The sequence below is a fragment of the Streptomyces vilmorinianum genome (assembly GCF_005517195.1).
In the GTDB taxonomy this organism is placed as follows: Bacteria; Actinomycetota; Actinomycetes; order Streptomycetales; family Streptomycetaceae; genus Streptomyces; species Streptomyces vilmorinianum.
In genome coordinates this window covers 1918540-2371246 of record NZ_CP040244.1, presented here as the reverse complement: position 1 = coordinate 2371246, position 452707 = coordinate 1918540, and the positions used below count along the sequence as shown (strand labels likewise).

At 71.7% G+C, this 452707-nt stretch carries 408 protein-coding genes, 1 tRNA gene, 3 rRNA genes, 9 pseudogenes and 3 riboswitches (2 of these 424 running past the window's edge); of the genes and pseudogenes, 168 read left to right on the top strand and 253 right to left on the bottom strand.

From position 1 onward, the window contains the following. From FDM97_RS11060 to FDM97_RS11050, 3 genes are all read right to left on the bottom strand, one after another. Positions 1-213, bottom strand: partial view of a tetratricopeptide repeat protein gene (locus FDM97_RS11060; protein WP_254705561.1) — the start only. It extends 1773 nt beyond the left edge of the window; only the first 213 of its 1986 coding nucleotides appear in the window; the start codon lies at positions 211-213; its stop codon lies beyond the left edge, outside the window. Between the two features lie 179 nt (positions 214-392). After that, entirely contained in the window at positions 393-1019 is a 627-nt protein-coding gene (locus FDM97_RS11055; protein ID WP_137990229.1) for an NUDIX domain-containing protein, read from the bottom strand. A gap of 74 nt (positions 1020-1093) precedes the next feature. After that, a complete protein-coding gene (locus FDM97_RS11050; RefSeq protein ID WP_137990228.1) occupies positions 1094-2743 on the bottom strand; it encodes a CTP synthase in 1650 nt (549 codons plus the stop codon). A 406-nt stretch (positions 2744-3149) separates the two neighbouring features. Here FDM97_RS11050 and FDM97_RS11045 point away from each other — a divergent pair, with 406 nt between their 5' ends. Both FDM97_RS11045 and FDM97_RS11040 read left to right on the top strand, forming a co-directional pair. Beyond that, entirely contained in the window at positions 3150-4952 is a 1803-nt protein-coding gene (locus tag FDM97_RS11045) for a glycoside hydrolase family 15 protein (protein WP_175439088.1), read from the top strand. Between the two features lie 87 nt (positions 4953-5039). Beyond that, the gene (locus FDM97_RS11040; RefSeq protein ID WP_137990226.1) at positions 5040-6425 is read left to right on the top strand and encodes an FAD-binding oxidoreductase; all 1386 of its coding nucleotides are present in this window, start codon (positions 5040-5042) and stop codon (positions 6423-6425) included. A gap of 1 nt (position 6426) precedes the next feature. On the opposite strand, the gene FDM97_RS11035 is transcribed toward FDM97_RS11040, so the two are convergent. Both FDM97_RS11035 and FDM97_RS11030 read right to left on the bottom strand, forming a co-directional pair. After that, on the bottom strand, positions 6427-8052 hold the full coding sequence (locus FDM97_RS11035; protein WP_137990225.1) for a flavin monoamine oxidase family protein: 1626 nt from the start codon (positions 8050-8052) through the stop codon (positions 6427-6429). Between the two features lie 25 nt (positions 8053-8077). Continuing rightward, positions 8078-9598 (bottom strand): APC family permease, encoded by a 1521-nt coding sequence (locus FDM97_RS11030; RefSeq protein ID WP_137990224.1) that lies wholly within the window; start codon positions 9596-9598, stop codon positions 8078-8080. 151 nt (positions 9599-9749) lie between these two features. Between FDM97_RS11030 and FDM97_RS11025 the strand changes: the two genes are divergently transcribed. After that, positions 9750-11411, top strand: coding sequence for a PucR family transcriptional regulator (locus FDM97_RS11025; protein WP_137990223.1), 1662 nt, complete (start codon positions 9750-9752; stop codon positions 11409-11411). Between the two features lie 247 nt (positions 11412-11658). Here the strand turns inward: FDM97_RS11025 and FDM97_RS11020 are convergent, their stop codons facing one another. The 6 genes from FDM97_RS11020 to FDM97_RS10995 form a co-directional block, all read right to left on the bottom strand. Next, entirely contained in the window at positions 11659-12750 is a 1092-nt protein-coding gene (locus FDM97_RS11020) for a glycosyltransferase family 4 protein (RefSeq protein ID WP_137990222.1), read from the bottom strand. Positions 12751-12840: 90 nt separating this feature from the next. After that, a complete protein-coding gene (locus tag FDM97_RS11015; RefSeq protein WP_137990221.1) occupies positions 12841-13575 on the bottom strand; it encodes a hypothetical protein in 735 nt (244 codons plus the stop codon). Positions 13576-13616: 41 nt separating this feature from the next. Further along, a complete protein-coding gene (gene recN / locus FDM97_RS11010) occupies positions 13617-15335 on the bottom strand; it encodes a DNA repair protein RecN (RefSeq protein WP_175439386.1) in 1719 nt (572 codons plus the stop codon). A 253-nt stretch (positions 15336-15588) separates the two neighbouring features. Next, positions 15589-16500, bottom strand: coding sequence for an NAD kinase (locus FDM97_RS11005; RefSeq protein ID WP_137990220.1), 912 nt, complete (start codon positions 16498-16500; stop codon positions 15589-15591). Beyond that, entirely contained in the window at positions 16497-17312 is an 816-nt protein-coding gene (locus tag FDM97_RS11000) for a TlyA family RNA methyltransferase (RefSeq protein ID WP_137990219.1), read from the bottom strand. The genes FDM97_RS11005 and FDM97_RS11000 overlap by 4 nt, the downstream gene beginning before the upstream one ends. Before the next feature lie 6 nt (positions 17313-17318). Next, complete coding sequence (locus FDM97_RS10995) at positions 17319-17621, bottom strand: hypothetical protein (RefSeq protein WP_137990218.1); 303 nt, start codon at positions 17619-17621, stop codon at positions 17319-17321. A gap of 42 nt (positions 17622-17663) precedes the next feature. Here FDM97_RS10995 and FDM97_RS10990 point away from each other — a divergent pair, with 42 nt between their 5' ends. Continuing rightward, positions 17664-18011 (top strand): SCP2 sterol-binding domain-containing protein, encoded by a 348-nt coding sequence (locus FDM97_RS10990; RefSeq protein ID WP_137990217.1) that lies wholly within the window; start codon positions 17664-17666, stop codon positions 18009-18011. Between the two features lie 48 nt (positions 18012-18059). Here FDM97_RS10990 and FDM97_RS10985 read toward each other — a convergent pair whose 3' ends face one another. From FDM97_RS10985 to FDM97_RS10970, 4 genes are all read right to left on the bottom strand, one after another. Next, the gene (locus FDM97_RS10985) at positions 18060-18977 is read right to left on the bottom strand and encodes an ABC transporter ATP-binding protein (RefSeq protein ID WP_137994769.1); all 918 of its coding nucleotides are present in this window, start codon (positions 18975-18977) and stop codon (positions 18060-18062) included. 26 nt (positions 18978-19003) lie between these two features. Beyond that, entirely contained in the window at positions 19004-20038 is a 1035-nt protein-coding gene (locus FDM97_RS10980; RefSeq protein ID WP_137990216.1) for a FecCD family ABC transporter permease, read from the bottom strand. After that, positions 20035-21090 (bottom strand): FecCD family ABC transporter permease, encoded by a 1056-nt coding sequence (locus FDM97_RS10975; protein ID WP_432816207.1) that lies wholly within the window; start codon positions 21088-21090, stop codon positions 20035-20037. The genes FDM97_RS10980 and FDM97_RS10975 overlap by 4 nt, the downstream gene beginning before the upstream one ends. Positions 21091-21398: 308 nt before the next feature. Then, complete coding sequence (locus FDM97_RS10970) at positions 21399-22460, bottom strand: HAD hydrolase-like protein (protein ID WP_137994768.1); 1062 nt, start codon at positions 22458-22460, stop codon at positions 21399-21401. Between the two features lie 110 nt (positions 22461-22570). Here FDM97_RS10970 and FDM97_RS10965 point away from each other — a divergent pair, with 110 nt between their 5' ends. Next, entirely contained in the window at positions 22571-23845 is a 1275-nt protein-coding gene (locus FDM97_RS10965; RefSeq protein ID WP_137990215.1) for a DUF1015 domain-containing protein, read from the top strand. 55 nt (positions 23846-23900) lie between these two features. Here the strand turns inward: FDM97_RS10965 and FDM97_RS36160 are convergent, their stop codons facing one another. The 6 genes from FDM97_RS36160 to FDM97_RS10935 form a co-directional block, all read right to left on the bottom strand. Further along, the gene (locus FDM97_RS36160; RefSeq protein ID WP_254705560.1) at positions 23901-24623 is read right to left on the bottom strand and encodes a tetratricopeptide repeat protein; all 723 of its coding nucleotides are present in this window, start codon (positions 24621-24623) and stop codon (positions 23901-23903) included. Beyond that, on the bottom strand, positions 24605-25951 hold the full coding sequence (locus tag FDM97_RS36155; protein WP_217510302.1) for a hypothetical protein: 1347 nt from the start codon (positions 25949-25951) through the stop codon (positions 24605-24607). The genes FDM97_RS36160 and FDM97_RS36155 overlap by 19 nt, the downstream gene beginning before the upstream one ends. A 15-nt stretch (positions 25952-25966) precedes the next feature. Beyond that, positions 25967-26083 (bottom strand): 5S ribosomal RNA (gene rrf / locus FDM97_RS10955). Between the two features lie 110 nt (positions 26084-26193). Next, positions 26194-29315, bottom strand: a 23S ribosomal RNA gene (locus FDM97_RS10950). 286 nt (positions 29316-29601) lie between these two features. Further along, positions 29602-31127: ribosomal RNA gene (locus FDM97_RS10945) — 16S ribosomal RNA — on the bottom strand. Together the 16S, 23S and 5S rRNA genes form the textbook arrangement of a ribosomal RNA operon. Positions 31128-31677: 550 nt before the next feature. Then, entirely contained in the window at positions 31678-32319 is a 642-nt protein-coding gene (locus tag FDM97_RS10935; protein WP_137990212.1) for a DNA-3-methyladenine glycosylase, read from the bottom strand. 85 nt (positions 32320-32404) lie between these two features. Here FDM97_RS10935 and FDM97_RS10930 point away from each other — a divergent pair, with 85 nt between their 5' ends. From FDM97_RS10930 to FDM97_RS10920, 3 genes are all read left to right on the top strand, one after another. Beyond that, positions 32405-33187: a sporulation protein gene (locus FDM97_RS10930; protein WP_137990211.1), complete on the top strand. Its 783-nt coding sequence runs from the start codon at positions 32405-32407 to the stop codon at positions 33185-33187. Between the two features lie 43 nt (positions 33188-33230). Then, positions 33231-33770 (top strand): YbhB/YbcL family Raf kinase inhibitor-like protein, encoded by a 540-nt coding sequence (locus FDM97_RS10925; RefSeq protein ID WP_137990210.1) that lies wholly within the window; start codon positions 33231-33233, stop codon positions 33768-33770. Positions 33771-33934: 164 nt separating this feature from the next. Next, entirely contained in the window at positions 33935-34441 is a 507-nt protein-coding gene (locus FDM97_RS10920) for an HNH endonuclease (protein WP_137990209.1), read from the top strand. A 65-nt stretch (positions 34442-34506) separates the two neighbouring features. On the opposite strand, the gene FDM97_RS10915 is transcribed toward FDM97_RS10920, so the two are convergent. The 4 genes from FDM97_RS10915 to FDM97_RS10900 all read right to left on the bottom strand — a co-directional run bounded on the left by FDM97_RS10915 (position 34507) and on the right by FDM97_RS10900 (position 37721). After that, positions 34507-35280, bottom strand: a complete 774-nt coding sequence (locus FDM97_RS10915) for a sulfite exporter TauE/SafE family protein (RefSeq protein ID WP_175439087.1) — start codon at positions 35278-35280, stop codon at positions 34507-34509. A 109-nt stretch (positions 35281-35389) separates the two neighbouring features. Then, a complete protein-coding gene (locus FDM97_RS10910) occupies positions 35390-36319 on the bottom strand; it encodes an SPFH domain-containing protein (protein WP_137990207.1) in 930 nt (309 codons plus the stop codon). Positions 36320-36422: 103 nt separating this feature from the next. After that, a complete protein-coding gene (locus FDM97_RS10905) occupies positions 36423-36851 on the bottom strand; it encodes an NfeD family protein (RefSeq protein WP_137990206.1) in 429 nt (142 codons plus the stop codon). Between the two features lie 78 nt (positions 36852-36929). Then, on the bottom strand, positions 36930-37721 hold the full coding sequence (locus FDM97_RS10900) for an ABC transporter ATP-binding protein (RefSeq protein ID WP_137990205.1): 792 nt from the start codon (positions 37719-37721) through the stop codon (positions 36930-36932). A gap of 164 nt (positions 37722-37885) precedes the next feature. Between FDM97_RS10900 and FDM97_RS10895 the strand changes: the two genes are divergently transcribed. After that, positions 37886-38671, top strand: coding sequence for a hypothetical protein (locus tag FDM97_RS10895; protein ID WP_137990204.1), 786 nt, complete (start codon positions 37886-37888; stop codon positions 38669-38671). Between the two features lie 185 nt (positions 38672-38856). Here the strand turns inward: FDM97_RS10895 and FDM97_RS10890 are convergent, their stop codons facing one another. The 3 genes from FDM97_RS10890 to FDM97_RS10880 form a co-directional block, all read right to left on the bottom strand. Further along, positions 38857-39102, bottom strand: coding sequence for a chaplin (locus FDM97_RS10890; protein WP_137990203.1), 246 nt, complete (start codon positions 39100-39102; stop codon positions 38857-38859). A gap of 148 nt (positions 39103-39250) precedes the next feature. Beyond that, positions 39251-39895, bottom strand: a complete 645-nt coding sequence (locus tag FDM97_RS10885) for a response regulator (protein WP_137990202.1) — start codon at positions 39893-39895, stop codon at positions 39251-39253. Further along, a complete protein-coding gene (locus FDM97_RS10880) occupies positions 39888-41033 on the bottom strand; it encodes a GAF domain-containing sensor histidine kinase (protein ID WP_137990201.1) in 1146 nt (381 codons plus the stop codon). The genes FDM97_RS10885 and FDM97_RS10880 overlap by 8 nt, the downstream gene beginning before the upstream one ends. A gap of 174 nt (positions 41034-41207) precedes the next feature. On the opposite strand from FDM97_RS10880, the gene FDM97_RS10875 reads away from it, so the two are divergent. The 3 genes from FDM97_RS10875 (at position 41208) to FDM97_RS10865 (ending at position 44076) form a co-directional block, all read left to right on the top strand. Further along, positions 41208-41906, top strand: a complete 699-nt coding sequence (locus tag FDM97_RS10875) for an SDR family NAD(P)-dependent oxidoreductase (RefSeq protein WP_137994767.1) — start codon at positions 41208-41210, stop codon at positions 41904-41906. After that, a complete protein-coding gene (locus FDM97_RS10870; RefSeq protein WP_137990200.1) occupies positions 41903-43054 on the top strand; it encodes an S-adenosylmethionine:tRNA ribosyltransferase-isomerase in 1152 nt (383 codons plus the stop codon). Before FDM97_RS10875 ends, FDM97_RS10870 begins: the two co-directional genes overlap by 4 nt. A 290-nt stretch (positions 43055-43344) precedes the next feature. Continuing rightward, positions 43345-44076, top strand: a complete 732-nt coding sequence (locus tag FDM97_RS10865) for a transglycosylase SLT domain-containing protein (RefSeq protein ID WP_137990199.1) — start codon at positions 43345-43347, stop codon at positions 44074-44076. A 71-nt stretch (positions 44077-44147) separates the two neighbouring features. On the opposite strand, the gene FDM97_RS10860 is transcribed toward FDM97_RS10865, so the two are convergent. Then, positions 44148-46730 (bottom strand): ABC transporter ATP-binding protein/permease, encoded by a 2583-nt coding sequence (locus FDM97_RS10860; RefSeq protein WP_137990198.1) that lies wholly within the window; start codon positions 46728-46730, stop codon positions 44148-44150. A 441-nt stretch (positions 46731-47171) separates the two neighbouring features. On the opposite strand from FDM97_RS10860, the gene serB reads away from it, so the two are divergent. Continuing rightward, complete coding sequence (gene serB / locus FDM97_RS10855; RefSeq protein WP_137990197.1) at positions 47172-48386, top strand: phosphoserine phosphatase SerB; 1215 nt, start codon at positions 47172-47174, stop codon at positions 48384-48386. Positions 48387-48479: 93 nt separating this feature from the next. Here the strand turns inward: serB and FDM97_RS10850 are convergent, their stop codons facing one another. From FDM97_RS10850 to FDM97_RS10840, 4 genes are all read right to left on the bottom strand, one after another. Then, a complete protein-coding gene (locus tag FDM97_RS10850; protein ID WP_137990196.1) occupies positions 48480-48998 on the bottom strand; it encodes a SixA phosphatase family protein in 519 nt (172 codons plus the stop codon). 47 nt (positions 48999-49045) lie between these two features. Next, complete coding sequence (locus FDM97_RS10845; RefSeq protein ID WP_137990195.1) at positions 49046-49252, bottom strand: hypothetical protein; 207 nt, start codon at positions 49250-49252, stop codon at positions 49046-49048. Positions 49253-49407: 155 nt separating this feature from the next. After that, the gene (locus FDM97_RS36360; RefSeq protein ID WP_254705559.1) at positions 49408-49524 is read right to left on the bottom strand and encodes an SGM_5486 family transporter-associated protein; all 117 of its coding nucleotides are present in this window, start codon (positions 49522-49524) and stop codon (positions 49408-49410) included. A 17-nt stretch (positions 49525-49541) separates the two neighbouring features. Further along, positions 49542-50843, bottom strand: a complete 1302-nt coding sequence (locus tag FDM97_RS10840) for a CynX/NimT family MFS transporter (RefSeq protein WP_137990194.1) — start codon at positions 50841-50843, stop codon at positions 49542-49544. A 63-nt stretch (positions 50844-50906) separates the two neighbouring features. Between FDM97_RS10840 and FDM97_RS10835 the strand changes: the two genes are divergently transcribed. Further along, positions 50907-51629 (top strand): FadR/GntR family transcriptional regulator, encoded by a 723-nt coding sequence (locus FDM97_RS10835; protein WP_137990193.1) that lies wholly within the window; start codon positions 50907-50909, stop codon positions 51627-51629. On the opposite strand, the gene FDM97_RS10830 is transcribed toward FDM97_RS10835, so the two are convergent. The 3 genes from FDM97_RS10830 to fabG all read right to left on the bottom strand — a co-directional run bounded on the left by FDM97_RS10830 (position 51565) and on the right by fabG (position 53715). After that, entirely contained in the window at positions 51565-52005 is a 441-nt protein-coding gene (locus FDM97_RS10830) for a hypothetical protein (protein WP_137990192.1), read from the bottom strand. The two genes, FDM97_RS10835 and FDM97_RS10830, sit on opposite strands and share 65 nt — an antisense overlap. Before the next feature lie 208 nt (positions 52006-52213). Continuing rightward, on the bottom strand, positions 52214-52990 hold the full coding sequence (fabI, locus tag FDM97_RS10825) for an enoyl-ACP reductase FabI (protein WP_137990191.1): 777 nt from the start codon (positions 52988-52990) through the stop codon (positions 52214-52216). A gap of 5 nt (positions 52991-52995) precedes the next feature. Continuing rightward, on the bottom strand, positions 52996-53715 hold the full coding sequence (gene fabG, locus FDM97_RS10820) for a 3-oxoacyl-[acyl-carrier-protein] reductase (RefSeq protein ID WP_137990190.1): 720 nt from the start codon (positions 53713-53715) through the stop codon (positions 52996-52998). 197 nt (positions 53716-53912) lie between these two features. Here fabG and FDM97_RS10815 point away from each other — a divergent pair, with 197 nt between their 5' ends. The 3 genes from FDM97_RS10815 to tyrS are packed head-to-tail and all read left to right on the top strand — an operon-like array spanning position 53913 to position 58151. Further along, on the top strand, positions 53913-55433 hold the full coding sequence (locus tag FDM97_RS10815) for a TldD/PmbA family protein (protein ID WP_137994766.1): 1521 nt from the start codon (positions 53913-53915) through the stop codon (positions 55431-55433). Continuing rightward, positions 55430-56821: a metallopeptidase TldD-related protein gene (locus tag FDM97_RS10810; RefSeq protein ID WP_137990189.1), complete on the top strand. Its 1392-nt coding sequence runs from the start codon at positions 55430-55432 to the stop codon at positions 56819-56821. The genes FDM97_RS10815 and FDM97_RS10810 overlap by 4 nt, the downstream gene beginning before the upstream one ends. Positions 56822-56879: 58 nt before the next feature. Beyond that, on the top strand, positions 56880-58151 hold the full coding sequence (gene tyrS / locus FDM97_RS10805; RefSeq protein ID WP_137990188.1) for a tyrosine--tRNA ligase: 1272 nt from the start codon (positions 56880-56882) through the stop codon (positions 58149-58151). 111 nt (positions 58152-58262) lie between these two features. Here tyrS and FDM97_RS10800 read toward each other — a convergent pair whose 3' ends face one another. After that, the gene (locus FDM97_RS10800) at positions 58263-58538 is read right to left on the bottom strand and encodes a GlsB/YeaQ/YmgE family stress response membrane protein (protein WP_137990187.1); all 276 of its coding nucleotides are present in this window, start codon (positions 58536-58538) and stop codon (positions 58263-58265) included. Between the two features lie 180 nt (positions 58539-58718). Here FDM97_RS10800 and FDM97_RS10795 point away from each other — a divergent pair, with 180 nt between their 5' ends. Then, on the top strand, positions 58719-59063 hold the full coding sequence (locus FDM97_RS10795) for a DUF3099 domain-containing protein (RefSeq protein WP_137990186.1): 345 nt from the start codon (positions 58719-58721) through the stop codon (positions 59061-59063). 181 nt (positions 59064-59244) lie between these two features. Next, positions 59245-59475 carry a hypothetical protein gene (locus FDM97_RS10790; protein ID WP_137990185.1) on the top strand — a complete coding sequence of 77 codons (231 nt, stop codon included), beginning with the start codon at positions 59245-59247 and terminating at the stop codon, positions 59473-59475. Here FDM97_RS10790 and moaA read toward each other — a convergent pair. The 3 genes from moaA to FDM97_RS10775 form a co-directional block, all read right to left on the bottom strand. Further along, positions 59458-60459, bottom strand: coding sequence for a GTP 3',8-cyclase MoaA (gene moaA / locus FDM97_RS10785; RefSeq protein ID WP_137990184.1), 1002 nt, complete (start codon positions 60457-60459; stop codon positions 59458-59460). The genes FDM97_RS10790 and moaA overlap by 18 nt on opposite strands. A 152-nt stretch (positions 60460-60611) precedes the next feature. After that, entirely contained in the window at positions 60612-62237 is a 1626-nt protein-coding gene (locus FDM97_RS10780) for a solute symporter family protein (protein WP_137990183.1), read from the bottom strand. Then, positions 62234-62644: a DUF485 domain-containing protein gene (locus FDM97_RS10775; protein ID WP_137990182.1), complete on the bottom strand. Its 411-nt coding sequence runs from the start codon at positions 62642-62644 to the stop codon at positions 62234-62236. Before FDM97_RS10775 ends, FDM97_RS10780 begins: the two co-directional genes overlap by 4 nt. Positions 62645-62917: 273 nt before the next feature. On the opposite strand from FDM97_RS10775, the gene FDM97_RS10770 reads away from it, so the two are divergent. Together FDM97_RS10770 and FDM97_RS10765 are read left to right on the top strand one after the other, a co-directional pair. Further along, positions 62918-64456, top strand: a complete 1539-nt coding sequence (locus tag FDM97_RS10770; protein ID WP_137990181.1) for a S8 family peptidase — start codon at positions 62918-62920, stop codon at positions 64454-64456. Positions 64457-64562: 106 nt separating this feature from the next. Then, entirely contained in the window at positions 64563-65864 is a 1302-nt protein-coding gene (locus FDM97_RS10765) for a CoA transferase (protein WP_137990180.1), read from the top strand. Here FDM97_RS10765 and FDM97_RS10760 read toward each other — a convergent pair. Further along, positions 65854-66561 carry a lysoplasmalogenase gene (locus tag FDM97_RS10760; protein WP_137990179.1) on the bottom strand — a complete coding sequence of 236 codons (708 nt, stop codon included), beginning with the start codon at positions 66559-66561 and terminating at the stop codon, positions 65854-65856. The two genes, FDM97_RS10765 and FDM97_RS10760, sit on opposite strands and share 11 nt — an antisense overlap. Beyond that, positions 66558-67472, bottom strand: coding sequence for a sterol desaturase family protein (locus tag FDM97_RS10755; RefSeq protein WP_137990178.1), 915 nt, complete (start codon positions 67470-67472; stop codon positions 66558-66560). The genes FDM97_RS10760 and FDM97_RS10755 overlap by 4 nt, the downstream gene beginning before the upstream one ends. Before the next feature lie 150 nt (positions 67473-67622). Between FDM97_RS10755 and FDM97_RS10750 the strand changes: the two genes are divergently transcribed. Beyond that, a complete protein-coding gene (locus FDM97_RS10750) occupies positions 67623-70712 on the top strand; it encodes an NACHT domain-containing protein (protein WP_254705558.1) in 3090 nt (1029 codons plus the stop codon). A gap of 16 nt (positions 70713-70728) precedes the next feature. On the opposite strand, the gene FDM97_RS10745 is transcribed toward FDM97_RS10750, so the two are convergent. Genes FDM97_RS10745 through FDM97_RS10725 form a run of 5 tightly spaced genes read right to left on the bottom strand, consistent with a single transcriptional unit; the run spans position 70729 to position 75718 of the window. Next, complete coding sequence (locus FDM97_RS10745) at positions 70729-71442, bottom strand: VIT1/CCC1 transporter family protein (protein ID WP_137990177.1); 714 nt, start codon at positions 71440-71442, stop codon at positions 70729-70731. Positions 71443-71467: 25 nt separating this feature from the next. Continuing rightward, the gene (locus FDM97_RS10740; protein WP_137990176.1) at positions 71468-72724 is read right to left on the bottom strand and encodes an amidohydrolase family protein; all 1257 of its coding nucleotides are present in this window, start codon (positions 72722-72724) and stop codon (positions 71468-71470) included. After that, entirely contained in the window at positions 72721-74013 is a 1293-nt protein-coding gene (locus FDM97_RS10735) for an amidohydrolase family protein (protein WP_137990175.1), read from the bottom strand. The genes FDM97_RS10740 and FDM97_RS10735 overlap by 4 nt, the downstream gene beginning before the upstream one ends. Before the next feature lie 11 nt (positions 74014-74024). Further along, positions 74025-74909, bottom strand: coding sequence for an SDR family NAD(P)-dependent oxidoreductase (locus FDM97_RS10730; RefSeq protein WP_137990174.1), 885 nt, complete (start codon positions 74907-74909; stop codon positions 74025-74027). Further along, entirely contained in the window at positions 74909-75718 is an 810-nt protein-coding gene (locus FDM97_RS10725; protein ID WP_137990173.1) for an acetoacetate decarboxylase family protein, read from the bottom strand. Before FDM97_RS10725 ends, FDM97_RS10730 begins: the two co-directional genes overlap by 1 nt. Positions 75719-75815: 97 nt before the next feature. Here FDM97_RS10725 and FDM97_RS10720 point away from each other — a divergent pair, with 97 nt between their 5' ends. The 7 genes from FDM97_RS10720 (at position 75816) to FDM97_RS10690 (ending at position 81634) form a co-directional block, all read left to right on the top strand. Continuing rightward, the gene (locus FDM97_RS10720; protein WP_137990172.1) at positions 75816-76460 is read left to right on the top strand and encodes a TetR/AcrR family transcriptional regulator; all 645 of its coding nucleotides are present in this window, start codon (positions 75816-75818) and stop codon (positions 76458-76460) included. Between the two features lie 4 nt (positions 76461-76464). Continuing rightward, positions 76465-76782, top strand: a complete 318-nt coding sequence (locus FDM97_RS10715; protein ID WP_137990171.1) for a hypothetical protein — start codon at positions 76465-76467, stop codon at positions 76780-76782. A 122-nt stretch (positions 76783-76904) separates the two neighbouring features. After that, positions 76905-77879 (top strand): DEDDh family exonuclease, encoded by a 975-nt coding sequence (locus tag FDM97_RS10710; RefSeq protein WP_137990170.1) that lies wholly within the window; start codon positions 76905-76907, stop codon positions 77877-77879. Positions 77880-77933: 54 nt separating this feature from the next. Next, positions 77934-78167, top strand: a complete 234-nt coding sequence (locus FDM97_RS10705; RefSeq protein WP_137990169.1) for a hypothetical protein — start codon at positions 77934-77936, stop codon at positions 78165-78167. 69 nt (positions 78168-78236) lie between these two features. Then, positions 78237-79037: an SURF1 family cytochrome oxidase biogenesis protein gene (locus tag FDM97_RS10700; protein ID WP_137990168.1), complete on the top strand. Its 801-nt coding sequence runs from the start codon at positions 78237-78239 to the stop codon at positions 79035-79037. A gap of 52 nt (positions 79038-79089) precedes the next feature. Next, the gene (locus FDM97_RS10695) at positions 79090-80874 is read left to right on the top strand and encodes a glycoside hydrolase family 15 protein (protein WP_137990167.1); all 1785 of its coding nucleotides are present in this window, start codon (positions 79090-79092) and stop codon (positions 80872-80874) included. A gap of 4 nt (positions 80875-80878) precedes the next feature. Further along, positions 80879-81634, top strand: coding sequence for an SDR family oxidoreductase (locus FDM97_RS10690; RefSeq protein WP_137990166.1), 756 nt, complete (start codon positions 80879-80881; stop codon positions 81632-81634). 87 nt (positions 81635-81721) lie between these two features. Here the strand turns inward: FDM97_RS10690 and amaP are convergent, their stop codons facing one another. From amaP to FDM97_RS10665, 5 genes are read right to left on the bottom strand one after another with little or no spacing between them, the layout of a single operon-like run. Next, positions 81722-82309: an alkaline shock response membrane anchor protein AmaP gene (amaP, locus tag FDM97_RS10685; protein ID WP_137990165.1), complete on the bottom strand. Its 588-nt coding sequence runs from the start codon at positions 82307-82309 to the stop codon at positions 81722-81724. Beyond that, positions 82306-82929, bottom strand: coding sequence for a DUF6286 domain-containing protein (locus FDM97_RS10680; protein ID WP_137990164.1), 624 nt, complete (start codon positions 82927-82929; stop codon positions 82306-82308). Before FDM97_RS10680 ends, amaP begins: the two co-directional genes overlap by 4 nt. Further along, complete coding sequence (locus FDM97_RS10675) at positions 82926-83276, bottom strand: Asp23/Gls24 family envelope stress response protein (RefSeq protein WP_137990163.1); 351 nt, start codon at positions 83274-83276, stop codon at positions 82926-82928. Before FDM97_RS10675 ends, FDM97_RS10680 begins: the two co-directional genes overlap by 4 nt. 6 nt (positions 83277-83282) lie before the next feature. After that, positions 83283-83474, bottom strand: coding sequence for a hypothetical protein (locus tag FDM97_RS10670; RefSeq protein ID WP_137990162.1), 192 nt, complete (start codon positions 83472-83474; stop codon positions 83283-83285). 30 nt (positions 83475-83504) lie between these two features. After that, a complete protein-coding gene (locus FDM97_RS10665) occupies positions 83505-83957 on the bottom strand; it encodes an Asp23/Gls24 family envelope stress response protein (RefSeq protein WP_137990161.1) in 453 nt (150 codons plus the stop codon). Positions 83958-84050: 93 nt separating this feature from the next. Between FDM97_RS10665 and FDM97_RS10660 the strand changes: the two genes are divergently transcribed. Beyond that, entirely contained in the window at positions 84051-84764 is a 714-nt protein-coding gene (locus FDM97_RS10660; protein WP_137990160.1) for a hypothetical protein, read from the top strand. 106 nt (positions 84765-84870) lie between these two features. Here FDM97_RS10660 and FDM97_RS10650 read toward each other — a convergent pair whose 3' ends face one another. From FDM97_RS10650 to FDM97_RS10640, 3 genes are all read right to left on the bottom strand, one after another. Further along, positions 84871-85668, bottom strand: a complete 798-nt coding sequence (locus tag FDM97_RS10650; protein ID WP_137990159.1) for an enoyl-CoA hydratase/isomerase family protein — start codon at positions 85666-85668, stop codon at positions 84871-84873. 123 nt (positions 85669-85791) lie between these two features. Next, positions 85792-86013, bottom strand: a complete 222-nt coding sequence (locus FDM97_RS10645; protein ID WP_006123601.1) for a helix-turn-helix domain-containing protein — start codon at positions 86011-86013, stop codon at positions 85792-85794. 352 nt (positions 86014-86365) lie between these two features. After that, positions 86366-87964, bottom strand: a complete 1599-nt coding sequence (locus tag FDM97_RS10640; RefSeq protein WP_137990158.1) for an ABC-F family ATP-binding cassette domain-containing protein — start codon at positions 87962-87964, stop codon at positions 86366-86368. A gap of 281 nt (positions 87965-88245) precedes the next feature. On the opposite strand from FDM97_RS10640, the gene ypfJ reads away from it, so the two are divergent. Both ypfJ and FDM97_RS10630 read left to right on the top strand, forming a co-directional pair. Then, positions 88246-89136 (top strand): KPN_02809 family neutral zinc metallopeptidase, encoded by an 891-nt coding sequence (gene ypfJ, locus FDM97_RS10635; RefSeq protein ID WP_137990157.1) that lies wholly within the window; start codon positions 88246-88248, stop codon positions 89134-89136. 80 nt (positions 89137-89216) lie between these two features. Continuing rightward, on the top strand, positions 89217-89618 hold the full coding sequence (locus FDM97_RS10630; RefSeq protein ID WP_137990156.1) for a VOC family protein: 402 nt from the start codon (positions 89217-89219) through the stop codon (positions 89616-89618). A gap of 39 nt (positions 89619-89657) precedes the next feature. On the opposite strand, the gene FDM97_RS10625 is transcribed toward FDM97_RS10630, so the two are convergent. Together FDM97_RS10625 and FDM97_RS10620 are read right to left on the bottom strand one after the other, a co-directional pair. Further along, complete coding sequence (locus FDM97_RS10625) at positions 89658-91118, bottom strand: hypothetical protein (RefSeq protein WP_432816206.1); 1461 nt, start codon at positions 91116-91118, stop codon at positions 89658-89660. A gap of 65 nt (positions 91119-91183) precedes the next feature. Continuing rightward, positions 91184-92311 (bottom strand): alpha/beta hydrolase, encoded by a 1128-nt coding sequence (locus FDM97_RS10620; protein WP_137990155.1) that lies wholly within the window; start codon positions 92309-92311, stop codon positions 91184-91186. A gap of 417 nt (positions 92312-92728) precedes the next feature. On the opposite strand from FDM97_RS10620, the gene FDM97_RS10615 reads away from it, so the two are divergent. The 7 genes from FDM97_RS10615 to FDM97_RS10585 all read left to right on the top strand — a co-directional run bounded on the left by FDM97_RS10615 (position 92729) and on the right by FDM97_RS10585 (position 101288). Then, on the top strand, positions 92729-93985 hold the full coding sequence (locus FDM97_RS10615; protein ID WP_137990154.1) for an inorganic phosphate transporter: 1257 nt from the start codon (positions 92729-92731) through the stop codon (positions 93983-93985). A 12-nt stretch (positions 93986-93997) separates the two neighbouring features. Further along, positions 93998-94219 (top strand): hypothetical protein, encoded by a 222-nt coding sequence (locus FDM97_RS10610; RefSeq protein ID WP_137990153.1) that lies wholly within the window; start codon positions 93998-94000, stop codon positions 94217-94219. A gap of 133 nt (positions 94220-94352) precedes the next feature. After that, positions 94353-94493, top strand: a riboswitch (cobalamin riboswitch). Positions 94494-94528: 35 nt separating this feature from the next. Beyond that, positions 94529-95491, top strand: coding sequence for a cobalamin biosynthesis protein (locus FDM97_RS10605; protein WP_137990152.1), 963 nt, complete (start codon positions 94529-94531; stop codon positions 95489-95491). Further along, a complete protein-coding gene (locus FDM97_RS10600) occupies positions 95488-97035 on the top strand; it encodes a cobyric acid synthase (protein ID WP_137990151.1) in 1548 nt (515 codons plus the stop codon). The genes FDM97_RS10605 and FDM97_RS10600 overlap by 4 nt, the downstream gene beginning before the upstream one ends. Positions 97036-97225: 190 nt before the next feature. Then, positions 97226-99244: a putative cobaltochelatase gene (locus FDM97_RS10595; protein WP_137990150.1), complete on the top strand. Its 2019-nt coding sequence runs from the start codon at positions 97226-97228 to the stop codon at positions 99242-99244. Then, positions 99244-99852, top strand: coding sequence for a cob(I)yrinic acid a,c-diamide adenosyltransferase (gene cobO, locus FDM97_RS10590; RefSeq protein ID WP_137990149.1), 609 nt, complete (start codon positions 99244-99246; stop codon positions 99850-99852). The genes FDM97_RS10595 and cobO overlap by 1 nt, the downstream gene beginning before the upstream one ends. Further along, positions 99846-101288 (top strand): cobyrinate a,c-diamide synthase, encoded by a 1443-nt coding sequence (locus FDM97_RS10585; RefSeq protein WP_137990148.1) that lies wholly within the window; start codon positions 99846-99848, stop codon positions 101286-101288. The genes cobO and FDM97_RS10585 overlap by 7 nt, the downstream gene beginning before the upstream one ends. Positions 101289-101290: 2 nt before the next feature. Here the strand turns inward: FDM97_RS10585 and FDM97_RS10580 are convergent, their stop codons facing one another. Next, complete coding sequence (locus FDM97_RS10580; protein ID WP_137990147.1) at positions 101291-102070, bottom strand: ZIP family metal transporter; 780 nt, start codon at positions 102068-102070, stop codon at positions 101291-101293. A 68-nt stretch (positions 102071-102138) separates the two neighbouring features. On the opposite strand from FDM97_RS10580, the gene FDM97_RS10575 reads away from it, so the two are divergent. Together FDM97_RS10575 and cobC are read left to right on the top strand one after the other, a co-directional pair. After that, positions 102139-103296, top strand: coding sequence for a bifunctional cobalt-precorrin-7 (C(5))-methyltransferase/cobalt-precorrin-6B (C(15))-methyltransferase (locus FDM97_RS10575; RefSeq protein WP_137990146.1), 1158 nt, complete (start codon positions 102139-102141; stop codon positions 103294-103296). Then, positions 103293-104873 carry an Rv2231c family pyridoxal phosphate-dependent protein CobC gene (gene cobC / locus FDM97_RS10570; RefSeq protein ID WP_175439085.1) on the top strand — a complete coding sequence of 527 codons (1581 nt, stop codon included), beginning with the start codon at positions 103293-103295 and terminating at the stop codon, positions 104871-104873. The genes FDM97_RS10575 and cobC overlap by 4 nt, the downstream gene beginning before the upstream one ends. A gap of 114 nt (positions 104874-104987) precedes the next feature. Here cobC and FDM97_RS10565 read toward each other — a convergent pair whose 3' ends face one another. After that, positions 104988-105959 carry an SCO1860 family LAETG-anchored protein gene (locus FDM97_RS10565; RefSeq protein WP_137990145.1) on the bottom strand — a complete coding sequence of 324 codons (972 nt, stop codon included), beginning with the start codon at positions 105957-105959 and terminating at the stop codon, positions 104988-104990. Between the two features lie 428 nt (positions 105960-106387). On the opposite strand from FDM97_RS10565, the gene FDM97_RS10560 reads away from it, so the two are divergent. Together FDM97_RS10560 and FDM97_RS10555 are read left to right on the top strand one after the other, a co-directional pair. After that, positions 106388-108544, top strand: a complete 2157-nt coding sequence (locus FDM97_RS10560; RefSeq protein WP_137990144.1) for a penicillin acylase family protein — start codon at positions 106388-106390, stop codon at positions 108542-108544. Beyond that, positions 108531-109097 (top strand): GNAT family N-acetyltransferase, encoded by a 567-nt coding sequence (locus tag FDM97_RS10555; RefSeq protein ID WP_137990143.1) that lies wholly within the window; start codon positions 108531-108533, stop codon positions 109095-109097. Before FDM97_RS10560 ends, FDM97_RS10555 begins: the two co-directional genes overlap by 14 nt. A 486-nt stretch (positions 109098-109583) precedes the next feature. Here FDM97_RS10555 and FDM97_RS10550 read toward each other — a convergent pair whose 3' ends face one another. After that, positions 109584-110669, bottom strand: a complete 1086-nt coding sequence (locus FDM97_RS10550; RefSeq protein ID WP_137990142.1) for an amidohydrolase family protein — start codon at positions 110667-110669, stop codon at positions 109584-109586. A 63-nt stretch (positions 110670-110732) separates the two neighbouring features. After that, positions 110733-112253, bottom strand: a complete 1521-nt coding sequence (locus FDM97_RS10545; RefSeq protein ID WP_137990141.1) for an FG-GAP-like repeat-containing protein — start codon at positions 112251-112253, stop codon at positions 110733-110735. A 236-nt stretch (positions 112254-112489) separates the two neighbouring features. On the opposite strand from FDM97_RS10545, the gene FDM97_RS10540 reads away from it, so the two are divergent. The 5 genes from FDM97_RS10540 to thpD all read left to right on the top strand — a co-directional run bounded on the left by FDM97_RS10540 (position 112490) and on the right by thpD (position 117033). Continuing rightward, a complete protein-coding gene (locus FDM97_RS10540) occupies positions 112490-113590 on the top strand; it encodes a pyridoxal-phosphate-dependent aminotransferase family protein (protein ID WP_137994762.1) in 1101 nt (366 codons plus the stop codon). Between the two features lie 356 nt (positions 113591-113946). Continuing rightward, complete coding sequence (gene ectA / locus FDM97_RS10535) at positions 113947-114468, top strand: diaminobutyrate acetyltransferase (RefSeq protein ID WP_254705556.1); 522 nt, start codon at positions 113947-113949, stop codon at positions 114466-114468. Next, complete coding sequence (gene ectB / locus FDM97_RS10530) at positions 114465-115733, top strand: diaminobutyrate--2-oxoglutarate transaminase (RefSeq protein WP_137990140.1); 1269 nt, start codon at positions 114465-114467, stop codon at positions 115731-115733. Before ectA ends, ectB begins: the two co-directional genes overlap by 4 nt. Positions 115734-115765: 32 nt before the next feature. Beyond that, the gene (locus FDM97_RS10525) at positions 115766-116164 is read left to right on the top strand and encodes an ectoine synthase (RefSeq protein ID WP_137990139.1); all 399 of its coding nucleotides are present in this window, start codon (positions 115766-115768) and stop codon (positions 116162-116164) included. 2 nt (positions 116165-116166) lie between these two features. Further along, the gene (thpD, locus tag FDM97_RS10520) at positions 116167-117033 is read left to right on the top strand and encodes an ectoine hydroxylase (protein WP_137990138.1); all 867 of its coding nucleotides are present in this window, start codon (positions 116167-116169) and stop codon (positions 117031-117033) included. Between the two features lie 108 nt (positions 117034-117141). On the opposite strand, the gene FDM97_RS10515 is transcribed toward thpD, so the two are convergent. Beyond that, a complete protein-coding gene (locus tag FDM97_RS10515) occupies positions 117142-118209 on the bottom strand; it encodes an alkene reductase (protein ID WP_137990137.1) in 1068 nt (355 codons plus the stop codon). A 114-nt stretch (positions 118210-118323) separates the two neighbouring features. Between FDM97_RS10515 and FDM97_RS10510 the strand changes: the two genes are divergently transcribed. Then, positions 118324-118911, top strand: coding sequence for a MarR family winged helix-turn-helix transcriptional regulator (locus FDM97_RS10510; RefSeq protein WP_137990136.1), 588 nt, complete (start codon positions 118324-118326; stop codon positions 118909-118911). Here the strand turns inward: FDM97_RS10510 and FDM97_RS10505 are convergent. The 4 genes from FDM97_RS10505 to FDM97_RS10490 form a co-directional block, all read right to left on the bottom strand. After that, positions 118860-119906, bottom strand: coding sequence for an aminotransferase class V-fold PLP-dependent enzyme (locus tag FDM97_RS10505; RefSeq protein WP_175439385.1), 1047 nt, complete (start codon positions 119904-119906; stop codon positions 118860-118862). The genes FDM97_RS10510 and FDM97_RS10505 overlap by 52 nt on opposite strands. 78 nt (positions 119907-119984) lie before the next feature. Then, positions 119985-120683, bottom strand: a complete 699-nt coding sequence (locus FDM97_RS10500) for a DsbA family oxidoreductase (RefSeq protein WP_137990134.1) — start codon at positions 120681-120683, stop codon at positions 119985-119987. A gap of 63 nt (positions 120684-120746) precedes the next feature. Continuing rightward, a complete protein-coding gene (locus FDM97_RS10495) occupies positions 120747-121232 on the bottom strand; it encodes a GNAT family N-acetyltransferase (RefSeq protein ID WP_137990133.1) in 486 nt (161 codons plus the stop codon). Positions 121233-121278: 46 nt separating this feature from the next. Then, positions 121279-122238, bottom strand: coding sequence for an AraC family transcriptional regulator (locus FDM97_RS10490; RefSeq protein WP_137990132.1), 960 nt, complete (start codon positions 122236-122238; stop codon positions 121279-121281). A gap of 87 nt (positions 122239-122325) precedes the next feature. Here FDM97_RS10490 and FDM97_RS10485 point away from each other — a divergent pair, with 87 nt between their 5' ends. Beyond that, on the top strand, positions 122326-123324 hold the full coding sequence (locus FDM97_RS10485; protein ID WP_137990131.1) for a zinc-dependent alcohol dehydrogenase family protein: 999 nt from the start codon (positions 122326-122328) through the stop codon (positions 123322-123324). 30 nt (positions 123325-123354) lie between these two features. Here the strand turns inward: FDM97_RS10485 and FDM97_RS10480 are convergent, their stop codons facing one another. After that, positions 123355-124848, bottom strand: coding sequence for an aldehyde dehydrogenase (NADP(+)) (locus tag FDM97_RS10480; protein ID WP_137990130.1), 1494 nt, complete (start codon positions 124846-124848; stop codon positions 123355-123357). 118 nt (positions 124849-124966) lie between these two features. Here FDM97_RS10480 and FDM97_RS10475 point away from each other — a divergent pair, with 118 nt between their 5' ends. Beyond that, positions 124967-125737 carry an IclR family transcriptional regulator gene (locus FDM97_RS10475; protein WP_137990129.1) on the top strand — a complete coding sequence of 257 codons (771 nt, stop codon included), beginning with the start codon at positions 124967-124969 and terminating at the stop codon, positions 125735-125737. 37 nt (positions 125738-125774) lie between these two features. On the opposite strand, the gene FDM97_RS10470 is transcribed toward FDM97_RS10475, so the two are convergent. Then, positions 125775-126272 (bottom strand): cupin domain-containing protein, encoded by a 498-nt coding sequence (locus FDM97_RS10470; protein WP_175439084.1) that lies wholly within the window; start codon positions 126270-126272, stop codon positions 125775-125777. Positions 126273-126434: 162 nt separating this feature from the next. Here FDM97_RS10470 and FDM97_RS10465 point away from each other — a divergent pair, with 162 nt between their 5' ends. The 4 genes from FDM97_RS10465 (at position 126435) to FDM97_RS10450 (ending at position 130901) form a co-directional block, all read left to right on the top strand. Continuing rightward, positions 126435-127421: a hypothetical protein gene (locus tag FDM97_RS10465; protein WP_137990128.1), complete on the top strand. Its 987-nt coding sequence runs from the start codon at positions 126435-126437 to the stop codon at positions 127419-127421. Then, a complete protein-coding gene (locus FDM97_RS10460; protein ID WP_254705555.1) occupies positions 127418-128659 on the top strand; it encodes a sensor histidine kinase in 1242 nt (413 codons plus the stop codon). The genes FDM97_RS10465 and FDM97_RS10460 overlap by 4 nt, the downstream gene beginning before the upstream one ends. Further along, entirely contained in the window at positions 128659-129315 is a 657-nt protein-coding gene (locus FDM97_RS10455; protein WP_137994758.1) for a response regulator transcription factor, read from the top strand. The genes FDM97_RS10460 and FDM97_RS10455 overlap by 1 nt, the downstream gene beginning before the upstream one ends. A gap of 137 nt (positions 129316-129452) precedes the next feature. Continuing rightward, on the top strand, positions 129453-130901 hold the full coding sequence (locus tag FDM97_RS10450) for a peptidoglycan D,D-transpeptidase FtsI family protein (protein ID WP_137990127.1): 1449 nt from the start codon (positions 129453-129455) through the stop codon (positions 130899-130901). On the opposite strand, the gene FDM97_RS10445 is transcribed toward FDM97_RS10450, so the two are convergent. Then, on the bottom strand, positions 130840-131451 hold the full coding sequence (locus tag FDM97_RS10445) for a GNAT family N-acetyltransferase (RefSeq protein ID WP_137990126.1): 612 nt from the start codon (positions 131449-131451) through the stop codon (positions 130840-130842). The two genes, FDM97_RS10450 and FDM97_RS10445, sit on opposite strands and share 62 nt — an antisense overlap. Positions 131452-131520: 69 nt before the next feature. Here FDM97_RS10445 and FDM97_RS10440 point away from each other — a divergent pair, with 69 nt between their 5' ends. Continuing rightward, positions 131521-131910: a hypothetical protein gene (locus FDM97_RS10440; protein WP_137994757.1), complete on the top strand. Its 390-nt coding sequence runs from the start codon at positions 131521-131523 to the stop codon at positions 131908-131910. A gap of 91 nt (positions 131911-132001) precedes the next feature. Here the strand turns inward: FDM97_RS10440 and FDM97_RS10435 are convergent, their stop codons facing one another. Next, on the bottom strand, positions 132002-133420 hold the full coding sequence (locus tag FDM97_RS10435) for an NCS2 family permease (protein ID WP_137990125.1): 1419 nt from the start codon (positions 133418-133420) through the stop codon (positions 132002-132004). A 146-nt stretch (positions 133421-133566) separates the two neighbouring features. On the opposite strand from FDM97_RS10435, the gene FDM97_RS10430 reads away from it, so the two are divergent. Next, positions 133567-134751, top strand: coding sequence for an MFS transporter (locus FDM97_RS10430; RefSeq protein WP_137990124.1), 1185 nt, complete (start codon positions 133567-133569; stop codon positions 134749-134751). 182 nt (positions 134752-134933) lie between these two features. On the opposite strand, the gene FDM97_RS10425 is transcribed toward FDM97_RS10430, so the two are convergent. Together FDM97_RS10425 and FDM97_RS10420 are read right to left on the bottom strand one after the other, a co-directional pair. After that, positions 134934-136073, bottom strand: coding sequence for a hypothetical protein (locus tag FDM97_RS10425; RefSeq protein ID WP_137990123.1), 1140 nt, complete (start codon positions 136071-136073; stop codon positions 134934-134936). Then, the gene (locus tag FDM97_RS10420; RefSeq protein ID WP_137990122.1) at positions 136070-136999 is read right to left on the bottom strand and encodes a 5-dehydro-4-deoxyglucarate dehydratase; all 930 of its coding nucleotides are present in this window, start codon (positions 136997-136999) and stop codon (positions 136070-136072) included. The genes FDM97_RS10425 and FDM97_RS10420 overlap by 4 nt, the downstream gene beginning before the upstream one ends. Positions 137000-137201: 202 nt before the next feature. Between FDM97_RS10420 and FDM97_RS10415 the strand changes: the two genes are divergently transcribed. Further along, a complete protein-coding gene (locus tag FDM97_RS10415; protein WP_137990121.1) occupies positions 137202-138011 on the top strand; it encodes an NAD-dependent epimerase/dehydratase family protein in 810 nt (269 codons plus the stop codon). A 184-nt stretch (positions 138012-138195) separates the two neighbouring features. On the opposite strand, the gene FDM97_RS10410 is transcribed toward FDM97_RS10415, so the two are convergent. Continuing rightward, on the bottom strand, positions 138196-139134 hold the full coding sequence (locus FDM97_RS10410; RefSeq protein ID WP_137990120.1) for an AraC family transcriptional regulator: 939 nt from the start codon (positions 139132-139134) through the stop codon (positions 138196-138198). Positions 139135-139234: 100 nt separating this feature from the next. Between FDM97_RS10410 and FDM97_RS10405 the strand changes: the two genes are divergently transcribed. Continuing rightward, entirely contained in the window at positions 139235-139474 is a 240-nt protein-coding gene (locus FDM97_RS10405) for a hypothetical protein (RefSeq protein ID WP_175439083.1), read from the top strand. Between the two features lie 36 nt (positions 139475-139510). Beyond that, positions 139511-140734, top strand: coding sequence for a TerD family protein (locus FDM97_RS10400; protein WP_175439082.1), 1224 nt, complete (start codon positions 139511-139513; stop codon positions 140732-140734). A 45-nt stretch (positions 140735-140779) separates the two neighbouring features. Here the strand turns inward: FDM97_RS10400 and FDM97_RS10395 are convergent, their stop codons facing one another. Beyond that, a complete protein-coding gene (locus FDM97_RS10395) occupies positions 140780-142357 on the bottom strand; it encodes a TROVE domain-containing protein (RefSeq protein WP_137990119.1) in 1578 nt (525 codons plus the stop codon). A 445-nt stretch (positions 142358-142802) separates the two neighbouring features. Beyond that, a complete protein-coding gene (locus FDM97_RS10390) occupies positions 142803-144197 on the bottom strand; it encodes an alkaline phosphatase PhoX (RefSeq protein ID WP_137990118.1) in 1395 nt (464 codons plus the stop codon). An 89-nt stretch (positions 144198-144286) separates the two neighbouring features. Between FDM97_RS10390 and FDM97_RS10385 the strand changes: the two are divergent. Then, positions 144287-144526: pseudogene (locus FDM97_RS10385) on the top strand (SDR family NAD(P)-dependent oxidoreductase); the annotation flags it as partial. 172 nt (positions 144527-144698) lie between these two features. Here the strand turns inward: FDM97_RS10385 and FDM97_RS10380 are convergent. Beyond that, positions 144699-146153 (bottom strand): hypothetical protein, encoded by a 1455-nt coding sequence (locus FDM97_RS10380; RefSeq protein ID WP_137990117.1) that lies wholly within the window; start codon positions 146151-146153, stop codon positions 144699-144701. 229 nt (positions 146154-146382) lie between these two features. On the opposite strand from FDM97_RS10380, the gene FDM97_RS10375 reads away from it, so the two are divergent. Continuing rightward, positions 146383-148218 (top strand): endonuclease/exonuclease/phosphatase family protein, encoded by a 1836-nt coding sequence (locus tag FDM97_RS10375; protein WP_137990116.1) that lies wholly within the window; start codon positions 146383-146385, stop codon positions 148216-148218. A gap of 16 nt (positions 148219-148234) precedes the next feature. Here the strand turns inward: FDM97_RS10375 and FDM97_RS10370 are convergent, their stop codons facing one another. Then, positions 148235-148963 (bottom strand): antibiotic biosynthesis monooxygenase, encoded by a 729-nt coding sequence (locus FDM97_RS10370; protein WP_137990115.1) that lies wholly within the window; start codon positions 148961-148963, stop codon positions 148235-148237. Positions 148964-149047: 84 nt separating this feature from the next. On the opposite strand from FDM97_RS10370, the gene FDM97_RS10365 reads away from it, so the two are divergent. Both FDM97_RS10365 and dapA read left to right on the top strand, forming a co-directional pair. Next, positions 149048-149503: a GNAT family N-acetyltransferase gene (locus FDM97_RS10365; protein ID WP_137990114.1), complete on the top strand. Its 456-nt coding sequence runs from the start codon at positions 149048-149050 to the stop codon at positions 149501-149503. A gap of 83 nt (positions 149504-149586) precedes the next feature. Continuing rightward, positions 149587-150480 carry a 4-hydroxy-tetrahydrodipicolinate synthase gene (dapA, locus tag FDM97_RS10360; RefSeq protein WP_137990113.1) on the top strand — a complete coding sequence of 298 codons (894 nt, stop codon included), beginning with the start codon at positions 149587-149589 and terminating at the stop codon, positions 150478-150480. On the opposite strand, the gene FDM97_RS10355 is transcribed toward dapA, so the two are convergent. The 4 genes and pseudogenes from FDM97_RS10355 to FDM97_RS10340 all read right to left on the bottom strand — a co-directional run bounded on the left by FDM97_RS10355 (position 150465) and on the right by FDM97_RS10340 (position 152815). Next, complete coding sequence (locus FDM97_RS10355; RefSeq protein WP_137990112.1) at positions 150465-150683, bottom strand: hypothetical protein; 219 nt, start codon at positions 150681-150683, stop codon at positions 150465-150467. The genes dapA and FDM97_RS10355 overlap by 16 nt on opposite strands. 74 nt (positions 150684-150757) lie before the next feature. Continuing rightward, the gene (dapD, locus tag FDM97_RS10350; RefSeq protein WP_137990111.1) at positions 150758-151741 is read right to left on the bottom strand and encodes a 2,3,4,5-tetrahydropyridine-2,6-dicarboxylate N-succinyltransferase; all 984 of its coding nucleotides are present in this window, start codon (positions 151739-151741) and stop codon (positions 150758-150760) included. A gap of 184 nt (positions 151742-151925) precedes the next feature. After that, positions 151926-152495 (bottom strand): annotated as a pseudogene (locus tag FDM97_RS10345) (TetR/AcrR family transcriptional regulator); the annotation flags it as partial. After that, positions 152495-152815 carry a DMT family transporter gene (locus FDM97_RS10340; protein ID WP_137990109.1) on the bottom strand — a complete coding sequence of 107 codons (321 nt, stop codon included), beginning with the start codon at positions 152813-152815 and terminating at the stop codon, positions 152495-152497. The pseudogene FDM97_RS10345 and the gene FDM97_RS10340, both read right to left, overlap by 1 nt. Positions 152816-152855: 40 nt before the next feature. On the opposite strand from FDM97_RS10340, the gene FDM97_RS10335 reads away from it, so the two are divergent. Further along, positions 152856-153917 carry an oxidoreductase gene (locus FDM97_RS10335; protein ID WP_137990108.1) on the top strand — a complete coding sequence of 354 codons (1062 nt, stop codon included), beginning with the start codon at positions 152856-152858 and terminating at the stop codon, positions 153915-153917. On the opposite strand, the gene FDM97_RS10330 is transcribed toward FDM97_RS10335, so the two are convergent. The 9 genes from FDM97_RS10330 to FDM97_RS10290 all read right to left on the bottom strand — a co-directional run bounded on the left by FDM97_RS10330 (position 153907) and on the right by FDM97_RS10290 (position 160924). Then, the gene (locus FDM97_RS10330) at positions 153907-154272 is read right to left on the bottom strand and encodes a VOC family protein (RefSeq protein WP_137990107.1); all 366 of its coding nucleotides are present in this window, start codon (positions 154270-154272) and stop codon (positions 153907-153909) included. The two genes, FDM97_RS10335 and FDM97_RS10330, sit on opposite strands and share 11 nt — an antisense overlap. A 66-nt stretch (positions 154273-154338) precedes the next feature. After that, the gene (locus FDM97_RS10325) at positions 154339-154677 is read right to left on the bottom strand and encodes a metal-sulfur cluster assembly factor (protein ID WP_046907888.1); all 339 of its coding nucleotides are present in this window, start codon (positions 154675-154677) and stop codon (positions 154339-154341) included. Continuing rightward, positions 154674-155138, bottom strand: coding sequence for a Fe-S cluster assembly sulfur transfer protein SufU (gene sufU, locus FDM97_RS10320; RefSeq protein WP_137990106.1), 465 nt, complete (start codon positions 155136-155138; stop codon positions 154674-154676). The genes FDM97_RS10325 and sufU overlap by 4 nt, the downstream gene beginning before the upstream one ends. Before the next feature lie 8 nt (positions 155139-155146). Further along, positions 155147-156415 carry a cysteine desulfurase gene (locus tag FDM97_RS10315; protein WP_137990105.1) on the bottom strand — a complete coding sequence of 423 codons (1269 nt, stop codon included), beginning with the start codon at positions 156413-156415 and terminating at the stop codon, positions 155147-155149. Beyond that, positions 156412-157179 carry a Fe-S cluster assembly ATPase SufC gene (gene sufC / locus FDM97_RS10310; protein ID WP_137990104.1) on the bottom strand — a complete coding sequence of 256 codons (768 nt, stop codon included), beginning with the start codon at positions 157177-157179 and terminating at the stop codon, positions 156412-156414. Before sufC ends, FDM97_RS10315 begins: the two co-directional genes overlap by 4 nt. Before the next feature lie 7 nt (positions 157180-157186). Then, positions 157187-157504: a bifunctional 3-phenylpropionate/cinnamic acid dioxygenase ferredoxin subunit gene (locus FDM97_RS10305; protein ID WP_137990103.1), complete on the bottom strand. Its 318-nt coding sequence runs from the start codon at positions 157502-157504 to the stop codon at positions 157187-157189. Beyond that, entirely contained in the window at positions 157504-158685 is a 1182-nt protein-coding gene (gene sufD / locus FDM97_RS10300; RefSeq protein WP_137990102.1) for a Fe-S cluster assembly protein SufD, read from the bottom strand. The genes FDM97_RS10305 and sufD overlap by 1 nt, the downstream gene beginning before the upstream one ends. Positions 158686-158771: 86 nt before the next feature. Further along, on the bottom strand, positions 158772-160187 hold the full coding sequence (gene sufB / locus FDM97_RS10295; RefSeq protein ID WP_137990101.1) for a Fe-S cluster assembly protein SufB: 1416 nt from the start codon (positions 160185-160187) through the stop codon (positions 158772-158774). Further along, complete coding sequence (locus FDM97_RS10290; RefSeq protein WP_137990100.1) at positions 160184-160924, bottom strand: helix-turn-helix transcriptional regulator; 741 nt, start codon at positions 160922-160924, stop codon at positions 160184-160186. Before FDM97_RS10290 ends, sufB begins: the two co-directional genes overlap by 4 nt. A gap of 169 nt (positions 160925-161093) precedes the next feature. Between FDM97_RS10290 and FDM97_RS10285 the strand changes: the two genes are divergently transcribed. The 3 genes from FDM97_RS10285 (at position 161094) to FDM97_RS10275 (ending at position 164027) form a co-directional block, all read left to right on the top strand. Then, entirely contained in the window at positions 161094-162020 is a 927-nt protein-coding gene (locus tag FDM97_RS10285) for an ABC transporter ATP-binding protein (RefSeq protein ID WP_137990099.1), read from the top strand. A 180-nt stretch (positions 162021-162200) separates the two neighbouring features. Continuing rightward, positions 162201-162983 (top strand): ABC transporter permease, encoded by a 783-nt coding sequence (locus FDM97_RS10280; RefSeq protein ID WP_137990098.1) that lies wholly within the window; start codon positions 162201-162203, stop codon positions 162981-162983. Between the two features lie 75 nt (positions 162984-163058). Continuing rightward, positions 163059-164027, top strand: coding sequence for a COX15/CtaA family protein (locus tag FDM97_RS10275; protein ID WP_137994754.1), 969 nt, complete (start codon positions 163059-163061; stop codon positions 164025-164027). A 115-nt stretch (positions 164028-164142) separates the two neighbouring features. Here FDM97_RS10275 and FDM97_RS10270 read toward each other — a convergent pair whose 3' ends face one another. From FDM97_RS10270 to FDM97_RS10260, 3 genes are all read right to left on the bottom strand, one after another. Beyond that, positions 164143-165234, bottom strand: coding sequence for an amidohydrolase family protein (locus FDM97_RS10270; protein WP_137990097.1), 1092 nt, complete (start codon positions 165232-165234; stop codon positions 164143-164145). A 77-nt stretch (positions 165235-165311) separates the two neighbouring features. Then, entirely contained in the window at positions 165312-165647 is a 336-nt protein-coding gene (locus FDM97_RS10265; protein ID WP_137990096.1) for a hypothetical protein, read from the bottom strand. A gap of 103 nt (positions 165648-165750) precedes the next feature. Beyond that, positions 165751-166698 carry a heme o synthase gene (locus FDM97_RS10260; protein WP_137990095.1) on the bottom strand — a complete coding sequence of 316 codons (948 nt, stop codon included), beginning with the start codon at positions 166696-166698 and terminating at the stop codon, positions 165751-165753. Between the two features lie 326 nt (positions 166699-167024). Between FDM97_RS10260 and tkt the strand changes: the two genes are divergently transcribed. From tkt to pgl, 5 genes are read left to right on the top strand one after another with little or no spacing between them, the layout of a single operon-like run. Beyond that, positions 167025-169112, top strand: coding sequence for a transketolase (gene tkt / locus FDM97_RS10255; RefSeq protein ID WP_137990094.1), 2088 nt, complete (start codon positions 167025-167027; stop codon positions 169110-169112). A gap of 32 nt (positions 169113-169144) precedes the next feature. Further along, complete coding sequence (gene tal, locus FDM97_RS10250) at positions 169145-170263, top strand: transaldolase (protein ID WP_137990093.1); 1119 nt, start codon at positions 169145-169147, stop codon at positions 170261-170263. A gap of 5 nt (positions 170264-170268) precedes the next feature. After that, positions 170269-171801, top strand: coding sequence for a glucose-6-phosphate dehydrogenase (zwf, locus tag FDM97_RS10245; protein WP_137990092.1), 1533 nt, complete (start codon positions 170269-170271; stop codon positions 171799-171801). Next, positions 171798-172883 carry a glucose-6-phosphate dehydrogenase assembly protein OpcA gene (gene opcA, locus FDM97_RS10240; protein ID WP_137990091.1) on the top strand — a complete coding sequence of 362 codons (1086 nt, stop codon included), beginning with the start codon at positions 171798-171800 and terminating at the stop codon, positions 172881-172883. Before zwf ends, opcA begins: the two co-directional genes overlap by 4 nt. After that, complete coding sequence (pgl, locus tag FDM97_RS10235; RefSeq protein ID WP_137990090.1) at positions 172880-173662, top strand: 6-phosphogluconolactonase; 783 nt, start codon at positions 172880-172882, stop codon at positions 173660-173662. Before opcA ends, pgl begins: the two co-directional genes overlap by 4 nt. A 22-nt stretch (positions 173663-173684) precedes the next feature. On the opposite strand, the gene FDM97_RS10230 is transcribed toward pgl, so the two are convergent. The 16 genes from FDM97_RS10230 to FDM97_RS10155 form a co-directional block, all read right to left on the bottom strand. Next, positions 173685-175220: a PH domain-containing protein gene (locus FDM97_RS10230; RefSeq protein WP_137990089.1), complete on the bottom strand. Its 1536-nt coding sequence runs from the start codon at positions 175218-175220 to the stop codon at positions 173685-173687. Then, positions 175217-175765 (bottom strand): PH domain-containing protein, encoded by a 549-nt coding sequence (locus FDM97_RS10225; protein ID WP_137990088.1) that lies wholly within the window; start codon positions 175763-175765, stop codon positions 175217-175219. The genes FDM97_RS10230 and FDM97_RS10225 overlap by 4 nt, the downstream gene beginning before the upstream one ends. Before the next feature lie 5 nt (positions 175766-175770). Beyond that, positions 175771-177423 carry a glucose-6-phosphate isomerase gene (pgi, locus tag FDM97_RS10220; protein WP_137994753.1) on the bottom strand — a complete coding sequence of 551 codons (1653 nt, stop codon included), beginning with the start codon at positions 177421-177423 and terminating at the stop codon, positions 175771-175773. Between the two features lie 56 nt (positions 177424-177479). Then, a complete protein-coding gene (locus FDM97_RS10215; RefSeq protein ID WP_137990087.1) occupies positions 177480-178697 on the bottom strand; it encodes an MFS transporter in 1218 nt (405 codons plus the stop codon). Between the two features lie 166 nt (positions 178698-178863). Beyond that, positions 178864-179199, bottom strand: coding sequence for an RNA polymerase-binding protein RbpA (locus FDM97_RS10210; protein WP_003976875.1), 336 nt, complete (start codon positions 179197-179199; stop codon positions 178864-178866). A gap of 77 nt (positions 179200-179276) precedes the next feature. Beyond that, the gene (gene secG, locus FDM97_RS10205) at positions 179277-179507 is read right to left on the bottom strand and encodes a preprotein translocase subunit SecG (protein WP_137990086.1); all 231 of its coding nucleotides are present in this window, start codon (positions 179505-179507) and stop codon (positions 179277-179279) included. A 100-nt stretch (positions 179508-179607) separates the two neighbouring features. Further along, positions 179608-180384, bottom strand: coding sequence for a triose-phosphate isomerase (tpiA, locus tag FDM97_RS10200; protein ID WP_137990085.1), 777 nt, complete (start codon positions 180382-180384; stop codon positions 179608-179610). Between the two features lie 7 nt (positions 180385-180391). Continuing rightward, positions 180392-181603 (bottom strand): phosphoglycerate kinase, encoded by a 1212-nt coding sequence (locus tag FDM97_RS10195; protein ID WP_137990084.1) that lies wholly within the window; start codon positions 181601-181603, stop codon positions 180392-180394. A 111-nt stretch (positions 181604-181714) separates the two neighbouring features. Beyond that, positions 181715-182725, bottom strand: coding sequence for a type I glyceraldehyde-3-phosphate dehydrogenase (gene gap, locus FDM97_RS10190; RefSeq protein ID WP_137990083.1), 1011 nt, complete (start codon positions 182723-182725; stop codon positions 181715-181717). Positions 182726-182949: 224 nt separating this feature from the next. After that, positions 182950-185904, bottom strand: coding sequence for a M14 family metallopeptidase (locus tag FDM97_RS10185; RefSeq protein WP_137990082.1), 2955 nt, complete (start codon positions 185902-185904; stop codon positions 182950-182952). Between the two features lie 169 nt (positions 185905-186073). Beyond that, positions 186074-187063 carry a DNA-binding protein WhiA gene (gene whiA, locus FDM97_RS10180; RefSeq protein WP_137990081.1) on the bottom strand — a complete coding sequence of 330 codons (990 nt, stop codon included), beginning with the start codon at positions 187061-187063 and terminating at the stop codon, positions 186074-186076. Beyond that, positions 187054-188094 carry a gluconeogenesis factor YvcK family protein gene (locus FDM97_RS10175; RefSeq protein ID WP_137990080.1) on the bottom strand — a complete coding sequence of 347 codons (1041 nt, stop codon included), beginning with the start codon at positions 188092-188094 and terminating at the stop codon, positions 187054-187056. The genes whiA and FDM97_RS10175 overlap by 10 nt, the downstream gene beginning before the upstream one ends. Then, positions 188091-189077 (bottom strand): RNase adapter RapZ, encoded by a 987-nt coding sequence (rapZ, locus tag FDM97_RS10170; RefSeq protein ID WP_137990079.1) that lies wholly within the window; start codon positions 189075-189077, stop codon positions 188091-188093. The genes FDM97_RS10175 and rapZ overlap by 4 nt, the downstream gene beginning before the upstream one ends. Beyond that, on the bottom strand, positions 189074-191119 hold the full coding sequence (gene uvrC / locus FDM97_RS10165) for an excinuclease ABC subunit UvrC (RefSeq protein ID WP_137990078.1): 2046 nt from the start codon (positions 191117-191119) through the stop codon (positions 189074-189076). The genes rapZ and uvrC overlap by 4 nt, the downstream gene beginning before the upstream one ends. A gap of 142 nt (positions 191120-191261) precedes the next feature. Next, positions 191262-192041: a hypothetical protein gene (locus FDM97_RS10160; protein ID WP_137990077.1), complete on the bottom strand. Its 780-nt coding sequence runs from the start codon at positions 192039-192041 to the stop codon at positions 191262-191264. Between the two features lie 5 nt (positions 192042-192046). Next, the gene (locus FDM97_RS10155; protein ID WP_137990076.1) at positions 192047-192646 is read right to left on the bottom strand and encodes a papain-like cysteine protease family protein; all 600 of its coding nucleotides are present in this window, start codon (positions 192644-192646) and stop codon (positions 192047-192049) included. Between the two features lie 238 nt (positions 192647-192884). On the opposite strand from FDM97_RS10155, the gene FDM97_RS10150 reads away from it, so the two are divergent. Beyond that, entirely contained in the window at positions 192885-193814 is a 930-nt protein-coding gene (locus FDM97_RS10150; RefSeq protein ID WP_137990075.1) for a hypothetical protein, read from the top strand. Between the two features lie 79 nt (positions 193815-193893). Here FDM97_RS10150 and FDM97_RS10145 read toward each other — a convergent pair whose 3' ends face one another. After that, on the bottom strand, positions 193894-194319 hold the full coding sequence (locus tag FDM97_RS10145; protein WP_137990074.1) for a Rieske (2Fe-2S) protein: 426 nt from the start codon (positions 194317-194319) through the stop codon (positions 193894-193896). A 117-nt stretch (positions 194320-194436) separates the two neighbouring features. Here FDM97_RS10145 and FDM97_RS10140 point away from each other — a divergent pair, with 117 nt between their 5' ends. After that, positions 194437-195339, top strand: coding sequence for a carbohydrate kinase family protein (locus tag FDM97_RS10140; protein ID WP_137990073.1), 903 nt, complete (start codon positions 194437-194439; stop codon positions 195337-195339). A 91-nt stretch (positions 195340-195430) separates the two neighbouring features. On the opposite strand, the gene uvrA is transcribed toward FDM97_RS10140, so the two are convergent. Further along, positions 195431-198451 (bottom strand): excinuclease ABC subunit UvrA, encoded by a 3021-nt coding sequence (gene uvrA / locus FDM97_RS10135; RefSeq protein ID WP_137990072.1) that lies wholly within the window; start codon positions 198449-198451, stop codon positions 195431-195433. Between the two features lie 188 nt (positions 198452-198639). Between uvrA and FDM97_RS10130 the strand changes: the two genes are divergently transcribed. The 3 genes from FDM97_RS10130 (at position 198640) to FDM97_RS10120 (ending at position 201394) form a co-directional block, all read left to right on the top strand. Next, the gene (locus FDM97_RS10130; protein ID WP_137990071.1) at positions 198640-199341 is read left to right on the top strand and encodes a maleylpyruvate isomerase family mycothiol-dependent enzyme; all 702 of its coding nucleotides are present in this window, start codon (positions 198640-198642) and stop codon (positions 199339-199341) included. A gap of 9 nt (positions 199342-199350) precedes the next feature. Continuing rightward, complete coding sequence (locus FDM97_RS10125) at positions 199351-200007, top strand: MBL fold metallo-hydrolase (protein WP_137990070.1); 657 nt, start codon at positions 199351-199353, stop codon at positions 200005-200007. A gap of 109 nt (positions 200008-200116) precedes the next feature. Next, positions 200117-201394 (top strand): MFS transporter, encoded by a 1278-nt coding sequence (locus FDM97_RS10120; RefSeq protein WP_137994752.1) that lies wholly within the window; start codon positions 200117-200119, stop codon positions 201392-201394. 94 nt (positions 201395-201488) lie between these two features. Here FDM97_RS10120 and FDM97_RS10115 read toward each other — a convergent pair whose 3' ends face one another. The 5 genes from FDM97_RS10115 to FDM97_RS10095 all read right to left on the bottom strand — a co-directional run bounded on the left by FDM97_RS10115 (position 201489) and on the right by FDM97_RS10095 (position 208556). After that, positions 201489-202523 (bottom strand): TerC/Alx family metal homeostasis membrane protein, encoded by a 1035-nt coding sequence (locus FDM97_RS10115; protein WP_254705553.1) that lies wholly within the window; start codon positions 202521-202523, stop codon positions 201489-201491. Between the two features lie 231 nt (positions 202524-202754). Continuing rightward, positions 202755-204626 carry a TerD family protein gene (locus tag FDM97_RS10110; RefSeq protein WP_137990069.1) on the bottom strand — a complete coding sequence of 624 codons (1872 nt, stop codon included), beginning with the start codon at positions 204624-204626 and terminating at the stop codon, positions 202755-202757. 101 nt (positions 204627-204727) lie between these two features. Continuing rightward, on the bottom strand, positions 204728-205306 hold the full coding sequence (locus tag FDM97_RS10105) for a TerD family protein (RefSeq protein ID WP_137990068.1): 579 nt from the start codon (positions 205304-205306) through the stop codon (positions 204728-204730). A 152-nt stretch (positions 205307-205458) separates the two neighbouring features. Then, positions 205459-207606: an excinuclease ABC subunit UvrB gene (gene uvrB, locus FDM97_RS10100; protein WP_137990067.1), complete on the bottom strand. Its 2148-nt coding sequence runs from the start codon at positions 207604-207606 to the stop codon at positions 205459-205461. A gap of 71 nt (positions 207607-207677) precedes the next feature. Then, positions 207678-208556 carry an MHYT domain-containing protein gene (locus FDM97_RS10095; protein ID WP_137990066.1) on the bottom strand — a complete coding sequence of 293 codons (879 nt, stop codon included), beginning with the start codon at positions 208554-208556 and terminating at the stop codon, positions 207678-207680. Between the two features lie 204 nt (positions 208557-208760). On the opposite strand from FDM97_RS10095, the gene FDM97_RS10090 reads away from it, so the two are divergent. Together FDM97_RS10090 and FDM97_RS10085 are read left to right on the top strand one after the other, a co-directional pair. After that, entirely contained in the window at positions 208761-209303 is a 543-nt protein-coding gene (locus tag FDM97_RS10090; protein ID WP_137990065.1) for a methylated-DNA--[protein]-cysteine S-methyltransferase, read from the top strand. A gap of 120 nt (positions 209304-209423) precedes the next feature. Continuing rightward, positions 209424-210689, top strand: a complete 1266-nt coding sequence (locus FDM97_RS10085; RefSeq protein ID WP_137994750.1) for an MFS transporter — start codon at positions 209424-209426, stop codon at positions 210687-210689. 42 nt (positions 210690-210731) lie between these two features. On the opposite strand, the gene FDM97_RS10080 is transcribed toward FDM97_RS10085, so the two are convergent. The 5 genes and pseudogenes from FDM97_RS10080 to FDM97_RS10060 all read right to left on the bottom strand — a co-directional run bounded on the left by FDM97_RS10080 (position 210732) and on the right by FDM97_RS10060 (position 215725). Continuing rightward, positions 210732-211712: a TolB family protein gene (locus tag FDM97_RS10080; protein WP_137990064.1), complete on the bottom strand. Its 981-nt coding sequence runs from the start codon at positions 211710-211712 to the stop codon at positions 210732-210734. Further along, complete coding sequence (locus tag FDM97_RS10075; RefSeq protein WP_137990063.1) at positions 211709-212965, bottom strand: MFS transporter; 1257 nt, start codon at positions 212963-212965, stop codon at positions 211709-211711. Before FDM97_RS10075 ends, FDM97_RS10080 begins: the two co-directional genes overlap by 4 nt. Further along, positions 212965-214296, bottom strand: coding sequence for a discoidin domain-containing protein (locus FDM97_RS10070; protein ID WP_137990062.1), 1332 nt, complete (start codon positions 214294-214296; stop codon positions 212965-212967). Before FDM97_RS10070 ends, FDM97_RS10075 begins: the two co-directional genes overlap by 1 nt. Positions 214297-214537: 241 nt before the next feature. Further along, complete coding sequence (locus FDM97_RS10065; RefSeq protein WP_137990061.1) at positions 214538-214894, bottom strand: cupin domain-containing protein; 357 nt, start codon at positions 214892-214894, stop codon at positions 214538-214540. A gap of 22 nt (positions 214895-214916) precedes the next feature. Next, positions 214917-215725, bottom strand: a pseudogene (locus tag FDM97_RS10060) (class I SAM-dependent methyltransferase). Between the two features lie 214 nt (positions 215726-215939). Between FDM97_RS10060 and FDM97_RS10050 the strand changes: the two are divergent. The 4 genes from FDM97_RS10050 to FDM97_RS10035 are packed head-to-tail and all read left to right on the top strand — an operon-like array spanning position 215940 to position 219798. Next, a complete protein-coding gene (locus FDM97_RS10050) occupies positions 215940-216836 on the top strand; it encodes a cysteine peptidase family C39 domain-containing protein (RefSeq protein ID WP_254705552.1) in 897 nt (298 codons plus the stop codon). Further along, positions 216820-217953 carry a hypothetical protein gene (locus FDM97_RS10045; RefSeq protein ID WP_254705551.1) on the top strand — a complete coding sequence of 378 codons (1134 nt, stop codon included), beginning with the start codon at positions 216820-216822 and terminating at the stop codon, positions 217951-217953. The genes FDM97_RS10050 and FDM97_RS10045 overlap by 17 nt, the downstream gene beginning before the upstream one ends. Before the next feature lie 49 nt (positions 217954-218002). Continuing rightward, complete coding sequence (locus FDM97_RS10040) at positions 218003-218914, top strand: pseudouridine-5'-phosphate glycosidase (RefSeq protein WP_137990060.1); 912 nt, start codon at positions 218003-218005, stop codon at positions 218912-218914. Then, complete coding sequence (locus tag FDM97_RS10035; RefSeq protein WP_137990059.1) at positions 218911-219798, top strand: carbohydrate kinase family protein; 888 nt, start codon at positions 218911-218913, stop codon at positions 219796-219798. Before FDM97_RS10040 ends, FDM97_RS10035 begins: the two co-directional genes overlap by 4 nt. On the opposite strand, the gene FDM97_RS10030 is transcribed toward FDM97_RS10035, so the two are convergent. The 3 genes from FDM97_RS10030 to FDM97_RS10020 form a co-directional block, all read right to left on the bottom strand. After that, positions 219795-220460 carry a nucleoside/nucleotide kinase family protein gene (locus FDM97_RS10030; RefSeq protein WP_137990058.1) on the bottom strand — a complete coding sequence of 222 codons (666 nt, stop codon included), beginning with the start codon at positions 220458-220460 and terminating at the stop codon, positions 219795-219797. The genes FDM97_RS10035 and FDM97_RS10030 overlap by 4 nt on opposite strands. 97 nt (positions 220461-220557) lie before the next feature. Beyond that, positions 220558-221004, bottom strand: coding sequence for a cupin domain-containing protein (locus tag FDM97_RS10025; RefSeq protein WP_254705550.1), 447 nt, complete (start codon positions 221002-221004; stop codon positions 220558-220560). A 99-nt stretch (positions 221005-221103) separates the two neighbouring features. Beyond that, positions 221104-221763, bottom strand: coding sequence for a winged helix-turn-helix transcriptional regulator (locus FDM97_RS10020; RefSeq protein WP_137990056.1), 660 nt, complete (start codon positions 221761-221763; stop codon positions 221104-221106). A gap of 84 nt (positions 221764-221847) precedes the next feature. Here FDM97_RS10020 and FDM97_RS10015 point away from each other — a divergent pair, with 84 nt between their 5' ends. Further along, on the top strand, positions 221848-223059 hold the full coding sequence (locus tag FDM97_RS10015) for a pyridoxal phosphate-dependent aminotransferase (protein ID WP_137990055.1): 1212 nt from the start codon (positions 221848-221850) through the stop codon (positions 223057-223059). 311 nt (positions 223060-223370) lie between these two features. Here the strand turns inward: FDM97_RS10015 and FDM97_RS35745 are convergent. Continuing rightward, positions 223371-223457 (bottom strand): annotated as a pseudogene (locus FDM97_RS35745). A gap of 37 nt (positions 223458-223494) precedes the next feature. Then, the gene (locus FDM97_RS10010) at positions 223495-224229 is read right to left on the bottom strand and encodes a DUF7873 family protein (RefSeq protein ID WP_137990054.1); all 735 of its coding nucleotides are present in this window, start codon (positions 224227-224229) and stop codon (positions 223495-223497) included. Positions 224230-224309: 80 nt separating this feature from the next. On the opposite strand from FDM97_RS10010, the gene FDM97_RS10005 reads away from it, so the two are divergent. Both FDM97_RS10005 and FDM97_RS10000 read left to right on the top strand, forming a co-directional pair. Continuing rightward, positions 224310-224768, top strand: a complete 459-nt coding sequence (locus FDM97_RS10005) for a hypothetical protein (protein WP_137990053.1) — start codon at positions 224310-224312, stop codon at positions 224766-224768. Between the two features lie 23 nt (positions 224769-224791). After that, positions 224792-225451 carry a DUF2293 domain-containing protein gene (locus FDM97_RS10000; protein WP_137990052.1) on the top strand — a complete coding sequence of 220 codons (660 nt, stop codon included), beginning with the start codon at positions 224792-224794 and terminating at the stop codon, positions 225449-225451. A 15-nt stretch (positions 225452-225466) separates the two neighbouring features. Here the strand turns inward: FDM97_RS10000 and FDM97_RS09995 are convergent, their stop codons facing one another. After that, on the bottom strand, positions 225467-226228 hold the full coding sequence (locus FDM97_RS09995; RefSeq protein WP_137990051.1) for a chaplin: 762 nt from the start codon (positions 226226-226228) through the stop codon (positions 225467-225469). 402 nt (positions 226229-226630) lie between these two features. Between FDM97_RS09995 and FDM97_RS09990 the strand changes: the two genes are divergently transcribed. Continuing rightward, complete coding sequence (locus FDM97_RS09990) at positions 226631-228262, top strand: glycosyltransferase family protein (protein WP_137990050.1); 1632 nt, start codon at positions 226631-226633, stop codon at positions 228260-228262. Here FDM97_RS09990 and FDM97_RS09985 read toward each other — a convergent pair. The 4 genes from FDM97_RS09985 to FDM97_RS09970 are packed head-to-tail and all read right to left on the bottom strand — an operon-like array spanning position 228228 to position 235022. Beyond that, positions 228228-230321, bottom strand: a complete 2094-nt coding sequence (locus tag FDM97_RS09985; protein WP_137990049.1) for an NB-ARC domain-containing protein — start codon at positions 230319-230321, stop codon at positions 228228-228230. The genes FDM97_RS09990 and FDM97_RS09985 overlap by 35 nt on opposite strands. A 9-nt stretch (positions 230322-230330) precedes the next feature. Continuing rightward, positions 230331-230801 carry a hypothetical protein gene (locus tag FDM97_RS09980; protein WP_137990048.1) on the bottom strand — a complete coding sequence of 157 codons (471 nt, stop codon included), beginning with the start codon at positions 230799-230801 and terminating at the stop codon, positions 230331-230333. 43 nt (positions 230802-230844) lie between these two features. Beyond that, a complete protein-coding gene (locus FDM97_RS09975) occupies positions 230845-232125 on the bottom strand; it encodes an SWIM zinc finger family protein (RefSeq protein WP_137990047.1) in 1281 nt (426 codons plus the stop codon). Then, positions 232122-235022, bottom strand: coding sequence for a DEAD/DEAH box helicase (locus tag FDM97_RS09970; protein ID WP_137990046.1), 2901 nt, complete (start codon positions 235020-235022; stop codon positions 232122-232124). Before FDM97_RS09970 ends, FDM97_RS09975 begins: the two co-directional genes overlap by 4 nt. A gap of 190 nt (positions 235023-235212) precedes the next feature. Between FDM97_RS09970 and FDM97_RS09965 the strand changes: the two genes are divergently transcribed. Further along, on the top strand, positions 235213-235548 hold the full coding sequence (locus FDM97_RS09965) for a hypothetical protein (protein WP_137990045.1): 336 nt from the start codon (positions 235213-235215) through the stop codon (positions 235546-235548). Between the two features lie 84 nt (positions 235549-235632). Here FDM97_RS09965 and FDM97_RS09960 read toward each other — a convergent pair whose 3' ends face one another. Both FDM97_RS09960 and FDM97_RS09955 read right to left on the bottom strand, forming a co-directional pair. Then, on the bottom strand, positions 235633-236337 hold the full coding sequence (locus FDM97_RS09960; protein WP_137990044.1) for an alpha/beta hydrolase: 705 nt from the start codon (positions 236335-236337) through the stop codon (positions 235633-235635). A 158-nt stretch (positions 236338-236495) separates the two neighbouring features. Next, positions 236496-237191: a class I SAM-dependent methyltransferase gene (locus FDM97_RS09955; RefSeq protein ID WP_254705549.1), complete on the bottom strand. Its 696-nt coding sequence runs from the start codon at positions 237189-237191 to the stop codon at positions 236496-236498. Positions 237192-237350: 159 nt separating this feature from the next. On the opposite strand from FDM97_RS09955, the gene FDM97_RS09950 reads away from it, so the two are divergent. Next, positions 237351-237650, top strand: coding sequence for a DUF6343 family protein (locus FDM97_RS09950; protein ID WP_137990042.1), 300 nt, complete (start codon positions 237351-237353; stop codon positions 237648-237650). Between the two features lie 9 nt (positions 237651-237659). Here the strand turns inward: FDM97_RS09950 and FDM97_RS09945 are convergent, their stop codons facing one another. From FDM97_RS09945 to rpsA, 4 genes are all read right to left on the bottom strand, one after another. Further along, complete coding sequence (locus FDM97_RS09945; RefSeq protein ID WP_137990041.1) at positions 237660-238034, bottom strand: tetratricopeptide repeat protein; 375 nt, start codon at positions 238032-238034, stop codon at positions 237660-237662. 155 nt (positions 238035-238189) lie between these two features. Next, positions 238190-238798 (bottom strand): dephospho-CoA kinase, encoded by a 609-nt coding sequence (gene coaE / locus FDM97_RS09940; RefSeq protein ID WP_137990040.1) that lies wholly within the window; start codon positions 238796-238798, stop codon positions 238190-238192. Positions 238799-238856: 58 nt separating this feature from the next. After that, positions 238857-239795, bottom strand: a complete 939-nt coding sequence (locus tag FDM97_RS09935) for a PAC2 family protein (RefSeq protein ID WP_137990039.1) — start codon at positions 239793-239795, stop codon at positions 238857-238859. A gap of 176 nt (positions 239796-239971) precedes the next feature. After that, complete coding sequence (rpsA, locus tag FDM97_RS09930) at positions 239972-241474, bottom strand: 30S ribosomal protein S1 (protein ID WP_019885395.1); 1503 nt, start codon at positions 241472-241474, stop codon at positions 239972-239974. Positions 241475-241819: 345 nt separating this feature from the next. On the opposite strand from rpsA, the gene FDM97_RS09925 reads away from it, so the two are divergent. Together FDM97_RS09925 and hrpB are read left to right on the top strand one after the other, a co-directional pair. Then, positions 241820-242647, top strand: coding sequence for a class I SAM-dependent methyltransferase (locus FDM97_RS09925; RefSeq protein WP_137990038.1), 828 nt, complete (start codon positions 241820-241822; stop codon positions 242645-242647). A 99-nt stretch (positions 242648-242746) separates the two neighbouring features. After that, a complete protein-coding gene (gene hrpB / locus FDM97_RS09920) occupies positions 242747-245302 on the top strand; it encodes an ATP-dependent helicase HrpB (protein WP_137990037.1) in 2556 nt (851 codons plus the stop codon). Here the strand turns inward: hrpB and FDM97_RS09915 are convergent. The 3 genes from FDM97_RS09915 to FDM97_RS09905 all read right to left on the bottom strand — a co-directional run bounded on the left by FDM97_RS09915 (position 245286) and on the right by FDM97_RS09905 (position 248334). Further along, a complete protein-coding gene (locus tag FDM97_RS09915) occupies positions 245286-246248 on the bottom strand; it encodes a cell envelope lipid trafficking protein PgfA (protein WP_137990036.1) in 963 nt (320 codons plus the stop codon). The two genes, hrpB and FDM97_RS09915, sit on opposite strands and share 17 nt — an antisense overlap. Before the next feature lie 13 nt (positions 246249-246261). Then, entirely contained in the window at positions 246262-246402 is a 141-nt protein-coding gene (locus tag FDM97_RS09910; protein ID WP_137990035.1) for an SPW_0924 family protein, read from the bottom strand. A 192-nt stretch (positions 246403-246594) separates the two neighbouring features. After that, entirely contained in the window at positions 246595-248334 is a 1740-nt protein-coding gene (locus FDM97_RS09905; RefSeq protein ID WP_137990034.1) for a lytic transglycosylase domain-containing protein, read from the bottom strand. Positions 248335-248569: 235 nt separating this feature from the next. Between FDM97_RS09905 and FDM97_RS09900 the strand changes: the two genes are divergently transcribed. Then, the gene (locus tag FDM97_RS09900) at positions 248570-249436 is read left to right on the top strand and encodes a DUF4184 family protein (protein WP_137990033.1); all 867 of its coding nucleotides are present in this window, start codon (positions 248570-248572) and stop codon (positions 249434-249436) included. Positions 249437-249491: 55 nt separating this feature from the next. On the opposite strand, the gene polA is transcribed toward FDM97_RS09900, so the two are convergent. Beyond that, positions 249492-252203: a DNA polymerase I gene (gene polA, locus FDM97_RS09895; RefSeq protein WP_137990032.1), complete on the bottom strand. Its 2712-nt coding sequence runs from the start codon at positions 252201-252203 to the stop codon at positions 249492-249494. A gap of 123 nt (positions 252204-252326) precedes the next feature. Here polA and FDM97_RS09890 point away from each other — a divergent pair, with 123 nt between their 5' ends. From FDM97_RS09890 to FDM97_RS09850, 9 genes are all read left to right on the top strand, one after another. Continuing rightward, complete coding sequence (locus FDM97_RS09890) at positions 252327-254609, top strand: FdhF/YdeP family oxidoreductase (protein ID WP_137990031.1); 2283 nt, start codon at positions 252327-252329, stop codon at positions 254607-254609. A gap of 76 nt (positions 254610-254685) precedes the next feature. Beyond that, the gene (locus FDM97_RS09885) at positions 254686-255192 is read left to right on the top strand and encodes a PaaI family thioesterase (protein WP_175439383.1); all 507 of its coding nucleotides are present in this window, start codon (positions 254686-254688) and stop codon (positions 255190-255192) included. Between the two features lie 261 nt (positions 255193-255453). Next, a complete protein-coding gene (locus tag FDM97_RS09880) occupies positions 255454-256338 on the top strand; it encodes a trypsin-like serine protease (RefSeq protein ID WP_137990029.1) in 885 nt (294 codons plus the stop codon). Between the two features lie 47 nt (positions 256339-256385). After that, on the top strand, positions 256386-256805 hold the full coding sequence (locus FDM97_RS09875) for a hypothetical protein (protein WP_137990028.1): 420 nt from the start codon (positions 256386-256388) through the stop codon (positions 256803-256805). Positions 256806-257250: 445 nt separating this feature from the next. Then, positions 257251-258486, top strand: a complete 1236-nt coding sequence (locus FDM97_RS09870) for a branched-chain amino acid ABC transporter substrate-binding protein (protein ID WP_137990027.1) — start codon at positions 257251-257253, stop codon at positions 258484-258486. 113 nt (positions 258487-258599) lie between these two features. Continuing rightward, positions 258600-259532, top strand: a complete 933-nt coding sequence (locus FDM97_RS09865; RefSeq protein WP_137990026.1) for a branched-chain amino acid ABC transporter permease — start codon at positions 258600-258602, stop codon at positions 259530-259532. Positions 259533-259537: 5 nt separating this feature from the next. Beyond that, positions 259538-261301 carry a branched-chain amino acid ABC transporter permease gene (locus tag FDM97_RS09860; RefSeq protein ID WP_137990025.1) on the top strand — a complete coding sequence of 588 codons (1764 nt, stop codon included), beginning with the start codon at positions 259538-259540 and terminating at the stop codon, positions 261299-261301. 5 nt (positions 261302-261306) lie between these two features. Further along, entirely contained in the window at positions 261307-262362 is a 1056-nt protein-coding gene (locus FDM97_RS09855) for an ABC transporter ATP-binding protein (protein WP_137990024.1), read from the top strand. After that, complete coding sequence (locus tag FDM97_RS09850) at positions 262359-263075, top strand: ABC transporter ATP-binding protein (RefSeq protein ID WP_137990023.1); 717 nt, start codon at positions 262359-262361, stop codon at positions 263073-263075. The genes FDM97_RS09855 and FDM97_RS09850 overlap by 4 nt, the downstream gene beginning before the upstream one ends. A gap of 67 nt (positions 263076-263142) precedes the next feature. On the opposite strand, the gene FDM97_RS09845 is transcribed toward FDM97_RS09850, so the two are convergent. Next, entirely contained in the window at positions 263143-263799 is a 657-nt protein-coding gene (locus FDM97_RS09845) for an ANTAR domain-containing response regulator (RefSeq protein ID WP_137990022.1), read from the bottom strand. 99 nt (positions 263800-263898) lie between these two features. Between FDM97_RS09845 and FDM97_RS09840 the strand changes: the two genes are divergently transcribed. Further along, positions 263899-263971: transfer RNA gene (locus FDM97_RS09840), tRNA-Leu, on the top strand. Positions 263972-264299: 328 nt separating this feature from the next. Beyond that, positions 264300-264698, top strand: coding sequence for a hypothetical protein (locus FDM97_RS37000; protein ID WP_349775381.1), 399 nt, complete (start codon positions 264300-264302; stop codon positions 264696-264698). On the opposite strand, the gene FDM97_RS09830 is transcribed toward FDM97_RS37000, so the two are convergent. Continuing rightward, complete coding sequence (locus tag FDM97_RS09830) at positions 264680-265537, bottom strand: MmyB family transcriptional regulator (RefSeq protein ID WP_175439078.1); 858 nt, start codon at positions 265535-265537, stop codon at positions 264680-264682. The two genes, FDM97_RS37000 and FDM97_RS09830, sit on opposite strands and share 19 nt — an antisense overlap. A gap of 173 nt (positions 265538-265710) precedes the next feature. On the opposite strand from FDM97_RS09830, the gene FDM97_RS09825 reads away from it, so the two are divergent. From FDM97_RS09825 to FDM97_RS09805, 4 genes and pseudogenes are all read left to right on the top strand, one after another. Further along, a complete protein-coding gene (locus FDM97_RS09825) occupies positions 265711-266121 on the top strand; it encodes a peptidase inhibitor (protein WP_137990020.1) in 411 nt (136 codons plus the stop codon). Positions 266122-266263: 142 nt separating this feature from the next. Then, positions 266264-266647, top strand: coding sequence for a peptidase inhibitor family I36 protein (locus tag FDM97_RS37080; RefSeq protein WP_432816205.1), 384 nt, complete (start codon positions 266264-266266; stop codon positions 266645-266647). Positions 266648-266650: 3 nt separating this feature from the next. After that, a pseudogene (locus tag FDM97_RS09815) lies at positions 266651-267475 on the top strand (IS5 family transposase); the annotation flags it as partial. 271 nt (positions 267476-267746) lie between these two features. After that, positions 267747-268340: a hypothetical protein gene (locus FDM97_RS09805; protein WP_137990017.1), complete on the top strand. Its 594-nt coding sequence runs from the start codon at positions 267747-267749 to the stop codon at positions 268338-268340. 20 nt (positions 268341-268360) lie between these two features. Here FDM97_RS09805 and FDM97_RS09800 read toward each other — a convergent pair. The 3 genes and pseudogenes from FDM97_RS09800 to FDM97_RS09790 all read right to left on the bottom strand — a co-directional run bounded on the left by FDM97_RS09800 (position 268361) and on the right by FDM97_RS09790 (position 271216). Then, positions 268361-268913, bottom strand: a pseudogene (locus tag FDM97_RS09800) (transposase). A gap of 53 nt (positions 268914-268966) precedes the next feature. Continuing rightward, positions 268967-270397, bottom strand: coding sequence for a pyruvate kinase (gene pyk / locus FDM97_RS09795; RefSeq protein WP_137990016.1), 1431 nt, complete (start codon positions 270395-270397; stop codon positions 268967-268969). Between the two features lie 147 nt (positions 270398-270544). Then, a complete protein-coding gene (locus tag FDM97_RS09790) occupies positions 270545-271216 on the bottom strand; it encodes an SIMPL domain-containing protein (RefSeq protein WP_137990015.1) in 672 nt (223 codons plus the stop codon). A gap of 145 nt (positions 271217-271361) precedes the next feature. Here FDM97_RS09790 and FDM97_RS09785 point away from each other — a divergent pair, with 145 nt between their 5' ends. Next, entirely contained in the window at positions 271362-273161 is a 1800-nt protein-coding gene (locus FDM97_RS09785) for a bifunctional metallophosphatase/5'-nucleotidase (protein WP_137990014.1), read from the top strand. A 4-nt stretch (positions 273162-273165) separates the two neighbouring features. Here the strand turns inward: FDM97_RS09785 and FDM97_RS09780 are convergent, their stop codons facing one another. The 6 genes from FDM97_RS09780 to FDM97_RS09755 form a co-directional block, all read right to left on the bottom strand. Next, entirely contained in the window at positions 273166-274587 is a 1422-nt protein-coding gene (locus FDM97_RS09780) for a lysine N(6)-hydroxylase/L-ornithine N(5)-oxygenase family protein (protein ID WP_137990013.1), read from the bottom strand. Next, the gene (locus tag FDM97_RS09775; RefSeq protein ID WP_137990012.1) at positions 274584-275969 is read right to left on the bottom strand and encodes a pyridoxal phosphate-dependent decarboxylase family protein; all 1386 of its coding nucleotides are present in this window, start codon (positions 275967-275969) and stop codon (positions 274584-274586) included. The genes FDM97_RS09780 and FDM97_RS09775 overlap by 4 nt, the downstream gene beginning before the upstream one ends. A gap of 127 nt (positions 275970-276096) precedes the next feature. After that, complete coding sequence (gene pepN, locus FDM97_RS09770; protein WP_137990011.1) at positions 276097-278577, bottom strand: aminopeptidase N; 2481 nt, start codon at positions 278575-278577, stop codon at positions 276097-276099. Between the two features lie 95 nt (positions 278578-278672). Beyond that, the gene (locus tag FDM97_RS09765) at positions 278673-279662 is read right to left on the bottom strand and encodes an asparaginase (protein ID WP_137990010.1); all 990 of its coding nucleotides are present in this window, start codon (positions 279660-279662) and stop codon (positions 278673-278675) included. Continuing rightward, positions 279662-279967: a chorismate mutase gene (locus FDM97_RS09760; RefSeq protein ID WP_137990009.1), complete on the bottom strand. Its 306-nt coding sequence runs from the start codon at positions 279965-279967 to the stop codon at positions 279662-279664. Before FDM97_RS09760 ends, FDM97_RS09765 begins: the two co-directional genes overlap by 1 nt. Before the next feature lie 11 nt (positions 279968-279978). Next, positions 279979-280866, bottom strand: a complete 888-nt coding sequence (locus tag FDM97_RS09755; RefSeq protein ID WP_137990008.1) for a helix-turn-helix transcriptional regulator — start codon at positions 280864-280866, stop codon at positions 279979-279981. Positions 280867-280950: 84 nt separating this feature from the next. Here FDM97_RS09755 and FDM97_RS09750 point away from each other — a divergent pair, with 84 nt between their 5' ends. Beyond that, positions 280951-282735 carry a glycoside hydrolase family 35 protein gene (locus FDM97_RS09750; protein WP_137990007.1) on the top strand — a complete coding sequence of 595 codons (1785 nt, stop codon included), beginning with the start codon at positions 280951-280953 and terminating at the stop codon, positions 282733-282735. 119 nt (positions 282736-282854) lie between these two features. Here FDM97_RS09750 and FDM97_RS09745 read toward each other — a convergent pair whose 3' ends face one another. Continuing rightward, positions 282855-283652, bottom strand: coding sequence for a S1 family peptidase (locus FDM97_RS09745; protein WP_137990006.1), 798 nt, complete (start codon positions 283650-283652; stop codon positions 282855-282857). A 157-nt stretch (positions 283653-283809) separates the two neighbouring features. Here FDM97_RS09745 and FDM97_RS09740 point away from each other — a divergent pair, with 157 nt between their 5' ends. Beyond that, the gene (locus FDM97_RS09740) at positions 283810-284685 is read left to right on the top strand and encodes a hypothetical protein (protein WP_137990005.1); all 876 of its coding nucleotides are present in this window, start codon (positions 283810-283812) and stop codon (positions 284683-284685) included. Positions 284686-285208: 523 nt separating this feature from the next. Beyond that, positions 285209-286819, top strand: coding sequence for an ankyrin repeat domain-containing protein (locus FDM97_RS09735; RefSeq protein WP_137990004.1), 1611 nt, complete (start codon positions 285209-285211; stop codon positions 286817-286819). A 157-nt stretch (positions 286820-286976) separates the two neighbouring features. On the opposite strand, the gene FDM97_RS09730 is transcribed toward FDM97_RS09735, so the two are convergent. Together FDM97_RS09730 and FDM97_RS09725 are read right to left on the bottom strand one after the other, a co-directional pair. Then, the gene (locus tag FDM97_RS09730) at positions 286977-287396 is read right to left on the bottom strand and encodes a guanyl-specific ribonuclease (RefSeq protein WP_137990003.1); all 420 of its coding nucleotides are present in this window, start codon (positions 287394-287396) and stop codon (positions 286977-286979) included. Between the two features lie 210 nt (positions 287397-287606). Then, the gene (locus FDM97_RS09725; RefSeq protein ID WP_137990002.1) at positions 287607-288998 is read right to left on the bottom strand and encodes an MFS transporter; all 1392 of its coding nucleotides are present in this window, start codon (positions 288996-288998) and stop codon (positions 287607-287609) included. Positions 288999-289114: 116 nt separating this feature from the next. Between FDM97_RS09725 and FDM97_RS09720 the strand changes: the two genes are divergently transcribed. Then, a complete protein-coding gene (locus tag FDM97_RS09720; protein WP_137990001.1) occupies positions 289115-289654 on the top strand; it encodes a MarR family winged helix-turn-helix transcriptional regulator in 540 nt (179 codons plus the stop codon). Here FDM97_RS09720 and FDM97_RS09715 read toward each other — a convergent pair. Beyond that, complete coding sequence (locus FDM97_RS09715) at positions 289644-290525, bottom strand: SDR family oxidoreductase (RefSeq protein WP_137990000.1); 882 nt, start codon at positions 290523-290525, stop codon at positions 289644-289646. The genes FDM97_RS09720 and FDM97_RS09715 overlap by 11 nt on opposite strands. Before the next feature lies 1 nt (position 290526). After that, entirely contained in the window at positions 290527-291291 is a 765-nt protein-coding gene (locus FDM97_RS09710; RefSeq protein WP_137989999.1) for an SDR family oxidoreductase, read from the bottom strand. Between the two features lie 68 nt (positions 291292-291359). On the opposite strand from FDM97_RS09710, the gene FDM97_RS09705 reads away from it, so the two are divergent. Genes FDM97_RS09705 through FDM97_RS09685 form a run of 5 tightly spaced genes read left to right on the top strand, consistent with a single transcriptional unit; the run spans position 291360 to position 295695 of the window. Then, positions 291360-292118 carry an enoyl-CoA hydratase family protein gene (locus FDM97_RS09705; RefSeq protein ID WP_137989998.1) on the top strand — a complete coding sequence of 253 codons (759 nt, stop codon included), beginning with the start codon at positions 291360-291362 and terminating at the stop codon, positions 292116-292118. Beyond that, positions 292115-292957, top strand: coding sequence for a CoA transferase subunit A (locus tag FDM97_RS09700; protein ID WP_137989997.1), 843 nt, complete (start codon positions 292115-292117; stop codon positions 292955-292957). The genes FDM97_RS09705 and FDM97_RS09700 overlap by 4 nt, the downstream gene beginning before the upstream one ends. Then, entirely contained in the window at positions 292954-293703 is a 750-nt protein-coding gene (locus FDM97_RS09695; protein WP_137989996.1) for a CoA-transferase subunit beta, read from the top strand. Before FDM97_RS09700 ends, FDM97_RS09695 begins: the two co-directional genes overlap by 4 nt. Then, the gene (locus tag FDM97_RS09690; RefSeq protein ID WP_137989995.1) at positions 293700-294761 is read left to right on the top strand and encodes an NAD(P)H-dependent flavin oxidoreductase; all 1062 of its coding nucleotides are present in this window, start codon (positions 293700-293702) and stop codon (positions 294759-294761) included. The genes FDM97_RS09695 and FDM97_RS09690 overlap by 4 nt, the downstream gene beginning before the upstream one ends. 43 nt (positions 294762-294804) lie before the next feature. After that, positions 294805-295695 carry a tyrosine-protein phosphatase gene (locus tag FDM97_RS09685; RefSeq protein WP_137989994.1) on the top strand — a complete coding sequence of 297 codons (891 nt, stop codon included), beginning with the start codon at positions 294805-294807 and terminating at the stop codon, positions 295693-295695. Here FDM97_RS09685 and FDM97_RS09680 read toward each other — a convergent pair. From FDM97_RS09680 to FDM97_RS09655, 6 genes are all read right to left on the bottom strand, one after another. Then, on the bottom strand, positions 295692-297350 hold the full coding sequence (locus tag FDM97_RS09680) for a DEAD/DEAH box helicase (RefSeq protein WP_137989993.1): 1659 nt from the start codon (positions 297348-297350) through the stop codon (positions 295692-295694). The genes FDM97_RS09685 and FDM97_RS09680 overlap by 4 nt on opposite strands. A 91-nt stretch (positions 297351-297441) precedes the next feature. Further along, a complete protein-coding gene (locus tag FDM97_RS09675) occupies positions 297442-297645 on the bottom strand; it encodes a cold-shock protein (RefSeq protein ID WP_137989992.1) in 204 nt (67 codons plus the stop codon). A gap of 247 nt (positions 297646-297892) precedes the next feature. Beyond that, positions 297893-299050: an acetyl-CoA C-acetyltransferase gene (locus tag FDM97_RS09670; protein ID WP_137989991.1), complete on the bottom strand. Its 1158-nt coding sequence runs from the start codon at positions 299048-299050 to the stop codon at positions 297893-297895. A gap of 18 nt (positions 299051-299068) precedes the next feature. After that, on the bottom strand, positions 299069-299689 hold the full coding sequence (locus FDM97_RS09665) for a TetR/AcrR family transcriptional regulator (RefSeq protein ID WP_137989990.1): 621 nt from the start codon (positions 299687-299689) through the stop codon (positions 299069-299071). A gap of 15 nt (positions 299690-299704) precedes the next feature. Then, positions 299705-300490, bottom strand: a complete 786-nt coding sequence (locus FDM97_RS09660) for an SDR family oxidoreductase (RefSeq protein WP_137989989.1) — start codon at positions 300488-300490, stop codon at positions 299705-299707. Next, positions 300487-301635 carry an acyl-CoA dehydrogenase family protein gene (locus FDM97_RS09655; protein WP_137989988.1) on the bottom strand — a complete coding sequence of 383 codons (1149 nt, stop codon included), beginning with the start codon at positions 301633-301635 and terminating at the stop codon, positions 300487-300489. Before FDM97_RS09655 ends, FDM97_RS09660 begins: the two co-directional genes overlap by 4 nt. Positions 301636-301680: 45 nt before the next feature. Here FDM97_RS09655 and FDM97_RS09650 point away from each other — a divergent pair, with 45 nt between their 5' ends. The 3 genes and pseudogenes from FDM97_RS09650 to FDM97_RS35735 form a co-directional block, all read left to right on the top strand. Further along, positions 301681-302823, top strand: coding sequence for an acyl-CoA dehydrogenase family protein (locus tag FDM97_RS09650; protein ID WP_137989987.1), 1143 nt, complete (start codon positions 301681-301683; stop codon positions 302821-302823). After that, positions 302823-303122 (top strand): annotated as a pseudogene (locus FDM97_RS09645) (acyl-CoA dehydrogenase family protein); the annotation flags it as partial. The gene FDM97_RS09650 and the pseudogene FDM97_RS09645, both read left to right, overlap by 1 nt. A 495-nt stretch (positions 303123-303617) precedes the next feature. Further along, positions 303618-304214, top strand: a pseudogene (locus FDM97_RS35735) (acyl-CoA dehydrogenase family protein); the annotation flags it as partial. Here FDM97_RS35735 and FDM97_RS09635 read toward each other — a convergent pair. From FDM97_RS09635 to FDM97_RS09625, 3 genes and pseudogenes are all read right to left on the bottom strand, one after another. Continuing rightward, positions 304209-304724, bottom strand: a complete 516-nt coding sequence (locus tag FDM97_RS09635; protein WP_254705548.1) for a pyridoxamine 5'-phosphate oxidase family protein — start codon at positions 304722-304724, stop codon at positions 304209-304211. The pseudogene FDM97_RS35735 and the gene FDM97_RS09635 overlap by 6 nt on opposite strands. Positions 304725-304768: 44 nt before the next feature. Continuing rightward, positions 304769-305140 (bottom strand): annotated as a pseudogene (locus FDM97_RS09630) (VOC family protein); the annotation flags it as partial. A 44-nt stretch (positions 305141-305184) separates the two neighbouring features. After that, entirely contained in the window at positions 305185-305904 is a 720-nt protein-coding gene (locus tag FDM97_RS09625) for a vWA domain-containing protein (RefSeq protein ID WP_254705546.1), read from the bottom strand. Between the two features lie 82 nt (positions 305905-305986). On the opposite strand from FDM97_RS09625, the gene FDM97_RS09620 reads away from it, so the two are divergent. Then, the gene (locus FDM97_RS09620) at positions 305987-306889 is read left to right on the top strand and encodes a YwqG family protein (RefSeq protein WP_137989984.1); all 903 of its coding nucleotides are present in this window, start codon (positions 305987-305989) and stop codon (positions 306887-306889) included. 2 nt (positions 306890-306891) lie between these two features. Here the strand turns inward: FDM97_RS09620 and FDM97_RS09615 are convergent, their stop codons facing one another. The 5 genes from FDM97_RS09615 to FDM97_RS09595 all read right to left on the bottom strand — a co-directional run bounded on the left by FDM97_RS09615 (position 306892) and on the right by FDM97_RS09595 (position 315608). Continuing rightward, positions 306892-307995 carry a hypothetical protein gene (locus tag FDM97_RS09615; RefSeq protein WP_137989983.1) on the bottom strand — a complete coding sequence of 368 codons (1104 nt, stop codon included), beginning with the start codon at positions 307993-307995 and terminating at the stop codon, positions 306892-306894. 10 nt (positions 307996-308005) lie between these two features. After that, positions 308006-308224: a hypothetical protein gene (locus FDM97_RS09610; RefSeq protein WP_137989982.1), complete on the bottom strand. Its 219-nt coding sequence runs from the start codon at positions 308222-308224 to the stop codon at positions 308006-308008. A gap of 226 nt (positions 308225-308450) precedes the next feature. Beyond that, on the bottom strand, positions 308451-309911 hold the full coding sequence (locus FDM97_RS09605) for a glutamate synthase subunit beta (RefSeq protein WP_137989981.1): 1461 nt from the start codon (positions 309909-309911) through the stop codon (positions 308451-308453). Beyond that, positions 309904-314463, bottom strand: coding sequence for a glutamate synthase large subunit (gene gltB, locus FDM97_RS09600; protein WP_137989980.1), 4560 nt, complete (start codon positions 314461-314463; stop codon positions 309904-309906). The genes FDM97_RS09605 and gltB overlap by 8 nt, the downstream gene beginning before the upstream one ends. A 416-nt stretch (positions 314464-314879) precedes the next feature. Beyond that, complete coding sequence (locus FDM97_RS09595) at positions 314880-315608, bottom strand: VIT1/CCC1 transporter family protein (RefSeq protein ID WP_137989979.1); 729 nt, start codon at positions 315606-315608, stop codon at positions 314880-314882. A 219-nt stretch (positions 315609-315827) separates the two neighbouring features. On the opposite strand from FDM97_RS09595, the gene FDM97_RS09590 reads away from it, so the two are divergent. From FDM97_RS09590 to FDM97_RS09560, 7 genes are read left to right on the top strand one after another with little or no spacing between them, the layout of a single operon-like run. After that, positions 315828-316838 (top strand): ADP-ribosylglycohydrolase family protein, encoded by a 1011-nt coding sequence (locus tag FDM97_RS09590; RefSeq protein WP_137989978.1) that lies wholly within the window; start codon positions 315828-315830, stop codon positions 316836-316838. Further along, entirely contained in the window at positions 316835-318235 is a 1401-nt protein-coding gene (locus tag FDM97_RS09585) for an ADP-ribosylglycohydrolase family protein (protein ID WP_254705545.1), read from the top strand. Before FDM97_RS09590 ends, FDM97_RS09585 begins: the two co-directional genes overlap by 4 nt. After that, positions 318210-319367, top strand: a complete 1158-nt coding sequence (locus FDM97_RS09580; protein WP_137989977.1) for an ADP-ribosylglycohydrolase family protein — start codon at positions 318210-318212, stop codon at positions 319365-319367. The genes FDM97_RS09585 and FDM97_RS09580 overlap by 26 nt, the downstream gene beginning before the upstream one ends. Further along, positions 319364-320950 (top strand): ADP-ribosylglycohydrolase family protein, encoded by a 1587-nt coding sequence (locus FDM97_RS09575; RefSeq protein WP_137989976.1) that lies wholly within the window; start codon positions 319364-319366, stop codon positions 320948-320950. Before FDM97_RS09580 ends, FDM97_RS09575 begins: the two co-directional genes overlap by 4 nt. Further along, complete coding sequence (rbsK, locus tag FDM97_RS09570) at positions 320947-321867, top strand: ribokinase (RefSeq protein WP_137989975.1); 921 nt, start codon at positions 320947-320949, stop codon at positions 321865-321867. Before FDM97_RS09575 ends, rbsK begins: the two co-directional genes overlap by 4 nt. Then, positions 321864-323069 (top strand): CaiB/BaiF CoA transferase family protein, encoded by a 1206-nt coding sequence (locus tag FDM97_RS09565; protein ID WP_137989974.1) that lies wholly within the window; start codon positions 321864-321866, stop codon positions 323067-323069. The genes rbsK and FDM97_RS09565 overlap by 4 nt, the downstream gene beginning before the upstream one ends. Beyond that, positions 323066-323860 (top strand): HpcH/HpaI aldolase/citrate lyase family protein, encoded by a 795-nt coding sequence (locus FDM97_RS09560; protein ID WP_137989973.1) that lies wholly within the window; start codon positions 323066-323068, stop codon positions 323858-323860. Before FDM97_RS09565 ends, FDM97_RS09560 begins: the two co-directional genes overlap by 4 nt. Before the next feature lie 57 nt (positions 323861-323917). On the opposite strand, the gene lgt is transcribed toward FDM97_RS09560, so the two are convergent. The 11 genes from lgt to hisI all read right to left on the bottom strand — a co-directional run bounded on the left by lgt (position 323918) and on the right by hisI (position 333223). Then, a complete protein-coding gene (gene lgt / locus FDM97_RS09555; protein ID WP_137989972.1) occupies positions 323918-324907 on the bottom strand; it encodes a prolipoprotein diacylglyceryl transferase in 990 nt (329 codons plus the stop codon). A gap of 73 nt (positions 324908-324980) precedes the next feature. Beyond that, positions 324981-325814 (bottom strand): DsbA family protein, encoded by an 834-nt coding sequence (locus FDM97_RS09550; RefSeq protein ID WP_137989971.1) that lies wholly within the window; start codon positions 325812-325814, stop codon positions 324981-324983. 64 nt (positions 325815-325878) lie between these two features. After that, entirely contained in the window at positions 325879-326694 is an 816-nt protein-coding gene (trpA, locus tag FDM97_RS09545; protein ID WP_137989970.1) for a tryptophan synthase subunit alpha, read from the bottom strand. Further along, positions 326691-327935, bottom strand: coding sequence for a tryptophan synthase subunit beta (gene trpB / locus FDM97_RS09540; protein ID WP_137989969.1), 1245 nt, complete (start codon positions 327933-327935; stop codon positions 326691-326693). The genes trpA and trpB overlap by 4 nt, the downstream gene beginning before the upstream one ends. A 302-nt stretch (positions 327936-328237) precedes the next feature. Further along, positions 328238-328462, bottom strand: coding sequence for a tryptophan biosynthesis modulator TrpM (gene trpM / locus FDM97_RS09535; RefSeq protein WP_137994746.1), 225 nt, complete (start codon positions 328460-328462; stop codon positions 328238-328240). Positions 328463-328548: 86 nt separating this feature from the next. Beyond that, a complete protein-coding gene (gene trpC, locus FDM97_RS09530; RefSeq protein WP_137989968.1) occupies positions 328549-329358 on the bottom strand; it encodes an indole-3-glycerol phosphate synthase TrpC in 810 nt (269 codons plus the stop codon). A 142-nt stretch (positions 329359-329500) separates the two neighbouring features. Further along, on the bottom strand, positions 329501-330169 hold the full coding sequence (locus tag FDM97_RS09525; protein ID WP_432816204.1) for a DUF2752 domain-containing protein: 669 nt from the start codon (positions 330167-330169) through the stop codon (positions 329501-329503). An 83-nt stretch (positions 330170-330252) separates the two neighbouring features. Further along, positions 330253-330501: an HGxxPAAW family protein gene (locus FDM97_RS09520; RefSeq protein WP_137989967.1), complete on the bottom strand. Its 249-nt coding sequence runs from the start codon at positions 330499-330501 to the stop codon at positions 330253-330255. A 135-nt stretch (positions 330502-330636) separates the two neighbouring features. Beyond that, entirely contained in the window at positions 330637-331293 is a 657-nt protein-coding gene (locus tag FDM97_RS09515) for a TIGR02234 family membrane protein (RefSeq protein ID WP_137989966.1), read from the bottom strand. A gap of 14 nt (positions 331294-331307) precedes the next feature. Next, the gene (locus tag FDM97_RS09510; RefSeq protein WP_137989965.1) at positions 331308-332849 is read right to left on the bottom strand and encodes an anthranilate synthase component I; all 1542 of its coding nucleotides are present in this window, start codon (positions 332847-332849) and stop codon (positions 331308-331310) included. Positions 332850-332860: 11 nt separating this feature from the next. Then, on the bottom strand, positions 332861-333223 hold the full coding sequence (hisI, locus tag FDM97_RS09505) for a phosphoribosyl-AMP cyclohydrolase (RefSeq protein WP_137989964.1): 363 nt from the start codon (positions 333221-333223) through the stop codon (positions 332861-332863). Between the two features lie 84 nt (positions 333224-333307). Between hisI and FDM97_RS09500 the strand changes: the two genes are divergently transcribed. Beyond that, positions 333308-333943, top strand: a complete 636-nt coding sequence (locus FDM97_RS09500) for a TIGR03085 family metal-binding protein (protein ID WP_137989963.1) — start codon at positions 333308-333310, stop codon at positions 333941-333943. Here FDM97_RS09500 and FDM97_RS09495 read toward each other — a convergent pair. The 10 genes from FDM97_RS09495 to hisD all read right to left on the bottom strand — a co-directional run bounded on the left by FDM97_RS09495 (position 333940) and on the right by hisD (position 341826). Further along, positions 333940-335289, bottom strand: coding sequence for an MFS transporter (locus FDM97_RS09495; RefSeq protein ID WP_137989962.1), 1350 nt, complete (start codon positions 335287-335289; stop codon positions 333940-333942). The two genes, FDM97_RS09500 and FDM97_RS09495, sit on opposite strands and share 4 nt — an antisense overlap. A gap of 62 nt (positions 335290-335351) precedes the next feature. Next, a complete protein-coding gene (locus FDM97_RS09490) occupies positions 335352-335939 on the bottom strand; it encodes an ArsR/SmtB family transcription factor (protein ID WP_137989961.1) in 588 nt (195 codons plus the stop codon). Between the two features lie 110 nt (positions 335940-336049). Beyond that, positions 336050-336814, bottom strand: coding sequence for an imidazole glycerol phosphate synthase subunit HisF (gene hisF, locus FDM97_RS09485; protein WP_137989960.1), 765 nt, complete (start codon positions 336812-336814; stop codon positions 336050-336052). Next, positions 336811-337209, bottom strand: a complete 399-nt coding sequence (locus FDM97_RS09480) for a RidA family protein (RefSeq protein WP_137989959.1) — start codon at positions 337207-337209, stop codon at positions 336811-336813. Before FDM97_RS09480 ends, hisF begins: the two co-directional genes overlap by 4 nt. Then, positions 337206-337937, bottom strand: coding sequence for a bifunctional 1-(5-phosphoribosyl)-5-((5-phosphoribosylamino)methylideneamino)imidazole-4-carboxamide isomerase/phosphoribosylanthranilate isomerase PriA (gene priA / locus FDM97_RS09475; RefSeq protein ID WP_137989958.1), 732 nt, complete (start codon positions 337935-337937; stop codon positions 337206-337208). Before priA ends, FDM97_RS09480 begins: the two co-directional genes overlap by 4 nt. A gap of 2 nt (positions 337938-337939) precedes the next feature. Next, positions 337940-338608, bottom strand: a complete 669-nt coding sequence (hisH, locus tag FDM97_RS09470; protein WP_137989957.1) for an imidazole glycerol phosphate synthase subunit HisH — start codon at positions 338606-338608, stop codon at positions 337940-337942. Then, complete coding sequence (locus tag FDM97_RS35730; RefSeq protein ID WP_175439076.1) at positions 338605-338772, bottom strand: hypothetical protein; 168 nt, start codon at positions 338770-338772, stop codon at positions 338605-338607. Before FDM97_RS35730 ends, hisH begins: the two co-directional genes overlap by 4 nt. Further along, the gene (gene hisB / locus FDM97_RS09465) at positions 338769-339362 is read right to left on the bottom strand and encodes an imidazoleglycerol-phosphate dehydratase HisB (RefSeq protein ID WP_030492957.1); all 594 of its coding nucleotides are present in this window, start codon (positions 339360-339362) and stop codon (positions 338769-338771) included. Before hisB ends, FDM97_RS35730 begins: the two co-directional genes overlap by 4 nt. Beyond that, on the bottom strand, positions 339359-340480 hold the full coding sequence (locus FDM97_RS09460) for a histidinol-phosphate transaminase (protein ID WP_137989956.1): 1122 nt from the start codon (positions 340478-340480) through the stop codon (positions 339359-339361). Before FDM97_RS09460 ends, hisB begins: the two co-directional genes overlap by 4 nt. Next, a complete protein-coding gene (hisD, locus tag FDM97_RS09455; protein ID WP_137989955.1) occupies positions 340477-341826 on the bottom strand; it encodes a histidinol dehydrogenase in 1350 nt (449 codons plus the stop codon). Before hisD ends, FDM97_RS09460 begins: the two co-directional genes overlap by 4 nt. Positions 341827-342000: 174 nt before the next feature. Between hisD and FDM97_RS09450 the strand changes: the two genes are divergently transcribed. The 4 genes from FDM97_RS09450 to ybaK all read left to right on the top strand — a co-directional run bounded on the left by FDM97_RS09450 (position 342001) and on the right by ybaK (position 346116). Continuing rightward, positions 342001-343602, top strand: a complete 1602-nt coding sequence (locus FDM97_RS09450; protein WP_137989954.1) for an oxidoreductase — start codon at positions 342001-342003, stop codon at positions 343600-343602. A 165-nt stretch (positions 343603-343767) separates the two neighbouring features. Further along, positions 343768-344862, top strand: a complete 1095-nt coding sequence (locus tag FDM97_RS09445) for a hypothetical protein (protein WP_137989953.1) — start codon at positions 343768-343770, stop codon at positions 344860-344862. Positions 344863-344867: 5 nt separating this feature from the next. Beyond that, positions 344868-345605, top strand: a complete 738-nt coding sequence (locus FDM97_RS09440) for an LON peptidase substrate-binding domain-containing protein (protein WP_137989952.1) — start codon at positions 344868-344870, stop codon at positions 345603-345605. Positions 345606-345618: 13 nt separating this feature from the next. Beyond that, a complete protein-coding gene (ybaK, locus tag FDM97_RS09435; RefSeq protein WP_137989951.1) occupies positions 345619-346116 on the top strand; it encodes a Cys-tRNA(Pro) deacylase in 498 nt (165 codons plus the stop codon). 96 nt (positions 346117-346212) lie between these two features. Here ybaK and FDM97_RS09430 read toward each other — a convergent pair whose 3' ends face one another. The 4 genes from FDM97_RS09430 to FDM97_RS09415 are packed head-to-tail and all read right to left on the bottom strand — an operon-like array spanning position 346213 to position 350018. Beyond that, entirely contained in the window at positions 346213-346839 is a 627-nt protein-coding gene (locus FDM97_RS09430; protein WP_137989950.1) for a DUF2567 domain-containing protein, read from the bottom strand. 45 nt (positions 346840-346884) lie between these two features. Further along, positions 346885-347703: an ABC transporter permease gene (locus FDM97_RS09425; protein WP_175439075.1), complete on the bottom strand. Its 819-nt coding sequence runs from the start codon at positions 347701-347703 to the stop codon at positions 346885-346887. 13 nt (positions 347704-347716) lie between these two features. After that, the gene (locus FDM97_RS09420) at positions 347717-348688 is read right to left on the bottom strand and encodes an ABC transporter ATP-binding protein (RefSeq protein ID WP_175439382.1); all 972 of its coding nucleotides are present in this window, start codon (positions 348686-348688) and stop codon (positions 347717-347719) included. 37 nt (positions 348689-348725) lie between these two features. Continuing rightward, positions 348726-350018 carry an NYN domain-containing protein gene (locus FDM97_RS09415; protein ID WP_137989949.1) on the bottom strand — a complete coding sequence of 431 codons (1293 nt, stop codon included), beginning with the start codon at positions 350016-350018 and terminating at the stop codon, positions 348726-348728. Positions 350019-350233: 215 nt separating this feature from the next. Here FDM97_RS09415 and FDM97_RS35725 point away from each other — a divergent pair, with 215 nt between their 5' ends. After that, the gene (locus FDM97_RS35725) at positions 350234-350407 is read left to right on the top strand and encodes a hypothetical protein (RefSeq protein ID WP_175439074.1); all 174 of its coding nucleotides are present in this window, start codon (positions 350234-350236) and stop codon (positions 350405-350407) included. Positions 350408-350482: 75 nt separating this feature from the next. On the opposite strand, the gene dnaE is transcribed toward FDM97_RS35725, so the two are convergent. Further along, entirely contained in the window at positions 350483-354022 is a 3540-nt protein-coding gene (gene dnaE / locus FDM97_RS09410) for a DNA polymerase III subunit alpha (RefSeq protein WP_137989948.1), read from the bottom strand. A gap of 224 nt (positions 354023-354246) precedes the next feature. Here dnaE and FDM97_RS09405 point away from each other — a divergent pair, with 224 nt between their 5' ends. The 5 genes from FDM97_RS09405 to FDM97_RS09385 all read left to right on the top strand — a co-directional run bounded on the left by FDM97_RS09405 (position 354247) and on the right by FDM97_RS09385 (position 360322). Then, positions 354247-355572: a DUF2252 domain-containing protein gene (locus FDM97_RS09405; protein WP_137989947.1), complete on the top strand. Its 1326-nt coding sequence runs from the start codon at positions 354247-354249 to the stop codon at positions 355570-355572. Positions 355573-355633: 61 nt separating this feature from the next. Then, a complete protein-coding gene (locus FDM97_RS09400) occupies positions 355634-356323 on the top strand; it encodes a hypothetical protein (RefSeq protein WP_137989946.1) in 690 nt (229 codons plus the stop codon). A gap of 48 nt (positions 356324-356371) precedes the next feature. After that, a complete protein-coding gene (locus FDM97_RS09395; RefSeq protein ID WP_137989945.1) occupies positions 356372-357187 on the top strand; it encodes a DsbA family protein in 816 nt (271 codons plus the stop codon). Between the two features lie 184 nt (positions 357188-357371). Further along, positions 357372-359021 carry an alkaline phosphatase D family protein gene (locus FDM97_RS09390; protein ID WP_137989944.1) on the top strand — a complete coding sequence of 550 codons (1650 nt, stop codon included), beginning with the start codon at positions 357372-357374 and terminating at the stop codon, positions 359019-359021. Positions 359022-359347: 326 nt separating this feature from the next. Beyond that, positions 359348-360322 (top strand): zinc metalloprotease, encoded by a 975-nt coding sequence (locus tag FDM97_RS09385; protein WP_254705543.1) that lies wholly within the window; start codon positions 359348-359350, stop codon positions 360320-360322. Between the two features lie 68 nt (positions 360323-360390). Here FDM97_RS09385 and FDM97_RS09380 read toward each other — a convergent pair whose 3' ends face one another. Beyond that, positions 360391-360978, bottom strand: a complete 588-nt coding sequence (locus tag FDM97_RS09380; RefSeq protein ID WP_137989943.1) for a dienelactone hydrolase family protein — start codon at positions 360976-360978, stop codon at positions 360391-360393. Between the two features lie 47 nt (positions 360979-361025). Between FDM97_RS09380 and FDM97_RS09375 the strand changes: the two genes are divergently transcribed. After that, positions 361026-362135, top strand: coding sequence for a mechanosensitive ion channel family protein (locus FDM97_RS09375; RefSeq protein ID WP_137989942.1), 1110 nt, complete (start codon positions 361026-361028; stop codon positions 362133-362135). 143 nt (positions 362136-362278) lie between these two features. On the opposite strand, the gene FDM97_RS09370 is transcribed toward FDM97_RS09375, so the two are convergent. The 4 genes from FDM97_RS09370 to FDM97_RS09355 all read right to left on the bottom strand — a co-directional run bounded on the left by FDM97_RS09370 (position 362279) and on the right by FDM97_RS09355 (position 365339). After that, positions 362279-362746 (bottom strand): GNAT family N-acetyltransferase, encoded by a 468-nt coding sequence (locus tag FDM97_RS09370; protein WP_137989941.1) that lies wholly within the window; start codon positions 362744-362746, stop codon positions 362279-362281. Further along, positions 362743-363684 (bottom strand): RluA family pseudouridine synthase, encoded by a 942-nt coding sequence (locus FDM97_RS09365; protein ID WP_137989940.1) that lies wholly within the window; start codon positions 363682-363684, stop codon positions 362743-362745. Before FDM97_RS09365 ends, FDM97_RS09370 begins: the two co-directional genes overlap by 4 nt. A 17-nt stretch (positions 363685-363701) precedes the next feature. After that, positions 363702-364280, bottom strand: coding sequence for a signal peptidase II (gene lspA / locus FDM97_RS09360; RefSeq protein ID WP_137989939.1), 579 nt, complete (start codon positions 364278-364280; stop codon positions 363702-363704). Positions 364281-364379: 99 nt separating this feature from the next. Further along, positions 364380-365339 (bottom strand): TraR/DksA family transcriptional regulator, encoded by a 960-nt coding sequence (locus FDM97_RS09355; protein WP_137989938.1) that lies wholly within the window; start codon positions 365337-365339, stop codon positions 364380-364382. Between the two features lie 553 nt (positions 365340-365892). On the opposite strand from FDM97_RS09355, the gene ileS reads away from it, so the two are divergent. Beyond that, entirely contained in the window at positions 365893-369024 is a 3132-nt protein-coding gene (gene ileS, locus FDM97_RS09350) for an isoleucine--tRNA ligase (RefSeq protein WP_137989937.1), read from the top strand. A 962-nt stretch (positions 369025-369986) separates the two neighbouring features. On the opposite strand, the gene FDM97_RS09345 is transcribed toward ileS, so the two are convergent. The 16 genes from FDM97_RS09345 to rsmH form a co-directional block, all read right to left on the bottom strand. Continuing rightward, complete coding sequence (locus tag FDM97_RS09345) at positions 369987-371078, bottom strand: DivIVA domain-containing protein (protein ID WP_137989936.1); 1092 nt, start codon at positions 371076-371078, stop codon at positions 369987-369989. A 55-nt stretch (positions 371079-371133) separates the two neighbouring features. Beyond that, positions 371134-371424, bottom strand: a complete 291-nt coding sequence (locus FDM97_RS09340) for a YggT family protein (protein WP_137989935.1) — start codon at positions 371422-371424, stop codon at positions 371134-371136. Positions 371425-371501: 77 nt separating this feature from the next. Next, positions 371502-372125: a cell division protein SepF gene (locus FDM97_RS09335; protein ID WP_137989934.1), complete on the bottom strand. Its 624-nt coding sequence runs from the start codon at positions 372123-372125 to the stop codon at positions 371502-371504. Positions 372126-372247: 122 nt separating this feature from the next. After that, positions 372248-372967 (bottom strand): YggS family pyridoxal phosphate-dependent enzyme, encoded by a 720-nt coding sequence (locus FDM97_RS09330; protein WP_137989933.1) that lies wholly within the window; start codon positions 372965-372967, stop codon positions 372248-372250. A gap of 1 nt (position 372968) precedes the next feature. Continuing rightward, positions 372969-373700 (bottom strand): peptidoglycan editing factor PgeF, encoded by a 732-nt coding sequence (gene pgeF, locus FDM97_RS09325; protein ID WP_137989932.1) that lies wholly within the window; start codon positions 373698-373700, stop codon positions 372969-372971. Then, positions 373697-374908, bottom strand: coding sequence for a cell division protein FtsZ (gene ftsZ, locus FDM97_RS09320; protein ID WP_137989931.1), 1212 nt, complete (start codon positions 374906-374908; stop codon positions 373697-373699). Before ftsZ ends, pgeF begins: the two co-directional genes overlap by 4 nt. 279 nt (positions 374909-375187) lie before the next feature. Next, entirely contained in the window at positions 375188-376000 is an 813-nt protein-coding gene (locus FDM97_RS09315; protein ID WP_137989930.1) for a cell division protein FtsQ/DivIB, read from the bottom strand. 32 nt (positions 376001-376032) lie between these two features. Continuing rightward, a complete protein-coding gene (gene murG, locus FDM97_RS09310; RefSeq protein WP_137989929.1) occupies positions 376033-377127 on the bottom strand; it encodes an undecaprenyldiphospho-muramoylpentapeptide beta-N-acetylglucosaminyltransferase in 1095 nt (364 codons plus the stop codon). Between the two features lie 6 nt (positions 377128-377133). Continuing rightward, a complete protein-coding gene (gene ftsW / locus FDM97_RS09305) occupies positions 377134-378474 on the bottom strand; it encodes a putative lipid II flippase FtsW (RefSeq protein WP_137989928.1) in 1341 nt (446 codons plus the stop codon). 55 nt (positions 378475-378529) lie between these two features. Beyond that, positions 378530-379957, bottom strand: coding sequence for a UDP-N-acetylmuramoyl-L-alanine--D-glutamate ligase (gene murD / locus FDM97_RS09300; protein WP_137989927.1), 1428 nt, complete (start codon positions 379955-379957; stop codon positions 378530-378532). After that, a complete protein-coding gene (gene mraY / locus FDM97_RS09295) occupies positions 379939-381009 on the bottom strand; it encodes a phospho-N-acetylmuramoyl-pentapeptide-transferase (protein WP_137989926.1) in 1071 nt (356 codons plus the stop codon). The genes murD and mraY overlap by 19 nt, the downstream gene beginning before the upstream one ends. After that, on the bottom strand, positions 381006-382430 hold the full coding sequence (locus tag FDM97_RS09290; RefSeq protein WP_137989925.1) for a UDP-N-acetylmuramoyl-tripeptide--D-alanyl-D-alanine ligase: 1425 nt from the start codon (positions 382428-382430) through the stop codon (positions 381006-381008). The genes mraY and FDM97_RS09290 overlap by 4 nt, the downstream gene beginning before the upstream one ends. Before the next feature lie 3 nt (positions 382431-382433). Then, positions 382434-384083 carry a UDP-N-acetylmuramoyl-L-alanyl-D-glutamate--2,6-diaminopimelate ligase gene (locus FDM97_RS09285; protein ID WP_137989924.1) on the bottom strand — a complete coding sequence of 550 codons (1650 nt, stop codon included), beginning with the start codon at positions 384081-384083 and terminating at the stop codon, positions 382434-382436. Positions 384084-384099: 16 nt separating this feature from the next. Beyond that, complete coding sequence (locus tag FDM97_RS09280) at positions 384100-386085, bottom strand: peptidoglycan D,D-transpeptidase FtsI family protein (RefSeq protein ID WP_137994740.1); 1986 nt, start codon at positions 386083-386085, stop codon at positions 384100-384102. Positions 386086-386090: 5 nt separating this feature from the next. Continuing rightward, positions 386091-386618 (bottom strand): cell division protein FtsL, encoded by a 528-nt coding sequence (ftsL, locus tag FDM97_RS09275; protein ID WP_137994741.1) that lies wholly within the window; start codon positions 386616-386618, stop codon positions 386091-386093. A 169-nt stretch (positions 386619-386787) separates the two neighbouring features. Continuing rightward, the gene (gene rsmH / locus FDM97_RS09270; protein ID WP_137989923.1) at positions 386788-387747 is read right to left on the bottom strand and encodes a 16S rRNA (cytosine(1402)-N(4))-methyltransferase RsmH; all 960 of its coding nucleotides are present in this window, start codon (positions 387745-387747) and stop codon (positions 386788-386790) included. 310 nt (positions 387748-388057) lie between these two features. Here rsmH and FDM97_RS09265 point away from each other — a divergent pair, with 310 nt between their 5' ends. From FDM97_RS09265 to FDM97_RS09250, 4 genes are all read left to right on the top strand, one after another. Further along, a complete protein-coding gene (locus tag FDM97_RS09265; protein WP_175439072.1) occupies positions 388058-388606 on the top strand; it encodes a beta-class carbonic anhydrase in 549 nt (182 codons plus the stop codon). A 168-nt stretch (positions 388607-388774) separates the two neighbouring features. Beyond that, a complete protein-coding gene (locus tag FDM97_RS09260; RefSeq protein WP_137989921.1) occupies positions 388775-389791 on the top strand; it encodes an AAA family ATPase in 1017 nt (338 codons plus the stop codon). After that, positions 389791-391164 carry a DUF58 domain-containing protein gene (locus FDM97_RS09255; RefSeq protein WP_137989920.1) on the top strand — a complete coding sequence of 458 codons (1374 nt, stop codon included), beginning with the start codon at positions 389791-389793 and terminating at the stop codon, positions 391162-391164. The genes FDM97_RS09260 and FDM97_RS09255 overlap by 1 nt, the downstream gene beginning before the upstream one ends. Beyond that, positions 391161-393566 (top strand): transglutaminase TgpA family protein, encoded by a 2406-nt coding sequence (locus FDM97_RS09250; RefSeq protein WP_137989919.1) that lies wholly within the window; start codon positions 391161-391163, stop codon positions 393564-393566. The genes FDM97_RS09255 and FDM97_RS09250 overlap by 4 nt, the downstream gene beginning before the upstream one ends. Before the next feature lie 456 nt (positions 393567-394022). On the opposite strand, the gene FDM97_RS09245 is transcribed toward FDM97_RS09250, so the two are convergent. From FDM97_RS09245 to FDM97_RS09235, 3 genes are all read right to left on the bottom strand, one after another. Next, on the bottom strand, positions 394023-394427 hold the full coding sequence (locus FDM97_RS09245) for a DUF3040 domain-containing protein (RefSeq protein ID WP_137989918.1): 405 nt from the start codon (positions 394425-394427) through the stop codon (positions 394023-394025). 304 nt (positions 394428-394731) lie between these two features. Further along, positions 394732-395520 carry a methyltransferase gene (locus FDM97_RS09240; RefSeq protein WP_137989917.1) on the bottom strand — a complete coding sequence of 263 codons (789 nt, stop codon included), beginning with the start codon at positions 395518-395520 and terminating at the stop codon, positions 394732-394734. A 77-nt stretch (positions 395521-395597) separates the two neighbouring features. Continuing rightward, positions 395598-396128 (bottom strand): SAV_6107 family HEPN domain-containing protein, encoded by a 531-nt coding sequence (locus tag FDM97_RS09235; RefSeq protein WP_137989916.1) that lies wholly within the window; start codon positions 396126-396128, stop codon positions 395598-395600. A 166-nt stretch (positions 396129-396294) separates the two neighbouring features. Here FDM97_RS09235 and FDM97_RS09230 point away from each other — a divergent pair, with 166 nt between their 5' ends. From FDM97_RS09230 to FDM97_RS09210, 5 genes are all read left to right on the top strand, one after another. Beyond that, complete coding sequence (locus FDM97_RS09230; RefSeq protein ID WP_137989915.1) at positions 396295-397158, top strand: ATP-binding cassette domain-containing protein; 864 nt, start codon at positions 396295-396297, stop codon at positions 397156-397158. Further along, positions 397130-399217: a YhgE/Pip family protein gene (locus FDM97_RS09225; RefSeq protein WP_137989914.1), complete on the top strand. Its 2088-nt coding sequence runs from the start codon at positions 397130-397132 to the stop codon at positions 399215-399217. The genes FDM97_RS09230 and FDM97_RS09225 overlap by 29 nt, the downstream gene beginning before the upstream one ends. A gap of 62 nt (positions 399218-399279) precedes the next feature. Further along, positions 399280-399888 (top strand): TetR/AcrR family transcriptional regulator, encoded by a 609-nt coding sequence (locus FDM97_RS09220; protein ID WP_137989913.1) that lies wholly within the window; start codon positions 399280-399282, stop codon positions 399886-399888. A 302-nt stretch (positions 399889-400190) separates the two neighbouring features. Then, a complete protein-coding gene (locus tag FDM97_RS09215; RefSeq protein WP_137989912.1) occupies positions 400191-400814 on the top strand; it encodes a DUF4126 domain-containing protein in 624 nt (207 codons plus the stop codon). A gap of 35 nt (positions 400815-400849) precedes the next feature. Further along, positions 400850-402262, top strand: coding sequence for a phytoene desaturase family protein (locus tag FDM97_RS09210; protein WP_175439071.1), 1413 nt, complete (start codon positions 400850-400852; stop codon positions 402260-402262). Between the two features lie 15 nt (positions 402263-402277). Here the strand turns inward: FDM97_RS09210 and FDM97_RS09205 are convergent, their stop codons facing one another. From FDM97_RS09205 to FDM97_RS09185, 5 genes are all read right to left on the bottom strand, one after another. Next, the gene (locus FDM97_RS09205; RefSeq protein WP_137989911.1) at positions 402278-403096 is read right to left on the bottom strand and encodes a hypothetical protein; all 819 of its coding nucleotides are present in this window, start codon (positions 403094-403096) and stop codon (positions 402278-402280) included. Between the two features lie 51 nt (positions 403097-403147). Next, the gene (gene metF / locus FDM97_RS09200) at positions 403148-404065 is read right to left on the bottom strand and encodes a methylenetetrahydrofolate reductase [NAD(P)H] (protein ID WP_137989910.1); all 918 of its coding nucleotides are present in this window, start codon (positions 404063-404065) and stop codon (positions 403148-403150) included. 100 nt (positions 404066-404165) lie between these two features. Further along, positions 404166-404816 carry a thiamine phosphate synthase gene (gene thiE, locus FDM97_RS09195; RefSeq protein ID WP_137989909.1) on the bottom strand — a complete coding sequence of 217 codons (651 nt, stop codon included), beginning with the start codon at positions 404814-404816 and terminating at the stop codon, positions 404166-404168. An 86-nt stretch (positions 404817-404902) separates the two neighbouring features. Continuing rightward, positions 404903-405268 (bottom strand): Rv2175c family DNA-binding protein, encoded by a 366-nt coding sequence (locus tag FDM97_RS09190; RefSeq protein WP_137989908.1) that lies wholly within the window; start codon positions 405266-405268, stop codon positions 404903-404905. A gap of 44 nt (positions 405269-405312) precedes the next feature. After that, positions 405313-406545, bottom strand: a complete 1233-nt coding sequence (locus FDM97_RS09185) for an NAD(P)/FAD-dependent oxidoreductase (protein ID WP_137989907.1) — start codon at positions 406543-406545, stop codon at positions 405313-405315. A 116-nt stretch (positions 406546-406661) separates the two neighbouring features. Next, positions 406662-406774: riboswitch (TPP riboswitch) on the top strand. Here FDM97_RS09185 and thiO point away from each other — a divergent pair. The 6 genes from thiO (at position 406772) to FDM97_RS09155 (ending at position 412525) form a co-directional block, all read left to right on the top strand. Then, the gene (thiO, locus tag FDM97_RS09180; RefSeq protein ID WP_137989906.1) at positions 406772-407944 is read left to right on the top strand and encodes a glycine oxidase ThiO; all 1173 of its coding nucleotides are present in this window, start codon (positions 406772-406774) and stop codon (positions 407942-407944) included. Its footprint overlaps the riboswitch before it by 3 nt. Next, positions 407941-408141, top strand: a complete 201-nt coding sequence (thiS, locus tag FDM97_RS09175; RefSeq protein WP_137989905.1) for a sulfur carrier protein ThiS — start codon at positions 407941-407943, stop codon at positions 408139-408141. Before thiO ends, thiS begins: the two co-directional genes overlap by 4 nt. A 5-nt stretch (positions 408142-408146) precedes the next feature. Further along, positions 408147-408941 carry a thiazole synthase gene (locus tag FDM97_RS09170; RefSeq protein WP_137989904.1) on the top strand — a complete coding sequence of 265 codons (795 nt, stop codon included), beginning with the start codon at positions 408147-408149 and terminating at the stop codon, positions 408939-408941. 91 nt (positions 408942-409032) lie between these two features. Further along, a complete protein-coding gene (gene pknB, locus FDM97_RS09165; protein ID WP_175439070.1) occupies positions 409033-410964 on the top strand; it encodes a Stk1 family PASTA domain-containing Ser/Thr kinase in 1932 nt (643 codons plus the stop codon). Positions 410965-410970: 6 nt separating this feature from the next. Then, positions 410971-411822: a deoxyribonuclease IV gene (locus FDM97_RS09160; protein ID WP_137989903.1), complete on the top strand. Its 852-nt coding sequence runs from the start codon at positions 410971-410973 to the stop codon at positions 411820-411822. An 85-nt stretch (positions 411823-411907) separates the two neighbouring features. Further along, a complete protein-coding gene (locus FDM97_RS09155) occupies positions 411908-412525 on the top strand; it encodes a DUF4396 domain-containing protein (protein WP_137989902.1) in 618 nt (205 codons plus the stop codon). A gap of 14 nt (positions 412526-412539) precedes the next feature. Here FDM97_RS09155 and FDM97_RS09150 read toward each other — a convergent pair whose 3' ends face one another. After that, entirely contained in the window at positions 412540-413172 is a 633-nt protein-coding gene (locus tag FDM97_RS09150) for a sulfite oxidase-like oxidoreductase (protein ID WP_137989901.1), read from the bottom strand. 175 nt (positions 413173-413347) lie between these two features. Between FDM97_RS09150 and bfr the strand changes: the two genes are divergently transcribed. Beyond that, complete coding sequence (gene bfr, locus FDM97_RS09145; protein WP_137989900.1) at positions 413348-413824, top strand: bacterioferritin; 477 nt, start codon at positions 413348-413350, stop codon at positions 413822-413824. Here the strand turns inward: bfr and FDM97_RS09140 are convergent. Beyond that, positions 413821-414066: a (2Fe-2S)-binding protein gene (locus FDM97_RS09140; RefSeq protein ID WP_137989899.1), complete on the bottom strand. Its 246-nt coding sequence runs from the start codon at positions 414064-414066 to the stop codon at positions 413821-413823. The genes bfr and FDM97_RS09140 overlap by 4 nt on opposite strands. Positions 414067-414187: 121 nt before the next feature. Beyond that, positions 414188-415540 (bottom strand): class II 3-deoxy-7-phosphoheptulonate synthase, encoded by a 1353-nt coding sequence (locus tag FDM97_RS09135; protein ID WP_137989898.1) that lies wholly within the window; start codon positions 415538-415540, stop codon positions 414188-414190. A gap of 155 nt (positions 415541-415695) precedes the next feature. On the opposite strand from FDM97_RS09135, the gene FDM97_RS09130 reads away from it, so the two are divergent. From FDM97_RS09130 to FDM97_RS09120, 3 genes are all read left to right on the top strand, one after another. Further along, positions 415696-418485, top strand: coding sequence for an N-acetylmuramoyl-L-alanine amidase (locus FDM97_RS09130; RefSeq protein ID WP_137989897.1), 2790 nt, complete (start codon positions 415696-415698; stop codon positions 418483-418485). Positions 418486-418579: 94 nt separating this feature from the next. Next, positions 418580-418636 (top strand): trp operon leader peptide, encoded by a 57-nt coding sequence (locus FDM97_RS37075; RefSeq protein ID WP_071892416.1) that lies wholly within the window; start codon positions 418580-418582, stop codon positions 418634-418636. A 98-nt stretch (positions 418637-418734) separates the two neighbouring features. Then, positions 418735-420660, top strand: a complete 1926-nt coding sequence (locus FDM97_RS09120; RefSeq protein WP_137989895.1) for an anthranilate synthase family protein — start codon at positions 418735-418737, stop codon at positions 420658-420660. On the opposite strand, the gene FDM97_RS09115 is transcribed toward FDM97_RS09120, so the two are convergent. The 5 genes from FDM97_RS09115 to FDM97_RS09095 all read right to left on the bottom strand — a co-directional run bounded on the left by FDM97_RS09115 (position 420657) and on the right by FDM97_RS09095 (position 425521). Continuing rightward, complete coding sequence (locus FDM97_RS09115) at positions 420657-421667, bottom strand: 2-hydroxyacid dehydrogenase (protein WP_137989894.1); 1011 nt, start codon at positions 421665-421667, stop codon at positions 420657-420659. The two genes, FDM97_RS09120 and FDM97_RS09115, sit on opposite strands and share 4 nt — an antisense overlap. A gap of 90 nt (positions 421668-421757) precedes the next feature. Next, on the bottom strand, positions 421758-422750 hold the full coding sequence (locus tag FDM97_RS09110; RefSeq protein WP_137989893.1) for a 6-phosphofructokinase: 993 nt from the start codon (positions 422748-422750) through the stop codon (positions 421758-421760). Between the two features lie 99 nt (positions 422751-422849). Continuing rightward, positions 422850-423527 carry a response regulator gene (locus FDM97_RS09105; protein WP_137989892.1) on the bottom strand — a complete coding sequence of 226 codons (678 nt, stop codon included), beginning with the start codon at positions 423525-423527 and terminating at the stop codon, positions 422850-422852. Then, positions 423524-424756, bottom strand: coding sequence for a MacS family sensor histidine kinase (gene macS / locus FDM97_RS09100; RefSeq protein ID WP_137989891.1), 1233 nt, complete (start codon positions 424754-424756; stop codon positions 423524-423526). Before macS ends, FDM97_RS09105 begins: the two co-directional genes overlap by 4 nt. Positions 424757-424789: 33 nt before the next feature. Continuing rightward, on the bottom strand, positions 424790-425521 hold the full coding sequence (locus tag FDM97_RS09095) for a lysophospholipid acyltransferase family protein (protein WP_137994737.1): 732 nt from the start codon (positions 425519-425521) through the stop codon (positions 424790-424792). Between the two features lie 199 nt (positions 425522-425720). On the opposite strand from FDM97_RS09095, the gene FDM97_RS09090 reads away from it, so the two are divergent. Beyond that, the gene (locus tag FDM97_RS09090) at positions 425721-426503 is read left to right on the top strand and encodes an alpha/beta hydrolase (protein ID WP_137989889.1); all 783 of its coding nucleotides are present in this window, start codon (positions 425721-425723) and stop codon (positions 426501-426503) included. Beyond that, positions 426496-427155 (top strand): hypothetical protein, encoded by a 660-nt coding sequence (locus FDM97_RS09085; protein ID WP_137989887.1) that lies wholly within the window; start codon positions 426496-426498, stop codon positions 427153-427155. The genes FDM97_RS09090 and FDM97_RS09085 overlap by 8 nt, the downstream gene beginning before the upstream one ends. Before the next feature lie 140 nt (positions 427156-427295). On the opposite strand, the gene FDM97_RS09080 is transcribed toward FDM97_RS09085, so the two are convergent. The 6 genes from FDM97_RS09080 to FDM97_RS09055 all read right to left on the bottom strand — a co-directional run bounded on the left by FDM97_RS09080 (position 427296) and on the right by FDM97_RS09055 (position 432124). Beyond that, positions 427296-428039: an endonuclease/exonuclease/phosphatase family protein gene (locus tag FDM97_RS09080; protein ID WP_137989885.1), complete on the bottom strand. Its 744-nt coding sequence runs from the start codon at positions 428037-428039 to the stop codon at positions 427296-427298. A gap of 89 nt (positions 428040-428128) precedes the next feature. Next, entirely contained in the window at positions 428129-429070 is a 942-nt protein-coding gene (locus FDM97_RS09075; RefSeq protein WP_137989883.1) for an ROK family glucokinase, read from the bottom strand. A gap of 66 nt (positions 429071-429136) precedes the next feature. Continuing rightward, entirely contained in the window at positions 429137-429604 is a 468-nt protein-coding gene (locus FDM97_RS09070) for a DUF5304 domain-containing protein (protein WP_137989881.1), read from the bottom strand. 41 nt (positions 429605-429645) lie between these two features. Beyond that, on the bottom strand, positions 429646-430767 hold the full coding sequence (locus FDM97_RS09065) for an ArsA family ATPase (RefSeq protein ID WP_137989879.1): 1122 nt from the start codon (positions 430765-430767) through the stop codon (positions 429646-429648). A 45-nt stretch (positions 430768-430812) separates the two neighbouring features. Further along, positions 430813-431256, bottom strand: coding sequence for an SRPBCC family protein (locus tag FDM97_RS09060; protein WP_137989877.1), 444 nt, complete (start codon positions 431254-431256; stop codon positions 430813-430815). A gap of 100 nt (positions 431257-431356) precedes the next feature. Continuing rightward, positions 431357-432124 carry a metallophosphoesterase family protein gene (locus FDM97_RS09055; RefSeq protein ID WP_137989875.1) on the bottom strand — a complete coding sequence of 256 codons (768 nt, stop codon included), beginning with the start codon at positions 432122-432124 and terminating at the stop codon, positions 431357-431359. 256 nt (positions 432125-432380) lie between these two features. Here FDM97_RS09055 and FDM97_RS09050 point away from each other — a divergent pair, with 256 nt between their 5' ends. Continuing rightward, positions 432381-434177 (top strand): AMP-dependent synthetase/ligase, encoded by a 1797-nt coding sequence (locus FDM97_RS09050; RefSeq protein WP_137989873.1) that lies wholly within the window; start codon positions 432381-432383, stop codon positions 434175-434177. Between the two features lie 279 nt (positions 434178-434456). Here FDM97_RS09050 and FDM97_RS09045 read toward each other — a convergent pair whose 3' ends face one another. Beyond that, positions 434457-434723, bottom strand: a complete 267-nt coding sequence (locus FDM97_RS09045) for a DMT family transporter (RefSeq protein ID WP_137989871.1) — start codon at positions 434721-434723, stop codon at positions 434457-434459. A 115-nt stretch (positions 434724-434838) separates the two neighbouring features. Further along, positions 434839-435981, bottom strand: coding sequence for a glycosyltransferase family 4 protein (locus FDM97_RS09040; RefSeq protein WP_137989869.1), 1143 nt, complete (start codon positions 435979-435981; stop codon positions 434839-434841). Between the two features lie 97 nt (positions 435982-436078). On the opposite strand from FDM97_RS09040, the gene FDM97_RS09035 reads away from it, so the two are divergent. Next, a complete protein-coding gene (locus FDM97_RS09035) occupies positions 436079-437338 on the top strand; it encodes a glycosyltransferase 87 family protein (RefSeq protein ID WP_137989867.1) in 1260 nt (419 codons plus the stop codon). Here FDM97_RS09035 and FDM97_RS09030 read toward each other — a convergent pair. Beyond that, positions 437302-438621 carry an MATE family efflux transporter gene (locus FDM97_RS09030; protein ID WP_137989866.1) on the bottom strand — a complete coding sequence of 440 codons (1320 nt, stop codon included), beginning with the start codon at positions 438619-438621 and terminating at the stop codon, positions 437302-437304. The genes FDM97_RS09035 and FDM97_RS09030 overlap by 37 nt on opposite strands. Before the next feature lie 94 nt (positions 438622-438715). Here FDM97_RS09030 and FDM97_RS09025 point away from each other — a divergent pair, with 94 nt between their 5' ends. Further along, positions 438716-439270 carry a PadR family transcriptional regulator gene (locus tag FDM97_RS09025; RefSeq protein ID WP_137989864.1) on the top strand — a complete coding sequence of 185 codons (555 nt, stop codon included), beginning with the start codon at positions 438716-438718 and terminating at the stop codon, positions 439268-439270. Positions 439271-439594: 324 nt separating this feature from the next. On the opposite strand, the gene FDM97_RS09020 is transcribed toward FDM97_RS09025, so the two are convergent. From FDM97_RS09020 to FDM97_RS09000, 5 genes are all read right to left on the bottom strand, one after another. Then, positions 439595-440824: a hypothetical protein gene (locus tag FDM97_RS09020; protein WP_137989862.1), complete on the bottom strand. Its 1230-nt coding sequence runs from the start codon at positions 440822-440824 to the stop codon at positions 439595-439597. A gap of 23 nt (positions 440825-440847) precedes the next feature. Next, a complete protein-coding gene (locus FDM97_RS09015) occupies positions 440848-441864 on the bottom strand; it encodes a C40 family peptidase (protein WP_137989860.1) in 1017 nt (338 codons plus the stop codon). 185 nt (positions 441865-442049) lie between these two features. After that, on the bottom strand, positions 442050-443078 hold the full coding sequence (locus FDM97_RS09010) for a C40 family peptidase (RefSeq protein WP_137989858.1): 1029 nt from the start codon (positions 443076-443078) through the stop codon (positions 442050-442052). Between the two features lie 256 nt (positions 443079-443334). Further along, entirely contained in the window at positions 443335-444696 is a 1362-nt protein-coding gene (locus tag FDM97_RS09005) for an NYN domain-containing protein (protein ID WP_137989855.1), read from the bottom strand. A gap of 34 nt (positions 444697-444730) precedes the next feature. Beyond that, a complete protein-coding gene (locus FDM97_RS09000) occupies positions 444731-444973 on the bottom strand; it encodes a hypothetical protein (protein WP_137989853.1) in 243 nt (80 codons plus the stop codon). Positions 444974-445129: 156 nt separating this feature from the next. Here FDM97_RS09000 and FDM97_RS08995 point away from each other — a divergent pair, with 156 nt between their 5' ends. Next, positions 445130-445864 (top strand): rhomboid family intramembrane serine protease, encoded by a 735-nt coding sequence (locus FDM97_RS08995; protein WP_137989851.1) that lies wholly within the window; start codon positions 445130-445132, stop codon positions 445862-445864. After that, complete coding sequence (locus FDM97_RS08990) at positions 445861-446142, top strand: Lrp/AsnC family transcriptional regulator (protein WP_017238849.1); 282 nt, start codon at positions 445861-445863, stop codon at positions 446140-446142. Before FDM97_RS08995 ends, FDM97_RS08990 begins: the two co-directional genes overlap by 4 nt. 70 nt (positions 446143-446212) lie before the next feature. Here FDM97_RS08990 and FDM97_RS08985 read toward each other — a convergent pair whose 3' ends face one another. From FDM97_RS08985 to qcrC, 5 genes are all read right to left on the bottom strand, one after another. Next, a complete protein-coding gene (locus FDM97_RS08985; RefSeq protein WP_137989849.1) occupies positions 446213-447643 on the bottom strand; it encodes an aminotransferase class V-fold PLP-dependent enzyme in 1431 nt (476 codons plus the stop codon). A gap of 209 nt (positions 447644-447852) precedes the next feature. After that, a riboswitch (SAM riboswitch) is annotated at positions 447853-447969 on the bottom strand. A 122-nt stretch (positions 447970-448091) separates the two neighbouring features. Next, positions 448092-449156, bottom strand: a complete 1065-nt coding sequence (trpD, locus tag FDM97_RS08980) for an anthranilate phosphoribosyltransferase (protein WP_137989847.1) — start codon at positions 449154-449156, stop codon at positions 448092-448094. Between the two features lie 149 nt (positions 449157-449305). Then, positions 449306-450931: a cytochrome bc1 complex cytochrome b subunit gene (qcrB, locus tag FDM97_RS08975; RefSeq protein WP_137989844.1), complete on the bottom strand. Its 1626-nt coding sequence runs from the start codon at positions 450929-450931 to the stop codon at positions 449306-449308. Continuing rightward, entirely contained in the window at positions 450928-451980 is a 1053-nt protein-coding gene (gene qcrA, locus FDM97_RS08970) for a cytochrome bc1 complex Rieske iron-sulfur subunit (protein WP_137989843.1), read from the bottom strand. Before qcrA ends, qcrB begins: the two co-directional genes overlap by 4 nt. Beyond that, positions 451977-452707, bottom strand: the 3' portion of a protein-coding gene (gene qcrC, locus FDM97_RS08965) for a cytochrome bc1 complex diheme cytochrome c subunit (RefSeq protein ID WP_137989841.1). The gene runs 79 nt beyond the window's last position; only the last 731 of its 810 coding nucleotides appear in the window; its start codon lies beyond the right edge, outside the window — the gene reads right to left on this strand; the stop codon is at positions 451977-451979. The genes qcrA and qcrC overlap by 4 nt, the downstream gene beginning before the upstream one ends.

Here is a 452707-nt window from a genome sequence, read left to right as displayed (position 1 = left end):
GGCCGCGCCGAGTCCGGCGACGAGTTCCCCGGCGAGGGCGGTCCGGCCGGAGCCGGGCCGCCCGGCGATCAGCAGGACGCGGGCGCGGGGGGCCTTGCGGCCGGTGAGGGTGTCGAGTCCGGTCCGTTCGATGTCGGCGCGCAGGGCCTTCAACTCCCGTTGCCGGCCGAAGAAGTTCCGTACCCCGCCCGCTGCCACCGCCTGATCCCTCACGGGCCACGCTCCCGTCCACCTGCGCACGAGCCGATCCCGCGGGGGGCTCCGCACGGGCGATCCCGAGCGTAGTTCAGGGCATGCGCCGGACCCGGCGGAGCAGGGCGGACAGATCCCCCGATCGGATCAGCAGATCGTCAGACCGGTGGGTGCGTACGGCGCCGTACGAGTACGGCGTCCTACGACTCGAACGGGCGCGCCGGCCACGGCGCGTCCGCCGGGCGCAGCGCCTCGAGGCCTTCGCCCGCGCGGGCCGCCGCCAGCGAGAGAACGCCCACCACCAGGCAGCTGTTGTGCAGCTCCCCCGCCAGCACGCCGCGCACCAGGTCCGCCAGCGGGACGCGGGCCACCTCCATGTCGGCCTCCTCGTCGGCGACCTCGAAGCGCTCGCCCTCCGCCTCGGACAGGTCCCGCGCGAGGAAGATCCGTACCGCCTCGTCGGAGCCGCCGGGCGTCGTGTACAGGTCGGTCAGGACCCGCCAGTCCGCGGCCTTGACGTGCGCCTCCTCGTACAGCTCGCGCTGCGCGGCGACCAGCGGGTTCTCGCCCGGCACGTCGAGGAGACCCGCCGGGATCTCCCACAGCTTCTGGCGCACGGGGTGCCGGTACTGCTTGATCAGCAGCACGCGGTCCTGGTCGTCGACGGCGAGGACCGCGACCGAGCCGGGGTGGACCTGGTAGTCGCGGCGCGCGACCGTGCCGTCGGGCATGGCCACGTCGTCCGTGCGGACACTCGTCTTCTTTCCCTGGAACGGGGTCGTCGTCGCGACGACCTGCCACTCCTGCGGGGTGTCCTGCAACTCCATCTGCGTCCTCCCACACACGAAACCGGGGTACGTGTCCATAAGGACCCGTACCCCGGCAACGTTAACGCCTTGTCCTACTGACCCGTCTTGCGCTCGACGGCCGCCTTGACCAGGCCGGCGAAGAGCGGGTGCGGACGCGTCGGACGCGAACGCAGCTCCGGGTGGGCCTGGGTCGCGACCAGGTAGGGGTGCGTCTCGCGCGGGTACTCGACGTACTCGACGAGCTTGTTGTCCGGGGAGGTGCCGGAGAAGACCAGACCGGCCTTCTTCTCCAGCTCCGCGCGGTAGGCGTTGTTCACCTCGTAGCGGTGGCGGTGGCGCTCCTCCACGTACGGCTGGTCGTCGTAGACCTCGCGGACGATCGAGCCATCGGCGAGCTTCGCCGGGTACAGGCCCAGGCGCATCGTTCCGCCCAGGTCGCCGGCGCCCTCGACGTACGCGAGCTGCTCCTCCATCGTCGAGACGACGGGGTGGGCGGTGGCGGGGTCGAACTCGGTGGAGTTCGCCTCCGGGATGTCGGCCAGGTTCCGGGCGGCCTCGATCACGATGCACTGCAGGCCCAGGCAGATGCCGAGCAGCGGCACCTTGTTCTCACGGGCGTACTGGATGGCGCCGACCTTGCCGCTCACGCCGCGGTCGCCGAAGCCGCCGGGGATCAGGATCCCGTCGACGTCGCCGAGCTGCTTCTTCGCGCCGGCCGGGGTCTTGCAGTCGTCGGAGGTGACCCACTTGACCTTGACCCGCGCCTTGTTGGCGAAGCCGCCGGCACGCATGGCCTCGGTGACCGAGAGGTACGCGTCGGGCAGGTCGATGTACTTGCCGACGAGCGCGATCGTGACCTCGTGCTCCGGGTTGTGGACGCGGTCGAGCAGGTCGTCCCAGGTGGACCAGTCCACGTCGCGGAACGGCAGGTCGAGCTTGCGCACGACGTAGGCGTCCAGGCCCTCGGTGTGCAGCACCTTCGGGATGTCGTAGATCGACTTGGCGTCGATGGCGGCGACGACGGCGGCCTCGTCCACGTCGCACATCAGCGAGATCTTGCGCTTGATGGCGGTGGGGACGTCACGGTCGGCGCGCAGCACGATGGCGTCGGGCTGGATACCGATGTTGCGCAGGGCGGCGACCGAGTGCTGGGTCGGCTTGGTCTTCAGCTCGCCGGAGGGGCCGATGTAGGGCAGCAGCGAGATGTGCACGACGAAGACGTTGTCGCGGCCGACCTCGTGGCGGACCTGGCGGACGGTCTCCAGGAACGGCAGCGACTCGATGTCGCCGACCGTGCCGCCGACCTCGGTGATGACGACGTCGACGTCGTCGGTCGCCATACGGCGGATCCGGGACTTGATCTCGTTGGTGATGTGCGGGATGACCTGGACGGTGTCGCCGAGGTACTCGCCGCGCCGCTCCTTGGCGATGACCTGCGAGTAGACCTGGCCGGTGGTGACGTTGGCCGAGCCGTCGAGGTCGACGTCGAGGAAGCGCTCGTAGTGGCCGATGTCCAGGTCGGTCTCGGCGCCGTCGTTGGTGACGAACACCTCGCCGTGCTGGAAGGGGTTCATCGTGCCGGGGTCGACGTTGAGGTACGGGTCGAGCTTCTGCATCGTGACCCGCAGGCCCCGCGCCTTGAGGAGCGCACCCAGGCTGGAGGCGGTCAGGCCCTTGCCGAGGGAGGAGGCGACACCCCCGGTGACGAAGATGTGCTTGGTCGTCGTGGTTTTGGGCGGCATCGCCAAGAGGGGGCTCCCGTGGTCGCGTTCTGGAGGTGCGTTCCGGCGTACCCTCCGGAAGAATCGGGGGGTGCCGTCGCTGCGGTTGCGGGGTCCTCGGCTGTCGCCGTTTCCCACCGGTCCACGGGATACCAGGGTATCAGCGACATCGGGAGACCGCTTCCGGCCACACGGGGCAGTCGAGTGCATACGGACGGCGACGCGCCCTCCGCGCGCACAGGCCTCGACCGGGGTCGGCACGGAGTCAAGCCCTACTCACCCGATTGGAGCAACGGCGTTACGAGAGTGCAAGGAAAGGCGTCGTATCCTGCTCGGACACTCGCCGCCGACCGTCAACATCAGTTGACCGCAGACCTGGAGCGAGCGCCCTGCGGGGCGGACGTGGCCGTTCGACTGGAGAGAGCACGTGGCCGGGCGCATCGAGGATTACGCACTCATCGGAGACATGCAGACCGCCGCACTGGTCTGCCGGGACGGCAGCGTCGACTGGCTCTGCCTCCCCCGCTTCGATTCGCACGCCGTCTTCGCGGGTCTCCTCGGCACGGAGGAGCACGGATTCTGGCGGGTCGGTCCCGCCGTGGCCGAGGGCTCCACGCCGCCGGCCGCCGACCGGCGCCGCTACCGCGGCGACTCGCTCATCCTGGAGTCCGAGTGGGACACCCAGCGCGGCACGGTCCGGGTGACCGACTTCATGCCGCCGCGTGACGGCGCGCCGCAGCTGATCCGGATCGTGGAGGGCGTCACCGGCCGGGTGCGGATGCGTTCGTCGCTGCGGATGCGGTTCAGCTACGGCCGGGTGGTGCCGTGGGTGCACAAGGTCGGGGACCGTACGGTCGCCGTCGCCGGACCCGACTCGGTGTGGCTGGACACGGACGTCGAGACGCACGGCCACGACCTCACGACGTACTCCGAGTTCGTCGTCACGCCCGGCGACCGGATCACTTTCACGATCAGCTGGCAGCCCTCGCACAAGGAACCGCCCGCGCTGCCGGATCCGGAAGGGGCCCTGGACGCGACCGTCGACTTCTGGCGCGACTGGGTGGAGCACTGCACGTACCACGGCCCGTACAAGGAGGCCGTCGTCCGCTCGCTGATCACGCTGAAGGCGCTGACGTACGCCCCCACGGGCGGCATCGTCGCCGCGCCGACCACCTCCCTGCCGGAGGAGATCGGCGGCGTACGGAACTGGGACTACCGCTACACCTGGCTGCGCGACGCGGCGATCACCCTGTCGTCGATGCTGCGCACCGGCTACCGCGAGGAGGCCCGCGCCTGGCGGGACTGGCTGCTGCGGGCGGTCGCGGGCGACCCGGAGAACCTGCAGATCATGTACGGGATCGCCGGTGAGCGGGAGCTCGGCGAGGCCGAGCTCGACTGGCTGCCCGGGTACGAGAACTCGGGCCCGGTCCGGGTGGGCAACGGGGCGGCCAACCAGCTCCAGCTCGATGTGTACGGCGAGGTCACCGAGGCCCTGCACCTGGCGCACATGACGGGTCTGTCCCGCAACGACTACGCCTCGCTGCTGCAGCTCAAGCTGATCCGGTACCTGGAGATGCACTGGGACCAGCCCGACGAGGGCATCTGGGAGGTGCGCGGCCCGCGCCGGCACTTCGTGCACTCCAAGGTGATGGCCTGGGTGGCCGTCGACCGCACGATCAAGCTCATCGAGTCCGGGGACGCCGACGGCCCGCTGGAGCGCTGGCGCGAGCTGCGCGACGACATCCACCGCGATGTCTGCGAGAAGGGCTACGACAAGGACCGGAACACGTTCACGCAGTCGTACGGCTCCAAGGAGCTGGACGCCTCGCTGCTGCTGATTCCGCAGATGGGTTTCCTGCCGCCGGACGACAAGCGGGTCATCGGCACGATCGAGGCGATCCAGCGGGAGCTGTCCACGGAGGACGGCTTCGTGCTGCGCTACCCGACCGCGGGCGAGGAGGCCGGCGTGGACGGCCTGGAGGGCGACGAGGGCGCGTTCCTCGCGTGCTCGTTCTGGCTCGCCGACGACCTGGCGATGATCGGACGGGTGGACGAGGCCCGCAAGCTCTTCGAGAAGCTGCTCTCGCTCCGCAACGACCTGGGCCTCCTCGCGGAGGAGTGGGACCCGCGGCTGCAGCGCCAGGTGGGCAACTTCCCGCAGGCGTTCAGCCATGTCCCGCTGATCGACACGGCGCTGCGGCTGACCGCGAGCGGGGCGTACGGCGGCTGACGCGTCCACGGCTGCCGAGGCGCGCGCCACCGCCTCCCGGAATACGCTGAAAGGGTCCTGTCCCCCTCCCGGAAAGGGGGGCGTGCCATGGCTCCCCGCAGTGTGCCGCCCAGCGCCCTGACCGGGCTTCGTGAGGATCTGGCCGGCGAGGTGTACGTGTCCGGCGATCCCGGCTACGACGAGGCCCGGACGATCCACAACGGCATGATCGACCGGCGTCCCGCGGTCATCGCTCAGTGCGAGACCCAGGAGGACGTCTCCAACGCGGTCCTCTTCGGCCGGGAGACCGAGCTGCCGATCGCGGTGCGCGGCGGCGGCCACAGCGTCGCCGGGACCTCGGTCGTCGACGACGGTCTCGTCATCGACCTGCGCCGGATGCACAAGGTCGTCGTCGACCCCGAGGACATGACGGTACGGGTCGAGGGCGGCGCCACCATGAGCCATCTGGACCACGCCTGCCAGCCGTTCCATGTGGCGACGACGGGCGGGCGGGTGTCCACCACGGGCGTCGGCGGCTTCACGCTGGGTGGCGGGTCGGGCTGGCTGGAGCGCAAGTTCGGGCTCGCCAGCGACAACCTCCTCGCGGCGGAGCTGATCACCTCCGAGGGCAAGCACGTGCACACGGACGCGGATCAGAACCCCGAGCTGTTCTGGGCGCTGCACGGCGGCGGCGGGAACTTCGGGGTGGCGACCTCACTCACCCTGCGCCTGCACGAGCTGCCGGCGATGAGCATCGCGATGCTGTTCTTCCTGCCCGAGAAGGCCCCCGAGGTGGTGCGCGCCTTCCGTGATCTGGGCGAGTCCGCCCCGGACGAGGTGGGCGGCGGCGTCGTCTACTTCCCCGCGCCGCCCGAGCCGTTCGTTCCCGAGCATCTCGTCGGCAAGCTGGTCTGCGCAACGCTCCTCACCTGCGCCGGGCCGGTCGCCGAGGTCCGTGAGCTGGCGGCGCCGCTGTTCGCGCTGGGGCCCGTGATCGAGATCGTCACGGACATCGCGTACACGGATCTCCAGTGCATGATCGACGACCCGCCCGGGCTGCGGAACTACTGGTCGGCGGAGTATCTGAGCGGCTTCCCGGACGAGGCTGTGGACGTCTTCTGCTCCCGCGCCGAGGCGATCCCGATGCCCACCGCCACCCAGCAGGTGCTGTTCCTGATGGGCGGCGCGGTGGCGGCCGGGCCGGCCGAGCATCCGATCCCGTGGCGCTCCGCGCCCTGGGCCGTCCACCCCTTCGCCACCTGGGAGGACCCGGCCGACGACGAGCGGACGGTCCAGTGGGTGCGGGACGTGCGGGCCGATGTGAGGCCGTGGTCCACCGGAGCCGTGTACCTCAACTTCATCGGCTCGGAGGGCGAGGAGCGGGTGGTGGCCGGCTTCGGCGCCGAGAACTACCGCCGGCTCGCCGCCGTCAAGGCCGCGTACGACCCCGACAACGTCTTCCGCTTCAACCACAACATCACACCGGCCCGCTGACTCACCTCAGGGCCGCGATCACCTCCCGCGCGGCCCGCTCGCCCTCGGTGGCGCCGCCTTCCATGAAGCCCTGGAAGTCGTAGCTGCAGTGCTCGCCGCCGATGTGGACATTGCCCTGGGCGGTGCCCTCGTACCCCGCGTACCGGTGCAGATAGCCGACCGGCCAGCAGGAGTACGCGCCGAGCGTGTACGGGTCGCGGTGCCAGGCGGAGAGCTGGGCACGGCCGGTGTACGCCTTCGAGGTGCCGGGGAAGAAGGCGTCGATGCCGCCGAGGTAGCGGGTGACCAGGGCCCGTACGTACGGGTCGGACTCGGTGGAGAACGGCCCTGCCGGGGTCAGGGACTTGGCGAGGGTGCCGCCTCCGTACTGGATGAGGATGCCTCCCGTGCCGCCCTGGATCTTGGTGGTGTCCCAGGTCTGCTGGACCTCGGTGTCGGTGAAGCAGTCACCGGCCGAGACACCGGGCCAGGCGCCGGTGCCGCGCCACGGGCGGGTGCCGAACTGCATGTTGAGCTTGGTGCAGTAGCCCATCCGCGCGTCCCGCAGCAGGTTGGTCATCAGCGGGTCGAACCCGGCCCGGGTGAGGTCGAGTTGCTTCAGGATCGGCAGCGGGACGCACAGGATCGTGTGGTCGGCGGTGACGGTCCGGGTGGCGCCGGCCTCGGTGAAGGTCAGGGTCTGGGTGCCGTCGGCGTTGGCGCGTACGGCGGTGAGCGACCAGCCCTGGCGCAGGGTGCCGGGGGCGAGGGCGCCCGCGATGGCGTTCGGGAGCCGGTCGTTGCCGCCGGTGATGTGGTAACGCTCGTTGGACAGGCCCCAGATGTTGAAGTGCCCCGGATTGGTCTGGTAGCCCATGAGCAGGACGAGGGCGAGCGAGGACTGTTCGGTGGTGTCGGCGCCGTACTCGACGTTGTAGGCGACGTCGATGAAGCGGCCGAGCGGCGAGGAGTGGCCGCCGGGGACCCTCGACTCGATCCATTCGTGGATCGACATGTTGTCGAGTGCGGTGCCGGTGGGCGTGGTCTGGTTCCAGAACACCTCGCCCGCCTCGGACAGATCGCGGCGCAGCGCCTGGTAGACCGCCTTGAAGTCCTCGTCGGCCTGGTGGCGTGGGTAGTACGTGCCGTTGAACCAGAGGACACCTTCGGCGCCGTTGGGCCCGCCTCCGAGGAAGTCCTCCACCGGGAGATCGAAGCGGCGGCAGAGCTGCAGGATCTTCTTGTGGCTGGTGTCGATCAGCTCGCCGCCGATCTCGGAGGTCTGTCCGTACGCCCAGTGGTCGCGCTGGGTCCACATGCGGCCGCCGACGCGGGAGGGGTTGGCCTCGTAGAGGGTCGGGGACACGCCCGCGTCCTGGAGGGTGAGGGCGGCGGTGAGGCCGGAGATGCCGGCGCCGACGACCGCGACGCGGGCCGGCGTCACCGCGCGCGCCACGGCGGGCCGGGAGGCGACCGTGCCCGCGGAGACGGCGATCCCCGCCGCGGCGGCGTACTTGAGGAGGGAACGGCGCCCGACCGCGTCGGACCTCATCGCTCGCAACTCATCGACGGGAAGGTTCAGCCGTCGGGCGTCGGCGTGCTCGGCGGCGAGTCGGTTCAGGAGGTGCATCGGGTTGGTGCGTGCCATGGGGCGCTCCTGGAAGGGTGAGGGTTCAGCTCTGCGGTACGGCGGTGGGGACGGGGGCGGCCTGCTCGTCGTCGTCGCGCTCGATCGCGTCCTCCAGGACGATCCGGCCGATGATCTCGTACCGCTCGGGCCGCCGGACCTTGAGGTGGAAGCCGAGTCCGAGGCCGCCGAAGAAGACCACTCCGACGATCCAGGGGATCGCCTTGAAGAGGAGCGAGTCGGCGGCGAGTCCCGCCGCGGTCTCCATGTTCATGATCAGCAGCACGACCACGGCGGTCATCCCGATGCCGCCGAGCAGCGGCGCGGTGAGGGTCTTGAACCAGTGCCGGTCCTCGGGGTGGTTCTTGCGGAAGTAGCCGATGACGGCGAAGGAGCAGAGCGTCTGGACGATCAGGATCGACATCGTGCCGAGGATGGCGAGCAGGGTGTAGAGGTGGCTGTACGGGTCCTGGCCGGTGAGCCAGAAGGCACCGACGAGAACGACGGCGATCGTGCTCTGGACGAAGGAGGCGATGTACGGGGAGCCGTGCTTGGCGTGCGTGCGGCCGAGCGCCGGGTGGAGGAAGCCCTCGCGGCCGATCGCGTACAGATAGCGGGAGGCGCACTGGTGGAAGGCCATCCCGCAGGCGAAGGAGCCGGTGAGCAGCAGCCACTGGAAGGCGTCGACTGCCCAGGCGCCGATGAAGGACCGGGTGGGCGCGAAGAACAGGTCGAGGGGGTTGGCGGAGGACGACAGCTCGACCGACCCCGCGAGCCCGTTGCCGGCGATCGTCATCCAGGAGACGTAGATGTAGAAGAGGCCGACGCCGATGACGGAGATCAGCGTGGCGCGGGGGATGACGCGCTTGGGGTCCCGGGACTCCTCGCCGTACATCGCGGTCGACTCGAAGCCGACCCAGGACCAGAAGGCGAAGAAGAGGCCGAGGCCGGCGGAGGCGCCGGTGAAGGCGTTCTTGGGGTTGAGGGGCTCGACCGGGATCCCTTCGGGGCCGCCGCCGGCGATCAGTACGGCGGTGGCGACGGCGAAGAGGACCGCGATCTCGGCGACGAGCATCACGCCGAGCGCCTTGGCGGTGAGGTTGATGTCGAAGTACGCGAGGACGGCGGTCACGGCGAGCATCGCCGCCGCGTACACGATCCACGGCAGGTCCACACCGAGCTGGTCGGCGACCGTCGTCTTGGTGAAGTACGCGAAGACGCCGACGATCGAGGCCTCGAAGACGATGTAGGCGAGGACGGCGAGCATGCCGGAGGCCATGCCGGCGATCCGGCCCAGGCCGTGCGAGATGTAGCCGTAGAAGGCGCCGGCGGCGGTGATCCGCTTGGCCATGGCGACATAGCCGACCGAGAAGACGGTCAGGACGACCGTCGCGAAGAGATAGCCGGCGGGCGCGCCGGTGCCGTTTCCGAAGCCGACCGCGATGGGGAGGTTGCCGGTCATCGCCGTGATGGGGGCGGCGGTCGCGACGGCCATGAAGACGACGCCGACGAGACCGACCGAGTTCGCTTTGAGGCGGTGCACCTCAGGGGTGGAGTTCTCTGCCATGCCGGGAGAGCATCCTCTGGGGTGATGTACGCCACAATCGACAGGCGGTCGCACAATTGGCCTATTGGGGCGACGAGTTGTCGGGCAGAGCGACCACTTGTAACGGTCGGGTGATGTCGCCGGAACATGGACGCGGGTAGCGTCCGGGCCCATGGACAGTCAGGGCGGGATCACCGTGCAGCGGGCGCTGGAGCTGCCCGGACTCCGCAGCGGGCTCCCCGAGGTCGTCGCCGGGGCGGAGCGGCTGAACCGCACCGTGCGATGGGTGCACGCGGGCGAGGTCCCGAACATCGCGTCCCTGCTCAAGGGCGGCGAGCTGCTGCTCACGACGGGGCTGGGTCTGGGTACGCGCCCGGCGGAGCAGCGCGCGTTCGTACGGCGGCTCGCGGACCGGGGCATCGCGGCGCTGGTGGTGGAGCTGGGCCCGCGTTTCTCGCGGCTGCCGGCGACGATCGTGGACACGGCGCGGGCCGCGGGCCTGCCGCTGGTGCAGCTGCATCGCGAGGTCCCCTTCGTCGCCGTGACGGAGGAGATCCACACCGAGATCGTCAACGGCCACTACGCGCTTCTCCGGCAGGCGGAGGAGGTGCACCGCAGGTGCACGGAGGCGCTGCTCGGCGGGGGCGGGGTGCCGCAGGTGCTGCGGATCCTGGCCGACTTCACCGCGAACCCGGTCTTCCTGGAGACGGCGGACGGCCAGCTGCTGTACGCGGCGGGTACGGAGTCGGCTCCGGCGGACCCGCTGCAGGTGTGGGACGGGCTACGGGGACAGCGGGCGGCACGGGAGTCGGGGCCGCCGACGGGGTCGGTGCTGGTGGACGTGCCGGGCGGTGGTCCGGGTACGGGGAAGGGGGCGGCCTCGGTCCGCGCCCGCCTGGTGCTGCTGTCCGTCTCGGCCCCTCTCTCCCTGGTGCACCGGATGGCGGCGGAGCGGGCGGCGGGGATCCTGGCGGTCGTCCTGATGCAGGCGCGCCAGGAGGAGGAGCTGGCGGCGCGCGGCAGGGGCGACTTCCTGACGGACCTGGCGGAGGGCCGGATCACGGCGGAGGACGCTCCGGCGCAGGCGCGGGTGCTCGGCTTCAAGCCGGGCGACGGCCCGCTGCTGCCGGTCGTCATGCGACTGGCCTCGGAACTGGCCCCCTCGGGCAACTGGGCGCTGCTCGCCCGGGCGGTCCTGGAGGAACTCTCCTCCGTGGGAGTCCCGGTGCTGCTGGGCGTCCGCCCGGTGGAGGGGCGGGTGCCGCTGCTGCTCGGCCTGCGGTCGGAGTCGGAGCGTACGGCGGTGGCGGACCGGGTCGCGGCGGCGCTGCGCGCGGGCGTGGAGCGGGCGGGCCTCATGGGGGCACCCCCGGGCGGAGCCCGGGGGAGCGCGGGCGCGCACCCGCCGGTGGTCGTGGTGGGCGTCGCGGGCGGCTGGGCGGCGGCGTCGGCGTCCCTGCGCCATGCGGGGGAGACGGCGACGGCGGCCCAGGGCCTCTCGGACCGCCCCTGGTACGACGCCCGGCGCCTGGACATCGACCTGCTGCTGTGGCGCCTACGGGAACACCCGGACCTGGCGGCCTTCGTGGACCGCGCGATCGGCCCCCTCCGCGACCACGACCAGACCTCGCGCCCACCACTGCTCCCGACGCTGGAGACGTACCTGGCGCACGCGGGCCGCAAGGCGGAGACGGCGAGGGAACTCCACCTGAACCGCCAGACGCTCTACAACCGCCTGGCCCGCATCTCCGAACTCCTCGGCACGGACCTGGACGACCCACAGACGGTCCTGGCCCTGTCCCTGGCCCTACGGGCCCGAAGGCACACGACGTAACCCCTCACGGCGACCGGCCCCCAGGATTCGGCGCCCACGCCGGGCCACGCCCGCGTGGTCACCGGGCCCCCGTGATTGGACGCGCCCGCCAGGGCGCCGTCCGTTGCGCCCACAACGGGAGTCGCCATGCCCTCCCCGACGGCGCGAAGCCGCCGCAGGGCGGGGCTTCGGGGCGAAAGCCCCCGGTCCCGTCAGGGTTTCGGGGAGGGGCGGGGTGGGGGAATTCCCGCCCCACCCCACCCACGCGTCACCGGCGGCCCGAGAGCTCGTCGTACACGCTCAGCACGTGCGCGATCGTCTCGTCCTCCGTCGGCCACGTGCCCGCCTGGACGCGGCCCGCCGCCGCCAGGTCCATGCGGCGGTCCGTGTCCGACAGGAGGCCCGCCACCGCGCCCGCCAGCGCCTCCGCGTCGCCCCACGGCACCAACTCCGCCGCGTCACCGACCAGTTCCGGCACCCCGCCCACCGCCGTCGCCACCAGCGGCACGCCGAGTCGCAGGGCCTCCTGCGCCAGCAGGGAGCGGGCCTCCCAGCGCGACGGGAGGACCGCCACGTCCGCCGCCGCCAGCAGCTCCGCCACGTCGTCACGGCGGCCGATCAGCCGGACCGCCAGCCCCTCCGCCTCGATCCGCCGCTGCAGCGCCGCCCGTTCGCGCCCCTCCCCCGCGATCACCAGCAGCGGCTGCGGGTCGAGGTCCCGCCACAGCCGCGCCGCGTCCAGCAGCATCCCGTACCCGCGCTCCGGCACCAGCGCGCCGACCGCCATCAGCAACGGCCGGTCCACCGCCCCCAGTTCCGCCCGCGCCTTCCCGTCGTGCAGACAGACCGGCGCCCGTGACGCGGGCACCGTCACCGGCGCGAGCCGCGCGTCCCGCGCCCCCCGCCGCCGCGCCCGGTCGACGAGCTCCGAGGACGTGCCGAGGACGACGGTCGCCGCCCGCACCGTCCTGCGCTCGAGAAGCCGCAGCAGCCCGCCCCGCGCCCCGTCCACATGGTTCCGGGTGTGCCACGTCGTCACCAGCGAAGGCACCGGCGCCCGTACCCCGCCCGACAGCGCGAGCGTCGCCCGCACCGAGGCGTGCAGGCCGTGCGCGTGCACGACGTCCGCGCCGATGCAGGCGTTGCGCAGCGCCGCGACCGTCGCGGGGTCGTTGCGGCGCGGGACGGGCACGAAGCGCGCGCCGGCGCCGATGAAGTCGTAGGCGCGGTCGAGTTCGGGAGGGGCGCACACGGTCACCCGCACGCCCCTCGCCACCAGCCCCGAGGCAAGTGATCTGACGTGAGCGCTGCTGCCCGCGCTGCCGCCGCCCAGCACTTGGACCGTACGGAGCTGTGTCACGCGCCCAAGGATGCCAGCCCGTACGCACGTTCCGGCACCGAAGCCGCGTCGTTCCCTTGTCCGAAGCCTCAACCCGCCGGTCGGTATCACTCACATGGGTGAGCGCGCGAGGGTGCTGACATGGTCTCCGTACGCCGCCGCGGCGACGAGCCCGGCCGCGTGGACGGCGAGTCCGACCCGCCCGTTCCCGGCGGCGATCGCGCTCCCGACGGCCGCGCCGAGCGCGTGCGCGCCCGTGTCTCCGAGCATCGTGCGCTCACCGAGGTCCTCGGCGAGGACGGCGGCCGCGGCGCCCATCGGCGCGGCGGCGAGCGTCCCGCGCAGCAGTCCCGGCGCACCGAGCCCGAGCACGGTCAGCACGGCCCGCCCGGGGGCCACATCCACGAGGTTGACGAGGTGCGCGGTCCCCGCGATCACCACGCCCGCCAGGACCTTGTCGACGGGCCGCTCCTTGAGCAGCGCCCCGGCCACGAGCCCGGCCGCGCCGATCCCCAGGAGCTTCACGGCCCCGCTGGTGACCTCGCCGTGCCGCAGGGCCCCGAGGTGCGCCCGGAAGCCCCTGCGGTCGTCGCCCTTCACGTCGTCGTACGCCCCGCAGGCACCGGCGGCGAGGACGGCGAAGGCCGCCGGTCCGTTCCCGACGGCCCCCAGGGCCGCGCCCGCTCCGAGGGCGGTCGCGGGACCGGCGTACAGATCGACGCTCCGCCCGGCACGGTTCTCGCGCCGCCACCGTTCGTCGTCCCGTCGCCGCAGCCCGGCGTACACGGCCCGGCTCACGCCCGCGGCCACGACGAACGCCCCCACCCTGCCCGGTTTCCCGATCATGCGCCCAGCCTAGGCCAGGGGGCCGGCCGCCGGCCGGCCGCTCAGCCGTCCGCCCGCGCCGTCGCCAGCAGTTCCTCCGCGTGCGCGCGCGCCGTCTCCGAGTCCTCCTGGCCGGCCAGCATCCGCGACAGCTCGCGGACCCGGTCCTCACCCTCCAGAACGATGACGCCCGAGCGGGTCACGGACCCGTCGTTGGTCTTCTCCACCAGCAACTGCCGGTCGGCGAAGGCCGCGACCTGCGGCAGGTGGGTGACCACGACGACCTGGGCCGACTTGGCGAGCTTGGCGAGCCGGCGGCCGATCTCCACCGCCGCCTTGCCGCCGACGCCCGCGTCGACCTCGTCGAAGAGATACGTCGGCACCGGATCCGTACCGGCGAAGACGACCTCGACCGCGAGCATCACCCGCGACAGCTCACCACCGGACGCGCCCTTCGCGATCGGTCGCGGCGGGGCGCCCGGGTGCGGGGCGAGGAGCAGCTCGACCTCGTCGGCGCCGGACGGCGAGTAGGCGACCCGGCGGCCGCCTACCTCGACGCCCTCGGGGTCCTCGGTCTGCCGGATGTCGAAGCACACGCGCGCGTGGGGCATGGCGAGCGAGGCCAGTTCGGCGGTGACGGCGTCGGCGAACCGGGCCGCGGCCTCCGTACGGGCGTCGGTGAGCGCCTGCGCGAGCACCGACAGTTCGGCCCGCAGCGCGTCCCGCTCGGCCGTCAGCGCGCCGATGCGGTCGTCGTCGCCCTCCAGCTCGGTGAGACGGGCCGCGCTCTCCTGCGCCCACGCGAGGACGGCGGAGACGTCCTCGCCGTACTTCCGGGTGAGCTGGGTCAGCGCCGCACGCCGCTCCTCGACGGCCGCGAGCCGCCGCGGATCGGCGTCCAGGTTGTCGGCGTATCCGGCGAGCTCCCCGGCCACATCGGCGAGCAGGATGGAGATCTCCCCCATCCGGTCCGCGAGCGCGGCGAGCGCCGGATCGTGGAGGCGTACGGCTTCCAGGGCGCGCCCCGCACCCGCGACCAGGGTCGTCGCGTCGACGGCCTCCGGGTCCTCGGGCTGACCGGCGAGCGCGCCGTGCGCCAGGGCGGCGGCGGAGGCGAGGGCCTCGGCATGCCCGAGCCGCTCCGCCTCCGCGGCCAGCTCGACGTCTTCTCCGGCCCGCGGCTCGACGGCCTCGATCTCACCGAGCCCGAAGCGCAGCAGATCGGCCTCCTGGGCCCGTTCACGCGCGCGTGTGGTGATCTCTTCCAGCTCGGCGACGACGGCCCGCAGCCGGCGGTACGCCTCCCCGTACGCGGCCAGCGGTACGGCGACGGCCTCGCCCGCGTACCGGTCCAGGGCCCCGCGCTGCCGGGCCGGCTTGAGCAGGCCCTGCTGGTCGGTCTGGCCGTGCACGGCGACGAGTTCGTCGGCGAGCTCGGAGAGCAGGCCGACGGGCACGGAACGCCCGCCGAGATGGGCGCGCGAGCGCCCCTCGGCCGAGATGGTCCGGCTGACGAGCAGCACACCGTCGTCGAGCTCGGCGCCCGCCTCCTCGGCCCGTGCGGCGACGTTCCCGCCCTCGGGCAGGGTGATCCGCCCCTCGACGACGGCCGAGCCCGCGCCGATCCGCACCAGGGCAGGGTCGGCGCGCCCGCCGAGCAGCAGCCCCAGGCTGGTCACGACCATGGTCTTGCCCGCACCGGTCTCGCCCGTCACCGCGGTGAAACCGGGCGACAGCTCGACAACAGCGTCGTCGATGACCCCGAGCGACCGTATCCGCATCTCCTCCAACACGGGGAAGACCTTACGAGGTCGAGGCCCGGCTGTGCGACGGCCCCTGCCGGAACGGGACGAACTCGCAGGTCGGGAACGCGGCTGTCACCCGTGGGGGTGGGCACCCCTGAGCCGCCCCGGGCTCCCCGGGCAGCGGGCCCGGGCAGCGGGCCCGGGCCAGTGGAAACGGCCGAACCCCAGGCCCGCGGGGAACGGCCACCCCGGCCCGTGCGAACAACCACCGCGGCCCCGCCCGTACCGACTAGTGCGGCGCGCCCCGCCAGCCCGACACCGGCAGCGCGAACTTCGCCACCAGCCGGTCCGTGAACGAGGCGTGGTGCAGGCGGGCCAGCCGTACCGGCACCTCACCGCGCCGGACCTCGACCCGTGCGCCCGCGGGGAGTTCCACCGTGCGCCGCCCGTCGCACCACAGCACCCCGTTCGGCGTGTGCGGCTCCACCTCCACCGCGAGCACCGACTCCGGCGTGGTCACCAGCGGCTTGGCGAACAGCGCGTGCGCCCCGATCGGAACCATGAGGAGCGCCTCGACCTCGGGCCAGATCACCGGCCCGCCGGCGGAGAAGGCGTACGCCGTCGAGCCCGTCGGGGTCGCGCAGATCACCCCGTCGCAACCGAACCCGGTGACCGGCCGGCCGTCGATCGCGAGCACGACCTCCAGCATCCGCTCCGGGGAGACCTTCTGCACGGCCGCCTCGTTGAGCGCCCAGTCCCGGTGCAGCACGTCACCGTTCTCGTACACGACGACGTCGAGGGTCATCCGCTCCTCGACCTCGTACGCGCGCGTGACCACCCGGTCGACGACCTTGTCGAGGTCGTCCCGCTCGGCCTCCGCGAGGAAGCCGACCCGGCCCAGGTTGACGCCGAGCATCGGCACGCCCGACGCCCGCGAGAACTCCGAGCCGCGCAGCAGCGTCCCGTCGCCGCCGAGGACGACCAGCAGCTCACAGCCCTCGAGCGCGTCGGAGCAGGCCTCCGGCACGGTCTCCACGGACGGCGGCAGCGGCAGGTCGGCCGCCTCCGCCTCCAGGACTCGCACCCCGATCCCGCTCCGCAACAGCCCCAGGACGACGAGTTCGGCGCTGCGCACCGCGGCCGGCCGGCCGGTGTGCGCGAGCAGGAAAACAGTGCGCGGTGCTGCTGTCGTTGAGCTCAACGAGGTCCCTCCGCCACGGCGCGGTCGACATCCGCCGGATCCAGCGCGGGCGCCCCTGCCCGCAGCCACAGAAAGTACTCGACGTTGCCGGAGGGTCCGGGCAGCGGGCTCGCGGTCACGCCCAGGACCCCGAGCCCGAGCTCGCCGGCCTGCCGCGCCACGTTCTTCACCGCGTCGGCCCGCAGCTCCGTGCTGCGCACCACACCCCCCGTACCGAGCCGCTCCTTGCCCACCTCGAACTGCGGCTTGACCATCAGCACCAGATCCGCGTCGGGGGCGGTGCAGCGCACCAGGGCGGGCAGCACGAGGCCGAGCGGGATGAAGGAGAGGTCGCCGACGACGAGGTCGACGGGCGTGCCGTCGATCGCGTCGAGCGTCAACTCGCGTACGTTCGTCCGGTCCTTCACGGTGACGCGGTCGTCGCTCTGCAGGGACCAGGCGAGCTGTCCGTAACCGACGTCGACGGCGACGACGTGCGCGGCGCCCGCGCGCAGCAGGACGTCCGTGAAGCCGCCGGTCGACGCGCCCGCGTCGAGGGCGCGCCGGCCTTCGACCTTCAGCCCCTGCGGTACGAAGGCGGCGAAGGCACCGGCGAGCTTGTGGCCGCCGCGGGAGACGTAGTCCGGGTCGGCGTCGTCCTGGGCGACGACGATGGCCGCGGCGGTCTCGACCTGGGTGGCGGGCTTGGTCGCGACCGTCTTGCCGACGGTCACCCGCCCGGCGGCGATCAGCTGGCTGGCGTGCTCGCGCGAGCGGGCGAGCTTGCGGCGTACCAGCTCGGCGTCCAGACGGCGGCGTGCCACTCCTGCCACGTTGGGTCAGCTCCTGGGGTTGTACGGGTTGTCTGCGGGGGTCGGTCCGGGGCATACAGCGTCGAGCGAGGTCAGCTCGTCGCGCAGCCCACGGTGTACATCCTCGTACACCTCAAGGTGTCCGTCCGCCGGGAGGTGGTCGGCGTCGCCGAGACGCTCCAGGAGGGCGTCCACCGCGGGACGCCCGGTGGGGGTGCGCTCGACACCGAGGGCCGCGGGGGCGACGGGCTCGTACGCGGTGCTCTCGGCGGCGCCCGGTTCTTCCCCGGGCCCCGGGTCCGGCGTGTGATCCGTTGCGTCGTCGCTCATGCCCTGACGCTACCGCGAAGCCCTGGGGTACGGTCGACGGCGATGGCGACGATCACGGAGTGCCGCGGCGCACTCGAGAGACTTTCGGACAACCTGCTGCGTGCGGACGGTGAGGTGCGCGACGCGGTCGCGCTCGACCGCACCCTGAGCTGCCACATCACGGACCTCGACGTCACGTTCATGGGCCGTCTCGCGGACGGCCGGATCGAGCTCCATGACACGGTCCCGGGCCGGCCGGGCACCAAGGCCCAGATCCGGCTGTCGATGGCCGGTGACGACCTGGTGGCCATGGTCGAAGGGCAGCTGAACTTCGCCCGCGCCTGGGCGGCGGGCCGGGTCCGGCTGGAGGCCGGCATCCGCGACCTGATGCGCCTGCGGAAGCTGCTGTAGGTCGGGTCGCTAGCGCGGCTCGGCCCGCGGGCCCGGCGCGTCTCGGTCTCACTTCCGCAGCGCGGGCTCCTGCGAGGACTCCTGCTCCTGCGCCTTCCGGTTCTGCTCCTGCGTCGCGGACCTGCGGGTCGCACGGGCCTGACGCCCCGCCGGGACGACCAGCGGCGTCCCCGTCTGCGGGTCGTCGATGACCTGGCAGCGCAGCCCGAAGACCCGCTCGACCAGCTCGGCCGTCACGACCTCGGCCGGCGGACCCTCCGCGACGACCTCGCCGCCGCGGACGGCGATGAGGTGGGTGGCGTACCGGGCGGCGTGGTTGAGGTCGTGCAGGACGGCGACCAGGGTGCGGCCCTGGGTCTCGTGCAGCTCCGCGCACAGGTCGAGGACGTCGATCTGGTGCTGGATGTCGAGGAAGGTCGTCGGCTCGTCGAGCAGGAGCAGCGGCGTCTGCTGGGCGAGTGCCATGGCGATCCACACGCGCTGGCGCTGGCCGCCGGAGAGCTCGTCGACGTACCGCTCACCCAGCTCGGCGACACCGGTCGCCGCCATCGACTCCTGGACGATCCGCTCGTCCTCCGGGGACCACTGGCGCAGCAGCCCCTGGTGCGGATAGCGGCCGCGGGCCACCAGGTCGGCGACCGTGATGCCGTCGGGGGCGATGGAGGACTGGGGCAGCAGGCCGAGGGTCTTGGCGACCTTCTTGGCGGGCATGGTGTGGATGGTCTGCCCGTCGAGGAGCACGCGCCCCTGGGAGGGCTTGAGCATCCGGGACAGGGCGCGCAGGAGCGTCGACTTGCCGCAGGCGTTGGGGCCGACGATGACCGTGAAGGAGTTGTCGGGGATCGCGACGGACAGATCGCGGGCGATGATCCGCTGGTCGTAGGCGAGGGTGACCGACTCCGCGCTGAGCCGCTGTGGCTGGGTCTGGGGCTGAGTCCGGGTCTGGGTCTGGGTCTGACCGTCCATGGAGGTGCTCCTGAGGTTCTTCTCGTTCATATCCGTCCCGCCTTGCGCTCGGTGACGAGCAGCCACAGCAGATAGCAGCCGCCGAGCACACCGGTGATGACGCCGACGGGCAGCTGCCGGTCGCCGAAGGCGTTGGTCGCGGTCCAGTCGGCGACCAGCAGCAGCGCGGAGCCCATGAGGGCGGAGGCGGCGAGGTTCGGCCCGGGCGAGCGGGTCAGCCGGCGGGCCAGCTGGGGCGCGCTGAGCGAGACGAAGACGATGGGTCCCGCGGCGGCGGTCGCGACGGCGACGAGGAGCACGGCGGAGCCCATCAGCACGATGCGGGTCCGCTCGACCTTCACGCCGAGGGCGTACGCGGCGTCGTCGCCCATCTCCAGCATCCGCAGCGCCCGTCCGTGCCCCAGGACCAGCGGTACGAGCACACAGCTGACGGCGAACAGGGGCCAGAACTGGGCCCAGTCGCGCCCGTCCAGCGAACCGGTCATCCAGACCGTGGCGCGGGTGGCGTCGACCAGGTTGGCCTTGGTGATGAGGTAGTGGATGACGGCGGTGAGCATGGCGGCCGCGCCGATGCCGACGAGGACGAGGCGGTAGCCGTGGACGCCGCGCTTCCAGGCGAGCAGATAGATCGTGACGCCGGTGACCAGGGCGCCGATGACGGCTCCGGCGGCGGTGGCGCCCGCGCTGCCCTGGAAGAGCACGATGACGAGCAGCGCGCCGACGGAGGCGCCCTGGCCGAAGCCGATGACGTCGGGGCTGCCGAGCGGGTTGCGGGAGATGGACTGGAAGACGGCGCCGCCGATGCCGAGCGCGGCGCCGACGAACACGGCGACGAGCACGCGCGGCAGCCGCAGGTCCTGGACGACGAACTCCTGGACGGTGGTGCCGTCGCCGAGGAGGGTGGCGACGACGTCGCCGGGGGCGATGGGGAAGTCTCCGCTGCCGATGAGGACGACGCCGCCGGCGAGGGTGAGGACGAGCAGCGCGAGCACGGAGAGCGCGGCGCGCGGCTCGTACCGTACGGAGAGCCCGCCACCGGTCCGTATCGACTTGGTGGTCACAGCTGGGCCATCCTCTTGCGGCGTACGAGGTGGATGAAGACGGGTCCGCCGACGAGCGCGGTGACGATGCCGACCTGGAGCTCGGAGGGCCGGGCGACGAGCCGCCCGATCACGTCGGAGCCGAGGAGCAGGGCGGGCGAGAGGACGGCGGCGTACGGGAGGATCCACCGCATGTCGGGCCCGGTGATGGCGCGTACGAGGTACGGGACCATCAGCCCGAGGAACACGATGGGCCCGCAGGCGGCGGTCGCGGCGCCGCACATCAGGGTGACCGCCACCATCGCGAGGACGCGGGTGCGGTTGAGGTCGGCACCGAGGGCGCGGGCGGTGTCGTCGCCCATCTCCATGGCGTTGAGGGGCCGGGAGATGAGCAGGGCGAGGACCACACCGACGAGGATGAACGGGGCGACGCGGCGCACCGTCTCCATGTCGGCGGAGGCGAGCGAGCCGACGGTCCAGAAGCGGAGCCGGTCCAGGGCGGCGGAGTTCAGCAGCTGTACGGCGTTGACGTAGCCGTACAGCGCGGCGGTGGCGGCGGTTCCGGCGAGCGCGAGGCGCACGGGGGTGGAGCTGCGGCTGCCGCCGAGGACGTACACGACTACGGAGACGACGGCGGCGCCGAGGAACGCGAACCAGACGTAGTCGCTGACGTCGGTGACCCCGAGGAACGCGATCGCGGAGACGACGGCCGCGGCGGCACCGGCGTTGACACCGAGCAGCCCGGGCTCGGCGAGCGGGTTGCGGGTGAGGCCCTGCATGACGGCGCCGGAGAGGCCGAGCGCGACGCCGACGAGCAGTCCGAGGAGGGTGCGCGGGACGCGTACGTCATGGATGATGACGTCGTTTCCGACACCGCTGTTCTGGAACAGCCCGTGCCACACATCGCCGAGCGGCATCGGTTTGGCGCCGATCATGATGCTCAGGACACAGACCAGCAGCAGGACTCCGACGGCCACGACCAACCCGACGGCGCGCACGGAGTGCCGGCGCGTCGGCGTCTGGACAGGGCCGGTCGACTCCGCGCTCGCTCGGGAGGGACTCTCGACCAACACGGAGTTAGGTTAGCCTACCCTCCCCACCCCTCCGACCTGCGGGCCTCGTCTCCCTGCGCATCATCCGCCCCAAGGCCCCCGCCGGCCCGCGAACAGACCGTCGCGCCTCCGGGCCGACGGGGCGTCCCCGCCCTCGGCACGAGCTGCGGACCCGAACCCGCCCGGCGCGAAGCTGCCGGGCCGAACGGCCCCGAGGCCGCCCGACGCCCCACCCGCGGCGCGAAGCTGCCGCCCCGGGGGCGCGGGTGCGGAGCCCCGGCTCTCGTCAGAGTTTCGGGAAGGGGCGGGGTGGGGGAATCACCCCACCGTCACCACCCCAACCGCTCCAACGCCTTCCCCGCGTCCAGCCCGCACGCCCCAGCCCCCGCATCCGACCACGCCGCCCCGCACAACGCCCGCACCCCGTCCATCACGTCCAGCCCGTCCCGCTCCGCCTCCAGCACCAGCGCTCCCCCGCTCACCGACGCCGTCCATCCCCCACACACGAAGTCCCCGCCGGCCTCCACCACTTCCGGCTGCCCCACCAGCAACCCGCGCAGATCCGCGTCCACATACGTCGGCCGGTGCTCCGGCACCGCCGTGAGCAGCTGCGCCACATTCGTCACCCCGGTCAACACGAGCAGCGAGTCCACGCCCCCGTTGAACGCGCCTTCGATGTCCGTGTCCAGCCGATCCCCGACCACCAGCGGCCGCTGCGCCCCGGTCCGCAGCACCGTCTCCCGGTGCATCGGAGGCAACGGCTTCCCCGCCACCTTCGGCTCCGCGACGCCGCCCGTGGCGATCCGTACGACCTCCACCGCCGCCCCGTTCCCCGGCCCGATCCCCCGCGCCCCCGGAATCGTCAGGTCCGTGTTCGACGCGTACCACGGCACCCCACGCGCCACGGCGTAGCTCGCCTCCGCGAGCCGCCCCCACGGCAGCTCCGGCCCACCGTTCCCCTGGACCACCGCCGCCAGGCCGTCCACGTCCGCCGACTCCACCGGCTCCAGGCCACGCTCCCGCAGCGCCACCCGAAGCCCCTCCCCGCCGATCACCAACACCGGTGATCCGGCCGGTACTTCGTCGGCGATCAGCCGCGCCACCGCCTGCGCCGACGTGATGACGTCGCCCGCCTCCGCCGGGACACCCAGCTCGGTCAGATGCGCGGCCACCGCGTCCGGGGTGCGCAGCGCGTTGTTGGTGACGTAGGCGAGATGCATCCCGCCGGCCCGCGCCGTACCCAGCGCCTCGACCGCGTGCGCAATCGCCTCGCCCCCCGCGTACACCACCCCGTCCAGGTCGAGCAGCGCCGTGTCGTACGCCTCGCTCAGCGCCCGCGCGCTGCCGCCCGGCCGATTCCTGCCCTGTCGACCCTGGCCGCCGTCACCCATGACCTCGTCCTCCCTCACGTCACGGCGAACACCACCGCGAACATCACCGCGCGAGACTCCCCCGCTCCCCCGATCATCGCTCATTGCCACCACCCACTTACGATGACGCAATGAACACCAGAGGTCCTGCGGCCAACGACGGTCTGCACCTGGTCCCGTTCCGGGGACTCCGCTACGTTCCCGAACGGGTCGGCAGCCTGGCCGCCGTGACCTCACCGCCGTACGACGTCGTCGTACGCCCCGACGGACTGCACCACCTCGAGTCCGCCGACCCCCACAACATCGTCCGGCTGATCCTGCCGCAGGCCATCACCGCCGGCACCCGCCACCGCAAGGCCGCCGTCACGCTCGACCGCTGGCTCGCCGACGGCGTCCTCGCCCCGGACCCCGAGCCCGCCCTGTACGTCTACGAACAGAGCGGTGACGGCATCCTCCAGCGCGGCATCATCGGCGCGCTGGAACTCTCCACCCCGGCCGAGGGCATCGTGCTCCCCCACGAGGACGTGATGCCGCACGTCGTCGAGGACCGCGCCGCGCTGATGCGGACCACCGCCGCCAACCTCGAGCCGCTCCTCCTCACCTACCGGGGCAACGGCAACGGGGCCGCGGACGTCATCGAGCGCACCGTCCAGCGCGAGCCCCTGCTCTCCACGACCACGGAGGACGGCTTCAGCCACCGCCTCTGGTCGGTCACGGACCCCGCCGAACTGGCGGAGGTCTCCGCCGGCCTCGCCGAGCACCAGGCGCTGATCGCCGACGGCCACCACCGCTGGGCGACCTACCTCCGGCTCCGCGAGGAACACGCCCAGCCCAGCCCGTGGAACTACGGCCTGGTGCTCCTCATCGACACGGCCCGCTACCCCCTCCGGGTCCGCGCCATCCACCGCCTCCTCAACCGCCTCCCGGTCGCGGACGCGCTCGCGGCGCTCGGTGACGGCTTCCGCGTCCGCCGGCTCGAGGGCGCGCTGCCGACGGCCCTGGAGTCCCTGGAGTCCGCCGCGGCCGAGGGCAACGCCTTCCTCCTGGCCGGTGGCGGCGCCTTCCACCTCGTCGACCGGCCCGCCCCTGAGCTCCTCGCCCGCACGATCCGCACCGACCGCCCCGAGGCGTGGCGCACCCTGGACGCCACGGTCCTGCACTCCACGCTCCTCGACCACGTCTGGCACATCCCGGACGCCCCCGAGGACATCAGCTACATCCACGACACCGAGGCGGCCGTCGCCCAGGCCGAACGCCGTGGCGGTACGGCGGTGCTCATGCATCCCGTACGGGAGGAAGTCGTACGGGACCTGGCCCGGCAAGGCGTCACCATGCCCCGCAAGTCGACGTCCTTCGGGCCGAAGCCGGCGACGGGCCTGGTGCTCAGAAGCCTGGCGCTGGACTGAGGAAACGACAAAGGGCGGCACCCCGGGAAGGGGTGCCGCCCTTTGTCACACGACGTCAGTCCTTGTCGTCGAACTCGTCGTCCTCGTCGACGTCGTCCGCCTGGGCCACGGCGTCGGTCTCGTCGATCTCCTCGGACTCCAGCTCGTCGATGGCGTCCACGAACTCGACGCCGTCCAGCTCGGCGAGCCGGTCGGACGCGTCCGTGGCCCCGTCCTTGTCCGACTCGAGGGCCTTGGCGAACCACTCACGTGCCTCGGGCTCACGCCCGGCCGCGAGCAGCGCGTCGGCGTAGGCGTACCGCAGGCGCGCGGTCCACGGGTGGACGGCGGTGGACGCGAGCTCGGGGCTCTGCAGGGTCACGATGGCCGCGTCGAGCTGCCCCATGTCCCGGCGGGCGCCGGCGGCGACGAGCCGCATCTCGACCTGCCCGGCCTTGTCCAGCTTCTGCACCTCGGGCTCACCGGCCATGGCGAGCGCCCGCTCGGGCCGGCCCATGCCGCGCTCGCAGTCGGCCATCACGGGCCACAGCTCGACACCACCGGTCATCCGCCGCGCGGCCCGGAACTCGGCCAGCGCCTCGGAGTACTTCTGCGTCGCGTACGCGGCGAAACCGGCCGCCTCGCGGACCGCGGCGACACGGGACGCGAGACGCAGGGCGATACGGGAGTACGCGTACGCCTTCTCCGGGTCCTCGTCGATCAGGTTGGCGACCATGACGAGGTTGCGGGCGACGTCCTCGGCCAGGCCCTTGGGCAGGCTCATGAGCTCCTGGCGCACGTCCTGGTCGATCTCGTCACCGGTGACGTCGTCCGGGATCGGCAGCCGCTTGATCGGCGCCCGGTCCGGCCGGTCACGGTCACGGTCGTCCCGACGCCCGTAGCCACCCCGGTCGTCCCGACCGCGGTACCCACCCCGGCTGTCGTCACGCCGATCGTCCCGGCCCCGGTAGCCGCCGCCACCGCGGCTGTCGTCACGACGGGGCCCACGGGGACGGTCGTCCCGGCGGTCGTCGCGCCGGTCGTCACGGGGACGGTCGTCGCGGCGGAAGCCGCCACCACGGTTGTCATCGCGCCGGTCATCGCGCCGGTCGTCACGACGGAAGGCCGGCCGCTCATCACGCCGGTCGTCGCGGCGGAAGCCGCCGCCACGGTTGTCGTCACGACGGTCGTCACGACGGAACGGGGGACGGTCATCACGCCGGTCGTCGCGGCGGAAGCCGCCACCACGGTTGTCATCGCGCCGGTCATCACGACGGAAGCCGCCGCCACGGTTGTCGTCACGACGGTCGTCACGACGGAACGACGGACGGTCATCACGCCGGTCGTCACGCGGACGGTCGTCGCGACGGAAACCGCCACCACGGTTGTCATCGCGGCGGAAGCCACCGCCGCTGCCGCCACCACGGTTGTCATCGCGGCGGAAGCCACCGCCGCTGCCGCCACCACGGTTGTCGTCACGACGGTCGTCACGACGGAACGGGGGACGGTCATCACGCCGGTCGTCACGGGGACGGTCGTCCCGGCGGAAGCCGCCACCACGGTTGTCATCGCGCCGGTCATCACGACGGAAGGCCGGCCGCTCGTCACGACGCTCATCACGACGGAACGACGGACGGTCATCACGGCGGTCGTCACGCCGGTCGTCTCGCGGACGGTCGTCGCGACGGAAACCGCCACCACGGTTGTCATCGCGGCGGAAGCCACCGCCGCTGCCGCCACCACGGTTGTCGTCACGACGGTCATCGCGACGGAACGGGGGACGGTCATCACGGCGGTCGCCACGGGGACGATCGTCACGCCGGTCGTCGCGGGGACGATCGTCGCGGCGGAAGCCGCCACCACGGTTGTCATCGCGGCGGTCGTCACGACGGAAGCCGCCACCACGGTTGTCGTCACGACGCGGCCCACGGAAGCCGCCCCGCTCGCCACCGTCCCTACGACGCGGCTCGCGCTCCGGACGATCGCCGGGAGAGTTGGTGGACATCGACGTGACTCCTGTCTTCGGGTACTGCAGTCATTCTCGCGCAGTCGGCACCCCGACGCGCTTCGAAAAGTTCTAAGGAAAAACAAAAGGACCCTTGGTCCCAGCGTGAACGCTGGGACCAAGGGTCCTGAAAGATTGTTCGGCGGCGTCCTACTCTCCCACAGGGTCCCCCCTGCAGTACCATCGGCGCTGAAAGGCTTAGCTTCCGGGTTCGGAATGTAACCGGGCGTTTCCCTAACGCTATGACCACCGAAACCCTATCGGGTTCTAGCGAACAAGCACACTTTTCAATTAAGTAAGTGAAACTGGTTCAACCGGTGCGACTGTTCGCAACCCGGGAACCACACAGTGGACGCGAGCAACTGAGGACAAGCCCTCGGCCTATTAGTACCGGTCAGCTCCACCCATTACTGGGCTTCCACATCCGGCCTATCAACCCAGTCGTCTACTGGGAGCCTTACCCTCTCAAGGAGGTGGGAATACTCATCTCGAAGCAGGCTTCCCGCTTAGATGCTTTCAGCGGTTATCCCTCCCGAACGTAGCCAACCAGCCATGCCCTTGGCAGGACAACTGGCACACCAGAGGTTCGTCCGTCCCGGTCCTCTCGTACTAGGGACAGCCCTTCTCAATATTCCTACGCGCACAGCGGATAGGGACCGAACTGTCTCACGACGTTCTAAACCCAGCTCGCGTACCGCTTTAATGGGCGAACAGCCCAACCCTTGGGACCGACTCCAGCCCCAGGATGCGACGAGCCGACATCGAGGTGCCAAACCATCCCGTCGATATGGACTCTTGGGGAAGATCAGCCTGTTATCCCCGGGGTACCTTTTATCCGTTGAGCGACGGCGCTTCCACAAGCCACCGCCGGATCACTAGTCCCGACTTTCGTCCCTGCTCGACCCGTCGGTCTCACAGTCAAGCTCCCTTGTGCACTTACACTCAACACCTGATTGCCAACCAGGCTGAGGGAACCTTTGGGCGCCTCCGTTACCCTTTGGGAGGCAACCGCCCCAGTTAAACTACCCATCAGACACTGTCCCTGATCCGGATCACGGACCGAGGTTAGACATCCAGCACGACCAGAGTGGTATTTCAACGGCGACTCCACCATGACTGGCGTCACGGCTTCAAAGTCTCCCACCTATCCTACACAAGCCGAACCGAACACCAATATCAAACTGTAGTAAAGGTCCCGGGGTCTTTCCGTCCTGCTGCGCGAAACGAGCATCTTTACTCGTAGTGCAATTTCACCGGGCCTATGGTTGAGACAGTCGAGAAGTCGTTACGCCATTCGTGCAGGTCGGAACTTACCCGACAAGGAATTTCGCTACCTTAGGATGGTTATAGTTACCACCGCCGTTTACTGGCGCTTAAGTTCTCAGCTTCGCCCTGTCGAAACAGAGCTAACCGGTCCCCTTAACGTTCCAGCACCGGGCAGGCGTCAGTCCGTATACATCGCCTTACGGCTTCGCACGGACCTGTGTTTTTAGTAAACAGTCGCTTCTCGCTGGTCTCTGCGGCCACCCCCAGCTCACGGAGTAAATCCGATCACCAGTGATGGCCCCCCTTCTCCCGAAGTTACGGGGGCATTTTGCCGAGTTCCTTAACCATAGTTCACCCGAACGCCTCGGTATTCTCTACCTGACCACCTGAGTCGGTTTAGGGTACGGGCCGCCATGAAACTCGCTAGAGGCTTTTCTCGACAGCATAGGATCATCCACTTCACCACAATCGGCTCGGCATCAGGTCTCAGGCTATGTGCTGTCCGGATTTGCCTAGACAGCGCCCTACACCCTTACCCCGGGACAACCACCGCCCGGGCTGGACTACCTTCCTGCGTCACCCCATCGCTTACCTACTACCACCTTGGGTCAGCGGCTCCACCACTCCCCTTTGCCCGAAGGCTCCGGGGCGGCTTCACGGCCTTAGCATTAATGGGCTCGATATTGGGCGTTTCAAAGCGGGTACCGGAATATCAACCGGTTGTCCATCGACTACGCCTGTCGGCCTCGCCTTAGGTCCCGACTTACCCTGGGCAGATCAGCTTGACCCAGGAACCCTTAGTCAATCGGCGCACACGTTTCTCACGTGTGTATCGCTACTCATGCCTGCATTCTCACTCGTGAACCGTCCACAACTCGCTTCCGCGGCTGCTTCACCCGGCACACGACGCTCCCCTACCCATCACAGTCCCCGTTGGGGGTATGTACTGCAATGACACGACTTCGGCGGTACGCTTGAGCCCCGCTACATTGTCGGCGCGGAATCACTTGACCAGTGAGCTATTACGCACTCTTTCAAGGGTGGCTGCTTCTAAGCCAACCTCCTGGTTGTCTCTGCGACTCCACATCCTTTCCCACTTAGCGTACGCTTAGGGGCCTTAGTCGATGCTCTGGGCTGTTTCCCTCTCGACCATGGAGCTTATCCCCCACAGTCTCACTGCCGCGCTCTCACTTACCGGCATTCGGAGTTTGGCTAAGGTCAGTAACCCGGTAGGGCCCATCGCCTATCCAGTGCTCTACCTCCGGCAAGAAACACACGACGCTGCACCTAAATGCATTTCGGGGAGAACCAGCTATCACGGAGTTTGATTGGCCTTTCACCCCTAACCACAGGTCATCCCCCAGGTTTTCAACCCTGGTGGGTTCGGTCCTCCACGAAGTCTTACCTCCGCTTCAACCTGCCCATGGCTAGATCACTCCGCTTCGGGTCTTGAGCGTGCTACTGAATCGCCCTATTCGGACTCGCTTTCGCTACGGCTTCCCCACACGGGTTAACCTCGCAACACACCGCAAACTCGCAGGCTCATTCTTCAAAAGGCACGCAGTCACGAGATGGAAGCAAGCTCCCATCCGACGCTCCCACGGCTTGTAGGCACACGGTTTCAGGTACTATTTCACTCCGCTCCCGCGGTACTTTTCACCATTCCCTCACGGTACTATCCGCTATCGGTCACCAGGGAATATTTAGGCTTAGCGGGTGGTCCCGCCAGATTCACACGGGATTTCTCGGGCCCCGTGCTACTTGGGTGTCTCTCAAACGAGCCGTATGAATTTCAGCTACGGGGGTCTTACCCTCTACGCCGGACCTTTCGCATGTCCTTCGCCTATCCATACGGTTTCTGACTCGTCTCACAGCCGGCAGACTGTGAAAGAGAGATCCCACAACCCCGTATGCGCAACCCCTGCCGGGTATCACACGCATACGGTTTGGCCTCATCCGGTTTCGCTCGCCACTACTCCCGGAATCACGGTTGTTTTCTCTTCCTGAGGGTACTGAGATGTTTCACTTCCCCTCGTTCCCTCCACATGCCCTATGTGTTCAGGCATGGGTGACAGCCCATGACGACTGCCGGGTTTCCCCATTCGGAAACCCCCGGATCAAAGCCTGGTTGACGGCTCCCCGGGGACTATCGTGGCCTCCCACGTCCTTCATCGGTTCCTGGTGCCAAGGCATCCACCGTGCGCCCTTAAAAACTTGGCCACAGATGCTCGCGTCCACTGTGTAGTTCTCAAGCAACGACCAGCCACCCATCACCCCACCACGACGTGGCGAGTTCACTGGGGCCGGCATCGCGAAGATACAAACCTTACGGCCGTACCCTCAGATACCCAACAACGTGCCAAGCGCGAGCCACCCTCCGTGTTCTCCGTTCCACGCCGAAGCAGTACTGGAAGAACCATCAGGTCACTCACGCCAACTAATCAACGTTCCACCCATGAGCTGACCGTGCGAGACGTTTGCTCGCAATCGGTACTGTGCTCCTTAGAAAGGAGGTGATCCAGCCGCACCTTCCGGTACGGCTACCTTGTTACGACTTCGTCCCAATCGCCAGTCCCACCTTCGACAGCTCCCTCCCACAAGGGGTTGGGCCACCGGCTTCGGGTGTTACCGACTTTCGTGACGTGACGGGCGGTGTGTACAAGGCCCGGGAACGTATTCACCGCAGCAATGCTGATCTGCGATTACTAGCAACTCCGACTTCATGGGGTCGAGTTGCAGACCCCAATCCGAACTGAGACCGGCTTTTTGAGATTCGCTCCGCCTCGCGGCATCGCAGCTCTTTGTACCGGCCATTGTAGCACGTGTGCAGCCCAAGACATAAGGGGCATGATGACTTGACGTCGTCCCCACCTTCCTCCGAGTTGACCCCGGCGGTCTCCTGTGAGTCCCCATCACCCCGAAGGGCATGCTGGCAACACAGGACAAGGGTTGCGCTCGTTGCGGGACTTAACCCAACATCTCACGACACGAGCTGACGACAGCCATGCACCACCTGTATACCGACCACAAGGGGGGCACTATCTCTAATGCTTTCCGGTATATGTCAAGCCTTGGTAAGGTTCTTCGCGTTGCGTCGAATTAAGCCACATGCTCCGCTGCTTGTGCGGGCCCCCGTCAATTCCTTTGAGTTTTAGCCTTGCGGCCGTACTCCCCAGGCGGGGAACTTAATGCGTTAGCTGCGGCACCGACGACGTGGAATGTCGCCAACACCTAGTTCCCAACGTTTACGGCGTGGACTACCAGGGTATCTAATCCTGTTCGCTCCCCACGCTTTCGCTCCTCAGCGTCAGTAATGGCCCAGAGATCCGCCTTCGCCACCGGTGTTCCTCCTGATATCTGCGCATTTCACCGCTACACCAGGAATTCCGATCTCCCCTACCACACTCTAGCCTGCCCGTATCGGATGCAGACCCGGGGTTAAGCCCCGGGCTTTCACACCCGACGTGACAAGCCGCCTACGAGCTCTTTACGCCCAATAATTCCGGACAACGCTTGCGCCCTACGTATTACCGCGGCTGCTGGCACGTAGTTAGCCGGCGCTTCTTCTGCAGGTACCGTCACTTTCGCTTCTTCCCTGCTGAAAGAGGTTTACAACCCGAAGGCCGTCATCCCTCACGCGGCGTCGCTGCATCAGGCTTTCGCCCATTGTGCAATATTCCCCACTGCTGCCTCCCGTAGGAGTCTGGGCCGTGTCTCAGTCCCAGTGTGGCCGGTCGCCCTCTCAGGCCGGCTACCCGTCGTCGCCTTGGTGGGCCATTACCCCACCAACAAGCTGATAGGCCGCGGGCTCATCCTTCACCGCCGGAGCTTTCAACCAGCTTCCATGCGGAAGCCGGTGTTATCCGGTATTAGACCCCGTTTCCAGGGCTTGTCCCAGAGTGAAGGGCAGATTGCCCACGTGTTACTCACCCGTTCGCCACTAATCCACCCCGAAGGGCTTCATCGTTCGACTTGCATGTGTTAAGCACGCCGCCAGCGTTCGTCCTGAGCCAGGATCAAACTCTCCGTGAATGTTTACCGGTTATCCGGTGCACACCACGAGAGCGGAACGACCGGTCGGAATAGGACCAGTCGTTCACAGCGTCCTCGCTGTGTTGTTGCCTACCCGCCGCATGGGCCGGTAGGACTTTCAAAGGAACCTCGCCATCCGAAGATGGACGGGGTATCAACTAATCTGGCGTTGATTTTTGGCACGCTGTTGAGTTCTCAAGGAACGGACGCTTCCTTCGTACTCACCCTCTCGGGCTTTCCTCCGGGCTTTTCCCTTCGGTCTTTCGTGTTTCCAACCTTACCAGATCCTTTTCCGTTCCGTTTCCGGTTCGGATTTCGTTTCCGGTGGCCTGTTGGCGGCCTTTGCCTTTCGGCGTGGTCACTACTTTAGCCGAATTCCCCGGCGACTCATAATCGAGCCATTCGGACCAGATTTCGGCATGCCGAAAACCGCACCCGTTGGGGTTCGTCGTAGGTAGTGGATGGCCGCTCCGAGGTGCTTGAACAAGCACTGCCCGTTTCAAGCGGCTCGGGCTACGTTAGGCGTCCCAAGCACCCGAGTCAAGTTGGGTCAAGAGGTCCTCTTGCGTGGCGCATGGGCCCGGTACGGGCTCACCGTCGGGTCGTCGTCGATCCAGAAGCGCCAGGGGTGCGGGGCGCCCTCGCCGCCCACTCCCGTGCGCGGTCCGTTGCGGACCTGGTCAGCCGGGGGTGGGGTGCCGGTGAGGAGGGACAGAGGGGAGTCCGGGCCGGCGCAGGTGTCGGTGCCGTTCAGGGAGAGGGCCACGTCGAGGGCGCTCGCCAGGCGGGCCGGGCCTTTGGCCAGTTCTGTGTCGTATCGGGCCGAGAGTCGACGTTTGCGGGCCTCTTCCGCGCCGACCAGGATCTCGCCCGCGCGCAGCAGGACTCCGCTCGCGTGGCCCTCGGGGCCGCACACCAGGTTGAGGCAGTGCCACATGCCGTAGGTGAAGTAGACGTACGCGTGTCCGGGCGGGCCGAACATGACCGCGTTGCGGGCGGTGCGGCCGCGGAAGGCGTGGGAGCCGGGGTCGATCGCACCGGCGTACGCCTCCACCTCCGTGAGGCGGAGTTCGATGCGGCCTTCCTTCGATGTCCGTACGAGGGTGCGGCCCAGCAGATCGGGCGCGACCTCGAGGACGGGGCGATCGAAGAAGGCCCGCGTGAGCGGCGTACGGTCGGGGCTCTCGCTCATGGCGCACGAGCGTACTGGGGAACCGGCTACGGTCGTCGCGCGTATGTAGGCGTATGTAGGGGTCAGGACCTAGAAGGAGTGGACCATGGGGTTCAAGAAGCTGCTCGCGAGCCTGGGTGCCGGTGGGGCGTCCGTGGAGACCGTGCTCACCGAGGAGAACGTCGTTCCGGGCGGGGTCGTCCAGGGTGAGGTGCGGATCCAGGGCGGCTCGGTCGACCAGCAGATCGAGGGGCTGTCCGTGGGTCTCCAGGCCCGGGTCGAGGTCGAGGGTGGCGACCAGGAGTTCAAGCAGGACATCGAGTTCGTCAAGGTCCGGCTGGGCGGTGCCTTCGTGGTGCAGGCGGGCGCGGTGCACGTGGTGCCGTTCGGCTTCGAGATTCCGTGGGAGACGCCGGTCACCGCCATCGCGGGGCAGCAGCTGCGCGGGATGAACATCGGTGTGACCACCGAGCTGGAGATCGCGCGTGCGGTCGACTCGGGCGACCTGGACCCGATCAACGTCCACCCGCTGCCGGCACAGCAGGCGATCCTGGACGCCTTCATCCAGCTGGGCTTCCGCTTCAAGAACGCGGACATGGAGCGCGGGCACATCCGTGGGACCCGGCAGAAGCTGCCGTTCTACCAGGAGATCGAGTTCTTCCCGCCGCAGCAGTACCGGGGGCTGAACCAGGTCGAGGTCAGCTTCGTCGCGGACGACCGTGAGATGGACGTCGTCCTGGAGATGGACAAGAAGCCGGGGCTGTTCAGTGAGAGCAGCGACTCCTTCCGTGCCTTCAAGGTGGGGCTGCACGACTTCCACACGACCGATTGGGCCGCTTACCTCAACCAGTGGCTCGCCGACGTCGGTGGCAAGCGCAACTGGCTCTAGGCTCGGCCCCGTACGGCAGGTCAGGCGATACGGAGGTACAGACGTGGCCGAGGGGAAGAGGGCGCCGCTCCCTCACGACTTCCATCCGCAGGTTCCGGCGTTCACCGTGGTGAGCGACGACATCGTGCCGGGCGGTGTGCTGAAGGACGCGCAGGTGTACGCGGCGGGGAACACCTCGCCCCAGCTGAGCTGGGAGGGCTTCCCTACGGGGACGAAGAGCTTCGCCGTCACCTGCTTCGACCCGGACGCGCCGACGGGCAGCGGGTTCTGGCACTGGGTGCTTTTCGACATCCCGGCGTCGGTGACCGAGCTGCCGGCGGGCGCGGGCACGGGGTCGTTCGAGGGACTGCCGGCCGGTGCCGTGCATGCCCGTAACGACTACGGGTCGAAGGACTTCGGTGGTGCCGCTCCCCCGGCCGGCGACGGGCCGCACCGGTATGTGTTCACGGTGTACGCCGTGGACCAGGAGAGGCTGGGGCCGGACGCGGACGCCTCGCCCGCGGCCGTCGGCTTCAATCTGCGCTTCCACACGCTGGGGCGTGCCCAGCTGATCGGCGAGTACGAGAATCCCGCGGACAGCTGAGCGTTCGTCTGTTGTTTGCCCGCTTCTGGTCTTGGAGAGATCAGAAGCGGGCATCTTTCGTTGCGCACGATATTGCGTTGTCCAACCCGGCGCGCCCGGCCAGAGTTGATCCAAGCCCGGAAGCCCTACGACGGGGCTGGGCCGGCACACGGGAGGTGGGCACAATGCGGGACACGCTGGTACTGAACGCGAGCTTCGAGCCGCTTTCGACGGTCACACTCAACCGTGCGGTGGTGCTTGTCCTGCAGGACAAGGCCGTCGTGGAGCAGGAACATCCCGATCTCCGTATGCGTGCCGCCGCCGTCGACATCCCGGTTCCCCGGGTGATCAGGCTCTGCCGTTACGTACGGGTGCCGTTCCGAAGACAGGCTCCGTGGTCGAGGCGGGGTGTGCTGGTCCGGGACCAGCACCGGTGCGCGTACTGCGGGAGGCGCGCGACGACCGTGGACCATGTGGTGCCGCGGGCGCAGGGTGGTGGGGACAGCTGGCTGAACACGGTGGCGTCCTGCGCGGAGGACAATCACCGCAAAGCGGACCGGACTCCGGAGCAGGCGGGGATGCCGCTGCTGCACGAGCCGTTCGTGCCGACGCCGGCGGACGCGATGCTGCTGGCGATGCGGGCCGGTGAGCGGTCCGAGCTGCCGGAGTGGCTGGCCAACTCGGCGGCGTGATCCGCGATGTGTGGACGTGTACGTGTACGGGCCCGCTCCCTCCCCGGGGGCGGGCCCGTTGCCGTTCAGCGGAGCAGGAGCTGCACGATGGCGACGGTGCCGACGGCGACGATGACGCCGCGCAGGACCGGGGGCGGGAGGCGGCGGCCTACCTTGGCGCCGATCTGGCCGCCGATGGCCGAGCCGACGGCGATGAGCAGGACGGCGGTCCAGTCGAAGTCGGCGACGAAGAGGAAGAAGAGCGCGGCGATGCTGTTGACGATCGCGGCGAGGACGTTCTTGACGGCGTTGAGGCGCTGGAGGGTGTCCGCGAGGAGCATGCCCATGAGGGAGAGGTAGATGATCCCCTGGGCGGCGGTGAAGTAGCCGCCGTACAGGCTGGCGAGGAACAGTCCGGTCAGCAGGAGCGGGCCGCCGTCGGGATCTCCGTGGGTGCCGTTGCGTTCGCGGCGGGCCTGGACGGCCTTGGAGAGGCGCGGCTGGAGGACGACCAGGATCAGCGCGAGGGCGACCAGGACGGGGACGATGGTCTCGAACGCCCGGGCGGGGAGCATCAGCAGGAGGACGGCTCCGCCGAGTCCGCCGGTCGCGGCGACGGTCCCGAGGCGCAGGACGCGGCGGCGCTGGCCCTTGAGTTCCTCGCGGTAGCCGATGGCTCCGCTGATGGAGCCGGGGATGAGGCCGAGGGCGTTGGAGACGGTGGCCGTGACCGGAGGCAGTCCGGTGAGGAGGAGGACCGGGAACGTGATCAGCGTTCCCGATCCGACGATGGTGTTGATGGTGCCGGCTCCCACGCCGGCGGCGAAGACTGCCAGGACTTCCCAGATGGACAACGCCATCTCCTTACAAGATCGGTGGCTCTGCCTCCCCGCCCTGACGTCCGTCGGGGTCGAGGGGCTCGCACCGATCATGCACGATTACGTGTACGTGTCAGTCAACCGGTCCCGGTCACTCGACCGGGGGTTCCTCGCGGCGCTCCTTACCGGTGTTGAAGCCGGGGGTTCCGCCGCCGAGGTTGCCGAAGGCGCCGGAGAGGCCCTTGAGGGCGTCGCCGATCTCGCTGGGCACGATCCAGAGCTTGTTGGCGTCGCCCTCGGCGATCTTCGGGAGCATCTGGAGGTACTGGTACGAGAGGAGCTTCTGGTCCGGGTCTCCGGCGTGGATGGCCTCGAAGACCGTGCGTACGGCCTGGGCCTCGCCCTCGGCGCGCAGGGCGGCGGCCTTGGCCTCACCCTCGGCGCGGAGGATCGCGGACTGCTTCTCGCCCTCGGCGGTCAGGATCTGCGATTGCCGGATGCCCTCGGCGGTGAGGATCGCGGCGCGCTTGTCACGGTCGGCGCGCATCTGCTTCTCCATCGAGTCCTGGATGGAGGTCGGCGGCTCGATGGCCTTGAGCTCGACGCGGTTGACGCGGATGCCCCACTTGCCGGTGGCCTCGTCGAGGACGCCGCGCAGGGCCGCGTTGATCTCCTCGCGGGAGGTGAGGGTCCGCTCCAGGTCCATGCCGCCGATGATGTTGCGCAGGGTGGTGACGGTGAGCTGCTCGATCGCCTGGATGTAGCTGGCGACCTCGTAGGTCGCGGCCCGGGCGTCGGTCACCTGGTAGTAGATGACGGTGTCGATGTTGACGACCAGGTTGTCCTGGGTGATCACCGGCTGGGGCGGGAACGGGACGACCTGCTCGCGGAGGTCGATCCTGTTGCGGATCGAGTCTATGAACGGGACGACGATGTTCAGGCCGGCGTTGAGCGTGCGGGTGTAGCGGCCGAACCGTTCGACGATCGCGGCGCTTGCCTGCGGGATGACCTGGATCGTCTTGATCAGGGCGATGAAGACAAGCACCACCAGAATGATCAGGACGATGATGACTGCTGACATCGTGTTTCCCCGTGCCCTTCGCTACCGGTTGACTGCCGGGTTGATTTCGATGATCGATTTTCCCAGACGGCGCGCCGTCGTGTGGGGGGTTCGGGGCGTTCGGTCACATGACCACGGCGGTCGCCCCGTCGATCTCGACCACGTCGACGTGGGCGCCGGCTTCGAAGCTCTGCTCGGGGTCGTAGGTGCGGGCCGACCAGACCTCACCGGCGAGCTTGATGCGGCCGCCGTTGCCGTCCACCCGTTCCAGGACGACGGCTTGACGGCCTTTCAGCGCGTCGATGCCGCTGGCGTGTTCGGGCGGTCCGTTGCGTTGCCGGGCCGCGATCGGGCGGACCACCGCGAGCAGCGCCACCGAGACGATGACGAAGACGACCACCTGCGCGACGATGCCGAAGCCGAGACCGGCGGTCACGGCTCCGGCGATCGCGCCGACGGAGAACATGCCGAATTCAGGCATTGCGGTCAGGACGAGCGGAATGCCCAGTCCCACCGCGCCGATCAGCCACCAGACCCACGCGTCGATGTCCACATGGTCATGGTAGGGCGGTGGGAACTCCGGGGACAGGGCGCGGCTCTGTGCGGAGTCGCAACGCCCGGCGACCGGAGGTTACTTGAGCGGGAGGCCCTGGGCGGTGTAGCGGTCGCCGACGTGCTCGACGACGAGCGGGAGGCCGAAGCAGAGCGACAGGTTGCGGGAGGTCAGCTCGGTCTCCATCGGGCCGGCGGCGAGCACCTTGCCCTGGCGGATCATCAGGACGTGGGTGAAGCCCGGGGCGATCTCCTCGACATGGTGGGTGACCATGATCATGGAGGGGGCGTACGGGTCACGGGCGAGGCGGCCCAGGCGGCGGACGAGGTCCTCGCGGCCGCCGAGGTCGAGTCCGGCGGCGGGCTCGTCGAGGAGGAGGAGCTCGGGGTCGGTCATCATCGCGCGGGCGATGAGGGTGCGCTTGCGCTCGCCCTCGGAGAGGGTGCCGAACTTGCGGTCCAGGTACTCGGTCATGCCGAGCCGGTCGAGGAAGGCGCGGGCGCGCTCCTCGTCGACGGCGTCGTAGTCCTCGTGCCAGGTGGCGGTCATGCCGTACGCGGCGGTGAGGACGGTCTGCAGGACGGTCTGGCGCTTGGGGAGCTTCTCGGCCATGGCGATGCCGGCCACGCCGATGCGGGGGCGGAGGTCGAAGACGTCGACCTTGCCGAGCGTCTCGTCGAGGATCTTGGCCGTGCCCGTGGTGGGGAAGAGGTAGCTGGAGGCGATGTTGAGGAGGGTGGTCTTGCCGGCGCCGTTGGGGCCGAGAATGACCCAGCGCTCGCCCTCCTTGACCGACCAGGAGACATCGTCCACCAGAGCCCGTCCGTCGCGGACCACGGATACGTCCACCAGCTCCAGTACATCGCTCATGAGCGCGTTGTCTCCCCTTGCGGTCGAGTCGGGTCGTCGCCTTGCGCCTGTGGGCGCGGCGTCCAGGGAAAACCTACGCCACCGGTCGAGCGGGCCGGTCCTTAGGTGGGTCCTAACGACTGGTAGGTCCCTGTTCCGGTGCCGGGAGTCCCTAGGCTGGGTGCATGCTTTCGGAACCACGCTCAGGACGCCTGGCCGCTTGGGGCAATGCCCTGTTGGCCGGATCGGTATCGCCGGACGACGCGGTGCTGGCCATTGTCGGGGAGGACGCGGTGCACCGCGTCGAGGGGCTGCCGGGCGAGGCGGGTCAGGTCGGCCTGACGCTGGCGCTGGGGCGGCTGCGGCGGCTCGGGGTGACCGGGTGGCGGGTGGCGCTGCCGGCGCCGGGGCATCCGCTGGGGCTGAGCGGGCCGCCCGACTTCAACGCGCGGGCGCTGGAGGCGGAGGAGGCGGTGGTGGGTTTCGGCGCTCCGTACGGTCTTGTGCCGCAGATCACGGAGGCGGGGCCCGCGGGGGACGTGCATGTGGAGGTGGTCTGGCAGTGCCTGACCGTCCGGGAGGCGCCGCCCGCGGATGTGCCGTCGCTCGGTGAGGCGGAGCGGGAGCTGGCGGAGGCGCTGCGTGAGGCGACCGCGGTGCTGACCCAGCTGGACGTGGCGGCCTCGGGCCCGGTGGCGGACGCGGCCCGCGAGGCGTACCGGGCGCGCGCGGAGGCGGGCCGTGAGGTGCTGGCCCCGGGGTATCCGGCGCGTGCGGTCCGGGTCCTCGAGCTGGCCCAGCGGGTGGGCCTGCTGATCGACCTGGCGTACGACCACGGCCACGGCGGCGCGGTGAGCGCCTCGGAAATGGCGGCGCGGGGGGCGGCGCTGCGGCCGGTGGAGCGGGTGGCCAGGCGGGCGCAGGTGGCGGCGTACAACGCGTACGTGGAGGAGAAGGAACGCGAGCGCTGACGCCGCTGCCGCCGGGCGGAGTGCGGCGCAACGGAAGGAAGCCCGCGAGGCGCCCCGGCGCCGAGCGGTGCGAGCGACGCGTCGAGAAGGAGGGGCCGGGGGCGCGGGGGCGGCGCTGCGGCGGGCAAGGGGAGAGCCCGGCCCCCGGGGGATCGTCCGGGGGCCGGGCTCGTCGCGGGGGCGCGTCAGTGGTTGACGGCGCCGTTTCCGAAGGCCGGGTTGAGCAGGCCGATCACGTTGACCGTGTTGCCGGAGACGTTCACCGGGACGTGGACCGGGGCCTGCACCAGGTTGCCGGACGCGACGCCCGGCGAGTTGAGGGCCTTGCCGTGCGCGTCCGCGCCGCCGTGGGCGGAGGCGACACCCGCACCCGCGGCGACGATGCCACCGGCGACCATGGTGAGGGCAGCGGCCTTCTTGAGGTTCTTCACTTTCAGGTTCCTCCTGGTATTCGCCGCGGCCGGCCGCCGCAGCACGCCCTGAAGAACGCCCCCGCCCCCGGCGGGTTGCGCCAAACGGGGGACATACACCCGACGGTATGAAAAGGGGAACGGAAGTGCCTCTTCCGCCTCAGGCGTTTCACGAGGTCAGGCCGTGCCTCACCGCCCAGAGCGCCGCCTGCGTCCGGTCCGCCAGGTCGAGCTTCATCAGGATGTTCGAGACATGCGTCTTGACCGTCTTCTCCGACAGGACGAGCGCCCGCGCGATCTCCCGGTTGGACCGCCCGTCCGCGATCAGCCCGAGCACCTCCCGCTCCCGCTCCGTGAGCGTCGTCCCGCGCCCCGTGCCGCTGTGCGCCTCCTCCTGGGAGAGCAGCGCCCCCGCCACCTCGGGCTGGAGCAGCACATGCCCGGCGTGTACGGAGCGGATGGCACCGGCCAGGGCGTCCGGGTCCACGTCCTTGTAGACGTACCCGGACGCGCCCGCCCGCAGCGCGGGGACGACCGTGCGCTGCTCGGTGAAGCTGGTGACGATCAGGACCTTCGCCGGGTTGGCCAGCTCGCGCAGCCTCCGCAGCGCCTCGATGCCGTCCGTGCCGGGCATCTTGACGTCCATCAGCACGACGTCGGGCCGCAGCTCCTCGGCCCGGGCGACCCCCTCGTCGCCGTCGGACGCCTCTCCCACGACCTCTATGTCGTCCTGGACCTCCAGGAACGTGCGCAGGCCGCGCCGGACCACCTGGTGGTCGTCGACCAGCAGCACGCGAATGATCCGGTCAGCCACCGGGGACCTCCATCTCGATCGTGGTGCCTCGGCCCGGTGCCGATGTCACGGTGAGTATGCCGCCGACGCCGCCGGCCCGGTCCCGCATGGAGACGAGGCCGAGGTGCCGGCCGGCCCTGCGGACCGTACGGGGGTCGAAGCCCTTGCCGTCGTCGGTGACGGTGAGCAGCGCGCCCTGGCCGTGGCGGACCAGGGAGACGGCGACCAGCTCCGGCTCGGCATGCCGCAGCGCGTTGTGCAGGGCCTCCTGGGCGACGCGGAGCATGGCCTCCTCCTGGGCCGCGGGCAGCGCGCGCACCCCGGAGCTGTCGAAGGTGACCCGGGCGCTGTGGGCCCGGTCGAGGACCTGGATCTGCGTGCGCAGGGTATGGACGAGTCCGTCCTCGTCGAGGGCGGCGGGGCGCAGCTCGACGACGGCGGCGCGCAGCTCGTCCACGGCCTCGGCGGCGAGCGCGGCGACCTGCTGGAGCTCGCCCTTCGCGCGGGCCGGGTCGCGGTCGACGAGGGCGGCCGCGGCCTGGGCGGTGAGCCGGAGCGAGAAGAGCTTCTGGCTGACGGCGTCGTGCAGCTCGTGGGCGAGGCGCGAGCGCTCCTCGGCGATGGTGAGCTCGCGGCTGCGCTCGTAGAGCCGGGCGTTGGTCAGGGCGATGGCGGCGTGCTGGGCGAGGATCCCGAGCAGTTCCTCGTCCTCGGCGGTGAAGCCGCAGCCGCCGTCCTCCCTGGGGCAGCGCTTGTTGGCGAGGAAGAGCGCCCCGATGGTCTCCTCGCCGTCCAGGATGGGCAGGCCGAGGAAGTCGGACATCTCCGGGTGGGCCGCGGGCCAGCCCTCGAAGCGGGGGTCCTTGCGCACGTCGGCGAGGCGCTCGGGCTCGGCCTTGTGGAGCATGGCCGCGAGGATGCCGTGCTGGCGGGGCAGCGGTCCGATGGCCCGCCACTGCTCCTCGCTGACGCCGTCGACGACGAACTGGGCGAAGCCGCCGTGGTCGTCCGGGACACCGAGCGCCGCGTACTCGGCGTCGAGCAGCTCACGGGCGGAGGCCACGATCGTCTTGAGGACGTCGCGCACCTCCAGGTGGCGGCTCATGGCCAGCAGCGCGGTGCTCACGGCGGCGAGGCCGGAGCCGGGTCGGTGACTCATGGATTCACCGTACCGGTGGGTTGTGACGGTGCGTATCCGCCTGGGGACGGCCGTCGCCTAGGACCGGGGGACTAGGTCGAAGTGCCTTGTGCGGTCGGGGCCCGCGGACGAGGCGGTGGGCGGGGCGGCGGCCGGAGGCTGGATCCATCCGTGGAAGAAGAGGGGATGGATGTCATGCCTGTCGCGATCATCACAGGGGCGTCGAAGGGGCTGGGGCGGGCTCTGGCCGGCGCGCTGGCCGAGCGGGGCTGGGATCTGGTGCTCGACGCCCGGACGGCGAAGGTGCTCGAGGAGAGTGCGGAGGCGGCACGCGCGCGTGGGGTGCGGGTGGTGGCGCGGGCGGGGGACGTGACGGACACGGCGCACCGGCGTGAGCTGGTGGCGGCGGCGCGGGAGCTCGGCGGGCTGGATCTGCTGGTGAACAACGCGGGGATCCTGGGCGCCGAGCCGCTGCCACGGCTCGACAGCCACTCTCTGGACGGTTTCCGGGCCGCCCTGGAGGTGAACGTGGTGGCTCCGCTGGGGCTGCTGCAGGAGGCGCTGCCGCTGCTGCGCACGGCACCGGCCGGAGCCGTGATCAACCTGAGTTCGGACGCGGCCGTGGAGGCGTACCGGACCTGGGGCGCGTACGGGGCGACGAAGGCGGCGCTGGACCAGCTGTCGGCGGTCCTGGCGGTGGAGGAGCCGGGGCTGCGCGTCTGGTGGGTGGACCCGGGCGGGATGCGGACGGACATGCTGGCCGCCGCGGAGCCCGACGAGGACCTGTCGGGGACTCCTGCTCCGGCCGAGGTCGCCCCTGTCTTCCTCCGGCTTCTCGACGAGCGCCCGGCGAGCGGCAGGTATACGGCACCGGCCCTCCTGGAGGAGCGATGACGTGGGCGGTGCACGTACCCGAGGGGTTGTCGGCGCGGCTGCCGGCGGAGCAGCGCGGGCCGGGCCGGGGGCGTGACGACGTGCGGCTGATGGTGTCGCGCGGGACGGAGGTGTCGCATCACGTCTTCCGGGAGCTGCCGGGGCAGCTGCGGGCCGGGGACGTGCTCGTCGTCAATACAAGTGCGACGCTCGCCGCCGCCGTGACCGGGCGGCTGGGCGGGGAAGAGGAAGGGGCTCGCGTAGCGATTCCTTGCAAGGGCGGTGGCGGGCGACGGGCGGGCTGGGAGCCGGTCGTCGTGCACTTCTCGACGCGTGGGGACGACGGCCGGTGGGCGGTGGAGCTGCGGGAGCCGGACGGCCGGGGAAGTACGGGGCCGCGGCCGGGCGGACCGGTGGGGGCCGTGGTGCGGCTGCCCGGGGGTCCCCCCAGCAGGGGCGTAGAGGCTCGGCTCGTCCTGACGGAGCCGCTGGTTCCGGGGGCGTCGCGGCTCTGGTGGGCCCGGGTGGACACGCCCGTACCGGCGCTGCTCGCGCGGTACGGGCGGCCGATCCGCTACGGGTACACGGAGCGGGACCAGCCGCTGTCCGCGTATCAGACGGTCTTCGCGCTCCCCTCCCCCGACGGCGCGGGTTCGGCGGAGATGCCGAGCGCGGGCCGGCCGTTCACGGCCGCCCTGGTGGCGGAGCTGGTGAGCCGGGGGGTGCAGTTCGCTCCGCTCACCCTGCATACGGGGGTGGCGTCGGCGGAGGTCCATGAGCCGCCGTACCCGGAGCGCTTCGAGGTCCCGGCGACGACGGCGTGGCTGGTGAACGCGGCGAAGGCGGGCGGGGGCCGGGTCGTGGCGGTGGGGACGACGGCGGTGCGCGCGCTCGAGTCCGCGGCCGATGAGGCCGGGCGGGTGCGGGCGGCTTCGGGGTGGACGGATCTGGTGGTGACCCCGGGGCGCGGGGTGCGGGTGGTGGACGGGCTGCTCACGGGGCTCCACGAGCCCGAGTCCTCGCATCTGCTGATGCTGGAGGCGGTCGCCGGGCGGCGTGCTGTGCACCGTGCCTGTACGGAGGCGCTGCGGGAGCGGTACCTCTGGCACGAGTTCGGCGACGTCCATCTCGTCCTCCCGGAGAAGGCCCCTCACTGTGCGCATTGCTGAAGCAACGCGTGGTGAGGTTGTTACGCGCCCGATGTGAGCCCGCGCATAGGACGCACGTCACTTACGAAGCACCCTAGTGGAACCATAAAGGTCAGATGGGACCGGAGTGAGCGGGTCCCGGGCGGGTTTCCGTGCGCCGTGCACGGGCCCCTGATCCACTACCCGGGATCGTACGTCACACCTTTGCCACAGGATTTTGCTGCCGCTAAGAATTGCAGCCGTCGCCGCCGAGAGGGCGCAGCGCCGCCCCGGCCTGAGCGACCCCCTGCTATTCGAAGAGGTAGTCCTGCATGTCCGCGAACACTCCTGGCCACTATCGGCTGAAGAAGACGCACAAGGCTTCCCTTGCCGGTGTCGCCGCCCTTGGTGCCGTCGCCCTGGGCTTCTCCCTCATCCCGAGCAACGCCGCCGCCGAGACCGAGCCGCAGGCGCTGAGCAACACCCAGCAGGTCGCGTGGGCCTACGACGCCGCCAGCCCGCAGGCCAAGGCGCTGCACGCGAGCCTCACGGAGCAGCAGAACGCGATCGACCTGAAGGCCAAGGCCGAGGCCGCCGCCAAGGCGCAGGCCGAGGCCAAGGCCAAGGCGGACGCCAAGGCCAAGGCGAAGGCCGCGGCTGAGGCCAAGGCCAAGGCCGAGGCGAAGAAGCGCGCCGAGGCGAAGGCGGCCGCGAGCCGTGCCGCCGCCCGCAAGCCGGTGTACGCGAACAACCTCGACGGCTGGATCCGCGAGGCGCTCGACATCATGAAGAAGCACAACATCCCGGGCACCTACGAGGGCATCCACCGCAACATCATGCGGGAGTCCAGCGGTAACCCGCGGGCCATCAACAACTGGGACATCAACGCCATCAACGGCGTCCCCTCGAAGGGCCTGCTCCAGGTCATCTACCCGACCTTCAAGGCCTACCACGTGCCGGGCACCAAGTTCGACCAGTACGACCCGGTCGCCAACATCGTCGCCGCCTGCAACTACGCGGCCGACCGCTACGGCTCCATGGACAACGTCAACAGCGCGTACTGAGCCACGCCTGTCCGCGCCGAAGGGCGGCACCCCGTGCAGGGGTGCCGCCCTTCGGCGTCGTACGGACGTGCTTACTTGCGCATGACCTCGGGCTCGTGGCGGCGCAGCAGACGCGCCACCGCGAAGCCGCAGGCGATGCCGATGAGCAGCAGGATCGTGAGGTTGAAGCCCCACTGGCCGACGGTGTGGTCCCACAGCGGGTCCAGGTTCGTCGGGTTCTTGTGGTCCCACGGCGGCATCAGGTGCGCGAGGTCGAGGGTCGAGCCCGCGGCGGCGATGGCCCAGCGCGAGGGCATCAGCCAGGCGAACTGCTCCAGGCCGGGCGAGCCGTACACCTGGAAGAGGATGCCGGTGAACACGACCTGGACGATCGCGAACATGACGAGCAGCGGCATCGTCTTCTCGGCGGTCTTCACCAGCGAGGAGATGACCAGGCCGAACATCATCGAGGTGAAGCCGAGCGCGATGATCGTGACGCACAGCTCGACGGCCGGCGGCATGACCAGGCCCTCTTCCGGCAGCTCACGGGTGGCGAAGCCGATCCCGCAGATGATCACGCCCTGGATGGCGGTGATCACGCCGAGGACGATGACCTTGGACATCAGGTACGCCGAGCGGGACAGGCCGGTGGCCCGCTCCCGTTCGTAGATGACCCGCTCCTTGATCAGCTCTCGTACGGAGTTCGCGGCGCCCGAGAAACACATGCCGACCGCGAGGATCAGCATGATCGTGCCGGCGTCGCCGTTGAAGCGGGACGGCGGCGTGGGCTTGCCGAGGCCGAAGTCGGCCGGGATGACGACCGAGACCAGGCCGAGGACGGCCGGCAGGATCACCATCAGGCCCATGAAGCCCTTGTCCGAGGCGATCACGGAGGAGTAGCGGCGGATCAGGGTCCACAGCTGGGAGCCCCAGCCCTGCGGCTTCGGCGGGCGGGCCATCGCCTGCTGCGGCATCTGCACGGGCTGCGCGGCGACGGCGTCGATGTCCGCGGCGTACATCTGGTAGTGCTGCGAGCCCTTCCAGCGGCCCGCCCAGTCGTAGTCGCGGTAGTTCTCGAAGGCGGAGAAGACGTCGGCCCAGGTGCTGTAGCCGAAGAAGTTCAGCGCCTCCTCCGGCGGACCGAAGTACGCCACCGAGCCACCGGGCGCCATGACGAGGAGCTTGTCGCACAGGCCGAGCTCCGCCACCGAGTGGGTGACGACGAGGACCGTGCGGCCGTCGTCGGCGAGGCCGCGCAGCAGCTGCATGACGTCGCGGTCCATGCCCGGGTCGAGGCCCGAGGTCGGCTCGTCCAGGAAGATCAGCGACGGCTTGGTGAGGAGCTCCAGGGCCACCGAGACGCGCTTGCGCTGGCCACCGGAGAGGGAGGTGACCTTCTTCTCCTTGTGGATGTCGAGCTTGAGCTCGCGCAGCACCTCGTCGATACGGGCCTCGCGCTCGGCCTCGGCGGTGTCGCCGGGGAAGCGGAGCTTGGCCGCGTAGCGCAGCGCCTTTTGGACGGTCAGCTCCTTGTGCAGGATGTCGTCCTGCGGGACCAGACCGATGCGCTGGCGCAGCTCGGCGAACTGCTTGTAGAGGCTTCGGTTGTCGTAGAGGACATCGCCCTCGTTGGCCGGGCGGTAGCCGGTGAGCGCCTTGAGCAGGGTCGACTTGCCGGAGCCGGAGGGGCCGATGACGCCGATCAGCGACTTCTCGGGGACGCCGAAGGAGACGTCCTTCAGGATCTGCTTGCCGCCGTCGACCGTGACGGTGAGGTGGCGGGCCGAGAAGGAGACCTCGCCGGTGTCGACGAACTCCTCGAGCTGGCCGCCGACCATCCGGAAGGTCGAGTGACCGACACCCACGATGTCGTTGGGGCCGATGAGGACGGAGCCGCCCTTGGCGATCGGCTGACCGTTGACGTACGTGCCGTTGTGGGAGCCGAGGTCGCGGATCTCGAAGCGGCCGTCGGGCGTGGCGTGGAACTCGGCGTGGTGGCGCGAGACCTGGAGGTCGGAGACGACCAACTCGTTCTCGAGCGCGCGACCGATGCGCATGACGTGGCCGAGGGCCAGCTGGTGGAACGTGGTGGGGCTGCGGTCGCCGTAGACCGGCGGCGCCCCCGCGGCGCCGCCACCCTGGCCGGGCACCTTCTGGGCCAACTGCTCGGCGGGGCCGCCCTGCTGGTGCGGGAACTGCGGCTGCTGAGGCTGGTGGGGCTGGTGGGGCTGCTGCTGCGGCTGGCCCTGCGGGGCCTGCTGCTGCCAGTTCTGCTGAGGCGGCGGGGCCTGGTGGGTGGCCCAGTCGGCCTGTGCCGCACCCTGGTGGGCGGGGGCCTGGTGGGCCTGCGCCGCCTGCTGTTGGGCCGCGGCGCCGGCGGCGAGATTCAGCCGCGGGCCGTCGGTCGCGTTGCCGAGGTGCACCGCGGAGCCGGGGCCGATCTCCATCTGGTGGATCCGCTGCCCCTGCACGAAGGTGCCGTTGGTCGAGCCGTGGTCCTCGATGACCCAACTCCGGCCGCCCCAGCTGATGGTGGCGTGCCGCCACGAGACCCTGGCGTCGTCGATCACCAGGTCGCCCTGCGGATCACGTCCGAGGGTGTACGACCTGGACGGATCGAGAGTCCAGGTCCTTCCGTTCAATTCCAGTACGAGTTCTGGCACTCCATGCCCCACTACTTGTCCCCCGATGTACCCCCGTCGCTGGGAGTCTAGGGATGGCGAACATCGGGGGGAACTATTTCAGGCCGGGCCCGTACTCCGAAAGTCGGGCGGTGTGAAGACCCCGCACAGGCATGCTTTTGCGGATCAGGTGGAAATGGGGCAACTCGCTGCGAACCGGTGGGTACTGACGGGTGCGGGCGGCATCGGTGGGTGGCCGACTCCGGCCGATGTGATTCTGGCCTCGATCATGGCGGGGACGGCGGTCGGGGGCGGCGGGCGAGGGCGGAGGCGGGGGCGGGACCGCGCGGCCTCCACAGGTGTCCTGCACAGGCGTCCTCCGGGCGCGCTTCCCCACCTGGGAGGGCTACCGTGGCAAGGGAGCGACCAGTCGGGTGTCCGGTACGCGGGACGGGGGGACTGGTGGCACCCAGTGCCCGATACGGTGGAAGCACCATGAGCGCATCGCAGACCTCAGACGTTCCCACCCTTCTCGTCAAGATCTTCGGGAAGGACCGTCCCGGGATCACCGCCGGGCTCTTCGACACCCTCGCCGCCTACTCCGTCGACGTCGTGGACATCGAGCAGGTCGTGTCCCGCGGCCGCCTCGTCCTGTGCGCGCTCGTCACCGAGCCGACCGTCGCCTCCGCGGGCGAGCTGCGGGCGACCGTCCACAGCTGGGCCGAGTCGCTGAAACTCCAGGCCGAGATCATCTCCGGCACCGGTGACAACCGTCCGCGCGGCAGTGGACGCTCGCACGTCACCGTGCTCGGGCACCCGCTGACCGCCGAGCAGACCGCCGCCATAACGGCGAGGATCGCCGAGAACGGCGGCAACATCGACCGTATCTTCCGCCTCGCGAAGTACCCGGTGACCGCGGTCGAGTTCGCCGTCTCGGGCTGCGAGACCGAGCCACTGCGGACCGCGCTGGCCACGGAGGCGCACGACATCGGTGTGGACGTGGCCGTGGTCTCCGCCGGGCTGCACCGCCGCGCCCAGCGACTGGTCGTCATGGACGTCGACTCGACGCTGATCCAGGACGAGGTGATCGAGCTCTTCGCGGCGCACGCGGGCTGCGAGGACAAGGTCGCCGAGGTCACGGCGGCCGCGATGCGCGGCGAGCTGGACTTCGAGCAGTCGCTGCACGCCCGGGTGGCGCTGCTGGCCGGGCTCGACGCCTCGGTGGTGGACAAGGTCCGTGCCGAGGTACGGCTCACCCCCGGCGCCCGCACCCTGATCCGTACGCTGAAGCGGCTGGGGTTCCAGGTCGGTGTGGTCTCGGGTGGATTCACCCAGGTCACGGACGACCTCAAGGAGCGGCTCGGGCTCGACTTCGCCTCGGCCAACACCCTGGAGATCGTCGACGGGAAGCTGACCGGCCGGGTCACCGGTGAGATCGTGGACCGGGCGGGCAAGGCGCGGCTGCTGCGCCGGTTCGCCTCGGAGGCGGGGGTGCCGCTGTCCCAGACCGTGGCGATCGGCGACGGCGCCAACGATCTGGACATGCTGAACGCGGCCGGACTCGGTGTGGCGTTCAACGCCAAGCCGGTGGTACGCCAGGCAGCCCACACGGCCGTGAACGTCCCCTTCCTCGACACCGTCCTCTATCTGCTGGGGATCACCCGCGAGGAGGTCGAGGCGGCGGACGGCGACGAGGAGCTGCTGCACTGATCTCACCCGCGCCACCGCCGCGGAAAGGCCCGGTCCCACTCGGCGACCGGGCCTTGTGCCGTATGGGGGCCGTACGGTCCCGCACGCGGTGGATCAGCTGTGCGGAGCCCAGTAGTCGACCAGCGTGCCCACGCCGTGCTCCACGGACTTCCAGGAGCCGTTGAAGGTGAGCACCGAGAAGGCGGCCGTCGGGAAGCCGCCCCGGTTCATCCGGGCCAGCGCGTCACCCTCGGCCTTGCCCGCGAGGGCGTCGGAGAGCGCGTGCATGCCGGGGTTGTGCCCGATGACGAGGAGGTCGCTCACCTCGTCGGAGACCTCGTTGAGCAGGGCGATCAGTTCGCCGAGCGAGGCCTCGTACAGCCGCTCCTCGTACACGGTCCTGGGGCGGTGCGGCAGCTCGTGCACGGCCAGCTTCCAGGTCTCGCGGGTCCTGGCGGCGGTCGAGCAGAGGGCCAGATCGAAGGTGATCCCGGTGTCGGCGAGCTTGCGGCCCGCTACGGGGGCGTCCGTGCGGCCGCGCTCGGCGAGCGGTCGCTCGTGGTCGGACACCTGAGGCCAGTCGGCCTTGGCATGCCGGAGCAGCACAATCCTGCGGGGTGTATCGACGCTCATGGGCTCCAGCTTCGCATGAAACGGGCCGCCGGGCGCAGGGTGTTGAGTCAGCGGGGCAGCGTCTGCTGGATCTGCTCCAGGAGATGCCCGACCGATGCCTCACCGCCGGCCGCGTGGGCCCCGCCCGGTCCCGTTATCAGCAGGAAGAGGGCGACGAACGCGGCGACCGGGAGAGCGAGCGCCCACCAGGGCAGCCGGGTGTCGACGCCGCCGACGGACGGTGACGGGGTCCGGGTGTGCGTACGGGCCGACATGGCCGCCTCCGTGGGTCGGGGGGACGTCCGCAGCGGTGACTGCCGCGGTGTCTCCACGCTACGGAGCGCGGTCCGCCGAGCCCATCAGGTGATCCACCCACTTCACCCTGACACTCACCCCCTAGGGGACGTCGGGTTGACCCCACCGGGTGGGGTCAGGGTGAGGCGATCGAGGCGATGAGGGCGATGACGACCGTGATTCCGAGCATCGCGCCGAGCACGATGAGGAGCTTCTTCTGGCCGTTCTGGGGGTTCGGGTCGAGCACTGGCATGGGGCCAGTCTCGCATCTCAGCATTCGTCCTCGACGGTCCGGTCCCGCCCCGCGAGGGTGCCCACGACCATCTGGGGCAGCATCAGTCCGGCCATCAGGGCGATGGGCAGGCCCCAGCCGCCGCTGTGCTGGTAGAGGACGCCGACCAGGAGCGGGCCGGGGATGGAGATGAGGTAGCCGACGCTCTGCGCGAAGGCGGAGAGCCGGACGACGCCGGCGCCGGTGCGCGAGCGCATGCCGATCATGGTGAGGGCGAGCGGGAAGGCGCAGTTGGAGACGCCGAGGAGCAGGGCCCAGGCCCAGGCTCCCGCGGCGGGCGCGACGTACAGGCCGGTGTAGCCGGCGAGGCCGCACAGACCCAGGCCGACGGCGATCGGCCCCTGGTTCCTGAGCCGGGTGGCCAGGCGCGGGATGACGAACGCGAGCGGTACGCCCATCACCATCGTGACGGCGAGCAGCACACCGGCCGTACCGGCCGGGACACCGGCGTCGCGGAAGATCTGCGGCATCCAGCCCATGGTGATGTACGCGCCGGTGGCCTGGAGACCGAAGAAGGCTCCGAGGGCCCAGGCGGTGCGGCTGCGCGTGATCCGGAGGGGGGCGCCCGCGGCCGGTGCGTGCGCCGCGCGGTCGGGGAAGGCGGCCGGCGAGCGCGTGCCCCGGTCGCGCAGCAGCGCGAGCCAGGGAAGTACGGCGAGGGCGGCGAGGATCGCCCAGGCGCCGAGGCCGGTGCGCCAACTGCCGCCCAGGGCGGTGGTCATGGGAACGGTCGCCGCGGCGGCCAGGGAGGTGCCGAGGGCGAGCGCCATGGAGTAGAGGCCGGTCATGGTGCCCACGCGGCCGGGGAAGTACCGCTTGACGATGACGGGCATCAGGACGTTGCTGACGGCGATGCCCATGAGGGCGAGGGCGCTGGCGGCGAGGAAGCCGGCGGTGCCGGAGGCGAAGGGGCGGACGGCGAGGCCCGCGAGGATCGCGGCCATGCCGGCGCAGACGACGGCGGCGTTGCCGAAGCGGCGGGCGAGGCGCGGGGCGGTGATGCCGAAGACGGCGAAGCAGAGCGGGGGTACGGAGGTGAGGACGCCGGCCACGCTGCCGCTCATGTGGAGCCCGTCGCGGACCTCTTCGAGGAGGGCGCCGAGGCTGGTGATGGCGGGGCGGAGGTTGAGGGCGGCGAGCACGAGTCCGACGACGACGAGCCGGGTGACCCAGAGGGCGGGCCGGCCGGGTGCGGAAGAATTCCCCGCGGTGGTGGCGGCCGGTGCGGTGGAACGGGCCGGCGGTGCGGCGGTCGTGAGGGTCTGCGGCTCGTCAGGCATGGCGCCATCATAGAATCATGGGATGATTGGTTGTCCAATCCGGAACGAAATGGAAGGTGCACCATGGCGCTCGGCTCTCCCCGGCGTTCCGGGCTCTCCGATCAGGTGATCACCGAGCTGCGGAACCAGATCACCTCCGGCGAGTGGCCGGTCGGGTCACGGATCCCGACCGAGCCGGAACTGGTCGAGCAGCTGGGCGTGGCCCGCAACACCGTGCGCGAGGCGGTCCGCGCGCTCGCGCACAACGGGCTGCTCGACATCCGGCAGGGCTCGGGCACCTATGTCGTCGCGACCAGCGAGCTGGCGGGGGTCATGCACCGGCGGTTCGCCGGGTCCGACCCGCGGCACATCGCGGAGGTGCGCTCGACGCTGGAGTCCTCGGCGGCGCGGCTCGCGGCGCAGCGGCGCACGGAGCGCGATCTGAAGCAGCTGGACGCGCTGCTCGCGGGGCGGGACGAGGCGTGGCGGTCGGGCGACGCCGAGCGGTTCGTGACGGCGGACGGCGCGTTCCATCACGCGGTGGTGGTCGCCTCGCACAACGACGTACTGACCGAGCTCTACGCCGACCTCGGCCACGTCCTGCGGCAGTGGCTGCGCGAGGACGTGGGCCAGGAGCTGCGGCCCGAGCACCACATGGACCACACGCGACTGGTGGAGGCGATCCGGGCCGGCGACGCGGACACGGCGGCGGCCGAGGCGGCCGGCTATCCGTTCATGTGCCTCAGGAGCCCGGGACCGGAGCGTCCTGCTCGACCGGGGCAGGCTGTTCCACCGGCTGGTGCGTGAGCCAGGCGGAGCGGACCTCCTTCCAGCAGCGGCCGGTCAGCCGGGCGTAGGCGGTGGGGCCCACGTCGACGGGGGCGCTGTCGGTGTCCACGTCCCACCAGCGCTCGCACTCGACGTGCAGCCGGACGCGGTCGGTGCCGGGGTAGGGGTTCTGGCAGTAGGCGGTGACCCGGGAGCCCTGGACGACCGTGCGGCAGGAGGCGCCGAAGTCCTCGGTCTCCTGGGCGGCGGGTATCGGGACCTCCTCCGTGGGAGACGGAGCGGCACGGACCTCGGCGGCGACGGTGATCCCGGCCAGCAGAGCGGCGACCGAGACGAGGACGGGGACCGAGGCGGGAGAAGCGGGAGAAGGGGCCCGGCGGTGTGGCGCGCGCATGCCCGTACCTCCTCCCCGTCAGTAGCCGGAATGTCACGCTCCGATCCAGTGTGAGGCGGTTCGCCGGACTTTTCGACTCGGGAGCCGGGCGCGGACACGACGAAGGCCGGGTGGCCCCTCGATGAGGGGCCACCCGGCCTTCGTACGTCTGCTCAGGCGCCGGTCGTCAGGCGCCGGTCGTCAGGCGCCGGTCGTCACGATCCGGTCGTCACGCGCCGATCGCGTGCAGGCCGCCGTCGACGTGGACGATCTCGCCGGTCGTCTTCGGGAACCAGTCGGACAGCAGCGCGACGATGGCGCGGCCCGCCGGCTCCGGGTCGGACAGGTCCCACTCCAGCGGGGAACGGCTGTCCCACACGGAGGCCAGCTCCGAGAAGCCGGGGATGGACTTGGCGGCCATCGAACCGAGCGGGCCGGCCGAGACCAGGTTGCAGCGGATGTTCTGCTTGCCCAGGTCACGGGCCATGTAGCGGCTGGTGGCCTCCAGGGCGGCCTTGGTCGGGCCCATCCAGTCGTACTGCGGCCAGGCGAACTGCGCGTCGAAGGTGAGGCCGACGACCGATCCGCCCTCGCTCATCAGCGGCAGCAGCGCCATCGTCAGCGACTTCAGAGAGAAGGCCGAGACGTGCATGGCGGTGGCCACGGACTCGAACGGCGTGTTCAGGAAGTTGCCGCCGAGCGCGTCCTGCGGCGCGAAGCCGATGGAGTGCACGACGCCGTCCAGGCGGTCGCCGAGGTGCTCGCGGACCTGGCCCTCCAGACGGGCGAGGTGCTCGTCGTTGGAGACGTCGAGCTCCAGGACCTTCACCTTGTCGGGCTGGGGCAGCTTCTTGGCGATGCGCTCGGTCAGTGTCGGCCGGGGCCAGGCGGTGAGGATGATCTCCGCGCCCTGCTCCTGGGCCAGCTTGGCGGCGTGGAAGGCGATGGAGGACTCCATCAGCACACCGGTGATCAGGATGCGCTTGCCCTCGAGAATTCCGCTCATGGTGATCAGTGACCCATGCCCAATCCGCCGTCAACCGGGATGACGGCTCCAGTGATGTACGAGGCGTCGTCGGAGGCGAGGAACTTCACCGTGGCGGCGATCTCCTCCGGCTGCGCGTAGCGGCCCAGCGGCACCTGGGACACGATGCCCGCGCGCTGCTCGTCCGTGAGCACCTTGGTCATGTCGGTGTCGACAAAGCCAGGGGCGACGACGTTGAAGGTGATGTTGCGGGAGCCGAGCTCACGCGCGAGGGAGCGGGCGAAGCCCACCAGGCCGGCCTTGGAGGCGGCGTAGTTCGCCTGCCCGGCCGAGCCGAGGAGGCCGACGACCGAGGAGATCAGGACGACGCGGCCCTTCTTGGCCCGCAGCATGCCGCGATTGGCGCGCTTGACGACCCGGAAGGTGCCGGTCAGGTTGGTGTCGAGGACGGAGGTGAAGTCCTCCTCGCTCATCCGCATCAGGAGCTGGTCCTTGGTGACCCCGGCGTTCGCCACCAGGACCTCCACGGGACCGTGCTTCTCCTCGATCTCCTTGTACGCCTGCTCCACCTGCTCGGCGTCGGTGATGTCGCACTTGACGGCGAGGCAGCCCAGATCGGTCAGGGCGGCCGGCGGCTCACCGGAGCGGTACGTGATCGCGACCTTGTCGCCGGCCTCGGCGAACGCGCGGGCGATGGCGAGGCCGATGCCCCGGTTGCCTCCGGTGACGAGAACCGAGCGGCTCAACGGATCACCCTTTCGATAGCGGTCTGAATACCGAAAACCTATCGGTCCACGCCCCTCCCCGGGGAATCGACCCCTGACAGTGGCGTACGGATGTCACTGTCGGGTCCCTACATAAAGCTCTGGGCGTGGCGGCCGAAAGCGCGACATGATCGGGGACGACCGGTCTCACACGACAGGAGACAGCTGTGCCATCTGGCATCCATTCCCTCGACGCAGCCTTCACGGCGCTGCCGCTGCGGGCGCTCGCCGACGCGGCGCTCGCACGCGCGCGTGCCCTCGGCTCCGCGCATGCCGACTTCCGCCTGGAGCGGGTGCGCAGCGCCGCGTGGCGCCTGCGGGACGGCAAACCCTCGGGCTCCTCGGACACCACGGACCTCGGGTACGCGGTGCGGGTGGTGCACGGCGGGGCCTGGGGCTTCGCCTCCGGGGTCGATCTGACCATGGACGGCGCCGCGCGCGTCGCCTCGCAGGCCGTCGCCATGGCCAAGCTGTCCGCGAAGGTGATCGCGGCGGCGGGTTCCGACGAGCGCGTGGAGCTGGCCGACGAGCCGGTGCACGCGGAGAAGACCTGGATCTCCTCGTACGAGATCAACCCCTTCGACATCCCCGGCGCCGACAAGAGCGCGCTCCTCGCCGACTGGAGCGAGCGGCTGCTGCGGGCGGAGGGCGTGGCGCACGTGGACGCGTCGCTGATGACCGTCCAGGAGAACAAGTTCTACGCGGACACGGCGGGCACCGTCACCACCCAGCAGCGGGTCCGGCTGCACCCGCAGCTCACCGCGGTCGCCGTCGACGAGACGACCGGCGAGTTCGACTCGATGCGGACGATCGCGCCGCCGGTCGGGCGGGGCTGGGAGTACCTGACCGGCACGGGCTGGGACTGGGACGCGGAGCTGGAGCAGATCCCGGAGCTGCTCGCCGAGAAGATGCGGGCGCCGAGCGTGGACGCGGGGGCGTACGACCTGGTCGTCGACCCGTCGAACCTCTGGCTGACGATCCACGAGTCGATCGGCCACGCCACCGAGCTGGACCGGGCGCTCGGCTACGAGGCGGCGTACGCGGGCACGTCGTTCGCCACGTTCGACCAGCTGGGGAAGCTGGCGTACGGCTCCTCGATCATGAACGTGACCGGGGACCGCACCGCCGAGCACGGCCTCGCGACGATCGGGTACGACGACGAGGGCGTCGAGGCGCAGAGCTGGGACCTGGTGAAGGACGGCACGCTCGTCGGCTACCAGCTGGACCGGCGGATCGCGAAGCTCACGGGGCTCGGCCGGTCGAACGGCTGCGCCTTCGCCGACTCCCCTGCGCATGTGCCGGTGCAGCGGATGGCGAACGTCTCGCTCCAGCCCGACCCGGGCGGGCTCTCCACGGAGGACCTGATCGGGGGCGTGGAGCGCGGTATCTACGTGGTCGGCGACCGCTCGTGGTCGATCGACATGCAGCGCTACAACTTCCAGTTCACCGGGCAGCGCTTCTTCCGCATCGAGAACGGCAAGCTGGCCGGGCAGCTGCGGGACGTCGCGTACCAGGCGACGACGACCGACTTCTGGGGCTCGATGGAGAAGGTCGGCGGGCCGCAGACGTACGTCCTGGGCGGCGCGTTCAACTGCGGCAAGGCCCAGCCGGGCCAGGTCGCGGCGGTCTCCCACGGCTGCCCCTCCGCCCTCTTCCGGGGCGTCAACATCCTCAACACGACGCAGGAGGCCGGTCGATGAGCCCCGTCAGCAAGCCGTACGAGATCGTCGAGCGGGCGCTTGAGCTGTCCCGGGCGGACGGGTGTGTCGTCATCGCCGACGAGGAGTCCTCCGCCAATCTGCGCTGGGCCGGGAACGCGCTGACCACCAACGGCGTCACCCGCGGCCGGACCCTCACCGTCATCGCGACGGTGGACGGCGGCCAGGGCACCGCGTCCGGTGTCGTCTCGCGCTCCGCGGTGACCGTCGACGACCTGGAGCCGCTGGTGCGGGCCGCGGAGGCCGCCGCACGGGCCGCGGGGCCCGCCGAGGACGCCCAGCCGCTGGTCGAGGGCGTGGACGCCTCCCCCGACTTCACCGACGCGCCGGCCGAGACCACGTCCGCCGTCTTCGCGGACTTCGCGCCCGCGCTCGGCGAGGCCTTCGCCCGCGCCCGCGCCGGAGGCCGCGAGCTGTACGGCTTCGCCAACCACGAGCTGACCTCCACCTACCTCGGTACGTCGACGGGGCTGCGGCTGCGTCACGACCAGCCCAACGGCACGCTGGAGCTCAACGCCAAGTCCCCCGACCGCTCCCGGTCCGCGTGGGCCGGGCGCTCCACGCGGGACTTCAAGGACGTCGACCCGGGCGCGCTCGACGCCGATCTGGCGCGGCGGCTGGGCTGGGCGGAGCGCAGGATCGAGCTGCCCGCCGGGCGGTACGAGACGCTGCTGCCGCCGACCGCGGTGGCCGACCTGCTGATCTACCAGCTGTGGTCCTCGGCGGCCCGGGACGCGGTGGAGGGCCGCACGGTCTTCTCCAAGCCCGGCGGCGGGACCCGCCTCGGCGAGACGCTCTCCCCGCTGCCGCTGACCCTGCGCAGCGACCCGAACGAGCCGGGCCTGGAGTCCGCGCCGTTCGTGATCGCGCACTCCTCGGGCGACGACTCCTCCGTCTTCGACAACGGCCTGCCGCTGGCGCCGACGGACTGGGTACGGGAGGGGAAGCTGGAGCACCTGGTCACCACCCGGCACACCGCGGCGCTCACTCGCCTGCCCGTGGCGCCGGGGGCCGGGAACCTGGTCCTGGACGGCGGCGGCGAGCGGTCGCTGGAGGAGATGGTGGCCTCCACGGAGCGCGGCCTGCTGCTGACCTGCCTCTGGTACATCCGCGAGGTGGACCCGGCGACGCTGCTGCTGACCGGGTTGACCCGCGACGGTGTCTACCTCGTCGAGAACGGCGAGGTGGTCGGCGAGGTGAACAACTTCCGGTTCAACGAGTCGCCGGTGGACCTGCTGTCGCGGGCCTCGGAGGCGGGGCGGACCGAGAAGACGCTGCCGCGCGAGTGGAGCGACTGGTTCACCAGGGCCGCGATGCCGGCGCTGCGGGTGCCGGACTTCAACATGAGCTCGGTCAGCAAGGGTGTCTGACCCCCATAGACTGACCGGGACAACTATTTCCCTTACGCATCACGAGGAGACGGACGACGTGACGGACATCGTCGAGGAGCTGAAGTGGCGCGGGCTGTTCGCCCAGTCCACTGACGAGGACGCATTGCGCAAGGCTCTCGCGGACGGTCCCGTCACCTTCTATTGCGGTTTCGACCCGACCGCGGCCAGTCTCCACGTCGGTCACCTGGTCCAGGTGCTCACCGTCCGCCGGCTCCAGCAGGCCGGTCACCGGCCGCTGGCGCTGGTCGGCGGGGCCACCGGCCAGATCGGCGACCCCCGGCCGACCGCCGAGCGCACCCTGAACGACCCCGAGACGGTCGCGAACTGGGTGAACCGGCTGCGGACGCAGATCGAGCCGTTCCTCTCCTTCGAGGGGGAGAACGCGGCGGTCATGGTGAACAACCTGGACTGGACCGCGGGCATGTCCGCGATCGAGTTCCTGCGGGACATCGGCAAGCACTTCCGGGTCAACAAGATGCTGACCAAGGACTCCGTCGCCCGGCGCCTGGAGTCCGAGCAGGGCATCAGCTACACCGAGTTCAGCTACCAGCTGCTGCAGGGCATGGACTTCCTGGAGCTGTACCGGCGCTACGGCTGCACGCTGCAGCAGGGCGGTTCGGACCAGTGGGGCAACCTGGTGGCGGGCCTCGACCTGATCCACAAGCTGGAGCCGGGGGCGCAGGTCCACGCGCTGGCGACCCCGCTGATGGTCAAGGCGGACGGCACCAAGTTCGGCAAGACCGAGGGCGGAGCCGTCTGGCTGGACCCGGAGATGACGACGCCGTACGCGTTCTACCAGTTCTGGCTGAACGTGGACGACCGTGACATCTCCACGTACATGCGGATCCTGTCCTTCAGGTCCCGTGCGGAGCTGGAGGAGCTGGAGCAGCTCACCGCCGAGCGGCCGCAGGCCCGTACGGCTCAGCGGGCGCTCGCCGAGGAGCTGACGACGCTGGTGCACGGCGCCGATCAGTGCCAGGCCGTCATCGACGCCTCGAAGGCGCTGTTCGGGCAGGGCGACCTGGGCGAGCTGGACGAGGCCACCCTGGCGGCGGCGCTCTCCGAGCTGCCGCACGCGCGCGTGGCCGAGCTCGGGCAGGTCGTGGACCTGTTCACCGAGGTCGGTCTGGCTCCGAGCAAGTCGGCGGCGCGCCGGACGGTGAAGGAGGGCGGGGCGTACGTGAACAACGTGAAGGTCACCGCCGAGGACGCCGAGGTGTCGGCGGACGAGCTGCTGCACGGCCGCTGGCTGGTGCTGCGCCGGGGCAAGAAGAACCTGGCCGCGATCGAGGTCGGCGCCGAGGGCTGACCCTCCGGCCCGACCCGGACCCCCGGGGCCCGACATGGCGGAGGCCCGGTGCACGCATGGAGCGTGCACCGGGCCTCCGCCATGTCATACGTGCATGTCATACGTGCGGCGTCAGGCACGCTGCTTGCCGCCCCTGATCGAGGCCCAGAGCATGTCGCCCACGCCCACCACGGCGACCGCGCCGATGAGCTGGAGCAGGTGGCGTGTCCAGTCGATACCCCTGGTGTCCTCGACCCCGATCCAGGACGCGACGGAATTACCGAGAACACTGCCGATAATGCCGAAGACGGTCGTCAGCCACAGCGGGATCTGTTGTTTTCCCGGAATGATCGCTTTCGCGATCAGGCCGAGCACAAAGCCCACGATGATTGCCCACAGCCAACTCATGGTCGCCTCCTCATGCGGCGCAATCTGCGCATGTGGGCCCAGTCTCGGCTCATCCGCCATACGGCGCATGTCGGACGGCGCCATACGGGCCCCGGTCTCGTCGCTCTCACATGTCGGGCGTACCGTGGAATGAGATCCGGACCGGGGAGAGTCCGGCGTGGACGCTGGTGGTGGAATGCGATGCGGAAGCATGGCGGGACAGAGGTTTTCCGAATCACCGAGGCCCGTCAGGGCCTGTCCGACGATGTGCGCGGCCGGGAGCGGCGGTACGTGATCTCGATGGTGGTGCGGACGCTGTCCGTCATCGCCGCGGTCCTCCTGTGGAACGTCGAGCGGCATGTGGCCATCGTGGCTCTGGTGCTCGGCGGACTGCTCCCCTATATCGCCGTGGTCATCGCCAACGCGGGCCGGGAGAAAGCGCCGTCCCTCCCCTCCACATTCGTTCCGGCACCGACCCGTCCGGAGCTCCCTGCCGGGGACGCCACGCCGGAGGCGCGTACGGAACGTTCGTACGGTCAGAGTTGATCACCGTGGCGGTCGATAAGCTCAAGAAAAGCTCAGATCAATCATGAAGTTCCGGTGCACTGCACCCCATTCCCCGTGACATACTTCCTACGCGCTCCGCATCCCCCGTCGGAGCGACGGACCGATGCCGGGCAGCTCCCCCCGTGGCTGCTCGGCATCGCCATTGCTGGACAATGATCAGGTGAGTGACGAGACCCCGATCTGTTCCGCCAAGGGCTGCCGCGCCGACGCCGTGTGGGTGCTGGCCTGGAACAACCCCAAGCTGCACACGCCCGAGCGCCGCAAGACCTGGCTCGCCTGCGAGGAGCACCGCGAGCACCTCTCCCAGTTCCTGGGTGTACGGGGCTTCCTCAAGGACGTCGTACCGCTCGCGGAGTGGGAGTCGGCCGGGGACTCAGCCGCCGATCGCTGACATCGGGCGCTCCGGCTGAAGGAAGCTCGGGTCGTCCAGACCCGAACCGGCCTTCTTGCCCCACATCGCCAGCTTCCAGATCCGGGCGATCTCGGCATCGGACGCGTCGCTCGGCTCCGCCGCGCGCAGCGCCGCCCGCAGGTCGGTCTCCTCGGTGGCGAACAGGCAGGTGCGCACCTGGCCGTCGGCGGTGAGCCGGGTGCGGTCGCAGGCCCGGCAGAACGGGCGGGTGACGGAGGCGATGACGCCGACCGTGTGCGGTCCGCCGTCCACGACCCAGCGCTCGGCCGGCGCCGAGCCGCGCTCGTCCGCGCCTTCGGCGGTCAGGGTGAAGCGGGTGCGCAGCGACTGCAGGATGTCCCCTGCGGTGATCATGCCCTCGCGCTTCCAGCCGTGCTGGGCGTCGAGCGGCATCTGCTCGATGAAGCGGAGCTCGTACTCGTTCTCCACCGCCCAGGCCAGCAGGTCCGGGGCCTCGTCGTCGTTGAGCCCGGGCATCAGGACCGCGTTGACTTTGACGGGGGTGAGGCCGGCCTCGCGGGCGGCGGCCATCCCGTCGAGCACGTCGTGGTGGCGGTCGCGGCGTGTCAGGGTCTTGAAGACCTCGGGCCGCAGCGTGTCGAGGGAGACGTTGACCCGGTCCAGGCCGGCGGCCTTCAGCGCGGCGGCCGTGCGCTTGAGTCCGATGCCGTTGGTGGTCAGCGACATCTTGGGGCGGGGCTCCAGGGCGGCGCAGCGCTCGACGATGCCGACCAGACCGGGGCGCAGGAGGGGCTCGCCGCCGGTGAAGCGGACCTCGGTGACGCCGAGGTCGGTGACGGCGATCCGTACCAGCCGGACGATCTCGTCGTCGGTCAGCAGGTCGGGCTTGGCCAGCCACTGCAGGCCCTCTTCCGGCATACAGTACGTACACCGCAGATTGCACCGGTCCGTGAGCGAAACACGCAGGTCAGTGGCCACACGGCCGTAGGTGTCGATGAGCACTGTGGGCCCCCTCCCCGTCGTTCGGCGGTTTCTACAGCGAGCCTACGCGAGACCACCGACAACCAGCAGGGGCCGATTGGAACGAGGACGGACGCGGCCGCGTCGTAGGACTCTACGACGCGGCCGCTCGGTGGTTGCGGAGGGTGGGCGGTTCAGTGCGCTCCGACACCGGTGAGGGACTTGACCTCGAGCTCCGCGTACTTGCCCTTGTCCGGCTCCTCCTTGGAGAGGATCGTGCCGAGCCAGCCGAGCAGGAAGCCCAGCGGGATCGAGACGATGCCGGGGTTCTCCAGCGGGAACCAGTAGAAGTCCACGCTCTTGAACATCGAGGTGGGCTTGCCGGAGACCACCGGCGAGAACAGCACGAGCACGACCGCGGAGATCAGGCCGCCGTAGATCGACCACAGCGCGCCCTGGGTGGTGAACCGCTTCCAGAAGAGGCTGTAGAGGATCGTCGGCAGGTTGGCGGAGGCGGCCACGGCGAACGCGAGGGCGACCAGGCCGGCGACGTTGAGGTCGCGGGCGAGCGCGCCGAGCGCGATCGAGACGACACCGATGAGGACGGTCGCCCAGCGGGCGGCGCGGACCTCCTCCTTCTCCGTGGCCTTCCCGCGCTTGATGACGTTGGCGTAGATGTCGTGCGCGAAGGAGGACGACGAGGCCAGGGTCAGTCCGGCGACCACCGCGAGGATGGTGGCGAAGGCGACGGCGGAGATCACCGCGAGCAGGATCGCGCCGCCGGTGGAGTCGGCGCCGCCGCCGATCTCCAGGGCCGCGAGCGGGGCGGCGGTGTTGCCCGCCTTGTTCGAGGCGATGATGTCGCTGTTCTTCAGCAGGGCCGCGGCGCCGAAGCCGAGGACGATCGTCATCAGGTAGAAGCCACCGATGATGCCGATGGCCCAGTTGACCGACTTACGGGCGGCCTTGGCGGTCGGCACCGTGTAGAAGCGGATCAGGATGTGCGGCAGGCCGGCCGTGCCGAGGACGAGCGCGATGCCGAGCGAGATGAAGTCCAGCTTCGAGATGCCGGTGGCCCCGTACTTGAGGCCGGGCTCCAGGAAGGCCTGGCCCTTGCCGCTGTTGGTGGCGGCGGCGCCGAGCAGGTCGGAGAGGTTGAAGTTGAACTTCATCAGGATGAGGAAGGTGATCAGGAGCGTGCCCGCGATGAGCAGCACGGCCTTGACCATCTGCACCCAGGTGGTGCCCTTCATGCCGCCGATGGTGACGTACACGATCATCAGCACGCCGACCAGGGCGACGATGGCGACCTTGCCGCCGTCGCTGGTGATGCCGAGGAGCAGCGAGACGAGCACACCTGCGCCGGCCATCTGGGCGAGCAGGTAGAAGATCGAGACGACGATGGTGGAGGTGCCGGCGGCGGTACGGACCGGGCGCTGGCGCATCCGGTACGCGAGGACGTCACCCATGGTGAACCGGCCGGAGTTGCGCAGCGGTTCGGCGACCAGGAGCAGGGCGACCAGCCAGGCGACGAGGAAGCCGATCGAGTACAGGAAGCCGTCGTAGCCGAAGAGCGCGATGGCGCCCGCGATACCGAGGAAGGACGCGGCGGACATGTAGTCGCCGGAGATCGCGAGGCCGTTCTGGAAGCCGGTGAACTGGCGGCCGCCCGCGTAGAAGTCGGCGGCGCTCTTGGTCTGGCGGCCGGCCCAGACGGTGATGAAGAGCGTGGCGACGACGAAGGCGCCGAAGAGGGCGATGATCAGCGGCCGGTGCTCGCTGGTCGCGTTCCCCGCCGCGAGAAGAAGAGTGCTGCTCACGCGTCGGCCTCCATGCCTTCCGTGCGGTCCGTGCCTGCCGTGCGGTCCATACGGGACTTGATGGCCTCGGCCTTCGGGTCGAGGCGGTCGGCCGCGTGCCGCGAGTAGAGCCAGGCGATGAGGAACGTGGTGGCGAACTGGCCGAGGCCGAGGACGAGCGCCACGTTGATGTTGCCGAAGAGCCTGGTCCCCATGAAGCCGCCCGCGTAGTTGGAGAGCAGCACGTACAGCAGGTACCAGGCGATGAAGGCGATCGTCAGGGGGAAGGCGAAGGAGCGGTACGTGCGGCGCAGTTCGCCGAATTCCGCACTCTCCTGCACCTCGACGAACGCCTCGGTCGTGGGCTGGGCGGGGCCGATGTGGACGTCCGTGCCGCCCTGGGGCGGCGGCGGTGCTTCGGTGGCCACGGATTCTCCTCGGGGCGCGGGTGCGGTGGGCATGGACATAAGGGCCTCACTGGGGGTGGGGGAAACGGGCTCCGGAAGGAGCTCCTCCCCTGCACAACGGCACGGAGGGCGAGGCGACGCGGTTCACCGCCGACGATTTTCTTCCCCTGAATCCTCATCTCGTCCTCTCAACTCATTGAACGGCCGGGAAGATCAGCGATAGCTTCACTCGTCATGCACCTGCCCGCGCACAACCGGTGTGCGGGCAGTACATACGGATGATGTGGAGAACCCATGGCTCATCTGGGATCGAGACGCGGCAGAGTACTTGCTCTGCCTGCCGGTCTCGCGCTCACGGCCTCGCTCGGCTTCCTTCCGACCGGCGCATCCGCCGCGGAACTGAGCGACACCCCGGCGACGACCGCCGTCTCGACGGACGGCCCCAAGCTGTCGTACGTCGTGAACATCGAGGGTGGCCGCTGGACGGCCGCGTCGGTGAAGAAGGCGATAGCCGCGGCCGGTGGCACAGTGGTCATCTCCTATGACCAGATCGGCGTGATTGTCGTCCACTCGCAGAACCCCGAGTTCGCGAAGACGATCCGTCAGGCCCGCGGTGTGGTGTCGGCCGGCTCGACGCGCACCGCCCCGCTCTCCGTCCAGACCGACACGTCTGTCGGCGAGGGCGGCCAGGCGCTCACCGCGGCCGAGGCCACGGCCGCCGCGGCCGGCGCCACCGACGGGCAGGACCCGTTGGAGCCCCTGCAGTGGGACCTGCCAGCCATCAAGGCGGACAAGGCCCACATGAAGACGCTGGGCAGCAGCAAGGTGACGGTCGGCGTCATCGACACGGGCGTCGACGACACCCACCCGGACCTGGCGCCGAACTTCGACGCCGCGGCCTCGGCCAACTGCGTGACCGGCGCGCCGGACACCACCCCCGGCTCGTGGCGTCCGAACCCGGGCGAGAGCGACCACGGCACGCACGTCGCCGGCACCATCGCCGCTGCCAAGAACGGCGTCGGCATCACCGGTGTCGCGCCGGGCGTGAAGGTCTCGGGCATCAAGGTGTCCACCCCGGACGGCTTCTTCTACACCGAGGCCGTCGTCTGTGGCTTCGTGTGGGCGGCCGAGCACGGCGTCGACATCACGAACAACAGCTACTACACCGACCCGTGGCTGTTCGCGTGCAAGAACGACGCGGACCAGAAGGCCCTCATCGAGGCCGTCACCCGCGCCACCCGCTACGCCGAGCGCAAGGGCACGGTCAACGTCGCCGCGGCCGGCAACTCGCGGATGGACCTGGCGGCGGACGAGATCGAGGACGTCACCAGCCCGAACGACACCGAGCCGGTCACCCGGATCATCAACCCGAAGGAGTGCTTCGACTACCCGGCCATGCTGCCGGGCGTGGTCACGGTCTCCGCCACGGGCGCCAAGGACCTGAAGGCCTCGTACTCGAACTACGGTGACGGTGTCATCGACATCGCCGCGCCCGGCGGTGACCGCACCGAGTACCAGACCCCGGACGCTCCGGCGGTCAACGGCCGCATCCTGTCGACCACGGTCAACGGCGGCTACAACTACAAGGCCGGTACGTCGATGGCCTCGCCGCACGCCGCCGGTGTGCTCGCGCTGCTGAAGTCGACGCACCCGTACGCGAGCCCGGCGGCGCTCAAGGCCCTGCTCTACGCGCAGGCCGACGACCGCGCCTGCACCAACCCGTACGACATCAACGGCGACGGTGTCGTCGACGCGGTCTGCGAGGGTGGCGTGAACAAGAACGGCTTCTACGGGGCCGGAATGGTCGACGCGCTGGACGCCGTGCGCCGCTGAGCGTGTGTGTGCGTGCGTAAGGCCGTAGAACGGTGAGAGGAAGGGCCCTGGTGGGGTGCGCCACACCAGGGCCCTTTCGCATGGCACCGAGTGCCATCATGCGTGCATGGACACCGACGTGCGCAGTGCCACAGAGCAGTTGTGGGCGGTTCTGGACGGCGATCCCGCCCTGGTCGACCGGGTTTCCTACGGCGGGCCCTCCGGGCTGCTGTCCGCCCGGCTGCCGGTGATGGACCTGGCGCGGGCGACGGTCGCGGTCGCCGGGCTCGCCGCGGTGGAGCGGGAGAGGCTGCCGGGACGGGTCCGGGTGGACGACGGGGCGGTCGCCACGGCCTTCGTGAGCGAGCGTCACCTCCGTGTGGACGGGCGGGCGCCGGTGACGTTCGCGCCGCTGTCCGGCTTCTTCCGCGCCGCCGACGGCTGGATCCGTACCCACGCCAACTACCCGCACCACCGGGCGGCGCTGCTGCGCGCGCTGGAGGTGCGGGAGGAGTCGCCTGAGGCCGTCAGGGCGGCGATCGGGCAGCGGGGCGCCGAGGAGCTGGAGACGGCCGTGTACGCGGCGGGGGGCCTGGCCGTCGCCGTACGCACGCCGGAGCGGTGGGCGGCGTCCGAGCACGGCCGGGAGGTGGCGAAGCGGCCGCTGCTGACGCGCGAGCGGCTGGACGAGGCGCCCCCGAGACGGCGTTCGGGTCCGCTGCGGGTGCTCGACCTCACCCGGGTCATCGCGGGTCCGGTCGCGACCCGGACGCTCGCGCTGCTCGGGGCGGACGTGCTGCGCATCGATCCGCCCGGGAACCCCGAACTGCCCGACCAGCACGCGGACACGGACATCGGCAAGCGGACGGCCGCGCTCGATCTGGACCGCCCTTCGGACCGTCGCACGTTCGACGAGCTGGTGGACGCGGCCGACGTGCTGGTCACCAGCTACCGCCCCGGCGCGCTTGACCGCTTCGGCCTCCACCGGCCCGGTCTGGTGATCGCGCGGCTCTCGGCATGGGGCGACCACGGCCCCTGGGGCGAGCGGCGCGGCTTCGACAGCCTGGTGCAGGCGGCGACCGGCATCGCCGTGACCGAGGGTTCCGAGGAGAAGCCGGGCGTACTGCCGGCGCAGGCCCTGGACCACGGCACGGGCTATCTGCTGGCGGCGGCCGTGCTGCGCTCCCTGACCGAGCAGGACCGGGACGGCGGCACCCGTCTCGTACGCCTGGCGCTGGCGCAGACGGGGCACTGGCTGACGCACACGCTCCCCCGCTACGCGCCGGAGCGGTATCTGACCGAGACGGACGGCCCGTTGGGGCGGCTGCGGCACGCGCTGTCGCCGGTCTCGTACGAGGGAGGCCCGACGGGCTGGTCGCGCCCGCCGGGCCTGCAGGGCGGGGACGACCCCGCGTGGCTCACGGCGTGACGGTGCTTGCCGTCAGTCGGTCGCTCGTACGACGTTCGCCGTGCATCGCTCTCAGGACGCCGAGGGCCAGAAGGTACTGGGCGGCGATGTAGGTCAGCATGACCCAGAAATCGGGGGCGGGCAGCTGGGGCCAGTGGGCGACCCCGGTCGCGATGAGCGTGTCGGAGAGCAGGAACAGCGCGCCGCCGAGGCCGGCCAGGAGCCCGAGGGAGCTTGCCCGGTAGGCCATGGCGGTCAGCAGCAGCGAGTACCCGGCGACGGGGAGGCGCAGCTCGGCGGGCAGGTCGCCCCAGAGCGCGGCGACGGTGCCGACGAGCGCGACACCGTACGCGAGCCCGAGGAGGACCCGCGTACGCCTGCGGCCGAAGAGCACCAGGTAGCAGACGTGTCCGGCGGCGAAGGAGCCCATGCCGACGAGGAACGCCCAGTCGGCGTCGGAGAGCAGGAAGACGTCCCCGCCCCAGCCGAAGAGCAGGGCGGCGATCAGCGTCCGGGGCGCGGAGCAGGTGGCGGCGTACGCGGCGAGCAGCGGCATCAGCAGCGGCTTGGCGATCTGGTGGCCGAGCTCGGCGCCGGCGAGGAGGGAGATCAGGTCGACGGCGGAGGCGAGCGCGAAGGCGGCGAGGAGCGCGCGCGAGAGCGTACGGGGCGCGGTGGCGTCGGCCGGGGCGGCGACGCCCTCGGTGCGCGCGCTCACGCGGCGGGCTCCGGCGCGGCGGGACCGGTGGCGGTACCGGGTTCGGTGTCGGGACCGGTGTCGGGGTTCTTCCGCGGATCAGGGCCCGGCTGCCAGCCCGGCCCCCTGAAGACCCGCCCTGCGCGCTCGCGCCAGCTCGTGGCGGCCCGCAGGTCACGGGCGATGGCCACGTACTCGTGGGTGGCGACGCGCAGCGGGTTGTAGGTGGCGATGTTCTTGGTGAGTCCGAAGACGGGCTTGTCGGTCTCCCCGACCCAGGACCCGAACATCCGGTCCCAGACGATCAGGATCCCGCCGAAGTTCCGGTCCAGGTAACCGCCCTGGGAGGCGTGGTGGACGCGGTGGTGGGAGGGCGTGTTGAGGACGTACTCGAAGGGGCGGGGCAGCTTGTCGATGCGCTCGGTGTGGATCCAGAACTGGTACACGAGGTTGATCGAGTAGCAGAACGCGACGGCGGCCGGGTGCACGCCGAGGGCGATCATCGGCAGGTAGAACGGCCAGGAGGTGAGGCTGGTCCAGGGCTGGCGCAGGGCGGTGGTGAGGTTGAACTTCCGGCTGCTGTGGTGGACGACGTGGCAGGCCCACAGGATGCGGATGACGTGGTGCCCGCGGTGCTGCCAGTAGTAGAAGAAGTCCTGGGCGAGCAGCATCAGCGGGATCGTCCACCACAGGACGGGGACGCGGAGCGGGGTCAGCTCGTAGACCGCGGTGTAGATCGCGACGACCGGGATCTTCCAGAGGAAGTCGAAGGCGAGACTGCCGATCCCCATGCCGAGGCTGGTGGCGGCGTCCTTGGCCTCGTACCCGGCGGCGTCCTCGTCGGGATGGAGCCGGTAGCTGACCATCTCCAGGACGGTGAGCAGGACGAAAGCCGGTATGGACCAGAGCACGACATCGGGCAGGTTCGGCATGCCGATGACGGTAGAGGCGGAGGTCGGGGCGCGGCTAGACGTTGTTACCAACAAGTATGCGAGACGGCTTGTCAGCAAGCTTTGGCACCTTCCGACAAGGGCGGGCGGCGTACGATCGCCGTGACGGCGCTCACTGGGGGAGGAACTCCGTTGCAGGGTCTGGATGTTGCGCTGCTGCGACTGGCGGGGACGGTGCTGGGCGCGGTCGTGCGGACCGCGGTGGCTCCGCGGAAGGGAGCCGGGCTCGTACCCGCCCCCGTACGCCCGCTCCCCCGGCCGGCGAGCCCCGACCGTCTGGCGAAGGTGCTGGGCTCACGGCTGACGTCGGAGCGGTACGCCTCCCTGGCGCAGAACGAGCGCCTGGCGGCGGTCGACGGCGTACGGGACACGTTCGCGGCGGCGCTGGCGGCGGGTCCGATCGACGCGGCGCGGCTCTTCGCGGTGGACCTCGCCCCGGAGCGGCTGCGGGACGAGCTGCGCGCGCCGGACGCGGCCCTCGCCGACCGGACGCTGGATCTCTACGACGACCTGCTCGGCCTGTGCTGCGCGCACGTCGTCGAGCAGCTGACGGCGGAGCCCTCGTTCGCGGCGCGGGCGGCGGTGGAGCACGCGCGCGTGGCCGGACGGACCCGGGACGCGGTGGAGACCCTGGCGGCCGGCCGCCCCCGGCCGGAGGCGGAGGCGCTGGCCTTCGAGGAGCGGTACGCGCGGTTCGTGGCGGCGACGCACGGGCGGGTCGAGCTGTTCGGGCTGACGCTGGGGCGGTCGGCGCGGGAGTGGCCGCTGGACACGGCGTACATCAGTCTGGCGGTGAGCGGGGATCGGGAGGCCGCCGCCCATGGCCTCCCGCACGCGGGACCGGCGACCGTGACCGCCGAGACGGCGCTCACGACCTCGGACCGGCTGCTGCTGCGGGGCCCGGCCGGCTCGGGCAAGAGCACGCTGGTGCAGTGGCTCGCCCTGAACGCGGCCCGGCGGTCCTTCACCGGCGAGCTCGCCGACTGGAACCGGTGTGTGCCGTTCGTCCTGCGCCTGCGCGCCTTCACCTCGGCGGACGCGCTGCCGACGCCGGAGGAGTTCCTGAGGGCGACCGGGGTTCCGCTCACACCGCCGCCGGGCTGGACGGAACAGCTGCTCTCCGGCGGCCGGGCCCTGGTCCTGGTGGACGGCGTGGACGAGGTTCCGGTACGGCTCCGGCAGCGGACGGAGACCTGGCTGAAGCACCTGATCGCGGCCTTCCCGGCGGGCCGGTACGTGGTGACGACGCGGCCGTCGGCGGTCCCGGAGGAATGGCTGGCCCGGCAGGGCTTCACGGCCCACTCGCTGCTGCCCATGGACCGGGACGGCATCCGCGCCTTCATCGCCCACTGGCACGAGGCGGCCCGCGCCGAGGACCCCGCCGACGAGGTGCTCGACACCTACGAGAAGACCCTGCGCCAGGCGGTGAACACCCGCCGCGACCTGGGGCGGCTCGCGACCAACCCGCTGATGTGCGCGCTGCTCTGCGCCCTCAACCGCGACCGGCGGATGCAGCTCCCCAGGGCGCGCAAGGAGCTGTACGACGCGGCGCTCGACATGCTGCTGGTGCGGCGGGACACGGAGCGGGATATCTGCGGGGTCGAGGGCGTCGACCTCACGCGCGAGGAGCAGACGGCGCTGCTGCAGAGGCTGGCGTACTGGCTGATCCGCAACGGGCAGGTCCAGGCCGACCGCGCCGAGGCGGAGGAGATGGTCGCGGAGTGGCTGACCGCGATGCCGCAGGTGCGGGGGACGGCGCGGCAGGTCTTCGCGCATCTGCTCATCCGCAGCGGCCTGCTGCGCGAACCGGCCCCCGGGACGGTGGACTTCGTCCACCGGACGTTCCTCGACTACCTGGGCGCGAAGGCGGCGGTGGAGGCGCGGGACTTCGGCGTCCTGGTGAGGAACGCGCACGACGACACCTGGGACGACGTCGTCCAGATGGCGGTGGGCCACGCGCGCGTGGAGGAACGGGCGCGGCTCCTGAGGCACCTGCTGCGCCGCGCGGACCGGGCACCGAAGCTGCGGCACCGGCTGGTGCTGCTGGCGGCGGCGTGCCTGGAGCAGGCGCCGGAGCTGGACCCGGTGGTACGGGACGATGTCCGCGCCCGCACGGCGGAGCTGGTCCCGCCGCGCTCCCCGGAGCAGGCGGCCGAACTGGCCAAGGTGGGCGAACTGGCGCTCGAACTTCTTCCGGGGCCTGAGCTCCAGCAGGAAGCTCCGGCCGTCGCATCGATCAAGACCGCGGAACTGATCGGCGGGGACGGAGCGCTCGCGTATCTGGCCCGCTGGCGTGGCGACGAGCGCCGGCTCGTGGGCGACGCGCTGTCCCGGGCCTGGGGGGCGTTCAGGACCGACGAGTACGCCGACATCGTCCTGCGGGACACCCCCTTGCCGTACGTCTACCTCCGCGTGCGCTCTGACGAGCAGTTCGAGGCACTGGGCCGGCTGCCGCACACTCGCTGGCTCCATCTCCACGGAAACCACGTGCTCCCGGGTCCCCTCCGGACACTGACCCGCCTCAGTTGGCTCTACGTATCCGCCAACTCCGCCCTGACCGACCTCACCACTGTCACCCGGCTCACGTCGCTCTCCATGCTCGGGTTGGACAGCTGCGGCGGCATCACGGATCTGACGCCTCTCCTCGACCTGGACCTCAAGCGGTTCTTCCTCTACGACAAGAACCCCCGGGCGACATTGGCTCCCCTCGCCCGTATGGCGGGTCTCACCCATGTGAACCTCGACTGCCCTCTGCCCTTCGACACCGTCGGAGAGCTCCCGTTGGGGACCGGCATCACCCATTTCGGTCTGTACAAGAGAACGCGCAGGTTCGGACTCGACGGCATCGAGAGATGGCCAGAGCTGGAATGCCTCACCGTGTCCGGCGACCGGCAGGGCGCCTACCTGGAGCGGCTGCGCTCGATGACCGCGCTGCGGGACCTTCAGGTGAACGGCCAGGCCGCCCTCTCACTCGGCAGTGTCAGTGGGCTCGCCGGCCTTCAGGAGCTGGAGATCAGGCGCTCGCGCATCGACGGCACGTTGGAGCCGTTGAAGGACCTGCCCGTACTCACCCGGCTGATGCTGGCGGAGTGCTCCTCCCCGGAGCCTCTCGACCTGTCCCCTCTGGCAGACCTCCCGGGTCTCACGATCGAGTTGGAGAGCAACCACACGCCCGTGGTGGGCGCGGACCTCTTTCGGCCTGAGCAACTCGTGATCCGGTGAGTCGCCGAGACAACCCCTAGACCCCCGCCGCCCCCAGCAGGGACCCCGCCCCGTACGTCACCGCCATCGCCACCGCCCCGCCCCCCATGTTGCGCAGCACCGCTCGGGCCGGTGGGGCCGCGCCCAGGTGGGCGCTCCACCAGCCGGTGACGGCGAGGGCGGACAGGACGGAGACGACCGTGACCCAGAGGCGGGCGGACGCGGGTGGGAGGACCATCGCGAGGAGCGGCAGCAGGGCGCCGGCCGTGAAGGCGAGGAAGCTGGCGCCGGCGGCGTGCCAGGGGTTGGTGAGGGCGTCGGGGTCGATGCCCAGCTCCACGCGCGCGTGGGCGCGCAGCGCGTCGCGCTCGGTGAGTTGTTCGGCGGCCTCGCGGGCGACCTCCGGGGAGAGGCCGCGGTCCGACAACAGGCCGGTCAGCTCGGCCAGTTCCGCCTCCGGCTGCTCGCGCAGCTCGCGCCGCTCCACCGCCAGGGCCGCCTTCTCCGAGTCGCGCTGCGTGGAGACCGAGACGTACTCCCCCGCCGCCATCGACATCGAGCCGGCGAGCAGGCCCGCAAGGCCCGCGGTCAGGAGCGCGGCCTGGGACCGGGTCACGCCGGCGACGCCGACGACGAGGCCCGCGGTGGAGACGATTCCGTCGTTGGCTCCGAGCACCGCGGCCCGGAGCCAGTTGAGACGGACGCCGAGACCTCCGCCGTGGGCTTCGTCGTGGACAGGGGCATCAGTCACAACCGGGAGGGTCTCACCCGGTCCGTCACCAGACGCGGACCGACCCGCCCGGGGCGAAGGCGGGGCTGGTGGCGGCGGCCGGGATCTCCTTCAGGGGCTCGGCGATCTCCTCGACGGTGGGGCCGTGCACGGCCGCCAGGGAGTCCAGGAACGGCAGGTCGAAGCCGTAGACGCGGGCCGCGTTCCCGCCGGCCATCGCCGCGACCTCCTCTCTCGGCAGCCCCGCGTAGGCGATGCGGAGGCCTTCGCGGGAGTACGGCGTCGTGCCCTCGTCGTGCGGGTAGTCGCTGCCCCACATGATCTTGTCGAGGCCGATCCGGTCGCGCAGCGGCACCTCGTGCGGGCGCATGAAGCTCGCGCCGACGAAGCAGTTGTCACGCCACACCTCGCTGGGGCCCTTGCCCATGGACTGCGCGAGACCCGCGCCGAACTTGGACTCGGCGGTGGCGGCGGTGGCGGCGCTCCCGGCAGCCCGGGAGGCGCGGGAGGCCGCGGCGACCAGGCGCGCGTGGTAGTAGTCCAGCATCTCCATGACCCCCGGGATCCAGCCCGAGCCCTGTTCGGTCAGGACGAGCTTCAGGGCCGGGTGGCGGTGGAAGGCGCCGCCGAACACCAGGTGCCACAGCGCCCGGTGCGAGAACCAGGTCGTCTCCACCATGAAGACCGCGCGGGCCGCCGGTTCGTCGCCGAGCGGCGGCGAGGCGGAGCCGCCGTGGTGGTTGACCGGGACGTCCAGCTCCGCGCAGACCGCCCAGATCGGGTCGTACGTCCGCGAGTACAGCTCCGGGATTCCGCTGCCGGGCGGGGCGCCGGGCAGCAGGATGCCGCCGGTGAGACCCGCCTCCTTGGTACGGCGGATCTCCCGTACCGCCTCGTCGACGTCGTTGAGGAGGATCTGCGCCACGCCCGCCCTGCGGCCGGGCGCGTCCGCGCAGAAGTCGGCCAGCCAGCGGTTGTGCGCGCGCAGTCCCGCCCAGCGCTGCTCGAACTCCTCGCGCGTCGGTGCCGGGGCCATCAGCGAGGCCGAGGGGAAGAACGGCGGGATGGTGTTGGGGAAGACGACCTCCGCGACGATCCCGTCCGCCTCCAGCTCGCGCAGCCGGCGCCGCGAGTTCCAGTTCCGGTCGGCGGTGTCGGCCAGCAGGTCCTCGTAGGGGTTGACGTACCCGGCGGCCCAGGCGTCGAAGGCGTCGTGGTGCTTCTTCTCCAGGTACGGCTTGTAGTCGAGCAGGTCCGCGCCTGCGTGGCAGTCCGCCGAGATCACCGTGTAGCGGTCCGTCATGGCGTGACCCCCAGCGCGGGGAAGTCGTGCTCCGTCAGCCAGTGGCGGCCGACCTCGCGCGAGCGTGCCCAGGACGCCTCCACCGCCGCCTGGTCGGGCGACTGGCCGAGATCGGCGGGGGTCGGGCCGATCCGGCGGGCGATCGGTGCCAGCTTCCCGGTGTCGAAGCCGAAGACCTCCGCCGCCGCCAGGCCCAGCATCCGCCGCGTCTCCGCGACCGGGATGTCGTGGAACGTGTTCCGCAGCCACGCGCGCGTGTTGGGCCAGGTCCCCTCCGGGTGCGGGAAGTCGGAGCCCCACAGGATGTTGTCGACGCCGATCTCGTACCGCTGGGCCAGCTCGCGCCGCTTGGTGTTGGTGGCGCAGACGAAGACCTGGCGGTCCAGGTACTCGCTCGGCGGGCGCTTGAGCTCCGCGAACGGGGAGAGCTTCTTGCCGCCGTGCGCGCCGAGGTAGAGCCGGTCCATGAACCAGAGCAGGTTCGGCAGCCACCAGCAGCCGGACTCCGCGACGCCGAACCTCAGCCCGGGGTGCCGCTCGAAGACCCCGGACCAGAGCAGGAACCACAGCGGCCTGGCCGGCCACCAGGTCACCTCGCTGACGTAGATGCCGAGGTGGTCGCCGTACTCCTCGCGCGGCGCCGCTCCCGAGTGGGTGACCAGCGGCATCCCGGCCTCGGCGGCGGCCGCCCAGACCGGGTCGTAGCGCCGGTCGTGGTACGGCGCCCGGTCCACCCACATCGAGGGGATCATCAGGGCCCCGAGCCCGGACTCCTTGGCCCGGTGGATCTCGGCGACGACCTTCGACGGTTCGGCCGTGATCGGCAGCAGCGCCACCCCGCAGTGCCGTGCAGCGTTTTCGGCGTTCCCGCCGACGAACTCGGCCAGCCAGCGGTTGTGCGCCTGCGCGCCCGCCATGCCGAGCTCCGGGTCCTGGTCGCCGGAGAGCCCGAGGCCGACGCCGAAGGGCGCGGCGGTCTGGCTGTCGACGGCGTCCGCGTCGGGGAAGACGACCTCGGCGGCCACCCCGTCACCGTCGAGCTCCTTGAGCCGCTGGGCCGCGTCCCAGCCGCCCCGCAGTCCTTCCTCGTTGTCGCTGAACCACTTGTTCGCGAAGTCCTCGTTGCGCACGCCGAGCCGGGTCATGGCCTCGCGGCGGGCGTCGCGCCCGGCGAGGAACTCGTCGAAGGCGCGGTGGAAGCGGGAGTCGAGATAGGGCCGGTACCGCTCGGTGGGCAGACCGGCGTGGCAGTCGGAGGAGATGATCAGATACGGGTCCTCGTGGCTCATGGTCACGCCCCTCAGTCGAGGATGAAGTTCTCCAGATAGGACGGGTTGGCGCGGTCGAGCATCGACTGCGAGCGCGCCCTGATCTGACGGTCGCTGTGCTCGCTCTCGGGGAGCATCCAGAACCGGTCGGCGCGGATGCCGTCGACGACGTGCTCGGCGACCTCCTCGACGGGGGTGAAGGCGACCTCGTGCCCGGCGGCCTTCATCGCCGCCTCCCACTGGTCGAGGCTGCGGTACGGGGTCCTGCGCGGGCGCTCCTTGGCGTACCGCTCGGGCCGGTTGCGGTGCGACTCCCACAGTCCGGTGCGCAGCATGTGCGGGCCGGGGAAGAGCACGGACGCCCCCACGCGTGCGTGCTCGGCCTTCAGGTGCGCGTAGAGCGACTCGGTCATGGTGACGACCGCCGCCTTGGTGACCGCGTAGACGGAGGCGGTGGGCAGCGGGGCGATCCCGCCGTCGCCGGAGGAGGTGTTGACGACGTGGCCGGGCTCGCCGCCCGCGATCATGCGCGGGACGAAGGCCTGGATGCCGTGGAAGACGCCCCAGACGTTGACGGAGAAGGCCCACTTCCAGTCGTTGGGCTCGTGCTCCCACATGCGGCCCTCGGCGCCGGAGCCGACGCCGGCGTTGTTGCACAGGACATGGACGGCGCCGAACGTGTCGTACGCGGCGTCCGCGAAGGCCCGTACAGACCCGGCGTCGCTGACGTCGACGGTACGGGCGAGGATCTGGGCCCCGTCCTCCATCAGCTCGGCGGCGGCCTTGGCGAGCGCGGCCTCCTCCACGTCGCCGAGGACGACGGCGAGCCCCTCGGCGGCGAAGCGGCGGGCCATGGCGAGCCCGATGCCGCTGCCCGCGCCGGTGACGACGGCGACCTGTCCTTCGCGCAGCTCCATCAGCCCCTCCCCCCTGCCGATCCCTCCGGGGGCAAGTCCAGGATCTGCTGCGGGTCGTCGTAGCGCTGGTGGATGTACGGCAGGAGGGCCTGCGCGCTCACCCGTTCCACGACCCGGCCCTTCTGGTCGGTGGTCTTCTCGCCGAGGGTGATCTCGACGATCCGGCGTACGGGGAGGTCGGCGACGGGGTCGTACATGGACTCGCGCAGGACGATGTCGCCGGTGACCTGCTCCAGCTTCCTGACCTTCTCGTTCCGGACGCAGTGGACGAGGACGGGGTCGGCGTCGAAGCCGGTGCCGTCCACGCCCGGCAGGAACTTGAAGTAGAAGTCGGTCTTCTCGGCGGGTTCGGGCAGGGGCAGCGGGCCGGAGACCGCGCCGCGCACCTCGACGAAGGCGATGCCGTGGCGGGCGAGCGAGGCGCGGACGACGAGTCCGTCGCGTTCGACGGCGACCTCGCCGAGCTTCTTCGGTTCGCCGAAGACCTCGCGGCCGCCGACGAGGGCCCGCTCGTGGGTCATCGGCATGACGAGCGGATACCAGCCCTCCTGCTCGCCGTGGGCGGCGGCGACGGCGACCGAGCCGGCGCCGAGTGGATAGCCGGGCAGGTCGACCTGGGAGATGTTGGCCCGGACGAGAGGCCTCTCGGTGGGTTTCAGCGGGGGCGGCAGGACCGCCGCGACCACGTCCGGATCGGTCTCCCAGACGGCGACCACTCCGGTGGACCAGATGTCGGGAAGCTTGCTGCTCTTGGCGCGGGCCGCCGCGATCTCGGCGTCGGTGCGCGCCCCGTACCGTACACGTGCCATGACGTACCACCCTTCAGGGACCGTCGGCCTGTAACACAGTTACACCGGCACCGATGAAGGGTAAAGAGCCGTGCACGCAAGAGAGTTGGGGGGACGGATGGCGCGCACCGCACTCACCCGCGAGGAGGTTCTGGACACCGCCGCCGCTCTGGTGAAGCAGCACGGTCCGGACGCGCTCACGATGCGCAAGCTCGCCGCCGAGCTCGGCACGGCGGTGACCTCGATCTACTGGCACGTCGGCAACCGGGAGTCCCTCCTCGACGCGCTGGTGGAGCGGACCGTCGACGATCTCGCCGCGATCACGCCCCATGGCCGCACCCCGGCCGCGCGGATCGTCTCCGTGGCCCGCGCGCTCCGCCGTGAACTGCGCGAGCGCCCGCACCTGGTGGCGATGGTCCACGAACGGGGCCTCACCGAGCGGATGTTCCTGCCGGCCCAGCGCGCGCTCGTGCGCGAGGTCCACGCGGCCGGCCTGCGCGGCGCACGGGCGGCGGAGGTGGTCCGCGCGGTGCAGTTCCAGGTCGTCGGCCACGTCCTGGTGGAACGCAACCGCGAGCGGGCGCCGGTCCAGTCCCCCGCGGAGGTGGATCTGTGGGCGACGGAGACGGCCGGCGCCGACCCCGCCCTCGCCCGCGCCCTGGCGGCCCCCGTCGACGCCGACCGGCTCTTCACCACCTCTGTACGGGCCCTGGTGGACGGCCTGTTGGCGCCCCGTGGCGAGGGTGCCGGATCGCCGGATTGATCCGGTGGCACGCGCGCGTGGGGCGGTCCTGGGCGCGGTACGGGTCGACGGCCTCCGCCTCGAGCCGCACACCTGGTCGGGACGCGTCGAGACCGCCCTGGCCGCACGGACCCCGGACACCGCGCTCACGCTCCTCGCCCAGCGCCGCGGCCAAGGCCCTGGTGTCGGTTCCCCGCGGCTCGACGCAGCCGCTGCCCCGGGGCGAGGTCCTGCGGCGCGGGCCCTGGTGGCGGACGCGGCGCTCGGCCGGGACGCCTTCCTCGTCCTCCTGGACGGCGACGTCACCGGACAAGGCGACGGGCACCGTCCACCGTGGCGGTGAACTGCCCTCCGGGCGCCTCGCCATGGCCGTGGGGCGCGGGACGACGCGTCACATCCGTGACCGGATCCCCGCGCCCGAGTGGACACCGGGGACGGGACTGTCAGCAGCGGGCCGTATTCTCAGTGACCATGCTCGACGACCGTACGACAGCTGCAGCGTGGCCGGCCGCCTACCCACAGGGGTACGCGGTCGTCGACGTGGAGACCACCGGACTCGCCCGCGACGACCGGATAGTGTCGGCTGCCGTCTACCGGCTGGACGCCCAGGGCAATGTCGAGGACCACTGGTACACGCTGGTCAATCCGGAGCGGGACCCGGGACCGGTCTGGATCCACGGTCTGACCAGTGACGTGCTGGAGGGCGCGCCGCTCTTCCCGGAGATCGCCGCCGAGTTCTCCGCCCGGCTCGACGGCCGTGTCCTCGTGGCGCACAACGCGCTGTTCGACTGGTCGATGATCGCCCGGGAGTACGCGCGTGCCGAGCGCACCGCGCCCGTGCGGCAGCGGCTGTGCACCATCGCCCTCTCCAAGGAGCTGTCGCTTCCGCTGCCCAACCACAAGCTGGAGTCGCTGGCCGCGCACTTCGGTGTCGTGCAGCAGCGGGCGCACAACGCGCTGGACGACGCGCGTGTGCTGGCCGAGGCGTTCCGGCCGAGTCTGCACGCGGCGGCGGAGCGGAACGTACGGCTGCCGCTCCTGGAGTGCCGGCCGCTGACGGAGTGGGTGTCCACGCCCGCCGCTCCCCGGATCGGCTACCAGGCCTCGTACCACACGAACGGGTGGCGCCCCTCGCGGAAGCGGCCCCCGTGCCCGTATCCGAACCCCGGACGTTACGAAGCGGACAAACCACTCAAGCAGGGCATGCGGGTGGCGTTCTCGGGCGACACCTCCATCGATCGCGAGCTCCTGGAGGACCGCACGGTCGACGCGGGGCTCCATGTCGCCTCCAGCGTCTCCCGGCTGACGAGTCTGCTGGTGACGAACGATCCGGACGCCGCCACCTCCAAGACGGTGAAGGCGAAGTCCTTCGGTACGCCGATCGTCGACGAGGCGGCCTTCACCCAGCTGCTGCGGGACGTGGCCCCTGCAGACGGGTGACGCACCGGGCGTGCCGCCCGCGCTTCGCCCGGCGCACGCCGCACCCTGTGGCGCATGGCACGTTGTGAGGTCTGCGGAAACGATTACGGCATGTCCTTCGAAGTGCACGCGCAGGGCGCGGTGCACGTCTTCGACTGCTTCTCCTGCGCCATTCACCGCATGGCGCCCATCTGTGAGCACTGCCGGGTCTCGATCATCGGCCAGGGCGTCGAGGTCGAGGGCACGTGGTACTGCGGCGCCCACTGCGCCCGCGCGGAGGGAAAGGTGGGGATCGTCGACCACGTATGAGCCCGGCCCGCCCCGGGCGACCGGAACCCCCGTGCGCGCACCCCATGACCCCGGTTGTACCGTCATGGGGTGTACCGCTTCCTGTTGTCCCGGCAGTGGGTGATCCTCACCCTCGTCGCCCTCGTCCTCGTCCCGACGATGATCGAGCTGGGCTTCTGGCAGTTCCACCGGCACGAGCGCCGTGTCGCGCAGAACGCCCTGATCGCGGACAACCTGAAGGCGAAGCCGGTCGCCGTCGAGGAGCTGACCTCCCCCGGTCACACCGTCCCGCGCGCCGACTACTGGCGCCGGGTCACCGCCACCGGCGTCTTCGACACCGCGCACGAGGTCGTCGTCCGCCGCCGGACCTCCGCCGACGACCGGGTCGGCTTCCATGTCCTGACCCCGCTGGCCCTCGCGGACGGCCGGGTCGTCCTGGTCAACCGCGGCTGGGTCCCGGCCGCGCCCGACCAGAAGGCGTTCCCCGTGGTCCCGCCCGCCCCCAAGGGCCGGGTGACCGTCACCGGCCGCCTCAAGGCGGACGAGACGACCGGCGCGAGCGGCATCAAGGACCTGCGCGGGCTGCCGGACCGTCAGGTGATGCTGATCAACAGCGCCCAGCAGGCGGAGCTGCTCGGCCGTGCGGTGCTCGGCGGCTACGTCGAGCAGACCGCGCCCGAACCGGCCGGCGACTCCCCCGAGCTGATCCCCGCGCCCGACCACGACTCGATCGGCGCGCACATGGCGTACGCCGTGCAGTGGTGGCTCTTCACGGCCGGTGTGCCGGTCGGCTGGGTGATCCTGGTGCGCCGCGAGAAGCGCGACCGGGAGGCCGCGGCCCGTACCGACGCCGCCTCGGGAACCCCCGAACCCGAGCCCGCCGCGCTGTAGGCCACCGCGTCCCTCTGATTGACCGTCGTCGCTTCCGGGAACACGCCAAAGCGTGACGCAACGTATCGACGACTACGCCCTCATCGGCGATCTGCAGACCGCCGCGCTCGTCGGCCGCGACGGGTCGATCGACTGGCTGTGTCTGCCGCGCTTCGACTCGGCCGCCTGTTTCGCCGCGCTGCTCGGCGACGAGGACAACGGCCACTGGCGGATCGCACCCAAAGGCGCCACGACCTGCACCCGCCGCGGCTACGCGGGGGACTCCCTCGTCCTGGAGACGTACTGGGAGACGCGCACCGGCACCGTCAAGGTCGTCGACTTCATGCCGCAGCGCGACACCGCGCCCGATGTGATGCGGATCGTGGAGGGCGTCAGCGGCACCGTCGAGATGAGCGCGGTCCTGCGGCTGCGCTTCGACTACGGCTCGATCGTGCCGTGGGTGAGGCGCAGCGACGGCCACCGGGTGGCGGTGGCGGGGCCGGACTCGGTCTGGCTGCGCAGCGAGCCGCCGGTGAAGACCTGGGGGCAGCAGTTCGCGACCTGCTCGTCGTTCACGGTCGGCGCCGGCGAGAAGGTGGCGTTCGTGCTCACCTGGCACCCGTCGCACGAGCCGCGCCCGGAACTCGTCGACCCGTTCGACGCCTTGACGCAGTCCCTCGCGGACTGGCGGGACTGGTCGGCGCGCTGCACGTACGAGGGTCCGTACCGCGAGGCGGTGCTGCGCTCGCTGATCACCTTGAAGGCGCTCACGTACGCGCCGACGGGCGGCATCGTGGCCGCCCCCACCACCTCGCTGCCGGAGGAGCTGGGCGGCGTACGGAACTGGGACTACCGCTCCTGCTGGCTGCGCGACTCGACCCTCACCCTCGGGGCGCTGCTGTCGGCCGGCTATGTCGACGAGGCGGCGGCGTGGCGCGACTGGCTGCTGCGGGCGGTGGCGGGCGATCCGGCCGATCTGCAGATCATGTACGGGCCGGCCGGGGAGCGCCGGCTGCCCGAGATGTCGCTGCCGTGGCTGCGCGGCTACGCGGACTCGACGCCGGTGCGGATCGGGAACGCGGCGGTGGAGCAGTTCCAGCTCGACGTGTACGGCGAGGTCATGGACTCGCTGCACATGGCGCGGGCCGCCGGGATCCCGCCGGTGCGGCACGCCTGGAATCTGCAGCTGAGCCTGCTCGGCTTCCTGGAGTCGACCTGGCGGGAGCCGGACGAGGGCCTGTGGGAGGTGCGCGGACCACGCCGTCACTTCACGCACTCCAAGGTGATGGCCTGGGTCGCCGCCGACCGGGCGGTCCGCACCCTGGAGGCCGATCCCTCGCTGCGGGGGGATCCGGCGCGGTGGCGCACGATGCGGGACGAGATCCACGCGGAGGTGTGCGAGAAGGGGTACGACCCCGAGCGCAACACCTTCACGCAGTCGTACGGCTCACGGGAGCTGGACGCGGCGACGCTGCTGATCCCGCGGGTCGGGTTCCTGCCGCCGGACGATCCCCGGGTGCTGGGGACGGTGGACGCGGTGCGCAAGGAGCTGACGCACGGCGGGTTCGTCCGCCGCTACAGCACCGAAGGGGTCTCGGTCGACGGGCTCCCCGGGCAGGAGGGAACGTTTCTCGTGTGTTCCTTCTGGCTCGCGGACGCGCTGCTGTTGACCGGGCGGGAGCGGGAGGCGCGGGAGCTCTTCGAGCGTCTGCTCGTGCTGCGCAGTGACGTGGGGCTGCTCGCGGAGGAGTACGACCCGGTCGCGCGGCGGCAGCTGGGCAACTTCCCGCAGGCGTTCAGCCACATCGGCCTGGTGGGCACCGCCCTCGCCCTGCCGCGGGAGGAGGCGGCAGGATAGGCCCATGGATCTTGGACTGAAGGACCGTGTGTACGTGGTGACCGGCGCGACGCGGGGGCTCGGCCGGGCCTCGGCCGAGGCGCTGCTCGCCGAGGGCGCGAAGGTGCTGGTCACCGGGCGCGAGGAGAAGGCGGTCGCCGAGGCGGTCGCGGAGCTGGGCCCGGGTGCGGCGGGCCTCGCCGCCGACAACGCCGACCCCGGGGCGCCGGCGCGGCTGATCGCGGAGGCGCGGTCCCGCTTCGGGGGCTTCGACGGCATCCTGATCAGCGTGGGCGGTCCGGCACCGGGCTTCGGCGCGGACAACACCGACGAGCAGTGGGCGTCGGCGTTCGACACGGTCTTCCTCGGGGCGGTACGGATGGCCCGGGCGGCGGCGGAGACGCTGACCGAGGGCGGGGTCGTCGGCTTCGTCCTCTCGGGCTCTGTCCACGAGCCGATCCCGGGCCTGACGATCTCCAACGGCCTGCGGCCGGGGCTCGCCGGCTTCGCCAAGTCCCTCGCGAACGACCTGGGCCCGCGGGGCATCCGGGTCGTCGGGATGCTGCCGGGGCGCATCGACACCGACCGGGTGCGCCAGCTGGACGCCCTCTCGGGGGACGCGGAGGCGGCGCGGGCGGCGAGCGAGTCCCGCATCCCGCTGCGCCGCTACGGGACGCCGGAGGAGTTCGGCCGCACGGCGGCGTTCCTGCTGTCGCCGGCGGCGTCGTACGTGACGGGCGTGATGATGTCGGTGGACGGCGGCGCGCGGCACGGGTTCTGACCCGCGTCACTCCGTTGCGGGCGATCGTTGCGCCGTGGGTCCCCCAGGGCGAAGCCCCTGGGGAGGAACGGGTGCCCACAACGGGTGTCATGTCACCCTGCGCGCGCGGTGTCTGACCGCCCGGAGGCGGGCCTCCGTCGGGAGGGACGGGAGGCCCGTCGAGGTGCGGGCGTGGGTCAGGGCGTCGGTCGCCAGGGAGGTCAGGGCCGCGGCCGGGGAGGCGTACGGCTCGAGGAGCAGCGCCACGCGGGTGCGGGGGGCCGTGCGGCGGCCCGTCAGGGCGACCCGGGCGCGGGCCACTCCGTCCTGCGCCGCGGCGTCCGCCTCCAGAACGTTCTCCAGGGCCCGGCCCCGTACCGTCGCGGCCTCCCCGTCGCCGGTGTCGATCAGGACCTCCGCGAGCCGGGCACGGCGGAACTGGGCGAGCAGCCACCACAGGGCCAGGAGCACGACGAGGCCGAGGGCGGCGATGACCACCGGCCACCACCAGCCCTCGTCGCGCCACCGCAGCCGGTCCGCCCTGCTGAGCAGGACGTCGGAGGTCCCGTACCAGGGCCACCACGAGGGCACGGCCAGATCGAATCCGGCCGCGAGCACCGCCCCGCCGCCGGCGACGAGCAGCAGCCCCAGGAGTCCGAGCAGGATCCGGTTGACGCGCCGGAGTACGAGGGTCATCCCCCGCCTCCCTTCTTCGGCGGGCGGCCCACCCTGACCGTCAGCGCCGGTGGCCGGGCGAGCGCCAGTTCGTCGATGCCGCCGGCCAGGACGCGCTCCACGTCGGCGCGTACCTCGTCGAGTTCGCGGAAGTGCGAGACCGCCCGCACCGCCACCTTGCTCCGCCTCATCCGTACCTCCACCGACTGCACGCCCGAGACCTCCATCGCCCGGTCCCGCAGGGTCAGCGCCGCGGCCTCGCGGTCGAGCCCGGCGCGTACGTCGGCGTGGTCGCGTCTCATCGGGAGGACCGCGCGCAGGCCCGGGGTGGCCGCGAGGACCAGGAGCCAGGCTCCGAGGAGCACGGCCAGGACGGCCCCGGTCAGGACCCAGTCGTTGTCGAGGGGCCGGGTCGCGAGCTCGTCGGCGAGTTCGCGCCGCCAGGCCATGGCCGTGCGGTCGGCGCGTACCGCCGCGACGTCGTAGAGCAGCAGGCCGGCGCCGCCGAGGACCACCAGGGCGACGAGCGCCGCCGGGATCCGCCGTACGGCCCAGAAGCGGCGCGCGCCGGCCGCGGCCGGCGGGTCCTTCAGTACGGGCACGTCGTCGGCGTCGGTGTCCGTTCCGGGTTCCGTGCTCATCGCAGCCTCCGCCCGGACTCGCGCGCCGTGCGCGGGGAGTGCAGGCGCTCCACGTGAACGGCCACCTCGGGTACCTCCATGCCCGCCAACTCCCGTACGCGGAGGGTGACGTGACTGCGGACCGCGCCGCACTGCCGGCCGAGGTCGGCGGGGTAGCCCAGCTCCAGGCTCACCGAGACCCGCGCCACGTCACGGCGCACGACGACCGAGGCGTGCGGCGACGAGCCGCCCCGGAGCACGGTGACGCCGAGCGCCTCCCGTGCGGCCTGTACGGCGATCTTCGCGACGACCCGGTCGGCGATCGTGGTCGCTCCGCGGCCGGCGGGGCCCACCGGGTCGAATGCCACCCCCGGTCACCGCCGCCGGTCGCCGCGCTCGCGACCCCGGAAGAAGTCGCCGGGTTCGAGATCTCCCTCGAGGAACCTCCCGACGACGAAACCGATCGCGCCCAATGCCGCGACCAGCAAGAACGCCCCGAAGCCGCCGAAATACCCGGCCAGGCCGAGGCCCATTCCGGCCAACAGGCCGACCACCGCCATGCTCATGTTGTGCCCTTTCCGCCGGACTGCCAGCGGCTACTGGAGCCGCGGCTCCGGCCCCTCGTCCTCTTCCTCGGGCAGCTTCACATCGCTGACGGCGATGTTGACCTCGACGACCTCCAGGCCGGTCATCCGCTCCACGGCCGCGATGACGTTCTCGCGCACGGCACCGGCGACGTCGGCGATGGAAACGCCGTACTCGACGACGATCTCCAGGTCGAGCGCGGTCTGCACCTCGCCGACCTCGGCCTTCACGCCCCGGGTGACGCCCGACTTGGTACCGCCTCCGCCGGGCACCCGCTCGCGCACGGCGCCGAGCGTGCGGGAGAAGCCACTGCCCATCGCGTGGACGCCGACGACCTCACGGGCGGCGAGACCGGCGATCTTCTCCACGACCCCGTCGGCGATGGTGGTCCGGCCGCGGGAGGCGGGATCACCGCCGCCGCGCCGGGTCACGGACGGTTCGTTGGGGTGTGCGGGGTCATTCATCGCCGTTCATCCCTTCCGATAAGTTTCGTCCCTCTTTGCCCACATTAAGTGCGCTTCCCCGGTCTCGCGCCGGGGATGCGGCAGGCTGGGGCAATGACGACGACAGCTGGGGCGGCGGGATGGGCGGAGGCGGTACGCGAGCGGCTTCGGCTCGGCCGGCTGCTGCCGCTCGGTGAGGCGGCGGACGGCGCGTGGCTGGCGGAGCGCGCGGCACGGACCGTGCTGCTGCGGACCGCCGCGGCGGTACGAGGGGTGGTGCCGGGGGCGCTCCGGGTGGGGCTCGCGGAGCCGGGCGGGGAGGTGCCGGGCGGAGAGGTGCCGTTTCCCGTACCGCCGGGCGGACTGCCGCCGGGGACGCTGAGGATCACGGCGGAGTTCGCCGCGGACTCCGCCTGGTTGCGGGACAGGCCGCTGCCGGACCTGGCCGACGACGTGCGTGAGGCGCTGTTCGCCTCGGCCGAGGACGCGTTGGGCCTGGCGGTCGCGGAGGTGGATCTGCGGGTGACGGGGCTCGTCGAGGGCGCGGAAGGTGCCCCGGATTCCTCCGCCGCCGCTGCGCCACGCGGGGGAACCACGCCGGCGCCAGGGGATCCGACGGCCCTCGCGGTGCTCGAGGTCGAGGGCGTGGCGGCGCTGACCGCCACGCTGGGGGCCCCGGTCCACCGCGCCCCGGGCCTGCTCCGCGTGGAACTGGCGGTGGCGCCCGGCCACCGCGCCCTGGACGTGGCCCGAGCCGCCCGGACGCGGGCGGCCGCGACCGCTCCCGAGGGGACGGCGGTCACGGTCCTGGTGTCGGAGGTCCGCTGACGGTACGGGTCAACGGGGCGGCCGGGCGCTCGGCCGGGCGCTGGGCCGGGCGCTGGGCCGGGCGCTCGGCCGGTCGCCCGGCCGGCAGCCGTCGGTCAGTCGCCGGTCAGTCGCCGATGCCTGCCAGGTCGCGCAGGCGGCGGGCCTGGGCGGCGCGCTCGGCCGTGCGCTGGGCGTCGTAGGAGCGGTCGGAGGCACCCTGGAGCAGCGCCTTGGTCTCGATGACCGCGTCGCGCGGCGCGGCGAGCAGCGCGGCGCTCAAGTCCCTTACCGTGGCGTCGAGTTCGTCACCCGGCACGGCGATGTTGGCGAGGCCGATGCGCTCGGCCTCCTGGGCGTGGACGAAGCGGCCCGTGGCGCAGATCTCCAGCGCGCGGGCATAGCCGACCAGGCCGACGAGCGGGTGCGTGCCGGTGAGGTCCGGGACGAGGCCCAGGCTGGTCTCGCGCATGGCGAACTGCACGTCCTCGGCGACGACCCGCAGGTCGCAGGCGAGGGCGAGCTGGAACCCGGCACCGATGGCGTGCCCCTGGACGGCCGCGATCGACACGATGTCGCTGCGGCGCCACCAGGTGAACGCCTCCTGGTACTCGGCGATGACCGCGTCCAGGTCCTCGTCCGAACCGCGTGCCAGGTCGAGGAAGGACGGCTCTCCGTCGAAGCCCTCGGGCGTGAACGCCTGCCGGTCGAGCCCGGCGGAGAAGGACTTGCCCTCACCGCGCAGAACCACGACCCGCACGCTGCCCGGCAACGACCGTCCGGCCTCCACCAACGCCCGCCACAGAGCGGGAGACTGGGCGTTGCGCTTCTCCGGATTGGTCAGGGTCACCGTGGCAACGGCGTCCTCGACGGTGAGCCGTACACCGTCCTTGTCGAACACGAGCACAGAGTCGAGCGAAGTCATGGGGCGCCTCCGGTTCCGGTGCAGCACTGCTAAGTGACTGCACAGTAACCACCCGGTCGACCGCACGGTCGACCGGGTGGCCACCGCACGAAACCGGTGGACCCGACGAACCGCGCCCCGAGATCAGGCCGAGGCGGCCTTCTTGCCCCGTGTCGCTCCGCCGCGTCCACGCAGCGTGACTCCGGACTCACTCAGCATCCGGTGGACGAATCCGTAGGAGCGGCCGGTTTCCTCGGCCAGCGCCCGGATGCTCGCACCGGAGTCGTACTTCTTCTTCAGGTCTGCCGCGAGCTTGTCGCGCGCGGCGCCGGTCACCCGGCTGCCCTTCTTCAGAGTCTCGGCCACCCGTGCCTCCTCATGGGAAGTGCGCTCTGGACTTCTCATGATCACCCCTCACGGACGTCCTGGCCACCCATTCGACAAGGTCTGTGCCACAAGGTTCGCGGACAGGGAAGGTGTCGCCACGACCGGAATCTCGCATTCCGCAGTACGCGAGACCCGCCCCGGGACCACTCCGGCCGGGAAGTGCCAGGTCAGCGCCGTGCCGGGCGGACAAGGACGGCGCGGCCCCAGGCGGAAGGATTCCGCAGAGGCCGCGCCGGGGGTATGAGACGCACTCACTCAGATGATGGATCACCCATGAGCCGAATGATCCATGCCGAGATGATCAGGCACCGGCCGTGACCGGCGGAACGGGTCAGGCGAGGGCCACCAGGTCCTTGTAGTCCGGGCCCCACAGGTCCTCGACGCCGTCCGGGAGCAGGATGATCCGCTCCGGCTCGAGCGCGTCGACCGCGCCCTCGTCGTGGGTGACGAGGACCACCGCGCCCTTGTACGTGCGCAGCGCGCCGAGGATCTCCTCGCGGCTGGCGGGGTCGAGGTTGTTGGTCGGCTCGTCCAGGAGCAGCACGTTCGCCGAGGAGACGACCAGGGTGGCCAGCGCCAGCCGGGTCTTCTCACCGCCGGAGAGGACCCCGGCCGGCTTGTCGACGTCGTCACCGGAGAAGAGGAAGGAGCCGAGCGTCTTGCGCACCTCGACGAGGTCGAGGTCGGGCGCGGAGGAGCGCATGTTCTCCAGGACCGTGCGCTCCGGGTCGAGGGTCTCGTGCTCCTGGGCGTAGTAGCCGAGCTTGAGGCCGTGGCCGGGGGTCACCTCGCCCGTGTCGGGGGTCTCGGCCCCGGCGAGCAGACGCAGGAGCGTGGTCTTGCCCGCACCGTTGAGGCCGAGGATGACGACGCGCGAGCCCTTGTCGATGGCGAGGTTCACGTCGGTGAAGATTTCGAGCGAGCCGTACGACTTGGAGAGCCCCTCCGCCGTCAGCGGGGTCTTGCCGCAGGGCGCGGGCTCCGGGAAGCGGAGCTTGGCGACCTTGTCGGAGACCCGGACCGCCTCCAGGCCGGAGAGCAGACGCTCGGCGCGCTTGGCCATGTTCTGGGCGGCGACGGTCTTGGTGGCCTTGGCGCGCATCTTGTCGGCCTGCGAGTTGAGGGCGGCGGCCTTCTTCTCGGCGTTCTGGCGCTCCCGCTTGCGGCGCTTCTCGTCGGCCTCGCGCTGCTGCTGGTAGAGCTTCCAGCCCATGTTGTAGACGTCGATCGTCGAGCGGTTGGCGTCCAGGTAGAAGACCTTGTTCACGACGGTCTCGACGAGGTCGACGTCGTGGGAGATGACGATGAAGCCACCGCGGTAGGTCTTCAGGTAGTCCCGCAGCCAGACGATGGAGTCGGCGTCGAGGTGGTTGGTGGGCTCGTCGAGGAGCAGGGTGTCGGCGTCGGAGAAGAGGATCCGGGCCAGCTCGACCCGGCGGCGCTGACCGCCGGAGAGGGTGTGCAGGGGCTGGCCGAGGACCCGGTCGGGGAGCCCGAGGGCGGCGGCGATGGTGGACGCCTCGGCCTCGGCGGCGTACCCGCCCTTGGTGAGGAACTCGGTCTCCTGGCGCTCGTACTGCCGCATGGCCTTGTCGCGGGTGGCGCCGGAGCCGGTCGCGATGCGCTCCTCGTTCATCCGCATCTTGCGGATGAGGACGTCGAGGCCGCGGGCGGAGAGGATGCGGTCGCGGGCCAGGACGTCGAGGTCGCCGGTGCGCGGGTCCTGCGGGAGGTAGCCGACCTCGCCGGAGCGGGCGATGGTGCCGCCCGCGGGCATGCCCTCGCCGGCGAGGCACTTGGTGAGCGTCGTCTTGCCGGCTCCGTTACGGCCGACCAGGCCGATGCGGTCGCCCTTGGCGATACGGAAGGAAGCGGACTCGATGAGGATGCGGGCGCCGGCGCGCAGCTCGATGCCGGAAGCGGTGATCACGGACAGACTCCAGGGCGGATGGGACGGCGGAAAGGGCTGTATGCGGATTCGACGCCGCTAGTCATGCGCGGGGAGAATGGCCATACGGCCAGTCTAACGGGCGCATGCAACTGCTTTTCGGCCACAGTCCCGGCCCTGCCTTTCATCGCCGTTACCGGCTGTTTCCACCCATGCCCGACAAAAGGCGCGAGCCGGATCGGATTACCCGATACTCGGGCCCAGGGCATTCGGCCCGGGCCGGCGGCCACCGCCGCGGCAGAGACGGCAGAGGGTGGTGGCCCATGCAGTTCGACGACGACGCCGACCTGGACACCTCGGAGGTACGGGATGTCCGCGGCAGCCGCGTCCACGGCGGGAAGGCCACCGTCGGCGGCGGCATCGTCGGCTTCGTCGCACTGCTCCTGGGAGTCCTCTTCGGGGTGGGCCCCGAGCAGCTGGGGCTCGCCTCCGGCGACCCGGAGCCGGTCGCGACCTCGTCCTCCCTGGCGCAGGTCGATCAGAGCTGCCGCACCGGGGCGGACGCGAACACCCGCGAGGACTGCCGGATCGTGGCGGTCGTCAACAGCGTGCAGGACTTCTGGCGGGCGGAGTACGAACGGCGCGGTGGCCGGTACGGGGACGCGCGCACGGTGATGTTCAGCAACCGGGTCGCCACGGCCTGCGGCTCGGCCACCTCGGCGGTCGGGCCGTTCTACTGCCCCGGGGACCGCCAGGTCTATCTGGACCTGGGGTTCTTCGACGAGCTGCGGACGAAGTTCGGATCGACCGGTGGCCCCTTCGCCCAGGCGTACGTGGTGGCGCACGAGTACGGCCACCATGTGCAGAACATGATGGGCACCCTGGCGCGCGCCCAGGACGGGCGGGCGGGCGCGGACTCCAACGCCGTACGGGTCGAGCTGCAGGCGGACTGCTACGCCGGCGTCTGGGCGCGCCATGCGACGAGCACGCCGGACGAGAAGACCGGGCGCCCCCTGCTGACCCGCCTCACCGAGGCCGACGTCCGCGACGGCCTGGACGCGGCGGCCGCGGTGGGCGACGACCGGATCCAGGAGAGGTTCCAGGGTCGGGTGACGCCGGAGAACTGGACGCACGGCTCGGCCGCGCAACGTCAGCAGTGGTTCGCGACCGGGTTCAGGAGCGGCGACATGGCGCGGTGCAACACCTTCCGCTGAGGCGCCTCGTTGTCGGTACCGGATGCCAGACTGAGACCCAGGTCACATTCCGACGTATCGAACGAGAAGGAGTGATCGGGATGGCTGAGGCACCCCACATCTGTCCGACCCTGACCTACGACGACGCGCACGCCGCGATCGCACAGCTCACGGAGGCGTTCGGCTTCACCCGCACCGCGGTGTACGAGGGCGAGGACGGCAAGGTCATGCACGCCGAGCTGTCGTACGGCAACGGCATGGTGATGCTGGGGAGCAAGGGCACCGGCAGCGAGTTCGACAAGCTGACGGAGAAGTCCGGCCCCGTCGGGGTGTACGTCCACGTGGACGATGTGGACGAACACCACGCGCGGGCCGTGGCCCACGGCATCGAGATCGTGATGCCACCCACGGACCAGGACTACGGCTCGCGGGACTACATCGCCCGTGACGCCGAGGGCAACGTCTGGAGCTTCGGGACCTATCTGCCGGGGACGACCGGCTGACTCCCCCCGTCACCCCTGGGACCCCTGGGACCCCTCGGGTCAGGCTCCCCCGGTGTGGACCTGGAAGGCCGCCCGGCGGACCGCCTTCGCCAGGGCGGGGTCGGGGTGTGCGGCGGCGAGCGCCACCAGGACCTGGACCGTACGGGGGTGGCCGACGGCCCGGACCTCGTCGAGCAGGGCCGGGACCGTGCCCTGCACGGCGGAGTCGAGGTGGCGGACGAGCAGCGTGCTCTCGCCGTGGTCGGCGACGGCCGCGGCGGTGTCCACCCAGAGCCAGGTGGCCTCCTCGCGGGTGAGCACGTCCGGGGCGTCGTCGGGGTCGGTGCCGTCGTACTCGGCGAGCCAGAGCAGGGCGTACGGGCGGAGGGAGGCCTCCTCGGCGGCGGCCCGGACCTCGGCCTCGGCGGGGGCTCCGACGACCCGGAGCGCCTCGAAGGCCAGCCCGCGCAGCAGGGCGTCCTCGCCGCGGGCGACGTCGAGGAGCTCGGTGACCGCGCTGGAGAGCGTGCGGGCGGCGAGCCAGGCGCGATATTCGTCGCGGGCCGGACCGGGGGTGAGACGGGCGCAGCCGCGGAGCATGTCCTCGGCCGACTGCTCGATGTTGCCGGCCGGGCTCTGGGCGGCGACGCAGATCTGCTCCAGCTTGACCCAGACCGCCCAGTTGCCGAGCGGGGTCAGCGTGGCCTGGCCGCCGTCCGATCCCTCGCCTAGGGTCAGGGCGCCGACGGCGGCGAGGCCCTCCAGGGCCCAGTCGAGCAGCGCGGAGAGCCCGTCGGCGCCGCACTCCGCCGCGCCGTTGTCGGCATCCCCGGTGCCGGCATCCCCGGTGTCCGTGCCGGTGTCGATGTCGGTCGCGGGGGTCCCCACGGGAACCTCGCAGCGCTCCTCGCGCAGTTCCTCGACCCGCTGCTGGAGCAGGTCGAGCAGCGCGGGGACGGCCACGGGCCCGGCGGAGAGCTGGAGGAGGGAGAGCACCTGGGGGACGGCCTCGACGACCTCGGCGACGGCGCTGGGCGCGACGTCCCGGGGCGCGGGGTGGACCAGGGACCAGGCGTCGAACAGGGCGACCCAGCCGCGCAGGACGGCGGAGTCGTCGCGGTCCCAGGCGTGCAGGCGCCAGCCGGGGCGGGCGGTGTCGCCGTGGAGTTCGACGAGTCCGGCGAGCCGGGCCCGGTCCCAGCCGGCCCGGATCTGTCCGGGCGTCAGGTTCAGTGCGGCAGCGGCCCGTTCCTGGGCGGGGACGGCCTCGGGGTCGGCGGGCGCGGCGGCTTCGGCCCCGCGGTCGACGGCGGCCCAGCGGGCGATCCGTACGGCGTCGGCGAGGACGGACCGCGCCTGGCGGGCCAGTTCCGCGCGGGGCGGAGTGCCCTCCGGCGGCCGCGGCGCCGGCCGGGTGCGCCGGGTCGTCACGGCCCGTCGGGCGGTGGCGAGTGCCCGCGGACGGACAAGTCGGAGTCTGGAGTTGCGCGCCAATTGCTCATCGGGCTTTCGAGACGTCACGGGGGCAGTCTTCCCGCTGACGGCCCGAAAGCCCAATCGGAATCGGCAGCGCCGGTGGAACGCCTCTAGATGAGGGGGGTGAGGAAGCGGCGCAGGGCCTCTTCGTAGCGGACCGGGTCGGCGTTCCACATCGAGGCGTGCGGGGCTCCTCGGACCGTGTGCAGGGTGACCAGCTCGGGTCGGCGGGCGGCCAGTTCCAGGGAGGGTTCCCAGGGGGCGATCGTGTCGTCGGGGCCGTGGAAGACGAGCGTCGGCACGCGCAGGCCGGCCGGGTCAGCGGCCGCCTGGAGGCGGTCGCCGTGCAGCCCGGTCCTGCCCTGGGCGGCGCGGACGGCGAGCGGCAGCAGCGGGCCGGGGACCCGACGGGCGGCGGCGAGGTTGCGCAGGGTCGCCTCCCAGTCGAGGACCGGGGAGTCCAGGACGAGGCCGCGGATCACGTCCCGTACGCCGGAGTCGGCGGCGGCGTGCAGGGCCATCGCGGCGCCCGTCCCCCAGCCGTGCAGGACGACGTGCTCGGCGCCCTCGCGGACGGCGTGGCGGAGGGCGGCGTCGACGTCGCGCCACTCGGAGTCGCCGAGGTGGCCGAGGCCGTCCGGCGGCGGGGGCGCGCCCTCGTCGCCGCGGTAGGCGAGGCAGAGGACCGGGATCTGCCGGCGCGCGAGGAAGGGGACGAGGTTGAGGGGGTGCCGGCGGGTGGTGCCGAGGCCGTGCAGGGCGATCACCCAGGTGGCGCGCGGGCCCGGGACGAACCAGGCGGGCAGGTCGCCGAGCTCGCCGGGGATCTCGATGTCCCGGTAGTCGACGCCGAGCGCGGTGCGCGGGGTGCCGGTGTGCAGCTCGGGGGTGAGGCGGACCCGGTCGCCGGGCTCCAGGGCGCCGTGCTCGACCCGCTCCAGGCGGCGCACGACCGTGTCCGCGGTGTGCGGGACCCGGTCGAGGACGGGGCCGATGACCGCGTGGACGCCGGGGCCCTCGATCCCGTACGTACCGGGGCGCAGGGAGGCGAGGCTGCGGGTGAGGGTGACCCGGCCGGGACTCGTGTCGTGCACGGTGAGCCGGGGGTCGCCGGGCAGGGGCCGTCCGGACGGCGCCCTGAGGGCGGCGTCGCTGGCGTACCGGCCGGCCGCGATCGCGGCCGCGCCGACACCGAGCAGGGTGGTGACGGCCGCTGCCGTCTTCGTAGCCGGGCGCACGGTCCCAGTGTCGGCAGGGTGCGGGCGGGCTGCCACCCGGCGGGAGCCACCGGAAGCCGGCGGAAGCCGCCGGAAGCCGCTTCCGTGGGTCGGCCGGGAGGGGCCCCGGCCCCTCCTTGGGAGTGACGTGGATCTCTTCCACGGGTCCCCCGGTCGGCTGACAGATGCCGCGCCCGGTCCACGGACTGACACGGGGCGAGGCCGGAGGAAGCGGAGGAAGTCGTATGTGTGCCGCAACCGCACGGCTTACCCGTGGTTGCACGGTGCCCACATCGTGGACAGTCCCCCTCCGGAGGCCCTAAGCGGAATCACCGGACCCCGGATAGGGACACCATGCCGCCCGCCTCAGTTCACCTTCCGTTCACTCAGGTTGCCTACGTTCGACGAGCCACTGACGTCGAACGATTGCCTGGGTAAATGGAACACATCACGCTGCTGCTCGCGATTGTGGTCGTGACAGCTCTCGTGTTCGATTTCACGAACGGTTTCCACGACACCGCCAACGCGATGGCGACGACCATCTCGACCGGTGCTCTCAAGCCCAAGACGGCGGTGGCCATGTCCGCCGTGCTGAACCTGGTCGGCGCGTTCCTGTCGGTGGAGGTTGCCAAGACGATCTCCAAGGGACTCGTCAATGAGGAGGGCATCCAACCCGAAGTCATCCTCGCCGCGCTCGTCGGCGCGATCCTCTGGAACCTGGTGACCTGGCTGGTCGGACTGCCGTCCAGCTCCTCCCACGCCCTGATGGGCGGCCTCATCGGCGCGACCGTCGCCTCCATCGGCGTCAGCGGCGTCAACGGCGGGACCGTCATCAGCAAGGTGCTCATCCCGGCGGTCGCCGCCCCCCTGGTCGCCGGTCTGGCCGCGATGTTCGCCGCCCGCCTGACGTACCGCCTCGACAAGAAGGCCGACAAGAAGACGACCGAGAAGGGCTACCGGGCCGGTCAGATCGCCTCCGCCGGTCTCGTCTCGCTCGCCCACGGCACCAACGACGCCCAGAAGACCATGGGCATCATCACCCTCGCCCTGGTCGCCGGCGGCATCATCGCCCCCGGCTCCAACCCGCCGGTCTGGGTCATCGTCTCCGCCGGTACGGCGATCGCGCTCGGAACCTACCTCGGCGGCTGGCGCATCATCCGCACGATGGGCAAGGGCCTCACCGACCTCCAGCCGCAGCAGGGCTTCGCCGCCCAGACCAGCGCGGCCACCGTCATCCTGGCCTCCTCCAGCCTGGGCTTCTCCCTCTCGACCACGCACTCCTGCTCCGGCGCCGTCATGGGCGCGGGTCTGGGCCGCAAGGGCGGTGTCGTCCGCTGGTCGACCGCCACCCGGATGTTCGTCGCCTGGGGCCTGACCCTGCCGGCCGCGGCCCTTGTCGGGGCCGGCGCCGAGTACGTCGCCCGTCAGGGCGACTGGGGCGTCTACGCCGTCGCGGCCTTCCTGGTCGCCTCGTGCGTCGCCATCTGGGTCGTCTCCCGCCGCCAGGTGGTCGACCACACCAACGTCAACGACGTCGAGACCGAGCCCGCGGGCGTCGTGACCACCGCCATCGCGGCCGTCACCCCGCCGCCGGCCGGCACCGTCGCCGCCGTCGCGGACGAGGACCTGAAGACCACCATCCCCTCGCCGGCCCCCGCGGACCCGGCAGCCCCCGCAGCCTCGGCCGCGGTGTAAGGAACGAACGACATGAAGATCGACTGGGCAGCTCTCGGCTCCGTCTTCGGAGTCAGCCTCGTGGCGACCGTCGCCCTCGTGGCCCTCTTCACCCTCGGCATCGTCGGCCTCTCCAAGCAGGAGCAGGCCGCCGCCCAGGGAGGCTCGGCCACCCTGGCGCGCACCGGCGCGTACGCCTGCTTCGCGCTGTGCGCGGCGGCCGTCGCGTACGGCATCTATCTCATCGTGGCCTGACGGCACACGCTCCGACGGCCGGGCGGGCCGCACCTTCGGGTGCGGCCCGCCCGGCCGTCGTTCGTAGGCACCGCCCTGGCGCTGTGTGGTGCTTCGCACACTGTCTCACCGCAGGTCAAGGGTGAGTTGACGGGTGTTCGCACAGCGTGGTGGACTGCCGAGGCCATTTACGGCGGCAGAAGAGGAAGCCCGGTGCGAATCCGGCGCGGTCCCGCCACTGTGACCGGAGCCTTCGGGCCCGGGAGTCAGGAACTCTCACCGCCGGTCACGTCGAGCCAGGGCGCGGACCCTGAGTGAGGACACAGCGCCATGCCCGGCCGCAGTGCAGCCACAGGTGTATTCGCGTACGGCGCCGCCGCCGGTCTGGCCGCGGACCTGCTCGTCGGCGACCCACGCCGCGGCCATCCGGTCGCCGCGTTCGGACGGGCCGCGGGTGCGGTCGAGAAGCTGCTGTGGCGCGATCACCGCGGCTGGGGCGCGCTGCACACCGCCGTCTGCGTCGGGGGTGCGGCGGGGGCCGCCGCGCTGGCCGCCCGTACCGTACGCGACCACCCCCGGGCCTCCGTCGCGCTGACCGCCGCCGCCGTCTGGGCCGTCGTCGGGGGGACGACCCTGGGCCGGGAGGCCCGCGCCATCGGCGGGGCCCTGGAGGCCGGCGACCTGGACGTGGCCCGCGAGCGGCTGCCCCATCTGTGCGGGCGCGACCCGCAGGCCCTGGACGGTCCGGCGATGGCCCGCGCGGTCGTGGAGTCCGTCGCCGAGAACACCTCCGACGCCGTCGTGGGCGCCCTGGTCTGGGGCGCGGTCGCGGGCGTGCCGGGCCTGGTCGGCTTCCGGGCCGTGAACACCCTGGACGCGATGGTCGGCCACAAGTCCCCGAAGTACCGCCGCTTCGGCTGGGCCTCGGCCCGGCTCGACGACGTGGCCGGCTGGCCGGGTGCCCGGCTGACCGCCGTACTCGCGACGGTGGCGGGTGGCGACCCGCGGGGGGCGCTGCGCGCGTGGCGGGCGGACGCGGCGAAGCATCCGAGCCCCAACGCGGGCCCGGTGGAGGCCTCGTTCGCGGGGGCGCTCGGCGTACGGCTCGGGGGGACGCTCTCGTACGGCGGCCGGGTCGAGCACCGGCCCGTCCTGAACGGCGAGGGCCGGGCCGTGGAGGTCGGGGACATCGAACGGGCGGTACGGCTCTCCCGGTGGGTGACCGGGCTGACCCTGGCCGCCTGCGTGGGCGGCCGGATGATCGCGAGCGCGCTGAAGCGGAGGAACGTATGAGAGGCGGGGGGCTGCTGGTCGCGGGGACCACGTCCGACGCGGGCAAGAGCGTCGTCACGGCGGGCATCTGCCGCTGGCTGGTCCGGCAGGGCGTGAAGGTCGCCCCGTTCAAGGGCCAGAACATGTCCCTGAACTCCTTCGTCACGAGGGAGGGCGCGGAGATCGGCCGGGCGCAGGCCATGCAGGCGCAGGCCGCGCGGGTCGAGCCGACCGCGCTGATGAACCCGGTGCTGCTCAAGCCGGGCAGCGACCGCTCCAGCCAGGTCGTCCTCATGGGTAAGCCGGTGGGCGAGCTGAGCGCCCGCGGGTTCTTCGGGGGGTCTGGGGGGTCGTCCCCCGGGAAAAGGCTGCACGGGGGGCGGCAGAAAGAGCTCTTCGAGCCGGTTCTGGCGTGCCTGGAGGAGCTGCGGGGCACGTATGACGCCGTGATCTGCGAGGGGGCGGGCAGTCCGGCCGAGATCAATCTGCGGCGCACGGACATCGTGAACATGGGCATCGCGCGGGCGGCGAAGCTGCCGGTGCTCGTCGTCGGCGACATCGACCGGGGCGGGGTCTTCGCGCAGTTCTTCGGTACGACGGCGCTGCTCGCGCCCGAGGACCAGGAGCTGATCGCGGGCTACCTGGTGAACAAGTTCCGGGGCGATGTGACGCTCCTCGAGCCGGGCCTGGACATGCTGTACGGGCTGACCGGGCGCCGCACCTTCGGTGTGCTGCCGTACGCGCACGGACTCGGCATCGACGAGGAGGACGGGCTGCGGGTGTCGATGCGCGGCGCCGTCCGCGAGTCGGTCGTGGCGCCTCCGGTCGGAGAGGACGTGCTGCGGGTCGCGGTGTGCGCCGTGCCGCTGATGTCCAACTTCACGGACGTGGACGCGCTGGCGGCCGAACCGGGCGTGGTCGTGCGGTTCGTGGACCGGGCCGAGGAGCTCGTCGACGCGGACCTGGTGGTCGTGCCGGGGACCCGGGGGACGGTGAAGGCGCTGGCGTGGCTGCGCGAGCGCGGTCTCGCGGACGCGCTGGCCCGGCGGGCGGCGGAGGGCCGGCCCGTACTCGGCATCTGCGGCGGCTTCCAGGCGCTCGGGGAGCGGATCGAGGACGAGGTCGAGTCGAAGGCGGGCACGGTGGACGGCCTCGGACTGCTGCCCGTCCGGGTCCGGTTCGCGGCCGAGAAGACCCTTTCCCGGCCGGTCGGCGAGGCCCTCGGCGAGCGCGTCGAGGGGTACGAGATCCACCACGGCGTCGCCGATGTGGCGGGCGGGGAACCGTTCCTGGACGGTTGCCGGGTCGGTGCGGTCTGGGGCACCCACTGGCACGGCTCGCTGGAGAGCGACGGCTTCCGCCGGGCGTTCCTGCGGGAGGTCGCGGCGGCGGCGGGCCGGCGCTTCGTACCGGCGCCCGACACCTCGTTCGGCGCGCTCCGGGAGGAGCAGCTGGACCGGCTCGGCGACCTGATCGAGGAGCACGCGGACACGGACGCGCTGCTGCGGCTGATCGAGCGGGGCGCGCCGACGGGGCTGCCGTTCGTGCCGCCGGGTGCGCCGTGAGTGGGGGCGTGGCGAAGCTGCGCGGGGGGTGCGCCCGGCCTGCGGCCGGGCCGGGGTTCCCACCCGCACCACCCGTGCAGGTAGGGCAGCAGAGGTGCGAGTGGCCCTTGTGGGGCAATACCCGCCGTCGACGGCTGCGGGCCGTCCCGGATCTACGCGAGCGTCAGCTATCTGAAGGAGTGACCACCCGATGAGCACCCGGTATCCGTTCACCGCCGTCGTCGGTATGGACGACCTGCGCCTCGCGTTGCTGCTCAACGCGGTGAGCCCGGCGGTGGGTGGTGTCCTCGTACGCGGCGAGAAGGGCACCGCGAAGTCGACCGCCGTGCGGGCGCTCGCGGACCTGCTGCCCGGGGTGCCGGTGGTCGCCGGCTGTCGCTTCAGTTGTGACCCGGCCTCGCCGGACACGGGCTGCCCGGACGGGCCGCACGAGGCCGCCCCGGCCGACACGCGCCCCGCGCGGATGGTCGAACTGCCCGTCGGTGCCTCGGAGGACCGGCTCGTCGGCGCGCTGGACATCGAGCGGGCGCTCGCCGAGGGCGTGAAGGCCTTCGAGCCCGGGCTGCTCGCGGACGCGCACCGCGGGATCCTGTACGTCGACGAGGTCAACCTCCTCCACGACCACCTGATCGACCTGCTCCTCGACGCCGCCGCGATGGGCTCCTCGTACGTCGAGCGCGAAGGCGTCTCCGTACGGCACGCGGCCCGGTTCCTGCTGGTCGGCACGATGAACCCCGAAGAGGGCGAGCTGCGGCCCCAGTTGCTGGACCGCTTCGGTCTGACCGTCGAGGTCGCGGCCTCGCGCGAGCCCGAGCAGCGAGTGGAGGTCGTACGGCGCCGGCTGGCGTTCGACGACGACCCGGCCGCGTTCGCCGCCCGCTGGGCGGACGAGGAGACCGCGCTGCGGGACCGCATCGTCGCCGCGCGCGCCCTCGTGCCGCAGGTCGTGCTCGGCGACGCGGCGCTGCTCCAGATCGCCGCGACCTGCGCCGCGTTCGAGGTCGACGGGATGCGCGCCGACATCGTGATGGCCCGCACCGCGACCGCGCTCGCCGCGTGGGCGGGGCGGACCGAGGTGACCTCCGAGGACGTACGGCAGGCCGCGCTGCTCGCCCTCCCCCACCGCAGGCGCCGGAACCCCTTCGACGCGCCGGGGCTCGACGAGGACAAGCTCGACGAGACGCTGGAGCAGTTCAAGGGCGGGGACGAGGGCGACGACGATCCCGACCCGGGACCCGGCAAGGGGCCGGGCGGTGGCGGTGGTGTGCCGCCGCAGGGCGAGGGGCCGGACGCGGCTCCGGAGAGCGCCGGTTCTGACGAGGCGCCCGCGCCTGCCCCACAGGGGCCGGGAGGCGCCGGTGAGCGCGCCGCCGTCAAGGCCGCCGAGCCCTTCCGTACGAAGATGCTCAGCGTCCCCGGACTCGGCGAGGGCGCGGCCGGACGCCGCTCCCGTGCCCGTACCGAGCACGGCAGGACGACCGGATCCGTACGGCCCCGGGGCGCCCTGACGAAGCTGCACCTGGCCGCGACCGTGCATGCCGCCGCCCCGCACCAGAAGGCGCGCGGACGGACCGGTCCCGGGCTCGTCGTCCGCCGGGACGACCTGCGTCAGGCGACCCGCGAGGGCCGCGAGGGCAACCTGGTCCTGTTCGCGGTGGACGCGTCCGGTTCGATGGCGGCCCGGCAGCGGATGAGCGCCGTGAAGGGCGCCGTGCTCTCGCTGCTCCTCGACGCCTACCAGCGGCGCGACAAGGTCGGCCTTGTCACCTTCCGGGGGCGGGACGCCGAGGTCGCGCTGCCGCCGACCTCGTCCGTGGACGCGGCCGCGGCCCGCCTGGAGCAGCTCCCGACGGGCGGCCGTACGCCCCTGTCGGCCGGGCTGCTCAAGGCCCACGACGTGCTGCGCGTCGAGCGGCTGCGCGACCCCTCGCGCCGCCCCCTGCTCGTCGTCGTGACCGACGGCCGGGCGACCGGCGGCGGCGCCGATCCGGTGGCGCTCGCCGCCCGGGCCGCACGGCTGCACGCCTCCGAGGGCACGGCGGCCGTCGTCGTGGACTGCGAGACCGGGCCCGTACGGCTGGGTCTGGCCGGGGACCTCGCCCGCGAACTCGGCGGCACCGCCGTGACCTTGGACGAGCTGCGCGCCGACTCGATCGCCGGGCTCGTCAGAGACGTACAAGCAGAGCACGCCACGAGGAGGGCCGCTTAATGCCGCAGGGACAGCCGACCGTCGTTCCCGACGACGGTCTCACCACCCGCCAGCGCCGCAACCGTGCGCTGGTGATGGTGCACACGGGCGTCGGCAAGGGCAAGTCGACCGCCGCGTTCGGCATGGCGCTGCGCGCCTGGAACCAGGGCTGGCCGATCGGGGTGTTCCAGTTCGTCAAGTCCGCCAAGTGGCGGGTCGGCGAGGAGAACGCCCTCAAGGCGCTCGGCGAGACCGGCAAGGGCGGCACCGTCACCTGGAACAAGATGGGCGAGGGCTGGTCCTGGATCCAGCGCGAGGTCGCCGAGGGCGAGCAGTCGCACGAGGACAAGGCGCGCGAGGGCTGGGAGCAGGTCAAGCGGGACCTCGCGGAGGAGAAGTACAAGTTCTACGTCCTCGACGAGTTCGCGTACCTGCTGCACTGGGGCTGGATCGACACCAAGGAGGTCGTCGAGGTGCTGCGCGACCGTCCGGGGCAGCAGCATGTCGTCATCACCGGCCGCAACGCGCCGCAGGAGCTGATGGACTTCGCCGACCTGGTCACGGACATGTCGAAGGTGAAGCACCCGATGGACGCGGGTCAGAAGGGCCAGCGGGGCATCGAGTGGTAGCACGTCTCGTCATCGCCGCGCCGTCCTCCGGCGCGGGCAAGACCACGGTCGCGACGGGCCTGATGGCCGCGTTCGCCGGCCGTGGTCTGGCGGTCTCCCCGCACAAGGTCGGCCCGGACTACATCGACCCGGGCTACCACGCGCTCGCGACCGGCCGCCCGGGCCGCAACCTCGACGCGTACATGTGCGGTACGGGGCTGATCGCGCCGCTCTTCGAGCACGGGGCGCGCGGCTGCGACCTGGCGGTGGTCGAGGGCGTCATGGGCCTGTACGACGGGGCCGCCGACCAGGGCGAGCTGGCGTCCACCGCGCAGGTGGCGAAGCTGCTCAAGGCGCCGGTGGTGCTTGTCGTGGACGCCTCGTCGCAGTCGCGGTCGGTGGCGGCGCTGGTGCACGGGTTCGCGTCGTGGGACCCGGAGGTGCGGATCGGCGGGGTGATCCTGAACAAGGTCGCCACGGACCGGCACGAGCATCTGCTGCGGGAGGCTCTCGGCGAGTCGGGGGTCCCCGTGCTCGGGGTGCTGCGACGGGCGCCCTCTGTCGCGACGCCGTCGCGGCACCTGGGTCTTGTGCCGGTGGCCGAGCGGCAGGCGGCTGCCGTGGAGGCGGTGGCTGCGCAGGCGGAGCAAGTGCTTGCCGGGTGCGACATGGAGGGGCTGCTCGCTCTGGCGCGAAGCGCCCCTGAACTGCACGCCGAGGCGTGGGATCCTGCCGTCGCGGGGCGGCTGACCGCCGGTGGTGGGGTCGTGCCCACCCTCCCCCATAGCCCTTCGGGCATGGGGGTGCCCCCAATCGCTTCGCTCGCCCCGCGGAACGACTGCCCGCAACCGGTCGTGGCGGTGGCGGGAGGCGCGGCCTTTACGTTCTCGTACGCCGAGCACGCTGAGCTGCTGACCGCCGCCGGCGCCGAGGTCGTCACGTTCGATCCGCTGCGGGACGAGGCCCTCCCCGAGGGGACGAGCGGGCTCGTCATAGGTGGTGGCTTTCCCGAGATGTACGGGGGCGAGCTGTCCGCCAACGAGCCGCTCCGCAAGGCCGTCGCCGAGCTCGCGCGCTCCGGTGCGCCGATCGCCGCCGAGTGTGCCGGGCTGTTGTACCTCTCCCGGTCGCTCGACGGGACGCCGATGTGCGGGGTGCTGGACGCCGACGCGCGGATGTCGTCACGCCTCACGCTCGGGTACCGGGACGCCGTGGCGGTGAGCGACAGTTCGCTCGCGGCGGCCGGGGCGCGGATGCGGGGGCACGAGTTCCACCGGACCGTGATCGAGCCGGGCGCGGGCGCGCAGGCCGCCTGGGGGCTGCGGCAGCCGGAGCGGCGCGTGGAGGGGTTCGTACAGCGGGGGGTGCACGCGAGTTATGTGCACACCCACTGGGCGGGTGCTCCGGAGGCGGCCGTACGGTTCGTGGAGCACTGCGTGAACGGGCCCGCCGCGTGAGCTCAGCCGCCGGACAGGCCCACCACGAGCCAGATGAAGGCCACGCCCGTCACCGTGCACAGCAGGGTGGAGCGGGCGGGGTGTTCGTGGTGTGCCTCGGGGAGGATCTCGGCGGCGGCGAGATAGAGCAGGGCGCCGCCGAAGAACCCGAGATAGCTGCCGAGCAGTTCCTCCGGAAGGGTGAACAGCAGGGTGGACGCGGCGCCGAGGACCGGTGCGAGCGCGTCCGCGACCAGCATCGCGACGGCCCTGCGGCGGGCGTTCCCGTACAGGCTGGTGATCGTGTACGTGTTGAACCCGTCGGCGAAGTCGTGGGCGATGACGGCGAGCGCGACGGTGGCGCCCATGCCTCCGCCGACCTGGAAGGCGGCGCCGAGCGCGATGCCGTCCATGAGGCTGTGGGCGACCATGGCGGCCGCCGCGGTCAGTCCGACCTGCGGCACCCGCCCGCCCGTCGCCCGACCACCACCCCTCATCGAAGCGCTGCGCGCTGCTCCCCAATCGGCGCCGACGCCGTGCGCGGCCCGGCGGACGGCGAGCAGCCGTTCCACGGCGTGGGCGAGGAGGAATCCGCCCACGAAGAGGAGCAGGGCCTGCGGCACGCCGAAGACCTCGTCGCCCGTCGCCTCCAGGGCCTCCGGCAGGAGGTCGAGTCCGACCACGCCGAGCATGAGTCCGCCGGCGAGGCCGAGGACGAGGTGGCGCCGGTCGGTGACGCGCTGCGCCGTCCAGCCGCCGAAGAGCGTCATGAGGAACGCGCCGAGCGCGACGAAAACGGCCATGGGCTCTTGCTATCCGATCGTGCGGGCACCGCGCACATCAGCGGTGGTGTCGTGGGGAGGCTGGTCGCGTGATCACGGTGATCGGAACCGGTGCGGGTGCGGACGCGGGCTCTTGGGCGGGCGAGCCCGCGCTGGTGGTGGATGTGCGGGGCGACGAGTTGACGGGTTCGGAGCTCGACCTGGTCGAGAAGCATGTCGCCGAGGGCGGTACGCGGGTGGTGGTGCGCGCGCAGGGCGATCCGGGGTTCTTCGGGATCGTACGGACGTTGGAGGAGCGCTTCGGGTCCGCCGCACTCGAAGTACGGCCCGGGCCCACGGCGGTCGGGCTCGCGTTCGCGCGCCTCGGTCTGCCGTGGGACGACACCGTCGTGGTGGAGGGCTCGGAACTCGACCGCGCGGTGAACGTGTGCCGGGCCCATCCCAAGGTGGCCGTGCTGCCCGGGCCGGGGGTGGGACCCGCGGAGCTGGGCGCGGAGTTGGTGCACCGGGTGGGCTCGCGGACGCTGGTGGTGTTCTCGGCGCTGGGCGACCCGTTCCGTGAGCGCTTCGAGCGGGTGGAGCCCGCGGAGGCGATGTGCCGGAGCTGGGACGGGGTGAGCCTGGTCCTCTGCGTGGACGAGTCGCGGCTGGAGGGGCCGGCTCCGGCGGTGACGGGGCCGCTCACGGGGCCGGGCCGGTGGGCGCTGCCGGACGGGGAGTTCGGGGCGGCGGACGGTTCCGTACTGCCGTACGAGGCGCGGGCGCTGGCGCTCGCGCGGCTCGGGCCGCGGGCCGGGGATCTGGTGTGGGACATCGGTACGGGGTGCGGCGCGGTGGCGATCGAGTGTGCCCGGCTGGGTGCGGCGGCGGTCGCCGTGGAGAAGACGGCGTCCGGCGTCGAGCGGATCCGGGCGAACACGGCCGCGCACGGGGTGGAGGTGCGGGCGGTGCACGGGGCCGCGCCGACGGTGCTGTCCCATCTGGCGGATCCGGACGGGGTGTTCATCGGGGGCGGTGGCTCCGAGCTGAAGTCGATCGTGCTGACGGCGGGGCGGCGGGCGCGGCGTGCGGTCGTGGTGGCGGTGACGGCGCTGGAGCAGGTGTCCCCGGTCCGTTCGGCGCTCGAGTCCTGCGGGTTCGCGGCCGAGGGTGTGCTGCTGCAGTCCCAGCGGCTGCTCACGCTGCCGGACGGTTCCGCGACGATGGCTCCGGCGGCGCCCGTGTTCCTGGTGTGGGGTACGCGGTGAGCGGGGCGGTGGTGGGGGTCGGCGCCCGGTCGGGGGTGTCGGTGGACGAGGTCGTCGCCCTGGTCACGGAGGCGCTGCGGGAGGCCGGTCTGACGGGCGCGGACGTGGGGGCGTTCGCCACGCTGGCTGCGCGGGCGGCGGAGCCGGGGATCGTGGGCGCGGCGGAGCGGTTCGGCGTGCCGTTGCGGGCGTACGGGGCCGAGGAGCTGGCCGCCGTACCCGTACCGCATCCGTCGACGGCTTCGCTTGCGGCGGCGGGCACGGCGTCGGTGGCGGAGGCCGCGGCGCTGCTGGCGGCGGGCGGCGGCGCCGGCCCCGATGGCGCGGGTACGGACGCCGGTGCCGAACTTCTCGTACCGAAGCGGAAAACGGGGCGCGTGACGTGCGCTATTGCCCGGGTCGTCCCCTTTCGTCCGAACGAAGACGCCTCTGCCGTACGGTTGTTGCCCCCGGGGCAGGGGTACATCGCAGGTCAGACGGAGCCCCGTACACCCCCCACTCACCTCCCGACGGCGGCCATGGATATCCACGCGCACAGAGACGTCCACGATCTGCGGCACCACGGTGACGCGGAGGTACGGGACGAGAAGCTGATCGACCTCGCGGTCAACGTCCGTACCCACACGCCGCCGGAGTGGCTGCGGGAGCGGATCGCCGAGTCGCTCACAAGATTGGCGCTCTACCCGGACGGGCGGGCGGCGCGGGCGGCCGTCGCCGAGCGGCACGATCTGCCGGCCGGGCGGGTGCTGCTCACGGCCGGGGCGGCGGAGGCGTTCGTGCTGCTCGCGCGGGCATTGCCGGTGCGGCGGCCGGTGGTGGTGCATCCGCAGTTCACCGAGCCCGAGGCGGCGCTGCGGGACGCCGGGCACGAGGTGGGCCGGGTGCTGCTGCGCGAGGAGGACGGCTTCCGGCTGGATCCGGCCGCCGTGCCGGAGGACGCCGACCTGGTGGTGATCGGGAACCCGACGAACCCGACCTCCGTGCTGCACCCGGCGGCGGCGATCGCCGCCCTGGCGCGGCCGGGGCGGACGCTGGTGGTGGACGAGGCGTTCATGGACGCGGTGCCGGGCGAGCGGGAGTCGTTGGCCGGGCGGACGGACGTGCCGGGTCTGGTGGTGCTGCGGAGCCTGACGAAGACCTGGGGTCTCGCGGGGTTGCGGATCGGCTATGTGCTCGCGCATCCGGAGACGATCGCGCTGCTCGAGCGGGCGCAGCCGCTGTGGCCGGTGTCCACTCCCGCGCTGGTGGCGGCGGAGGCGTGCATGTCGCGGGCGGCGCTCGCGGAGGCGGAGCACGCGGCGCACCGGATCGGGGTGGAGCGGGCTCATCTGCTGGCGGGGCTCGCGGAGTTCGACGAGGTCCGGGCGGTGGCGGCAGCGGAGGGTCCGTTCGTCCTGATCCGGATCGATCGCGCGGACCTGGTACGGGAGCGGCTGCGGGCGCTGGGGTTCGCGGCGCGGCGCGGTGACACGTTCCCGGGTCTGGACCGCGACTGGCTACGGCTCGCGGTCCGGGACCGGGTCACCACGAACCGTTTCCTGCAGGCCTTGGACCAGGCCCTGCTGATCGGAGGGTAGGGGCTCCGGGCTCGGGGCCAGGGGCTCGGGGCCAGGGGCTCGGTGTTGTCCGCGAGGGGAGGGCGGTGTCGTCACCGTCCTCCCCTCGCGTTCCCCCTTCTCCCCTCGGGCCGGTCAGCCCCGGGCGCGGCTGCGGGCCAGGACGAGCGCTCCCGCGCCGCCGCCGAGCAGGAGGATGGCGCCGCCGGCCAGGTACGGCGTCGTCGAGCTGCCGCCGGTCGCGGCGAGGTTCTGGCCGGCCGGCTCGGAGCCGCCGTTCTGGGTCTTCGCACCGCCGGCGTCGGTGGGCGCGGCGGAAGGCTCGTGCGAGGGCTGCCCGCTCGGCTGCTCCGAGGGCTCGTCGGTGGGGTTCTCGGTGGGCCGCGTGCCCTGGGGCGTCTCGCAGGTCGCCTCCGCGAGCGTCACGACTCCGTTGACCTCGGCCACACCCAGCTTCAGCGGATCGACCTCGACCTTGAGCTCCAGGGCGGTCGCCGCGGCCGTGCGGGAGGTGGTGGAGGTACGGGACAGGTCCAGGGTCACGTCGCCGATGCCCGGCACGGAGACTTTGGTCTGCCCGCCCGTCGACAGGGTGGTCTTCTTGCCGAAGACCGTGACGTGCCCGAGCACGTTCGACTCGGCGACAGGCTGCTTGCCGGCCTCGCAGACGGCCTTGGAGGTGACCTTCTCGACCTCGATCAGGGAGAGCAGCCGGATGCCGGGGACATGCACCCGCGCCTCGACGAGGTTCACGTACCCCTCGGCCTTGTTCTCCTCGACCGTGGCGTTCGAGGTGGCGACGTCGGCGCGCAGGATGTCGATCGGCTTGTTGTTCTCCGCGCCCTCCACCGTCACGGTCAGCGCGGTCCTGTTCTCGCTCTCCGGCGCCTTGACCTCGTTGAGGGAGGTCTTCAGCGGTACGTGCACCGCCTTGTCGAGCAGGGAGACGTCGAGGCCGGTCCGCAGGACGACGGCGGTCGCGCGCCCTTCGCCGCCCGTGGCGTGCGCCGTGGGGGCCAGGAGGACCACGGGCCCGACGGCCAGCGCGGCGACGGTCGCTGCGGCGGCGGTGCGGCGTACGGGCATGCGGAAGGTGTTGCTGTTCAAGATGGTGGAACCCCCACAAGAGACATGGCGTCGCCGGCCGCTCACCACGGGGACACGGGTTCTGCGCGGCGTCGGCGACTTGAGACACCGGAATCTTTACGCACGAAGAGTGAACTGACAGACACCCGGCGTGAGTTCACTCCAAAGGGGGGTTTCCGCGCCCATATTCGATTCTTTCGGCACGGGCGTTCCCGCGCGCCCCGCGCGCCCCGCGTATTGCACAGCGCGCGGGCGCACGCGGGAAGTGTGTCAACGATGCACGCCGGCCCCGGGTAACGGACCGTCAACGCGATGCACCGTCGGGGACCTCGCTCGCTTGAGGGACGACACCCTCCCAGCCACGCCCCGCCGCACTCGCCTCTCCTGCGAAGCTGTAGATTAATTTAGGTCAGCCTAACCTAAGAAGCACGGACGGGATCGGGGTCGGAGTGAGCATCGAGGTCTATCGGGACGATTGGGGCATACCGCATCTGCGGGCCGCCGATCCGGCCGAACTCGCCTTCGCCCAGGGGCGGGTGACCGCGGTGGACCGGGCCTGGCAGCTGGAGGTCGAGCGGCACCGGGCGCAGGGCACCACGGCCGCGTTCCTCGGCGCCGACGAGGCCGGCTGGGACACCTTCGTACGGCAGGCCCGGCTCGCCGACACCGCGCGCCGCTGCTTCGACCGGCTGGACGCCGGGACGGCCGGGTGGGTACGGGCGTACGTGGACGGGGTCAACGCGGGCCTGCCGGAAGGGGCCGGCCGGGCACCCGAGTTCGCGAGGACGGGGCTCGCGCCGGGGCGCTGGGAGCCGTGGACGCCGCTGGCGGTCTGGCTCTCCACGCACATCCTGTTCGCGGGCTTCCCCACCAAGCTGTGGCGGGAGGAGGTCGCGCGCCGGCTCGGCGAGGAGTGGACGGAACTGTTCGCCACGGACGGACCGGGGACGGCGGGCTCCAACGGCTGGGTCGTGTCCGGCGACCGTACGGCGAGCGGGGCCGCGATCGTGGCGGGCGACCCGCACCGGTTCATCGAGGCGCCCGGGGTCTACCAGCAGATCCGGCTGGCATGCCCGGAGTACGACGTGCTGGGCCTCGCCGTGCCGGGGGTGCCGGGTCTCGCCCACTTCGGGCACACCGGGCGGGTGGCGTGGGCGATCACCAACGCGATGGCCGACTACCAGGACCTGTACCGGGAGCGGCTGCGGCGGACCGGGGACGGCGGAGTGGAGGCGCTCGGGCCGGACGGCTGGCGCGCGGCCTCCGTCCACCGGGAGTCCGTCGAGGTCGCGGGCGGGGAGCCGGTCACGATCGAGGTGATCGAGACGGAACGGGGCCCGGTGATCATCGGAGCGGACGCGGACGCGGCCGGGTCCTCGGAGGCCGGGGATTCTGCGTCCTGGGAGGGGATCAGCCTGCGGTACCCGCCGCGGGTGAACGGCGAGCTGGGCTTCGGCGTCCTGCCCGAGCTGCTCGCCGCCCGGACCGTCGCGGACGTGGACCGCGCGGTCGACGGCTGGGTCGAGCCGGTCAACGTCGTCCAGGCCGCCGACGTGGACGGCGGCCTGCTGCACCGGGTGGCGGGGTACGTGCCGGTGCGCGACCGCGCGAACTCCGTGCGGGTGGTGCCCGCCTGGGAAGCCGCCCACGCCTGGCAGGACGGGCCTGCCCCGACGCCCCGCGCGGACGTCGAGGGCCACGCCGTCATGGCCAACGCCCGGGGCCTCGCGGCCCCGCTGGGCGTGGAGTTCGCCCCCGCGCACCGGGCGACCCGGATCTCCGCGCTCCTCGACGCCTCGCAGAGCTGGACCCCGGAGGCGATGACCACCGTCCACACCGACACCGACAACCCCTCGGCGGCGCGCCTTCTGGAGGCGGTACGGGGCGCGGCCGAGGACAGCGCGGACCACGACGCCCAAGGCGCCACGACCGACCCGGCGGGGGCCCACGGCGCTCCGCTCTCCCCCGCCGCGGCGGCCGTGCGCGAGCGTCTCCTCGGGTGGGATCGGCGGATGGAGGCGGACAGCGCCGACGCCGGGCTGTACGCGGCCGTGCGCGGGGCCGTCGTGCGGCGGGTCGCCGGGCACCCGGCGTTCGCGGCGCTGCGGGAGCCGGCCCCGCACCCCGCGCTGTTCCAGCCGTGGCTCGCGCTCGGGCCACGCGTGGCCTTCGCGCTGGAGACACTGCTCGGCTCCGGGCCCGTACCGGCCCAGGACATCGCGGAGATCGTCCGGGAGGCGCTGGAGGAGGTGGCCGCCGGAGAGGAGCCGCAGGCCTGGGGCGTGACGCACCGGCTCGCGCCGTGGCAGGCGCTGCCCGAGGACGACGCGCGGTGGCCCGGTCTCGGCGGGGACCACGACTGCGTGCTTTCGACCTCCAGCGTGCCCGGGTTCACCGACCGCAGTGCGCGGGCCTCGGCCGCCCGTTACGTCTGGGACCTCGCCGACCGCGACAACAGCCTCTGGGTCGTGCCGTTCGGCGCCTCGGGTGTCGCCGGCGACCCCCACCACCGCGACCAACTCCCCCTGTGGCTGCGGGGCGCGCTCGCCCCCGTCACCACCGACTGGCACCACCTCACCAAGGAGCACCCCCATGACGACCACTGAGCCGGTCCACCTCCAGACCGTCGAGGGCTTCGGCACCGTACGGATCGACCGCGTCGACCCCGAGCACGACGCCGTCCTCCTGCACGGCTGGGTCAACGAGGACCGCGCCCGGTTCTGGGGCATGGGCGGGACGAGCCTGGAGCAGGTACGGGAGATCTACGCGCACCTCGACTCGCTCACCACGCACCACGGGTTCCTCGTGCGGCGCGACGGCGAGCCGGTCGCGCTCTTCCAGACGTACGAGCCCGAGGCCGACCGGGTCGGCGAGTGCTACGAGGCGCAGCCGGGCGACATCGGCGTGCACCTGATGATCGCGCCGACCACCACGCCCGAGCGGGGCTTCTCCACCGGGCTGCTCACCGCGCTGATCGACTTCGCGCTGATCGGCCGCACGCGCATCGTCGCCGAGCCGGACGCGGCCAACGAGAAGGCGGTCGCCCTCCTGGCGCGCGCGGGCTTCGAGCTGGGCCCGGAGGTCGTCCTGCCGGAGGTGGACCTGCCGGAGGTCTTCATCCCGGAGAAGAAGGCCCGCCTGGCGTTCCTGACCCGCTGACGGCCCTGGGGCGGGCGGCGGCGCTGCCGGGCACCCCGAGGAACGGTCCCGGCGACGGCCCGCATGGCGCCCCGACGCGACCGAGCGCCCCGCGCGCCGCCCCGGGCGCCTTCGGTGGCCGGCGCCGGCGCCCCAAGCTCAGCCCCTCATCGGTTGGCGCTGAGTCCGCCGAGTTCGTTGTCGTCCTCGAGCGCCCCGACCGTGCCCGCCGTTGGGCTGCAACCTGTCTCGGGATATGGCTCGCGCACGGGCGGCGCGGCGCCGGCGGGGTGCCGCCCCGCGCCGGTCGGCCTCGCGTGGCCGGCACCAGGCCGGGCGCCGTCCGGAAGCCGGCCCCGCCGAGGCACCCCGGGGCATCCCACGCCACTGGGGCCCCGGATCAGCCGCTCGAACCCGCCGTTCGCCGCCCGTCGGCCCAGGCCGCCCTGATGGCCCCGGGCCAACCAACCCGCCGGACGCCGGCCGTCGGCCGTCGGCCCAGGCTCCTCAGCCGATCACACGGCCGTTGACGATGACCCGACGCGGCGCCGCCAAGACGCGGACGTCCGCCCGTGGGTCCTCGCCGTAGACGACGAGGTCCGCGGGGGCGCCCTCCTCCAGGGCGGGGCGGCCGAGCCAGGCGCGGGCGCCCCAGGTCGTCGCCGAGAGGGCCTTGAGCGGGGGGATGCCGGCCTTGACCAGCTCCTCGACCTCGGCGGCGACCAGGCCGTGCGCCAGCGAGCCGCCCGCGTCCGTGCCGACGAAGACCGGGACGCCCGCGTCGTACGCCGCGCGGACCGTGTCGTACCGGCGCTCGTACAGCCGCCGCATGTGCGCCGACCAGCGCGGGAACTTCGCCTCGCCGCCGTCCGCGAGACGCGGGAACGTGGCGATGTTGACGAGCGTCGGGACGATCGCGACGCCCCGCTCGGCGAAGAGCGGGATCGTCTCCTCGGTCAGTCCGGTGGCGTGCTCGATGCAGTCGATGCCCGCCTCCACCAGGTCCCGCAGCGACTCCTCCGCGAAGCAGTGCGCGGTGACCCGTGCCCCCAGCCGGTGCGCCTCCGCGATCGCCGCCTCGACCTCGGCGCGCGGCCAGCAGGCGCCCAGGTCGCCCGCCTCCCTGTCGAGCCAGTCGCCGACGAGCTTGACCCAGCCGTCGCCGCGCCGGGCCTCCTGCCCCACGTACGCCACGAGGTCCTCGGGCTCGATCTCGTGGGCGTAGTTACGGATGTAGCGGCGGGTCCTGGCGATGTGGCGGCCCGCGCGGATGATCTTCGGCAGGTCCTCGCGCTCGTCGATCCAGCGGGTGTCGGACGGCGAGCCCGCGTCCCGGATCAGGAGCGTGCCGGCGTCCCGGTCCGTCAGTGCCTGCTTCTCGCTCGTGGCGTCGTCGACGGGGCCGTGCTGGTCCAGGCCGACATGGCAGTGCGCGTCGACGAGACCGGGCAGGGCCCAGCCCTCGACCGTCAGCGCCTCGCCGGACGGCCGGGTGAACGTGATCCGCCCGTCGACCGCCCACAGCTCGTCCCGTACGTCGTCCGGACCGACGAGCACCCGCCCCTTCACATGCAGCACCACGTGATCGCTCATGTCTGCACTCTACGAGGGGCGGGTGACCCTTCACACGGCGGTCATACGACGGTCATACGGCGATCACTCGTCGATCGCCGCACCGAAGCGCGCGTCCACGGCCGACGCCCCCAGCGAACCCGCCGAGTACGTCCACGAACCCACGGCCGTCAGGCCTCCCGTACCCGCCGTGAACACCCACACATGACCGTCGTCGGTGTTCTCGCCGGGCGCCGCGGCCAGCAGCCCGAAGCGGCCGTCGCGGTTCGGGTCGACCAGCCGTACCTGGCCGCCGAACCTGTCGGCGCGCTCGACGACGCCGGGTACGGAGGGCGAGTCCTGCGTCCAGGACTGGGCGCCGCTCGCGGTCGGTCCGGTGCGCGTGCCGCGCAGGAGCGTCACCATGCCCGCGTCGGCGATCGTGCCGATGTCCTCCCCGGGCGCGCCGATCGCGAGGTCCGCGTAGCCGTCGCCGTTCGTGTCGGCGACGGAGAGGTCGGAGCCCCAGCCGTCGCCGCGCTCCGAGGCGCCGGGCACGCCGGCCGAGTCCTGGGTCCACCAGCGGGGCGGGGTGCCCGGGCCCGCCGTGCCGGCCGGCCCCGCCGGGCTGCCGAGGTAGACGCCGACCATGCCGCCGGTCATCGTCTCGCCCCCGTCGTCCGGGCTGTGCGGCTCGCCCGTGACGAGGTCGTCGTAGCCGTCCGCGTTGATGTCGCCGGAGACGGCGACCGGGCCGCCGCGCAGTTCGCGTTCGAAGTAGAGCCCCTCGGCGTGACCGGAGAGGTACCAGGACCAGCCGTACCCGGGTTCGGCGCCGGTGGAGACTCCGCTGATCACCAGGTCGGCGAAGCCGTTGTTGTCGTAGTCGCCGGTGGTGACGGACTTCGCGACGATCTCGCGCGGCGAGTCGTCGGCGGCCACCCGGGAGTGCGGGGCGCTCGGCGTCAGCCGGGCGGCCCGGCCCTGGCGGGCGCCCGTGCCCTGCTGCGGGGTGGAGGCGTACTGGTGCCACTCCGCGTCCTTGCGGTCGAGCACGATCAGTTGGTCGCCCGGGTACTCGGCGGTGAAGCGGCCGGCGGCGAACGCCGAGCCGAAGCGGCCGCCGGCCACGGGGCCGAGCAGGCTGTCGAGCCACTGGCTTTCGGTGCCGACGAGCCCCTGGGGGGAGCCCCAGAGGATCACGGCGCCGCCGGTGTCGGCTGTCGTGCCGATGTCCTCGCCCGGGGCGCCGACGATCGCGTCGTCGTAGCCGTCGCCGTCGAGGTCGCCGGTGGCGACGGCCTTGCCGAAGGCGTCGCCGGTCTCGGCGGCACCGGGCACGCCGGTGGTGTTCTGGCTGAACACGGCGGCGCGGGTGGTGCCGATGCCGCGGGACGAGCCGTACTGGACGGTGACGAGGCCGGCGCCCGACCGGCCGCCGACGGTGGCGCCGGGCGCGCCGACGAGCACGTCGTCGTAACCGTCGCCGTTGAAGTCGCAGTTGCGGTCGGCGGCGTGGGTGCTGCCGGGGACACCGGCATGGGCGGCGGGCGCGGTGACGATCCCCGCGCCCGCGACGAGGAGGAAGGTGGCGGCGGTGAGAGCGGCGTTGCGGTGCGTGCGCATGGAGCGGCTCCTGGATACGACAGAGGATCCGGGCGGCTGCGGGGGTGTCCGGAAAGGGCCCGTCCCTTTTCCGTCGCCCTGTTCGACACCGGATGCACCGTCAGGGTTGTACGCGCGTGATGCGTGGTTTCGCCGGCCGGGGAGGGTGGTCTCTGTACCCTGAACCGACGTTCCACCCGAAGCTCCATCAGCAGCTCCACCGGCATCGAAGATCCGAAGAAGGCACCGCCGTGACCGTGACACACCCGCTCCTGGACCTGGCCCCGCTGACCGCCGCGCGTTTCGCGTCGATCGAGCGGCGGGTCGCCGCCCTGCTCTCCACCGAGCAGGACGTGGTGATCACGCAGGGAGAGGCGCTGCTGCCCCTGGAGGGCTGCATCCGCAGCGGGGCCCGGCCCGGCTCGACCGCGCTGAACATCGTCACGGGGCCGTACGGGCAGACCTTCGGCAACTGGCTGCGGGACTCCGGCGCCACGGTCGTGGACCTGGAGGTGCCGTTCCACACGGCGGTGACGGCCGCTCAGGTGGAGCAGGCACTGGCCGAGCACCCGGAGACCGACTTCGTGTCCCTCGTGCACGCGGAGGCGGCGACCGGCAACACCAATCCGGTCGCCGAGATCGGCGCGGTCGTGCGGGCGCACGGCGCGCTGTTCTACCTCGACGCGGTGGCGTCGATCGGCGCCGAGCCGGTGCTGCCGGACGCGTGGGGCGTGGACATGTGCATCGTCGGCGCGCAGAAGGCGATGGGTGGTCCGGCGGGTGTGTCGGCGGTCTCGGTCAGCGAGCGGGCCTGGGAGCGCTTCGCCGCCAATCCGCGGGCGCCGCGCGGCTCGTACCTCTCCCTCCTGGACTGGAAGGAGCGCTGGATCGACGGCGGCCGTAGGGCGCTGCTGCACGCGCCGGCGCAGCTGGAGATGCTGGCCCTGGAGGCGTGCGTGGAGCGGATCGAGGCCGAGGGCCTCGACGCGCTGATGGCCCGGCACGCGGCCGCGGCCGCCGCGACCCGGGCGGGCGCGCTGGCGCTGGGCGGCGGTCTGGAGCCGTACGTCCACGAGGCGAAGGACGCGGCGCCGGTCGCGACGACGCTGCGGTCCCCGGCGGGTGTGGACGCCTCGGAGCTGGTCGCCAAGGCGCTGGCGGCCGACCCGTCGCTGCCGCTGATCGCGGGCGGCGGTGCGCTGTCGAAGGAGATGATCCGGGTCAACCACTACGGCGTGGACGCGACGCCGGACGTGGTGCGGTCCTCGCTGGCGGCGCTGGGTGCGGCGCTCGGCGAGTCGGGCCGGACGGTGGACCTGGAGGGTGCCCGCCGCGCGGTGACGGAGGCGTGGGGCTAGAACGCGCCTTCCGCCCCGAGGAGGGCGGATTCCGGTGAATGCCGCGGCCGAGCGCCGCGGCATTCGTCTTTTCCGACGACTTTTCGAAGAAATACAGAAAGGCATTCTCCAAGCGAATTCCCGGTGCACCTTCCGGACTTCTTCTGCCCCGTTTCCCCGACCTTAAACGCCAAGGTTTCATCAGCGTTTCCGGCGCATTCTCAGGCTGTGACGGACTCCACACCCCGTCCGATCTGCACGGATATATACGGGCAAAAAGGCAGCGATCCGCGCCTGCGCGAATAACACATCCGACAGCGCACGCCCAGACCCTCGCCACATGCAATCCACGAAATTGCTCGGTAAATTTCCTCGGCATGACCGCAGCACAAGCAGCCATGACCCTGGAAAGTCCACGCGTGGAGGACGGAGCCGCGATCTGGCGTATCGCCCGCGATTCCCAGGTGCTGGACCTGAACTCCTCGTACAGCTATCTGCTGTGGTGCCGCGACTTCGCAGCCACCTCGCTGGTCGCCCGCGCCGCCGACGGCGAGCCGTTCGCCTTCGTCACCGGATATCTGCGCCCCGACCGCCCCGGCACCCTCGTCGTCTGGCAGATCGCCGTCGACGAGACCCACCGCGGGCGGGGCGTGGCCGGGGTGCTGCTCGACGCGCTGACGGCGAGGGTCGCCCCCGACACCGTCGAGACGACGGTCACCCCCGACAACACGGCCTCCGACCGGCTCTTCACCGCCTACGCCGCGCGGCACCGGCTCGATCTGGAGCGCGAGGTCCTCTTCGACGGGGGTCTGTTCCCCGACGCGTCCGACGGCGCCGCCCATCAGCCCGAAGTCCTCTACCGCATCGGCCCTTTCCACTCCACGGGAGCATCGCTGTGACTCTTACCCTTCCTGCCCTCAGCGTCTTCGAGACTCTGGAGTCGGAGGTGCGCAGCTACTGCCGCGGCTGGCCCACCGTCTTCGACCGCGCGCAGGGCGCCCGACTCACCGACGAGGACGGCCACAGCTACCTCGACTTCTTCGCCGGCGCCGGCTCGCTCAACTACGGCCACAACAATCCCGTTCTCAAACGGGCGCTGATCGACTACCTGGAACGCGACGGGATCACGCACGGTCTCGACATGGCGACCACCGCCAAGCGGACCTTCCTGGAGACCTTCCAGGAGGTCGTGCTGCGGCCGCGCTCGCTTCCGTACAAGGTGATGTTCCCGGGCCCGACCGGCACCAACGCGGTGGAGTCCGCGCTGAAGCTGGCCCGGAAGGTGAAGGGACGCGAGTCGGTGGTGTCCTTCACCAACGCGTTCCACGGCATGTCGCTGGGTTCGCTCGCCGTCACCGGTAACGCCTTCAAGCGGGCCGGGGCGGGGATTCCGCTGGTGCACGGCACACCGATGCCGTTCGACCACTATCTCGACGGGCAGGTCCCGGACTTCCTCTGGTTCGAGCGGCTGCTCGACGACCAGGGTTCCGGGCTGAACAAGCCGGCCGCCGTGATCGTGGAGACCGTGCAGGGCGAGGGCGGGATCAACGTGGCGCGGCCCGAGTGGCTGCGCGCGCTCGCCGCGCTGTGCCGGCGCCAGGACATGCTCCTGATCGTCGACGACATCCAGATGGGCTGCGGCCGCACGGGTGCCTTCTTCTCCTTCGAGGAGGCGGGCATCACCCCGGACATCGTCACGCTGTCGAAGTCGATCAGCGGCTACGGACTGCCCATGTCGCTCTGTCTGTTCCGTCCGGAGCTCGACGTCTGGGAGCCGGGCGAGCACAACGGCACCTTCCGTGGCAACAACCCGGCGTTCGTCACCGCCGCCGCCGCGCTCGACACGTACTGGGCCGACGGCCAGATGGAGAAGCAGACGCTCGCGCGCGGCGAACAGGTCGAGCAGGCGCTTCTCGCCCTCTGCGAGGAGAACTCCGCCGACGGCGCCCACTACCGCGGCCGCGGCCTGGTCTGGGGTCTGGAGTTCGCCGACAAGTCGCGGGCGTCGAAGATCTGCGCGCGCGCCTTCGAGCTGGGGCTGCTGCTCGAGACCTCCGGCCCGGAGAGCCAGGTCGTGAAGCTGCTCCCGCCGCTGACCGCGACCCCCGAGGAGCTGGACGAGGGGCTGCGCACGCTGTCCCGCGCCGTCCGCGAGACCGCCTGAACACCCCCGACACGAAGGGAAGTCGCACCACCGTGATCGTCCGATCGTTCAAGGACATCGAGAACACCGACCGCCATGTCCGGGCCAAGTCCGGCACCTGGGAGAGCAAGCGGATCGTCCTCGCGAAGGAGCGCGTCGGCTTCTCGCTCCACGAGACCGTGCTGTACGCGGGGACGGAGACGTCCATGTGGTACGCGAACCACATCGAGGCCGTGCTGTGCGTCGAGGGCGAGGCCGAGCTGACGAACGACGAGACCGGCGAGAAGCACTGGATCGAGCCGGGCACGATGTATCTGCTCGACGGCCACGAGCGCCACACCCTGCGCCCGAGGACCGACTTCCGCTGCGTGTGCGTCTTCAACCCGCCCGTCACGGGCCGGGAAGACCACGACGAGAACGGTGTGTACCCGCTGCTCACGGAGGAGGGCTGATCATGACCGATGTACGCACGGACCTGTACCCCACCCGGGGCGCCTCCGAGGTGCTCACCCCCCGCCGCGATCCGGTCGTCTGGAGCGACGCGCCGGGTCTGGAGTCGTACGAGCGCGACGGCTTCCTCGCCGAGCCGGATCTGCTCGGCGACGACGAAGTCGCGGTGTACAAGAAGGAGTTGGACCGCCTCATCGCCGATCCGGCGGTACGGGCCGACGAGCGCGCGATCGTCGAGCCGAAGTCCCGGTCGGTCCGCTCGGTCTTCGAGGTGCACCGGATCAGCGAGGTCTTCGCCGGGCTCGTGCGGGACGAGCGGGTGGTGGGCCGGGCCCGCGAGATCCTGGGCTCGGACGTGTACATCCACCAGTCGCGGATCAACGTGAAGCCGGGCTTCGGCGCCTCCGGGTTCTACTGGCACTCGGACTTCGAGACCTGGCACGCGGAGGACGGGCTGCCGCGCATGCGGACGGTCTCGGTGTCGATCGCGCTGACGGAGAACCACGACACCAACGGCGGCCTGATGATCATGCCGGGCTCGCACCGGACGTTCCTGGGCTGCGCGGGCGCGACGCCGAAGGACAACTACAAGCGCTCGCTGCAGATGCAGGACGCGGGGACCCCGTCCGACGAGGCGCTGACCTCGCTCGCCGACGCGCACGGCATCCGGCTCTTCACGGGCCGGGCGGGTTCGGCGACCTGGTTCGACTGCAACGCCATGCACGGCTCGGGCGACAACATCACGCCGTATCCGCGCAGCAATGTCTTCCTCGTCTTCAACAGCGTGGAGAACGCGGCGGTGGAGCCCTTCGCGGCGCCGGTGCGCCGTCCTGAGTTCATCGGGGCGCGGGACTTCACCCCGGTGCGCTGACGGACCGGGAAAGACGGACGCGGGGCCCGGCCGGGTGCGGCCGGGCCCCGCGTCGCTCCGTCACCGCGTCGCTCCGTCACGGCGTCACGGCGTCACTCCGTCACTTCGTCACAGTGACGGGTAGTCGGTGTAGCCGCGGTGGTCGCCGCCGAAGAAGGACGTGTGGTCCGGGGCGTTGTACGGGCCGCCGCTCTTCAGCCGGGCCGGCAGGTCGGGGTTGGCGAGGAACAGCTGCCCGTACGCGATCATGTCCGCGGTCCCGTCCTCGATCAGGGCGAGCGACTCCGCCGAGGTCGGGCCTTCCGTCGCCGGGTTGAGGACGAAGGTGCCGGAGAACCGCTTGCGCAGCGCGAGGGTCAGCTCCCGCAGGCCCGGGACGGTCTCGGTGACGTGCAGATAGGCGAGGGAGAGCGGTTCGATCGCCGCGACCAGCGCGGTGTACGTCTCCTCCGCCCCGGTCTCCGCGATGTCGTTGTAGGGGTTGGCCGGCGAGATGCGCAGCCCGGTGCGCTCGGGGCCGATCTCGGCGGCGACCGCCTTGACCACCTCGACGGCGAACCTGATCCGGTTCTCGACGGAGCCGCCCCACTCGTCGGTGCGGTGGTTGGAACCGGTGGCGAGGAACTGGTGGACGAGGTAGCCGTTGGCGCCGTGGATCTCGACGCCGTCGAAGCCGGCGTCCACGGCGTTGCACGCGGCGGCCGCGAAGTCGGCGATGGTGGCGCGTACCTCGTCGCCGGTCAGTTCGCGCGGGGTGACGAAGTCCTTGAAGCCGTCGTGGGTGTAGAGCTGCCCGTTGGCGGCGACGGCGGACGGGCCGACCGGGTGGAGGCCGCCGTCCAGGAGATCGGGGTGGCCGATCCGGCCGGTGTGCATGAGCTGGGCGAAGATCGTGCCGCCGCGGGCGTGGACGGCGTCGGTGACCTCGCGCCAGGCGGCGGTCTGCTCGGCGCTGTGCAGACCGGGGGTGTCCGGGTAGCCCTGGCCGACGGCGGAGGGCTGGGTGCCCTCGGTGATGATCAGCCCGGCGGAGGCGCGCTGGGCGTAGTACTCGGCGACCAGCGCGGTCGGGGTCCTGCGCACGGCGTCGGCGCGGCTGCGGGTCATCGGGGCCATGGCGATGCGGTTGGCGAGTCGCGCCCCGGCCAGGTCGATCGGGTCGAATGCGGTGGTCATGACGGCCTCCCAAGACGTTATATGGTCGGCCAAGTAATTGGCCTGCCGCCACTGTAACGCATTGATTGGCCGACCAAGGTAATCTGGTGGCATCACCCCCGCGAGGAGCCAGCGATGCCCGAGACCCCGACCGCGCCCACCCCGGACCGCGCCCCTTCCGGGCCGCTGCCGTCCGCCGCGCGGGGCGGCCCGGTGAGCCACGGCCTCTCCCGCGTCGCCCGGCTGCACCGGATCGCGGCGGGGCGGCTGCTCAAGGAGGTCGGGCTCTACCCCGGCCAGGAGTTCCTGATGATGTGCCTCTGGGACTGCGGACCCGTCCGCCAGTCGGAGCTGATCAAGTCGATGGGCCTCGACCCCTCGACGGTCACGAAGATGCTCCAGCGCCTGGAGCAGAGCGGCTACGTACGGCGCAGCCCGGACCCCGCCGACCGGCGCGCGGTCCTGGTCGAGGCGACGGACGGGGGCGGCGCGCTCAGGGCGGGGGTCGCGGACGTCTGGACCGGCCTGGAGGAGCACACCCTTGCCGGACTGACGCCGGCCGAGCGGGCGGAGCTGACCCGCCTGCTGGGCAAGGTCGAGCGGAATCTGTGCGCCGAGGCGGACGGCTGCCCGGAGGGCCGGGAGGCGCTCCGGGAGCCGGCCGCCGGCGGTCAGCCGGCCAGTACCTCCAGGGCCCGGTCCACGTCCGCGACGCCGTTGTAGAGGTGGAAGGACGCCCGCAGGTTGCCCGCGCGGGCGGACACCAGGACGCCGGCCTCACGCAGGGCGTCCTGGCGGTCCCCGAGACCCGGCACGCCGACGACGCCGGAGACGTCCCGCACCGGCGCGTGCCCCAGCTCCACGAGCCCGGCACGGAAGCGGGCGGCGAGCGCCTTGTTGTGGGCCTCGATCCGCTCGATGCCGATCTCCTCGAGGAGCGCGAGCGAGCGGGCGGCCCCGTGGTACGAGAGGAAGGCCGGCGGCTCGTCGAACCGCCGTGCGGACCGGGCCAGTTCACGCACCGGACCGTAGCTGTTGGCCCACAGCTCCTCGCCCGTCACCCAGCCCGCGTGGATCGGGACCAGTGAGTCCTGCGCCTCCTGCGTGACGGTGAGGAAGGACGCCCCGCGCGGGCAGAGCAGGAACTTGTAGCCGCCGGCCACCGTGTAGTCCCACTCCCCGGCCCGCAGCGGCAGCCAGCCCGCCGACTGCGTGGCGTCGAGGAGCGTACGGGCCCCGTGGGCGGCCGCCGCGGCCCGTACCGCCGCGAAGTCGGCTGTCCGGCCGTCCGCGGACTGTACGGAGGAGAAGGCGACGAGCGCGGTCTCGGGGCTGATGGACTCCGCGAGCCGCTCCAGCGGGACGAAGCGCGTCTTGAGGTCGCCGCGGACGGTGAACGGCGTGATGACGGAGCTGAAGTCCCCCTCGGGGAACAGGACTTCGGCGCCCGCCGGCATCGACTGCGCGATCATTCCGACATGGACGGAGACCGAGCTGCCGACGGCGACCCGGTCCGCGTGGACGTCCATGAGCCGGGCGTAGGTGGCGCGTGCCTCGGCGACGACGTCGAAGCTGCCGGCCCCGTCCGGCCGCCCGTCCGCGGTCTCCTCGGCGAGCAGCGTGATCGCCTCGATCGTGCGGCGGGGCAGCAACGCGCAGGCCGAGGTGTTCAGATACGTCTGCTTCGGCGCGAACTCGGCTCCGCCGAGGGGTTCCATGACATCCATGGGAACAGCCTGTGCTCCCCTCGACCTCACGTCAATGACGCATGATCAAGGGGAGTCTCCAAGCGTTCCTTATACGTCGCAGGTGCCGTCGACGTCACAGGCCGCCGCGTCCCCGCCGACCGGCTGCAGCGTCCGGCCCTGCCACGCCTGCTCCAGGGCCTGCGTGAAGACCTCGGCGGGCTGCCCGCCGGAGATGCCGTAGCGACGGTCGAGGACGAAGAACGGCACGCCGTTCGCGCCGAGTTCGGCGGCCTCGCGCTCGTCCGCCCGCACCGCGTCGGCGTACGCGGTCCCGTCGGCGAGCACGGAACGGACCTCGGTCTCGTCCAGTCCGGCCTCGACGGCGAGCGTCACCAGGGTCTCGGCGTCGAAGACGGAGCGCTCCTCGGCGAAGTTGGCGCGGTAGGCGAGGTCGAGCAGCTCGTTCTGCCGGCCGCGCTCCCTGGCCAGGTGGAGCAGGCGGTGGATGTCGAAGGTGTTGCCGTGGTCACGGCCCTCGGTGCGGTACCCGAGCCCCTCGGAGTGCGCGTTGGAGGCGACGTGGGCCTCCATGGCGCGGGCCTCGTCCAGGGTGCGGCCGTACTTCTTGGCCAGCATGTCGATCACCGGCGCGGTGTCGCCCTTGGGCCGGTTCGGGTCGAGCTCGAAGGAGCGGTGCACGACCTCGACGTCCTCGCGGTGGGCGAAGGCCGCGAGCCCCTTCTCGAAGCGGGCCTTGCCGATGTAGCACCAGGGGCAGGCGATGTCGCTCCAGATCTCGACGCGCATGTTCTTGCTTCTCTCCGGGGTCGCGGGGGTGTTCCGTGGCGGGAACACCGCCGCGCGCCGGAATCATTCCGCGGCGGGCTCCATTGTGAGGCGGAGCACGAGATGGGTGCCGGAGCGCGGGGCCTCGGTGTCCGGGGTCCAGCCGCGGGCGGCGTAGAAGGCCTGGGCCCGCTCGTTCTTCTCGAAGACCTCCAGGCGGGCGGCGGTGACCCCGTCGGTGCGCCAGGCGTCCAGGCAGGCGGTGTGCAGCTCGGTGCCCACGCCCCGGCGCCAGTGCGTGGGCAGGACGTGGAGCTGGGTGAGCGTCACCGTCCCCTCGGGCCCGTCGCCTCTGCTGTACGCGGCGACACCGGCGATCTCGCCGTCCCGCTCGGCGCAGAGCACGTCACCACGCCCGACGGCCCTGCTCCACCCGGCCCGGGTGCGGGCGAGCTCCTCCGGGCCGGCGAACTCGGTGTCGGGGATGTGGCCGCGGTAGTAGGTGGACCGGGCCTCCAGGTGCAGGGCGGCGATGGTGTCGAGGTCGTCGGCGGTCGCGTGTCTGATCACGACCACGAGGACGCGCCAAGCCGGCCGGCGGTTGCGGACCCGGCGCTCAGCGCGGGGTTCCCGGCACGGACGAGTCCTGCGGCGACGCGGCCGCCGGGCGGCGGCGGTACTGGCCGGGCGCCATCCCGTACTGCCGCTTGAACGCCTTGGCGAAGGAGAACTCCGAGGTGTAGCCGGACTGCTGGGCCACGGCCCGCAGCGGCCGGTCGTCCGCCCGCAGCAGACGGCCCGCCGTCGTCATGCGCCACCACGTGAGATACGCCAGCGGCGGCTGTCCCACCAGCGTGGTGAAGCGGCGGGCGAAGGCCGCGCGGGAGAGGCCTCCCTCGGCCCCGAGCTCCTCCACGGTCCACGGCCGGGCCGGGTCCGCGTGGATCGCGCGGAGCGCGGCGGTGACGGCCGGGTCGCTCAGCGCGGCGGACCAGCCGCTCGCGCGGTCGGGGCGCTCGGTCAGCCACCAGGTGCGCAGCAGCAGAAGCAGCAGGGTGTCGAGCAGGGCGGGCACGAGCGCGTCGGATCCCGGCTGCGGGTCGGCCAGTTCGGCACCGAGCAGGTCGACGGCGGCGCGCAGCCGGGGGTGGGCGCCGGTCCGTGCGGGGATGTGCACGAAGGGCGGCAGCTCGGTGAAGAGCGGATGGGCCCGGGCCCGGCTCACCTGGTAGGCGCCGCACAGCAGCAGGGTCTCGTCCGCGGCGGCCGGTGCGCGGTCGGGCGGGGTGGGCCACGAACCGTCGGGGGCCTGCACGGCGTCGACGAGCGGGTTGTCGGGCCGGCCGGCGAGCCCGTGGCCGGTGCCGTGGGCGAGGAGCACCACGTCGCCGGGGCGGAGTTCGACGGGCTCGTCGCCGTCCGGCGGGATCAGCCACGCGGAGCCCTGGACCAGCACATGGAATCCGGCGCCCTTCCCCGGGGGGAAACGGAAGCCCCAGGGGCCGGAGTTGACGGTACGGGAGGAGTGCGGCCGCCCGGTGCGCATGGCCGTGACGGCATCGCTCAGTACGTCCATGCCCGCACCGTACCGCGAGACGTGCGGACATGGAGGGGAGTCGACGAGACATGGATCGTCTCACCACGCCTGCCTACGGTCGATCGCATGACGACTCACCAGATGACAAGTGCGGTGCTCTTCCACGAGATCGGCGGCCCCGAGATGCTCCGGGTCGAGGACGTCCCCCTTCCCGCTCCCGGCCCCGGCGAGGTGCTCTTCCGGGTCGAGGCGATCGGCCTCAACCGCGCCGACGCGCTCTTCCGCGCGGGCACCTACTACTACCCGGCGACGCTCCCCGGCTCCCGGCTCGGCTACGAGGCGGCGGGCGTGGTGGAGGCTGTCGGCGAAGGCGTCACCGCGTACGCGGCGGGCGACCCGGTCATGGCCGCAGCCAACTTCGACTTCGGGGTGCACGGGGTGCACGCGGAGCGGGTCGTGCTCCCCGAGGAGTACGTGGTGCGCCGGCCGGAGGGCGTGGACGCCGTGACCGCGGCCGCCTCGTGGCTGACGTACTCCACCGCGTACGGCGGCATGGTGGAGGCGGGCGGGCTGCGTCCGGGCGACCACGTGGTGATCACCGGGGCGTCCAGCGGGGTCGGTACGGCAGCCGTCCAGGTGGCGCTGCGGGCCGGGGCGGTCCCGGTCGCCACGACGCGGGGCGAGGGGAAGCGGCAGCGGCTGCTCGACCTGGGCGCGGCGCACGTGATCACGACCGACAGCGAGGACGTGGTGAAGGAGGTCGGGCGGATCACCGGGGGCCGGGGCGCGCAGGTGGTCTTCGACGCCGTCGGCGGGCCGGGGTTCGCCCGGCTCGGCGATGCCTTGGAGCCGGGCGGCACGGCCGTCCTGTACGGCTGGCTCGACCACCGGCCGGCCGCCCTGTCCCTGAACTGGCCGCTCACCGTGCGGGAATACGCCAACGGGGCGGTGGTGCGCACGGCGGAGGGGCGGCGGCGGATGGCCGGGTTCATCGGGTCCGGGCTGCGCGACGGCTCGCTGGCGCCGGTGATCGCCGAGACCTTCGACGGTCTGGAGCGGATCACCGACGCCCACCGGCTGATGGAGACCAACACCCACACCGGGAAGATCGTGGTGCGGGTGTGAGCCCCGGGGACCCCCGGTACGGGCCGGGGGTCAGCGGCGCGGCAGCCCCAGCGGGTTGTCGTCGCGCAGCTCCGGCGGGAGCAGGTGCTGCGGGGTCGACTGGTAGGTGACCGGGCGCAGCCAGCGCTCGATCGCGGTCGCGCCGACCGAGGTGGAGGTGGACGTGGTGGCCGGGTAGGGCCCGCCGTGGTGCTGCGCGCCCGCCACCGCGACGCCGGTCGGCCAGCCGTTGACCAGCACGCGGCCCGCCAGCGGGGTCAGTTCGGCGAGCAGCCCGGCCGCGTCGGGGTCCTCCTCCGCCATCTGCAGGGTGGCGGTGAGGTTTCCGGGGAGCCGGGAGAGGACCCCGGTGATCTCCTCCCGCGAGTCGTAGCGGGCGACCACGGTCACCGGGCCGAAGCACTCCTCCAGGAGGGCGTCGTGCTCACCCTTGAGCAGGGCTGCGGCGTCCACGGTGAGGAAGCCCGCGTTGACCGTGTGCTCCCCGCCCGAGCCGGGCAGGACCGGCGCGGTGACCCCGGGGAGTTCGGCGCGTTCCTGGGTTCCGGTGACGAACGAGCCCCGCATCCGGTGGTCGAGCATCACGCCGGGCTCGGTCTCGCTGACGGCGTCCGTCACGGCGGAGACGAACCGGTCGCCCGCCTCGCCCGTGGGCGCCAGGACGAAGCCGGGCTTGGTGCAGAACTGGCCCTGGCCCATCGTCATGGACGCCGCGAGTCCGGCGCCGATCTCCGCCGCGCGCTCCTCGGCGGCCGCGCCGGTGATCACGACCGGGTTGAGCGAGCCGAGCTCGCCGTGGAAGGGGATGGGGACGGGCCGGGCCGCCGCCGCGTCGAAGAGCGCCCGCCCGCCGCGTACGGAACCGGTGAAGCCGGCCGCCGCGACCAGCGGGTGGCGGACCAGCTCCACCCCGGCGTCGAAGCCGTGGACGAGGACGACCACGTCCTCCGGCAGCCCCACCGCGGCCGCGGCCCGGCGCAGCAGGGAGGCGCACAGCTCCGAGGTCGCCGGGTGGTCCGGGTGGGCCTTGATCACGACGGGGCAGCCGGCCGCGAGGGCGCTCGCGGTGTCCCCGCCGGGGACGGAGAACGCGAGCGGGAAGTTGCTGGCCGCGTAGACGGCGACGACGCCGAGCGGAATCTTCCAGCGGCGCAGGTCGGGCCGGGGCGGGATCGCCGTCGGGTCGGGCAGGTCGATACGGACGTCGAGGAAGGAGCCCTCGTCGACCACGTCCGCGAAGGACCGCAACTGGGCCGTGGTGCGGGCCAGTTCACCGGTCAGCCGGACCGGCCCGAGCGCGGTCTCGGCGTCGGCCGCCTCGATGACGTGCTCGCCCGCCTCGTCGAGGAGGTCGGCCGCGGCACGGAGCAGGGCTGCCCGCGCCGTACGGTCGGCGAGCGCCTCACGGGCGGCGGACGCGGCGCGGACGGCCCGGTCGATCTCCTCCGCTGTGGCCTCCACCGCAACCTGTTCCCGCGGCTTCCCCGTCCGGGGGTCCACACTCCACACTGGTTCCGCTGCCACCGCCACACCCCTCTTCACGCTCTGTTCGCTATTCTGAACAAGGTTCCTGTAGATGAACGGGACTCTATTGACGGGCGTGCCGTCTCCACAAGAGGCACCAGCGAGAGGGGCGAGGGCGATGTCGACTGCCGACACGGGCGGGGCTCAGGTCAAGTCCGCGGTACGTACGGTGGAACTGCTCGAGTACTTCGCCGGGCGCCCCGGCATGCACTCGCTGGCCGCCGTCCAGGAGGCCGTCGGCTACCCCAAGTCCAGCCTGTACATGCTGCTGCGCACCCTGGTCGAGCTCGGCTGGGTGGAGACGGACGCGACCGGCACGCGGTACGGCATCGGGGTGCGGGCCCTGCTGGTGGGCACCTCGTACATCGACGGCGACGAGGTGGTGGCCGCCGCCCGCCCCACCCTGGACCGGCTCTCCGACGACACCACCGAGACCATCCACCTGGCGCGGCTCGACGGCACGAACGTGGTGTATCTGGCGACCCGTCAGTCCCAGCACTATCTGCGGCCGTTCACCCGGGTCGGCCGCCGGCTGCCCGCCCACTCCACCTCGCTCGGCAAGGCGCTGCTCGCCACCCACAGCGACGAACAGGTCCGCAAGCTGCTCCCGGAGACGCTGCCGGCGCTGACCGAGCACACGATCACGGACCGCGAGAAGCTCATCGAGGAGCTGCACCTCGTCCGCGAGCAGGGGTACGCGGTGGACCGCGAGGAGAACACCCTCGGACTGCGCTGCTTCGGCATCGCGATCCCCTACCGGACCCCGGCGCGGGACGCGATCAGCTGCTCGGTGCCGGTGGCCCGGCTCACCCCCGGACACGAGCAGATGATCAAGGACGCGCTGTTCGACGCCCGCGACCGGCTGACGCTGGCGACCCGCAGGCTCTGACTCCCGTAGCCGCCGATCAGGGTCCCGTAGCCGCCGATCAGGCCCGAGCCGCGAGCGCCTGCCGCCACACCGGGCTGTCGACGTAGTGGTTGTCGTACTTCTCCGAGGACTCCTTGATCTCCTCGAAGCTCGCCTCGCCCCGCATCACACGGCCGAGCAGCCGCAGGTAGTCGAAGCGGGCCATGCCCGGCGTGAAGACGAACAGGACGTCGGCCTCGGCGCCCGGCGCGGCGGCGAAGGCGTGCGGGATGTGGGGCGGCACGAGCAGGAAGTCGCCCTGCTCCAGGACGGTCAGCTCCTCGCCGAGCAGCACCTGCAGCGAGCCGCCGAGCACGTAGAACATCTCCGACGCCTTGGTGTGGAAGTGCGCCGGGGCGCCCACGGCACCCTTCGCGAAGGTCGAGCGGTAGCTGGTGAGCTGTCCCCCGGTGGTGTCGGAGTCGGCGAGGAGCGTCATCACGCTGCTCGGGTCGGCGGTGGTCTCGGCGGTGGCGGCGCGGGTGAGGAGCGGGGCGAAGGACTGCGTCGTGTTCATAAAGATCACTTTACGAGCGCCAGTGACCGGGTGAGGGGTGCATTTCCGCTCGGAGAACATGGGTCAATTCAGGGAGGTGGAGGGCCGTCTCCCCCATGCGGCGGAGGCGGTTCGTCGCTGCGCAGGAGGTGAGCGGAGGGGCCCGCGCGGGAGCGTGGAGCCATGACACAGACCGCTCCTCTCCCCGCCCCCGCGCCGACCGGACGGCCGAGCACCGCCCGCCGGATCCTGCGCGCCTCGGCCGTCGTCGCCTGCCTCCCGTACATCTCACTCAAGATCGCCTGGGTCGCGGGCAGCGAGATCGGCATCCCGGCCGGCAGCCCGCTTCTGGACAACCGGGAGCTGATGGCCACCGTCAACGCGATCTCGGTGGTGATGGACGCCGCCGTCGTGGTCCTCGCCCTGCTGCTCACCCAGGCGTGGGGGCGGCGCGTGCCGACCTGGCTGCTCGCCTTCCCGATGTGGGTGGCGACCGGTCTGCTCGCCCCGATCATGGTGGGCTTCCCGGCCCAGACGGTCGCGTCCCTCTTCGCCGACCCCCTGCCCACGAGCAGCAAGGAACCCTTCCTCGACGAATGGGTCTTCGGCACGGTCTACGGCGGCTTCATCGTCCAGGGGCTCGCGCTCGGCACCCTGTTCTTCCTCTACGCCCGCGACCGCTGGGGCCATGTCTGGCGCGGCACCCTCGGCGATCTGCCCGCCCGCTTCTCCGGTACCGGTGTCCGCGCCACGGCGGTCACGGCCGGCCTGGTCGCCCTCGTCCCCACCGTGATCCACGTGCTGTGGGCCGCGGGCTCCACGACCGGGCTCCCGGCGTCGCGGATCGCCCAGAGGGACGGGGACTTCTACGTCCTCGAAGGGCTGCGGCTGCTGTTCCTCGCGGTCGCCGTGGTCTTCGTCCTGGCCCTGGTCTTCCAGTGGGGCCGGTCGCTCTCGGTGCGCACGGTGCTGGGGCTCGGCTGGGTCGGCTCGGGCGGGGTGGGCTGTTGGGGCGGCTACCTGCTCCTCGTGACCTTCATGCCGGAGACCGATCCCGCCAAGGAGCCCACGGGCCTGATGCAGCTGACCTACGCTGGGGAAATGATCACCGGGTTCCTGCTGGCCGCCTGCGTGGCCGTCTTCCTGCGGCGGCGGAGCGCGAGCGCGTGAGACCGTTCCGGGGCGCCCTGTTCGGGCGGCGGGCCAGGCTGCGCTGGCTCCATCTGATCCTGGGCGGCGCCCTGTTCATGCCGTACTGGCTGGTCGGCACCGTGATCCTGGCGCCGCTCTCCGACGGGCAGCCGATGTTCTCGTCGGGCCTGGCCACGCAGCTCGGGGCGTACGCGGTGGGGCTGCCGCTCGCCGCCGTCACGGCTCTCTTCCCGCTGGCCCGGCCGATGTCGGTGGCGGCGGCCAGGGCGCTGTGCGGGGTGGCGGCGGACCGGTTCGCCGACGGGCCGGCCCGGGGACGCGACGCCAAGACGCGGACAGCCGGCTGGTTCACGCTCCACGTCGGGACCGGCGCGTTGGTCAGCGGGGCCAGCCTCGCGGTGCCGCCGTTCGCGGTCAGCCTGATGGCGCTGCCCTTCTCCAGCGCCCTGCGGGACTCCGAGTTCGGCCGGTTCTGGGGTCTGGACCAGGTCTGGCTGATCTGGGCGGGCATCCCCGCGGGGCTGTCGATGCTGGTGGCGCTCGCGGCGGTCGCCGCGGCAACCGGGGCGTTCCTCGCCCGGCAGGCACCGTCGCTGCTCGGGCCGAGCCCGGCGGACCGGCTCGCGGCGGCCGAGCGCCGCGCCGCCGAGCTGGCCGTGCGCAACCGGCTCGCCCGCGAACTGCACGACTCGGTCGGCCACGCGCTGAGCGCGGTCACGCTCCAGGCGAGCGCGGCGCGCCGCGTCCTGGACTCCGATGTGGAGTTCGTACGGGAGGCGCTGGCGGCGATCGAGGAGACCACCCGGCGCACGGTCGGCGAACTGGACTCGGTCCTCGGCCTGTTGCGCAGGGGCGAGGACGAGGGCGACCTCGCGGGACCGGGCCTCGACGCCCTGGACGCGCTGGTGCGGGGCGCCGGGCCGCGGGTGGCGTTGACGGTGACCGGGGCGCTCGACCGCGTACCGGAGCCGGTGTCGAGAGAGGCGTACCGGATCGTCCAGGAAGGCCTGACGAACGCGGCCCGGTACGCGTGCGGCGCGCCCGTGACAGGGCGACTCGCCCTGGACGACGACGAGTTGGAGATCACGATGGAGAACCCGATGCCCGCCGGCGCACCGGTGGCCCGCCCCGACGGAGGCCGCGGCCTGCTCGGCGTACAGGAACGGGCCCGCCTGCTCGGCGGCACGGCCGAGGCCGGCCCGGCGGACGGCGTCTGGCGGCTCACCGCCCGGCTGCCCCTGGCAGGTGCGCGGTGATCAGGATCGTCCTCGCCGACGACGAGCGGATGGTGCGGACGGCCCTGCGAGTCATCCTCGACGCGGAGCCGGACCTGAAGGTCGTGGGCGAGGCGTCCACGGGTGCCGAGGCGGTGTCGGTGGTGCGGGAGCGGCAACCGGACGTGGTGCTCATGGACGTACGGATGCCGGAGATCGACGGGATCCGGGCGACGGAGCAGATCCTGGCGGGGACGGCGGGGGCGGAGCGCTCGCCGCGGATCGTGGTGGTGACGACGTTCGAGAACGACTCGTACGTGTACGACGCGCTGCGCGTGGGCGCGGCCGGGTTCCTGCTGAAGCGGGCGGCCGCGGACGAGTTGGTGAGCGCGGTCCGTCTGGTCGCGCGCAGCGACTCCCTGCTCTACCCGGCGGCGGTACGGGGCCTCGCCGCCGAGCACGCCCGCCGCCGGCCCCCGGTGGCCCCGCCCTGGGTGGCCCGGCTGACCGAGCGGGAGGCCGAGGTGCTGCGCCAGGTGGCGACGGGCCTGACGAACGCGGAGATCGCCGGGCGGATGGGCGTCGGCCCGGCGACGGTGAAGACCCACGTGGCGGCGGTCCTGGCGAAGACGGGGGCGCGGGACCGCACGCAGGCGGTGATCCTGGCGTACGAGTCGGGGTTCGTCAGCCCGCGGTGAGGCGGGCGGGCGGGGGTGCGGGGTGGGGCGGGGGTGCGGCGGGCCCGGGTGAGGGGCCCGGGAGCCACATGAAGGTTCCCTGAGAAACCGGACACATCCGGAACGACTCCCCCCACCCCACTCGTCCCGCATATGGGATGAACAAGACGATCAGGCGCGCCTCGGTCTTCTCGCTGCTCCTCGTGCTGGCCCTCCTCGGGCGGGCCACCTGGGTGCAGGGGTACGAAGCCAAGGCCCTCGCGGACGACAAGCACAACCGGCGGAACGTCATGGCGCGGTACGCGCAGCCGCTCGGGAACATCATCGTGGCCGGCTCGCCGGTCACCGGTTCGAAGAAGACGGAGGGCAGCGATCTCGCGTACAAGCGCGGCTACACCGACGGCGAGCTGTACGCGGCCGTCACCGGCTACAGCTCACAGGCGTACGGCGCCACGCAGCTGGAGGGCATCTACTCCGACGTCCTGGACGGCACCGACACCCGTCTGAAGAACCCGCTGGACGCGCTCACCGGCAAGCAGCAGGAGCCGGGCGACGTCGTCACGACGATCGACCCGGCCGTGCAGAAGGCGGCCTACGAGGCGCTCGGCGACAAGAAGGGCGCGGCCGTCGCCATCGACCCGAAGACCGGCCGGATCCTCGGGATGGTCTCGACGCCCTCGTACGACCCGTCGAAGATCGCCGGGATGTCGGACGGGGCGAGCTGGCAGGAGCTGACCACGGACGCGGACAAGCCGCTGGTCAACCGCGCGCTGCGGCAGCCGCTGCCGCCCGGCTCCACCTTCAAGCTGGTCGTCGCGGCGGCCGCGCTGGAGAACGGGCTGTACGGCTCCGTGGACACGGCGACGGACAGCCCGAACCCGTACAAGCTGCCCGGCTCCACCCGCCATCTGGAGAACGAGAACCCCTCGGCGCCCTGCGAGAACGCCACGATCCGCACCGCGCTGCGGTACTCCTGCAACAACGTCTTCGCCAAGATCGCCGTCGATCTCGGCCAGGACAAGGTGAAGGCGATGGCGGAGAAGTTCGGCTTCAACGACGACGAGCAGGACGTGCCCGTCCGCGCGTACGCGAGTGTGTATCCGTCCGGCATGGACAAGGCGCAGACCGCGCTGACCGGTATCGGTCAGTTCGATGTGACGGCGACCCCGCTCCAGATGGCCATGGTGTCCGCGGCGATCGCCAACGACGGGCTCATGGCGTCGCCGCACATGGTCTCCGAGGTCGTCGACTCCGACGGTGATGCCCTCGCGTCCTTCAAGGACGGGGACACCCGGCGGATCGTCTCCTCCTCGACCGCGGAGCAGCTGCGCGGCGCGATGGTGACCGTGGTGGAGAAGGGCACGGGCACGAACGCGGCGATCGGCGGCGCCGAGGTGGGCGGCAAGACCGGTACCGCCCAGCACGGCGAGAACAACAGCAAGACGCCGTACGCCTGGTTCACGTCCTACGCGAAGGACGCGGACACCGGCAAGGAGGTCGCGGTCGCCGTCCTGATCGAGGACTCGGGCGCGGCGCGCTCGGAGGTCAGCGGCAACGGGCTGGCGGCTCCGGTGGCGCAGAAGATGATGAAGGCGGCGCTGAGGTGAGCCGGCGGTCCAGGGACTTGGCCATGAAGAGCGCGGTCTCGCCCTCGGAGGCGGTGCCGGTGTAGAGCGTGGTGTCCAGTCCGCAGAGCCGGAAGCCCATGCGCCGGTAGGCCCGTACCGCGGGGACGTTGACGCTGGTGACCTCCAGCCAGGCGGTACGGGCGCCGCGCTCGCGGCCGTGGGCCAGGGCGCGGCGCATCAGCTCGCCGCCGATGCCGCGGCCGCGGTGGGCGGGGGCGACGGTGACCTGACGGACGACGAGACGCCGGTTCCACTCCTCGACGTCGACGGCGATGAACCCGCAGAGCGTCCCGTCGGCGTCGACGGCCACGATCTCGTGGTCCGCGCCGCCTTCCTCCTCCTCGTCGTCGGTGTCGTCGTCGGCGGGGAAGACCTTGACGAGCGGCGGGTCGACGGCGACGAGCCGCAGCCCGAACCCGATGTCGCCGGCGGCGACTTCGTAGACGTGGTCGGTGGTGAAGGAGTCGTCGAGTGCGGCGACGGCGGATTGGTCGGCGGGCCCCGCGACACGGTATGCAAGGTCACTCATGAACCGAGCATAGTTTCGATCTTGCGGAGGACCGCCGTGCGCCTGCCCCGTTCCCTGTCCGGCTGGACCATGGCGGTCTTCGGGCTGCTCGCCGCGGCGCTGGGGGTGGTGGGTCTCGTGACGCCCGACGCCATGCTCACCGTCATGGGCTTCGACCCCATACCCGACGCGAACCGCGCGCAGGGAGACCACACCCTCGTCTTCCTGACCGCCTCGTCCATGGCCGCGCTCAATATGGGCGTCTACTACGTCCTGGCCTCGCTGGCCGACTGGAAGCCCTTCTTCCGCTGGACGGTCCCGTTCCGCCTCCTCACCTGCGCCGTCTTCACCCTCGCCGTCGTCACCGGCCGGGCGCCTGCCGGTTTCCTCGGTGTGGGCCTGTGGGAGGGCCTGGGCGCGGTGGTGACGGGGGCGGCCCTTCGGTTCGAGAACCGGGCCCGGAAGAACGCCGTGGCGTGAACGACCCTCTCGCGGGTCTCGGCCCCGGAGGACGACGAGCTGTGCGATGCCGCACGCGCCGCACTGCTCGCCGTCTCCCGTGTGGATGGCGCTACTTGACGCCGAGCAGCTGCTCGATCGGGTCGATCGCGAAGTAGACGGCGAACAGGACAGCCGTCCCCCACATCAGCGGGTGCACCTCGCGCGCCTTGCCGATGACGGCCTTGATGACGACGTAGGCGAGGAAGCCGGCGCCGATGCCGTTGGTGATCGAGTACGTGAAGGGCATCACGGCGATCGTCAGGAAGGCCGGGATCGCGATCTCGTAGCTGGTCCAGTCGATGTGCCGCACCTGGGACATCAGCAGGAAGCCGACGGCGACCAGGGCGGGCGCGGCGGCCTGGGCGGGGACCACGGTGGCCAGCGGGGTGAGGAAGAGCGCCAGGGCGAACAGGCCGCCGGTGACGACCGAGGCGAAGCCGGTGCGGGCGCCCTCGCCGACGCCGGCCGCCGACTCGATGTAGGAGGTGTTGGAGGAGGCGGAGGCGGCGCCGCCCGCGACGGCGGCGGCGCCGTCGATGAGGAGGACCCGGCCGAGGTGCGGGACCTTGCCCTGCTCGTCGAGGAGTCCGGCCTCGCTGGAGACGCCGACGACGGTGCCCATGGTGTCGAAGAAGTCGCTGAGGAGGAGGGTGAAGACGAGCAGGACGAGGGTGACGACCCCGATCTGCTCGAAGGCGCCGAGAAGGCTGAAGGAGCCGACGAGGCCGAAGTCGGGGGCGGCGACGATGTCGTCGGGCACGGCCGGGACGGTCAGGCCCCAGGCGAGCGCCGGCACGTCGGCGATCTCGTTGACGGCGATCGCGACGACGGTCATGACGACGATGGAGATGAGGATCGCGCCCCTCACCTTGCGCGCCATGAGCGCGACGGTGAGCAGGACGCCGAGGCAGAAGACGAGGACGGGCCAGCCGGAGAGGTGGCCGCTCGCGCCGAGCTGGACGGGCACGGAGCCGGTCTCACCGGGGATGCGGGTCACGAAGCCGGCGTCGACGAAGCCGATGAAGGCGATGAAGAGGCCGATGCCCACGCTGATCGCCTGCTTGAGGGCGTGCGGGATGGCGTGCATGACGGCCTCGCGCAGCCCCGTCACCACCAGGACGCAGATCAGGATGCCTTCGAGGACCACGAGCCCCATCGCGTCCTGCCAGCTCATGAGGGGTGCGAGCTGGAAGGCGACGACGGCGTTCAGGCCGAGTCCGGCGGCGATGGCGAGCGGCAGGTTGCCGCCGACGCCCATGACGACGGTCATGACGGCCGCCACCAGGGCGGTGACGGTGGCCAGTTGGGCCCCGCTGAGCTGGTGGCCGAACTTGTCCTCCGCGCTGCCCAGGATGATCGGATTGAGCACGAGGATGTAGGCCATCGTGAAGAACGTGGCGAAGCCGCCGCGTATCTCCCGGCCGAAGGTCGACCCCCTCTCACTGATCGCGAAATAGCGGTCGACCGGGTTGGTTCTTGTGTCGAACATGGCTCTCCTCGGGAAACGGGTGGCTGGATTGTGCCCAGCCGTAAGCCGGTTCAGGTGTCCTGCGTGTTACGGACGCGATCTCACCGCCCGGTCTCCAGGGCATCTGTCCGATCCGCGAGGGCCACCTCAGAGCCCAGGCTGCGGGTATGAAGTGGACGGCGGGTCTCTATCTCACCGGAATCCTGGTCTCGGGTTTCGGTACGACGGCGATGTGGCTGGCCTCGGGGATCTGGGTCAAGTCCCTGACCGGCTCGGACAGTCTGGCCGCACTGACCGTGTTCGCGCTGTGGGCGCCCGCGCTCGTCGGTCCGCTGCTCGGCACGGTCGTCGACCGGGTACGGCGGCGGCCGCTGATGGTGTGGTCGAACGCGGCGATGGCGGGTCTGCTGCCGGCGCTGGTGTGGGTCGACGCGGCGGACCGGGTGTGGCTGCTGTTCGCGGTGCTGGTGCTGTACGGGGCCCAGGGCACCGTCCACGACGCGGCGCAGGCCGCGCTGGCGGCGAGCGTGCTCGACAAGCGGCTCCTCGCGGACTTCAACGGGCTGCGGATGACGGTCAACGAGAGCGTGAAGCTGATCGCCCCGCTCGCCGCGGCCGGTCTCTTCGCGCGGTACGGGGGCGGGCCTGTGGCGCTCCTCGACGCGGCGACGTTCGCGGTGGCGGCGGGGGTGTTCGCGCTGATGCGGGTACGGGAGCAGAAGCCGGCGCGCCCGGCGACGGCGCACTGGCTCCGGGACACGGCGGAGGGCCTGCGCACGATCCGCGCTTCTCCGGTGCTGCGCCCGCTGGTCCTGACGGGCTCGTTCACGATGCTGCTCGCCGGGGTCAACGGTGCGGCGATCTACGCCGTGGTGGACCGCGGGCTCGGCCACTCCCCCGCGTACGCGGGGGTGCTGTACGCCGTCCAGGGCGCGGGCTCGGTCGTCGCGGGCCTGGCGGCCGGGCCTCTGCTGCGGCGGATCCCGGAGCGGCTGCTCGCCACCGCCGGCCTGGCCCTGTTCGCCCTGGCGGCGGGCGCCCGCGCGGTCCCGCACGACGGGGTGGCACTGGCGGCGAGCGCGGTGATCGGCCTGGGCCTGCCGTGGGTTCTGATCGCGGCCATGACGGCGGTCCAGCGCGAGGCACCGGAGACCGCGGTGGGCCGCGCGGCGGCGACGGCCCACACGCTCCTCTTCGTCCCGAACGCGCTCGCCCTGGCGGCGGGCGCGGGCCTGGTCGCCGTCCTCGACATCCGCGCGCTGCTGCCCCTGCTGACCGCCGCGGGCCTGACGGGCGCGATCGTTCTGGCCGCCCGCGGGCGCACACGCGCGGAGGTGCGGGCGGGCGCCTGAGAAGGCGCGACCGCCCGCGGGCTTGGGCCTGCGACTCCGTGGCGAGCCGGCCGAGCACACGCTCGACGGCGCCCGACCGCAGGCACGGCGACGAGCGTCGCGGGCCGGTGCGGAGCCACCGGCCGCAGCCGTCGCACGCCCAACAGCCGCCCCCATCCGCACGCGCCCGCCGCGTCCCCGTCTCAGCCCAGCGACCGCAGGGCCTCCCGGACCGACGTCAGGTCGGGGTCCGAGGCCAGGCCCGCGTGGTAGAGCCGGAGTTCGGTGGCTCCCTCCGACGCCGCCCGCTTGGCGTCCTCGACCAGCGTGGCCGGGGAGCCGCCCATGCCCGTCACCACACCGAGGTTGGCGACGAGGGCGGTGTCCGGGCGTGCCTGGGCCGCGAAGGGGGACACGGAGGCGGCCGGGGTGACGACGCCGTCCGCGTGGGCGAGGACGTGGGCGGGGTCGGTGCCCACGTCGGCGCCGCAGCGGTGGGGGTGCGGGTCCGCGTGGAGCAGGACGCGGAAGCCGGGCGGGGCGGCCGCACGGACCGCGGCCACCGCGGACTCCTGGAGCGTGCGGGCGGTCCGGACACGCCAGGCGAGCACCGGCTCCTCGAAGGCGGCGAGCGCGGACGCGGCAAGGCCCCCGGATCCGGACCACACCGGCTCCAGCGCGCCCCGCACGGCCGCCGCCAGCTCGTCGGGGTCGACGCCCTCCTCCCCGTACCCCTCCTTGCAGGAGGGGCAGAAGCACAGGGACATCAGGTACTGCTCGCGCTCCCCGAGGGCGACCCCCGCGGTCTTGTCGTGGGCGTGGAGGTGGGCGAGGCCGTACCAGCCGCAGGACTCCAGCTCGGTGCCGGCCGCCCCGGGCCGTACCGCCGCCTCGGCCGCCAGGTCCACCAGGTACGCGCGGACCTCCGGCCGCGCGATGCACGGCGCCCAGGGGTAGCGGTCGCCGTACGCGTTGACGACCGAGGTCCCCGGGTGTTCGGCGCCGAGGCGGGAGTTGTGGGCGAGGACCACCCAGCTGTGGACCTCCAGGCCCGCGTCGGCGAGCGCGCCCGCGGCCTCGCCGTACGCGTCCCCGGGCGCCCACTCCCCCGCCGGGTAGGGCCGCAGGGCCCGTCCGGACCAGCGGTCCCCGTCCGGTGGGTAGAGCACGGCGGCGTACGCGGCGGTGACGATCCGGTGCCCCGGATGCCGGGGCGTCAGCGCGCGCGTGGAGTGGTACGCGGAGGCCAGCGTGAGCTGCGCGAGGCCCAGGTCCGCGAGCAGGCCCGGCGCCGCCGGGTCGCCGACGACGTCCCAGGGGTAGACGAAGGCCCCGGTCCTCACGCGTCGCCTCCCAGCAGCGCCCGGCCGCGCTCGATGATCACGGCGAGCTCCTTCAGGTGCTCGGGCGTGGGCTCGCTCAGCGGCGGCCGTACCTCGCCGACGTCCAGGCCTCCCATCCGTACGGCTGCCTTGACGAGGGAGACCGCGTAGCCGCGTCCCTTCGCCCGCAGGTCGACGAGCGGCCGGTAGAAGCCGTCGATGAGCCGTTCCACGGTCGCGTCGTCGCCGGTCGCGAGGGCCCGGTGGAAGGCGAGGGCGATGTCGGGGGCGAAGCAGAAGACGGCGGAGGAGTAGAGGGTGACGCCGATGCCCCGGTACGCGAGTCCGGTGAGCTCCGCGGTGGGCAGGCCGTTGAAGTAGAGCAGGCCGAGGCCCTCGGCGCGGACGGCGCTGACGATCCGCTGCATCAGGTCGAGGTCGCCGTGGCCGTCCTTGAGGCCGATGACGCCCTCGACGCGGGCGAGGGCGACGGCGGTCTCGGGGGTGAGGATCGCGTTGTCGCGCTGGTAGACGATGACGTCGAGCGAGGTGGCGGCGGCCAGTTCGGTGTAGTGGCGCAGCAGCCCCGCCTGGTCGGCGACGACGAGGTACGGGGGCATGGCGAGGAGTCCGTCGGCGCCGGCCTCCTCGGCGAGCCTCGCGTACCGGATCGCGAGCGCCGTGCCGTAGCCGGCGCCGGCCACGACGGGGACCCGGCCTGCCGACTCCTCCACGGCCGCGGCGACGCAGGCGCGGAACTCCTCGGGGGTGAGAGCGTGGAACTCGCCGGTGCCGCAGCAGGCGAACACCGCGGCGGCGCCCGCCTCGATGCCGCCGCGCACATGGGCGCGGAAGAGGTCGAGGTCGACGGTGCCGTCCGGGCCGAAGGCGGTGACGGGGAAGAACAGCAGGCCGTCGAGCCGGTCGGCGAGCGGGGCTGAGATCACGGGCGCTCCCAGAGAAGTCCGTCGTGCATCATTCTGACTATCGTCCATATGCATGAACGATCCCACGCTAGGGCAGCGCCAAAGGGCCGGTCAAGGCGCAAACCCGTCTCACCGTGCACTCTTGACGCTCCCTCACCCACTCCCTAGCGTGGCCACGATTGTCCACGGTTGTGAATAGGATCCACGGACGGAGATTCCGTACATGCCCACACCCCGCACCGTCCTGCTCACCGGCGCCGCCGGGGGCGTCGGCACGCTGATGCGCGAGCTGCTGCCCGCGTACGGATACGAGCTCCGGCTGCTCGATCTGGCACCCGTCGACGGCGCTCCGGACGCGATCATCGCCGACCTCGCCGACCGCAAGGCGCTGCGCGAGGCCGTCCGCGGTGTCGACGCGATCATCCATCTGGCGGGAATCTCCCTGGAGTCCACCTTCGAGAAGATCCTGGCCGCCAACATCACCGGCCTGCACCACCTCTACGAGGCCGCGCGCGAGGAGGGGGTGTCCCGGATCGTCTTCGCCTCCAGCAACCACGCCGTCGGCTTCACCCCGCGGCCGCGCGCGGACGACCCGGTGATCCCCGTGGACACCCCGCACCGGCCGGACACCTTCTACGGCCTGTCCAAGTGCTTCGGCGAGGATCTCGCCCAGTTCTACTGGGACCTGCACGGCCTGGAGACCGTCTCCGTACGGGTCGGCTCGTGCTTCCCCGAGCCGACCTCGGTGCGGATGCTGTCGATGTGGCTGAGCCCCGCCGACTGCGCCCGGCTCTTCCACGCGGCGCTCACCGCCGAGAACGTGGGCCACACCATCGTGTACGGCTCCTCCGCCAACACCCGGCTGTGGTGGGACCTCTCCTCCGCCCGGGCGCTCGGCTACGAGCCGCAGGACGACTCGGAGGCGTACGCGGAGCGGATCATCGCGGAGCAGGGGCTGCCGGACGACGACGATCCGGCGAACGCGCACCTGGGCGGCCACTTCTGCACCGAACCGCCGCGCTGGCCCTACTAGCACTGCCCCGCACGAGGAGTACGCGGGCCCGGCCGGACTGATGCGGGGGCGGCCGGCCGGGGCCCGGGTCACGGCATGCGCTGCACACGCGACACAGGGAACGGTAGGGCGCCGCGCCGCCCACCGCGATCCGCTCAGCGCGGCGACTGTCCGCGGAACGCGGCGGGTCCGGCCGGCCGGCGGCTCACCGCGTCGAGCGCAGCGTCTGCGAGGGCGTCTCGCCGAACCGGGTCCGGTACTGCGCCGCGAACCTCCCGTGGTGCGCGAACCCCCAGCGCCAGGCCACCTCGCTCACGCTCAGCTCGTCGGGCGCGGCGCCCCGCAGCTCCTCATGGACCCGTTCGAGACGGACGTCCCGTACGTACGCCATGGGTGACATGCCCACGTGCTCGCGGAACGACTCCTGCAGCCGGCGCACGCCGACCCTGGCCAGGCCGGCGAGCTCGGTGGTGGTGAACGGGTGCTCCGGGCGGGCCCGCACCGCGTCCATCACGCGCTTGACGGGCGCCGGGCGCAGCGGCTCCCCCGGGTGGGCGAGCTCCTCGCGCCAGGGGTGCTCGGCGGCCAGGAGCAGCCCGTTGAGCAGCGCCTCCTGCAGGGGTGCGGCGACCAGAGGATGGTGGGCCAGGCTGTCCCCGGCAAGCGCCTCGTGCGCCACCTGCCGGGCGAGGCGCACCCAGCTCAGGCCGGGGCCGCGCGTGATGTCCAGACGCGGCTCGAAGGCGAGGGCGCCATGCGGCGGCCGCCCGATGAGGCGCTCCAGGCGTTCGCGGAGCGCGGCCGCGTCGATCTTGACGGAGAGGGCCCGGCAGTCCCCGCTCCAGCGGTCCAGGAAGGTGTCCCCCGAGGGATCGAGCACCACCGCCTCGGCCGGCGTCGCCAGCACCGGGGCGCGGCCGCCCTGCCGCAGTTCCATCGTCCCCGACAGCGGGGCGTTGACGTGGAACGCCCCGAGCTCGCCGAAGCGCATCCGCACGTCCGCCCCGCAGGACAGGTCGCCGATGACCAGCGGCCCCAGGTCCACCGTGTCGAACCGGGCGGCGAAGGGACGTTCCTGCCGCTCGATGACGTCCATGAAGTTGGCGTAGTACCGCGCGTCGATCTCCTGCCGCGCCTCGTCCACGTCCCGCGTTCTGAAAGAGCTCCCACCCACGAGCGGCAAGAATACGATCAACCCGAATATTCATATGACGGACCTGCCCGGGAACGGCAGGATGCCCGTCATGCCACAGCCTCATGGATTCGGTTACGAGCAGCGTGCGGACGGCACGGTCGTCCTCACCCACCGCGGGCGCGCCGCGGGCACCCTGCGCGGGGGACGTGCGGAGAAGTTCCTGGCGGAGGTGGGGTCGGGGGACGCCCAGCTGGTCATGGCGCGCTGGACGGGCGCGTACAAGTTCGGCAACGAGCGGGCGGCCCGCAATCACCCGCGTAACCAGGGTGGCCGAACCGGGCGAAGGTAAGGGAACGGCAAAGCGGTCTCGCTCGTTACCTCTGGCATGACCGCTATGACCCCCGGCTCGAACATCCCTCTGTCCGCCGCGCGCGTGGCGGTGGACGTCGCCGCTCCGGTGCGGCTCGACGTCTCGGGCCTGCTGCTCACCGCCGACGGCAAGGTGCGCTCGGACGCCGACTTCATCTTCTACAACCAGCCCTCCGGCCCCGGTGTGACCTACCGCTCCGGCGGCGGGGCGGCTCCGGACGCGATCCTGGTGGACACCGGCGCGGTGCCGCCCGGCATCGAGAAGATCGTCGTCACCGCGAGCCCCGACGCGGCCGGCCAGACGTTCCAGGGCATCGAGCCCACGGCGACGATCCGCAACGCCGACGACGGCCAGGTCCTCGCCACCTTCACCCCGCCGCGGCTCGGTACGGAGACGGCGCTGGTGATCGTGGAGATCTACCTCAGGAACGGCGCCTGGAAGGCGCGTGCCGTGGGCCAGGGGTACGCGAACGGGCTCGCGGGCATCGCGACCGACTTCGGCGTCTCGGTGGACGAGGAGCCCGCGGCCGCCCCCACTCCCGTGGCACCTCCTGTGGCGCCTCCCGTGGCGCCTCCGGTCGCCGCCCCCGTCGACCCGCGGCTCGCCGCGACCACGCCCCCGCCGCCCGCCGCCGCGCCGGCCGCCGCCCCGGTCTCCACCGGAAAGATCAACCTGGACAAGGGCCGGGTCAGCCTGCAGAAGAACCAGACCGTGTCGCTGGTCAAGGGCGGCCGCCCGCTGCTCTCCCAGGTCAAGATGGGCCTCGGCTGGGAGCCCGCGTACCGCGGCAAGGACATCGACCTCGACGCCTCGGTCATCGCCTACGGCCCCCAGCGCAACCACCTGGACAGCTGCTACTTCGGCAAGCTCTCGATCCTGAACGGCGCGATCAAGCACTCCGGCGACAATCTGACCGGCGAGGGCGCGGGCGACGACGAGGTCATCGTCGTCGACCTCGGCCGTCTCCCGGCGGACGCCACCGGCCTGGTCTTCACGGTCAACTCGTTCTCCGGCCAGAAGTTCACCGAGGTCGCCAAGGCCTACTGCCGGCTGATCGACGCCGCGAGCGGCGAGGAGCTGGTCCGCTTCGACCTGACCACGGCCGAGCCGCAGACGGGCGTGATGATGGCCAAGCTCATCAAGCAGTTCTCCGGCGAGTGGGAGATGACCGCGATGGGCGAGTTCGTGAAGTCCCGGACGGTCCGCGGCATGGTGAAGCCGGCTGCCCAGGCGCTCTGATCCGCTGTACGGAAAGGGCCCGCCGGTCACCCGGCGGGCCCTTCCTCACGTCCAGGGCCAGTCGGCGCTCCGGCCGGCCTCGAGCAGCGGAACCATCCGGAACGCGGCGTCGGTCAGGCCGCCGAACGTATGGCGGTTGCCGCTTCCCGAGGGGGCGTGGCCCGTCCGGTAGCCCGCGAGGTTCCAGGTGTAGACCGGAACACGGTCCGGCACCTGCGCGGTCGGGTCGCCGTAGTGGCTGTACGCGGCCTGCTCGTCGGTGACGATCAGCACCCGGTCGTGACCCTTGTAGTGCTTGCGGACCGCCTCGGTGGTGTCGGTGCCGCCGAGCTCGCCGAAACGGCCGAGGACCTTCAGCACCGACTCGCCCGTCCGGTACTTCACCCGGGCGCTGCTCGTGCCGAACTCGACCAGGTCGGCGTCGGCCGCCCGCATCGCGACCGCCGCGCCGAACACGGCGGCCGCGTCGGCCCGGTTGAGCTCCGAGCGGTCCGAAAGCCTCGTCCACATCGAGCCCGAGCGGTCGACGAGGACCAGGGTCCGGCCCGGCAGCGCGGGCACGTTGGCCAGCGAGTGACCGAGCGCCCGCTCCAGCGGGTACGACCAGCGCAGCGAGGGTGCGTGCTGGAAGGCGGCGAGATAGCGGAACGGGAACTGCTTCGACTTCGCGACGACGACCGGGTCCGAGATCTTCGCCGCGACCTGGGCCGCGACCTCGTCGGAGACCCCCGCCTGGTCGAAGTTGCGCAGGTTCCTCAGGAGCGCCATGGCGCCCATCGAGGGAATGACGGCCTCCCAGGCCGCCGCGTCCATCGGCCCCTGCAGCCAGCCCGCCAGTGCCTCCCAGGTCATCCCCGCCTCGGCCAGCCGTCGCGCGCCGTCGGGTCCGGTGACCACGGCACGCCGTTCGGCGACCGGGAGCGCCATCAGGGCCCGGTGGGCGGTCAGCGTGCGGTCGGACTCCGGGGGAACGGCGGTGTCGGGGTTGTGCCGGCGGTCGAGCGCGTACCGGAACAGCTCGCCCTGCCACGCCTTCTCCGGGTCGGGCGAGGCGTGCACGAGGTTGAGGATGTCGCCGAAGCGGTACCCCTTGCCGACGGTGTCGTACTTGAGCAGGGACTTTCCGTTGTAGAGCCGCCGGACGGCGTCGGCGACTCCGCGCTTCACGGGCTTGGGGATGTTCCGCCCGTACGTCGAGGTCCAGTAGCCGATCAGCTCCCCGGGCTCGTCCGCGCGCAGCAGGACGGAGGCGACGACCCGGCGGTTCGTGGGTCCGGTCTCGGCGCCCGCGTCGAGGCGTGCCTTCACGTACTCGGCGGCGCCGACGAGGGAGGCCGTGCGCATGTTGCCGTCGCGGCGCAGCCAGGCGAGCAGGCCTGCGGTCCACTCGGGGTCCTCGACGGCGAGCTTGCGCACGAGCGCGGCGAAACGGTCGTCGCGGTCGGCGCCGCTCTCGTAGAAGGTGCGCTGCGAGACGAAGTTGGTGACCGCGAGCAGGAAGAGCTCGGACCGCGCGTCCCTGAGGACACCGACGCCGCCCTCGTGGGTGCGGGTGGTGGCGCCGACGGAGGTCACGGGCGAGGTGACGCGGGCCTTGGTGGTACGGGTGTTGAAGCGTGCCATGTGTGAATTCCCCCGAATTCGAAGAGCGAGGGGGAAACACAGCGACGAGAATGCCCGAGTTCAGAGGTCGGCGACGGTCCATATAACGGCTGCTCTACCCAATTGAGCTACACGCCCCGAAGGCGTGACGGGACTCGAACCCGCAACCCGCTGTTCCCCATGAAGTATCCGTCGCCTGCGCACCGGACACCCTCGTCGGATGCTGTGCCTCCCGAGAACGCACCGGGAGGTGCATGAAGTTGTGGTGTCCAGAGATCAAGGCCGGCGGAACCGACGGTTGGTGCTCTGCCCCTGAGCTACACCGGCACGAATGCCGGCGGCGGGATTCGAACCCGCGGCCTCCCCATTATGAGTGGAAGTAGGTCCTGCCTGTCGCACCTGGACGAGCATCACCTTAGGGGGACAACGCGCGGGCGCACCAACGGTTTTGTCGGCCGGGGCGTGGTCAGTGGCGCGGCTGGCGGCGCCAGGGGCCGGTGATCGCGACCATGATGCCGGGTTGCTGGATGCAGGCGAAGAGCGTGTCGCCGTCGGGCGAGAAGACGACGCCCGCGAACTCGCTGTCGTTCAGGTCGTTGCGGGCGATCGGGTACGTCCTGCCGCGCTCGGTGGCTCCGAAGAGGTGCGAGACGCCCTCGCCGTCCTCTGCGATGACGAGGCCGCCGTAGGGGGAGACGGTGATGTTGTCCGGGCCGTCGTACGCGCCGTCCTCCTCCGGGGCCGGGTTGACGCCCAGCAGCACCTTCAGGGTGAGGGTGCGGCGCTTGGGGTCGTAGAACCAGACCTGGCCGTCGTGCGCGGCGCCGGGGCTCTCCTCGCGGGCGTACGAGGAGACGATGTAGGCGCCCCCGTCACCCCACCACATGCCCTCCAGCTTGCGGCCGCGGGTGACCTCGGCGGGGCCGAACTGCTCGCGGACCGCGACCTCGCGGCCGTCGCGGTCGGGGACGTCCACCCAGTCCACGCCGTAGACCGTGCCGATCCCGGTGGCCCGGGAGAGGTCGTCGACGAACCGGCCGCCCGAGTCGATGCAGCGGGGCGCCTGGAGGACGCCGGCGTCGTCGGCGAGGGTGCGGAGCCTGCCGCGGCCGTGCTCGAAGCCGGCGGGCGGGACCCAGCGGAAGAAGAGGCCGTTGGGCTTGGAGTCGTCCTCGGTGAGGTAGGCGTGGCCGCGCTTGGGGTCGATGACGACGGCCTCGTGGTCGTAGCGGCCGAACGCCTTGATGGGCCGGGGGTCGCGGTTGGCACGGCGGTCGCACGGGTCGACCTCGAAGACGTACCCGTGGTCCTTGGTCATGCCGTTCTCGCCGGCGAGGTCGGAGTTCTCCTCGCAGGTGAGCCAGGTGCCCCAGGGGGTGCGGCCGCCGGCGCAGTTGGTGGAGGTGCCGGCGATGCCCACCCACTCGGCGACGGTGCCGTCGCGGTGCACCTCCACGACCGTGCAGCCGCCGGCCGCGGCCGGGTCGTAGACGAGCCCCTCGGCGAGCGGGACGGGGTGCTGCCACTTCGAGCGGGGGCCCTTGAGCTCGTGGTTGTTGACCAGGAGCGTGGTGCCGCGGGGGCCGGCGAAGGTGGCGGTGCCGTCGTGCTTCTGGGGCGTGAACTCGCCGGACTCCAGCGTGGTGACGCCGCTGTGGGTGAGGACGCGGTACGAGAACCCGGCGGGGAGGGAGAGGAGGCCCGCGGGGTCCTCGACGAGGGGCCCGTATCCGAGCTGGTGGCCGTGTCCGAGCGCCAGCGCCTCGGGCGCGGTGGCCAGCGCGCCGACGGCTCCGGTCAGGACGAGCCCGGCGCCCGTGGCGGCGGACTGCTTGGCGAACTGTCTGCGGTTGAGAGGCATGGCGTGGTCGTCTCCCTGTCGTCACCCGGTGTCCGGGCACACGGTCCCGCCCCCGTATAAACGTGGGTTGAACAGAGAGGCGTCCTTCCATGAACCTGCCCCCTTCCGGCCGGCGCGTCCTCGTCAGCGGCGCGTCCCGCGGTCTCGGCCGCGCCGTGGCCCAGGCGTTCGCCGCCAACGGCGACCGGGTCGCCGTCCACTACGGCACGCGCGCCGACGAGGCCCGCGAGACGCTGGAGTCGCTCGCCGGGGACGGGCATGTCCTGACGGGCGGCGACCTGGCCGACCCGGCGGGCGCGGCGGCGGTCGCGGACGCGGCGGCGGAGGCGCCACACCGAGCCCCCCTCACCCCCTCGCCGCGAAGCAGGCGCACCGGGCCGCCGAGCCACTGCCCCGAGTCGCCTCACCCACCGCGCCGCGAAGCGGGTGCGGCTGGGGGTCCGGGGGCGGGGCGCAGGCCGCGGGCTCGTCAGGGATTCGGGAAGGGGCGGGGTGGGGGAATCACGCCCTCGACCTCGCCTTGAAGGCCGCCTTGCGGGCGTCCTTCGCCGCCGCCTTGTCGCGGTGGAGGCGGCCCATCGCCTCCAGGACCTCCGCCGTCGACGGGTGCTCGACTCGCCAGGCCGCGTCGAAGAAGCCGCTGTGCTGGCCCGTCAGCCCCTCGATCAGGTCCCGGAGTTCCTCCAGGTCGCCCTCCGCGTCCAGCTGCGCCGCGATCGTGTCGATCGCCAGCCAGAAGATCATCGACTCCGGCGGCGCTGGTACGTCCGCCGCGCCCCGCTCCGCGAGCCAGACCCGGGCGAGCCCGCCCAGTTCCGTGTCGTCCAGCACCTCCCGTACCGCCGGCTCCGCCTCCCCGCCCACCAGCGAGAGCGCCTGCTGGCAGTGGAGCCGGCGCAGCGGCGAGCCGGCGTCCGCGCCGCGTGCCGCGCCGAGCAGCTCGCGTGCCGCGGCCACCGCGTCCCGGCCGGCCAGCCAGCCCGCCGTCTCGGCGCGCGCCGCGGCCTCGGGGTAGGAGGCGAGGCCGTCGAGGAGCGCGTCCGCGCCCTTGTCCGCGAGTTCGCCGACGGCCGGCGCGTCCAGGCCCGCCTCCAGCATGCGGGCCCGTACGCCGTAGAGCCCGAGCGGCGTCAGCCGGACCATCCCGTACCGCGTGACGTCCTCGTCGTCGACCTCGTCGATCTGCGGGGCGGGCTCCTCGCCCTCCTCGCCCTCCTCGGCCATCAGCGCCTCGTCGACAGGCTGGTACTCGACGAGCCCGATCGGTTCGAGCAGCCGGAACTGGTCGTCGAGGCGCATCATCGCCTCGGAGACCTGCTCCAGTACGTCGTCCGTCGGCTCGCCCATGTCGTCCGGGACGATCATCGACGCGGCGAGCGCCGGCAGCGGCACCGGCCCGTCGCCCGATCCGCCCTCGCTGACCGTGAGCAGATACAGGTTGCCGAGCACGCCCTCCAGGAACTCCGCCTCCTCCTCCGGGTTCCAGTCGAGGAGCTCGAAGTCGATCTCGCCGTCCTCGCCGACGACCTCCGCCAGGTCGTCGAGCACGGGCGCGGTGGCGTCGGCGAAGACCACGTCCAGGCCGTCCAGCCAGATCCCGAGGACGTCGAGCGGCGCGCCGCCCGTGAGGAGCGCGAGGTTCTCGCCCGCGGCGGCCTCGCCCGGGGTGTCGTCGTCGCCGTCCTCGACCTCCACGAGTCCCGTGTCGACGGCGAGCCGCCAGGCCTCGCTCGCGTAGGCCTCGCCGTCCTCGTCGGCCGCGAGGCCCAGCACCTCGGCGGCCGCGGGGAGTTGTTCGTCGACGAGTTCGCCGCCGGCGCCGACCCGGGTCTCCGGGCCGACCCAGCGGGCGAGCCGGGCGGCGCGGGACAGGAGGGGGGTGGCCAGGGCGTCCCGCGCCAGCTCCGCGTCCGAGTGCAGCTGAACGGGGGGCAAGGTGGGGCGGTCCTGTGCCATCTGGGGTCTTCTCCTCGAAAGGCGCGTGCGGTCGAAAGGCGCGTGGGGCCGAAGGGCGCGTGGGGGTCGAACGGCCTTCAGCGTAGACGCATTTCCGGTGTGGACCGCCGGTTCACGGAGCCGTCAGCCTTCGTACACCCGTCGACTCTTGACAAGTCACCCGCCCAGCCAAGAGATTGACGCGCGTAGATTCATCGACCGATTCTCCAAGCACCTCCGGAGCCCTTTGATGCCTTCCTCCATACCGAGATCCGCGGCCGTCGCCGCTGCCGTGTCGGCCGCGCTCGCGGCCGGACTCCTCGCGGGTTCCGCCGCCTCGGCGGAGACCGCCGCCGGCGTCCGCGTCCACGACATCCAGGGCACCACTCGTGTCTCGCCCCTCGTCGGCACTCAGGTCACCGGCGTCACGGGCATCGTGACCGGCGTACGGACGTACGGCTCGCGTGGATTCTGGATCCAGGACCCGCAGGCCGACGACAATCCGGCCACCAGTGAGGGCCTGTTCGTCTTCACGAGCTCCGTTCCGACCGTCGCCGTCGGCGACGCGGTCAGCGTGAACGGCACGGTGGGCGAGTACGTCCCCGGCGGCCTGAACTCCGGCAACCAGTCGGTGACCCAGATCTCCAAGCCGACCGTGACCGTGGTCTCCTCCGGCAACCCGGTCCCGGCCCCCGTGACGATCTCCGGCTTCTCGGTGCCCGACGCGTACGCCCCCGAGGGCGACCCGGCCGCCGACGGCTCCATCAACGGCCTCACGCTGGACCCCGAGACGTACGCCCTGGACTACTACGAGTCCCTGGAGGGCATGAACATCCGCATCGGTACGTCACGGGTGGTGGGCGCCTCCACTCCGTACTCCGAGCTGTGGGTGACGGTGAAGCCCTGGGAGAACCCGAACTTGCGCGGCGGCTCGGTCTACGGCTCGTACACCGCGCAGAACTCCGGCCGCCTCAAGGTCCAGTCGTTGACCCCGATCGCCGAGCAGCCGTTCCCGACGGCGAACGTCGGGGACCGGCTGACGGGCTCGACCGAGGGCCCGCTGGACTTCGACCAGTTCGGTGGCTACAAGGTGGTGGCCCGCACCCTGGGCACGGTCGTCGACCGTGGCCTGGAGCGCGAGACGACGGACCGGCAGCACAAGAACGAGCTGGCGGTCGCGACGTACAACGTCGAGAACCTCGACCCGTCCGACCCGCAGGCGAAGTTCGACGCGCTGGCCGCGGCCGTGGTGGACAACCTCGCCTCGCCCGACATCCTCGCCCTGGAGGAGATCCAGGACAACAACGGCGCCAAGAACGACGGTACGGTCGCGGCCGACCAGACGCTGAAGAAGTTCACGGACGCGATCGTGGCGGCCGGCGGCCCGGCGTACGAGTGGCGCTCGGTCGACCCGGCGAACAACAAGGACGGCGGCGAGCCCGGCGGCAACATCCGCCAGGTCTTCCTCTTCAACCCTGAGCGGGTCTCCTTCACCGACCGCGCGGGCGGCGACGCGACGGCCGCGACCGGTGTGGTGCGCGGCGAGCGGGGCGGCGCCCAGCTGACCCTCTCCCCCGGCCGGATCGACCCGGCGAACACGGCCTGGGAGAACAGCCGCAAGCCGCTGGCGGGCGAGTTCACCTTCCGCGGCCGCACGGTCTTCGTGATCGCCAACCACTTCGGTTCCAAGGGCGGGGACCAGTCCCTGACCTCGCACCACCAGCCGCCGAAGCGTTCCTCCGAGGCGAAGCGTCTGCTGCAGGCGCAGTCCGTCAACGCCTTCGTCAAGGACCTCCTCGCGATCGAGAAGCAGGCCGACGTCCTGGTCCTCGGTGACATCAACGACTTCGAGTTCTCCGGGACCACGCAGGCCCTCACGGACGGCGGGGCGCTCTACCCGGCCGTGAAGTCGCTGCCGCGCAGCGAGCGCTACTCGTACGTCTACCAGGGCAACAGCCAGGTTCTCGACCAGATCCTGACCAGCCCCGGGGTTCACCACTTCGAGTACGACAGCGTCCACATCAACGCGGAGTTCTCCGAGCAGAACAGCGACCACGACCCGCAGGTGCTGCGCTTCCGCCCGTAGCGGGCAGGTAGGACGGTCACACGCCCGCGCGCAGGTTCAGCGCGGGCGTGTACCGCCGCACCCGGCTCTCGACGAGACCGGGGTGGTGGTGGACCTTCGCCCAGAGTCCCGTGTCGGCGCCGTCCGCGGCCTGCCACTCCTCGAAGGCCCGCACGCTCTCCCACTCGGCGTAGTTGAGGACGCGCGTGCCGTCGGTGGAGAGGTGGAAGTGGGCTCCGATCCCGCCGGGGGCCGGCCGTTCACCGGCGTCGGCGTCCATCGCGGCGAAGACGTCGTCCACCCAGGTCCGCTGCCGCGCGGAGTCGGCCCCGTCGAACACCGCCTCGGCGACCACGACGAGGCCGGGCGTGACGAGGTCGGGCGCGGCCCCGGCGCTCTTCTCGCTCAGCACGGCGGAGCGGTAGGGCGGACCGTAGCGGTGGAGCGCCACCCGGTCGATGCCGGGCACCGCCGCGTCGATCTCGGCGTTGCGGTCGTCCCGGAACGTCCGTACGAAGTCGTCGTAGGCCTCCTCCGCCGTCCACTGCGAGTAGTGGAGCAGGGTGTCGCCGTCGTCGCCGATGAGCACGGTGTACGAGAGCAGTCCGCCGTCCGGCCAGTCCCTGCTCTCCCACGTCTCGGCGATGGCGTCCACGGCGGCCCGCTGCCGCTCGGGCGTGCCCACGCGCCAGGTGCTGGCGAGGACGGCCCCCACTCCCGGCCGGTACGGATCGGGGCCGGAATCACGGCGGACTACGGTGTTCATGACGGGTCCTCCTGTCGTCGATGCCCCCAGCCTCCAAGCTCAACCGCACTTGAGGTCAAGGGTTCCCGGCGAGATCATGCGGTCATGATCCTTCGCCCCGCCTCGCGTGCCGAACTGCCCGCCGTCCTCGCCCTTCTCGCCGACGAGGAGAAGGTCGTCGACCCCGCCTCGATCACCGTCACCGCGGCCTACGAGCGGGCCTTCGCGGAGATCGAGAGCGATCCGCGCAACGAGATGCTGGTGTTCGTGGACGGCGACGACGTGGTCGTGGGGTGCCTGCAGGCGACGTACATCCCGGGCCTGGGCAGGGGCGGCGCCGAGCGGGCCCTGATCGAGGCGGTACGGATCAGGGCCGACCGGCGCGGCGGCGGGCTCGGCCGGGAGCTGATGGCACGGGCGGTGGAACGGGCGCGCGCACGCGGCTGCGGGCTCGTCCAGCTGACGAGCGACAAGCGACGGACGGAGGCCCACCGCTTCTACGCCTCCCTGGGCTTCGCCCGCAGCCACGACGGCTTCAAGCTCACCCTCTCGTCAGCCTGAGGGTCACCCTTCAGCAAGACTTACCCCTCAGCCCAAGAAGAACTAAGTAGACCTTCACCGTCCATTGCGTCGAGACTGCCGGGATGAGCACTGAACGCCCCTTCGGCCGAGCCCTCTGCGCGATGATCACGCCCTTCACCGCCGCCGGCGAGCTGGATCTCGACATCGCCCGCGAGCACGCCGCCCACCTGGTCTCCGAGGGCTGCGACGGGCTCGTCCTCAACGGCACGACCGGCGAGTCCCCGACCACCACGGACGAGGAGAAGTCGGCGCTGATCCGGGCCGTCCGCGAGACCGTCGGCCCCGCCCTCCCGGTGCTCGCGGGCGTCGGCACCGCCGACACCCGGCACACGGTCGAGCTGGCCCGGCAGGCCGAGAAGTCCGGCGCGGACGGGCTCCTCGTGGTCACGCCGTACTACAGCCGTCCCCCGCAGGCCGCCGTCGAGGCCCACTTCCTGCGGGTGGCGGACGCGACCGATCTTCCGGTGATGCTGTACGACATCCCCGGCCGCACCGGCACCCGTATCGAGCCCGCGACGCTGCTGCGGCTCGCCGCGCACCCGCGGATCGTCGCGGTGAAGGACTGCGCCTACGACCTGCTCGGCTCGGCCAAGGTGATCGCCCGGACCTCGCTCGCGTACTACTCCGGCTCCGAGGAGCTGAACCTGCCGCTGTACGCGGTGGGCGGCGCCGGCTTCGTCAGTACGGTGGCCAATGTGGCGCCCCGTCAGATGCGGGCCGTGCTCGACGCCTTCGACCGGGGCGACACGACCGACGCGACCCGGCTGAACGCGCTCACACTCCCGCTCGCCGAGCTGATGATGTCCTCGGGCCTGCCGGGCACCGTGACGGCGAAGGCGCTCCTCGGCGACTTCGTACGGGAACCGCTGCAGCCCGCCGACCGGGAGGCGGTCGACGGGCTGCGGGCGGCGTACGAGGATCTGGTCCGGGCACTGCCGGCTCAGTCGAACACGTAGGTGGTGCCGAGCACCGCCGCGTGTTCGAGGACGTCCTCCAGCGGGTCGTCGATCTGACCGGTGTGCAGCGAGAGGCTGGGACCGTTCGAGACGGTGGGGCCGTTGTGCGTGCGGGTGTGCGTCTCGTCCGCCGAGGCGGCCCCGGCGGACAACAGGACGGCCGCCACGCTCAGCGCTCCGACAACGGTGGGCCTCGTCCTCATATCGACTCCTCGCCTTGTCTGCTCGTGTGACCTGCGTCGTTCTGCTAACGCAGCGTCACACGACCAGGTCACGCTCAGTTGTGGCTGTGGAGGATCTCGTTGAGTCCGCCCCAGACCGCGTTGTTCGGGCGGGCCTCCACGGCGCCGGTCACCGAGTTGCGGCGGAAGAGGATGTTCGAGGCGCCGGAGAGCTCGCGGGCCTTGACGATCTGGCCGTCGGGCATCGTGACGCGCGTACCGGCGGTGACGTACAGGCCGGCCTCGACGACGCACTCGTCGCCGAGCGCGATGCCGACGCCCGCCTCGGCGCCGATGAGGCAGCGCTCGCCGATGGCGATGATCACGTTGCCGCCACCGGAGAGGGTGCCCATGGTGGAGGCGCCACCGCCGATGTCGGAGCCGTCGCCGACGACGACACCGGCCGAGATGCGGCCCTCGACCATCGAGGTGCCGAGGGTGCCGGCGTTGAAGTTGACGAAGCCCTCGTGCATGACGGTGGTGCCGGCGGCGAGGTGCGCGCCGAGCCGGACGCGGTCGGCGTCGGCGATGCGGACCCCGGCGGGGACGACGTAGTCCGTCATCCGCGGGAACTTGTCGATCGAGGTCACCTGGAGGTGCAGGCCCTCGGCGCGGGCGCTCAGGCGCACCTTCTCGATGTCGTCGACGGCGACCGGGCCGAGCGAGGTCCAGGCGACGTTGGCGAGCAGACCGAAGACGCCGTCGAGGCTCTGGCCGTGCGGCTTGACCAGACGGTGGCTGAGCAGGTGCAGGCGCAGGTAGGCGTCGTGCGCGTCGAGCGGCTTGTCGTCGAGCGAGGAGATGACGGTGCGGACGGCGACCACCTCGACGCCACGGCGGGCATCCACGCCGAGGGCCTTTGCGGCGCCCTCACCGAGGGCGTTGACGGCGGCGTCGGGGGTGAGCCGCTCGGTTCCGGCGGGCCCGGGCGTGTCGGTCAGCTCGGGGGCGGGGAACCAGGTGTCGAGAACGGTGCCGTCACCGGCGATGGTGGCGAGGCCGGCGGCGACGGCGCCGGTGGTGCGAGGAGCAGTGGTCATACGGAAAACCTAACGGTCGGGCCCCCGCGCGGGCCAACCGGTCTCAGGTGGCGGTCGGGTCCCCTGGCGGAACCGCCAAGCCCGCCGGGCCGCCGTTCGGCGATTCGCCCCGGCCGTTCGGCGGTTCGCCCCGGCCAGGCGGGAGGTCCGGCCACGGAGCCCCGCACGCGGGTCCGTCGGGTGCGGCGCCCGCTCCTGGCGGTACCGCCAGGACCCGGCCCAGCATCTCGCGCGCGTACTCCTCGTCGTACTCCGCGCCGGTCAGGAGCACCTGCAGACAGATGCCGTCCATGAGCGCGACGAGCGCGCGGCCGGTGACGGGATCGGTGCGCCGGGAGAGCACCTCGGTGGCGGCCTCGGTCCACTCGGCGGCGACGGGGCGCAGGGCCGGGCGGCGCAGGGCGGCGAGGTAGAGCTCGTACTCCAGCTCCACCCCGGTCCGCTCGCCGCCGATCCACTCCCCCATCAGCCGGGCGAGTTCCCGCGCGACGTCGGCCCCGGGGCGGGCGAGCGCCTCGCTCTCGCGCAGCTCCCGCCCGAAGCCCTCGTTGGCCTGGCGGAGCGCGGCGACGAGGAGTTCGTCGAGGGAGGAGAAGTGGTACGTCGTGGAGCCGAGCGGCACGTCCGCCTCGGCGGCGACCGTACGGTGGCTCAGCCCGGCGATGCCCCGGGCCGCGACCACCCGCAGGGCCGCGTCGACGATCCGCTGCCGCCGCTCGGGGTCGTGGCGGCGGGGGCGGCGCGGCCGGTCCATCAGTGCGCTCCGCCCATGTTGAGCACCAGGACACCCGCGATGATCAGCAGGATGCCTGCGACCTTGGCGACGCTGAGGGTCTCGTTCATGAAGAGGATGCCGATGGCGGCGACGGCGGCGGTGCCGACCCCGGACCAGATCGCGTAGGCGGTGCCGACCTGGAGGGTCCTGAGCGCCTGGGCGAGCAGGGCGAAGGCGATCAGATAGCCGGCGACGGTGATCAGAGAGGGCCAGAACCTGCTGAAACCCTCGCTGTACTTCATCGACGTCGTGGCGACGATCTCCGCCGCTATGGCGCCCGCCAGCAGCCCGTATCCCATGCGTACGATCGTACACAACAACTGCCGCTACGGTGTGCGCATGACATATCCCTCGGGGCCGTACGGCTACGGCTATCCACCCCCGCCACCACCGCCACAGCCGGGCGTGATACCTCTGGCGCCGCTGGGTCTCAGCCAGATCCTGACCGGCGCCTTCACCACCGTGGGCCGCTACTGGAAGCAGCTGCTCGGTGTGGCCGTGATCGCGTACGGCGGCGCCACGCTGCTGGTCGTCGCGGCACTCGGCATCGCGTACGCGGTCGTCGGCGACCACCTCCCCGGGGTGTTCGACCTGCCGCGGGGAGCGCACCCGTCCTGGGAGGACGGCCGTCCGCTCCTGATCGCCTTCGGCTGCGTCTGGCTCGTCGCCATGATCGGGCTACTGCTCGCGAGCGGCGTGGTGTACGCCGCCTCGCCGGCCGTCGTCCAGGTGGCGGTCCTGGGGCACCCCACCACCCTGCGCGCGGTCTGGCGCCGCTCGTGGTCGCGCATGCCGGCGGTGCTGGGCACGGTCTTCCTGACGGGTCTTGTCCTGCTCATCCCGACCGTCGTGTTCCTGGCGACGTTCGCCGGGCTGATCGTGGCCATCGGGGGCGGCAGCCCGGTGACCCTCGTGGCCATGTCCGTCGGAGGTGCGATGCTGGCCGTCCTCCTGACCGCCCCGCTCCCGATCTGGCTCTGGGTGAAGTTCAGCCTCGCCCCCACGGCGGCCGTCATCGAGAGCCAGGGCCCGCTGGCCGCGATGCGCCGCTCGTCCCAGCTGGTCCGCGGCTCGTGGTGGCGGATCTTCGGGGGCACGCTGATGGCCGGTGTCATCGCGGCGGTGATCAACTGGGCGCTTCAGCAGGTCTTCGGCGCGCTGGTCTCCGCCCCGCTCTCCTTCACGGAAGGCGTGGAAGCCAAGTCCGCCACGGAGATCCTGCTTCTCCTCGCGCCCTTCCTGGTGATCGCGATCATCGGCTCGCTGATCGGCCAGTTCGTCTCCTCGATCCTCCCCCCGCTGGTGACCGGCCTCCTCTACATCGACCGGCGCATCCGCACGGAGGACCTCGCCCCGACCCTCGCCCAGGCGGCGGCCGAGGCACCCCCGTTCAGTCGGTGAGCGACCTCTTCGGCCGCAGCACGCAGAACTCGTTGCCCTCGGGATCGGCGAGGACGACCCAGCTCACGTCCTCGCCCTGCCCGACGTCGACCCGCCGGGCCCCGAGCCCGACGATCCTGGCGACCTCGGCGTCCTGATCGTCGGGCGCGAGGTCGATGTGGAGCCGGTTCTTGACGGTCTTGGACTCGGGCACCGGCAGGAAGCACATCCCGGGCCAGGAGTCCTCGTCGGCTCCGATGACGATCTCGTCCTCCGCCTCGAAGAGGATCTTCCAGTCCAGGACCTGGGCCCAGAAGCGCGCCTGGGCGGGAAGATCGTGGGCGTCGACGGCGAGGTGGTACATGCGAACGGCCATGCCCGCCAGTCTGCCTGGCGTGCATGGCCGTTCATACGCAAGAAACGGTCGGACGTCCGAAAATGGTCAGACGTTGAAACCGAGCGCGCGCAGCTGCTCGCGGCCGTCGTCCGTGATCTTGTCCGGGCCCCACGGCGGCATCCAGACCCAGTTGATCTTCAGCTCGTTGACGATGCCGTCGGTGGCGGCCTTCGCCTGGTCCTCGATCACATCGGTCAGCGGACAGGCCGCGGACGTCAGGGTCATGTCCAGCGTCGCGACGTTGGAGTCGTCGATGTGGATGCCGTAGATCAGACCGAGGTTGACCACGTCGATGCCCAGCTCGGGGTCGACGACGTCGTACAGCGCCTCGCGGACTTCTTCTTCGGAGGCCGGCTTCATCGTGGCCTCGGCGTTCTCGGTCATGCCGACTCCCTCTCAGCGCCGTCACCCAGAGCCTGGGCCGTCGCGTCCTTCCACGCCATCCAGCTGAGCAGCGCGCACTTGACCCGGGCCGGGTACTTGGAGACACCGGCGAACGCGACCGCGTCCTCCAGGATCTCCTCCATCGCGTCGTCCGGCTCGATCTGGCCCTTGGACTGCATCAGCTCCAGGAACGTGCCCTGGATCTTCTGCGCCTCGGCCAGCTCCTTGCCGACGAGCAGCTCGTTCAGGACCGAGGCCGAGGCCTGGCTGATCGAGCAGCCCTGACCCTCGTACGAGACGTCCTCGATCCGCGAGCCGTCGTACTTCACACGGAGCGTGATCTCGTCGCCGCACGTCGGGTTGACGTGGTGCACCTCGGCGTCGCCGTCCCGAAGACCGCGCCCGTGCGGGTGCTTGTAGTGGTCCAGGATGACGTCCTGGTACATCGAATCCAGCTTCACGAGATCCCCTAGCCGAAGAAGTTCCGTACGTGCTCCAGACCCTCGACCAGGGCGTCGACCTCGGCCGGGGTGGAGTACAGATAGAACGACGCCCGCGTGGTCGCAGGAATTCCGTACCTCAGGCAGACCGGCCGCGCGCAGTGGTGGCCGACCCGGACCGCGATGCCCTGTTCGTCGAGGACCTGACCCACGTCGTGCGGGTGGATGTCGCCGAGCACGAAGGAGATCGCCGCGCCGCGGTCCTCGGCCGTGGTGGGGCCGATGATCCGCAGGTCAGGAACCTCCTGGAGGCGGCGGACGGCGTACTCGGTGATCGCGTGCTCGTGGCGCGCGATGTTCTCCATGCCGATCGCCGACAGGTAGTCCACCGCCGCGCCGAGGCCGACGGCCTGCGCGATCGGGGGCGTACCCGCCTCGAACTTGTGCGGGGCCGGCGCGTACGTCGAGGAGTGCATCGAGACGGTCTCGATCATCTCGCCGCCGCCGAGGAACGGAGGCAGGTCCTCCAGGAGCTCCTGCCGTCCCCACAGCACGCCGATGCCGGTCGGGCCGACCATCTTGTGGCCGGTGAAGGCCACGAAGTCGGCCTGCAGCGCCTGCACGTCGAGCACCATGTGCGGGGCGGCCTGCGAGGCGTCGATGCAGACCAGCGCACCGACCTCCTGCGCACGCCGGATGATCGTCTCGACCGGGTTGATCGTTCCCAGCAGGTTCGAGACCAGCGTGAACGAGACGATCTTGGTCTTCTCGGTGATGACCTCTTCGATGTTCGAGAGGTCGAGACGACCGTCGTCGGTGAGACCGAACCACTTCAGCTTCGCGCCCGTGCGCTGCGAGAGCAGCTGCCACGGCACGATGTTGGAGTGGTGCTCCATCTCCGTGATGGCGATCTCGGTCTCGTGGTCCACGCGGTAGGGCTCGTCGGCCCAGCCCAGCATGTTGGCCACGAGGTTGAGCGACTCGGAGGCGTTCTTGGTGAAGATCACCTCGTCGCGGCTCGGCGCGTTGATGAACGCCGCGACCTTGTCGCGGGCGCCCTCGTACAGCGCCGTCGCCTCCTCGGCGACCGTGTAGACGCCGCGGTGGACATTGGCGTTGTGACGCTCGTAGTACGTGTTGAGCGCGTCGAGCACCTGGCGCGGCTTCTGCGAGGTCGCCGCGGAGTCCAGGTACACGATCTTCTTGCCGTCGTGGACCGTGCGATCCAGGAGCGGGAAGTCCTTGCGGATCGCCTCGGTGTCGAGGAGGCCGGAGAGCCCCTGATGGGCAGATGTCACGCGGATACGCCACCCTTCGTGCTGTACGCCTCGTAACCCTCGTTCTCCAGCTTGTCGGCGAGCTCGGCGCCGCCGGACTCGACGATGCGGCCCTCGGAGAAGACGTGAACGAAGTCGGGCTTGATGTAGCGGAGGATCCGCGTGTAGTGCGTGATCAGCAGGGTGCCGACCTCGCCGGTCTCGCGGACGCGGTTGACGCCCTCGGAGACGATGCGCAGCGCGTCGACGTCGAGGCCGGAGTCGGTCTCGTCGAGGATCGCGATCTTCGGCTTGAGGAGCTCCAGCTGGAGGATCTCGTGGCGCTTCTTCTCACCGCCGGAGAAGCCCTCGTTGACGTTGCGCTCGGCGAAGGCCGGGTCCATCTGGAGCTTCTCCATGGCCTCCTTGACCTCCTTCACCCAGGTGCGCAGCTTGGGGGCCTCGCCGCGGACGGCGGTGGCGGAGGTGCGCAGGAAGTTGGAGACCGAGACGCCGGGGACCTCGACCGGGTACTGCATGGCCAGGAAGACGCCGGCGCGGGCGCGCTCGTCGACCGACATCTCCAGGACGTCCTCGCCGTCCAGGGTCACGGTGCCACCGGTGATCGTGTACTTCGGGTGGCCCGCGAGGGAGTACGCCAGGGTCGACTTGCCGGAGCCGTTGGGGCCCATGATGGCGTGGGTCTCGCCCTGCTTCACGGTCAGGTCGACGCCCTTGAGGATCTCACGGGGGCCGTTCTCGGCCTCGACGGAGACGTGCAGGTCGCGGATTTCAAGCGTTGCCATGGGTGACTCAGGACTCCTGGGTGACGGAGACGAGCACATCGTCCCCTTCGATCTTTACGGGGTATACGGGGACGGGGCGCGTCGCGGGAAGGCCGGACGGCTTGCCGGTGCGGAGGTCGAAGCTGGAGCCGTGCAGCCAGCACTCGATGGAGCAGTCCTCGACCTCGCCCTCCGAGAGGGAGACGTTGGCGTGCGAGCAGATGTCGTTGATCGCGAACACCTCGCCCTCGGTGTGCACGAGCGACACCGGCGTGCCGTCGACCTCGACCCGCTTGGGGGTGTCGGTCTCCAGCTCGCTCAGTGCGCAGACTCGGACGAAGGCCATCAGACGGAAGCCTCCAGCTCGGCCTCGATCTTCGCGATGAGGCGTTCCTCGACGTCCGGCAGGCCGATCTGCTGGACCAGCTCGGCGAAGAAGCCGCGCACGACGAGACGGCGGGCCTCCTTCTCCGGGATACCGCGGGCCATCAGGTAGAAGAGCTGCTCGTCGTCGAAGCGGCCGGTCGCCGAGGCGTGACCGGCGCCGACGATCTCGCCGGTCTCGATCTCCAGGTTCGGCACGGAGTCGACGCGGGCGCCGTCCGTCAGGACCAGGTTCCGGTTGAGCTCGTAGGTGTCCGTGCCCTCGGCCTTGGCCTCGATGAGCACGTCGCCGATCCAGACGGCGTGCGCGTCCTGGCCCTGCAGCGCGCCCTTGTAGGCCACGTTGGACTTGCAGTGCGGGGTGTTGTGGTCGACCAGGAGGCGGTGCTCCTGGTGCTGGCCGCCGTCGGTGAAGTACAGGCCGAAGAGCTCGGCCTCGCCGCCGGTGGCCGCGTACCGCACGCGCGGGTGGATGCGGACGAGGTCGCCGCCGAAGGTCACCACGACCGACTTGAACGAGGCGTCGCGGCCGACCAGCGCGTTGTGCTGGGCGACGTGGACGGCCTTCTCGTCCCAGTCCTGGACGGAGACGACGGTGAGCTTGGCGCCGTCGCCGAGGAGGTAGTCGACGTTGGCGGCGAGCACCGCGTCACCGGTGTGGTCGATGACCACGACGGCCTCGGCGAACGCGCCGAGCTCGATCACCTGGTGGCCGAAGGCGACCCCGCCCTGGCCGTGCACGGCGATGCGGATGGGCTCGCTGAGGACGGCCTCCTTGGCGACGGTGACGACCGAGGCCTTCTCGAAGGAGGAGTACGCCTGGGCGGCGACGCGGTCGACCGGCGTGCCGGCCTTGCCGAGCCGCGCGTCGTCACGGCCGACGGTCTCCACGGTGACGCCCTCGGGGGCTTCGATCTCGACCTTGACGCCCTCGCCGGAGGCGACGGCGGTGCCGTCGTGCAGGCCGCGCAGGCGCTCCAGCGGGGTGAACCGCCACTCCTCCTCGCGACCGTGCGGGACGGGGAAGTCCGCGACGTCGAAGGACGGGGGCGCGCTCATGCGCGTGGCGACGGTGGACTCGGCGGCCACCGCGATCGAGCCGGCGGTGGTGGAGCCCGCCGGGATGTTCTGAGCCTCAGCCATGGCTGTCGTCTTGCTCTCTTCCTACGTTTCGATCCTCGGCCCGCCGCTGGGGGCGGGCCGCTAGCTGGTGGTGGGGCGCCGGCGCGTCAGCCGACGGCCCCTTCCATCTGCAGCTCGATCAGCCGGTTCAGCTCGAGCGCGTACTCCATCGGGAGCTCCTTGGCGATCGGCTCGACGAAGCCGCGCACGATCATCGCCATCGCCTCGAACTCGGTCATGCCACGGCTCATCAGGTAGAAGAGCTGGTCCTCGGAGACCTTGGAGACGGTGGCCTCGTGCCCCATGGAGACGTCGTCCTCGCGGACGTCCACGTAGGGGTACGTGTCCGAGCGGGAGATCGTGTCGACGAGCAGCGCGTCGCAGAGCACGTTCGACTTGGCGCCCGGGGCACCCTCGCCGATCTCGATGAGACCGCGGTAGGAGGTGCGGCCGCCGCCTCGCGCCACCGACTTGGAGACGATGTTGGAGGAGGTGTTCGGGGCCATGTGGACCATCTTGGCGCCGGCGTCCTGGTGCTGGCCCTCGCCCGCGAAGGCGATGGACAGGGTCTCGCCCTTGGCGTGCTCGCCCATCAGGTAGACGGCCGGGTACTTCATGGTGACCTTGGAGCCGATGTTGCCGTCGACCCACTCCATGGTCGCGCCCTCGTAGGCCACGGCGCGCTTGGTGACCAGGTTGTAGACGTTGTTCGACCAGTTCTGGATCGTCGTGTAGCGGCAGCGGCCGCCCTTCTTCACGATGATCTCGACGACCGCGGAGTGCAGCGAGTCGGAGGAGTAGATCGGGGCGGTGCAGCCCTCGACGTAGTGGACGTAGGCGTCCTCGTCGACGATGATCAGCGTCCGCTCGAACTGGCCCATGTTCTCCGTGTTGATACGGAAGTAGGCCTGCAGCGGGATCTCGACGTGCACGCCCTTCGGCACGTAGATGAACGATCCGCCGGACCACACGGCCGTGTTCAGCGAGGCGAACTTGTTGTCGCCGACCGGGATGACCGTGCCGAAGTACTCGCGGAAGAGCTCCTCGTGCTCCTTCAGCGCGGTGTCGGTGTCGACGAAGACGACGCCCTGCTCCTCCAGGTCCTCACGGATCTGGTGGTAGACGACCTCGGACTCGTACTGGGCCGCGACACCGGCGACGAGGCGCTGCTTCTCCGCCTCGGGGATGCCGAGCTTGTCGTACGTGTTCTTGATGTCCTCGGGCAGGTCCTCCCAGGACTCGGCCTGCTTCTCGGTGGACCGCACGAAGTACTTGATGTTGTCGAAGTCGATGCCCGACAGGTCGGAGCCCCAGCTGGGCATGGGCTTCTTGTCGAAGAGGCGCAGACCCTTCAGCCGCAGCTTCAGCATCCACTCGGGCTCGTTCTTCTTCGCGGAGATGTCGCGGACGACATCCTCGTTCAGGCCGCGCTTGGCGGCGGCACCGGCCGCGTCGGAGTCGGCCCAGCCGTACTCGTACCGACCCAGGCCCTCGAGCTCGGGGTGGCTGATCTCGGTGGTCATGCGGGGTTCCTCCCGGCCGTGCTTGCGGATGCTTCTGATGGGGTGGTCTGTGGGGCGCCGTGCGGGATGAACGTCGTACAGACGCCGTCACCATGCGCGATGGTGGCGAGACGCTGGACGTGCGTTCCCAGGAGGCGGGAGAAGATCTCCGTTTCCGCCTCGCACAGCTGGGGGTACTGCTCGGCGACATGGGCGACCGGGCAGTGGTGCTGGCAGAGCTGCTCGCCGACCGGCGCGTTCCGCGCAGTGGCAGCGTACCCGTCGGCGCTCAGGGCCTTGGCAAGCGCCTCCGTGCGCTGCTCGGGGGCCGCCGTCTCGACGGCCTCGCGGTAGGCCACGGCCTGGTGCTCGAGCCGGTCGCGGGCGAAGGCGGCGACCGCCGCCTCCCCCGCAGCCCCTCCGCCGGCGGACTTTTCGATCCAGCGCAGGGCGTCCATGGCCAGTGAGTCGTACGACTGGTCGAAGGCGTCCCGGCCGCAGTCGGTCAGTGCGAAGACCTTGGCGGGGCGGCCACGGGTGCGGGCGCCGTACACGCGCTTCTCGCGGGCTTCGACGACATTGTCCGCGACGAGCGAGTCGAGATGGCGGCGGACGGCCGCCTGGGTGAGGCGGAGCCGCTGCGCGAGATCGGCGACCGTCGACGGCCCGTGGTCCAGGATGGACCGCGCGACCCGGTTGCGCGTGGATCGCTCACCGGTCGCGAGTTCCTCCACCGGAGCCGCGTCGACGTTTTTCACAACGCCATTGTTGCGTAATTCCGCGAGCAGTGACAAGCGAGGTCGGAGCCGATCACGGTGCCGTGCATCACTCAGGTAAGGCTTACCTGACCTGCGGAAATGATCATTCGTAGGACGAATGGGCCGCCCCGTGGGCAGAGCGCCCTTGCCCCCTCTCTAGACTTCCCGCATGCGATACGAGTCCGTCGTCCAGGTCCGGGGCCTGGTCAAGCGGTACGGAGACAAGACCGCCGTCGACGGCCTCGACCTCGACGTCCGGGCGGGCACCGTGACCGCCGTCCTCGGTCCCAACGGGGCCGGGAAGACCAGCACGATCGAGACCTGCGAGGGTTACCGGAGGGCCGACGCCGGCACCGTCCGCGTCCTCGGCCTCGACCCGGTCGCCGACGCGGCGGCACTGCGCCCCAGGATCGGCGTCATGCTGCAGTCCGGCGGCGTGTACTCCGGCGCCCGCGCCGACGAGATGCTCCGCCACATGGCGAAGCTGCACGCCCACCCGCTCGACGTGGACGCCCTGATCGAGCGCCTCGGCCTGGGCTCCTGCGGCCGGACCACCTACCGGCGCCTCTCCGGCGGCCAGCAGCAGCGCCTCGCGCTCGCCATGGCCGTCGTCGGCCGCCCCGAGCTGGTCTTCCTCGACGAGCCGACCGCCGGTCTCGATCCACAGGCCCGCCGCGCCACCTGGGACCTCGTCCGCGAGCTGCGCGCCGACGGGGCCACGGTCGTCCTCACGACGCACTTCATGAACGAGGCCGAGGAGCTGGCGGACGACGTCGCCATCATCGACGGCGGCCGGGTCGCCGCCCAGGGCAGCCCCGAGGAGCTGTGCCGCGGCGGCGCCGAGAACACCCTGCGCTTCACCGGCCGCCCCGGGCTCGACCTCGGCTCGCTGCTCAAGGCCCTGCCCGACGGCACCGCGGCCGCGGAGCTGACGCCGGGCGCGTACCGGATCAGCGGCACCGTCGACCCGCAGCTGCTCGCCACCGTCACCAGCTGGTGCGCCCAGCACGGCGTGATGCCGAACGGCATCTCGGTGGAGCGCCACACCCTCGAAGACGTCTTCCTCGAACTCACCGGCAAGGAGCTGCGGTCATGACTCTGGTCGACACCGAGATCCGCCGGGGGTCCGGGGGTCGTCCCCCGGGAAGACACAGCCTCGAACTCACCGGCAAGGAGCTGCGGTCATGACTCTGGTCGACACCGAGATCCGCCGGGGGTCCGGGGGTCGTCCCCCGGGAAGACACAGCCTCGTACTCACCGGCAAGGAGCTGCGCGCATGAGCACCGGTACGTACGCGCCGAAGCCGGGAGCGGCTCCCGTCGGGCGGATGATCGCCGCGCAGACCGCGCTCGAGACGAAGATGCTGCTGCGCAACGGCGAGCAGCTGCTCCTGACCGTGATCATCCCCTCGCTGCTGCTCGTGCTCTTCTCGACCGTCGACATCATCGACACGGGCACCGACAAGGCCGTCGACTTCCTCGCGCCGGGCGTCCTCGCGCTCGCCGTCATGTCCACCGCCTTCACCGGCCAGGCCATCGCGACCGGCTTCGAGCGCCGTTACGGGGTGCTCAAGCGGCTCGGGGCCTCGCCGCTCCCCCGCTGGGCGCTCATGACCGCCAAGACGCTCTCCGTCCTGGTCACCGAGGTGCTCCAGGTCGCGCTCCTCACGGCGATCGCCCTGGGGCTCGGCTGGTCGCCGCGGGGCACTGCGACATCGACAAGCATGTTCTCCGTCCTGCTGCTGCTCGTCCTCGGCACGGCCGCCTTCTCGGGCCTGGGTCTGCTGATGGCGGGCACGCTGCGGGCGGAGGCGACGCTGGCCGCCGCGAACCTGGTGTTCCTGCTGCTCCTGGTGGGCGGCGGGGTGATCGTGCCGCTGGACAAGTTCCCCGACGCGGCCCGCTCCGTGCTGGAGCTGCTGCCGATCTCCGCGCTCTCGGACGGACTGCGGGACGTCCTCCAGGGCGGCGCCCCGCTGCCGTGGGGCGCGGCCGCGATCCTCGCGGTGTGGGCGGTGCTCGGGCTGGGCGCGGCGGCGAGGTTCTTCCGCTGGGAGTAGCGACGGGGTGACGTTCCGGGGTGACTTCGCCCGGAACGACCCCCTCGTGAAAGCGTGCACAAGCCCCGTCCTACGATAGGGCCCGTGCTGACCCCCCTCGCCTACATCGCCCAGCGCTGGACCCCGTCCCCCCGGACGCTCCGGCGCGCCGCGCTCTCCGCCGTCGTGATGAGCGTCCTCATCATCGTCACGGGAGGCGCGGTCCGGCTGACCGGCTCCGGTCTCGGCTGCGACACCTGGCCCAAGTGCACGGACGACAGCCTCATCGTGACGCCCGAGCAGGGCTATCGCGGCGTGATCGAGTTCGGCAACCGGATGCTGACGTACGTTCTGTCGGCCGCCGTGGGCTGGGCCATCATCGCGGCCCGCTCCACCAAGCCGTGGCGGCGCGGCCTGACCCGGCTCGGCTGGGCGCAGTTCTGGATCGTCGCGAGCAACGCGGTCCTGGGCGGCATCACCGTGTGGATGGGCCTCAACCCGTGGACCGTCGCCGGCCACTTCATCGCCGCCAACACGCTCCTGACCGTCGCCGTGATCGCCTGGCAGCGGACCGGCGAGGGCGACACGACGCCCCGCCGGCGGGTGCCGGGCCCGGTGCGCAAGCTCTCCTGGGCGATCATCGCGGCGTCCGCCCTCGTGATCGTCCTCGGCACCGGCGTCACCGGCTCGGGCAAGCACGCCGGTGACAGCAGCGACGTCCCGCGCATGCCGTGGGACTGGACGAACGCGGCGCACCTGCACGCGATCTCCGCCTGGGTGGTCTGCGCGCTCGCGCTCGCGATGTGGCTGGTGCTGCGCGTGGTCGACGCCCCCGACGACACCCGGGCGCGCGCCCGCGATCTGCTGATCGTGCTGCTCGCGCAGGGCGGGATCGGCTACCTCCAGTACTTCACCGGCGTCCCGGAGCTCCTGGTCGGCGCGCACATGCTGGGCTCCTCCCTGATGTGGATCGCCGTGCTGCGCCTCGCCCTGAGCCTGCGCGAGCGCCCGGTGGCCGCCCCGGAGATCCCGGCGCAGTCCGACTCCGCGCTGACCACGGCGTAACCGCGCGGCGGCGGTCCGGGGCGCCGTCCGCATCCCTCGGTCTCGGCGGGCTGAGCAGCGAGCCCGAGCAGCCCACCCCGGCGGCCGGGCGCACGCCGTGCCGGGCGGGACCGCGTCAGGCCAGGCCGTAGATCCGGCGCGCGTTGCCCGACGCGATCATCGTGGCGACGCGCTGCGCGTCCTTCAGGGACCAGGCCCCGTCGCCGACCCATTCGCCGAGGACGCGGCTCAGCGCCCCGCGGAAGACGCTCGCGGCGACGACGTGCAGCTCCGGCAGCGCGTGGGCCCCGCTGGAGAAGAGCAGCTTGCCGAAGGGGGCCAGCTCCAGAAGCTCGGCGAGGACGGCCGCGGCGCGGGCGCCGGTCCGGGCGAGGACGGAGCCGAGGTCCGCGTACACATGCGGGAAGAGACCGGTCAGCTGCGCCGCCTGCCGGTGGTACGGGTATCCGTGCAGGAGTACGAGGTCGGTGCCCAGCCCGCTGGTGGACGCGGCGAAGTCGGCGAGCCCGGCCGGGTCCTCCGTCCCCACGTGCAGCTGCAGCGGCCGCCCGGAGGCGACGGCGATCCACAGCAGATGGCGCAGCAGGACGGGGTCGGTGAGCCGGCCTCCGGCCGCGCGCCCGGCCAGCCAGCGTCCCGCCGCCCCGCGCACCTCGCCGGGGCCCGGCGGTTCGGGCGCCTGCGCGAGACCCCGGCGTACCCCTGCCACCGAGGTGAAGGCCACGGCGGTCGCGGCGGCACCGTGGACGGCCTCGGCGAGGTTGGCCAGGAGCGCCTCGACGGTCCCCGAGGTGTCGGCGACCTGTTCGGCGAGGAGCTCCAGTCGGATGATCTCGTGGGCGTCGGCGGCGCCGGTGGCGGCGATCTCGGCGGGGCCCGTCAGGTCACCCGCGACTCCCGTGTCGACCAGGTAGGCGGAGATGCCGGAGGCGCGCAGCAGCCTGCGCCCGGACTCCAGAACACCCAGCTCCCGGCGGCGGGCGAGATAGCGGGCCGGCGGGCAGTGCGGCTCGAGACCGAGCAGCGGCGGGCACCAGCGGCGTACCGCGAAGCCGGTCTGGGTGTCGAAGAAGGTGGTGCCGGGCGCGGCCGGCGCGGCCCCTGCTCCAGCGGGCCTGCCGAGGTGCGCCTCGAAGGTGCCGAGGCCGAGCTCCGTTCGGAGCACCCCGTGGCAGTACTGGTCCACCAGACTCGGGGTCTCGATCATGCGGGGGCTCCCTGCGTGGACGTGCTTGCACACGTCCTAACGGGTGACCCCCGCCCGAGGTTGTTGCCTCGGGCGCCTCAGGCGTTGGACGGTCCGCCGAGCTGGATACCGGCCATCCGGGCCCACTCGTACGGGCCGGTGACGACCTTGGCGGCGAACTCGCCGTCGAACTCGTCGTGAAGGGTCAGCCCGGCCTTCTCGGCGGCCTGCTGGGCGATGGGGTACGAGGGGGCCACGAGGTCGCCCCAGCCGCCGTCCTCACCGACGAGGACGATCCGGGTGCCCATCTGGCCGATGTAGGCGAGCTGCCCCTCGGCGCCGCCGTGCTCCTTGGAGAACGCCTGGATCTGCTTGGCGAGCTTCGCCGCCTTGCGCTCCGCGTGCTTGGTGTCCGCCTGCTTGGTGTCTGCCATGGGATTGATGCTACCGATCGGTAGATCCACTGGCGACGGCCGGGGCGTGTGGGCTGTCCCACGCGCTCCGGCCGTTGATCAGGACCTGAGGGTTTCTTCCGGACTACCTCAGGAAGGGGTCGACCGCGACCGCCACGAAGAGCAGCGAGACGTAGGTGATCGACCAGTGGAAGAGGCGCATCTCCTTGAGCTTCGCGCCGGTCGCGCCGCTCTTCGCGCGATTGAGCAGCGCGTGCGCCTCCCAGAGCCACCAGCCGCCCGTCAGGAGCGCCACGGCGGTGTAGAACCAGCCGGTGTAACCCAGCGGGGTGAGGAGCAGCGAGACGCCGACCATGACCCAGCTGTAGAGGACGATCTGCTTGGCGACGACCTTGTTGGAGGCGAGGACCGGGAGCATCGGCACGCCCGCGCGCGCGTAGTCCTCCTTCACCTTCATCGACAGCGGCCAGTAGTGCGGCGGCGTCCAGAAGAAGATGACGGCGAAGAGGACGACCGCGGCCCAGGACATCGAGTTCGTGACGGCCGACCAGCCGATGAGGACCGGCAGGCAGCCGGCGATGCCGCCCCAGACGATGTTCTGCGCTGTCCGCCGCTTCAGGATCATCGTGTAGACCACGACGTAGAAGAGGAGCGCGCCGAGGGAGAGCCAGGCGGAGAGCCAGTTGACCAGGAGGCCGAACCAGACGGTGGAGACGACCGCGAGGGTGAGGCCGAAGATCAGCCCCTCGCGCGGCGAGACCATGCCGGTCACGAGCGGACGCTGGGAGGTGCGGTCCATCAGCGCGTCGATGTCACGGTCGATGTACATGTTCAGCGCGTTGGCGCCACCGGCGGAGAGGTAGCCGCCGAAGCAGGTGGCGAGCACCAGCCACAGGTTCGGCACACCCTGCTCGGCGAGGAACATCACCGGAACGGTGGTGATCAGCAGCAGTTCGATGATTCGCGGCTTGGTCAGTGCCACGAACGCCTTGACGCGGGCCCCGAACGGCCGATGGCCCGCCGGGCTGGGAGTCAAGACGACCCCTGCGGGTCGGGACTCGACGGCCGTCACGCACACCCCTGACAGAGAAATTCCCAGCAAGCTCCCCGGTGAAGACGGGGTAAAGACTTGCGCGTACCACGCCACTCTAGACGTTGCCCATACGCCGATCTTCGCGGGGGTGGGGTCGTGTTGAGGGGGGTCTTGTGGGGGGTCGTCCCAAGGTGTGGACAGCGGCTCGGGAGGCGAACCGACACAGCCACCGGCACTCTTGCTCTGTCCGCTCATTTGAGGGGCATGTACGCGAAAAGAGGGGCGTTCTGCGGGGGTAGGCTCGACAGCGCCGGTACACCCTCAGTCACCGGCTTCAGACATGTGGAGAGGAGCCCTGACTCAGGGTGAGCACTAAGCCGACCACCACAGACCTCGAGTGGACCGAATTGGACCAGCGGGCCGTGGACACCGCCCGCATCCTGGCCGCGGACGCCGTACAGAAGGTCGGCAACGGCCATCCTGGTACGGCCATGAGCCTGGCGCCCGCCGCGTACACGCTCTTCCAGAAGGTGATGCGCCACGACCCGGCCGACCCGGAGTGGGTCGGGCGCGACCGTTTCGTGCTGTCCGCCGGCCACTCGTCCCTGACGCTCTACACCCAGCTGTACCTGGGTGGCTTCGGGCTGGAACTGGACGATCTGAAGGCGTTCCGCACCTGGGGTTCGAAGACCCCGGGCCACCCGGAGTACGGACACACCGCGGGTGTCGAGACGACGACCGGCCCGCTGGGCCAGGGTGTCGCCAACGCCGTGGGCATGGCGATGGCCGCCCGCTACGAGCGCGGTCTGTTCGACCCGGAGGCGGCCCCCGGCACCTCCCCGTTCGACCACAACATCTACGTGATCGCCGGTGACGGCTGCCTCCAGGAGGGCATCTCCGCGGAGGCGTCCTCGCTGGCCGGCCACCAGAAGCTCGGCAACCTGATCATGCTGTGGGACGACAACCACATCTCGATCGAGGGCGACACCGAGACCGCCGTGTCCGAGGACACGATGAAGCGGTACGAGGCCTACGGCTGGCACGTCCAGCGCGTCGAGCCGAAGGCGAACGGCGACCTGGACCCGGCGGCCCTGTTCGCGGCGATCAAGGCCGCCGAGGCCGAGACCGGGCGTCCGTCGTTCATCGCGATGCGCTCGATCATCGCCTGGCCCGCCCCGAACGCGCAGAACACCGAGGCCTCGCACGGCTCGGCGCTCGGCGACGAGGAGATCGCGGCCACCAAGCGCGTGCTCGGCTTCGACCCGGAGCAGACCTTCGAGGTCACCGACGAGGTCATCGGTCACACCCGCTCGCTGGGCGACCGTGGCCGTGAGGCCCGCGCCGCGTGGGAGAAGTCGCTCGCCGAGTGGCGTACGGCCAACCCGGAGCGGGCGGCGGAGTTCGACCGTATCCAGGCGAACGAGCTGCCCGAGGGCTGGGAGTCGAAGATCCCGGTCTTCGAGGCGGGCAAGGGTGTCGCCACGCGCGCCGCGTCCGGCAAGGTCCTCCAGGAGCTCGGTGCGGTCATCCCCGAGCTGTGGGGCGGCTCGGCCGACCTGGCCGGCTCCAACAACACGACGATCGACAAGACCTCGTCGTTCCTGCCCGAGGGCAACCCGCTGCCGGAGGCCGACAAGTACGGCCGCACGATCCACTTCGGCATCCGCGAGCACTCGATGGCCGCGGAGATGAACGGCATCGCGCTGCACGGCAACACCCGCATCTACGGCGGCACCTTCCTGGTGTTCTCCGACTACATGCGCAACGCGGTCCGTCTGTCGGCCCTGATGCACCTGCCGGTGACGTACGTCTGGACCCACGACTCGATCGGTCTGGGCGAGGACGGTCCGACCCACCAGCCGGTGGAGCACCTGGCCTCGCTGCGCGCGATCCCCGGTCTGACCATCGTCCGCCCGGCGGACGCCAACGAGACCGCCATCGCCTGGCGCGAGATCGTCAAGCGCCACACCAAGGTCTTCGGCAAGGGCACCCCGCACGGTCTGGCCCTGACCCGCCAGGGTGTGCCGACGTACGCGCCCAACGAGGACACCGCCAAGGGCGGTTACGTCCTGTTCGACGCCGACGGTGGCGACGCGCAGGTCGTGCTGATCGGCACGGGCTCCGAGGTGCACCTGGCCGTCGAGGCCCGCGAGCAGCTCCAGGCCGCCGGCATCCCGACCCGCGTGGTCTCGATGCCGTCCGTCGAGTGGTTCGAGGAGCAGGACCAGGCGTACAAGGACTCCGTCCTGCCGCCGTCGGTGAAGGCGCGTGTCGCCGTCGAGGCCGGTATCGGTCTCACCTGGCACCGGTACGTCGGCGACGCCGGCCGCATCGTCTCGCTGGAGCACTTCGGTGCCTCGGCCGACGCGAAGGTCCTGTTCCGCGAGTTCGGCTTCACGCCGGAGGCCATCGCCGCCGCCGCGCGGGAATCTCTCGCCGCCGCCGCGCGCTGACGCCCTTAGACACGAGTTTTGGAGAACCTCTCATGACAGACGCTCTCAAGCGCCTCTCCGACGAAGGCGTCGCGATCTGGCTGGACGACCTTTCGCGTCAGCGGATCACGTCCGGAAACCTGGCCGAGCTGATCGACCAGCAGCACGTGGTGGGTGTCACCACCAACCCGTCCATCTTCCAGAAGGCGATCTCGGAGGGCCACGGCTACGACCAGCAGCTCGCCGACCTCGCCGCCCGCAAGGTGACCGTGGACGAGGCCATCCGCATGATCACGACGGCTGACGTGAGGGACGCCGCCGACATCCTGCGCCCGGTCTTCGACGCGACCGACGGCCAGGACGGCCGGGTCTCCATCGAGGTCGACCCCCGCCTGGCCCACAACACGGCGGCCACCATCGCCGAGGCCAAGCAGCTGGCCTGGCTGGTCGACCGTCCCAACACGCTCATCAAGATCCCGGCCACCAAGGCGGGTCTGCCGGCGATCACCGAGGTCATCGGCCTCGGCATCAGCGTCAACGTGACGCTGATCTTCTCGCTGGAGCGCTACCGCGCGGTCATGGACGCCTACCTGGCCGGTCTGGAGAAGGCGCGCGAGCGTGGCCTGGACATCTCCCTGATCCACTCCGTGGCCTCGTTCTTCGTCTCCCGTGTGGACTCGGAGATCGACAAGCGCCTGGACGCCGTCGGCACGGAAGAGGCCAAGGCCCTCAAGGGCAAGGCCGCTCTCGCCAACGCCCGTCTCGCGTACGAGGCGTACGAAGAGGTCTTCTCCTCCGAGCGCTGGGCCGCGCTGGACAAGGCGCAGGGCAACAAGCAGCGCCCGCTGTGGGCCTCGACCGGCGTGAAGGACCCGGCGTACAAGGACACCCTGTACGTCGTCGACCTGGTCGCGCCCGGCACGGTCAACACCATGCCGGAAGCGACGATGGAGGCCACCGCCGACCACGGCGAGGTCACCGGCGACACCGTGCGCGGCACCTACGAGCAGTCCCGCGCCGAACTGGCCGCCGTCGCGAAGCTCGGCATCTCGTACGACGACGTGGTGCAGCTGCTCGAGGACGAGGGCGTCGAGAAGTTCGAGGCGTCCTGGAACGACCTGCTCAAGTCCACCGAGGCGGAGCTTGAGCGCCTCGCACCTTCGGAGGCGTAAGCACCTTGAGCGCAGTCCACGGAGCCAACCCGCTCCGTGACGCCGCAGACCGACGGCTCCCGCGTATCGCGGGGCCGTCGGGTCTGGTGATCTTCGGTGTCACGGGCGATTTGTCCCGTAAGAAGCTGATGCCCGCTGTCTATGACCTGGCCAACCGCGGCCTGCTGCCGCCGGGCTTCTCGCTCATCGGCTTCGCCCGTCGCGAGTGGCAGGACGAGGACTTCGCGCAGGAGGTCTACGAGGCGGTCAAGCAGCACGCCCGCACCCCGTTCCGCGAGGAGGTGTGGCAGCAGCTGATCCAGGGGATGCGCTTCGTCCAGGGCGACTTCGACGACGACGACGCCTTCGACCAGCTGAAGACCACCATCGAGGAGCTGGACAAGGCCCAGGGCACGGGCGGCAACTTCGCCTTCTACCTCTCCGTGCCGCCGAAGTTCTTCCCTCTGGTCGTCCAGCAGCTGAAGAAGCACGGTCTGGCCGAGCAGAAGAACGGCTCCTGGCGCCGCGCGGTCATCGAGAAGCCCTTCGGCCACGACCTGGCCTCCGCCAAGGAGCTCAACGAGGTCGTCCACGAGGTCTTCCCGCCCGATGCGGTCTTCCGCATCGACCACTACCTGGGCAAGGAGACCGTCCAGAACATCCTGGCGCTCCGCTTCGCCAACACGCTCTTCGAGCCGATCTGGAACCGGTCGTACGTCGACCACGTGCAGATCACCATGGCCGAGGACATCGGCATCGGCGGCCGCGCCGGCTACTACGACGGCATCGGCGCCGCCCGTGACGTCATCCAGAACCACCTCCTCCAGCTGCTCGCGCTGACCGCGATGGAGGAGCCCGCCTCCTTCGACGCGGACGCGCTCGCGGCCGAGAAGACCAAGGTGCTCGGCGCGGTGAAGCTGCCGAAGGACCTGGGCGCCTCGACCGTGCGCGGCCAGTACGCGGCCGGATGGCAGGGCGGCGCGAAGGCCGTCGGCTATCTGCAGGAGGACGGGATCGACCCCAAGTCGAAGACCGACACCTACGCGGCCATCAAGCTGGAGATCGACAACCGCCGCTGGGCGGGCGTCCCCTTCTATCTCCGTACGGGCAAGCGGCTCGGCCGCCGTGTCACCGAGATCGCGGTCGTCTTCCAGCGCGCCCCTCACTCCCCCTTCGACCAGACGGCGACGGAGGAGCTGGGCCAGAACGCCCTGGTCATCCGGGTGCAGCCGGACGAGGGCGTGACGATGCGGTTCGGCTCCAAGGTGCCGGGCACCTCGATGGAGGTCCGGGACGTGTCGATGGACTTCGCGTACGGCGAGTCCTTCACGGAGTCCAGCCCCGAGGCGTACGAGCGGCTCATCCTCGATGTGCTGCTCGGCGACTCGAACCTCTTCCCGCGGGTCGAGGAGGTCGAGCTGTCCTGGAAGATCCTCGATCCGATCGAGCAGTTCTGGGACAAGCACGGCAAGCCCGCGCAGTACCAGTCCGGGACCTGGGGTCCGGTCGAGGCGGACGACATGCTCGCACGAGACGGACGGAGCTGGCGCCGGCCATGAAGACCGACCTGACGGACACCACGTCCAGCAAGATCAACAAGGCGCTGGTGCTCGGACGGCGTGCCATCGGCACGCCCGCCGTCGGCATGGTGCTGACCCTCGTCATCGTCACCGACGAGGAGAACGCCTACGACGCGCTCAAGGCGGCCAACGACGCGTCCCGCGAGCACCCTTCGCGGACGCTGGTGGTCATCAAGCGGGTCTCGCGCTCGCCGCGTGACCGCGCGAAGGCACGGCTCGACGCCGAGGTCCGCCTCGGCGCCGACGCCAGCACGGGCGAAACGGTTGTTCTCCGGCTGTACGGCGACATCGTCGACCACGCCCAGTCGGTGGTCCTGCCGCTGCTCCTTCCGGACGCGCCCACCGTCGTCTGGTGGCCGGTCAACGCACCGGCCGACCCGGCGAACGACCCGCTGGGCGCGCTCGCCCAGCGCCGGGTGACCGACTCGTACGCCGCCGAGCAGCCGATCCACGAGCTGACGGGGCGCGCGGACACGTACACCCCGGGCGACACGGACCTGTCCTGGACCCGGATCACCCCGTGGCGTTCGATGCTGGCCGCCGCGCTCGACCAGGTCGTGTGCGAGGTCACCTCGGCCGAGGTGGAGGGCGAGGAGTTCAACCCGAGCGTCGAACTGCTCGCGATGTGGCTCGCCGACCGGCTGAAGGTGCCGGTACGCCGGTCCAAGTCGGCGGGGCCCGGGCTCACGTCCGTACGGATGGAGTCCACCTGCGGGCCGATCGTGCTCGACCGGCCCGACGGCTCGCTGGCGACGCTCTCCATCCAGGGGCAGCCGGACCGTGCCGTGGCGCTCAAGCGCCGCGAGACGGCTGAGCTGATCGCGGAGGAGCTGCGGCGGCTCGACCCGGACGACACCTACGCCTCGGCGCTGCGCTACGGGGTCGACCGGCTCGACGAGGAGGCGGCGGTGACGGCTCCTTCGGACGAACCGGCTCCGGCACCGGCGGCCGAGCCCAAGGCCGCCGAGGACAAGGCCGCAGAGGACAAGGCCGCCGAGGACAAGGCGAAGGCCGCCCCGGCGGCGAAGAAGGCCCCGGCCAAGAAGGCGGCGGCCAAGTGAGCACTCCGCAGCTCGTCGTCCACCGCGACAAGGACCTGATGGCCCAGGCCGCGGTGGCCCGGCTGATCACGCGGATCGTGGACGCCCAGGCCGCCCGCGGCTCGGCGTCCGTGGTCCTCACGGGCGGCCGCAACGGAAACGGGCTGCTCGCGGCGCTCCGTTCGGCCCCGGCCCGGGACGCGATCGACTGGTCGCGGCTCGATCTGTGGTGGGGCGACGAGCGGTACCTGCCCGAGGGTGACCCGGAGCGCAATGTCACCCAGGCCCGGGAGGCGCTGCTCGACAGCGTCCCGCTTGACCCGGCGCGCGTGCACGCGATGCCCGCCTCGGACGGACCGTACGGCAGTGACGTCGAGGCCGCCGCCGACGCGTACGCGGCCGAACTGGCCGCGGCCGCGGGTCCGGAGGACCATGGCTCGGTGCCGAGCTTCGACGTGCTGATGCTGGGTGTCGGTCCCGACACCCATGTGGCCTCGCTGTTCCCGGAGCTTCCGGCGGTCCGCGAGACCGAGCGGACGGTGGTGGGTGTGCGCGGCGCGCCCAAGCCGCCGCCGACCCGGATCTCGCTGACGCTGCCGGCGATCCGTGCGGCCCGCGAGGTCTGGCTGCTCGCGGCCGGTGAGGACAAGGCGAAGGCCGCGGCGATCGCGCTGTCGGGCGCGGGCGAGATCCAGGCGCCGGCGGCGGGAGCCTACGGCCGCTCCCGCACGCTGTGGCTGCTCGACGCGGCGGCCGCCTCGGAGCTGCCGCGCGCTCTGTATCCGCCGGCTTCGGCCTGACGGACGGTCATGAAGGCCCGGTTCACCGCACGGTGGGCCGGGCCTTCCGCCTGTCCCGTGCCGGTTCCACCTGTTCCAGGAAGGGGGCGAGCAGGTCCGGCACCGCCTCGGCGGCGAAGGCCAGGCCCTCGCTCTGGCCGGCGTCGTGGATGTCGTACGCGCCGTCGCCCGCCGCGGTCGTGGCGGTCAGCGTCAGCACGCCGGCGCGGCGCTGGAAATACGACTGCTTGACGGTCCATCCGATGACACCGCCCCGCTGGAGGGCGACCGTGCTGCGGCGGACCGTGCCCGAACGGGCCACCAGATAGCCGCCGGTGATGCCGTGCCCGAGGTTGCGGTAGGCGTCGAGCGCGAACAGCACGGCGAGCGGGACGAGGACGACGGCGCAGCCGAGGGCGACGTACAGCAGGACGGGCGTGAGGAGGGCCCCGAGGAGGGCGAGGACCGCGACGGGGGCGAACGCGCTCCACAGGGCCCAGCGCAGCCGCCGGGTGCGGGCGGCGCGGGGGTGGACGGTGAGGGGCGCGTTCGTCGGGGGCTCGGGCTCGCGCAGCACCTGGGCGGCGACCCGGTCGGCGACCGGGCGGGGCGCGGGTGGCAGCAGGGTCTTGTGGTCGGCGTGCTCGCCCTCGTCCTTCTCGACGAGTCCGGTGGCGACGGCGTCGACGCGGGCGGCCCCGCATATCCGTACGCCCAGCGGCTCGACCAGTTCGACACCGCGCAGGCGTCGTTCCTCGATGGAGATCGAGCGGGCGGTGAACAGTCCGCGGCGCACCCGCAGGGTGCCGCCGGGCTCGCGCTCCAGGCGGTGGTTCCACCACATCTCGACCCAGAGGCCGAGGGCGCCGACGGTGCCGACGAGCAGGGCGAGGAGCGCGAGGACCACGATCATCGAGACGATCGAGGTGTCCTGGAAGCGGTCGCCTATCCAGTCGATGACCTCGCCCTGGGCCCCGAACCACTCGCTGACCTGCATCACGGCGCCGGCCGCTGCTCCGCCGAGGAGCGGGGCGACGAAGGAGACCGGGGCGTAGCGGATCCAGTGGGGGTCGAGCGTGGCGAGGGCGCCGTCGTGGTGGGCGTCCGCGGCGGCGGGGGCCGTCCGGTCGAGGAGTTCGCGACGGAGCCGTTCGCCCTCGGCCCGGGTGACCGGGTCGAGTTCGAGGGTGGACTCGCCGTTGTTCTCCCCGGTGCCGATGCGGACCTTGACCAGGCCGAGGACGCGCAGCAGCGGGTTGGCGGTCAGGTCGACGCTGCGGATGCGTTCGCGGGCCAGCGAGCGGCGCTTGACCAGGAGAAGTCCGGTGTGGAGTTCGGCGCGTTCGGCCCCGATGCGGTAGCGGGTGCGGCGCCATCGGACGTAGTCGCCGGCGGAGCCGCCGAGGACGAGCAGGGCGGCCCCGGCCAGGATCCAGCCGACGGCCTGCCACACCGGCATGGAGCCGGCCAGCCCGAAGAAGGTCGGCAGGGCGCCACCGCCGGCGACGCCGGCCACGACGGCCGCGGTGACCAGGACCGTACGGCGGTCCAGTCGCCGCCAGTCCTCGTCCGGCGTCATGTGGCGTCCCCGGGCGTGGCCTGGGTGATCCGGGTGAGCTTCTCGGCCAGGTCGGCGGCGAGTTCGTGGTCGAGGCCCTCGATCCGGATCGCGCCCTTGGAGGAGGCCGTCGTCACGGTCACCGTGGCGAGCCCGAAGGCCTGCTCCAGCGGCCCGCGCACGGTGTCGACGGTCTGGATCCGGGACATCGGAGCGATCCGCCACTCCTGCCAGAAGGCCCCCGTACGGACGTAGACGGCGTCCTCGGTGACCTCCCAGCGGTGGACCCTGAACCACCAGGAGGGGAAGAACGCGGTGCAGGCCAGGCCCACGGCCGCCACTGCTCCGGCCGCGGTCAGCAGCCAGAACCGGGCGGGCGTGATCAGGGCGCCGAGCACGGCCAGGACGACCACCGGAGGGGCCGTCGTCAGCAGCCACTGGGTCCGCCACCAGGTGACGGCCCGTTCGTCGAGCGTGTGGCGCGGCGGCCGCAGCCGGACCTCGCCCCGGACCTCGCCCGGGCCCTGGCTCGGGACCTCGCCCCGCACCGCGTTCTCCCCCGTCATCGGTCCTACCTTCCGCGCAGCGAGCGGTAGGTGGCGACGAGACCGGCGGTCGAGCCGTCGAGCCCCTCACCGCCCTCGCCCCGGGTCAGCACCGGCTCGATCTTCTTGGCGAGGACCTTGCCGAGCTCGACGCCCCACTGGTCGAAGGAGTCGATGTTCCAGATCGCGCCCTGGACGAACACCTTGTGCTCGTAGAGCGCGATGAGCTGGCCGAGGACGGAGGGGGTGAGCTCCTTGGCCAGGATCGTGGTCGTGGGGTGGTTGCCCTGGAAGGTCTTGTGCGGGACGAGCTCCTCGGCGACGCCCTCGGCCCGTACCTCGTCGGGCGTCTTGCCGAAGGCCAGCGCCTGGGTCTGGGCGAAGAAGTTGGCCATCAGCAGGTCGTGCTGGGCGACGAGTCCGGGAAGCAGATCGGCCACGGGCTCGGCGAAGCCGATGAAGTCGGCCGGGATGACCTTGGTGCCCTGGTGGATCAACTGGTAGTACGCGTGCTGCCCGTTGGTGCCGGGCGTGCCCCAGACGACCGGTCCGGTCTGCCAGTCGACGGGCTTGCCGTCGCGGTCGACGGACTTGCCGTTGGACTCCATGTCGAGCTGCTGGAGGTAGGCGGTGAACTTCGACAGGTAGTGCGAGTACGGCAGGACGGCGTGCGACTGGGCGTCGAAGAACGCGCCGTACCAGACGCCGAGGAGGCCGAGCAGCAGCGGGGCGTTCTCCTCCGGCGGGGCGGTGCGGAAGTGCTCGTCGACGAGGTGGAAGCCGTCGAGCATCTCGCGGAAGCGGTCCGGGCCGATGGCGATCATCAGGGAGAGGCCGATGGCGGAGTCGTAGGAGTAGCGCCCGCCGACCCAGTCCCAGAACTCGAACATGTTGGCCGTGTCGATGCCGAAGTCCTCGACCTTCTCGGCGTTGGTCGACAGGGCCACGAAGTGCTTCGCGACGGCTTCCTGGCCGGCGCGCAGCTCGGTGAGGAGCCAGTCACGGGCGGACGTGGCGTTGGTGATCGTCTCGATGGTGGTGAAGGTCTTCGAGGCGACGATGAACAGCGTCTCGGCCGCGTCGAGGTCGCGGACGGCCTCGTGGAGGTCGGCGCCGTCGACGTTGGAGACGAAACGGAGCGTCAGGTCCCGCTGCGTGTAGGCGCGCAGGACCTCGTACGCCATGGCGGGTCCGAGGTCGGAGCCGCCGATGCCGATGTTCACGATGTTCTTGATCGGCCGGCCGGTGTGGCCGGTCCACTCGCCCGCGCGGACCTTGTCCGCGAAGACGGCCATCTTGTCGAGGACGGCGTGGACGCCCGGGACGACGTTCTCGCCGTCGACCTCGATCACGGCCTCGCGCGGGGCGCGCAGCGCGGTGTGCAGGACCGCCCGGTCCTCGGTGGTGTTGATCTTCTCGCCGCGGAACATGGCGTCGCGCAGCTCGGCCACCCCGGTCGCGGAGGCCAGTTCGCGCAGCAGCGCCAGCGTCTCGTCGGTCACGAGGTGCTTGGAGTAGTCCAGGTACAGGTCGCCGACGCGCAGCGCGTACCCGGTGCCCCGGCCCGGATCGGCGGCGAACAGCTCGCGCAGATGGGTCTCGCCCCACTGCTCGCGGTGCTTGCCGAGGGCGGCCCACTCGGGCAGCTGGTTGAGCCTCGTGCGTCCTGCGTTACTCATCTCGGACATCGCCTACTTCTTCTCTTCCTGCCTGCTTGCCCCGCTGCCACTCCAACCTAATTGATCAGCGGGGCCAAGGACGCAACGGCGAGGGCGAAGAGCGCCGCCGCCAGGAGGGCGGGTGCGTTCAGTCCCCAGGCGGCGGCCACCGCGCCGCCGAGCAGCGCGCCCAGCGGGGCGCCGCCGACCGCGAGGGTCCGGAAGGCCGCGCCGATCCGGCCGAGCATGCCCTCGGGGCTTCTCTCCTGCATCAGCGTCACCTGGTTCACGTTCCACACCGTGCCCATAAGGCCGAACACGGCCATCGCCCCGATCGTTACCCCGAGGCCGTGGACGGCTCCCATCACGGCCAGACAGCCCGTCTGGACGGTCCCCGCGAGGAGGACGGCGCGTATCCGGCCCGTCCGGCGCGCGATGCGGGCGGCGAGGAGGCCGCCGAGGACGCTTCCCGCCGCGTAGGCGGTGACGGCCGCGGCGTAGCCTCCCTCGCCGGCGTCGAGCCAGCCGGTGACGTGGAGGACCAGGGTGGCGATCAGCGCGCCCATGCCGACGTTGCACAGGGTGGTGGCCGTGCAGAGCCGTCGCAGGGGCCGGTCGCGCCACAGGGCGGCGAGCCCCTCGGCCATCTCCCCGCGGAGGGTGGAGCCGTCCTTGCGGGGCGGCCGCTGGGGCGCCTCGGCCCGCAGGGAGGCGACGAGCAGCGCGGCCAGGACGTAGGTGGCCGCGTCGGCGGCATACGGGACGGCGGCTCCGGCGAGCAGCAGGGCGGGCACGAGCGGCGCCGCCAGGAGGCCGCCCGCCAGCTGCTGTCCGGTCATCAGACGGGCGTTGGCGCCCGCCAGGGCCTCCGCGGGGACCAGGGCGGGCAGCAGGGCGGTGGCCGCGTTGTCGAAGAGGGTCTGCAGGGTGGTGAGGGCGAAGGCGAGGACGAGCAGCAGGGCGAGCGAGGCGTGGCCGTACGCGACGGCGAGGGCGAAGCCGGCCATGAGCCCGCCGCGCAGGAGGTCGACGGCCCACATCGCGCGCCGCTGGTCGACGCGGTCGGCGACCGCGCCGCCGAGCAGTCCGAAGACCAGCCAGGGCAGGTATCCGCAGGCGGTCACGGCGGCGATGAGCAGGGGGTCGTCGGTGAGGGAGGCGGCGAGCAGGGGCAGCGCGGCCGCGCGCAGCGAGTCGCCGAACCTGGAGACGACGGCCGCCGTCCACAGCCGGCCGAACCCGCCGCGCCAGACGGGCGCCTGCCGGGCGTCTGCCGTCTCCTGCGTAGCCGTCATGGCCGGCTCACCCCCCGTGCGTGAACGCGTGATCTTTCCCGTACGACGGTAAAGGCCGCCACTGACAACGGCGGTGGGGAGAGGGACGGCGGAGCGTACGCGAACGGGCCCTGCCCGCGAACCGAGTTCGCGGGCAGGGCCCGTTCGTCACACCTTCACACCACGCTCAGATCTCGCCGCGCAGTTTGGCGAGCGCCTCGGCGAGGATCGCCTCGCCGTCCGCGTCGCTGCGCCGCTCGCGCACATACGCGAGATGCGTCTTGTACGGCTCGGTACGCGGCGGGTCCGGCGGGTTGTCCCGGTCCTGGCCGGCCGGGAAGCCGCAGCGCGGGCAGTCCCACGTCTCCGGAACCTGTGCGTCACTGGCGAAGCTCGGCTGCGTCTCGTGCCCGTTCGAGCACCAGAAGGAGATGCGGAGGCGCGGCGCCGACTCGCCCCGCTCAGCCTCCCCCATCGGCCCCGCTCCGACCCGGCTTCCCCGGATCGCGTTGCCACTTGCCACGGTCGTAACTCCCTGCGTGATGGTGCTCGAAGATGCCCCAGTCTACGTAAGGCCCAACGCGCGTCCAGTGATTGGAGTTACACGTCCAACTTCATCAGAAGCGCAAGAACGACAATGCAGGCGAACCACAGCAGACCGACCACGACGGTGATGCGGTCCAGGTTGCGCTCGGCAACCGAGGAGCCACCGACGGACGACTGCATGCCACCGCCGAACATGTCGGAGAGGCCGCCGCCCTTCCCCTTGTGCATCAGCACGAGCAGCATCAGCAGCGCGCTGAAGACGATCAGGGCGATCGAGAACCCCATAACCACGGCTGGACCAACTTCCTCGGACTTATACGGACGGGGGCCGGACAGTGGCTGCCCGACCCCCGCAAGGGTACGACGGATCGTCGCTAGCGCCTACTCACTGGTCGCGGAAGCGAACGATCTTGACGAACTCGTCAGCGTCCAGCGCCGCGCCACCCACCAGGGCACCGTCGACGTCGGGCTGCGCCATGATCGCGGCCACGTTGCCGGCCTTGACCGAGCCGCCGTACTGGATGCGGACCTTGTCGGCCAGCTCCTGCGAGTACAGCTGAGCGAGACGGCCGCGGATGGCACCGCAGACCTCCTGCGCGTCCTCCGGGGTGGCCACCTCGCCGGTGCCGATGGCCCACACCGGCTCGTAGGCGATCACGATCGACTCGGCCTGCTCGGCCGGGACGTCCTTCAGGCCGCCGTCGAGCTGCGCGAGGGTGTACGCGACCTGGTCGCCCGCCTTGCGGATGTCCAGGCCCTCGCCGACGCAGAGGATCGGGGTCAGACCGTGCTTGAACGCGGCCTTCACCTTGGCGTTGCAGATCTCGTCGGTCTCGGCGTGGTACTGCCGGCGCTCGGAGTGGCCCACGGCGACGTAGGCGCACTTCAGCTTGGACAGCATCAGGCCCGAGATCTCGCCGGTGTAGGCACCGGAGTCGTGCGCCGAGATGTCCTGGGCGCCGTACTTGATCTTGAGCTTGTCGCCGTCGATCAGGGTCTGGACGGACCGCAGGTCGGTGAAGGGCGGCAGGACCGCGACCTCGACGGCGTCGTAGTCCTTGTCGTTCAGCGCGAAGGCGAGCTTCTGGACGTGCGCGATGGCCTCGAGGTGGTTGAGGTTCATCTTCCAGTTGCCCGCCATCAGCGGGGTACGCGTGCTCATAAGGGGGTCAGTCCTCCAGTGCGGCGAGGCCGGGGAGCGTCTTGCCCTCGAGGTATTCGAGGGAGGCGCCGCCGCCGGTCGAGATGTGGCCGAATGCCTTCTCGTCGAAGCCCAGGATCCGCACGGCAGCGGCGGAGTCGCCACCGCCCACCACGGAGAAGGCCGGGGAGTCGACGAGCGCCTGGGCGACGGCCTTGGTGCCCTCGGCGTAGTCGGGGTGCTCGAAGACGCCCATGGGGCCGTTCCAGAAGACGGTGGCCGCGTCGGCGAGCTTCGAGGCGTAGAGCTTGCGGGTCTCCGGACCGATGTCCAGGCCCTCCTCGGTCGCCGGGATGGCGTTCGAGGCGACCGTGGACGGGTTGGCCGGGGCCTTCGTCTTCAGGTCCGGGAAGTCCGGGGAGACCAGGACGTCGACGGGGAGGACGAACTCCACGCCGCGCTCCTTGGCGCGCGCCAGGTACTCCAGGCAGACCGGGATCTGGTCCTCCTGGAGCAACGAGATGCCGACCTCGTGGCCCTGGGCCTTGAGGAAGGTGTACGCCATGCCGCCGCCGATGAGGATGCGGTCGGCCTTCTCGAGGAGGTTGTCGATCACGCCGAGCTTGTCGGAGACCTTGGCTCCGCCGAGGACGACGGCGTACGGCCGCTCGACCTCTTCGGTGAGCTTCTTCAGGACGCCGACCTCGGTGGCGATGAGGTAGCCGGCGGCGTGCGGCAGCCGGGCCGGGAGGTCGAAGACCGAGGCGTGCTTGCGGTGCACGGCGCCGAAGCCGTCGCCGACGTAGACGTCCGCGAGGGCGGCCAGCTGATCCGCGAAGGCGCCGCGCTCGGCGTCGTCCTTGGAGGTCTCGCCGGCGTTGAAGCGGAGGTTCTCGATGACGGCCACCTGGCCGTCGGCGAGGGCGGCGACGGTGGAGTTGGCGGACTCGCCGACCGTGTCGGTCGCGAACGCCACGTCGGCACCGAGGAGTTCACCCAGGCGCGCGGCGGCCGGGCCGAGGGAGAACGCCGGGTCCGGGGCGCCCTTGGGGCGGCCCAGGTGCGAGGCGACCACGACACGGGCCCCGGCGTCGGCGAGCGCCTTGACCGTGGGGACGACGGCGCGGATGCGGCCGTCGTCGGTGATGGTGGTGCCGTCCAGCGGCACGTTCAGGTCGGCGCGGACGAATACCCGCTTGCCGGCGACGCCTTCGGCGAGAAGCTCGTCGATCGTCTTCATCTTGTACTGACTCCTTGGAACGCGGTCGAGCACACGAGACAGGGCTCGCACAGCGCGACGTTACGCTGTCCGAGCCCTGCGCTCACATCAAGGGGGTACCTGCCCTGGGGCCTAGAGCTGACCGCCGACGAAGACGGTGAGGTCGACGAGACGGTTGGAGTAGCCCCACTCGTTGTCGTACCAGCCGAGGATCTTCACCGAGTTGCCCTCCTGGACCATGGTCAGGGAGGAGTCGAAGGTGCAGGAGGCCGGGTCGCTGACGATGTCCGAGGACACGATCGGGTCCTCGGTGTAGTACAGGATGCCCTTCAGGTCGCCGTCCTCGGAGGCCTTCTTGAACGCGGCGTTGACCTCGTCCTTGGTGACCTCGCGCTGCAGCGTGACGACCAGGTCGGTCGCCGAGCCGGTCGGGACCGGGACGCGCATGGCGATGCCGTCCAGCTTGCCCTTGAGCTGCGGGAGGACCAGGGCGGTGGCCTTCGCGGCACCGGTCGTGGTCGGGATGATGTTCTCCGCGGCGGCGCGGGCGCGGCGCAGGTCGGAGTGCGGGAAGTCCAGGATGCGCTGGTCGTTGGTGTAGGCGTGGACCGTCGTCATCAGGCCCTTGACGATGCCGAAGTTCTCGTCGAGAACCTTGGCCATCGGCGCCACGCAGTTGGTGGTGCAGGAGGCGTTGGAGATGACGTGGTGGTTGGCCGCGTCGTACTTGTCCTGGTTGACACCCATGACGATGGTGATGTCCTCGTCCTTGGCCGGAGCCGAGATGAGGACCTTCTTCGCGCCACCGGCGATGTGCTTCTCGGCGTCGGCCTTCTTGGTGAAGATGCCGGTCGACTCGATGACGATGTCGACGCCCAGCTCACCCCAGGGGATGTCGGCCGGGTTGCGCTCGGAGAGCACCTTGATGGTGTGGCCGTCGACGGTGATGGTGTCGGCGGTGTGGGTGACCTCGGCCTTGAGGCGTCCCAGGATCGTGTCGTACTTCAGCAGGTGAGCAGTGGTCGCGGTGTCACCCAGGTCGTTGACAGCCACGATCTCGATGTCGGCACCCTGCTCAAGGAGCGCGCGGAAGTAGTTGCGACCGATGCGGCCAAAGCCGTTGATGCCTACGCGGATCGTCACGAACCGATCTCCTCGTTAGGTACGCCGGGTTTCGACGCCGGCGAGATTCTTTTAGGGATGTCCCCGACCGCTTACGACCCTACCTCTCCCATCGGCTCAGAGTGACATCGTGTGCAGCCGAAAGACCTTGAGAATGCACCGTGGCCCGTTACTACCGACGGGTTCGAGCCACGGTGCGTATTTCGTCCCGATCACTGACTGTGATCAAAGGTGCGGGTGGCCGCTCAGCCGTGCACCACGCCGAGAGCCTTCCTGACGAGTGCCGCGCGCTCCGCCTCGGAGCGCACGTGTTCCAGGCCGAAACCGAGGAGCACGGTGTCACGTGTGGTGACGGCGGCCTGGGAGTGGAAGAGCCCCGCGGAGCGCGCCCAGTCGCTGCCGTTCGCCCGGCTGCCGGCCGGCGGCCCCGGTACGGACCAGGCGCCGAGCGCCGTCTCGAACCCCTCGCCGCCGCTCGCCGTGCCGCCGATCACGAGCGCGGTGTCGTCGACGAAGGCGCCCATCTCGCCGCTCCCGGGGTCGGTGATGTACGAGATCGACAGCTCGACCTGCTTGCCCGCGTAGGCGCTCAGGTCGACCGAGGCCTGCCGCCAGCCGTTGGAGGGGCCGGTGAACGCGTTCCAGGAGCCGGTGGTGCCGGTGCTGGTGCAGCCGTCCTCGCCGACGGTCAGGTAGCGGGCGAGGAAGGGGTGGCCGCGGACGTAGTAGCCCTCGCCGCAGTCGGCCGGGGCGGCGGTGGAGGTGCCGCCGTTGGCGTCGGGCAGCGTGGTCCAGTCGTCCTGGCCGACGGTGTGGGCCTCGACGACGAGGTTGTCGTAGCCGGGCTCGGTGTCGTAACTGACCTGGAAGCGCAGGCTCGGCAGGGCGGCCGCGTCGACGCCGGTGAGGTCGACGGTGCGGCTCAGGCGCGTCCAGGTGTTGTCGGCGTGGCGGGCGGCGGCGAAGTACGCGCCCTCGTAGGGCTCGAAGGGGGTGCGGACGCCCGGGTAGTCGCCGGCGGACGCGCTGCTGCCGAACTGCGGGAACTGCTGCGGCTTCAGGGTGTCCGAGGTGACGGTGTACGCGCCGGCGTTGTCCAGCGGGTTGTCCGCCGCGCCGCCGAGGGAGCCCGTGGCGCCGGCGAATCCGCCGGATCCGGCGAAGGCGGGCGGGCCGTTCAGCGCGGCCCGGTGGTACGCGCCGAGGTAGTACTGGGCGAAGTCGTTGGACTGGGCCCGGCCGATGTCGATCAGGCCGCCGGACTTCTCCCCGGCGTTGATCAGCTTGCCGCCCTCGTTGAGGTAGTCCCGTACGGCCAGCATGACCGGCCCGGAGGGCTGCTCGGCGCCGGTGTACCAGACGACCGTACGGAAGTGGCTCAGCACGCCGAGCGGGTCCGGGACCCCCTGGGTGGCGACGTCCCAGACGGCGGCCTTGCGGCCGCTGTCGGCGAGCGCCTTCACATAGGCCGCGGTGTGCTGCGCGGCGGCCTGGCCGCCCTCCTCGGCGAGGACGAGCACGTCTCCGCGGGGCCGCTCGGCCACGGTGTACGTGAAGGGGGTGGAGGCGGTCGCCGTGCCCTCCTGGGTACGGGCGGTGAACCAGACCTCGACGGTGTCGCCCGGTCGGGCGTCCTCGACCTCGGCCCGGTACTGGTCGAAAAAGAGGTTGTCCTCCCCGCCGTAGGTCTCGCCGCCCTCCCAGGCCTCCAGGCTCTCGGTGTGGGTGCGGCCGCCGTTGACCCGGTACCTGAGCTTCTTGTCGCGCAGGGACGTGCGGGCGGTGACGGAGACCTCCTGGTCGCCGCCGCGGGCGTAGGAGGTGGTGAAGGTGTCCGGGGTGAAGTCGGGGGCGTCGAGGCCGGTGACGGAGACGGGCCGGTCCGGGTGGGCGGCGCTCTCGGCGACGGCGAGCGCGAAGGGGATGTTCTTGGCGAACTCGGCCTGGATCAGCTTCTCGTCGTCCGGGAAGGTGAAGACGGAGGCGCAGTCGGCGGGCTCCCAGGCGTCGTTCGGGTCGATGCGGGAGGCGGTGGCGCAGGTCGACATCTCCGGGGTGAACATCTGCATCCCGTTGACGTTGGCCGCGTGTCCGTCGGCCTCGCCGTTGGTGGTGTAGAGCTCGGAGGAGACCTGCGGCCGGTAGCCGGGCACGGCGGACTTCTGCGGGGTGCCGGCGAGCGACCTGAGCGCCACGTCGTCGGGGGTGTCGGTGGCGACCTGCCAGCCGACGCCGTAGAGCAGCAGCTGGGCGGCCGAGTGGTAGTTGATGCCGTACTGGAAGCCGATGCGCTTCTGGAAGGCGTCGAGCGCCTTGGTCTCGGGCTCGGACATCGGGCCGGTGCCACGGTAGGTCTCGTTCGCCGGGTCGGGGGACGAACCCTCGTTGTCGTAGCCCCACTTGTAGGCGAAGTTACGGTTGAGGTCGACGCCGTCGCCGGGTGCGATCCGCCCGTCGCCGTTGTTGTCGCGGAGGTTCTTGCGCCACTGGCGGTTGGCGGGGTCGGCGTGGGTGAAGTCGTAGCCGTCCGGGTTGGCGGAGAGCACGAACCAGAGCTCGGTGGAGTCGACGATCTTCGTGACCCGCTGGTCCTTGCCGTAGCTGTCGAGGTAGTGGTGCATCAGCCGCCGGGTCATCTCGGGGGTGATCCACTCGCGGGCGTGCTGGTTGGACAGGTACAGCGTGGCGGGCTTCGAACCGTCCTTCGCCTTCTTGGCGCCCTTGGTGAGCTTGAGGGCGAGGATGTCCTGGCCCTTCACGGTCTTTCCGAGGGAGACGACCTTGGTGAGGCCGGGGTTGGCCTGGGCGGCGGCGAGGATCTCCTGCTTGAGGCCGCCTTCGCCGCCGTACGGGCGAAAGACGCCGTCCCCGGCACCGGCGACCCGCTTCTCGGCCTGGGCGGAGAGGGTGTGCTCGGCGAGTTCGACCCCCTTGCCGCGCAGCTGGCCGGCCTGCCGGTCGGTGAGGTAGAGCTCGAGGGTGGCGGAGCCCTTGTCCGGCACCTGCTCGGTCAGTTCGTGCCCGTCGGTGCCGGCCTCCAGGAGTAACGGCACCTGTTCCTTGCTGACCTTCGCGCGCCATACGGAGAGGGCGTCGCCGCCGTCCCCGCCGTTCGGTTCCGCTCCGGCGACGGGCGCGGCCGCCAGTCCCGCGATCAGCAGTGAAGCCGCGGCGAGGATCGAGCTCGCTCTGCGTCTCATCAGCCCCCCTTGCTGTTGTCTGCCACGAATGTGAACAGACGCCAGGCTGATCACGGTTCATGATCATGTCAAGAGTGCCTCGCGACGCGCCGCGCCCTCACGAGAACGCCGCTGCCGGTGCCTCAGAAAGGCACCGGCAGCGGCGAATTGAGCGAAGCGGCGATACGGGTCAGCCGACGAGGCTGTCGTCCAGCTCCTCCGTCAGACTTGACTCCGTTCCGGGGATCCCCAGGTCCTGCGCCCGCTTGTCGGCCATGGCCAGCAGGCGGCGAATCCGGCCCGCGACAGCGTCCTTGGTCAGCGGCGGATCGGCGAGCGCGCCCAGCTCCTCCAGGGAGGCCTGCTTGTGCTCCATGCGCAGCCGGCCCGCGGCGGCGAGGTGCTCGGGCACCTCCTCGCCGAGGATCTCCAGGGCGCGCTGCACCCGGGCGCCGGCGGCCACCGCCGCGCGCGCCGAGCGCCGCAGGTTGGCGTCGTCGAAGTTCGCCAGCCGGTTGGCCGTGGCCCGGACCTCGCGGCGCATCCGCCGCTCCTCCCAGGCAAGGACCGACTCGTGCGCGCCGAGCCGGGTCAGCAGGGCGCCGATGGCGTCACCGTCCCGGACGACCACGCGGTCCACGCCCCGGACCTCACGCGCCTTCGCGGCGATGCTCAGCCGGCGCGCCGCGCCCACGAGCGCGAGGGCGGCCTCCGGGCCGGGGCAGGTCACCTCGAGGGAGGAGGAGCGTCCGGGCTCGGTCAGCGAGCCGTGCGCCAGGAACGCGCCGCGCCAGGCCGCCTCGGCGTCGCAGGTGGCACCCGAGACGACCTGCGGGGGCAGCCCGCGGATCGGGCGGCCCCGGCCGTCGACCAGGCCGGTCTGCCGGGCCAGCTGGTCGCCGCCCGCCACCACCCGTACGACGAAGCGGGAGCCGCGCCGCAGCCCGCCGGGGGCCATCACGATCAGCTCCGAGCTGTGCCCGAAGATCTCCAGGATGTCCCGCTTGAGCCGGCGCGCCGCCATCGCGGTGTCCAGCTCCGCCTCGATCACGATCCGCCCGCTCACCAGGTGCAGCCCGCCCGCGAACCGCAGGATCGACGAGACCTCTGCCTTCCTGCAGCAGGTCCGGGTGACGGGAAGCCGGGAGATCTCGTCCTTCACCGCTGCCGTCATCGCCATGGGCCGATCCTTCCATGCATCCGAAAAATACGGTCGTACGCGGCTGCCAACAGCTCCGGGTCGTGCTTCGGGAGACCGTCGGCCCGGGCCACCGGCGCCAGCTCGAGCGCGGCGCCGAGCCGCTTGGCGGCGTCGACGAGGGGCTCCCTCGCTGACACGTCGGGCACGGCGGCCTCGTCGGCCAGCACCACGTCCAGGGCGAGTTTAGGGGCGTGTCGTCCCAAAACCTCCAAATGACGCTGCGGAGAGAACCCCTCGGTTTCTCCCGGCTGCGGCGCGAGGTTCAGGGAGAGGACCCGGCGGGCCTTGGTCTCCACCAGGGCGTCGAGCAGCTCCGGGACGAGCAGGTGCGGGATCACCGAGGAGAACCAGGAGCCGGGGCCGAGGACCACCCAGTCCGCGTCCCGGACCGCGGCGACGGCTTCGGGCACGGCGGGCGGGTCGTGCGGCACGAGGTGCACGGACTGCACCTCACCGGGCGTGAGCGCCACCGTGGCCTGGCCACGGACGGTGTCCACGTCGTCCGGGCGCGCCGGATCGTGCCCCCTGACCAGGGCCTGGAGCTCCAGCGGCACGGCGGACATCGGCAGCACGCGGCCGTGCGCGCCGAGCAGCTTGCCGACCAGGTCCAGGGCCAGGACATGGTCGCCGAGCTGCTCCCAGAGGGCGACGATCAGCAGATTGCCGACCGCGTGCTCGTGCAGATCGCCCTTGGACTGGAAACGGTGCTGGATGACCCGGGACCAGGTCTGGCCCCAGTCGTCGTCCCCGCACAGGGCGGCGAGCGCCTTGCGCAGGTCGCCGGGCGGCAGCACGCCCAGCTCCTCCCGGAGCCGGCCGCTGGAGCCGCCGTCGTCGGCGACGGTGACCACGGCGGTGAGGTCACCGGTGATCCGGCGCAGGGCGGCGAGGGAGGCCGACAGTCCCATGCCGCCGCCCAGCGCGACGACCTTGGGCTGGGCGCCGCGCCTGCGGAGCGTACGTACCGTGAGCCCCGAAAGCGTGGACGTACGCCGGCGGTACGGCTTCACTCGCGCCCCATGTCCCGGTGGACGACGACCGTCTCGACGCCTTCCGCGGCCAGGCGCGCGGCGAGCTTCTCGGACGTGGCGACCGAGCGGTGCTTGCCGCCCGTGCAGCCGACGGCGATGGTCACGTACCGCTTGCCCTCGCGGCGGTAGCCCGCGGCGATCAGCTGGAGCAGCTCGGTGTAGCGGTCGAGGAACTCCTTGGCCCCGGGCTGGTTGAAGACGTACGCCGAGACCTCCTCGTTGAGCCCGGTGAAGGGCCGCAGCTCGGGGACCCAGTGCGGGTTGGGCAGGAAGCGCATGTCGACGACGAGGTCGGCGTCGACGGGCAGCCCGTACTTGAATCCGAACGACATGACGGTGGCCCGCAGCTCCGGCTCCTCGTCGCCGGCGAACTGGGCGTCCATCTTGGCGCGCAGCTCGTGGACGTTGAGGCTGGAGGTGTCGATCACCAGGTCGGCGTCGCCGCGCAGCTCGCGCAGCAGATCGCGCTCGGCGGCGATGCCGTCGGTGATGCGGCCGTCGCCCTGGAGCGGGTGCGGCCTGCGGACCGACTCGAACCGCCTGACCAGGGCCTCGTCGGAGGACTCCAGGAAGACGATCCGCCGGGTGACCTGCTGGGCGTCGAGGGCGGCCAGGGACTCCCGCAGGGCGTCGAAGAACTGCCGGCCGCGGACGTCGACGACGACGGCGATCCGGGCCACGTTGCCCTGGGAACGGGCGCCGAGCTCCACCATGGTGGGGATCAGCGCGGGCGGCAGGTTGTCCACGACGAACCAGCCGAGGTCCTCCAGGCACTTCGCCGCGGTGGACCGGCCGGCGCCGGACATACCGGAGATGATCACCAGCTCGGGGATGGCCGCCGCGTCGGCGGTCTCGCCGGCCTCCTTCGTGCCCGTACTCACGTGTCCTGCTCCGTCTTCTCGGTCGTGCTCTTCGTACGCTTCGTGCTCTTCGTGCTCATCGTGCCGGTCGTGCGCGGTCATGCGGTGGTGCCCCCGTCGTCTTCAATGATCTCTCCTGTTGCCGTATTCACGGCGGGTGCGGCCGGGGCCGCCTGCGCGAGGGCCACGGCCACGGCCTCGGCCGTCTTGCGGCCCATGCCCGGGACCTCGCAGATCTGCTCGATTGTCGCCTGTCGCAGCCGCTTCACCGAGCCGAAATGCTTGATGAGCGCCTGCTTACGGGTGTCGCCGAGGCCGGGGACGGCGTCCAGGGGGCTGGTCCTGACGCGCTTGTTCCGCTTCGAGCGCTGATAGCGGATGGCGAAGTCGTGAGCCGTGTCACGTACCCGCTGGAGGAGGTACAGACCCTCGCTGGAGCGGGGCAGCACGACCGGGTCGTCGTCGCCGGGCAGCCAGACCTCCTCCAGGCGCTTGGCGAGCCCGCAGACGGCGATGTCGTCGATCCCGAGCTCGTCCAGGGCCCGCCGGGCGGCGGCGACCTGGGGCTGCCCGCCGTCGACGACGACGAGCTGGGGCGGGTAGGCGAAGCGCTTGGGGCGGCCGTCGTCCGCGGGCACCTCTCCGGAGGCGGCCGCGCCGGAGCCGTTCACGGCGCCGACCGCGTCGACGGCGTCGTCCTCCGCGTTGACGGCCACGCCCTCCTGGTCCCACTCCCCCGTCTTCTCCTTCTCGGCGAGGTAGCGCTTGAAGCGGCGGCTGATCACCTCGTGCATCGAGCGGACGTCGTCCTGGCCCTCGAAGCCCTTGATCTGGAAGCGGCGGTACTCGCTCTTGCGCGGCAGCCCGTCCTCGAAGACGACCATGGACGCCACCACGTCCTGCCCCTGGAGGTGCGAGATGTCGAAGCACTCGATCCGCAGCGGCGCGGAGTCCAGGTCCAGGGCCTCGGCGATCTCCTCCAGGGCCCGGGAGCGCGTGGTCAGGTCGCTGGCGCGCTTGGTCTTGTGCAGCACGAGCGCCTGCTGGGCGTTGCGTGCCACCGTCTCCATCAGGTCCTTCTTGTCGCCGCGCTGCGGGACGCGCAGGGAGACCTGGGAGCCCCGGCGGCCGCTCAGCCACTGGGTGACCGCGTCGGCGTCCTCGGGCAGGGCGGGGACGAGGACCTCCTTGGGGACCGCGTCGCCGCTCTCCTCGCCGTAGAGCTGCTGGAGCGCGTGCTCGACGAGCCCGGCCGTGGAGACGGCCTCGACCTTGTCCGTGACCCAGCCGCGCTGGCCGCGCACCCGTCCGCCGCGGACGTGGAAGATCTGGACGGCGGCCTCCAGCTCGTCCTCGGCCAGCGCGATCAGATCGGCGTCGGTGGCGTCGGCGAGGACGACGGCGTTCTTCTCCATGGCGCGCCGCAGGGCCTCTATGTCGTCGCGGAGCCGGGCGGCCTTCTCGTACTCCATCTCCTCGGCCGCCGCCATCATCTGCTTCTCCAGACGGCGGATGTACGTGCCGGTGCGGCCGGCCATGAAGTCGCAGAACTCGTCCGCCAGTTCGCGGTGTTCCTCGGGGGTGACCCGGCCGACACAGGGGGCCGAGCACTTGCCGATGTAGCCGAGGAGGCAGGGGCGTCCGGCGGAGGCGGCGTTGCGGAAGACCCCGGCGGAGCACGTACGGACGGGGAAGACGCGGAGCATCAGGTCGACGGTCTCGCGGATGGCCCAGGCGTGGGCGTACGGCCCGAAGTAGCGCACGCCCTTCTTCTTCTGGCCGCGCATGACCTGGACGCGGGGGAACTCCTCGTTCACGGTCACCGCGAGGTACGGATAGCTCTTGTCGTCCCGGTACTTCACGTTGAACCGGGGGTCGAACTCCTTGATCCAGGAGTACTCCAGCTGCAGTGCCTCGACCTCGGTCGAGACCACGGTCCACTCCACGGAGGCGGCCGTGGTGACCATCGTGGCCGTGCGCGGGTGCAGGCTCACGAGCGGCTGGAAGTAGTTGGCCAGCCGCTGGCGCAGGGACTTCGCCTTCCCGACGTAGATCACCCGGCGGTGCTCGTCGCGGAATTTGTAGACCCCCGGCGAGTCGGGGATCTGTCCCGGCTTGGGGCGGTAGCTGGAGGGGTCGGCCATGTTCCCCACCCTACTGGCGGGGACCGACACTCAGGCCGTGAGCGCGCGTTGGCCGGGCGTGACGAGAGGACGGTCGGCGGCCCCGGCGGCGAGCCGGACCCGGGGCGGGGCCCGGGTCCGGCTCAGGGGGCTGCGGGCTCCGTCAGGCGGTGGGCCGGCGGTCCGCCGTGCGGCGGCGGCGCCAGGCCGCCGTGCCGATCAGGCCCAGGGCCAGGGCCGCGCCCGCGGCGGCCGTCGAGGAGGCCGCGGTGACCAGGGGCTCCTCGTGCGGGGCCGCCGGGGGGCCGTAGCCGCCCGCGGCGCCCTTGCCCGCGTACGCGGAGCCGGGCAGCTTGTCGCCGTACGCCTGGGCCACCCGGGCCCGGTAGGCGGTCAGGCTCGTCCCGTTCTTCCCGACCGCGCGCACCGCGTCCTCGTCCAGCGGGAGCACCTTCGCGCCCTTCTGGACGTACCACGCGTCGATCTGCGGCTCCCGGAAGACGAGCCCGCCCGGCAGCAGCCGCGCGCCCTGCGCCGCGTAGCGGAACTCGTCGTCGCCGGTGGCGATGTTCACCACCTGCCAGCCGCCGGCCCGCCGCACGGTCCAGAGCGAGGCCGTCTGCCCGTCCGAGGCGACCGCCTTGCTCGCGTGGAACTCGATCCGGGCCACCGGGGCGCCCGCCTTCCCGGCCACGAAGTCCGGGGAGAGGATCCGTACGGGGACGGACGCGCCCTCGATCCGGGGCGCGGCCGCCGAGCGGGCCACGGCTCCGTCGCGGGCGAAGAACCGGGAGAGCGTGTCGAGGGTCGCGGGCGCGGTGACGGCCTTCTCCGGGGTGGCCGCGGGCGGCGGGCCGTCGGAGGCGGCGGCCGGGACGGCACCGAGGGCGAGGAGCGCGGCGGCGGACAGGAGCCCGGCGCTCACGGCACGTACGTGGGTCATCGTCGTCACGCCCCTATCCGGTAGAGCGAGTGGGTCCAGGAGAAGGAGCTGTTGTTGACGTACCAGGCGTGCGAGGCCCAGTTGTAGCGGTGGCTGGAGGGCCACGGGTCGCCCCAGTAGACCCAGCTGTTCGCGTCGTCGTACCCGTAGATCACATGCATGTGGCCGCCGCCGCTCGACCACTGGATGCGGGTCTCGATGGGCCGGTTGGCGTTGATCTCGTTCTGGACGGTCGAGTAGTACAGCCAGCCGTCGACGTACGAGCCGGGGTTGACGCCGGCCCAGCGCAGACCGGTCTGCACATTGCCGAGGGTGGCCTGCCAGTTGGGGCAGTCGTAGCCCTGCTGCCGGTTGAAGGCGGCGTTGCAGAACTGGTTCTGGGTGTAGTTCCGGCCGTACCAGGTGGCGATGGTGTTGCCGCCGGCGGCCCAGCACCAGTTGTCCTTCTGCTGCGCCTGCATGGTGATGCCCAGCCGCTTGTACGCCAGGGTGGAGACGGTCTCGCTCGTCGGCGCGGGCGGCGGGGCGGCGGTCGCCGAGGTGGTGGGGAGCAGGAAGAGGGCGGCAGCGGCGAGTGCCGCCAAGGACAGCTTTCTTCTGCGCATCGCGTTCCTCCCGTGGTGGGGGGGTGGGGATGTGGGGAGTTGGAGGAGCGCGTCCGGACGCTGATGAGGAGCATCGAGCGTTGTCCGGATCCGGTCAACACGCTTCAATGCGGGGTGACGGCGGGCTGTGAACGGTGTGACCCACGTGTGAACGCGGGCCTTCACGCCACCTGCGGCCCCGCCACCGGCGGTGCGGCGGCCCGCCGTCGTCGTCGTGAACGTTCACTGAGGAGTCCCCGTGGGGCACACCGAGGCCGATCTGGTGCAGTTGCTGCACACCGGACCGTTCCATCTGGCGCTGCGCACGGCGTTCGCGGTGCGCGGGCTCCCGCTCCAGCGGGTGCAGCACCATCTCGCCCACCGGGGCGTCAAGGTCGGGGTGACCAGCCTCAGTTACTGGCAGCAGGGCGCCCGCCGTCCGCAGCGGCCCGAGTCGATGAAGGCCGTGCGCGCGCTCGAGGAGGTCCTGCAGCTGCCGGGGAACTCGCTGATCCGGCTGCTGACCGAGGACTCCGGCGCCCGTCGTGACGCGGAGCGCCCCGCGATCCGCTCCTACCGCTCGCTCCTGGAGGCCTCGGGGGCGGTGGAGAAGCTGATCGCCGAGCTGGAGTCGCCGGTGGACGGCGGGCTGCACACGGTCGGCCACCACGAGCGGGTACGGATCGGGGCGGGGCGGGAGCTGGTGGGGCGCGACTCCCAGCACGTGGTGCGGGCCCACCGGGACGGCATCGACCGCTATCTGGCCGTCCACCGCGGCGACCCGGGCTGCGATCCCTCCCGGGTGGAGGTGCGGGCCTCGGAGAACTGCCGGACGGGGCGGGTGCGGTGGCACGCCGAGACGGGCGTGCTCGTCGCGGAGCTGCTGTTCGACGCGCGGCTGCGGGCCGGGGAGACGTATCTGTTCGGGTACGGCTTCGAGGACGGGACGGCCGGGCCCTGCGGGGAGTACGTCCGCGGGTTCAGCTTCGCCGGCGGGCAGTACGTGCTCCAGGTGCGGTTCGACGAGGCGGCGCTTCCGGTGCGGTGCCGGCGCTTCGCGCAGGCCTCGACCGGTGCTCCGCGCGGTGGCCGCTCGGATCTGACGCTGAGCGGGCGGCACCGCACGGTGCATCTGGTGGAGCAGGGGGTACGGCAGGGAATCCTGGGGATCGACTGGGACTGGGCGTAGGCGGCGCCCGGGCCTCCGGAGCCTGAGGCTTCCGGGCCTTGCGCTTCCGGCCTTACGCTCCGGCCTTACGTTTCCGGCCTTACGCTTCCGGGCCCGCGACCAGCTTGCCGTTCTCGATCCGGACGGGGACCTCGGGGAGCGGGACGGTCGCCGGGCCCTTGAGCGCCTTGCCGGTGGTCACGTCGAAGCGGCTGCCGTGGCAGGGGCAGTTGCCCTCGTTGTCCTCGATCTTGTCGAGAACGCACCCGGCGTGGGTGCACTGGGCGCTGAAGGCCTTGTACTGGCCCTTGGCCGGGCAGCTCACCAGGACCCGCTGCTCGCGGTAGAGCTTGGCGCCACCGACCGGCACCTCCTCGGGCGCGCCGAGGGCGACCGGGGCGGTCGGGGTCGGGACCTGGGCGTGGCCGAGCTTGGAGTCCGTGGAGCAGGCGGCGACACCCAGCCCGGCGGCCCCGGCGAGGGCGGCGCCTTTCAGTACGGTGCGGCGGGTGGACTGGCCGGACATGAGCGCTCCACGGTGGGATCGGGGCAAGGGGTGACCGAACCGACGATACCGGCGCGGTTCCGCGCCTCTGCTCGGGGGCCTGTCGTGGCAGGTGAGGGATGGGTTACGTTCACGGGCGTGATCGTCGTCGCCGGTGAGTCCCTGATCGACCTGGTCCCGGACGGGGCCGCCGCGCCCCTGTCTCCGCTGCTGCCGAGGCCGGGCGGCGGCCCGTACAACACGGCGGTGGCCCTGGGGCGGCTCGGGGCGGACGTGGCCTTCTGCTCCCGGGTGTCCACGGACGCGTTCGGCGAGGCGCTGATCGACGGGCTGCGGGCGGCGGGGGTGTCGGACGGGCTGGTCCAGCGGGGGCCGGAGCCGACGACGCTGGCGGTCGCCTCGGTGGGCCCCGACGGTTCCGCGCGGTACGGCTTCTACGTGGAGGGCACGGCCGATCGGCTCTTCGCCCTGCCGGAGCGCCTTCCGGACGAGGTACGGGCGCTGGCCTTCGGCACGTGCTCCCTGGCCCTCGAACCCGGCGCGAGCGCGTACGAGGCACTGCTCCGGCGCGAGTCGGAGCGCGGCGCGCTCACCCTGCTCGATCCGAACATCCGCCCCGGCCTGATCCCGGACGCGGACGCCTACCGCGAGCGCTTCGCGGGCTGGCTGCCGTACGTCTCGCTCCTGAAGCTCTCGGAGGAGGACATGGGCTGGCTGGGCGGCACCCCGGCGCAGTGGCTGGGGCACGGCCCGTCGGCGGTGGTCCTGACCAGGGGCGCGGTCGGCCTGACGGTCTTCACGCCGTCGTACGAGGTGTCGGTGGCGGCGGTACGGGTCCGGGTCGCGGACACGATCGGCGCGGGCGACACGGTGAACGCGGCGCTGCTGCACGGCCTGGCCGACCGCCGCCCGGAGTCCCTGGACGCCGACGCCTGGTCCGCCCTCCTGTCGTACGCGGCGAAGGCGGCGGCCCTGACCTGCACCCGCCCGGGCGCGGAGCCCCCGTACGCGGAGGAGTTGGCCGGCCCGTCCGGCCCTTGAGGGGGCTTGCCCCCAGTTCGGGGGAGGGCCGGGGTTCCGGGAAGGGGCGGGGTGGGGAAAGCCCGCGGCAGGCTGCCCCCACCCCCACCCGTCACGCCTTGCGTGCCCGCGCCGCCGTCTTCTTGGCGGGTGCCTTCTTGGCAGCAGGAACGGCCTTCTTCGCCGCGGTCTTCGTCGCGGTCTTCGTGGCGGTCTTCTTCGCCGCCGCCTTCTTCGTCGCCGCCCCGTTCCCGCTCCGCGCCGCAGGCACCGTCGCGTCGCTGATCCGGTCCGCGCCGAGGATCTCGCGCAGGAACTTGCCGGTGTGGCTCGCCGGCACCGAGGCGACCTCCTCGGGCGTGCCCTCGGCGATCACCAGACCGCCGCCGCTGCCGCCCTCCGGCCCCATGTCGATGACCCAGTCGGCGGTCTTGATGACGTCGAGGTTGTGCTCGATGACGATCACCGAGTTGCCCTTGTCGACCAGGCCGGACAGGACCTTGATCAGCTTCGAGATGTCCTCGAAGTGCAGGCCCGTGGTCGGCTCGTCCAGGACGTAGACCGTGCGGCCCGTCGAACGCTTCTGGAGCTCGGAGGCGAGCTTCACGCGCTGCGCCTCACCGCCCGAGAGCGTCGGCGCGGACTGGCCGAGCCGGACGTACCCGAGGCCCACCTCGTGGAGCGTGCGCAGATGGCGCGCGATCGTCGGGACGGCCTCGAAGAAGTCCAGGGCCTCCTCGATCGGCATGTCCAGGACCTCGGCGATGGACTTGCCCTTGTAGTGGACCTCCAGGGTCTCCCGGTTGTACCGGGCGCCGTGGCAGACCTCGCACGGGACGTAGACGTCCGGCAGGAAGTTCATCTCGATCTTGATCGTGCCGTCGCCGGAGCAGTTCTCGCAGCGGCCGCCCTTGACGTTGAAGGAGAACCGGCCCGGCAGATAGCCGCGGACCTTCGCCTCCATCGTCTCGGCGAAGAGCTTGCGGACGTGGTCGAAGACACCGGTGTACGTCGCCGGGTTCGACCGCGGGGTGCGGCCGATGGGCGACTGGTCCACGTGCACGACCTTGTCGACGAGGTCGTCGCCGTCCACGCGCGTGTGGCGGCCCGGCACCGACTTGGCGCCGTTCAGCTCGCGCGCGAGGTGGGTGTAGAGGATGTCGTTGACCAGCGTCGACTTGCCGGAGCCGGAGACGCCGGTGACGGCCGTGAGGACGCCGAGCGGGAAGGAGACGTCGATGTCCCGCAGGTTGTTCTCCCGGGCGCCGTGCACGGTGAGCCGGCGCGAGGGGTCCACGGGGCGGCGGATGTCCGGCATCCCGATGGCCCTGCGGCCCGAGAGGTACTGGCCGGTCATCGACCGGTCGTTGGTCAGCAGCTCGGCCAGCGGTCCGGAGTGGACGACCTTGCCGCCGTGCTCGCCGGCTCCGGGGCCGATGTCCACGACCCAGTCGGCGACTTTGATGGTGTCCTCGTCGTGCTCGACGACGATGAGCGTGTTGCCCATGTCCCGGAGCCGGACCAGGGTCTCGATGAGCCGGTGGTTGTCGCGCTGGTGCAGGCCGATGGACGGCTCGTCGAGGACGTACAGCACGCCGACCAGGCCGGAGCCGATCTGGGTGGCGAGCCGGATGCGCTGGGCCTCGCCGCCGGAGAGGGTGCCGGCCGCGCGGTTGAGGGAGAGGTAGTCGAGGCCGACGTCGACGAGGAAGCGCAGCCGCTCGTTGACCTCCTTCAGGACCCGCTCGGCGATCTTCTTGTCGCGGGCGTTGAGGGTGAGGCGGCCGAGGAACTCGGCGCACTCGCTGATCGACATCGCGGAGACCTCCGCGATGGAGCGGTCCATGACCGTGACGGCGAGGACGATCGGCTTCAGGCGGGTGCCCTCGCAGGTGGGGCAGGGCACCTCGCGCATGTAGCCCTCGAAGCGCTCACGGCTGGAGTCGCTCTCCGCCTCGCTGTGCCGCCGCTTCACGAAGGAGACGGCGCCCTCGAAGGCCGGGGTGGTGTACGCCCGCTCGCGTCCGTACCGGTTGCGGTAGCGGACCTCGACCTGGGTCTTGTGGCCGTACATCAGGGCCTTCTTGGCCCGCGCCGGCAGTCCGGCGTACGGGATGTCCGTACGGAAGCCGAGGGCCTGGGAGAGTCCGCCGATGAGCCGGCCGAAGTACTCCTTGGTGTGTCCGTGCGACCAGGGGTGGATGGCGCCCGCGTCGAGGGACCGGTCCTCGTCGGGGACGATCAGCTCGGGGTCGACCTCCATGCGGGTGCCGATGCCGGTGCAGTCCGGGCAGGCGCCGAACGGCGAGTTGAAGGAGAAGGAGCGCGGCTCCAGCTCCTCGAAGGACAGGTCGTCGTACGGGCAGTAGAGGTGCTCCGAGTACATCCGCTCGCGCTCGGGGTCGTCCTCGGGGAGGTCGACGAAGTCGAGCACGACCATGCCGCCGGAGAGTCCGAGGGCGGTCTCGACGGAGTCGGTGAGGCGGCGCTTGGCGCCGTCCTTGACGGTGAGGCGGTCGACGACCACCTCGATCGTGTGCTTCTCCTGCTTCTTCAGCGTCGGCGGTTCGCTCAGCTGGATGGTCTGCCCGTCGACCCGGGCCCGGCTGTAGCCCTTGGTCTGGAGGTCGGCGAAGAGGTCGACGAACTCGCCCTTGCGCTCACGCACGAGCGGTGAGAGGACCTGGAAGCGGCTGCCCTCGGGGAGCTCCAGGACCTTGTCGACGATGGCCTGCGGCGACTGGCGGGAGATCGGGCGGCGGCACTCGGGACAGTGCGGCTTGCCGATGCGGGCGAAGAGCAGGCGGAGGTAGTCGTAGACCTCGGTGATGGTGCCGACCGTCGAGCGCGGGTTGCGCGAGGTCGACTTCTGGTCGATGGAGACGGCGGGCGAGAGACCCTCGATGAAGTCGACGTCCGGCTTGTCCATCTGGCCGAGGAACTGCCGGGCGTACGACGAGAGCGACTCGACATACCGGCGCTGCCCCTCGGCGAAGATCGTGTCGAACGCGAGGGAGGACTTGCCCGACCCGGAGAGCCCGGTGAAGACGATGAGGGAGTCACGCGGGAGGTCGAGCGAGACGTTCTTGAGGTTGTGCTCGCGAGCACCACGAACGATGAGACGGTCGGCCACGCCGGTCCGCACCTTTCTTGAGAGAGCGGAGGCACAGGAGTGCGGGTCGCAGATATGCCTGGATGTGCCACAACACCCAACAACCAAGGATGCCGGATGCTTCCACCGAGCTTATAGCACGCACATTCGATTTCCGGCCTTGCTCCGACCGCTTCACCCGAACGAGTGGCGACGCTAGGGTCGGTTGCATGATCGATCCCGTGCGTGACCTGGCCTCTCTCCATGAAGCGACCGAACGACTCCTCGACGCGGTCGCCTCCCTGGACAACGCGGCGACGGCCGAGCCGTCACGGCTTCCCGGCTGGACCCGTGGCCACGTCCTGGCCCATGTCGCCCGCAACGCCGACGCCCTGGTGAACGTCCTCCAGGGCCTGCCGATGTACAAGGACGCCCAGACCCGCGACGCCGACATCGAGCGCGACGCCCCGCGCCCGCTCGACGTGCACCTCGCCGACCTGCGCGAGAGCGCCGAGCGCTTCCAGGCGGTGGGCCGCGAGCCCGCCGACTGGGACCGGATCGTGGAGCTCCGCAACGGCGTCACGGACCGCGCGGCGCGGGTGCCCTTCCGCCGCTGGGTGGAGGTGGCCCTGCACCATGTCGACCTGGGCATCGGCTACGAGCTGGAGGACCTCCCGGACGAGTTCGTGACCCGCGAGATCGAGTTCCTCGCCGACCGCTGGTCGGGACGCCCGGAGGTCCCGCCGGTGACGCTCCGCCTCGGCCACGACGAGGAGGGACCCACGTGGCACACCGGCGGCGACCAGGGCACCCCCGTCGTCCTCGGGGGCACCGGCGCCGAACTGCTCGGCTGGCTGTCCGGCCGCGGTGACAAGGGCGCCCACCTCGCCCTCCTCGCGGGTGACAGGCTCCCCGACCTCCCCCCGCTATAGGCTGAGTCCATGACGTACAGCGGAGCGGTGAAGGTCGGCGGACCGGCCGATGTGCACGAGTTGACGGACCTGATGATCTCCAAGGTCGCGGTCGGCCCGATGGACAACAACGCGTATCTGCTGCGCTGCCGGGCGACCGGTGAGCAGCTGCTGATCGACGCGGCCAACGAGGCCGACACGCTCCTGACGCTGATCGGTGACGACGGCATCGCGTCCGTCGTCACCACCCATCAGCACGGCGATCACTGGCAGGCGCTCGCCGAGGTGGTCGCGGCGACCGGGGCACGTACGTACGCCGGCGCGTACGACGCCGAGGGCATCCCCGTCCCGACGGACGTCAAGGTCGAGGACGGCGACACGATCAAGGTCGGCCGGGTCGAGCTGACCGCCCGCCGTCTGGTCGGGCACACCCCCGGCTCGATCGCCCTGATCTACGACGACCCGCAGGGCCACCCCCATGTCTTCACCGGCGACTGCCTCTTCCCCGGCGGGGTGGGCAACACCTGGAAGGACCCGGAGGCCTTCGCGAGCCTGATCCACGACGTGGAGACCAAGCTCTTCGCGGTGCTCCCGGACGAGAGCTGGGTCTACCCGGGCCACGGCAAGGACACCACGCTCGGTGACGAGCGCCCGCACCTCCCGGAGTGGCACGCACGCGGCTGGTGACCCCGGCGCGCGGTCCCTGACCGCGCGCTTCCGCACGCCCCCGTAACTCCGGCCGACGCCGGGTAGTTGGCGCGGCATGCACCTCAGTCACGCTCCGTCGCCGCCCTCCATGGCGCGGCTTGCCGCCGCCTCCCTGGTGGGCACGGCCATCGAGTTCTTCGACTTCTTCGTCTACGGGACCGCTGCCGCGCTCGTCCTCGGGCCCCTCTTCTTCCCGACCTTCTCCCCCGTCGCGGGCACCCTGGCCGCCTTCGGCACCTTCGCCGTCGGTTTTGTCGCCCGCCCGCTCGGCTCCGCCCTCTTCGGGCATGTCGGCGACCGCTACGGGCGGCGGCCGGTCATGTTCGCCTCGCTGCTGCTCACCGGCTGCGCCACGGTCGCGGTCGGCTGTGTTCCCTCGTACGCGACCCTCGGCATCACCGCCCCCGTCCTCCTGCTCGTCCTGCGCTTTCTGCAGGGCCTCGGCCTGGGCGGCGAGTGGGGCGGGGCGGTGCTGCTCACGGCCGAGCACGCGCCGGAGCGGCGGCGCGGGCTGTGGGCGAGCTTCCCCCAGATCGGTCCGGCGGTCGGCTTCCTGCTGGCGAACGGCGTGATGCTGGTGCTCTCCGCCACCCTGACCGACGCGCAGTTCCGGGAGTGGGGCTGGCGGGTGCCGTTCTGGGCGGCCGGACTGCTGGCCGCGGGCGGACTCCTGCTGCGCTCCTCGCTCACGGAGACTCCGCAGTTCCGGGAGCTGACCGAGTCGGGGCGGCGGGCGAGCGCGCCGCTCGCGGAGGTGGCGCGGGGGCACTGGCGTCTGGTGCTGCTGACCGCCGGCGCGCTGGCGGTCGGTTACGCCGTCTTCTACACGGTCTCGACCTGGTCCCTGGCCTACGGCACCGAGCAGCTCGGGGTGAGCCGGACGGTGATGCTGGTCTGCATCATGGCGGCGGTGGCGATCAAGGGGGCCGCGACCCCGTTCCTCGCGATGCTCGGCGACCGCTTCGGCCGGCGCCCGCTCTGCCTGGCCGGGTGCGCGGCCTGTGCGGTCTGGATGTTCCCGATGGTGGGGCTGCTGCACACCGCCCGTCCGCTGCTGATGTTCCTCGGGTTCCTGGGCGCCCTGCTGGCGTTCATCACGATGTTCGCGGTGGTCGCCGCGTACCTTCCGGAGCTGTACGAGCCGCGGGTGCGGTGCACCGGCGCGGCGGTCGGCTACAACCTCGCCGGCGTCCTGGGCGGGGCGCTGACGCCGATCGTGGCGACGGCCGTGTCGGGCGGCCCGGGTCCGCCTTGGGGCGTTGCGGCGTATCTGACGGTGGTGGCGCTGGTGAGCCTGGGCTGCTTCGCGCTGCTCCCGGAGACGCTGCCGTCGAGGGCCGGGGAACCGGAGCGCGTGCCGGCCTAGCGGGCCGGCCCGGAGCGGAACGCACCGCGGGCCGGTGCGGGCGGTGGTGTGCCGCTCGCACCGGCCGCGGTGCGTTCAGGGGGTGGAGCGAGCCTCAGACGCTCACGCTGTCCTTGTCGGTCTCGCCGTCCGCCACGGGCGTCTCGGGCTTCTCGGGCGTCTCGGGCGTCTCCGAGCCCTCGCGCTCCGCCTGCTTCTTGGAGGCGATCAGGCTGGTGATCGTGGTGACGATGAGGACGCCGCAGATGACCGCCAGCGAGAACGGGATGGAGATCTCGGGGACGTGCACCCCGGACTCGTGCAGGGCGTGCAGCACCAGCTTCACGCCGATGAAGCCGAGGATCACCGACAGGCCGTAGCTGAGGTGGACCAGCTTCTTGAGCAGGCCGCCGATCAGGAAGTACAGCTGCCGCAGACCCATCAGGGCGAAGGCGTTGGCGGTGAAGACGATGTACGGGTCCTGGGTGAGGCCGAAGATCGCCGGGATCGAGTCGAGGGCGAAGAGCACGTCGGTCGTGCCGATGGCGAGCATGACGATCATCAGCGGGGTCAGCACCCGCTTGCCGTTGACCTTCAGGAAGAGCTTCGTGCCGTGGTACCTGTCCGCGACGCCGAACTTCTTCTCGATGGACTTCAGGAGACGGTTCTCCTCGAACTCGTCCTCCTCCTCGTCCGAGCGCGCCTCCTGGATGAGCTTCCAGGCGGTGAAGATCAGGAACGCGCCGAAGAGGTAGAAGACCCAGGAGAAGCTGGCGATGATCGCGGCGCCGGCGGCGATGAAGACCGCGCGCAGGACCAGGGCGATCAGCACGCCCACGAGCAGCACCCGCTGCTGGAGGTGGGAGGGCACCGAGAACTTCGCCATGATCAGGACGAAGACGAAGAGATTGTCGACGCTGAGCGACTTCTCGGTGATGAATCCGGCGAAGAACTCCCCGGATGCCTGGCTGTTGCCGAAGAGCAGCAGGCCGAGGCCGAAGAGCGCGGCCAGGACGATCCAGACGACCGTCCAGATTCCGGCTTCCTTGACCGACACGTCATGGGGCTTGCGCCCGATGAAGAAGTCGATCGCGATCAGGGCGGACAGACCAAGAATGGTCAGCACCCACAGGGTCATCGATACGTCCACTGCGCCTCCGGCGTCGTACGGCTACTGATCAGCGTCGTCGCTGCCGGAGGTCTCCTCCACCCGCTCCCGTACGCGACGGGCCGGGCCGACGCCCCGGGACCGGACCACTCGGGGTCCGTCCGTATTGACGGGAACGCCGCACATGGGGAGTACTCCCCTCCGCGCCGAGAAGACTACCCGAATAACCAAGAGAAGGTAAAGACGAGGGTAAAGAGAACCCAAATGCCCAGGTCAGCGGCCCCATTGGCGACGGGTCTCGGCCACCCGGCCGAGGACCTGACCCAGCACCCCGCTGCCGGGCGGGAACGTCGGCGGCTCGTACGTCCAGGCATGGCCCACCCACGGGTCGGCGAGGTGGTCGTCGGGGACGGGCGTGATCCGCAGCAGCGAACGCCACAGCGGGTCGAGCACCGGGCCGTACGCGGAGGCCTCCTCGCGGTCGGCGACCATCATGAGATGGACGCCGACGGCCGGGCCCTCGTCGGCGAGGTAGCGGAGCCGGGTGACCGCGCGGTCGTCGAAGCCGTGCGGGAAGTCATGGACGATCAGGAGCTGCTCGGCCGTGTCCATGCCGGGCGGCAGCGCGTCGGGGGCACCTGCCCGCATCGCCATCTGGACCAGGTCCACGCGCTCGGTGAGCCGCGCGAGGACGGCGGAGACCCCGGCCGCCCCGGCGGCCGGCGGTCCGGCCAGGACGCCCGCCTCGACGAGCGGGGCGAGCGCGGCGGCGCCGGAGCCCGCCGGGTCGACGACATGGACGGTGAACTCGCCGGGCGGGTACACGGCGAGCAGCCTGGCCGCGTGCGCGACCGCGGTGTCCATCGCGAGCCGGCGCAGCTCGGTCTCGTCGAGCAGCCCGGCCGTCTCGGAGCGACCGCGCCCGCTGTCCACCCACAGCCCTCGCTCCAGCGGCAGCCGGACCAGCATCGGGATGCGCAGATCGGTGCGCTCGGGGAGGTGGAGGTCGCCCAGGCGCACGGCCATGGGGACCTCCATGGGGACGCGGTAGGCGTGCCAGACGGGGTTGTCCCAGCGGGCGAACGCGGCGGGCAGCGCCGGTTCGACGACCTCGGACTCGGCGGCGAGCTGGGCGAGGTCCCGGTCGAGGGCCTCCTGGGCACGGGCGGTGAGGTCGTCGTGCTTGGCGCGGGCCGCCTCGCGGGCGGCGTCGCCGGCGCCGCCGATGCGGCTGCGCGGGTCGGAGAGCGCGCGGTCGAGCTCCTGGTCGAGGCGGGACTCGGCGAAGTCGCAGGCACTGCGGTACGCCGCCGTGGTGCGGGCCAGGTCCTCGAACATGCCCCACACCTGGTTGTAGAGCCGCTCGTCCATGGACCAGCCGGCGGCGTCCCCGGCGACGGGGGTGGGGTGCGTCGCCGTCGGCGCGGGTGCGGTGGGCTCCTGGGGTGGCGCCTGGCGGCGCGGGTGGGCGTAGTCGATGGGGCCGCCCGCGGCGGGCGGGGGTGCGTCCTGGTGGTCGGCCGCGACGGGGGCGGTGTGCCGGACCCGCTCCGCCTCGGGGACGCGCGGGGGCGGGGCGGCGACCGAGCGGGCCAGGCCTCGGGCGACGGCCTCCAGGATCGACGCGGCCAGGTCTGCGGGGCGCTCGAGCCCCTGGTCGCCGAGCATGGCGGCGAGGCCGCCCTCGTACCCCTGCCCCATGGCGCGGACCTTCCAGGTGCCCTGGCGGCGGTACAACTCCAGGGCGACGACGGCGGATTCGCTGTCGAGTCCGGTGATCGTGTAGGTGGCGATCGCGGTGCCGTCGAGGCCGGTGACGGCGACGAAGGGGGCGGTGACGGCGCCGAAGCGGGCCGGTCCGCCGACACCTATGGGCAGCGCCAGGAGGACCGAGACCCGGTGCACGGATGCGGGCACCGCTTCCAGGTCGAAGGCGAGGCGGTGGTCGGCGGCGGCCTGCTGGGAGACGTCGACGCCGGGCAGGGAGGGCGAGCCGGGGTGGGCGATCCATTCGACGCCGGCGACCCTGCCCTGTTCGTCGCCGAGGGTGGCTCCCGCGACGACCGGATGGCCGGCCGAGACCCGGATCTCCAGGCGGGTGTCGGGCAGGGGGTGGTTCTGTCCCCGGACCAGCTCGGCCGTCATCGACTCTGTCCCCTCGGCGGTGTCTTCACGTGCGGATCATGTGGGACAGCTCCCGGCGGCCTGCTGCCTCCGGGAGCTGTGGGTGTCTCTGCGGTGCCTGCCTACAGCTGCGGCAGGATCGCCGGCATGAGGTCCTGGAACGTCCGGCCGTTGGCCGGGTTGCCCAGGGCGGTCATCTGCCAGCCGGAGCCGGCCCGGTGCACCTTCGCCATGATCTGCGCCGTGTACTGACCGCCGCCGTCCAGGGTGTAGCGCGCGAGCTCCTGGCCGTTGGTCTCGTCGACGATCCGGCAGAAGGCGTTCTGCACCTCCTGGAACGTCTGCCCGGTGAAGGAGTTCACCGTGAAGACGATCTGGTCGATGTGGACGGGGACGCGCTGGAGGTCGACCAGGATCGACTCGTCGTCGCCGCCCTGGCCCGCGCCGCCCACCAGGTTGTCACCGGTGTGCCGGACCGAGCCGTCGTCGCTGACCAGGTGGCGGAAGAAGACCACGTCCACCGGCTGCTTGTCGGCGAAGAGCACCGCCGAGGCGTCCAGGTCGATCTCCCGGGTGCGCGAGCCGAAGAGGCCGCGGCGGGGCGCCGCCTGCCAGCCCAGGCCCATCCGTACGGAGGTAAGGGTGCCCCCGCCCTGCTTCTCCAGGCTGATGGCCTGACCCTTGGTCATGTTGACCGTCACGCGCTGTCCCCTCTCCTTGCGATCACCGCGGCCGTCCCTGCTGTCCGTGCGGTTGTCCAGCACCCTACGCAGGGGCACCGACGGCGCAGCAGCCGCGGTCGTGTTTTGTGTCGGTCTTGCAACACACCGGGCGGGCCGGAGTGCCCGGGACGTCAGGCGATTCCCGCCTCCTTCATCTGGCGCAACTCCTTCTTCAGCTCTCCCACTTCGTCCCGCAGCCGGGCGGCCACCTCGAACTGCAGCTCCGCCGCCGCGGCACGCATCCGGTCGGTCATCTCCTCGATGATCGCGGCCAGTTCGGTGGCCGGGCGGTCGCCGAGCTGGAGCGTCGAACCCGCCGCGCCGGCCTTGCCGCCCTTGGCCTTGCTCTTGACGGTGTGCGCGCCGAGGGAGGGAACGGGCGCCTTGGCACCCTTGCCGTCCTTCGCCTGGCGGTAGCCGGTGCCGAGCAGCTGCTCGGTGTCGACCTCCTCGCGCGCGATGGTGGCGACGATGTCGTTGATCTTCTTGCGCAGCGGCTGCGGGTCGATGCCGTTCGCCGTGTTGTACGCGATCTGCTTCTCGCGGCGCCGGTTGGTCTCGTCGATGGCCTTCTCCATCGCCGGGGTGACCGTGTCGGCGTACATGTGGACCTGGCCGGAGACGTTGCGCGCCGCGCGGCCGATGGTCTGGATGAGCGAGGTGCCGGAGCGCAGGAATCCCTGCTTGTCGGCGTCGAGGATGGCGACGAGCGAGACCTCGGGCAGGTCGAGACCCTCGCGGAGCAGGTTGATGCCGACCAGGACGTCGTACTCACCGGACCGCAGCTCGCGCAGCAGCTCGATACGGCGCAGGGTGTCGACGTCGCTGTGCAGATAGCGGACCTGGATGCCGAGCTCCAGGAAGTACTCGGTGAGGTCCTCGGCCATCTTCTTGGTGAGCGTGGTGACGAGGACCCGCTCGTCCTTCTCGGTGCGCAGCCGGATCTCGTGGACCAGGTCGTCGATCTGCCCCTCGGTGGGCTTGACGACGACCTCGGGGTCGACCAGGCCGGTGGGGCGGATGATCTGCTCGACGAAGCCGTCCGAGCGCGACAGCTCGTACGTGCCGGGGGTGGCCGAGAGGTAGACGGTCTGGCCGATCCGCTTCTGGAACTCCTCCCACTTCAGCGGGCGGTTGTCCAGCGCGGACGGCAGCCGGAAGCCGTGGTCGACCAGCGTCCGCTTGCGGGAGGCGTCCCCCTCGTACATCGCGCCGATCTGCGGAACGGTGACGTGCGACTCGTCGATGACGAGCAGGAAGTCCTCGGGGAAGTAGTCGAGGAGCGTGTTGGGGGCGGAGCCGGGCTCGCGGTCGTCGAAGTGCATCGAGTAGTTCTCGATGCCGGAGCAGGAGCCGATCTGGCGCATCATCTCGATGTCGTACGTGGTGCGCATGCGCAGGCGCTGGGACTCCAGCATCTTGCCCTGCTTGTCGAGCTCGGCGAGCCGGCTCTCGAGCTCGCGCTCGATGCCGTTGATCGCCTTCTCCATCCGCTCGGGGCCCGCCACGTAGTGGCTGGCGGGGAAGACGTACAGCTCGCGGTCCTCGCTGATGACCTCGCCGGTGAGCGGGTGGAGCGTGGACAGCGCCTCGATCTCGTCGCCGAACATCTCGATGCGGACGGCGAGCTCCTCGTAGACCGGGAAGATCTCGATCGTGTCGCCGCGGACACGGAAGGTGCCCCGGGCGAACGCCACGTCGTTGCGCGTGTACTGGATGTCGACGAAGCGGCGCAGCAGCTGGTCGCGGTCGATCTCCTCGCCGACCTTGAGCGGGACCATCCGGTCCACGTACTCCTGTGGCGTGCCGAGGCCGTAGATGCAGGAGACGGAGGCGACCACGACGACGTCGCGGCGGGTCAGCAGCGAGTTCGTCGCGGAGTGGCGCAGCCGCTCGACCTCCTCGTTGATCGAGGAGTCCTTCTCGATGTAGGTGTCCGACTGCGGGACGTACGCCTCGGGCTGGTAGTAGTCGTAGTACGAGACGAAGTACTCGACGGCGTTGTTCGGCAGGAGCTCGCGGAACTCGTTCGCCAGCTGGGCCGCCAGCGTCTTGTTCGGCGCCATCACCAGGGTGGGGCGCTGCAGCTTCTCGATCATCCACGCGGTGGTCGCCGACTTGCCGGTGCCGGTGGCGCCGAGGAGGACGACGTCCTTCTCCCCCGCGCGGATGCGCCGCTCGAGGTCGGCGATGGCCGTCGGCTGGTCGCCGCTGGGCTGGTAGGGACTGACGACCTCGAAAGGCGCCACCGTACGTTCGATCTGGGAAACGGGCCGCATGTGACCACCGTACGACCCCCCACTGACAGTCGGGCGGTGAACGGCTCAGGGCCCGGCCGGCACCCCGGGCCTCACCAGTCCTGGGAGCGGTGTCCGCCCCGGCCGGACCGGGGCCGGGCCGACCAGTTCGCGGGCTCGCCGTAGGCGGGGGCTCGGCGCGGGGCGGGCACTCCGGGGCGGTGCGCGCTCTGGGCGGCGGGCCGCTGCCAGTCCGGGTCGCCCATCACGAGCAGCGGGTCGAACATGACCACGACCGCGGCCAGGAGGAGGAAGACGGCGGGGCCGACCAGCATCGGCAGGATCAGCGAGGTGGCGGAGTCGCCGCTTCCGGCCGCGTCGGCCGTGCCGTGCAGATGGACGTTGACGGCCGCCATGGCGGTGTAGTGCATACCACTGACGGCGAGGCCCATCACGAGGCTGGCGCCGAGGCTGGCCAGAAATCCATGGACCGAGACGGCCGCCCAGAGGGCGGAGGTGGCGGCGACGACGGCGATCACGACGGAGAGGGCGACGGTGAGGGTGTCGTACTCGATGTCTCCCTGGAAGCGCATGCCGGCCATGCCGAGGTAGTGCATGGTGGCGATGCCGAGGCCGGTGATCGTGCCGCCGGTGACGAGCGTGAGGGGGGTCGCCCCGCGGTAGCCGACGATGAAGATGCCGATGCCGACCATGACGACGGCGACGCCCAGGCTGGCGAAGGTGAGGGGCCGGTCGTAGCTGATGGGCGCCTGCCGGACGGAGAAGCCCATCATCGCGATGAAGTGCATCGTCCAGATGCCCGTGCCTATCGAGGTCGCTCCGAGGGCCAGCCAGCCCGCCTTGAAGGTGTCGCGGTGACGCAGCGATCTGGTGGTGCAGCGCAGGCCCAGGGCGCCGCCGAGGCACGCCATGAGATAGGCGGCGACCGGTGTGACGAGGCCGTAGCTGAATCCGTCGACCGTGCCCTGCATGAGCGTGTGTCCTCCACCCGTGGTGCAACGTCGTCCGAAAACAGTCGGTACCGCTGAGTAGTGCTGCCGTCGCGAGATTATGGCGCGCGCGAGGCCCCGCGACCACGCGGTCCGGGAATTGCCCGCCGTGAGACCGAGCCGGGACCAGGCCGGGACCGGGCCGTGAAGGCCGTGATGTCAGTGGGGGGTCGTACCGTGATCGTCATGGACACCATGGACACGAAGGTGGAATGGGCGGTCGTGGCGAGCGACATCGGCCCGCTGCTCCTCGCGGCGACCGGTCGCGGGCTCGTGACCGTGGTCTTCCACGCCGACGACGCGGTGCGGGACGCGGCGCTCGAGCGGCTGGCGGGGCAGCTCGCCGCGGAGCCGGTGCACAGCGCCTCGGGCCGGCTCGCCGAGCCGATACGGCAGCTCGCGGAGTATTTCGCGGGCGAGCGGCGAGTGTTCGACCTCGCGCTCGACTGGACCCTGACGACGGGTTTCAACCGCCAGGTGCTGCGCGAGCTGGCGGAGGGGGTGCCGTTCGGGACGGTCGTGGGGTACGGGGACCTGGCGAAGCGCGTGGGGCAGCCGGGCGCGGCGCAGGCCGTCGGGGCGGCGATGGGCGCCAATCCGCTGCCGGTGGTCGTGCCGTGCCACCGGGTGGTGGAGAGCGACGGCGGGATCGGCGGCTTCGGCGGCGGTCTGGAGACGAAGCGGACGCTGCTGGCGCTGGAGGGCGTGCTGCCCCAGCCGCTCTTCTGAGGCGGTACGCACCGGCTGAGGCGGTACGCACGGCCGGGATTCCGCTGTCAGGGGACGGCTGGCACACTCACGTAAGTGACCAACAGCGCCGATGCCCCTGACACCACGCTTCCCACGGAGATATCCACCCCCGACTCGGCCGCCGGATGCCCGACACTGCCGGCACTGCCGGCACTGCGGCGACGCATACAGGCCGTGCTGATCGCCAGCCAGATCCTCGGGGGCCTCGGGATCGCCATCGGCGTCGCCCTCGCCGCCGTCCTGGCCAAGGAGGTCAGCGGCACGGAGGCGCTGTCGGGGCTCGCTTCGACGGCCACGGTGGCCGGTCCCGCGCTGCTCGCCATGCCGCTGGCCTCCCTCATGGGGAGGCGCGGGCGGCGGCCCGGGCTCGTGCTCGCCTATCTGGTCGGGGCGCTGGGCGCCGGAGTCGTCGTCCTCGGGGCGGTCCTCGACAGCTTCCCCGTGCTCCTGGTGGGCCTGGTCGGCTTCGGCGCCGGGTCCTCGGCGAACCTCGCGGCCCGGTTCGCGGCCGCGGACCTGGCCGAACCGGACCGCCGGGGCCAGGCCATCTCCACCGTGGTGTGGGCGACGACGATCGGCGCGGTCCTCGGGCCCAACATCGCCGCACCGGCCGGGAAGAGCGTGGCGGGCCTCGGTGTCCCGATGGCGGCCGGACCGTTCGTCTGGGCCGCCGGCGTGTTCGTGATCGCCGCGGCGATGGTGGCGCTGCTGCTGCGCCCGGACCCGCTGCTGACGGCCCGCTCGCTGGCCGGCCCGGACGAGGACCAGGAGGCCGATGGCCGCTCGCTCCGGGCGGGGATGCGGGCGGTACGGGAGTCCTCGCGGGCGCGCCTCGCGCTGGTGACCGTGGCCGTCTCCCACACCACGATGGTCTCGATCATGTCGATGACCCCGGTGGCGCTGAGCCACCACGGGGCCGGGATCGAGCTGATCGGTCTGGTGATCAGCGGACACATCGCGGGTATGTACGCCTTCTCGCCCGTGATGGGCCGGCTGTCGGACCGGTGGGGCCGGCTGTCGGTGATCGGTCTGGCCGTCGGGCTCCTGTCCGTGGCGGCGCTGCTCGCGGGCACGGCGGGCCCGAGTCACGGACAGACCGCGGCGGGCCTGTTCGTGCTCGGCCTGGGCTGGTCGGCGGGCCTGGTGTCGGGCTCCGCGCTGCTCACGGACTCGGTTCCGCAGGCCGCGAGGGCGGCGGTCCAGGGCCTGTCGGACTTCATCATGAACACCGCGGCCGGTCTCGGCGGGCTGGCGGCGGGACTGATCGTGGCCCAGGCGGGCTACAACTGGCTGAACCTCGTGGGCGCGTGTCTGCTGCTGCCGATGGCGGCGCTGGCGGTACGGGGAGCGGTGCGGCGCGTCTGAGGCCCTGGGTCCGTCGCTCCCCCCTGGAGGATCCGTCTCCTCTCAGCGCAGGACCACCGGGGATGTGGCGCCGGACGCCAGTCGCCGCGGCGCGCCGGTGCCGTCGGCCGGGACGGTCCACACGGCGCCCTCGTGGGCGTAGGCAAGGGTTCCGTCATCCGTCCAGGCCGCCTGGTCGTCGATGCTGCGGCGTTCGGCGACCGCGTGTTCGCGCAGGGTGCGGAGGTCGAGGACGTACAGGCGCCAGGGGGCCTTCGGGTCGTCGGAGACCTTCTTCTTGAAGGCGACCCGGGTGTCGTCCGGTGACAGCGACGGGCACTCGACGTTCTCGCGTACGGCCCTGGCCGACCACCTCCGCATGTCGCCCTCGACCAGGTGCGTGCGGCCCTCGGTCGCGACGGTGGCGTAGAAGCGGTTGTCGTCGCGGGTGAAGGTGACACCCCAGTAGTTGACGTCGGGGGCGTGGTGGCGGCGGCCGTACAGGGTGAGCGGGATCTGTTCCATGTTCTTCACGAGGTAGCCGGTGCGCAGGTCGAGGATCGAGGTCCGGGTGGAGAACGCGGACGCGGCGTAGGAGTCGCCGGTCGCGAACATGGTCCAGGAGAGCATCTGCCCCGAGGCCGAGACGCGGGCCCGGCTGGGGATGCCGGGCAGGGCGATCCGGCGCAGTTCGCGCAGGTGCCGGTCGAGCACGATCGCGTACGAGCGGGCGGGTACGCCCGGCCGTCGCCGGAGGCAGAGCGCGGTGGGCCCGGCGGCGTGGAAGCGGTCGCAGCGGGGGCCGCCGACCGTACGGGAGTCAGGGGTTCCGGACGGACCCTCGCGGCCGATGCGGCCGCTCGCCGTGTCACGGAAGTGGAGGCGGCCGGCGGAGCCTTCGAGGATGAACGCCGGCTCGCCGCCGCCCGCGGTGGCCGTGCGGCCGGTGGTGCGCTCCGCCGCCCGGAGCGTGTAGGCCGTCGCCCCGCCGCCGAGCAGGAGCACGGCGAGGACCAGTACCCAGAGGCGGGCGGGGGTGTTCATGTCGGAGACCCTTCCGAAGGCGGGGTGTCGGGCAGCAGACGGACGGCGCACACGAGGGCGGCCGTGAGGCCGGCGAGGGCCAGGGCAAGGGCGGTCGAGGGGCCCCAGAGCGTCCATGCGGCCCCGAACCCGGTCGCCGCGACAAGCCGGGCCAGCGCCTGGACGGTCTGGACGAGCGCGAGTCCGCTCGCTCGCCGCCCGGCCGGCAGCAGGGGGCCGGTCAGCGCCATCAGGACCCCGTCGGTGGCGGCGTAGAAGACCCCGAGCAGCCCGAGGACGAGCCCGAGCAGGAGCGGTCCGGGGCCAGGTGCGAGCAGCAGGCTGTACGCGAGGAGCAGTGCACCGTGCCCGTACAGAAAGGGGCGGCGGCGTCCGATCCGGTCGGCCAGGCGTCCGGCCGGGACAGCGAGCAGCAGATACGCGGCCGCGGCGCCCAGGGGCAGGAACGGGAACCAGGTGACGGCCAGGTCGAACCGCCGCTGCAGCAGCAGATAGACGAAGGCGTCCCCGACGGTGACGGCCCCGAGCAGGGCGGTCGCGCCGAGGATCCGACGGTACGCGGCCGAGCGCAGCGGGGCGAGCGGAGCACGGGCCCGAGGACGTGGGCCACCACCCGCTTCGGGGGCCGCCTGTCCGCCGGGCACGAGCACCACCAGGAGCACCACACCGAGCACGCCCGTGCAGAAGCTCACGACGAACACCGCGTCGTACGCGTCCGCGGTCGCCCACAGCAGGGCGAAGGCCGCCAGGGGGCCGAGCAGGGCGCCGGTCGTGTCCATCGCCCGGTGGACGCCGAAGGCGCGGCCCAGGTCTTCGGGCGGGCCGCTGAGCGTGATCAGCGCGTCGCGCGGGGCGGTCCGGATGCCCTTGCCGAGGCGGTCCGCGGCGAGCGCCGCCGCGATCCCGCCCGTCGCGCCGCCGGCGAGGAGCAGGCCGAGGCGGGAGCAGGCGGACAGGGCGTAGCCGAGCCCGGCGACGCGTTTGTACCGGCCGCCGCGGTCGGCCGCGTGGCCGCCGAGGAGTCGTACGAGCGCGGTCGCACCGTTGAAGAGGCCGTCCAGGAAGCCGAACTGGAGCGGGGTGAGGCCGAGTCCGAGGACGAGGTAGAGGGGGAGCACGGCCGTCACCATCTCCGAGGAGATGTCGGTGACCAGGCTGACCGTGCCGAGCGCGAGGACGGTGCCGCCGACGCGCCGCCCCGCCCCGGTGCGGGGCGGCGGCGCGTCGGGGCGACCGGTGGTCGCCAGGTACATCAGTGGCAGGTGTAGGTCGGACCGGAGTCCTTGACCTGGCCGTCGGTGCCGACGTACTGCCAGGTGTACGTCGTATCGGTGAAGTCCAGCTTCAGCACGCCGTAGGTGCCGCTGATGCGCTTCTGACTGTTCGGCTGGACCGTCTCGATCGGGTAGGGCTCGGCTCCGCCCATGCCGCCGACGATCTCGACGATGCCGTCGGCGGTGGCCCGCCCGTACGGGTCCTGCGGCGCGAAGCGCTCGTAGTGGTGGTCGTGTCCGTTGAGGACGAGGTCGGCCTTGGCGCCGTGGAGAATCTGCCAGACGGGCTTGGAGACGGGGTCGTTGCCGTGGCCGCCGGAGGAGTAGAGCGGGTGGTGGTAGTAGGCGGCGACGCAGCCCTTCGTGTTCCGGGCGAGGTCGTCCTTGAGCCACTGGATCTGGGTCGGGTCGTCGAAGGAGTTGGAGTCGAGGGCGATGAAGTGCCAGTTGCCCTCGTCGTAGCTGTAGTACGGCTTGCCCTGGGGGTAGGCGATCGCGCCGAAGTACGCCTTGTAGCCGGCGAGCGGGCCGGCCGGGTCGTAGGTCTCGTGGTTGCCGGGGACGGGCCGGGTGCGGTCCTTGAAGACGCCCCAGGTCTTGTCGTAGTAGGCGCGGAAGTCGGACAGCAGGGCGTCGTCGTACTGGTTGTCGCCCATCGTGAGGTAGAACCTCGGGTTGATCCGCTGGGCCAGGGCGGCGGTCTTGGGGTGGGCGCAGGAGCTGCTGGAGGCCGTGCACTGGGCGGCGATGTCTCCGGCCGCGACGACGGTGAAGGCACCGGAGGGCGGGGGCCCGCTGTCGAGGGTGCCGTAGACCTCTACTTCGTAGAGGGAGTAGCCGTACGAGGTGCCGCGCGCGGTCCCGTACACGCGCAGGAAGCGTCCCTTGCCGGTGAGTCCGGTCCAGTCGTCGGTGCCGCCGTTTCCGGCGGTCTCGGTGGCGAGCCGGGTCCAGGTGGCGTTGTCGGCGGAGATCTCCACGCGGTAGGCCTTGGCGTAGGCGACCTCCCAGGAGAGGCGTACGCGCGAGACGGAGGGGCCGGCGCCGAGGTCGACCTTGATCCACTGCGGATCGGAGCCCTCGGCGCTGGCCCAGCGGGTGGCCGGGTCGCCGTCGAAGGCCTTGGCCGGGCCGAAGGTGGAGTCCTCGACGGAGGAGGAGGTGGCGGGCTTGCCGCGCGAGATGAGCGGGTCGGCGGCCGCTCCGGCCCGGCCCGGGTAGGCGAGCAGCAGGCCGCCGATCAGCAGCAGGACGGCGGTGAGGAGGAGAGAGGTGGTGCGGCGTGGTGGGGCGGAGGCGTACAGGCGCATACCTGGGCTCCCTGGCCTGAGGGGTCGGCGAGAGCTGGACGGCGGTGCGGAGCATCGCCTCCCGCCCGGGGTCGGGCAGGAGGGCGTGCGGTGCTCCGCGGCCGGGTCAGAGCTCTCGCTGAGCGCGTCACGCCCGGGGGAACGGGCGCCGCGCCAAGCCGCTGCCCGGGATGCTATCCGACAGGAAACCTTCCTACCAGACCCTGGACTCTCCCTTCGGCTCCCCGTCGGGGCGCCCCCTCTAGAGGCTGATGTGGTACGCCTTGCGCAGTGTCTCGTGGACCGTCCAGGTGGTCCGGTCCCCCTCGCGCAGCACACAGGCGTCGCCGGGCCCGATCTCCATCGTGTCGCCCCCTTCGACGGCGACCGTGGCGCGGCCGCTGACCACGACGAAGAGCTCGTCGGCCTCCGTGTCGGTCACCACTCCGGGCGTGATCTGCCAGATGCCGCGCAGCTGCTTGCCGTCGGCGGACTCCCACAGGACCTTGCCGGTCACCTCGGGCGTGCCCGCGACGATCTGCGCGGGGTCGAGCGGCTCCGGCTCCAGGTCCGCGTCGGGGATGTGGACGGCGAAGGAGGGCTGGTCGTGTGTCGTCATGGGCGGTGACTGTAGTGGGGGCTCAGGGCCGTCTCGCGGTCAGGACCGGCTGGAAGAAGCCGCTCCGTTCCGGCTCCGACCAGGCGACTTCCCCGAATCCGGCGTCGGCGACGAAATCCGAAGTACGGCTCCGGCGAAGCGCCCGGTAGGTCGCGCGGCGCACTGTCGTGGCCCAGCCGGAGCCGTCTGGCCGGAGCTGGAAGAGCTCCAGGTCGTCGTGCTCGCCGTCCTCGTGCCAGTACCAGAGCTGGAAGGTGATCGTCCGCCCCTCGGGGCCGGTCCGCACGGTCGGCGGGGTCGAGACGGGGCGCTCGCGGAGCAGTTCGTCGTAGGGCCGTGTGGAGAGAATCAGCAGGCCACCGGGGGGTGAGTACGCGCCGCATCTCGCCCAGCGCGGCCTGGACGTCCGCGGGCGTGAGCAGATGCGGAAGGGAGTTGTCGGCGCAGACGAGCACGTCGAAGGAGGCGTCGGCGAAGGGCAGGGCGCGCATGTCCGCGGCGCCCGCGGCGGTGAAGGGCACCCCCCGGCGGCCGGCCTCGCGCGCGGCGCGGGCGACGGCGCGCGGGCTGAGGTCCGTGCCGGTGACCAGGTGCCCTCGCGCGGCCAGACCGAGGGCCTGGGTACCGATTCCGCAGGCGCAGTCGAGAACCCCGTACGAGGATTCGGAAGCACCCGTTCCGAGCTGTTCGGCGGTGATCCGGTCGAGCGCCGCCCCCCTGGTTCGCGACGCTCGCACCCCAATCGGCGTACATCAGGTCGTAGTCGGCGGCGAGGTCGTCGTAGAAGTGACGAATGGACACCTCGGCCCCTTCGGGGGCGGAATCGCTCATACGCGCACGCCACCGAGCCCGGCGTCACGACTCCGTGGCGCCGAAAACCGGGCCGGCGAAACAGGTGACGAACCGATGTCCCCGCTGGTCACGAGAGGCGCCTTTGGTGCGCCCAATGTTGGTCGGAGGCAATCCACCGAGCCCCCTGTCGAGCCTGGCGTGTGCGCGTCAAACTCCCCCTGAACTCCTCCCCCACCTTCGACAGGAGAGTGCGATGCCGGCGTCAGCCTTCCTTCTGCGTACCGCCGCCCTGACCGCCGCGGCGCTGCTCGCGGCCGCCGCGGCCGCCCCCGCCGCCCTGGCCGCCGAGCCGGTGGCCCCCGAACCCGTGGCCGAACCCGTGGCCGAGCCCGTGGCCGCCGAACCCATGGCCGTCGAGCCCCTGGCCCCCGGAGCCTCCTACAAGGCCGCCCACGACACCCTCGGCCCGCAGCGCCTCACCCCCGCGCAGCGGAGACTGAGCGCCGCCAAACAGGCGGAGGCGAGCAGCGCGTACGACGGCGTGCGCGCCCAGGCGGCGCTCGCCGGCTACAAGCTCTCCGGCGGCCTCCACCAGTCGCAGAAGACCTCCTACTGGTGCGGCCCGGCCACCCTCGTGATCACCCAGTCCGCGCACGACGAGGTCGCGGGCCGCTCGCAGCAGGACGCCGCGACCCTCCTGAAGACGACCGGCAACGGCACCGCCTGGTACGGCATCAACATCAACGTCCCCAGCCCGACCGGCTATCCGATGGCCGACGCGCTGAACCACCGGCTGCCGGGCGCCGGTTACGTACCGAAGGCGCTGCCGTACACCCCGACGGCCACCGACAAGGCGAACTTCAGGCAGCACATCACCCACAACACCGACAACGACTACGCCATCGCCGGCAACGCCTGGGAGGTACCGGGCGGCCCGCACCTCGTCGGCCACCCCAACATCGAGATATTCCACTGGGTCGCGATCGACGGCTACAACACCGACACGGCCGCCGGGCAGGTCAACTACCTCGATCCGGTGGGCGGGGTCAGCACGAGCGTGATCTCGTGGGCGGGCTCGGTCCCCAAGTCGGCGCACATCTCGTCCGACACCATCACGACCATCATGGGCGGCCGTGGTTACGTCTGGTAGGTCCTGCGCCCTGGCCCTGCTGCTGACGGGCGTCCTGCTCGCGGGATGCTCGTCGGCGCGGCCCGCCCCCGATCCGACGCCCGGCAGGACATCCGCCCCGGCACCGCGGCCGCGCGCGCTCGCCGCCGCGTGCGAGGTGGGGCTGCCCGCCGCCTGGCGCGCCGCGCTCGACGCGGGCGAGCTGCGGACACCGGCCGGCGAGCGGGCGGCTCTCACCGACGCCGGCCCCGGCTGGACCGCCGTGCAGCTCACCGGCGCCGACCGCCGCCGGGCCGCGCTGGTGCTCACGAGCAAGGCGCCGCGCACCCTGCTCGCCCTCGCCGACCCCGTCGAACACCAGCTGCTCGCGGCCGACTTCGACGGCCGGCGGTGGGCCGCGTTCGCGATCCTCGAAGGACGGACCCTCGACAGCCCGTGGAGTCTGTACGTCTGGGATGCCGGCACGGGACAGGCGCGGCGGCTCGCCCGCGCCGACCGGCCGGGCCCGCTCCCCCAGCCCGTCGTCCGTGACGGCACCGTCCACTGGGCGCAGGGCTCCGGCGACGGCAAGGCGACCGTGTACGCGGCCCCTGCCGCAGGTGGCGCCCCGCGCGCCCTGCACACCGGGGTGATGGACACCCCCTTCGCCGCGGGCGCGCTGCTGGTGTGGCGCGAATCGACGGGCTCCGGGACGCGGCTGGCCGCCGTCTCCCTGGCGACCGGACGGCCCGCCGCACTGCCCGGCCCGTTGGCCGCGCTCCGGGACATCCGCTCCGTCGTCTCCGACGGCGGCACCTGGGCCTGGGTGCGAGGCGAGACCGAGCCCCGGCTGATGGTGTGGCGGACGGGGGACGCGCGGCCGGCGGCGGTCGTGACCACGTCCCCGGCCGTCGACGGCATGGACCAGCTGCGGATCAGCGGCCGTCTGGTCACCTGGCGCACCCCGGAGACCTCCTACGCCCTGGACCTCGGCTCGGGATCATACGCGCGGATCACCCCGGCGTACGGCTACGCGCAGGCCAGAGGCGGTGCGCTGGCCGTCGCGTACAGCGTGGGCAACGCCAAGGCCTCCGGCTCCCGGCCGGTGATCCAGGTGGTGGACGCCGCACGGCTGCCCGGTCTGTCGCGCTGTGGCTGAAGGTCGCCACCGAGGTTTGGGGGGTCTGCGGTTGCGCCAGAGATGGGACATGTCCACACAGGTGTCCGAAGAGGTACGGGAGGCGCTCCACGAGGGCCGTCCCGTCGTCGCGCTGGAGTCCACGATCATCGCCCACGGCCTGCCGCGCCCGCGCAATCTGGCCGTGGCCCGGGAGCTGGAGGCGCTGGTACGGGACGGCGGCGCCGTGCCCGCCACGATCGCCGTCGTCGACGGCACGGCCCATGTCGGCCTGGACGAGGACCGGTTGGCCCGGATCGCCGAGGATCCGGCGGTACGGAAGCTGGGCCACCGCGATCTGGCGCCCGCGCTCGCAGCCGGGGCGACGGGAGCGACGACGGTCTCGGCGACGGCGTGGCTGGCGGACTCGGTCGGCATACGGGTCTTCGCGACCGGCGGGCTCGGCGGGGTGCACCGGGAGTGGCACGAGACGCAGGACGAGTCGGCGGACCTGCGGCTGCTCTCCCGGGTCGGGATCACGGTGGTGTGCGCGGGGATCAAGTCGATCCTCGACGTCCCGGCGACGCTGCAGCGCCTGGAGACCCTGGGCGTGACGGTCGTGGGGTACGGGACGGAGCGCTTCCCCGGGTTCTATCTGGCCTCCTCGGGAGAGCCGGTCGACTGGACGCTGCGGACGCCCGAGGAGGTGGCGGGCGTGATACGGACCCAGGACGAGCTGGGCGAGCCGTACTCCGCGCTGATCGTCGCGAACCCGGTGCCGGTGGCCGACCAGCTGGATCCGGCGCTGCACGACCGGGTCCTCGCGCAGGGCCTCGCGGCGGCGAAGGAGAAGGGGATCACCGGCCAGGCCGTGACGCCGTTCCTGCTCGAGTATCTGACGGTGCACACCGACGGGGCGTCCCTGGAGGCCAACCTGGCGGCGGTGCGCGGCAACGTGCGGCTCGCGGCGCGGATCGCGACGGCGTACCACGGCCGGGCGTGACCGGGCTCCTGGTCGTCGGGGACGTGGTCACCGACGTCGTGGCCCGGCACGGGACCCCGCTCGCACCGGCCACGGACACGGCCGCCGAGATCCGGCGGCTGCCGGGCGGGGCGGGGGCCAACGCGGCCTGCTGGGCGGCGCGTTCGGGCTGCGGGCAGGTGCGGCTGCTCGGGCGGGTGGGCGCGGACGAGGCCGGGTGGCACGACCGGGCGCTGCGCCGGGCGGGCGTTCGGCCGATGCTGGTCATGGACGCGGACGCCACCACGGCGACGGTGATCTCCCTGGTCGACGCGAGCGCCGAGCGCACGTTCCTGACCGACAGCGGGGCGGCGCTGCGTCTCTCCCCCGCCGACTGGGCCGACGCGTTCCTCGACGGAACGGCGCATCTGCATCTGTCCGGGTATCTCTTCTTCGCCGCGCCGAGCCGCGCGACCGCGCTGAGGGCGCTGCGGGGCGCGCGGGAGGCGGGGATTCCGGTGAGTGTGGACCCGGCCTCCGCGGGGTTCCTGAAGCGGCTGGGGGCGGATCGGTTCCTGACCGCGGCCCAGGGCGCGCGGGCCCTGTTCCCGAACGCCGACGAGGCCCGGCTGCTGACCGGGTGCGCGGAACCGGTGGCGGCGGCGGAGGCGTTGAGCCGTACGTTCCCGCTGGTCGCGGTCACGCTGGGCGCCGAGGGCGCGGTGGTGGCCGAGGCCGGCTCGGTCACGGGCCGGGTCGCGGCGCCGGCCGTCCGCCCGGTGGACTCGACGGGCGCGGGCGACGCGTTCACGGGAGCGTTCCTGGCGGCCCGGCTCGCGGGTGCGGACGCGGTGGAGGCGGCGGAGGCCGGGTGCCGGGCGGGCGCGGAGGCGGTGACGGTGGTGGGCGGCCGGCCGCCGCCTTAGGGCGGACTGTGTACGGGGGCGGGCCCCTGGCCGCGGAGTCCGGTCCAGGCCGGGTGGCGCGGGTCGTCGGCGCGTACGACCACGTCCGCGGTGTCGGAGGGGCCGACCTCGTTCTCGTACCGCTCGAAGGCGGGCAGGGTCCAGGGGTCCTCGCTGCGGCGCGCGAGGGCTCCGGGCGAGAGCCGCAGATGGACGGTCAGGTCGAACGGGAACCAGTGCCCGAGGAGGAACGGCCCGTGCACCACCAGGACGCCACCGGGCGGCAGTTCCACGTACGGGCTGCGGGTGGCGCGGTCGGTGGCGGGATCCCACAGGTCGGGCAGCACGCGCCCGCTGCCTCCCGCCTCCAGCGGCCCGAACACCTCGCGCCAGAGCGCCCCGGTGTCGAACCAACCGCTGTAGTACGAGTCCGGGTCCCGCTTCCCGTACTCGTAGCGCAGCGACGCGGGCCGCAGGAACCCTTCGGTGCCGACGACGAGCACGGACCGCCCACGCAGCCGCAGCGCCTCCGCGATCCGCTCGGCGGTCTCCCCGGTGGGCGCCGCGGGCGGCCCGTCGATCCCGACCTTGAGCCAGTCGCCGCCGTCGCCGGGGGCCGCCCCGTCGACATGCGCGGCCAGCGTGGTGGCCAGCCGCTCCCAGGTGATCGCTTCGAATCGCACGGTTCCGAGTCTATGAACCGGCATCGAACGGAACCGGATCACCGGCGTCGCCGCCGTCGGCCCGAGCCGTCAGGCCGAAGGCCTCAGGCCTCAAGCCTCAAGCGAGGCTGAGCGCGCAGTCCGGTGCGTCCGCCTCGATCGCGAGCGGCGCGCCCTCGGGCAGGAGGCAGGTCATGTAGAGCACGACGGGCTCGGAGCCGAAGTTGTGTCCTGTGTGGCGGTTCCTTCGGCCCGCGGGCTCGACGAAGGCCTCGCCCGCGGACACCGTCTCGACCGAGCAGTCGTGCAGGATGCGGGTCAGCGTGCCCGACTGGACGACGGCGATGATCTGGCCGGGGTGGTGGTGCCACCCCGTGGAGGCCCCCGGGGCGAGGGTGACGGTACGGAAGACGACATCCGTCCGCCCCTTGGGCGGCTTGATCCGGAGCGTGCCGACCGAGGTGCCCTTGGCCAGTACACCGTCACGGCTGCCCGCGCGCACCGGCTCGACCACCAGGGTCTCCCCGAGGCGCGTGTCCCGCTCGGTGCAGATGTCGATCCCCATGGAGCAGCCCTCCAACTTCCCAGCGCGGCCCATCGGTTCATGGCCGCCAAACAGCCTTACGCTACCCGCAAGGGGGATGACTCGGACAGGAATTGACGATCAGTCGACCGCCGACGGCACGAGCGGCTCCCGCGGTTCACCGGCGAGAAGGCCGTCCCCCGCCACCTCGACCCGTCCGTCCCGCACCGCCTCCGCGAGCGTCAGCTCCCCGCTCGCCAGGGCGCGGCAGGTCGCGGCGTCGGTCCGCAGGTGCGCGTCGGCGTCCTCGGCCGGTCCGTCCGCGTACGAGGCGGCCGCGTCGCCCCCGGTCCGTACATGGAACACCCCTTCGTCGAGGGTCACTTGAACGACGCCCTCGATCCGGCCCGCCAGCGCGCCCAGCAGCGGGATCGCGAACCAGTGGGCGCGGACGGCGTCGGTCGGCCGGGGTTCCTCCAGGGCGGGCGCGCCCCATTCGGCCAGGGCCCGCAGGACGGGCAGCAGCTCGCGGCCGCGCGGCGTGAGTTCGTACACGTACGCCGACGCGGGCGCCGGCAGGCGGCGGCGCGTGACAAGTGCGGCGCCCTCCATGTCCTTGAGGCGGCCGGCCAGCATGTCCGTACTGACTCCGGGCAGGTCGGCGTGCAGATCGGTGTAGCGGCGCGGGCCGGCGAGGAGTTCACGGACGATCAGCAGCGTCCAGCGGTCGCCGACGAGGTCGAGGGCCCGGGCAGCGGCACAGTACTGGTCATAGCTTCGGCGGCGTGGCTGACGTGGCATGCGACGCAGTCTAGACAAGTTGTTGGACTTTCCAAGCTCGAACTTGGTAAAACCAAGCATCACCACTTCTGGGGAGGTCGTCGCATGGAGTTCCGGCAGTCGAGCAAGCTGAGCGAGGTCTGCTACGAGATCCGCGGCCCGGTCATCGAGCACGCCAACGCGCTGGAGGAGGCGGGCCACAGCGTCCTGCGCCTCAACACCGGAAACCCCGCGCTCTTCGGCTTCGAGGCGCCCGAGGAGATCGTCCAGGACATGATCCGGATGCTCCCGAAGGCCCACGGCTACACCGACTCCCGTGGCATCCTCTCCGCCCGCCGCGCCGTCGCCCAGCGCTACCAGGCCATGGGCCTGCCGGAGGTCGGCGTCGACGACGTCTTCCTCGGCAACGGCGTCTCCGAGCTGGTCTCCATGGCCGTCCAGGCGCTTCTGGAGGACGGCGACGAGGTCCTGATCCCCGCCCCCGACTTCCCCCTGTGGACGGCGGTGACCACCCTCGCGGGCGGCAAGGCGGTGCACTACCTCTGCGACGAGTCGGCCGACTGGTACCCGGACCTCGACGACATGGCCGCGAAGATCACCGACAGGACCCGGGCCGTCGTGATCATCAACCCCAACAACCCCACCGGCGCGGTGTATCCGCGCGAAATCGTCGAGGGCATCCTCGACCTCGCCCGCCGCCACGGCCTGATGGTCTTCGCCGACGAGATCTACGACCAGATCGTCTACGACGAGGCCGTCCACTACCCTGCCGCCTCCCTCGCCCCTGACCTGGTCGTCCTCACCTTCGGCGGTCTTTCGAAGACGTACCGGGTGGCGGGCTTCCGCTCCGGCTGGCTGGTCGTCAGCGGCCCCCAGCAGCACGCGAAGAGCTATCTGGAGGGGCTGACCATGCTCGCCTCCATGCGGCTGTGCCCCAACGCCCCCGCCCAGTACGCCATCCAGGCCGCGCTCGGCGGCCGGCAGTCGATCAACGAGCTGACCGCCCCCGGCGGCAGGCTCCACGAGCAGCGCGACAAGGCCTGGGAGAAGCTCAACGAGATCCCCGGCGTCTCCTGCGTGAAGCCCAAGGGCGCGCTCTACGCCTTCCCGCGCCTGGACCCGAAGGTGCACAAGATCCACGACGACGAGAAGTTCGTCCTCGACCTGCTGCTGCGCGAGAAGATCCAGGTCGTCCAGGGCACCGGCTTCAACTGGCCCCGGCCGGACCACTTCCGCATCCTGACCCTGCCGTACGCCGACGACCTCGACGCGGCGATCAGCCGCATCGGCCGTTTCCTGAGCGGCTACCGCCAGTAGACCGCCCCGAGCCCGGGAAAAGGAGCGGGTCCGAGGGCGTAGCCTGCCCCCGGACCCTGTCGATGCCGCTCACATCACACGCCGGCACACTTGAGAACCCGGGTCAGTCGTCATTGCGTCGCGTCCTGCCATTGGACCACCGCCGATCGAGCTCGGCGGACCAGATTCGAACTGGCATTTCGACGCACCAGGGCCCGGGCCCGGTCGATCCGGCGATGAGCGGCGCATGCTGAATCTGGAGCAATAGTCTGAGATTGACGCGGCGTGCCTCTGCCTGGTTGGGCTATCCCGGCCTGGACTGGATCGGAGAGTGCCGGGAGGAGGACTCGAACCTCCACTGGAACCGCGGATTCACGACAAGACTCAGCTTCAGCTTCGCGCTCCTCGCGCACCCCGGCCGTGTGCTGTGGCCGGGGAGTCTGTGGGTGTCCCCCGCTACCCGAAGAGGTAGCCGAAGACGGCGTCGCCGACCCGCTGGTCGGTGACCTCGGCGCTGTTCGCCTCCTCACGGGCGAACTTCACCGCCTGCTGGAGCTTCTCCACCCGCTCGAGAAGCTCGTTGACCCGCCGGGCCGGCAGCGCGCCCGAGAACTTCACCGTGGTCCAGTAACCGACGGGAACGTCCTCGTAGTACACCTCGACCTGCGCCGGGTGCTTGTCCGTCGCCTCCGCCTTGACGTGGTTGCGCGGCACCTTCTTCGTCCGCACCGTGCGGACGACCTCGGTCTTCCACGCGTCGGTCGACGGGTCCTGCGTCCAGGACTCGGCCGCGTCGAGGACGGGCAGCTTGCGGACGAAGGTGTTGATGTCCGTCAGCTGCTTCTCCAGGAAGAGGAGGTACGCGACGGGCACCTGGCTCACCAGCACGCGCCCGTCGACGGTGATGTCGGCGCGCGCCTCGCAGTTGGCCCAGTCCTTGGTGGCGGTCACATCGAACAGCCGGGTCAGCGCCCGCGCGGTGTCGCGCAGCACGTCCTCGGCCTTCACCTGCACCAGCGTGGACTCGGGCGGAAGCTGCTCGCCCTCCTCGTCCTTCGGCTGGTACGTACGGGAGATGCCGGCGAGCAGCGCGGGCTTCTGCAGCCCGTGGTGCGCCGCGGTCAGGTCCTGATGCGCCCTGGACTTGACGCCCTTCTCCACTGCGATGATCTGATTGAGTTTCGTTGCCACGCGACGGACCCTAGCCGGGACCGGGGTGGCGAATCGAACGATTTTCCTTGTCGGTTGAGACTCCGGAGGAGTACGCAGTCATGGAGACGGCGCTGATTGCCGTGATCGGGACCCTGTTAGGTGTGGCCGCCACGCACTGGTTCCAGAGCCGGGCCGCCGAGCGTACGGCGGTGCTCGCCCGCGCCGAACAACTGCGCCAGGAAAGAATCTCGACCTACAGCGCCTTCGCGGGCGCGGTCGTCGACTACCGGCACAGTCAGAACGACCGCTGGTTCCGGGCCGTTCGGGAGCCGGGCTCCGAGGAGGCCGAGGAGTCGCGCCACGCCTCGTACCGGCAGCGCACCGCCGCCCGCCAGGCCCTGTTCCGTGTCCAGCTCGTCTGCGACGAACCGAAGACCCGCCAACTGGCCGAGGACGCTTTCGAGGTGACGAACTGCATGCACGACGCCACCGGCGAGGCAGAGCGCGCCAAGCGTTCGCAGGAGGCGAAGGACGCGCTCGCGCGGTTCATCGCCGCGGCCGCTCCCGGCGTTCGCTGAACAACGGGGCGTAGGAGGCCGCCATGGACCTGGTCGCACCCGTCGTCGTCGAACCGCTCAAGCGCCGCCGCTGCTCGGAGTGCCACCAGGGGCCGCTGGAGCGGATGATCGTCGAGTTCAACGCACCCGTCTGTCTGGACTGCGCCGACCTCGGTCATCTGGTGTTCCTGCGGCGCGGGGACACCGCCCTCACCCGCCGGGCGCGCGAGGGAAGTTCGCTCTGGGCGGTGGTCGTACGGCACAACCGGCGCCGTACGCGGTACGAGCGCCAGGGGCTGCTCGTCGAGGAGGCGGCGCTCGCCCGGGCCGAGGCGGCCTGTCTGGCCGACGCGGAGGCGCGGGCGCGGCGGCGGGCCCGGGACGCGGCGCGGCGCGCGGAGCGGGACGCGGAGGTCACCGCGACGCTGGAGGCCGAGATCCTGCGGCTCTTTCCGCGCTGCCCGGCATCGCGGGCGGCGGAGATCGCGGCTCATGCCTCGCAGAAGGGCAGCGGCCGGGTGGGACGTACGGCGGCGGGGCGGGCGCTCGACCGGGGAGCGGTCACGGCCGCGGTGCGGGCCGCCGTACGGCATGTCGACACCGAGTACGACTCGCTGCTCATGCGAGGGGTCCCCCGCCACCAGGCCCGGACGAGGGTGTCACCGGCCATCGAGGCGGTGCTCCGGGCCTGGCGCTCGGCGTGAGGACCCTCGTGGGCCTCAGCCCTCCGCGCCCATGCGACGGGCCCGGCGGTACACCAGCGCGCCGCCGAGCAGCAGGGCCGCGCCGGCCGGGGCCGCGAAGCCGACCAGGTCCGAGCCCGTGCTGGCGAGCGCGACCGAGCTGGTCTGCGTACCGGGCGCCGGGGCGACCGGGGCACCCGGGGTCTTGTCGTCGCCCGGGGCGGGCGGGAGCGTGCCGGGCCCCTGCGGCTTCGGCTGCTCGGCGGGCGCCTCGGGGTGGCCGGGGCCGTTGACGGCGGTGTTGCCGAAGGCCGGGTTGCCGATGCCGACGACGTTGACCGAGTTGCCGCTGACGTTCACGGGGAGGTCGATCGGCAGCTGGATGCCGTTGCCGGAGAGCACTCCGGGGGAGTTCTTCGCGACGCCCTCGGCGGTGGAGCCACCGCCGTTGGACGCGTTGCCCCCGCCGTTCTGCCCGCCGGTGTGCGGCGTGCCGGGCTCGTCCCTGTGCGACCCGCCGCCGCCGTCCGCGTCCGAGCCGTACCCGTCGGGCTCGGTGGTGTTCGCGCAGCTGTTGCCGGCGGCCGGGTTGAGCAGCCCGACGACGTTGACGGTGTTCCCGCAGACGTTGACCGGGACGTGCACCGGCAACTGAACGGCGTTGCCGGAGATCACGCCCGGCGAGTCGACAGCGGCGCCCTGTGCACCGGAGTCGGCGTGCGCGGCGCCCGCCGAGAGCGCGAGCGCGCCACCCGTGACCATCAATGTGGCCAGACCACTTCGGCGAATCTGCCTCATGGCTTCCTGCCTTCCGGAAGGTGTTCACGGGCATTCGCCCGTACCGCAATTAACGCGATCCGGGCGTGGCCGGATCAGGCCACCGGCGTGTTTCACTCCATCGAGTGGGAATGACCTCGAACGTGCGGGGCACCGCTGTCGTACGATCGCCCGCATGTCGTCGCCCGGTGCCGTGGAACCGTCCCCCACTGCAAGGGCAGTTGACGCAAACGGCATATCTGGCAGATGTGAACCAAGTAGGATGAACAGTCACCCAGCGGGCAGCGGGCAGCGGGCAGCGGGCAGCGGGCAGCGGGCAGCGGGCAGCGGGCAGCGGGCAGCGGGCAGCGGGCAGCGTTCGCCGGGGGCCGCGGGCAGCGTTCGCCGGGGGCCGGAGCTCGGGGCTCGGGGGACGAGAGGACCGTGCTCTTCGCGGCGCGCTCGGCCGCCGCGCTGCACCGGCTCCTCGACGTCGTCCCCGTCTTCCGGGGTGACGGGCGGATCAGACGCCGCTTCGTCCTCGTCCCCGGCTCCGAGTTCGGCGTCGACGCGCTCGCGGCCGTCGAACGGGCCGGAGCCAGGACCGTGCCGTGGAGCGAGGCGCTCGCGGGCGGACACGACCTCGTGCTGGCGGCGAGCCCCAAGGGAGAACTGTCCGCGCTGGGCGGCCCGCTCGTCCTGCTCCCGCACGGCGCCGGGTTCAACAAGACACTGACCGCCGAGGGCACCGCCGACTCCGCCTCCGGCCTCGACGGGCTCTTCCTCCTGCACGAGCGGCGGCCGCTCGCCGATGTGCACGCGCTCGCCCACCCCGGCCAGATCGAGCGGCTCGCCGCGGAGGCGCCCGCCGCCGCCGCGCGGGGCGTGGTCGTCGGGGACCCGACGCTCGACCGGATCCTCGAGTCCGTCGGACGCCGCGACCGCTATCGGGCCGCCCTGGGAACCGGCACGCGGCGGCTCGTCGTGGTCGTCTCGACCTGGGGCCCGGAGTCCCTGGGAGTACGGCGACCCGGGCTCGTCCGCGAACTCTCCGGGCACCTGCCGTACGACGAGTGGCAGGTCGCCCTGGTCGTCCACCCCAACGTGCACAGCGAGCGGGGCGCGTACGACCTCCTGGAGAGCCTCGCCCCCGAGCTGGACGCGGGTCTGGTGCTCTCCCGGCCCTACGAGGAGTGGGGCGCGCTGCTCGTCGCGGCCGACGCCGTCGTCACCGACCACGGTTCGACGGCACTGTACGCCGCCGCCCTGGACCGGCCGGTCGTCGCCGCGTGCGACGGCGGGGCCGAGCTGATCCCGGGCAGCCCGATGGCCCGGCTCCTCGACCGGGCCGGCGTGCTCGGCGGCGCGGCGGACCTCGACGACCTGGTGCGCGGGCACCGGCCGGGCGCCCAGCGGGCCGCGGCCGCCACCGCGTTCGCCCGGCAGGGCGAGGCCCTGGAGCTGCTGCGCGCCGAGGTGTACCGGCTGCTCGGGCTCGATCCGCCGCCGTACCCCGCCGACCCGGCTCCGCTGCCGGTTCCGGCGGCCCCGGCCCGCACGCCGTACGCCTTCGCGGTCCACGCCCGCCAGGAGGGGGCGGAAGGAACGGAGGGAACGGAGGAAACGGCCGTAGGGATCACGCGTCATCCCGCGTGGGCCGATGTCGCGACGCATCACCTCGCCGCCGACGCGGAGCTCGCCGCCCGCCGTCAACAGGAGAGCGCCGCCCTGCTGTTCCGCAGGTCGGCGCCTGAGACGGCTGTGGCCGCCGAGGCGTGGACCGCGCGGATCCTGGAGAGGTACCCGGGACGCCGTACCGTCGCCGCGCCGATCGCGGACGGCCGCTGGCTGGTCCGGCGCAGCGGCGGGGCCCTGTACGACGTGGTTCTCGACGCCGGTCCCGGGCCGGGCCGCGGCCCGGTCGACCCCACCGCGCTGCTCAGCGGGGTGCACGCCCACCTGTCCGCGGCTCAGGACCGGGCGGTCGCCGTCGCCGGGCGGTTGCACGTCCGTGTCGGCGGGACGCGGCACTCCGTACGGCTCACGCCTCGGCCGCCCCTGTCCCCCGCTCCGTGACCTCGTCCCCGGACTCCTGGGCGAGCGCGGCGAGCAGCTCCAGAATCGCCGCCTCCTCGCGCGTCGCCCGCCGTTCCCTGGCGCTGCTCAGCGCCGCCTCGTAGAGCGGGGCCGCCTCCGCGCGGCGGCCGAGGACGTGGAGGACGCGGCCCAGCTCCAGACCGGTCCGGGCCGTCATACGGGCCCGGCCGAGCTCCTGGGCTGCGGCGTGCGCCTCTCGGGCGTCGGCGAGGGCGGCGTCGAGGTCGCCCAGTTCACGGTGCGAACGGGCGAGGAGATAGGTCTGGAGCATCGCGCCGTAGGGATGGGGAATCTGCTCGTGGATGCGGCGCGACTCCCGGAAGTCGGGAAGCGAACCCGCCCAGTCCCCACGCATCGTGGCGACCTTGCCCCGGAACTCCAGCGCGGACGCCTTGAGTTTGCGTTCGTCGTCCGTATCCCCGAGGGCTGCGGCTGCCCCGACGGCCGCGTCCACCTCCGCGGCCGCGGCGTCCAGTTCACCCAGCTCCCAGAGTGGGCGGGCGAGTTGGCAGCGCATCCGGACGAGCGCGGCGGGGTGGCCGGCCCGCCGGGCCGCGTCCCGGCCGGCCGTGAACGCGTCGATGACGTCCGCGTAGTGCTGGTGGTCCAGGAAGAGGGTCCACAGCGGCTCGCACAGCGCCCAGGCCTCGGGGTCCATCCCGTGGTGGTACGCGGTCCGAACCGCGCCGAAGAGCGCGTGCCGCCGGGCTTCGAGCCAGGCCTGGGCGTCCGGTCCGGCCTTCTCGCCGGCCCATGTCACGTCCGGTACGCCCGGCAGGGCGGGCACCTCCTCCGCCAGGGTCAGCCGCGGGCCCGCCCACAGCCGGTCGGCGCGCTGCGCCTGGCGCAGGTACCAGCGCACGATCCGGGTGCGGCCGGCCGCGGCCTCGGTGCCGTCCGGGTCGTCCCGTCGCGCGCGGCGCACGGCGTGGTCGCGCAGGAGGTCGTGCATCCGGTGGAGCCCGCCGCGTGCGGCGGGCAGCAGTCCGGAGACCCGCAGGTCGTCGAGCGCGTCGTACGCCGTCTCCTCGTCGTCGCCGAAGAGCGCGACCGCCGCATCGGGGGCGAGGTACGGGCCGGGGTGGACGGCGAGCAGTCGGTACAGGCGAGCCGCCTGCGGGCTCAGGTCCTCGTACGCGGCGTTCCACACCGCCTCCACCTCCGGCACCCCGTTCTCCTTCCACTCCCTGGACAGCCGGTCGGCGAGGCGGGCGAGGGGGCGGCTGCCGTGGCGCCGTACCCACTGGGCGGCGACCTCGAGGGCCGCGGGCAACCCCTGGCAGACGCGGGCGAGTTCGGCGGCGGCGTCCGCCTCCTCGGTGAACCGGGGGTCGTCGCGCACGATGGTCCGCAGCAGTTCGTGGGAGTGCGGTCCGGCGAGCGGCGCGAGCGGGAGTTCGAGGTCGGCCCCGCCCGGGATCTCGTACAGCGTGCGCCGGCCGATGGCGATGACCACGCTGCCGCCGGACGCGGGGAGCAGCGCCTCGGCCTCGGAACCGGTACGGACGTTGTCGAGCACCAGGACTAGGGGGCGGTGCTGGGTCACGGCGCGGTACTGGCTCCGGCGAGCGGACAGCGTCCGCTCCAACTCGTCCGGGCGGAGGCCGAAGCCGCGCAGCAGCTCGGCGTACGCCTCGGAGAGGTCGGCTCCGCCGTCCGTCCGGTGGTCGTCCAGGTCGACGTAACGGACGTTGCCCTCGTACTCGGGGCGGTCCTGCCGGAGGCGGCGCGCCAGCCGTGTGCCGAGCGTGGTCTTGCCGATCCCGCCGACCCCGCTGATCACGACGACGAAGGGGCGGCGCAGCGCGGCGGCCGGAGCTTCCTCGCCGCCGTGCCCCAGGGCTTCGGCCAGGCGTCTCTGCTCCTCGTGGCGGTCGACGAAGGAGCGGCACTCGGGCGGTAACTGATCCGCTATCAGTCCCTGTAGGGCGGACGGTGGGGGCGGGGCGGCCATGTGCAGATGCTCGATGCGTCCGGCCTGGACGAGCGTCTCCACCCGGGCCTGTCCCCCCACGCTGTTGCGCGTCTCTTCGACCACGCCTCCACTCTAGGGGGTTGCGCCGCCGGTGCCCCTGCCGTCGCCGTTGTACATTCTGCCGACCATGCCGGCCTGGATCACCGTGTGGTGAGCGACTCCCCCGGAGATCGAGTTGGAAATGTGAATGGTCGGGGCTTCGCCCTTGCCCCCGGTCGGCACGTCCAACTCGGCGAGGATCTCCCGTAGTTCGTCCGCTGCGTCCGGGTCGTCCCGGAGGCTGCGGCGCATCCGGGCGCGCCACTCGGCCAGGGCTTCGGCGCGCGCGTCGGCCGCGGCCTGCTCGTCGCCGTCCCGTTCGGCGGCGAGCAGTTCGTCCCGTACGGTCTCCAGTTCGGCGCCGACCGACTCGGCGTCGGCTCCGAAGCGTCCGGCGAAGAACTCCGCGACCCGGGTCCGGGCGCGCTCCCAGCCGTCGCCCACCATGTGCTGGACGAGCGCGGTCGCCCCCGTTGTCGCCAGCGCCACCAACTCGGCTTCCATCAGGCCCCCTTCGAACGGTCGACGCGTTCCCTCAGCCTATCGGTCAGCGCCCGAGCAGGTCGGTGAGTGCGCCGACGGGGTCGGCGTCGGGGGTGCCGCGGGGCCACCAGTCCTCGCGGTCGGCGTCCGACTCGTAGCCGTACCAGAGCCCGTCGCGGCCGAAGCGGAGTTGCAGGGACCGGGTCGACAGCCGGTTCCGCCAGGGACGGAAGGAGGGGAAGTCGGCGGCGAGCAGGGCGGGGCGGGCCCGGTCGAAGGGGCCTGCGGGCGGGTCCCAGGGCTCTTCCAGGACGGCCAGTCCTGCGGAGCCGCCCTGACGCCAGGCGGCGACGGCGCGGGCCAGGTCGGTGGGCGTGCGGTCGAGGGCGTACGCGAGGTCGCGGTAGAGCGCGCGGGTGGAGGCGGTGAGACCGGAGCCGGGGTGCGCGGCGGCGAGCCGGACGGCGTCCTGCCACGGGGTGAGGGCGGCGACGGGGTCGTGGCCGGTGGTCAGGAAGGTGTGGGCGCGGGCGGCCGCCTCGGTCGCGAGCAGGTCCAGGGCGAGGGGGTCGGGGGCGTCCCGGTCCGGGGGGTAGACGGGTGGGCGGCCGGGGTGCGCGGGAACGGGGAGCGGCGGCGGCAGGGGCGGCAGGGCACGGCCGGCGGGCGGGGTGGTGGCGAGCGCGATGCGGGCCGGGATCGTGGCCATCGGCGGCGCGGACGCGGTCGTCTCGGCGGCGGACCGGGCCGCGTTGCGGTGGGTGAGGGCGGCGAGGATCTCCTGCTCGCCGCGCCCGCGCATCAGGAAGAGGACGAACGGATCCTCGTCGAGGAGTCGCGCCGACTGGTAGCAGAGGGCTGCGGCGTGCTTGCAGGGGAAGCCGTTGTCCGGGCAGGAGCAGTCGGGGACGAGGTCCCCGGGCGCGGGCAGCAGGCCGGTGACGGCTTCGAGGGCGTGCGGCACGTCCTTGTCGAGCAGGGCGGCGATGTGCTCGGGCCGGGCGGCGACCTCGTCGAGGAACCGCTCCCAGCCGTCGTCGCCGAGGGTCCGCAGCCGGATCTCGGTGCGGTACGGGCGGGGGCGGGTGCCGTGGACGTAGGCGACGACCCGGCCGGGCGTGACCGTGATCGCGTCGACGTGTCCCCGTCCCGCGTAGGCCTTGCCGCGGGCCAGGCGGGCCGGGTCGAGGGCGGTGTCCTCCAGGGCCTCCACCCAGGCGTTGCCCCACCAGGTGGCGGCGAAGCGGCCGTCGGGCGCCTCGCGGGGGGCGAGGGCGGGGAACGAACGGCGCCGGTCGTCGTGGCGCGGGCCGGCGAACCGCCCGGCGGCGGGGCGGCGGTTCATGACGGCCTCCTCAGGGACACCAGGTCCGCCAGCTCGCGGTCGGTCAGTTCGGTCAGCGCGGCCTCTCCCGAGCCGAGGACGGCGTCGGCCAGGGCGCGCTTGGCCCGCAGCATCTCGGCGATGCTGTCCTCCACGGTGCCCTCGGCGATCAGCCGGTGGACCTGCACCGGCTGGGTCTGTCCGATGCGGTAGGCCCGGTCGGTGGCCTGCTCCTCGACGGCCGGGTTCCACCAGCGGTCGAAGTGGACGACGTGTCCTGCCCGGGTGAGGTTGAGCCCGGTGCCCGCGGCCTTCAGCGACAGCAGGAAGACGGGCACCTCGCCGGACTGGAAGCGGTCGACCATCCGCTCGCGCTCGGCGACGGGCGTGCCCCCGTGGAGCAGCTGGGCCGGGATCGCCCGGGCGGCGAGGTGGTCGGCGAGGAGCCGGGCCATGGAGACGTACTGGGTGAAGACGAGCACAGCGCCGTCCTCGGACAGGATCGTGTCGAGGAGTTCGTCGAGCAGGGCGAGCTTGCCCGAGCGTCCGGCGAGCCGGGCCGTGCCCCCGCCCTTGGCCGTCTGTTCCTTGAGGTACTGGGCGGGGTGGTTGCAGATCTGCTTGAGGGAGGTGAGCAGCTTCATGATGAGCCCGCGGCGCGCGATGCCCTCCGCGCCCTCGATCTGCGCCATGGTCTCCCGTACCACCGCCTCGTAGAGCGAGGCCTGTTCGCGGGTGAGCGGCACGGGGTGGTCGGACTCGGTCTTGGGCGGCAGCTCGGGGACGATGCCGGGGTCGGACTTGCGGCGGCGGAGCAGGAAGGGCCGGACGAGACGGGCGAGGCGCTCGACGGCCTCGTCGTTCTCGATCTCCTCGCTGTTCTCGACGGCGCGCGCGTGGCGGGAGCGGAAGGTCTTGAGGGGGCCGAGGAGGCCGGGGGTGGTCCAGTCGAGCAGGGCCCACAGCTCGGAGAGGTTGTTCTCCACGGGGGTGCCGGTGAGGGCGACCCTGGCGGGCGTCGGGATCGTACGCAGCGCCTTGGCCGTCGCGGAGAAGGGGTTCTTGACGTGCTGTGCCTCGTCGGCGACGACCAGCCCCCACTCCTGCTCGGCCAGTTGAGGCGCGCTGGTGCGCAGGGTGCCATAGGTGGTGAGGACGAATCCGCCGGGGCCGCAGTCCGTGTCGAGCCCGTCCAGCGAACGGCCGGCGCCGTGGAAGCGGCGCACGGGGACTCCGGGGGCGAACCGCTGGATCTCCCGCTGCCAGTTGCCGAGCAGGGACGCGGGGCAGACGACCAGGGTGGGCGCTCGGCGGGCGCGGCGCAGATGGAGGGCGATGAGGGTGACGGTCTTGCCCAGGCCCATGTCGTCGGCGAGGCAGCCGCCGAGGCCGAGCGAGGTCATCAGGTCCAGCCAGGCGAGTCCGCGCAGCTGGTAGTCGCGCAGGGTGGCGTCCAGACCGGCGGGCGGTTCGATCGCCTCCGGGCCGGCGACGAGCCGGTCCCGCAGGGTCGCGAGCGCTCCGACGGGCACGGCGCGGACGCTCTCGCCGTCCACCTCCGCCGTCCCGCTGAGGGCGACGGCGAGGGCGTCGACGGGCTCCAGGAGGCCGAGTTCGCGCTTGCGGGCCTTGCGGACCAGGTCGGGGTCGACGACCACCCACTGGTCGCGCAGCCGCACGATGGGCCGGTGGGACTCGGCGAGCGCGTCCATCTCCCGCTCGGTGAGCGGGTCGCCGTCGAGTGCGAGCTGCCAGTTGAAGCGGAGCAGTTCCTCGCTGTCGAAGAACGCCGTGCCGTCGGTGGCGGAGCCGGGCGCGGAGAGCGGTGGCCGCACCACTGCGGAGGCGCTGAGCGAGCGGACCAGCTCGCGGGGCCAGTGGACCGCGACGCCGGCGTCGGCGAGGCGTGCGGCGCCGGGGCCCAACAGTTCGTACAGCTCGTCCTCGGTGACGGCGAGGACGTCGGGGACGTCGCGCTCCAGGAGCCTGCCGAGCGGCGGCCAGACGCGGGCCGCCCGGCGCAGCGCGAGGACGGCGTCGATCCGGGCGCGCGGCCCGAAGAGCTCGTCGCCGTCGCCGGCCCAGAGGGCTGCGGCGTCGATGACGAGCGTGGGGTCGGCGAGGCTGTGGACCTGGAGGACCGCCGCGGCGGCCTGCCGCTCGTCGCCGCCCTCCTCGGCGATGTCGAAGAGCTCGTGTCCGGCGAGGTCGAGGCGGAGCGAGACGCGGACCCCGGCGTCCATGCCGGCCGCGGCCTCGGCCGCCCAGGCACGCGCGCGGGGCAGGTGCTGCGCGGCGCGCGCGGCGAACGGCGCGCCCGCCGCGTGGGCCGCGGCGGGGGTGCGGGGCAGGGTGTCGGCGACCGCGTCGAGAAAGGCCCGTACGAGCGCCTCCGGCTCGGGCAGCTGGAGCGGGGTGCGGCCGGGGACGGGCACGGCGTGAGCTTCGTAGGGCATGGCGGCGGCGACGGCCCGCAGATGGGCGATGTCCTCGGCGTCCAGCGGCCCCGCCCGCCAGGCGTCCAGGTCGTCGGCGGTGAGCCCGGGCAGCAGCCGGCCCCGGGCGGCGAGGTGCAGGGCGTGCAGGGCCGCGGCGCCCCAGCAGGCGGTGGCGGGGTGGGCGGCCGGGTGGTGACGGGCGGCGACCAGGTGCGGCAGGGCCTCGGCGACACCGAAGACCACCGCGGGAACCGTACGGCCGCGGACTCCGGCGCCGTGGCGGCGCACGACGGTGAGCTCGGCGACCCGGGCACCCGTGCCATCGCCCTCATCCCCGCCGCCGTGCGCGTCCGCGGCTTCGACGCCGGGCGGGGGCACGGGCAGCGCGTGACCGTCCGGGGCCCAGAAGGCGACCCGCCCGTCGCGGGGCAGAGCGGCCGGGAGGAAGACGGCCGCACTGGTCTGCCACGTGTGCGTCATCGCGCTGTGCACCTCCCCGTTCCGCGACGGATACCGACTGGATCTCCGACCTTACGGGTGGGGTCTGACAACGGGCTTTCGGGCCGCTTCGCCCGGGCGGCCCAGCAGCGGGTGCCGGTACGCCCGGCAGACGGCAGGGTGACGGGGAACAGGGCTTTTGCCGCCTTCGCCCGACAGACGAGGATCCGCCATGTCCGTTCACCGGCGTCTCGGCACCGCCGCCGGGGCCGCGCTCCTGACCCTCGCCGTCGCGGGCTGCTCCGGCCTCGGCCGCACCGCGGTGGGCACGCTCAGCTACGAGACCGAGCGCGAGCTCGTGATCACCGTGACCAGCCCCTCGGTCAACGGCTGCCACCGGCTCGCACCCTCCGGCGTGACCAGGGTCGAGAACCGGACGCTGAACGACATCGTTCTGTACCGGACCCTGGACTGCCGGGGCGAGAGGTCCATCTACGTCGCCACCAACACGTCCGACACGATCGCGCCCGGCACGCTCCCCTGGCGCAGCTACACCGTCGTGCACTAGGCGTCGCTCACTGGGCGATGTCACCCTGCCGTGCGCCGCGCCCGGACCCCCGTTCCGGGCGCGGCGCACGGTCCTGGGCGGGGCTCAGCGCAGCAGGAACTCCTGCGCCGCCCGGGCTCCCTCGTCGCTGCGGCTCTGGGTGGAGTGCCCGGCGCCCTCGACGACGACCAGTTCGGCCTTCGGAGTCGTGGCGGCGAGCTCGCGGGCCCACTGGACCGGTGTCGACAGGTCCCGGTCCCCGGCCAGGAGCAGGACCGGCATGGTCAGCGTGCGGCCCGGCGCCGCCCGGTTGGGACGGGAGGCGGGCCAGGGCAGGCAGGTCTGCGGAATCCCCTGACCGCCGGCCGTCTCCCGTTCGAAGGGCCACACGTCCGCCGGCCTGATCCGGTGCACGGCCAGTTTCAGCGCGCGCTCCCGCCCCTCGACGGGCGCCGCGGCGTCGCCCCAGGGCCAGCGCGAGTCCGCGCAGAGCGTGGCGGCGTGCAGACCGGAGCTGAAGTCGGCCGGGGTCTCCCCGGACGGACCGGAGAAGCCTGCGACGAGCCCGTCGAGCCGTGCCCGGTCGCCGCCCGCGGAGGCGTGGAGGGCGTCGAGCACGGCGAAGCGCGGGTTGTTCAGCTTCGGGTCGATGATGCTAGCGATCACCAGCAGGTTGAAGACGCCGACTCCGTTGCCGTCGCGGCGTACGACCTTCGCGAGGTCGTACGCCGGGTCGAAGCCGCACCCTTGTTCCCGGCAGGCGGTGCGGAGCACGCGCGCGGAGTGGCCCAGGGAGTCCTCGTACAGCACCCCCCGCGCCGCTCCCGTACGGCCTCGTTGCGGAGCAACTCCCCGATAGCGCGGCTCTCCTGGTCCATGCGTGCCTCCCCCGTCGGGGGTCGGATCCCCCGTCCCGTACCGCCTCACACCCCGGAGCCGGCGCGTTCCGGCACCCGACTCGGTCTCCTTCAGGGGGACTTGGGCCGGGCCCTCACCCATGTGGCGTCGTCCGTCAGGTAGGTGTCCACCACGAGCCCCGCCTCGCCCAGATGGCGCTCGAAGTCCTCCTTGCTCAGGTGCCGGGACCGGAACGTCTGGGTCCAGGTCGTGTCCGGGAAGACGTACTCGGCGAGGACCGAGTCGACGCCGTCCCCGACCGGGTCCGCCGACACGATCCGTACCGTGCAGCCCGCCGGGTCCTCTCGTTCGCGCGGCAGGTTCCGGTGCCAGTCCTCCCCCTCGCGCTGGATCAGCACGCAGCCGTCGTCCGTCACATGCCGTCTGCAGGTCTCCAGGAATGCCTGCCGGGTGCGGTGCTCAGCCGTGTGCACCAGGAAGGAGGCGAGTATCACCACGTCGAACCGCCGCGCCAGCTCCAGCGATTCGATCGGGCTCCGCACCGCCTCCACGCCCGGTACGCGCTCCCGGACGGCCTCCAGCATCTCGGCCGACTCGTCCACCGCCGTCACGGCGAAGCCCCGCCGGACGAGAGGCTCCGTCACCCGCCCTGCCCCGCAGCCCAGTTCGAGCAGCGAGGCACCGGCCGGCACGGCGGCCTCGATCACGTCCGGTTCGATCCCGGCCCCGAGACGCCGGTACACGTCCACGGCGCAGCCGTCCGGAGTGATGGCTCCGGGCCCCGTCCCTTGGTGTCCCTCACGCATCCGTACGCTCATGCCCCGGAGAACGAGGTTCCCGGGACGGCCGTTCCCGCTCTCACCCCGGGGACCGAGATACCCCCCGTTCGAGTGACGTTCGCCCCTGCCTGTCGGGGGTAGACCCTCAGTAGACCCTCAGGGGTTCTCCGAGGAGATGCGACCGTCATGCGTACTGGGAGTGAACCCGCGACCGCGCGCAGTCCCCTGCGGATGCGGTTCTGGCTGAGTCTGTGGGGTCTGATCTGGGCGGTCTTCGGCACGACGGTGTTCGCCCTGGTCGGCAGTCCGGGGTGGGCGGCGGCCTGCGGCGTGCTGTTCGTGGTGGCCGCGGTCGACATGTCGATGGTGCTGCGCCACATCCACCAGGGGCCGCACTGGCAGCCCGGCCGGGACATCCCGCCGTACGAGCCCGATCACGGCGGCACGGGCCGCCGTACCGGGCCGGACCCCCGCCTGAGGCCCTGACGCGAGCGGTCAGGCCTCGGCCTCCGGGCCGAAGCGGGCCGCCTCCAGGTACTCCGGCTTCGGGTCGAGCGCGGCCGCGAGCCGGAAGTGCCGGGTGGCCTGGTCGGGACGGCCGGAGCGCTGGAAGGTGCGGGCCAGCGCGAAGTGCGCGAACGCGTTGTCCGGCTCGTGATCCACGATGTGCTGGAACTCGCGCTCCGCCGAGCGCAGTTGGGCGGCCGCGAAGTAGGCGCGCGCCCGCAGCAGGCGCGCCGCCCTGCTCTCCGGGTGAGCGGCGATGACCGAGTCGAGCAGCTTGATCGCGCCCCGCGGGTCACGGGCCGAGAGCAGTTGCTCGGCCGCACGGAAGTCGATGACGTGGGTCTCCGGGCTTGTCTCGGCCACGGTGGCATCCTTCCCCTTGCTCCGGCGGTTCAACATCGGGCACGGCAGCGGTATTCCGTACGGGAATACGATCCGACGACCGCCCGCCACCCGTACCCGTACCCGCCATCCCTACCCAGGCGGAGGCGCCGCCGATCTGCCGGTCCGGCCGCCTTCTAACGGTCCCCTGCGGCCGCTCGCCGTACGAGCTCCTCCCACACCTTCCGGACCTGGGGTTCCAGCGCCTCCAGCGGCCCGTCGTTGTCGATGACGAGGTCCGCGATCGCCCGGCGCTGCGCAGGCGTCGCCTGGGCAGCCATCCGGGCCCGCGCCTCGGCCTCTGCCATGCCGCGCAGCCGTACCAGCCGGTCGAGCTGCGTCTCGGGGGACGCGTCGACGACGACGACCACGTCGTAGAGCGGGGCGAGGCCGTTCTCGGTGAGGAGGGGCACGTCGTGGACGACGACGTCGTCCGGTCCCGCCGTGCTCTCCAGCTCGGCGGAGCGGGCGCCGACGAGGGGGTGGACGATGGCGTTCAGGGTGGCCAGGCTGTCGGTGTCGGCGAAGACGATCGAGCCGAGCTTCGGCCGGTCCAGGGTGCCCTGCTCGGTCAGGATCTCCGCCCCGAACGCCTCCACGACGGCCGCGAGCCCGGGTGTCCCGGGCTCGACGACCTCGCGCGCGATCTTGTCGGCGTCGATCAGCACGGCCCCGTACGAGACGAGGAGCCGCGACACTTCACTCTTGCCGGCGCCGATACCGCCGGTCAGGCCCACCTTCAGCATGAGCGGCAGCTTAGGACCCCCGCCCGGGCGCCGCCCGGCTGGGGTTGTGCGTCGCCGGCTATGCGTCGCCCTCGCGCTCCGCGAGGAAGCGCTCGAACTCGCGGCCCAGTTCGTCCGCCGACGGCAGCTCGACGGCCTCCGCGACCAGGTTGCCGCGGGTCTCGGCGCCGGCCATCGCGTCGTACTGGTGCTCAAGGCCCTGGACCAGGGCCGTCAGCTCGTCGTCGCCCTCGCCGATCTGGCGCTCGATCTCGGTCTGGGTGCGCCGGGCCTCCGTGCGCAGCGCGTGCGCGACACCCGGCAGCACGAGCCCGGTGGCGGCCGTGATGGCCTCCAGGGCGGTCAGTGCGGCATCGGGGTAGGAGGAGCGGGCGACGTAGTGCGGGACGTGCGCCGCGACACCGAGCGTGTCGTAGCCGGACTCCGTGAGCCGGTACTCGACGAGCGACTCGGCGCTGCCGGGCACCTGGGCCTCGTCGAAGGGGCTACGGTGGCCGGGCATGAGGTCCGTACGGCTGCCGTGCGGGGTGAGTCCGACGGGCCGGGTGTGCGGGACGCCCATGGGGATGCCGTGGAAGTTCACGGAGAGCCGTACGCCGAGACGTTCGACGATCTGGCGGACGGCGGCGGCGAAGCGCTCCCACTCCACGTCCGGCTCGGGGCCGGAGAGCAGCAGGAAAGGCGCGCCGGTGGCGTCCTGGACGAGCCGGACCTCGAGGGCGGGTGTCTCGTACGCCGTCCATCGGTCGCGCCGGAACGTGAGCAGGGGCCGGCGGGCTCGGTAGTCCACGAGCCGGTCGTGGTCGAAGCGGGCCACCACCTGGTGCGGCAGCGTGTCCAGCAGGCGGTCGACGATCTGCTCGCCGGTCTCACCCGCGTCGATGTAGCCGTCGAAGTGGTAGAGCATGACCAACCCGGCCGACTCCTGCGCCAGGGCCACGTCCACCACGGCCAGGCCCTTCTGGTCCCATTCGTACAAATCCTGGGGATCAAGCACGATTACCGCTCCTCCTCGCGTTCCTAGGAAAGAACGCCCCTGAGGGCAGGAGCATTCCCCGAGACAGGGTTTTCGTGTGCGGACCGTCAGCGCGCGAGCACACGACTGAGGCCCGCTCCCCCGGAGGGGAACGGGCCTCGATCGTTGGCTAGCTAGTGCCTAGCAGCAGAGCCGATTCAGCTCTGGCCGCCGGCCAGCTTCTCGCGCAGGGCAGCCAGGGCCTCGTCCGACGCCAGGGCGCCGGAGTTGTCGTCCGACTCCGAGGAGTACGAACCACCCGAGACGCCCGCCGGGGCACCGGCCGGAGCGGCGGCGCCACCCTCGGCAGCGGCGGCCTCGTCGGCCTCGCGGGACTTGATGACCTGAGCCTGGTGCTGCTCGAAGCGCTGCTGCGCCTCGGCGTACTGGGTCTCCCAGGCCTCGCGCTGGGTCTCGTAGCCCTCGAGCCAGTCGTTGGTCTCGGGGTCGAAGCCCTCGGGGTAGATGTAGTTGCCCTGGTCGTCGTAGGACGCGGCCATGCCGTACAGGGTCGGGTCGAACTCGACCGACGCCGGGTCGGCACCGAAGGACTCGTTGGCCTGCTTCAGGGACAGCGAGATCCGGCGACGCTCGAGGTCGATGTCGATGACCTTGACGAAGATCTCGTCGTTGACCTGGACGACCTGCTCCGGGATCTCCACGTGGCGCTCGGCCAGCTCGGAGATGTGGACCAGACCCTCGATGCCCTCGTCCACGCGGACGAACGCACCGAACGGAACCAGCTTGGTGACCTTGCCCGGGACGACCTGACCGATCTGGTGCGTACGGGCGAACTGCTGCCACGGGTCCTCCTGCGTCGCCTTCAGCGACAGGGAGACACGCTCGCGGTCCATGTCCACGTCGAGAACCTCGACGGTGACCTCCTGGCCGACCTCGACAACCTCGGACGGGTGGTCGATGTGCTTCCAGGACAGCTCGGAGACGTGCACGAGGCCGTCGACGCCACCCAGGTCCACGAAGGCACCGAAGTTGACGATCGAGGACACGACGCCGGAGCGGACCTGACCCTTCTGGAGGGTCGTGAGGAAGGTCTGGCGAACCTCGGACTGGGTCTGCTCCAGCCAGGCACGGCGGGACAGGACCACGTTGTTGCGGTTCTTGTCCAGCTCGATGATCTTCGCCTCGAGCTCCTTGCCCACGTAGGGCTGGAGGTCGCGGACGCGGCGCATCTCGACCAGGGAGGCCGGGAGGAAGCCGCGGAGGCCGATGTCGAGGATGAGACCACCCTTGACGACCTCGATGACGGTACCGGTGACGATGCCGTCCTCTTCCTTGATCTTCTCGATGGTGCCCCAGGCGCGCTCGTACTGGGCACGCTTCTTCGAGAGGATCAGGCGGCCTTCCTTGTCCTCCTTCTGGAGAACCAGGGCCTCGATCTCGTCGCCGACCTTGACGACCTCGTTCGGGTCGACGTCGTGCTTGATCGAGAGCTCGCGGCTCGGGATGACACCTTCGGTCTTGTAACCGATGTCGAGCAGGACCTCGTCCCGGTCGACCTTCACGATGACGCCGTCGACGATGTCGCCGTCGTTGAAGTACTTGATCGTCTCGTCGATCGCGGCGAGGAAGGCTTCCTCGTTACCGATGTCGTTGACCGCAACCTGCGGGGTGGTGGCGGTGGTCTCGGTGCTGCTCGTCATGTGGGAAAGGGCTCCGGTTACGGACAGAAAGTCGTAGGTACTGCTACGCCGTGAGCCCGTATCGCACTGAAGAAGCCGGACAGCCAATGAAGCGCCTTGCCGATGAACGGTGGGGCGCCCCGAAAACCGAGGGGACATACAACAGGTGCGAGCGCGGCCTGCTCCGTCTGAGGCGCGCAGGCCCGCAGCGCAACCTTTAGCATACGGGGGCGGCCGGACAGGGTCAATGCGCGAAGCGCGCACCCGGGGCAGATCGCCACATAACCGGCACAACTCGTGTCTCCCCAGGCCATCCGGCACGGGGCAGCGCAGCCGCGCTGAGCGCAAACTACATCGACGGGCGAGATGAACCAAGAGTACGAACAGAAAGACGGACCCGGGGACGAGCCGGAGGCGACCCGGCGTGATGCCGGGGACGCGGAGAGCAGCCGGGCGAGCCGTGGCTGGTGGGACCGGAACGCCGACGAGTACCAGAGCGAGCACGGAGCCTTCCTCGGGGACGACCGGTTCGTGTGGGGTCCCGAGGGCCTGGACGAGGCCGAGGCGGGGCTCCTCGGCCCGGCGGGCTCACTGAAGGGGCTGGACGTCCTCGAGATCGGCGCGGGCGCGGCGCAGTGCTCGCGCTGGCTGGCGGCGCAGGGGGCGCGGCCGGTGGCGCTCGACCTCTCGCACCGGCAGCTCCAGCACGCGCTGCGGATCGGCGAGGACGTGCCGCTGGTCGAGGCGGACGCGGGGGCGCTGCCTTTCCGCGACGGCTCCTTCGACCTGGCGTGCTCGGCGTACGGCGCGGTGCCGTTCGTGGCGGACCCGGTGAAGGTGTTCCGCGAGGTGCGCCGGGTGCTGCGGCCCGGCGGGCGGTGGGTCTTCTCGGTGACGCACCCGATCCGCTGGGCGTTCCCGGACGAGCCGGGCCCCGAGGGCCTGTCGGTCGCGGCCTCCTACTTCGACCGCACGCCGTATGTGGAGCAGGACGAGCAGGGCCGGGCCGTATATGTGGAGCACCACCGGACGATCGGCGACCGGGTACGGGACGTGGTGGCCGGCGGCTTCCGGCTGGTGGACCTGGTCGAGCCGGAGTGGCCGGCCTGGAACAGCCAGGAGTGGGGCGGCTGGTCCCCGCTGCGGGGGAACCTGATCCCGGGTACGGCGATCTTCGTGTGCGAGAGGGACTGAACCCCCTTCACCGTCGGCGACTCGCTATTCGTCATATGAAAGGACCGTCCCTGTGGACAGCGGGGTCCGGCACCGGCGGCGACGTACGAAACTGAGTGCGTGATCCGAAACGACGCACTCGACCGTCTCCCCGTCCGCCATGCCGTCCCCGAGCTGCTGACCGCGCTCGAGGAGCGCGGCACGGCGGTGCTGTACGCGCCTCCCGGCACCGGCAAGACGACGCTGGTGCCGCTGGCGCTCGCGGGTCTTATAGGGGACGGGCCGCGGCGTCGGGTGCTGGTGGCCGAGCCGCGCCGGATGGCGGTGCGGGCGGCGGCGCGGCGGATGGCGTGGCTGCTGGGCCAGGACGTCGGCGAGGCCGTCGGCTTCTCGGTCCGCGGCGAGCGCCGGGCCGGGCCGGCGACCCGCGTCGAGGTGGTGACCACGGGCGTCCTGCTCCAGCGGCTCCAGCGTGATCCGGAGCTCGGGGGCGTGGACGTGGTGCTGCTCGACGAGTGCCACGAGCGGCATCTGGACGCGGACACCGCGATGGCCTTCCTGGTGGACGTACGGGCGACGCTGCGACCGGAGCTGAAGCTGATCGCGGCGTCGGCGACGAGCGACGCCGAGGCGTGGGCGCACCTGCTGACGATGCTGGACGGCAGTGGCGGCCCGGCGCCGATCGTGCGGGCGGAGGGCAGGATCCACGGGTCGGCGATCCACTTCGCCCCACCGCCCGCCGGGATCCGGCCGGCCCACGGCACCTGGGTGGACCCGGCTCTGCTGCGCCATGTCGCCGCCACGGTCCGCATGGCGCTGGAACGCCACGAGGGCGACCTTCTCTGTTTCCTGCCGGGCACGGGCGAGATCGCGCGGACGGCGGGGCTCCTCGCGGATCTCGGCGCCGAGGTGCTCCAGCTGCACGGGCGCGCCCCGGCGGCGGTGCAGGACGCGGTCCTGCGGGGGAGGGAGCCCGGCGGGCGGCGCCGGGTGGTCCTGGCGACCTCGGTGGCGGAGTCGAGCCTGACGGTGCCGGGGGTGCGGATCGTGGTGGACTCCGGGCTCGTCCGGGAGCCGCGGACGGACCACGCGCGGGGACTGGGTTCGCTGGCCACCGTGCCGGTGTCGGTCGCGGTCGCGACGCAGCGCACCGGACGCGCCGGGCGCGAGGCTTTCGGGACGGTGTACCGCTGCTGGTCGCCGGCGGAGGACGCACGCCAGGCCCGGTTCCCCTCGCCCGAGATCAAGGTCGCGGATCTGGCCTCGTTCGCCCTGCGGGCGGCGTGCTGGGGCGACCCGTCGGCGCGGGGGCTCGCCCTCCTCGACGCCCCGCCTGCCGGGGCGATGGCGGCGGCCCGGTCCGTGCTGACGTCCATCGGAGCGGTGGACGAGGAGGGCAGGGCGACGGAGCGGGGTGCACGGATGTCCCGGCTCGGGGTCCATCCGCGGCTGGCCAGGGCCCTGCTGGACAGCGCGCCCGAGGTCGGGGCGCGCCGGGCGGCGGAGGTGGTGGCGCTGCTGAGCGAGGAGCCGCCCCGGGAGTACGGCGACGACCTTGCCGCGGCCTGGCGGGCGGCGCGCAGAGGCGACGACGGCTACGGAGCGCGCTGGCGGGCGGAGGCCCGGCGCCTGGAGCGGTCGGCCGCCGAGGCGGGACCGGCGCCCGCGTCCTCGGGGGCCGTCGCGGGGAACGGGGACGACTTCGTGGCGGGGCTGGTGACCGCGTTCGCCTTTCCCGAGCGGGTCGCCAGGGCGCGCGAGGGCGGCGGGTTGCTGATGGTGTCGGGGACGGGCGCCGAGCTCGCCGGCGGCTCGGGACTGGGCAGCGCGCCCTGGCTGGCCGTCGCCGTGGCGGACCGGACCGCGCGCAGTGCCACGGCCCGGGTGCGGCTGGCGGCCGTGGTGGACGAGGACGTGGCGCGGGCCGCCGCCGGGCATCTGCTCCAGGAGGGCGAGGAGGTCCACTGGGAGGAAGGGGACGTGGTGGCCCGGTCCGTGTCGCGGCTGGGTGCGGTAGAGCTGTCCGCCCGCCCGCTCAGGGAGGACGCCGATCCCGCGCTCGTACGGGCGGCTCTGCTGGACGGGCTGCGGCGCGAGGGGCTCGGGCTGTTGCGATGGAGCCGGGAGTCGCGGGAGCTGAGAGAGCGGCTGGGCTTTCTGCGGCGGGTTCTGGGCGACCCCTGGCCTGAGGTGTCGCGGGAGTCCCTGCTCGACCGGGCGGAGGAGTGGCTGGAGCCCGAGCTGTCCCGGGCGCGGCGGCGGGCCGATCTCGGCCGGATCGACGCGGGTCAGGCGCTCCAGCGGCTGCTGCCCTGGGCGACGGGCGAGGCGGGCCGTCTCGACGAGCTGGCACCCGAGCGGATCGAGGTGCCCAGCGGGTCACGGATACGGGTCGACTACAGCGGCGAGCAGCCGGTCCTCGCGGTGAAGCTGCAGGAGATGTTCGGTCTGGGCGAGACACCGCGGGTGGCGGGGACACCGGTCGTGGTCCATCTCCTCTCCCCCGCCGGGCGCCCGGCGGCCGTCACCGCCGATCTGGCCTCGTTCTGGCGGGAGGGCTACCGCTCGGTGCGGGCGGAGTTGCGTGGGCGCTACCCGCGGCATCCGTGGCCGGAGGATCCGGCGGGGGCGGAGCCGACGCGGCACACCAGCGCGCGGCTCAGGAGGGAGAGGTAGCGGGCTCCGGGGCCGGGCGCCGGCCGCGGGCCTCCAGCCAGAGGGCGAGGGCGAGCAGGGCGAGAGCCAGGGTGACGAAGGTCCACGGCAGATAGGAGGTGACGAGAAGGACGATCATCCGGTTGGTCTTGACCAGCTCGACGGTGGACCGGATGTAGTCCTCGCGCATCTTCACGTGACCGGAGAAGGCGGTGACCTTCCACTGGGTCGTGGCGTTGCGGAGCTCCTCCTTGTGGATCTCCTCGCCGTTGACGGGAGCGCCGGTGACGGGGTCGATCCAGAACATCCGCTTGGTGGTGTACCAGATGGTCATGCCGGACTGGGCGATCATCTCGGGGGTGACGCCCTCGATGGGCATCTTCTTGGGCATGGGGACCTTGGTCCAGGGGATGGTCTGCTCGAAGTAGTAGACCTCCATGCCACGGAAGGTGCGGGTGCCCTTGTAGTGGATGGGGGCCGTGGTGCGGGACCGGGCGTCGAAGTACTGGTAGTCCCGCTTCTCGGTGAGGAAGGGCCACTTGAACTCGATGCCCTCGCGCCGCACGGCGTCGCCGTCGACCATCTCCCCGGTGGCGTGGACGGGGTCCTGGGTGTGGGCGTCGAAGATGTAGCGCTCGGGGATCTGGGAGACCATCTTGCCGTCGGGGCCGGTGATGTGGGAGAGCGCGTCCCACACGACGACGTCACGGCCGGCGTCCCGCTCGATCCGCTTCGACTCCTCCACATTGCCCTTGAGGGTCTGGATGATCGTGAGCTTCTCGACTTCCTTGGCCGTGAGGGTCGAGTAGTCGACGAGGGTCGCGGGCTTCGCCTCCAGTACCACCTCCTGGTACTGGTTCGGCGGGATCTTCACCACGCGGGGGAAGACGTACCACCGCAGGGTGGGGGCCATCGCGGCGAAGAAGACGGCGAAGGAGAGCAGGACGAGACTCGCTCGGCGGCGCATGGGCTCGCTCCTCCTACTTCTTGGGGCCGGGGTCGGCGGTGAGGAGGGGCCGGGGCGACGTGGGCCCGTCGGGCGGCAGGTCGACCACCGCGACGAGGAGGACGACGAGGAGGACTGGGACCAGCCCGATGGCGGCGGCTACGAGGGCGCGCATGGTCGGCCTCCCGGTGCTCGATCTGATGCGGCGTCAGGGCTGGGGCACCGTAGCAACGCGACCGCGAGATGAGAACACGTTGCACTCAGAACCCAGGGCGCGGGACGCAGAGCGCCGCCCCTGTGTCCGGGGGACTCAGGGGCGGCGGCGGGGTCGTACGGGGCCCGGTGGCGTGCACCGGCCAGGGGCCGGTCAGGGCGTCGGCGTGGGCTCGGGCGAGTCCGGGCTCGGGGTCGGCGTCGGCGTCGGCGTCGGCGTCGGCGTCGGTTCCGTGGCCGGGGCGGTGACCTTGAGCTCGATGGTCACGCTGCCGCCGCCGGGCGCGGTCAGCCGCAGCAGGAAGGTGCCTGCCTGGTCGTCGGTGTAGATGTCGGGAAGGGTGAGCAGACCGTTCGCGTCCGTCTTCAGGCCCGTGAGCGTGCGCAGCGGGTTGCCGTTCGCGTCCTTGAAGTACGGGCCGAGCGTGTTGGTCTGCGGGTCGTCCGCCGAGGTGATCATGGTCGCGGTCAGGCCGACCGACGAGGCGGCGGCGCCGTCGAGGGTGGCTTTCACCAGGATGCGGTCGGCGAACTGCCCGCCGGTGGTGGCCGTCAGGGCCGTGGAGTCGGCGCGGACCAGTGTGTCGGCCTGCCGCTCGGTGACGGTCGCGGTGAAGTCGACGGGCGCGAGCGCGCGGCCCACGACCGTGGCCCGGACGGTGAACGTGCCCGTCTGCTCTCCGGCCCGGACGGGCGGCGCGACGGCGCTGCCGGTGGCGTCGGTGGTGACGGTCACGCTCTTCGCCACGCCGCCGAAGTTGGCGTCGGTGGCGCCGACGATCTCGAACCGCACACCGAGTCCCGCGACCGCCTTGCCCGCCGAGTCCAGCGCCACGACCGTGGGCCGTGCGGCGAAGACGCCGCCCGCGGTGGCCGTGAGCGTGCTCGTGCCGGTGGCGTTGATCCGCACCACCCGCGCGGTCGCCGGCGCGGTCGTGGACGGGGTGCTCGGTGAAGGAGTGCTCGGCGTGGTCGGGTTCGGCTTGGGCGTCGTGGACGGCGAGGGCGACGGGGTCGGCGACGGGGTGGCCGGCGTCGTCGGCGAGGGGCCGCGGGGCGTATCGCTGCGGTCCACCGGCAGCACACCCTGGCCGTCCGGGACCTGGTGGCTGCCGCGCTTGTAGTACTCGAACCAGGACAGCACCGTGTTCAGGTACTCGGTCGAGCGGTTGTAGCTGAGGATCGCCCGGTCCAGGTCGGCCTTGACCGCGAGGTCGCGGTTGTTGGCGCAGAGATAGAGACCGGCGGCCTGGGCGGCGTCGTAGATGTTGTTGGGGTCCTTGCGGCCGTCGCCGTTGGCGTCCTGACCCCAGGTCGCCCAGGTGGAGGGGATGAACTGCATCGGGCCGACGGCGCGGTCGTGCGTCGAGTCGCCGTCGAAGGCGCCCTTGTCGGTGTCCGAGATGTTGGCGAAGCCGACACCGTTGAGGACGGGGCCGAGGATCGGCGAGAGCGTGGTGCCGTTGGCGTCGACACGACCACCGCGCGCCTGCCCGGACTCGACCTTGCCGATGCCGGCGAGCAGCTGCCACGGAAGGTGGCAGCCGGGGTCGCTGGACCGTATCGACTGCTCCGCCCGCTTGTAGGCGGCGAGCACGGTGGCGGGGATACCGGCCTCGGCGGGGCCGGTGACGATCGGCAGGTCTATCGAAGTGCCGGGCTTGTTCGGCGTGTTCAGCGGGGGCAGATCGGTGTAGTACGGGGAGTCGCCGGTCGCCGAGCCGTCGGCCGGCGGCGTGTCACCTGCGCCGACGGGACGGTCTCCGCCCGCGTTGTCCGAGGGCGGCGGTATCGCACCAGGCCCCTGCGAAGCGGCCAGGGCCGCCACCGCAGCGGCCACGACAGCACCGCTGGTGGCTCCTCGGCGCAGCCGGCGGCCGAATTGCGCTGCCATACGTATGGTCCCTCCCCGTCGCCTGCACTCGCGCTCCCCGCGCGTGGACTCAGGAGACCCTATGACACCTACGCGCCCCGGAACACCGAGCCCTGACCGTGTTTCACGCTTTCGTCACCTCTTGGCCGCCTGTGATCCGGGCGGAAAAACGCTCCCGCATACTGGGCGTGACCACGCCGACCACCGCCCGCGAGGGGAGCCAGGGGGCCGGCACAGATCACAGGGGGATGTTCCGATGCCGTTCACGCTGAGTCATGCCGCCGCGGTGCTGCCGGGCATCCGCCGCGACGGCACCGCACGCGGGCCACTGGTCGCCTCCGCGCTCGTGGCGGGCTCGTTCGCGCCCGACATGACCTATTTCGCGGCCACGGCGATCCCGGACGCGATGGTCTTCGGCGATGTCACGCACTCCGCGCTCGGGATCGTGACCGTCGATGTGCTCATCACCGCGGCACTGGTGGCGGTGTGGCTGATGGTGCGTGAGCCGCTGGTGGCCCTGCTGCCGGCCCACCGGCAGGGCCGGGTGTACGGGTTCGTCCGGGGCCGCCCCTGGCGGGGCCGGCCGGCGGCGCCGCCGGCCGCGTGGTTCTGTGTGTCGGCGGCGCTCGGGGCCACGACCCATGTGGTGTGGGACTCCTTCACCCACCTCGACCGCTTCGGCACGCGGTCGATCCCGGTCCTCGGCGAGCTCGTGGCCGGCTTCCCGGTCTATCTGTATCTGCAGTACGGCGGTTCGGCGCTGGCCCTCGTCCTGCTCGTGTGGTTCACGGTACGGGCCCTGCGCGCGGCGTCCGGGGACACGGCGCCGCCCGCGCGGGTGCCGGTCCTGAGCCGACGGGGCCGGTGGCTGGCGGGCGGGCTGATCGGGGCGTGCGTCCTGGCCGGAGTCGTGCACCGCTGCCTGCGCTGGTACGCGTACTGGGGCCGCGTCGAGACGCCCCTCGACATCATCCCGACCGCCTGCTTCGGGGGCGGTGCGGGACTCGCCGTCGGTCTCGTGCTGTACGGCGCGGGGATGCGGCTGCGACTGCGGGGCGCCCCTGAGACGCCGGAGGCGTCCTTGGATCGTCAGCCGGTGCACTCCCGTCCGGGAGCTCGCTGATCCCCGATCCGGCCCCGGCTCCGGGGCGCGCCCCGGAGCCGGATCCGACGGCGCGTCAGTGCGCGGCCGACTCCCAGTCCGGGCCCACGCCGACCGAGACGTCGAGCGGGGCGCGGAGGGTGACCGCCGTGGCCATCTCCTTGCGGACCAGCGCCTCGACCTGCTCGCGCTCCCCCGGGGCCACCTCCAGGACGATTTCGTCGTGGACCTGCAGCAGCATGCGGGAGGCGAGACCCGCCCCCGTCAGCGCCCGGTCGACGTTCAGCATCGCGACCTTCACGATGTCGGCCGCCGTGCCCTGGATCGGCGCGTTCAGCGCCATCCGCTCGGCGGCCTCACGGCGCTGGCGGTTGTCGCTGTTCAGATCGGGGAGGTAGCGGCGGCGGCCCAGCATCGTCTCCGTGTAGCCCGTGGCGCGCGCCTCGTCCACGACCCGGCGCAGATAGTCGCGCACCCCGCCGAAGCGCTCGAAGTACGTGTCCATCAGGGCACGCGCCTCGCCCGCCTCGATGTTAAGCTGCTGGGAGAGACCGAACGCGGACAGGCCGTACGCCAAGCCGTACGACATGGCCTTGATCTTGCGCCGCATCTCCGCGTCGACCGCGGACCGCTCGACGCCGAAGACCTGCGAGGCGACCGTGGTGTGCAGGTCCTCGCCGGAGGTGAACGCCTCGATGAGGCCCTCGTCCTCGGACAGATGGGCCATCACGCGCAGCTCGATCTGGCTGTAGTCCGCGGTCATCAGGGCCTCGAAGCCCTCGCCCACGACGAAACCATGGCGGATCGCGCGGCCCTCGTCGGTGCGCACCGGCACGTTCTGAAGGTTCGGGTCGGTGGACGACAGGCGTCCGGTCGCGGCCACCGTCTGGCTGAAGGTAGTGTGGATCCGGCCGTCCGCGGCGATCGTCTTGATCAGACCCTCGACCGTGGAGCGCAGCCGGGCCTGCTCGCGGTGCCGGAGCATGATCACCGGGAGCTCGTGCTCGGTCTGCCCGGCCAGCCAGGCGAGCGCGTCGGCGTCCGTGGTGTACCCGGTCTTGGTCTTCTTCGTCTTCGGCAGGTTCAGCTCGCCGAAGAACACCTCCTGGAGCTGCTTGGGCGAGCCGAGGTTGAACTCGTGCCCCACCGAGGCGTGCGCCTCCTTCACGGCCTGCTGCACCGCGCCGGCGAACTGCTGCTCCATGGCCTCCAGATGGGCGCGGTCGGCGGCGATGCCGTGCCGCTCAAGCCGGGCCAGGAGCGCGGACGTCGGCAGCTCCACCTCGTGCAGGAGCTCGCGGGCACCGACCTCGCCCAGCTTCTCCTCGAAGGCGGCGCCGAGGTCCAGGACGGCCCGGGCCTGGGTCATCAGCGCCTCGGCCTCCGCGGTGTCGTCGGCGCCGAAGGCGAGCTGCCCGTCGGCGGCGGCCGCCGGGGCCAGCTCACGGCCCAGGTACTCCACGGAGAGCGCGTCCAGCGCGAAGGAACGCCGACCGGGCTTGACCAGATAGGCGGCGAGCGCGGTGTCCATGGTGACGCCGGCGACGCTCCAGCCGTGCTCGGGGAAGACCCGCATCGCGCCCTTGGCGTTGTGCAGGACCTTGGGCTGCTCCGGGTCCGCGATCCAGGCGGCGAAGGCCTGCTCGTCGGCCTCGTCGAGCTCGGTGGTGTCGAACCAGGCCGCGGCGCCGTCGGCGGCCGCCAGCGCGATCTCGCTGACGCTGCCGGTGCCCAGCGCCCAGCTGTCGACCGTGGCCACACCCAGCGGCTTGCCGGCGTGCTCGGCGAGCCAGGGCGCGAGCTCGCCCGCGCCGAGAACCGTCCCGTCCAGCTCCACACCCGCGGCGGGGGCGGCGGCCTGCTCCTCGCCCGCACCCGGGTCGACGGCGAGCAGCCGCTCGCGCAGCGAGGGGTTGCGGATCTCCAGGGTGTCGAGGACCAGCGCGACGGCCGTACGGTCGTACGGCGCGCGCTCCAGGTCCTGGACCGTCCTGGGCAGCTCGACGTCCCGGACCATCTCGGTGAGCACGCGGTTGAGCTTGACCGCCTCCAGGTGGTCCCGGAAGTTCTGTCCCGCCTTGCCCTTGACCTCGTCGGCGCGCTCGACCAGCTCCGCGAACGAACCGAACTGGTTGATCCACTTCGCGGCGGTCTTCTCGCCGACGCCGGGGATGCCGGGCAGGTTGTCGGACGGGTCACCGCGCAGCGCGGCGAAGTCCGGGTACTGCTGCGGGGTGAGGCCGTACTTCTCCTGGACCTTCTCGGGCGTGAAACGGGTCAGCTCGGAGACGCCCTTGGTCGGGTACAGCACGGTCACGTGGTCCGTGATCAGCTGGAAGGAGTCCCGGTCGCCGGTGACGATCAGGACCTCGAAGCCCGCGGCCTCGGCCTGCGTGGCGAGCGTGGCGATGACGTCGTCGGCCTCGAAGCCGTCGATGGCGAACCGCTGCGCGTGCATCGCGTCCAGCAGCTCGCCGATCAGCTCCACCTGCCCCTTGAACTCGTCGGGGGTCTTGGAGCGGTTCGCCTTGTACTCCGGGAACTCCTCGGAGCGCCAGGTCTTGCGGGACACGTCGAACGCGACCGCGAAGTGCGTGGGCGCCTCGTCGCGGAGCGTGTTCGCCAGCATCGACGCGAAGCCGTAGATGGCATTGGTCGGCTGCCCGGTCGCGGTGGTGAAGTTCTCCGCGGGCAGCGCGAAGAACGCCCGGTACGCCAGGGAGTGCCCGTCCATGAGGAGCAGGCGCGGACGGTTGTCTTCGGTCTTCTTCGATGCTGTCTCAGCCACGGACACGATCCTGCCACGGACCACTGACATTCCCGCCCACAGCGGCGGCGGGCACCGGCTGTCCGCGGCGCGTGACAGGATCGGAGACGTACGACACACGATGACCGCTCAAGGGAGAGCGCGATGGCCAGCAAGCCCCCCGCAGGAGACCCGGTCCAGGACGCGCCGCAGGTCGCGCCGCCCCAGCACGCCGCCGCCGGACTCTCCGCCGTCGCGCACACCCTCAAGATCTCCCAGGCGCAGATGGGGGTGCGGCGCACCGCGCAGACCCTCCTCAAGGTCAATCAGAAAGACGGCTTCGACTGCCCGGGCTGCGCCTGGCCCGAGGGCGACAAGCGGCATGTGGCGGAGTTCTGCGAGAACGGGGCCAAGGCGGTCGCCGAGGAGGCGACGCTGCGCCGCGTGACGCCCGACTTCTTCGCCGCCCACCCGGTGGCGGACCTGGCGACCCGCAGCGGCTACTGGCTGGGCCAGCAGGGCCGTATCACCCAGCCCATGTACCTGTCCGAGGGCGCCGAGCGCTACGAGGCGGTGACCTGGGAGCGGGCCTTCGCGATCATCGCCGAGGAGCTGACCGCCCTCTCCTCCCCCGACGAGGCACTCTTCTACACCTCCGGGCGGACCAGCAACGAGGCCGCGTTCCTGCTCCAGCTCTTCGCCCGCGAGTTCGGCACCAACAACCTGCCGGACTGCTCCAACATGTGCCACGAGTCGTCCGGCTCGGCGCTCAACGAGACCATCGGGATCGGCAAGGGCAGCGTCTCCCTGGAGGATCTCCACCAGGCGGATCTGATCGTCGTCGCCGGGCAGAACCCGGGGACGAACCACCCACGCATGCTCTCCGCCCTGGAGAAGGCCAAGGCCTCGGGCGCGAAGATCATCTCGGTGAACCCGCTGCCGGAGGCCGGTCTGGAGCGGTTCAAGAACCCGCAGACCCCGCAGGGCATGTTCAAGGGCGCCGCGCTCACCGACCTCTTCCTCCAGATCCGCATCGGCGGCGACCAGGCCCTCTTCCGGCTCCTGAACAAGCTGATCCTCCGGACCGAGGGCGCGGTCGACGAGGAGTTCGTACGGGAGCACACCCACGGGTACGAGGAGTTCGCCGCGGCCGCGCGCGACGCCGACTGGGACGAGACCCTCGCCGCGACCGGCCTGACCCGCGCCGAGATCGAGCGGGCCCTGGAGATGGTCCTCGCCTCCGAGCGGACCATCGTCTGCTGGGCGATGGGGCTCACCCAGCACAAGCACTCCGTGCCGACCATCCGCGAGGTGGTCAACTTCCTGCTGCTGCGCGGCAACATCGGCCGGCCGGGCGCCGGGGTCTGCCCGGTCCGCGGCCACTCCAACGTGCAGGGGGACCGCACGATGGGCATCTTCGAGCGGCCCGCGCCCGCCTTCCTGGACGCCCTGGACAAGGAGTTCGGGATCGTCTCGCCGCGCCACCACGGCTTCGACGTGGTCCGCTCGATCCAGGCGCTGCGCGACGGCGAGGCGAAGGTCTTCTTCGCCATGGGCGGCAACTTCGTCGGCGCCACACCCGACACGGAGGTCACCGAGGCGGCGATGCGCCGGGCCCGGCTGACCGTCCACGTCTCGACGAAGCTGAACCGCTCGCACGCGGTCACCGGCACACGCGCGCTGATCCTGCCGACGCTCGGCCGCACCGACAAGGACGTGCAGAGCGGCGGCAAGCAGTTCGTGACCGTCGAGGACTCCATGGGCCTGGTGCACGCCTCGCGCGGGAACCTGCCGCCCGCGAGCCCGCACCTGCTCTCCGAGCCGGCGATCGTGGCCCGGATGGCCCGGGCGGTGCTCGGCGCCGCCTCGGCCACACCGTGGGAGGAGTTCGAGAAGGACTACGCCACGATCCGTGACCGTATCGCGCGTGTGGTGCCCGGTTTCGAGAACTTCAACGCCCGCCTCGCCGCCGACCCCGGCGGCTTCGCGCTCCCGCACGCCCCGCGCGACGAGCGCCGTTTCCCCACGGCGACCGGCAAGGCCAACTTCACCGCCGCGCCCGTCGAGTACCCGAGCGTGCCCGAGGGCCGGCTGCTGCTGCAGACCCTGCGCTCGCACGACCAGTACAACACCACGATCTACGGGCTCGACGACCGCTACCGCGGCATCAAGGGCGGCCGCCGGGTCGTCCTGGTCCACCCGGACGACGCCGAGGCCCTGGGCCTCGCGGACGGGGCGTACACCGACCTGGTCAGCGAGTGGAAGGACGGCAGCGAGCGGCGCGCGCCCGGCTTCCGGGTGGTGCACTATCCGACGGCCCGGGGCTGCGCGGCGGCGTACTACCCGGAGACGAACGTCCTGGTGCCGCTGGAGTCGACGGCGGACGTCAGCAATACCCCCGCCAGCAAGTCGGTCATCGTGCGTCTGGAACAATCACAGCCCGCCTAAGCGTTCGCTCAGGCGGATGAGCCGTATGAACCGCGCAAGCGGTGTCAGCCGTACGAAGACGAACGGAGCCGGGCCGATGGGCGAGCAGCATCACGTGAAGTTCCCGCAGGAAGTCCTCGACGAGTACGCCTCGCTCGGCGTGGACCTGCCGGCGCTCTTCTCGGCCGGGCACCTCGGCAACCGCATGGGCGTGCAGATCGTCGAGGCCTCGGCGGACAAGGTCGTCGGCACGATGCCGGTGGAGGGCAACACCCAGCCGTACGGTCTGCTGCACGGCGGCGCCTCCGCCGTCCTCGCCGAGACCCTCGGCTCGATCGGCTCGATGCTGCATGGCGGCGTCTCCAAGATCGCGGTCGGCGTGGACCTGAACTGCACCCACCACCGCGGGGTCCGCAGCGGCCTCGTGACGGGCGTCGCGACCCCGGTCCACCGCGGACGCTCCACGGCGACGTACGACATCGTGATCACCGACGAGCAGGACAAGCGGGTCTGCTCGGCCCGCCTGACCTGCATGCTCCGCGAGGTCACGGCCAAGGACGCGGAGACCGTCGCGAACGCGGGCACGAACGGCACCGGCGCCTGAGCCGACTCCCCCGCACGCCCCTCCCGCACCCCGGCGCGGCCCGGGACGGCCACCACCGTCCCGGGCCGCGCCGCGTCATGCCACGTCACCGTCCCGGGCCGCGCCGCCGTCGTGCCACCTCGCGTCACGGACAGCGCCCACCCCCCTCCCCCAACACCCCGCTCCCCAGGCCCTCTTGCCCCGGCGACCGGCAGCCGCTTCACTGTCGAACCTCCCCCACAGGAGAACACTCGTTCCACTCACACACCCGAGGGGTTCTTCTTGACCGCCGTACGCACCACCACCGTGGCGACCGCCGTCACAGCCGCGGCCTGCGCTGCCGTTCTCGCCACCGCGATCCCGTCCGCAGCGATCAACTCGTACAACGCGACCCCCGCGCCCGAGCGCACCGAGGTCGGCGCGCTCGTCGCGACCTGGGACAACGACGGCGACCCGAGCACGCCCGACCGGGTCGACTGGGTCTGCTCCGGCACCATGATCGACGCGGACACCTTCCTGACCGCGGCGCACTGCACCACCGACTGGCCGGAGAACGTCCGGTTCTACGTGTCGCTCGACCAGGACGTGCAGGGCGGCCTGGACAAGGCCGCCGCCGAGCACCCGGGCGACCCGACCGCCGTGGCGAAGGCCGTGGCCGTCGAGGGCGCGGCGCACAACCACCCGGCCTACCCCGGCCCGGCCGCCGACACCCACGACATCTCGGTGATCGAGCTGCCCGCCGCCAAGGTGAAGGAGCGCTGGTCGTTCAAGCCCGCCGCCCTCCCCGCCGCGGGCGCGCTCTCCGCGCTCGGCCCCCAGGGGCTGAACGACACCTCGTTCCTCGTCGCCGGATACGGCACCCAGGAGGCGCGGCGCGGGCCGGGCGGCCAGACCCACCCGGGCGGCGGCGTCCGCCTCAAGGCGCCGGTCACCTTCAACGCGCTCAACGACGCCTGGATCCGGCTCGCCATGACCGCACCGCAGGGCAACGGCGGCGCCTGCTATGGCGATTCGGGCGGCCCGAACTTCGCCACGCTGGACGGCAGGCTGACCCTGGTCGCCACCACGATCACGGGCGACACGCCCTGCTACGCCACGAACGTGGTGTACCGGCTCGACACCCCGGGCGCCCGCTCCTTCCTCGCGCCGTTCGTCCAACTGCCGTAACACCGCTTCCTGTTGTGCCCGCAGCGGCGATCCCCTAGCGTCGTTTCATGGGCCTCTCGCCGCACACACCGGCCAGGACCGCCCTCTGCGCGGTCCTGGCCGTCGCCATGGGGGCGACGCTCGCCGGCTGCGGCGCGGACGACCGACCCGCCCCGGCGCCCCAGGTCCGTACAGCGGTGGACATCTGCACCGACCTCGTCGCGTACTGGGTGAAAGAAGCGCTCAAGGGCAGCAAATGGGCGGGGCTCGACTGGGAGCAGAAGGGGCTCTCCAACGAGCAGTTGACCCTCCACGACGAGGTGCTCGCCGCCGCCCGCGCCAAGGAACGGGCGGAGGGCCGCGAGGCGGCGCTGGCCTCGGTCGACCACGAGACCCGAAGACGGTGCGCGTCGGCGAACGGCGCGACGGGGAGCTCGGAGAACTGGAAGCCTCCCCCGGGGCCCGGGTCGAGCACCTCGCCGCCGTGACTCTCCGTGACATTCTCATGATCGAAAAAGTGGTGCGGCTCACTCAGCGTTTCGTCCGCTGAGATTTGAGGGCTTGTCCGATATCCGGACAGCATCAAGAGCGATCAGACAGGACCAAGATCCGTTCAAGCCCCTTAGCGGAACTGCACGTTCTCACGATGTGAACACCACACCGACGACCGCAATGCCCCGGTTTGCCCACCCGGTGTCCACCTCCTCTCCCCCTCGCGATAACAAGACAGTCACATCCTGACCTCCTCGCTCCCCACCTCCCCCACCTGCGCTTAGAGTCACGGCCAGTCACCGCGCCGCCGGGCGCGTCCACTGCACGGCCTGCACCACCCAGTCATCCCCAGTACGGCCCGGCACTCACCAACGGCACCTCCAGCGAAAGCTTCACGGCACCACTCAGCTCGAGGGGGCCGCGCCAGGGAAAGGATTCATCGTGCGACACCGTTCCTTGCTCATCCTCACCACCGTGATCACCACGGGAGCACTCACCCTCACCGCCTGCGGATCGCGCGACGACAAGGGCGGGAACAGCGACAACGCCGGCGGCACCACCACCGTCGTCATCGGCGTCGACGCGCCCCTCACGGGCTCCCTCTCCGCGCTGGGCCAGGGCATCAAGAACTCCGTGGACCTGGCGGTACAGACCGCCAACAAGAACAAGGAAGTCCCCGGCGTCACCTTCAAGATCGAGGCCCTGGACGACCAGGCCGTCCCCGCCTCCGGTCAGGCCAACGCCACCAAGCTCGTCGGCAACAAGGACGTCCTCGGCGTCGTCGGCCCGCTGAACTCCGGCGTCGCCCAGCAGATGCAGGGCGTCTTCGCCGCCGCCAAGCTGGCGCAGGTCTCCCCCGCCAACACCAACCCCTCGCTCTCCCAGGGCGACAACTGGGGCAAGGGCGAGTTCAAGCGCCCCTTCCCGACCTACTTCCGCACCGCCGCCACCGACGTGGTCCAGGGCAAGTTCGCCGCCCAGTACCTCTTCAAGGACGCCGGCAAGAAGAAGGTCTTCGTCGTCGACGACAAGCAGACCTACGGCGCCGGCCTCGCCGCGATCTTCACCGACGAGTTCAAGCGCCTCGGCGGCCAGGTCGTCGGCACCGACCACGTCACCGTGAAGGAGACCGACTTCTCCTCCACCGCCGACAAGGTCAAGACCTCCGGCGCCGACTCCGTCTACTTCGGCGGCCAGTACCCCGAGGGTGGCCTGCTCTCCGACCAGATCAAGAAGGCCGGAGCCAAGATCCCCACCATGGGTGGCGACGGCATCTACGACCCGGCCTTCGTCAGCGCCTCCGGCGTGGCCAACGACGGTGACCTCGCCACCTCGATCGGCTACCCGGTCGAGAAGCTCGACACCGCCAAGAAGTTCATCGCCGACTACACCGCGGCCGGCTACAAGGACCCCTACGCGGCCTACGGCGGCTACTCCTACGACGCCGGCTGGGCGATCATCCAGGCCGTCAAGGCCGTCGTCGCCGCCAACGGCGGCAAGGTCCCGGCCGACGCCCGCGCCAAGGTCACCGAGGCCCTGGGCAAGGTCTCCTTCGACGGTGTGACCGGCAAGGTCTCCTTCGACGAGTACGGCGACACCACCAACAAGCAGCTCACCGTCTACAAGGTCGAGGGCGGCAAGTGGATCGACGTCAAGAGCGACACCTTCACCCAGTAGTCGCCCGCACCCACCTCGCACCGAACCACTGAACCACTGAACAGAGCCGCGCGAGGGCGCAAACAGCGCCCTCGCGCGGAGTCTTATCCGACACGCTCATCGGAGGCCCTGCGGTGAACGAACTGCCGCAACAGCTGGCCAACGGCCTTGCCCTCGGTGCCCTTTATGGCCTCGTCGCCATCGGGTACACCATGGTCTACGGCATCGTCCAGCTCATCAACTTCGCCCACGGCGAGATCTTCATGATCGGGGGCTTCGGCGCCCTCACCACCTACACCGCTCTCCCGAGCGGCACCTCCCTGCTGGTGGCGATACCGCTCATGATCATCGGTGGCGCGATCGCCTCCGTGGCCGTCGCGACCGCAGCCGAGCGGTTCGCGTACAGACCGCTGCGCAGCGCACCACGACTCGCCCCCCTCATCACGGCCATCGGCCTCTCGATCATGCTCCAGCAGCTGGTCTGGCAGTTCTACCCGGACGCCAAGGTGGCCGTACGCTTCCCCGAGTTCACCGGCGAAGCCTTCAAGATCACCGAAAGCCTCGCCATCCAGCGCGCCGACGCGTTCATCCTCGCGCTCGCCCCGCTCTGCATGCTCGCCCTCGGCGTCTTCGTCTCCAAGAGCCGCAGCGGCCGCGCCATGCAGGCCACCGCGCAGGACCCCGACACCGCCAAGCTCATGGGCATCAACACCGACCGCATCATCGTCATGGCCTTCGCCATCGGTGCCGCGTTCGCCGCCGTCGCCGCCGTCGCCTACGGCCTCGACCGCGGACAGATCGGCTGGGAGATGGGCTTCATCCTCGGCCTCAAGGCCTTCACCGCAGCCGTCCTCGGCGGCATCGGCAACATCTACGGAGCCATGGTCGGCGGCGTCGTCCTCGGCCTCGCCGAGGCCCTCTCGATCGCCTACATCGAGGACATCCCCGGCATGCAGCAGCTCGGCGGTGGAGCCTGGTCCAACGTCTGGGCGTTCGTACTCCTCATCGTCGTCCTCCTCGTCAGGCCCCAAGGCCTGCTCGGCGAGCGCGTCGCGGACAGGGCGTGAGAACCATGACCACCAACAGCACCACCACCGCAGAGGCCACCCAGGACGCCACCGCGGAGCAGTCGGGCATCAGCCGCACCACCCTGCTCTACACCGCCGTCGGCGGCAGCCTGGCCACCATCCTCAGCGCCTTCCTCGCCTGGACGTGGACCACCGCCTTCCCCGGCAACCTCACGATCTACGGCTACCCCGCCCCCCTCCAGATCCTCACCCTCATCGGGGCCGTCCTCACCGCCGCCCACGCGCTCTCCGCGCTCGGCGTCAAGGGACTCGGCTGGCTCACCCCCACCGGCGCCCGCAAGGCCCTGTGGATCCTGGCCCTCGGCACCTTCGTCACCACCACCTTCACCGCCCTCTCCATCATCGTGGAGCTCGGCGCCCTGGTGGACCTCGAACCCGGCGCCGGCATCGCCGTCCTCGCCTCCGCCGTCCCCGCCATCGCCGCGTACAAGCTGCCCGACGACACCCGCAAGGCGGCCCCCGCCAAGCGACTGCCGTCCTGGGCCGAGATCCTGATCATCGTCGCCGTCTTCGCCGTCGGCCTCTACGTGGTCACCTTCGGCATCGACACCGAGGACTCGGAACCCCAGCTCTTCATCGCGTACCTGATCCTCGTCGGATTCGCCGCGACCGCCCTGCTCAAGTCCGGGCTCATCGAGCGCATCTCCACGATCACCGCGAACAACCGCCAGGTCACCATCACCGCCAGCCTGGCCGCCGCGATCGCCTTCCCGTTCATCCAGCAGAGCGGCGACACCTACACCCTCATCGCGGTCAACATCCTCATCTTCGCGACCGTCGCCCTCGGCCTGAACATCGTCGTCGGCCTCGCCGGCCTCCTCGACCTCGGCTACGTCGCCTTCCTCGGCGTCGGCGCCTACACCGCCGCACTGGTCTCCGGGGCCACCTCCTCCGCCCTCGGCATCCAGTTCCCCTTCTGGGCCGCCGTCCTCACCGGCGCCATCGCCTCGCTCGTCTTCGGCGTGGTCATCGGAGCCCCCACCCTCCGCCTGCGCGGCGACTACCTCGCCATCGTCACCCTCGGCTTCGGAGAGATCTTCCGCATCGCCATGGGCAACCTCGACGGCGTCTCGGGCCCCAAGGTCACCAACGGCCCCAACGGCATCCCGAACATCCCGCAGCTGGAGTTCTTCGGCTACAACTTCGGCGAAGCCCACACCATCCTCGGCATCGAGCTCGGCGCCTACGCCAACTACTACCTGCTCATGCTGCTCGTGATGGCCCTCGTCATCGTCGTCTTCACCCGCGCCGCCAACAGCCGCATCGGCCGCTCCTGGGTCGCCATCCGCGAAGACGAGACAGCCGCCACCGCCATGGGCATCAACGGCTTCCGCGTCAAGCTCATCGCCTTCGCCCTCGGCGCCACCCTCGCCGGCCTCGCCGGCACCATCCAGGCCCACGTCAACACGACGGTCGTCCCCGAGAACTACGTCTTCGCCGGCCCCGTGCCCCCGAACTCCGTATTCCTCCTCGCCGCCGTCATCCTCGGCGGCATGGGCACCGTCCGCGGCCCCATCCTCGGCGCCGCACTCCTCTTCCTCATCCCGGCCAAGCTGTCGTTCCTCCAGGACTACCAGCTCCTCGTCTTCGGCATCGCCCTCATCCTGCTCATGCGCTTCCGCCCCGAGGGCCTCATCGCCAACAAGCGAGCCAAGCTCGAATTCCACGAGAACGACGAGACACCTGACGTACCGGAGCAACGACCGTCCCCCGAGTCGGGCGTCGGCACCGCGAAGGCAGGGGCGTGAACACCATGACGACCACCACCACCAAGTCCACCACCGACGCGGCCACCGCCGCCGCCGTCCTCGAAGCCAGCGGCGTCACCATGCGCTTCGGCGGCCTGACCGCCGTACGCGGAGTGGACCTCACCGTCCGCCAGGGCGAGATCGTCGGACTCATCGGCCCCAACGGCGCCGGCAAGACGACCTTCTTCAACTGCCTCACCGGCCTGTACGTCCCCACCGAGGGCCAGGTCAGCTACAAGGGGACCGTGCTGCCGCCCAAGCCGCACCTGGTCACCAAAGCCGGCATCGCCCGCACCTTCCAGAACATCCGCCTCTTCTCCAACATGACGGTCCTGGAAAACGTCCTCGTCGGACGCCACACCCGGACCAAGGAGGGCCTCTGGTCCGCACTCCTGCGCGGACCCGGCTTCAAGAAGGCCGAGGAAGCCTCGCGCGAACGCGCCATGGAACTCCTCGAGTTCGTCGGCCTCGCCAACAAGGCCGAACACCTCGCCCGCAACCTGCCCTACGGCGAACAGCGCAAGCTGGAGATCGCCCGGGCACTCGCCAGCGACCCCGGCCTGCTCCTCCTCGACGAGCCCACCGCCGGCATGAACCAGAACGAGACCCGCGCCACCGAAGAGCTCGTCTTCGCGATCCGTGACCAGGGCATCGCCGTCCTCGTCATCGAGCACGACATGAAGTTCATCTTCAACCTGTGCGACCGCGTCGCCGTCCTCGTCCAGGGCGAGAAGCTCGTCGAAGGCACCTCCGAGGTCGTCCAGGGCGACGAGCGCGTCGTGGCCGCCTACCTCGGCACCCCCTTCGAGGGCGCCCCGGGCGCGGAGGAACTCGCCGAGGTCGAAGCGGCCGAGGTCCACGCGGCCGAAGCCGCCGAAGCCGCGGAAGCCGCCGAGGCGGCCGAGGCGGCAGAGGCCACGGAGGAAGCCGCCGAGGCCACGGAGGAGGCCGCCGAGACGGCCGAGGCCGAGAACTCCGACGACGCCACGGAGGACGACGCCCCCGCGGCCGACACCCCCGCAGCCGACGCGGACAGCACCACCGAAGGAGACACCAAGTGACCGCACTCCTCGAGGTCGAAGACCTCCGGGTCGCCTACGGCAAGATCGAAGCCGTCAAGGGCATCTCCTTCTCCGTCGAAGCCGGCCAGGTCGTCGCCCTGATCGGCACCAACGGAGCCGGCAAGACCACCACCCTGCGCACCCTCTCCGGCCTCATCAAGCCCGCCGCGGGAAAGATCACCTTCGACGGCCAGGTGCTCAACGGCATCCCCGCCCACAAGGTCGTCTCCCTCGGCATGGCCCACTCCCCCGAAGGCCGGCACATCTTCCCCCGCCTCACCATCGCCGAGAACCTCCAGCTCGGAGCCTTCCTCCGCAGCGACAAGGACGGCATCGAGAAGGACATCCAGCGCGCCTACGACCTCTTCCCCATCCTGGGCGAACGTCGCAAGCAGGCCGCCGGCACCCTCTCCGGCGGCGAGCAGCAGATGCTGGCGATGGGCCGCGCCCTGATGTCCCAGCCCAAGCTGCTCATGCTGGACGAGCCGTCCATGGGCCTCTCCCCGATCATGATGCAGAAGATCATGGAGACCATCTCCACCCTCAAGGCCGAGGGCATGACGATCCTGCTCATCGAGCAGAACGCACAGGCCGCCCTCTCCCTGGCGGACTACGGCTACGTCCTGGAGGTCGGCACCATCAAGCTCTCCGGCACCGGCCAGGACCTCCTCCACAACGACGACGTCCGCAAGACGTACCTCGGCGAGGAGTAACCCCACGAAGCGGAAGGCCCGTCCCACAACGTAGTGGGGCGGGCCTTCTCCTGTCGTACGGGACGGGCTACTGCTGGCCCTTCGCCGCCTTCTTCTCCTCGGCGTCCTCGATGACCGCCTCGGCGACCTGCTGCATCGACATACGACGGTCCATCGACGTCTTCTGGATCCACCGGAACGCGGCGGGCTCGGTGAGGCCGTACTGCGTCTGCAGGATGCTCTTCGCCCGGTCGACCAGCTTGCGCGTCTCCAGACGCTGGGAGAGGTCGGCGACCTCCTTCTCCAGAGCCCGCAGCTCCGCGAAACGGGACACGGCCATCTCGATCGCCGGCACCACATCGCTCTTGCTGAACGGCTTCACGAGGTACGCCATGGCACCGGCGTCCCGCGCCCGCTCGACGAGATCGCGCTGCGAGAAGGCGGTCAGCATCAGGACCGGGGCGATGGACTCGCCGGCGATCTTCTCGGCCGCGGAGATCCCGTCCAGGACCGGCATCTTCACATCGAGGATGACGAGGTCGGGCCGGTGCTCACGGGCGAGCTCGACGGCCCGAGCGCCGTCGCCGGCCTCGCCGACGACCGAGTAGCCCTCTTCTTCGAGCATCTCTTTGAGGTCGAGGCGGATGAGAGCCTCGTCCTCGGCGATGACGACGCGGGTCGTCAGCGGCGGGACGTGCGACTGGTCGTCGTCGGCGGCGGGCTGGGGCGACTCGGGGGCGGTCACGGGGGCTCCTCGTTGCGGGGCAGGTACTGCTACATGAGCCTACCTAGGTCCTGTATGTTTGAGGCACAGCAGGTTGCCACTGACCTTCGTTTCGAAGGAGCCCCGGTAGCCCAGCGGAAGAGGCGATGGTCTCAAACACCATACAGCGTGGGTTCGAATCCCACCCGGGGCACTTTCCCTTCGATTCCAAGGAATCATAGGGCGTTGGCGATCTTCACTCGTCACGGTGAACACCTCTTCGATTCCGGCCGGGCGAGTCACGCCCGGGCCAAGCTGCCGCCAGGGAGCAGCACAATCCTTCGATTCGCGATGAAGCGCTCGCACTCCTGCACCGGGGCCTGAGCAATCGGGCAGTTGCCGAGCATCTCAACGTGCCGCGCGGCACAGTCGGTTGGTGGCTCTCAGAGGACCGGCGGAAGCGCGGTACCCGGTACGAGCGCCCCATCGACTGCCCCCTGTGCACGCATCGCCCCTTCGACGCAACGGCGTACGCCTACCTCTTGGGGCTGTATCTCGGCGACGGCCACATCATCTCGAAGCCGAAGCAGCACCACTTGTCGATCTTCTGCACCGCCTCATGGCCAGGCCTGATCGACGCCGCCGAAGAGGCCATGCGACGCGTCATGCCGATGCCGAGCGTTCGGCGACGCTTCAGGCCGGGGTGCGCCGAGGTGAAGTCCTTCACCGAACACTGGACGTGCATGTTCCCTCAACACGGGCCCGGCAAGAAGCACGAGCGCGAGATCGCCCTGGAGCCATGGCAGCAGAGCGGAGTCGACGTCACAACCGGCCAGGCCGGTGACGCACTTGCAGTCCTCCGTTGGTGGCGCCGATTCGGTGATGCTGAGCTGCCCCGAGATGCCCCCGATGAGTTGCCTGGTCAGGATACGAGCGGCTGAACGAGCGTGGGGTAGCGGCAGGTTAGCGGCTCTCCAGGCGTGTAGAAGCTGAGGTTGATGCGGGCGCCGGGGGCCGTGACGGGTTCGGCGAGGCAGGTCGTGAGCCAGCCGGGGCCGTGAATGGCGTGGTGGATGGGGAGTTCGGAGCCGTCGAAATAGGGGATGGGGGCTGCAGCATGCCGGCGGTAGAGCGGTCCGGTGACGGGGTCGTTGAGGACGTCGTACGCGAGACGATCGAGCGCCGGATTCTCCGGGCGTAGCTCCACGCTGTGTTTCAGGTGGGGCATCATGGCCGGCACCCAGTGGGTCTCCCAGTGCATCAGCACGTCGGTGCGGGCCTCGGGGTCAAGGAGCATCCAGCGCATGACGTTGGCGGGGGCTTGTCCGCGAGGGAAGAGGCGTCGGAAGTCCTCGTTGTGAACGATGACGTTCCATTCTGCGTCATTGACGTACGCCAACGCACCGTGAATGTGATCGATGATCCGCTGCCACGCTTCTGCTATGGACGTCCCCGAGCTGCCGTGCAGGACATGGGGCGGGTTCTCTTTACGGGTGATCAGCCACAGGAACGCCCACTCCTGCTCATCCAGCCGCAGCGTCCTCGCGACTGCGGTGAGGAGATCAGAACCGGGTTTGGCGAGTTGGCCGTTCTCGAACCGGTTGTACGTGCCCGGGGTGCGCGAGAGCAGCACGTCCATCTGCTCCTGACTCAGGCCGGCAGCCCGTCGACCGGGACCAGGTCCTCGCTTGGGGAACCCCATGGTTACCGGATCGATCGCGGATCGGCGCGCCTGAAGGATCTCCTTGAGGCGGCCACGGTCACTGGCCGACAGCTTCATCCGGCACCTTCCACTCGGGCTGAGCCCGGGCAACAGCCAGGGCGGCCCAATTATCTGCACTCCTGCACCCTGGAAAAGATGATCACCTGGGGCAAGACTCTGGCCGGGAGCCATCCGATACCTGTGCCGCTGGGGTGCGGGGCTGATGGCGGTCAGTCAGCGGAGGAAGCAGTATGCGTTTTCGTAGGACCGTCTCGGCTTTCCTTGCCACGGGCGCCGTGGTGCTCGGTTCCGTGGCCGCCGCACCTCAAGCATCGGCCGCCGAGCCGTGCGGCGCCGGAAAGCTCTGTCTGTACCGAAGCACGCTGTACCGGACCATGATGTTCGAGACGGGTAGGACCGCCCGGTGCTTCAGGCTGGCGGACTACCACCTGGGTCCCGGCCTGTACAGCATCTGGTCCTACGACAACAACCTGCCGGTGAAGGTGGACTACTGGAAGGCGACGGAGACGACCGCGTACCTGGTCGGTACCACCAGCCCCGGAGGCTCCAGCAGCAACACCTCGCAGGCCCTGGACGAGGCGAACCTGATGTGCACGGGCGGCGCCGGACCGTACTGGCCGCCGGTGCTCGAAGAGGTCTGACGCCGCCACACGACCATCACCACCGGATCGCCGACGCGGCCCGGACAGCCGTCCGCTACGCCAGGCCAGACCGCCCGGCCTGAACGTCAAGAATCCACCGATCACTGAAGACACGGAGATCAGTTCCATGAATTTCAAGCGCATGGCCGCAACGATGACCACCGCGCTCGCCCTGGTTTCGGGCGGAGCCCTCGTCAATGCGGCTCCGGCGGCCGCGGCAACCGCATGCCCCAGCGGGAAGCTCTGCCTCTACAACGGCGCCAACTTCACCTACCTGAACTGGACGTCCACCAGCACGAAGGCATGCCTCTCCGTCGAGGGCTACCACATCGGCTCGTACGTCAACAAGCTGCCCGTGACCGCCGTCGTCTGGAAGTGGCAGCGCGGTACGACCGTAGTCGGTGACCCGTCCTTCCTCATCCTCGGCACGATACGCTCCGGCGGCTCCAGCAGCGACACCCTGGGCAGGTGGAACAACGCGACCTTCGTGTGCACCGGCGGCGAGAAGCCGTGGGAACGCTACTGACCGGAGCCTTTTCTTCCGGTCGCGGTGTTGGGCAGACCGGCGGTGGGCCGGCGAAGATTGATCAACGGGATCCGCTGGCGGGTTCGGACTGGTGCTCCGTGGCGGGATCTGCCGTCGGAGTACGGGCCGTGGCAGACGGTCTACGGACTCTTCCGCCACCGGCAGCGTGACGGCACCTGGCCTGAACTGCTGACCCGGCTGAAGGTCCGGGCGGACGCGGCCGGGCTGATCACGTGGGAGGTCTACGTCGACTCCACGTTCTCCCGGGCCCATCAGCACGCCGCATGCGCCCGCCGTGACAGCCGAGCCCAGAAGGAACCGCCGGGCGGGATCAGCATGGAACCCGACGACCACGGCCTGGGCAGGCCCCGGGGGCCTCAGCACCAAGATCCATCTGGCCTGCGAACAGGGCCAGAGGCCGCTATCCCTGCTGATCACCGCCGGACAACGCGGCGACAGTCCCCAGTTCACGGCCGTCCTCGAAGGCGTCCGCGTCCCCCGCATCGGCCGGGCCGCCCTCGTGTCCGTCCGCTGCGGGTGCGAGGCGACAAGGCGTACTCGTCCCGCGCCAACCGGGCTTACCTGCGCAAGCGCGGGATCCGGTGCACGATCCCGGAGCCGGCCGACCAGGCCAGGAACCGCAAGCGACGCGGGAAGACGGGCGGGCGACCGCCGGCCTTCGACCGTGAGGATTACAAGGCCCGGCACGCGGTCGAATGCGGGATCAACCGCCTCAAGCAGAATCGGGCGGTCGCCACCCGGTTCGACAAACTCGCGGTCCGCTTCAAGGCCACCGTCCTGATCGCCGCGATCGGCGAATGGCTGTGACCGGCGGAGCGGCCTGTCCCGCCTGCGATGCCGACCGCGACGAGAGCGGGCGGGATACGAAGCGGATGGGTGATCGGTGCAACGGCGCCGACAGCGAGAGCGGCGACCGCATCGACGACCCGTCCGAGGGCGCGCTGATCAAGATGGTCAGCGACGAAGGCGGCTACGAGGTTGTCCGCCGCGCGGGTCCGCACTCGATTCGAACTCCGTGGCACCAAAGTACAGCTGATAGATAATCATGAATGGGGAGCGAGTGATGATGCTTCGAACGATGCGCGGTGCGGCTGCGGGTATCACGCTGGTACTGGCACTGGCGGGCTGCTCGGAAGGCAGTACCAGTGGTGGCGGCGCCGGTGAGAGTCGCGCAGCCGACGCGCCGTTCAACCCGTCCCAGCTGGCCCAGGCCATCCCGAGCGAACTCGCCGCCCCCAAGGGCTGGAAGGGAGATTCGCCCCTCGTCAGGGACGGGAGTAAATTGCGGAAGCTCTGCGAGCAGGGGGCTCGATTCAGCTGTGCCGGGCTCACCTCGTATGGGAACAGCCGGTACAGCACGAGCGGGGCGTTCGTGGATTTCGAGCTCCTTGCCTACGACTCGGTCGACAACGCCAAGGTGGGCATGAAGTCGATGGTCGCCGACATCCACGACGGGAAGCCGGATGCCAAGCCGCTGACCGTCGACGCGGGCGCCGACGAGACCGACGCCTACGCGGACGGGAACCGCCCGGGCGTGGTGCTGCGCGTCGGTACCGTCGTGGCTTTCGTCTTCGGCGAGACCCTGCCCAAGGACAACGACCTGCAGTCGTTCGCCAAGTTCCAGGTCCAGCGCATCAATACCGCTGCCACGGGAAAGAACCCCGACGCCTAGGACGTGCTTTAGACCGTGTCCTATGTGGTGAGGCGGGCGCGTCGCTTGTAGCAGCACAGGGCTGCCGCGAGGCCGAGAAAGGCCAGGTAGTTGCGGGGATTGCGTTCGTGAGGTTGAGCCGGCGGTATCCGGTCAGCCAGGACATGGTCCGCTCGATCAGGGGGCGTGTTTCGTTTGGCCCGGCTTGCCCCGGTCCACGGGGCTCGGACCTGTGAGTTCGCCCCCTCTTTTCGCCCTCACATGGGCGGAGTCGAGCACGACACGGGAGAGATCGAGCAGGCCGGCGTCGTCGAGTCGGTGCAGGATCTCCTCGTGTAGTCGGCCCCAGACACCGGCGCGCGACCAGGTCAGGAACCGTCGGTGAGCCGTCGACTTCGAGATCCCGAAGCAGGGTGGCAACGCGCGCCAGGCACAGCCGCTGACCAGCACGTAGATGATCGCGGCGAACAACGTCTCATCAGGCGTGTCCTGCGTCCCACCACCCTGCGGCCGCACCCTGGACGGCGGGATCAAGGGCTTTGCGATCTCCCACAAGCCGTCCGGAACAATCCAACTCCACGTACCCCGCCCCATGAACAGCCCAACGCCCGCCTCACCACATAGGACACGGTGTCAGGCCTGAGCCCTCAGTCCGTCACCGTGTCGCCGATGTGGTGGACGTGGACGAGGTTCGTGGAGCCGGGGACGCCCGGTGGGGAGCCGGCCGTGATGATGACCGTGTCGCCCTTTCGGCAGCGGCCGATCCGGAGGAGCTCCTCGTCGACCTGGGCGACCATCGCGTCGGTGGAGTCGACGTGCGGGCCGAGGAAGGTCTCGACGCCCCAGGTGAGGTTGAGCTGGGAGCGGGTGGCCGGGTCCGGGGTGAAGGCCAGCAGCGGGATGGGTGAGCGGTAGCGGGAGAGGCGTTTGACCGTGTCGCCGGACTGGGTGAAGGCGACGAGGAACGTGGCGTCGAGGAAGTCGCCGATTTCCGCGGCGGCGCGGGCGACGGCGCCGCCTTGGGTGCGGGGCTTGTTGCGTTCGGTGAGTGGGGGGAGGCCCTTGGCGAGGACGTCCTCTTCGGCGGCTTCGACGATGCGGCCCATGGTGCGGACGGTTTCGATGGGGTATTTGCCGACGCTGGTTTCGCCGGAGAGCATGACGGCGTCGGTGCCGTCGATGACGGCGTTGGCGACGTCGGAGGCTTCGGCGCGGGTGGGGCGGGAGTTGTCGATCATCGAGTCGAGCATCTGGGTGGCGACGATGACCGGCTTGGCGTTGCGCTTGGCGAGTTTGATGGCTCGCTTCTGGACGATCGGGACCTGTTCGAGGGGCATTTCGACGCCGAGGTCGCCGCGGGCGACCATGATGCCGTCGAAGGCGGCGACGATGTCGTCGATGTTGTCGACGGCCTGGGGTTTTTCGATCTTGGCGATGACGGGGAGGCGGCGGCCTTCTTCGTCCATGATGCGGTGGACGTCTTCGATGTCGCGTCCGGTGCGGACGAAGGAGAGGGCGATGACGTCGGCTCCGGTGCGCAGGGCCCAGCGGAGGTCGTCGATGTCCTTGTCGGAGAGGGCGGGGACGGAGACGGCGACTCCGGGGAGGTTGAGGCCTTTGTGGTCGGAGATGAGGCCGCCTTCGATGACGCGGGTGTGGACGCGGGGGCCGTCGACGGCGGTGACTTCGAGGGTGACGCGGCCGTCGTCGACGAGGATGCGTTCGCCGGTGGTGACGTCGGTGGCGAGTCCGTCGTAGGTGGTGCCGCAGATGTGGCGGTCGCCTTCGGTGGGTTCGACGGTGATGGTGAAGTCGTCGCCGCGTTCAAGGAGTACGGGGCCTTCGAGGAAGCGGCCGAGGCGGATCTTCGGGCCTTGAAGGTCGGCGAGGATGCCGATGCTGCGGCCGGTTTCGTCGGAGGCTTTGCGGACGTGCTGGTAGCGCTCCTCGTGTTCGGCGTAGGTGCCGTGGCTGAGGTTGAGTCGGGCGACGTCCATTCCGGCTTCGACCAGTGCCTTGATCTGGTCGTATGTGTCGGTGGCGGGGCCTAGGGTGCAGACGATTTTTGCTCGGCGCATGGTTCGAGCCTAGGGCTTACCGGTGGGTAGAGAAGAGGCCGGGCATGTCTGCTCAACAACCTTTGCGTGAAGGGTTATTGACAAGTCTTGAATATGTGCGGGTGGCTGCTCCGATGAGCATGTCCGGGGGTGTTTCTCGGTGGGTTCTCACAGTGTGGGTGGGGCCATGGTGAAGCGGGCCATGACCTCGGCGGTGACGGTCTGGCGTTGGGGTTCGAGTTCGAGGGGTGGGGTGGTGTCGACGGATTCTGCGGCGAAGGCCATGCGCATGCCGCCCATCGGTGCGGGTGGGGGGACGAGGCCGGTGTCGGAGAGTTCGAGGAGGGCGGCGAGGGAAGTTCCGAGGGCGGCGGCGTACTCTCCGGCCCGGCGGACGGCGTCCTGGACGGCGCGTCGGCGGGCTTCGGCGTGGGCCGGGGAGTCGGGGCGCAGTTCCCACCAGGGTCCGTCGACGCGGGTCCATTCCAGGTCGGCGAGGCGGGTGGTCAGTTCGCCGAGTGCGGTGAAGTCGCTCAGTTCGGCGGTGAGGTGGACCCAGCCGCGGTAGCTGCGTACGTGTTCGCCGCGGCCGCGTCGGGAGGCTTCGGGGGTGATGCTGAAGGCGCCGGTCTCGAGTTTTTCGACCGCTTCGCCGTAGGTCTTGATCAGTGTCAGGGCCTCGGTGTTGCGGCGGGTGAGGTCGGCGAGGACGGCGGTCTTGTCGGTGCCGCGTGCGGTGACTTCGATGCCGATGCGGGCGATCTCGGGGTCCTTCTCCAGGCGTGCTTCGCCGCGGACGGTGACCTGTGGGGATTGTGGGGTGGGGTGGGGGTCGGGCATGGCCGGGCTCCTCGGGTTGGGCGTCGGGTCGGGCGTCGGGTCGCCCGAACACTTTCCCACTCCGTAACCCGAAAGGTCTGTTGCCGGCGTGTCTCCTGGGTCAGAATCTACGCGCGTTGTGCGCCATTGGACCAAGGAGAATCACATGCCGTTGAACCGCCGGACGTTCCTGGAGAGCTCCGTCGCCGTCGGAGCCGGAGCGGCCCTCGCCTCGGGGGTCGCCGCCGCCCCGGCGCAGGCCCATGGACGTCGGCCGAGGCCGGTCAAGCGGTACTCCTTCACCGTGATGGGTACGACGGACCTGCACGGGAACGTCTTCAACTGGGACTACTTCACGGACAAGGAGTTCGACGACAAGGCGCACAACGATGTCGGCCTGGCGAAGATCTCCACGCTGGTGAATCAGGTGCGTGAGGCGAAGGGGGAGGGCAACACGCTTCTCATCGACGCCGGTGACACGATCCAGGGCACGCAGTTGTCGTACTACTACGCGAAGGTCGATCCGATCACCCAGGCGGGTGGGCCCGTCCACCCGATGGCGCAGGCGATGAACGCGATCGGCTATGACGCGGCGGCGCTCGGGAACCACGAGTTCAACTACGGCATTCCGGTGCTGCGGAAGTTCGAGGAGCAGTGTGACTTCCCGCTGCTGGGTGCGAACGCGCTCGATGCGAAGACGCTGCGGCCGGCTTTCCCGCCGTACAGCATGCATCGGCTGTGTACGCCGTACGGGCGGGATGTGATGGTGGCGGTACTCGGGCTGACGAACCCGGGGATCGCGATCTGGGACAAGGCGAACGTGACCGGGAAGATGGTGTTCCCGGGTCTGGAGGAGCAGGCGGCGAAGTGGGTGCCGAAGCTGCGTTCGATGGGTGCGGACGTGGTGGTGGTGTCGGCGCACAGCGGTTCCAGTGGGACGTCGTCGTACGGTGACCAGCTTCCGTATGTCGAGAACGCGGCCGGTCTCGTGGCGGAGCAGGTGCCGGGTATCGACGCGATTCTCGTCGGGCACGCGCACACGGAGATCGCGGAGTACCGGGTGGCGAACAAGGAGACGGGCAAGGAGGTCGTGCTGTCCGAGCCGCTCAAGTGGGGTCAGCGGCTGACTCTGTTCGACTTCGATCTGGTGTGGGAGAAGGGCCGCTGGGTGGTGGAGAGGGTCGGCGCGCAGGTGCTGAACTCCAACACGGTGGAGGAGGACCCGGAGATCACGGGGCTGCTCGTGGACGAGCACAAGAAGGTCGTGGAGTACGTCAATCAGATCATCGGCACGTCCACCGCGACGATGGCCACGGCCGACGCGCCGTGGAAGGACGAGCCGATCATCGATCTGATCAACCACGTCCAGGCGGAGACGGTGCGGGCGGCGCTGGCCGGCGGCGAGTACGCGGCATTGCCGGTGCTGTCGCAGGCGTCCTGTTTCTCGCGGACGGCGGCGATTCCGGCCGGGCAGGTCACGATCCGGGATGCGGCGGGGCTGTATGTCTTCGAGAACACCCTGGAGGCGCGGCTGATGACGGGTGCGCAGATCAAGGACTATCTGGAGTTCTCGGCGCGGTACTACGTGCAGACGCCGGCGGGTGCGCCTGTGGACCCGGCGAAGCTGACGAACGCGAACGGCACGCCGGACTACAACTATGACGCCGTGTACGGGGTGACGTACGAGATCGACATCGCGAAGCCGGCCGGTGAGCGGATCGTGAACCTGTCGTTCGGTGGGAAGCCGATCGATGCGGCGGCGCAGTTCGTGCTGGCGGTGAACAACTACCGTGCCAGTGGTGGCGGTGCGTTCCCGCATGTGGCGGGGGCGAAGCAGTTGTGGGCGAACTCGGACGAGATCCGTAACACGATCATTCAGTGGGTGAAGGCGAAGGGGACGATCGACCCGGGCCAGTTCGCGTCGGTGGACTGGAAGCTGACCCGGGACGGTACGCCCGTCTTCTAGGGGTTCAGCTCTGCGTGAGAGGCGTCAGCTCCTGGCTCTGGGCCGGGATGCGTGGCGCCTCTCGCTGTTCGAGGCCGAAGGTGGTGAAGGCGGTGCGGCGGGGCAGCGGGTAGGGCTCTTTGCCGGTGAGGGAGTTGAGGATGGTGGCGCTGCGCCAGGCGGCGAGTCCGAGGTCGGGGGCGCCGACGCCGTGGGTGTGCTTCTCGGCGTTCTGTACGTAGACGGAGCCGGTGACGGACTCGTCGAGGACGAGCCGGTACTCGTCGTCGACCGTGGCTCGTCCGTGGGAGTCGTGGCGCAGGTACGGGTCGAGTCCGGCGAGCATGCGGTCGACGGGGCGCTCGCGGTAGCCGGTGGCGAGGACGACGGCGTCGGTGGTGAGGCGGGAGCGGGTGGACTGCTGGATGTGTTCGAGGTGCAGTTCGACCTTGGTGGTGGCGACGCGGCCGGCGGTGCGGACGCGGACGCCGGGGGTGAGGACGGCGTCGGGCCAGCCGCCGTGGAGGGTGCGCCGGTAGAGCTCGTCGTGGATGGCGGCGATGGTGTCGGCGTCGATCGCTTTGTGCAACTGGCTCTGGCGGGGCAGGAGTTCGTTGCGTACGGGTTCGGGCAGGCCGTGGAAGAAGCGGGTGTAGTCGGGGGTGAAGTGCTCCAGGCCGAGTTTGGAGTACTCCATGGGCCGGAAGGCTTCGGTGCGGGCCAGCCAGTGGAGTTTTTCGGCGCCGGCGGGGCGTGCCCTGAGCAGGTCGAGGAAGATCTCGGCGCCGGACTGGCCTGAGCCGATGACGGTGACGTGTTCGGCCGCGAGGAGCTGTTCGCGGTGGGCGAGGTAGTCGGCGGAGTGGAGGACGGGGACGTTCGGGGCGTCGGCGAGGGGTCTGAGGGGTTCGGGGATGTAGGGCTGGGTGCCGACGCCGAGGACGACGTGGCGGGTGTAGGCGCGGCCCAGGGCTTCGGCCTCGCCGTCGGCGTCGAGTTGGGTGAAGTCGACTTCGAACAGGGCGCGTTCGGGGTTCCAGCGGACGGCGTCGACCTGGTGGCCGAAGTGCAGGCTGGGGAGCTGGCCGCTGACCCAGCGGCAGTAGGCGTCGTACTCGGCGCGCTGGATGTGGAATTTCTCGGCGAAGTAGAAGGGGAAGAGGCGGTCGCGGGAGCGCAGGTAGCTGAGGAACGACCAGGGGCTGGCGGGGTCGGCGAGGGTCACGAGGTCGGCGAGGAAGGGGACTTGGAGGGTGGCGCCTTCGATGAGGAGGCCGGGGTGCCAGTGGAAGGCGGGGTTCTGTTCGTAGAAGGTGGCGGAGAGGCCGCCGGGGACGCCGTGGGCGAGTGCGGCGAGGGAGAGGTTGAAGGGGCCGATGCCGATGCCCACGAGGTCGTGGGGTTGGTCGGGGTCGCGCGGGGGACGCTGGGGGGTGCTGCCGGTCATCGGTCGCTGCCGCCTTCCACGAGGGTGATGAGTGCTTCCAGGTCGCCGGGGGTGGCGTGGGGGTTGAGCAAGGTGGCTTTGAGCCAGAGGCGGCCGTCCTCGTGGGCGCGGCCGAGGACGGCGCTTCCTTCGGTGAGGAGGGTGCGGCGGATCGCGGCGACGGTGGTGTCGTCGGCGTCGGTGGGCCGGAACAGGACGGTGGTCAGGGTGGGGCGTTCGTACAGCTCCAGGCCGGGGGTCTTCTCGACGAGGTCGGCGAGGTGCTGGGCGAGGGCGCAGACCTGGTCGACGAGTGCGCCGAGGCCGTGGCGGCCCAGGGCGCGCAGGGTGACGGCGGTTTTGAGGATGTCGGGGCGGCGGGTGGTGCGCAGGGAGCGGCCGAGGAGGTCGGGGAGGCCGGCTTCGGTGTCGTCGTCGGCGTTGAGGTAGTCGGCGGTGTGGGCGAGGGCGGCCAGGTCGGTGGTGTCGCGGACGGCGAGGAGTCCGGCGGCGGCGGGCTGCCAGCCCAGTTTGTGGAGGTCGAGGGTGACGGTGCGGGCGCGGTCGAGTCCGGCGAGGAGGGGGCGGTGGGTGTCGCTGAAGAGGACGGGGCCGCCGTAGGCGGCGTCGACGTGCAGCTCGGCGTGGTGGGCTTCGCAGAGTGCGGCGATCTCGGGGAGGGGGTCGATGCGGCCGGTGTCGGTGGTGCCGGCGGTGGCGGCGACGAGGAGGGGGCCGTGGAGGTCGGTGAGTGCTTCGTCGAGGGCGACGGGGTCGAGGGTGCCGTTGGGGGTGGGTACGGTCACCGGCTCGGGGAGGCCGAGGAGCCAGGCGGCGCGGCGGAAGGAGTGGTGGGCGTTGGCGCCGACGACGGTCTGGACGGTGTGACCGGCCGGGCCGTGGCGCTCGCGGGCGAGGAGCAGGGCGAGCTGGTTGGACTCGGTGCCGCCGGTGGTGACGAGGGCGCCGGGGTGGGGCGCCGTGGGGTACACGGCCGTGGCCAGGGCCTCGGTGACGAGGTCTTCGAGGGCGGAGGCGGCGGGGGCCTGGTCCCAGGAGTCCATGGAGGGGTTGAGCGCGGAGGCGGCGAGATCGGCTGCGGCGGCGAGCGCGAGGGGCGGGGTGTGGAGGTGGGCGGCGCAGAGGGGGTGGGTGGGGTCGGCGGCGCCGGCGGCGAGGGCGCGGACGAGGGTGTGGAGGGCGGCGGTGGGGGTGGTGCCGTGGGGTGGGAGCGGGTCTCCCAGTGCCTCCCGTACCTGGGCGGCCACTGTCTCGGGGCCGCCGGCGGGGAGGGGGCCGCTGCGTGCGCGCGCTCCGTCCTGGAGGGCGGTGAGGACGGTGTCCAGGAGGGGGCGCAGGGCGGTGGTGTCTGTCGCGAGGGGCGGAGTGGGCTCGGCACGCATGGACATGAGCGTGCCGGGGGTTTTGTGGGTTTGTCCGGCGAGATCGCCGGTGCAACCCGAACGAGGGACGGGGCCTGGACAGGGCCCCGTCCTCGTGGTGGGCGTTCGGCTGCGCCCATGGACCGCGCTACGCGGTGCGGACGCGCAGGGCTCGGCGGAGGTCGTCGAGTTGGTCGCTGAGTTTGCGGCGGAGGGCGGGGATCAGGGTGGGGTCTGTCAGGTGGTGGTCGCCCGTGGCGAGGGACTCCTCGTCGATCGCGAAGGACGGGAAGGCGTAGCGGCCCGCGGCCTCGGCCATCGCGGGGCCGCGGCGGGCGCCGAGGGCGGTGGCGGCGGGGTAGAAGCGGGGGACGTACTCCCGTACGAGGTCGGCCTGTTCGGGCTGCCAGAAGCCCTGGGCCGTCGCCGTGAACAGGTAGTTGGACAGGTCGTCGGAGTCGAAGAGGCGGGACCAGGCGGCCGCCTTGGCCTGCGCGGTGGGCAGGGCGGCGCGGCAGCGGGCGGCGCCTTCCTGGCCGGTGGCGCTGGGGTCGCGCTCCAGTTCCGCGGCGATCTCGGGCTCGTCGACGGCGCCGAGGACGGCGAGGCGGGCGAGGATGCGCCAGCGCAGCTCGGGGTCGAGTTCGGGGCCGCCGGGGACGGTGCCGTCGGCGAGCCAGGCGGCGATGGTGTCGGGCTGGGTGGCGCTGTCGATGAAGGTGCGGACGGCGGTCAGGCGCAGGCCGGGGTTGTCGCCGTCCTCGGTGCGGCGGATGAGGTCGCGGGCGAGTGAGGTGATGAGGGCGAGTGCGGCGGGGCGGTCCGCGGCCGGCACGTAGCGGTCGGCGATCTGGGTGCGGGCGAAGGCGAGGGCGCCCTGGACGAGGGCGAGGTCGGTCTCCTCGGGGAGGTGGGCGTGGGCCGTCTCCAGGTAGGCGGCGGGCTCCAGTTCGCCGTCGCGGACCATGTCGCGCAGGGTGTTCCAGACGAGGGCGCGGGTGAGCGGGTCGGGGATGCCGGAGAGGGTGCGCAGGGCGGTCTCCCGCGAGGTCTCGTCCAGGCGCACCTTGGCGTAGGTGAGGTCGCCGTCGTTGAGGACGACGAGGGCCGGGCGCGGGCCGGGGAGTTCGACGGGCGCGGTCTGCGGGACGTCGATGTCGAGGCGCTCGCGCGGGACGAGCCGGCGGCCGTCGACGAGGTCGCGGTCGTAGACGCCGACGGTGATCCGGTGCGGGCGGCTGCCCGCGTGATTCACCTTGAGGCCGCCGTCGCCGAGCTCGGGGGTGAGGGTGTCGACGCCGGTGGTGCGCAGCCACTGCTCGGCCCAGCCGTGGACGTCGCGGTCGGTGGCGGAGGCGAGGTTGTCGATGAAGTCGGCGAGGGTGGCGTTGCCGAACTTGTGGCGCTTGAAGTGGGTGTTGATGCCGGTGAGGAAGTCCTTCTCCCCCATCCAGGCGACGAGCTGGCGCAGGGCGGAGGCGCCCTTGGCGTAGGAGATGCCGTCGAAGTTGAGCAGTGCGGAGGCGGTGTCGGGGACCGCGTCCGGGTCGGGGGCGACGGGGTGGGTGGAGGGGCGCTGGTCGGCGTCGTAGCCCCAGGCCTTGCGGGAGATGCCGAAGTCGATCCAGGTGTCGGGGAAGCGGTCGGCGCACGCTTCGTTGACGGTCTGGAAGCCCATGTACTCGGCGAAGGACTCGTTGAGCCAGATGTCGTCCCACCAGCGCAGGGTGACGAGGTCGCCGAACCACATGTGGGCCATCTCGTGGGCGATGACCATGGCGCGGGTCTGGCGTTCGGTGACGGTGACGGCGGAGCGGTAGACGAACTCGTCGCGGAAGGTGACGAGGCCGGGGTTCTCCATGGCGCCGGCGTTGAACTCGGGGACGAAGGCCTGGTCGTAGGAGTCGAAGGGGTAGGGCTCCTCGAACTTCTCGTGGTAGCGGTCGAAGCAGGCCTTGGTGATGTCGAGGATCTCGTCGGCGTCGGCGTCGAGGTGGGGGGCGAGGGAGCGGCGGCAGTGGAGGGCGAAGGGCAGTCCGGCGTGTTCGGTGCGGACGGAGTGCCAGGGGCCGGCGGCGACGCAGACGAAGTAGGTGGACAGGAGCGGGGTGGCGGCGGCCTTCCAGCGGCCGTCGGGCTGCTGCTCGGTGATGCCGTTGGCGAGGACGGTCCAGCCTTCGGGGGCCTTGACGGTGACCTCGAAGACGGCCTTGAGGTCGGGCTGGTCGAAGGCGGCGAAGACGCGCTGGACGTCTTCCATGAAGAGCTGGGTGTAGACGTACGACTCGCCGTCGGTGGGGTCCGTGAAGCGGTGCATGCCCTCGCCGGTGCGGGAGTACCGCATGGTCGTACCGACGCGCAGGGTGTGCCGGCCCTCGGTGAGGGTCAGGGGGAGCCGGTTCTCGTCCAGGAGGGCGGGGTCGAGGGGCTCGCCGTCGAGGTGGACGGAGTGGAGCGTGACGGGCTTCAGCTCGACGAAGGTGTCCGCGGCGGCGCGGGCGGTGAACCGGATCTCGGTCGTGGATTCGAAGGTCTCGTCGCCGGTGGTGAGGTCGAGGTCGACCGTGTAGTGCTCGACGTCGAGGAGCTGGGCACGGGTCTGCGCTTCGTCGCGCGTCAGTACGGACATGGGCCCCATGCTGCCTGATGAGGCCACTCCGGGGCAGGGGGGTTCCGCTGACAGCTCAGAGCGGGCACCCCTGGTGCCGGGCCGTGGGGCAGGCGCTATGCCAGGCCGGTTCCGTTCAGGTGGGCGAAGGCGGCGGTGATGCCGGGGCGGTCGTAGCCGGTGGGGCTTTTGGCGCCGGTGGAGAGGAGGGCGTGGAGGAGCAGGCGGGCCTTGGCGGGGTCGAGGGGGCCGGCGGGGATGAGGCCGCGGTGGAGGAGGTCGTGTTCGGAGCCGGGGCCGCGGTAGGTGTGGGTGAGGGTCGCGCCGGCGCCGGTGCGGGAGGCGAGGACGACGGGGACGCGGGTGGCGAGGTGTTCCAGGGGTTCGACGAGCCAGGTGGGGACGTGGCCGGCGCCGAAGGCGGCCACGACGAGGCCGTCGTAGCGGGAGTCGATCGCTTCGAGGAGTTCGCCGCGGTCGCCGAGGGTGAGGGTGAGCAGGGCTACCCGTACGGCGGGGTCGAAGCTCAGGGGGTGGAGGGCGGTCGTGGTGGTGGGGCGCAGGAGGATCCTCGGCTCGCCTTCGACGACGGTGCCGAGCGGGCCGGCGCCCGGGGAGGCGAAGGTGGTGACGGAGGTGGTGTGGCTCTTGCGGACGTGGCGGGCGGCGTGGATCTCGTCGGCGAGGACGACGAGGACGCCGAGGTCGCGGCAGCGGGGGTCGGCGGCGACGGTGAGGGCGGCGGCCAGGTTGGCGGGGCCGTCGGCGCCGGGGAGGTCGGGGCGGCGCATGGCGCCGGTGACGACGACGGGTTCGCCGGTCTCGCAGAGCAGGTCGAGGAGGAACGCGGTCTCTTCCAGGGTGTCGGTGCCCTGGACCACGACGACGCCGGAGCCGGCCGCGACGGTCTCGCGGACCTCGTGGGCGAGTGCGGCGAGGTCGTCGAAGGAGAGGGAGGAGCTGGGCAGCCGGCGGAAGTCGCGCAGTTCGATGTCGGTGTCGGGGGCGCCGAGGCCCGCGAGGACTTCGGCGCCGGTCATGCGCGATGCGTCGCCGCCGCGCGCGGAGATGGTGCCGCCGAGGGTGAAGACCGTGACGCGGCCCATCAGTGTGTTCCGTCCGCGATCGTCTCGTGGTGGCGGATGACCTCGGCGATGATGAAGTTCAGGAGTTTCTCGGCGAACGCCGGGTCGAGTCTGGCGTTCTCGGCGAGTTCGCGCAGCCGGGCGATCTGGCGGGCCTCGCGCGCCGGGTCGGCGGGCGGCAGCTGGTGCTTGGCCTTGAGGACGCCGACCTGCTGGGTGCACTTGAAGCGTTCGGCGAGCATGTGGACGACCGCCGCGTCGATGTTGTCGATGCTTTCGCGCAGCCGGGTCAGTTCCGCAGTGACGGACTCGTCGATCTCGCTCATGAGCAGCGAGCTTAGACGGATCGGGAGGCGATCGTCGGCGGGTGTTCGGGATCCGGGATCTGGTTGCTCCAGCCGCCGGGGACGGTGCGGGCCTGCTGTTCGCGGAAGCGGATGGGTGCGGTGCCGACTCGTCGGGTGAAGAGGCGGGAGAAGTAGGCCGGGTCGTCGTATCCGACGCGTCGGGCGACGGCGGCGACGGGCAGTTCGGTGGCGGCGAGGAGTTCTTTGGCGCGTCCGAGGCGGATGGTGAGGAGGTAGTCCTTGGGGCTGCAGCCGGCGGCGCGGCGTACGGCGGTGCGCAGCTCCGCGGGGGTCATGCCGTGGCGGGAGGCGTGTTCGGCGACGGACAGCGGCTGGAAGGCGTCGCGGGCGAGGGCGGTGAGGACGGGGTCGCCGTCGGCGTTGGTGTCGGCCCGGGCGCGGCGCAGGGCGACGAGGAGTTCGTGGACGGCGGCCGCGGTCTCGACTTCGAGGAGGGGGTTGCCGCGGCGGGCGGCGCGGGCGATGCGGCCGATGGCGGCGCGGGGGGCGGCGGCGTCGGAGAGGGGGACGACGGGCCGGTCCGGTTCGATGTAGCCGAGTTCGGTGTAGGTGGTGGTGGCGGGGCCTGCGAAGTCGACGAAGCTCTCGTCCCAGCCGGTGTCGGGGTCGGCGGAGTAGTGGTGGGGTACGCCGGGGGTGAGCCAGATGAGGGCGGGGGCGGTGATGGTGGTCCGTCGGCCGTCGGGGCCGCGGTACCAGCCGCTGCCGGCGCTGACGACGACGGCGACGTGGTGGTCGAGGGTGCGGGGGCCGACGGTGGGCAGGGTGCCGTGCTGCAGTCCGACGCCGAGGCAGACGAGGCCGAGGCGGTGGTGGACCGGGCTGGGCGTGAAGTAGCGCATCCAGGTGTGGTACATCCGCGGGGCCTGCCTTTCTTCCGTCCAAACAGCGACGATCTTTGTCCATGGACCCCTCCGCCGCCAGAGGGCGAGGGTGAGGCCATGAGCACGTTCGCTGTGGGTGACGAGGACTTTCTCCTGGACGGGCGGCCGGTGCGGCTGCTGTCGGGGGCGTTGCACTACTTCCGGGTGCACGAGGAGCAGTGGGGCCATCGTCTGGGGATGCTCCGGGCGATGGGGCTCACCTGTGTGGAGACGTACGTTCCGTGGAATCTGTACGAGCCGGAGCCGGGCCGGTACGGGGATGTGGGGGCGCTGGGCCGGTTCCTGGACGCGGTGGCGGCGGCCGGGATGTGGGCGATCGTGCGGCCGGGGCCGTACATCTGCGCCGAGTGGGAGAACGGTGGGCTGCCGCACTGGCTGACGGGGCGCCTGGGGCGGCGGGTGCGGACGGACGACGCGGAGTATCTGGGGCATGTGGAGCGCTGGTTCCGCAGGCTGCTCCCCCAGGTCGTGGCGCGGCAGATCGACCGCGGAGGCCCGGTGATCATGGTCCAGGTGGAGAACGAGTACGGGAGTTACGGCTCGGACCAGGGCTATCTGCGCCGGCTGAGGGCGTTGTTGCTCGACTGCGGGGTGAGCGTGCCGCTGTTCACCTCGGACGGGCCCGAGGACCACATGCTGACGGGTGGGTCGGTGCCGGGGGTGCTGGCGACCGCGAACTTCGGCTCGGGGGCGCGGGAGGCGTTCGCGGTGCTGCGGCGGCATCGGCCGTCGGGGCCGCTGATGTGCATGGAGTTCTGGTGCGGCTGGTTCGATCACTGGGGCACGGAGCACTCGGTGCGGGACGCGGCGGAGGCGGCGGAGGCCCTGCGGGAGATCCTGGAATGCGGGGCGTCGGTGAACGTGTACATGGCGCACGGGGGGACGAATTTCGCGGGCTGGGCGGGGGCGAACCGGGCCGGTGCGCTGCACGAGGGGGAGCTGCGGCCGACGGTGACCTCGTACGACTATGACGCGCCGGTCGACGAGGCGGGGTTGCCGACGGAGAAGTTCTGGCGTTTCCGTGAGGTGCTGGCGAAGTTCGCGGAGGATCCGCTGCCGGAGGTGCCGGCGCCGCCGCGGCGGATCGGGCGTCGGGCGGGCGCGGTGTTCGCGGAGTGGGCGCCGGCGGCGGAGGTGCTGGAGGTCCTCGGCGACGAGGAGTGGGTCGGTGCGGTGCCGCCGGCGTTCGAGGAGCTGGGGGTGGACCGAGGGCTCGTCCGCTACCGGTTCGAGATCCCCGGGCCGCGGCAGCCGTATCCGCTGTCGGTGAGCGGGTTGCGCGACCGGGCGGTGGTGTACGTGGACGGGGTGCGGGCGGGGGTGCTGGCGGCGGAGGACGCGGTGCTGCCGGAGCCGGTGGCGGGGCCCGCGGTGGTGGAGCTGTGGGTGGAGTCGCTGGGCCGGGTCAACTACGGGCCGCGGCAGGCGGAGCCGAAGGGGCTCACGGGCGGGGTCCGGCACGAGCGGCAGTATGTGCACGGGGTGCGGGCCCGGGGGCTGCGGCTGGACGCCTTCGAGGCGGGGGCGGTGGCGAAGGTGCCGTTCCGGCCGGTGGCGGGGGCGGGGGCAGGGGCGGGGGCGGGGGCAGGGGCGGGGGGCTCCGAGCCGGGGCTGTACAGAGCCGTGGTGGACGTGGCCGGACCGGGTGACGCGGCGCTGTCGCTGCCGGGCGGGGGGCGTGGCTTCGTCTGGGTGAACGGTTTCTGTCTGGGCCGGTACTGGTGTGTCGGCCCGCAGGAGTCGCTGTTCGTGCCGGGCCCGGTGCTGCGGGAGGGCGGCAACGAGGTGTGGGTGCTGGAGCTGGAGGGCGGGGATCCGCGGATGCGGGTGGAACTGGCGTAGACGCGAGGGGCGGAGCCTTCCGGACGGCTCCGCCCCTCGGTCGGGTCGGGTCAGGCCAGGTCAGCTCGGGTCATGTGGTGTCCTGTCCTGCCCGGTCCGTACGAGGCGTCGCCGCCGCACTACAGCGTCGCCGCCGCCGACTTGATCGCCGAGGCGAAGGTCGAGACCTCGGTGTACACGCCGGGGTAGCCGGCCCGTGCGCAGCCCTCGCCCCAGCTCACGATGCCGACCTGGATCCAGGCACCGGCGTTGTCCCGGCGGAACATCGGGCCGCCGGAGTCGCCCTGGCAGGTGTCGACGCCGCCTTCGTTGTAGCCGGCGCAGATCTCCTCGCCCGGGACGAGGGAGCTGCCGTAGGCGGCCTGGCACTCGGCGTCCGAGACGAACGGCACGGTCGCCTTGCGCAGGTAGCGCTGCTGCGCGCCGCCCTCGCGGGTGGCGCCCCAGCCGGCGACGGTGAACGTGCCGCTGTTGTACGCGGTCGTGTCGGCGATCTTGAGCGTGGGCACGGAGGTGATCGGCGAGGCGAGCTTGATCAGCGCCCAGTCCTTGCCGGTGCCGTTGTAGCCGGGGGCCTGGAGGACCTTGGTCGACCTGACCTTGATGGCGCTGCTGCTGCGCAGGTCCACGACTCCGGCGGTGGCGGTGATGCTGGTGTTGTTGCCGGAGCCGCTCACGCAGTGGGCGGCGGTGAGGACGATCTGCGGGGTCAGCATCGATCCGCCGCAGCCCATGGAGAGCCTGACCATCCAGGGGAACTCGCCCTGGGCGGCGCGGGTTCCGCCGACGACGGGCGCGGGGGCCGCGGATGCGGTGGAGGGCTGGAGGCTGACGGCGGCGAGGACGACGGCGCCGGCCGCGACGATTCTCTGGAGCGCGCGGACAATCTTGTTCTTCTTCAAGTGTCTGCCTTTCATGGGGGGTTGGGCCTTGATGGCATGTGCCCGTCAAGACCTGATCCGGATTATGGGCAGCGCGCGACGGAGGCCACAAGAACGTCTTTTCGGCCAGGGACGCGTCGACAGGAGGGGCTTCTCAGCACGGCCTCGTACAGTGGAGAGAAGGGGGTACGGCGTGCCGAGCACCGACGAAGTCGTCCATGGGTTCCCGCACCTCGACACGGTCCGGGCCTCGATCACCGCGCTCTACCGGCGGCTGTCCGCCGACGGGGTACGGCGGTACGCGACGAGCATCGCCGCCGCGGACGTGGCCTTCGGGGACGAGGACGACCTCCATCTCGGGGCGCAGCGGGTGGCCAGGGCCCTGGTGCACCACCTCGGGCTGCCCGAGGCGCGCGTGATCGTGAGCTTCCGGGAGATGGAGCACGCGGCGAGCGTCGAACTGGCCGCGGGACCGGAGTACTTCATCGAGCTGAACGACCGCTTCCGGCTCCACCGCAGGGACGTGGGCGCGGCGCTCGCCCACGAGATCACCCACGTCCTGCTGCACCGCCTCGACCTCGGCTTTCCCGGCACCCGGAAGAACGAGATCCTCACGGATGTGGTGACCTCCTATCTCGGTGCGGGGTGGCTGCTGCTCGACGCGTTCCGGGAGGACGCGGTGTCCCGCCAGAAGCTCGGCTACCTGACACCGGAGGAGTTCGGGTACGTCCTGGCCAAGCGGGCGGCGGCGTTCGGGGAGGACCCGTCGCCGTGGTTCACCAGCCCACGGGCGTACGAGGCGTGGGAGCGCGGGCGGCAGGAGGCGGAACGGGACGCCCGCACGCCGCCACTGGCGGAGGCGGGGTGGGCGGCGCGGCACCGCTATGCGAAGGACCGGCGCTACGGGCGGGCGCGGACGGACGCTCCGTACGCCTTCGAGGGCAGCGGCGCCTCGGCCCGGGTGGCCTTCCCGTGCCCGGTGTGCCGACAGCGACTGCGGGTCCCGGCGGGCCGACGGCTCCGGGCCAGGTGCGGGGTGTGCGGGTCGGTCCTGGAGTGCGAGACCTAAGGCGTTCCCTCCGAACCGCCCAGGGTGCCGGGTTCCGGGACCTGACCCCCAGGAGGGCGGGTGTGGCGGTCCGCAGCCAGGTTGCCCCCTCTTCCACCGACATGCGGTGCGCCCCGACTTCGTCGGCGGGTCACGCCGGCCGCGGCGGCGATGGCGGCGAGTCGCCCGGAGTCTCGCAAAGAGCTGTCCTTCCACACCCAGCTGATGCAGATGAACGGCATCACCATGCAAGGCGCCATGGGCATGTCGGCGCTCAGTGCCCTCGCGCTCGCCGCCATGACGCGTGGCACCCCACGGTGGCTGGCCGGAGGGGCTGGGCTTCTCGCTGTCGCCTCCTTCCTGATCACCGTCTCGGCAACGTCCCCATCAACGGCCGTATCAAGCAGTGGGCGGTCACCTCGGCACCCGCCGATCACGCCGAGATCCTTGCTCGCTGGGAGGCGTTCGCTGACGGCGGGTGGCGCGACCGCGTCCGCCGGGTAGTCGTTTGCGTCGTCCGTGCCCGGCGGGTGAAGGTCGGTGGATGAGCACGTTGTTCGACGCCATTCTCGACGGGGACGCCGACTCCGTCGTACGCCTCCTGCGGTCCGGGGTCTCCCCCGAGGCCGATGACGAAGGGGAGACCGCGCTGTACCGGGCGGCCCTCGCGAACGAGCCCGGGATCGTCCGGCTGCTGCTGGCCGCGGGGGCCGACCCCGCGCGGGGCAGCGGTGAGCAGGCGGGGGACCTGCCGCTGTGCGGGGCGGCGTGCGGCGGGCACACGGAGGTGGTGCGGGCGCTGCTGGCCGCCGGGGCGCAGCCGGACCAGCCGGAGGAGTACGGGATGACGGCCATGGACTGGGCCGCGCAGCTCGGGCACGCCGAGACCGTGCGGGCGCTCCTGGAGTACGGCGCCGACCCCGGCCGTCCGCGCCCCGGCGGGCCGCCTCCGCTCGTGGCGGCGGCCCGGCGCGGGTCGGCCGCGAGCGTACGGGCCCTGCTGGAGTACGGCGCGGGTCCGGTGGAGGACGCCCTGCGTGAGGCGCGCCGCTGGATCGGCGTCGACATCGCGGAGGAGTTGCGGCGCGGGCTCCTCGAGACGAGCGGAGGCGGGCGCGGGGGCGACGCGTACGGCGAGACCGTGGTGCGGCGTGTGCACGAGGAGGGCGGGGTGACCGTCGTCGTCGAGCTGCTGCGCGCGGACGGCGCGCCCGGCTTCGGCAACGAGCAACAGACCGGCCACGCGGCGATCGCCACACTCCTGGAGACCGCGCTCGGCGTCCGCGCTCCGCACGAGGAGCTCGCCGAACGGGCCGTGCGCTGCGGGGACCCGGAGCTGGACGACTGGACCGAGACGGTGGTCGCGCTGACCGGTCGCGGTGACGAGGAGACCTACCGGGCGGCCGCCACCTGGTGCACGAGCGAGGACCCGCTGCGGCGGGCGCTGGGCGCGGACGTCCTGGGCGGGCTGAAGGATTTCAGGCCGCGGGCCGTGCAGGTGCTGCGGCGCCTGGCGGCGCGGGAGGCGCGGGAGGCGCCGGGCGGCGAGTACGGACCTACGGCCCCCGGTCCCGCAGGCCGGGCGGCGACCGCAGGCCCAGGCATGCCCGCGGCCACAGCCACAGCCGGGGCCGCCTGGGTGGGAGATGAGGGGCGCTCCCCCGCGTGCGAGCCGGCGCGCGCCGTCGTCGCCGCGCTCGGGCAGTGCGGCGAACCGGCCGCGTTGCCGGAGTTGCTGGCGTTCGCGTCGCATCCCGACGAGGAGGTGCGGCGAGCGCTCGGGTGTGCGCTGACCGGGCTCGTGCCGGCCGGGGACGCCAGGGCCGTGGAGACGCTGGTGGCGCTGAGCCGGGACCACGACTCGGGCGTACGGGACTGGGCGACGCTGGCGCTCGCGGAGGTGCCCGAGGACACGCCCGTACTCCGGGAGGCGCTCACCGCGCGGCTCGGCGACTCCGATCCGGACACGGTGGCCGAGGCCGCGCGCGGCCTGGCCATCCGTCAGGATGCGCGTGCGGTCGAGGTGTTGGCGGGGATCCTCGCGGACGGGGATCCGGCGGGCGCGGCCCGCGACACGGCCTTGGCCGCCGTCGAGTTCGTACGGGACCCCCGGGTCAGGAAGCGCCTTGAGTGGACGAGCCCGCGCTGTCGTTGACCCGAGTCCACCCGGGCCCTTCGCCCGGGTGAAGGGGCTCGGCCATCCGGCGCGTCACGGGCACCGGCAGTGCGGGGTTCACCGCCCTGCCCGGTCCGTGGCCGGCTGAAGTGGGGGGTCCGACCACGGACCGGGGGCTGGGTGGGCGTCGCGCGGGTCAGCAGCTGTGGTCGACGAGGTCGAACGAGGCGTAGTGGTCGGCGGTGTAGTAGTCCTCCTGGTACGACTCACCGGTCACGATGCGGCGGGCGCCGCGCGTGGGGCTGCCCGGGGTCTTGACCGTGTACTCGTGGTAGTAGCCGAGGGAGTGGGCCGGGAGGATGCCTTCGCGGTTCTGGAAGACGCTGCCGTCCTGGGTGTACGGGAAGGGTCCGCCGGCCTCGATCAGGCGCAGGGTGTCGTGGGCCTGGGAGGGCAGGTCGGAGTAGCAGATGTCTCCGACGGCGGCGGCCGAGAAGGACACGGCGGCCGGCGTGGGGGCCGGGGCGACGGCCGCGGTGGCCGGGGCGCCGAGGGCGAGGGCCGAGAGGAGGGCGGCGACGCCGCCGATGACGGTGAACCGTGGGGGGATTCGCATGCACAGCATGCTGACGCGCGTAGACCCGACTCGGACACCCCAACTGCCGTCAATTTTCCGGACGTTAACCTCATCCGCCGGATGTGGGGGCGGCGTGTGCACCTCTCACGCGTACGCCATGCCCCCACGCGCCCCGGCCGTATACGAGATACGAGCGGGAGGGGCGGGGCGGGGGAAGGCCCCGCCCCGCCCCTCCAGGGCCGCGGCGCGTCAGGACGCGACCGCTCGCGCCGGGAGCCGCAGGCTCAGGACCGCCGCCGCGGCGTACGCGGCGAGCACCCACGGCATCGCCGCGTCGATCGACAGGTCCGCGAAGAACGCGGTGCCGATCGCCGCCGCCCCCAGCGCCCCGCCGAACTGCTGCGCCGTCGAGAAGACCCCGGACGCGCCGCCCGCCATCTCCCCCGGCACCGACGACAGGACGATGTTGACGAGCGGGACCACCAGGAAGCCGAGGCCCGCGCCCGCGACGACCAGCCCCGGGACCAGCGGCCAGGCCCCGGTGTGGACCTCGGCCGCGGAGGCCGTCGCGTGCCAGACCCAGCCGAAGCCGCCCGCCATCAGGAGCGCGCCCGCCGCCGGGACGAACCGGCCGAAGCGGAGCGCCAGCGGGTCCGCCGCCGGGGCGGTGAGGAAGCCGCCGGCCGAGAAGGCGACCATGAGGACGCCCGCCTCCAGCGGCGCGTATGCCTGCCCGCCCTGCAGCCAGATCGCGAAGACGAGGAAGAAGCCCTGCATCCCGAGGGCGAACAGCAGTTGCACCGCGAGCCCGTACGAGAACGCGGGGATGCGGAACGTCCGCCCCGGCAGCACCGAGCCGCGCGCCGCGAGCCCGGCCACCGCGAGCACCCCGGCGGCGAGCAGCGCCCAGCCCCACAGCGGCCAGCCGTGTTCACGCCCCTGGACCAGCGGCAGCACGATCGCGACGAGACCGCCCGCGAGGACGAGGCTGCCGAGGACGGGCGGGCGGACGGCCGAGCGTTCCCGCGTGGCCGGTACGAGGACGGCGGCCGCGGCCAGGGTGACCACGGCGACCGGGACGTTCACCAGGAAGACGCTGCGCCAGCCGAGCCCGAACAGGTCCGCGTCGGTCAGCACCCCGCCGAGCAGCAGCCCGAGCGCGGAGGCGAGGCCGGCCACCGCCCCGTACATCCCGAACACCTTGCCGCGCTCCTTGCCCTGGAAGAGGCTGTGGAACGAGCCGAGCACCTGCGGCATCAGGACGGCCGCCGTGACGCCCTGTACGGCCCGCGCCGCGATCAGCTGGCCCGGCGTCTGGGCGATCCCGCAGGCGAGGCTCGCCACGCCGAAGCCCGCCGTGCCGGCGAGGAAGAGCGCCTTGCGTCCGTAGCGGTCGCCGAGCCGTCCGGCGACGATCAGCGTGGCGGCGAAGCCCAGCAGGTACGCGGAGACGGTCCACTGCAGGGCGCTCTCGGAGGCGCCGAGCCCGTGCCCGATGGAGGGCAGGGCGACATTGACGATGGTGACGTCGATCAGGTCCATCAGGGCGGCGACCATCATGACGACGGCGGCGGCCCAGCGGCGCGGGTGGACGGTGACGGGGTCACCGGTGGTCGTGGTGGTGACGGTGGTCGCGGACATCGCATGCCCCTCCAATTTATTTCGTTCGACCTAACGAAATAAAAATTGACACATGACCACCCGTGATCACAAGTCTTTCGTACGACCGAACGAAAGACTTGTGTAAAACTGGGACCATGAGTGAGCACCCGCAGCGCGCCGACGTCATCGCCGCCCTCACCGCCGCCGGCCGCGACTCCAGCGCGGCCTCCGTCGCCTTCCACTCGGCGGTCGCGGCCAAGCAGGACCTCGGGGCCACCGAGACCAAGACCCTGGACCTCCTCCAGCGCCACGGCGCGCTCACCGCCAAGGAGCTGGCCGAGCACTCCGGTCTCGCCCCCGCCTCCGTGACCGGCCTCGTCGACCGCCTGGAGCGCAAGGGGTTCGTCCGCAGGGTGAAGCACCCGACGGACAAGCGCCGGGTGCTGATCGAACCCCGGCCCGAGAAACTGGCCGAGCTCGCGCCGCTCTTCGACGACTGGGCGCGTGAAGTGCACGAACTCTACGAGGAGTTCACGACCGAGGAGCTGGTCACCGTCACGCGCTTCCTCACCGGCGCGACCGCCCGCCAGCGCGAGGCCACCAAGCGCCTCACCGACCCCGGCGTACCCGACCAGCCCCTTACCGACCCCGGCGTACCCGACCAGCCCCTCACCGACCCCGGCGTCACCGACTAGCGCCGTACACCGGCCTCGGGACCTCCGCCTCCGCGAGGAGCTTCAGCGCCGCCTCCCCCGCCTCCGCCGGGCTCCAGCGCGCGCCCTTGTCCGCCGTGGGGCCGGGCCGCCAGCCCTCCATGACGGTGATCCGGCCGCCCTCCACCTCGAAGACGCGGCCGGTCACGCCCGCCGAGGACGCCGAGCCCAGCCAGACGACCAGCGGCGAGACGTCCTCCGGTACGCCCTCCAAGCCCGCGAAGGCCTGCTCCGTCATCCGGGTCCTGGCGGCCGGGGCGATCGCGTTGACCTGGACCCCGTACCGGCCCATCTCGGCCGCCGCGACGAGCGTCAGGCCGACGATCCCGGCCTTGGCCGCCGCGTAGTTCCCCTGCCCGACGCTGCCCGACAGGCCCGCGCCCGACGTGGTGTTGACGACCCGCGCCACCACCTCGCGTCCCGCCTTCGCCTCCGCCCGCCAGTGCGCGGCCGCGTGCCGCAGCGGCAGGAAGTGCCCCTTCACATGGACCCGCATGACCGCGTCCCAGTCGTCCTCGCCGAGGTTCACGAGCATCCGGTCGCGCAGGAAGCCCGCGTTGTTGACGAGGGTGTCCAGCCGCCCGTACGAGGCGAGGGCGGCGCCGACCAGGGAGGCCGCCCCCTCCTGCGTGGCGATGTCGCCGCCGTGCGCGACGGCCTCGCCGCCGGCCGCGCGGATCTCCGCCACGACCTGCTCCGCCGGCGACTCGGCCGAGGCCGCCCCGTCCAGCGCGACCCCCAGGTCGTTGACGACGACCCGCGCCCCCTCCGCGGCGAAGGCGAGGGCGTGGGCCCGCCCCAGTCCCCGTCCCGCGCCCGTCACGATGACGACCCGACCCTCGCACAGACCCATCTCAGCTCTCCTTGTTGACCGTTGCGGCATCCAGAAACGCGGGGCGCTCGCCGCCCCCGTGCACCAGCAGCGACGCCCCCGAGACGTACGCGGCCCGCTCGGAGGCGAGGAACACCGCCGCCTCCCCCACGTCCGCGGGTTCGGCGAGCCGACCGAGCGGGACCGTCGCGCCGACGGCGGCGATCCCGTTCTCGTCGCCGTAGTGGAGGTGGGACAGCTCGGTGCGGACCATGCCGAGGACGAGGGTGTTCACCCGCACCTCAGGAGCCCACTCCACCGCCATCGAGCGCGCCAGGTTCTCCAGACCGGCCTTCGCGGCGCCGTACGCGGCCGTGCCCGGCGAGGGTCGGGTCCCGCTGACGCTGCCGATCATGACGACGGCGCCCCGGGAGGCCCGCAGCAGTCCGTACGCGGCGAGGGTGGCGGTCAGCGGGGCGGTCAGGTTCAACTCCACGACCCGCGCGTGCCGTTCGGTTTCCCTCTCCCCAAGCAGCGCGTACGGCGTGCCGCCGGCGTTGTTGACGAGTACGTCGAGCCGCCCGTACCGCTCGCCGACGTCCGCGAAGAACGCGCCGACGGCCGCGGGATCCCGCAGGTCGAGGGGGGTGAAGTCGGCCGCGCGGCCGCCCGCCGTCACAGCCCGGTCCGGTGGCCTGCGCGCGCAGACGACCACCCGCGCCCCGGCGCGCAGAAAGGCCCGGGCGATGCCCGCGCCGACCCCGCGCGTGCCGCCGGTGACGACCGCGACCCTCCCGTCCAGCTCCATCGGCTGCTACCTTTCCTCACCGAGCAGTCACCTAACAAATGTTTGGTGGAAAGGTAGCTGATCCGCTCATGGGTGTCTCCACCTCACGCCCCGCCAAGGGCATCTCGCTCGTCACCGTCGACTTCCCGCCCGTCAACGCCCTGCCCGTACAGGGCTGGTACGACCTCGCCGACGCCGTCCGCGCGGCCGGCCGGGACCCCGAGGTCCGCTGTGTGGTGCTCGCCGCCACGGGGCGCGGCTTCAACGCGGGCGTGGACATCAAGGAGATGCAGCGCGAACACGGCACCGGGCGGCACAGCGCGCTCATCGGCGCCAACCACGGCTGCGCCGAGGCCTTTTCGGCGGTGTACGAGTGCGAGGTCCCGGTCGTCGCGGCCGTCGGGGGCTTCTGTCTGGGCGGCGGGATCGGGCTCGTCGGCAACGCGGACGCGATCGTCGCCTCCGAGGACGCCACCTTCGGGCTGCCCGAGCTGGACCGGGGCGCGCTCGGCGCCGCGACCCACCTCGCCCGGCTCGTCCCGCAGCATCTGATGCGCGCGCTGTACTACACCTCGCGCACCGCCACCGCCGCCGAACTGCACGCGCACGGCTCGGTCTGGAAGGTCGTTCCGCGCTCCGAACTTCTCGACGCGGCCCTTGAGTTGGCGGGCGAGATCGCCCGGAAGGACGGTTGTCTGATCCGCCTCGCCAAGGCCGCCATCAACGGCATCGACCCGGTGGATGTGCGCCGCAGCTACCGCTTCGAGCAGGGCTTCACCTTCGAGGCCAACCTCAACGGTGTCGCCGACCGCGTCCGCGACACCTTCGGGAAGGACGGACAACGGTGACCGACAAGACGATGACCCCCGACGAGGTGGCGGGCCGGCTGCGCAGCGGCATGACGATCGGCATCGGCGGCTGGGGTTCGCGCCGCAAGCCGATGGCTCTGGTCAGAGCGCTGCTCCGGTCCGAGATCACCGATCTCACCGTGATCTCCTACGGCGGTCCCGACGTGGGCCTGCTCGCCGCCGCCGGCCGTATCCGCAGGCTCGTCGCCGCCTTCACCACCCTGGACTCCATCCCCCTCGAACCCCACTTCCGCGCCGCCCGCGAGCGCGGCGCCTTCGAGATGACGGAACTCGACGAGGCCATGTTCATGTGGGGCCTGCACGCGGCCGCCAACCGGCTGCCCTTCCTGCCCGTCCGGGCCGGTCTCGGCTCGGACGTGATGACGGTCAACCCCGAGCTGCGGACGGTCACGTCACCGTACGAGGACGGGGAGACGTTCGTCGCCGTCCCCGCCCTGCGCATGGACGCGGCCCTCGTCCACCTCAACCGCGCCGACCGGCTCGGCAACGGCCAGTACCTGGGCCCCGATCCGTACTTCGACGACCTCTTCTGCGAGGCGGCCGACACCGCCTACGTCTCCTGCGAGGAGCTGGTCGACGGGTTCGGGGACGCCGCCCCACAGACCCTGCTCGTCGGCCGGCACTCCGTCACCGGGGTCGTCGAGACCCCGAACGGCGCGCACTTCACCTCCTGCGCGCCCGACCACGGCCGCGACGAGCCCTTCCAGAAGCTGTACGCCACCACCCCCTGGCCCGAGTTCGCGGAGCGGTTCCTGTCCGGCAAGAGCGAGGACGACTACCAGCAGGCCGTACGGACCTGGCACGAGGAGCAGCAATGATCAGTCGCGCCCCTCTTCCCCCGCCCACCCGCGCCGAGTACTGCGTCGTCGCCTGCGCCGAGGCCTGGCGCGGCGACGGTGAGGTCCTCGCCGCCGCCATGGCCCCGGTCTCCTCGTTCGGCGCCCGGCTCGCCAAGCGCTCCTTCGCCCCCGAGCTGCTGCTGACCGACGGCGAGGCGATGCTCGTCGGCCTCGACGGGGAGGTCGAGGGCTGGCTGCCGTACCGGCGCCATCTCACGATGGTCACCGGCGGCAAGCGGCACGTCATGATGGGCGCGAGCCAGATCGATCGGCACGGCAACCAGAACATCTCCTGCATCGGCGACTGGTCCCGCCCCGCCCGCCAGCTCCTGGGCGTACGCGGGGCACCGGTCAACACCCTGAACAATCCGGTCAGTTACTGGATCCCCCGGCACTCGCCCCGGGTCTTCGTCGAGCGCGTGGACATGGTCAGCGGCGTCGGGTACGACCGCGCGGCCGCCGCCGGGGCCACGCGCTTCCACCGGATCCCGCGGGTCGTCTCCGACCTCGGCGTCTTCGACTTCGAGACGCCCGACCGCTCGATGCGGCTCGCCTCCGTCCATCCGGGCGTCACCCTGGAGCAGGTCAGGCAGGCCACCGGCTTCGATCTGGTGATCGGCGACGACGTCCCGTACACGCGCGAGCCGACGGCCGAGGAGCTGCGGCTGATCCGCGAGGTGATCGACCCGGGCGGGCTGCGCGACCGGGAGGTACGGGCCGGATGACCGCCTCCTTCGAGACCGCCCTGACGAAGCTCACCGGGATCCGCCACCCGATCGTGCAGACCGGGATGGGCTGGGTCGCCGGTCCTAGGCTCGTCTCGGCGTCCGCGAACGCGGGCGCGCTCGGCGTCCTCGCCTCGGCGACGATGACCGTGGACGAGCTGCGGGCTGCCGTCCGCGAGGTGAAGTCCCGTACGGAGGCACCCTTCGGGGTCAATCTGCGCGCGGACGCGGGCGACGCCCGCGAGCGGGTGCGGATCATCATCGACGAGGGCGTACGGGTCGCCTCCTTCGCCCTCGCCCCGTCCCGTGAGCTGATCGCCGAGCTGAAGGACGCGGGCGTGGTCGTCATCCCCTCGATCGGGGCACGGCGGCACGCCGAGAAGGTCGCGGCCTGGGGCGCGGACGCGGTGATCGTGCAGGGTGGCGAGGGCGGCGGGCACACGGGCGAGGTGGCCACCACCGTGCTGCTGCCGCAGGTGGTCGACGCGGTCGGCATCCCGGTGATCGCGGCCGGCGGCTTCCACGACGGCCGCGGCCTGGTCGCCGCGCTCTCCTACGGGGCCGCGGGCATCGCCATGGGCACCCGTTTCCTGCTCACCTCAGACTCCACCGTCCCCGACGCCGTCAAGGCGCGGTACCTGGCCGCGACGGTCAAGGACGTGACGGTGACGACGGCCGTCGACGGGCTGCCGCACCGGATGCTCCGTACGGAGATGGTCGCCGCCCTCGAACGGGCGGGCCGCGTACGGGCGTTGGCGCAGGCGGTCCGCCGGGCGGCCGGCTTCCGGAAGATCTCGGGCCTGTCGTGGTCGCGGATGGTCCGCGACGGGCTCGCGATGAAACACGGCAAGGACCTGTCGTGGAGCCAGGTCCTGCTCGCCGCGAACACCCCCATGCTCCTCAAGGCATCCATGGTCGAGGGCCGCACCGACCTCGGCGTCATGGCCTCCGGACAGGTCGCGGGCCTCATCGAGGACCTGCCGAGCTGTGAAGAACTCGTCCTGCGAGTCGTGTCGGAGGCCGCGCACGTGCTCCGCACCCTGCCAACACCAGGGTGAACCCTCGCTCCCGACACGGGAGTTCGGCAATGGGAGTTCGGTCATGCCCCTTTCGAGACGCGCACTGCTGTCCACCGCCACCGCCGCCGTGCTCACGGCGGCCACCGCGCCGTCCGTCGCGGCGCCACGGCGCCGTCCCCACGTCACGGCCATCCGGCACATCCCGCTCCAGGGCGCGGTCAACGTCCGTGACCTGGGCGGATACCTCAGCTACACGGGTGGCCGCGTCCGGCACGGTCTGGTCTACCGGGCCGACGCCCTGAGCAAGCTCACCGACACCGATGTGACCACGCTCGCCGGGCTGCGCCTGGGCCGGGTCGTCGACTTCCGGATCCCGCTGGAGGTCCAGTACGACGGCGCCGACCGGCTCCCCGCCGGGCTCGTCGCGCTGTCGCGGCCCGTCACCGACAACGGCCTGTTCGGGCAGCTGCTGGCGGTGATCGGCTCCCGCGATCCGGTACGGCAGGAGGAGATGCTCGGCGGCGGGCGGGCCGCCGCCTTCATGCGCGAGGTGTACCGCACCTTCGTCACGAGCGCCGAGAACCGGGCACGGTTCGGGCAGACCCTGCGCGAACTCGCCGGCGGGCCGCCCTCGCTCTTCCACTGCACGTCGGGCAAGGACCGTACGGGCTGGACGAGTTACCTGCTGCTCACGGTCCTCGGCGTGCCGGAGCAGACGGCCGTCGACGACTATCTGGCCTCCAACACCTTCCGCGCCGCGTACGACGCGAGGGTGCGGGAGGGGCTGAAGCACGGCGGGCTCATGCAGAACCCGGACCTGATCATCCCCCTCCAGGAGGTGCGGACCGAGTACCTGGACACCGCGCTTGCCGAGGTCCGTACCGCGTACGGGAGTCTGTTCCGCTACCTCACCGACGGCCTCGGCCTGGAGCTGCGCACGCTGGCGGAGCTCCAGGACCGGCTGGTCGGCTAGGCGCCGCCGCTGCGGCGCCGGCCGCCGCCACCGCTGCGGGTACGGGTGGCCGAACCGCCCGTACCCGTACGGCCGTTGGCTCCCGAAGCAGCCGATGCCGCCGAAGCCCCCGAGCGGGAACGGCCGCCACCGCCACCGCCACCGCGGCGCGAGCGCTGTCCCCCGTTCCGGGCCTGCGCGGGCTGCGTCGGCTGCGGGACCTCGATGACGACCGGGACGCCGGACGGCTCGCGGGCGCCGGTGAGCCGCGTCAGCTCCTCGTCGCTGGACTTGATCTGGGCCGTACGCGGGTTGATGCCGGCGTTCGACATCAGCCGGCCCATGTCCCGCTTCTGCTCGGGCAGCACCAGGGTGACCACGCTGCCGGACTCGCCGGCGCGGGCGGTGCGGCCGCCGCGGTGCAGGTAGTCCTTGTGGTCGATCGGCGGGTCGACGTTCACGACCAGGTCGAGGTCGTCGACGTGGATGCCACGGGCCGCCACGTTGGTCGCGACCAGCACGGTGACCAGGCCGTTCTTGAACTGGTCCAGGGTGCGGTTGCGCTGCGGCTGGGAGCGGCCGCCGTGCAGTCCGGAGGCCCGCACGCCGCTGGCGAGGAGCCGCTTGACCAGCCGGTCCACGGCCCGCTTGGTGTCGAGGAAGAGGATCGTGCGGCCGTCGCGGGCTGCGATCCGGGTGGTGACGGCCTTCTTGTCGGTCTCGTCGGCGACGTAGAGCAGGTGGTGCTCCATGGTCGTCACCGCGCCCGCGGACGGGTCGACGGAGTGCACGACGGGGTCGGTGAGGAACATCTTGACGAGACGGTCGATGTTCTGGTCGAGCGTGGCCGAGAACAGCATCCGCTGGCCGTCCGGCTCGACCTGCTTGAGCAGCGCGACGACCTGCGGCATGAAGCCCATGTCGGCCATCTGGTCGGCCTCGTCGAGGACGGTGATCGAGACCTGGTCGAGCCGGCAGTCACCGCGCTCGATGAGGTCCTTGAGCCGTCCCGGCGTCGCGACGAGCACCTCGGCACCGCGGCGCAGGGAGTTCGCCTGCTTGGTGATCGACAGGCCGCCGACGACGGTCGCGAGGCGCAGCTGTACGGAGGTGGCGTACGGGGAGAGGGCGTCGGTCACCTGCTGGGCGAGCTCGCGGGTGGGCACCAGGACCATGGCGAGCGGGGCCTTGGGCTCGGCGCGGCGGCCCGCGGTGCGGGCGAGCAGGGCGAGGCCGAAGGCGAGGGTCTTGCCGGAGCCGGTACGGCCGCGGCCGAGGATGTCCCGGCCGGCGAGCGAGTTCGGCAGGGTGGCGCCCTGGATCGGGAACGGCTCGGTCACGCCCTGGGCGGCGAGCGTCTTGACGAGGGCCGCGGGCATGTCGAGGGCGTCGAAGGACTCGACGGAGGGCAGCGCGGGCGTCAGCGTCTCGGGGAGGGTGAACTCACGCGGCGGCGGAGGCGTGGCCGGTCCGCGGCCACGGCCGGCGGCCTTGGCCTTGCCCTTCGGGGCGGCGGAGCCGCGGCGGGCGCCGGTGGTACCGGAGGCGCTACGGGTACCGGAGGCGGACGCGGTACGGGTGCCGGAGCCGCGCGCGGGGCGGCCCGAGGCATTTCCGGACGGGGTTCCGGAAGAGGAGTCCGCGGCCCTGCGGGGCCGCTTTTCGGAGCGAGTCATGGGGAAATGCCTTCCTGGGCCTGAGCACAGCGCGAGCCGGGACCCGCACCTGCGCGGTGCGGGCCCCGGCTGCGAGAAACGCGTACGGCGATCAGGCGGGGAGGATGTTCTCCGCCTGCGGGCCCTTCTGGCCCTGCGTGACGTCGAAGGAGACCTTCTGGCCTTCCTGCAGCTCACGGAAGCCGGAGGTCGCGATGTTGGAGTAGTGGGCGAAGACGTCGGCGCCGCCGCCGTCCTGCTCGATGAAGCCGAAGCCCTTTTCCGAGTTGAACCACTTCACGGTTCCGGTGGCCATAATTTTCTCCTGAATAGGTAAGGGTCCCATCCCGGAGAGTCCGGAAAACAAAACTGCGCCTGAAGGAACATTCCCGTCAGGCGCACATAAAGTTCATGGGTACCAAAACTAGCAACTCTGGAACCTTAGCACGCCGCCCCGCCCGCTGGACGGGACGGCGACGAGCGTCACACCGGGGGACCGGCGGGTGCGGCTGGCGGGCGCGGGCGGCGGGTGCGGGTGCGGCTGGCGGGTGTGGGCGGCGGCGTCACAGCCGTTCGATGATCGTCACGTTGGCCTGGCCGCCGCCCTCGCACATGGTCTGGAGGCCGAAGCGGCCGCCCGTGCGCTCCAGTTCGTGGAGGAGGGTGGTCATGAGCTTCACACCGGTGGCGCCCAGCGGGTGGCCGAGTGCGATCGCGCCGCCGTTCACGTTGACCCGCTCGGGGTCGGCGCCGGTCTCCTTCAGCCAGGCGAGGACGACGGGGGCGAAGGCCTCGTTGATCTCGACCAGGCCAATGTCGTCGATCGTCATGCCGGTCTTCTTCAGCGCGTACGCGGTGGCCGGTATCGGGGCGGAGAGCATCCGGATCGGGTCCTCGCCGCGGACGGAGAGGTGGTGGACGCGGGCGCGCGGGGTGAGGCCGTGTTCCCGTACGGCCCGCTCGCTCGCGAGGAGCATGGCCGCGGCGCCGTCGGAGACCTGGGAGGAGCAGGCGGCGGTGATGGTGCCGCCCTCGACGACGGGCTTCAGCCCGGCCATCTTCTCCAGGCTGGTGTCCCGGCGCGGGCCCTCGTCGACGATCACGTCCCCGTAGGGCACGGTCTCCCGCTCGAAGCGGCCCTCGTCGATCGCCCGCAGCGCGCGCCCGTGCGAGCGGAGGGCGAATTCTTCCTGGTCACGGCGGGTGATGCCCCATTTCTTCGCGATCAGCTCGGCGCCGTGGAACTGGTTGACGGGGGCGTCCCCGTACCGGGCGCGCCAGCCCTCGGAGCCGGCGTAGGGGCCGTCGGTCAGGCCGAGGGGTTCGGCGGCCTGCCGGGAGGCGAAGGCGATGGGGATCATCGACATGTTCTGGGTGCCGCCCGCGACGACCAGGTCCTGGGTGCCGGACAGGACGCCCTGTGCCGCGAAGTGCACGGCCTGCTGGGAGGAGCCGCACTGGCGGTCGATCGTGACGCCGGGGACCTCCTCGGGGAGGCCGGCCGCGAGCCAGCACGTACGGGCGATGTCGCCGGCCTGCGGGCCGACGGTGTCGAGGCAGCCGAAGACGACGTCCTCGACGGCGGCGGGGTCGATGCCGGAGCGGGCGACGAGGGCCTTGAGGACATGGGCGCCGAGGTCGGCCGGGTGGACGGACGCCAGTCCTCCCTTGCGGCGGCCCACCGGGGTGCGGACCGCTTCGACGATGTAGGCCTCGGCCATGACAACTCCTCCAGTCGGTCAGGTGCGTACGGCGATTCCGTCCAGGACCATCGACAGGTACTGACGGGCGATCTCGTCCGGGCTGTGCTGTCCGCCCGGGCGGTACCAGGACGCGGCGACCCAGACGGTGTCGCGCACGAAGCGGTAGGTGAGCCGGACGTCGAGGTCGGCGCGGAAGACCTTGGCCTCGACCCCGCGTTCCAGTGTGCCGAGCCACGCCTTCTCGAACTTCACCTGCGAGTCGGAGAGGTAGTGGAAGCGGGGCTGGGCGCTGAGGTGGCGGGACTCCTTCTGGTAGATGGCGACGGCGGCGCGGTGCCGGTCGATCTCCCGGAAGGACTCGGTGACGAGGGCCTCGATGGTCTCCCTGGGGCCGAGTCCGGCGGCGAGGACGGTGTCGTAGCCGTCCCACAGCTCGGTCAGGAAGGTGGAGAGGATCTCGTCGAGCATCGATTCCTTGGAATCGAAGTGGTAGTAGAGGCTGCCGGCGAGCATGCCGGCGGCGTCGGCGATCTTGCGGACGGTCGTGGCGTTGTATCCCTGGGCGGCGAACACCTCGGCCGCGGTGTCCAGGAGTTCTCGGCGCCGCTCGGGCGAGGCGGTCACCTGGGTCTTCTTCTTGCTGGGAGTGTTCGGCACACGTCCATTCTGGTCCTACGCGTGCTGGCTGCTGACCGAGACGGTCTCGCCGGTCATGTACGAGGAGTAGCCGCTGGCGAGGAAGACGATGACGTTGGCGATCTCCCACGGTTCGGCGTGGCGTCCGAAGGCCTCGCGCGCGGTGAGGTCCGCGAGCAGCTCGGCGGAGGTGACCTTGACCAGGTGCGGGTGCATGGCGAGGGACGGGGAGACGGCGTTGACGCGGACGCCGTACTCCGCCGCCTCGATCGCGGCGCAGCGGGTGAGGGCCATGACGCCGGCCTTCGCGGCGGCGTAGTGGGCCTGGCCGGCCTGGGCGCGCCAGCCGACGACGGAGGCGTTGTTGACGATCACCCCGCCGTCGTTCCCGGTCCGTGCGAAGTGGCGCAGGGCGGCGCGGGTGCAGCGGAAGGTGCCGTTGAGGGTGACGTCGAGGACGCGGGTCCACTGTTCGTCGGTCATGTCGACGAGTGCGGCGGTGCCGCCGAGGCCGGCGTTGTTGACGACGGCGTCCAGCCGGCCGTGGAGGCGTACGGCGGTGTCGAAGAGGGCCTGGACCTGGGTCTCGTCGGTGACGTCGCAGGGGAGCGAGTCGACGCGGTCCGCGCCGAACTCGGCGGCGAGGGCGGCCTCGGTCTCCTTGAGGCGGCGGGTGTGGGCGTCGCTGACGAGGATCCTGGCGCCCTCCTCCAGGAACCGGCGGGCGGTGGCGCCGCCGATGCCGGCTCCGGCGGCGGCGGTGATGACGGCGGTACGGCCGTTCAGCAGGCCGTGTCCGGGGACGTAGGCGGGGCTGGTCATGGGCGGGGCTCCTTCGGGAGGCCGAGGACCCGCTCAGCGACGATGGTGCGCTGGATCTCGCTGGATCCGGCGTAGATGGTGTCGGCGCGGGAGAAGAGGAACAGCCGCTGCCACTCGTCGAGTTCGTACGGTTCGGCCGCGACGATCGTGGCGGCGGCGCCGCGGATGTCCATGGCGAGTTCGCCGAGGTCGCGGTGCCAGTGGGACCAGTACAGCTTGGCCATGGAGGGTTCCGTGCCGCGCCGGGCGCCCTCCCGCATGGCCTGGAGGCCGGTCCAGGCCTTCACGAGACGGTCGCGGACGAGGGGGTCGGCGAGGGCTCCGTTGCGCCGGGCGAGGGCGATGAGGCCTTCCAACTCGCGGCGGAATCCGACCTGTTGGCCGAGGGTGGAGACGCCTCGCTCATAGCCGAGGGTGGCCATCGCGATCCGCCAGCCGTCGCCGGGCTCGCCGACGACGTTCGCGGCGTCCGTCCGCGCGCCGTCGAAGAAGACCTCGTTGAACTCGCTGGTGCCGGTGAGCTGCACGATCGGCCGGACCTCGACGCCCGGCTGGTCCATGGGGACGAGGAGGTACGAGAGTCCGGCGTGCCGCTTCGACCCGGGTTCGGTGCGGGCGACGACGAAGCACCACTGGGACTCGTGGGCGAGCGAGGTCCAGATCTTCTGGCCGTCGACGACCCAGGTGTCGCCGTCGAGGGTGGCCCGGGTGCGGACGGCGGCGAGGTCGGAGCCGGCGCCGGGTTCGCTGTAGCCCTGGCACCACAGCTCCCGGACGGCCCGGATCGGGGGCAGGAAGCGGGCCTTCTGCTCCTCGGTGCCGTGGGCGATGAGGGTGGGGCCGAGGAGCTGTTCGCCGATGTGGTTGACGCGGGCGGGGGCGTCGGCGAGGGCGTACTCCTCGTGGAAGGCGATCTGCTCCTCGATGCTCGCGCCGCGGCCGCCGTACCGCTCGGGCCAGCCGACGCAGGTCCAGTCGTGGGCCGCCAGGTGCCGCTCCCAGGCGAGGCGTCCGGCGAACGCCTCGTGTTCCCTGCCGGGTCCGCCACGGCCTTTCAGGGCGGCGAACTCGCCACGGAGGTGGGCCCGCAGCCAGGCGCGTATCTCGGCGCGGAACTCCTCGACGCTGCTCGTGGCGCTGCTCATGGCCGTACGTTAACCTACCAAACACTTGTTAGGGAAGGATGCCCGATGGACCTCTCGTACACGGCGGACGAGGAGAACTTCCGCGCACAGGCACGGAGTTGGCTCCGCTCCCATGTCCCGGACGAGCCGCTGCCCTCCCTGGAGACCGAGGAGGGTTTCGCCGCCCATCGCGCCTGGGAGGCGGAGCTGGCCGCCGACCGCTGGTCGGTCGTCTCCTGGCCCGAGCGGTACGGGGGCCGGGGCGCCGATCTCGTCCGCTGGCTGGTCTTCGAGGAGGAGTACTACGCGGCGGGGGCACCGGGCCGTGTCTCGCAGAACGGCATCAACCTGCTCGCCCCGACCCTGTTCGACCATGCCACCGAGGAGCAGCGGGCCCGGGTCCTGCCGTCGATGGCGACCGGCGAGGTCGTCTGGGCGCAGGCGTGGTCCGAGCCCGAGTCCGGCTCGGACCTGGCCTCGCTGACCTCACGGGCGGTACGGACGACGGGAGGCTGGCTGCTGTCCGGGCAGAAGACCTGGTCCTCGCGCGCGGCCTTCGCCGACCGGGCCTTCGGCATCTTCCGTACGGACCCGGACGCCGACCGCCCGCACCGGGGCCTGACGTATCTGATGTTCGACCTGCGGGCGCCGGGCGTGAGCGTCCGGCCCATCGGGCGGCTCGACGGCAGGCCCGCCTTCGCCGAGCTCTTCCTCGACGAGGTCTTCGTGCCCGACGAGGACGTGATCGGGGAGCCGGGGCAGGGCTGGCGGATCGCGATGTCCACGACCGGCAACGAGCGCGGGCTCATGCTCCGCTCCCCCGGCCGCTTCCTGGCCGCCGCGGACCGGCTCGTACGGCTCTGGCGCGAGACCGGCGAGGACCGGGGGCTGCGGGACCGGGTCGCGGACGCGGTGATCGGGGCGCGGGCGTACCAGCTGTTCACGGCGGGCGGGGCGGCGCGGTTCGCGGCGGGGGCGACGATCGGGGCGGAGTCGAGCCTGAACAAGGTCTTCTGGTCGGAGTACGACATCGCGCTGCACGAGACCGCGCTCGATCTGCTGGGCGGGGAGGCGGAGTCGGCGGCGGACGGCGCGTGGGGCGAGGGGTACGTCTTCTCCCTCGCGGGCCCGATCTACGCGGGCACGAACGAGATCCAGCGCGACATCATCGCCGAGCGGCTGCTCGGCCTGCCGAAGGGCCGCCGCTGATGAGGTTTCTGCTCACGGACGAACAGCGGGACTTCGGCCGCTCCCTGGACGCGATGCTGACGGCCGCGGACACGCCGACGGCGATACGGGCGTGGGCTGCGGGCGACCCGGGGCCGGGCCTCGCGCTGTGGGCGCGCCTCGCGGAGGCGGGCGTCTTCGCGCTCGCGGTCCCGGAGCCGTACGAGGGGCTGGGCCCGCTCCCCGTCGAACTGGCCGTGGCCTTCCTCGAACTGGGCCGCCACGGGGTGCCGGGGCCGGTGGTGGAGACGGTGGCAGCGGCGGCGCTCCTCACGGACCTGGCCCGCCGGGGCGAGCCGGGCCCCGCGAAGCGCCTGCTCCCGGCCCTGGCCTCGGGCGACACGACGGCGACCCTGACGCCCCCCTCCCCTGGAGCGACCCCCGTCGTGACCACTCGCCCCGCCGGGGCGGACCCCACCCCCACCTCCGCCACCCCCGTTGTGGGCAACTGTTCCGCTGGGGCGGAACGGGTGGGCACAACGGACGGCGCCCTTGCCGGGCCCAGGCTCCCCGTGCCTGCGGTACCCACGGGTGCGGCGCCGTCGTGGGTTGTGCCCACCCGTCCCGCCCAGCGGGACGATTGCCCACAACCCGGGGAGGGGGAGGGGGAGGGCACCGCCCCGTGGGACGCCGGCCCACAACCCGGGGAGGGGGAGGGCACCGGCCCGTGGGACGCCGGCCCACAACCCGGGGAGGGGGAGGGCACCGGCCCGTGGGACGCTGACCCACAACCCGGGGACGGAGGGGGGCGGAACAGAGGTCCGCAGGCCTTCGGGTACGCGCTCGACGCGGACGTCGCCGGCGTCACCCTCGTCGTCGACGGCGACCAGCTGCGGATCGCGGCCGCGCACGGGCCCGTGCGCGCCTCCGCCGACCCCGCGCGGCGGCTCGCGCGGCCCGCGCCCGGCGGGGAGCTGCTGGCGACCGGGCCCGCCGTGGCCGCGGCCGTCGCGCACGCCCAGGACTGGGCCATGCTGGCGACCGCCGCACAGGCCCTCGGCGTCGGGCTCACGCTGCTCGACCGGACCGTGGCGTACGCCAAGCAGCGCACGCAGTTCGGGACGGCGATCGGGTCGTTCCAAGCGGTCAAGCACCGGCTCGCGGACACGCTGATCGGCCTGGAGTTCGCCCGGCCCCTGCTGTTCGGAGCGGCGCTCACCTTCGCGAGCACCGATCTCGCCGCCGCGAAGGTCACGGCCGGCGAGGCCGCGTACGCCGCCGCCCGTACCGCCCTGCAGATCCACGGCGCCGTCGGCTACACCGAGGAGCTCGACCTCTCCCTCTGGTTGCGCAAGGCCCGCCCCCTGCGGGACGCCTGGGGCACCCCGGCGCAGTGCCGGGCCCGGGTCGTCGAGACGTACGGCGGCTCATGACTCCTCGCGCGGCGGACTGTCGTCCGTACCGCGCCGGATCGTCCGCACCGGCCGCCCCGGCGACCAGGTGCGGACGACCAGGTCGTCACCGTCGACGAAGATCCGCACCACCTCGGTCAGCTCCACCCGGAAGACGTGGAACGGCAGCGGCATGCCGACGTCCTCCGCGTACCGCTCCAGCGTCTCCATGTCGGTGATCTCGACCGCCCGCCCCGAGAGCCGGACGTCCCCGCCGCCCATGTCCGTCCCGGCACCCGGGTTGGCGAGCAGCGAGAAGCGCGCGTCGCGCAGCAGATCGAGCGCCTTGCGCGAGTGCGGCATCATGCCGAGCCAGAGCTCGCCGAAGCGGAAGTCCGCCTCGATGCCGCTGAGCCGGGGCGAGCCGTCCTTCCGCAGCGTCCCGAGGACGTGATGCGTGTACCGCCCGTAGCGCTCCCGTACCGTCTCCGCGAGCTCGGGCTCGGCGGTCTCGAAGGCCGACCAGGTCATGGTTGTCTCGGTGTGTCCCATGGTTCCAGGGAACACCGGATACCCGACAACCGGCGTCCGGATTACGCCCCGCGTTCCGCGTCGCTGCACTCCACGCAGAACTCGTTGCCCTCGGGGTCGGCCAGCGTCACCCACCCCAGACCGCCCTCGCGCCGGTGGTCGCCGACCAGCGTGGCGCCGAGGGCGAGCAGCCGCTCCACCTCCTGGTCACGGGTGCGGTCCTGCGGCTGGATGTCGAGGTGGATGCGGTTCTTGACCGACTTCTTCTCGGGCACGGTCACGAACAGGATGCCCGCGCCGGGCGTCTCGACCAGCGCCTCCTCGTCCCCGGGCTGGTCCTCGTCGGACACCTTGGAGTCCAGCGCCGCGGCCCAGAACGTGGCCAGGGCGTACGCGTCGGAACTGTCGATCGTCACATGTCTCACCAGGGATGCCATGCGAGCACTATCGCCCGGGCGGATCGGCCGCGGCCACGGATTTATCAGGAGCGCACGATGGACTGGGCGCGGGCCGCGGACAGCCAGGTCGGGAACTCGGCGACGAGCCGGTCGTACAGCTCCGCGTCCGGGACCCGGCGCGGGTCCTTCCCGGCGTGGAAGAAGCCGGCGTTGTCGACGGGCCGTTTGGCGGGGACGGCCAACTCGTCGAGCTTGCGCAGGAACTCGAACTGGCGGCTGCCCGGGTCGCCGAAGCCCACGAACTGCCAGAAGATCGGCAGCTTCGCCGCCTTGCACAGATACCGCTCGGCGGCGAGCTTGTTGATCGGCCCGCCGTCGGTCTGGAAGACGACGAGCGCGGGCGCGGTGGCCCCGCTGTCGAGGTAGTGGTCGATGACCGCGTCCATCGCCAGGTGGTAGCTGGTCTTGCCCATGTGGCCGAGACCGGCGACGATCCGGTCGATCCGCCCCTGGTGGTCGGCGAGTTCGATGTCGGTCTCGGCGTCGATGTCGGTGGAGAAGAACACCACCGGCACCCGCCCGTCGTCGTCCAGGTTGGCCGAGAGCCCCAAGACCCGGTCGGCCAGCGCCTGGACGCTGCCGTCCTGGTAGTACGGCTTCATCGAACCCGAGTAGTCCAGCACGAGATAGACGGCGACGCGCTGCCCGCTCATGCCGCGCTTCCGCAGGCAGACCCCCGCCGTCTTGTAGAGGTTCACGAGTGCCGGTGCGGACTCCTCGACCTTGCGCAGACTCAGGGCCACGAAGGGCTCCCCTCCCTCATCCCGTACGGACTGCCGAGGGTACGTGATCACGCGTGGCGGGCGGACGTCTAGCGTGGTGCGGGTGAAGCCCACGACTCCGTACCGTCCGCTCGACATCACCATCCCCTTCCCCGAGTTGAAGGCGTATGCCCGCACGGCGACACTGCTGCATCCGCGGCCGGGCACGCCGACGGCGGCCGACAGCTCGGTGGGCGGACCGCTGCTGTGGCCGGCGGACGAGACGTGGCCGGTGTGCGCGGAACACGGCCGGGTGCCGGGAGTTCGGCCGGACCGGCACGACGGGTCCGCGCTGCCGCTGCTCGCGCTCGCGCAGTTCTACGTCCGGGACGTTCCGGACCTGGGGCCCTTCGCGCCGCCCGGGGCGGATCTGCTCCAGGTGCTGTGGTGTCCGTTCACCGGGCATGACGACGCGTCCTTCAACGACTACGGCCCCTCGACGCGTCTGCACTGGCGACGGGCCGCGGACGTGACGGAGCAGCTGTCGGTGCAGCCGGGGCCGGCGGTCGTGGAGCGCGAGGAGTATCTGCCGAATCCGTGCGTGCTGTTCCCCGAGCAGGTCGTCGACCACCCCTTCGCGGACTACCTTCCCGCGGAGCTGGTCGAGCGGATCGAGGCCTGGGAGGACGCCCTCCAGGAACGGATCGGGGAGGCGGCGCCCTGCTACCAGTACGACCTGTCCCTCGCGCCGGGCTGGAAGATCGGCGGCTGGGACTCCTGGCACCGGACGGATCTCATGCGGGTGCGCTGCGGCGCCTGCGGGGCGGAGATGCGGCTGCTGCTGACGATCGACTCCGATGGAGGCGCGCGGAGTTGGGTGCCGTACGACGAGGCGCAGGACGCCTGGAACGGAGGGCGGCCACCCTCCCCGCACGGGCCGACGGGAATCAGCGCGGCGCGCGACGAGTACCGGGCTTTCGTCTGCCCGGCCGACCCGTCGCACCCGCATCGGATGAGCACGCAGTAGTGCTAGGTCGTCCGCTGGTCCTGGAAGGCGGGCAGGGCGAAGATCCGCTGCCGGCCCTCGTCGTCCATGAGCTCCACCAGGGGCAGGACCAGGTCCCACAGGTCCTGCTTGTCCACCTCGCGGGCCAGGGCGTCGAGCTCCGCGTCCGTGAGGCGGGCCGCGGCGGCGGCGACGGTCGTACGGGAGTCCTCCGGGAGCAGCTCGACCAGGGGCAGGAACTCCGCCCACAGGGCCGTCGCCACCACCGCCTGGACGACTCGCTCCAGCACGTCGCCGTCGCGCAGGGACGGCAGGACGGCGACGGCCCTGCGCTCCTCCGCCTCCAGGAGGGCGACCAGCGGGAGCAGCGATTCCCACAGGTCCTGCGCGGCCACGGTCCGTACCAGGGAGTCGAGTTCGTCCTGCGGCCGGCGGGCGGCGAGCGAGGCGATCCGGGCGCGCTGCTCGCCGGAGACCAGTCCGGCGACGGCCAGGGCCTCGGGCCAGAGCCCGTGGGCGCTCGCCGCTCCGATGACCTGCTCCAGCCGCTCCTCGCCCATCAACTCGACGACGCGGCCGAGCCGTTGGGGCATGTCGACGGCGTAGCCGGTGCGCAGCACGGCCGCGTCGGGGATCTGCGGCAGGATCCGTTCGAGGGCGGAGTCCCGCAGATGGCCGACGAAGCGGCCCATGGTGAGGTGGTCGCCGCGTTCGGCGAGGGCGACGGCGATGCGTACCGTCAGGTCCTCGTCGAGGCGGTCGACGATCCCGGAGATCCGGCGCGGGTCGAGATGGGCGCAGGACTCGGCGGTGAAGGCGACAGGCAGCTTGTCGATGATGTCGGCCGCCCGGGCGGGCTCCAGTCTCCCGGCGACGGCGGCGGCGAGCCGGGGTCCGAGCGCCTTCTGCGAGATGGCGGCGGCGACCGCGGCGGGCACGAGCCTGGTGGCCTTCGCGATCCGGTCGAGCATCTCGGGCTGCCCGTCGAAGAGCGCGGCCGAGGCCTGCTCGCGCAGCCGTCGCAGGTCCTCGGCGGGCAGGGTGCCCAGGAAGTCCAGGCGCTGCGGCTCCTCGCCGAGGAGGGCGGCGATCTTCTCGGTCTCGGCCCTGTTGCGGAGCGTGTCCATGAAGGTCACCTCACTTGAAGAGGATCCGGCGGACGGGTCCGCGGGCGAGGGCGGGAACGAGCTTGAGCGCCTCTTCGGCGGCCTCCTCGAGCCCGGAGGCCCGCGTCTCGCGCTCCTTGCGCAGGGCGTCGGCGAGGATCTGCGCGTGTTCGGGTGCCAGCTCCCGTACGGAGGGGGGCGGCTGGGCGGCCAGCTCCTGGCCGAGGTGCTCGTACGCGGTGCTGCTCACGTGTCCTCCCGGGGACGACGGGCGGCGGCTGATGGCAGAGACACTCCTGCGTATTTGACTATTAGTCAATAGAGCCGACGACCCCCGCCCCGGGACACCGCGCCCCCGCCCCCGGATGCCCCCGGACGCGCCGCGGCGCCCACCCAGTCGTCCGGTCGGGGACATTCGGGGGGCGCCGCGCTCAGTTCCGTACGTCGTTGTACGGGACGTTCTTGGGGGTGGTGCGTCAGACCGTCAGAGCACGGTCCGTCGGGCGGATCGGGGCCGGGAGGTCGCTCGCGCCCGTCAGGAAGCGGTCGACTCCGCGCGCCGCCGAGCGGCCCTCGGCGATCGCCCAGACGATCAGCGACTGACCGCGACCCGCGTCACCGGCCACGAACACGCCACCCACGTTGGTGGCGAAGTCCGCGTCACGGGCGATGTTACCCCGCTCGTCCAGGTCCAGACCAAACTGCGCCACCAGGCCGTTCTCCACGTCCGTACCCGTGAAGCCCATCGCGAGCGTGACCAGCTGCGCCGGGATCTTGCGCTCCGTGCCCGGCTTCTGCGTCAGCTTGCCGTCGACGAACTCGACCTCGACCAGGTGCAGGAACTGGACGTTCCCGTCCTCGTCGCCCTCGAAGTGGGTGGTGGAGACGGAGTAGACCCGCTCGCCGCCCTCCTCGTGCGCCGAGGTGACCTTGTAGAGCATCGGGAAGGTCGGCCACGGCTGGCCGGCGCTGCGCTCCTCGCCCGGACGCGGCATGATCTCCAGCTGCGTGACCGAGGCCGCGCCCTGGCGGTGGGCGGTGCCCACGCAGTCCGCGCCGGTGTCGCCGCCGCCGATGACGACCACGTGCTTGCCCTCGGCCGTGATCGGCGGGGTCACGAAGTCGCCCTCGACGACCTTGTTGGCGAGCGGCAGGTACTCCATCGCCTGGTGGATGCCGTTCAGCTCCCGGCCCGGGACGGGCAGGTCGCGGGCGGTGGTCGCACCGGCGGCGATGACGACGGCGTCGTACCGCTTGCGCAGGTCCGTCGCGGTGATGTCGCGGCCGATCTCGACGCCCGTGCGGAACTTGGTGCCCTCCGCGCGCATCTGCTCGATACGGCGGTTGATGTGCCGCTTCTCCATCTTGAACTCGGGGATGCCGTAGCGCAGCAGGCCGCCGATGCGGTCGGCGCGCTCGAACACGGCGACCGTGTGGCCGGCCCGGGTCAGCTGCTGGGCGGCGGCGAGACCCGCCGGGCCCGAGCCGATGACGGCGACGGTCTTGCCGGACAGGCGCTCGGGCGCCTGCGGCTTGACGTCGTTGCTGTCCCACGCCTTGTCGATGATGGAGACTTCGACGTTCTTGATGGTGACGGCCGGCTGGTTGATGCCGAGCACGCACGCGGCCTCGCACGGAGCCGGGCACAGACGGCCGGTGAACTCCGGGAAGTTGTTCGTGGCGTGCAGCCTCTCGGACGCCTGCGTCCAGTCCTCGCGGTAGGCGTAGTCGTTCCACTCGGGGATGAGGTTCCCGAGCGGGCAGCCGTTGTGGCAGAACGGGATGCCGCAGTCCATGCAGCGGCCGGCCTGCTTGCTGATGATCGGCAGCAGGGAGCCGGGAACGTAGACCTCGTTGAAGTCCTTGACTCGCTCGCCCACCGGACGGGTCTTGGCGACCTCGCGCCCGGTGGTCAGGAAGCCCTTGGGGTCAGCCATTGGTCGCCGCCTCCATCATCTTCTCGGTGGTCTCCTGCTCGGAGAGACCGGCGAGCTCAGCGGCGTCCTTGGCGGCGAGCACGGCCTTGTACGTGGTCGGGATGATCTTGCTGAAGCGGTCCACGTTCGCGGACCAGTCGGCAAGGAGCTTCTCGGCGACGGTCGAGCCGGTCTCCTCCTGGTGGCGGCGCACGACGTCGTGCAGCCACTCCCGGTCGGAGTCCGACAGGGCCTCGATCGCCCCCAGGTTCCCGGAGTTGACGTTGTCCCGGTCGAGGTCGACGACGTACGCGACGCCGCCCGACATGCCGGCCGCGAAGTTGCGGCCCGTCTCGCCGAGGACGACCGCCGTACCACCGGTCATGTACTCGCAGCCGTGGTCGCCCACGCCCTCCGAGACGACCAGCGCGCCGGAGTTGCGGACGCAGAAGCGCTCGCCGGTGCGGCCGCGCAGGAAGAGCTCGCCGCCGGTCGCGCCGTACGCGATGGTGTTGCCCGCGATGGTGGAGAACTCGGCCAGGTGGTCGGCGCCACGGTCCGGGCGGACGATGACACGGCCGCCGGAGAGGCCCTTGCCGACGTAGTCGTTGGCGTCGCCCTCCAGGCGGAGCGTGACACCGGCCGGCAGGAAGGCGCCGAACGACTGGCCGGCGGAGCCGGTGAAGGTGATGTCGATGGTGTCGGCGGGCAGACCGGCGCCGCCGAACTTCTTCGTCACCTCGTGGCCGAGCATGGTGCCGACCGTCCGGTTGATGTTGCGGATCGCGACCTGGGCGCGGACCGGCTGGGCCTCCTCGGCGGAGGACGCGCCCAGCGCCTCGGCGGCGAGCTGGATCAGCTCGTTGTCGAGGGCCTTCTCCAGACCGTGGTCCTGCTCGATCAGGGCGTGGCGGACCGCGCCCTCGGGCAGCTCGGGCACGTGGAAGAGCGGGGCCAGGTCCAGGCCCTGCGCCTTCCAGTGGGTCACGGCCCGGCTGGTGTCGAGCAGCTCGGCGTGGCCGACGGCCTCCTCGAGCGTACGGAAGCCCAGCTCGGCGAGGATCTCGCGGACCTCCTCGGCGATGAACTCGAAGAAGTTGACGACGAACTCGGGCTTGCCGGAGAAGCGGTCGCGCAGGACCGGGTTCTGGGTGGCGATGCCGACCGGGCAGGTGTCCAGGTGGCAGACGCGCATCATGACGCAGCCGGAGACGACGAGCGGCGCGGTCGCGAAACCGAACTCCTCGGCGCCGAGCAGCGCGGCGATGACGACGTCACGGCCGGTCTTGAGCTGGCCGTCGGTCTGGACGACGATCCGGTCGCGCAGGCCGTTGAGCAGCAGGGTCTGCTGGGTCTCGGCGAGACCGAGCTCCCAGGGGCCGCCCGCGTGCTTCAGCGAGGTGAGCGGCGAGGCGCCCGTACCGCCGTCGTGGCCGGAGATGAGGACGACATCCGCGTGCGCCTTGGAGACACCCGCGGCGACGGTGCCGACACCGACCTCCGACACCAGCTTCACGTGGATACGCGCGGCCGGGTTGGCGTTCTTGAGGTCGTGGATCAGCTGAGCCAGGTCCTCGATGGAGTAGATGTCGTGGTGCGGCGGCGGGGAGATCAGGCCGACACCCGGGGTGGAGTGCCGGGTCTTGGCGACCCACGGGTAGACCTTGTGGCCGGGCAGCTGGCCGCCCTCGCCGGGCTTGGCGCCCTGGGCCATCTTGATCTGGATGTCGTCCGCGTTGACCAGGTACTCGCTCGTCACACCGAAGCGGCCGGAGGCGACCTGCTTGATGGAGGAGCGGCGCGCCGGGTCGTAGAGGCGGTCCGGGTCCTCGCCGCCCTCACCGGTGTTGGACTTGCCGCCCAGCTGGTTCATGGCGATGGCGAGGGTCTCGTGCGCCTCGCGGGAGATGGAGCCGTACGACATGGCGCCGGTCGAGAAGCGCTTGACGATCTCGGAGACCGGCTCGACCTCGTCGAGGGAGATCGGCTCGCGGTCCGTGGAGAAGCCGAACAGGCCGCGGAGCGTCATCAGGCGCTCGGACTGCTCGTTCACCCGGTCCGTGTACTTCTTGAAGATGTCGTACCGCTTGTTGCGCGTGGCGTGCTGCAGGCGGAAGACGGTCTCCGGGTCGAACAGGTGCGGCTCGCCCTCGCGGCGCCACTGGTACTCGCCGCCGATGTCCAGCGCGCGGTGCGCGGAGGGGACGCCGGAGGCGGGGTACGCCTTGGCGTGGCGGGAGGCGACCTCCTTGGCGACGACGTCGAGACCGGCGCCGCCGATCTTGGTGGCCGTGCCGTTGAAGTACTTCTCGACGAAGGCCGCGTCGAGGCCGACGGCCTCGAAGACCTGGGCGCCGCGGTAGGAGGCGACGGTCGAGATGCCCATCTTGGACATGACCTTGAGGACGCCCTTGCCGAGGGCGTAGATCAGGTTGCGGATGGCCTGCTCGGGCTCCAGGCCCTCGATGAAGGTGCCGGCGCGGACCAGGTCCTCGACGGACTCCATCGCCAGGTACGGGTTGACGGCGGCGGCGCCGTAGCCGATGAGGAGGGCCACGTGGTGGACCTCGCGGACGTCGCCGGCCTCGACGAGCAGGCCCACCTGGGTGCGCTGCTTGGTGCGGATGAGGTGGTGGTGGACGGCCGCGGTGAGCAGCAGCGACGGGATCGGCGCGTGCTCGGCGTCGGAGTGCCTGTCGGACAGGACGATCAGGCGGGCGCCGCCCTCGATCGCCGCGTCGGCCTCGGCGCAGATCTCCTCGATGCGGGCGGCGAGCGCGTCGCCGCCGCCGGAGACCCGGTACAGGCCGGACAGGGTCGCGGCCTTCATGCCGGGCATGTCGCCGTCGGCGTTGATGTGGATGAGCTTGGCCAGCTCGTCGTTGTCGATCACCGGGAAGGGCAGGGTGACGCTGCGGCAGGAGGCCGCGGTCGGCTCCAGGAGGTTGCCCTGCGGGCCCAGCGAGGAGCGCAGGCTCGTCACCAGCTCTTCGCGGATGGCGTCGAGCGGCGGGTTGGTGACCTGCGCGAAGAGCTGGGTGAAGTAGTCGAAGAGCAGCCGGGGGCGCTCGGACAGGGCCGCGATCGGCGAGTCCGTGCCCATGGAGCCGATCGGCTCGGCGCCCAGGCGGGCCATCGGGGCGAGGATGACGCGGAGCTCTTCCTCGGTGTAGCCGAAGGTCTGCTGGCGGCGGGTGACCGAGGCGTGGGTGTGCACGATGTGCTCGCGCTCGGGGAGGTCGGAGAGCTCGATCTCGCCGGTCTCCAGCCACTCCGCGTACGGCTTCTCGGCGGCGAGACCGGCCTTGATCTCGTCGTCCTCGATGATCCGGTGCTCGGCGGTGTCGACGAGGAACATCTTGCCGGGCTGCAGGCGGCCCTTGCGGACGACCTTGGCGGGGTCGATGTCGAGGACGCCGACCTCGGAGGAGAGGACGACGAGGCCCTCGTCGGTGACCCAGTAGCGGCCGGGGCGCAGACCGTTGCGGTCGAGGACCGCGCCGACCTGGACGCCGTCGGTGAAGGTGACACAGGCCGGGCCGTCCCAGGGCTCCATCATCGTGGAGTGGTACTGGTAGAAGGCGCGCCGGGCCGGGTCCATGGAGTCGTGGTTCTCCCACGCCTCGGGGACCATCATCAGGACCGAGTGCGGCAGCGAACGCCCGCCGAGGTGCAGCAGTTCCAGGACCTCGTCGAAGGAGGCGGAGTCGGAGGCGTCCGGCGTGCAGACGGGGAAGATGCGGTCGAGCTCGCCGTCGCCGAAGAGGTCGGAGACGAGCTGGGACTCGCGGGCCACCATCCAGTTGCGGTTGCCCTTGACCGTGTTGATCTCGCCGTTGTGCGCGACGAAGCGGTACGGGTGGGCCAGCGGCCAGCTCGGGAAGGTGTTGGTGGAGAACCGGGAGTGGACCAGGGCCACGGCGGTGGCGCAGCGGCGGTCCGACAGGTCCGGGAAGAAGGGCTCCAGCTGGCCGGTGGTCAGCATGCCCTTGTAGACGATGGTGCGGGCGGAGAGCGACGGGAAGTACGTCCCGGCCTCGCGCTCGGCGCGCTTGCGCAGCACGAACGCCTTGCGGTCGAGGGCGATGCCCGTGTTCTCGCCGTCGGCGACGAAGAGCTGGCGGAAGACCGGCATGGTGGAGCGGGCGGAGGCGCCGAGGAGCTCGGGGGCGACGGGGACCTCGCGCCAGCCGAGGACGTTCAGCTTCTCCTCGGCCGCGATCGTCTCGATCTGCGAGACGGCCTGTGCGGAGCCGTCGGCAGGGAGGAACGCGATACCGACGGCGTACGCGCCGGCCTCGGGAAGGTCGAAGTCGGTGACCTCGCGCAGGAAGGCGTCGGGGACCTGGAACAGGATGCCGGCGCCGTCGCCGGAGTCGGGCTCGGAGCCGGTGGCGCCGCGGTGCTCGAGGTTGCGCAGTACGGTCAGCGCCTGCTCGACCAGCGTATGGCTGGCTACACCGGTGAGGGTGGCCACGAACCCGACACCACAGGCGTCGTGTTCGTTACGGGGGTCGTACATCCCCTGCGGAGCGGGGCGACCGTCCATGGGCGACCAGGCGTCGGAACGCATCGGCTCTCCCGTCGTCGTCGTGGCATATGCAGCTGCCGAGGGACGACGTTGGCCCTCCGCGAAATTTCGTGCAGGTTACATGATGGCTGGCTTCTCGAAGAACGGATAGCTCATTCCAGCATGCGGACACCGCTGACACGGAGCGGTGGCGTCGGTTCACACGTTGGTTCACATGTGGACAGGTTGATCTTGGGGGTCGGACGACCCGTCGCAGAGCGAGCCTCATTGCCCGCGGCGCTTACGCCTCATGCCCGGTGGTTAAGGATTCGAAACCGCCGAGTAACGGCTACATATGTTGCGCTGTGCATAGTGTCTCACCGGAGCGGTCCATCCGCCCAGGGGATATACGTCACAGCAAGCATGCGCGAAGAAGGCCCCCGCCGCAGGGCGAGGGCCTTCCGGGTAGGGCTACGAGGTCAGAGCGCGGCCCCGAAGAGCATGCCGAGCCCGTACGTGACGGCGGCCGCGGCCCCGCCGAGGACGAGCTGGCGCAGCCCGCTGAACCACCAGCTGCGGGCCGTCACCCGGGCCACCAGCGCACCGCAGGCGAAGAGCCCGAGCAGCGCGAGCAGCACGGCCGGCCACAGCGCGGTCGCGCCGAGCAGATACGGCAGTACGGGAAGCAGCGCGCCGAGCGCGAACGAGCCGAACGACGACACCGCGGCGATCACCGGCGACGGAAGGTCGTCGGGGTCGATGCCCAGCTCCTCGCGGGCGTGGATCTCCAGCGCCTGGTCCGGGTCCCGGGAGAGCTGCATCGCGACCTCGCGGGCGAGCGCGGGCTCGACACCGCGGGACACGTACAGGGCGGCGAGCTCCTCCATCTCGTCGATGGGGTGCTTGCGCAACTGGCGGCGCTCGACGTCCAGTTCCGCCTGGACGAGCTCGCGCTGCGAGGCGACGGAGGTGTACTCGCCGGCCGCCATGGAGAAGGCGCCCGCCGCGAGTCCGGCGAGGCCGGTGATGACGATGGTCTGCTGCGAGACCGCGCCACCGGCGACACCGGTCATCAGGGCGAGGTTGGAGACCAGTCCGTCCATGGCGCCGAAGACCGCGGGGCGCAGCCAGCCGCCGTTCACGTCGCGGTGCGTGTGGTTGTCGCGGTGGGCCTCGTGCAGTGGCGCGTGGACTTCGATGATGGACATGCTTCTCCCCTGTTCCTCCGGCGGGCCGGGTTGCACCCGCCGCCCCCAACACCCCCGAAAATACGCGCGATGTAAGGGGCGCGCCAGCAAGGCAGGCCGTACTTAGTAAGGCTGACCTTGCCCTTCCGATGGGGTGTCAGCCGGGTGACAGTGACGTTTCTGCGACGACTTCGCCTCCCTGATGTGGCACAGATTCAGGAACCGTGAAAGGGGTGCGAGATGGAGAGCGGGACGGGAACGATTGCATGCGATACGCGCGAGCGCGCCAGGGGCGCGCTGCTCGGCCTCGCGGTCGGCGACGCGCTCGGCGCACCCGCCGAGAACATGCGCCCGTCGGAGATCCGGCGCCGCTGGGGCCGGATCGAGGGCTTCGTGACGGACAGCCCGGCCGGCACGGACGACACCGAGTACGCGATCTTCTCGGGACTGCTGCTCGCCCGGCACGGCTCGGCGCTGACCGTCCAGCATGTGGAACGGGCGTGGCACCACTGGATCGCGGACCTGGACGAGGGCCCCTTCCGGGGCGCGGGCTTCTCGGAGCGCGGAACCCTGGAGAACCTCCGGCGGGGCCTCGCGGCGCCCATCTCGGCCCAGCACCGCCACGCGTGGTCGGACGGCCTGGCGATGCGGGCCGCGCCCTTCGGGGTCTTCGCGGCCGGCCGCCCGTCGGAGGCGGCCCGGCTGGTCGCCATCGACGGCAGCGTCAGCCATGACGGCGAGGGCATCTACGGCGGCCAGGCGGTCGCGGCGGGCGTCGCGGCGGCGATGGGCGGCGCGTCGGTGACCTCGGTCATCGCGGCGGCCCTCTCGGTGGTCCCGATGGACTCCTGGACGGCCCGCTCGCTGCGCCGCGCGGTGGTCGCGGCGCAGCGGGTGGAGCCGGACCCGCTGGTGCGCGAGCGGACGGTCCGCTCGGCGGTCGTCATCGGCGGCTACCCGTGGACGGACCTGGCCCCGGAGGCGGTGGGCCTGGCCTTCGGCGCGTTCGCGGCGGCCCGCGGCGACTTCCGTACGGCGGTCCTGACCGCGGTCAACATGGGCCGCGACGCCGACACCACGGCGGCGGTCGCGGGCGCGCTCGCCGGAGCGGCCTCGGGCGTCTCGGCGATCCCCCGGGAATGGGCGACGGCCATCGCCCCGGTGACGGGCAGCTGTCTCCCGTCGATGCGGGGCTACCACGTCCTGGACATCGCGGACCTGCTGACGTCGGACGAGGAGGAAGCGGCATGAGCGCGCCGAACCCCACTCACCAGGCGTACGGCTCCGCCACCGCCCCTGCTGCCTGCTACCCCGCCACTACTGCCCCCGCTGCCGCCGTGGGCACCCGCCCCGCTCCCACCCCCACCCCTGCCCCCGCTGCCGCTGTGGGCATCTGTTCCGCTGGGGCGCAACGGGTGGGCACAGCCCACGAGCGCGGCGCCCCGGCCAAGACCGGCGCCCACGGGGGCCTGGGGCCCACCCCAAGACCGGGCGTCCAGGCAAGGCGCGAGGCCGTCGAGGGTCTTCTGCTCGGCCTCGCCGCAGGCGACGCGGCGGGCTGGCCCGCGGCCCGCCACCGCGCCGCCCGTATGCCCGAATGGACCCGCCGCCTCACCCGCGAACTCGACACCTTCGCCGAGCAGAACGCCACCACCACCCTCCCCGTCCCCATCGCCCTCAACCAGCCCCCCGAGCCCCTCCGCCTCGGCCCCTCCGACGACGCCGAGTGGGCGGTCTTCACCGCCGAGGCCGTCCTCGCCGCCGACGGCCCTCTCTTCGCCACCCTCCCCCCGGAGCGTCGCCTCCGCGCCGCCGTCGACCTCGCCTGGAACTCCCTCGCGAGCCAGATCGCCGCCGCCTCCGACCGCGCGCCCGAGGTGGAGTCCGCCGTCCTCCCTCTCCGCGCCCGGATCTCCGTCCGCGCGGGCCTCGGCAATCTCGCCACCGGACTGCGCCCGCCCGCCACCGGCCACGACAACCCGCACTACTTCGACGACGCCGCCTGCGTCCGCGCCGCCGTGCTCGCCCTCGTCCACCCCGGTGACCCTGTCTCCGCCGCCGAACTCGCCGAGTTCGACGCGCGGTACACCCAGGACGGCGACGGCGTCCACGGCGCCCGGGCGATGGCCGCCGCCGTCGCCGCGGCCCTCGGCGGCGCCACGGTCGACGAGGCCGTCGAGGCGGCCCTCGCCCAACTCCCGCCCACCACCGAGATCGGCCGCAACGCCCAGCAGGCCGTGAAGATGGCCCAGGACGCGACCAGCGCCTTCGAACTCGTGCCCCTCCTGGAGCACCAGATCGTCGACCACGTCTACAGCTACGGCATCGCCGCCGCCGAGACGATCCCCGTCGCCCTGGCCCTGACCACCGCCGCGCGCGGCGAGGTCTCCGCCGCCGTACCCGCCGCCGCCTGCCTCTCGCGTGTCGCGGACTCCGCCCCGGCGCTCGCGGGCGCGCTCACCGGAGCGCTCGGCGGCGCCGACTCCATCCCCGCCACCTGGCGCGATGCCTGCCGCAGGCTCGCCGGCTGCGCGCTCCCCCGCCTCGCCGGCACGGATCTCGTCGAACTCGCCGGGCTCCTCGGAGACACGGAACTGACCACCCAGGGTGGACAATTCCGACATGACCCCCACACCCACACTGGATGACCGGATCACCGGAAGTCTCCTCGGGGCCGCCGTCGGCGACGCCCTCGGCGGCCCCGTCGAGGGCTACGCCCCCGAGCAGATCCTGGAACGCCACGGCGGCCGGGTCACCGGCATCGTCGGCCCCTGGAACGGCGACGCCTGGCGCACGGCACGCCCCATCGCGCCGTACCACAAGGGCGACGGGCACGTCACCGACGACACCTTGATGACCCACGCCCTGATCAGGGTGTACGAGAAGGTCCGCGACCACCTCGACGCGTACGCGGTGGCGGACCATCTGGTCCCCGACCTGCTCACCACGCCTCGCTGGATTCCCGAGCTCGAAACCGAGACCCTCCCCCTCCACCGCGTCTTCCTGGCGGAGAAGTGGCTGGTGGCCCGCCTCCACTACGGCCATGTCGACCCGCGCGAGGCGGGCAGCGGAAACATCGTCAACTGCGGGGCGGCGATGTACATGGCGCCGGTCGGGCTGGTCAACGCGGCGAACCCGCAGGGCGCGTACGCGGAAGCGCTGGATGTCGCCGCGCCCCATCAGTCGTCCTACGGACGGGAGGCGGCGGGCGTCTTCGCGGCGGCGGTGGCGGCGGCGTGCGTGCCCGGGGCGACGCCGGATTCCGTCGTCTCCACCGCTCTCTCCCTGGCGAAGGACGGCACGCGCGCGGCGATCGAGTCGGTGTGCGAAGTCGCGTCCGGGCACACGGACTTCGAGACCGCGCTCGCGCCCCTGCGCAGGGCGGTGGCGCCGTTCGACACGGTGGGCCCTGACTACCGCGCGCCGTCGCTGGGCGCGCGCCGCCCGTCGCGGCTGCACGCGATCGAGGAGCTCCCGATCGCGCTGGGGATGCTGCTGGTCGGGGCGGGCGACTTCCGGCGTACGGTCCTGGGCTCGGTCAACTACGGCCGGGACTGCGACTCGATCGCGACGATGGCGGGGGCGTTGGTGGGCGCGCTCCGGGGGGAATCCGCCGTCCCGTCGGACTGGGCGAAGCACGTGGCGGAGGCGAGCCGGCTGGACCTGCACGCTCCGGCGCACGCGCTGGCGGCTGTCGCGCACGAGGTCTTCGCCCGCGACACGGCCCGGCGCCGGGCGCACGAGTCGGCGTACGCGGCCCTGACGAGCGCGGCCCGATGAACCTGCGCGTCACCTGGGTCCAGCCGGAGGACCTCGTGGGCCACGAACTCCGCCAGGCGGCGGAGGACGGCCGCGACGCCTCCGCGATCGCCACGGCCTGGCACGCGGCCGGCGGCCACCCCGCGCCCCTGGCGGCCGGCGCGTCCATGCCCCCCCGCCCGGACCTCCGCGCCCTGGCGGAACGCCTCCTGGACGAGCTGTCGGCGCTCCCCAGCCCCTTGTCCCCCGAGGAACCCACGTCCTTGCCCTCCATCCGAACAGCAACGACCCCCCACACCGCCCCTCCCCGAAACCCTGACGGGACCGGGGGCTCCGCCCCCGAACCCCCGTCGCCAAGCCACGAAGCGCCAGGCGCCCCCTCTCCAGGCCACGCACACGAAGCGCTGCGACCCCCCGCCGCCTCTGGGGCCGACCGCCCCGGCCCGTCCACCACACCCGCGCGCGGAGCGCCGCGGGTCCCGGGGGATGGGGGCGGGGCCCCCGGTCCCGTCAGGGTTTCGGGGAGGGGCGGGGTGGGGGGAGCAACACCCCTCCGCGACGCGCTGCACGCCGCCTGGCTCGGGCGTGCCGCCGGGTGTCTTCTCGGTAAGCCCGTCGAGAAGCTGCCCCTCCCCGCCATCCGCGCCCTCGCCCGCGCCGCCGGCAACTGGCCCCTCTCCTCCTGGTTCACCGCCCGCGGCGTGCCGCCCGAGCTGCTCGACGCCCACCCCTGGAACCGCCGGTCCGCCGCCACCTCGCTCGCCGAGAACATCGACGGGATGCCCGAGGACGACGACCTCAACTACCCCCTCCTCAACCTGCTCCTCCTCCAGCGCTACGGCCGCGACTTCACCACCGCCGACGTCGCCCGCCTCTGGCTCGACGAACTCCCCGCCGGCCGCACCTTCACGGCCGAGCGCGTCGCCTACCGCAACCTCCTCGACGGCGTCGAACCCCCGCTGACCGCCGTCCACCGCAACCCCTTCCGCGAGTGGATCGGCGCCCAGATCCGGGCCGACGTCCACGGCTGGACGCACCCGGGCGACCCGCAGGCCGCCGCCGCGCAGGCGTACCGGGACGCGGCGCTCACCCACACCGCGAACGGCGTCTACGGCGCCATGTACGTCGCCGCGACGATCGCCACCGCCGCCACCGGCACCGCCGACGTCCATCGGGCCCTCGCCACCGGGCTCTCCGTGATCCCCCCGCACTCCCGCCTCGCCGACGCCGTCCGCCTCGGCATCGAATCCGCCCGCGCCACCCGTGACTTCGACGCGGTCGTGGACCGGCTCCACACCACCCTCGGCCGGTATCACTGGGTCCATGCCGTCCCCAACGCCGCCCTTCTCGCCGCCGCGCTCACCCATGCCGACGGCGACTTCTCCCGCTCCATCTGCGCCGCGGTCTCCGGCGGCTGGGACACCGACTCCAACGGCGCCACCGCCGGCTCCGTCGCCGGTCTGCTCGCCGGCCACCCCGACCGGCTGCCCGAGCGCTGGATCGCCCCCCTCAAGAACCGGCTCTCGACCTCGATCCCGTCCTTCGACGGCATCGGCTTCGACACCCTCGCCGAACTGACGTACCTGGAGGCAGTACGCCCATGACCAGCATCGTGGTGCTCGGCAGCACCAACATGGACCTCGTCGCCTTCGTGTCGCGGGCCCCCGCGCGCGGGGAGACCGTCACCGGCCGGGAGTTCCGTACGATCCCCGGCGGCAAGGGGGCGAACCAGGCCGTCGCCGCCGCCCGGGCCGGCGCCGACGTGGCGGTGATCGGCGCGGTCGGCACCGACGACTTCGGCGTACGGCTCCGGGCCGCCCTCGACGGCGCCGGCATCGACACCGACCTCCTGCGCACCGCCGAAGGCCCCTCCGGCACCGCCCACATCGTCGTGGACGACGAGGGCGGCAACGCGATCGTCGTCGTCCCCGGCGCCAACGGCACCGTCACCGCCCTCGACCACGGCGACGAGGCCCTCATCGCCACCGCCGACACCCTGCTCCTCCAGCTCGAACTCCCCCTCTCCGTCGTCACCGAGGGCGCCGTCACCGCCCGCCGCCTCGGCGTCCGTACGGTCCTCACACCCGCCCCCGCCCAGCCGCTGCCCCCCGAACTGCTCGCCGCCACCGATCTGTTGGTCCCCAACGAGCACGAGGCCGCCGCGCTCACCGGCATCGCCGACCCGCACGAAGCCGCCGCCGCGCTGCTCACCCACGTACCCGAGGTGGTCATCACCCTCGGCGCGGCCGGCAGCCTCCACGCCGCCCGCGGCAGCGAGCCGTTCACCGTGCCCGCCCCCCGCGTCCGCGCCGTGGACACCACCGCGGCGGGCGACACCTTCGTCGGCGCGCTCGCCGTCGCCCTCGGCGAGGGCCGGCCCGTCCGCGAGGCCCTGGCCTGGGCCTCGGCCGCCGCCGCGCTCTCCGTCCAGCACGAGGGCGCCTCGTCCTCGATGCCGTACCGCTCGGAGATCGACGCGGCCCACGACTCCCTCGACGGCCAGGAGGTCGACGCCGTATGACCCGTACCCCCGACAGCACACCGCCCCTCCACGGTCTGCGCGTCCTCGACCTCGCCACGCTCTTCGCCGGGCCTCTCGCCGCGATGATGCTCGGCGACTTCGGCGCCGACGTCATCAAGATCGAGCACCCCCGCAAGCCCGACCCGTCCCGCGGCCACGGCCCCGCCAAGGACGGCGTCGGTCTGTGGTGGAAGGTCCTGGGCCGCAACAAGCGGACCATCACCCTCGATCTCTCCACCCACGGCGGCCGCGACACCCTCCTGCGTCTCGCCGCCGACGCCGACGTGATCGTGGAGAACTTCCGCCCCGGCACCCTCGAACGCTGGGGCCTCGGCTGGGAGGAACTGTCCACCGTCAACCCGGAGCTGGTCCTGGCCCGGGTCACCGGCTTCGGCCAGTTCGGCCCGTACTCCCACCGTCCCGGCTTCGGCACCCTCGCCGAGGCGATGAGCGGCTTCGCCGCGATCACCGGCGAACCGGACGGCCCGCCCACGCTTCCCCCCTTCGGTCTGGCCGACTCGATCGCCGCCCTGGCGACGGCGTACGCGGTGATGACCGCGCTCACCGCCAGGACCACCACCGGCCGCGGCCAGGTCGTCGACATGGCGATCATCGAACCGATGCTCTCCGTCATCGGGCCCCACCCCCTCTGGTACGACCAGCTCGGTTACGTCCAGCCCCGCACCGGCAACCGCTCCCGCAACAACGCCCCCCGCAACACGTACCGCACGGCCGACGACTCCTGGGTCGCCGTGTCGACCTCCGCCCAGTCGATCGCCGAACGCGTGATGCGGCTGGTCGGACGCCCCGAGCTGATCGACGAGCCGTGGTTCGCCGACGGCACGGGCCGGGCCGCGCACGCGGACGTCCTCGACGAGGCCGTCGGCTCCTGGATCGCCCGCCACACCCGGGACGAGGCCATGGCCGCCTTCGAGAAGGCGGAGGCGGCGATCGCCCCCGTCTACGACATCCGGGACGTGATGACCGATCCGCAGTACCGCGCCCTGGACACCGTCACGAAGGTCCCCGACCCCGAACTGGGCCCGATCCGCATGCAGAACGTCCTCTTCCGGCTCTCCGAGACCCCCGGCGCGATCCGCTGGGCCGGCCGGCCGCACGGCGCGGACACGGCCGAGGTCCTCACCGAACTCGGCCTCACCCCCGCCGAGATCGGCGCCCTGCGCGGCGAAGGAGCCGTATGACCTTCCCCCTCACCTGGCTGTACGCCCCCGGGGACCGCCCCTCCGTCGTCGGCAAGGCCCTGGTCTCGGGCGCGGACGTGGTGATCGTCGATCTGGAGGACGCGGTGGCGCCGGACCGCAAGGCCTACGCCCTGGCCGCCACCGTCGACCTGCTCGCCGACCCCCCTCCCGTACCGGTCCATGTCCGTATCCACTCGGCACGCGACATCCCCTCATTGGCGCCCCTCCCCGGCCTCGGCGGATTCCGTGTCCCCAAGGTGACACACGCCACTGACATCCACCGGATCGCCGAAGCGGTCCCCGGCGTTCCGCTCTACCCCCTCCTGGAGAACGCCCTCGCCGTCGAGCGGGCGTACGCCATCGCCTCCGCCCACCCGGCGGTCCACGGCATCGCCCTCGGCGAGGCGGATCTCCGCGCCGATCTGGGCGTACGGGACGACAGCGGCCTCGACTGGCCGCGCAGCCGTCTCGTGGTCGCCGCCCGCGCGGCGGCCCTCCCGCCGCCGGCCCAGTCGGTCCACCCCGACATCCGCGACCTGGACAGTCTGGCGGCCAGCTGCGCGCGGGGCCGCGCGCTGGGCTTCCTGGGACGGGCGGCGATCCACCCCCGCCAGCTCCCGGTCATCGAGCAGGCGTATCTGCCCACGCCCGACGAGGTCGCCGCGGCCGAGGAGGTCGTCAAGGCGGCGGAGGCGCAGGAGGGCGCCCTGGCCCTCCCGGACGGCCGCTTCGTCGACGCGGCGGTGGTGGAGGGCGCCCGCCGCGTCCTGACGCTGGCGGCCAGAGCCTGACGCATGCGAAAGGGCCGCCCGGGACGATCGTCCCGGGCGGCCCTTTCGGCATCCTGGTCAGCTCTTGTCGGCACCGTTGCTGGCGGGCTGGTCAGAGCCCGTCGACGCGTCCTCGACCGCATCCGGGACGGCGTCCTCGACGGGCTCGACGGCCTCGGCCGCGGGCGCGTCGTCGCCCTCGGTCTCGGTCTCGGTCTCGGCGTCGGCGACGGCCTCGGGGGCCTTGCCCTTGCCCGTCTCCGGCTCGACGATCTCTTCCCGGCCCGGACGGACGCGCGACGAGACGACGATGTAGGTGACGGCCAGGAGGAAGACGACGATCGACGTCCAGACGTTCAGACGCAGGCCGAGCACGTGGTGCGCCTCGTCGACCCGCATGTACTCGATCCAGGCCCGGCCCGTGCAGTACGCGGCGACGTACAGCGCGAAGGCCCGCCCGTGGCCGAGCTTGAAGCGGCGGTCGGCCCAGATGACCAGGAGCGCGACGCCGACGCACCACAGCGACTCGTACAGGAAGGTCGGGTGGTAGACCCCGGCCTCGCGGTTCGCGCTCGCGGTGATCTCCAGGCCCCACGGCAGATCGGTCGGCTTGCCGTACAGCTCCTGGTTGAACCAGTTGCCCCAGCGGCCGATGGCCTGGGCGAAGGCGATGCCGGGGGCGATGGCGTCCGCGTAGGCGGGCAGCGGGATGCCGCGCCGGCGGCAGGCGATCCAGGCGCCCACCGCGCCGAGCGCGATGGCGCCCCAGATACCGAGGCCGCCCTCCCAGATCTTGAAGGCGTCGACCCAGTTCTCACCCTCGCTGAAGTACAGCTGGTAGTCGGTGATCACGTGGTAGAGCCGGCCGCCGACGAGGCCGAAGGGCACCGCCCAGACGGCGATGTCGGCCACGGTGCCGGCTTTGCCGCCCCGGGCGATCCAGCGCTTGTTGCCGTACCAGACGGCGACGAAGACACCGATGATGATGCAGAAGGCGTAGCCGCGCAGCGGAACCGGTCCGAGGTGGAGGACACCGGTCGACGGGCTGGGAATGTAGGCAAGGTCCATGGCAGGACCGACGCTACCTTGCCGGGCGGGTGAGATGGCAGCCCACCCGGCAACGTCTGCGTAACTAAGAGTGTCAGCCGGCGGCGGGAGCGGCGGCCGGAGAGGCCGTACCCGGCTTCTTGCCCTTGTTGGCCTCGGCGACCCACTTCTTCAGGTTCTCCGGGGAGATCTGCTCGTTCCCCTTGGTCGGGAAGATCGATTCTCCGTTGAGGAGCACGGACGGCGTGCCGCGGAAGTCGCCCTTCACGAAGGCCTCGTTGGACTTCCCGACCCAGCTGTCATGGGTGCCGTCCTCGACGCAGCTGCGGAAGGCGGGCGTGTCGAGCCCCGGTACCTTCGCCGCCAGCTCGATCAGCTTGCTGTTCTGACCGAAGGCGTCGTCGGTCTCCTGCGGCTGGTTGATGTACAGGACGTCGTGGTAGGCGGTGAACTTTCCGGCGTCCTGGGCGCACGCCGCCGCGTTCGCGGCGCGCAGGGAGCCGCTGCCGCCCATGTTCCTGTCGATCAGGGTGGCGAGGTGGTACTCCGCCTTGATCGCGCCCGCCGCCTCCAGCTCGTGGATGGTGTCCCGGAACGCGTTCTCGAACGAGGCGCAGGCCGGGCAGCGGAAGTCCTCCCAGATCGCGAGCGTGGACGGGGCGTCCGTCTTCCCCGTGGGGATCGCGGGCTTGTCGTCCGTGGTCGCCCCGCTCGGGGTGACGACCGGGCCCGCCTTGTCGGAGCCGCCGTCCTTGTCGCCCGTGTTGGCCGCGATCACTCCGACGACCGCGGCCAGGCCGAGGACGCCGACGACCGCGGCCGACACGATCAGGACGCGTCGCTGCTTCTCCCGCGCCTTCTCTCGCTCGCGCTGCTGCTGGAGGCGCTCCCGCGCGCTCCGATTACCGTCACTGTTCTTCTGGCTCACGCCCTCAGCAACGAACCGGGGAGGCGCCTGCGCGCCTCCCCGGTCACAGATCCACCCATTCGGGTTACGAAACGCGGCGCACGCCCTCGGCGAGTTCGCCCGCCAGTTCCCTTACGGCGGCGAGTCCGGCGGCCTCGCCGTCGGCGTCGAGCATCCGCTTGACGAACGCGGAGCCGACGATGACGCCGTCGGCGAAGCTCGCGACCTCCTTCGCCTGCTCGGCGTTGGAGACGCCGAGCCCGACGCACACGGGCAGTTCGGAGGTGGCGCGGGTGCGGCGTACGAGATCGGCGGCCTCGGCGCCGACCGACTCGCGGGTGCCCGTGACGCCCATGAGGGAGGCGGCGTAGACGAAGCCGGAGCCGGCGGCCGTGATGGTGGCGAGCCGCTCGTCCTTGCTGCTGGGCGCGACGACGAAGACGGTGGCGAGACCGTGCTTGTCGGCGTGCTCGCGCCAGGTCGCGGACTCCTGGACCGGCAGGTCGGGCAGGATGCAGCCCGCGCCGCCGGCCGCGGCCAGCTCCTCGGTGAACCGCTCGACGCCGTAGCGGTCGATCGGGTTCCAGTACGTCATGACCAGGACCGGCTTCCCGGTGGCCGCGAACGCCTCGCGCACCGTACGCATCACGTCGGCGATCTTGACGCCGCCCCGCAGGGCGATGTCGTCGGCGGTCTGGATGACGGGCCCGTCGAGGACCGGGTCGCTGTGCGGCAGGCCGACCTCGACGACGTCGGCGCCGCCGTCGAAGACGGCCTTGATCGCCTCGATGCCGCCGTCCACGGTCGGGAATCCGGCCGGGAGGTAGGCGATGAGGGCGGCGCGGTTCTCGGCCTTGGCCTTGGCCAGGGTGTCGCCCAACAGCTGGATGTTGCCACTCACTTCGCGTCCCCCTCAGCGGTGTCGTACAGCCCGAAGTAGCGGGCGGCGGTGTCCATGTCCTTGTCGCCGCGCCCGGAGAGGTTGACGACGAGCAGGCCCTCGGGGCCCAGTTCCTTGCCGACCTCCAGCGCGCCCGCGAGGGCGTGCGCCGACTCGATGGCCGGGATGATGCCCTCGGTGCGCGAGAGCAGCCGCAGCGCCTGCATGGCCGCGTCGTCGGTGACGGCGCGGTACTCGCCGCGGCCGGTGTCCTTGAGGTACGAGTGCTCCGGGCCGATGCCCGGGTAGTCCAGGCCGGCCGAGATGGAGTACGGCTCGGTGATCTGGCCCTCGTCGTCCTGGAGGACGTACGACCGAGAACCGTGCAGGATGCCGGGCTCGCCCGCGGTCAGCGTGGCGGCGTGCTCGCCGGTCTCGACGCCGTGGCCGGCCGGCTCGCAGCCGATGAGGCGGACGCCGGTGTCCGGGATGAAGGCATGGAAGAGGCCGATGGCGTTGGAGCCGCCGCCGACGCAGGCGACCGCCGCGTCGGGGAGGCGGCCGGCGCGCTCCAGGATCTGGCGGCGGGCCTCGACGCCGATGACGCGGTGGAAGTCGCGGACCATGGCGGGGAACGGGTGCGGGCCTGCGACCGTGCCGAAGAGGTAGTGGGTGCGGTCGACGTTGGCGACCCAGTCGCGGAACGCCTCGTTGATGGCGTCCTTCAGGGTGCGGCTGCCGGACGTCACCGGGATGACCTCGGCGCCGAGCATGCGCATCCGGGCGACGTTCAGCGCCTGGCGCTGGGTGTCGATCTCGCCCATGTAGATGGTGCACTCGAGCCCGAAGAGGGCGCAGGCGGTGGCGGTGGCGACGCCGTGCTGGCCGGCTCCGGTCTCGGCGATGACGCGGGTCTTGCCCATGCGCTTGGTGAGCAGCGCCTGGCCGAGCACGTTGTTGATCTTGTGCGAGCCGGTGTGGTTGAGGTCCTCGCGCTTGAGGAAGACCCGGGCACCGCCCGCGTGTTCGGCGAACCGGGGGACCTCGGTGAGGGCGCTCGGGCGGCCTGTGTAGTTGACCATGAGGTCGTTGAGCTCGCGCGCGAACTCCGGGTCGGCCTTGGCCTTGTCGTACTCGACGGCGACCTCGTCCACGGCGGCGACGAGGGCCTCCGGGATGAACTTGCCGCCGTAGGCACCGAAGTAGCCCTCGGCGGTGGGGACCTGACCCTCGGGGTCGGGAATGAAGAACTCGCTGGACATGCGGTTGCTCCTCGCGGGGCGGGTGCCCCGGTCACGTGCTGGGTGATGGTCACGGTATGCGCGCGACCCGCTCACGTAAGGCAACGCCGTGGCCGACGCCCTTGCCGGGCCCAGGCTCCCTGCGGTGCGGTGCCCACGAGGGCGCGGCGCCCTCGTAGTTGCCGAGGTGCAGGGAGCGGAGGCGCCCGCGAAGGCGCCGTCCGTTGTGCCCACCCGTCCCTCCCCCTAGGGCTTCGCCCTGGGCGGACCCCCACAGCGGGACGAATGCCCACAACGGGGGGGATGGGCCGAGCCGGCGTCGGCTAGGCGTTGCTGCTGTACGTGAGGACGCGCGCTCGGCGCGGGCGCCATCGCATGCCGTTGACCTGGCCGGGCTCGTCGCCGATCACGTACCGCACGCGGCGGCCGTGGACGCGCCGGGCGGGTGCCCGGCAGCCGCGCGGGCGGCAGCCCCGGGCCAGCGGGGCGTGCGCGGGCGCGGCGGCGGTACGGAGCCGGGTGCGCATCGCGCGGCTGGGGGCGGTCATCGCCGTCACCGCGGGCACGCCGACCGCGCCCGGGGCGGCGGGGCCCTGGGGGGTCGGCGTGGCGCGGCGAGGAGTCATGGCGCCGGTCAGCTCCGGCCGTGACGGAGGGCGGGGTGGGCGCCGGCGGCGACGAGGTCGGCGACGGCGGCCTTCGGGTCGCGGCCGGTCACGAGGGACTCGCCGACCAGGACCGCGTCGGCGCCCGCGTTGGCGTACGCGATGAGGTCGTGCGGCCCACGGACGCCGGACTCGGCGACCTTGACGATGCCGGCCGGGATCTCCGGGGCGACCCGCTCGAAGGTGGAGCGGTCGACCTTGAGGGTCTTGAGGTTCCGCGCGTTCACGCCGATGATCCGGGCGCCGGCGTCGACCGCGCGCTCGACCTCCTCCTCGTCGTGGACCTCGACCAGCGGCGTCAGGCCGATGGACTCGGCACGCTCGATGAGGGAGACCAGGGCCTCCTGCTCGAGGGCGGCGACGATCAGGAGCGCGAGATCCGCTCCGTACGCCCGCGCCTCCCACAGCTGGTACGCGGTGACGATGAAGTCCTTGCGCAGGACGGGGATGTCGACCCGGGCCCGTACGGCCTCCAGGTCGGCGAGCGAACCGCCGAAGCGGCGCTCCTCGGTCAGCACGGAGATGACGGCGGCGCCGCCCGCCTCGTAGTCCGCGGCGAGACCCGCCGGGTCGGCGATGGCGGCGAGCGCGCCCTTGGACGGGCTGGAGCGCTTGACCTCGCAGATCACCTTGACGCCCTCGCCGCGCAGTGCGGCGACGCCGTCCTTGGCCTGCGGCGCCTTGGCGGCGCGCTCCTTGAGCTCGTCGAGGGAGACCCGCGCCTGCCGCTCTGCGAGGTCGGCGCGCACGCCTTCGATGATCTCGTCGAGCACACTCACGCGAGAGGCCCCCTTCCGGGACGGTGATGGTGACGGTGGTGCAGATGAACCAGGTTCAGTCACGTCGATGGTATCCGCAGGAGGGCCCGGGACCCGCATCCGGCCGACGTGCGTCCCACCTGCTGGGACTTCGCGGGAGGGCTCATGGGGCGAGCGCGGAGCCGAAGGGAAGGTTCCGCACCAGGGTGAAAAGGGCCAGGACGGCGCCGATGCCCCACCACCACGCAGGGGAGATCGCGAGCCGCATGGGGACGCCCCGGACGGCTCGTACCAGCCAGAGGGCCATGACGACGGCGAAGAGTCCGTAGCCGACGACGGCGAGGGCGTTGGCGCCGAACGCGGTGCCGAGCTCGCCGTGGACGAAGGCGTGGGCGCTGCGCAGTCCGCCGCAGCCCGGACAGTAGACGCCCGTGAAGCGCAGCAGCGGGCAGACCGGGTAGTGGCCGGGCTCGTTGGGATCGACGGTGCCGACGTAGGCGAAGGCGGCGGCGACCCCGGCGAGCGTCCCGAGCGGGGCGACCAGACGCCGCGCGAGCGGCCGCGGAGGGGCGGGGGTGGGGGCGGGCGGCCCGGGCGGCAGGTACGGCCCACCGGCCGCTCCCAGGGCCTCGGAGGCATGGGGGGCCTGGGGGGCGTGGGGAGCCTGCAAGGCCTCCGGGGCGGCTGCTGTCCGGACCTCGGGCACGCCCGGGTCCCCAGGGGCCTGCGGGCGCGCGGAAGCGCCCGCCCATCGGGCCTCGGCCCGGCCGGGTGCGGGCTGCGGTGCGGGTGCATCGTCGGTCACGGCTCCGGCCGTCGGCTTCGCGTCCACGCGGTGATTCTCGCCCCTGACGCGCGAAGGCGCAGCACGGCACCGCCGTGCTGCGCCTTCGCGCGTGTCGTGCGTCGTGGGCGTCAGGCGCGGACCTTCGCCGTCGCCTCGTCGCGGGCGGCGACGACGGCCGCCGATTCCTTCGGCATGCCGAGGCCCGCGGCCTTCATCGCGAGGCCGACGACACCGCCGAGGGCGATGACGGCCATTCCGGCCCAGAAGCCGGCCACGTTGGCGGCCACCATGAAGACTCCGGCGACGCAGAAGCCGATGAAGGAGATGATGACACCGGTCCAGGCGGCCGGGGTGTGTCCGTGGGCGCTGCCCGCCATGAGTTGCTCCTCGTTGCTGTTGCTCGGTGGTGGCTCGATGGTGAGGTCTCGCGTGCGCGGACACTCATGGGCCATTGTCCCGCACACAGGGGCGCGGGGATGAATCGGGGGTGGCGCGACGATCACGCGTCGCGCTCAGTCCTCGCGCGTCGGGTCCTCACCGCGGTCCAGGGCCTTCCACAGGTCCTCGGGGCGGTCGGCGGCGGCGGTCGCCCTGCGCGGGGCGCGGGGCGCGCCGGCCCGCTCGTAGCGCCCGCCCATCGCCGGCCAGCTCTTGCCGAACCGCAGGGCGAGGAGGCCCGCGGCGAGGATGAGCAGCGCTCCGCCGGCGGCGACGTACGGCCAGGCGGTGTGGGTCAGGCCGGCCACCGAGGCGGCGGTGTCGCCGGTGATGCGGGCGGCCTCGGCGTCCAGGGCGTCGTTGTCGGACGCGCCCAGGAACGCGGCGACCGCCGCGCCCGCGCCGCTGAGCGCGAGCAGGCCGGAGACGAGGGTGCGTCCGGCCCGGCGGACGGCGAAGACGGCGACGAGCGCGGCGAGGCCGACGACCGCGAGCGCCGTCGGTACGCCGGTGACGGCGCCGCCGTCGGCCTCGACGGGCACGGTGCCGCCGCCGACCGACGCCGTGCCCTCGGCCCAGATCTGGCCCGCGGACAGCAGCACGACGGTGGCACCGAGGGCGCCGAGCAGGAGAGCCGCGGCCAGGCTGCGGCGGCCGCCGGACGAGGCGGCCGCGCCGCCCGCGCGTGCGGCTCGGGGCTGGGGTACGGGAACAGCACTCACGTACCCCACTATCCCTTACGCCGTCATGCGCCGTTCATCCGGTTGGCGGTGTGTACGGCGCGAAGTACCGCGGCGGCCTTGTTGCGGCATTCGTTGTCCTCGGCGACCGGGTCGGAGTCGGCGACGACACCGGCTCCGGCCTGCACGTACGCGGTGCCGTCGCGGAGCAGGGCGGTACGGATGGCGATGGCGGTGTCGGAGTCGCCGGCGAAGTCGAGATAGCCGACGCACCCGCCGTACAGCCCGCGCCGGGACGGCTCCAGCTCCTCGATGATCTGCATGGCCCGCGGCTTGGGCGCGCCGGACAGCGTGCCGGCCGGGAAGCAGGCGGTGAGGACGTCGAAGGCGGTCCTGCCCTCGGCGACGCGGCCCGTCACCGTCGAGACGATGTGCATGACGTGCGAGTACCGCTCGATCGACATGAAGTCGACGACCTCCACCGATCCCGGCTCGCAGACCCGTCCGAGGTCGTTGCGGCCGAGGTCGACGAGCATCAGGTGCTCGGCCCGCTCCTTGGGGTCGGCGAGCAGCTCCTCGGCGAGGTCGTGGTCCTCCTGCGGGGTGGCTCCGCGGTGCCGGGTGCCGGCGATGGGGTGGACCATCGCCTGCCCGTCCTCGACCTTGACCAGCGCCTCCGGGCTGGACCCGACGACGTCGAAGCCGTTCTCGAAGCGGAAGAGGTACATGTACGGGGACGGGTTGGTGGCCCGCAGCACCCGGTACACGTCGAGCGCCGAGGCGTGGCACGGGGTCTCGAAGCGCTGCGAGGGGACCACCTGGAAGGCCTCGCCGGCCCGGATCCGCTCCTTGATGTCCTCGACGGCGTCCAGAAAATTGGGCGCCGCGGAGCGGCTCGTTGAGGGGTGGTGGTCGGGCGACGGGTGGGACTTGCCGCCCCACAGGGCGGAGAACTCCGGCAGCTCGGAGGGCGGGAGCGCGGCGGGGACGGTGGCGACCGGGCGGGCCAGGTCGGCCTCCATCGCGTCGAGGCGGGTGACGGCGTCCGCGTACGCCTCGTCGACGCCGGTCTCCAGGTCGTTGTGGTTGATCGCGTTGGCGATCAGCAGCACCGAGCCGTCCCAGTGGTCCAGGACGGCGAGGTCGCTGGTGAGCAGCATGGTCAGCTCGGGGAGCTCCAGGTCGTCCCGGGTGGAGTCCCCGATGCGCTCCAGGCGGCGGACGATGTCGTAGCCGAGGTAGCCGACCATGCCGCCGGTGAAGGGCGGCATGCCGGAGGCCAGGTCGCGGGGGGTGTGGAGGGCCTCGACGGTGGCACGCAGGGCCTGGAGGGGGTCACCGTCCACGGGCACGCCGACGGGCGGGGTGCCGAGCCAGTGCGCCTGACCGTTCTCCACGGTGAGTGTGGCGTCGCTGCGGACGCCGATGAAGGAGTAGCGCGACCAGGAGCGGCCGTTCTCGGCGGATTCGAGGAGGAAGGTACCGGGGCGTTCGGCGGCGAGCTTGCGGTAGAGCCCGACCGGGGTGTCGCCGTCCGCGAGGAGCCGGCGGCTGACGGGAATCACGCGGCGGTCGGCCGCCAGCTTGCGGAAGGTCTCGAGATCCATGGCGCCAGACCCTACTTGCCGGAGGGGACGTCGAGCGGGAGAACGTCGGCGTCGAAGCATGTGCGCGCGCCGGTGTGGCAGGCGGCGCCGACCTGGTCGACCTTGACGAGCACGGTGTCGGCGTCGCAGTCGAGGGCGACGGACTTGACGTGCTGGACGTGGCCGGAGGTGTCACCCTTGACCCAGTATTCCCGGCGGCTGCGGGACCAATAGGTGCAGCGGCCGGTGGTGAGGGTGCGGTGCAGGGCCTCGTCGTCCATCCAGCCGAGCATCAGCACCTCGCCGGTGTCGTACTGCTGGGCGATGGCCGGGACGAGTCCGTCCGGGCTGCGCTTGAGGCGGGCGGCGATGGCCGGGTCGAGATTGCTGCTCATGCGGCCATTGTGCCGTGACCGGGGGGTGTGTCCGGCGGGACGTCCACTGGGCGGACCGCGGGCCGCGGTCGTACGCTGGCGGACATGTCGACCCATGCCAAGCGTGAACGCCTTCTGCTCGCCGACCTGTTGGAGGCGGCCGGGCCTGATGCCCCGACGCTCTGCGAGGGCTGGCGGACCCGTGACCTCGCGGCCCATGTGGTGGTGCGCGAGCGCCGTCCGGACGCGGCGGCCGGGACGCTCGTACCGGCGTTGAAGGCGCGTCTGGACCGGGTGCAGGCGGAGTTCACCGAGAAGCCGTACGAGGAGCTGGTCCAGCTCATCCGTACGGGTCCGCCGCGGATGTCTCCGTTCACCATCAAGCAGGTGGACGAGGGGGCGAACATCGTCGAGTTCTACGTCCACGCCGAGGACGTCCGCCGGGCGCAGCCGGACTGGTCCCCGCGCGAGCTGGACCCGGTCTTCGCCGACGCGCTCTGGTCCCGGCTCGAGAAGGGGGCCCGGCTGCTCGGCCGGAAGGCCCCCGTGGGCCTGGTGCTGCGCCGCCCGAACGGCCAGACGGCCGTGGCGCACCGGGGGACGCCGGTGGTGACGGTGTCCGGGGAGCCGGGTGAGCTGACGATGTTCGTCTTCGGCCGCCAGGACGTGGCGAAGGTGGAGGTGGACGGGGAGCAGGAGGCGATCGACCGGCTGCACGAGACGAAGCAGCTGGGGATCTAGGACAGCCCCTGGGTCCTGGTGGCGGTCCGGGGCAGTTCCGCGCGGCGCAGGGACCGTACGGAGAGTCCGTACACGCCGCCGAGCACGCAGATCGCGGCGCTGGCGGTGAAGACGGGGGCGGGTCCCCACAGGCCGACGGCGGCGCCGGTGAGCGGGAAGCTCAGGGGGGCGAAGCCGAGGCTGAAGAGCGTGGACACCGAGGTGACCCGGCCGAGGTAGGCGGGGTCGCACTCGGTCTGCGTGAGCGCGCCGCACAGGGAGCCGCTGAGGCCGGCGAGCAGGCCGACGCAGACCGCAAGGGCGACGGCCACCGGCAGCTGCGGGACGTAGGCGAGCGCGGCGATCGAGGCCGCGCCGAGCGTGATGGTCCACGCCATGACGGCGCCGGCGCGGGGAATGTGTCCTCGGACGGTGAGCAGCAGCGAGGCCGCTCCGGCGCCGGTCCCGAATCCGGCGAGGACCCAGCCGATGCCGGCGGCGCCCCAGCCGCGCGCGTCGGAAAGGAGCGCGAGGCCGACGTTGAGGGGGCCGACGAAGCCGAGGTCGCTGAGCGCGACGACGATCATCAGCGGGCCGAGGACGCGGTGGCGGCGGAGGTAGCGCAGCCCGTCGGTCAGGTCGCGCAGGGCGGTGGTCTTCTCCGGTACCGCGTCCCGTACCGCGTCCCCTACCGCGTCCCGTACCGCGTCCCGTACCGCGTCCTCGTCGGTGGCGGCCGGCAGGGGCGCGATGCGGAGCGTCAGGAGGAGGGGCAGCGAGAGCGCGAAGAGCAGCCCGGCCGCGCCGAACGCGGTGGCGGACCCCCCGAGGGCGACCGCGAGCCCGCCGAGCGGGGCGCCGACCAGCACCGAGGCACGGTGGGCGAGGCCCCGCATGCCCTGGATCCGGGCGAGCTGCGCGGGTGCGGCGATCCGGGGCGGCAGGGCGCCCACGGCGGGCATGAACAGGGCGTCCACGGCCCCGAAGACGAGGGCGACGGCGCCGAGCACCCAGAGCCCGGGCGAGGCGAGCGCGAGGGCTGCGGCGACGCCGAGGACGACGACACAGCGGACCGCGTCGGAGGAGATGACGACCCGGCGGGGTCCGAACCGGTCGGCGATCACTCCCCCGGCGAGCATCAGCAGGGCGCGCGGCACGGCGCTGACGGCGAGTACGAGCCCGGCCTGCGCGGGGCTGCCGCCGCGTACGGCGGCCCAGGAGAGGGCCAGGTAGTAGACGCTGTCCCCAGCGGCGGACGAGGCGTACGCGCCGAGCCACCGCAGGACGTTGGGGTCACGGTGGGCGGGGCGTGACGGCGGTGACGCGGCAGCGGCGACAGGCGGCGTGGTCGGCTCGGTGACGGTCACTGCGTGGGTTCCTCTCGGGCGGTCGTGGGTGGCAGCGGTACGGGGCGCGGGGGGCCGGCCCGTCAGGTCCGGTACGGGAACGCGTGGAGGTGGACGGCGACGTTCTCGCGGCCCTCGGTGTCGCCGGCCTCCTCGGCGGCGCGGGCCCGGCGGTCGTACTTGTCGAGGACCGCTTCCAGCTCCTTGCCGAGGGCGCTGAGTTCGGCGGCGGTGAGGCGGGGCAGCCACTCGGAGCTGACGGAGGCGGAGCGCCATGCGTCGGACCAGGTCAGGCGCTCGTCGAGGAAGCGCCGGTGGAGTTCGGTGCGCTGTTCGTCGATCGCACGGCCGAAGGCGTCGCTCGCGGCGACCAGCTCAGGGGCGTCGCGGACGTCCTCGTCGCGGATGCTGATGCCGTACGAGCTGGGCTGCCACCAGCGCTCGCGGCCGTCCGCGGACTGGGTCTCGGCCTCCTCGATGAGGCCGTGGTCGGCGAGCTTGCGCAGGTGGTAGCTGACCAGCGAGACGGCCTCGTCCACCTGGTCGGCGAGCTGGGAGGCGGTGGCCGTGCGGGCGACGAAGAGGGCCCGGTAGAGCCGCATGCGCAGCGGGTGGGAGATCGCCTTGAGGGTGCCGAGGTCGGTGATCCGGCGGTTGTCAGGTGTGGGCATGTCCCTGACCGTAGATGCGAAAGAAAACTTGCGCAATGAAAATTGCACAAATAATCCTGCGTATCCCGGAAAGAAAGAAGGGCCCCGAGGGGCCCTTCTTCCGCGACGGCTCAGCGGACCGGGTGGCCCGCCTCCCGCAACGCGTCCTTGACCTGCGAGATCCGCAGGTCGCCGAAGTGGAAGACGGAGGCGGCGAGGACGGCGTCCGCGCCCGCCTCGATCGCCGGCGGGAAGTCGGCGAGCTTGCCCGCTCCCCCGCTCGCGATCACCGGCACGGTCACGTGCTTGCGCACGGCCGCGATCATCTCGGTGTCGTAGCCGTCCTTCGTACCGTCCGCGTCCATCGAGTTGAGCAGGATCTCGCCCGCGCCCAGCTCGGCGGCGCGGTGCGCCCACTCGACGGCGTCGATGCCGGTGCCCCGGCGGCCGCCGTGCGTGGTGACCTCGAAGCCCGAGGGGGTGCCCGCCTCGGTACGCCGTGCGTCGACCGAGAGCACGAGCACCTGGCGGCCGAAGCGCTCCGCGATCTCGCGGAGCAGCTCGGGCCGGGCGATGGCGGCCGTGTTCACGCCGACCTTGTCGGCACCGGCGCGCAGCAGCTTGTCGACGTCGTCGGCCGAGCGCACGCCGCCGCCCACCGTCAGCGGGATGAAGACCTGCTCGGCGGTGCGCCGCACCACGTCGTAGGTCGTCTCCCGGTTGCCGGAGGAGGCGGTGATGTCGAGGAAGGTCAGCTCGTCGGCGCCCTCGGCGTCGTACAGCTTCGCCATCTCGACGGGGTCGCCGGCATCGCGCAGGTTCTGGAAGTTGACGCCCTTGACCACCCGGCCGTTGTCCACGTCCAGGCAGGGGATCACACGTACGGCGAGGCTCATGCCGCACCACTCCTGTAGGCCTCGACCTCGACCTCGACAACCAGGCGGGGGTCGACGAAGCCGGAGACGATGATCATCGCCGCGGCGGGGCGGACGGCGTCGAAGAGCTCCTTGTGGGCGCGTCCGACCTCGTCCACGTCGCGCGCGTGGGTGATGTACATCCGGGTCCGTACGACGTCCTGCGGGCCCAGGTCCAGCTGCTTCAGCGCGTCGAAGGCGACGTTGAAGGAGTTGATCGCCTGCTCGTACGGCCCGCCGTCGGCGATCTGGCCGCCGACCACCGACGTGCAGCCGGCGACCAGCACCGTGCCGTTCGGCAGCTCCACCGCGCGGGAGTAGCCGAACTGCTCCTCCCAGGGAGCGCCGGTGACGACCTTGCGGACGGAGTCGGTCATACGGATGCCACCGCCTCCAGCGCCTCCTCCAGGGTGAACGCCTTGGCGTACAGCGCCTTGCCGACGATCGCGCCCTCGACGCCCAGCGGCACGAGGCCGGACAGGGCGCGCAGGTCGTCCAGGGACGACACGCCGCCGGAGGCGACGACGGGCTTGTCGGTCGCCGCGCAGACGTTCTTCAGGAGCTCCAGGTTGGGGCCCTGCAGCGTGCCGTCCTTGGCGATGTCGGTGACGACGTAGCGGGCGCAGCCCTCGGAGTCGAGGCGGGCGAGCGTCTCGTAGAGGTCGCCGCCGTCGCGGGTCCAGCCGCGGCCGCGCAGCGTGGTGCCGCGCACGTCGAGGCCGACCGCGATCTTGTCGCCGTGCTCGGCGATGACCTTGGCGACCCACTCGGGGGTCTCCAGGGCGGCGGTGCCCAGGTTGACGCGGGTGCAGCCGGTGGCGAGGGCGGCGGCGAGCGAGGCGTCGTCGCGGATGCCGCCGGACAGCTCGACCTTGATGTCCATGGCCTTGGCGACCTCGGCGATCAGCTCGCGGTTGTCGCCGGTGCCGAAGGCGGCGTCCAGGTCGACCAGGTGCAGCCATGCGGCGCCGGAGTTCTGCCAGGCGAGGGCGGCCTCGAGCGGGGAGCCGTAGGAGGTCTCCGTACCGGACTCACCGTGCACCAGGCGGACGGCCTGGCCGTCGCGGACGTCGACGGCGGGAAGGAGTTCAAGCTTCTGAGCCATGATCAGAGGGTCTCGATCCAGTTGGTGAGCAGCTGTGCTCCGGCGTCGCCGGACTTCTCGGGGTGGAACTGGGTGGCCCACAGGGCACCGTTCTCGACGGCCGCGACGAACGGCTCGCCGTGGGTGGCCCAGGTGACCTTGGGGGCGCGGATGTTGGGGTTGCCGACCTCCAGGGACCACTCGCGCACCGCGTAGGAGTGCACGAAGTAGAACCGGGCGTCGGCGTCGAGCCCCGCGAACAGCTCGCTGTTCTCGGGCGCCTCGACGGTGTTCCAGCCCATGTGGGGCACGATCGGGGCCTTCAGCGGCTCGACCGTACCGGGCCATTCGTCCAGGCCCTCGGTCTCCACGCCGTGCTCGATGCCCCGGGCGAAGAGGATCTGCATGCCGACGCAGATGCCCATGACGGGGCGGCCGCCGGCGAGGCGACGGCCGACGATCCAGTCGCCGCGCGCCTCCTTCAGGCCCTGCATGCAGGCGGAGAAGGCTCCGACGCCGGGGACGAGGAGTCCGTCGGCGTTCATGGCCTTGTCGTAGTCGCGGGTGATCTCGACGTCGGCGCCGACGTGGGCGAGGGCGCGCTCGGCCGAACGGACGTTGCCGAAGCCGTAGTCGAAGACCACGACCTTCTTCGGTGCGCGCGAGGTGTGCGACGTGCTCGAAGTGCTCATTCCCAGATCCCCTGAATCCGCAGGACGCCGGCGACCAGGCACATCGCGGAGGCCACGGCGAGAAGGACGATCACGCCCTTGGGCAGTTCCTGCTTGGAGAAGGAGTACACACCGCCGGCGAGGAAGAGCCCGACGACGATGAGGATGGTCGACAGGCCGGTCACAGCGCGCCCTTCGTGGAGGGAAGGATGCCGGCGGCGCGCGGGTCGCGCTCGCTCGCGTAGCGCAGGGCGCGGGCGAGGGCCTTGAACTGGCACTCCACGATGTGGTGGGCGTTGCGCCCGTACGGCACGTGGACGTGCAGCGCGATCTGGGCCTGCGCGACGAAGGACTCCAGGATGTGCCGGGTCATCGTCGTGTCGTAGGAGCCGATCATCGGCGCCATGTTCTCGGGCTCGGTGTGCACCAGGTAGGGGCGGCCGGAGAGGTCGACGGTCACCTGGGCGAGCGACTCGTCCAGCGGGACGGTGCAGTTGCCGAAGCGGTAGATGCCGACCTTGTCGCCGAGGGCCTGCTTGAAGGCGGCGCCCAGGGCGAGGGCGGTGTCCTCGATGGTGTGGTGCGAGTCGATGTGCAGATCGCCGTCGGTCTTGACGGTGAGGTCGAACAGACCGTGGCGGCCGAGCTGGTCGAGCATGTGGTCGTAGAAGCCGACCCCGGTCGACACGTCGACCTTGCCGGTGCCGTCGAGGTCGATCTCGACGACGACGGAGGTCTCCTTGGTGGTGCGCTCGACCCGTCCTACGCGGCTCATGAGCTCTGCTCCTTCTTCAGTGCGCGAACCGCATCGAGGAACGCGTCGTTCTCTTCGGGGGTGCCGGCGGTGACCCGCAGCCAGCCCGGTACGCCGTTGTCCCGGACCAGGACGCCCCGGTCGAGGATCTTCTGCCAGGCCTCGTGGGAGCCCTCGGCGCCGTCGAACCGTCCGAACTGGACGAAGTTGGCGTCGGACTCGGTGACCTCGTAGCCGGCCGCCCGCAGCTCCTCGACCAGGCGGTCGCGCTCGGCCTTGAGCTGCTCGACGTACCCGAGGAGCGTATCGGTGTGCTCCAGGGCGGCGAGCGCGGTGGCCTGCGTGACGGCGGAGAGGTGGTACGGCAGCCGTACGAGCTGGACGGCGTCGACCACGGCCGCGTGGGCGGCCAGATAGCCGAGGCGCAGTCCGGCCGCGCCGAAGGCCTTGGACATGGTGCGGGAGACGACCAGGTTCGGCCGGCCCTCGATCAGCGGCAGCAGCGAGTCGCGGTGGCTGAACTCCACGTACGCCTCGTCGACCACCACGAGAGAGGGCTTGGCCTCCTGCGCCGCCTCGTACAGGGCGAGGACCGTCTCGGCCTCGACCGCCGTCCCGGTGGGGTTGTTGGGCGAGGTGATGAAGACGACGTCCGGACGGTTCTCGGCGATCGCCTTCTCGGCCGCCTCGACGTCGATGGTGAAGTCGTCGTTGCGCGGCCCGGAGATCCAGCCGGTGCCGGTGCCGCGCGCGATGAGCGCGTGCATCGAGTACGAGGGCTCGAAGCCGATCGCCGTACGGCCGGGGCCGCCGAAGGTCTGCAGCAGCTGCTGGAGGACCTCGTTGGAGCCGTTGGCCGCCCAGACGTTCTCGGTGGCGACGGGGTGCTTTCCGGTACGGGTGAGGTAGCGGGCGAGCTCGGTGCGCAGCTCGATCGCGTCCCGGTCCGGGTAGCGGTTGAGGCCGCGGGCGGCCTCGGCGACCCGCTCCGCGATCCGGGCCACGAGGGGCTCGGGCAGCGGGTAGGGGTTCTCGTTGGTGTTCAGCTGGACGGGGACGTCGAGCTGGGGCGCGCCGTACGGGGACTTGCCGCGCAGCTCGTCCCGGATGGGGAGGTCGTCGATGCCGATGCCGGTCACTGCTGGGGCACCTTCCAACCGCTGTGCTTGCCTGGTTCGGCTCCGCCGAAACGGGCCTTCAGCGCGGCGCCGTGGGCGGGCAGGTCCTCGGCCTCGGCGAGGGTGACCACGTGGTGGGTGACCTCGGCGAGGGCGTCGCGGGTGTAGTCCACGATGTGGACGCCGCGCAGGAAGGACTGCACGGACAGGCCCGAGGAGTGGCAGGCGCAACCGCCGGTGGGCAGGACGTGGTTGGAGCCCGCGCAGTAGTCGCCGAGCGAGACCGGCGCCCAGGGGCCGACGAAGATCGCGCCCGCGTTGCGGACCCGGTCGGCGCGGGCTGCGGCGTCGGCGGTCTGGATCTCCAGGTGCTCGGCGCCGTACGCGTCGACGACCTTGAGGCCGTCCTCCAGGTCGCTGACGAGGACGATCGCGGACTGCTTTCCGGCCAGGGCCGGGACGATCCGGTCGTCGATGTGCTTGGTGGCGGCGACCTGGGTCTTCAGCTCGGCCTCGGTGGCGGCGGCCAGTTCCTCGGAGTCGGTGACGAGGACGGCGGCGGCCATCGGGTCGTGCTCGGCCTGGCTGATCAGGTCGGCGGCGACGTGCACCGGGTCGGCGGTGGAGTCCGCGAGGATCGCGATCTCGGTCGGGCCGGCCTCGGCGTCGATGCCGATGCGGCCGGTGAAGTACCGCTTGGCGGCGGCGACCCAGATGTTGCCGGGGCCGGTGACCATGTTGGCGGGGGCGCAGGACTCGGTGCCGTACGCGAACATCGCGACGGCCTGGGCGCCTCCGGCGGCGTACACCTCGTCGACGCCGAGCAGCGCGCACGCGGCGAGGATCGTCGGGTGCGGCAGGCCGCCGAACTCCTTCTGCGGCGGGGAGGCGAGCGCGACGGACTCCACGCCGGCCTCCTGCGCCGGGACGATGTTCATGATCACGGAGGAGGGGTAGACGGAGCGGCCGCCGGGCGCGTAGAGCCCGACGCGCTGGACCGGGATCCACTTCTCGGTGACGGTGCCGCCGGGCACGACCTGGGTGGTGTGCGTCGAGCGGCGCTGGGCGCGGTGGACGATCCTGGTCCGCCGGATGGACTCCTCGAGGGCTTCCCGGACGGCGGGGTCCAGCTGCTCCAGGGCCTCGGCGAGCGCCTCGGCCGGCACGCGTACGTGCGTGAGCTTCACACCGTCGAACTTCTCCGCGTACTCGACCAGCGCCGCGTCGCCCCGATGATGGACGTCCTCGCAGATGGGCCGCACCTTCTCCAGGGCGGCTTCCACGTCGAACTCGGCACGGGGCAGCAGGTCGCGCAGTGCGCCACCCTCGGGGAGGGCGTCGCCGCGCAGGTCGATACGAGAGATCACGGGTCAATTCTCGCAGACGCCCCACAAGCGCCGGACGTCCGTATCACTGGCTGATACGAGCCACACTGGCGTCTTGTCGCCACAGCTGACCGTTAGCGTTCAGTCCGTCACTCAGCGGGAAGAACGGCTGTACGAATCCAGGGAAGCGGGTTCGTGGGAAGCGAGGGGGCGGCAGTGACCGAGCCGCGCGAGAACGGCATGCCGGAGGGACTCACGGGCCCGGAGCGGGCCATGTGGAGGTCCTTCCGGATCGGCAGGACCTGTGATCTGAGCGAGGGGGACGCGGCGCGGGACGACCCCTTCGGGACGCATGCGTGGGGCGAGGAGCGCAGCGTGCGCGCCGAGGTGGTGGCGCTGCTGCTGCTCGACGGACCGCCCGCGCGGTCCGGCCGGGTGTCGGCGCTCAAGCTGCGCGGGGTGCGGATCACCGGAGTGCTCAATCTGGCCGGCGGGACGATAGACCCGTACCTGGAGCTGAACCGCTGCCGTTTCGACGACGAGATCGTGCTGCCGGAGGCTCATTTCCGGACGGTGCGGATGGTGGAGTGCGCGATACCCCGCCTGGAGGCGGCGCGGCTGCACACCCAGGGCGATCTGCATCTGCCGCGCTGCCGGGTGGAGCGGGGCATCCGGCTGACGGACGCGCAGATCGGGACGGATCTGCTGATCAACCAGATCAAGGTGTGGCCGGACCGGCGGGGCCGGGCGATCACCGCGGACGGTCTCGCGGTGGCGCAGGACCTCCAGGCCGAGCTGATCGAGACGTACGGCGAGACGAGTCTGCGCGGCGCGAAGGTGGGCGTGTCGCTGAGCCTGCGGGGCAGCGTGCTGCGCGGGGCGCAGCAGCGGCGCGCGCTGAACGCTCCGCAGCTGACCGTGGAGCGCTCGCTCTATCTGAACGCGGCGTGGGTGTACGAGGGCTCGGGGAACGCCACGGCCACTCCCCCGTACGGCATCGGGTACACCCCGGTGCGGGGCGCGCTGCGCAAGCCGGTCGAGTGCCACGGCGGGGTGCGGCTGGACGACGGACGGTTCGGCGACGCGGTGGACCTGCACTACGCGCGGTTCGTGCTGGACGGGGCGCGGCGCGAGGAGGTGTCACTGCGCCGGATCGTGACGCCCGAGCTGCGGTTCAACGGGGAGCCGCCGGAGGAGGGCCGGGTGGTGCTCAACGGGGCCAAGGTCGTGACGCTGATCGACCTCTCCACCAGCTGGCCGGGTCCGGGCGGCCTGTCGATGAACGGCTTCGTCTACGAGAACCTCGTGCCGTACGGCCACTTCCCGCTGGCGCGGCGGCTCGAATGGGTGGCGGCGGCGACCCCCGAGTACGCGCCGGAGCCGTACGAGCGGCTGGCGACGGTGCTGCGGGGCAGTGGCGAGGACGCGGACGCCCGGGTGGTGCTGCTGGCCAAGCAGCGCCGGCGCCGGGAGACGCTGCCGGTGGCGGGGAAGCTGTGGGGCTACATCCAGGACTGGACGGTGGCGTACGGCTACCGCCCGGGGCGGGCGGCCCTGTGGATGGCCGTGCTGTGGGCCGCGGGGGCGCTGGCTTTCTCCCGCTACGACCCAGTGCCGATCAAGGCGGACGAGTCCCCGAAGTGGAGCGCCTCGCTGTACGCGCTGGATCTGCTGTTGCCGGTGATCAACCTGGGCCAGGACGGCTACTGGCGCCTCGAGGGCTTCTGGCAGTGGACGGCGACGGCGCTGATCCTGCTGGGATGGGTGCTGGCGACGACCGTGGCGGCGGGAGCGTCGAGGCTGCTGAGCCGCGGGTGACGGGCGGGGCGGGTGTGGCGGGTGTGGCGGGTGTGGCACAAGGGGCGGATTCTGCCGACCCCCACCCCTTTCTTTACCCTCTCTTGACCACGTGCAGGACAACTTTCCCGCCGCTACCAAAGCTTCACAGTCCCCCACTGGCGCCGCCCTCACCTGCGGTTTTCAATGGTTCGCACGATGTCAATACTCCGCGCCCTGATCGGCACCGCCCGCTCGGTCCGGCACGCTCCGCCGCTCGCCGCCGCGCTGCCGCCGGACGACGACGTGCTGCTCGACGCGCCGGACGAGCGACTCGCCCCGGCGCTGGTGGCGGCCGCCCTCTCCGACCCCGAGCCCGCCGCCAAGCTGCTCGCGACGACCCGGGACGCGGCGGAGTGGGAGAACCGGGACCGGTACGTGGCGCGCCTCGCCACGTTCGCGTACAGCCGTGACGAGTGGCTGGCCCACTGGCTGGCGGCCGCGCCCCGCGACCCGGACGCGCTGCTCCTCAAGGCGGAGCTCGCGGTGCGCAGGGCCTGGCAGTCGCCGGCCCGCGCCGAGCGGCTGCGCGAGCTCGGGCCGCTGATCGACGCGGCCGCGGAGGCCACGCCCCGCGACCCGGTGCCCTGGCGGCTCGCCCTGGACCACGCGCGCGGCACGCACGCCGGGCACACGGCCTTCGAGTCGCTGTGGGAGCAGGCGGTGCGCCGCTCCCCGCACCACTACGGCTGCCATGTCGCCGCGCTCAAGTACCTGTCGGCTCAGTGCCGTGCTCTGTGGGGGGACACCCCCCACACCCCCCGTAGCTCACACCGCGAGTGTCTCGACTTCGCCGAGCAGGCCGCCGAGGACGCGCTGCCCGGCTCGCTGGTCCAGGCGCTGCCGGTCCGCGCCGCGTTCGCGCAGTTCCTCGCCGGCTCCGGGACCTTGCAGGAGGACCGGATCGACGCGGCGGCCGACCGCGCGCTCGCGCTGTCGGCGCAGTACCCGCAGGGCGATCCATGGCCCGCCGAGGTCCGCAATCTGCTGGTGTACGTGCTGGTCAGGCGGGGGCGCTGGCAGGACGCGCTGGAGGAGTTCCGGCGTATCGGCCCGTACGCCACGTCGTTTCCGTGGGCGCTCGTCTCCGGCGATCCGCTCGGCCGTTTCCTGGACGCGCGGGACGCCGTACGGGCCGAGGTGGCCCGCACGATCCCGCTGCGCGGAGCCGTGCTCGGAGGGGGCCGCGGGGCCGGGTACGGACGGGCCGGACGGCGCGGGCCCGACGGCCATTACGCTTGACCGCTGTGACCACCGCTCGCCTGCCTCTCTTCCCGCTCAACGCGGTGCTGTTCCCGGGCCTCGTGCTGCCCCTGAACGTCTTCGAGGAGCGTTATCGCGCCATGATGCGCGAACTGCTCAAGACCGACGAGTCGGAGCCGCGCCGCTTCGCCGTCGTCGCGATCCGCGACGGCCGTGAGGTCGCGCCGACCGCGCCGGGGATGCCGGACCCGACGGCGATGCCGGAGAAGGGGCCGGCCGCGGGCTTCGGTCCCGACCCGATCCAGGCGTTCCACCGGGTCGGCTGCATCGCCGACGCGGCGACGATCCGGGAGCGCGCGGACGGCAGTTTCGAGGTGATGGCCACCGGCACGACCCGGGTGAAGCTGCTGTCGGTGGACGCGAGCGGGCCGTTCCTTGTGGCCGAGATCGAGGAGATCCCGGAGGAGCAGGGCGACGAGGCGGGCACGCTCGCCGAGGGCGTGCTGCGGGCGTTCCGGAACTACCAGAAGCGGCTGGCGGGAGCGCGGGAGCGGTCGCTGACGACGAGTGAGCTGCCGGACGATCCGTCGGTGGTGTCGTACCTGGTCGCGGCGGCGGCGGTGCTTGACACCCCGGCGAAGCAGCGGCTGCTGCAGGCGCCGGACACGGCGACGCGGCTGCGGGAGGAACTGACGCTGCTGCGTGCGGAGACGGCCGTGCTGCGGCATCTTCCGTCGCTGCCGGCGGTCGACCTGACCCGTGCGCCGACGAGCCCGAACTGACGGAGGACGTCCCTTGGCGAAGAAGCAGAAGAAGCAGGCGGGCGGCACCCCGGCGACGGTCGCGCTGACGACGTCCGGAACCCCGTTCACGCTCCACGCGTACGAGCACGACCCGGCGTCGCCCTCGTACGGCGAGGAGGCGGCGGAGGCGCTCGGCGTCTCCCCCGACCGGGTCTTCAAGACCCTCGTCGCGGACGTCGACGGCGAACTGACGGTCGCGGTCGTGCCGGTGGCCGGCCAGCTGGACCTGAAGGCCCTGGCCTCCGCGGTCGGCGGCAAGCGGGCGGCGATGGCGGACCCGGCCGCGGCGGAGCGCACCACGGGCTACGTCCGCGGCGGCATCTCGCCGCTGGGCCAGCGCAAGCGTCTCCGTACGGTCCTCGACGCGTCGGCCTCCACCCACGAGACCATCTGCATCTCGGCGGGCCGCCGCGGCCTGGAGGTCGAACTCACCCCCGCGGCCCTGACCACGCTGACCTCCGCGATCCTGGCTCCCATCGGCCGCGCGTAGCCGCACTCACGGCGCCGCGCGGCCCCGGCCCCCGCCCCGGCCCCCGCCCCGGCCCCCGCCCCGGCCCCCGCCCCGGCCCCGTCAGGCGTGCGCGGCTCAGGCCTTGGCCGTGGGAGCCGGGGGCCACTCCGGCTCGGGGTCGCGGGGCCCGAAGAGGGCCGTCAGGGCGAGGTGGACGATCATCGCCGCCAGCGGCCACGCCAGCATCGCCCCCGCCCACATCTTCAGCTTCAGCGGCGCGTCGAACGCCACGCCCGCCCCCACCGCCTTGGCATGGGCGACCACGTCGTCCGTCGGCCCCAGGTACATGCCCACGCCCCAGCCGAGCAGCGACCCCAGGGCGCCCCCGACCGCCAGCGCGAGGACCAGCGCCACACCGCCGTGCCGGTGGAACAGGAAGACGAGCGCCGCCGCCACCGCCCCGAACGCGAGCGCCAGCAGGACGAACGTTCCGTCCGCGCCGATCGCCGCCTCGCCCTCGCTGTGCCGCAGGAAGACCGCCTTGCCGTCCGAGATCAGCGAGACCCGCGGCGCGAGCCACAGCCACAACAGCCCCAGCGCCACGCCCGCGACGATCGAGACCGCGGTCACCACGGCGGCCTGCCGGAGCTCCGTCGCCACACTCGGGACGCCGTCGTGCTCGGGCAGCGGAGGATAGGGCTCGGGCCAGGCGGCTGAGTCGTGCGGCGGCGGCTGGTGAGGCGGTGTCAGGGGTGCGGTCACACCGCCATCGTGCCAGGTACGCGCACGCCTCGCCTCAGCGGACCGTCAGCGGACCGCGGCCCGCCGGTACGCCCACGTCGCCACCGCCAGCGACACGACCCCGACCGCCCCGCACACCGCGAGGTCGAGCCCGACCGCCGCCCAGTCCGGGTGCGCGTCGAACGTCCGGGCCAGGGCCTCCACCCCGTACGTCGACGGCAGCAGGTCGCGCGCCCAGCCGATCGGTCCGGGCAGCCGGTCCGCCGGCAGCACACCGAGCAGCAGCGCGGCCGACATGCCCAGCTGTCCAAGGAGCGTCGCGAGTTCCTGGCGCGGCGCGAGCAGCCCGAGCGCCGCTCCGAGCCCGGCCAGCGCGGCGCCCGCGAGCGGCACGACCGCTGCGAGGATCCACAGGTGGCCGAGCGGAAGCCCGAAGAGCAGGGAGCCGATGACCGCCGTCACGACCGTCCCGGGCACGGTGAAGGACGCGTACGCCCCGGCCGCGCCGAGCACGACCGCCGCGGGCGGCACCGGCAGCGTGGCGTAGTGGTCGAGGCCGCCGGTGGCCCGCAGCTGTCCGAAGTACTGGGCGAGCAGGTTGAGCGCGACGAAGGCGACGACGAGGACCGCGGAGCCGGCCACCACGGCCCGCGCCTCCGCGCCGCCGTCGACGACGCCCCGCATCAGGACCATGATCCCGACGGACTGGAACGTCGCCACGAAGAGCAGCGGGATACGGGAGACCCGGGCGCGCGAGAGCTGCGCGCGGTACACGGCGGCGAGGGCCGGCAGCAGCCGGGCGCGCGGCGCCAGCGGCGCGGCGGCGTCCAGGGCCGGTGTCCTTGCGGCCAGGGCCGGCGCGACCTCGGCGGGCACGATACTCACTCCGTACAGCTCCTCATGCCTTGACCAGTCCCTCGGTCTCGCCGCCCAGCGCCAGATACACGTCCTCCAGGCTCGGCGTCGCCAGCGTGAAGTCGTCCAGGGCCGCGAACGCCGCCCCGCCCGTGACCGCCGCGACCGTCGCCCGGGCCTCGTCGGGGGCCAGGCGGAGCGTCCAGCGCCGCCCCGACTCCTGCGCGAGCGCGTGCAGCGCGGCGACCTCGGGGACCTCCAGCGGGGCGCGCTCGCGCCAGACCAGATCGACCCGGACCTCGCCCGCGACGCGTTCCTTCAGCCCGGACGGGGTGTCGCAGGCGATGACCCGGCCGCGTTCGAGAACGGCGACCCGGTCCAGTACGGTCTCGGCCTCGATCACGTTGTGGGTGACGAGCAGCACGGTGGTGCCGTGCTCGGCGCGCCGCCGGTCCACGGCGGACCAGACGGCCCGCCGGGCGACCGGGTCCATGCCGGTGGTGGGTTCGTCGAGGACCAGGACCGGCCGCTCCCCGACCAGGGCGGCGGCGACGCAGGCGAGGCGCCGCTGTCCGCCCGACAGCTTCTTGAGCGGCCGCCCGGCGAGCTCCGTCAGACCCAGCTCGTCCAGTACGGCGTCCTTCTCGGCCCGTGCGTCCCGTGCGGTGAGCCCGCGCAGCCGCCCGGTGGTCTCGGCGGCGAGCGCGACCGTCAGTTCGTCGAGCGCGGTGGACTCCTGGCCGAGGTAGGCGAGCAGCCGCGCGGCGCGTTCCGGGTGGCGTACGAGGTCGTGGCCGAGGAGCTCGACCGTGCCGGAGTCGGGGCGCATCAGCCCGGTCAGCTGGCGCACGAGCGTGGACTTACCGGCGCCGTTGGGGCCGAGCAGGCCGAAGATCTCGCCGCCGTGCACGTCGAGGCTGATGCCGTCGGTGGCGCGGATCTCGGGGGTCGCGGGCGTTCCTCGCCGGGCGCGCGCGGCGGGGTACGTCTTGACCAGATCCCGCACCACGCACACCGTACTCACGAGGGATGAGCCTACGGGGTCCGTCGGTCTACTCCCCCGCGGGGGCGTGTTCCGCGGCGGCCCGGACGTCGATCTCGCGCCAGAAGCCGGCCCGGATGGCGTACCGGTCGTGCTCGTCGATCTGGTCGTCCTTGTGGGCGAGCAGGCCGAACCTGGCCGCGTACCGGAGCAGTTCGCCGTCGATGCGGTGCGGGATGCGCGGGTACATCAGGGAGAGCTTCTGGACGTGGCTCTGCTCGGGGAGCCGTTCCATCCACCGGCGGGCGAACACCTGTCCGACCTCGAAGGGGTCGCCGCCGACGGTGGTGATGTCCTCCTCTCGGTCGGCCCAGCGCTGCTCGGCGCTGGTGAGCTGGGCGAGGGTGGGCAGGGAGGCGGTCTCGGCGGGCTCGCCGAGCGTGCCGCCGCCGGGCCGCTCGATCCAGCCCTTGTCGGAGGACCAGCGGAGGGTCGCGCCGGCGGGCTGGGGTGCGGCGGCGGCCGGGGCGGCGGGTCCGCGCAGTCCCGCGAGGTCCTTGGGCGTGGGGACGCCCTTGCCGGCGGGCGGGGCGGGGGCCCCGGTCTCCGACCCGTGCGCGGTGGGCGCCGACGCGGACGCGGCGGGGGCGGGCGTTCCGTTGGTGTGTACGGAGGCGGCTGCCGCGGCCGCCGCCTCGGCGGCCCGTTCGGCGGAGGCGGCGAGCGCCGACTCGGGCAGCGGGGCGGAGAGGATCGCGGCGATCTCGGGGCGCGGGGCGGGCGGCGGGGCGCAGATGCCGGTGAGGTCCTTGGCGCGGACGGCCCGGGTGATCCAGGCCCGGTCGAGGACCCGGCGTTCGTCGGCCTCGGCGACGAGGTCCTCGGACTGGTTGTAGTCGCCGTCGGCGGCCTGGACGGCCCAGAGGTGGACGGCGACGCCGTGCTCCTTGGCGGACATCAGGCCGGGGAGGAGATCGCCGTCGCCGGTCACGAGGACCACGTCGGAGCAGGCGCGGTTTCTGGCCAGTTCGGTGAGCTCGGCGTGCATGGCCGCGTCGACGCCCTTCTGGGCCCAGCGGCCGTCGCTGCGGGTCAGGGCGCCGAGCCGGACGGTGACCCGGGGCATCACGCGCAGCCTGCGGTGTTCGGGCTGGGGCACACGGTCGGGTGCGCCGTCGAACCAGTAGATGCGCAGCAGGGGCTGCTCGGTGTCGGCCTCGGCCCGTTCGCGCAGCCCCTGGATGAGCGCGGCGTGGTCGACAGTGATCCGGGAGCGGGCCGGTTCCCCGGCGAGGAGGCTCGCGGCGGCGCCCAGCAGATAGCCGGCGTCCACCAGAACGACGCAGCGGTCCACGCGTTCCACCCTCTTTCGGGAACCTCGGGATCGGGAGTTGCTTCGGGTTCCTTCGAGTCTGCCCGACGGCCGGGAGGTTGACGGCCGGAACTGGATCATCGGCGTGGCGAATGTCACGTGACTGCCGCGCTTACCGTCCGTGATGATCCAAAATGCGGCGGTTCATACCGTATGTGAGTCTGACAGCGGCCCTGGCCCCGAGATCCCCATGAGGAGGCATCACCATGGCCAAGAATCGAAAGCAGAACCGCAGTCAGCAGCAGTCCTCGCCGGCCGAGCGCGGCGCCCAGCAGGCGCAGCAGTCGTCGATGGAGTCGCAGGCCGAGCAGCGCGCCTCGCAGGTGACTCCTGGTGACATGGCTCGTAAGGGCAGGCAGAAGCGCTTCGGTCACAACTGACCGCGCGTAACCCCGGAAGGGGCGCACCCGTGACGACGGGCGCGCCCCTTCCGCGCGTGTGGGGACCGCTCCCTCTCAGCCGGCCAGGCAGGACGGGCCGAGCAGCACCTTCAGGTCGCCGAAGAGGGCGGGGTCTGGCTGGACCCGGTGCCGGTCGAGCCGCAGGACGGTCGTCGTGCGCGGGCCCTGGAGCTTGATCCGTACCTCGGTGTTGCCCTTGTGATGCCCCAGGATCTCGCCGAGCCGGCTGATCATGGGCGGGGTGACCTTCACGGTCGGGATGGTGAGGACGACGGGCGCGTTGGTCCCGGCGTTCGACAGGTCGGGGACCATCAGCTCCATGGCGACCAGCCGGGGCACGTCCTCGCGCTTGTCGAGGCGGCCCTTGACGAAGACGACCGTGTCCTCGACGAGCTGGGTGGAGACCAGCTGGTACGTGGCGGGGAAGAACATGCACTCGATGGAGCCGGCCAGGTCCTCGACGGTGGCGATGGCCCAGGCGTTGCCCTGCTTGGTCATCTTGCGCTGGAGGCCGGAGATGATGCCGCCGATGGTGACGACCGCGCCGTCCGCGTGCTCGCCGCCGGTGAGCTGGGAGATCGCCGCGTCCGTCTTGTCGGACAGGACGTGCTCGATACCGAAGAGCGGGTGGTCGGAGACGTAGAGGCCGAGCATCTCGCGCTCCTGGGCGAGCAGGTAGGACTTCTCCCACTCGACGTCGGAGAACTCGACGTCCAGGCCGAAGCCCGGCTCGTCGCTCGCCTCGTCGCCCATGCCGCCGAAGAGGTCGAACTGCCCCTCGGCCTCCTTGCGCTTGACCGCGACCACGTTGTCGATCATCGGTTCGTGGTGGGCGACCAGGCCCTTGCGGGTGTGGCCCATCTCGTCGAAGGCGCCGGCCTTGATCAGCGACTCGACGGTCCGCTTGTTGCAGACGACGGCCTCGACCTTGTCGAGGAAGTCGGGGAAGGAGCTGTACTTCCCCTTCGCCTTGCGCGACTTGATGATCGACTCGACGACGTTCGTGCCGACGTTCCGGACGGCGGAGAGGCCGAAGAGAATCACGTCGTCGCCCTGGGCGGCGAAGTTCGACTCGGACTCGTTGACGTTCGGCGGCAGGACCTTGATGCCCATGCGCCGGCACTCGTTCAGATAGACGGCGGACTTGTCCTTGTCGTCCTTGACCGAGGTCAGCAGCCCCGCCATGTACTCGGCGGGGTGGTTGGCCTTGAGGTAGGCGGTCCAGTAGGAGACCAGGCCGTACGCGGCGGAGTGCGCCTTGTTGAAGGCGTAGCCGGCGAAGGGGACCAGGACGTCCCAGAGGGCCTGGATCGCCTCGTCGCTGTAGCCGTTCTTGCGGGCACCGGCCTGGAAGATGGTGAAGTTCTTCGCCAGCTCCTCGGGCTTCTTCTTGCCCATCACGCGGCGGAGGATGTCGGCCTCGCCGAGCGAGTACCCGGCGATGATCTGGGCGGCCTTCTGCACCTGCTCCTGGTAGACGATCAGGCCGTAGGTGACCGCGAGCACCTCTTCGAGGGGCTTCTCCAGCTCCGGGTGGATCGGGGTGATCTCCTGCTGCTTGTTCTTGCGCAGGGCGTAGTTCGTGTGCGAGTTCATGCCCATCGGGCCCGGCCGGTACAGGGCGGACACGGCGGAGATGTCTTCGAAGTTGTCGGGCTTCATCAGCCGCAGCAGGGACCGCATGGGTCCGCCGTCGAACTGGAAGACGCCGAGGGTGTCACCGCGCTGGAGCAGTTCGAAGGTCTTCGGGTCGTCCAGCGGCAGCGCGAGGAGATCGATGTCGATCCCCTTGTTGGACTTCACCATCTTGACGGCGTCGTCCATGATCGTCAGGTTGCGCAGGCCGAGGAAGTCCATCTTCAGCAGGCCGAGCGACTCACAGCTCGGGTAGTCCCACTGCGTGATGGTGACGCCGTCGGTGTGCCGCACCCAGATCGGGGCGTGGTCGACGATGGGCTCGCTGGACATGATCACGCCGGCCGCGTGCACACCCATCTGCCGGACCAGGCCCTCGACGCCCCTGGCGGTGTCGATGACCTTCTTCACGTCCGGCTCGTTCTCGTACATCGCCCGGATCTCGCCGGCCTCGCTGTAGCGCGGGTGCGAGGGGTCGGTGATGCCGTTGAGGTCGATGCCCTTGCCGAGGACGTCGGCGGGCATGGCCTTCGTGAGCCGGTCACCCATGGCGTACGGGTAGCCGAGGACGCGCGCGGAGTCCTTGATCGCGTTCTTCGCCTTGATCTTGCCGTACGTGCCGATCATGGCGACCTTGTCGGCGCCGTACTTCTCGGTCACGTACCGGATCACCTCGACGCGCCGGCGCTCGTCGAAGTCGATGTCGACATCGGGCATCGAGATGCGCTCGGGGTTGAGGAAGCGCTCGAAGATCAGGCCGTGCGGGATCGGGTCGAGGTCGGTGATGCCCATGGCGTACGCGACGATCGAGCCGGCCGCGGAGCCTCGGCCGGGGCCGACGGCGATGCCCTGCTTCTTGGCCCACATGATGAAGTCGGCGACGACGAGGAAGTAGCCGGGGAAGCCCATCGAGATGATGGTGTCCATCTCGTACTCGGCCTGCTTGAGACGGTCCTCCGGGATGCCCCCGGGGAAGCGCCGGTGCATGCCGCGCATGGTCTCCTCGCGGAACCAGGTGACCTCGGTGTAGCCCTCGGGGATCTCGAACTTCGGCATGAGGTTCTTGGCCTCGAACATGCCGGTGGTGTCGATCTGCTCGGCGACCAGGAGGGTGTTGCGGCAGCCCTCCTGCCAGGCGTCCGAGGAGTCGATGGCGTACATCTCGTCCGTGGACTTCAGGTAGTAGCCGGTGCCGTCGAACTTGAAGCGGTCCGGGTCGGAGAGGTTCTTGCCGGTCTGGATGCACAGCAGGGCGTCGTGGGCCGTGGCCTCGTGCGCGTACGTGTAGTGCGAGTCGTTGGTGACCAGCGGCGGGATGCCGAGCTTCTTGCCGATCTCCAGGAGCCCGTCGCGGACCCGGTGCTCGATCTCGATGCCGTGGTCCATCAGCTCCAGGAAGTACCGGTCCTTGCCGAAGATGTCCTGGTACTCGGAGGCGGCCTTCAGGGCCTCGTCGAACTGGCCGAGGCGCAGCCGGGTCTGCAGCTCACCGGAGGGGCAGCCGGTGGAGGCGATCAGGCCCTCGGACCACTGGGAGATGGTCTCCTTGTCCATCCGGGGCCACTTCTGCAGCCAGCCCTCGGCGTAGGCGTCGGAGGAGAGCCGGAAGAGGTTGTGCAGTCCGGTGGCGTTCGCCGCCCAGATCGTCTTGTGGGTGTAACCACCGGAACCGGAGACGTCGTCCCGCTTCTGGTGCGGCTGGCCCCACTGGATCTTCCGCTTGTTGCGCCGGGACTCGGGGGCGACGTACGCCTCGATGCCGATGATCGGCGTGACTCCGGCCTTCTTCGCGGTGTGGAAGAAGTCGTACGCCCCGTGGAGGTTGCCGTGGTCGGACATGGCGATATGGGTCATGCCCATCTCGTTGCACGCGTTGAACATGTCCTTCAGCCGCGCGGCACCGTCCAGCAGGGAGTACTGGGTGTGGACGTGGAGGTGCGTGAAGGGCGGCTTGGTCACGGTGGAAATGCCTCCGATACTGCGGTCTTCTGCTTTGGGGGGACAGCGTGGAAGTCTACGACTCCGGACTGACAGTCTGGGGTGGAACACTGCGGGGCGAAGCCCCTCGATGAGGGGTGGTGGCCGGGCGACGGGTGGGCACTCGGGGGTACCGTCGCGCGTTGAGAGACACGGAACAGCTGTCCCAATTGTCATGAACAGTCTTGCACCAGGAGGCACTCTCGATGTCGGTCCCCCAGCCCACCGCCGCCCAGCGCGGTGAGCAGATACTCGCCGTCTTCGACACCGCCTTCGGTGAGCTCCTGGCCGCCGACCCCGCCGCCTTCCGCGTCAAGTTCCGGAAGATGGCCGGTTCCGCCTTCGCCTTCTACCGGGGTACGGCGAGCCTGTTCTATGCCGACCTCGACGCCGAGAAGCACGGCGGGCCGTACCTGGACGAGCGCACCGGCCGGGTCTGGATCCACGGCGATCTGCACGCCGAGAACTTCGGCACGTACATGGACGCCAACGGCCGGCTGATCTTCAACGTCAACGACTTCGACGAGGCGTACGTCGGCCCCTTCACCTGGGACCTCAAGCGGCTCTCCGCCTCGCTCGCACTGATCGGCTACACGAAGGCGCTCAGTGACGAGCAGATCACGGAGCTGGTACGGATCTACGCCGTCGCCTACCGGGAGCGCATCCACGCCCTGGCGACCGGCGCCAAGGACGACGAGCTGCCGCCCTTCACCCTGGACACCGCCGAGGGCCCGCTCCTGGACGCCCTGCGCGACGCCCGCTCGCTGACCCGCTTCGGGCTCCTGGACTCGATGACCGAGATCCGTGACTTCGAGCGCCGGTTCTCCTCCGGCGGCGGCTCCATCGAGCTGGACGCGGCGACCCGCTACAAGGTCCTCGCGGCCTTCGACGGCTATCTGGAGACCCTGCCGGAGTCCAGCCTGGCCCGGCCGGACTCGTACCGCGTCAAGGACGTCGTCGGGCGGCGCGGGATCGGTATCGGCTCGGCCGGTCTCCCCTCGTACAACATCCTTCTGGAGGGCAACAGCGACGCCCTGGAGAACGACGTCGTGATCTATCTGAAGCAGGCGCAGACGCCGGCGGTGTCGCGCCATGTGAAGGACGCGGCGGTACGGGAGTACTTCCAGCACGAGGGCCACCGCACGGTCATCTCCCAGCGGGCCCTGCAGGCGCACGCGGACCCGTGGCTGGGCTGGACGGAGCTCGACGGCTCCGGGCAGCTGGTCGCGGAGGTCTCGCCGTACGCGGTGGACCTGGACTGGTCGGACATCGACGACCCGGAGGAGATCGCGGCGACCGTGGCCGACCTCGGCAGGGCGACGGCGACGATGCACGCGGCGGCCGACGACTCCAGCGGCCACTCGCTGGTGCCGTTCTCGACGGAGCGGGCCATCGACGCGGCGATCGCCGCCGACGAGGAGGGCTTCGCGGACCTTCTCGTCGACTTCGCGCACCGCTACGGGGCACGCGCGCGTGCCGATCACCAGATCTTCGTGGACCTGTTCCGCAACGGCCGGATCCCGGGCCTGTAGGCCGCTCACGAGAGGCCCTTAGGGGCCTCTTACAGGAAGGCGTGGCACACTCTCCAGCGCTATGGACATATCAGGGACGCGGCTCAGGGGGCTGCGGGCGGCGCTCTTCACGGCACTGGTCGTGACGCTGTCCGCCGGTTCCCATGTGCTGCTGTCCCGCGTGCCGCTGCCCCTGTTGACCGTGGGGCTGCTCGCGGCCGGCGTCTTCGCCGTCGCGTACGCGCTGGCCGGCCGCGAGCGCGGCTTCGGCCCCATCGCCGGGCTGCTCGTGCCACTGGAGCTGGCGGCCGACACGGTCTTCACCAGCGGTCAGGCCCTCTGTTACGGCCAGGCGGGCGGCCCCGTGGCCGGTTCGCTGCGCTCGGTGGGGGTGGACGTGCTCTGCGGTGGTGCCGTGGGCACGCCGCTGCCGGGGGTGGCCGCCCCCGAGAGCGGGACCGCGGCCGCCCTGCTGAACTCCCCCGCCCCGGCGCTGCCGTGGCTGCTGCTCGCCGTGCATGTGTCGGTGGGGCTGTTCGCGGCGGCCTGGCTGCGGCACGGCGAGCGGGCGCTCGCCGGGCTGCTCGGCGCGGTGGCGGCCTTGGCGTTCCGGCCGCTGCTGCTCGTCGCCGCGCTCTTCGCCGCTCCCCGCCCGGCCCGCGGCCGCGGCGGGCGGCGCCCCTCGGACCGGCCGCGCCGGTCCCGTACCCGCCTTCTCGTGCACTCCGTCGGACGGCGGGGACCGCCGCGCTCGGGCTTCGCCCTCGCCTGAGCACCGCAGCCCCTCTTCACCTTTCGACTTTTCACGGAGATCACGACCATGAGTGCACGCAACAGCCACGCCAACAAGGCGGCCGCCCGCGAGCGGATGCGTATCGAGCGCGAGCGCCAGGCCAAGAAGGACAAGGTGCGCCGCCAGGTGATCGTCGGCGTGTCGGCCGTCGCCGTCCTGGCGGTCGCCGGCGGCATCGGCTACGCCGTCGTCCAGGCCAACAAGCCGTCCCAGTGGGAGGCGGCGGCCGAGGCGTCGAACGTCACCGCGCCCAAGAACACCGAGGGCACGAACGGCACGACCGTCGTCATCGGCAAGCCGGCCGCGAAGAAGACGCTGGAGATCTACGAGGACTCGCGCTGCCCGGTCTGCGCGCAGTTCGAGCAGCAGGTGGGCGCGACGGTCGACAAGGACGTCGAGGCCGGCAAGTACAAGATCAAGTACGTCGGTGCCACCTTCATCGACAACGTCGACCAGGGCGAGGGCTCGAAGAACGCCCTGTCGGCGCTGGGCGCGGCGCTCGACGTGAGCCCCGAGGCGTTCATGAAGTACAAGGCCGCGCTCTACTCCCCGCAGTTCCACCCGGCGGAGAGCGAGGACAAGTTCGCCAAGGACTCCTACCTCCTGGAGGTCGCGGAGTCGGTCCCGGCACTGAAGGGCAACGCGGAGTTCAAGAAGAACGTGGAGAACGGCACCTTCGACGCGTGGGCGATGAAGATGTCCGCGGCGTTCGACGCGAGCGGGGTGACGGGGACGCCGACGCTGAAGATGGACGGCAAGGCGCTGACCGTCGAGGGCAGCAAGAACCCGCCCCTGACGGTGGAGCAGTTCAACGCGGCGCTCACCCCGGCGCTCAAGGGCTAGTCGCGGGGTCCGCGGGAGGCGTTCGGCTCCCGCGGGCCCGCCCCGGCCGGTCACCGCCGCCCGGTCACCGCGGGAGCCGGCCGCCCGGTCACCGCCGCCTGGTCACGACAACCCGGCGACACGCAGGCGAACTTTCCGGAATTCGCCTGCCTGTTCGTCATACTGATCAGTAATCTGACTGCCCGTGACCAGTCGACACATATCCCCCGCACCCACCCGCCGTACCGTCGTGAAGGCCGCCGCAGTCACGGCCGTCGCCGGCCCGGCTCTGGTGGGCGCCGCCTCCCCCGCTCTCGCGGACTCCGAGGCACCCGCTTTCCTGCACGGTGTCGCCTCCGGCGACCCGCTGCCCGACGGCGTCCTGCTCTGGACGCGCGTCACTCCCACCTCCGACGCCCTGCCCGGTTCCGGCAGAGGCCCCGATGTCACGGTCGGCTGGGAGGTCGCCGAGGACCGCGACTTCGCCCGGACCGTGGCCCGTGGCACCGTCACCGCGACGGCCGCGTCCGACCACACCGTGAAGGTGGACGTCCGGGGCCTGCGCCCGGCGACCGCCCACTGGTTCCGCTTCACGGCGGGCGACACCCTCTCCCCCGTCGGCCGCACCCGCACCACCCCGCCCGCCGACGCCACCACGCCCGGCGTCCGCTTCGGCGTCGTCTCCTGTGCCAACTGGGAGTCCGGCCACTTCTCCGCGTACCGCCATCTCGCGGCCCGCGCCGACCTGGACGCGATCCTCCATCTCGGCGACTACGTCTACGAGTACGCGAGCGGCGCCTACCCCGAGGCGGCGTACGTCGTGCGGCAGCACGAGCCCCGGCACGAGATCGTCTCGCTCGCCGACTACCGCGTCCGCCACGCCACGTACAAGACGGACGCCGACCTCCAGGCGCTCCACGCCGCCCATCCCGTGATCGCGATCTGGGACGACCACGAGATCGCCAACGACGCCTGGTCGGGCGGGGCGGAGAACCACACCCCGGGCGCCGAGGGCGAGTGGGCGGCCCGGGTGGCCGCCGCCAAGCAGGCGTACTTCGAGTGGATGCCGGTCCGCACCTCGACCGAGGGCACGGTCTACCGGCGGCTGCGCTTCGGCAAGCTGGCCGATCTTCACCTGCTCGACCTGCGTTCTTTCCGCTCCCAGCAGGCGAAGACCGGCAGCGGCTCGGTCGACGACCCGGAGCGTACGCTCACCGGCCGCGCCCAGCTGGACTGGCTGAAGTCGGGCCTCGCGGGCTCCGACGCGACCTGGAAGCTGGTCGGCACCTCGGTGATGATCTCGCCGGTCGCCTTCGGCGCGCTGCCGGCCCATCTGTTCGGCCCGCTCGCCGAGTTGCTGGGGCTGCCGCAGGAGGGCCTCGCGGTCAACGTCGACCAGTGGGACGGCTACACGGACGACCGCAAGGAGCTGCTCGCGCATCTGACCCAGCGGTCCATCCGGAACACCGTCTTCCTGACCGGTGACATCCACATGGCCTGGGCCAACGACGTACCGGCGAAGGCGGCGACCTACCCACTGTCGCAGTCGGCGGCGACGGAGTTCGTGGTGACCTCGGTGACCTCGGACAACCTGGACGACATCCTCCATGTGGCGCCGGGCACGGTCTCGGTGGTGGCGGCCGGGGCGATCAGGGCCGCCAACCGCCATGTGAAGTGGGTGGACATGGACCACCACGGCTACGGCGTGCTCGATGTGACCACCGAGCACTCGCAGATGGACTACTACACCGTCTCCGACAAGGCGAACGCGGACGCGACGACCGCCTGGGCGCGCTCGTACCGGACGCGGAACGGAACGCAGCGCGTCGAGCGGGTGTACCAGCCGGTGCGCTGACATGACGTCATGGTCGATTTTCGGCCATGATCTCTTGTGTTAACGGAAGATCACATCACCACGACGGGTGGTGGGTTCGGGATATCGAATCCGGACACACCACCCGCCTCCGACACCTTGTTCGTTACGTCGAGATCTCAAACTCCGGAACGGGCGCAAATTTTTCTTCCCGATGACCCGTTTTGCCCCATGGATGATTGGGCTTGATCGATGCTCATCAACGTCTGACATGGACCCGTAATCTCCCCGCGGTGGCGAGGAAGTACCTCTCCACAACCCCCCGCGAGGAGTCACCTGTGCGTGCTCTTGTCCGTATATCGCCGCGCATGTCACGTCGTATGCTCGGCACTGCCGTGATGGCCGGAACCCTGGCCCTGGCCCCCCTGTCCGCCCCGTCGGCCGCCCCGGCCGCCACCACCTCCGCCGCCGGCCTCTCCGCCGAGGAGTGCGTGGAGGACGCGGACGCCCTCTCCTCCGCCCGCAAGTCCCGTGGCGCCGACAGCCACGCCGCCGAGCCCAACGAGGTCTCGGCCGCCCAGGCCAAGGCGATGGACGCGGACCTGAAGCGGAGACTGGAGTCGGCCCGCGCCAACGGTCTGGCCTCGGCGCAGACCACGGCCGCCGTGGTGAACATCCCGGTCTACTTCCACGTCATCCACAGCGGCACGACGGGCAAGCTGAGCGCCACCGACATCAGCAACCAGATGGCGGTCCTCAACTCGGCCTTCGGCGGCCAGGGCACCGGCAACGTGAACACCAACTTCCAGTTCACCCTGGTCGAGACCGACTACACGGACAACGCGTCCTGGTACAACCTGGCCTCCGGCTCCACCGCCGAGAAGCAGATGAAGTCGACCCTCCGCAAGGGCGGCGCCGGCGCGCTGAACTTCTACACCGCCAACCTCAGCGGCGGTCTGCTCGGCTGGGCGACCTTCCCGTCCTCGTACAACTCCAACCCGTCCATGGACGGTGTCGTCGTCCTCGACGCCTCGCTGCCGGGCGGCTCCGCGACCAACTACGACGAGGGTGACACCGCCACCCACGAGGTCGGTCACTGGATGGGGCTGTACCACACCTTCCAGGGCGGCTGTAACGGCCAGGGCGACTCCGTGAGCGACACTCCGGCCGAGAAGAGCCCGGCCTACCAGTGCCCGACCGGCCGTGACTCCTGCGCACGCCAGACGGGTGTGGACCCGATCCACAACTTCATGGACTACACCTACGACGCCTGCATGTACCAGTTCACCATGGGCCAGGTCACGCGGATGAACGACGCCTGGGTCGCGTACCGCGCCGGCTGAGAATAGCCACGAGAGGGTGCGGCGGGAGAGCCCCCGCCGCACCCTCTCACGCGTCCGTCACGCGTCCGTCACGCCTCCTGGAGGCTCTCCAGGAACGCCAGGGCGATCGACCAGGTCTGCTCGGCGGCGGCCTCGTCCCAGTCCGGCAGGTCCGGGTCGGTGAACAGATGCCCGGCGCCGGGGTAGCGGTAGACCTCCACGTCCGCCCCCGCCTTCCCCATCTGCAGGTACCACGACGTCAGCCAGTCGTGCGACTCGAAGGGGTCCGGGTCGGCGATGTGCAGCTGTACGGGAAGCTCGTCGACGGCCGCGCTCTCCGCGATGTCCGACGTGCCGTGGAGCAGCAGCAGCCCGCGCGCCTTCTCGTCGCCCAGCGCCAGGGTCTGCGCGACCGAGGCGCCGAACGAGAAGCCCGCGTAGACGAGTCCGCGGTCCGAATAGGGCGCGGCAGCGAGGACCGCACGCCTCAGCAGCTCCTCCTTGCCGATCTTCTCCTTGATCGCCATCCCGTCCTCGACCGTCTCCGCGGTTTGGCCCTCGAAGAGGTCGGGCACCCGAACCTGGTGCCCGGCGGCCCGCAGCCGCTCGGCTGCGGCCTCCACCGCCGGACGCAGACCGTAGGTCGAGTGGAAAAGCATGATGTCCATGCGGTCCATCCTGCCAGCCGGGCTCACCGAGTCGGAGACACGGAGGCCTCGATCACATGGACACCGCCCTGCGCCCGTTGCCCGTCGTCGGTGGGGCGGTCCTGCTCACCCTGCTGGCCGGCTGGGTCGCCGACCTGCTGCTGCGCCGGACCGACGCCCACCACAGCGAGACCCCGCTGTGGGGGCTGCTGCGCCGCTGCCGCCCACCGCTCCAGGCGGTCCTGCTCGCGTCCGTCCTGCGCGGCACGTATCGCGAGACACGGTGGCGGACCGTCGAGGAGCACGCGGCCGGAATCGGCCAGTTCCTGTCCCTCGTCCTCATCGGCTCCGGCGCCTGGCTGGTGACCCGGATCGCCTCGGCCGTCGTCGAATCCACCTTCGCCCGGTACGCCGCCACCACCCGCGACCCGGCCCGGGTCCGCCGCGTGCGCACCCAGGTCACCCTCATCACGCGCATCGTGACGGCGATCGTCGCCGTGGTCGCCGTGGCGGCGGCGCTGCTGACCTTCCCTGCGCTCAGGACCGTCGGGACCTCGATGCTGGCCTCCGCCGGCATCATCGGGATCGTCGCGGGCATCGCCGCCCAGTCCACCCTCGGCAACCTCTTCGCCGGCTTCCAGATCGCCTTCGGCGACATGGTGCGGATCGGCGACACGGTGGTCGTGGACGGCGAGTGGGGCGTGGTCGAGGAGGTCACGCTGACCTTCCTCGCGGTACGGACCTGGGACGAGCGCCGGCTCACGATGCCGGTCTCGTACTTCACCGGCAGGCCCTTCGAGAACTGGTCCCGCGGCGGGGCGCAGATGACCGGATCGGTCTTCCTCGACCTGGACCACTCCGCGCCGCTCGACGCGATGCGCCGGAGGACGGAGGAGATCCTGGCGGACTGTCCGGCCTGGGACGGCCGCGACTGGAACCTCGCGGTCACGGACACCACGCCCAGCACGATCCGGGTACGGGCGGTGGTCACCGCCAAGGACGCGGACGACCTCTGGACGGTGCGGTGCACCGTACGGGAGCGGCTCGTCGCCTGGCTGGTGGAGCAGCACCCGCACGCCCTGCCGCGGATCGCGACCTCGCACGCGGTGCCGTCGCCGCGCGAGGCTCACGCAACCCACGCGGCGAGCAGGTACGGGGACGAGTCCGCACGTACCGGCCGCGGCTGAGAAGACCTGGGGCGGGTGGGGTGGTTGGGACAGGTCACGCATACTGCGCACGTCCGTCCGGCCGGCCGGCGCAAGGGTGGGCACGAACCACGCGGGCGGCGCCCTTGAAAGGCCCTCCGACCGGCCCGGGGCCGTAAGAGCCCCTAGAGGGCGCGGCGCATCGCCAGGTGCGGGATGCCCGCGTCCAGGAACTCCGCCCCGTACGCCTCGTACCCGAGCCGCTCGTAGAAGCCGAGCGCATGCGTCTGGGCGTGCAGGTCCACCGCCGTCAGCCCCCGCTCGCGCGCCGCGTCCTCGATGGCGCGAACCAGCGCCACACCGACCCCGAGGCCGCGAGCGGCCTTGGAGACCGCGAGCCGGCCCAGCGAACCCACGGACGTGTCGGCGCCGGTCTTGCCGACCGCGTCGTCCCCGTGCAGCAACCGGCCGGTGCCCAGCGGCAGTCCGTCCTCGCGGACCGCGAGGACGTGCACGGCGGTCTCGTCGTACCGGTCGTACTCGATCTCCTGCGGCACGTTCTGCTCGACGACGAAGACCTCACGGCGGACCGCGAAGCAGGCGTCCCGGTCGTCGTGCCCGAGCGCCTCGCGGACCGCGAACCCGACGCTCACGCGCTCTCCGCGGCGATCCGGTCCAGCGCGTTCTGGAGGTCCGCCGGGTACGTGCTCTCGAACTCGACCCACCGGCCGTCCGACGGGTGCTCGAAGCCCAGCCGCACCGCGTGCAGCCACTGCCGGGTCAGGCCGAGCCGCTTGGCCATCGTCGGGTCCGCGCCGTAGGTGAGGTCGCCGACGCACGGGTGGCGGTGGGCCGACATGTGCACGCGGATCTGGTGCGTACGGCCGGTCTCCAGCTTGATGTCGAGCAGCGAGGCCGCGCGGTACGCCTCGATGAGGTCGTAGTGCGTCACCGAGGGCTTGCCCTCGGCGGTCACGGCCCACTTGTAGTCGTGCTGGGGGTGGCGCCCGATCGGCGCGTCGATGGTGCCGCTCATCGGGTCCGGGTGCCCCTGCACCAGCGCGTGGTAGCGCTTGTCGACGACCCGCTCCTTGAACTGCGCCTTGAGGAGCGTGTACGCCCGCTCCGACTTGGCGACCACCATGAGGCCCGAGGTGCCGACGTCGAGCCGGTGCACGATCCCCTGGCGCTCGGCGGCGCCGGAGGTGGAGATGCGGTACCCGGCGGCGGCGAGGCCGCCGATGACCGTCGTCCCGGTCCAGCCGGGGCTCGGGTGGGCGGCCACTCCGATCGGCTTCATGATCACGACGATGTCGTCGTCGTCGTGGATGATCTCCATGCCCTCCACGGGCTCGGCCACGATCTGCACGGGCGCCGGGGCGCCGGGCATCTCGACCTCGAGCCACGCGCCACCGCTGACCCGCTCGGACTTGCCGACGGTGGCGCCGTCGACCAGGACCTTCCCGGCGGCGGCCAGCTCGGCCGCCTTCGTACGGGAAAACCCGAACATACGGGCGATGGCGGCGTCGACGCGCTCGCCCTCAAGGCCATCGGGAACGGGCAGCGTGCGGATCTCGGGACTCGTACTCACCCGTCGAGTATGCCTTGTCAGTCCTTGTGGACGGTGCCGTCGGGGTCCAGCCCGCGGAACGACAGGATCACGATCAGGAAGCCGCCGCACACGATCGCCGAGTCGGCGAGGTTGAAGACGGCGAAGTGCGCGGGCGCGATGAAGTCGACGACCGCGCCCTCGAAGACGCCCGGCGAGCGGAAGATCCGGTCGGTGAGATTGCCCAGCGCCCCGCCGAGGAGCAGGCCGAGCGCGATCGCCCACCACGTGCTGTAGAGCTTGCGTGCCAGCCGGATGATCACGACGATCACCGCCGCCGCGATGCACGTGAAGATGATCGTGAAGGCCTCGCCCATGCCGAAGGCCGCGCCCGGGTTCCGGATCGCCTCGAACCTCAGCAGGTCGCCGATGACCTGGATCGGCTCGTGGCCCTCCAGCTTGGCGACCACGAGCATCTTGCTGCCGAGGTCGAGCAGATACGCGACGAGGGCGACCACGAGCAGCGCGACGATCTTGCGCTTGCCCTTCGGCTGCTCGGCCGGAGCCGCAGCCTCGCCGTCCGCGCCGCCGTCCGCGCCTGAATCCGGCGTACCGATGATGCGCTCCGCCTCTGCCACGTGAGTCCCTCAACCTAGGTGCCCTGACTGTGCACGAGGGTACGGCACACCCGTACGGCTCCGGCAGGGTCGTCGGGGCATGTCAGGGCCCCCAGGAGGTCAGCCGCGGCGCTCCTGCTTCTGCTTGTCCTCCACACAGAGGGTGGCCCGCGGGAAGGCCTGCATGCGCGCCTTGCCGATCGGCTTGCCGCAGACCTCGCAGAGGCCGTACGTGCCCGCGTCGAGCCGCTCCAGGGCGTGCTCGGACTGCTGGAGCATCTCGCGGGCGTTGGCGGCCAGGGCGAGCTCGTGCTCGCGCGTGATGTTCTTGGTGCCGGTGTCGGCCTGGTCGTCGCCGGCGCCGTCCCCGGAGTCCCGCATGAGTCCGGTCAGCTCCTCCTGGGAGTGGAGCAGCTCGGCCCGGAGCCTGGTCACCTCGCTCTCAAGACCGGCGCGGGCCTCGGCGACCTCCTCGGGCGTCCAGGGGTCCTCGCCCGGGCGTACGGCGAGCTCACCGGCGCGCGCCTGCGGGACCGCGACCTCGCTCTCGGCCGTCGTCACGCCACCCGCGGTCTTCTTCGCTGCCACCGTCCTGGCTCCTGTCTGCTCCACAAGCTGCGCCGCGGACGCGGCCTTCTTCTCGACTGCGGCCTTCTTGGCCGGGGCCTTCTTCGCCGCCGGGGCCTTCTTCGCCGGCGCCTTCTTCGCCGGCGCCTTCTTCGCCGGCGCCTTCTTGGCCGGGGCTTTCTTCGCGGGGGCCTTCTTGGCCGCCGGGGCCTTCTTCTCGGCCGTCTTCACAGCCGTCTTCACAGCCGTCTTCACAGCCGTCTTCTTGACCACCTTCTTGACCGCCTTCTTGGCCGGGGCGGCCGACTTCGCCGCCGACTTCGCGGCAGTCTTCGTCGCCGACTTCGTGGCCGACTTCGTGGCCGACTTCTTCGCCGTCTTGCGTGCCGGGGCCGCCGTCGCCGCCTTCTTCGCGACCGTCGTCTTCTTGCCGGTCACGTCCTTGGCCGCCCCGCCCGTACCCGCGGAACCGGCGGTCGAGGACTTCTTCGCGGCGGTCTTCTTCGCCACCATGTCGCGGCCCCTTCACATTTTGTGATCTTGCTCGCGAATCGTGCTGGGACGATAAATCGGCCCAAGGCCCGCGGCAACGGGGCACGCCGCCGTTTCGCACCCGCCCATGCCTGCGGCATGACGAGCCTGCCTCCGTTGTGCCCAGCTCCCCGCCCCGTAATCCGCCCCGCCACGGCGACCGAAGTCCGACGGCACCCGTATGACCATTCGGGTCACGGGCGGCCGCCCCGCGCGCCGCGCGAAAAGCGGTCTGCCGACCCGCTCCCCGCCCCGTACACTGGGCGGAGCGAAAGGCTTGGATGGGGACGAGTAGCGTCGTACGCAGCCATGAGCGACCCGGGGACGGTGAGAGCCCGGGGGCGAGCCCGATGTGAAGCATCACCCCGGAGCTGCCGGAAGAAAGCCGTCAGGCGACTAGAACCGGCATCGCGACCCCAATGAGGGGGTCACGGGCGCACGCCCGGGGCCAAGGAGGGTGGTACCGCGGGAGCCGCGCAGCACGGCGCTCTCGTCCCTCCGGACGGAAACGAAGCAGTCCGCCGGAGGAAGATCGATGTCGCAGTACCGCCAGGTGCCCGCCCAGGTCGACCTGCCCGCGCTCGAGCACGCCGTGCTCGATTTCTGGCGCGAGAGCAAGGTCTTCGCCAAGACCCTGGAGCAGTCCGAGGGCCGCCCCGAGTGGGTGTTCTACGAAGGCCCGCCCACCGCGAACGGCATGCCCGGCGCCCACCACATCGAGGCCCGCGTCTTCAAGGACGTCTTCCCCCGCTTCCGGACCATGCGCGGCTACCACGTGGCCCGCAAGGCCGGCTGGGACTGCCACGGCCTGCCGGTCGAGCTCGCCGTCGAGAAGGAGCTCGGCTTCTCCGGCAAGAAGGACATCGAGGAATACGGCATCGCCGCGTTCAACGACAAGTGCCGCGAGTCCGTGACCCGCCACACCGACGCCTTCGCCGAGCTGACGACCCGCATGGGCTACTGGGTCGACCTCGACGACGCGTACCGCACGATGGACCCCGAGTACATCGAGTCGGTCTGGTGGTCGCTCAAGCAGATCTTCGACAAGGGCCTGCTGGTCCAGGACCACCGCGTCGCCCCCTGGTGCCCGCGCTGCGGCACCGGCCTCTCGGACCACGAGCTGGCGCAGGGGTACGAGACGGTCGTCGACCCCTCCGTCTTCGTCCGCTTCCCGCTGACCTCCGGCCCGCTGGCCGGCCAGGCGGCGCTCCTGGTCTGGACGACGACCCCCTGGACCCTGGTGTCCAACACGGCGGTCGCCGCCCACCCCGAGGTCACGTACGTCGTCGCCACGGATGGCGACGAGAAGCTCGTCGTCGCCGAGCCGCTGCTCGACAAGGCGCTGGGCGAGGGCTGGGTGACCACCGGCGAGTCCTTCACGGGCGCCGAGATGGAGCGCTGGACGTACCAGCGCCCCTTCGAGCTCGTCGAGTTCCCGGCCGAGGCGCACTACGTCGTCAACGCGGAGTACGTCACGACCGAGGACGGTACGGGTCTGGTCCACCAGTCCCCCGCCTTCGGTGAGGACGACCTCAAGGTCTGCCGCGCCTATGGCCTGCCGGTCGTGAACCCGGTCCGCCCCGACGGCACCTTCGAGGAGGACGTGCCGCTGGTCGGCGGCGTCTTCTTCAAGAAGGCCGACGAGGCGCTCACCGCGGACCTGGAGGCTCGCGGCCTGCTCTTCAAGCACATCCCGTACGAGCACAGCTACCCGCACTGCTGGCGCTGCCACACGGCGCTGCTCTACTACGCGCAGCCGTCCTGGTACATCCGTACGACCGCCGTGAAGGACCGCCTTCTCGAGGAGAACGAGAAGACGAACTGGTTCCCGGACTCGGTCAAGCACGGCCGCTTCGGCGACTGGCTGAACAACAACATCGACTGGGCGCTCTCCCGCAGCCGCTACTGGGGCACCCCGCTGCCGCTGTGGCGCTGCGAGGACGACCACCTGACGTGCGTGGGCTCGCGCGCCGAGCTGACCGAGCTGACGGGCACGGACCAGTCGGAGCTCGACCCGCACCGCCCGTACATCGACGACGTCACCTTCCCGTGCCCGAGCTGCTCGAAGACGGCGACGCGCGTCCCGGAGGTCATCGACGCCTGGTACGACTCGGGTTCGATGCCGTTCGCGCAGTGGGGCTACCCGTACAAGAACAAGGAACTCTTCGAGTCCCGCTACCCGGCGCAGTTCATCTCCGAGGCGATCGACCAGACCCGCGGCTGGTTCTACACGCTGATGGCGGTCGGCACGCTCGTCTTCGACAAGTCCTCGTACGAGAACGTGGTCTGCCTGGGCCACATCCTCGCCGAGGACGGCCGCAAGATGTCCAAGCACCTGGGCAACATCCTGCAGCCGATCCCGCTGATGGACCAGCACGGCGCCGACGCGGTCCGCTGGTTCATGGCGGCCGGCGGCTCGCCGTGGGCGGCGCGCCGGGTGGGCCACGGCACGATCCAGGAGGTCGTCCGCAAGACGCTCCTGACGTACTGGAACACGGTCGCCTTCCAGGCGCTGTACGCCCGTACGTCGGGCTGGGCGCCGAGCGCGGCGGACCCGGCGCCGGCCGAGCGCACGGTCCTGGACCGCTGGCTCCTGGGCGAGCTGAACGCGCTCGTGGACCAGGTGACGCAGGCGCTGGAGTCGTACGACACGCAGCGCGCGGGCAAGCTCGTCTCCGCCTTCGTGGACGACCTGTCGAACTGGTACGTGCGTCGTTCGCGGCGCCGGTTCTGGCAGGGCGACAAGGCGGCGCTGCGGACGCTGCACGACGTGATCGAGACGGTCACCCGCCTCATGGCGCCGCTGACCCCGTTCATCACGGAGCGGGTCTGGCAGGACCTGGTGGTTCCGGTGACGCCGGACGCCCCGGAGTCCGTCCACCTGTCGACGTGGCCGGAGCCGGACCTGGCCGCCGTCGACCCGGCGCTGTCCCGGCAGATGCTGCTGGTCCGCCGCCTGGTCGAGCTCGGCCGCGCCACGCGCGCCGAGTCGGGCGTCAAGACCCGCCAGCCGCTCTCCCGGGCGCTGGTGGCGGCGACGGGCTTCTCGGAGCTCTCGCCCGAGCTCCAGGCGCAGATCACGGAGGAGCTGAACGTCTCCTCGCTGGCGTCGCTGTCGGAGGTCGGCGGTTCTCTCGTGGACACCACCGCGAAGGCGAACTTCCGCGCCCTGGGCAAGCGCTTCGGCAAGGGCGTCCAGGACGTGGCGAAGGCGGTGGCGGCGGCGGACGCGGCGGCGCTGTCGCTGGCGCTGCGCTCCGGCGAGGCCACGCTGGAGGTGAACGGCGAGAAGATCACGCTCACCCCGGAGGAGGTCATCATCACGGAGACCCCGCGCGAGGGCTGGTCGGTCGCCTCGGACGCGGGCGCGACGGTCGCGCTGGACCTGGAGATCACTCCGGAGCTCCGGCGGGCGGGCCTGGCGCGTGACGCGATCCGTCTGATCCAGGAGGCCCGCAAGAACAGCGGCCTCGACGTGGCGGACCGTATCGCCCTGCGCTGGACCTCGGACTCGGCGGAGACGACGGAGGCCCTGACGGCCCACGCGGACCTGATCGCGGACGAGGTCCTCTCGACGGACTACGCGACGGGCCCGGCCGACGACACCTACGGCACCCCCTTCACGGACGAGGCCCTCGCCCTGACGTTCCGCCTCCGCAAGGCGTAACACCACCCTCCAAGGCCCGGCACCCGAAGCGGTGCCGGGCCTTCCCGTTCCCCCACCCCACCCCTCCCCGAAACTCTGACGAGACCGGGGGGCTGCCGCCCCCTCCCCCCGACTGCGCCCGCCCCGCGGCGCGAAGCCGCCGCACCCCACCAGCGCCTGCGGCCAGAGCCCCACGACGCAAAGCCACCGCACCCACCGGGGCCTGGGGCCAGAGCCCCCGCGGCGCCGCCGAGCCTGCCCGCCCCCTGCCGAGGCAAGGCTGCCGCACCCCGCCAAGCCCTGCGGGCGCAGAGCTGAGCCCCCAAGGCGCGAAGCCCCCCAGCGCAACGCCGCCCCACCCACCGGAGCGGGTACGGAACCCAACGGCGCGAAGCCGCCCCACCTCGCCCGGGCGAGGGCCAGAGCCCCGCGGCGCGAAGCTGCCCCATCTCGCCGGGGCGAGGGCCAGAGCCCCGCGGCGCGAAGCCGCCGCGCACCCGCCAGGCACGCAGCCCCGCAGCGCGAAACTCCCCCACCCGCCAAGGCCTGGGGCCGGAGCCTCGCCAGCGCGAAGCCACCGCACCCCACCAGCGCCTGCGGCCAGAGCCCCACGACGCAAAGCCACCGCACCCACCGGGGCCTGGGGCCAGAGCCCCTGCGGCGCGAACCTGCCGCGCCCGCCCGGGGCCTGGGGGCGGAGCCCTCGCGGCGCGAAGCTGCCGCGCCCACCGGGGCCTGGGGGCGGAGCCCTCGCGGCGCGAAGCTGCCGCGCCCGCCGGGGTGTGGGGGCGGAGCCCCGCACCAACCTCCCCCGGGGTCTGGGGCGGAGCCCCGGTTCGGGAAGGGGCGGGGTGGGGGAGGAGCCCGCCGCAGGCGCCGCCCACCCGCCACCGCCCACGGCAAAGGGCCGGGCCCCCGGTTTCCCGGGGGCCCGGCCCTTTAGCCTGCCGACGGCTACGCGCTCATCGCGCGACCTGCCGCCGTCAGTTGTCGTCCTCGTCGATCAGGAAGCCACGCATCGGCGCCGGCGCCTGCTGCATCGGCTGCGGCGCCTGCGGCCGGACCGGTGCCATCGGCTGGGTCATCGCCGGGGACATCTGCTGCTGGCCGCCGTAGGACGGGGCACCGCCCATCGACGGGCCGCCGCCCATCGTGCCGTTGCCGCCGTACGACGGGGCGCCCGCGCCCGCCGAGGCCATCGAGGGCGCCGGCGGCAGGGAGGCCGTGGCCGGCGTCCGCGGCGGAGCCAGCGAGTCGTCGGCCTGGGTCTCCAGCTGGCGCAGCTGCGACTCGAGGTAGGACTTCAGACGCGTGCGGTACTCGCGCTCGAAGCCGCGCAGGTCCTCGACCTTGCGCTCCAGCGTCGCGCGCGCGGACTCCAGCGAGCCCATCGCGACGCGGTGCTTCTCCTGCGCGTCCCGCTCCAGCGCGTCGGCCTTGGCGCGGGCGTCCCGCTCCAGGCCCTCGGCGCGCGAGCGCGCCTCGCCGACGATCTTGTTGGCCTCGGAACGGGCCTCCGCGATCGCCTGGTCGGCCGTCTGCTGGGCCAGCGAGAGCACGCGCGCGGCGCTGTCCCCGCCCGGGCCCTGCTGCTGCATCGGCTGCTGCATCTGCTGCTGCGGGTGCCCCATGGGGCCGCCCATCGGCTGACCCATGGGGCCGCCCTGCATCTGGCCGGGGCCGGGGCCCATCGGGCCACCCTGCATCGGGCCGGGGCCGTGGCCACCAGGACCGGCGGGAAGCTGCGGCGCACCGGACGGCAGCTGCGGCGGACCCATCTGCGGGGGCTGCTGCTGGACCGGCGGTCCGGATATGGCGGCGGGCACGGGGGCGCCGGGACCGACGGGACGATCCTGCGGCTCCGGGGGCTTGCGCATGCCCTGCTGCTGGTTCTGCGCGGCGGCACGCGTCGCGGCGGCCAGCTTGGCGCGCAGGTCCTCGTTCTCGCGGAGCAGGCGGGTCAGTTCGGCTTCGACCTCGTCGAGGAAGGCATCGACCTCGTCCTCGTCATAGCCTTCTCGAAGGCGGACGGTCGTGAACTGCTTGTTCCGCACGTCCTCGGGGGTCAGCGGCATCTCTTCTTCACCTCTACGTAGTCGTCGGCAGTCGGCAAGACCGTATCGTCCACATTCACCTCGCGAAGCTGCTCACGACGGAGATCAGGATGTAGACGATGATCATCAGAACGAAGAAGGACAGGTCGAGTGCCACGCCCCCGAGACGCAACGGCGGGATGAACCGCCGCAGAAGCTTGAGCGGTGGATCGGTGACAGTGTAGGTGGCCTCCAGAACGACCACCATCGCCTTACCGGGTTGCCATGAACGGGCGAACTGGAAGACGTAGTCCATGACCAACCGGAAGATCAACACGATGAGGAAGCACATCAGCGCGATGTAGACCACCTGTAGTGCGACGCCCATCCCGCGCTTCCCTCTCCCCTGGCTCTCGTGCTCTTGCTTGACCGGCCTTGCGGCCGGGCCGTCCGGTCTTCGTGTTCTCAGCTCTGGTTGAAGAATCCGCCCTCTGCGATCCGGGCCTTGTCCTCCGCCGTGACATCGACGTTAGCAGGCGACAACAGGAACACCTTCTGCGTCACGCGCTCAATGCTGCCATGGAGCCCGAAGACGAGTCCGGCGGCAAAGTCGACAAGTCGCTTCGCATCGGTGTCGTCCATCTCCGTGAGGTTCATGATCACCGGGGTGCCCTCACGGAAGTGTTCCCCGATGGTACGGGCCTCGTTGTAGGTCCTGGGGTGCAGAGTCGTGATGCGGTAGGGCTCCCGCTCGGACACAACCTTGGGCATGATCACCGGTGCGTTCTTCTCCAGGCTCGGACGTTCGGGTGTGATGGATGCCACGGGGGCAATTCGGGCCGGACGTCCACTCTCGGCGAGTACCGGGACAGATCGGGCGGCGACCGGTTCACGCGGTGCGGGCGGCTGCACCGCCCGCACCGGCTCCTCGCGCTCGATCTGCCGCGGGGGCTGGTGGCGCCGCTCGCGCTCGGGTTCCGGTTCCAGCTCGGGTTCGAAGTCGTCGTCGGGGTCGAACCCCCGGCCGTCGTACCCATCGTCCTCCACGAGGCCGAGGTAGACCGCCATCTTGCGCATCGCGCCGGCCATTCTCTGAGTCCTCCGCTCTGTGGTGGATCGGCCTCGTCACCAAGCCCGTGATCCACGTGGTCTGCCCGCCCATCGGCGGGAATGACCATATTTTCTGCTGTGGTCCGACTTGCTTCGCGACGTTACCCGAGCCTGGGACGGACACCCAGTACCGCCGTACCGATGCGCACATGTGTCGCTCCGGCCGCCACGGCCTCCTCGAGGTCCGCACTCATCCCCGCCGACACCATGTTCGCAGCCGGACGGGTCGCGCGCAGGGCAGTCGACAAATCCATCAGGCGGTCGAACGCCGCACGTTGCCGCCCCGCGTACGGGCCGGCGAGCGGCGCGACGGTCATCAGTCCGTCGAGCCGCAGTCCTGGCGCCGCGTCCACGGCGGCGGCCAACTCCTCGATGCCGTCCGGCGCCACGCCACCTCTCTCGCCCCGCTCGCCCGACTCGGCGTCGAGCGCGACCTGGACGAGGCAGCCGAGTTCGCGCCCGGCCTTCTCCGCCGCCGCCGAGAGCGCGGTGACGAGCTTCAAACGGTCGACAGACTGCACGATGTCCGCATAACTCGTCACAGATCGGACCTTGTTGGTCTGCAACTGACCGACGAAGTGCCAGCGAAGGTCCAGATCCGCGCAGGCCGCGGCCTTGGGAGCCGCGTCCTGGTCCCGGTTCTCGGCGACGTCCCGCACGCCGAGTTCGTGCAGAAGTCGCACATCGCTCGCGGGGTAGGTCTTGGTGACCACGATCAGGGTCACGTCCGACCGCTTGCGCCCGGCGGCGGCGCAGGCGGCAGAGATACGTTCCTCCACCCGCGCCAGGTTCTCGGCGAGTTCCGACTTACGGTCCGTCATATCAGTCCAACCAGACATATCCCGCGAGTCGCCCCGTGGTGCGATCGCGGCGGTACGAGTAGTGGTCGCCCGACTCGCGGGTGCAGATCCCACTGGCCTGCCGGTCGGAGATCCCGAGCCGCTCCAGCTGCGCGTGCACTCCGGCGGCGACGTCCACGGCCGGGGTCCCCCAGCTCGTCTCGGCGGAGGCGGCCGGTTCGACCGCCGCGACCTCGTCCCGCATCCCGGCGGGCACTTCGTAGCAGCGACCGCAGACGGCGGGGCCGGTACGGGCGACGACACGGCCGGGGTCGGCGCCGAGTTCGATCATGGCCTTCACGGCGGCCGGTACGACTCCGGCGACCATCCCGGGCCGCCCGGCGTGGGCGGCGGCCACGACCCCGGCGACGGGGTCGGCGAGGAGGACCGGGACGCAGTCGGCGGTCAGGACCGCGAGGGCGAGACCGCGCCGGGTCGTCACGATCGCGTCGACGGACGGGATGTCCGTTCCGGCGGCCCACGGTCCGTCGACCACCGCGACGTCCGCGCCGTGGACCTGGTTCATCCAGACCACCAGCGCCGGATCGAGCCCGAGCGCCTCCGCGACGCGGGTCCGGTTGGTCCGTACGGCCTCGGGGTCGTCCCCCACCGCGCCGCCGAGGTTGAGCTCCTCGTACGGAACGGCGCTCACCCCGCCCCACCTGTCGGTGAAGGCGAAGTGCGCGCCGCTCACGTGATCGTGCTGCCCTATCACTTCAGGAAGTCCGGGACATCCAGCTCTTCGGCCTGCGTGTCCGGGTACGGGCGGGCCGGCGGGACCACCGGCGGGGCGGCCGGCGACAGCGGGGTCTCACTGACCGCCGGGGCCGGCTCGGCCGGCGCGGCGGCCGGCTCGTCGCGCGGGGCGACGGTGCCGAGGCCGCCGAGCGGGCGCTCGGTGGCGCGCGGCGCCGGGGCCGGCTCCTCGCGCTTGGCGGAGGCCGAGCTGAGGATGTTGTCCCGGCGGGTCGGCGGCTGGCCGCCGTCGAAGCCGGCCGCGATGACCGTGACCCGGACCTCGTCGCCCAGGGCGTCGTCGATGACGGCGCCGAAGATGATGTTGGCCTCGGGGTGGGCGGCCTCGCTCACCAGCTGCGCGGCCTCGTTGATCTCGAAGAGACCGAGGTCCGAGCCGCCGGAGATGGAGAGCAGCACGCCGCGGGCGCCGTCGATGGACGCCTCCAGGAGCGGCGAGGAGATCGCCATCTCGGCGGCGGCCACGGCGCGGTCGTCGCCGCGGGCGGAGCCGATGCCCATGAGGGCGGAACCGGCCTCGGACATGACCGACTTGACGTCGGCGAAGTCGAGGTTGATCAGGCCGGGGGTGGTGATGAGGTCGGTGATGCCCTGCACACCGCTCAGCAGCACCTGGTCGGCCGACTTGAAGGCGTCGAGCACGGAGACCTGGCGGTCCGAGATCGAGAGCAGCCGGTCGTTCGGGATGACGATGAGGGTGTCGACCTCTTCGCGGAGCTCGGCGATGCCGTCCTCCGCCTGGTTGGCGCGACGGCGACCCTCGAAGGTGAACGGCCGGGTGACCACACCGATCGTCAGGGCGCCGAGCGAGCGCGCGATGTTGGCGACGACGGGTGCGCCGCCGGTGCCGGTGCCGCCACCTTCGCCGGCGGTGACGAAGACCATGTCGGCCCCCTTGAGGACCTCCTCGATCTCCTCACGGTGGTCCTCTGCCGCCTTGCGACCGACTGCCGGGTTGGCCCCGGCCCCGAGGCCGCGGGTGAGTTCACGGCCGACGTCGAGCTTGACGTCGGCGTCGCTCATCAACAGCGCTTGCGCGTCGGTGTTGATCGCGATGAACTCGACGCCCTTGAGACCGACCTCGATCATTCGGTTGATGGCATTGACACCACCGCCGCCGACACCGATGACCTTGATGACTGCGAGGTAGTTCTGCGGTGCTGCCACGTCGAAGGCCTCTCGCCTCGAGTTACGTGTCGCCGCTTCGCGGTGGTAGTCGCGCTGCGACGACGGATGCCGATGGGACGGTCCGAAACGCCGACCCAAACCCTAACGTTGAAGTTTAGGGTTACCAGTGTCTCTGTTCGCTGGACTCTTCCGAACAGGACACTAAGTCGACAAGTGGCGCACGTTCAACGAACACGCCGAACCTCCCGTTTTTCTTTTCACCCTATGTGATCACCCATAGCGCTGGCCAACCAGGGCGCTGGCCAGCGGCGATGAGCGTCAACTGCCCGATGATGCAGGGGCGGTGGGGGCGCTTACATCGAAGTGCCCCGCTTTGGGCGTCGCTTTCATCAGCGCGGTGAGGACGCGGGCCTTGACGGCACCGTCCTCACCGCTGCCCCAGAAGACCGTGCGGCCCCCGCCGAGCTCCAGGGTGATGGAGTCGTACGAGGCGACCTTGACGACACGTGTGTCCCGGGCGATCTTCTCGGGGAGTTCGGTGGTCACGCCCACGGCCTCGAGGAGCAGCCGGTCCGCGTCGAAGCGGCGCAGGCTCGGCGAGGAGGCGATGTCCAGAACGAGTTCCGGTACGCCGGCGGGCGCCTTGTCGACGGTGGCGAACCGGGTTCCGACGGAGTCCACTTCGGTGAACTTTCCGCCCTTTTCCACCAGCAGAACCGGCTTCCGTTCCGTCACTTTCAGACCGATTCCATGCGGCCAGGAGCGGACGACCTCCACCGTGTCGATTCGGGGCAGTTTCTGCAGAAGTCGCGCCTCGATCGCATCGGTATCGATGGAAACGAGCGGAGATCCGATCGGTACGGCGGCAGCCGCCTCCACTTCACGAACCGTCAGAACCTGGGTGCCGGAAGTCTTCACACGTTCCACACGGAGCCAGGTGGAGCCGTAGAGCGCCCAGAGTCCGCCGGCCACGATCGCGACCAGGGCGAGCGCGATCAGCAGGACACGCGGGCCGGGCCCCCGCAACCGCGATTCCCGGCCCGGCTCGCCTCCTGCCCGGGACTGCCGTTCCGACGACCCCTTCGGCTTCTTCTCACCGCTCTTCTCGGCGGTCGTCGGTCCGGCTGCCACGTGGCGTCTCCTGCCTTCCGCTTATTGCCGCCCTAGGCCTTCCGGCGGGCCGCGATCGCCTCGTACACCATGCCGACGAGCAGGTCGTCGGCGTCCCGGCGGCCGAACTCGGCGGCGGCGCGGGACATCTCGTACAGGCGGTGCGGATCGGCGAGTACGGGCAGGACATTGGCCTGCACCCACTGCGGCGAAAGCTCCGCGTCGTCGACGAGCAGTCCACCGCCGGCCTTGACCACCGGCTGGGCGTTGAGCCGCTGTTCTCCGTTGCCGATCGGCAGCGGGACGTAGGCGGCGGGCAGCCCGACGGCGGAGAGCTCGGCGACGGTCATCGCACCCGCGCGGCAGAGCATCATGTCGGCCGCGGCGTACGCGAGATCCATCCGGTCCACGTACGGTACCGGGACGTACGGCGGCATCCCGGGCATGTTGTCGACACGCGGCAGCTCGTTCTTCGGGCCGACCGCGTGCAGGATCTGGATGCCGGAGCGCTGGAGCACCGGGGCGATCTGCTGGACGACCTCGTTGAGCCGGCGCGCCCCCTGCGAGCCGCCGGAGACGAGCAGGGTCGGCAGATTCGGGTCGAGACCGAAGGCGGCGCGCGCCTCGGGCCGGACCCGGGCCCGGTCGAGGGTGGCGATGGTGTGCCGCAGCGGGATGCCGATGTAGCGGGCGCCCCGGAGCTTGGAGTCCGGCGTGGCGACGGCCACGCCCTCCGCGTACCGCGAGCCGATCTTGTTGGCCAGGCCCGGCCGAGCGTTGGCCTCGTGGACCACGATCGGCACCCCGAGGCGCTTGGCCGCGAGATAGCCGGGCAGCGCCACGTAGCCGCCGAAGCCGACCACGCAGTCCGCCTTGGTGCGCTCCAGGATCTGCTCGGCGGCCTTGATGGTGCCGCGCAGCCGCCCGGGGACGGTGATCAGCTCAGGGGTGGGCTTGCGCGGCAGGGGCACGGCGGGGATGAGGGCCAGCTCGTAGCCCCGCTCGGGCACGAGCCTGGTCTCCAGGCCCTTCTCCGTGCCGAGCGCCGTGATTCCCACGCTCGGGTCCTGCCTGCGCAGGGCGTCCGCGAGGGCGAGCGCGGGCTCGATGTGGCCGGCGGTCCCCCCACCGGCGAGTACGACATGCACCGAAATTCACCGCTCTCCGGACGGACGCTTCTTGACGCGCCGTCGCATCGACTTCCATCTCACTCCGGCCCGCCTACCCCAGCCGGGGCGCCGCATGGCCAGAGCCGCTTTCGCGGCGGGTTCCTGTCGCGCGAAGGCGATGAGGAGCCCGACGGCGAACATGGTCGGCAGCAGGGCGGACCCTCCGTAGGAGAACAGCGGGAGCGGGACTCCGGCGATCGGCAGCAGGCCGAGCACCGCACCGATGTTGATCACGGCCTGCGCCGTGATCCAGGTGGTCACGCCTCCCGCGGCGTACCTCACGAAGGGGTCCTCCGTGCGTCCGGCCACGCGGATACCCGCATAGCCTAGAGCCGCGAACAGGGCGAGTACCGACAGCGTCCCCGCCAGACCCAGTTCCTCCCCGGTGACGGCGAAGATGAAGTCGGTGTGCGCTTCGGGTAGTTGGCCCCATTTTTCCACACTTGCACCCAGGCCGGAACCGAACCATCCGCCCGAGGCCAGAGCATAGATCCCGTGCGCGGCCTGGAGACAGGGGGCGCCCTCTCCCCCGGGGTCGGTGGCGCCGATGCAGGCGAATCGCTTCATCCGGTTGCTGCTGGTCCTGATCAGCAGGAAGCCGATCGTCCCCGCGACGGAGAGCACCCCGACGAAGAGCCTGGTGGGGGCTCCGGCGGTCCACAGCAGCCCGAAGAGGATCGCGGTGAGCACGATCGCCGTGCCCATGTCCCCGCCGAGCATGATCAGCCCGAGCAGCAGAAAGGCGCCGGGAACCAGCGGCACCAGCATGTGCTTCCACTGGGTGAGCAGTTTCATGTCCTGCTTGCGGGCGAGCAGATCGGCGCCCCACAGGATCAGCGCCAGCTTGCCGAACTCGCTGGGCTGCAGCATGAACGGTCCGCCCAGCGAGATCCAGTTCTGGTTGCCGCCGACCGCACGCCCTATCCCCGGCACCTGGACGAGCACCATCAGGAAGACCGCGCCGACCAGGATCGGGTACGCGAGCGCCCGGTGCAGCTTGACCGGCATCCGGGAGGCGGCCAGGAGCAGGGCCGCGCCGAGGACCGCGGCGAAGAACTGCTTGCGGAAGAAGTACGAGGGCACGAGGTCGTACCGCAGCGCCGTGATCATCGAGGCGGAGTAGACCATCACCAGGCCGAGGGCGGTGATGAGCAGCGCGGCGCCGAGGATCACGTAGTACGCGGTCAGCGGACGGTCCCAGGCGCGCCGCGCCTGCTCGTACATCCGCCGTACGCCGCCGCCGCGGGGCCGCCGCGGAGGCGCGGGAGCACGGCCCCCGCCGCGGACGGCGGAGGGCCGGCGGGTCCCGGCGGTTCTGCTCGGCATGGTCGCTGTCCCCTCCAGTCGTGCCCGGCGGCGCCGGACCTCCTTGCTGGTCAGGTCAGACGCGCCCGGTGGCGGCAAGGGTGCGGACCGCGTCCGCGAACGCCTCGCCCCGCTTGTTGTAGTTGGCGAACATGTCCATCGAGGCGCAGGCCGGGGCCAGCAGAACCGTGTCTCCCGGCCGGGCGAGCCGGGCCGCCTCCTGGACCGCCGCGGACATCGCCCCAGTGTCGGTCCGGTCGAGGTCCACCACCGGGACCTCGGGGGCGTGTCGCGCCAGGGCTTCGCTGATCAGCGCGCGGTCCGCGCCGATCAGCACGACCCCGCGCAGCCGCTTCGCCGACTTCGCGACGAGCTCGTCGAAGGTCGCGCCCTTGGCGAGGCCGCCGGCGATCCAGACGATCGGGTCGTAGGCCGCCAACGAGGCTTCCGCGGCGTGGGTGTTGGTCGCCTTGGAATCGTCGACGTACACGACGCCCTCGACGTCCTCGACCAGCTCGATGCGGTGCGGGTCGGGCCGGAAGGCCCGCAGTCCGTCGCGTACGGCTCTCGGCTCGACGCCGAAGGCGCGGGCCAGGGCCGCCGCGGCGAGCGCGTTGGCGATGTTGTGCGGGGCCGGCGGGTTCACGTCCGCGACCTCGGCCAGCTCCTGCGCCTGCTTCTGCCGGTTCTCGACGAAGGCCCGGTCGACGAGGATGCCCTCGACGACGCCGAGCTGGGACGGGCCGGGCGTGCCGAGGGTGAAGCCGATCGCGCGGCAGCCTTCCTCGACGTCGGCCTCACGGACCAGGTCCTCGGTGGCCTTGTCCGCGACGTTGTAGACGCAGGCGACGGTGTTGCCCTCGTAGATCCGGCCCTTGTCGGCGGCGTACGCCTCCATGGAGCCGTGCCAGTCGAGGTGGTCGGGCGCCAGGTTGAGCACGGCGGCCGAGTGGGCGCGCACGCTGGGCGCCCAGTGGAGCTGGTAGCTGGAGAGCTCGACGGCGAGGACGTCGTACGTCTCCTCGCCGAGGACGGCGTCGAGGAGCGAGACGCCGATGTTGCCGACGGCCGCGGTCCGCAGGCCCGCCGCCTCCAGGATCGAGGCGAGCATCCGTACGGTCGTGGTCTTGCCGTTGGTGCCGGTCACGGCGAGCCAGGGAGCCGCGTCGGGGCCCCGGAGGCGCCAAGCGAGCTCGACGTCGCCCCAGATCTCCACGCCCGCCTCGGCGGCGGCCGCGAAGAGCGGCTTGTCGGGCCGCCAGCCGGGGGTGGTGACGATCAGCTCGGTGCCCTCGGGCAGGGTCGCGCCGTCGCCGAGGCGGACGGTGATCCCCTCGGCCTCCAGCTCGGCGGCCTGCGCCCGGGAACGCTCGTCGTCGCCGTCGTTGACGACGGTCACGACCGCGCCGAGGCCGCGCAGGACGCGGGCGGCCGGGATGCCGGAGACCCCGAGCCCCGCGACGGTGACCCTCTTGCCGTTCCAGCTCACTTTTCGGATGCCCATCCCGCGTAGAAGAGGCCCAGGCCCACGATCACGCACATGCCCTGGATGATCCAGAACCGGACGACGACCAGGACCTCGGACCACCCCTTGAGTTCGAAGTGGTGCTGGAGCGGGGCCATCCGGAAGACGCGCTTGCCGGTCATCTTGAAGGAGCCGACCTGGATGACCACCGACATGGTGATCAGCACGAAGAGGCCGCCGAGCAGGGCGAGCAGCAGCTCGGTACGGGAGCAGATGGCGAGGCCGGCGAGCGCACCGCCGAGGGCCAGCGAGCCGGTGTCGCCCATGAAGATCTTGGCGGGTGAGGTGTTCCACCACAGGAAGCCGAAGCAGGAGCCCATCAGGGCGGAGGCGACGACGGCGAGGTCCAGCGGGTCGCGGACCTCGAAGCAGGCGTTGGGGTTGGTCAGGGTCATCGCGTTGGCGCAGGACTCCTGGAACTGCCACAGCCCGATGAACGTGTACGCGCCGAAGACCATCACCGACGCGCCGGTGGCCAGGCCGTCCAGACCGTCCGTCAGGTTCACGCCGTTGGACATGGCCAGGATCATGAAGAGCGCCCAGACCACGAACAGCACCGGCCCGATGGACCAGCCGAAGTCGGTGATGAAGGACAGCTTCTCGGAGGCCGGGGTGAGTCCGCGCAGGTCGGCGAATTGCAGCGCGAGTACCGCGAAGGCGATGCCGACGATCAGCTGGCCCAGCATCTTGGCCTTGGCCCGCAGACCCAGCGAACGCTGCTTGACGATCTTGATGTAGTCGTCGAGGAAGCCGACCAGGCCCATGCCCGCGGTCAGGAAGAGGACGAGGACACCCGAGAAGGTCGGGTCCTCGCCCGTGATGACCTTGGTGAGGGCGTACGCGATCAACGTGGCCAGGATGAAGGCGATGCCGCCCATGGTGGGCGTGCCCTTCTTGCCGGCGTGGCCGCGCGGGCCGTCGTCCCGGATGAACTGCCCGTACCCCTTGCGCGCAAGGAGCTTGATGAGCAGCGGAGTGCCGATCAGGGTCAGGAAGAGCCCGATGGCTCCCGCGAAGAGGATCTGCCTCATCGGCCGGTGACCTCGCTCTCGGAGTCAAGGAGGGCCAGGGCGACCTGCTCGAGCCCGACCGACCTCGAAGCCTTCACCAGCACGACGTCTCCCGGGCGCAGCTCACTGCGCAACAGGTCGACCGCCGCCCGCGCGTCGGACACGTGCACCGACTCCTCACCCCACGAACCCTCGTTATATGCGCCCAGTTGCAGCCAGGACGCTTCCCTGTCCCCGACCGCCACGAGCTTGCTGACGTTGAGCCGGACGGCGAGCCGTCCGACCGCGTCGTGCTCGGCGAGCGATGCGTCACCGAGCTCGGCCATCTTGCCGAGCACCGCCCACGTACGGCCCCCCTGGGCCTGTGCGGCCCTGCCCATGGCCGCGAGCGCGCGCAGAGCGGCTCGCATGGACTCGGGGTTCGCGTTGTAGGCGTCGTTGACGATCGTCACGCCGTCCGGACGCTCGGTGACCTCCATGCGCCAGCGCGACAGGGTGCCTGCCTCGGAGAGCGCGGTGGCGATCTCCTCGACGGGCATGCCCAGCTCATGGGCGACGGCGGCCGCGGCGAGCGCGTTCGACACGTGGTGCTCACCGTACAGGCGCAAGGTCACGTCACTGCACCCGGTGGGTGTGTGAAGCCTGAAAGAGGGCTGTCCGTTCTCTGTGAGCCGGACATTCTCGGCACGTACGTCGGATTCGTCGGCCTCTCCGAACAGGGTCACGCGCGCGTGGGTCCGCGCGGCCATGGCCCGTACGAGCGGGTCGTCGGCGTTGAGGACGGCCACCCCGCCCTTCTCGGCCGGGGGCAGGGCCTCGACGAGCTCGCCCTTGGCCTCGGCGATCTGCTCGCGTCCGCCGAACTCGCCGATGTGGGCGGTGCCCACGTTCAGGACGAGTCCGATGCGCGGCGGGGTCAGTCCGGTGAGGTAGCGGATGTGGCCGATGCCGCGGGCGCCCATCTCGAGGACCAGGTGCTGGGTCTCGTCGCTCGCGCGCAGCGCCGTGAGCGGCAGCCCGATCTCGTTGTTGAGCGAGCCCGGCGTCCACACGGTGGGCGCGTGGCGCTGCAGGACCTGGGCGATCAGGTCCTTGGTGGAGGTCTTTCCGGCGGAGCCGGTGAGCGCGACGACATCGGTGCCGAGGCGTTCGACGACGGCGCGGGCGAGGGCGCCGAGCGCCGTCTGGACGTCGTCCACGACGATGGCGGGCACGCCGACGGGGCGGGCCGCCAGGACGGCCGCGGCGCCCGCCTCGACGGCGCGTTCCGCGTAGTCGTGGCCGTCGACCTGTTCGCCGGCGAAGGCGGCGAACAGGCTGCCGGGCTTCACCTCACGGGAGTCGATGACGACGGGGCCGGTGACCTGGACGGCCGGATCCGGTATGTCGTACGACTGCCCGCCGACGATTTCGGCGATCTCGGCGAGGGAGAGGGCGATCACAACTTATCCCTGACTGTTCTTGAGGCTGCGTTCAATCGCTTCGTGCAGGACCTGGCGGTCGTCGAAGGGGCGGACCACTCCCGCGATGTCCTGACCCTGTTCGTGGCCCTTGCCGGCGACGAGCACGGTGTCGCCCGGCTGGGCGCGGGCCACGGCCGCGGCGATGGCGGCGGCCCGGTCGGCGTCGACCAGGACGTCGCCGCGCTCGTGGATCGGCACCTCCGCGGCGCCCGCGAGCATGGCGGCGAGGATCGCGAGAGGGTCCTCGGAGCGGGGGTTGTCGGAGGTCAGTACGGCGGTGTCGGCCAGGCGCGCCGCGGCGGCGCCCATCGGTCCGCGCTTGGTGGTGTCCCGGTCGCCGCCGCAGCCAAGGACGATGTGCAGCTTGCCCTCGGTGACCTTGCGCAGCGAGCGCAGGACCGATTCGACAGCGTCCGTCTTGTGGGCGTAGTCGACGACCGCGAGGTACGGCTGGCCGGCGTCGACGCGCTCCAGGCGGCCGGGGACGCCGGGGACGGCGGCGACTCCGTCGGCGGCGGTCTGCGGGTCGAGCCCGGCGACGGCGAGGCTGACGATCGCGGCCAGGGTGTTGGCGACGTTGAACGGTCCGGGCAGCGGGGCAGTGGCGGAGATCCGCTCGCCCTGGGGGCCGACGACCGTGAACGTGGAGTCGTGGGAGCCGATCCGGACGTCCTCGGCGCGCCAGTCGGCGTCGGGGTCGCCCTCGGCGGAGAAGGTGACGACCGGGACGGTCGCCTCCGCGGCCAGCCTGCGCCCGTACGGGTCGTCGAGGTTCACCACGCCCCGCTTGCTGCGCTCCGGCGTGAACAGCCGCGCCTTCGCCCCGAAGTAGTCCTCCATGTCGGAGTGGAACTCCATGTGCTCCGGGCTGAGGTTGTTGAAGACGGCGACGTCGAAGACGCAGCCGTCGACCCGGCCGAGCACGAGGGCGTGGCTGGAGACCTCCATGGCGACCGACTCGACCCCGCGCTCGCGCATGACCGCGAACAGGGCCTGGAGGTCGGTGGCCTCGGGGGTCGTACGTTCCGACTTGATGCGCTCGTCGCCGATCCGCATCTCGACGGTGCCGATGAGGCCGGTCTTCCGGCCGCCCGCCCGCAGTCCTCCCTCGACGAGGTAGGCCGTGGTGGTCTTGCCGGAGGTGCCGGTGATGCCGATCTGGAGCAGGTCCGCGCCCGGGCGGCCGTAGATCTCGGCGGCGAGCTCGCCCATCCGTCCGCGCGGGTTCTCGACGACCAGGACCGGCAGACCGGTCGCGGCGGCGCGCTCGGCGCCCGCCGGGTCGGTGAGGATCGCGGCGGCGCCGAGTCCGGCGGCCTGGCCGGCGAAGTCGGCGCCGTGCAGCCGGGCGCCTGGGAGGGCCGCGTAGACGTCGCCGGGGCGTACCGCGCGCGAGTCGTGGGTGATGCCCGTGACGTCGGTGCTGCCGGGCGTCGCGATGCCGAGCCGGGCGGCCAGGTCACCCAGGGGTGTCGGGCGGGCCTGCTCCGGGCGGGGCGGGGTGGTTCGGTACTGATCAGCGTGTGGCACGGCGGTGAGCGTACCGGGCCCACCCGTCGCGGGGCCAAAAGAGGGCCGGGCGTCGTCGGAGTTCGATTTCCGGTTGCCGGAATCGGGGGTGATCGTGGTCACTGGTGCTCCCGGGGTGTCACTCGCTGTCCTTGAAGGTCACCGGCATCCGGGCGGGCTCGCTGCCCGTCGGCGGGACGTGGAGGGTCTTGAGGGCGAACTCCATGACCTTCTTGTAGATGGGTCCGCAGATCTGGCCGCCGAAGTAGTCGCCCTTGGTGGGGTTCTGGATGGCGCAGTAGACGGTGATCTGCGGGTCGTCCGCGGGTGCGAAGCCCGCGAACGAGGAGGTGTAGCCCTTGTAGCGGCCGAGCTCGGGGTCGACGCGGTTGGCGGTTCCGGTCTTGCCCGCGACGCGGTAGCCGGGGATACGGGCCCTGGTGCCGGTGCCTTCCTCGTCGCCGACCACGGACTCCAGCATCTGCGCGAGGGTCTTGGCGGTCTTCTCGCTGATCACCCGGGTCTGCTCCGGGGCGGGCGCGGGCGTGAACCGGCCGTCGGGTCCCTTGGTGCCGCGGACGAGCGTGGGCTCGATCCGTACGCCTCCGTTGGCGATGGTCGAGTAGACGGAGGCGGCCTGCATGGCGTTGATGGAGAGGCCCTGGCCGAACGGGATCGTGTACTGCTGCGAGGTCGACCATTTCTCCGGCTTGGCGAGGATGCCGGGGGTCTCGCCCGGGTAGCCGAGCCCGGTGGGCCTGCCGATGCCGAACTTGCGCAGGTAGGAGTAGAGGACCTGGTTGGCCTCGGCCTGGGTCTTCCCGAGCTGGCCGGTGGCCAGGATCGTGCCGATGTTGCTGGACTTGGCGAGGACGCCGTTGAGGGTCAGGTACCAGGTGCGGTGGTCGATGTCGTCCTTGAAGAGCCGGTCGCCGCGGTGCAGCCGGTTGGGCACGGTGACATGGGTGTCGGGGGCGGCGACGCCCTCCTCCAGGACGGCGGCCATGGACATGACCTTGCTGGTGGAGCCGGGCTCGTAGGCGTCCTGGAGGGCCGCGTTGCCCATCGAGGCCGCGTTGGCCGCGGACAGGTCGTTGGGGTCGAAGCCGGGGGCGTTGGCCATGGCCAGGACCTCGCCGGTCTTCGTGTTCTGCACTATCACGTAGCCGCGGTCGGCCTTGGACTTCTTCACCTGCGCGGTGATGGCCTGCTGGGCGGCCCACTGGATGTCCCGGTCGATGGTCAGCTCGATGTCGGAGCCGGGCACGGCCGGGGTTCCCTGGGAGCCCGCGGTGGGCACCTGACGGCCGCCGGACTGGGCGAACCTGATCTTGCCGTCCGTGCCCGCGAGCTCCTTGTCGAGCATGGACTCCAGGCCGCCGGCGCCGCGGCCCTCGGCGTTGACATACCCCAGTATCCCGGCGGCGAGTTCGCCGTTGGGGTAGACGCGCTTGGTGCTGGGCTCGCTGAGGATGCCGCCGAGGAGGTTGATCCCGTTGCCGCCCTCGGAGCGCTTGGCCTTCTTCTCGTAGACCTTCTTGAGGTCCTTGATCTGGTTCCAGACCTGCGGGGTCTGCTTGCGGGCGAGCAGGGTGTAGCGGGACTTGGGGGTGCGGAGCTTCTTGGCGAGGTCCGCGGGTTCCTTGCCCAGGAGCGGCGCGAGGAGCGCGGCTGCCTGCTCCGGGGCGTCCTGGATCCTGCTCTCCTCGGGGGTGAAGAGCTTGGGGTCGGCGGTGATGTCGTACGCGTCGACGCTGGCGGCCAGCGCGATCCCGGAGCGGTCGGTGATCTCGCCGCGGTCCGCGGAGAGCGTGTACTCCTGGTAGCGGTGCGCCTCCGCCTTGGCGGCCAGCGCGCCGGCGTCGACGGCCTGCACCTGGAGCAGCCGGACGACGAACACCAGCATCACGAGCGTCAGGCCGAGGGAGACAAGCCGCAGCCGGGGCTTGGGGCTGCCGAGCCGGATGGTGCGCGGCCGCGCCGGGGGCCGGGGCGCGGGCCTGCGCGGGGCGGCGGAGCGCGGGGCGGGGCGGGCGGGCCGGGTCTGCCTGCCGTCGGAGGACCGGGGGCGTGCGGGCCGGGCGGGGCCGGGCACGCGGCGGCGCGGGGGCTCCTTGGGGGGCACTGCGGTCACCTGCCGGAGTTCGTCGGGGCGGGCGCGGTCGTGGTCGGCGCTTCGGGTGCCGTCGCGGGCGTCGTGGCCGGGGGTGTGGCCGGGGGCGTACCCGCGGCCGGGTCCGGGGACGGCGAGGCGGAGCCGGAGGGTGCCACCTGCGGCGGTCCGGCCGGAAGCCGCGTCGCGGGCGGAGGGGCGGTCACGGTCGGGGTCGGATCGGGCTTCGGCGCGGAGGCCTTGGAGGGCTTGCCGCGGACCGTGCCGTCCGGGTCGAGGAACGCGGGGCTGCCGCCCGGGACCATGCCGAGCTCCCTGGCCCGCCGCTCCAGCGCGTCGGGCGCGGAGTAGTCGTCCACGTCCCGCTGGAGGGCCTGCTCCTCGTCGGTGAGCTCGGTGGTCCGGTTCTTGAGGTCGCGCAGCTTGAAGGAGCCCTGGTTGAGGGCGGAGTTCAGCAGCAGGAGGGTGATGAGCCCGCCGCCGAGGAGGAGCACCACGAGCAGGACGAAGGGGGTACGGGCTGCGGTGCTGGGCCCCGACGGCATGAGCCGCCCCAGCCGCGCGGCCCGCCCTTTGAGCGGCCCCTTCGTCGTCACCGTTCGCCCCTGTTCTCCCCCGGTGCTGACGCCCGGGCGGTACGCCCGTCTCCGCCCGCGAGGCGCGGAGGTGCGGGCATCGTCGTCGTCTGCGGCCCGGCGGCCTCGCGTGCGTCGCTCACGCCGATTCGTCCTCCCGGATGCGCTGTGCCCCCCTCAGACGCGCGGGGGCCGCGCGGCGGTTCTCGGCGATCTCCTCCTCCGTGGGGAGCTCGGCGCCGCGGGTGAGCAGCTTCAGGCGGGGCTGGTACTTCTCCGGGACCACCGGCAGGCCGGGCGGGGCGGTGGTCGCCGCGCCCGCCGCGAAGACCTGCTTGACCAGCCGGTCCTCCAGGGAGTGGTACGACAGGACCGCGATCCGGCCGCCCACCGCGAGCGCCTTCACCGCGGCCGGGATCGCCCGCTCAAGGACGGACAGCTCGCCGTTGACCTCGATGCGCAGGGCCTGGAAGGTGCGCTTGGCCGGGTTGCCGCCGGTGCGCTTGGCCGCCTGCGGGAGGGAGTCGCGGATCAGCTCGACCAGGCGGGCGCTGTTGGTGAACGGCTCCTTCTCGCGCTCGCGCACGATCGCGGAGACGATCCGCTTGGCCTGCTTCTCCTCCCCGTACGCCCGCAGGATGCGGACCAGCTCGCCGGCCGGGTAGGTGTTGAGGACCTCCGCCGCGCTGATCCCGGTCGTCTGGTCCATGCGCATGTCGAGCGGCGCGTCCTGCGCGTAGGCGAAGCCGCGGTCGGCCTCGTCGAGCTGCATGGAGGAGACGCCCAGGTCGAAGAGGATGCCGTCGACGCGCGGGATGCCGAGCCGGTCGAGGACCTCGGGCAGCTCGTCGTACACGGCGTGGACGAGCGTGGCGCGCTCCCCGTACGGGGCGAGTCGCTCGCCGGAGAGCCGCAGCGCCTCCTTGTCCCGGTCGAGGGCGACGAGCCGCGCCTCGGGGAACCGCCGCAGCAGCGCCTCGCTGTGGCCACCGAGGCCGAGGGTGCAGTCGACGACGATCGCGCCGGGGCGTTCCAGGGCCGGGGCCAACATGTCCAGGCACCGCTGGAGCATCACCGGGACGTGTCGGTCGTTGCTCAATGCGCCCTCTCAGATTCGGCTCAGATTCGGCGCGGCCGCTACGCATCCGCCGCACACGCGGGGGAGAAACTGCGGAAATCGCTCAATGTCTCCGTGAACTTCGCGTCACTTTAGTCCACTGGCCGTGGCGGTCAATCAACCGGCTGGCGCGTCGCGCGGGCCGGCGACGGGAGTGGGACATTTCCGGCGACTCACCCGTACGGGCGCGGTCTTCTCACGCGTGTGGGTTACCTCACAACAAGGCTCATTGACGTTCTTTGTCCGCTCTCACAGCGGGCCACGATCGCCTGTGACCACTACCGTCATAGACATGTCGACCTCCGCTCACCCCTCCGCCGACGCCGCCGCCGCGACTCGCACCGGCGGGACGGTCACCGACCGACTCGTCGAGGCGAACGAGCGCTACGCCTCCGACTTCACCGACCCGGGCATGGACGCCCGGCCCGTCCTGAACGTCGCCGTGGTCGCCTGCATGGACGCCCGTCTCGACCTGCACGCCGCGCTCGGCCTGGAGCTTGGCGACTGTCACACCATCCGCAACGCGGGCGGCGTGGTCACCGACGACGTGATCCGCTCCCTCACGATCAGCCAGCGCGCCCTCGGCACCCGCAGCGTGATGCTCGTGCACCACACGAACTGCGGTCTGGAGTCGCTGACCGAGGACTTCCGGCACGAGCTGGAGGACGAGGTCGGCCAGCGGCCGGCGTGGGCGGTCGAGGCCTTCCGCGATGTCGACCAGGACGTCCGGCAGTCGATGCAGCGCGTGCGGACCTCGCCGTTCCTGCTGCACACCGACGACGTCCGGGGCTTCGTCTTCGACGTGACGACGGGTCTGCTGCGCGAGATCGACCCGGCGTAACACGGCAAACCCCGGCATATCGCTCGCAGTTGTCCACAGGCAAGTGACACCGGGCGCCACAGGCAACAACAATGCTCGGGTGACACCCTCCGGAAACCTTCCGGCAGGGGTGTCCGTGTTCCGGGGTTGGGCCGCGCATCGGCCCGGGAAAGGGCCGAGGAGGGCCGGGTGACGACCTATGACGATCGAGCGAGCCTCACAGATCTGACCACCACAGCGGAGCGTGTCCGCAGGTCGGTGGAGGGTGTGATCGAGGGCAAGCCTGAGGTCGTACGGCTTTCGCTGACCGTGCTGCTCGCCGAGGGGCATCTTCTGATCGAGGATGTCCCGGGCGTCGGCAAGACGATGCTGGCCAAGACGCTGGCCCGGTCCATCGACTGCTCGGTGCGCCGCATCCAGTTCACGCCCGACCTGCTGCCTTCGGACATCACCGGCGTGTCGATCTTCGACCAGCAGCGGCGGGACTTCGAGTTCAAGCCGGGCGCGATCTTCGCCCAGATCGTGATCGGCGACGAGATCAACCGCGCCTCGCCGAAGACCCAGTCCGCACTCCTGGAGTCCATGGAGGAGCGGCAGGTCACCGTCGACGGGCAGACCTACGAGCTGCCGAGCCCCTTCATGGTGGTGGCCACGCAGAACCCGGTGGAGATGGAGGGCACGTACCCGCTCCCCGAGGCCCAGCGCGACCGCTTCATGGCGCGCGTCTCGATCGGCTACCCCAGCCCCGAGGCCGAGCTCCAGATGCTCGACATCCACGGCGCGGTCAACCCGCTCGACGATCTGCAGCCGGTCGCGCACGCTCATGACATCGTCAAGCTGATCGACGCGGTACGCGGCGTCCATGTCGCCGACTCCGTGCGCCGGTACGCCGTGGACATCGTCGCCGCGACCCGCAGCCACCCGGATCTGCGCCTGGGCGCCTCGCCGCGTGCCACGCTGCACCTGCTGCGCGCCGCCAAGGCCTCCGCCGCGCTCAGCGGCCGCGAGTACGTCCTGCCGGACGACCTCCAGGCCCTGGCCGTGCCGGTCCTCGCGCACCGGCTGCTGCCGACGGCGCAGGCCCAGCTGAACCGGCGTACGTCGGAGCAGGTCGTCCTCGACATCCTGCAGCGCACGCCCGTCCCGGCCGCGGCGCCGCCCGCCGGCCCGCACTACGGCCAGCAGCCCGGCGTTCGGCCGCTGTGATGACGACCGCTGCCACGCCGGAGGGGCAGCGGGGCGAGGACCGGGGCGGCCGCCCGGGTGACGACCGGGGCGGTCTGCGGGCCGCCCTCGGCGGTCTCACCACACGCGGCCGGTCCTTCCTCGCCGCCGGTGTCGCCGCCGCGATCTGCGCCTACGTCCTCGGCCAGGGCGATCTTCTGCGCGTCGGACTGCTGCTCGCGATCCTGCCGTTGATCTGCGCCGGGGTGCTCTACCGCACCCGGTACCGGGTCGCCGGCAGCCGCCGGCTCTCCCCGCGGCGAGTGCCCGTCGGCTCCGAGGCGCGGGTCCATCTGCGGATGGACAACGTCTCCCGGATGCCCACCGGGCTGCTCATGCTCCAGGACCACGTCCCGTACATGCTCGGGCCGCGGCCCCGGTTCGTCCTGGACCGGGTCGAGGCGGGCGGGCGGCGCGAGGTCTCGTACCGGGTCCGCTCCGATCTGCGCGGCCGCTTTCCGCTGGGCCCGCTCCAGCTGCGGCTGAACGACCCGTTCGGGATGTGCGAACTGACCCGCTCCTTCAGCGCGTACGACACCCTCACCGTCGTCCCCCGGACCGAGCCGCTGCCGCCGGTGAAGCTCACCGGCGAGGCGGCCGGGTACGGCGACGGCAGGCAGCGTTCCCTGGCCCTGGCCGGAGACGACGACGTGATCCCGCGCACCTACCGGCACGGCGACGATCTGCGCCGGGTCCACTGGCGTTCCACCGCGCGCTACGGCGAGCTGATGGTCCGCCGCGAGGAGCAGCCGCAGCGGGCCCGCTGCACGGTGCTGCTCGACACCCGCCGGATCGCCTTCCAGGGCGCCGGGCCCGACTCGGCCTTCGAGTGGGCGGTCTCGGGCGCGGCCTCCGCCCTGGTGCACATGCTGGAGCGCGGCTATGCGGTACGCCTCCTCACCGACACGGGCACCGCGGTGCCCGGTGAGGGCGCCGAGGGCTTCGCCGGCACGTCTCAGGACGCGGCCGAGGCGGCGGGTCTGATGATGGACACGCTCGCCGTCGTCGACCACTCCGACGGGGCCGGTCTCTCGCGCGCGTACGACGTGCTGCGCAGCGGCAACGAGGGCCTGCTGGTCGCCTTCGTCGGCGACATCGACGAGGAGCAGGCGGCGCTGGCCGCCCGGATGCGGCACCGCAGCGGCGCGGCCGTCGCCTTCGTCCTGGACAGCGGCACCTGGCTGACCGGCGGCGCGGTGACCGGTGCGGTCGACGAGCGGCTGCGGCAGCTGCGGGAGGCCGGCTGGACGGCGCTGGCCGTGCCGCCCGGTGCCCGGCTCGCCGAGCTGTGGCAGCAGGCGGGCGGCATGCGCGCGGAGAGCACCGCGGGTGAGACGTACGGAGGTTGGTCATGAGCGGCCGCGGGCGGCTGACACTGGGCGCCTTCGCCGCCACGCTGATGGCGGCGGGCGCGCTCCTTCCGCTGGTGAAGCCGGCGACCTGGATCTTCCCGGCCGCGATCCTGCTGGCGGTGCAGAGCGGGGTCGGCGTGCTGACCCGGCGGGTGCCGCTGGCCAGGGCGCTGACGATCGGGGCGCAGGCGCTCGTGAGCCTGCTGGCGCTCACGCTCGTCTTCGCCCGGGAGCAGGCGCTGTTCGGCTTCCTGCCCGGGCCGCAGGCGTTCGGGCAGTTCGCCGCGCTGTTCCGGGCGGGCGCCGACGACGTGAGTACGTACGCGATCCCGGCCCCCGACACCGAGGGCATCCGGCTCATGGTGGTCGGCGGTGTGCTGGTCATCGGTCTCCTGGTGGACGCGCTCGCGGTGACCTTCCGCAGCGCGGCCCCGGCCGGTCTGCCGCTGCTCGCGCTGTACTCGGTGGCCGCGGGGCTCTCCGACGGCGGCGCGAGCTGGCTGTGGTTCCTGGTGGCCGCCTCCGGCTACCTGCTGCTCCTGCTCGCGGAGAGCCGTGACCGGCTCTCGCAGTGGGGACGGGTCTTCGGCGGCGCGCCGCGGGCCGGGGGCGGAGGGACGGGCCTGTCCGGGAGCGGGCAGGCGCTCGCACCTGTGCGGACCGGCCGGCGGATCGGCGTGGTCGCCATGGGCATCGCGCTGGCGGTGCCGGCCGCGCTGCCCGCGCTCTCCGGCGGCCTGTTCGGCAACAACGGCGACGGGTCGGGCGAGAGCGGCAAGGGCGGCACGATCTCGGCGGTGAACCCGCTGGTCTCGCTCCAGGACAACCTCCGGCAGCCCGAGGACCGCGAGGTGCTCCGCTACCGGACCAACGCGACCGACACCAGCGGCATGTATCTGCGGCTCGTGGCGCTCGACCAGTTCGACGGCACCTCGTGGAAGTCCTCGGTCCGCCCGATCCAGGACGTGCCCGAGCGGCTGCCGCGACCGGACGGCCTGAGTGAGCAGGTCCGCACGACCGAGGTGACGGGCAACTTCGTGGCCTCCACGACGTACGAGCAGAAGTGGCTGCCGATGCCCTACCCGGCGGCCCGGGTCGAGATCGGCGGCCGCTGGCGGTACGAGCCGGCCGGGCGGATGCTCGTCGGCGACGACGGGCAGAACACCCGCGGCGCCCGGTACACGGTGACCAGCCTGGACGTGCAGCCGACGGGCGAGCAGCTGGCGGCGGCCACCCCGGCGCCGGCCCAGCTCGTCTCGGAGTACACCAAGGTCCCCGCCTCGCTGCCGGCCGACGTGAAGTCGACGGCGCTGCAGGTCACCAAGGACGCCCGCAACGACTACGAGCGGGCGGTGAAGCTCCAGGACTGGTTCGCGTCCGACGGCGGCTTCCGCTACGACGTCGAGGTCGAGTCGGGTACGGGGGTCCAGGCGATCTCCCGCTTCCTCGAGCGGAAGGAGGGCTTCTGCGTCCACTTCTCGTTCTCGATGGCGGCGATGGCGCGCTCCCTGGGCATCCCGGCCCGCGTGGCGGTCGGCTTCATGCCGGGCACTCCGCAGTCCGACGGCACGATCTCGGTGGGCATACGGGACGCCCACGCCTGGCCCGAGCTGTACTTCGAGGGCGCGGGCTGGACCCGGTTCGAGCCGACGCCGACGCGGGGCTCCACGCCCGAGTACACGCGGGAGCAGACCCCGACGGGCCGGCCGACCGGGTCGGCGCAGCCGGAGACCAGCGCCTCGGCGCTGCCGTCCGCCGCGCCGAGCGCCTCGGAGAGCTGCCCGGCGCAGCTGCGGCGCCTCGGCGAGTGCGGCCCCGACGCGGCGGCGGGCGACACCTCGTCCGGCGGCGGCGGGCCGGATGCGCTGTCGGTGGTGCTGGTGTGCCTGGGGGTGGCGGTGATCCTTCTGCTGCCGCTGACACCGCTGTTGTGGCGTACGCGGGTACGGGCCAGGCGGCTCGGTTCCTCGGGCCGCACCGTGGAGGAGGCGGTGGCCAGGACCCTGGACGCCTGGCGGGAGATCATCGACCTGGCGTGGGACCACGGGGTCCTGCCGGACGAGTCGCAGACGCCCCGGAAGACCGCGGCGCGGATCGTCCGCCTGGGCTCCCTGGAGGGCGAGCCGGCCAACGCGGTGCACCGGGTGGCCCGCGCGGTCGAGCAGGTGCTCTACGCCCCTGAGCCCCGCCCGGGGACGGGCCTCGTGGACGAGGTCGCCCTGGTCAGGTCGGGCTTCGCCGCGTCGTCGGCCCGCAAGGTGCGGCTGCGGGCCCTGCTGGCACCGCGCTCGGCCGTCCGGGTGGTGTGGTCGGTCTCCGACCGCTGGTCGACCCTGACAAACCGCTGGTCGGCCCGCCGCGAGGCCGTGACGACCCGCGCGACGACGCTCTTCCGCCGGGCCTGAGCCGGGAGGGGCCGCTCACCCACGAGGTGGGCGGCCCCCACGCCCCACCTCGGCTGCGGGCAAGCGTCCCGCCGCTCCCCCCACCCCGTCGTGCACATCGCGCCGCCCCCACCCCACCCCGTTGCGGGCATTCGTTCCGCTGGGGCGGAACGGGTGGGCACAACGGACGGCGCCCTTGCAGGCGCCTCTGCCCCGACCGGCCCGCACCCCGAGGGGCGTGCGGCGACCAAGACCTTGTGCGTGCGGGCCCTTGGGGTGCACGGGGCCCAGGGAGCGGACGCGCCCGCAAGGGCGCCGTCCCGTGTGCCCACCCGTCCCGCCCTGCGGGACGATTGCCCACACAGGGCTGGGGTGCGGTGGGCGCTGGAACGTGACGAGCCCCGCGGTGCGACGCGCTGATGCGCGGGCCCGCGGGGCTCGGGGTCGTGTAGGGGGCCAGGGGCCCTCAGGGCGCCGTCAGTGGCCGCCGCCCTGCTGCTCGTCGCGGCGGCGCTGCCACCGTTCCTCGATCCGGTTCATCATCGAGCGGCGCTGTCGGGTCTGACGGCCTCCGGCCGCCGCCCCGCCCTTCACCTGCTGCTCACCCGGCTTGGGCGCCTTGCGCCATCCGGTGACCGCGAGCACCGCGCAGCCCAGCATGACGAGGAACCCCACCACGCTGATCCAGATCTGCTGAGCGACCATTCCAGCCATGAGGAGCGCGATTCCCACCAGGAAGCCGGCGACCGCCTGGTAGACCCGTCGCCGGGTGTACGTACGCAGCCCGCTTCCCTCGAGCGCTGTCGCGAACTTGGGATCTTCGGCGTACAGCGCTCGCTCCATCTGCTCGAGCATTCGCTGCTCGTGCTCCGAGAGCGGCACGGAGTCCTCCTAGTCGTCGGTCGCGGGGGCGACCGGGATGCGGCCCTTTCAGGATAGGCAGGGAATCGCCCCCGTGAAACCCGCCCTCAACGCCAATCGCCAATCCGGGCCGCCATGCGGTTCGGGTTGCTGAGGCGTTGATTCCCCAGCGCCTTGCCTGTCATGCCGGATGGTGTCCCCCGATCATACGGGGCGAACGCCCCGATCGGGCGTCCTGTGGCGTACTCCATGTGCGGTTGCGTCGCTGATCAGCACACCCGGCGGCATGTCCGGAGCGGGCCCCGGACGTGCCGCCGACCGCGTTTCAGGCGCGCTTCTCGCCCAGGACGTGCAGCTGGGTGGCGATGGCGTGGAAGGAAGGCAGCTCCGCCGCGGCCACCTCCAGCTTGAGCAGGGACTCCGCGGCGCCGGGCTCGGTGTCGACCAGGACGCCGGGAACCAGGTCGGCGAAGACCCGTACGCCGTGCACCGCGCCCACATCCAGACCGGCCCCGCCCGCCAGCTCGGTGAGCTGGTCCGCGGTGAAGCGGCGGGGCACCGGGTCGCCGTCGCCCCAGCGTCCGGCCGGGTCGCTCAGGGCCGTGCGGGCCTCGGTGAAGTGGCCGGCCAGCGCGCGGGCGAGGACGGCGCCGCCGACGCCCGCGGCGAGCAGGCTGAGCGCGCCTCCGGCCCGCAGCGCCTCGACCGCGTTGCGTACGCCCTCGGCCGGGTCGTCCACGTACTCCAGGACGCCGTGGCAGAGCACCACGTCGTAGCCCTCGCGTCCGACGACGTCGAAGAGGCCGTGGATGTCGCCCTGGACCCCACTGACCCGCTCGGCGACGCCGGCCTCGGCGGCCCTGCGCTCCAGCGCGAACAGGGCGTTGGGGCTGGGGTCGACGACCGTGACGCGGTGTCCGAGGCGGGCCACCGGCACCGCGAAGTTCCCGGAGCCGCCGCCCGTGTCGAGGACATCGAGGCTGTCCTTCCCGGTGGCCTTGACCCGGCGGTCGAGGGCGTCCTTGAGGACGTCCCAGACGACGGCCGTGCGAAGGGAGGCGCGCGACGGGCGCGACGACGCCTCTCGACCGAAGACAGGGGAAGGGTCCGACACGGCTGTTGACTCCTCGATGACGGTGCACGAACGCTGCCCACCCTATGGCCTCGGGTGCGCTTCCCCGTTCTTCCCCGTCATCCCGCCACCTCGTCGGCGCCGGTCTGGCGGGGCAGCACCGGCTGGAGGACGAGGAGCCGCTCGACCAGGCGCAGGAACATCGCGGCGTCGCGGATCAGGTCGTCGGCGTCCCGGCGGCTCGCCGCCCCCGGTATGCCCGCCTCGGCCCGCGCCCGGCGGCCGGCTCCGGAGGCGAACAGGGCGCTCCACTCGGTGAGCTCGGGCGCTATCTCGGGCAGCACCTCCCAGGCGCTGCGGATCCGGGCCCGCTTGCGCGGATCGGTCTCGGGCCTGCCCCGGGCGGCGAGCACGGCCGCGGCGGTGCGCAGCGCGGCGAGGTGGGCGGTGGCGTACCGCTCGTTGGGGACGTCGAAGGCGGCGGCCTCGTCGAGGCCGGCGCGGGCCTGGGCGAGCAGGTCGAGTGCGGCGGGCGGCGCGGTGGAACGGCGCAGCACGGGGTGGATGTCGGACGGGGGTCCGGACAGTGCGGGGGCAGGGCGGCCGGCGGCGCGGCGCCGGGGTGCGGCTGCTGCGGAGGAGCTGGTCATGACGAGCCTCCTGTCGTCGTGTGACGGCTCTGTGTCCGTATGTGTCCATCGTGAAGGGCCCCACTGACAATCACGCTGACCTGGCCTTTTGCCTGGATCGACATCGCGGGGGTAAGTTTTTGCACTGACTGGTCAGTTCAAAAATGGGGAATGTGGGGGTGGACCGGTGGAAGCGAACCCGGAGGAGCCGCACGGCGCCGCCGTCGTCGCGGACGGATTCGGGCTGAAGGGGCCGCGCGGCTGGGCGTTCCGCGAGGTGGCTTTCCGGGCCGACCCCGGCTCGCTCGTGGCGATCGAGGGACCGTCCGGCTCGGGCCGCACCTGCCTGCTGCTCGCGCTCACCGGCCGGATGAAGCCCCAGGAGGGCCACGCCGAGGTCGCCGGGCTGCGCCTGCCCCGCAAGATGGCCGCCGTGCGCCGCATCAGCGCGCTCGGCCCGGTGCCCGGGGTCAGCGATCTCGACCCCGCCTTCACCGTCGCCGAGCACCTGCGCGAGCGCGCGCTGCTCCAGCGCCGCTACGACGGCGCCGTCCGGGCCCTGATCCGTCCGCCCGCCGAGCGGGCCGCCGCCACCCGTGCCCGGATCGAGGAGGCCCTGGAGGCGTCCGGGCTCGACCTGGACGCCCTGCCGAAGGCCGAGCGGACCTCCGTACGGGATCTGGAGCGCCTGGAGGCCCTGCGCCTGTCGGTCGCCCTCGCCCTGATCGGCAGGCCCCGGCTGCTCGCGCTCGACGACACCGACCTCAAACTCTCGGACGCCGACCGGGCCGAGGCCTGGGCCCTGCTTCGTTCGATCGCCGACGCCGGGACGACCGTGCTCGCGGTGTGCAGCGAGGCCCCCGAGGACGCCCTGCGCGTCACCACCCGGACCACGGACGGCGACGCGCAAACCGACGCCGAGCCCGAGTCCGAGCCCGAGTCTGAGCCCGAGCCCGAGTCCGAGCCCGAGTCCGAAGACGACATCGCAAACGAAGAGGACACCACCGAGGAGGGGGCAGCCGATGCGCTCGCCGAAACTGGCCGCGCTTGAGCTGAAGCGGTTCGGCAGGGGGAAGCTGCCGCGGGCCGCGCTCGTCGCGATCCTGCTGCTGCCGCTGCTGTACGGCGCGCTGTACCTGTGGTCCTTCTGGGACCCGTACAGCAGGCTCGACCGGATACCCGTCGCACTCGTCAACGACGACAAGGGCGCCACCACCGACGGCAAGAAGATCAACGCCGGTGACGACATCACCAAGGGCCTGCTGGACAGCAAGGTCTTCGCGTGGCACGAGGTGAGCGACGCCGAGGCCCGCAAGGGCGTGGAGGACGGGACGTACTACCTCTCGCTGACCATGCCGGGCGACTTCAGCGCCCGCATCGCCTCCAGCTCCGGCGACTCCCCCGAGACGGGCGCGCTGCAGGTCCGCACGAACGACGCCAACAACTACATCGTCGGGCAGATCTCCCGGACGGTCTTCTCCGAGGTCCGCACCGCCGCCTCCACCAAGTCCTCCCGCGGCTTCCTCGACAAGATCTTCATCTCCTTCTCGGACATCCACGACGCCACCGCCGAGGCGGCCAAGGGCGCGGGAGACCTCAAGCAGGGCGTGGACAAGGCCAAGCAGGGCTCCAAGAACCTGGCCGACGGGCTGAAGGACGCCAAGAGCGGCAGTGGCGACCTGGCCTCCGGTCTGAAGAAGCTCGACAAGGGCGCGGGCGAGCTGGAGACCGGCTCCCGGCAGGTCGCCGACGGCACCCAGGCGCTCGCCGACAAGGTGAACCAGAAGGCCGCGCAGGTCCGCCCGTACCTGAAGAACAACGGCAAGTCGATCGGCGACACCGCCCGGCTCGTCTCCCACTCCGCCGCGGCCGTCCGCCACAACCTGGAAGACCTGGCCAGGCGCGCGCCGGTCGCGCGCGCCGCCGCGCATCTGGCCGACGACAAGCTGGAGGAGATCCACCGGCAGGAGTGCGTGGACAACCCGCTGCCGGACCTCAAGGCCTGCCCCGCCCTCAAGGAGGCCAAGGTCACGGCCGACGACGTGGCGAAGATCGCCGACGACCTGCACGAGCTGACCAAGGACAGCAAGGGCGATCTGAAGACGCTGGACACCCGGCTCATCGACCTCCAGAAGAAGGCGGACGATCTGGCCAAGGCGGCCCCGCACCTGGACGAGGACCTCGAGAGCGCCGTCAAGAAGATCAACGACCTCAACGCCGGGGCCCAGAAGGTCGCCAAGGGCGCCGACGAGCTGCACACGGGCCTCACCAGCGCCAAGACCGGTTCCGCGACGCTCGACACCGGTGTCGGCAAGCTCAAGAAGGGCGCAGGGGACCTCGACGGCGGTCTGTTCAAGCTGGCCGACGGCTCGGGTGAGCTGGCCACCGGCCTCAAGGACGGCGTCGCCAAGATCCCCGACTACGACAAGCCCGAGCGCGACCGGCGTACGGAGGTCATGGCCGACCCCGTCGAGCTCGCCTCCCAGTCGCTCCACAAGGCGCCCAACTACGGCACGGGCTTCGCCCCGTACTTCATCCCGCTGTCCCTCTGGGTCGGCGCGATGGTGGCGTACATGCTGATCCAGCCGCTCAACCGGCGCGCCCTCGCCGCCGGCGCCTCCGCCTGGCGGATCGCCCTGGCAGGCTGGCTGCCGGTCGCGGCCATCGGGCTGCTTCAGGTCGCCGCGCTGATGTCCGTCCTGCACTGGGGACTCGGGCTCCAGATGACCAGGGCGGCCGGCACGGTCGGCTTCCTGGCGCTGGTGACCTGCTGCTTCGCCGCGATCATCCAGTGGCTCAACGCCCGCTTCGGCGCGGCGGGCCGGATCCTGGTGCTCGCCGTGCTCATGCTCCAGCTGACCTCGGCGGGCGGTACGTACCCCGTGCAGACCAGTCCGGGCTTCTTCAACGCGATCCACCCCTTCCTGCCGATGAGTTACGTGGTCGAGTCGCTGCGCCGGCTGATCACGGGCGGCGGGATCGGGCCGGTCTGGCAGGCGGTCGCGGTGCTGACCGCGTTCACGGTGGGCGCGCTGGCGCTGACGGCCGTCTCCGCCCGGCGCAAGCAGGTGTGGACCCTGGACCGGCTCCACCCCGACCTGTCCCTGTGACACCCTCTCCTGCGACCACCGCCCCACCCGCGACACCCGCGAGACCTGTGAGAATCGAGCCCATGGACAGCAGCAGCACCAGACGCCAGGCCACGCGCGCGAAGCTCTACGAGGCCGCCGTCACCCTCATCGCCGAGCAGGGCTTCTCGGCGACCACGGTGGACGAGATCGCCGAGCGCGCGGGCGTCGCCAAGGGCACGGTCTACTACAACTTCAAGAGCAAGACCGAGCTCTTCGAGGAGCTGCTGCGGCACGGCGTCGGACTGCTCACCGCCTCCCTTCGGGAGGCGGCCGAGGAGACGGCGAAGCGGGGCGGCAGCCGGGTCGACGCGCTGGACGCGATGATCCGGGCCGGCCTGGTCTTCATCGACCGCTATCCGGCCTTCACCCAGCTGTACGTGGCCGAGCTGTGGCGCACCAACCGGGCCTGGAACTCGACCCTCCTGGTGGTCCGTCAGCAGGCGGTCGCGGTGGTGGAGGGCGTGCTGCGCGAGGGAGTCGAGGACGGCGAGCTGAGCGAGGAGATCGACATCCCGCTGACCGCGGCGGCGCTGGTCGGGATGGTCCTGGTGGCCGCCCTGGACTGGCAGGCCTTCCAGCGGGAGCGGTCGATCGACGACGTTCACAGCGCGCTGTCCCGGCTGCTGCACGGGCGCGTGAGCGGCCGTTAGCTGCCGTCAGTGGCCGTCAGCGGCCGCAGAGACGCACAACGCCGGACGGCGAGGCTCGATCCCCCCGAGCCTCGCCGTCCGGCGTTTTCGCACCCCCGTGCACCCCCGTGCACCCCCGTGCCCCCGTGCACCCCCGTACCGGCAGGCGCGCGGCCCCGATCCGCCGCCCCGTGTCGGCGGTTGCGGAGCCGCGCCCCTTCCGTGCCCCCTACTCTTCCGTCTTCGCAGGTCGGGGCCTATCCGCGCACCTACTTATCTCGTCCCCTAGGTACGGGTACTCAGGCCTGGTTACGATCACGGGCGTGTCCGTACTCCCCTTGGTCTTCACCAGCGGCTGGGCGAGCGGGATCAACGCGTACGCGGTGGTCCTGCTGTTCGGCATCTTCGGCGCGACCGGCCTCACCGACGAGGTGCCCGAGTCGCTGCAGCGCACCGACGTCCTGATCGCGGCCGGCGTGCTCTTCCTCTGCGAGGCGGTGGCGGACAAGATCCCCTATGTCGACTCCGTCTGGGACTCCGCCCATACGGTGATCCGGCCGATCGCCGGCGCGGTCGTCGGCGCTCTGCTCGCCGGGCAGTCCGGTTCGCTGCCGGAGCTGGCCGCGGGCGCGGTGGGCGGCTCGACCGCGCTGTTGAGCCACTTCGTCAAGGCCGGGACGCGGATGGCGATCAACACCTCGCCGGAGCCGTTCTCCAACGTCGCCATGAGCCTGGCCGAGGATCTCGGGGTCGCCGGGATCATCACCTTCGCGATCTTCAACCCGGTGGCGGCGGCCGTCGTCGCGGCGGCCCTGCTCGGGCTCGGCCTGGTGATACTGGTCTTCCTCGCCCGCAGCATCCGCCGCTTCCTGCGCCGAAGGGCGCAGCGCCGCGAGGAAAGACGGCTGGCGACCGCCGGGGCGACAGCCCAGGGCCCGCCCGACTGACGGGGGTGTCGGTGGCGGCCGATAAGGTCGCTGACATGGCACGGATTGTGGTGATCGGCGCCGGCATGGGCGCCATGGCGGCGGCCGCCCGGCTGGCCGTGGCGGGCCACCGGGTGACGGTGTACGAGCGCGGCGGGACGTACGGCGGTGCGGTGCGCCGGTTCGCGTGGGACGGGTTCGCCTTCGACACCGGCCCCGGGCTGCTGCACCTGCCCGCGGTCTACCGCGATCTGTTCGTCAAGACCGGCAAGCAGCCCTTGGAGGAGCGCGTCGAGCTGACGCAGGTCGACCCGGCGAGCCGCCATGTCTTCGCCGACGGCACCCGCGTGGACCTGCCCAACGCCTCGCGCGCGGGGACCGTTTCGGCCCTGGACGCGGCGCTCGGCGCGGGCGCCGGCGAGCGCTGGGGCGACTTCCTGGTCCGGGCGCGTGAGGCGTGGGACCGCACGCGGCGCCCGCTCCTGGAGGAGCCGCAGCCGGCGGACACCTCGCCGCTCGCCCGGGAGCCGTACCCGGCCCTGAAGGCGGGGATCCTGCGGCACCCCACGAACACGCTGGCCAAGATCGGCGCGCGGGAGCTGGGCGACCCCCGGCTCACGGCGCTCCTCGACTCGTACGCCTGGTCCTACGGCTTCGACCCGGCCACCGCCCCCGCGTCGGCCGCCGTCCTGCCGTACATGGAGCAGACCTTCGGCACCTGGTACGTGAAGGGCGGCATCCGGGCGCTCGCGGACGCGGTGTACGAGCGGTGCCGGGAGCGTCGGGTGGAGTTCGTCTTCGACACCCCCGTCGTCGAGGTGGTGGAGAAGGACGGCTGGGCGACGGGCGTCCTTCTGGAGGGGGGCGAGGTCGTCGAGGCGGACCATGTCGTGGCGGGCGCGCCCGTCCCCGCGCTCTACCGGGACCAGGTGGCGGCCCTGGGAGAAGAGCGGGACCTGACGGGCCGTATGACGGTCTGTCTGGCCCTTCGCGGGGCCCGGGAGCCGGACGCGGCGCACCGCACGGTCGTCCACGCGAGCGGGGACCGGCCCACCGTGACCGTGCTGCGGCCGGACGATCCGGCGCTGCGTCCCGACGACGCGCACGAGTCGGTGACGGTCTCCGCGACGGTGCGGCTCCGCCCCGAGCACGACTGGGCGGAGATCGCCGAGGAGATGATCGCGGCGGCGGAGTCGGCCGTTCCAGGGCTCCGGGAGCGGCTGCTCCGGCAGGAGGTCCGCACCCCGGAGGACACCCTGCGGGAGACGGGCACCGCCGAGGTCCCCGGCCCCGCGCTCGCGGGCGGCCGGGGCGTGTTCCTCCCCGCGGCCAACCGCTCACCGCTCCCCGGCCTCTACTTCGCCGGCGGCTGGTCCCACCCCGGGGGCGGGCTGGCCCACGCGGGCATGTCGGGCGCGCTGGTCGCGGGCCTGATCGTGGAGGGCGACGACTTCCGCGGCTCGCGGTAGAGGCCCGTCCCGCGGTCAGTACCGGTACTGCTGGTCGTTGCCGTAGCCGTAGTACTCCTGGCCCTGCTGCTGCGGATGCTCGGCGGGCTGCTCGCTGTCGCGCTGCTGCGGCACCCACACGCCGCCCGGCGGGGTGTCGTAGGTGTACGAGGGCGCGTAGGGGTCCGCGTACTGCTGCTGGCCGCCGGTGCCGTAGTCGTACGAGGTGTACTGCTGGCCGTCGGTGCCCGGGCCGATGTACGGGTCGGAGTAGGCGGCGTACTGCTGCTGGCCGGTGCCGTAGTCGTAGGCGGGCTGCTCATACCCCTGCTGCGGGTAGGCCGGCTGCTCGTACCCCTGCGTGTAGCCGTCGTAGCCGCCGTACGCGGGCTGCGGCTCGGGCTGGGCCTGCGCGTGGTCGTAGGAGGTGTCGTAGACGCCGTACTGGCCGGTGTCGTCGGGCATCGGCTCGGGCGCGTAGACCGCGGTCGTCTCGGCGGGCGAGGGCTCCACCGGCTCGTAGGCGAGGTCGGTGACCTCCAGGGTGGGGCCGGCCTCGGCGGCCGGCGGGCCGGACCTGCGGCGCCGGCTCGCGCCCGGGCTCCCGCCGATCGCCCAGCCGGTGGAGAAGCCGCGGCGGAAGGACAGGGTCACATAGGTCTGGCCCACGGCGAAGGCGGCCGCCCCGACGATGATCACCAGAACGGAGGGCAGCAGGACGCCCAGGACCACCCCGAGGAAGCCGCAGAAGGCGAGCATGCGCCAGCGCAGCCGCGCCTTGTACTGCAGGAGCACCTCACCCAGCAGCCACAACGCCACGACACCGAACGCGATGTAGAGGACCGTCCACCCCATGCCCGCCCCTCTCCTACGGCCACCGCCGCGGGTCTGGGGCGGGTACGCCGGTCACGACTGCACGTGCAGTCCGAGATTCTCGTAGATCTCCAGCGTCGCGGTGGAGTTGTTCAGCGTGATGAAGTGCAGTCCGGGGACACCCTCGGAGAGCAGACGCGCGCAGAACTCCGTCGCGAACTCGATGCCAATGGAGCGTACAGCGGCCGGATCGTCCTTGACGGCGAGGATGCGCTCTTTCACATCCGTGGGGAAGAGCGCGTTGCTCAGCTGGGGCAGCCGGTCGAGGGTCTTCACGTTCACCACGGGCATGACTTCGGGGATGATCGGCGTGTCGCAGCCGGCCTTCGCCACGCTGTCGCGCATCCGCAGATAGTTCTCGGGATCGAAGAACATCTGGGTGATGGCGTAGTCCGCGCCCGCGCGGCACTTGTCCACGAAGTGACGGATGTCCGTGTCCCAGTCATCGGAGCGCGGGTGCATCTCGGGGAAGGCGGCGACGCCCACGCAGAAGTCGCCGGACTCCTTGATCAGCCGGACCAGGTCGGCGGCGTACCGCACGCCCTCGGGGTGCTCGACCCACTCCCCCAGCGGGTCGCCCGGCGGGTCGCCGCGCAGCGCGAGCATGTTCCGGATGCCGGCGTCGGCGTACTGGCCGAGGACGTTGCGCAGTTCGGCGACCGAGTGGTCGACGGCGGTGAGGTGGGCGACCGGGGTGAGCGTGGTGTCACCGGCGATCTTCTGGGTCGCCTTGACCGTCCCGCCGCGGGTGGAGCCGCCGGCCCCGTAGGTCACCGAGACGAAGCTCGGCCCGACCGCCTCGACCCTGCGCAGGGCGTTCCAGAGGCTCCGCTCGCCCTTCTCGGTCCGGGGCGCGAAGAACTCGAACGAGTACGAGGGCTTGCCGGAGGCGAGAATGTCGCGGACCGTGCGGGCGCGGTCCGAGCGGGTGGAAGCGGTACCAAGGGCCATATCGGCAGGTTAGACGGGGGGCTGCTGCCGATGAAGCGGTGTCCGAGTAATGGACACGTTTTTGGACAACCTCCAAGAGGGCGCACCGGGCCCTCGGACGTTATGCCAGGCGCTCGCGGACCCGCTTGGCCAGCCGGGCCGTCGCCGCGGCCGGGTCGTCGGCCTCGGTGATCGCCCGGACGACGACGATCCGGCGCGCGCCGGCGTCCAGGACCTCGTCGAGGTTGGTCTCGTCGATGCCGCCGATGGCGAACCAGGGCCGGTCCTGCTCCAGCGCGGCCGCGTAGCGCACGAGGCCGAGCCCCGGCGCGTACCGACCCGGCTTGGTGGGGGTGGGCCAGCAGGGGCCGGTGCAGAAGTAGTCCACGCCCGGCTCGGCGGCGGCCGCGGCGGCCTCGGACTCGGCGTGGCAGGAACGGCCGATCAGCACCTCGTCGCCGAGGATCGCCCGGGCTGCGGGCACGGGAAGGTCGCCCTGGCCCAGGTGCAGCACGTCGGAGCCGATGGCGTGGGCGACGTCGGCCCGGTCGTTCACGGCGAGCAGCTTGCCGTGGCGACGGCACGCGTCGGCGAACACGGCGAGGTGCTCCAGCTCCTCGCCGGCCTCCATGCCCTTGTCCCGCAGCTGCACGATGTCCACGCCGGAGGAGAGCACGGCGTCCAGGAAGGCGGGCAGGTCTCCCTGGCGCCTGCGGGCGTCCGTGCACAGGTAGAGCCGGGCGTCGGCGAGCTGCTCGCGAGGCGTGGACATGGGTGCTTCCCCCCGTTGGGTGCGGCGGTCCGTGGGGGCCGGGCGGGCCCGGTCCCCACGGAACCTCCTGTGGTGTCTTCGGTGCGTCAGACGGCGAGCGCCTGGGCGCGGCGCTTCACCTCCGTGCCGCGATTCTCGCTCAGCGCCTGCGCGGGCGTGCCCGGCAGGGTCGGGTCGGGAGTGAAGAGCCACTCCAGCATCTCTTCGTCGGTGAAGCCGTCGTCCTTCAGGAGCGTCAGGGTCCCGGAGAGACCCTTGACCACCTTGTCGCCGTCGATGAAGGCGGCGGGCACCTGAAGCGCCCGGTTCTCACCACGGCGCACGGCGATGAGCTGGCCCTCCTTGACCAGCTGCCGGACGCGCGTCACCTCGACATCGAGCATTTCCGCGATGTCGGGGAGGTAGAGCCAGGCGGGGACGAGAGCATCGATTCTTGCGTCAATCTCGGTCACGTGGACAAGCCTGCCATCCCGGACTGACAGTCGGTAGTCGGGCCCTACAGGACTGCCGCCTTCAGGGGGACGGACGGGTCCGCGGCGCGCTCCGGGTCGATCCGGGTGCCGGACTCGATCAGCTTGCGGCCCTGGGCCAGGTCGCGGGGGCGTCCGACGGCGAGCAGGGCGACCAGGACGCCGTCGCGCAGCCAGAGCGCGGACCAGGAGGGCCCGGCCGAATCACCGCGATGGACCAGTTCGGCGGCGCCCGTGTGGTGTCCGGCGTACTGGACGAAGCGGCCGAACTGCTCGGACCAGAAGTAGGGCACCGGGTCGTAGACCTGGGGGGCCGCGTCGACCTGGGGGGCGGCGCCGATGATGTCGGCCGCGACGGTGCGCGGGCCCTGCAGGGCGTTGTCCCAGTGGTGGACCAGGAGCCGTTCGCCGTAGCGGGCGGAGGGGAAGGAGGCGCAGTCGCCGACGGCGTACACATCGGGCAGGGAGGTGCGCAGCCGGTCGTCGGCGGTGACGGAGCCGCCCGCGTCGAGGGCGATGCCGGAGCCGGCGAGCCAGCCGGTGGCGGGCCGGGCGCCGATGCCGACGACGACCGCGTCGGCGGGCAGCCGCCGGCCGTCGGCCAGGACGACCGTGCCGGGTTCGATCCGGTCCACGCGCGCGTGGGTGAGGAGTTCGGCGCCGCTCTCCTCGTACCACCGCACCATCGGGGCGGTGACCTCGGCGGGCAGCGCGCCGGCGAGCGGGCGGTCGGCGGCCTCGACGACGGTGACCGCGCACCCCGCCTCGCGCGCGGCGGTGGCGAACTCGGCGCCGATCCAGCCGGCGCCGACCACCACGATGTCGTGGCGCCGTTCCAGGACGGGCTTGAGGCGGGCGGCGTCGTCGAGGGTGCGCAGCAGATGGACTCCGGGCACGCCCTCGGTGCCGGGCAGGGTGACCGGCTCGGCGCCGGTCGCGAGGACCAGGACGCCGTACGGAACGGGCCCGGCCTCCGTGTCGATCTCGTGGTCGTCGGGGCGCAGGCCGGTCACGTCGAGACCGAGGCGCAGATCGACGGAGAGCGCCTCGAAGTCGACGTCGAAGGCCGAGTCCTCGGCCTTGCCGAGGAGGACCGCCTTGGACAGGGGCGGCCGGTCGTAGGGCTGGTGCGGCTCGGCCCCGATGAGAACGACCGGGCCGGTGAAGCCCTGTTCGCGCAGGGCGACGGCGGTCTGTACCCCCGCCATCCCGGCGCCGACGATCACGACCCGCTGCTGTGCCTGCTTCTGCTCGCTCACCCGATCACCTTACGCACCTGACGAATCGTCAGGAAGCCGGTTGCCGCATCCCGGACTCGACGCCGACAGGCTCCCTTACTGGGCGTCGGGGGCTGGGGATAGTCTGACCGTCAACGTAGAGCACTCGCGGGAGCCCGGACGCACCGGGCTGAGAGGGAGGCTGGCCGGCCTCCGACCGTACGAACCTGATCCGGGTCATGCCGGCGAAGGGAGGGGCTGGACGCCCATGTCGCGTACATGCAGTACATCCGACGTCCTCGTCATCGGGGGCGGAATCATCGGCCTGGTCACGGCCTGGCGGGCCGCGCAGCGCGGGCTGCGCACCGCGGTCGTGGACCCCGAGCCGGGCGGCGGGGCCGCCCAGGTGGCTGCCGGCATGCTCGCCGCCGTCACCGAACTCCACTACGGCGAGGAGACCCTCCTCGCTCTCAACCTGGCCTCCGCGCGCCGCTATCCCGGCTTCGTCGCCGAGCTCGAGGACGCCACGGGACAGGACGTGGGCTACCGGGCCTGCGGCACGCTCGCCGTCGCGCTCGACTCCGACGACCGGGCGCATCTGCGTGAGCTGCACGCCCTGCAGACGCGCTGCGGCCTGGAGTCGGAATGGCTCAGCGGACGCGAGTGCCGCCGCCTGGAGCCGATGCTGGCGCCGGGGGTACGCGGCGGACTGCGGGTCGACGGCGACCACCAGGTCGATCCGCGCCGGCTCGCGGCCGCGCTCGTCACCGCCTGCGAACGGGCCGGGGTGGTCTTCCACCGGGTACTCGCGGAGCGGCTGACGGTGGTACGGGACCGGGCGGCGGGCGTGCTGCTCGCGGACGGCGACGCGCTCGACGCGGACCAGGTCGTGCTGGCCGCGGGCAGCCTGAGCGGCCGGCTGGCCGGCGTACCGGACGAGGTCCTGCCTCCCGTACGCCCGGTCAAGGGACAGGTCCTGCGGCTGAGCGTGCCGCGCGCGTACGCGCCGTTCCTGTCCCGCACCGTCCGGGCCGTCGTGCGCGGCAGCCACGTCTACCTGGTGCCGCGCGCGAACGGCGAGCTGGTGGTCGGCGCGACCAGCGAGGAGCTGGGCTGGGACACCACCGTCACGGCGGGCGGGGTCTACGAGCTGCTGCGCGACGCCCACGAGCTCGTGCCCGGCCTCACCGAGCTGCCGCTCACCGAGACCCGGGCGGGTCTGCGGCCCGCCTCGCCGGACAACGCGCCGCTGCTCGGCCCGACCGCGCTGCCCGGCCTCCAGCTGGCCACCGGCCACTACCGCAACGGGGTCCTGCTCACTCCCGTGACCGGCGACGTGATGGCCGACGCCCTCGCCACCGGCGTGCTTCCGGACGAGGCCCGCCCCTTCACCCCCCGCCGCTTCTCCCCCGCTCACGTACGTCAGGAGCAGCCCGCATGAACGTCTGCGTCAACGGCGAGGCACGCGTCCTCACCGCGCCCACGACCCTCGACTCCCTGGTCGCGACGCTGACGGCGGCGCCGTCGGGCGTGGCCGCGGCCGTCAACGAGACGGTCGTGCCGCGCAGCCAGTGGTCCGCGACCGTCCTCGGCGAGGGCGACCGGGTCGAGGTCCTCACCGCGGTGCAGGGGGGCTGAGCGCGATGTCCGACGACACCTTCCTCCTCGGGGGTACGGAGTTCTCGTCCCGCCTGATCATGGGCACGGGCGGCGCGCCGAGCCTGGACGTCCTCGAACGTTCGCTGGTCGCCAGCGGTACGGAGCTGACGACCGTCGCCATGCGGCGTCTCGACCCGACCGTGCAGGGCTCCGTGCTGTCCGTCCTGAACCGGCTCTCCATCCGGGTCCTGCCGAACACGGCGGGCTGCTTCACGGCGGGCGAGGCGGTCCTGACCGCACGCCTCGCGCGGGAGGCGCTGGGCACCGACTGGATCAAGCTGGAGGTCGTCGCCGACGAGCGGACCCTGCTGCCGGATCCGGTCGAGCTGCTCGACGCGGCGGAGACGCTGGTGGACGACGGATTCACGGTCCTGCCGTACACGAACGACGACCCGGTCCTCGCGCGGAAGCTGGAGGACGTGGGGTGCGCCGCGGTCATGCCGCTGGGCTCGCCGATCGGCTCGGGGCTCGGGATCCGCAACCCGCACAACTTCCAGCTGATCGTCGAGCGGGCGGGGGTGCCGGTGATCCTGGACGCGGGGGCGGGCACGGCCTCGGACGCCGCGCTGGCGATGGAGCTGGGCTGCGCGGCGGTCATGCTGGCCTCCGCGGTCACGCGGGCGCAGGAGCCGGTGCTGATGGCCGAGGGGATGCGGCACGCGGTCGAGGCGGGCCGCCTGGCGTGGCGGGCGGGCCGGATCCCGCGCCGCCACTTCGCCGAGGCCTCCTCGCCGACGGAGGGCCGCGCGGCCCTGGACCCGGAACGCCCGGCGTTCTGAGCGCCCGGGAACCCGTTCCGCACGTCACAGGTGTGCTGCGGTCACGGCCGGTGGGGACGGGGTGTCCTCACCGGCTCGTAAACTCGGGGCCGTGGACACGACCCTTCAGGACCCCCTCGTCGGGCAGCTGCTCGACGGCCGCTACCGCGTCGACGCGCGCGTCGCCGTCGGCGGGATGGCCACGGTCTACCGGGCCGTCGACATCCGCCTCGACCGGGTGCTCGCGCTCAAGGTGATGCATCCGGCGCTCGCCACGGACGCCACCTTCGTCGAGCGGTTCATCCGCGAGGCGAAGTCCGTCGCCCGGCTCTCGCACCCCAATGTCGTGGGGGTCTTCGACCAGGGCGCGGACGGCGCGTACGTCTATCTCGCCATGGAGTACGTCGCCGGGTGCACCCTGCGCGACGTGCTGCGCGAGCGCGGGGCCCTGCAGCCGCGGGCGGCGCTCGACATCCTGGAGCCGGTGCTCGCCGCGCTGGGGGCCGCGCACCGGGCCGGGTTCGTGCACCGGGACATGAAGCCGGAGAACGTCCTGATAGGGGACGACGGCCGGGTCAAGGTCGCCGACTTCGGTCTCGTACGGGCCGTCGGCTCGGCCACGAACACCACCGGCTCCGTCCTCGGCACCGTCTCGTACCTGGCGCCCGAGCAGATCGAGCACGGCACCGCGGACACCCGCGCCGACGTGTACGCCTGCGGTGTCGTCCTGTACGAGATGCTGACCGGCGGCAAGCCGCATGCCGGGGAGACCCCCGCGCAGGTCCTCTACCAGCACCTGAACACCGACGTCCCGGCCCCGTCCGCCGCCGTCCCGGGGCTCGCCCTCGAACTGGACGAGCTGGTGGCGAGCGCCACGGCCCGCAACCCCGAGGTCCGCCCGTACGACGCCGTCGCGCTCCTGGCCCTGACCCGGGAGGCCCGCGCCACGCTCGGGGACGAGCAGCTGGACGCCGTACCGCCGCAGGCGCACTCCCAGGCGCACTCCCAGGACGAGGTCGCCGGGGCGGGCCCCGAGGAGCGCACCAGCGTCATCCCCCGGGCCACGCTGCCTCCCGAGGCGCAGCCGGTCCAGCACACCAGCCGGCTGCCCATGCCACCGCCCGAGCCCCGCCCGGAGCCCCGGCGCGGGACGCGCCGTCCCCGCGGCCCGCTGCTCGTGATCGCCGCCGTCCTGCTGGCTCTCGGGATCGGCGCGGGCGTCTGGTACATCAATTCCGGCCAGTTCACGCGTGTCCCTGCCGTCCTCGGCCAGACCGAGGCCCAGGCCACGAAGCGGCTCACCGACGCCGGTCTCGACGTCGGCGCGTCCAAGCGCGCGTTCAGCGACGTCTACGAGCGCGGCACGGTCATGGCCAGCGACCCCGCCTCCGGCGAGCGGATCCGTGGCAACGGCACGGTCACGCTCACGGTCTCCCGGGGGCCCCGGATCGTGAAGGTGCCGAACCTCAAGGGGAAGCCGCTCGCGGAGGCCAAGCGGCTCCTGGCGAAGGAGGGCCTGGCCGCCGGCGTCGTCACCACCTCGTTCAGCCAGGACATCGCGCAGGGCGCCGTGATCAGCTCCGACCCGGAGCCCGGCACGGAGCGCAGCCCGGACTCGGCCGTCGCCCTCGTCGTGAGCAAGGGCGTCCCGATCGACGTCCCGGACGTGACCGGGGATTCGGTGGCCGAGGCCACCGGCACGCTCCAGGACGCCGGTCTCACCGTGCGGGTCGCGACCGAGCGGATCCACTCGCCCGAGGCGGCCGGCACGGTCGCCGCCCAGTCCCTCGCGGAGGGCAGCCGCGCCGCGAAGGGCGACACGATCACCCTCACCGTCTCCAAGGGCCCTCGGATGATCGAGGTCCCCGACGTCGTGGGCGACTCGACCGACACCGCGCGCGGGAAGCTGGAGGCGGCGGGCTTCGACGTGAAGGTCGAGAAGACCTTCCCCTTCCTCGGCGACACGGTCTCCGGCCAGTCCGCCGAGGGCGGCTCCACCGCTCCCGAGGGCTCCACCATCACCCTCACGATCAAGGGACTGTAGGCACTCATGCGCAACCCCGTCGGCGGTCATGTCCCCGTGGCCGGCGGCCTCGCCACGGTCGGTCTCGGCTACGCCCGCGGGCTGGGCGCCGAGACCGTCCAGGTCTTCGTGGCCAACCCGCGCGGCTGGGCCACGCCCGCCGGGAACCCGGCGCAGGACGAGCTGTTCCGCGCGGCGTGCGAGGCCGAGTCCCTGTCGGCCTGGGTCCACGCCCCGTACCTGATCAACTTCGGCTCCCACACCGAGGCCACCGTCGACAGGTCGGTCGAGTCACTGCGCCACTCGCTGCGCCGCGGCCGGGAGATCGGGGCGAAGGGCGTCGTGGTGCACACCGGTTCGGCGACCGGAGGCCGACCGCGCGAGGAGGCGCTGGCGCAGGTACGGGAGCGGATGCGGCCGCTGCTCGACGAGCTGACGCACCCGGACGACCCGTTCCTGCTGCTCGAGTCGACGGCCGGGCAGGGTTTCTCGCTCTGCTCGCGCGCCGAGGACTTCGGCCCGTACTTCGACGCGCTTGACCGCCACCCGAAGCTCGGGATCTGTCTCGACACCTGCCACATCTTCGCCGCGGGCCACGATCTGACCGGCCCGTACGGGATGACGCGGACGCTCGACGAGTTGGTGGCGACCGTGGGCGAGGGGCGGCTGAAGCTGATCCACGCCAATGACTCCAAGGACGTCGTCGGTGCGCACAAGGACCGGCACGCGAACATCGGGGCCGGTCACATCGGCGAGGAGCCGTTCCGGGAGCTGATGCGTCACCCGGCGACCGAAGGGGTGCCGCTGATCATCGAGACCCCGGGCGGGAAGGACGGGCACACGGCGGACGTGGAGCGGCTGAAGAAACTCCGAGGCTGAGATTTCCGTTGAGGAATACCCCTGGGGGGTATACGGTTCCTGTCAAGAGAGAGACGGGAACCGCTATCCGGCATTGGGGGCCCTCATGCAGCACGAAGCGCACGCACACGAGCAGCAGCACACCGGACACGAGAACCACCAGGGCCACGAGGGCCACGAGGGCCACGCCGGTCACCATGAGCACCACGGCCGGCACGAGCCCCACGGCCGGCACGAGCCCCACGGCCGGCACGGTCAGCACGACCACCAGGGACACGCCACCGGTGCGGTCAGCTGGTCCATGGCGATGAAGGCCACCCTCCACTGCCTCACGGGATGCGCCATCGGCGAGGTCCTCGGCATGATCATCGGCACCTCGCTCGGCTGGGGCAACGCCCCGACGATGGTCCTCGCCATCGTCCTGGCCTTCTTCTTCGGCTACTCGCTCACCCTGTGGGCGGTCGTCCGCGCCGGACTGAGCCTGAAGGCCGCCATCGGCGTCGCGCTCGCCGCCGACACCCTCTCCATCACCGTGATGGAGATCGTCGACAACGGCGTCCTGCTGCTCGTGCCCGGCGCGATGGACGCGCATCTGTCGGACGCGCTGTTCTGGGGCGCCCTCGCCTTCGCCTTCCTCGTCGCCTTCCTGATCACCACACCCGTCAACAAGTGGATGATCGGCCGCGGCAAGGGCCATGCGGTGGTCCACCAGTACCACCACTGATCAGGGCTCCGGGGTCAGAGCTCCGGGCCGTCCCCCGGCTCCTCCTGGTACGAGTACCGCTGCTCCCGCCAGGGATCGCCGATGTTGTGATAGCCGCGCTCCTCCCAGAAGCCCCGGCGATCGGCGGTCATGTACTCCACACCCCGGACCCACTTGGGCCCCTTCCAGGCGTACAGGTGGGGCACCACGAGCCGCAGCGGGAAGCCGTGCTCGGCGGTGAGCAGCTCGCCGTCCTTGTGGGTGGCGAAGATCGTGCGCTCGGAGGCGAAGTCGGAGAGGCGCATGTTGGCGCTGAAGCCGTACTCGGCCCAGACCATCACATGCGTGACGCCGGCGGCCGGCGGGGCCAGCTCCAGGATCGTCCGGGCGGGCACACCCCCCCATTCGGCCCCGAGCATGCTGAATTTCGTGACGCAGTGCAGATCGGCCACGACGGTCGAGAACGGCAGCGCCGAGAACTCCTCGTGATTCCAGCACCGCTTCTCGCCGTCCGCGGTCGCCCCGAAGACCCGGAACTCCCAGCGGTCGGGCTTGAACTTGGGGACGGGGCCGTAGTGGGTGACAGGCCAGCCGCGCTGCAGCCGCTGCCCCGGAGGAAGATCCGACTGCCCTGCTTCCCGGTGTACTCCGCTCTCCGGCTGACCCATGTCATCCATGGTGACAGACCGCGAGGGGTGGTCATGACCAGCCAACCTCACATCGCACGCGGATTCGGGCAACTCCCACTAAGCCTGCACTTACTGGACGCTCCCCACTCGTGGTGCAAGGATGCGGCCATCCTGCCCAGTCACGGCGTACCTATGCGTGGAAGGAGCCTCTGCGATGCAGGGCGACCCCGAGGTCCTCGAGTTCCTCAACGAGCAGCTGACCGGCGAGCTGACGGCCGTCAACCAGTACTGGCTGCACTACCGCATCCAGGACAACAAGGGCTGGACCAAGCTCGCCAAGTACACCCGCGAAGAGTCCATCGATGAGATGAAGCACGCGGACAAGCTCACCGAACGCATCCTGATGCTGGACGGTCTGCCCAACTACCAGCGGCTCTTCCATGTCCGGGTCGGCCAGACGGTCAAGGAGATGTTCGAGGCGGACCGCCAGGTGGAGGTGGAGGCGATCGACCGCCTCAAGCGCGGCATCGAGGTCATGCGCGCCAAGAACGACATCACGTCGGCGAACCTCTTCGAGGAGATCCTGGCCGACGAGGAGCACCACATCGACTACCTCGACACCCAGCTGGAGCTGATCGAGAACCTCGGCGAGGCGCTCTACATCTCGACGCTGATCGAGCAGCCGAGCTAAGCCGCCTCGGAGAGGTCTTCAGGGACGGAGGTCAGCGCGGGCATCCCCTGGTCGACGAGCTCCCGCCGGGGGCAGTTGCCGCGCCCGAGGATGGCCTGGATACGCCGGACGCACGAGCCGCAGTCCGTGCCCGCCTTGCAGGCCGAGGCGATCTGGCGAGGCGTACAGGCGCCGGCATCCGCGTGCTCCTTGACCTGCTTCTCCGTAACGCCGAAGCATGAGCAGACGTACACGCGGTTCACCTCCCGCCGAGATCGATAAGGCGAACCTAACCTTACCCGGCACCTATCAGGTGTAAAGCCCTGGATATGACTGTGGGGCGCGGATCACATGGATCCGCGCCCCACAGTCGTAGGAACGTCCTTACTGATCGCGGTACATCTCCGCCACCAGGAACGCCAGGTCGAGCGACTGGCTGCGGTTGAGCCGCGGGTCGCAGGCCGTCTCGTAGCGCTGGTGCAGGTCGTCGACGAAGATCTCGTCGCCGCCGCCCACGCACTCGGTGACGTCGTCACCGGTGAGCTCGACGTGGATGCCGCCCGGGTGCGTGCCGAGGCCCTTGTGGACCTCGAAGAAGCCCTTGACCTCGTCGAGCACGTCGTCGAAGCGGCGGGTCTTGTGGCCGGAGGCCGCCTCGAACGTGTTGCCGTGCATCGGGTCGGTGACCCAGGCGACGGTCGCGCCGGAGGCGGTGACCTTCTCGACCAGCTCCGGGAGCTTGTCCCGGACCTTGTCGGCGCCCATGCGGACGATGAAGGTCAGCCGGCCGGGCTCGCGGTCCGGGTCCAGGCGGTCGATGTACGTCAGCGCCTCGTCGACCGTGGTCGTCGGGCCGAGCTTGATGCCGATCGGGTTCGCGATCCGCGAGGCGAACTCGATGTGGGCGTGGTCGAGCTGGCGGGTGCGCTCACCGATCCAGACCATGTGGCCGGAGGTGTCGTACAGCTTGCCGGTACGCGAGTCGGTACGGGTGAGGGCACCCTCGTAGTCGAGCAGCAGCGCCTCGTGGGAGGCGTAGAACTCGACGGCCTTGAACTCGGCCGGGTCGGTGCCACAGGCCTTCATGAAGTTCAGCGCGTTGTCGATCTCGCGCGCCAGCTGCTCGTAGCGCTGGCCCGACGGGGACGACTTCACGAAGTCCTGGTTCCAGGCGTGCACCTGGCGCAGGTCGGCGTAACCGCCGGTGGTGAAGGCGCGGACCAGGTTGAGCGTGGAGGCGGAGGCGTTGTACATCCGCTTCAGGCGCTCGGGGTCCGGGATCCGGGCCTTCTCGTTGAAGTCGAAGCCGTTGACCGAGTCGCCGCGGTACGTCGGCAGGGTCACGCCGTCGCGGGTCTCGGTGCCCTTGGAGCGGGGCTTGGAGTACTGCCCGGCGATACGGCCGACCTTGACGACGGGCACGGAGGCCGCGTACGTCAGGACGGCGCTCATCTGGAGCAGGGTCTTGAGCTTGGCACGGATGTGGTCGGCGGACACGGCGTCGAAGGCCTCGGCGCAGTCGCCGCCCTGGAGCAGGAACGCCTCGCCCCGGGCGACGGCTCCCATGCGGGCGCGCAGCTGATCGCACTCGCCTGCGAAGACGAGCGGCGGATACGACTCGAGGTCCGCGATCACATCGCGCAGAGCCTCGGCATCGGGGTACTCAGGCTGCTGCGCCGCGGGAAGGTCTCGCCAGGTGTTGCCACCGGCGGCGGGGGTCTTAGCGTTCACGGTCACAACCACCACATTACGGGGTTTGGCGCCCTGTCCAGCGCGACGCCCAATGGCTGAGACGCGCGCCCGAAATGTCCCTCGGTGATCGTCACGCCATCGGGCGGTGTTACTCTCACGCGCGTTTAAACATCAACTAAAGACCAATCACAGGGGTGGGCGTGAGCCAAGGGCACCGCAAGGACCGCAAGAAGAAACGGCTGCTTTACGGTGCGGCGGCGGCGGTCGTCGCCACCGCCACGATCGGCACCATCGCCGTGGCCTCGCCCGGCGTGCTGGGCTCCGAGGACGGCAAGAACAGCGGAAACGCTTCTCTGCAGTCGCAGTTCGCGGACGCGGCGCGGGAGTTCGACGTGCCGCAGAGCGTGCTGATGGCGGTGTCGTACCGGCAGACGCGGTGGGAGTCGCACGACGGCGAGCCGAGTGTGACCGGCGCGTACAACGTCATGGGCCTGACGGACGTCGACCCGGAGGACATCGAGTCCGGAGAGGCCGACGAGGAGGCCATCTCCCACTTCAACGGCAGCGGCAAGCCGGAGATCGAGAAGACCTTCGACCCCGCCAAGGTCCGGGCCATCCTGGACAAGGCCGCCGTCGACACCACCGACCCGCGGCTGCACACCCTGGACAAGGCCGCCGAGCTGATCGACAGCTCCGCCGAGGCGGTCCAGAACGACACCGCCGAGTCCATCCGGGCCGGCGCGGCGCTGCTCGCCGAGTACCAGAAGCAGGCCGGCGCCGAGCTGTCCGACGACCCGGGCGCCTGGTATCCGGCCGTCGCGCGCTACAGCGAGTCGCCCGACAAGAAGGGCGCCGACCTCTTCGCGAAGCGCGTCTTCGAGTCCATCAGGACCGGTGAGCGTGAGCTGACCCTGGACGGCGAGCAGGTCTCCCTGCCGGCCGACCCGTCGGTCGAGCCGGTCAAGCCGTCGAACGTGCCGCTGGCGGCGAGCTTCGCCTCCACGACGGCGACGCCGACGCCCGAGTGCCCCGCCGGCCTGAACTGCAACTTCGTGCCGGTCCGGACGGATCCCGCGAACCCCAGCAAGCGCAACTACACGCTCGGCGACCGCCCGAACCAGGGCGTGGACATCCGGCAGATCATCATCCACGACACCGAGGGCGGCTACGACGGCTCGCTCGCGGCGCTCACCAATCCGGCGGTCCCGGGCAGCGCCCACTACCTGATCCGCGCCTCGGACGGTCTGGTCACCCAGATGCTCGAGAACAAGCACCTGGCGTGGCACGCGGGCAACTGGACCCACAACATGCACGCGATCGGCGTGGAGCACGAGGGCTACGCGATCAAGGAGGGCAGCTGGTACACCGAGTCCCAGTACCAGTCCTCCGCCGATCTGGTGAAGTTCCTGGCCGCCAAGTACGGCGTGCCGCTGGACCGCGAGCACATCATCGGCCACGACGAGGTGGCGCTCCAGACGGACGCCGGCCTCAGCAAGCTCCACTGGGACGCGGGCCCGTACTGGGACTGGAACCACTACATGTCCCTCCTGGGCGCCCCGCAGGGCGACAAGGGCGCCGGCGGCCTGCTCAAGGCCGGCCAGGTGGTCCGTGTGGTGCCGCCGTTCACCACGGCGAACCAGCCGAAGCTGACCACCGGTGGCAACGCGGTCCCCGCGCGCCCGTCCAACTTCGGCTACCTGTACACGTCGCCCTCGACGAGCGCGACCACGCTGAAGGACCCGTACTTCTCCTCTCTCTGGTCCGAGGGCTCGAACTACGGGAACAAGGTCCGCGCCGGTGGCAGCTACGTCGTCGCCGATGCCCAGTACAACTGGACCGCGATCTGGTACGCGGGCCAGAAGGCATGGTTCTACAACCCGGGCGGCCAGTACACCGTCCCGGTGACCGGTGCCACGACCGTGAAGGTGAAGTCGGGGCTGACCTCGGCCAAGATCTACGGGCGCTCCTTCCCAGAGACCGCCGCGTACACCGCCGCGGGCCTGGAGGCGCCGGGCGACGAGAACGCCTCCCTGACGAAGTTCTCCCTGGCCGCCGGTCACGCCTATGTGAAGGCCGGCCCGGCGGTGAAGGGCGACGACTGGTTCGGCGGCGCCCAGAAGAACGTCATCGGCAGCACGATGTTCGTGCCGATCCGCTTCCACCACAAGGTCACCTGGGTGAAGCAGAGCGACATCGTGGAGGCGCCCGGTGTCGCGGCCGACACCGGCGCCGGTCGCTACAACCTCCTCGCCCGTGACGGTTCCGGCGTCCTCTGGCAGTACCAGGGCACCGGCAGCGGCACCACGCCCTTCCTGACCCGCTACCGGGTCGGCGCCGGCTGGCAGATCTACAACACCGTCACGGCCATGACCGCCCTGCACGCCAACGGCACCGGTGACGCCGTCGCCCGGGACGGTTCCGGTGTGCTCTGGTACTACCAGGGCAGCGGCAACCCGTCCGCGCCGTTCAAGGCACGGCTCAAGACCGGGGCCGGATGGGGGATCTACGACCAGATCATCGGCGCCCGTGACCTCACCGGGGACGGCAAGGCGGACCTGATCGCCCGCGAGAAGTCCGGCGCGCTGTACCTCTACCAGGGCACCGGCAACCCGTCCGTGCCGTTCGCACCGCGGGCGAAGATCGGTACCGGCTGGCAGATCTACAACATGATCGTCAGCACCGGCGATCTGTCCGGTGACGGCAAGCCGGACTTCATCGGCCGCGACGCCTCCGGCGTCCTGTGGTTCTACGCGGGCACCGGCAACGCCGCCGCCCCGTACGGCGCCCGCGTCAAGGTCGGCACCGGCTGGCAGATCTACAACAGCATCGTCGGGCCGAGCGACCTCGACCGCGACGGCAAGGTGGACTTCATCGGCCGCGACGGTTCCGGCGTCCTGTGGTTCTACAAGGGCACCGGCAACGCCACAGCCCCGTACGCCGCGCGCGTGCAGGTCGGTCCGGGCTGGCAGATCTACAACATGATCTTCTGATCGGGTAGTTCAGCGGGTCCCCGGGGCCCGGCTCGCACCGTCCACGGTGCGGACCGGGCCCCGTTTCCGTGCCCGGCTGGGTTATGGTGCTCGCATGTTCGCGCCGCAGATCCAGAACTGGTGGTGGACCGCTCATCCGGCGGCCCACTGACTGCGCGTACACCGACGACACGCGAAGGCCGCCCGAGGGGCGGCCTTTCCCGTACCCGGGGCCGTTCCTCTCCCACCCGGAAGGAACGACGTATCCGTATGGAACTCTCCCGTCTCCTGGACGACTCCTGCCCGCCCTTCGCCCTGCTCCGCAGGCGCACCCCGGGCCGTGACCACGACACCGTCGAGGTGCTGATCGGCGCGGTCCACGAGGCCGAGCGGCTCGCCGAGCTGCCCGTCGGCCCGCTGCCGACCCTCGCGCTCGTACCGTTCCGGCAGATCCGCGAGCGCGGCTTCGACGTACGCTACGACGGCACCCCGCTCTCCGTGCTGGTCGCCGAGGAGGCGTACGAACTGCCGCTCGCCGCCGCGCTCGAGCAGCTGCCCGCCCATGACGTACGGGTGGAGGGCGGCGGGTTCGACGTGTCGGACGAGGCGTACGCCGAGACCGTACGGCGGGTCATCGACGAGGAGATCGGCGCCGGCGAGGGCGCCAACTTCGTCATCCGGCGCACCTACACCGGGGAGATCCCGGGCTTCGGGCGCGCCGACGCGCTCGCGCTGTTCCGGCGGCTCCTCACGGGCGAGCGGGGCGCGTACTGGACGTTCGTCGTCCACACCGGTGACCGGGTCCTGGTGGGCGCGAGCCCCGAGGTGCACGTCCGGATGACGAGCGGGAGGGGCGAGCGCGAAGCGCTCTCGTCTGGGGGTGGTGGTGGGAGACGGGTGGGCGGCACCGTCGTCATGAACCCGATCAGCGGCACGTACCGCTACCCGGCCGGCGCCGCACCGACCGCCGAGGACCTGCTGGCGTTCCTGGCCGACCGCAAGGAGACCGAGGAGCTCTCCATGGTGGTCGACGAGGAGCTGAAGATGATGTGCACGGTCGGCGACATGGGCGGGGTGGTGATCGGTCCGCGGCTCAAGGAGATGGCGCATCTCGCCCACACCGAGTACGAGCTGCGCGGCCGCTCGTCCCTCGACGTACGGGAGGTGCTGCGGGAGACGATGTTCGCGGCGACGGTCACCGGCTCCCCGGTGCAGAACGCCTGCCGCGTCATCGAGCGCCACGAGGCCGGGGGCCGGGGCTACTACGCGGGGGCGCTGGCCCTGCTCGGCACGGACGAGAACGGCCTCCAGACGCTGGACTCCCCCATCCTCATCCGTACCGCCGACATCTCGGCGGACGGGCGGCTGCGGGTGCCGGTCGGCGCGACCCTGGTCCGCCACTCCGACCCGGCGGGCGAGGTCGCCGAGACGCACGCCAAGGCGGCGGGGGTCCTCGCGGCGCTGGGCGTACGGGAGGGGCGGCCGCGGGACGAGTCGCCGGTGGCGCCGCGGCTCGCGGACGATCCGCGGGTGCGGGCGGCACTGGACGCCCGGCGGGCCGACCTGGCGCCGTTCTGGCTGCGGATGCAGGTGCGGTCGGCGGAGCTGAACGGGCACGCGCTGGTGATCGACGCCGAGGACACCTTCACGGCGATGCTCGCCCACCTGCTGCGCTCCTCCGGTCTGGAGGTCTCGGTCGTGCGCTACGACGAGCCGGGGCTGCGGGAGCTCGCCCTCGCCCACGAGGGCCCGGTGGTGCTCGGGCCGGGGCCGGGCGACCCGGGGGACGCTGCCGACCCCAAGATGCGTTTCCTGCGCGGGCTCACGGCCGAACTCGTACGGGACCACCGGCACGGTCTCCTCGGCGTCTGCCTGGGCCATGAGCTGATCGCGGCCGAGCTCGGCCTGGAGATCGTCCGCAAGCGGACCCCGTTCCAGGGGGCGCAGGTGCGGATCGATCTCTTCGGGCAGGAGCAGACCGTCGGCTTCTACAACAGCTTCACGGCCCGCTGCGACGACCAGGCCGCCACCGAACTGGCGCTGCACCGCATCGAGGTGAGCCGCGACGAGGACACGGGCGAGGTCCACGCGCTGCGCGGGCCGGGCTTCGCCGGGGTCCAGTTCCACCCGGAGTCGGTCCTGACGATGGAGGGGGCGGCGCTGACCGCCTCGCTCCTCGCGGGGGTACTCGTCTAGGGGGCGTCCTGGGAGGCGGCCGGGACCAGGACGTTCTCGCCGCGGCGGCCCGCGAGGTAGTCGAGGACGTTCTGGACGGTCGTGTCGACGATCTGGCCGACCGCCTCGACGGTGTAGTACGCCTGGTGGGAGGTGACCACCACGTTGGGGAAGGTCACCAGGCGGGCCAGGGTGTCGTCCTCGACGACCTCCAGGGACTTGTCGAGGAAGAAGAGCCCGGCCTCCGCCTCGTACACGTCGAGTCCCACCCCGGTGAAGCGGCCCGCGCGGAGTTCGGAGACGAGGGCCTCGGTGTCGACGAGACCGCCGCGGCTGGAGTTGACCAGGACGGCGTCGTCCTTCATCGCCTTGAGGGCGGCGGCGTCGATGAGGTGCCAGGTCGCCGGGAGCAGCGGTACGTGCAGGCTGATCAGGTCGGACTCGGCGAGGAGCCGCTCCTTGTCGACGTACTTCATGCCGAGTTCGACGCAGGCGGGGTTCTCGGCGACGTCCCAGCCGAGGAGGTTCATGCCGAAGCCGTGGGCGATCCGGGTGAACGCCTCGCCGATCTTTCCGGTGCCGAGGACACCGACCGTACGGCCGCGCATGTCGCGGCCCATGAGTCCGTCGAGCCGGAAGTCGAAGTCGCGGGTCCGGTTGGAGGCGCGGACGATCCGCCGGTTGACGGCCATCGCGAGGGTCCAGGCGAACTCGGCGACGGCGTACGGGGAGTAGTACGAGACCCGGGCGACGGTGAGGCCCAGCTCGGCGGCCACATCGAGGTCGATGTTGTTGAAGCCGGTGGAGCGCTGGGCGATGAGCCTCGTTCCGCCGGCGGCCAGGGCCCTCAGGACCGGGCCGCCGAGTTCGGCGTTGACGCTGGTGGACACGATCTCGTAGCCGGCCGCGATGGGCGCGGTGTCCTCGGTGAGGAAGACATCCAGGCAGCGGACCTCGTGGTGTCCTTCGAAGGCCTTCTCGATCAGCGGCTTCTCGTCGGCCTGTACACCGAATGCCAGGATTTCCACGGGTCCCCTCCGGGGGTAGGCCGGAATTGTCTGGTACCGGCGAATATACGACCCCCCGGGGGCGGCCCGCGTGACCACGGGCCGGGGTCGTCAGCCGAAGAAGACCCCGACCTCCTCGTACAGCGCCGGTTCGACCGTCTTGAGCCGTGCCGTGGCCTCGGAGAGGGGGACGCGGACGATGTCGGTGCCACGCAGCGCGACCATCGAGCCGAAGTCGCCGTCGCGGACCGCGTCGATGGCGTGCAGACCGAAGCGGGTGGCGAGCCAGCGGTCGAAGGCGCTGGGGGTGCCGCCGCGCTGCACATGGCCGAGCACGGTGGTCCGCGCCTCGTTGCCCGTCCGCCGCTCGATCTCCTCGGCGAGCCACTCGCCCACGCCCGAGGGCCGGGCCGGCTCGCCGTCCCTGGGCCTGGCGCCCTCGGCGACGACCACTATCGGGGCGTACGTGGCCTTGAACCGCGAGGTGACCCACGCGCAGACCTGGTCGAGGTCGAAGCGCTGCTCGGGGATGAGGATGACGTTGGCGCCGCCCGCGAGTCCGGAGTGGAGGGCGATCCAGCCGGCGTGCCGGCCCATCACCTCCACCACCAGGACCCGCTTGTGGGACTCGGCGGTGGTGTGGAGGCGGTCGATGGCCTCGGTGGCGATGCCGACGGCGGTGTCGAACCCGAAGGTGTAGTCGGTGGCGGAGAGGTCGTTGTCGATGGTCTTGGGCACCCCGACGCAGGGGACGCCGTACTCGTCGACCAGCCGGGCGGCCACCCTGAGGGTGCCCGCGCCGCCGATCGCGATCAGGGCGTCGATCTCGCTCTTGGCGAGGTTCTCCTTGATCCGGCGGATGCCGCTCTCCACCGTGAGCGGATCGGTGCGCGAGGAGCCGAGGATCGTGCCGCCGCGGGGCAGGATGCCGCGGACGGCGGGGATGTCGAGCCGTACGGTGTCGCCGTCCAGGGGTCCGCGCCAGCCGTCGCGGAAGCCGGTGAACTCGTAGCCGTACTCCTGGACGCCCTTGCGGACGATGCCGCGGATGACCGCGTTGAGACCGGGGCAGTCGCCGCCTCCGGTCAGTACGCCGACCCGCATGGAGGTCTCCTTCGCCGTGTCGGACGGGATGTGCGACCCACGCTAGTAGTGGCGTGGGTCACTCCGACACGGCATGGAGAGTGAATTGCCCGTGGATCCTCAGGCGTCGTCGAGGCCGCGCTCGATGGCGTACCGGACCAGCTCCACCCGGTTGTGCAGCTGAAGCTTGCCGAGCGTGTTCTGGACGTGGTTCTGCACGGTCCGGTGCGAGATGACCAGCCGCTCGGCGATCTGCTTGTAGCTCAGGCCCTTGGCGACGAGCCGCAGCACCTCGGTCTCGCGCTCGGTGAGCTGCGGGGCCTTGGGCTCGTCGGCGCCGGACGCCGGGGCGGGCTCGGAGGCGAGGCGGCGGTACTCGCCGAGGACCAGGCCCGCGAGACCGGGCGTGAAGACGGGGTCGCCGGCGGCCGTGCGGCGTACCGCGTCGATCAGTTCGGCCGTGCTGGCCGACTTCAGCAGATAGCCGGTGGCACCGGACTTGACCGCCTCAAGGACGTCGGCGTGCTCGCCGCTCGCGGAGAGCACGAGGACCCGCAGCCTGGGGTTGGCGCCGACCAGCTCCTTGCAGACCTGGACGCCCGGCTTCGCGGGCAGGTTGAGGTCCAGGACGAGGACGTCCGGGTTCACGGCGCCGGCGCGGCGCACGGCCTGCTCGCCGTCGCCGGCGGTGGCCGCCACGTCGAAGCCGGCCTCGGCGAGGTCGCGGGCGACCGCGTCCCGCCACATCGGATGGTCGTCGACGACCATCACTCTGATCTGCTCCTGCTGCTCGCTCATCTCGTTCCTGCCTTCCCCCGTGGTTCCCGCGGGACCTTCAGTTCGACTTCCGTGCCCTGTCCCGGGACCGAGATCAGCTCGGCCGACCCCCCGAGATCCCGCAGCCTGCCCCGGATGGAGAGGGCGACCCCCATCCGGCCCTCGCCCTCCGCCTGGGCGAGCCGTCCCTCCGGGATGCCGGGACCGTCGTCCCGTACCGTCACGATCACCTCGTCCGGCCAGTCCTCGACCAGGATCCACGCCCGGGCGCTGTCGCCCGCGTGCACCCGGACGTTGTCCAGGGCGGCGCCGACGGCGGCGGTCAGCTCGCGGGCGGCCTCCGGCGGGAGCAGCACGGGCGCTCCCGGGTCGGAGAGCGTGACCCGCGCCCCGGCGCGCGGGGTGAGGAGGGCCCGCAGATCGACCGGGGAGCCGGCCGCGTCGGCCGGGTTGTCCTCGTCGGGGTAGTCGGCCATCCGGACGACCGCCCCCTTGGACTCGTCCTCGGAGACCAGCGACGGACGGCTCGGCCCGCCGGCGACCAGGGTCCGCAGCGCGACCTCCTGCTCCCCCGCCATCCGGCCCAGCTCGGCGGCCTCGCCGCCCAGGGCCGTGCCGCGCCGCTGCACCATCGCCAGGACCTGCAGGACGCTGTCGTGGATGTCCCGGGCCAGCCGCTCCCGCTCCCGGGTCGCGGCCTCGATCTCCAGGGCGCGGGCGAGGGTGCGCTCCGAGGCGCGGGCGACCTCGACGACGTAACCGATGGCGATCGACGCCACCCACACCAGCAGGACGTTGTGGAGGGTGTCCCGGGTGGGGTGGCCGCGCTCGATGATGTTGGCGACGGCGACCAGCGAGGAGGCGAAGCCGGCCCAGCGCCAGCCGCCCTTGATCGCGTACGCGAGGACGGCGCCCGCGGTCCATATCGTCGGCAGGGTCGGGCCGTCGACCGACTGCGCGTGCTCGTCGGCGAGCGGGGTGAGCAGGATGCCGGTGAGGGCGACGGTGAGGTCGGCGACGAGGAAGCGCTTGGTGCAGCCGACCGCGTTCGCCACCTTGGGGAGGGTGACCAGGGTCCAGACGCACAGGACGGCGAGGAACGCGATGGCGACCCAGGGCCGTTCGTAGCGTTCACGGCCGAAGACGAAGATCAGGACGGCGTAGATCATCGTCCCGACGCGGTACGCGGTGAGCGCGCGCCACAACGGCTGCTCGACCGACATCCGCACGACACGCTCGCGCTTGGCCATCTCCCCCACCCCCCGGGCGCCCCTACGAGAGGGTCAGGCGCCGGACTCTTCCCGTGCCGCGATCTCTTCCTTCACGGCCTCCTTGGCCGCCTTCTCCGCGTCGGCGATCTGCCGCTTGGCGGCGGTCGCGTAGATGTCGACGTACTCCTGGCCGGACAGCTTCATGATCTCGTACATGACCTCGTCGGTCACCGAGCGCAGGATGAAGCGGTCCCCCTCCATGCCGTGGTAGCGGGAGAAGTCCAGCGGCTTGCCGATCCGGATCCCCGGGCGCATCAGCTTGGGGACGACCTTGCCGGGCGGCTGGATCTTCTCGGTGTCGATCATGGCGACCGGGATCACGGGCGCGCCGGTGGCCAGGGCCACGCGCGCGAGGCCACCGGGCTTGCCGCGGTAGAGGCGACCGTCGGGCGAGCGGGTGCCCTCGGGGTAGATCCCGAAGAGTCCGCCCTTCTCGATGACCTCGATACCGGCCTTGATCGCGGCCTCGCCCGCGCCGCGCGCGCCGGAGCGGTCCACCGGGAGCTGGCCGACGCCCTTGAAGAAGGCGGCGGTGAGCTTGCCCTTCACACCGGGCGAGGTGAAGTACTCGGCCTTGGCGATGAAGGTGACCTTGCGGTCGAGGACGGCGGGCAGGAAGAAGGAGTCCGAGAAGGACAGGTGGTTGCTCGCGAGGATCGCCGGCCCCTCGGCGGGAATGTTCTCGAGGCCCTCCACCCACGGCCTGAAGGCGAGCTTCAGTGACCCCCCGATGGAGAACTTCATTGCGCCGTAGATCAACTCGAGTACCTTCCGTGTGCTGTCGGACTGACCTTATCCCGCCTTTTCCCGCCTGCCCGCGCGGGTGCGGCCGAGCAAGGAGCACCTTCGTGCGAACGGCCCTGGTCGGTGTCGGTCCGGTCGCGTACGGTGAAGGTCCTTCCCCTTGTCGTTGCTTCGTCGAACCCCCGAACAGGAGACCCCGGTGCCGGTCCTTCCTGGAGCCGAGCCGTACCGCCACGAGGGCGGAAAGGTCGGCGTCCTTCTCTGTCACGGATTCACCGGTTCCCCGCAGTCGCTGCGCCCGTGGGCCGAGTATCTGGCCGAGCGCGGACTGACCGTGTCGCTGCCGCTCCTGCCCGGGCACGGCACCCGCTGGGAGGACTTGCAGCTCACCAGCTGGCAGGACTGGTACGCGGAGGTGGACCGGGCTCTGCGGGAGCTGCTGGCCACCTGCGAGGAGGTCTTCGTCTTCGGTCTGTCCATGGGCGGGGCGCTCTCGCTGCGGCTCGCGGCCAGGCACGGGGATGCCGTACGGGGTCTCGTCCTGGTGAACCCGGGCAACAAGGTGCACGGCCTCGCCGCGCACGCGCTGCCGGTGGTCCGCCACTTCGTGCGCACGACGAACGGCATCGCCAGCGACATCGCCAAGGAGGGCTCGGCGGAGATCGGCTACGACAAGGTGCCGCTGCACGCGGCGCACTCGCTGCGTCAGTTCTTCCGGGTCGTGGACGCGGAGCTGCCGCAGGTCACGCAGCCGGTGGTCGTGCTGCACAGCCCGCGGGACCACGTGGTCCCGCCGGCCGACTCGGCGCGGATCCTGAGCCGGATCTCCTCGACGGACGTGACGGAGATCCTGCTGGAACAGAGCTACCACGTGGCGACGTTGGACCACGACGCGGAGCGGATCTTCGAGGAGAGCTGGGCCTTCGTCGGCCGGCTCGCTCCGGAAGGCGTCGGTGAGAAGGGGAGCACGAGCGGTGGCTGAGCAGCACGACGGGGAGCGCGAGCCGCAGCCCATCGACGAGGAGGCCGCATGGGCGGCCATCGTCGCCGGGTACGGCCAGGAGCCGGCGGACCCTCCGGGGGCCAGGCCCTTCAGGTCGGTGGAGGATCTGGCGCTCCCGGAGCCGGTGGACGAGTCGGACGACGACTCGGACGACGACTCGGACGACTCCGCCCGCCCGGAGGCGGCGGCCGACGAGGACGGTGACGGCGAGGAGGACGAGGACGGGGACGAGGGGCCCGCGAAGCCCGCGCTGGGCAGCTCGATCGTCTTCGCGCCCGGAGTGAGCGTGGGCGGCGGCCCTCGGGACTACCAGCTCGCCGACCCCGACGACGAGCCCGGCGAGAAGAAGCCCGGCAGGAAGGGCGACGACGACGGCGAGGGCCACTTCGTCCCGCCGGAGCCGCCGCCGCTGCCGGAGGCGGACGCGACGACGAAGTTCGCGTGGCTGGGCGTGGTGGGCGGCCCGGTGCTGATGCTGATCGCGGTGCTGCTCCAGTGGGACATGACGTGGTGGCTGACGACGCTGTGCATCGGCGGCTTCCTGGGCGGTTTCGCGACACTGGTGGCCCGGATGAAGCACGACGACGACGATGACGGCTACGACGACCCGGGCCGCGGCGCGGTGGTCTGACCGGCGCGTCGGACCACCGGCCTCGCGCCTCAGGCCGCTGGAAGCCGAATCCTCCGACGCCGGCGCTCGCACCGCTCGGCGCCGGGGCGCCTCCCGGGCTTCGGCCGGCTGCGGCGGACTCCGTCCGCCGACCGTGTGGGTCAGGCCGCCGGGATCCGTACCGCCGCGAGGACCGGCAGGTGGTCCGTCGCCGCCTTGAGGTCGGCCGGGTCGAGGTCCGTGGGCACGCCACAGCCCAGGAACTCCACGCCCTCGGTGGCCAGGATCGCGTCGATGCGCTGGTGCGGGTCGGTGGGCGTCGAGGTGTACTCGCCGCCCCAGGGGCTGACCGCCCAGCCGTCCTGGAGCTCCTTCGCCAGGCGGGTGAAGGCCCGCCCGTCGGGTCGCTCGTTGAGGTCACCGGCCACGATCGTGTGCGGGGTGCCCATGGCGGCGACCCGGTCGAGGAGCATCCCGGCCTGGGCGTACCGCTCGTCCTTCTGCAGGCTGAGGTGACAGCTGATCAGCCCGACCCGGGCGCCGGCGAACCGTACGACGGCGGTCGCGAAGCCGCGCCGGTGCAGGCCCGGGGTGAGCGGCAGCAGGACGTCCTCGGTGTGTTCCACGGTGGCCCGCAGCGAGCACATCAGCAGCGGCCCGGCGGCCGTGGCGCCGCCGCTGAGCACGACGAGCTCGCTCTTGGCGGCGAGCCGGGCGGCGTGCTTGCGCCAGCGGAAGAAGCGCGGCGCCTCCTGGACGAAGACGAGATCGGGCGCGCAGGCCCGGATGACCCGGGCGAGGGCGTCCTCGTCGTCCCGCAGCGAGCGGACGTTGTAGCTGAGCACCCGGACGACGGCCGAACCGTCCGCCTCGGTGCGGGAGTTGGGCAGCGCGGTGATCGCCATGCGCAGCAACATACGACAACCGCCCGTCGGGCCCCAGAGGGCGCGACGGGCGGGACGGCGTTCCGTGTCGTACGGACGAGGCGCGGGCGTCAGCCCTGGCGGGCCAGGTCCGCCGCGCCGACCAGACCGGCCTTGTTGCCGAGCTGGGCCGCGAGGACCTGGGCGTGCGGGCGCCACTGGCCGCCGACGAGCCAGCGGCGGAAGGACTTGCGGATCGGGTCGAGGACGAGGTCGCCCTCGTCGGAGACGCCACCGCCGACGATGAACGCCGAGGGGTCGAAGAGCGAGGCGAGGTCGGCCAGACCGGCGCCGGCCCAGCGGGCCAGCTCGCGGAACGAGTCGATGGCCACCGGGTCGCCCTGCCGGGCGGCGTCGCTGATGTGCTTGCCCTGGATGCCCTCCGCGGTGCCGTCGCCGAGGCCGAGGAGGACCTTCGCGTTCTCCGGGGTCGCCTGGGCGCGCTGCTTCGCGTACCGGACGAGGGCGCGCCCGGAGGCGTACTGCTCCCAGCAGCCCTGGCTGCCGCAGCCGCACAGCAGGCCGTCCGGGACGACCCGGATGTGCCCGAACTCCGCGGCCACGCCGAAGCGTCCGCGGCGCAGCTTGTTGCCGATGATGATGCCGCCGCCGAGGCCGGTGCCGAGCGTGATGCAGATGACGTCCTCGTGGCCCTGCCCCGCGCCGAACTTGTACTCGCCCCAGGCCGCCGCGTTCGCGTCGTTCTCGACGACGACCGGCAGGCCGACCCGCTGCTCGACCTTGTCCTTCAGCGGCTCGTGCCGCCAGTCGATGTTCGGCGCGAAGAGGACGGTGGCGCGCTTGTCGTCGACATAGCCCGCGGCACCGATGCCGACAGCCTCGATCTGATGGCCCTTGCCGGCCTCGGAGACCGCGGCGCAGATCGCGTCGACGATGCCTTCGGGGGTCGGCGGGGTGGGCACCGTGTGCGTGTCGAGGATGTTGCCCTCCTCGTCGACCACGCCGGCCGCGATCTTCGTGCCGCCGATGTCGACGCCGATGGTGAGTCCCATGTGTCCCTCAGTTTTCGGTCGAGCCCCGCTAAGGCCAACCGTACCCGAGGGGTGCGCCTCTCCTGGTCAGTCCAGGTCGATGTGCTGCCCGGTCCCGGGTCCGTCGTCGTCCCGGCGGGGGTCCTTCGGGGGGTCCTTCGGGGGCTCCTGGTCGCGGTCCTCGGAGGCCTCGGCGCGCGGGTCGCCCGGCTCGTCGCGCGTCCAGCGCGTCTCGTGGGTCTCGACGGCCGAGCGGTACGCGGCGAGGAGCTCGTTGCCCGCGGCCGCGAGATGGTCGAAGACCTGCGGGTTGCGCTCGATGATCGGCTCGACGGCGGCCTTCGCCTGGTTGACGAACTGCTGCACGGTTCCCTGGGCGGCCATGCCCATCAGCGGGTTCCGCAGCGTGGAGACCTTGTCGGCGACGGCGTCGAAGAGCTTGCGGAACTCCTCGGCGGCCGAGCCGGGCTCCGCGCCGGCGGCGGCGCGGCGGCGGGCCTTCTCGGCCTCCAGGTCCTCGGCGCACGCCTTGGCCCAGGCGTCCGAATCGCTCATGGCGTACTCCTTACGGCTTATACCGTCGACGGTACACGTCGTCACGGGGTCTTCGGCCAAAGACCGGCGTCCGGTGCGAAGCGGACCCGCAGATCGCCGTCCACGAGACCGGCGCCGGCGACCGTGCAGCGGCGCAGGGCGGGCGGCAGCGGGACGTTGCGGCGGAACGGGCCGACGGTGAGAAGGAGTTCGTCCCCGCGGCGGACGAGGGAGAGCTCCTCCTTGACGGCGCCGGGCAGCGGGATGTGCCACACGAGGATGCCGTCCTCGGCCCGGCGGTCCTCGACGGTCCAGGCGGGGGCCTCGGCGGGCGCGGCCTTCGCGTCGACCGCGAGCAGGGCGAGGTCCTCGGGGCCGCGCGGATCCCGGCCGAGGTGCGGGAGGGCGTGCACGGCTCCGTCGTGGCCGGTGCGGAGCCGGGCCAGGTGCTCGTGCTGCTGGGCGGTCAGTGCGGCGAACCAGGGGTCCGGGGAGTCGGCGGGGAGCATCCGGTTGGCGACGACGGTGTCGAGGGCGAGGCCGTGGAGCGCGAGGCCGAGGCGGGCGGTGCGCAGGGCGTCGGTGGCGGCGGGTCCGGGCTCGACGACGAGCCGTACGGCGGTGGTGGGGTCGTCGACGACGGCCTGGACGGCGGCGAGCTCGGCCTCCCAGCGGGCGGTCGTCTCGTAGAGCCACTGCGCGGGCATGGGGACGCCGGCGAGCTGGGCCAGCATGGGGCGCAGGGCGCGGGCGGCCTGCCGTTCGGGCGGCAGGAGGCGGCGGAGGTAGCGGCGCAGCTGCTCGGGCAGCGCGAGGAGGGCGAGCGCGTCGAGCAGCGGGGGCAGGTCGACGACGACGAGGTCCCAGTCGCCCGCGGCGGCGTCGCGCAGGGCGCGGAGCAGGGCGAACGGCCGGCTGCCGGGGAGCTCGGTCAGCTCGGCGTCCTCGAAGGGGGTGGCGCCGAGGAGATCGAGGGCGGTGCTGGAACGTGCCTGCAGGGCGAGGAACTCGCGGCGGAAGTCGGCGGCGGGGGTGGGGCGCAGGACGTCGACGCCGAGGTCCTCGTCGGCCTCACCGGAGACCAGCAGCACGCGGCGCCCGGCCTGGGCCTCGGCGAGGGCGGTCGCCGAGGCGACGGTGGTGCGGCCGGCGCCGCCGGTCCCGGTGACAAGCATGATCCCCATGCGGGGGAACGTTACCGCCCGCCGGCCGCCGGCCCGCCGGGAGCGTTACGCACCCGACTCCACGCGCTTCTTCAGGCCCGCGAGCGCGCGGTCGATGATGACCTTCTCCGCCTTGCGCTTGATCATGCCGAGCATGGGGATCTTGACGTCGACCGTCAGCTGGTACGTCACCTCGGTGCGCTCGCCGCCGCCCGACGGGGCCAGCCGGTAGGAGCCGTCCAGGGCGCGGAGCATCTGGGACTTGACCAGCGTCCAGGAGACCTCGTTGTCGCCGGTCCAGGTGTACGCGAGGGTGTGGTCGTCCTTGATCGCGCCGGCGTCGAGCAGCAGCCGGACCTTCTCCGCGCGGCCGGCCGCGTCCGTCTCCAGGACCTCGGCCTCCTTCACCTCGCCCGTCCACTCGGGGTAGCGCGCGAAGTCGGCGATCACGCCCATGACGTCGGCCGGCGCTGCCTCGATGGTGATGCTCGAGCTGGTGTGTTCGGCCATCGCTGTGGCTCCTCCACTGTGCGGTCCGGCGAGAACTCGAAGAAGATCGAAGGGCACGAACGTGCCGACCGAAGGCTATCGCGCCCTCACCGGGGGCCCGTCACCACTCCAGGGTCCAGGGCCGTCCCGTCGACGCGAAATGCCCCACGTTCACGCACTCCGTGACCCCGACCCGCATGCGCCGGACCAGGGGCTGGTGGACGTGCCCGAAGAGCGCGTACCGCGGCCGGACGCGCCGTATCGCGTCGAGCAGGGCACCGCTGCCGCGTTCGAAGCGCCGGGCGACCGTGTCGTAGGTCAGCTCCGGCACGTCCGGCGGGATGTGGCTGCACAGCACGTCGACGTCCCCGAGCGCCTCGACCTTCGCGGCGTACTCCTCGTCGGAGATCTCGTACGGCGTCCGCATGGGCGTGCGCAGCCCGCCGCCGACGAAGCCGAAGACCAGCCCGCCGATCTCGATCCGCTCGCCGTCCAGGATCGTCGTCCCGGGGCCCGCGTACTCGGGCCACAGGTCCGGGATGTCGACGTTCCCGTACGTCGCGTACGTCGGGTTCGGGAAGGCCGCGAACAGCTCCTCGTACTGGCGGCGCACCGCGGACTCGATGGCGGTGTCGCGGTCGACGGCCAGCTCGGACCAGAGGCGACGCCCCAGCTCACGGGCCTCGTCGAAGCGGCGCGCGGTGCGCAGTTCCACGATCAGGTCGGCGTTCTCGACGCCGAAGAGGTCGGGGAAGATGCCGCGGCTGTGGTCGGCGTAGTCGAGGAAGAGCACCAGGTCACCGAGGCAGATCAGGGCGTCCGCCCCCTCCCCCGCCTTGGCGAGGGCGCCACTGTTTCCGTGAACGTCGCTGACCACGTTGATCCTCATGCGCCTCAGCGTAGGGCGTCGGACCTGCGGTTACTTCCGAGTCCGGGAAGCTGTGGATTACTGTGCGCGAAGCACCGCCATGGCTGTGTGACGCACGGAACATCTGGCCAGGACCCCCTATCGGGAACCACGTACTGATGGGTAACGTCCGGGCAGTCCAGTTGTGCTCACCCCCACTGAGCACCTGACCGGTCTTGGACCGCACCGGTGCATCACACAGAGCCGTGGCGCCGGCGCCCGATGAGGAGCAGCAGTCTTGCGCGAGTTCAGCCTTCCGGCCCTGTACGAGGTCCCCTCGGACGGCAATCTGACGGATCTCATCCGCCGCAACGCCTCCCAGCACCCAGATGTCGCCGTGATGGGGCGCAAGGAGGACGGCGTCTGGACGGACGTCACCGCCGAGCAGTTCCTCGCCGAGGTCCGCGGGGTCGCGAAGGGGCTGATCGCCGCCGGTGTCGAGCCGGGTGATCGGGTCGCGCTGCTGTCCCGGACCCGTTACGAGTGGGTTCTCCTCGACTTCGCGATCTGGAGCGCGGGCGCGGTCACCGTGCCGGTGTACGAGACGAGCTCGCCGGAGCAGATCCAGTGGATCCTCGGCGACTCGGGCGCCTCGCTCGTCCTCGTCGAGTCCGCGGCCCACCAGGAGTCGGTGGAGTCGGTACGGGCGGACCTGTCGGCCCTCAAGGGCATCTGGCAGATCGAGGCGGACGCCGTCGCGCGGCTGACCGAGACCGGCAAGGACGTCTCCGACGAGCTGCTCGAGGAGCGGATGTCCGCCGCGAACGCGGACGACCCGGCGACGATCGTCTACACCTCGGGCACCACCGGCCGCCCCAAGGGCTGTGTGCTGACGCACCGCGCGTTCTTCGCCGAGTGCGGCAACGTGGTGGAGCGCCTGAAGCCCCTGTTCCGTACGGGCGAGTGCTCCGTGCTGCTCTTCCTGCCGGCCGCGCACGTCTTCGGCCGCATGGTCGAGATCGCCGCGGTGATGGCCCCGATCCGGCTCGGCTGCGTGCCGGACATCAAGAACCTCACCGACGAGCTGGCCTCCTTCCGGCCGACGCTGCTTCTGGGTGTGCCGCGGGTCTTCGAGAAGGTCTACAACTCGGCGCGGGCGAAGGCCCACGCGGACGGCAAGGGCAAGATCTTCGACAAGGCCGCGCACACGGCCATCGCGTACAGCCGTGCGCTCGGCACCCCCGAGGGCCCGTCCCTCGGCCTGCGGCTCAAGCACAAGCTCTTCGACAAGCTGGTCTTCTCCAAGCTGCGGGCGGTGCTCGGCGGGCGCGGCGAGTACGCGATCTCGGGGGGCGCGCCACTGGGCGAGCGGCTGGGCCACTTCTTCCGCGGCATCGGCTTCACCGTCCTGGAGGGCTACGGCCTGACGGAGTCGTGCGCGGCGACGGCGTTCAACCCGTGGGACCGGCAGAAGATCGGCACGGTGGGTCAGCCGCTGCCGGGCTCGGTGGTGCGGATCGCCGACGACGGCGAGGTGCTGCTGCACGGCGAGCACATCTTCAGCGGCTACTGGCAGAACGAGACGGCGACCACCGAGGCGCTGGCCGACGGCTGGTTCCACACGGGTGACATCGGCACGCTGGACGAGGACGGCTACCTCGCCATCACCGGCCGGAAGAAGGAGATCCTGGTGACGGCGGGCGGCAAGAACGTCGCCCCGGCGGTCATCGAGGACCGGATCCGGGCGCACGCGCTGGTCGCGGAGTGCATGGTGGTCGGCGACGGACGGCCGTTCGTGGGCGCGCTGGTCACCCTGGACGAGGAGTTCCTGACCCGCTGGGCCGCGGAGAACGGCAAGCCGGAGGGCTCGACGGCGGCGTCGCTGCGCGAGGACGCGGACCTGCTCGCGGAGGTCCAGCGCGCGGTGGACGACGGCAACGCGGCGGTGTCCAAGGCGGAGTCGGTCCGGAAGTTCCGCATCCTGAACTCCCAGTTCACGGAGGAGGCGGGCCACATCACGCCGTCCCTGAAGCTGAAGCGCAACGTGGTGGCGAAGGACTTCGCCGACGAGATCGAGGCGATCTACCGCCCGTAGGGCGGTAGGCGGCCACCAGACGGGCCCCGCAGGCGCACCCGACGCGCCCTGCGGGGCCCGTCCGCGTTGTGCGCCCGAAGGCCTCAGGTGTCCGTGGGGTCTCGGGGTGGCTGGGCCGCGTTGTGGAGCCCGAAGGCCACAGGCCGCATGCGCCCGTGGGGCCCGGAGGGGGCCTGGCCGCTGTGCCACGGCACGCTCCTGGCACCCGCGCGCCGAGGATGCCGGGGAGGCGGGGACACTCGACCCGCTCCCAGCGGTCGCGCGGCGCCGGCGGCGCGGTCAGATGCCGTCGGTGATCGAGACCAGCGCGCGTGCTCCGCGCGTCGTCGCGCAGCGGGTGCGGTGGCCGCGGAGCAGCAGCACAGCCGTGCAGAGCACGAAGAGCAGAAGCGCCGCGGCGGTCACCACCAGCACCCCGGGCAGGCGCCAGAACGCGAAGCCGACGCCGAGTGCCACGGCCCAGACGGCGAAGGCGAAGAGCCGGTCCGGGCGGCTGGTGGGCTGCCCGCAGAGGTGCGCGAGACGTCTGCACGGCCGATCAGTCATGGTGCGTCCCTCGGTTGTCATGACGCCCGACCCGTTCGGCACGCGCCTCGGCCCGCGGGGCCCCCACCTCACCCCTTGGGCGCCCCGCCCAGAGCCCGCGCCCAGCGGGGTGGGGCTAGAGCAGTTCCTTCAGGCGCTCCGCCAGCAGGTCCCAGCGCCAGCGGTCCTCGACCCAGTCGCGGCCGCGCTCGCCCATGCGGCCGCGGAGCTCGGGGTCGAGCAGCAGCGTCGTGATGCGGTCCGCGGACTCCTCGGGGGCGTCGCCGTGGACGACCCAGCCCGTCTCGCCGTTCAGGACCGCGTCCGGTGCGCCGCCCGAGTCGCCGGCGACGACCGGGAGGCCGGTGGCCGAGGCCTCCAGGTAGACGATGCCGAGGCCCTCGACGTCCAGGCCACCGCGCCGCGTGCGGCAGGGCATGGCGAAGACGTCGCCGGCGCCGTAATGCGCCGGCAGCTCCTCCCACGGGACCGCGCCCGTGAACCGTACGGAATCGGCCACGCCCGTCGCCGCAGCGAGGCGCCTCAGCTCCTTCTCGTACGGGCCGCCCCCGACGATCAGCAGCACCGCGTCCGGCACCCGCCGCAGGATCCGCGGCATGGCCCGGATCAGCGTGTCCTGGCCCTTGCGCGGGACGAGCCGCGAGACGCACACGACCACGGGGCGGTCGCTGAGCCCGAGCCGTTCCCGTACCGCCTCGCCGCCCGAGCCCGGGTGGAAGGTCTTCTCGTCGACGCCCGGCGGGAGCTGCACCATCCGCGCGGCGGCGGCCGGCGTCAGGGCTGTCGCGATCCGCGAGCGCGTGTACTCGCCGAGGTACGTGATCGTGTCCGTGCCCTCGCCGATCCGGCGCAGGAGCCGGCGCGCGCCCGGCAGCTGGGCCCAGCCCGCCTCATGGCCGTGCGTGGTCGCGACGATCCGCCGGGCGCCCGCCCTGCGCAGCGCGGGGGCCATCAGTCCGAGCGGCGCCGCCGCCCCGAACCAGACGGATTCGCAGTCGTGCTCACGCAGCAGCGCGGTCGCCCGCGCGGTGACCCGAGGAGTGGGCAACAGCATGGTGGTGCTGTCCCGCACGACCGTGAAAGGCTGCTCCGCGTCGAACGCGGCGGTCGCCTCGATCCCCTCGCGGCTGCGCTTCCACGTGGAGGCGTAGACCACGATCCGCTCGGGATCCAGACGCAGCGCCATGTTGTGCAGGAACGCCTGGATTCCGCCGGGGCGAGGCGGGAAGTCGTTGGTTACGATCAGGGTCTTGTGCATCGTCGCCGAATGTACGTGACCGCACCCCCCGCCCGGCAACACCACCCTCCGCAGGCGCGGACCGACCGACTGACCGACAGGAAGGGACGAGGCAGGAATGACGGGCGTACTGGGTACGGCTGCCGAGCGCGCGAGAAGGAACCCCCACATACTCTGGGGGCTCACCCGGATCGTCCTGCTCCTGTGTGTCTTCAAGGTCGTCACCGTCCCCGGACCGGACGTCACCAGTGACATCGAGCAGATCTACCAGGGCTGGTTCGAGGTTCTGAAGACCGGCACGTACCCGCTGGACGACGTGACCTGGCAGTACCCACCCCTCGCCGCCCTGGCGATCCTCGCCCCCGCCCTGCTGCCGTTCCTCGGCTACTCCGCCGCCTTCTTCGTCCTCGCCCTCCTGTGCGACGCGCTCGTCTTCGGGCTGCTCATGTACACGGGGCGACGCAAGGGCCGGAGCGCGCACGGCGCCTGGATCTGGATCGCGGGCGTGCCACTGCTCGGCCCGACCGCGTACGCCCGCTACGACCTGATGGTCACCGCGGTCGCCGTGGCCGCGCTCCTCGCCGGTCTGCGGCGCCCGCGCGTGCTCGGTGCCCTCGCCGGTTTCGGCGCGATGCTCAAGGTGTGGCCCGCGCTGCTGCTCGTCGGCACGCCGCGCGGCCGCGCCACCTTCCGCTCGTGGTCGACGGCGGCGGGCGCGGCGGCCGGACTGCTGCTCCTGTGTGTGCTCGCGGCGCCGGGGGCGCTGGCCTTCCTGACCTTCCAGCGCGAACGGGGGCTGGAGCTCGAGTCCCTGGGCGCGATGCTCTTCCATGTGGCCCGGCACCTCGGCTGGGACGGCGAGGCGCGGATGAACTACGGCTCGATCGAGTTCCTCGGCCCGTACGTCTCCACCGTCTCCACCGTGACCATGGCCCTGACGATGGCCTCCTTCGGCTGGCTGCTGGTGTGGCGGATCAGGGCCCGTGTCTTCGCGACGACGACGCCGGCGGACGCGGCGTTCGTGGCGGTGCTGCTGTTCACCACGACGAGCCGGGTGATCAGCCCCCAGTACATGATCTGGCTGGTCGGCCTGGCCGCCGTGTGCCTGGCCTACCGGGCGAGCCGGATGCACCGGCCCGCGCATCTGGTGGTGTGGGCGACGGCGGTGACGCAGTTCGAGTTCCCTGTGTGGTTCTCGCACGTGACGGACAGCGACCCGCTGGGCATCGCGCTGCTGCTCGTACGCAACGGTCTGCTGGTCGCCGCCTCGCTCTCCGCCTGCCGCGTCCTGTGGCACCAGACGGTGACCGAGCCGCGCCTGACTCCGGTGAAGATCCCCGTTCAGGCCGAGCGGGCGAGGACCCTGCCCGTCGCCTGAGCGGTGGGCGTACGGCGGTGCAGCAGGGCCAGGGCCGCGCACTGGCCCGCCATCGCCAGCCCCATGGCCAGGCAGATTCCGGGCAGTCCGAGGCCCGACAGGGCGTACGCGAGCGGGAGTTGGGCGAGGACACCCACGACGGTGATCCTGGCGAGCCGTGGGCTGCCGCCACTGCCTTCGAGGACTCCGGCGACGGCGATGAACCCGGCCATGAGCACCAGATACGGCCCGAGGCAGCGCAGGAAGAGGGCTCCGGCGGCCGCCACGTCCGGCTCCGCCCCGAAGCCGCGCATGACGAGGCCGGCGGTGAGGAGCAGCAGGCCGGCGGCGGCCGTGCCGAGGACACCGCCGAGGAGCAGGGCCTGCCGGGCGACGGCCCGGCGTTCGTCGCGGCCCGCGCCGAGCAGGTGGGCGGTGTGGATGGCGGTGGCCTGGCGTACGGCGTAGAACGCCATGGTGGCGACGTACATGGTCTTGGTGGCGATGCCGTACGCGGCGACCTGGGTCACCCCGAGCCGGGCCACGACGGCGACGAGGGCGAGGGCCCCGGCCATCCGTACGACGAAGTCGGCGGACATGGGCAGTCCGGTCCGCAGCGTACGGCGCAGGGCGGCGGCGGTCCCTTCCGAGGGCGGGGCGGTGCGCGCGGCCCGGAGGAGCGGGTTGCGGCGCAGGGCGATCAGTCCGGCGCCGAGGGCGACGGTGCGGCCGATGACGGTGGCGAGGGCGGCGCCGCGCACTCCGTAGGCGTGGATGAGCAGCGGGTCGAGGACCAGGATCAGTCCGTTGGCGAGGAAGGCGAGGCTCATGGGGGTGCGGGTGTCGCCCGCGCCTTTGAGGACGCCGTCGAGGACGGTGGTGGCGAAGAAGACGGCCGTGCCGGGGAGCGAGATCGCGAAGTAGGCGGTGGCGAGGGCGAGGGCGGGGGTGTCGGCGCCGCCGAGGACGAGGCGGGCGAGGGGTTCGCGCAGCAGGTAGCCGCCGAGGGCGACGGGCGGGACGAGCAGGGCGCCGAGCAGCAGTCCGCCGCGGACGGCGGCGCGGACGGCGCCGGGGTCCTCGGCGCCGCGGGCGCGGGCGACGAGGACGGTGGTGCCGGAGGCGGCCATGAGGACGACGCCGAGAGCCACGTTCTCCACGTTGGTGGCGACGGCGACGGCCGCGACGGCGTCGCCGCCGAGTCGGGCGACCCAGACCATGCCGATGATGCCGGCGGCGACCGAGGCCAGGAGTTCGCCGTAGACCGGGTACGCGAGCCGGATCAGTGTGCGTCGGTGTGTCATGGCCGCCCCCTCGTTTCGAGATACCTCGATTCGAGGCACCTCGAAAAGAGGTAGCATGGCGGGCGGGTCCGGGACAAGCGCGAAGGAGGGGCGGGTGCTGGAGCTGACGATCCTCGGCTTTCTGTACGAGAAGCCGCTGCACGGGTACGAGTTGAAGGACCGCATCCAGGGGCTGAGCGGCCATGTCCGCCCGGTCAGCGACGGGGCCCTCTACCCGGCGATCACCCGCATGGTGAAGGCGGGCCTGCTGGAACGCCGCACGGAGCCGGGCACGAGCGCGGCCCCGCGCCGGACGCTCTCGCTGACCGCCGAGGGCCGGGAGGAACTGTTCGCCCGGCTGCGCGACCCCAAGGACGCGGACATCACCGACGGCCAGCGCTTCTTCACGCTGCTGGCCTTCCTCGGCCACCTCCCCTCCCCGACGGACCAGGCGGCCGTCCTGCGCCGCCGCCAGGCCTTCCTGAACACCCCCGCGAGCTTCTTCTACGAGAACGGCACCCCGGTCCGCGCGGAGCAGGAACCGGACCTCTTCCGCCAGGGCATGCTCCGCATCGCCCGCGCGACGGGCACGGCGGAGAAGGAGTGGCTCACGGAGACCCTGACGCACTTGGAGCGCACCGACGCCCCTGCCCAGGCCCAAGAACCCTGAGGCCCCCGGCGTCGGTCGGCGGGCTACGCACGCCGGCGGCCGAGCCACAGCCCCCTCCCACCCGGGAGCCGGGCACGGGCCCGCGGGCCGGAGACCCGTCGTTGCTTCAGCCGCTGCCGCAGGAGTTCCCGCAAGGCGCCGACAGCACAACCCCACCCGAGAGCTTGAAGCCCCCTCCTCGCCCGGCAGGCGGCGGCGCGTCCCGGCCGGGAGCCGGGGACGGACCGCGGCGGTAGGCCGACCGCAGGCGCCGCTCCGGTCGGCGGCCGGTCCCGGCGGGCGGCCGCGTGGGTGTCCGCGCCGCGTGGCCGGGAGAGCCCGTCCCTACCCCAGCCGTTGCCGCAGGAAGTCCCGCCAAGCGGTCGTGAAGGCCTCGGGGGTCGTGGCGAGGACCTCGGTCAGGGCCTTTTCGACCGCGCCCTCGCGTTGCGGGTGGGCGCCCACTGTGCGGTAGAAGGCGGTCAGCTTCGCCTCGCCCCACCGTTCCGCGATCAGCGCGCAGGCCAGCCAGCCGCCCTCGTACGCCCGCGCCAGGGCCTCCGCGTCGCCGCCGAAGGCGAAGGCCTGGTCGTCCGGGAGGCCGGCCGGGAGGTCGCCCGCGCGGACCGCGCGGTGCAGTTCCGGGGCCGCCTGGGCGGCCGTGCGGCCCGAGCCGCGGTAGGCCACCCAGTCGGCGAAGCCCTCGGACAGCCACACCGGCGTGGACGCGGAGGTGTCGGCGCGGGTGGCCACGTGCGTCGTCTCGTGGGTGAGGACGACCTGCTGGCCGAAGTCGCCGAGGACCCCGTACGCGTCCGGGTTGACGATCACCCGGTCCGCGGGCGCGTCCGGGCCGCCGCCGATCTCGCCGGTCGTGACGGCCGCGATCCCCCGGTACGAGGCCGCCGGCGCCCCCAGCAGCCCGCCCATGGCGTCCAGGGAGGCCGGGACGAGCACCACCACGCGGCCCGCCCACTTCTCCGGCCAGGCCGCCGAGACCGCGGGCACCGCCCGGTCGGCCGCCGCCGCGATCGCCTTCAGGCGCTCCTCCGGCTGCCCGACCCCGAGGACGAGGCTCCGCCCTCCCCGTACCGCCTCCACCTCGCCCTGCTGCCACAGCTGCTGACCGGCGCCCTCGCCGGGCCGGTCGCCGGTCACGTACCACCGCCCGTCCCGCTCGGTCAGGTCCAGCACGCGCTCGGTGGTGACGGGCCCGGAGTCGTAGCCGCTGATCCGATAGCTCAGCTCGGCGCGAACGGTCACCCGGTCCTCGCCCGCGCGGTCCCCGCCCTGCCGCTCGACGGCCTTGAGCCGGTAGCCCCACGACTCCAGCGGCACCTCGGCCAGGTGCTCGAACTCCTTGAGCGCCGTCGGCGCGAGCGAGGGGTCGAGCGCGACGGAGAAGGCCGCCTCGTCGCGGGCGAGGACGGCCCGCGCGTGCCGGTCCAGGAGCGCCCTGATCTCCCGAGGCGCGGGGTCGGCCGGCTCCGGGGCCGCGCATCCGGCGAGGGCCAGCAGGGCGGCGAGCAGACACACGGCCGCTCGCCGCGCCGCTCCACTCCCCTGACCTGCCACGCCCCCGATCGTACGGGGGAGCGTCAGACCCGCGTCACCGTCACGTGCGACATCATCCCGACGGGGTCGTAGCGCACCCGCGCCCCGGGATAGGGGGCGTGGATCACCTGTCCGTTGCCCGCGTAGATCCCGACGTGGCTGGCGTCGCTGCGGTACGTCACCAGGTCACCGGGCTGCGCCTGCGAGAGCGGCACGTGCCGTCCCGCGCTCCGCTGGGCCTGCGAGGTCCGCGGCAGGCTGATCCCGGCCTGCCGGTACGACCAGACCATCAGGCCCGAACAGTCGAAGGCGGACGGGCCGGTCGCGCCCCACACATACGGCCGGCCGATGGCGCTGCGGGCCGCGATCACCGCGGCGGCGGCCCGCGAGGAGACCGGGCCGAGGTCGGCGAGCGGCGGCGGCTCCTCGTCGAGTGCGGCCCGGCCCGACCGCGAGGCCCGGTCGAAGTCGGCGCGCTCCTCCTCGGTCAGGGACGCCAGCAGCCGCCGGGCCTCGGCGAGCTTCCGCTCGACCGTGCGCTTGTGCAGGGCGACCTGGGTCCGGCTGCGCTCCAGCTCGGCGAGGAGCCGTCCGGCCTCGGTCCGCTCCTGGTTCAGCCGCTGCTGCTCGCGCTGGAGTCGGCTCAGCGCCACCCCCTGCCGGGCGGCGACCCGGTCGAGCACGGAGGCCCGGTCGAGGTACGAGTCGGGGTCGGCGGAGAGCAGCAGCGCGAGGGCGGGGTCGATGCCTCCGGAGCGGTACTGGGCTCCGGCGACCGAACCGAGCGCGCCCCGCATGCGGTTGATGCGCTCCTGGCCGCGCGCCACGCTGCCCTGCGCCTGGGAGACGGTCCTGCGCAGCGTGTCCGCCTTCTCGTCGGCCTTGTTGTAGCCCTCGGTGGCCTGTTCGGCCTCCTCGAAGAGCCGGTCGACGGTGGCGCGCGTCGCCTCCGGGGTGCCGCTCGGGTCGGCACTCGCCGGGACGGCGCCGAAGGCCGTGGCGGCAGTTGCCGCGGCGGCGGTCAGGACGGTGACCCTCGCGGGTCGTCGGTGGGACGCCACGTATCGCGCTCCGTTCGGCTGTTACCCAGACTGGCGCGGCAGACAGTAGCCGGTGATCACTCCGCGTCCAACGAAGGCCGCGGGCACACAAAGTGACGCCCCGCCGGAGACCACAGGTCACCAGCGGGGCGTCACGTCAGCGAAGGATGCGACAAACCACCCGATTGGGCGTCAGGCCGGAAGCGTCAGATGCGCACGCCGAACTGGAAGGTGCCCATGTAGCTCATCGACTCGTAGCGGACCACGGCGCCGGGCTTGGGGGCGTGCAGGATCGTGTTGTTGCCCGCGTACAGACCCACGTGCGAAAGGCTGTTGAAGAAGACCAGGTCGCCCGGCTTGAGCTGGCTGCGGCCGATCTTCACGCCGTCGTTCTGCTGGGTGTACGTGGTGCGGCTGATGGAGACGCCGGCCTGGCGGTAGGCCCACTGCGTCAGACCGGAGCAGTCGTACGAGTTGGGGCCCTCGGCGCCGGAGACGTACGGCTTGCCGAGCTGGGTGGCGGCGGCGTTGAGCGCGGCGGCGCCACGCTGCGAGGCCGGGACCTCGTTGCCGAGGTCGACGCGCTCACCCGCGGCGCGGCTGGCGCGCTGCTCCTCCTCCTGGATCCGCGCGCGCTCGGCGGCGGTGAGGGTGTTGAGCAGCTTCTGGGCCTCGGCGAGCTTGCCCTGGAAGGCCTTCTTCTTCTCGCCGAGCGTCTTGCGGACGTCCTCGAGGTCGGCGAGCTTCGTCGTCGCCTCGGCGCGCTGCTGGGCGAGAGTGCGCTGCTTGGCCTGGATCGACTGGAGCACGTCGGCCTGCTTGGCGCCGAGCTGGTCGATCGCGGACGCCTTGTCGAGGTAGGTGTCCGGGTCGGAGGAGAGGAAGAGCTGGATGGCCGGGTCGATGCCACCGGAGCGGTACTGCGCGCTGGCGACCGAACCGATGTTGTTCCGGAGGGTGTTGAGCTCCTCCTGGCCGCGGGCCACCTTGTCCTGAAGGGCGCCGATCTCCTTCTGCAGCTTGCCGCGGCGCTCCTCGGCCAGGTTGTACTGCTCCGTGGCCTCCTCGGCCTCGTGGTGCAGCTTGTCGACCTTCGACTTCACGTCGTCGATCTTCGGCTTCGGGGCGGCCTGGGCACCGCTCTGGGCGGTGAGGGCGACCGCGGCGGCGGCGGTCGCGGTGAGCACGGTCACGCGGGCGCGGCTCGGCTGCTTGGGACGACGGTGGGACGCCACGAAGGCGAGCTCCTTCTTCCTCGAGCCGCCCAACCAGGCTGCGGCAGGCGGTTCCTCCGCTGCCACTCCGGATGAGTGATCAACCGCGCGAAGGTTCGAGGCCCGACCCTAGTGACCATCTTGTGATCAGTTCAAATCCTCATGGGCAAAATCTCGCCCACGGGCCACATTATTTCCGCACACCACACGGGTAGTAATGGCCACTTGACCCTGCGCCCTCCAGAATTCGGGCATTAACCCCAGGAGTTACGAGACGTCACGAGGCGCGCGAAAGCCGCTTCAGCAACAAGGCGGACGCGACCGGCCGCGCACCGGCCTTGGCCACGCCGTCGGCGACCTCGCGGTCGGTGGAGACCACCACGACCGGACGCCCCGGGGGCTCGGCGCGCACCAGCTGACGGATCAACTCGTCGGCGGTGACGCCCGGCTTGGAGAACAGCACCCGCACCCCGCGCGGGGGCGCGAGGAGCACCGGGGCCGCCAGCTCCGCCCCGTCGAAGACACACGTGACCTCGGCGCCCGAGCGGGCCGCGAGCGCGGAGAGCCCGCCGAGCAGCCGCAGCCGCTGCTTCTCCAGCGGCATGGTCGGGTAGCCGGTCTTGGTGACGTTGTAGCCGTCCACGACCAGATGCGCCTGCGGGAGCGCGAGGAGCTGGTCCAGGAGCGCCGGGTCGGTCTCGGAGAGCGCGCGGGCCGCGATGTCCTTCGGCGACATCCGGCCCGGCTCCACCGCGTCGACGGTGTCGGCCGGGTGGACGGAGACGGGCGGCAGGGCCAGCTCGCGGCGCAGCCCCTGCGCGGCGTCGAGCACCGTGTCGAGCAGCAGCCGCAGCCGCATGTCCTCCACCGAGCGACCCTCACGGGCGGCCCGGCGGCTGGCCTCGAGCGCGGCCTCGACCTCGCCGAGCCGGGCCTTGAGGCGTCGGGTCTCGGCGTCGGCGGCGGAGATCTGCGCGGCCGTCTCCGCCCTGACCGTGTCGATCTCGGCCTGGGCGCGGCGCAGGGCCGCCTCGCCGCGCTTCACATCGCTCTGGGCGCTGCGCAGCTTGCGGTGAAGCGATTCGGCTTCCTTGCGGGCCGCCTCCAGATCGGTGCGCAGCTGCTCGCTCTCCGCGCGGCCGCGCTCCTTGGCGGTGGCGACCTCCTCGCGCAGCCGCTCCAGCTCACGCCGGCCGGCCTCGTCGGCCCGCTCGGCGTCCACCCGCTGGGCCTCCTCGCCCGCGGCCGCGACCAGCTTGATCCAGCCGGGCGGACGCAGCACATAGGCGGCCGCGGCGACGTCGACGGGGTCGGCGGCGGCGGGCGGGGCGCCGGACTCGACGGTCCCGGCCAGCTCGGGCTGGGCCTCCTTGAACCGCTCGCCGATCCGCTGCCGGAACAGCGGATCGCTCTCCAGGGCGGCGGCCATGGCGTTGCCCGCGAACTTGGCCCGCCGGCTCGCGGTGAACCGTGCGTACTGCCGCAGGGGTGCCGGAAGCTCCGCGACGGTCAGCCCGCCGAAGGCGTCCGAGACCAGCGCGACGACCTTGCGCCGTACGCCTTCCGGCAACGGGCGGTCGAGCGCCTCGGCAGCGTCACCTGCCGCGCCGGCCGGCTCACCGTGCGCGGGCTGCTCCACGATCCGTCACCCCACTGTCATTCGCGCCGATCCGTCAGGATTCGGCGCCCGGCCTGTCCACGAGCTCGATCTGGTCCACCGCGTTGCACCAACGGCAGCGGACCGACTCGATGGTCTCACTGACCACCTGACGCTCCTCGACCTTCGGCTCTCCCGCGAGGTCCAGATGGACGTACTCGACGACCTTGGAGGAGCGGGTCACATCGAACCGGGTCAGATTGCCGCAGAGCGTGCAGCGCCAGCGGGTCTCGGCGGTCGGCAGGGGAACCGTCGTCATCGTGCCGTCCTCTTTCATGTGCGTGAAGCGGGTGCGGGTGCCGCGGTGCGCCGTCGAACTGCGGAGGTACTGCCCGTCACCCTACGGCCTCGCGGGTACCCCATGTCGCGGCGAGGCACTCTGTCCAGTTCGGCCCCGTTACGCCATGATCTGTCCATGATCGACTGGCGGGAAGCTGCCCACGGCGCCTGGCGCGGCGCCCGGAACGGGCCGACGGTGACGTACGGCCTGATCGGCGTCTGCTGCTTCACGTTCCTGATCAGCCCGGTGTCCGGTCTCGTCCCGGTCCAGGGGACGGCCGACGCGGTCCTCGCGGCGCAGAGCGCGTACTTCCAGCGCTGGGGAGTCGTGCCCGCCGAGCTGATGAGCAGCGAGCCGCGTGCCCTGCTCACCCCGCTGACCGCCCTGTTCGTCCACGGCAGCTGGCTGCATCTGCTAGGGAACATGCTGTTCCTCTACGTCTTCGGGGCGATGGCCGAGGAGCGGATGGGGGCCGTCGAGTTCGCCCTCTTCTACCTCGGCTGCGGCTACCTGGCGCTGCTCGGCTACGCGGCGGCCCACGCGAGCAGCGAGCAGACGCTGGTGGGGGCGTCGGGGGCGATCTCGGGGGTCCTCGGCGCGTTCCTCTTCCTCTTCCCCCGGTCCCGGGTGACCAGCCTGTTCCCGTTCCTCTTCTTCCTGCCGCTGCGCTTCCCCGCCTGGATCGTGCTGGTCTTCTGGTTCGTGCTGCAGTGGCTCGCGGCGCGCTCGGCCGGGCCGGGGCCGGGGGTCGCGTATCTGGCGCATGTGGTGGGCTTCGCCGTCGGCTTCCTCTACGCCTGGGGTAGGTACAGACGTGGGGCTACAGTGAAGGCCCAAGCCGCGGCGACCGAGGGAGAAAGCCAGCCGTGATCACCGCGATCGTGCTCATCAAGACCAGTGTGGACCGCATCCCGGAGATCGCGGAGTCGATCGCCGCGCTCGACAGCGTCAGCGAGGTCTTCTCGGTGACCGGCACGTACGACCTGATCGCCATGGTCCGGGTGCCCCGGCACGACGATCTGGCGGACGTGATCCCCGGCCGGATCAGCAAGATCCCCGGCGTCGAGGCGACGGACACGCACGTCGCGTTCCGTACGTACTCCCAGCACGACCTGGAAGCGGCCTTCGCGATCGGCCTGGAGTCGTAGGACTGCTCGCGGGAACGCGCGGGAAGGGGGCTCCCGGTCGGGAGCCCCCTTCACCCGTACGAGTGGGTGCTCAGCCGCGGTCCGGGACGCAGCGGCCGTCCTCGGTGCGGTAGTTCCAGCGCGCGCCGTCCCGGACGAGCTCCTTCACGGCCCGTACGAAACGCTCCACGTGCTCGTCCGGCGTACCGGCGCCGAAGCTCACGCGGATGGCGTTGAGCGACTTCTCCCCCGGCGCGGCCTCCGGAGCGCCGCACTCGCCCACCACCTGCGGGTCGCTGCCGAGCAGCGTGCGGACCAGCGGGTGGGCGCAGAAGAGGCCGTCGCGCACCCCGATGCCGTACTCGGCGGAGAGCGCGGCGGCGAAGTGGGAGCTGTTCCAGCCCTCCACGACGAACGAGAGGACGCCGACGCGCGGGGACTCGTCGCCGAAGAGCGAGAGGATCCTGACCTCGGGCACCTCGGCGAGGCCCTCGCGGACCGTGGCGATCAGGTGCTGCTCGCGGGCGACGAGGCCCTCGAATCCGGCCTCGGTGAGCGCCTTGCAGGCGGAGGCGATGGAGTAGACGCCGATGACGTTCGGCGAACCGGCCTCGTGGCGGGCGGCGGTGGTGTGCCACTCGACGTCCACACCGCCGTCGGCCCGGCGGGCGACCGTACGGGAGGCGCCGCCGCCCGCGAGGTACGGCTCGGCGGCCTGCAGCCAGTCGGCGCGGCCCGCGAGGACGCCCGAGCCGAACGGGGCGTACAGCTTGTGCCCGGAGAAGGCGACCCAGTCCACGTCCAACTCCCGTACGGAGACGGGGTGGTGGGGCGCGAGCTGGGCGGCGTCGAGCACGATACGGGCGCCGTGGGCGTGCGCGGCGGCGGCGAGCTCCTTCACCGGCCACAGCTCACCGGTGACGTTGGACGCGCCGGTCACGCAGACGAGGGCGGGGCCGTAGGGGTCGCGGTCGGCGAGCGCGCGCTCCAGGGTCTCGACGGCCTGGGCGGGGGTGCGCGGCGCGTTGAGGTAGGTGACGCGGGCGTCCTTCCAGGGCAGCAGCGAGGCGTGGTGCTCGGTCTCGAAGACGAAGACCTCGCAACCGGCCGGAATGATCCGGGAGAGCAGGTTGAGCGAGTCGGTGGTGGAGCGGGTGAAGACGACCTGGTCGCCGGGGCGGCAGTCGAGGAACTCGGCGACGGTGACGCGGCTGTTCTCGAAGAGGTCGGTGGAGAGCTGGGAGAGGTACCCGGCGCCGCGGTGGACGCTGCCGTAGTACGGGGCGTAGGCGGCGACGTCGTCCCAGACGCGCTGCAGGGCCGGCGCGCTGGCGGCGTAGTCGAGCGCGGCGTAGGTGACCTCGCCGCCGGTCACGAGCGGGACGGTGACATCCCGGCCGAGGACCGGGAGCGGGGCGGCGCAGCAGGGGTCGCCGGACTCGGCGGCGCAGTCGGTCGCGGTGGCGGTGGCGACGGCGGTGACGGTGACGGTGGCGGTGGCGGTGTTCGGGTACGCGGACATGGCGGTATCTCCCGGCAGGACAAGGCGAAAGGGCGGTGACGGACCCGCAGGGCAGCGCGAAGTGGGGTGCCGCGTACGGGTGTTGCCTCGACACACGACCGTGGTGGTCGCGCGGAGGGTGTGTCGGAGAAGGGGCTTCTCAGCCCTATCGCATTCGCTTGCTCACGAGACTGCTCCCTTGAGGACCAAGGACCCCAGGGGCAACAAGGGGTCCGCGCTTGCCGGGGACCTTGCTGTCCACGGCCTGGTCTTCACCCGGGGCACCCCGCCACGGACGGAGGGTTGCCGGACAGCTAGCCGGGGCTTCACAGCTGTCACTCATGACCTGCCCAGACGCTATGACAGGTGATCGCGACGGCGCAACCCGTGTCCGGGATCCGGGACGCGAAAAGGGGCCCGGCGGCGGCCGAACCCCTTCTCCACGCGTTCCTCACGCGCCGGAGGCGCGCTACGCGTTGCTGGCGGCGATCCAGCGCTCCAGGGCCTGGCGTGCCGCGCCCGAGTCGATCGACTCCGCCGCCTTCGCGATCCCCTCGCGCAGCTGCTCCACCAGGGTGCCCCCGGTCGGCTCAAGGGCGGCCAGCGCCGCCGCCGAGTTGAGCAGCACCGCGTCCCGTACCGGACCCGTCTCGCCCGCGAGCAGCCGGCGGGCCACATCGGCGTTGTACGAGGCGTCGGCACCGCGCAGGGCCTCCACCGGTACGAGGTCGATGCCGACGTCCCGCGGGTCGAAGGCCTCCTCGCGCACCGCCCCGTCCCGTACCACCCACACGCGCGAGGTGGCCGTGGTCGTCAGCTCGTCCAGGCCGTCGTCGCCGCGGAAGACGAGCGCGGAGGAGCCGCGCTCGGCGAGCACCCCGGCCATGATGGGAGCCATCCGGGCGTCGGCGACGCCGGTCGCCTGGGCCTTGACCTTGGCCGGGTTGGTGAGCGGACCGAGGAAGTTGAAGGTGGTCCGGATGCCGAGCTCCTTGCGGGCGGCGGCCACATGGCGCAGCGCCGGGTGGAACTTCACCGCGAAGCAGAAGGTGATCCCGGCCTCCTCGGCGACCTCGGCGACCCGCCGCGGGGTCAGCTCCAGATTGACGCCGAGCTTCTCCAGGACGTCGGAGGCGCCGCTGGCACTGGAGGCGGCCCGGTTGCCGTGCTTGACGACCTTGGCACCGGTGCCGGCGACCACGATCGCGGACATGGTGGAGATGTTGACGGTCTTGGCGCCGTCGCCGCCGGTGCCGACGATGTCCACGGACGGGCCGGGGACCTCGATCAGGTTGGCGTGCTCGTACATCGTGCGGACGAGCCCCGTGATCTCCTCGACCGTCTCGCCCTTGGCGCGCAGCGCGACCGCGAAGCCGGCGATCTGGGCGTCGGTGGCCTCGCCGCGCAGGATCCGGTCCATCGCCCAGGCGGTGTCCTCGGCGCTCTGGTCGCGGCCGGTCAGCAGTCCTTCCAGGACGGTGGGCCAGGAGCGGCCCGCCGTGGTAGGTCCTCCAGCGGGGGTCACAGCGCTCATGGCAGCTCCTGGTTCGGTCGCGTATCAGGTTGCCTCCACCCTATCGACCCGGGGGCACGGCAAAGAGCCCCGTCCATCGAATGGACGGGGCTCCCGCTGTGGCGACCTTCTAGGGGTCCCCCCGGGGCGAAGCCCTGGGGGGAAGGTGATCAGTGGTGGCCGTGGCCGCTCGTGATCTCCTTGTACTCCTCGGCGGTGGGCTTGGCGATCTGGTTCTCCTCGCCGTAGTAGCCCTTGCTGAGCTTGACCCGCAGCTTCTCCATGCGGCCGATCTTCCGCTCGACGCCGTTCTCGTCGACCAGCGGACCGAGCTCGGCCGGCTCGTGCTGCTCGTGGGCCGTGAGGCGGTAGAGCTCGCCCTGGCTGAGCGGCTGGTGGACCTCGACGAACTCACCGTGCGGCAGGCGCTTGATGATGCCGGACTCGCGGCCGTGCAGCACCTTGTCCTTGTCGCGGCGCTGGAGGCCGAGGCAGATCCGCTTGGTGGCGATGAACGCGATGACCGGTCCGACGAAGAAGAAGATCCGGACGAACCAGGTGATCGAGTTGATCGACAGCTGGAAGTGGGTGGCCCAGAGGTCGTTTCCACCACCGATCAGCAACACCATGTACGCCGTGATCCAGGCGACGCCGAACGCCGTCCGGGTCGGGGCGTTGCGCGGACGCTGCGCGATGTGGTGCTCGCGCTTGTCCCCGGTGATCCAGGACTCGATGAACGGGTAGACCGCGATCGCGACCAGGACCAGCGGGAAGATCATCAGCGGGATGAAGACGCCGAGGACCAGCGTGTGGCCCCAGAGGTTGATCTCCCAGCCGGGCATGACACGGATCAGGCCTTCGGAGAAGCCCATGTACCAGTCGGGCTGCGCGCCGGTGGACACCTGGTCCGGACGGTACGGGCCGAGCGCCCAGATCGGGTTGATCGAGGCGACCGCCGAGATGACCGCGATGACACCGAAGACCAGGAAGAAGAAGCCTCCGGCCTTGGCCATGTAGACCGGCAGCAGCGGCATGCCGACGACGTTCTTGTTGGTGCGGCCCGGCCCTTCGTAGTGCGTGTGCTTGTGGTAGAAGACCAGGATCAGGTGGGCGACCACCAGGCCGAGCATGATGCCGGGCAGCAGCAGGACGTGGGCCGAGTAGAACCGGGCCACGAAGTCGCCGCCGGGGAACTCGCCGCCGAACAGGAACATCGACAGGTACGTGCCGACGATCGGCACGGACAGGATCGCGCCCTGCATGAAGCGGACACCGGTGCCGGAGAGCAGGTCGTCCGGGAGCGAGTAACCGGTGAAGCCGGTGAACATGCCCAGGAAGAACAGCAGGAAGCCGAACAGCCAGTTGATCTCACGCGGCTTGCGGAACGCGCCCGTGAAGAACACGCGCATCATGTGCACGAACATCGCCGCGAGGAAGATCAGCGCGCCCCAGTGGTGGATCTGCCGGATGAGCAGACCACCGCGCACATCGAAGGAGATGCGCATGGTCGAGTTGAACGCCTCGGACATCAGCTGTCCCTGGAGCGGGACGTAGCTGCCGTGGTACTCCACCTCGTTCATCGACGGGTGGAAGAACAGCGTCAGGTACACACCCGTGAGGATGATGACGATGAAGCTGTAGAGCGCGACCTCACCCAGCATGAAGGACCAGTGGTCCGGGAAGATCTTGCGCATGTTGGCCTTGGCCAGGGAGTAGATCCCCAGGCGGCCGTCGGCCCAGTCGGCCACCCGCTCGCCGGCGGGTGCCTTCTTCTTCGTATCGGTCACAGTGCTCATCCGCGCTCCCAGAAGGCAGGGCCGACGGGCTCGTCGAAGTCGCCGAGCGCCTCGAGGAAGCCCTTGTCGTTCACGCCGATCCGCAGCTGCGGGAGGGCGTGACCGGCCGGGCCGAAGATGACGCGGGCGCCGTCGGAGAGGTCGAAGGTGGACTGGTGGCACGGGCAGAGCACGTGGTGCGTCTGCTGCTCGTACAGGGAGATCGGGCAGCCCACGTGGGTGCAGATCTTCGAGAAGGCGACGATGCCCTCGTGCGACCACTCGAGCTCGCGCTTGTCCTTGATGTCGTCCGGCTGGATACGGACGATCATCAGGGCGGCCTTGGCGATCTGGACCTGGAAGTCGTGGTCGTGCTCCGAGAGGCCCTCGGGCATCGCGAACGTCAGCGAACCGACGGCGACGTCCTCGGGACGCAGCGGCTCGTGCGTGTTCATGTTGATGAGCTGCTTGCCCTCGGCCCACATGGTGGAGCGGAGCTTCTTCTCGGGCAGCGGGCCCATGTCACGAAGCAGCACGAGACCGGAGAGCGGTACGAGCGACAGCGCGCCGAACATCGTGTTGCGGATCAGCTTGCGGCGGCCGAAGCCCGACTCGGCGGCACCGGCCGCGAAGTCCGACATGACCTTCGCCTTGGTCTCCGGGGAGGCCTCGATCGGGTGACGCTCGTCGGCGATCTCGACATCGGACATCAGGGTGCGGGCCCAGTGGACCGCACCCGCGCCGATGAAGAAGAGCGCGGCACCGAGGGTCAGACCCAGCGAGAAGTTGAGCGCGCTCACCCGGCCGAACGGCCAGATGTACACGATCTTGTCCACGGGGAAGATCACGTACGAGGCGATGAAGCCGACGGTGGCCAGCATCGACAGCGTGAACATGAAGGCGACCGCACGCTCGGACCGCCTGGCGGCCCGCTCGTCGATGTCCTGGATACGCGGCTTGTGGGGCGGAAGGCCCGGGTCGGCGAACGGGTCTTCGGCGACCTTCACCGCGCCGTGCGCGGTGGCCTGCTCTACGGGCAGGTTCTCTTCTGGAATCTCTTGGCTACTCATGACTTCTTGGCCTTAGCGGTGTGGGCCGCGACCCAGACGGCAACTGCGATCAGCGCACCCAGGCCGAAGACCCATGCGAACAGACCCTCGCTGACCGGGCCGAGGCCACCGAGCTTGAACCCGCCGGGGTTGTCGGCCTTGTCGCTGTTGACGGCCTGGACGTACGCGATGATGTCCTTCTTCTCCTTCTCGGGCATCGTCGTGTCCGGGAAGGAGGGCATGTTCTGCGGGCCGGTCAGCATGGCCTCGTACAGGTGCTTGGGGCTCACGCCTTCGAGGTTCGGGGCGTACTTGCCGTGCGTCAGCGCGCCGCCCTCACCGGTGAAGTTGTGGCACTGGGCGCAGTTGTTGCGGAACAGTTCGCCACCGCGGCCGATGTTGGCGCCGTCGGGGCTGTACTGGCCCTCCTTCGGCGTGATCGGACCGGCACCGAGGGAGGCGACGTACGCCGCAAGCTGGTCGATCTGAGCCTGCGAGTAGATGACCTTCTTCTTCGGCACCTGGGCGCCCGGCTGCTGGGCCGGCATACGGCCGGTGCCGACCTGGAAGTCCACGGCCGCCGAACCGACGCCCACGAGGGACGGGCCGTCAGAGGTGCCCTGACCGCCGGTTCCGTGGCAGCTGGCGCAGCCGACGGCGTAGAGCTTCTGGCCCTCCTCGATGGCGAGGGACTGGGCGGATTCTTCGGCCTTCGCCGTGCCCGCGGGTGCGAACGCGGCGTACAGCC

Coding starts and splice junctions, on each gene's coding strand:
- FDM97_RS09720 (WP_137990001.1), top strand. CDS start 289,115: ATGAGTGAGCACCCGCAGCGCGCCGACGTCATCGCCGCCCTCACCGCC.
- FDM97_RS10485 (WP_137990131.1), top strand. CDS start 122,326: ATGACGACTCACCAGATGACAAGTGCGGTGCTCTTCCACGAGATCGGC.
- thpD (WP_137990138.1), top strand. CDS start 116,167: ATGACCGATGTACGCACGGACCTGTACCCCACCCGGGGCGCCTCCGAG.
- rapZ (WP_137990079.1), bottom strand. CDS start 189,077: ATGACCGCGCACGACCGGCACGATGAGCACGAAGAGCACGAAGCGTAC.
- trpB (WP_137989969.1), bottom strand. CDS start 327,935: ATGTCCAGCGAGTTCTTCATTCCCGACCCCGAGGGTCAGGTCCCCACC.
- FDM97_RS10755 (WP_137990178.1), bottom strand. CDS start 67,472: ATGCCGAACCTGCCCGATGTCGTGCTCTGGTCCATACCGGCTTTCGTC.
- FDM97_RS10160 (WP_137990077.1), bottom strand. CDS start 192,041: ATGACCCACGTACGTGCCGTGAGCGCCGGGCTCCTGTCCGCCGCCGCG.
- sufB (WP_137990101.1), bottom strand. CDS start 160,187: ATGACCACCGAGATCAGCCACCCCGAGCTCGAGGGCCTGGGTCGGTAC.
- FDM97_RS08995 (WP_137989851.1), top strand. CDS start 445,130: ATGATCGACTGGCGGGAAGCTGCCCACGGCGCCTGGCGCGGCGCCCGG.
- FDM97_RS09635 (WP_254705548.1), bottom strand. CDS start 304,724: ATGGGACACACCGAGACAACCATGACCTGGTCGGCCTTCGAGACCGCC.
- FDM97_RS10705 (WP_137990169.1), top strand. CDS start 77,934: ATGGCACGTTGTGAGGTCTGCGGAAACGATTACGGCATGTCCTTCGAA.
- FDM97_RS11050 (WP_137990228.1), bottom strand. CDS start 2,743: ATGCCGCCCAAAACCACGACGACCAAGCACATCTTCGTCACCGGGGGT.
- FDM97_RS10840 (WP_137990194.1), bottom strand. CDS start 50,843: ATGCCTGACGAGCCGCAGACCCTCACGACCGCCGCACCGCCGGCCCGT.
- uvrB (WP_137990067.1), bottom strand. CDS start 207,606: ATGCGGCCCGTTTCCCAGATCGAACGTACGGTGGCGCCTTTCGAGGTC.
- amaP (WP_137990165.1), bottom strand. CDS start 82,309: ATGACCCTCGTACTCCGGCGCGTCAACCGGATCCTGCTCGGACTCCTG.
- FDM97_RS10595 (WP_137990150.1), top strand. CDS start 97,226: ATGAGCACCCGGTATCCGTTCACCGCCGTCGTCGGTATGGACGACCTG.
- trpD (WP_137989847.1), bottom strand. CDS start 449,156: ATGAGCGCTGTGACCCCCGCTGGAGGACCTACCACGGCGGGCCGCTCC.
- FDM97_RS10305 (WP_137990103.1), bottom strand. CDS start 157,504: ATGGCCTTCGTCCGAGTCTGCGCACTGAGCGAGCTGGAGACCGACACC.
- FDM97_RS09660 (WP_137989989.1), bottom strand. CDS start 300,490: ATGACCAGCCCCGCCTACGTCCCCGGACACGGCCTGCTGAACGGCCGT.
- FDM97_RS10025 (WP_254705550.1), bottom strand. CDS start 221,004: ATGGGGATCGACATCTGCACCGAGCGGGACACGCGCCTCGGGGAGACC.
- FDM97_RS10445 (WP_137990126.1), bottom strand. CDS start 131,451: ATGAGTGACCTTGCATACCGTGTCGCGGGGCCCGCCGACCAATCCGCC.
- FDM97_RS10690 (WP_137990166.1), top strand. CDS start 80,879: ATGGATCTTGGACTGAAGGACCGTGTGTACGTGGTGACCGGCGCGACG.
- FDM97_RS10230 (WP_137990089.1), bottom strand. CDS start 175,220: ATGACGCCGGACGAGGACTGGCGGCGACTGGACCGCCGTACGGTCCTG.
- FDM97_RS10095 (WP_137990066.1), bottom strand. CDS start 208,556: ATGCAGGGCACGGTCGACGGATTCAGCTACGGCCTCGTCACACCGGTC.
- FDM97_RS10725 (WP_137990173.1), bottom strand. CDS start 75,718: ATGGCACGTGTACGGTACGGGGCGCGCACCGACGCCGAGATCGCGGCG.
- FDM97_RS09480 (WP_137989959.1), bottom strand. CDS start 337,209: ATGACCGACTCCGTCCGCAAGGTCGTCACCGGCGCTCCCTGGGAGGAG.
- FDM97_RS10050 (WP_254705552.1), top strand. CDS start 215,940: ATGCCGGCGTCAGCCTTCCTTCTGCGTACCGCCGCCCTGACCGCCGCG.
- FDM97_RS09995 (WP_137990051.1), bottom strand. CDS start 226,228: ATGAGGCAGATTCGCCGAAGTGGTCTGGCCACATTGATGGTCACGGGT.
- FDM97_RS09825 (WP_137990020.1), top strand. CDS start 265,711: ATGCGTTTTCGTAGGACCGTCTCGGCTTTCCTTGCCACGGGCGCCGTG.
- FDM97_RS09680 (WP_137989993.1), bottom strand. CDS start 297,350: ATGACTCGCTCCGAAAAGCGGCCCCGCAGGGCCGCGGACTCCTCTTCC.
- FDM97_RS09675 (WP_137989992.1), bottom strand. CDS start 297,645: ATGGCCACCGGAACCGTGAAGTGGTTCAACTCGGAAAAGGGCTTCGGC.
- FDM97_RS10900 (WP_137990205.1), bottom strand. CDS start 37,721: ATGAGCGATGTACTGGAGCTGGTGGACGTATCCGTGGTCCGCGACGGA.
- FDM97_RS10920 (WP_137990209.1), top strand. CDS start 33,935: ATGCGGGACACGCTGGTACTGAACGCGAGCTTCGAGCCGCTTTCGACG.
- FDM97_RS09065 (WP_137989879.1), bottom strand. CDS start 430,767: ATGGGGATCATGCTTGTCACCGGGACCGGCGGCGCCGGCCGCACCACC.
- qcrB (WP_137989844.1), bottom strand. CDS start 450,931: ATGAGCACTGTGACCGATACGAAGAAGAAGGCACCCGCCGGCGAGCGG.
- FDM97_RS09830 (WP_175439078.1), bottom strand. CDS start 265,537: ATGAAGCTGTCGGCCAGTGACCGTGGCCGCCTCAAGGAGATCCTTCAG.
- sufD (WP_137990102.1), bottom strand. CDS start 158,685: ATGGCTGAGGCTCAGAACATCCCGGCGGGCTCCACCACCGCCGGCTCG.
- thiO (WP_137989906.1), top strand. CDS start 406,772: ATGTCGCGTACATGCAGTACATCCGACGTCCTCGTCATCGGGGGCGGA.
- pgi (WP_137994753.1), bottom strand. CDS start 177,423: ATGAGTAACGCAGGACGCACGAGGCTCAACCAGCTGCCCGAGTGGGCC.
- lgt (WP_137989972.1), bottom strand. CDS start 324,907: ATGGACCTTGCCTACATTCCCAGCCCGTCGACCGGTGTCCTCCACCTC.
- serB (WP_137990197.1), top strand. CDS start 47,172: ATGAGCGCATCGCAGACCTCAGACGTTCCCACCCTTCTCGTCAAGATC.
- uvrC (WP_137990078.1), bottom strand. CDS start 191,119: ATGGCCGACCCCTCCAGCTACCGCCCCAAGCCGGGACAGATCCCCGAC.
- FDM97_RS09730 (WP_137990003.1), bottom strand. CDS start 287,396: ATGCGAATCCCCCCACGGTTCACCGTCATCGGCGGCGTCGCCGCCCTC.
- bfr (WP_137989900.1), top strand. CDS start 413,348: ATGCAGGGCGACCCCGAGGTCCTCGAGTTCCTCAACGAGCAGCTGACC.
- FDM97_RS10125 (WP_137990070.1), top strand. CDS start 199,351: ATGACGTACAGCGGAGCGGTGAAGGTCGGCGGACCGGCCGATGTGCAC.
- FDM97_RS09335 (WP_137989934.1), bottom strand. CDS start 372,125: ATGGCCGGCGCGATGCGCAAGATGGCGGTCTACCTCGGCCTCGTGGAG.
- tal (WP_137990093.1), top strand. CDS start 169,145: ATGACAGACGCTCTCAAGCGCCTCTCCGACGAAGGCGTCGCGATCTGG.
- ypfJ (WP_137990157.1), top strand. CDS start 88,246: ATGCAGTTCGACGACGACGCCGACCTGGACACCTCGGAGGTACGGGAT.
- FDM97_RS09970 (WP_137990046.1), bottom strand. CDS start 235,022: ATGACGCACACGTGGCAGACCAGTGCGGCCGTCTTCCTCCCGGCCGCT.
- murD (WP_137989927.1), bottom strand. CDS start 379,957: ATGGGCATCCGAAAAGTGAGCTGGAACGGCAAGAGGGTCACCGTCGCG.
- recN (WP_175439386.1), bottom strand. CDS start 15,335: ATGCGGATACGGTCGCTCGGGGTCATCGACGACGCTGTTGTCGAGCTG.
- FDM97_RS09655 (WP_137989988.1), bottom strand. CDS start 301,635: ATGAGCAGCGCCACGAGCAGCGTCGAGGAGTTCCGCGCCGAGATACGC.
- FDM97_RS10665 (WP_137990161.1), bottom strand. CDS start 83,957: ATGAATGACCCCGCACACCCCAACGAACCGTCCGTGACCCGGCGCGGC.
- FDM97_RS10020 (WP_137990056.1), bottom strand. CDS start 221,763: ATGCCACGTCAGCCACGCCGCCGAAGCTATGACCAGTACTGTGCCGCT.
- FDM97_RS10145 (WP_137990074.1), bottom strand. CDS start 194,319: ATGTCCGGCCAGTCCACCCGCCGCACCGTACTGAAAGGCGCCGCCCTC.
- FDM97_RS10615 (WP_137990154.1), top strand. CDS start 92,729: ATGGAACACATCACGCTGCTGCTCGCGATTGTGGTCGTGACAGCTCTC.
- FDM97_RS09330 (WP_137989933.1), bottom strand. CDS start 372,967: ATGACGGACCGTAAGTCGGAACTCGCCGAGAACCTGGCGCGGGTGGAG.
- FDM97_RS10440 (WP_137994757.1), top strand. CDS start 131,521: ATGGCGGTCTTCGGGCTGCTCGCCGCGGCGCTGGGGGTGGTGGGTCTC.
- qcrA (WP_137989843.1), bottom strand. CDS start 451,980: ATGAGTAGCCAAGAGATTCCAGAAGAGAACCTGCCCGTAGAGCAGGCC.
- FDM97_RS10555 (WP_137990143.1), top strand. CDS start 108,531: ATGACGACCACTGAGCCGGTCCACCTCCAGACCGTCGAGGGCTTCGGC.
- FDM97_RS09170 (WP_137989904.1), top strand. CDS start 408,147: ATGTCCGACGACACCTTCCTCCTCGGGGGTACGGAGTTCTCGTCCCGC.
- FDM97_RS10065 (WP_137990061.1), bottom strand. CDS start 214,894: ATGACGACACACGACCAGCCCTCCTTCGCCGTCCACATCCCCGACGCG.
- FDM97_RS09925 (WP_137990038.1), top strand. CDS start 241,820: ATGAACCAAGAGTACGAACAGAAAGACGGACCCGGGGACGAGCCGGAG.
- FDM97_RS10000 (WP_137990052.1), top strand. CDS start 224,792: ATGGACCTGGTCGCACCCGTCGTCGTCGAACCGCTCAAGCGCCGCCGC.
- FDM97_RS10930 (WP_137990211.1), top strand. CDS start 32,405: ATGGGGTTCAAGAAGCTGCTCGCGAGCCTGGGTGCCGGTGGGGCGTCC.
- FDM97_RS10120 (WP_137994752.1), top strand. CDS start 200,117: ATGGCGCGGCTTGCCGCCGCCTCCCTGGTGGGCACGGCCATCGAGTTC.
- FDM97_RS10280 (WP_137990098.1), top strand. CDS start 162,201: ATGAGCACCGGTACGTACGCGCCGAAGCCGGGAGCGGCTCCCGTCGGG.
- FDM97_RS10600 (WP_137990151.1), top strand. CDS start 95,488: ATGAGAGGCGGGGGGCTGCTGGTCGCGGGGACCACGTCCGACGCGGGC.
- FDM97_RS09905 (WP_137990034.1), bottom strand. CDS start 248,334: ATGGCAGCGCAATTCGGCCGCCGGCTGCGCCGAGGAGCCACCAGCGGT.
- secG (WP_137990086.1), bottom strand. CDS start 179,507: ATGGGGTTCTCGATCGCCCTGATCGTCTTCAGCGCGCTGCTGATGCTG.
- FDM97_RS09690 (WP_137989995.1), top strand. CDS start 293,700: ATGACCGCCTCCTTCGAGACCGCCCTGACGAAGCTCACCGGGATCCGC.
- FDM97_RS10740 (WP_137990176.1), bottom strand. CDS start 72,724: ATGACGGACCGCTACACGGTGATCTCGGCGGACTGCCACGCAGGCGCG.
- FDM97_RS09045 (WP_137989871.1), bottom strand. CDS start 434,723: ATGACTGATCGGCCGTGCAGACGTCTCGCGCACCTCTGCGGGCAGCCC.
- FDM97_RS09915 (WP_137990036.1), bottom strand. CDS start 246,248: ATGCGCCGCCGAGCGAGTCTCGTCCTGCTCTCCTTCGCCGTCTTCTTC.
- hisI (WP_137989964.1), bottom strand. CDS start 333,223: ATGAGCAGCAATCTCGACCCGGCCATCGCCGCCCGCCTCAAGCGCAGC.
- FDM97_RS10630 (WP_137990156.1), top strand. CDS start 89,217: ATGGCTGAGGCACCCCACATCTGTCCGACCCTGACCTACGACGACGCG.
- FDM97_RS09955 (WP_254705549.1), bottom strand. CDS start 237,191: ATGCGTGAGGGACACCAAGGGACGGGGCCCGGAGCCATCACTCCGGAC.
- FDM97_RS09605 (WP_137989981.1), bottom strand. CDS start 309,911: ATGGCTGACCCCAAGGGCTTCCTGACCACCGGGCGCGAGGTCGCCAAG.
- FDM97_RS09910 (WP_137990035.1), bottom strand. CDS start 246,402: ATGCGCGCCCTCGTAGCCGCCGCCATCGGGCTGGTCCCAGTCCTCCTC.
- FDM97_RS09070 (WP_137989881.1), bottom strand. CDS start 429,604: ATGAGCGATTCGGACGCCTGGGCCAAGGCGTGCGCCGAGGACCTGGAG.
- priA (WP_137989958.1), bottom strand. CDS start 337,937: ATGGCTCAGAAGCTTGAACTCCTTCCCGCCGTCGACGTCCGCGACGGC.
- FDM97_RS11035 (WP_137990225.1), bottom strand. CDS start 8,052: ATGGCACGCACCAACCCGATGCACCTCCTGAACCGACTCGCCGCCGAG.
- FDM97_RS10810 (WP_137990189.1), top strand. CDS start 55,430: ATGAGCCCCGTCAGCAAGCCGTACGAGATCGTCGAGCGGGCGCTTGAG.
- pepN (WP_137990011.1), bottom strand. CDS start 278,577: ATGTCCGTACTGACGCGCGACGAAGCGCAGACCCGTGCCCAGCTCCTC.
- FDM97_RS09030 (WP_137989866.1), bottom strand. CDS start 438,621: ATGACACACCGACGCACACTGATCCGGCTCGCGTACCCGGTCTACGGC.
- dapD (WP_137990111.1), bottom strand. CDS start 151,741: ATGACCACTGCTCCTCGCACCACCGGCGCCGTCGCCGCCGGCCTCGCC.
- rbsK (WP_137989975.1), top strand. CDS start 320,947: ATGACCAGCATCGTGGTGCTCGGCAGCACCAACATGGACCTCGTCGCC.
- FDM97_RS10895 (WP_137990204.1), top strand. CDS start 37,886: ATGCTTTCGGAACCACGCTCAGGACGCCTGGCCGCTTGGGGCAATGCC.
- mraY (WP_137989926.1), bottom strand. CDS start 381,009: ATGAGGCAGATCCTCTTCGCGGGAGCCATCGGGCTCTTCCTGACCCTG.
- FDM97_RS09060 (WP_137989877.1), bottom strand. CDS start 431,256: ATGGCCGAACACACCAGCTCGAGCATCACCATCGAGGCAGCGCCGGCC.
- FDM97_RS09735 (WP_137990004.1), top strand. CDS start 285,209: ATGAGCACGTTGTTCGACGCCATTCTCGACGGGGACGCCGACTCCGTC.
- FDM97_RS10605 (WP_137990152.1), top strand. CDS start 94,529: ATGCCCGGCCGCAGTGCAGCCACAGGTGTATTCGCGTACGGCGCCGCC.
- cobO (WP_137990149.1), top strand. CDS start 99,244: ATGCCGCAGGGACAGCCGACCGTCGTTCCCGACGACGGTCTCACCACC.
- FDM97_RS09055 (WP_137989875.1), bottom strand. CDS start 432,124: ATGAGGATCAACGTGGTCAGCGACGTTCACGGAAACAGTGGCGCCCTC.
- FDM97_RS10735 (WP_137990175.1), bottom strand. CDS start 74,013: ATGAGCCACGAGGACCCGTATCTGATCATCTCCTCCGACTGCCACGCC.
- FDM97_RS09105 (WP_137989892.1), bottom strand. CDS start 423,527: ATGAGCGAGCAGCAGGAGCAGATCAGAGTGATGGTCGTCGACGACCAT.
- FDM97_RS09035 (WP_137989867.1), top strand. CDS start 436,079: ATGACGGGCGTACTGGGTACGGCTGCCGAGCGCGCGAGAAGGAACCCC.
- FDM97_RS10185 (WP_137990082.1), bottom strand. CDS start 185,904: ATGAGACGCAGAGCGAGCTCGATCCTCGCCGCGGCTTCACTGCTGATC.
- hisH (WP_137989957.1), bottom strand. CDS start 338,608: ATGAGCACTTCGAGCACGTCGCACACCTCGCGCGCACCGAAGAAGGTC.
- FDM97_RS10225 (WP_137990088.1), bottom strand. CDS start 175,765: ATGACGGGGGAGAACGCGGTGCGGGGCGAGGTCCCGAGCCAGGGCCCG.
- FDM97_RS09790 (WP_137990015.1), bottom strand. CDS start 271,216: ATGCCCGACCCCCACCCCACCCCACAATCCCCACAGGTCACCGTCCGC.
- coaE (WP_137990040.1), bottom strand. CDS start 238,798: ATGCTGAAGGTGGGCCTGACCGGCGGTATCGGCGCCGGCAAGAGTGAA.
- FDM97_RS09950 (WP_137990042.1), top strand. CDS start 237,351: ATGCGTACTGGGAGTGAACCCGCGACCGCGCGCAGTCCCCTGCGGATG.
- FDM97_RS09710 (WP_137989999.1), bottom strand. CDS start 291,291: ATGGAGCTGGACGGGAGGGTCGCGGTCGTCACCGGCGGCACGCGCGGG.
- FDM97_RS11015 (WP_137990221.1), bottom strand. CDS start 13,575: ATGATCGGGAAACCGGGCAGGGTGGGGGCGTTCGTCGTGGCCGCGGGC.
- FDM97_RS09075 (WP_137989883.1), bottom strand. CDS start 429,070: ATGGGACTCACCATCGGCGTCGACATCGGCGGCACGAAGATCGCGGCC.
- FDM97_RS10680 (WP_137990164.1), bottom strand. CDS start 82,929: ATGAGCACGGAACCCGGAACGGACACCGACGCCGACGACGTGCCCGTA.
- pyk (WP_137990016.1), bottom strand. CDS start 270,397: ATGCGCCGAGCAAAAATCGTCTGCACCCTAGGCCCCGCCACCGACACA.
- FDM97_RS10005 (WP_137990053.1), top strand. CDS start 224,310: ATGGAGACGGCGCTGATTGCCGTGATCGGGACCCTGTTAGGTGTGGCC.
- FDM97_RS09235 (WP_137989916.1), bottom strand. CDS start 396,128: ATGACCAGCTCCTCCGCAGCAGCCGCACCCCGGCGCCGCGCCGCCGGC.
- FDM97_RS10660 (WP_137990160.1), top strand. CDS start 84,051: ATGACGACGACAGCTGGGGCGGCGGGATGGGCGGAGGCGGTACGCGAG.
- FDM97_RS09615 (WP_137989983.1), bottom strand. CDS start 307,995: ATGGACACGCTCCGCAACAGGGCCGAGACCGAGAAGATCGCCGCCCTC.
- FDM97_RS10395 (WP_137990119.1), bottom strand. CDS start 142,357: ATGGCACGCTTCAACACCCGTACCACCAAGGCCCGCGTCACCTCGCCC.
- FDM97_RS09265 (WP_175439072.1), top strand. CDS start 388,058: ATGTCGACCTCCGCTCACCCCTCCGCCGACGCCGCCGCCGCGACTCGC.
- FDM97_RS10400 (WP_175439082.1), top strand. CDS start 139,511: ATGACCGCTATGACCCCCGGCTCGAACATCCCTCTGTCCGCCGCGCGC.
- FDM97_RS10015 (WP_137990055.1), top strand. CDS start 221,848: ATGGAGTTCCGGCAGTCGAGCAAGCTGAGCGAGGTCTGCTACGAGATC.
- FDM97_RS10770 (WP_137990181.1), top strand. CDS start 62,918: ATGGCTCATCTGGGATCGAGACGCGGCAGAGTACTTGCTCTGCCTGCC.
- FDM97_RS10995 (WP_137990218.1), bottom strand. CDS start 17,621: ATGAGCGACGACGCAACGGATCACACGCCGGACCCGGGGCCCGGGGAA.
- FDM97_RS09210 (WP_175439071.1), top strand. CDS start 400,850: ATGGCACGGATTGTGGTGATCGGCGCCGGCATGGGCGCCATGGCGGCG.
- whiA (WP_137990081.1), bottom strand. CDS start 187,063: ATGGCGATGACGGCAGCGGTGAAGGACGAGATCTCCCGGCTTCCCGTC.
- FDM97_RS09875 (WP_137990028.1), top strand. CDS start 256,386: ATGGGCCTCTCGCCGCACACACCGGCCAGGACCGCCCTCTGCGCGGTC.
- FDM97_RS10070 (WP_137990062.1), bottom strand. CDS start 214,296: ATGCGCCTGTACGCCTCCGCCCCACCACGCCGCACCACCTCTCTCCTC.
- FDM97_RS09150 (WP_137989901.1), bottom strand. CDS start 413,172: ATGGGTCAGCCGGAGAGCGGAGTACACCGGGAAGCAGGGCAGTCGGAT.
- trpM (WP_137994746.1), bottom strand. CDS start 328,462: ATGACCGCCCCCAGCCGCGCGATGCGCACCCGGCTCCGTACCGCCGCC.
- sufC (WP_137990104.1), bottom strand. CDS start 157,179: ATGGCAACGCTTGAAATCCGCGACCTGCACGTCTCCGTCGAGGCCGAG.
- FDM97_RS09340 (WP_137989935.1), bottom strand. CDS start 371,424: ATGGGCGTCGCACTACAGGTGGTCTACATCGCGCTGATGTGCTTCCTC.
- FDM97_RS09040 (WP_137989869.1), bottom strand. CDS start 435,981: ATGCACAAGACCCTGATCGTAACCAACGACTTCCCGCCTCGCCCCGGC.
- FDM97_RS11030 (WP_137990224.1), bottom strand. CDS start 9,598: ATGGCAGAGAACTCCACCCCTGAGGTGCACCGCCTCAAAGCGAACTCG.
- FDM97_RS09250 (WP_137989919.1), top strand. CDS start 391,161: ATGAGCGGCCGCGGGCGGCTGACACTGGGCGCCTTCGCCGCCACGCTG.
- FDM97_RS10365 (WP_137990114.1), top strand. CDS start 149,048: ATGATCCTTCGCCCCGCCTCGCGTGCCGAACTGCCCGCCGTCCTCGCC.
- FDM97_RS10470 (WP_175439084.1), bottom strand. CDS start 126,272: ATGAACACGACGCAGTCCTTCGCCCCGCTCCTCACCCGCGCCGCCACC.
- FDM97_RS09160 (WP_137989903.1), top strand. CDS start 410,971: ATGCGCAACCCCGTCGGCGGTCATGTCCCCGTGGCCGGCGGCCTCGCC.
- FDM97_RS09695 (WP_137989996.1), top strand. CDS start 292,954: ATGATCAGTCGCGCCCCTCTTCCCCCGCCCACCCGCGCCGAGTACTGC.
- FDM97_RS09220 (WP_137989913.1), top strand. CDS start 399,280: ATGGACAGCAGCAGCACCAGACGCCAGGCCACGCGCGCGAAGCTCTAC.
- tpiA (WP_137990085.1), bottom strand. CDS start 180,384: ATGAGCACGCGTACCCCGCTGATGGCGGGCAACTGGAAGATGAACCTC.
- FDM97_RS10080 (WP_137990064.1), bottom strand. CDS start 211,712: ATGAACACCCCCGCCCGCCTCTGGGTACTGGTCCTCGCCGTGCTCCTG.
- FDM97_RS10965 (WP_137990215.1), top strand. CDS start 22,571: ATGAACACCAGAGGTCCTGCGGCCAACGACGGTCTGCACCTGGTCCCG.
- FDM97_RS09590 (WP_137989978.1), top strand. CDS start 315,828: ATGGAGAGCGGGACGGGAACGATTGCATGCGATACGCGCGAGCGCGCC.
- FDM97_RS09975 (WP_137990047.1), bottom strand. CDS start 232,125: ATGAACCGCCGCCCCGCCGCCGGGCGGTTCGCCGGCCCGCGCCACGAC.
- FDM97_RS10670 (WP_137990162.1), bottom strand. CDS start 83,474: ATGAGCATGGCGGTGGTCGGCCTGTTGGCCGGAATGGGCCTCGGCCTG.
- FDM97_RS10935 (WP_137990212.1), bottom strand. CDS start 32,319: ATGAGCGAGAGCCCCGACCGTACGCCGCTCACGCGGGCCTTCTTCGAT.
- FDM97_RS09520 (WP_137989967.1), bottom strand. CDS start 330,501: ATGGCGGGCAGCGCCCACGGACACACCCCGGCCGCCTGGACCGGTGTC.
- FDM97_RS11055 (WP_137990229.1), bottom strand. CDS start 1,019: ATGGAGTTGCAGGACACCCCGCAGGAGTGGCAGGTCGTCGCGACGACG.
- FDM97_RS10075 (WP_137990063.1), bottom strand. CDS start 212,965: ATGTACCTGGCGACCACCGGTCGCCCCGACGCGCCGCCGCCCCGCACC.
- FDM97_RS09855 (WP_137990024.1), top strand. CDS start 261,307: ATGACGACCACCACCACCAAGTCCACCACCGACGCGGCCACCGCCGCC.
- FDM97_RS09890 (WP_137990031.1), top strand. CDS start 252,327: ATGGCCAGCAAGCCCCCCGCAGGAGACCCGGTCCAGGACGCGCCGCAG.
- FDM97_RS10720 (WP_137990172.1), top strand. CDS start 75,816: ATGGCGCGCACCGCACTCACCCGCGAGGAGGTTCTGGACACCGCCGCC.
- FDM97_RS09345 (WP_137989936.1), bottom strand. CDS start 371,078: ATGCCGCTGACCCCCGAGGACGTGCGGAACAAGCAGTTCACGACCGTC.
- FDM97_RS10330 (WP_137990107.1), bottom strand. CDS start 154,272: ATGGCCGTTCGCATGTACCACCTCGCCGTCGACGCCCACGATCTTCCC.
- FDM97_RS09725 (WP_137990002.1), bottom strand. CDS start 288,998: ATGTCCGCGACCACCGTCACCACCACGACCACCGGTGACCCCGTCACC.
- FDM97_RS10835 (WP_137990193.1), top strand. CDS start 50,907: ATGGCGCTCGGCTCTCCCCGGCGTTCCGGGCTCTCCGATCAGGTGATC.
- FDM97_RS10285 (WP_137990099.1), top strand. CDS start 161,094: ATGCGATACGAGTCCGTCGTCCAGGTCCGGGGCCTGGTCAAGCGGTAC.
- FDM97_RS09355 (WP_137989938.1), bottom strand. CDS start 365,339: ATGGTGGCGAAGAAGACCGCCGCGAAGAAGTCCTCGACCGCCGGTTCC.
- FDM97_RS09900 (WP_137990033.1), top strand. CDS start 248,570: ATGCCGTTCACGCTGAGTCATGCCGCCGCGGTGCTGCCGGGCATCCGC.
- FDM97_RS09805 (WP_137990017.1), top strand. CDS start 267,747: ATGCGCGGTGCGGCTGCGGGTATCACGCTGGTACTGGCACTGGCGGGC.
- FDM97_RS11025 (WP_137990223.1), top strand. CDS start 9,750: ATGGACAGTCAGGGCGGGATCACCGTGCAGCGGGCGCTGGAGCTGCCC.
- fabI (WP_137990191.1), bottom strand. CDS start 52,990: ATGAGCGGAATTCTCGAGGGCAAGCGCATCCTGATCACCGGTGTGCTG.
- FDM97_RS09155 (WP_137989902.1), top strand. CDS start 411,908: ATGCAGCACGAAGCGCACGCACACGAGCAGCAGCACACCGGACACGAG.
- opcA (WP_137990091.1), top strand. CDS start 171,798: ATGAAGACCGACCTGACGGACACCACGTCCAGCAAGATCAACAAGGCG.
- FDM97_RS10800 (WP_137990187.1), bottom strand. CDS start 58,538: ATGAGTTGGCTGTGGGCAATCATCGTGGGCTTTGTGCTCGGCCTGATC.
- FDM97_RS09575 (WP_137989976.1), top strand. CDS start 319,364: ATGAACCTGCGCGTCACCTGGGTCCAGCCGGAGGACCTCGTGGGCCAC.
- FDM97_RS35725 (WP_175439074.1), top strand. CDS start 350,234: ATGGCCAAGAATCGAAAGCAGAACCGCAGTCAGCAGCAGTCCTCGCCG.
- ftsL (WP_137994741.1), bottom strand. CDS start 386,618: ATGCCGTCGGGGCCCAGCACCGCAGCCCGTACCCCCTTCGTCCTGCTC.
- FDM97_RS10875 (WP_137994767.1), top strand. CDS start 41,208: ATGCCTGTCGCGATCATCACAGGGGCGTCGAAGGGGCTGGGGCGGGCT.
- FDM97_RS10430 (WP_137990124.1), top strand. CDS start 133,567: ATGAAGTGGACGGCGGGTCTCTATCTCACCGGAATCCTGGTCTCGGGT.
- FDM97_RS10475 (WP_137990129.1), top strand. CDS start 124,967: ATGTCGACTGCCGACACGGGCGGGGCTCAGGTCAAGTCCGCGGTACGT.
- FDM97_RS09785 (WP_137990014.1), top strand. CDS start 271,362: ATGCCGTTGAACCGCCGGACGTTCCTGGAGAGCTCCGTCGCCGTCGGA.
- FDM97_RS10610 (WP_137990153.1), top strand. CDS start 93,998: ATGAAGATCGACTGGGCAGCTCTCGGCTCCGTCTTCGGAGTCAGCCTC.
- FDM97_RS10270 (WP_137990097.1), bottom strand. CDS start 165,234: ATGATCGAGACCCCGAGTCTGGTGGACCAGTACTGCCACGGGGTGCTC.
- FDM97_RS09715 (WP_137990000.1), bottom strand. CDS start 290,525: ATGGGTCTGTGCGAGGGTCGGGTCGTCATCGTGACGGGCGCGGGACGG.
- FDM97_RS09225 (WP_137989914.1), top strand. CDS start 397,130: ATGCGCTCGCCGAAACTGGCCGCGCTTGAGCTGAAGCGGTTCGGCAGG.
- FDM97_RS09375 (WP_137989942.1), top strand. CDS start 361,026: ATGGACACCGCCCTGCGCCCGTTGCCCGTCGTCGGTGGGGCGGTCCTG.
- FDM97_RS10730 (WP_137990174.1), bottom strand. CDS start 74,909: ATGGAGCTGCGCGAAGGACAGGTCGCCGTCGTCACCGGCGCGGGCAGC.
- FDM97_RS09500 (WP_137989963.1), top strand. CDS start 333,308: ATGTCGACCCATGCCAAGCGTGAACGCCTTCTGCTCGCCGACCTGTTG.
- FDM97_RS09860 (WP_137990025.1), top strand. CDS start 259,538: ATGACCACCAACAGCACCACCACCGCAGAGGCCACCCAGGACGCCACC.
- FDM97_RS10650 (WP_137990159.1), bottom strand. CDS start 85,668: ATGACTTCGCTCGACTCTGTGCTCGTGTTCGACAAGGACGGTGTACGG.
- FDM97_RS10155 (WP_137990076.1), bottom strand. CDS start 192,646: ATGCGCAGAAGAAAGCTGTCCTTGGCGGCACTCGCCGCTGCCGCCCTC.
- FDM97_RS09385 (WP_254705543.1), top strand. CDS start 359,348: ATGTCACGTCGTATGCTCGGCACTGCCGTGATGGCCGGAACCCTGGCC.
- FDM97_RS10990 (WP_137990217.1), top strand. CDS start 17,664: ATGGCGACGATCACGGAGTGCCGCGGCGCACTCGAGAGACTTTCGGAC.
- FDM97_RS10380 (WP_137990117.1), bottom strand. CDS start 146,153: ATGGCACAGGACCGCCCCACCTTGCCCCCCGTTCAGCTGCACTCGGAC.
- FDM97_RS10865 (WP_137990199.1), top strand. CDS start 43,345: ATGTCCGCGAACACTCCTGGCCACTATCGGCTGAAGAAGACGCACAAG.
- FDM97_RS10040 (WP_137990060.1), top strand. CDS start 218,003: ATGTCCACACAGGTGTCCGAAGAGGTACGGGAGGCGCTCCACGAGGGC.
- FDM97_RS09755 (WP_137990008.1), bottom strand. CDS start 280,866: ATGTACCACACCTGGATGCGCTACTTCACGCCCAGCCCGGTCCACCAC.
- FDM97_RS09745 (WP_137990006.1), bottom strand. CDS start 283,652: ATGAAAGGCAGACACTTGAAGAAGAACAAGATTGTCCGCGCGCTCCAG.
- FDM97_RS37080 (WP_432816205.1), top strand. CDS start 266,264: ATGGCCGCAACGATGACCACCGCGCTCGCCCTGGTTTCGGGCGGAGCC.
- FDM97_RS09685 (WP_137989994.1), top strand. CDS start 294,805: ATGCCCCTTTCGAGACGCGCACTGCTGTCCACCGCCACCGCCGCCGTG.
- FDM97_RS10340 (WP_137990109.1), bottom strand. CDS start 152,815: ATGGGATACGGGCTGCTGGCGGGCGCCATAGCGGCGGAGATCGTCGCC.
- FDM97_RS10510 (WP_137990136.1), top strand. CDS start 118,324: ATGCCCGAGACCCCGACCGCGCCCACCCCGGACCGCGCCCCTTCCGGG.
- FDM97_RS10795 (WP_137990186.1), top strand. CDS start 58,719: ATGCGGAAGCATGGCGGGACAGAGGTTTTCCGAATCACCGAGGCCCGT.
- hisB (WP_030492957.1), bottom strand. CDS start 339,362: ATGAGCCGCGTAGGACGGGTCGAGCGCACCACCAAGGAGACCTCCGTC.
- FDM97_RS10405 (WP_175439083.1), top strand. CDS start 139,235: ATGCCACAGCCTCATGGATTCGGTTACGAGCAGCGTGCGGACGGCACG.
- FDM97_RS10415 (WP_137990121.1), top strand. CDS start 137,202: ATGCCCACACCCCGCACCGTCCTGCTCACCGGCGCCGCCGGGGGCGTC.
- FDM97_RS09705 (WP_137989998.1), top strand. CDS start 291,360: ATGGGTGTCTCCACCTCACGCCCCGCCAAGGGCATCTCGCTCGTCACC.
- FDM97_RS09885 (WP_175439383.1), top strand. CDS start 254,686: ATGGGCGAGCAGCATCACGTGAAGTTCCCGCAGGAAGTCCTCGACGAG.
- FDM97_RS09650 (WP_137989987.1), top strand. CDS start 301,681: ATGGACCTCTCGTACACGGCGGACGAGGAGAACTTCCGCGCACAGGCA.
- FDM97_RS08985 (WP_137989849.1), bottom strand. CDS start 447,643: ATGTCCGCGTACCCGAACACCGCCACCGCCACCGTCACCGTCACCGCC.
- macS (WP_137989891.1), bottom strand. CDS start 424,756: ATGGCCAAGCGCGAGCGTGTCGTGCGGATGTCGGTCGAGCAGCCGTTG.
- FDM97_RS10765 (WP_137990180.1), top strand. CDS start 64,563: ATGGACACCGACGTGCGCAGTGCCACAGAGCAGTTGTGGGCGGTTCTG.
- FDM97_RS10335 (WP_137990108.1), top strand. CDS start 152,856: ATGACATATCCCTCGGGGCCGTACGGCTACGGCTATCCACCCCCGCCA.
- FDM97_RS09255 (WP_137989920.1), top strand. CDS start 389,791: ATGACGACCGCTGCCACGCCGGAGGGGCAGCGGGGCGAGGACCGGGGC.
- ectA (WP_254705556.1), top strand. CDS start 113,947: ATGACCGCAGCACAAGCAGCCATGACCCTGGAAAGTCCACGCGTGGAG.
- FDM97_RS09395 (WP_137989945.1), top strand. CDS start 356,372: ATGAGTGCACGCAACAGCCACGCCAACAAGGCGGCCGCCCGCGAGCGG.
- hisF (WP_137989960.1), bottom strand. CDS start 336,814: ATGAGCCTCGCCGTACGTGTGATCCCCTGCCTGGACGTGGACAACGGC.
- FDM97_RS10375 (WP_137990116.1), top strand. CDS start 146,383: ATGCCTTCCTCCATACCGAGATCCGCGGCCGTCGCCGCTGCCGTGTCG.
- FDM97_RS10580 (WP_137990147.1), bottom strand. CDS start 102,070: ATGGCCGTTTTCGTCGCGCTCGGCGCGTTCCTCATGACGCTCTTCGGC.
- FDM97_RS10450 (WP_137990127.1), top strand. CDS start 129,453: ATGAACAAGACGATCAGGCGCGCCTCGGTCTTCTCGCTGCTCCTCGTG.
- FDM97_RS09080 (WP_137989885.1), bottom strand. CDS start 428,039: ATGGCGATCACCGCGCTGCCCAACTCCCGCACCGAGGCGGACGGTTCG.
- FDM97_RS09490 (WP_137989961.1), bottom strand. CDS start 335,939: ATGCCCACACCTGACAACCGCCGGATCACCGACCTCGGCACCCTCAAG.
- FDM97_RS09585 (WP_254705545.1), top strand. CDS start 316,835: ATGAGCGCGCCGAACCCCACTCACCAGGCGTACGGCTCCGCCACCGCC.
- ftsW (WP_137989928.1), bottom strand. CDS start 378,474: ATGCCGAGCAGAACCGCCGGGACCCGCCGGCCCTCCGCCGTCCGCGGC.
- FDM97_RS10490 (WP_137990132.1), bottom strand. CDS start 122,238: ATGGACGTACTGAGCGATGCCGTCACGGCCATGCGCACCGGGCGGCCG.
- FDM97_RS10850 (WP_137990196.1), bottom strand. CDS start 48,998: ATGAGCGTCGATACACCCCGCAGGATTGTGCTGCTCCGGCATGCCAAG.
- FDM97_RS09000 (WP_137989853.1), bottom strand. CDS start 444,973: ATGACGACGGTTCCCCTGCCGACCGCCGAGACCCGCTGGCGCTGCACG.
- FDM97_RS09965 (WP_137990045.1), top strand. CDS start 235,213: ATGTCCGTTCACCGGCGTCTCGGCACCGCCGCCGGGGCCGCGCTCCTG.
- thiS (WP_137989905.1), top strand. CDS start 407,941: ATGAACGTCTGCGTCAACGGCGAGGCACGCGTCCTCACCGCGCCCACG.
- metF (WP_137989910.1), bottom strand. CDS start 404,065: ATGGCCCTTGGTACCGCTTCCACCCGCTCGGACCGCGCCCGCACGGTC.
- FDM97_RS09595 (WP_137989979.1), bottom strand. CDS start 315,608: ATGTCCATCATCGAAGTCCACGCGCCACTGCACGAGGCCCACCGCGAC.
- FDM97_RS10325 (WP_046907888.1), bottom strand. CDS start 154,677: ATGACCGAGAACGCCGAGGCCACGATGAAGCCGGCCTCCGAAGAAGAA.
- FDM97_RS36360 (WP_254705559.1), bottom strand. CDS start 49,524: ATGCCAGTGCTCGACCCGAACCCCCAGAACGGCCAGAAGAAGCTCCTC.
- FDM97_RS10910 (WP_137990207.1), bottom strand. CDS start 36,319: ATGTCAGCAGTCATCATCGTCCTGATCATTCTGGTGGTGCTTGTCTTC.
- FDM97_RS10870 (WP_137990200.1), top strand. CDS start 41,903: ATGACGTGGGCGGTGCACGTACCCGAGGGGTTGTCGGCGCGGCTGCCG.
- FDM97_RS10090 (WP_137990065.1), top strand. CDS start 208,761: ATGGACACCATGGACACGAAGGTGGAATGGGCGGTCGTGGCGAGCGAC.
- FDM97_RS09980 (WP_137990048.1), bottom strand. CDS start 230,801: ATGGAAGCCGAGTTGGTGGCGCTGGCGACAACGGGGGCGACCGCGCTC.
- FDM97_RS09405 (WP_137989947.1), top strand. CDS start 354,247: ATGTCGGTCCCCCAGCCCACCGCCGCCCAGCGCGGTGAGCAGATACTC.
- FDM97_RS10265 (WP_137990096.1), bottom strand. CDS start 165,647: ATGGCAGACACCAAGCAGGCGGACACCAAGCACGCGGAGCGCAAGGCG.
- FDM97_RS09775 (WP_137990012.1), bottom strand. CDS start 275,969: ATGCGTGCCGAGCCCACTCCGCCCCTCGCGACAGACACCACCGCCCTG.
- FDM97_RS10195 (WP_137990084.1), bottom strand. CDS start 181,603: ATGAAGACGATCGACGAGCTTCTCGCCGAAGGCGTCGCCGGCAAGCGG.
- FDM97_RS10110 (WP_137990069.1), bottom strand. CDS start 204,626: ATGACGGCCGAGCTGGTCCGGGGACAGAACCACCCCCTGCCCGACACC.
- rpsA (WP_019885395.1), bottom strand. CDS start 241,474: ATGACGAGCAGCACCGAGACCACCGCCACCACCCCGCAGGTTGCGGTC.
- FDM97_RS10500 (WP_137990134.1), bottom strand. CDS start 120,683: ATGCGCGTCGAGATCTGGAGCGACATCGCCTGCCCCTGGTGCTACATC.
- FDM97_RS11040 (WP_137990226.1), top strand. CDS start 5,040: ATGGCTCCCCGCAGTGTGCCGCCCAGCGCCCTGACCGGGCTTCGTGAG.
- FDM97_RS10465 (WP_137990128.1), top strand. CDS start 126,435: ATGACACAGACCGCTCCTCTCCCCGCCCCCGCGCCGACCGGACGGCCG.
- FDM97_RS09445 (WP_137989953.1), top strand. CDS start 343,768: ATGGTTCGCACGATGTCAATACTCCGCGCCCTGATCGGCACCGCCCGC.
- FDM97_RS09780 (WP_137990013.1), bottom strand. CDS start 274,587: ATGACCGGCAGCACCCCCCAGCGTCCCCCGCGCGACCCCGACCAACCC.
- FDM97_RS09760 (WP_137990009.1), bottom strand. CDS start 279,967: ATGAGCGAGATCGACGAGTCCGTCACTGCGGAACTGACCCGGCTGCGC.
- FDM97_RS10370 (WP_137990115.1), bottom strand. CDS start 148,963: ATGAACACCGTAGTCCGCCGTGATTCCGGCCCCGATCCGTACCGGCCG.
- FDM97_RS10215 (WP_137990087.1), bottom strand. CDS start 178,697: ATGACGGCTACGCAGGAGACGGCAGACGCCCGGCAGGCGCCCGTCTGG.
- FDM97_RS09765 (WP_137990010.1), bottom strand. CDS start 279,662: ATGGGCCGCGTCACGGTCTTCACCCTCGGCGGCACCATCTCCGCGCGC.
- thiE (WP_137989909.1), bottom strand. CDS start 404,816: ATGTCCACGCCTCGCGAGCAGCTCGCCGACGCCCGGCTCTACCTGTGC.
- FDM97_RS10880 (WP_137990201.1), bottom strand. CDS start 41,033: ATGAGTCACCGACCCGGCTCCGGCCTCGCCGCCGTGAGCACCGCGCTG.
- dapA (WP_137990113.1), top strand. CDS start 149,587: ATGAGCACTGAACGCCCCTTCGGCCGAGCCCTCTGCGCGATGATCACG.
- FDM97_RS10130 (WP_137990071.1), top strand. CDS start 198,640: ATGATCGATCCCGTGCGTGACCTGGCCTCTCTCCATGAAGCGACCGAA.
- FDM97_RS09580 (WP_137989977.1), top strand. CDS start 318,210: ATGACCCCCACACCCACACTGGATGACCGGATCACCGGAAGTCTCCTC.
- FDM97_RS09565 (WP_137989974.1), top strand. CDS start 321,864: ATGACCCGTACCCCCGACAGCACACCGCCCCTCCACGGTCTGCGCGTC.
- FDM97_RS09095 (WP_137994737.1), bottom strand. CDS start 425,521: ATGAAGTTCTCCATCGGGGGGTCACTGAAGCTCGCCTTCAGGCCGTGG.
- FDM97_RS10550 (WP_137990142.1), bottom strand. CDS start 110,669: ATGAGCGATCACGTGGTGCTGCATGTGAAGGGGCGGGTGCTCGTCGGT.
- ileS (WP_137989937.1), top strand. CDS start 365,893: ATGTCGCAGTACCGCCAGGTGCCCGCCCAGGTCGACCTGCCCGCGCTC.
- FDM97_RS09670 (WP_137989991.1), bottom strand. CDS start 299,050: ATGGCCGAGGCCTACATCGTCGAAGCGGTCCGCACCCCGGTGGGCCGC.
- FDM97_RS09400 (WP_137989946.1), top strand. CDS start 355,634: ATGGACATATCAGGGACGCGGCTCAGGGGGCTGCGGGCGGCGCTCTTC.
- FDM97_RS09560 (WP_137989973.1), top strand. CDS start 323,066: ATGACCTTCCCCCTCACCTGGCTGTACGCCCCCGGGGACCGCCCCTCC.
- FDM97_RS09110 (WP_137989893.1), bottom strand. CDS start 422,750: ATGCGGGTCGGCGTACTGACCGGAGGCGGCGACTGCCCCGGTCTCAAC.
- FDM97_RS09120 (WP_137989895.1), top strand. CDS start 418,735: ATGGAACTCTCCCGTCTCCTGGACGACTCCTGCCCGCCCTTCGCCCTG.
- FDM97_RS09510 (WP_137989965.1), bottom strand. CDS start 332,849: ATGGATCTCGAGACCTTCCGCAAGCTGGCGGCCGACCGCCGCGTGATT.
- FDM97_RS10355 (WP_137990112.1), bottom strand. CDS start 150,683: ATGAGGACGAGGCCCACCGTTGTCGGAGCGCTGAGCGTGGCGGCCGTC.
- FDM97_RS10390 (WP_137990118.1), bottom strand. CDS start 144,197: ATGCCTCTCAACCGCAGACAGTTCGCCAAGCAGTCCGCCGCCACGGGC.
- FDM97_RS09750 (WP_137990007.1), top strand. CDS start 280,951: ATGAGCACGTTCGCTGTGGGTGACGAGGACTTTCTCCTGGACGGGCGG.
- FDM97_RS10985 (WP_137994769.1), bottom strand. CDS start 18,977: ATGGACGGTCAGACCCAGACCCAGACCCGGACTCAGCCCCAGACCCAG.
- FDM97_RS10970 (WP_137994768.1), bottom strand. CDS start 22,460: ATGGGTGACGGCGGCCAGGGTCGACAGGGCAGGAATCGGCCGGGCGGC.
- FDM97_RS10515 (WP_137990137.1), bottom strand. CDS start 118,209: ATGACCACCGCATTCGACCCGATCGACCTGGCCGGGGCGCGACTCGCC.
- FDM97_RS10915 (WP_175439087.1), bottom strand. CDS start 35,280: ATGGCGTTGTCCATCTGGGAAGTCCTGGCAGTCTTCGCCGCCGGCGTG.
- FDM97_RS10545 (WP_137990141.1), bottom strand. CDS start 112,253: ATGCGCACGCACCGCAACGCCGCTCTCACCGCCGCCACCTTCCTCCTC.
- FDM97_RS10505 (WP_175439385.1), bottom strand. CDS start 119,906: ATGGAACCCCTCGGCGGAGCCGAGTTCGCGCCGAAGCAGACGTATCTG.
- FDM97_RS09205 (WP_137989911.1), bottom strand. CDS start 403,096: ATGGGGTGGACGGTCCTCTACATCGCGTTCGGTGTCGTGGCGTTGTGG.
- FDM97_RS09380 (WP_137989943.1), bottom strand. CDS start 360,978: ATGGACCGCATGGACATCATGCTTTTCCACTCGACCTACGGTCTGCGT.
- gltB (WP_137989980.1), bottom strand. CDS start 314,463: ATGCGTTCCGACGCCTGGTCGCCCATGGACGGTCGCCCCGCTCCGCAG.
- FDM97_RS10830 (WP_137990192.1), bottom strand. CDS start 52,005: ATGCGCGCGCCACACCGCCGGGCCCCTTCTCCCGCTTCTCCCGCCTCG.
- FDM97_RS10435 (WP_137990125.1), bottom strand. CDS start 133,420: ATGTTCGACACAAGAACCAACCCGGTCGACCGCTATTTCGCGATCAGT.
- FDM97_RS10845 (WP_137990195.1), bottom strand. CDS start 49,252: ATGTCGGCCCGTACGCACACCCGGACCCCGTCACCGTCCGTCGGCGGC.